Origin of the sequence: Undibacterium sp. Di24W (genome assembly GCF_049340325.1) — a bacterium.
Lineage (GTDB): Bacteria > Pseudomonadota > Gammaproteobacteria > Burkholderiales > Burkholderiaceae_D > Undibacterium.
In genome coordinates this window covers 115343-478963 of the sequence record NZ_JBMPOP010000005.1, presented here as the reverse complement: position 1 = coordinate 478963, position 363621 = coordinate 115343, and the positions used below count along the sequence as shown (strand labels likewise).

Sequence of the window (363621 nt, the reverse complement as noted above, 5' to 3'; positions counted from 1 at the left end):
GCTTCATTATCAAGTGCCCACATTTATTGACTGTTAATTGTTAAAGATCTGTATTCTTTTCCACTCAAACTCACCCGGAGGATTTTGTTTTTGCTACGAAGCGTTGTGTTCGTCAGCAGCAGAGAAATGAGATTATGCAGCACTTCTTTATTTCCGTCAACCCCCTGTTTTAAACACCGTTTAAATTTTAGTTTCTTCAACTTCAATTCAAACATCAGGAACTTAACGACCAGCTACTTGCATTTCTCTTATTTCAGCCCAGCATTTCTGCGGGAGGCGAACTATAGCAAAGATTCACCCATTTCCGCAAGCATAGATTATTTGGGGCAATTATTCACTTACAGTTAAAATACGCCTTTGATTTATTGAGCGCTCTTATTATGTTACGCCTGACCGACATACAACTCCCACTTGACCATACAGAAGCTGACTTAAAGGAAGTTATCCTTTCTCGCCTTAAGTTAAATGCCGCAGAGCTTATCAACTTCAATATATTTAAGCGCAGCTATGACGCACGCAAAAAGGCAGCTATCGTTCTTATATACACTATCGATGTTGAGGTGGCGGACGACGAAGCTTTGCTCTATAAACTCAAAAGTGTACAAGGCCAAAACAGAATCACCAAAACGCCAGACACCAGCTATAAGTTTGTCACCCATGCAAAGTCGGGAAGTTATCCTCGTCCTGTGGTTATAGGATTTGGTCCGTGCGGATTATTTGCCGCATTGGTACTGGCACAAATGGGATTTAAGCCGATTGTGCTGGAGCGCGGCAAGGCTGTTCGTGAACGCACTAAAGATACTTGGGGCCTATGGCGCAAACGCGAATTGAATCCCGAGTCCAACGTGCAATTTGGCGAGGGTGGCGCTGGCACATTCTCCGACGGCAAACTCTACAGTCAAATCAAAGATCCCAAACATTATGGTCGCAAAGTATTGACCGAGTTCGTCAAGTCCGGCGCACCTGAAGAAATTATGTATGTCAGCAAGCCGCACATCGGCACCTTTCGCCTGGTAAAGATGATAGAAGAGATGCGCGCTAATATTATTGAATTAGGCGGTGAAATTCGCTTCGAACAAAAAGTGACTGATTTCGATATACAAAATGGTGAGATTTGCGGGCTAACTGTCAATGACCATGAAACAGTTAAAACCGATCACGTCGTACTAGCGGTAGGCCACAGCGCACGCGACACCTTCGAACTAGTTCATGCCAAAGGGATTTATGTCGAAGCCAAACCATTCTCTATCGGCTTTCGAATTGAGCACCCGCAATCAATTATTGATAAAGCGCGTTTCGGCCCCAACGCCGGAAATAAAATCCTGGGCGCGGCCGACTATAAGTTAGTTCACCACGCAAAAAATGATCGCTCTGTATACAGTTTCTGCATGTGTCCGGGCGGTACCGTAGTTGCAGCAACGTCTGAACCTGGGCGCGTTGTCACCAACGGAATGAGTCAGTATTCGCGCAATGAACGCAATGCGAATAGCGCCATCGTGGTCGGGATTTCTCCCGAAATTGACTATCCGGGCGATCCACTTGCAGGCATTGCACTACAACGAGAATTAGAAAGCAAAGCTTTTATTTTAGGCGGTAGCACATACAATGCACCAGGACAATTGATAGGCGACTTCTTGGCGAATCGCCCGTCGACCGAGCTTGGCAAGGTTGTCCCTTCGTACAAACCAGGAATCACCTTATGCAATCTAGCCGACGCCTTACCTGCGTTCGCAATTGAAGCAATGCGCGAGGCCATTCCTGAATTTGATAAGCAAATTAAGGGATTCTCACTAAACGATGCAATTCTCACTGGCGTGGAAACCAGAACCTCCTCACCAATACGCATTAAACGCAAGGACGATAATCTTCAAAGTTTAAATACCAAAGGACTCTATCCTGCTGGCGAAGGCGCAGGCTACGCTGGCGGCATACTCTCTGCCGCAATAGATGGTATTAAAGTTGCGGAAGCACTGGCATTGAGCCTAGAAAAGAAATATACATAAAAAAAGAAAGTGGCCGAGAAATATCTCAGCCACTTTCTTACTACAGATGCAAACTTAGACGACCGCATTTAATAAGCTCATCGCCGCAGAAAGCAAACAGCAATCAAAATTTAGTTCACCAAATCTTCCAAACCTGCCGCCAATTCTGATACTGGAGGCATGTCATCCAATAGCACGGATACCCCAAGCCCCAATTTAGCTAAAACTTCAGTAGGTATGGTAGCCTCACGCTCTTCCCGTGAATATTTATTCTCCTCGGCACGCGCACACCACACGGCCAAATGAATCACCGCCGCCATAGGCTCAAAAGTATCATGCGATAGAGGCTGAGGAAAAGCCTTAATAACAGTAGGGAAATTATCTGGGAAACGCCAACGCTTAGCCAACTCAGCACCAACATCGGAATAATCATACCCAAAAGACGTTTTTTCCACGTCAAGGCGACGGGAATCCAAAGGACCAGCGATCTTATCAATTTGCAGCGTTTGCTCTGGCATCGCAGCATGCATGACTAACTGACCGATTGCATGCATTAAACCAACAGTAAAAGCGAAGTCTGAATTACCTTGCACTTTTTTTGCGATCCATTTTGCAATCACCGCCGTATGCATACTATAGCGCCAAAACTGCTTTAGATCGACGCCAGGCATGGCCTTGAACCCGCCTGTTAAACCACTACTGATGACTAAAGTCCGGACTGTCATAAAACCTAGCATTAGGACTGCATCATCTACGGTACCCACACTACGTGAAGCATGGTAATAGGAAGAATTTGCCAGTCGTAATAACTTCGCACTTAACACCTGATCAGCCGCCAGCTTACTGGCAATCACATCAATCGAAACATCCTCATTATTAAAGCTATCAATGACTTCCTGCACAACTTTTGGAATTGTGGGTAATGCGTTTTGTTGCTGGAATAGCGCGTCGAAATTCATAAAAATCCCCTAAGTATTACAGCAAATTATCACACCATCAAATGACTTGAGTAAACGAAATCTCAAGGAAGTTGAAGGCTTAGTGCGGACTATGCAGGTGAACGAGTGATTAGGTTTGGCAATATACCAAAACAACTATTACCATCCGCACATGGAAATAATACTCTGTAAAATACCTTAGTGGAACATTTGCATTCAATTAAGCTTTACAAAAAAACGACAACCAATCCTCGATTATTCATCTTTCACACCCTCAATTCCAAGCTCCTGAATTTTCCGGCTAATGGTATTTCTACCGATACCTAAACGTATCGCTGCGTCATTCTTACGTCCATGAGTATGTTTCAACGCGGCTTTAATCAAAACCGTCTCAAACTCGCGACTCAATTTATTCATCACTTCCGCCACGTCTTGATTTAAAAGCTGCCCTGCCTGCAGCTCTAAGGCAACGCTCCATGACGAAGCGCTCTGCAAACTAGCGCCCACTTCGAGTGCGTGACTTGCACCCTGCTTGTGCACCTCTACATCTTGATCTATAGGTAGTAACTCACTAGGCAAGTCCAAAGTTTCAACTACTTGCCCAGGCGCCATCACTGTAATCCAATTACACAAGTTCTCTAGCTGGCGCACATTTCCTGGGAAATCCAAATTCGAAATATACGATAAGGCATGATCAGACAGACGTTTTGCGTCGACACCTAATTGCTTGGCACTTTGCATCAAAAAGTGTTTTGCTAGCACTGGAATATCTTCACGACGCTCTCGCAGACTAGGAACCCGTAGGCGAATCACATTTAGGCGGTGAAATAGATCTTCTCGGAATACCCCCTCTTTAACACGCGCTTCCAAGTTTTGATGGGTTGCCGCAATCAAACGTACATTCGCTTTTAAAGGTTGATGCCCACCAACCCGATAGAAATGCCCGTCAGATAAAACCCGCAATAATCGCGTCTGCAAATCAAATGGCATATCACCGATTTCATCCAAAAACAGAGTGCCGCCTTCCGCTTGTTCAAATCGACCACGCCGCGCGGTCTGCGCGCCAGTGAACGCACCACGCTCATGGCCAAACAATTCAGACTCCAAGAGATCCTTAGGAATCGCAGCAGTATTCAATGCAATAAAAGGTTGATTCACACGCGGACTATGCTTATGCAGAGCACGCGCTACCAATTCCTTGCCACTACCCGATTCCCCAGTAATCAGCACCGTTACACTTGACTGCGACAAGCGCCCTATCGCACGAAATACTTCTTGCATGGCAGCAGCGTGGCCGAGTATCTCCGTTTCCACATCATGAAATTGTTCGACGGTAGTCTCGCGAGCACTCTCTTCCAGCGCACGCCGAATTAGCTCAACCGCTTTTGAAAGATCAAATGGCTTCGCCAGATATTCAAAAGCGCCGCCCTTAAATGCTGCCACAGCCGAGTCCAAATCAGAGAAAGCGGTCATTATGATCACAGGCAAACTAGGCAAACGCTGCTTAATCGTTTGCAAAAGATCGAGCCCGGACGCGCCATTCATGCGTATATCGGACACCAAAACTTGTGGCTGCTCATCATCTAAGGCCAATAGAACATCATCCGGATTAGTAAAACTACGTGTTACCAAACCTTCACGCGCCAACGCTTTTTCCAACACCCAACGTATCGAATCATCGTCATCCACAATCCAAATGGTTTTCATCATTGTTCAGCATTCCAAAGAATAAATTCAGTTATAGCGCAAGTTGTGCACATGCACAGTGCATACACATCGTAAAGCCGGTGCAAAATGCGGGAAAAATCGTTTAAGGCAAAGGAATCAATATACGAAAATCGGTATATCCCGGTCGACTCTCACAATCAATCACACCAGCATGTTGCGTAATAAAAGCTTGCGCCAATGTCAGACCCAAACCACTTCCACCATCACGTCCCGATACCAGAGGATAAAAAATCCGATCACGAATCGTTGGTGGAATACCTGGACCGTTATCAATGATATGCAAATCTAATGCCAGCCTGTAGCGCACCTTGGCAAGCGTCACTTGACGCACCACTCTAGTCTTAAAAATAATCTCAGCATCACCGTCCGCCATACGCATGACCAACGCTTGCGCCGCGTTATGCGCAATATTAAGCACCACCTGAATCAACTGCTGTTGATCACCACGAAATTCTGGGATAGATAAATCGTAGTCACGCTTAATCACTAGCCCCTTCGGAAATTCCGCCATGATCAAACTACGCACGCGCTCACAGACTTCATGGATATTCAGATCAGCAATTACTTGGGGCAAACGATTGGGAGCCAACAAACGATCAACCAAGACTTGCAAACGATCGGCTTCCTTAATAATCACTTGTGTGTATTCACGCAACTCTTTGGCATCGCGTTCCGGCAATTCCAATTCCAATAACTGGGCCGCGCCACGGATACCACCGAGTGGATTCTTTATCTCATGCGCCAAATTGCGAATTAACTCTTTATTCTCTTTATTCTGATCCTGCATGCGCTCTTCACGGTCGAGCTTCAGCTGTTGCACATTTTCGCGCAACTCAATCAAAACTGGCGTATCAGGAAGATCCAAAGCAGTGACTATGCTATACACATGCAAGGGCTCACGACCGTTGCGTTCTAAGATTAGATCTTGTCTTTTATCGGCAAATTGATGTTCTATTGCTTGCTGGAAGCCATCAAGTAATTCATCGCCATTTAAGAACAAATCACTAAGCGGCGTATTCAGCAGTAATTTAGAGGGGCGCTCCAGTAAGTTTTCTGCTGCCGGATTCGCATGCACGATACACCCCTGGGGATTTAACACCAGCACCGCGGAGGCAAGTAACTCCAATCCAGCAAATTGGTTCATTGACTCAAACATTTTTTAAATTAGGCATCGTTAAAATAAAAAAAGGTCGCGATTGCGACCAATTTAGTGGGTCGTGCAGGCCAAATTCTTACTTAAGATTACTGATCTCACGTTTTAATGCCTCAATATTTTTTTCTGTCCGCGCAATATCATTTTTCAGATTATTAACACGCTCTACATACTTTGCCGGCATGCGTTCGTCTGCACGGCGCTCCACGTCGCCACCGTTATATTCTTTCTTCAGCGCTTCCAACTTCTGCTCTTCAACTTTCAATTCATCGATCAAAATTTGCTTACGATCAGAATCACGTGCCTTTTGCGTACTATCATCCACCTTGGGGAAATTCGCAGGGCTTGATGTTGATTTTGCGGCCGCTGGTTTTTTGTTGGCGCTCGGTGGAGCTGGTACTGCACTGCTAGGCAAATCTAATAACTTACAGCCTTTAGTCACACCAGTATTGCGATAATCTTTCTTACCATTTGCATCAGTACAGACGTAGATCTGTGCGCAGGCAGAAGAACTAAAGGCAAACAAGAAAGCTAGGCCGATCAAATATTGCTTCATAGTGAGTCGTTTCAAGGTGAATAACGGGCTTAGTGTATGTCAAGCGACGATTTTGCACAATTACTCAGCTCATTTCAATCAGGACTCGAACCCATACGTCATAAAAAAACAATACTGAAATAAAAAAGCGGGGCATGCCCCGCTTTTATTCAGAATGCTGATTACAGAGAGTAATACATATCAAATTCTGCTGGATGCGTGGTCATACGCATACGCTGTACATCTTGCATCTTCAATTCGATGTAAGCATCGATCATGCTTTCACTGAATACGCCGCCACGTGTCAAGAATTCGCGATCTTTATTCAACGCGTCCAGCGCTTCTTCCAAAGATGCGCAGACTGTTGGGATCAATGCGTCTTCTTCTGGTGGCAAATGGTAGAGATCTTTAGAAGCCGCTTCACCTGGATGAATCTTATTCTGAACGCCGTCCAAACCAGCCATCATCAAAGCCGCGAAGCACAAGTATGGATTTGCCAATGGATCTGGGAAACGCGCTTCAACACGGCGGCCTTTTGGATTTGCGACGTAAGGAATACGAATAGAAGCGGAACGATTTTTTGCAGAGTAAGCCAATTTTACCGGTGCTTCATAGCCTGGAACCAAACGCTTGTAAGAGTTAGTACCTGGGTTAGTGATCGCGTTCAATGCTTTCGCGTGTTTGATAATACCGCCGATGTAGAACAAGGCAAATTCAGACAAACCAGCATAGCCGTCACCTGCGAACAGGTTTTTGCCGTCTTTCCAGATCGATTGATGGACATGCATACCGGAACCGTTATCGCCAACGATAGGCTTAGGCATGAACGTCGCTGTTTTGCCATAAGTGTGCGCCACATTCCAAACCACATATTTCAAGTTTTGAGTCCAGTCAGCACGTTCTACTAAAGTAGAAAACTTAGTTCCGATTTCATTTTGACCAGCGCCAGCAACTTCATGGTGATGAACTTCCACTGGAATACCTAAAGATTCCAAGATCAAACACATTTCAGAACGCATGTCTTGGAAGCTGTCGACTGGTGGCACTGGGAAATAGCCACCTTTGACTGTAGGACGATGGCCTGTATTACCACCTTCAAGTTTTTCGCCTGTTGTCCATGAAGCCTCATCAGAGTCAATCTTCACGAAGCAGCCAGACATATCAATTTTCCAACGTACGCTATCAAAAATGAAAAATTCTGGCTCTGGACCGAAGTAAGCAGTATCACCAATACCAGAGGATTTCAAATACGCTTCTGCGCGTTTCGCGATAGAACGTGGATCACGGTCATATCCTTTACCGTCAGCTGGTTCAATCACATCACACTGCATAAACAAGGTGGTTTCTTCCATAAATGGATCGATGTTGGCCGTATTTGGATCCGGCATCAACAACATATCAGACGCTTCAATACCCTTCCAGCCTGCGATAGAAGAACCGTCAAATGCATGACCTGATTCGAATTTATCAATATCAAAGTGAGAAATAGGCACAGTCACATGCTGCTCTTTACCGCGCGTATCCGCAAAACGGAAATCAACGAATTTAACTTCGTTGTCTTTCGCCATCTTCAACACTTCTGCTGGGGTCATTGCCATTTGAAACTCCTTCAATCGTTCAAAATAATCGTTCAAAAATAAATGTAGGAACTACCGCATCAATACAAATTACATCAAATTACTGCAACTAATCTTTATTTTCCACCTGTTTTATGACCACGACATTTCAAAAACGCACCATCACAATGCAAGCGGCAAACAAGAACACGACGACAATATTAGCAGAAAGCGTGCCATGTACAAGACGATCTTAGCTATACAAGAGGAATAATTAAGTCTTTGTTTTATATAGAAAAATCAAACCTCATACGATTCCTTGACAATTCAATAAATTACATCGCGAACCAAATCGGTGCAAATAATCCAAAAAGCACTTTCTTGGTGCGTAAACATTGCATCGAAATGGTGCACATATTCTAATGATCAGTCATGAGCTCGCCTGTTATCTAACAAGTCAGAAGTATTAACATCTCACTTTAGTCAAAAAACAACATCAATGCGACCAAGCTATTGAATAACGCAGCGCTCTATCCTTTTGGTAAGATCCTTGACTCTGGTAAATAGGTAAGCAAATCAGGTGCTGTCGTCCACTGCAGCCATCCTACTTAGCTTTAAGATGCGAGATGTAACTTCCCAATGAAAAATACACAAATACACAAATACACAAAGGAATAATATGAATGAGGTCATCGACAAAGCAAAACAACGCAGTCAAGAACAAAACCTGCCGTACTCGGGCGCCGTGACGCCTGAAGAAGCATATCTTTTGCTACAAACAGATCACAGCGTGATACTACTTGATGTGCGCACCAATGCCGAGCGAGATTGGGTCGGTCGCGTCAACATCCAAGAAGAGCAACACAAAGCGGTGCAATGGAGTCTGTATCCAAGCGGAACACCTAACCCTGATTTTCTCGCGCAATTGCAAAGCGCTGTTGTCGATAAGAATGCAACGATCTTGTTCTTGTGTCGTTCTGGTGTGCGCTCACGTCACGGCGCAAAGTTGGCAACTGAAAATGGCTATACGGCCTGCTTTGATATTTTACAAGGATTCGAAGGAGATAAAGACGCGCATGGTCATCGCAAAACGGTGGGAGGCTGGTGTTCGGCAGATTTGCCTTGGCTTGGTGCTTAATAGATTGCTGACTGTTGGGCTTCGCTTCACTCAGCGCCAAGTTACACATATAGTAGCTTAGCGCTGGGCAAGGCAAAACCCCGGAGAAATCAACAGTTTGATTACATAAATTTGTAGCTCGCCGACACGCTAATCACACGTCCAAACAAATTCAAACCGTGGTTATAGCCTTCCCAACCATTAGGATCGTAGAATGGTTTGGTGTTCAAGATATTCTTGATATTCAAACCTAAGCGTAGATCTTTAACTGGCGTCCACCCCAAACCCAAGTTCACTGTTTTGTATGCCGGTGCGCCGCCGCAATTATTGGGTGCCACCGCGACATCGGCGGCAGTACAAGATTGAGGATTATTGTGTTCCTCGTCATTCTTGTCATAGGCCCACTTAGAACTACCCGTGTAATTTACGAACACACTGCTAGTGAAATCGCCATATTGCCAGTCAACATTGAAGTTTGCCCGCAATTTTGGATTGCCATAATAGCCGACATAGTTTTGCGAAAATCCGGAACCATCATCGCCGTTGTAAGCATTACGATTCATGATAGTGGCGGAAGATCCAAAATTCAGTTTGCCATACGTACCAAGATTAAAGCGTGCATGCGCATCGATATCAAAACCATCGATCATAGTTCGGCCGCGATTCATATACTTATTCGTCAAGCCAGCTAAAATACCGACTGAATATTTAGGCACACCACCCGCACAGGCCGCCGCATTCGCTGCATTCGCGCACATACTAGCCACCGCCGCCATATTCGCTTTATCAAAATCCGTAATCGGCGCACGCACTGCATTCGGCGCACCGATCAATGCCGGACCATATTTTTCGACTGCTTGATCATAGACTTCGGTAAAATCCTGACGCACGATTTCATTGCGACGATACACGAACCAATAGTCAGCTGAGATATCAAACTGCTTGCTTGCTTGATAGACCAGCCCCAGCGTGCTGATCTTTGCCTTTTCTGGTTGCAGATTTGGGTTCGGTGGTGTCAATCCGCCGATATTGATACTGCAGTTTGAATTCAACAGTGTTTTACCCAAATCCTGGTCGGTCGTCGTTACTGATTTGATCAATAATTTTGCAATCGCATTCGTTTCGTCGCAACGTACAGTGTCACGCATCCCACCGCGTTGCGCATACACACCACCGATACCCGACTCAGCTAAATTCGGCGCACGGAAACCTTGTGAGTATGTACTACGTACGAGTAGATCATTGATCGGGCGATAACTTACACCAATTTTCGGCGCAAAGTTGGCAGCAAAATTGGGATACTTATCGATACGGGCCGCGGTATTGACTTCGAGATTTTTCGCCAAAGGGAAAATCGCTTCACCAAATACCGCTGCAATCGTGCGGGAGCCATCAAACCATGAACCGCCTTGCTGCGTAATCTTGCCGTCGGCAGCGTCTTTATTACCTGGCGTTTCAAACTCTTCGCGCATCAAATTAACACCAAAAGCCGCACGTGCATCACCTGCTGGCATTTTGAACAAACTACCTTCTAACTTTGCATCCCAAGTCACTAATTTAGTCCAGGATTGAATGTCAAAAGTGGGATAAGCTTGACGCAAGAGTTCTGCGTTTTTATCGCTGATCACGCCAAATTGATAGGCAGGATTATCCGCGATATAAGTACGTTTAGTGACTGGATCAACTGTGAAGGGGCCAAACGCTTTTTCAAAACCATCTTTGTTCACGTTAACGGTTTGATATAGAGTGGAATGACTGCCAGCTACTGCTAGCGCTGATTCAAAATCCCACTGGCCCAATGAACCACGCACACCTGCCATGGCGCGATAGGTTTTGTCAGTATTTTGTTGGCCAAAATGGCCTTTGGCGTCTTGCATCAAATAGGTTAAGCCAGCCGCACCACCCATCTTCGCCTTCAAATCTGCACTCATGTTTTTTAAGTACACATTGTTCGGACCTAAGTAAGGATAACTAAATGTGTTAAGCGTCGTTCCGGTATTACGTGAATACCAGTTCGCAGTACCGCCGCCACTATTGAATGACCGTGGACCATTCTCGCCACGCATATCAATGTCGGTATAAGCAACTTCACCGAAACCCTCCCAATCGTTCGCCAGTTGCACGCGACCGCTTACAAAGAGTGTTGCGCGATCCGACTTTGGTCCAGTATCCAAGGAATAAGGCAAGGTATTCCACACACAACGCGTACCTGCGCCTTCGGTGACAAAAGTTGAGCAACCAGCAGCCGCTTGTTGATAGCGCTTATTGTTCCCATTTTTATCAAACACAAACAAAGTACCAGGATTTAATTGACCTGGTTGGCTGCCTTCGGTGATACGGAAATTACTGATAAAACTAGGATTGTTTTTATAAAATTGGTCTGGTCGTTTCAGATAAGTATCTTCCAGAGCGATACGGTCGCGCTTATACAAATTCACCGAACCATATATATTGTATTTATCCTGGCTCAAGTCACCAAAACCAAAAAGAGCACTAGCCTGACGCTCACCATAGGACTTCACATCGCGTGAGCTGTCGAATGTCGCACTAGCCTGCAAACCATTGTAAGATTTTTTGGTAATGATATTAATCACGCCTGCCACCGCATCAGAGCCATACACAGCGGAAGCACCATCGGTCAGCACTTCCATGCGCTCAATTGCCGCAGCAGGGATCGCATCGATGTTGACGAATTGCGTTTGAAAGCCTTCAGGCGCACCGTAAAAAGACAAACGGCGACCGTTCAACAAAATCAAAGTGCCTTGCGCACCGAGGCCACGCAAGTTCGCTTGCGAAGCGCCATCGGAGCCCGTAAACATCGAACGGAAATCTTGTTGCGCTGGACGGGCAGCAGGTAGATTATCGAGTACTTGCAACAGAGTGCGCGCACCCATGTTTTCAATTTGTTTGAAATCAATAATTTGCACAGGCGAGGCAGTTTCTGCGTTCACGCGTTTAATACTGGAGCCTGTAACTTCAACTCTTTGAATTTTCTCCAGCTTGTCTTTTTCCTGTTTATCTTGTACCTCTTGGGCATAAGCACCAGTGATTGAGGCACACCCAACTGCGGTCAGTGCGATGACTATTTTTTTCAGCTTCATTCTTATCTCCTTTTTTTTGAATATCGATGCGTATGTAAGGACACCATCGGGATAGCTTGCACAAAAAATCACGCAGGCATGTAGAGGTTGTCGTACTGATGAAAGATAAAGGAAAAATAAAGAGTGCAACAGCGAGGAATGTTTAAGCGCTCATCAAGAAAAATTAGATGACTAACTTGCAGCGTAGTATGGCGATTAAGGGGAGGAAAGAATCAAAGAAAAAGGAGCGCATTTCAACACGAAATACACTCCTTTTTCTGCATAAAAGATCCTCAGGATACGAGAGATCTACCCACCAGAAAAAGCACGCCACGCAACAACATACGCATCAGCATTAGCTCGTACTTGCTCCGCATTCCAACCTGCTTTATACAAGTTCGAACCCAAACCAAATCCCTGCGCACCAGCATCGACATACACTTGCATACCATCCGGTTTGACACCGCCAACAGGCAAACAAATAGTAGACGCCGGCAATACAGAATGCCAGGCTTTCAAAACGGACGGCGGCACGCTTTCAGAGGGAAACAATTTCAAAGCATCCGCTCCTGCGTGCAAGGCGGCGAAAGCTTCCGTCAATGTAGCCACGCCAGGTGTGCACAGCATGTTCAATGCTTTTGCAGCACGAATTACGGAAGTATCCGCGTGCGGCATCACAATTAAGCGACCACCTGTCTGATGCACAGCAGTGACCTGATCTGGCGTCATCACCGTACCAGCTCCAATCAAACAATCTTTGGGTAAATGTTCTACCAGCAAAGCAATACTTGCAATGGCATCCGGCGAGTTCAATGGGATTTCTATACAACGAAAACCGGCATCATAAATCGTGCGCGCGATATCGACGCATTCTCTACTTTGTATGCCACGCAAAATGGCGATCAAAGGAATCGGAGAAAGATAGGTAGATAGACTGAGATTCATAGAAATTTTTTTAGCAAACAAAGAAAAAACGCTCTCACCCAAAATAACATGGTGAGAGCGCACTTACAAGCATCGTCTATAGTGGATAAGGATTAACAGACGACACAATTCCCCCCGAATCGAGATTAGAATTTGTAATTGTATTCAGCAGTTAAACGCGCAGAACGTGGCACGATACGACTTCCGCCCTGCAGGTAAGTTGGGCTGATATTACCGCTACCACTATTCGATCCGCTGTTTTCAGAATTAAAAGTACGGCTATCGAATACATTGAATACATCCACTTTCAAATTTAAGCCTTTGATTGCCTGCGGCTGGTAAGAAAGATTCATATCCAATTGCGATGTCCATGGCAAACGACCGCGACTACCACGTGGCGATGGTTTGCCACCATCCGCATCGCAGAAGAAGAAATAATTACCCGCATAATGCCCGACATCTTGCCCGGCTGATTCTGGCAATTGTCCTAAGCAATTACGTGGGCGGCCAGAAGCTACTTGTAGATTGGCGCCGATCATCCATTCTGGTGCGAATTGATAAAAGCCATACGCCTTGATGACATGAGTACGATCACCGGATAAAGGACCATAGGCGTTGTACGCTAATTCTTTGTAATCCGAACCGGCGCTCAAACCAACGTCACCACCCGCCACACCTGAATCGGTCTGACCTTCAGTATTACCCATGCTACGTGACCACGTGTAATTGATCTTACCGTACCAGCCATCACGGAAAGGATGCTCGAGGAAGAAATTCAAAGCAGTATAGGTACGTTTAACTTTTGGCAGACCAATATCTTCGGCAGTCAAGTTCGCTTTTACCAAGGTACTGCCGCTACCAGAGCCATGTGGATCAAACCAGACTGTATTGGCTTCGCCCGTATTAATCACCATACACCAGGATGGATACAAGCTATTGTCTGTACCGCCTGTATCCGCTTCTAAGTTAGGATAACCGTTACGCTTACCCCAAGCAAAAATCGGACGTGGGTCGCAAGTATCATCATAGCTGGTACGCAAAGTGCGATAAGTTCCCATCAAGCCGAAATTCAGTTTCGCAGAGATCGCTTTTTCAAAGCCTATCGACATTTCATCTTGATAGAAAGGCTTGATATTTTCTGCCGCCACCGAGCGTGCATCGGGTGAGGTATTGATATTCACAATCACATCACTGATAGGTTTCATACCTTGTGGCAAACCGGTTACCGCATCAACACCTGTGTAAGTGTAATAGCGTGTCGTCGTCTTCAACTCAGAACCCATATTGCCGACCAAATTCGTAGGTACTGGCATAAAGTAGCGCCCAGCATTCGCGAATGCTTTGAAACTTCCATCACGATTCACGTCCCAAGTCACCCCTAAACGCGGCGCAATTTGGCGTGTCTGCGAAATGACTAATTCGTGCTTATTGTTATAGTTATGAAACTGCTCGTTACGCAAACCCAAATCTAACAGAACATTGTCCGTGACTTGATAGCGGTCTTGTATGTACTGAGCCGATTGATTGGTCGTAGGTGCACCCGATTTAAAGTAAGTGCTTTCAGAGACATAGAAGCCTTGCGTGCCAAATCCACCACCTTGCGCCAATGTCAGGTTGGCGCCACCCGGCATCCATGTCGTCGGATTATTATGATACTGATAGCTATAGCTCTTACCACCCGGACGTGTCGCACCGACCCATGACGCCGCCTTGTTGTAATCGATACCACCGCGCAGAGCATGATTACCCAATTTATACTCAATATCTAAACGCAAAGTTTGCTGCTCATCGCGCGCATCAGAACGCACTTGGTCGCCAAATGGTTGCGGATTACTCGATGGATAAGTTAGGCCTGGCGCACGCGAAGTCACCGAGCTGCCCACGGAACTGATTGCTGGGTTATAACCGTAAGGAATTACGCGTGGCGTGGTATTCGATTTGCCGTACAAGGCAGTCACTGTCAGATCGTCAGTCAGATAACCCGTATATTTAAAAATATGATCCGTACTACCTGGACTACTACCGCCACTACCGCCGCGAGTATTGCCAGCATTCCATACTGTAGTGCCATTTCGTTTCACATCGTCGTGCGTCAATGTAGCGTAATTAAAGCCATAGCTGGACGAAGTATTTTTTGATTGATCCAGAATATAGGTATATTCAAAATGGTGATCATCAGTTAAATTGTAATCAAGCTTGGCTAGGTAACGCCCGACTTCGCCCTTGTTAACCGACCAGCCACTGGCATTGTAGTTGGTATCGGAACTAGCGCCTACCGATTCACTATTTGAACGTGTTTGTTCAAGCGCGGTGAAAATAAACAACTTATTTTTAATCAACGGCCCGCCAGCATAAATGCCCAAAGTTTTACTGGTGGAAGCGTTATCACGCGCGTAAAACTGCAACTTTCCATCCGTCTTAGGATTGTCGCCGGTATTGGGAAAATACGTATTTAACTGACGCGCACTCAAACTCGATGGTGCCATCGATAGACGCGCACCCACCTCCCAATTATTGGTACCGCTCTTGGTCGTGATATTCACCACGCCACCCGTCGCGCGACCAAACTCTGAGCTATAACCACCCGATAAGACCTGAGCATTGGCGATCGCACCGAATGGCAATTCTGATGCACCGACTTGCGTCAAAATGTTGGTTACAGGGAAACCGTTAATATAGTAAGCATTTTCAGAGACGCTCGCACCGCCAAAACTTGAGACATTGCCGTAGTAACCTGAAACGTTTTTTACGGTGCCTGGCGCTAAAGCGACAATCGCCTGTACGTTCTGCGACATCGGCAATTTGACCAATTCTTTAGAGGTAAACACCGTGCCGTTATTGGTGTTAGACACATCTATGCGATTCACTTTCGCTTGCACTGTAACCGTCTGAATATCAGCGTTAAAGGAAGCTTCAACACCCTGACCTATCAGCGATTCCACATCCAAAATTTTCTCGACTTTTCCATCTCGCATCAGCTTTACTTGATAGCGTCCTGGCGGCATTGAAGTCGCTTGATACTTACCTTTGGCATCAGGTGTTACCACGCGACTTACGCCGGTAGCTGCATTTTCGAGGACTACAGTAACACCGGCTTGCGCAGTTACCTGTCCAAAAATAGTACCTGTAGCGTTGGACTGCGCCAAACTGTTACTGGAAACACCGAAAGTCAATAAGGCTGTGCCAAATGCCAAAGCAATAGCTTGTGCCATGACAGAATGTGGGATGAGTTTGGTATGTTTAAGCATGATCGTTTTAATTAAATTTTCATAAATATTGCATCGATTGAATGGCACAAGACATGCCAAGAAGTCAGGCGTTCTTTAGGCTCGTTATAGGCTTTATGCCAGAGTGAAGTTTTGATTTCTTATTTACCAGCAACAATCGTGCGGAAACAATTCTTATGAAATTGCAGGGATCGGTATCAGATCAGTAGCAAGACGGCGTTGGCATAAAAAAGTCTAGTCAGGTATGACTGTTGACGCCAACGACATAAATTTAACTTCTCGTTCAGTTTTACTAAATGAAGTTCCTATGGCTATCTTCAAACAAAAAATTTGCAAATAAAATCGTCGCCAACGTATAGATAGACATCTTCATAGATAGCTCACATCATTGCCAACTCAATCAACATACTCATTTAGTTTTTTATGATGAAATCACTGAAAAATTCGTAATCAAGAATGAATATGATGTCTTGCATGGTTGCGAATTCACCACAAAACTGCTTGCTGTCTCGTCAGATGGAACCGTAAACAAGTCTTACCTAACCCTTGTTAGATATCAAGAAAGTGCGCTTGCATCAAATAAAACTAAAGGCGAGCTTTAATCTTAATACCTGTGTCACAAACTTCCGTTAAGTTATGCTCAAACCTTTCTCGGTTAGCCACTATCATGATGTCTAGCAGATTCAACTAATCGTTTAACAATTGCAACAAGACATCGCAAGTTTATGTAGCGTTAGCAAAACTCAACCAAGACATCACTTCATTATTTATGCAGAAAAATCGCGAGTTATATGGATACGAATAACGATAAAAAAACCAGAAGAAATTTCCTAAAATGGGTAGCACAAACCAGCGTCGCATCGACTGGTATCGTTGCCTTACCCACCAGCATTGCCAAAGCACTTTCCATCGCACCAAACAGTCCGAGCAAAAGTATTCAAGACGTCAAGCATGTCGTCATCTTTATGCAGGAAAATCGATCTTTCGATCACTACTTTGGTTGCCTCAAAGGTGTACGCGGTTTCGGTGATCCGCGTCCCACCTTCACGCGACAAGGCAAACCAGTTTGGCAGCAAGCAGGGGAGTATGGCCACTTTCAACTGCCTTTTCCCTTAAGTGCCGGTGACAATGATCTGAGCTTTGACCGCAGTCAATGTCTGCCTAAAGATCTGCCTCACAATTGGAAATACAGTCAAAAAATGTGGGCACACTACGATGTTTGGGTGAACGAAAAAGGTAGTATGTCCATGGGCTATTTGAGCCGGAAAGAACTACCATTTTATTATGCATTGGCGGACGCTTTCACCGTCGGCGATGCTTACTACGCGTCAGTATTTGGCCCGACAGATCCGAATCGCATGTTTTTGTTTTCTGGAACCAACGGCGTTTCGGTTGGACGCGATGGCCGCCATACTTTATCGAATGTTGATGACGGCAATGAAACCTCTTGCATGTCGCGCGACAAAAAGGATTGGAAATCGCCTTATCTCTGGACCTCGTATGCAGAACGTCTAAGTCAACATCAAATCAGTTGGAAGGTATATCAGGAATACGATAATTACGGCGACAATTCACTCGCCTATTTTCCGCAATTCCGTAATTTGAACCTGGATGATGCAAGACAGAAAGACATGTATCAACGCGGTCGAGCTTATGCGGGCGAGACTTCACAGTTAGACGCTAAAGGTTTACCAGTAAATACAAATTCACCCGACGCTCAGGCGCTGGTCGATTATTTTGCGCATGATGTGCGCTCCGGCAATTTACCTGCAGTGTCTTGGATCGTAGCGCCCACCAAGTTCTGTGAACATCCAGAAAAAAATCCACCTGGCTACGGTGAGTCTTTAACTTCGCGCATACTCGATGTGCTGACCGAAGACCCTAAAGTCTGGTCGCAAACGGTACTGATCTTGTGTTATGACGAAGAAGGCGGATTCTTTGATCATATGCCGCCACCGGTAGCGCCAAGCTCGCGCAATCAAGGCTACAGCACAGTATCAACCGAAGGCGAAATCAGTGTAGGTGAAGCATTCGGCCTGGGTGCACGCTTACCGTTTATGGCGATATCACCTTGGAGTCGCGGCGGTTATGTGTGCTCGGAAGTATTTGATCACACCTCGGTTTTACGTTTCCTAGAGCAGCGTTTCGGCGTCATGGAGCCGAATATTTCAGCATGGCGACGCAGTATTTGTGGTGACTTGACTTCCATGTTTGATTTTCAGCGGCAAGACAATTTACGTCCTGAACAATTATTTAACACCCCGCATCAACAGTACATAGAGAATGCTCAACGTAGTTGCAGCTCTGTGAAAAGCGATTTGCCGCTTAATCCTAGCAACTTGCCGCAGCAAGAGCGTGATGGATCTGACGCAGCGTTTCCTAATACTCGGCCAGCTCGGGCGCTGAACTATGCACTGGAAGTTAATGGCCTATTTCAAAAAGAAACGGACAGTTTCTCAATCCAATTTGGTAATAGCGGATCGTCGGGCGCTGTCTTTACGGCCTATCCTACTGGACATAATGCTGGCCCGTGGTACTACACGATAGGCGGTCAAAAGAATTTCACTGAGACTTGGCCGCTCGATGATTTTGCTAGTCGACGCTACGCATTGCGCGTGTTCGGCCCAAACGGTTTTATGCGTGAATTTCAAGGACAACAACAGCATCAAATTGAGGCACAAATACTAAGCCTAGAAAGTCATTCACGCGTTGCAGATCAAAGTCCTGTACTCAAACTGACACTGTCAAATTCCGGTTCGCAAATGCAAACCCTGCTTGTGTCAGATACGTTTTATGGTGCACCTGAGCAGAAGGTGCAACTCGCTCCGCTAAGTAGTCAAACTTTGTATCTGAATTTAGAAAATAGTTTTGGTTGGTATGACCTGCAAGTGCGCTTATCCGGCGACAAAAACTATCTGCGTCGCTTCGCAGGTCACTTGGAAACAGGACGCCCTAGTCGCAGCGACCCAGCAAATGGGAAATTCGTTCTACCGGTAGCAAGTAAAACGTAAGTCGTATCAAAACTGGCGCCAGATTATTCACTTAACAATTCTGGCGCCAGCTCAGTGCATTCTTTCAATGTCTGCAATACGATATTCGAACGTATATCCAGAACACCCGCAGCTTTATACAATCGCTCTAAAACAAACGAAGAATAGTGTTTCAAATTGCGGGCGCGCACTCGCAATAGATAATTCGCATCGCCGGTAATAATGTAAGAACCGACTACCTCAGGCCAACTTTGCAAAGCCGCAGAAAAATTCTCATGCCAATGCTCTACATCGCGACGCATGGTCACTTGAACAAAGGCATCCACTTCCAAGCCTAGAACATTGGTATCTAGCACTGCGCGATAATGGCTAATCACGCCACTATCTTCCAACAAGCGCACACGGCGCAGACAAGAAGAAGGCGAGAGAAAAACTTTCTCTGCGAGATCTTGATTACTGATGCGCCCTTCCGCCTGTAATAGCAGTAAAATCTTCAAATCGGTGGGATCGAGTTGCATGTGAATTTTTCCATCACTTTTAATCTTCAAGCTTACATATTATTCTAGTTTCACAAAAAAATACGCGACAATTTGCAAGAAAACATCAGTAAATTTCGCATAAAATATCTCCATTCCAAACTATCGGTAGATGCTATTTATGAAATATGGGCAACAGCGAATCCAGAGTATTAGCGTCGTCGATTCACCAAGCATGCCATCGGATTCTTCTAAGGATTGAAACTAGGATAATTTATGAACAATATGAAATTAGAAAATAGCCTCAGAGAAGATTGTCTACAACGGGATCAACAAGATCCACTCTCCCTTTTGCGTCAACAATTCCAACTTCCCGCGGGCATGATTTATCTCGACGGTAACTCACTTGGCGCGCAACCAAAAGCGGCACTGACCCGCGCTACCGAAGTGATACAAGAAGAATGGGGCATGGATCTGATTAAAAGCTGGAACAAAGCCGGTTGGTTTGACCTTCCCTCAAGGCTAGGAAATTTGCTGGCGCCATTGATTGGTGCTAGCGCAGAAGAAGTGGTGATTACCGATACCACCTCAATTAATCTGTTTAAAGCAATCGCCGCTGCCTTACATCTACAAGCACAAACGAGCGATGCGGCGGTACGCAAAGTTATCATTACTGAGCGCAGCAATTTTCCTACTGATATCTATATGGCAGAAGGCTTAACGCGCTGGCTCGATCGTGGTTATCGTTTGCATTTGATCGACTCACCAGACGACTTAACAAGCGCAATCAATCACGAAACCGCGTTAGTCATGCTGACTCATGTGAATTATCGTACCGGCTATTTATACGATATGGCGGGCGTTACCCGATTAGCGCATGAACATGGCGCGCTATGTCTATGGGACCTAGCTCATTCTGCCGGTGCTGTTGAAATCAACTTACAGCAGGCCAATGCTGACTTTGCGGTCGGTTGTTGTTACAAGTATCTGAACGGTGGCCCCGGAGCCCCAGCCTTCATTTGGGTACCACAACGACATCAAGCCGCCTTTCAACATCCGCTAACTGGCTGGTGGGGTCATGCCGCGCCGTTCGCAATGCAGCCAACTTTCAATGCAACACCCGGCATACGCCGAGCGCTGTGTGGCACGCAGCCTATCGTGTCTTTGGCGATGATTGAATGTGGACTCGACATTTTTAAACAAACCACCATGGCGACAATACGCCAAAAGTCCCTAGCGTTGACCGATCTGTTTATCCAATTAGTAGAAAGCCGCTGCGCCAACCATCCACTGACTTTGGTGACACCACGCCAGCACGAGCAACGTGGTAGCCACATCAGCTTTCAGCACGAACATGCTTACGCCCTCATTCAAGCTTTGATCGAACGCGGTGTGGTTGGTGATTACCGCGAGCCCGGCATTATGCGTTTTGGTTTTACCCCTTTGTACACCAGTTTTACTGATGTGTGGGATGCAGCAGAACATCTGCGCGACATCCTTGATCGGCGCGATTATCGTGCAGATATTCAAAGAAACGCTGTCACCTGAAGCAAGCATCCCATCCGGCTTAACATTTTACTGACGACCATCATGAACGATCAAAATCAAAACTCAGAAGGCAAATGCCCTATGTCCTGGCATGGTGCCAAACTCGATTTCAGCAAAGATATGAGCTACGGCGACTATTTAGGCTTGGATCAAATACTTAGCGCACAACATCCCCGCTCGCCCAATCACAATGAAATGCTATTCATCATTCAACACCAAACCAGCGAACTTTGGATCAAATTGATGCTGCATGAACTGCATGCAGTGCGTGTCCAGATTCGTCAGGGTGATTTGCCGCCGGCATTTAAAATGTTGTCGCGCGTAGCACGCATCATGGATCAGCTGGTTCATGCCTGGGATGTATTAGCGACCATGACGCCGAGTGAATACACTGCCATCAGACCCTATCTCGGTAATTCTTCTGGATTTCAATCGCATCAATACCGTGAACTGGAATACCTACTCGGCAATAAGAATGCGACTCTGTTGCAAGTACATGAGAACGCACCTGAAGCCCATTCCAGTTTAGAAGCAGCTTTACAATCACCGTCTATCTACGACGAAACGGTCATGTTCATGGCGCGTAACGGTTTTGCGATTGATGCCACGCGACTGCAACAAGATTGGACCTTACCAGTGGTCGAAAATGACTCGGTCAAATTGGCATGGCAAAAAGTCTATCAAGCACCCGAACAGCATTGGATGTTCTATGAGCTCGCGGAAAAATTAGTCGATATGGAAACCGCTTTCCGCATCTGGCGCTTCCGCCATGTGACAACAGTTGAACGCATCATTGGATTTAAAACCGGAACTGGTGGCACAGCGGGTGTCAGCTATTTGCGCAAGATGCTCGATGTCGTACTTTTCCCTGAGTTATTTTCGATACGTACCGAGCTATAATTTTTACAAAATTTATTTAAAAATACGCTGGTGGCAAGCAATATGTTGCCGCCAGTCATTATTACCACAAACAAATCCCTCATTAGTTTGGCAGCCTAATATATCTAGATCTAAGTATCTCGCCCACGCACACTCTTCAGTCTTAAGTTAACAGAGCCACTTACGCACTAAAAGCAGTGCCAAATACTTACGTTAAAATCAACTAAGAAACCTTAGAAAATACATCTAATACCTTCATTTTAATGATTTGCTGCACCGCACAGTAACTACCTTCACAGAAGCAGCCGCCGATCACCTAAACCTTCGTTCAAAGCAAAACTGTTGTAAAAATGATGCAGCCGCTGAGTTGAATAAATATATTTTTTTTGAAAGCGATTAAAAAATTAATAAATTTCGCCTGTGAAACTTTACTGTTTTTTTGAAATGGAAATGCTGCTTTTATCATGGCAGTTATTTTTCGTTAAATTTACGTCGGAAAATTTAACATTTAATTGAATAAAATTTCGACTATGAGTTCATCGATCAAATAAAAAATATGCCTAGCAATGAAGCTTCATTGGGCAAATATAACAACACCTGAAATACTTAACTAAAACAAAACTGGTATTAATTTGGTTCTTCCCAGTAACTGTTGTTTTTCAAACTTGCACCAATTTTGCTGGCTTGACACTCAACCATCGCAGATGGTCTCATTCCAAATGAATGTTTTTTCAGGGTTAAATAGATAACTTTTTTTGATTAAGCTCGTGCATACAATTTGATAATTCAAGTTTTTAATGGGTCTTGTCATAGCACAATGAAAATCAAAAGAAACTCTATGCAGATTAGTAATTCCCGGTAAGAAATTCATTTCCTAATAAGTTTTTAAGAAATACTACAAGATATTTTTTTAAGAGCATTTTGTTGTTCAATCACTGGAGGAAGTCAACATGGTAGAAAAAATCTTATCCCGCTCTGTACGCCTGATGTTTGCAAGTGGCGTCGTAGTGGGTGCAGGCATGCTCGCGCAACCTGCTTTCGCGCAAGATGCAACAACACAACGTATCGAAATTACTGGTTCGTCCATTAAGCGTATCGCCGTTGAAGGTGCATTGCCAATTCAAACTCTGTCCAAAGCACAGATCGAACAATCTGGTGCAACCACGGCCGCAGACTTAATCGCATCTTTGCCATCTATGCAAGGTTTCGTGACATCATCTACTTCCATTAACGGCGGCGGCGGCGGTACACAAACTGCATCCATCCACGGTATCGGTGACGGCTACACGCTGGTGTTATTGAATGGTCGCCGCTTGGCACCATTTACTACAGGCTCTACTGTCAACTTGGCGAACATTCCTTTGTCTGCTGTTGAGCGAGTTGAAATTTTGACCGATGGTGCATCTGCACTTTACGGTTCTGATGCTATTGCAGGTGTAGTTAACTTCGTCTTGAAGAAAAATCAAAAAGATTTCAACGTCGAATTCACTTACAGCACTCCGCAAGAATCCTCAAAAGGCAAGACAACTAACTTCGCATTGTCTAAAGGTTTTGGTGACCTGAATACTGACGGCTATAACGTATTATTAGCTTACAGCCACGATGAACAAGCTGAGTTGAATGCCTCTGACCGCGATTTCGCTGCAAAAGGTGGTGTAACTCCATTCAAAGAGAATGGCAAAAACTACACGATGTATATGTTGAGTAGTAACTCTATCCCAGGTAACGTTAATTTGACTGGCGGTACAGTTTCCAACTTTAATCCATACTTAGCAGTAAATGGTAATTGTCCAGCAACAAATACATTCTTGGTTGGTCGTCGTTGCTTATTCAACTACGGTGCAACAGTACAATTATTGCCTGAATTAAAGCGTGACAGCTTCTTAGCAAACGTAAATGTCAATATCAACGATGATCTGAAATTCTTCGCTGAAGGCATGATGACGAAATTCACAAGCACAGCGCGCTATGCTCCTCCAGCACAGCCTTTGGGTATAGACCTGACAAGCGCCTTGTGGAAAAACACAATTGCTCCAGCCTATGCAAAACTGTACGGTGACCCAACTAAAATCACTAAAGCAACAATGACTTTGCGTTTGGTTGATGCTGGCGGTCGTACTGACGGATGGAAAACAGAATCAAAGCATTTAGCGACAGGTTTCGAAGGCACGTTCAAAAACTGGGACTACACGGCCTCATATATTTTCTCCGAAAATAAAGCGATTGATAATGCTGTAGCTGGCTACACAAGTGGTGAAAAACTAGATGCCTTGATCAAATCTGGTGCATGGAATCCTTTCTTGCCACCAACTGCTGCAACAAAAGCAGCATTGGCACCAGCTGTATTGAAACAAGTCTTAGACACGTCTACTTCACAAATTAATGTTGTTAATCTGCGCGGCTCTACTGAACTGTTCAAAATGGCCGGCGGCGGCGCAAGCTTGGGCTTGGGTATTGATGCAATGAAACAAACTTATGTGGACAATCCAAGCGCGATCGCGCAAGGTCCAAATAAGCAACAACCAAACTGGACAGATACGAACGTTGGTGGCGGCGCTGGTGCGTTGCCAGTCGACAGCTCACGTAATAGCTGGGGTGGTTTCGGCGAAATGTTTATGCCAATTGCAAAGAATTTCGACTTAACTGCTGCTGCGCGTTATGACAGCTATGACGCGGTAAAAAATGAGAAGAACTTTGATGATCAAGGTAACTTGTTGAAGCCTGCAACTCAAGGTACTAAACAAAGCTCTGCGACCTACAAGTTAGCAGCTGCTTTCCGCCCAACCGATTCGGTCTTGGTGCGTGCGTCTTATGGTACGGGCTTCAAAGCACCGACGATGGGTGCGATTACTCAGCCTATATCTAACGGTGGCTCATCCAACTTCTTCCCATGTCCAGCGACTTCTGGTCCATTACTCCCTCTGTGTACTGGCACTGCGGAATACAACCTGTTATCTGGTGGTAACTCCAGCACTGGCTCAACTGCATTGAAACCAGAAAAATCTACGCAATGGACTGTTGGTTTCCGTGTAGAACCTTTGCCTAGCTTGTCTATGGGCTTCGATTTATGGAATGTGCAGTTAAAAGACCAGATCAAAACCTTATCGCAAAGCGAAGTTTTCTTGAATCCAGTGAAGTACGCAGCATTGTTCTCTGCTTACTTTGATCCAATTCAAAAACAAAACGTCATCGCTGCGACATTAACACCATTTAACCTGGCGAAAGCTCAGTTCCAAGGTGTGGATTGGGATCATACCTACCGTATGCCTATCCCAGCTGGATACGGTAAGCTGTCCTTTAACTGGACTGGTACTTACATGTTGAAAGCAGACCTTGATTCAGGTGTTAAAGGTGATGAAATCGAAAAAGGTGTTGGTAAATTCAACAAGTACAACGACGTTACTTTCCGTGTAATCTCACGTTTATCAGCTATTTGGAAACCTTCTGACCGCTACACACATAGCGCGACTATTGGCTATCATTCTGGCTACAAGGATTCTGTGATTACTGAAGATGACGGCGCAATTCGCTTCTTGAATGCTGACGGCACACCTGGCGATTACACAGGCGTAACGCGCAATGTAAAGGCTTACTACACATTGGATCTGCAATCTAAAGTGAACTTCAGCAAAAATCTGACGATCACTGGCGGTATCAAGAACTTGCTGAACCAAGATCCTCCATTCTCTCAACGTATTGAAGGTGGTGGTAATCAATTGGGTTACGACGGTCGTTACACAGATCCACTGGGTCGTCAGTTCTACGTTGTTGGCAACTTGAAGTTCTAATTTAGCACTTCGTAATTTGAAGATTAAAACAGTCGTTTAAGTTTTAAGTTCTTTTAAAGCCCTAGGGAAACCTAGGGCTTTTTTTTGACCATTTGCCCTTCGACTATGCTTTAAGAGTGTATAAAGATAGGGGAACTCTCCAGCTTTTATGTGGTCTGACCAAAGACTCTTTCTTCATAGTCAATAACAAAATTTTTAGAGGAACTACTATGCGTCAACGTCTGCTTTTTCCTATTATTTCTGGCCTCTTTGCCACCTCATTCAGTGTTCAAGTTTTAGCACAAAGCGCAATGCCAGCGAGCAAAGCGCCTATACTCAACAAACAAAGTAAAATCAAAGCACCATCAAAAAAATTGCAGTCAGGGATTGATCTGCAATGGATAGATAAAAGCGTTCGTCCACAAGACGACTTCTTTCGTTTTATGTCTGGCAAATGGTTAGACACAGTGGAAATACCTGCAGATCGTGGTCGCTACGGTGCATTCGATCAATTGGCTGAATTATCAGCAAAACAATCCGCTGCAATTATTCAAAACCTAGCAACTCAAACTGAACTAAAAGCGGGTACTAACCAGCAAAAAATTGCGGATCTGTACAATAGTTTCATGGATGAAGCGCATTTAGAAACACTCGATATCAAGCCGCTACAAGCCGATTTTGCCCGGATTCAGCAGCTCAAAGATAAGACAGAATTACCAGCCATGCTCGCCTATCTGGCGCGTATCAGCGTTGGCACGCCGATCGGTTCGGGTGTGACACAAGATGCGAAAGATTCTTCAAAGTATACCGTCTCAGTTGGTCAAGGTGGCTTAAGTTTGCCTGATCGCGATTACTACTTAAAACTCGAAGACACCAAATTCAAAGCGATACGCGCAGCCTATCTGACACATGTAGAAAAAATGTTGTCGATGGCTGGTGTTAGGAATGCACAGCAAGCCGCAGATTCGATCATGGCGCTCGAAACTGAAATTGCCAAAATTCAATGGAGCAATGTAGAAAATCGCAATCCAGTTAAAACTTATAACAAAGTTGAAGTTGCTAAACTCGGCGACTTGTTGCAAGGATTTGATTGGAATAAATACTTCGCCGAAATGGGTACCGGTGGCAAGACCGACTCAGTCATCGTTCGTCAACCGAGCTACTTAACTGGCTTAAATAAAGTCATTCAAGATACTTCACTCGAAACCTGGCAAGCCTATTTCAACTGGCGCGTATTGAATGCCTATGCCCCGTATCTGAGTAAGCGTTTCGTTGATCAAGATTTCTCATTCTCAAACGTGACACTGCGCGGCATTCCAGAAAATCAACCGCGTTGGAAGCGTGGTGTAGGTCGAGTGGAAGAAAGTTTGTCTGAAGCTTTAGGCCAATTGTACGTGGAGAAGCACTTCCCAGCAGAAAACAAAGTGCGCATGCAAATCTTGGTTAACAACCTCTTGTTGGCCTACAAACAAAGCATAGAAACTTTACCGTGGATGGGCGAAGCAACCAAGAAAGAAGCGCTCACCAAATTATCAAAATTCACGCCAAAAATCGGCTACCCAGACAAATGGCGTGATTACAGCAAGTTGACTATCGTCAAAGGCGACTTGGTCGCCAATATCAAAGCTGGCCGTGCTTTTGCTTACCAACGCCAAGTCGATAAACTCGGAAAGCCAGTCGATCGTAGTGAATGGGGTATGAGCCCGCAAACGGTTAATGCCTATTACAACTCACGTCAAAATGAAATCGTCTTCCCAGCAGCGATTTTGATGCCACCGTTCTTCAATCCAGACGCGGATGATGCGGTCAATTACGGCGGTATCGGCGCGGTGATTGGACATGAAATTGGCCACGGTTTCGATGACTCGGGCAGCCAATCTGATGGCGATGGTAATCTACGTGATTGGTGGACCGCAGAAGATAAAGCGAACTTTGGCAAAGTAACGGATGCTTTGGTCGCACAATACGGAAGCTACAGTCCTATCGAAGGTTATAAGGTGAATGGCAAACTGACCTTGGGTGAAAACATTGGTGACAATGCGGGTCTTTCTATTGCCTACAAAGCTTACCAATTGTCACTGAATGGCAAGAAAGCAACCGCAATCGACGGCTTTAGCGGCAATCAACGCGTGTTCATGGGTTGGGCGCAAGTATGGCGTGGCAAGGCTCGTGATGCTGAAACAATCCGATTGCTGGCCACTGATTCACATGCACCAGGCATGTTCCGTGCGAACGGTCCGCTGACGAACATGCCCGAGTTTTATCAAGCCTTTGATGTTAAAGCGGGCGATAAGATGTATGTAGAACCAGAGAAACGCATTCGGGTTTGGTAGTCGTCAGGTTATTACTATTCAAGTAATTACGGGACCAACAAGTAAACAAAAAGCGGATGAAATTTATCCGCTTTTTGTTTTTTGATTTGATCATTATGCCGACATTTTGTCGCAATTGAGTGATTTACTTATAGACGCTGCCAGACCTGCCACCGCTCTTTGCCTTCGAAGACCGCCAATGAATCACTCACGTCGGCATCCTCCAAGCACACGAAATACGGCTGCATTAAAGTCTTAAAGTCTTGTAAGTTCGTACGAAAAGGTGGTCCTTTCTTGCTGACAGCCTCAGTATCATCCAGCAGAAAAAAACCTAGCAACTTACCACCAGAAGGTAATAGCAAGGCCCAGCGTTTCACCACTGCGCTACGCATCGCCGGTGGCAATGCACAAAAGAAAGCCCGTTCATAAATCAGGGACAGCGGAGAATCAGTAATGAACTCAAAAAAATCCGCTTGCTGCACGCGGCCAGCCCATTTTCCGACTTGTGATTTTGCAGTGGCTACTGCGCTACTAGAAAAATCAATCGCAGTGACCTGCCAACCCGCTTCGGATAAAAATCCTAATTCGTACGCATGGCCGCACCCAGGGATTAAGCAGTTGTGCACCACCTCGACGGTCAGCTTTGATTGAGCCACAAAATCCCGCAATGCCTGCGGCACCGCACCTCTGTTCCATGGCGTGAATCCTAGTTCAAAACGCTCATCCCAAAACGCTGGATGATTCGGATCACGGCTAGAAAATTGCGGTGTCATACAATAGGAATCATAAAGAAGTTGATATAAGTAAACGCTAGGATAACGCCAACCAAAACACCTACCCCCACATAAACAATGGAACGCAACAGAGCGTTTGTAGCACGTTGCTCAGCAATCAAACTCGCCAGCAGAGCATCGTTATTCCCACCTTCTGCCGCACGACTCAAAGCTTGATGCGCGAGACGAGGTAATTGCGGGAAGATATGACTGTAGCGCGGTGCTTCGGCTTTCAGCTTATCAATCAAACCGCGCCAACCAACTTGTTCGCTCATCCAGCGTTCGAGGTAAGGCTTGGCGGTTTTCCAAAGATCTAGATCTGGATCAAGTTGACGTCCCAGACCTTCGATATTGAGTAAAGTTTTTTGCAGTAAGACCAACTGCGGTTGTACTTCCACATTAAAACGCCGTGATGTCTGGAATAAGCGCAACAAGACCTGACCGAACGAAATATCTTTTAACGGACGATCAAAGATCGGTTCACAACAGGCGCGTACCGCTGCCTCTAGTTCATCCACACGGGTTTCCTTAGGTGCCCAGCCTGATTCTATGTGTGCTTCTGCCACGCGTTTGTAGTCGCGCTGAAAGAAGGCTAAGAAGTTCTGCGACAGGTAATCTTTATCGTAATCATTGAGCGTGCCGACAATGCCAAAATCGAGCGCGATATAGCGCCCTAAAGTAGCAGGCTCGATGGATACCAAAATATTCCCCGGATGCATATCTGCATGAAAGAAACCATCGCGGAAAATCTGCGTAAAAAATATGGTCACGCCATCACGCGACAACTTGGCTAGATCAACGCCAGCTTCCTGCAGTTTATCGATTTGCGAAATCGGTATGCCTTTCATGCGTTCCATGACGATCACTGAAGACGAGCACAAGTCCCAATACATTTCAGGCACGATCAATAAATCCGAGTCTGCAAAATTACGGCGTAATTGGCTGCCATTGGCCGCTTCGCGCATCAAATCCAATTCGTCATGCAGATATTTATCGAATTCGCCCACGACTTCTTTTGCTTTCAGGCGCTTTCCATCAGCCCATAAAAATTCTAACCAACCGGCAGCAATTTTCATCAAAGCGACATCGCGATCTATGGTGTCTTTCATGCCGGGCCGTAGCACCTTTACCGCTGCTTCACGACCATCTTTTAGCGTGGCAAAATGGACTTGAGCAATCGATGCCGAAGCGACGGGCACACGTTCAAAGCTAGCAAACAATTGATCGGGATGCGCGCCCAAAGATTTCGTAATTTGCGCTACCGCTAGGTCTGGATCGAATGAAGGTACACGGTCTTGCAAGAGCGCCAGTTCATTGGCGATATCCGGCGGCATTAGGTCACGGCGAGTAGACAGTACTTGTCCGAATTTGACAAAGATAGGACCGAGATCTTCTAAGGATTTGCGCAAACGTTCACCACGGGGAGCGGATAAATCGCGCCAAAACAATAATGCTTTGATGAGTTTTGCAGTGCGCGGAATACGTAAGCCAGACATCGCGATTTCATCAATGCCGTATTTCAAAACGATGCGAACAATTTTAAACAAGCGTAGGGAATTTAAAATCATTACTTAGCTACTTTCATCTTTTCTAATCTTTCCAAGCGTTTCATCAGACGCTCTACATCATCACGAGTTTTATTGACCTGCTCGCCAAAAGCGCGCACCGCTTGTGGGCGTACCAACATCGGGTTTTCTTCTAAAAAATATTCGGCCAAATTTTCTTGTAAATTTTGATGTGCACGTTTGGCATTTTCAACGATGCTATTCCCTGTCGCGACCATGCGCACAGCTGCTACATCACCAAACAATTTACTTAAATCTTCCTCAGCCTCCCAACGTAAATCTTGGCTCAATTGCGATAAGGTATTCGCAAAGTCAGCGTCGCCTTCTATTTTCACGTACGACACGGCACGCTCACGATTTTGTGCAATTAATGGTAAGTCAGCTGGCTTGATCCTTAAAATCACGTGGTCAGGGCTAGTTTCGTCGATTTTCTGAGCTGCTTGGAACAAGCCGTCCGCGCCAACTTTTACACGCAACTGAAATAGCTCTACATCAATACAGGCGGTCTTACCTGCGTGTTTTTGCAAGCGCGCTGCAGCCCAGGGCTCTTGCGCCAATAAGTGATTTACAAACAGAATAAAGGGAGAGGAAATCATAGGTATAAAATAAAAAACCGCGCATGACATCATGCACGGTTCTTAGTTTAACAGCAAACCCTCAAAAGACCTTAAAACCAGGCGTTTTCATCGGTTCTATCAGCTACAAGCTTATTCAAAAACAAAACTGTACCGATATTTTGAAATTAGTTCAACTGCTGAATTCCCGCCAACAACCAGCCAGATTGGCCATTCACTGGTTTAGCCAAATTCCAAACCTCAGCGAACGCTTCTGGATTAGTAGCGCCACCTTCTTTGATCATACCGGTGAATTTAACACTAGCAACGTAATCATAAGCTTGAGTTTCAATGCCCAGCAATTCGGCATCCAAGGTCACCACATCCGTCTCATTCTTACTTGTACCGCGGTCTTGCAATTCCAACTTCATTTCTGCGAACATTTCTGGTGAAGTGAATTCGCGAATATCGTTGATATCGCCGCGATCCCATGCTGCTTGCAAACGGATGTAATTCGATTTGGCGTGACGCAGGAATCCTGTGACATCAAAGTCGGCTGGGATTGTCCAGTTGCCTTGATTTGCTACTGGAGCCGCATCTGCACCTGCGCCACCAAAATTCGCTGTACTGACTGAAGCTGGCGTGAATGCTTTTGGCGCATTGTCATTTGGTGTATCCACACGCGAACCGATTTCAGGTAATGCATTGTTATTTGGCATTCCAGCATACGCAGGCTGTTGATTAAACATGCTTGGAGCACTTCCAGCAGCATTCCCTGCTTTTCTGCGGGTAAAGAATCGATACGCCATAAATGCCAACAAACCGATTACAGCAAAAGTCAAAATTGAGCCCATTGCACTAGCCAAGGCGCCGCCCATACCTAAAGAAGAGAATAAGCCTGCTAACAAAGCACCACCGATCAAGCCACCAATTATCCCTTTCCAAGGCATAGATGGTTTAGGTGGTACCGCTGGTGTAGCCACATTTGCAGCACCTGGCTTAGCTGCTTGTGCAGGATTCGCCGCATTGGCTGCTGGTGCTTTTTGTGTGACATTATTCGATTGTCGACCGAATGAACCTTTCTTACCCATACGCTGAGCATCAGCATCGGCAGCTACCATAGTCATTGCGCCAAATAATAAGGCAACACTGAGTAATATATGTTTCATGTAAATCTCCTTTTTGCACTACAAGCTAGTTAAAACTATACAAACAAACCTCAATCAATTCTATTGAGCACGCTTTTTATAACTTAATCCCGGTGTGCAGCGCTGCCACACCCGCTGTCAAATTAAAATATTCCACTCGCTCTAAACCAGCCTCCTGCATCATGGACTTTAATGTTTCCTGATCAGGGTGCATACGTATCGACTCTGCCAAATAACGATAACTGTCAGCATCACTCGCGATCTTTTGTCCTAACCATGGCAAAACCTTAAATGAATACAAGTCATACGGTTTTTGCAGCACTTCTGGCACTTTAGAAAACTCCAGTACCAACAACTTACCGCCCGGCTTCAACACTCGGCGCATTTCTGCCAAAGCCTGATCTTTGTGCGTCATGTTGCGCAATCCGAACGCGACACTGACACGATCAAAATAATTATCTGGAAACGGCAATTTCTCCGCGTCACACAATAAGGTTGGGGTAATCAAACCTTTATTCAATAGACGATCACGACCTACGCGTAACATCGACTCATTAATATCGGTATGCCAAACCTCACCATTCTTACCAGCTTGTTTAACAAATTCTTTGGCCAAATCACCAGTTCCACCAGCAATATCCAGCACTTTAAAACCTGGACGTATGCCCGCTTGGGCTATCGTAAAAATCTTCCAAACGCGGTGCAAACCAGCAGACATCAAATCATTCATGACATCATATTTAGCAGCGACTGAGTGAAAAACTTCCGCTACTTTATGAACTTTTTCTTCTTCGGCCACCGTGGTGTAGCCAAAATGGGTAGTCGTCCCATCTACTTTATTTACTTGCTCGCTCATCTTGATACTCTGCAGAGAATTAAAGATTATGATTTCTACGCTTTGCTGCAGACTTGTCGACGAGTCTGCAGCTGCGATATGGAAATCGACAGGCGGGATTATAGAGCCGAATCGAGAATCCGACTCGGACTTACGTCAATATTTCTGCGGTAGAAGTTTGAGAAAATTACCTATGAACCGCATTTCGATCCGGTTTTAGGTGTAGGAATGGCATCACGACCTTCCTCACCAGCATAGCCCGCTGCTTGCAAGCGTGCTAAATAGTCTTGCCACAATGCGGCTTGATGTGTGCCCAACCAATACAAGTATTCCCAAGTAAAGATGCCGGTGCTGTGATCATCGGTGAAAATCGGCTTAATCGCGTAATTGCCGACTGGCTCGATGCCAGTAATGCTAACCAAGCGTTTGCCAATTTGCAAAACCTCTTGCCCTTCGCCATGACCGCGCACTTCAGCTGAAGGTGAATACACGCGCATTAATTCAAACGGCAGCTCAAAATGTTTGCCGTTGTCAAATTCAACTTCTAACAAACGCGATACGGTTCGAGCGTTTAGTGCTATCGGATGGACTTTATGGGAAATTGGTGGTGGTAGATCGTTCATGTTTTTCTTATTTGATGGGTAATGAATTCAATTGGCTGCAGACTCGATGACTGTCATTCCCGCGCTTTTGGCAGGAATCCAGCGTCTTTGGTTTATCAAGCAACGCCACTGGGCTCCTGCCTTCGCAGGAGCGACACCCTTTGATTTCTCAATATGATTTAAGTCGAAAACTCACGTCGCAGAATTTCACGCAAGGCAGGCAACAAAGCGCGTTTCGCCTCAACTTCAACAGAGACTCTATCCGTCGCCGCCCACACAGGATTCGGAAAGTGCGCATCGTCCAGATAACGTGGAATCACATGCCAATGCAAATGCGGCACCATATTACCCAAGCTTGCCAGATTAATCTTATCGGGCTGCATCACATCGCGTATCGCTTGCTCCACCTTACACACAGCCTGCATCATGATGGAACGATTGGCGACGGCAAGATCGGTCATCTCCTTGACATGGGTGTTCCAGATCACACGGCAAAAACCAGGGTAGTTCGCGTCATCAACCAAGATCACGCGAAATTTAGGCGTATTGACAAGGACATCTTCATTCTTCGCAGCACATAATTCGCAATCAGCCATTACACCAACACCCTTTCAATACCGCCGTTATTCGCGTTAGCCACATATTCTGGCATCCAATTCTCACCCAAAATATGCTTGGCCATCTCGACCACAATGTAATCCGCCGTCGTAGCAGAGTCTTCGTTATAGCGTGATAGACCTTGCAAACAAGCCGGGCACGAGGTCAAGATTTTTACGTCGCCATCAAAACCATCAGCACGTAATTTGTCTGAACCTTTGAGCATTTCCTCTTCCTTGCGGAAACGAATTTGTGTGGAAATATCCGGACGCGACACTGCTAGAGTACCAGCCTCACCGCAGCAACGATCATTCTTCTCAATCTTGGTGTCATCCACCGTCGTGATCAAAGCATTCACCGTTTTCAGCGGATCTTGCAACTTCATCGGCGTATGGCATGGGTCGTGATACATATAGCGTGTGCCATTGACCGCTGCCAGTTTCACGTCTTTCTCCAACAAATATTCGTGAATATCGATAATGCGTGAACCAGGGAAAATTTTATCGAATTCATAGCCCTGAATTTGATCGAAGCAAGTGCCGCACGAGACCACCACGGTTTTAATATCGAGGTAGTTCAGTGTGTTTGCCATGCGATGAAATAGAACACGATTATCGGTAATAATTTTTTCTGCTTTATCAAACTGACCCGCACTGCGTTGTGGATAGCCACAGCATAAATAACCAGGCGGCAAAACGGTTTGTACGCCAACGTTCCACAACATCGCTTGCGTTGCCAAGCCAACTTGTGAAAACAGGCGTTCTGAGCCACAGCCTGGGAAATAAAACACCGCTTCGGTATCTGAGGTTGTCGTCTTAGGATTGCGAATGATAGGAACAATTTTATCGTCTTCGATATCCAATAAAGCACGTGCCGTCTTCTTCGGCAAATTGCCGGGCATTTTCTTATTGATGAAGTGAATCACCTGTTCCTTCATTGCCGGTTTACCGATACTTGCTGGTGGTGCTTTAGTCTGTTTTTTCGCGAATTTCTTGAGTAAAGTATTGCCCCAGCGTTGAGCGCTAACCCCCATTCCAAAGATGACCTGACGCGCTGCCTTAATCGTGGCAGGGTCTTTCGCATTCAAGAAAAACATCGCAGATGCAGTGCCAGGATTGAAGGATTTTTTATCCATCTTGCGCAAGAGATTACGCATGTTCATCGAGACATCGCCAAAATCAATATCGACTGGACATGGCGTGACGCACTTATGGCAAACCGTGCAGTGATCGGCCACATCTTCGAATTCTTCCCAATGTTTAATAGAGATGCCGCGACGCGTTTGCTCCTCATAAAGGAAGGCTTCTACCAACAAGGACGTCGCCAAAATTTTATTGCGCGGCGAATACAATAAGTTTGCACGTGGCACATGCGTCGCACACACAGGTTTGCACTTACCGCAACGCAGGCAATCTTTCACGCTATTGGCGATCGCACCGATATCACTTTGTTGCATGATCAGGGATTCATGCCCCATCAGGCCAAATGAAGGCGTGTAAGCATTTCTTAGATCCGCGGCGAATTCAGGCAGATTGAGTAACTTACCTTTGTTGAAGCGCCCTTCTGGATCAATACGCAATTTATACGAGCGGAAATCTTTGATCTCATCTTCGGTCAAAAACTCTAACTTAGTAATGCCGATACCATGTTCACCTGAAATCACACCATTCAAAGAGCGCGCCAACACCATGATGCGCGCAACCGCATGATGCGCGACTTGCAGCATGTCGTAATCATCCGAATTGACCGGCAAATTGGTATGCACATTGCCGTCACCCGCATGCATATGCAAAGCGACGAAGACGCGGCTGCGCAATACTTTTTTATGTATCGCGGTGCATTCATCCAAGATTAATTTGAAAGCCGCACCATTGAAAATTTGGCGCAACAAGGCACGCACTTCGGTTTTCCAAGAGACGCGGATAGTGCGATCTTGCACCACGTCAAACAGGGTCGCATCAGGCTGCTTTTGCAGACGTTGTTCGAACACGAAATCGAGTTTATCTAAGCCCAAATTATTCAGTTCAACACGGGCATCACGTAAAGGTTGATCAAGTTGCGTTAGCAGATAAGTCCAGCGTGTTTGTACCTCACTGAGCATTTGATTGGCCTGTGAGACACGATCCTCAAGCAATTCTGCCGCAGGTATATCATCGCCATCCGCATCTTCACTCTTACCCAAAGGCAGATTGCCGCGCAACACAAACTCCTTCAATGCTGCGACACATGCCAGTTTATTTTGGATCGAGAGTTCAATATTGATGCGCTCGATACCGTCGGTGTATTCGCCCATACGATCGAGCGGAATGACCACGTCCTCGTTGATCTTGAAAGCATTCGTGTGTTTAGAAATCGCCGCCGTTTTTGCGCGATCTAACCAGAACTTTTTACGCGCTTCCGGACTGACAGCAACGAAGCCTTCACCGACGCGGGCATTCGCCATGCGGATCACTTCAGATGCCGCTTGTGCGACCGCGTTTTCATCATCACCAACGATATCGCCAAACAGCGCCATCTTAGGAATCACACCGCGTTTTGATTTGGTGGTGTAGCCAACTGCTTTTAAATAACGTTCATCGAGATGTTCAAGACCTGCGAGAATAGCGCCACCTTTTTTGGTTTCACCATCAAGATAATCTTTGATCTCAACGATGCTAGGAATCGCATCGCGGGCTTGCCCGAAAAACTCCAAACAAACAGTACGAGCGAATTTTGGCATCTTGTGCAAAATCCAGCGCGCCGATGTAATCAAACCATCGCAGCCTTCTTTCTGTACACCTGGCAAACCCGCGAGGAATTTATCGGTTACGTCTTTGCCCAGACCTTCTTTACGGAAAGTGCGTCCGGGAATATTTAAGAATTCGGTTTTGAACGGTGTTTTTTCGCCCGGATGTGTCCATTCCAATTGGAATTTTGCGACTTCGATATCGTGGATTTTGCCGAAATTGTGTTCAAGACGTGTGACTTCAAGCCAATCACCATTTGGATCAACCATGCGCCAAGAGGCCAAATTATCAAGCGCAGTACCCCACAACACGGCTTTCTTACCACCGGCATTCATTGCGACATTGCCGCCTATGCAGGACGCTTCGGCGGAAGTTGGATCGACGGCGAAGACAAATCCTGCCTTATCGGCAGCATCCGACACCCGCTTGGTCACCACGCCAGCGCCAGAATAAATAACCGCGTAATCGCGATCCGCACCCGGCAAGCGCATCATTTCCACTGCGCCTAATTGTTCCAGCTTTTCGGTATTAATGACCGCGGACAATGGTGTCAAAGGAATAGCACCACCGGTATAACCAGTGCCGCCGCCGCGAGGAATAATCGTTAAACCTAGTGTGATGCAAGATTTAACCAAGCCCGCCATTTCATCTTCGGTATCCGGCGTCAATACGACAAATGGATATTCGACGCGCCAGTCGGTCGCATCAGTGACATGCGAAACGCGACTTAAACCATCAAATTTAATATTGTCTTTCGCCGTGTATTTCGCCAACAACTTGTTAGCCTTCTTACGCAAATCATAGGTATCACGGAATTCTTTAGAGAAATCAGCGACCGCTTTGCGTGCGGCATTGACCAAAATTTCAACCGAGTTACTGCGATCTGCGTCCTCAGAATTAACAGAATCAGTTGCCACCCGACGCTTTTCCACTTCATGCAAACGGTGATCCAAAGCATCGATCAAAGCCTGACGCCGCTTAGGATTTTCCAGCATATCGTCTTGTAGATATGGATTACGACGCACGACCCAGATATCACCTAACACTTCATAGAGCATACGGGCAGAACGCCCTGTCTGACGCTTGCCGCGCAGACTATCGAGCAAAGCCCAAGCTTCTTCGCCTAACAAGCGGATCACGATTTCGCGATCAGAAAACGAGGTGTAGTTATAAGGAATTTCGCGCAATCGGGAAGGCGCTGCACTAGTTTGTCCATCACTGTCGTGATGAGGTGGAAAACCTAAATTATGGGCTGGAGCATTCATCTGCAAATGGTTAGACTGATTTTAAAAACTAATTCTAGCCTATTGCTGTGCACCACGCAGGAACAGCCTTTACTTTTTTGCGGGTATCTTTTGATATATTGTGAAAAAGCCTGAGAAAATTCCGCATTTTCTCAAAAACATTGAATATTTAGTACGGAATATGTTGCTTTTACCAGAGATTGAACGTCAAATTGTTGCATCGACTTAAAATGAATCGAAAGACAGCCCTGCCGCATCAAATTTAAGAAATTTATTGAAGGCTAAGCAGGTCGAATAGACAAATATGAAAAAAACAGAAAGTTTTTCGCCATCTTTCAAGCGCCACACGAAATTTGCTGCCAGTTGCTCACGAGCGAGGTGCTAAAGTAGCTGATCTGCGCTTTAGCAAGGTGCGCCCTATCCAATACAAAGTCGTCACCAGCACCAGCATGACGGGGATAGCCAAGACCGGAATCCCCAACAAACTGCTCTTACGGATGATCGTCGGAAAGACTTGCATTTGCCCAGTAAAGAACGAGCCCGTTGCAATCAACATGGCAAAACACATGCGCCATAGGTGTCGCACTAAACGCTGTGATCCAAGGATTTTTCCGGCCCAGATCATACGGAGATCTAAAGCGGAGCATAGCAAACTGATAGATCCAAAGACGAGTAGTGTTTGCGGCGGGCTGTTCTTGGTGATCAGCGATTTAGGGTCATCCACAAAATCAAACCAGAGACTTAGCGAATACACACCTAGAACGGCTGCAGCGAGTGCAAAACCCTCCAGTACCGCTTTACTTTCCTGTACCGTTCGTTTAACAACTAACCACGACGTGCAAACAAGATAAGCCGTGAACAGTGCGGCAACGCCAGTCACGTGATCGGTGCGTAAAAAAAATGGAATGATGGCGGCGCTAATCGTCATAAATAGCATGGAGAGGGTAAACATAGTTCCAGATTGACGATGTAAAGGCGAACCTTTAGCTGCATATAAAGCAATGAAGCCGGAGGCGATCGCCATTAAGCCTGCAATAATATGTATCCATTTCATGATCGTTCCTTGGTAATTAGTTGATCTGTCTTGATTGATGTCTGTTAGATTAAAGCGAACGACCAAACTCACTGAATTGATTGCGATGAATGACGGACCTTGTGGATTCAATAGCGGTATAGGACGATGATTGCCGTCGTTCAACCGATACCTGTCGCGGCCTTACGATCAAGTTGATGCTTATACTTTTCTGTGAGCTCTGGTTTATGTCACGATGCACTGCCAATAGCGTGCTTCTTATAACGTAAGCTCTGCATTAGCTTAGCCATCCCTTAATCGTCGCGTTTTGATGGCGCTATTTCATTCTTGTTTTTCACCCACTTATTTCGCCCACTTATTTCACCCACTTATGTCAATGCAGGGCAGATCAACCGCAGTTGGTCAAGCGATAACGTCATTCGGCTATCGCCAAACGTCAACCATCGTGTAGAAATAGCCGTCTCCAAACAAGCAGGATAAACTCTGCCTATTCTTAGTTTGCGCTCAAGGCAATAAGGGCAGCTCAATTTCATCCTTCGTATAGGCTCACATCATGGATAGCAAAGAATTATCAAACGCATTGTCGACACCACCTTCAATGTACAGCTGGCAGCGTATCAAAGTGGTTTTAGTGGCAACTCTCATTCTTAGTATTATGATGAAGTTCTCTTGGTCGGCTTGGTGGGTTACGATTTTTGTCCGTTTAGCTTTGATTAGCATGATCCAGTTGACTGTGTTTGGGATTATTGAACGTTGGCCGAAACGTTTGCCCCGCTGGGTAGCACGTTGGGTCCTTCAAGTTGCTGCGGTGGCGATCGTGGTTCCATTTGCGGCTGCCCTTGCCTATACCTTGACAACCATAGGAGACCCAGTCCCTTGGTACAAAGTGCCTACAAAATTGGCTGGCTGTGGTCAAATGATTGGTGCCGGTCTTCTGTTTTCACCTTGGATAGCGATGGCTGCTTTATATCGCAAAATCAATGGGCAAGCGCAGCGACAGGCACTATCATTTGAGCTAGAGCGTAGTGAGTTAGCGCGTGACGCCCTCGATTCGCGTCTGCGTTTATTGCAAGCACAGGTAGAGCCACATTTCTTATTCAACACCTTGGCCAATGTCAGAGAATTGGTAGACTCTGGCTCGTCTCAGGCGTCACAGGTACTGGGTAGTTTGATCGCCTATTTGCGTGCTGCGGTTCCAAATTTAAATAATGCCGCAAGCACCTTGGAACAAGAGTTAGCATTAGTGCGAGCTTACCTAGAATTAATGCACATGCGTATGCCAGATCGATTACAGTTTTCTTTCGATGTGGATGATGCCGCTCTACAAGTGCCCTGCCCACCCATGACATTGCTCACTTTAGTAGAAAATGCGGTGCGGCACGGCATTGATCCGAGTGAAGAAGGTGGTCGAATTGATGTCACTGTGCAGATGCAAAATGATCGCTGTGTGGCGCAAGTGCGCGATACTGGCGTTGGCTTGAGTAGTGGACAAGGGAGCAAAGGCCTAGGCACTGGCTTGGCAAATCTACGTGAACGATTACAATTGGTGTTTGGAGAACATGCACAGCTCAGTTTGACGGCAATCGAACCGCATGGCTTTCTTGCAGAAATCCATTTCCCAGCCCAACTGGACACTACACCGACCAATTTGTCATAGGGGAGCCATATGACCTCAACCCGCCCTACCGCACTGATCGCAGATGATGAACCACTATTGCGCAGCTCATTAACCCGCATGCTGGCACAAATTTGGCCCGAATTAGAAATCGTGGCAGAAGCGCGCAATGGCCGCGAAGCGGTCGAGCTGTACCAAGACCTGAAACCAACCGTGTGTTTTCTGGACGTGCACATGCCAGGTATGACAGGCATCGAAGCGGCACGTCAAATGGGACGTGGTGTGCATTTGGTTTTCGTCACGGCGTTTAGTGAATATGCCGTCGAAGCCTTTACCCAAGGTGCCTTAGATTATCTAGTGAAGCCTGTAGACCCAGCGCGCCTCGCTGACACGGTGGCGCGCGTACGAGAACGTATTGGCACATCACAGGAAGCACCAGATATCGACCTCTTGTTGGATAAGTTAGAAGCACGAATGCAAAAGAAAGCCGCGCCTGAACCCTTGCGTTGGATTAAAGCCATGGTCGGTCAGTCTTTGCGTATGATCCCCGTGGCTGATATCGACTTTTTGCGCTCTGACGAAAAGTACACCTTAATCGCTTGGCGCGGCGAAGATGGCAAACCCGCTGAAGCCCTAATTCGGAGCTCACTAAAGGAATTGCTAGATCAACTCGACGGCACGCATTTTATTCAAGTGCATCGCTCGGTGGTCGTGAATATCAATATGGTGAGCCATGTGACGCGTGGAGAAAACGAGACCGCCACCGTATTTATGAAAGGCCGCACTGATAAATTGCCAGTGAGCCGTAGCTATTTGCACCACTTTAAGCAGATGTAGTTTTCTGGACGGCGCTTATTTGGCTATTTAAGTCCATGCATCGCATTCCACTATGAGAATGCGATGCATATCTGTTTAGAATCAATCACGCTTCTTCAACACCGCTTCGACATCTTTCACCGCGCGCGGCAATTTATCACTCATATTACGATTACCTTCTGGCGTCACCAAAATCACATCTTCGATACGCACGCCGATGCCGCGCCATTTGGCATCCACATCATTGGCATCTTTGGGAATGTAAATCCCAGGCTCTACTGTCAATGCCATGCCAGGTACCAATACACGTCGACCTCCGCGTTTGCCAGTTTCCATTTGATAGTCGCCCGTATCATGTACATCGAGACCTATCCAATGGCTAATGCCATGCATGGTGAAACGACTGTAAGCACCGCTTTTATAGACGCTGTCTTTATCGCCTTGGAGTAAGCCAAGATCGACTAAGCCATCACTCAAAATTCGCATGGCGGCATCAAAACCTTCATGATGAACGCGACCAGGTTTGATCAAATCGATGGCGGCATTTTGCGCTTTTAAAACCAGCTCGTAGATGGCTTTTTGCTCTTTAGAAAATTGGCCGGAAACGGGCCACGTGCGCGTGACGTCAGCCGTGTAATAGCCCACTTCAGCACCCGCATCAAGTAGCATCAGCGAACCTGCTTCGATGTCGTGATCGTTGGTCAGGTAGTGTAAAACACAGCTATTGCGGCCCGCTCCAGCAATAGTATCGTAGCCAGTAAATCTAGCGCCCATGCTGCGGACTGAGCCTTGAAAACCGCCAGCCACTTCGCCCTCGTTAATGGCACTAAGCGACGCCTTCATTGCAGCCAAATGGCCAGCAATCGTGACGTCGACTGCGCGTTGCAACATATCGATTTCTGCAACTTGTTTGATGACGCGCATCTCCGCGATGATATGACGACCATCGACCAATATACGCTTGTGCGAAGAGTGATTATTGTCGCTGCCAAAAGGGTAAATCCAGTCCAGCATCTTTCTGCGGAAGTCTTCATCAAAGTTGGATACCAGCACAACACGTTGCGCTTTGTTCACGACACTTTTTAAGCTCTCTTCTGCGGCGGGGAAAGATTCCGCTTTATCTGCGCCCAGCTTCAACGCGCCTTCAACGCCGAGCCGCGCACCATCATAAGCCTCGCGGCGCTGGTCACGTTTACGTACATACAATGTGTAGGCTTGATTGCTGTCGGCATCCAAAACTGCTACCGCTTCGGGCTCTTCCACGCCAGTTAAATAGTAGAAATCAGAGTCTTGCCGATACATGTGTGTGCTATCGCCATTGCGATTTTGTTCTGGCATCGACTTGATCACGGCGATTGTGCCCGGCCCCATCTTTTTGAGCTCGGCTAACAAGCGCGCACGATTTCCAGCGAAGAAACTGGCTGGCAAACGCACAGCATGAAAACCTTGTTTGGCAGCGACTGTTTGCGCGGCAACACTGTCAAGACAGAATGGCGCAGTCAATACACACAGCAAAGCGGACAGCGACAAAACGCGAGTAGATATCATAAGAACTCCAATTTTTTATGGGCTAGATAGCTTGTTTACTAGCACGTGAAAATAGACTGCCATCATCCTACGTCAAAAGTCGATTCGCAAACAATGAATTTGCTCAGATATTGGTGTGCTGAGGAATTAGATCTTTATTGATTAGCAAATTTTCCGCTACTAAACAACACTTAAAGGCTAGCACAACTACTGTCCCCACCCTCCCCAGCAATTCAATTTCCGTCTGTAACTGACCAAAGCTTTACCGCAACTCATGGTTTGTAGACCGTAGCTCGTCCTTTTCTGATGGAAACCGTAGGGTGTCAAAGCGGATACTTCATCATCGATTGCAGCTCGCAATCTTTTCAAACACTTGGCACCCACTCTTTATTAAGGAAATGAAATGACTATCTTCTCTCATCAAACATCCAAGATTCGCCAAGCCATCACGACCTCACTCTTGATCGCTCCATTGTTCACGCCATTGCTTGGCATGCAGTCAGCTCAGGCTCACGAATACAGCGCGCTCATCAAGATAAAAAAATATGCTGAGGTGGAACGCGCAATCGGAGCAAAACTGGCGACTGATCCGAATTACCCCGATGCCTTGTTAGCCAAAGTGGACTTGATTTTGATTGAAGGTAAAGTCACTCGGCTCGATGAGGGCGTTAAGTTCGCTGAACAGTGCGTTGCAAGCAATCCCAAAAACTCTGAATGTCATGAAGCGCTTGGCAGTGTGCTTGGTGTCAAAGCAGAAAAAGGCGGCATGATGGCGGGTATGGGCTCTCTCGGAAAAATTCGAGATTCCCTCAAAAAAGCGCTTGAATTAGATCCGAAAAATTTTAGTGCAGCTAAGTCTCTGGTGACCTTTTATTTGGAAGTGCCTGGTTTAATGGGTGGTAGTAATTCAAAAGCGAAAGACGTGATTGCTGAAATGCACAAAGTTAATCCGACGGTAGCGAGTTTATTGCAAGCAAAGTTTGATCTCAAAGATGAGAAGATGGAAAAAGCGAAAAGCGGTGTTTTGGCAATCAATCCCAACGGCAATCCTGTCATCGCTCAGTTACAAAACGACATCGCCATAGAGGTCGCTCAGACCCTAGTCAAAGACAAAAAATTTGCCGATGCAGAAAAGATGCTGCGCGAAGTGATTCAACGTTTTCCTGAATCTTCGGTCGCTTATCTTGGACTTGGCAGATCGTTGCTAGAGCAAGGAAAAGCGAAAGAAGCCCTGCCACAATTGGAAAAATCACTAAGCATCGATGTGACAGGCGCCGCGTTTTATCGCCTCGGTAAAACATGGCAAACCCTGGGCGACAAACCAAAAGCTATTTCATTTTTTGAAAAAGCGCTGGCCTTCACACCGGCCTTGGGCACAAAAACCCGTGCTGACGCAGAAGAACAATTGAAACTCCTGAAGTAATCTTCATTCCACAAAACCGGTAAAAAACGATAGGAAAAATCATGAATGAAGTTTCAGTCACACGTCTCAATGTATTGCGTGCCATGTACTTATTAGTCGTCGTCGGGCTAGCACTCAGCTTATGGCCAGGTGTCATCGCCTCGAAAAAGCCTTTTGCAGCCTGGGAATTTTTTCGCGGCGTCCAAGTTTCCATGATGGCGGCGTTTTGGTTTTTATGTGTGTTAGGTATTCGTTATCCCTTACAGCTTTTGCCGATACTGATGTGGGAATTACTGTGGAAGACGATTTGGCTGATTGCAGTACCGTTACCGCTCTGGTTAAATGGAGCGCTTGATGATAAGTTACTGCCCAATGTGTTTGCGATTGGTTTGGTCGTTCTCGTGTATGCCGCCATTCCTTGGTCTTATGTCTATCGTCACTACGTCAAAAAGCAAGGTGATCAGTGGCGCAGTGCGAAGTAAAAAATCGAGGAAGCAGTTTTTCCATCATCCATCCAATTGACAGAATCTGAATCATGAAAAAAATCCTACTCAAAAGTTTGTATGCTTTGCTTGGTTTGATCGCGCTTGCGAGTGGCTTGTTCGCCTATTTTCTCTACACGCCTGATCCAGACATACCGCAACTATCTGGCGCACTGACAAAGGGCACCATTCAAGTCGACGGCAAGGATATGACTTACCGCACCTATCTGCCAAAACGCTTGGCGAAAGGTGTGCCCTTAGTCATCGTCATGCATGGTTCAGGCCAAAATGGAACACAGATTCGCTTGGAGACCGGTTATGGATTTGACCGTTTAGCCGATCAATATGGTTTTGGCGTGGTCTACCCGAGCGCGAGTTCTTTCAACTGGAATGACTGCAGCAAAGTCGGGGACATCAGCGTTGATGGACACGAGCTAAATCATGTCAAATTCTTGACGCTACTCACCGATAAGCTGATTGCGGAAAATGGCTTTGACACAAATCGTGTTTTTGCAACAGGGGTTTCGTCCGGTGGATTTATGTCTTTGCGTTTAGCGATCGAAGCACCGTCGCGTTTTAGGGCGGTGGCCGCAGTTTCAGCGAATATCCCAGTGGAGGACAATTTTAAGTGCAATATAACCGGACAAGGCACCTCCGTCATGCTGATGAATGGCACTGAAGACACACTCGTTCCTTATGATGGCGGTGAAACCAGTCTTTTTGGATTGTTCTACAAAGGTGGCATACTCAGATCATCGCAAGCTTCTGCAAAATTCTTTACCGATCTGAATAAAATTGGCGGCGATCCCGTAATCGATCCTACGACGAATTCGACGCTATTGAGTGGTGAAGATAAAACAAAATTTAAGCGTGCTCTTTGGAAAAATGAAAGCAAAACGGAGGTGGAACTTGTGACCATCTATGGTGGTGGACACGGCTTGCCGCAACCCTACTGGAAACGCCCGCGCTTGGTTGGCCCATCTCCTATGGCCCCAAATGGTTCCGTGTTGATTTGGGATTTTTTTGCACGACAAAAAAATTAAACAATCGGCTTTAAAGATGCTTTGTAGTTGATCTCCGTATTCCGCAACTCATCCAAATCCTGTCGTAGATCGTCGCACCCGTGTGTGCGGCGATCTTTTCTTATTGCATAGTGTTACGCATTGTTGAAAACAAACCATGTAATGAGGAATTAAAATGACATCGATCCATGTTCAGCTGTCGCCCGCCAATGCCGACAGAGTAAAGTCAACCGCCATAGAACCTCTGCTGCCTCCCAAATCGAAATCAAAAATAGATCGACTATTGAATGTGGCGACTCGTACCTGGTTCGTGATAGCGGTGATCGGGCAGTGGATTTTTTTGTTTTATCTCTTAGCGTTTTATTCACCGTCCACACTCACCGGAAATTTTCAATTGTGGGCAAAAAATCCGATGTTGATGACGGGTTATGTAGCTGGTGATACCGCAGGTAATCTCGCATTCGCTGCGCATGCTTTGCTAGCGGCCATCATTGCATTTGGTGGTGCGATTCAATTAATTCCGCAATTAAGAAAGATGGCACCATCGTTTCACCGTTGGAATGGCCGTTTGTTTATGGTGACAGTGCTTTGTTTGAGTGTCACTGGTTTATACATGATTTGGTTTCGCGGCACGCCAACGGTTTCGCTTGCCAATCTGGCGATTACCCTTAACGCTTTGCTCATTCTCACTTTCGCTTGGCTAGCCTTGCGTACAGCAATGCAGCGTGATATCGCTGCCCATCGACGTTGGGCTTTGCGTCTCTATTTGGTTTCGAACGCACAATGGTTTACACGCATTGGTTTATTTGCATGGATAATCGTTGCGCAAGGCCCTGTGGGCATGGGGGCTAACTTTGATGGACCGGTTGTGATTTTTTGGTCCTTCGGTTGTTATTTGCTGCCTTTGTTTGTACTTGAACTCTATTTGCGTACAAAACTGAATTCGTCTTCGATCAAAAAGATCGTCATGGCATCGACTTTGTTTATTGCCGCTGCGTTGACGGGTGTTGGAAGCTTTGGTGTTTCCATGTACTCTTGGCTGCCCGCTGTGAAGGCTGTCAATGATAAGCGTATTTCGATCGCAGATACCTTATCAATGACCATACTCAATAGCGGTGTTGAGCAAGCCGTACAGCAATACGCCACGCTAAAAAATACCGAGCCGAAACGATACAATTTTGATGAAAGTGAGTTGCGCACTTTGGGCAAAAAACTCATTGCGAATAAACGCTATGGAGATGCAATCAAAATTTTGCAAGTCAACACAATAGCCTATCCGCAATCGGCTCGAGCCTTGGTACGTTTAGCGGAGGGATACTTGGCAGCAGGTGATCGTGCATCAGCCTTATTGCATTGTCAGCAAGCGCTTAGCTTGAACCCAGAAGACACCGCTGGCTTGGCCTTGATGGCGCAACTAAATCAACTAAGTGAAAGTAAGTCGATAGTCCAGTAACTGGTTTCGATAGCGTGGATACCCATACTTAGGCACAGATTTGCCACTTGCAAAAAATATTCAATGAGCAAGATCGATCTGTGCCATTTTCTGTTCGCAGGGTATCCATGTTTACGACTTCATAACTGCGTTTGAAAACACCATTCATTTTCGCTTCTCTGCTTACCAGCATTGTTTGGTAGCAGGTAGCAACCGGCAAATTCCACCTAGCCGAGATTTAGAACACAACGAAAATCACTCAACCCAACCACGAAGAAATACCATGCCAGAATCCTTCTGGCACTTTCAAAAGTAGATAGGTCATGGTCAGATAACGCAAGAATTTGCCAATTGCCATGTACAACATACATGGCAAAGCAGGCAGTTTTAGCCAGCCGCCCAAAGCGCAAATCGGATCACCAATGATGGGCAACCACGCCAATAACATCGTCTTCGCTCCGTAGCGTTCCAACCAGCCAAACCAGCGGCTGCTTCGTTCTTTCGCAAAAGTCTGTTTGGCTTCATAGCCGATAAAATAATTCAACATACCACCCAAGGTATTTCCTGTGGTGGCAACCAAGATGGTCAGCCAAAACAGTTCTGGATTCGCTCGTATCATGGCAAACACCGCTGGCTCTGAGCCCATCGGAATTAAAGTTGCCGACACAAAGCTAATGACAAACACAGCCGTCAAGCCGATTTTCGAGATGGCAAAAACACTAAATAACCAGGCAATAGCCGCTTCTATCATGGCTTTTTCATTAAGGATGGTGAGGGATACATTATAATGGTTCGAACAGGACTTAAATAATTTGCACTTATTTCAACGCCAACGCTGGGTATTACCCTTGCCCACAGGCCGAAATAAGCTGAGAACCAGTGCCATCGCGCTGGTGACAAGGTCGATGCTGAGCTTATCAATACAGCATCGCTACATCCGCTAAAAGAGGATGTTGCATGATGTCCGAATTTGACATTTGACTCTCGTATTTAAAAAAGAATTCATCCATGGCTACCGATTACCTCAAAAAAATCCTTACCGCCCGCGTCTATGACGTCGCGATAGAAACTCCTTTAGAACTAGCACCCACGCTGTCCAAACGCATGGACAACCAAATTCACTTTAAACGTGAAGACATGCAAAGCGTGTTTAGTTTCAAGTTGCGCGGTGCTTATAATAAGATCGCCCATTTGACGCCAGCACAATTGAAACACGGCGTGATTTGCGCCTCTGCTGGCAACCACGCACAAGGCGTGGCTTTGAGTGCCAAACGCGTGGGTTGCAAAGCAGTGATCGTGATGCCAACCACGACACCACCTGTAAAGATTGACGCGGTGCGAGCCCACGGCGGCGACGCAGTAGAAATCGTCTTGCATGGGGAATCGTATTCGGACGCCTATGAACATGCTTTAACTTTAGAAAAAAAACGTAAACTCACTTTCGTTCATCCGTTTGATGATCCTGACGTCATCGCGGGTCAAGGCACAGTCGGCATGGAAATATTGCGCCAACATGCGGGTCCTATCCATGCGGTTTTTGTCGCGATTGGTGGTGGCGGTTTGATCGCGGGTGTTTCTGCTTACATCAAAGCCGTGCGTCCAGACATCAAAATCATTGGCGTGCAGACCGTTGATTCCGATGGCATGTACCGCAGTCTGAAAGCGGGGAAACGAGTGACATTAAGCGATGTCGGCTTATTTTCTGACGGCACCGCAGTCAAGCTGGTCGGTGAGGAGACTTTCCGCCTCGCGAAGCAATATGTCGATGAAGTGATCTTAGTCGATACCGATGAAGTCTGTGCTGCCATCAAGGATGTATTCCAAGACACCCGCTCGATTTTAGAACCAGCCGGTGCACTTGCCGTTGCAGGCTGCAAGGCCTACATTGAACGCGCTAAGGTCAACAAAAAACCGCTAAAAAATGAAACTATGGTGACCATCGCCTGTGGTGCGAATATGAATTTCGACCGACTGCGTTTTGTCGCAGAACGTGCCGAAGTGGGTGAAGCCCGTGAGGCAGTTTTTGCGGTAACAATCCCAGAAGTGCAAGGCAGTTTTAAGCGCTTTTGCGAACTGGTTGGCGCACGTAACGTCACCGAATTTAACTACCGTATCAGCGACAAAAAAGAAGCACATATTTTCGTTGGTATCCAAGTTGCTAATCGCGAAGAGTCTAGCAAAATCGCGAAGAATTTTATCAAGCATGGCTTCCCAACTTTGGACTTAACTGACGATGAGTTAGCCAAGTTGCATATCCGTCACCTGGTTGGTGGCAAGAGTGAATTGGCAGAAAACGAATTGCTTTACCGCTTCGAATTTCCAGAGCGTCCTGGTGCCTTAATGCGCTTCTTAAATAGCATGGCGCCGAACTGGAATATCAGTCTGTTCCACTATCGTAATCACGGTGCAGATTACGGACGTACCTTGGTGGGCTTGCAAGTACCGAAAAAAGAAATGAAGGCGTTCAAAGAATTTTTGAATAGTCTTGGATATCGCTATTGGGATGAGAGCGAGAATCCAGTTTATAAACTTTTCCTAGGATAAAACCTTGAACGCTGGAGATAACATTGATGGCATCATCTAGCTTAAATTTTAGATCGAAACATATTCAACATGAGCACTTCTAGCAATTCACCAGAACAATCACAACTAGGCAAGACTTCGTCATATCAAACGCAATATGATCCTAGCTTAATTTTTCCGATTCCTCGCGCTGAAAAACGGGCAGAAATTGGCTTGAAAATTGTGGATGGTAAAGCGGTCAATCTACCGTTTTTTGGGATGGATTTTTGGAACGCCTACGAAGTTTCATGGTTGAATCTGCGTGGCAAACCACAGGTCGCAATCGCCAGTGTCTTCGCGCCCGTGGACTCTCCGAATATCGTCGAATCAAAGTCTTTCAAACTGTATCTCAATTCATTTAATCAGACCAAATTGGCTGGCACTGATGCTTTGCTCAGTTTATTGCAAACCGATTTATCGACTGGTTTCGGGGCGCCGGTACAAGTCACTATCACACCACAAGAACAATTTGGCAAGGCGGCATTTCAAGAGTTAGATGGTTTGCTATTGGATAGACTCGACATCGAAGTTGATCAGTATTCACCTATCCCAAGCATTTTGCATGCCGATCATAGTCAAGCCGCTGTCGAAGAAACATTGGTATCGCACTTACTCAAATCTAATTGTCTGGTAACTGGACAACCCGATTGGGCCAGTGTCCAAATTCAATATGTCGGCGCACCTATTAATCAAGAAGCATTGCTGCGTTACTTGATAGGTTTCAGAGACCATAATGAATTTCACGAACAATGCGTAGAGCGGATTTTTTGCGATCTCATGCAGTATTGCAAACCGCAAAAACTATCTGTTTATGCCCGTTATACCCGTCGCGGTGGCTTAGACATCAACCCCTGGCGAACTAACTTTTCGACAGGAAAAATGCCCTCCAATTTGCGTAATGCGCGACAATAAATCCGCATTTTTTCTACTTAATCTGATGAAAAGTCAAGTTTAGTCTAAGTTACTGTTTCGCATTTGATACAATGTTTTGTAAATTTTCTTTCATTAGAAAACATGTTTATACTTGCTGATCAATTCTGCTTAGAGTACATTTACTTGATTTTTTCATAAATTCGCTAGTGTCGTAACTTCGTGAATTTTCTAAGCTTTTTTACGTATTCACTTAGGCACTTTGTACTGACCACAGATCTATGTATCTTCAGAATTGGCAATCGCTGTTAGAACAACATGCACAAGATGCTGTTATCGTTTTAATCGAAGGAACGATCGTTCACGCGAACCCGTTAGGGGTTAAATTACTGCGCGCAAAAAATCTTAATGAAATTTCAGGAATGCGATGGAATACATTCCTTATTTTTAAGCAGGCTAATCAAGTCAAAACCCACCTCCAATCTGGAAGTAGTTTATTACCGAATGCGATCGCAGAACTATGTCAATTACAAACCCGCGACGGTGCTCTGCTTGACGTAGAAGTACGTCTGCATAGTTTTGCGGTACAACGCCAAACCGCCTATGTTTTGCGACTGCGTGATCTACAAACTCAACCGATGGTAAAAACCTTCCAGGTTCCGTTGCAATCGGTGAATGCTGGTCTACCTCGCAATGGGCTAAACCACGAGGCATTGCATCACGAGAAAGAGATTCTCGAGATGATTGCGTTAGACAACCCACTGACACAAATCTTGCAAGACGTCTGTGATCGCATGGAACGCCTGCTCGACAATGGTTCGATTTGCGCGATTATGTTGTATGACAATGATACAGAAAAGTTAAAGCTAGCGGCGGCACCTTCCATGGAAGCTGAATTCCTAAATGAAATTGACCATTTGGAAATAGGCTTGGGTAGCTGGTCGTGTGGGGTTGCAATACAAACCGGCAATATCAAGATTGTGGAAGATATTACGGCCAGTGAGCTCTGGTACAAGAACAAGCAAACACCAACGCGTTATGGTTTTCAGTCATGCTGGTCGGTACCTATTAAAACTGCATTCAACACCCTATTAGGTACAGTCGATATTTATCACCGCTCGCATCGTCATCCTAGTGACGATGAACAGACTTTGATCATGGACGCAATGCATGTCATTGCGCTGGCGATCGACAAAAAAAATATGGAACAAAGTCTGGCGACTAGTGAAGACCGTTATCGTTCAGTGGTTAACAATTTAACCGAAGGCATTATGGTGATCGCGCCAGGGGGCAAGATCTTAACCTGCAATCCAAGTGCCCGTCGGATTTTAAAAATCGTCGATATTGAAAGTATGGGGCGGCGTCACCGTTACTTCAAACGGATTTTCCGCGAAGATGGCAGTGAGATAAAAATTGGCGAAGATCCAGCGTCGATGGTGTTGCGTAATGGAGAACCTATTACCAGTTTATGCTTGGGTCTGGAACTGGTTGATCAAACCATAGTTTGGCTTTTAGTCAATGCACAACCGATCAACTCTTCACGCAATAGCAACAAAACCGAAGCGGTCTTAATCTCCTTCGCTGACACCACAGAAGTGCGTGAAACAGAGCGCCAGTTGCAATACATAGCGACACATGATGCATTAACTGGGCTGCCAAATCGACACCAGTTACATCAGAGATTGGAATATGCCCTGTCACATGCCGATGAACAAAAAGTCGCCGTTATATTCTTAGATCTCGACCATTTCAAAAACGTTAATGATACTGCGGGTCACGCTGCTGGCGACGGCTTACTGTGTGATGTTGCAAAACGCCTTTCATCTTGCATACGTGCTACCGATATGCTGGCACGCTTGGGTGGTGACGAATTCGTGATTGTGGTAGAAGAATTTGCAACAGCTCAGCATCTAAAAGAATTAGCAGATCGCATATTAATAAAAATGAGTGAACCCTTTGTGATTGAGCAGCACCAATATCATTTAGGGACTTCAATTGGTATCAGCGTTTTCCCACATGATGGTACTGATGGCCCAACCTTACTTCGTTGTGCTGATTCCGCCATGTATCTGGCAAAAGAACTGGGGCGCAATAACTATCAATTCTTTACGTCTGACTTGATGATACGGGCTCAGCATCGCTATACCTTGGAACGCAATCTGCGACGCGCATTAATTGATGATGAATTTATCTTGTATTACCAACCCAAAGTCAGCCTGGTGGATGGCAGCATCTTAGGTGCTGAGGCCTTAATCCGCTGGCAAATGCCAGACATTGGGATAGTCGCCCCGAATGAATTCATTCCGTTCGCCGAAGAAATAGGTCTCATCGTCCCGATTGGTCGTTGGGTACTCACCAAGGCCTGCGAACAAGCCCAACTATGGCGTCAGACATATAAAGTAGATTTCAAAATCAGTGTCAACATTTCGCCACGTCAGTTTCAAGATCCAAAACTTCCACAGTTCATTCTGGAAGTTTTGATGCAAAGTGGCTTACCGGCACATGCACTGCAATTAGAAATTACGGAGGGCCTATTGATGGTTGAAGCAGAACATTTAAGTTCTGTATTTGATGCCATCAAAACTTTGGGGATTAGCATATCGCTCGATGATTTCGGCACTGGATTTTCGTCCTTATCTTATCTGCAACGTTTCCCTATCGATAATTTAAAGATCGACCGTTCATTCATTCGTGAAATACCTGAAAATCAAGACTCTGTCGTACTCACCAAGGCGATAATTGCGATGTCCAGCGCGTTGGGCATGAGCGTTACCGCAGAAGGTGTCGAAAATCTCGAACAAATGGAGTTCTTGAAGGAAGCAGGTTGTGATGAGATTCAAGGATTTTATTTTAGTCGGCCCATCTCGGCAGATAACTTCTCCGCCTTATTACGTCAGCACAGCATCGCTAAACTATGAAATAGCACTGAGAACGCATTAAGGCACCATTAAAAATGCACACAAAACAGCAGTGAAAATTCCCTGAGAAATTCGCTTAGACTTTAAAAGAAGCCTATAATCGTGGTCTAACTTAGTAATTTACTGGCAAAAATAGCAATTTCGAATTTCACTCTATCAGCAAGAACTGATGTCACTAAAACCCAAGGTCAACGAGCCATAGTCTCAGATTAAGTAACATGACGAATATCGCAAAAATTCTTCCCCTAGAGAATGTCTTACTCGACTTAGATGTGTCTAGTAAAAAGCGCGCTTTTGAACAAGCTGGACTGCTTTTTGAAAACAATTGCAGCATCGCACGTTCGACTGTGTCAGATAATTTATTTGCGCGCGAGCGCTTAGGTTCAACGGGTTTAGGACACGGTGTTGCAGTACCACACGGCCGAATCAAGGGTTTAAAGAACCCTATCGCGGCATTTGTTCGCTTATTAGATCCAATTCCATTCGAGTCGCCTGACGGATTACCAGTAAAGGTCTTGATCTTTCTTTTAATGCCCGATAATGTGACACAACAGCACTTAGAAATATTATCTGAGATCGCAGAAATGTTATCCGATGACGGTTTCCGCAATGCCTTACAAACCGAGCAAGATGCCAGCTTAGTTTACAAGCGTATTATTACTTGGGAACCTAAGCTGCCCTAATTTGAGTTCTTAAATTCATTCTTGTGATGCAGGCTAATTTCCGGTGAGAACGATCAATAATCAACCGCGAAACAATAGCTTATAAATGCCAGGCACTAAGTGATTTTCCTCTGAGTTGATGTTTGATGTTTGTTGAAGCCGAGTAAGCCTTATGCCACTAGCGACAGAACTAACTATACAAAAAATCTTTGATGATAATCGCGACACCTTACAGTTAGGCTGGTTCGCCGGTTTTTCAGGTGGCGACAAACAGATTACCGAAGATGCAACTGCCTCATCCGATCAGGTCGGTCATCTAAATTTAATTCACCCTGGCCGGATACAAGTTCTCGGTCATCAGGAACTCGATTACTTCCACCGACTATCGCCTGGTTCGCGTGCCAATCTGATTAAAGAGCTGGTCGCTGGTCAACCCCCTGCTCTGATTGTGGCGCAAGGCTTGGAATCACCACAAACGTTTTTGAACGTTTGTGATGACAATAATATTCCCCTGTTTTCAACGACTTTGCCTGCGGCACAGGTGATCGATTATCTGCGCGTCTATCTCTCCAAGAAACTGGCGCCACAGGTCACTATGCATGGCGTGTTTATGGATGTATTGGGCGTTGGAGTTTTAATTACTGGCGAATCTGGATTGGGCAAAAGTGAATTAGGTCTGGAATTGATTTCACGTAGCCATGGCTTGGTAGCCGACGACGCTGTAGAGTTTTCTCGGATTGCGCCGAATATGATCGAAGGTCGTTGTCCCCCTATTCTGCAGAATTTATTAGAAGTCCGCGGTCTGGGTCTACTCGATATCAAAGCAATTTTCGGTGAAACCTCGGTGCGCCGCAAGATGCGCCTGAAATTGATTGTCCACTTGGTTCGTCGCAGCACATTGGAAGAAAACTATGAACGCCTGCCAATTGATTCGGAATCCGAAGATGTCTTAGGTTTGCAGGTCAAGAAGGTGGTTATTCCTGTGGCTGCTGGCCGAAATATCGCGGTACTGCTAGAAGCGGCGGTTCGCAACACCATATTGCAATTGCGTGGCATCAATACACTAGAAGAATTTATGGAACGCCAACGCCGTGCCATGGATGAAACATTGGGGTAGGCATGCGCATCTTATTGATTTCGGGCATATCTGGTTCGGGTAAATCTGTGGCATTAAATGTCATCGAAGATGCAGGATTTTACTGTGTAGACAATCTGCCTCCCAGCCTGCTCATGGAACTAGTTAGCACGCTACAAGCCGAAGGGGTGAAGAACGTCGCTATCGCGATCGACTCACGCAGCATTCAACAATTGCAATCCATTCCCGCCAACATACAAAAACTACGTGATGACGGGCATGAATTAAAGGTACTTTTTCTGACGGCGAGTTCAGAAACCCTGATCGCTCGTTTCTCAGAAACGCGACGCAGCCACCCTTTATCCCATCATTTACAGCAGCAACAATTTAGCTGCGAGCCGCTAAGCCTAACCGAATGCATTTCCAAAGAACGTGAATTGCTTGAACCTTTGCAGTTTCTCGGCCACGTGATCGATACATCCTATCTGAGCGCCAACACTTTACGTAACTGGATTAAAGATGAGATCGGTGTTGAGCAAGCGCCATTGATACTGATGTTTGAATCTTTCGCATTTAAAGTCGGCGTCCCGCTCGATATCGATTTTGTGTTTGATGTGCGAATTCTGCCTAACCCGCATTATGACCATGCTTTACGTCCTCTGTCCGGTCGTGATCAACCCGTGATTGATTTTCTCGAAGCGCAGGCTATGGCGCAAGACCTCTACACCGACATTCACAACTTTATCGAAAAATGGTTACCATCATTTAAACGAGATAACCGTAGCTACCTGACGATTGGTATAGGTTGTACAGGCGGCCAACACCGCTCTGTCTACATGGTAGAAAAACTCGCCAAACATTTTCAACAAACTGAAAAAGTCTTGATACGGCACCGTCAAACCCACTAAGAACCTTGAGGGTGAGGTTTATCGTTGGTGTGACAAGTATCACAATGATTCAAAAAAAGCCGCCAAGTAATCAACTGGACGGCTTTTTCGCATCTAACTGCACATCAGCTTTTACTCCATCACAACCTGACGCATTTTCTTAGCAACGAACAACAGGCTTGCAACGACAATTGCGCTGCATACGGCGAGAGCAATTGCGATAGCACTCAAACTGACCAGTTCGCCTTTCAGCACTTGATTCATCATTTGCGTTTGCGCCATCACTGGCACCCAGCCCAGCCACGCTGGTTCCTTACCTGGATTCAAAATAAAAAACAATGGCAGAAAGGACACCGTCAGGCTCAATAATTGATTGCGTACATTAGCCTCTTTAAACGTTTTACACGTTAGAGACAATGCCACTTGCAAAGATGAGAGCGCTGCTGCCAAAGGTACCAATACCACCAAAAATGCTAAAGCATCTTTCACACCAAATTGAAATTCAGCGCGTAAGGCTTCATTTGCAATCACGGATTGTGCGGGGAAAAAACTGGTTACCGTCAAAATCACGATCAATACACTGACCGAGGCGACCGCCGCTGTCTTACCGACTGCCAATTGCAGGCCTGAAACAGGATTCATCATCAAGGGCTCCAGAGAACCACGTTCGCGCTCACCCGCCGTACTATCAATCGCCGCAAACATGCCGCCCATCACTATGGCCATAATCAAGACCATCGGCAACATACCGGTAATCGTCACTTTGCGTTCATCTGGGCGGCTGATATGGCGTTCTTTGACCGCAATCATCTGCAGCAGCTCTGGAGAAACACCACGCATCATCAGGTCCAAACCACTACGCTCTTGCACGTATCCATTGAGCAGACGACGCAGCGGCCCCAAGCCCATTTCTGCTTGACGATTCGACGTGTCGTAGGCAATTTCCAACTCTACGCGTTTGGCTTGTGCCAAGGTGTTTTCAAAGTTTTCAGCGATCAGTAAAACGGGCTTGGTCAACTCTTTAGTGCGTGATTTTTCTTCATAATCAGCAGGCGCCTGTTTAATTTGATAGCCTTGACGCAAGATATAGTTTTCTAGGCCTGGTGCATCCTTCATGTTCACTGCCAGCACCGTACGATCTACAGCCTGCGATTCAACTTGCGACATCACGGTGGAAAATACAAACAACAACACGGGCACCAACAGCAATGAACTCGCCAACACCATCATCAAAGTGCGACGATCACGCATCGCATCGGAAATCTCTTTCCAATAGATTGCTATTATTTCTCTCATGCTAGACTCCCTTGCTTCAATTTTGCCGCCGCTGTTACAACCTCAGAATTAGTAGATGACTGTTTATCTAAAAACGCTAATTTGACGAAAGCATCTTCAAAATCATTTTCGTTTGCCTGTAGCATCAATTCAGACACAGTACCTGAGGACACAGTTCGACCTTGCGCCACAATCACAACGGTGTCGCACAAGCGTTCAACTTCTTGCATAATATGAGTGGAAAAGACGATGCATTTACCGCCACCTTCAGGTGTTCTTAACCAACGTAAAAATTCACGTAACGCGCGAGTTGCCACCACGTCTAAGCCGTTCGTCGGTTCATCCAAAATAATATTTTTAGGGTCGTGGATTAATGCGCGAGCCAAGGCGATCTTCATTCTTTCACCCTGACTAAAACCTTCAGTACGACGTTCGAGTAGGTTATGTATTTCTAACCAATGCGCTAACTGATCAGTACGCTTTTCTATCGTAGATTTGTCCATACCATGGAGCTTGCCGTAATACTGTATATTTTCACGTGCAGTAAGGCGCGGATACAAACCACGTGCATCTGACAAAATACCGAGGCGCGCTTGTGAAGCGGTCTGTCCTTCTTTGACCTGAACATTGTCGATCTTGATAGAACCGCTGTCCATTTTCAACATCGAAGCAACCATACGCAGGCTAGTCGTTTTACCAGCACCATTCGCACCGAGCAGACCTAATATCGCTCCATCTTGCGCGGTAAAACTAACACCATTTACCGCCTTTACTTTTTCTGAACTACGGGCACCAATACCAAATTTCGGCTTTCCTAATTTGATAAATTCTTTATGTAAGTCTTCAACAATAATCATCTTATTCTCCTGCTTTCTTCGCGTCGACAGCGGTCGGGCTTTCGTTACTTTGTACTGGGGGGAGCCAGACCAAAGGACGTGGAATTTGGCGGACACACGTCGCATCCACTTGTAACGCTTCATCGTCGGTTTTAGCAGCTAAGAATTTGTCCAACACCTCGCGGATACAACCATGCGTCAATAAACCGTGACCCGCATTTTCTACGCTGATGTGACGTGCTTTACTACCCAAAGCTTTGGCGATCTGCTCGCCGTTACGGGTAGGTGTGACTGGGTCAATCCCACCACTCAAGAGCAGAACTGGTGACTTTGAAACCGGTGTCGTAAAAAACTCTTTAGGGATGTCAGCACGAGGCCAATTAGCACAAACTTTGTCATAGGTTTCGGCCATTCTTGTCGTGAATTCATCCGCATTGACGCTAGCCTTTCGCGGTTTTGCATAAGCTTCACTGCACCAGACAGAATAATGCATACCCATGGTCAGTCCGCCCGGTCCAGCTTGATTAAAGCTGCCGCTTAAACTCAGTAGAGGATCTAACTTTCCCTTTTCCGCTTGCGTAATCGCATATGGCAAGGCCGCAGTCATGGTCGGTGAATACAAGGCTTTAAACACCATACCGATCAAATCATCGCTCAGGATTTTTGTACTTATCGTACTAACAGCGCGCGAATTAGTGAAAGTGAATTGACGCGGCGTATTGTTCAACAAGCGCTTCCACGTTCCAGCCAAATCAGGATATGCGGTATTGCAACGGGTATTTTTCAGGCAATCTAAAAAAACACCTTCCAATGCTGGCTTGGCATCAGACGCCAACAAATTCAGATCCGGCGGCACTACCCCATCTATCACCAGACGACGCACTGACTGAGGAAATTGACGTAAATATTCCAAGCCAACTCGCGTGCCATAAGAAGCACCAACTAAATTTACGGCACTATAATTTTGCGCCAAACGAATGGCTTCTAAATCTTGAACTGCAATACTGGTGCTATAAAATTGCAAATCACCGTGAGGCAATTTCTGCAAACTCTGCATACAGGCCTGAGTCAATTTCAGCGCGCCCTCTTTATCAAGAATCTTTTCGCTAGCTTCTAATTCAATACAACGCAATGGAGCGCTTTTTCCCGTGCCACGTTGATCGACAAAAACCAAATCACGACGACGATTGAGTTTACCTAAAACAGCTTCACCAAAGCCGGCCGCCTCGACCGCGCTTTGGCCAGGACCGCCCGCCAATAAGAACACAGCGTCAGGTAGTTTATTTCTATCTTTAGATGGCAGCACGACGTAATGTACGTCGATTTTTTTTCCATTTGGCTTAGCCGGATCGAGCGCTCGTTGGATTTGCCCACATTGCACTTCTTGTGGGAAGCTAGAGATACGGCAAGGCTTGGTTTCGGCCTGCGCAGTTTGACCATAGGTCAACAGGCTCAAGGGTAGGCTCAAAGTCGCCAGACCGAGCACACGTCTAAATGCTGGATTGAACAAGATACACTCCTTTACTACAAATTCGAAAAAATTGACTCTGGGGCAGCTCTAACAACAGAGAGTCATTCTAGCGATTAGTATGAGAAAATTGTGCGAATGTGACCAAATCCGAACACACGTGATGAAGTACGAAAAAACTGGAATGAATTCCGACTAGGCTAATGCGACACTACTTTTATTGATAAGGCGATGAGTTGATCCATTTACCGTATTCTCAAGCTCAACAGCAGTGTCTTAACCGGCGCAGGTAGTGCGGCTTGCTCAATTTGAGTTAAGGGATACCAAGCGACATTTTTCTCAGCAATAAAATGCAAGCGTTGGGATAGACGAAAATGCAAAGGACGAATATAAAGTTTGAAATGGGTAAAGCCATGCGTTAACTCGGGTAAGTCAGTCGACCATGCGACATCTCCAAATCGTCTGACTGAATTCAAGACCTGCTCATCCAAACTCATAAGACGCGGATCAGCCAACAAATGCGTCGCAACGTCTGTTTGAAATAAATCGGGTGCAGGTGTTTTGCCATTGCCTTCTCGCATACCGTCAAGCTCAGGCAAAGACAAGAGCCCGCCCCAAATGCCACTATCGGGTCGTTGCTCCAGCAATATTTCACCTTCATGCTCTAAGACTAAGAGCACAGTATGTTTCTCTTTTTGCTCGCGCTTAGGTTTGCGTACTGGTAACTCGGCCGTACGATGAGTTTTGTGTGCGATGCAGGTTTGTTGCAATGGGCAACGCTGACAAGCCGGACTACTACGGGTGCAGAGTGTAGCTCCCAGATCCATCAAGCCTTGCGTATATGATTGAATATCCTGCTTAGGCAACAATGCATTCGCGCGCAGCCATAAATCATCTTCCACCGGTTTGGCACCAGGAAAACCTTCTATACCAAACACGCGGGCAAACACACGCTTCACGTTACCATCCAAAATTGCCGCCAAAGTACCATACGAAAATGCAGTGACCGCTGCTGCGGTTGAACGACCTATACCCGGCAGCTCTTGTAATAAAACCGGATCACTAGGGAAGTTACCTTGGTACTTCTGAACGACCTGTTTAGCGCAATGGTGCAAATTGCGGGCGCGAGTGTAATAGCCTAAGCCAGCCCACAGAGCCATCACTTGCTCAGATGGCGCAGCGGCTAACTCGTGCACGGTGGGAAAACTGTCTAAGAAACGCTGGTAATAAGGAATAACCGTCGTAACTTGAGTTTGTTGCAGCATGATTTCAGACAACCAGACACGATAAGCATCGTTAGTCTGCTGCCAAGGCAAGCTATGTCGTCCATGCTGTTTTTGCCAATTGATCACCGATTCTGAAAAGCTGGGATCGTAATAGGGTGACTCTTCCTGCAATACGTTGTTGATACGAATCACTTTCTTGGCACGACTATCGTCTTGCCTGCCATCTAACTTCGCTGATGCTTTTTTCATGTAACTAGGACTCGATTCAAATTCAACTTACGACTCGCTTATACCCTCAAGTATTCCTAGACTTATTTGGCGAGACGCTTACCTGCATACTTCATAACTAAGCCCTTAGGCCCTACCGCCCAACCATGCAAAGCATCAGCAAAACCAAGTGCATTCAAAGGTGTTTCACCCAACACTTCCCAAGTCTTACCTGCGTCTTTCGTTACGCCAGAGCCTGCTAATCCACCTACAACAAAAGTGCTACTCTGTCCTGGAACAGCCATCACGACTGATAAAAATCCCATAGGTAGCGCGGGATTAGCATTCCAGGTTTTACCACCATCCTGGCTAATAACCGCATTGAGTGTTTCACCTTTGGCTTTCTGATAATCTCCACCAACAGCGAAACCGGTCAGTCCATCGGCAAACGCTACCGAAAACAAACCTTTAGGCGGCGCTCCAGCAGGTATTGCCGTTTCGGCCACGCTCCAGGTCTGACCACGATCAGCTGAATGAAATACACGGGTTTTCTCGGCACCACCGGTAGCAAACCAAACGTCTTGTTTGCCGTAAATCGCAATGCAAGTGCCGCTGGCAGCAAAAGCACCTTCGTTCGCTAAAGCCTTCAATTGATTCAAATCACGTGCAGCGTTCTGCCAACTTTTACCACCATCATGTGTGATCAAAACTTGAAATTGGCCATTGACGGGGTCGCCGAAAATCACACCGTTTTGCGCATCCCAAAAATCAATCGCATCCCAAAATCCATTCGCATCACCATTCACGGTCATCAATTCCCAGTGCGTGCCACCATCGACGGTTTTGTATATCGTTGAGGATTTTCCAGGGCCGGCGCTCATCGCAATTGCAGTAAATTTATCGACACCTTGAATATCTCGAAAATCCAAACCTGACGCCTCCGGTATCTTGCTGGCGATAGAAACATTTTCCCAATTTTCACCATCCACGGTACGCAAAACAGTGCCCTTCGCACCGCTGGCCCAGGCCACATTGCGATTCACGATAGACAGACCACGTAGCTCGACGGTGACGCCGCTATCAATTTTTTTCCAGGCATCTTGAGCAGAAGCAGAAAAATTAAATACTGATGATGCCAAAAGTGCCAAGATCAACATAGTTGGTTTGAATTTATTGCCTGAGTTTGAGTTCATGTTGTTCTTCTGCTCCAAATAGAAAAAGACGCCGGTCCTTCTTTTGACCAAGCGTCTATCGATTCTTTGTTACCTCAATTATTTATACCGCGCTCATCTCAGAAGCCAAAGCTTTGTTGATGTTATTGCGAAGCTCTTCCAAAGTTTTTTTCTGTGCTTCTACCTCTGCATACATGGTTTCAAAGCTGGTGATCTTCTCTTCTAAGCTGTCGGTAGCAACATGAATTCGCTGTATAGATTGCATGCGATTCTTCAATTGATTTTTATGCTCACGAATCTGCGCTTCTATTGGTGCCATCACCACTTTTTGCCAGGCTTCAACATCACGGTTCGCTTGAGAAAAACTTTGTTTAACACGCGCAGAAATCGAATCAAAAAACTTTTGCATCAACACTTTTTGAGAAGTAGTCATCAAAGTGATGGTGCTAAATTGTCGCAGGAAAACTTGCTCAATCGCACTTACTTCTTGCAGGTATTTATCAAGAGAAAAAGGCATAGGCGAGGTCAGCGCTAAACCGTGCTCGGTGGAGAACTTACGATACATGATGGACATCATTTCTGATATCTCATCCGTCTTACGATTGGAGGCTGTTAAATTCAATTTAACCTGTTCAAAGAATTCTTTAATAGCCTCTTTCAAACCCAATGAGAATTTACTTTTTTCCATCGCTTCACGCGCGGTAGCAATTTCAGCTTTCAACATATCCATACCCAAAGTAGTGTAGACCTCGGTAGATAGACGGGTAAATACAGCGCGGGTTCCCTGCATCTTAATCAAGCTGGCATCGAATTCTTGTTTTTCCATGGTGACACGTTTCATCATGTGCTCAACCACATTCTGATTCTTACCCCGCAAACTTTTCAATTCATGAAGTTGTTCGTTAACACCGCGAGCGCGCGCCACAATGATCGCTTGTTGGCCATCAGCAATTTCTTGAATATCCGTGCTTAATTGCGCACGAATAATATTTTTCTTGGACGGAATTAATTCCTTCGACAAAGCATATTCCAATTTTGGCAAACGACTCTTCGCCAACAGCGACGCATCCTTATTAATTTTTGCGACCAAACCTTTTTGTGCCGAGATCGGAAATACTTGATTGGCTTCGATCGACAAATTATGTGCCACCGTGGTAATTTGATGTTTTATCTGAGACTCCACTTCGTCTACCGTACGTAACTCATCCCACATACTATCAATCTTATTTAGCACGACCATGCGGCCAGGTCCGCCACCTATGTGATTGCGCCAAACATCAATATCGCTCTTGGTAACTCCTGTATCTGCAGCCAAGATAAATAGCACTGCGTGCGCATTGGGAATTAAATTCAAGGTCAGTTCTGGTTCAGTACCGATTGCGTTCAAACCCGGCGTATCTACGATAATCAAACCTTGCTTTAGCAAAGGATGGGGGAAATTAACAATAGCATGACGCCATTGTGAAATTTCGACTAAGCCATTCTCGTCGACCTCTAAAACAGCATCCGGATCAGCTTCGTCATAGAGTCCGTAAGATTTTGCTATTTCTTTGGTGACTTTTTTGGTTAGGCTAACCTGTTTAAAAGCTTCCAGCATGCCATCACCCGATTTCGGATCGAGCGGCAGTACAGTCCAGATTTGATGATGTCCTTTGTATTCGGTAGTGCTTAAAGTTTCGCTACGAGTTTCTATCGGCAGTAAACGTATGCAGGGCGGAATGGTTTCGTCATACATTAATTCTGTCGGACACATCGTGGTGCGACCTGCAGATGAAGGTAAAATTCGCTGCCCGTAATCTGCAAAAAAAATCGCATTAATGAGTTCTGATTTGCCGCGCGAAAATTCAGCGACGAAAGCGATCGTCAATTTATCATCCGCCAGCCGCTCTTTGAGGCGCGCTATTTTTTGATCGAGGGCACTGTCAGCAAAATCAGATCCAGCTATCCAAGCCCGATATTGCTCTATGGCTTGAGCAACGTCTTTACGCCAGCTACTGTATTCCTGGAAATTCTGAACCAAATTACTCATATCATCCTCAATGTTTTCTCTTGCAATTTAATACCTGTCCTTAAAAAGCAGGACGATTCACATAGCAGCAAGGGTAATGCCCGATTACTTTACATGCCATCGAATGGCGACATTCTTTATGTTGCCGCAGATAAAACCGTATTCTGGCTCACTTTTGACAATTAACACAATAAAAGCTGCTACGTTGACCTTGCTTTATGTGTCTAATTATTCCTTGACAAACACGACAGGGCTCTCCAGCACGATCATAAACAAAGTAATTCTGTTGAAAATAGCCAGTTTTACCATCTGCACCGACAAAATCCTTGAGCGTACTGCCGCCTTGAACGATAGCTGCGGCCAAGATTTGTCGAATCGCCAATGCCAACGCCTGATAACGCTTAAGACTAATACGATAAGCAGCAGTTTTGGGATTAATTCCTGCCTGAAACAAGCTTTCAGATGCATAAATATTGCCAACACCGACGACAATATCGCCAGCTAGTAAAACTTGTTTGATCGCAGCCGTACGCTGCCGTGTCTTTTTAAATAGCAATTGTGCATCAAAGCCATCTTGCAATGGTTCCGCACCCAAATTACGTAACAGTAGATGTTCATCGATAGCACCGTCGGCCGCATCATGCCATAACACAGCACCAAATCGGCGCGGATCAGTCAAACGTATTAATTGTTTCCCAAATACGATATCAACATGATCGTGTTTTTGTGCTGGAGTCCCCTTTGGCATTACGCGTAAATTCCCTGACATTCCCAGATGTATCAACACCGTACCTGAAGCAAAATGTAATAAAAGATATTTACCTCGACGCCCAGTCTTTTGTAGGCGTTGCCCTACAATTTTGTCTTTCAACTGCGAAGGAAAAGGCCAGCGCAAACCTTCACGACGCAAAACAAGATCCGTTACGACAAAACCTTCCACGTGAGGAGCAAGTCCTAAACGTGTGACTTCAACTTCTGGCAATTCAGGCATGGAAAACTCGTTAATCGTAAATTCGTACTTTAAAAAATGCATTAAGAGCCCAAATAAATATCTCGGCCCCATTATCACAAAGTTCTGCTCATCCGTTTATGACTGATACAATTTGCTATAAGTCACGTTTGAATACGGCGTAAAATTAAAGCCAACATCGCAAGAATTAGTAAGCCTACTCATATCAGCTATCGTCAATAAAATAATGACCGATAGCTTCACCAAAGGAATGGCATTGAAGAATTTGGTTCTCACTCAAACTCACAATATAGCTATTGTACCCAGACTTAGGCCAGCCGCACTTGCCGGACAGACAAACCCCGCACAATTCAAGACAAAAGGACCGACGACAAGACTGCGGCGAATCAAGAGCCTGCTGCTGCAATCCTTAATTGCTTCGACAATCTACGGCGGGATAGGCAATCTTCCCGCGTTTGCACGCCAAACAGGTGCGACTATTATCAAGAATAAAGCTGCATCGGCAAAAGTTCTGCCAGAGAACCCGTCAGCATTGCCCAATGTAGCATTAAGCAAAGATATTCTCTATAAATTAACCACCTCGGAATTGGCAGTCCAAAGAGGCGAATGGCAAAGTGCTTTTATCACCGTGCTTTCAGTTGCACAACAAACCCGAGATCCCCGTTTAGCCAAACGCGCGATGGAAATCGCAATGGGTGCGCAACAAATGGATGAATCCATGGCAGCCCTGCGCTTGTGGCGTGAATTGGCACCTGGCTCAGGCGAGGCTGAGCAATACTATTTAAGTCTGATGGTGGTACAAAATAATTTCACCGAGATTCAAAAACTGTTCGCGGAAAAATTGCGCACCAGTGATCTCAACGAACAGATATCACTTATCCATCATGCACAGCGGGTACTAGCGCGCATGCAAGACAACAAGCAGGCCTTCAGCACGCTGGAAGCGATATTGCAGCCCTATGCCGAAACCTTTGATGCACGCATAGCGCTGTCCCGTGGTGCCTATCGCAATAAAGACAATGTCCGCGCTTTAGCTGAAGCGCAAGCAGCGACACAGTTACGCCCAGACTCTGAATTAGCGGTTTTGACTTTGGCTCAAGCATCGGAACCTCAGGATGCTTTAAAACTGATTGCAGCCTACTTGCAAAGGCTGCCGCAAGCAAAAGAAGTTCGCCTGGCTTATGCCACTATGCTGATTGAAAACAAACAATTAGCGGCGGCCAAGCAAGAGTTTCTCTACCTGCTAAGAGAGCAGGAAAGTAAAGGTGACTCAACAACTCAAAGCTTATACACCCTGGGCGCGATCGAGATGGATTTAGGTCTGATTGATGAGGCAGAAAAATACTTCACACTATTCCTTCAACGTGTCACAGAAGAGGATGACGCTAGCCCGGTCTACGTCAATCTGGCGCAAATCGCCTTACAGCGCAAAGACAAAAAAACTGCCGACCTTTGGTTAGCGAAAGTAGAACGCAAGGACGGCAAAAATCCCGCCTGGTTCACGATACAAATGCGCCGTGCTCTTATGATTGCCAGTGATGGAAAATATCCTGATGCACGCAAATTTCTGCAAACTGTAACACCAGAAAAAGACGCCGAAAAAATCCAGTTATTGCAAACAGAAGCGCAGATCATGAAAGATGCGGGACAAACACTGGAAGCCTTCGTACTTTTGCAGTTAGCTCTGAGTGAGTATCCTGAAAGTACCGAGTTACTGTATGACTTCGCAATGCTGGCAGAAGCGCAGAAACAATATCCAGAAATGGAAGCGGCACTCAAGCAATTGATTCAAATGGTGCCGAATAATGCACTTGCTTATAACGCGCTAGGCTACTCTTACGCAGATAGAAATATCGAACTGCAAAGTGCTCAAAAATTGATAGAAGCAGCCAACCAATTAAACCCCAATGATCCTTATATTTTGGATAGCTTGGGTTGGGTTAAATTCCGACTCAACAAATTACCCGAAGCCGAGCAGTTCTTACGTACCTCATTCGCCTTACGCCAAGATATCGACGTTGCTGTACATTTGGCAGAAGTACTATGGGCACAAGACAAAAAGACCGAGGCAATCCAGTTGTTTAGCGATGCCAGAAAAAAAGACAATAACAATGCCTTGTTAAAATCGACCTTAGAAAGGCTAGGCCTAGTTTTGCCTTAAGTTGCCTGCACTTGAATTAAAGGACAAGCACATAAATACCTAAACTCTGATGACAAGAAAGATAACAAAAGCAATGAATATTGCGTTACCACGCCCAGCACATCGCCATACGAATCTGATCTGCGGCCTATTCATACTCGCCTGCTGTACGTTTTTAAGCGCTTGTACTAGTACGAAATCACTGACGCCACAACAAGCAGCGGCGCCTCGTAACTTGCAAGAAAATTTGCAATTGAATGGACGAATCTCAATACGGTATCAACAAGATCAACAAGACCAAAGCGTCACCGTTAATTATGAATGGCAACAAACTCCGACAGAACTACATATCAGCCTGAGCTCTTCTTTCGGTCAAACGGTCGCGAATATTCATCAAACGCCGATCAGCGCGAGTCTGGAACAAGCCAAACAGGAAACCCGTTATGCGACAGATATTGAACAACTTTTGATTGATAGTTTGGGTTGGTCTATTCCCATTAACGATTTAAAAATTTGGTTACAAGGATTTGATTTACAGCCCAACAAGATCGCTGTCGCGATCCCAGCGCAAGATGACTTCCAATTGAATTCAAAAGGCTGGCAATTGCGCTTCGTCAAATGGCAGGAGGATGCAAGGCAAGTCCGCCCTAAACGCATAGACCTGGAAAAGATGACTGAACAGTTTGGCTTGGTCAAAATCGGCATCATAATCATGTAGTTTTTCTATTGTAGACACGATTACGTTTTTATCATTAGAACCTATCGATCTACGCACGCCCTATCACCAGACATTTAGCATGAGCAATTCAACACTCACAAACCGTCAATGGCTGGCCTGCCCAGCCCCTGCCAAATTGAACTTGTTTTTGCACATCACGGGTCGCCGCACCGATGGCTACCACTTATTGCAAAGCGTATTTCAGTTGATAGATCGTTGCGACACGCTGGATTTCCATGTGCGTAGTGATGGTGTCATTCGCAGATTGAATCAAGTCGAAGGTGTTCCTGAGCAAACTGATTTAGTCATACGCGCAGCGCGTTTATTACAACTGCATAGCAAGAGCCAATTGGGTGCAGATATTCACCTGCATAAAAATTTGCCGATGGGCGGCGGGGTTGGTGGCGGCTCATCCGACGCAGCTAGCACTTTAATGGCTTTGAACCATCTATGGCAATGTGGATTGACCCAAGAACAGCTCATGCAACTTGGCTTACAACTGGGTGCGGATGTGCCTTTTTTCATTTTTGGACAAAATGCATTCGTAGAAGGGATAGGCGAGCAAATGCAGGCGGTACAGACTGCTGAGCAGTGGTTTGTTGTCATAGAACCCGGTGTTCATGTACCAACTCCCACAATATTTTCCGCCAAAGAGTTGACAAGAGATACGAAGCCCGTCAGAATAACGGACTTTTCCAGTGCAGCGAAAGTTGAATGGAGAAATGATATGCAAGCTGTTGCTTGTGCTCTACATCCTGAAATTGCGAACGCTATAAACTGGCTCAAGCAATATGAAGTAAATCAGGGTGATGCCAAGATGACGGGGTCAGGTTCTTGTGTTTTTTGTGCCTTTCAAAACGAAGGCGCGGCAAAAAACGTTTTACAGCAAGTTCCACATCACTGGACATCATGGATAGCAAAAGCATTACAACAGCACCCTATAAATTCTAGGTTGCATGATAAAAATTTGGTTGATTGCTGATTTCAAGATAAAATAGCGGCTTCGCGGATTATCAATCGAAAACGAAGTAAGCAATTGATAATAAGTTGTGTAGGGGAATCGCCAAGCTGGTTAAGGCACCGGATTTTGATTCCGGCATGCGAAGGTTCGAATCCTTCTTCCCCTGCCATTTAATTCCCAAGCCGCCGCATACAAATGATGCGGCGGCTTTTCGGTTTTTTACGGCAGTATTTTCAGTAATCATTACAACAAGAATTTTAACCGTGATGCTGAGTATTGTTCTCTTGAAGTGGCTTTTTTATTCCCTTAGGTGATCTCATGGCACACGCTCTCGACAACATGATGGTCTTTACTGGTAATGCCAATCCTGCTTTAGCGGCAGGCGTTGCAAAGCAACTCGGCATTCGTCTCGGTAAAGCTGACGTTTCCAAGTTTTCTGATGGCGAGGTGATGGTCGAAATTAATGAAAACGTGCGTGGTAAAGACGTTTTCGTATTGCAATCGACTTGCGCGCCGACCAATGACAACTTGATGGAAATCATGTTGATGGTCGATGCTCTAAAGCGCGCTTCAGCTGGTCGTATAACTGCAGCGATTCCCTACTTTGGTTATGCCCGTCAAGACCGCCGTCCGCGTTCTGCACGTGTAGCGATTTCTGCAAAAGTGGTAGCGAATATGTTGGAAGAAGCGGGCGTTGGCCGTGTTTTGATCATGGATCTGCATGCTGATCAAATTCAAGGTTTCTTTGATATCCCAGTAGACAATATCTACGCATCACCAATTTTGTTAGGTGATCTGGTTGCAAAGAATTACGATGATTTATTAGTTGTTTCTCCTGACGTTGGCGGTGTAGTTCGAGCCCGTGCTTTGGCAAAACGTTTAGGTTGCGATTTGGCGATTATTGATAAGCGTCGCCCAAAAGCCAATGTGTCAGAAGTTATGAATATCATTGGTGAAGTCGATGGTCGGAATTGCGTGATCATGGATGACATGGTTGATACGGCTGGCACTTTGACCAAAGCAGCTGAAGTATTGAAAGAACGCGGCGCGAAAAAAGTTTTGGCTTATTGTACGCACGCTGTCTTGTCCGGCCCGGCTATTGACCGTATCAACAACTCTCCACTCGATGAACTAGTGGTAACAGATACGATACCTTTGTCAGCAGCAGCGCAGGCTTGCCCTAAGATTCGCCAATTGTCTTGCGATAGTTTGCTGGCTGAGACTTTCCGCCGCATCACTAAAGGTGAGTCAGTCATTTCTTTGTTCTCAGAATAAAGATTTTATAGAATTAGTTTTTCTGTTTTGGTGTATTAAACGCATCAAAACTTTTTTCACTCTCCTGGTCGCGGGAGAGTCAACGCAAAATGAGCGCATCTCAAACTGCGCATAAGTTTGCTTATTTTGGAGTATTAAAATGAAAGTAGTCGCATTTGCACGTAATGTACAGGGCACCGGAGCGAGCCGCCGCCTGCGTAATGCTGGTCAAACACCAGGTATCATCTACGGTGGTACAGAGCCAGCAGTGAATATCTCTTTGGATCACAATGCTTTGTTCCATGCCTTGAAAAAAGAAGTATTCCACTCTTCCATTCTCGACATGGATGTTGATGGTAAAGTAGAAAAAGTATTGTTGCGTGACTTCCAGATGCACGCGTTTAAACAATTAGTATTGCACGCTGATTTCCAACGTGTTGATGCCAACAAAAAAATCCACGTTAAAGTGCCTTTGCATTTCGTGAACGCTGACATCTCTCCTGCGGTGAAATTGTCTGCAGCAGTAATCAGCCATGTTGCCGTTGAATTGGACGTAGAATGCTTGCCAGCAGACTTGCCAGAATTCATCGAAGTTGACCTGTCCAAATTAGAAGCTGGTCAATCAATACACGTATCTGCATTGAAATTGCCAAAAGGCGTTTCTGCTGTAGTACACGGTGATGACGCAACAGTTGCTATCGCTGTTAAACCAGCCGGCGCAACTTCTGCTGAAGCTGAAGCAAAATAATTTAAAGGATTCCTCTTTTAAATTGAAAGCCACCCTCGCAGGTGGCTTTTTTTCGTCCCAAGCTTTTAAATAAATACGAATAGCTCCAAATCAATTCTATTCCATATTGAATTTACTTCTATTATTTTTTTGGGAAGCTAAATTCAGGAATCAAGACTCGACTTATTTCCGATAGTTAGCGACAATCAAGCTTCTCCACAATAAAAGTACGGAAAAAACGCAAATCAATGTGTCGTCACCGGACTTTGCATTTCTTAAGGAAACGTACAGTGTCCTCGTTCAAGAATTTCCGCCTTACACTCATCGCCGCGACTTTCGCACTCTCTCAATTTAGTTTTATCGCACAGAGCAGCTATGCCCAAGGCACAGGTGCACAAATTCAATATGACACCAGTTATGACATCCTCAGCCCGGTACGCGCCAAGCATGGCATGGTATCAAGTGAACAAGGGCTGGCGAGTCAGGTCGGTTTGGATGTATTAAAACGCGGCGGCAATGCAGTCGATGCAGCTGTAGCAGTGGGCTTTGCACTAGCTGTCGTCTTACCACATGCGGGAAATATTGGTGGCGGTGGCTTCATGTTGATTCATGATGCGAAAAGTGGCAAAGACATTGCCCTCGATTTTCGTGAACTAGCCCCCGCCCTCGCCCATCGCGATATGTTTTTAGATGCCAACGGCAAAATTATTCCTGGCAGCTCCACGTCTACCCATTTAGCTGTCGGCGTGCCGGGCACGGTCGCAGGTCTAGATTTGGCTTTGCGCAAATACGGCAGCATGTCGTTAAAGGATTTGATCGCCCCCTCAATCAAATTGGCAGAACAAGGTTTTGAAGTCACGCCTTATCTGGCGCAATTACTGGAAGCTAGCCGCAATCAACTCGGTAAATGGCCGTCCAGTCGCGCCGTCTTTTTCAAGGGCGACAGACCTTTACATGCGGGTGAAAAACTAATTCAAAAAGACCTCGCCAATTCACTGCGTTTAATCGCACAACAAGGTCCGAAAGTTTTCTATGAAGGTGTCATCGCAAAAAAGATCGTCGCTGAAATGAGAAATCATGGTGGTCTGATCAATGCCGACGACATGAAAAATTACAAAGCCGTCGAGCGGGATGTTGTTAAGGGTAATTATCGCGGATATCAGGTCGTATCGATGCCACCGCCGAGTTCTGGCGGTGTACACATTATTCAGATGTTGAATATGCTGGAACATTTCCCTATCGGGCAACAAGGCTTAAACAGCGCACAAACTATTCATACAATGACTGAAGTCATGAAACTCGCGTATGCAGATCGTGCTGAGTTTTTGGGTGACCCCGAATTTATTAAAGTGCCTCTCAGTGGTTTAACTTCAAAAAAATATGCGGACGAGTTGGTCAAAAAAATTGATCTGAATCGTGCTACACCATCCGCACAAATCAAACCCGGCAAACCTTTACCCTACGAGAGTGATCAAACCACTCATTATTCAGTGGCAGACAAATTCGGTAATGTCGTCGCAACCACTTACACACTAAATCTTTTATTCGGTAGTGGCATCGTGGCTACCGGAACAGGTATTACGCTGAATAACGAAATGGATGATTTCTCGGTCAAAGCGGGCGTACCTAATGCGTTCGGCTTAGTTGGCGGTGAAGCAAATTCCGTTGCGGCAAAAAAACGTCCACTCAGCTCCATGACGCCAACGATGGTGTTGAAAGACGGCAAACCGTTTTTAGTAACAGGTAGCCCAGGTGGCAGCCGCATTATTACCACAACCTTACAGGTTATTTTAAATATCATTGATCATCAATTAAACGCCGCAGAAGCGACTATCGCGCCGCGCATACATCATCAATGGGAACCAGATGTTACACGCCTGGAACGTGGCTTCAATCTCGACACACTAGAACTTCTGAAACAAAAAGGACATACATTTTCAATCGGCAGATCTATCGGCAGAACACAGACGATCAAGATCAGCGATGATGGATTTGAAGCGTTTGCCGATCCACGCAATCCTGATGGCCGCGCCTTAGGATATTAATTTCCTTGTTATTGAGACGAGCCCCGGCATGTCCGGGGCTTTTTATTGACCACTGTACAAGTTAAATGAGTCAACATTCTTTCTGCATTTGCAGCAAAAACTTAATCCACATCAAATTTCGAATTATTGCTTCAAGTAAAATCGATTCTTGGTATCTCGCTAAGTGCTTAAACTTAGCGCAAAATAACAGGAGTCCGCGTGGCGATTGAACTTTTCAACAATGGCAAACATAGCTGCATCATGTTCAATGACCTGGTCACAGGCTCTACCGAAGATGCCGTGCAAGCCAACCAATTCTTAATAGTCTCAGGCGGTCAAGGTGCCTTGATTGACCCATCTGGCAACATCACTTACAACGCCCTCACCTTGGCGATGCAAAAGTATTTGCCTAAGAAGAATCTAGAATTCCTGTTCGCCTCACACCAAGATCCTGACATCATCGGCGCGCTTGACAAATGGCTCTACAGCACCGAATGTCATCTCTATGTATCACAACTATGGGCACGCTTTGTGCCACACTTTTGCAACTTGAATCGCGCTGATGGCCGAATTATTGGCATTCCGGATAAAGGTATGCCAGTGCCTATGATTGCGTCTACGCTGTACGCGGTTCCTGCGCATTTCCTGCACGCCGAAGGTAACTTCCAGTTTTACGACAGCACCTCAAAAATCCTGTTTTCTGGTGATATGGGTGCGTCGTTGGTGGATGCCGATAGCATTCATAAACCGATCACCAGCAAAGCCGAATTCTACGACCAACTACCTAGTATGAGCGGTTTTCACAGGCGCTATATGGTATCGAATAAGGTCTGTCGATTTTGGGTCAATATGGTGCGTCAAATGGATGTCGAGATGTTAGTGCCGCAGCATGGTCGCTACATGACAGGTGAAGCGATTCCAGCCTTCTTAGATTGGATAGAAAGCCTACAATGCGGGATAGATCTGTTCACTCAAGAGCATTATCGTTTTCGGCCCGTGCCAGCATAAACAACTGGCTTGGCGTTCTGCCCTTCATTTTAATACGCCTGCCGCACAGATACTCCTAATGCTGGTTCATGTGCAGCACGTAGATTCATTTTACCTCTGATGTCGAAAAGGTATACAAAATGAAAAGGCGTTATATAAGTGTCCACTAAACAGAACTTCGTTTACCATATGGCCGTTCTATTTGCTTAGTTGACTCGCTTAGTTGATTCGCTTAATTGACTAATTCAGTCAATTCACCTGCTCAGGTTAAATAATGAAACTAATTCCAGCATTACTTTGTTCAGTCTTGATGACTTTCCTTACCGCGCCAACACAGGCGCAACAAGACGATGGTCCCCATGCACGCTACGTCAACCAGGGAATAGAAGCACGTTGGTTGTGCGAAGGAAAATTAATACAAAAAAACTATACGACAGCCATAGGCAGCACTATCGATCCTGTTTGTGCTTTTCCTGCCAGCATCGTGATTGATGAAAATTCCTCTGTTTATACGGTCAGCACCAAGTACCAAGCAAAAAAAATCGCGGCGCTCAGCGACATTCACGGTCAGTACGGCAGTTTAAAAACTCTGCTGCAAGCACATGGCATCATAGGCCAAGATTTAAACTGGACTTTTGGTGATGGCCATTTGGTCATCGCTGGAGATATCGTTGATCGCGGACCACAAGTGACAGATGCACTGTGGTTGCTATATCGACTTGACGCCCAAGCCAAAGCTAAAGGTGGTCGATTACATGTTTTATTGGGTAACCATGAAACCATGATCATGGCCAATGACCTGCGTTACGTAAACGAAAAATATGTTAACGTTGCGCGCGAATTGGGCGTCAGCTATCCAGAATTATTTGGCGCAGATACGGTACTAGGACGCTGGCTCAGAAGTAAGCCAGTGATCGTTCAAATCAACGACAGTCTATTTATGCATGCGGGCTTACATCCTGACTATCTGAAACTTAAGCTATCGATCAAAGAAGTTAACCAACAATTTTCTTCATCCTTGGGACTAGCTAAAAGTGATATCAAAAAGCAAGTTCATTTGAGTTTTTTATATGGCAGCCTAGGGCCGATTTGGTATCGCGGTTACTTCAAAACACCTCAATTGCCAAGCGACGAGCTTGATCAACTATTGCGACAGCTAGAGGTCAAACGCATAGTCGTTGGACACACTACGATGTCCGGCATTTTATCTCATTACCAAGGCAAAATATTCTCCATTGATAGCGATATCAAGAGCGGCAAATCAGGTGAAATTCTCTTAATCGAAAACGATATATGGCGTCGCGGTACCTTGCAAGGTGAAAAGCTGGCCATACCAGAGAACACTGCCAGTACAATTTTCGACAATTAAGTAATCTTAGAATTTCAATCGAAAAAAACTATTTCCAATTATGGAGAAATAATGGAGATAGTGAATCACAGCAAAAAAAATTGTGCGATCTCACATAAAAACATCTTTTATTTAATGTGCGTCGCTTAAAGCTTGGCAAGCTAGCTGAGCCACACTACACTCAACGCTGGCTCATCATTTCGCGAATGTCTCGCTAATTTTTTGTGAAATTTTCTATCGGCTTACGTCTTTTTTTTGCAGTGCTACTCTCTATCATGAGCGTTGCACTAATCAGTCTGCTTGTCATGAGCGAGAAGGTAATATCCAATTTTTCTGATTATGCCGCCAACATTGACTTAGATCGTTTGCATGAAGTTTCGAATGAATTGAGTGCTCAGTATAGGATCAATCGGGATTGGTCTTTTTTACCAAATACATCGGAGGAACAGCGCCTCTGGTTCGGCAAAGAGTTAACGCGCATTCACGAAAAGCGCGAAGGTAAGGCACAGCTTAAGGGGCCTGCAGCCAATCCAGAGCCAAAATCTCATGCAATCACGACAGCAAAATCCGCGGAGACTCTAGCTGCAAAATTACCTGAATTACCACCATCTCGGCCCTATAGAATCGCACCACCGGAGCCACCCGCGCCGCAAGCAATTCCAAGTCCTCCTGAACCGCCAGCCCCCCCTCCTCTGCCACCACTGCCGTCGCCTATGGGTGCACAAGAAACTGTAGTGCCAGTAGCGACCAACATACAAAGCAACGACGCGAACAAAGCTGTTGGTATTGAAAAAGGCGATCTCTATCTGCGTATAACTTTACTCGACAAAGACTCGCACTATTTAGCTGGCCTACCCAATAATCCTTTGGGAGAAAATTTCCGCTATCTGTATCTCGATGGCGAACAAATTGGCTACTTATTGGTAAAGAAAACGACAAGCCAACCAGATCAGTTTGCGAGTATTTTTTTACAAAACTATGGTCGCAGCATCGCAATGATAGGCGCACTCAGTGTCTTGTTAAGCGCTGTCGCAGCAAGCTTGCTGGCGGTGCATTTTCGTCGCCCTATCCGCAATCTAGCCGATGGTGCAAAACAACTGTCTGAGGGGCGTTACAGCACACGACTTAACATTAATCGTAGTGACGAGTTAGGAGAGTTATCTCTTAGTTTCAACACCTTAGCCGAAAAGCTAGAGCAAGCAGAAATCAGCCGAAAACAATGGGTAGCCGATACGTCACATGAACTACGTACGCCAGTATCCGTGCTGCGCGCGCAAATTGAAGCAATACAAGATTGTGTAAGAACTGCCAGTCCAGACAATATCGCGCTTCTGTTACGTCAAGTCACGTCACTCAACACATTAATTGATGACTTATATGCGTTAGCGCGAGCTGATATTGGTGAGCAAGTTTTTCAAATTCAAACGCTTTGCCTCAACGATTTAATCGATGAAGTACTGAACAGCTTCGCAGAAAAATTTGAACGAGCGCAGCTAATTCTAGAAACAGTATATCGAAACCAAACCACAGAGAAAATTTACCTCAACGCGGATCCAGAGCGCCTGCGCCAAGTGTTTATTAATTTACTAGAGAATAGTGTTCGTTATACAGCGTCGGGCGGTCATATCCATCTCGACATTGTACAAAAATCCGAAGGCGCAACATCACTCATAGTCATTACACTAAACGATAGCGCACCAGGAGTGCCTGAACTCGCATTGAAAAGTCTAAGTGAACGTTTCTTCCGCACTGAAAGCTCTCGTAATCGCCAGCACGGTGGTTCTGGACTTGGGCTGGCACTGTGCCGTCGCATCATAGAAGCACATGGCGGAAGCATCCATTTTTCGCACGCCGACTTGGGTGGTCTATGCGTAACAATTCAATTAACGCAAACTCAGCCCAAACGTTAAGCTCACTACGACACCATGTCCACTACAACAAAAAAATATACTGATCGTCGAAGATGAAAATGATTTGTCTGCTTTGATCGCCGATTACGCACGTCATGCCGGATATCAGGCACATATCATCTCAGATGGCCAGGCGGCTTTGCTCCACATCAAAGTACAGGCACCGGATTTCATCGTGCTCGACTTAATGCTGCCAGGATTAGATGGACTAAACCTTTGTCAGGAAGTCCGCCGTTTTTCTCAAGTACCTATTTTAATGCTGACAGCTAAGGTTGAAGAGGTTGATCGTCTTCTTGGCCTAGAGGCCGGTGCCGATGACTACTTATGCAAACCCTTTAGTCCGCGCGAATTGATGGCGCGCATCAAAGCCATATTAAGACGTAGCGAACCCAAAGATGCGGCGTCAAACCCATCCTACGATATAAGTTTCAATGTGGACGAGGCAGCACAAACAATCACTCTGAAAGGAAAAACGCTGGATCTGACGCGCAGCGAGTACTTAATCTTAAGGACTTTTATCGCTCATCCAGGTCAGGTCTTTTCACGAATGCAGTTATTAGATCGCTTAAGCCAAGATAATTTCAACGTCACCGACCGTGCTATTGATAGCCACATCAAGAATTTACGTAAAAAATTAGAGCTGATTCTGCCAGAGATTCAGGCTATCCATTCCATCTATGGACTGGGATATCGCTTCGATTATCACGATTAATCTAGCGCCTACATATTATCTCCACAATTGATTTGCATCATGTCTGCACTGAGTAAACGCGCAAAGGCACTAAAACCACGTGTTTGCTTTTATCAATCTACCTGGAGAAATCATGAAACCTATCATTGCTATTTTATTGTTTGCCGCTTTGGGTGCGACAGGTTTAACGCTGGCACAAAACAGAATCAACGTTGAGTTCAAAGATAAGTCGGGCAAAGTCATTACTATCATTTGTGATGAGCATTCAACAAAAAAAGCATGCATCAAGCCGCCACCACCGCCTGCGCCACCCGCTTTACCCCCAATGCCGAATCCACCTTCACCGCCACCGCCGCCAACCGTGGCTGACCTATCAAGCCCACCAGAACCGCCTAGCCCTCCAGAACCACCAGAAATTATTATTCCCGCCGAAGTACATGCCGCATGCAAAGGAAAACCAGAAGGAAGTGAGGCTAGCTGGAAGCAAGATTCCTCTACCAACTACAGTGGAACTTGTGTCAAGCAGAAAGGGGAAATGCGGCTAGACGTTTCACATATTTCGATTCGCAAATAGCGCCTAGATGAATAAAGTCTAGGCCGTTCACGCGCGAGTCTAGATGCACTTCATTTGATACTTTGCCAAACTGGCTACTGCCCTAGTTTGGCAAAGCAAAGTCAAAAAGCTAGTGTTCAGTTTAACATCCAAGACATCGCTTTTTTGAAAATGCCTTCGCGCACAATAGGAGCACTGTTACCTTCAACTTCAGTTTCGGCTTTTTCTCTGTCCAAATACTCACGTAACGCAGACTCGTGACGATAGCGTGTCTGGAATTTCAGATCTGCTTCGCGCACGCATTGCGTGATAATGGCTTCCGCTTGAAGTGCATCAATTTCAAAAAAGTCTTGTTCGCGCCGACCATGACGCAAGCTATGGATAGCCTGAAAAATAGCATCTAGGGCTCCGCCGCTATCCTGCGCTCGTAATTCAAATATGCACTCAAAACTGCCGGGAATGGTATTGGTCTTGTCGCGATTTAATTCTAGAGCTTTAGCCCAGCCCGAGCGACGGCTCAAACCTATCTGCAGCAATCCCTCTTTTAAACCGGTGTTACGCAGCACGTAAATATTGCCCGGGACGCCATGCAGACGCTTTGGTTCGCTATAGCGCCCATTTTGCTGAGAACTTGATGAAGACTGCATAGAAGCACCTCTATAATTTCAATAAATCGAGTTGCAACTAGTGTAAGAAAAATGCTTATTACCTGATCAAAGGAATAGACGCAAAAAATACCTTCTATTCTAGTTCCAAGTCGATAAAGCCTCGAATAGTCACAAAAAATCTCGATCAAACTCAAATTGTGATCATTCCGACATCTAAAGAGTAGCTTGCGGCACAACCTTAATGAGCCGCTGCCCTATAATAGAAGGCAATCTATCAACATCACCTGCACTTATCCTTTACTCCCGTCACTTATGAATAGCCAAGACTTAGAAAACATTAATGTCAGCTCGTTTGCACCTATGCCAACGCCGGAAGAATTACATGCAAAATTACCCTTATCTGAACATGCAGCGGCCGTGGTCGATGCCGGACGTGAAGCGCTGAAAAATATTTTGGATCGCAAAGATGATCGATTGATCATCGTTGTAGGTCCCTGCTCTATCCATGACCCCATCGCAGGACTCGATTACGCGCGTCGCTTAAAAGCTTTACAAGAAGAAGTAAAGGACAGCATGCTGCTAGTCATGCGTGTGTATTTTGAAAAGCCACGCACCACAACAGGATGGAAAGGCTATATCAATGATCCTTTGATGGATGATTCTTTCCAGGTTGATCTTGGCATGGAAAAAGCCCGCCAATTTTTGTTAGATATTTGCGAACTGGGACTACCAACCGCGACCGAAGCACTAGATCCAATTTCACCACAATACTTAGGTGATTTGATTGCCTGGACCGCCATCGGTGCGCGCACAACAGAATCACAAACTCATAGAGAAATGTCGTCAGGCTTATCAACCCCAGTGGGATTTAAGAATGGCACGGATGGTGACATCAGTATCGCTATCAATGCGATTTTATCTGCGTCACATCCACACTCTTTCCTTGGTTTGAATGGGCAAGGCAAAGTCTCAGTCGTGCGCACGCGCGGCAATCAATATGGCCACGTAGTATTGCGTGGTGGTGACGGTCGCCCCAACTACGATACGGTGTCGGTAGCAATGGCGGAGCAAGCATTAAAAAAAGCAAAGCTGCCTGCCAATATTATTGTTGATTGCTCGCACGCGAATAGTTACAAAAAACCAGAGTTGCAACCACTGGTGATGGCGGATGTGATTAATCAAGTAGTCAATGGCAATCAGGCTTTGGTCGGGCTTATGATTGAATCCAACATTGTCGCTGGCAATCAAAAAATTCCAGCAGATTTATCACAATTAATCTATGGCTGCTCAGTGACTGATGCCTGTGTAGATTGGGCGAGTACTGAAGTGATGATACTCGAGGCGGCTACGCGCTTACGTCAGCGCAATAAACATGTCTCAACGTAAAATCGATGCGTAGAATCTTATGAACTTTTTCTAACAGAATGTGTTTTATGGCTTTCTCAAGCAAATCAAGCTCTTTCCTGTTTGCTGGCAGCATGCTGGCACTGAGTGGCCTTTTAAGTGCCTGCACTAGTACCGGTACTCCGGGCAAAACTGCCGTCGCACACAAAGATGAATTTGGCATGTCCGATATGTTCACCTATAGCTTTCCCAGTAGTGATAAGGAAGGCTGTGAGGCATCCAGACGAGCTTTGCTAAGTCAAGGTTACATCATTAGCGATGCTAATAGCAATAACGTTAAAGGTCGTAGAAAATTTCAATCGGATGATGAAACTCATGTCGAGATAGAATTTAACGTCGTGTGCGCGCCGAATAGCAAAGGTAGTAACAGCACCACCATTTTTATCAACGCGGTACGTGACCGTTATTCACTCAAGAAAAACAGCACCAGTGCTAGTTTGGGTGTAGGTGGAATAGGCTCGATCTCCCTGCCATTTGGTGCCAGCAATGATTCTATGGTGAAGGTCGCTAGCGAAACGATTGCCGATGCTAAGTTATATGGTCGATTTTTTGATTTGGTAGAACGTTATTTGGATGATGTCAAAAAATCCGATGAAACTGAAAATGGAAGCACTTCAACTGCAGCTTCCAGTATTCCTGCGCAACAGAAGGAGCAAGCAGGGCAATTGAATTAAGCTTATTTGCAATACACATTCGAGGAGCTGCAATTCGTCATGATCTGGTCACAATATAGGGTTATGCTGTGAACTCATCTGACTACTCCTCCAAGGGTGTGGATTTGGCCCGCATAGATTGCGGGCCTTTTTTTAGCCTGAAATTTACAAAAAATTATTGTTCTGGAGGCAGTGTAGTCAGGGGCTCAGTGATATCTAAGGTTTTCACACCACCGCCGTTTTCATATTCAGCATACATCCACTTTCCGTTCACGTTCACAAGATTCTCAGGCACGGCACGGACAAATTCTGGCTTACCATTTAAGGCATGACGCATCGCATCTATCCAGATTGGTAAGGCGACGGTCGCGCCAAATTCTCTACCACCTAAAGATTTCGGCTCATCAAATCCCATCCAAGAGACTGCCACAATATTTCCCGCATAACCCGCGAACCAACCGTCAACCGCATCGCTGGTGGTACCTGTCTTACCCGCCAGATCACGTCGTCCTAATTTTTGACTAGCTGATGCACCTGTGCCAGAGCGCACCACTTCGCGCATCATACTATCGACCACAAAGGCGTTGCGGCTATCGAGTACGCGCAAATCTTCAGTAGGCAACGCCGGCACATTCGCTTGAAATAACACCGTGCCCTTGGCATCGATTACTTTATGAATCAGCCACGGCTTAACCTGGTAACCGCCGTTCGCAAAAACCGCATACGCACCGGCCATTTGCAACGGCGTGACTGATCCAGTACCGAGAGCCAAGGTCAAATTAATCGGATGCTTGTTCTGATCAAAACCAAAACGCGTTAAATAGTCGCGACCGTAACCGGCGCCTACCGCTTTCAAGACACGCACCGCTACGACATTTTTGGATTGCGCTAAAGCGCGTTGTAGTTCAATGGGTCCATCGTATTTACCATCATCATTACGAGGGTCCCACTTAAGCTCTTCTTCTGTAGTTTGCGACAGAGGCACATCGTTGATTAAGGTATCCGGAGAAAAACCTTTTTCTATCGCGGCTGAATAAATAAATGGCTTGATCGCCGAGCCGGGTTGACGCCAGCCACTGGTGACATGATTAAACTTCTTACGATTAAAATCAAAGCCACCAACCAGTGCACGATATGCGCCATCATTCGCGTTTAATGAGACGTATGCAGCATCTACTTCCGGTGTTTGTGTAATCGACCAGCGTCCTTTGCTGTCTTGCATGACACGTATCAAAGCACCTTCGCGGATTTTCAGATCACGATTCGCTTTCGACTGCAATGCGGCGGTAGCGAGACGTAATCCCTCTCCGGTAATTTCGACTGACTCGCCCGTTGCGAGATCCGCTTTAATAAGTTTAGGAGATACTGAGGTCACGACCGCAGAAACCAAACCTTCACTAGAAGGATATTTTTGCAAAAATTCATCTATAGCGTCATCGCGCAGATCTTCGCGGGTTGGCAACTCAATGAAAGCCTCGGGTCCGCGATAGCCGTGACGCTGATCATAGGTCAACACATTGCGACGTAAAGATTCATATGCAGCGTCTTGTTCATCTCTGTCTATCGTCGTGATCACTTTCAAACCCATGGTATAGGTTTCTTCTTTAAATTGGGCGTAGATGCTCTGACGCACCATTTCAGCCACGAAAGCTGCATGCGATTCAAACTGCGGTACTTTGGTCACTTGTATACGCTCTTTCGAAGCAATTTCGTACTGTGATTGGGAAATATCGCCGTGTCTCAACATACTTTGCAACACCAAGCCTTGCCTTTGTTTAGCACGTTCAAAATTAACGGCGGGATTGTGACGCGCAGGATTTTTCGGAATACCTGCCAGCATGGCAGCTTCAGCAATTGAAATATCTTTTAGCGATTTATTGAAGTAAGTGCGTGCTGCGCTAGCAAACCCATGCGTACGTTGGCCAAGATAAATTTGATTCATATACAACTCAAGAATCTGATCTTTGGTCAAGGCATCTTCTATGCGCCGCGCCAACATAATCTCACGCAATTTGCGGGTAATGGTTCTTTCGCGCGTCAAAAAGAAATTACGCGCGACCTGCATGGTAATCGTGCCACCGCCTTGTGGATCACCGGTCGCCGTCGACACGACCGCACGCGTCATACCGATGTAATCGACCCCATGATGTTCATAAAAACGTGCATCTTCTATGGACAACAATGCGCGCTTCATCACATCGGGAATTTGAGCAATGGGGACAAAATCACGATGCTCTTCACCAAATTCGCCAATCAAGGTGTTGTCGGCGGTATAAATACGCAAGGGAATTTTGGGTTTGTAATCCGTCACCGCGGTCAATTCTGGCAAACCTGGTGCTAATACCAAATAAACATAAGCCAACATAGACAGAACAAAAACTGTCAACGCCGCTGCAATAGCAAGTAACCATTTCATAAGTGTCAACCAACCTGAGGGTGGGTATGATGAAAACGCACAGTGTAAACGGACTCAAGCACGCTGCAAGACTTTTCTTTAGCTGGTATCGCATTTTAATACCCGGCAGCGCGTTGTTCAATCTGCTGCAATCATGCTTAGCCAGCCAAATGAAGAAAGCCTAGTCTAGCGGATTGTTCTATTAACTAAGTCTTTATGTTCACGATACGCAAGCGAAACAGTCCTGCAATATTCAGCGCTATCCTGTTACTGCATCTGTGCTTGCTATTTGTACTATTTATTGTCGACGAACCTGCAAGAAACCTTAGCAAAAGCCCACGAAAAAGCACACACGTAGTTTTTCTCACTGCGATGAAACCAGCGTTACCATTGGTGCGAGAAAACCACACTCAGCCAAAATTGGTCTCCCTCCCTAAACCAGCAATAACATCAAGGATTAGTGCAATAAGTATCACTAGCAATTCGCCTGCCTATAATTCTTTACCGATCACGTCCGAACCCATCACACCCGAAACAGCTAAGCTCAGCACTCAACCAATCGATCGGAATGTCAAACAGTTGACCCAGCAATTAGAAAGGGAATTGCGTTTCGAAAAACAGAAAGAGGAAGCAGCTAAACCACCGAATCAGATCGCGCGTGAATATTGGGAAAAACAAAACCATCCCTACAAGGATAAATGGGAAGAACTAGCCCATAAAATTGAACAAGCGGGGGTACCACGCGACCCACAAGTGGAAACTTTCAAAGCACCTGATGGCACACAAATCACAAAGATTGGTGACCGATGCTACAAAGCACCCGATCCCGGACGAACTTATCTACATCAGGCAGAAGCGCGCAGAGTCATTTGCACGCGGTAAATATGCAATTGTTCATCGACGATCATTTCGAATGATCGCAGCCAGTCTCTGAAGCCCACTGAGCCAAGCGCAATGCCAACGATTCGATCGTATCATCCCAATTTCCTGATCTGGTTTGGCGAAAAAGTGTCATGACCTCAGGATACCAAGGCGAATCTGAACGGTCATCGAGCCAGCGCCAATCACAGCCATGAGCTGGGAGTAGAACCCAACAAGGTTTACCCAAAGCGCCCGTGAGATGTGCTACTGCAGTATCTACGCAAATAACGAGATCGAGCTGCGTCACAATTGCTGCAGTATCCGCCATATCCAACATATTCGCTCCGAGGGCAATAATTGGTTGCGTGTCAGGTGCATGCATGACCTCTTCTTCTGCCTGCAGTTTTTGCAAACTCACAAAAGTAATATTCGGCACACGCCACAATGGTCTGAGAACGCTTAAATTAGGCAAGGATCGGTTGGCGTCATTTTTATGCAGTTTATTACCTTTCCAGACTAATCCAACCTTCAAACCTGAAGCCGGCAAATGATTACTCCACCGTTTAATGCGGTCTGGTCGCGCGTATAGATAAGGTAATTTGTTGGGTATGTTTTCGAGCGTCGTTGAGAAATGCAAAGGAAGACTCATGGGGAAGCACCAAAAGTCGTGCTCATCGACTTTAATTGGTGCAACATCTATGACAAACTGATCGACACCATCCGCTGTTTCGAGCAGATCCTTTAATGGTGCCGGGCCGACCAAAGTAAGCCGAGACACGCCGCATTGCTTCAACAATGTCGCATAACGAACGAATTGAATATAGTCGCCCAATCCTTGTTCGTACCAAATCAACAGGGATTTATCCTTTAAGGGTTCACCATTCCATTTTGGAAAAGAAAGCTGCGGTAATATCGCAGTCGAATTCGCCAGCCTTGGATCATAACGGCTTTCATGATAATGCCAAGCTTCTTCGTACCTTCCTTGCGCCAATAACACCATACTTAAGTTATGCACCGCAATGAGGAATCCGGGTCTAAGCTCGAGCGCTTTTCGAAAACAAGTTTCGGCTTCAGAAAGACGCTTTGTATCCTTTAATATATGACCTAAATTGCAATATGCCTCGACAAAGTCACTCTTAATCGAAACCGCATCACGATAACAAGCTTCCGCTTCGGCGTACCGCTGTAAAGCCCCAAGAATATGTCCGAGATTGAAATAGGCTTGACTGAAATCAGGATTAATTTCTAGTGCGCGCCTGTTCGGTCTTTCGGCTTCCACAATTCGGCCTTGTGCGACCAAGGAAACGCCTAGATTAAAGTGCGCAATTGCCGAATCTGGCTTTAGCTCGATGCACCGCATATAGCAGGTTTCGGCTTCCGAATGTTTAGCTTGTTCGTCGAGGGTAAGCCCCAAATTGATCAGAGCCTCATGAAATGTCGGGGCGACCTCGAGTGATTTGCGATAGCAGGTTTCTGCTTCAGAAAGCATTTGCTGCGCATAATAGACGTCGCCGAGTTTATTATGTGCCTCCGCATCCCGGCTATCAATCAAGATAGCTCGCTGAAAGCATTCAGCAGATGCGGTCCATTGCCCTTCTTTGAAAAAACGATCTCCGGTATCTTTACAATGTTGAGGATCGTAGGGCAATACTTCTCCGGGACTTAATTCGTTCAAGCAAGAGATGCTTTCGCGATAATTTTTACTGTCCTCCCCTTCGGTGCTTTTACCCTCGTTTTTTACTGTGTTTGATGCTTTTCCGCTTCGAAACAGGCTGGCGATTTTCTTAAGCATTGACACTTATTCCTAATTTCTAATTGATTGAACAATTGGGATCTCGAATACTTTGACCAGCAATGTAACTCCTGATGATCATTGCCTGATTATAAATGAGGCTGACTTATTTGTAGCGCATCGCTTGGTTTTACTCGATTCCCACATTCACTTTTATCAATACATTCCAAAGCATCAAATGAGACTCAAACGCTCTAGTTTTCGATAATTTCCGAAGTGGCAAATAAAGCGCTGCTTAGTGCCATAATCAATGCTGCGTTATAGTCGTACACGATCATCGTATTCGTTCTCATTCTTCCAAGGTTTGCAATAAATACAGTTTTTGATATAAACCATTTTCTATAGCCATTAGGTCCATGTGATTTCCCTGCTCTACTAATCGTCCATGGTTCAACACGATAATTTGATCTGCATCGCGTATCGTCGATAGTCGATGGGCGATCGCCACCACGGTGACACTGCCGCACAAGTCGTTCAAGGCTAACTGCACAATTTGCTCAGTTTCGCTATCAATATGCGAGGTCGCTTCATCCAGAAATAAAATCTTCGGTTTTCCTGCCAAGGCACGTGCAATTGCAATTAGTTGTTTTTGACCAGTAGAGAGTTTCGCACCACCCTCACCTAAAGGCGTCAAATAGCCATGCTCTAATTGCAAAATAAAATCATGCGCGCGTGCGGCTTTGGCTGCGGCAATAATATCTGCCTCACTGATATCGCGTCCCATCGCAATATTCTCTCGCGCGTTCGCAGCTAGCAAGAACGGTTCTTGCGGCACCAAACCAACACTGGCACGAAAATGTTCATCACTGAGTTCAGCCAAATCCAAACCATCAACCAAGATCCTGCCACTCTGCGCAGTGTAAAAGCGTAACAACAAACTTAGCAAAGTCGATTTACCGCTACCTGTGTGACCAACGATACCGTAGAAACTACCTGCGGGTACCGTCAAATCAACATCATGTAAAACCACTTGCGCAGGGTCATAGCCAAAGCATACTTTGTCCAGATGTAGCGCGCCTTGCGTAATTTCTGCGGCATTATCTTTTGCTGGTGCTGTCGCTTCTTGCAACAAAGTATTTACTCGAGCCGCAGATACGACTGCTTGCTGAATTTGTCCAAACTGCAAAGTAATTTGTATCAGTGGATCGACTACCCTAGCGATATAACTGACGAAAGCATACAAAATACCAACTTCCAAACCAGAAAAATTGCGCTGTCCGAAAACAAAGATAACCACAACTAGCAACAAAGAATTCAGCAAATCCAGCGCAGGTCGTAACAACCAGGCATTGGCGCGCAATTCATCGACCCGCGCCGCATAATGTTTTTGATTGGTCACTTCAAAACGCTCGCCGAAACCTCGTTCAGCATTACAAGCCTGCAAGGCGCTCATACCATTAATACTCTCCGCTACCTGGGCATTAATATCACTACGCATTTGACGGGCACGGGTTACCGCAGGTGCGCTCCAACGCTGATAAAACCAGACTATCACCACCACTGCAGGAACTAGCATTAGAACGATCAACATCAAACGCCAATCCAACCATGCCATCGCAACCAAAGCACCCAATACTACAATCGAGCTATCGAGCATGACGAATAAGACTTGCACATATAAATTCTTAACCGCTTCAGTATCATTGGTCACGCGACTAACCAGTTGTCCGGTAATGGCCTTATCAAAAAAAGCCATAGGTAAGCGCAGGACATGGGCATACACCTGCTCACGCAGACGGCGCACCGAGCGCATCGCAACACCCGCCAAGCGCGACAACTGCAGATAACGCAACCAGGTCGCCAACCAGCCTGTAAGCACAAAAGTGAGTAGCAAGCCCGCCATCATCCACATATCATTATTTCGTGGCAGCAGATAATGATCAATGAAGGCCTTGCCTAAAATCGGACCAATAGCTTCCAAGCCTGATGCCAAGAATAAAAAGAAAATGCCCAGCACGACATGCCGCTTTTCTGGTTGCGCGGCTTGCAGTAAGAGTTGTATGGCAAGTTTTTTTTCTGATACTACTGGTTTCATTGTGTTGCTCTTCAAATTCTATTTCACATACGGCTTTTTTAAAATTAAGCTGCCTCAAGTGCCGCTTCTAACTGCTGGTACTTCCACTGGCTCGCATACCAAGTATCGAGTTCTAATAACTGTTGGTGTGTGCCCTGCTCAATCAAGGCGCCTTCTCGCAACACAATAATATGATCGGCTTCGGCAACAGCACTCAAGCGATGACTAACAATAATCGCACTACGTTCAGGCCGTGCAGCTCTGAGTTCTGCCAAATGCCGCAAGATGCGCGTTTCGGTATCGGTATCGACTGCCGACAAAGCGTCGTCCAACAGCAGCAATGGGCTTTCTGTCAGCAAAGCCCGGGCAATCGCGACACGTTGTTTTTGCCCGCCCGACAAGGTCACTCCACGCTCGCCAACTGGTGTATCGTAGCCTTCTGGAAAACGCAAAATGTCATCATGAATCGCCGCCAAATCTGCTGCATGCATGATTTGCTCACGTGTCGCTTGTGGATTCGACAAAGCGATATTGCTGGCGATAGACGCGGAGAACAAAAAAGGCTCTTGCGCGACCCAATTAATCGCGTTGCGTAAGCGTTCTAAGGGATAGGCATGCAAATGGTGATCCCCCCAAACCAACTGCCCTTGCGCAGTTTCAAACTGACGCAGCAGCAACCTGACAACTGTCGATTTACCAGCGCCAGTTGGACCAACAATACCTAAAGTTTGTCCTTCCGTCAGAGTAAAACTAAGTTTCTTCAATGCCAAATTAGTTTGCGCCGGATAAGAAAAGCTGACGTCTTCGAAACGCAGTTCGCCAGCCGGATCAAGTTTCAATTGTCCCAAATCTTGTATCACTAAATCAGCTTCTAACACAGGACGCAGGCGTCCCCAAGCTGCCTTACCCCGTTCCAGCAAAGACAGCACCCAACCCGCAGCAAACATAGGCCATATCAATTGACCTAAATACATACTAAATGCGGTCAAATTACCTATCGTCATTTCGTTCTGCCATACCAGGTATGCACCGACACCCAAAGTCAACGCGCCAGCAGCCGTCAAAGTCACCCCTACTGCCGGTTCATACGCAGCTTCCCAACGTTGCGAACTTAAACTAGCCGCTGCTGCATCTTCTGCCAATTGGGCAAATTGTGCCGCGCTGCGCTGCTCCAGACCTAACACTCGTAGAGTACGAACACCAGAGATGGTTTCTTGCACATGATCGTTGAGCTTACTAAAGCGTTCCAAAGAATCTTTGGACGCATCATGAACATGATGCGTAATCCGTTTAAATGCCCATGCCATAAAAGGAAATGGCAATAAAGTCGCTAATGCCAGACGCCAATCCACACCCAGCGTCATCATACTAATCACCAACACAAAGGTCATCAGACCATCAAATCCTGCCAAGGCGGCTTCACCGGCAGCAAGCTCGATCGCATCGGCATCATTGGTACCGAGCGCCATCAGATCACCGGTGCGCTGCTGCTGAAAAAAAGCGGGGCCTTGCAAGCTCAGTCGTTGATACAAACGCAAACGTAGTTGCGCGCCCAATTTATAAGACGCGGCAAATAACTGTAAACGCCAACCAACACGTAAAAAGTAAATCGCAACGCCCATCATGACAACGGTCGCAAGTTCCCACACTAAAGCCTCTCCCGCCAAATTTTGCTCCACCATGGCATCAATGATGTGACCAATCTTACGGGGAATCAAAACGGTAAATGCCGCCACCAAAAACAACATGACAGCGGCAGCGACGTACGCTCGCCAGTGTTGGCGGATAAATTGTGCAAGCAGTTGGTACAAGGTCATACTAGGGCTTTCAATTCAGAATCTTTCGCCGCAGAGGCGCTGAGTTCGCAAGGGGAAATTTCGAGAAAAAACTCTGCATGCTCTGCGACGCTGCGGCAAGTACTTTCTTATCTCATATATTCTTAAAAAATGAATAGCTTCTCACTGATATATCCGCGCGTCGCGCTTTGTTTGTAGCTTCAACATGACCGCCGTCGATATTCTCGCAATACCAAGCCAACATTTTTGTTTTGAAATTTTCAAAAAAATTTCATTAAAACCACTAAGTCTCAGTCAACATGCAGTAAGACGAATAGGCATTTCGTCGATCGATTAAGCGATCTTTGACAGTATGACACAGCCACCGGTTGGCGTAAAAGGACAGAAGCTAACAAGCGGCCTCAGCCATTTTAATGACTGGGAGCATTGACGACATCTACCCGGTGGCGCCTAGCAGCTTACCCGACCCATCGTGACATCCAAATGAGCAAAGGTTGAGTTCGCACCTGAAAAACTTGAAAAACGATTAGGCGAGATCATCATGAAACTGGGCATCGCATCACGAACTATGCTCGCTTAATCCCCCAAGATCTGACACAGATCAATCTTCTGCTTCCTTATCTTTAGCCAGTGCCGCGATTGCATCAACTTGGCGTAACGTCGCACTTGCTATTCGATTGGCAGTAATTACTTATTGGGCCTGGCAGTGGCAACAAGCTCCCACCACTAAGCAAACTCAAACCAGCAATCAAACCAGAGCTGCCGATCAAAAAGACACCAAAGAAAACGACGACTACAATTTTCAAAAAAATGGGATCGGCGCCAACTAACACTATCTTTAGTGAAAAATAAGACAGCGCGACAACTGCAAAGACCATTGCTTTCAGTGCGCCGATTGCTGGATCTAACGACCGCTTTTTTTTAAGACATATTCAGCCATTAGCGGAGTCACAGTAACTGCAACCGCGACGGCAACGGCAACGGCAACGGCAACGGCAACGGCAACGGGGTTATAGCATTCGTGACATGTTTTTTGATAAGAGAACCCCTTACGCCATGGGAGTTTTTTTGCGCAAACCAATTTCAGGCGCACCAAAGCTCGATTTTGACGTTTTTTCTATCGTCTTTTTGGTGAAATCCAAAATCTAAAACGAAAGTTGAAAAAACTTTATTTTACCAAGCCACAAAGCGTAGATTCCCACCGAACAATATGTAATACTCAATTTAATAAAATAATTCCTTGAGCTTATTTTTGCCTCTTTCTTAACTGGTCGTTTGTTGTTCTTGATTCAAAAAATAAAGCACAGCACTGTAGCCGTCGAAACACATACTTCGAAGGAAAAGCTCAGCCATGCGCAGGGAAATATTTTCAGATCACCAGTTCAAAATCATGATGACTCTGCTCATCGTGATCGTTGGTTCGCTCGACCTTTGGGCAAGTTTTCATTGGGAACGTGGCGGTAAACCTGGTGTTGCCGGTACATTTGCCGTCGATCTAGGCAAAGCCGATGAAAACTATCGCCTTCCAATAAAGAAATTGCAGCATGGATCGCCTTTGTCTATCGCGGGTGCAAGTGTTGGCGATGCCATAAAATTTGATCATATTGGTGACCATGGTCGCGCCCTCGATACTCGCGAATGGATAGGACTGACCATCTATAAACAGGCGAGTCCTCTTTACGGGGAACACTTTTTATTGCAACCAAAGGAAAATCCTGAAGTTACCAATAATCCTATAATCGCTTCAGCAACAACTTTTTTACAGTTGATGACAACCTATCTGGTGATTGTCATAGTATCGCTGCTTTCATGGCGACAAGCGAGCAGTGTGCCTTTGCGCTTTCTCGCACTAGCAATGCTGACTATGGTCATGGACACCGTACTTGACTTAATTCCCGGTGGTGGTTTGCAAGATTTTTTGACTATCTATATCAACCCGATACAACTTTTTGTTGGGTATGTTTTCTTCAGTTATTTTTGCCTCATATATCCGGCAGAGCAAGCACATTGGCGAAAGGCATGGGTCAGATTTGGCTTTTGCCTGTACGCGTTCATGTATGCAGCATATGCCTTATATCACCTGCTTAACGCTCTTGAGTATTTGCCGTGGCTTATTAGAGAACAGGTTAACGCGCAATTGTGGCGACATGTTTTAGCGATAGTGTCGGTCTGTATTTCCATTGGAGCGCTTGGCTTTTCGTGGATAAGTAGCCAAGGTTCCACAAGACAGCGTTTGGGTTGGATAACCATTTGCATGGGTGCCCAGTATTCCACCTATTTGTTTAATAATGTTGTTGACGCGTTTGGTCTTAACGCTAACCAGGCATTCTTCTATTTCTTTAAACTTGCGACGATTTTCTTCGCCTATGCTGGGCTAGGGTATGCATTACTTCGTCACCGGTTATTCGATTTCAGCTTTGCGATTAATCGACTCAGCGTCTATTTCCTAGTTGGTTTGGTCTTGCTTGGTGTATCTGCACTTATTCAGAACTGGTTTTCTCCCCTTATTGACCTGAAAGAACGTAGCCAGACCTTACTACTTGATATCGTCACGGGAATAGTATTGATCGCAATATATAAGCCTATATTGGCAATGGCTGAAAAAGCTGTGCGGACTTGGTTATACCCGCGTTGGCGTGCACAGGAAAAAGCATTGCGTATCGCTATCGGACAAGCAGGATTGGTACGCGATCGGAGTTCTTTAATCGATCATTACCTCATCGCGTTAAAACAATATACTGGTGGAGCAAACTCCGCTTTATACCGATGCGATCATAAAATTTGTATTAAAGAAACCACCGCAATAGTAGATGCGCCGGACCAATTTCAAGTTTCCGATGTTGATATGGTACGTATGTTAGCGGGACAGTTTCCGAAAATATTGCACGGTATCGCTGGTGACCATGCACAAATCGTTCCGTTCACACATAGGGAACGACTTACAGGCTTTCTCTTAATAGAAAGCAAGCCAGATTTTAACCTGTATCGACCAGATGAAATGCGCTCTATTTCCTACGCCGCAAACATACTCAATCAAGACTTACAAGCTGAATCAAATCGCATGCATCAACGCGTCTTGGCTGAAAAGGCTCACGCTGAATTCAAAGCACGCGAGACTGCAGAACACGCAAATCAAGCAAAGAGTTCATTTCTCGCGAATATGAGCCATGAAATACGTACGCCAATGAACGCGATTATTGGTCTGGCCTACTTGTCTTTGAAGACGGAACTCAATACAAAACAACGTGACTATGTGAATAAAATTCACCATGCCGGAAATTCTCTGTTAGGTATTATCAACAATATTCTGGACTTTTCAAAAATTGAAGCAGGGAAAATGGATGTAGATTTCGCCCCGTTTTCCTTAGACACTGTAATCAGTAATGTGGATACGGTATGTCTCCAAAAAGCGCATGAAAAAGGGCTGAACTTTATCCATGATATCCCGCCGGAAATTCCGCGTAATCTGATCGGAGATAGTTTGCGCCTAGGGCAGATCTTGATCAATCTAGTCAACAATGCTATCAAATTCACCGAGAGTGGTGAAGTAGCAATTATTGTGCGACTTGAAGAATCATCACTCTCAAATTCAAGCGAGAAAGAAAATCGCGCGCTTAGTATCAAGTTTTCGATTCGCGACACTGGCATTGGCATGACAGCAGCACAGCTCAATAAACTGTTTTCGGCTTTCTCTCAGGCGGATGCTTCGACTAGTCGGCGCTTCGGTGGAACCGGCCTAGGGCTATCGATCTCACGTCAGCTCGTTGCACTTTTAAAAGGAAAACTTAGTGTCGAAAGCGATGCAGGGCGCGGCTCATTATTTGAGGTAATACTTCCTTTCGAAACCTGCGGTGAGACCGCTTTTTCTACTCTTACCCCCCCTCCAGGACCGAATACTCACTTCTACAGAGATGCCTTGATTTTGCTGGTTGAAGACAACGAAATTAATCAACAGATAGCCGTGGAATTGCTCGACACAATAGGTGTGAAGGTCGAGGTTGCCGGAAGTGGTCGACAGGCTTTGGAGAAACTAGAGCGTGCTGAACTCAAAAAATACGATCTTGTTTTAATGGATTTAGAAATGCCTGATATGGATGGGCATCAAACCACGATAGCTATTCGAGCGCAGTCGCGTTGGCAAACTTTGCCGATCATAGCCATGACTGCACATGCAATCGAAGACGTCAAACAACGTTGCATTGACGAAGGCATGCAAGAGTACATTTCAAAACCGGTACAACCTGAAGCGCTCTTTACTATGGTTGCACGATGGTTAGGCGACAAGATCGACATTGAAAGAAGGCAGCATAGACGCCTCGATAATACCGAACATCAGAAACTGGAACTCATGGCTTTGACCCAAATTGATAGTTCCCGCGGCCTTAGCAATATGCATGGGAATGTCGATCTTTATTTTGATATTCTGAGACGATTCCGTGACGGACAAAAACATAGCGCAGATAAGTTGGAAACACTGATAGCTCGAGGTGAACTTGCCGAAGCACTACTGCTTGCACATACGCTAAAGGGTTTGTCGGCAAGTATTGGTGCATCGCGAGTGGAAAATGACGCATTGACGCTAGAATCTATCCTAGGATCAGCGTCACAAATATCAACAGACTCTCGATCGGAATCGGCGCACCATTCCGGAGTTTCCGAAAGTTTGCAGAATGAATTTGTAATGGTGGACATTGACACGATTAGAGAACAACTCAACGTTTCGCTCGCTGCATTATTAGCTGAAATTAACCAGCACTTAGCCACCAATGCGCCACCCGATAACGATGAATCCGAACGAGAGAACTTCGATTTAGTCAATTCAAATCTCGATGTCTGGGCAATCGTCAAGGAGTTGCTAAGTTTGTTAAGCAACGACAGTGGCGATAGTCCGACGTATTATCAGCAGAATAGACGGTGTTTCTTGAACGTATTCGATGAGCTTACCATTGCGCAACTTGATCGGCATATAAGGCAGTTCGAATTTGACGATGCGGTTAAGCTACTTTCTACTTTTAAAAAAATACAGTACGAGCACAATGTTGTGCCTGATGCGACACAAACATCGCTAACTTGATAGGTAATTTCTAATCAAATCATATTGAGCAATGGACATAGTCAGCTAGCAAGGTGTGCATTGCTCAGTAACCTGATTTCCGTGAGAAACCTATCGTACTATCGAGGCAAAACATGCAGGAAGTCGTGTCTTGCGAAGATGTAGAAACACTCGCTGCATTAAAGAGAAAGTGTCTGCACAAAAGTGAAAACGCTGCTTAATTAATTCATACAGAACTGACACAAATCAAACTTCTGCCTCCTTATCTTTAGAAAGCGCATGGTTGCAGCAAGAACATAGCAAACCTTAAGACAACTTTAAGATTCATACGCCAAGATGTAACACATGGAGGCGCTATGAATCAGATCACATTTCTCAACAAATTCAGTAAACCCGTATTGCACCGCTCGCTCAGCCTCGTGCTGATGTGCGGCCTCGCAATCTCGGTAACGGCAAGAGCGGAAACGCCGCAGAGCATTCTCAAACAATATGAAGCTCAGTCTAAACTGGCGGGATCGCCTAGCCGTGGACAGGTTTTATTTACCACCAATCATGGCCATGATTGGAGTTGTAGCTCATGTCATGGCAATCCACCCACCCAAACCGGCAAGCATGCATCAACCGGGAAAAGCATCACACCGTTAGCACCAGCCTTTAATCCCGAACGATTCACCGACACCAGCAAAGTCGAAAAATGGTTACGTCGCAATTGCAATGATGTCCTGGGACGGGAATGTACGAGCGGAGAAAAGGCCGACGTCATCAGTTGGCTGATCAAACTCTAGGAGCCAAAAATGTTAAATATCAAGCGCCAACCATCATCGGCACAGAGTAACAGCAGCATCAAAAGCCTGATATTGATGATCGGCCTGAGCGGCTTTCATCTGGCAATGGCAGACGATAAAGCGAATCAAGCAAGCATCCCTGCACTCCCCAAATACCAGCAAGAGTGCGCAGCCTGCCATATCGCCTATCCAGCAGGCATGTTGCCGGCGGCTTCATGGAAGCGTCTGATGAACAATTTGCCCAATCACTTTGGCACCGACGCGTCACTCGATGCCGCCAGCGTGCAGCAAATCAGTCAATGGTTGCAACAATACGGCGGCACCTACAAGCGCGTCACCACAGACGCGCCACAAGACAGGATTACCAAGTCCGCTTGGTTTGTCCGCAAGCATGACGAAGTTTCAGCACAAACTTGGAAACTAGCGGCAGTCAAAAGTCCATCCAATTGCATGGCCTGTCATCAACAAGCAAATTTAGGAGATTTCAATGAACAACATGTCCGCATCCCCCGCTAGCGCTAGCGACGCTAATCAGCAGACAACAATTTCAAACGCAGAACTCGCCAGTCACAGCAAACCCGACTATGTCAAAGTATGGGATCTACCAGTGCGTCTAATCCACTGGTTAATTGCGCTCTGTTTCACAGGGGCTTACTTGACAGCTGAAAGCGAAAGCTGGCGTCTACTCCATGTGACGCTGGGCTACACCATGGCTGGCTTAATCGCTTTCCGTATTATTTGGGGTGTGATCGGCACTCGCTATGCACGCTTCTCTGAATTTGTCCGTAGTCCGAGCGCCGTGTTTCAGTATTTACGCAGTCTCATGACAAAATCACCTGAACATTTCACAGGACACAATCCAACTGGTTCCATCGCCGTCCTCTTATTACTAGGCTTGGGTGCTGCGATTAGCGTCTCGGGCTACGCCCTGTATAACGATCTGGGCGGTGAGTTGATTGAGGAAGCGCATGAACTACTTGCGAATACCATGCTCGCCATCGTGTTTATTCACATCGCAGCGGTTCTCATCTCTAGCCACCTGCACAAAGAGAATCTGCCGCTGGCCATGATTACTGGAAAAAAACGTCGTATTGCCAGCGCCGCCATCGCATCAACTTGGCGTAGCGTAGCGCTTGTAATACTATTGGCGGTAATTGCTTTTTGGGCTTGGCAATGGCAACAAGCACCGACAGTTCAACAAACTCAAAGCAACAGTCCAATCAGCACAGCCGATCAACCAAATAGCAAAGAAGACGACGACTAAATGCGCATCTTATTAGCAGAAGATGATTCCTTACTAGGCGACGGTCTACAAGCTGGACTCAGACAATCTGGTTTTCAGGTTGACTGGGTTCGCGATGGCCTAGCAGCTGAACACGAGCTGCGTGCCCTACCGATGAATGGCAGTAGTTATGCTGCGGCTATTCTCGATCTCGGTCTGCCGCGCAAAGAGGGTCTAGACGTACTAGCGTCGATTCGTGCTAACGGCATCAGTACACCCATTCTCATTTTGACCGCACGTGACGCTTTACCTGACAAAGTGCGCGGCTTGAATCTTGGTGCAGATGACTATGTGATCAAGCCAGTCGATCTGGAAGAATTAGCCGCTCGTCTTCGGGCTCTTGTGCGCCGATCACACGGACAGAGTCAGGAGTGTTTGCGAGTGCAAGACTTGGTGCTGGATCCAGCCGCGCGCAGTGTCAAACTGCAACAAGAATCGATCAATCTTTCTGCGCGCGAATTCGATGTGCTCATGGCCATGATGCTCAATGCCGATCGCGTTTTATCGCGCGAACAGTTAGAGCAACATCTGTATAGTTGGGGTCAAGAAGTCGAGAGTAATACGGTCGAGGTTTACATCCATAATCTACGCCGTAAATTGGGGCTCGGGTATATTCATACTGTGCGTGGCGTTGGTTATCTTTTGCAAAAGGCAGCAGACCATTGAAAACGACCAAGCCTGGCTCGCTGCAATCGCAATTAATTACACTCGTACTCGGTACCGTGGTTGCGATATTTATCTTGATCGCCAGCTTGACTTGGTTAGACGCCAGTCATGAAATTGATGAAATTCTCGATAGCCACCTAACCCAAGCAGCATCTTTATTGGTGGTACAAGAAGCCAATGAAGTCGGTGAAAATGAACAGCAAATCGATGCGCCGATTTTGCATCGCTATGCGCAAAAAACTTTGTTCCAAGTATTCCACGAAGGTAAGCTCAGCCTACGCTCTGCGAATGCGCCAATCACACCGATTCAAGCCATTGATCAACATTTCACTGCAGGATTCAGTACGATACAAATCGGCCAAGATTCCTGGCGGGTCTTTGCAACCGATGGTGCCGAAAATGACATTAAGGTTTTCGTCGCAGAAAAACTAGAGACCCGCGCATCTATCCTACAAGCCGTTTTTCGTAGCATGTTAGTGCCGCTAGGCTTAGCCTTGCCTGCTTTAGGAATTGCCATCTGGTGGGCGATACGACGCGGTATGCGTCCACTACGAGTACTCAGTCACAGCCTCCAACAACGCAAAGCCGGTTCACTTGAACCACTGGCCACCGAATTCTGCAATATTGAAATCCTACCGATGCTTAAGGCACTCAACGATTTATTCCAACGTACCAATGACTTGCATAAGGCGGAACAACGCTTTACTGCCGATGCCGCACATGAATTACGCACACCGATTGCAGCGCTGCGTACACAAGCGCAAGTCGCCATGGCCGAGACTGATCCCGTCCTGCAAACACGCGCCTTACAAAACACACTCGCCGCTTGTGATCGTGCCAGTCGCTTAGTTGATCAATTATTGACCTTAGCCAAGCTAGAGAATCAGGCGCAAGTCGAGATGCATGCCTGTCACTTGTCACAGCTCATCAAACAATGTATGACGGACTTGGCACCGCGCGCGATCCATAAGCAACAGCAATTGGGTTTTGATTATGATGAAGCGGTATCTGACGAAATCATAGCGAATGAGGTGCTATTGTTGGTTCTATTTAGAAATCTGATCGATAATGCGATTCGCTACAGCCCGCCACTAGCGATCATCAATATCAGCCTTTCCATAAACCATGACAAGCTAATAGTAGTGATCGAAGATAGTGGAAAAGGACTGGATGAAGCCGCAATTCAGCAATTGGGCGAACGCTTTTTCCGGAGCTCCGAACAACAAGAAAGCGGTAGCGGTCTGGGTTGGTCCATCGTGCGGCTCATCGCTCAAGTTCATCAGCTCACCATTCAAGTCAAACCATCAGAAAATCTAGGTGGACTCGCCATCCATATTCATTTCTAAATTCAACCCAGAATGTCCATTGGGATTTGAGACGATAAGCGCGACTCACCCAATCAATCGACATCCTGTGTGTGTTAACTCCACGCTCACTCGCAATGGCGCGCTTGGCGAAAGGGGCATGATGTAAAGTTCTATTTCATTCATCTCTTGCGTGCTTGCATATGCACTGAAACGGGCTAGCGCATGAATGCTTTCAATGGCTTTCCCCTTCGCAAATGCGCGATCTATCGATGTATTTAGCTCGCTTAATTCAGACGTTTTTGACGCTAGTAAAGCGAGCATCTTGTTTTTGACCTCATTTCGTTGCATCGATTTCTCATTTCATCACAATTGACGTCCCAACCGCATTCTTACTCGGCATGCTTACGATCTATTCGAGCTTGTTTAATTACAGGCTTGCTCACTCAATCCATAAACAAACGAGTTAGACGTGAAAATAACATTTCAAAACATAACCGCAACATTGATATTGGCGACGGTTAGTCTGGTCGCTCAGGCGACCGACTTCGTGTCTTGCGACGATGCAAAAACACATGCTGCACTCAAAGGAAGTGTATGTGCAAAAGTGGAAACGCTGCTTAATTATGAAAAACCTGATGCGGGCAAGGTTTCACTTTTCCTTAGAAAATTTCCTGCTACAAACAAAGCTAAAGGAACTGTGTGGTTTGTTACTGGTGGGCCTGGCGAATCGGGCGCATCGATGTATGCACAATTAAGAACGCTAAGACGCGGCTTTCCCAACTTCGACCTGATCATACCTGATCATCGTGGCACTGGTTACTCTACTCGACTATGTCCATTAGAGGAATCAATAGAAAGCCCCGGCGGAAGTCGATTGTCTGGTGCAGAATGGGAAACATGCTACGCTGATATTGGCCGCAATGTTGAACGTACTATGCAATTCTCTATCACGAATGCAGCACATGATTTGAGCGCCCTCATTCAACAAAATCCGTCGACAAAACCGGTCTACGTGTACGGTGTTTCATATGGTACTCAGTTAGTCTTGCGCCTATTTGAATTTGGCCCTTTGCCAATCAAAGGAATTATTTTGGATTCCCTCGTACCTTTACAAACAGCACCGAAATGGGATTTAAGTCGTCGCTCGGAAGTGGTTGATGATATTGGGCGAAAACTACTGAAACAGTGTGATGAAAATAAGGATTGTCATCGAATGATGGGAGCGCGAGGCGAACAGGTTCTTTCCAGCCTACTCGAAAAAGTGAGATTAAACCCAGAAATAGTAAGTAAGTTACAAGGTGGGAACCTAAAACGTTTTCTAGGTAGCTTGCTCGATTTCCCAGAGCTACGCGCCCGTATTCCCCATTTGATCAATGACCTCAATAGTGGAAGCGACAAGGAACTCACATCGATATTAGAACAATTGGCTGTACTCCAAGATTCTCTTGGGGACTTCCCTCAACTTGCGCCGTCGATTCCTTTAACGGGATATATCTCTTCCTCAGAAAACAATCTGCGCCCGGAACTGACTCTGGCGGACCTTCAATTAGAAGAGAAAAAATTTCTTTTTACAAGTGGCTTACCTAGCTATCTCGTTAAACCTTCACTACCGTTATATGCGCATGATAAGTACTTCGGCAAAGATGATGCGCATTTGCCTCCCACACTGGTACTTCAAGGCACGATGGACCCAAAAACGCATTATGATGGAGCACTCGAACATATACAGTTGATGCGTGCGCACGGCAAAGTAAGTTTAGTGACAGTCTTAGATGCACCACATTTCATAGCGATGTTTGCGCCGGACTGTTTTGCGCGTGTCAATCGTGCGTTTGTCAAAGGAAAGTTAAAAGAAAATCAAACCTGCGCGATGTGAGATTTCTCTCGCATCATTTGACAATTTCATCGACGCCCGTTGCTTGCTCGCATCGACAAATTTTAACGAAAAGAATAATCGCTAAATGCTCTCTAAATGCAGGCTAAATGAGGGCAAATAATAAGTAAAAAATGGATAGACTTATGCGTGGAGATAGGTGGCAGATATGAGCAGAATGTGGCGCAACTATTGTTTGGCATGGATTTTTTATACCTGCTTTCTTAGTGTCATGATGCAAACTGAAAATATTTTGCAGGGGCAGTTTGATCTCATTGGATTCTTCCGGATCCTTCGTGACATGTTACCGGCGGGGGTATTCTTGGTGGTTGTTTGGCCAATCAGCGGTTACTTGGAACGAATACAGATCAATACTGCGAAGCTGGTCGGCGCACACTTATTCTTTGCTATCGCTTTTGGCGCTGGACAGCTTTGCTTAATGCTTATTTTTAAAGACGGGCCTTCTGCACGTGACCTTTCTTGGTATATGTGGCCTTTTCTTTACAATATGATGGGGTACGGTATCATTGCCAGCGTATTTCATGGAGTTCGTGCAACAGCTGCCGCGCGTTTACAAATGATCGCGATAAATCAAGCGCAAAACTTACTGGTCGCGGCGGAATTAACCGCTTTACGCAATAAACTGAATCCCCATTTTTTGTTCAATACGCTGCATTCCATCATTGCACTAGTGCGTAAGGATGCGAAAGCTGCGGAGGCGGCTTTGTTTCGTTTCTCCGACATGTTACGCTACATTTTAGATACAGAAAAAAGTGGCAGCGACCGCGTGACTCTCAATGATGAACTGCAGTTCGTCCGTGATTATTTAGATTTGGAATCCTTACGTTTAGGCACACGTTTGCAAGTGAACTGGGATCTCGACAGTAAGGTGACAGGTGTTTCTTTGCCCGCGCTATCGATACAACCCTTGGTTGAAAATAGTATTAAACATGCGTTTAACCCACGCAGCCAGCCTGGTAATTTGCGCATTTTCAGCCATTACGATGAAGAAAAAAGACGCTTAAAAATTGTAATCTCAGATGACGGTCCGGGTGCTGATATAACGAGTATCGCGAGCGCGACGGGAATGGGGATTAGGACGGTGGAGCGACGTTTGATGTTGGAATACGGTGATCAGGCTGAATTTAAAATACAAACAGAACCCGGTGCAGGGTTTAAGGTGAGCTTTAGTATTCCTACGCAAGCCAACTGATTGCAATAAACTTGGCTGCATCAATTGAAATGAGAATGATATGAAATCCACTTCTACTAAAACCGCCTTCATTGCCGAAGATGAACCACTTGCCAGAGAGAGTTTACGTGATGCGATAAGTCAACGTTCAGAGCTGCGTTTGATCGGCGAAGCAGCCGATGGTAAGAGCGCTTTAGAACAGATCAACTTGTTGCTGCCAGAAGTCGTGTTTATGGATATACAAATGCCAGAAATGACCGGGCTAGAAGTATTGGAGCGACTAAACTACAATCCTCATATTATTTTTACGACTGCCTATGACCAATATGCGGTCGCTGCATTTGAATTGAATGCAGTCGATTATCTACTAAAACCGTTTAGCCTAGAGCGATTTGATGCAGCGGTCGATCGTTTGCAAACAGAAGAAGCTAGCGCGCCGCATAACAGTATGATTGATGCACTGCAGGCGGTGGCAGAATCCAACAAAGCGCCCTTGCAACGCATCTTAGTCAAAGATAGGGGTCAAATTTTTCCCGTTAATGTGAACGAAATTGCCTATCTCAAATCGGACGTAAAATATACCGGTATTTATGTAGGCGATAAAACGTATTTGGTTCGATTAGGGCTATCGGAACTAGCAGATCGCTTAGATCCACAACGCTTTGTGCGTATACATCGATCGGTCATGGTGAATTTGGATTTCGTTGAATCGATGAAAGCGGATGATCAATCGCAGTTGGTTTTGCACATGCGTGATGGCAGTGTATTATTAGCCAATCGCGATGCATCCAAAATGCTTCGGGATATGTCAATTTGAGATCGCTTTGGGAAAGCGAGATTCGACAGATATTCAGGCGCCTCGAGTATCTATCCTAGTGTTCAACAATGGACGAGCGCCGCGCCGTTTGCATGAGAAAGCAAGCTGAAAATCTTGACCGCAAGCGTCACCGCGGGAGCGAGAAAAACCAAAGGCATAGATGTCACATGCAAGGTAGGTGTTAATCGCGCTCTCGACATAAAGTGCAGATATTTATATATTACCTAGACCATAAAATTACTACGTTTTGCAGGATTCACCGGAATATGACGGGTTTAAGGAATCTTGAAAGCTTGCACAACCAAACAACAAAGCTGAATTACTTCCTGCAAACTTCATATTTTTTGGTGCACCATAAAGTAAGGTCTACGCATCCCGTCCTTTGAGAGAATTACTTTTTACGGCCAGGAATATTATTGCGTATCCAAACCTGCATATCCTGCCAAATACGCGTCACCTCAACGTCCAATGGCATCTTTAATGCATGCGGCAGCTCTATGGTCAAAACAGGGATGTCTTGATGCATTCCACCGTAATTACCAAGTGACCCCGGATACACGCCTACTCGGTTATAAAGGAGACGTCCAAAGCGCCGCGGTGGCTTTGCAGGGCCATCAAGATCAAGCACACCAAAAGGCGCGTGGACTGAAACTATTACATGTGGTTTGTAGCTTTTGATCGTCTCGAAGATCCAACGACTTTCAGGCTCCGAGATCGGGGCATTCCCGGGAAAACGACGCGGATCGCTCTTGGTTTTCTTTTCCCAATAAGCTCGCGCTTCTTTGTCCCAATCGGGCGTAGGAAAATTACGATTCAAATCAACACCGTGCGCATTAACACGCTTCCTCGCCAGCAAACCATCGGGATTCACAATCGGAGCTACTTTCCATTGAAACTCCTGTGGGCGATTTTTTTGCAGCGTTTCCATCCACTTGAATACTACAGACGATGCCGTATGTTCATCGCCATGAATACCACCGATGAGCAAAATACGCACCGGTGACTTCCGCTTCGCTTCGCTACCAAAATCGCGCGTCATCAAAGCCAGACCATCGACCGACGACACACCGCTACTGACGAGCTTGGCACCCCGACAATCAGCAAGACTCACTTTAGGTAGGCGAGGCGTCACCCGCTTGCACCAGTCACTCAAAGCAGTGCTTGTAACACTTACTGTCGCTTCTGTATTCTCTGCTGGAATATTTGCAGACACAGGCGAGGCCAATGAAAAGAGCGATGCGCTCAGCAGCCACATCGCTCGTTTTCTTATGGATCTAATTTTCTTGTACACGAATATGCCGTACCAAATTAGTTTTGAATTCCCAATAATTACAGACCAGCCGCTGCACGCAGGATTTGCGCCTTGTCGGTACGTTCCCAAGTGAACTCAGGTTCCTCGCGACCGAAGTGCCCATAAGCCGCGGTTTTTTGATAAATCGGACGTAACAAATCCAACATTTGAATAATGCCACGGGGACGCAAATCAAAGTACTCGTTGACCAATGCTGCAATTTGATCATCTGGAATCACGCCCGTGCCTTCGGTGTAGACCGTCACATTCATAGGACGTGCCACGCCTATCGCGTAAGCCACTTGAATCTGGCATTGTTTTGCCAGGCCAGCTGCCACGATATTCTTCGCCACGTAACGCGCCGCATAAGCAGCGGAACGATCGACCTTAGTCGGATCTTTACCAGAGAATGCACCACCACCATGTGGACATGCACCGCCGTAAGTATCAACGATGATTTTGCGACCCGTTAAACCACAATCGCCTTGTGGACCACCCACGACAAAACGACCTGTCGGGTTGATCAGGAATTGGGTATTTTTCAACCATTCTGCTGGCAATACCGGACGGATAATTTCTTCAACGATCGCTTCGACAAAGGACGGCTTCATCTTATTGCCGTCACTTTGATCCGGGCTGTGCTGGGTTGATAATACGACCGTATCGATGCTATGCGGTTTACCATCAACATAACGCATCGTGACCTGGCCTTTGGCATCTGGGCGCAAGAAAGGCAAACGTCCATCTTTACGCAACTGTGCTTGACGCTCGACCAAGCGATGCGCATAGTAAATTGGTGCAGGCATGAGCTCTGGAGTCTCGTCACAAGCATAACCAAACATCAAACCTTGATCACCAGCGCCGATATTTAAATGATCGTCAGAGGCATGATCCACACCTTGCGCGATATCATTCGATTGCTTGTCATAAGCGACTAAAACAGCGCAGCCTTTGTAATCGATACCGTATTCGGTATTATCGTAGCCTATACGCTTGATCGTATCGCGCGCGACTTGAATGTAATCAACGTGTGCGTTCGTCGTGATTTCACCTGCCAATACGACTAAGCCAGTATTGACTAAAGTTTCAGCAGCTACGCGAGAACGTGGATCTTGTTCGAAAATGGCATCCAAAATCGCATCAGAGATCTGATCCGCAACTTTGTCTGGGTGTCCTTCAGAAACGGATTCTGAGGTGAAGAGAAAATCATTTGCCATCGCAGGCTCCTATAAAATGTGACGTTAAGTCGCAGTAAGACAGAGTTCCTGCGACGCTTTAGCGAAATTTATTACCCGCTTCGCAAGTTGTCTATTTAACTCGGCGGGGGCAATCCAAATTTGATTTCAATACCTTGGAATCATTTCATTCAGTTGCCAATATGTGCTATTTTACGCCTCTTATAGAATTCGTGTCGAATCGCCTTAGATCTTTGAGGTGTATCAATATGAAAATATCCACCATTCTTAGTATTTCACCATCATTCCCAGACTCATGCTAATTCGTCTGTTCCGCTTTTTAGCGGTTTTTCCTTTGCCCTTTTTGCACTTTATCGGTGTTGCCCTAGGCTATCTGGTCTATATGCTGTCACCTAAATATCGCAAGCGTATGCGTAGCAATATGGCATTAGCTGGCTATGAAAACGAAGTTGGCGTCGCGCTGCGAGAAGCGGGCAAAAATATTATGGAGTTACCCTTAATTTGGTTGGGCAAACCTGAACGCCTGGCTGCTAAAGTGACTTTGGAAAATTGGGAAATCGCCCAAGCTGCCATTGATGCAAAAAAAGGCGTGATCTTTTTGACGCCGCATTTAGGTTGTTTTGAATTATCAGGCAAGTCAATTGCCTTGCGTACCAAAATGACAGTCTTATATCGCCCACCACGCAAAGAAGCGCTCAAGCCTTTACTTGAAGATGCACGCGCCTCCAGCGGCATGTTATTAGCGCCTGCTAATCTCTCGGGAGTACGTGCCTTGGCAAAAGCTTTGAAAAAAGGCGAGGCGATAGGCTTATTGCCAGATCAGGTGCCGCAGGAAGGTGAAGGTGTATGGGCAGATTTTTTTGGACAAGCTGCTTACACCATGACTTTGTCGGCTAAATTGGCTAGCATGACTGGCGCACCTATCATTTTGACGTATGCCGAACGATTGCCTCTCGGACGCGGCTTCGTACAACGTTTTGTACCATTTGAAGAATCTTTGGATGGTGATTCGGCACAACAGGCGCGAGCGATAAATACGGCGATGGAAAAACTTATCGCGAAAGCACCCAGTCAATATTTCTGGAGCTATCATCGTTATAAAAAACCAGATGGTGTGGCGGGCCCTGACGATATTCAAGTACAGGAAAACGCATGAGATTTGTTTTAATTATTATGTGGCTGTTGCACTGGTTGCCGCTGCCCATCTTGGCACGTATTGGTGAAGGCTTAGGTAGCTTGTTGTTTTTAACGTTAAGACGTCGCCGCCATATTTGCCTGACCAATCTGCGCCTTTGTTTTCCAGACATGCCTGAAAGTGAACGGGTAAAGATCTCGCAGCGCCATTTTCAAGTTTATGTGCGTAGCGTATTGGAGCGTGGCATTTTGTGGTGGTCTTCGGAACAACGCCTTCGCAAACTGATACATGTCGACTACAGCATGCCCATGGCTGAGATGGTCAGTAGTCCAACGATCTTCATGTGTCCTCATTTTGTCAGCCTAGACGTGGCAGGCGTTGCCGTTATGCTGGAGTCTTCTTTGTGTTCTATCTACACGACACAGCGCAATAAGACCTTTGACAAAGCACTGCGTCAAGGACGTTCACGCTTCCGTGCGGTCAAACTATTCTCCCGTGCCGAAGGCGTCAAACCTATCATTCGCGCCATGCGTGACAATCTGCCGTTCTTCATGTTACCGGATATGGATTTTGGTCCTAAAGATGCAGAATTTGTTTCATTCTTTGGCGTCCCCGCCGCGACCTTAACTGCATTGCCTCGCATCGCCACAGCGACTCATGCAAAAGTGATTCCTGTGATTGCTAGCATACGCCCCGGATACGATGGCTGGGATGTTAAATTTGACCAGCCTTGGCGTAATTATCCGCACGACGACATCGTCAGCTCAACCCGTTACATGAACGCCTATATCGAAGCAGAAATTCTGAAAATGCCAGCCGAATATTTCTGGACCCATCGCCGGTTCAAGACACGACCAGAAGGCGAAGCCAACGTGTACAAAGATTCGAAGAACAACTTTCAGGATACACATCACTAAAATACCGTGTATCAATCGATAAAGTCCTTGGCGTAAATTCAAGTCACTTTATTTTGCAGTAACTATAAGGAATAGAAACTATGAAACTCGGCCATCGCGTTGCTCTGTTGTTCGCTTTAGTAGGTGCTGCATTATATGGTTACTATCAAATCAAAAACCCTGAGAAACTGGCCATTAGCGATAGCGCACGCCAAGGCGCGGGCGGCGCATTCGTCAAGCTCAGCGATGGCGTCACTCACTACGAAGAAGCCGGCCCCAAAGAGGGCCGCGTTGCGGTTTTAGTTCATGGTTTTTCCGTACCCTCTTACATATGGGACCCTACTTTTGCTGCCTTACGCGATGCGGGCTATCACGTGATCCGCTTAGATCTTTATGGTCGTGGCCTATCCGACAGACCCGATGCGCAATACGACGGCGCAATGTACTCAAGGCAAATCAATGAGCTGTTAGATCATCTACAAATCAAACAGCCCATCGACTTATTTGGACTTTCTTTTGGAGGCTACGTAGTCGCACATTTTGCGGCTAATTATCCTCAAAAAATTCGTAGTCTGGTTTTAGTTGATCCTAGTACCAAACGATCTGCGCAAAACCTGATCTTAGAAACACCTTTACTCGGTGCCTATCTATTTCAAGTCGTCGAATTGCCAGGCAAAGCAGAAGGTCAAAATTCGGATTTCCTGCATCCAGAGCAATTCCCCGGATGGGCAGATCGATATCGTCCACAGATGCAATACTACGGTTTCGGACGCGCTTTACGACGCTCCGCCCTGCGCTTATCAAACGCTGATTTTCCAGCAATGTACGCAGCCATTGATCAAGCGAAGATACCGGTGTTGCTGGTTTGGGGTAAACAAGATCCGACACTACCTGTCGCCAATGCAGATAATGTGAAAAGTGCGATCGCGAATCTTGAGTATGTAGAAGTTGACCAATCAGGTCATTTACCCCACATGGAGCAAACGGCGATTTTCAATTCGAAGATGTTTGCTTTTTTAGACAAGCATTCGATTACTGCGACTGCCGCAGGTAAAGCTCAGCCATAGCATTCAAAAAAAAGCAGTGACCTATAATCGAGGGCACTGCTTTCTTTAGATACGCACGATGTAAATATCAGTGCGCGGGCAACAATTCAACCTCCCCATCAAGCAAAGTATTCGCTGGCAATACGTCCATCGATTTTAGCTTTTCATAGATAGGCGTGAAATCTGGGGCAGTACCATCAAACAATTGCTGATAACTATCGATCACAAAATAAGTCTCTTGATACGAATCGATCTTATATAAGGTACGCAAACAACGCTCTATGTCTAGACGAATGTGGCGTGAGGTTGTTCCAGGTGTCAGGCAGAATTCTACTTCTCCACCAGAAGACAAAATACCAGCGCCATAAATTCGAACGCCCGCTGGCGTATTAATCAAACCAAACTCCACGGTGTACCAATACAAACGCGCCAATTCGTCCAGCCCGCCGAGTCGCATCGCTTTTAAACCGCCTTGACCATAACGTTGCATATAGTCAGCGAAGACCGGATTAAACAACAGAGGGACGTGACCAAAGAAATCGTGAAATACATCAGGTTCGACGATGTAATTAAATTCTTCTGGTTTGCGCAGCCAAACGGTCACTGGGAAACGGCGATTCGCCAAATGATCAAAAAAGGTTAATTCAGGAATCAAACCTGGCACCGCGACTATCGTCCACCCCGTAGCCGCGAACAATGCCTTAGAGGTTTTTTCAAACACGGGAATACCCGCACTAATGTCCATTTTAGCCAGTGCTTCTATGAACTCATCACAGGCACGTCCCGGCAATAAGGCTGCCTGACGTTGATACAGCTTGCGCCAAAGTTCATGCTCTTCTTCGGTATAAGCTGACCAGTCTTGTTGTACGACATAATGCGCATCCATATGCTCGTAGTCGCCACGCAAAGCTGCGCCGTTTGATTTCTCCGCGACAGTGGCAAGAAAGTCTTCATTTGAAACTGAGGTTTCCATTTTTATCTCCAAAAAAAAGCCAACATGGATGTCAGCTTTTTTTAATCTACGAATAATACTTAGCGCGCCTTAAGCTGCGGCCTTAAGCTGCGGCCTTAAGCTGCGGTCTTAAGCTGTGCCATTACGCTGTAGCTTTAGTATCATCTTTCAATACGCCACGACGTATTTGATCCAGTTCAATCGATTCGAACAACGCGCGGAAATTGCCTTCGCCAAAACCTTGGTCACCTTTGCGTTGAATTACTTCAAAGAAGATAGGACCGATTACTGTGGTCGTGAAAATTTGCAATAACAACTCACGTGAAGTTTCTGTGCTCTTACCGTCCATCAAGATACGCAATTTGCGCAACTCTTCGACGTTCTCACCGTGTCCTGGCAAACGACGGTCAACCAGATCATAGTAAGTATCTATCGTGTCTTGGAACGTGACGCCAGACGCCTTCATATCCGCGACTGTTTTGTACACGTTATCAGTACCCATAGCGATATGTTGTACGCCTTCGCCATGGTACAAATCGAGGTACTCAGAGATTTGAGACTTATCGTCTGAAGATTCATTGATAGGAATACGGATTTTGCCGCAAGGTGATGTCATGGCTTTTGACTTCAAACCAGTCAATTTGCCAGCGATATCGAAGTAACGAATTTCGCGGAAATTAAAATAAGTTTCGTAGAAATCAGACCACTCTGCCATACGGCCACGATGCACGTTATGTGTCAGATGATCGATGTAAGTAAGACCATTGCCTTTGTGATGCGGGTCGGCACCTGGAATCGCCACAAAGTCAGCGTCATAAATACTGATATTACCGATAGCACCTTCTGCAGCACCATCTTTACCCTGCCAACGATCCACAAAATAAATCAAAGAATCGCCGATACCTTTGATCGCAGGAATATTCAATTCCATAGGGCCAGTTTGATTATCAAAACCCCAAGCACCTAACTCCAATGCACGCTTATAAGCAAAATTAGCATCTTTAACGCGAATGGCAAATGCGCAGACAGAAGGACCATGCTTACGTGCGAAACGCTGTGCAAAAGAGTCTGGTTCAGCATTGATGAGGAAGTTCACATCGCCTTGGCGATACAGAGTGACATTCTTGGTACGGTGTTTCGCAATGGCCGCAAAACCCATTTCTAAAAACAATTTTTCCAGTTCTTTTGGATCAGGTGCGGCATATTCGATAAATTCGAAACCGTCTGTCCCCATAGGGTTTTCCCAAGTTTGTAAATCCATTTTCATCTCCGAGGTTAAAAGTTATTTTTGTGGCGCGCAATGCCAGCCCGTGATTCTCGATTCATTGACCTATAACACTCAATAAAACGGTTTTCCTGCGCCAAATCAATTGATCAGTATAAAGCTTAGATTACGCCATAAAATTCCAAAATACTGCACACATTCAACCATTTGAGCAATAATATTGCCGTCAATATCAAATATAGAGCATAAAATGACGAAAATTGAATTAGATAAAATTGACCGTAAGATTCTGGCGATTTTGCAGGTCGATGGCAGACTGACCAATCAAGAGGTGGCAGAAAGGGTCAATCTATCGCCCTCGCCTTGCTTACGTCGTATCAAAAGATTAGAAGATGCCGGTGTAATCCGCAAGTATGTTGCGCTGATTGAAGCAGAAAAAATTGGTTTGGGCTTACTGGCCTATATTAATGTACGCCTAGACAAGCATACTGATACGCCGTCTAAAGGCAGCACGCGCTCACCACGCATCGACTTTGCAGCCTCAGTAGAACAATGGCCAGAAGTCGTCGCCTGCTATGCCATGACAGGAGAAATGGACTATTTACTACGGGTGCGGGTTGAGGATATGAATCACTTCTCGCGCTTCATGATGGACACACTCTTAAAACATTCGGCAGTCTTAGATGTAAAGTCCAGCTTTGCCTTGCAAGAGATAAAAGATACGACGGCATTACCGGTGGGCGGCAGCTGAGTAAATGGAAAGGATGAGGGAAATGTACTTGCACTTCCCCCATCAAATTCTCGCTGCAAAGAAGACCAGCAGGCACGCCCTGGCTATTTGATCAACGGCACTTGCACTTGTTGTACTGCACTGCGACGACCATCCGGCAAAACAGTCAAGACCTTCACCACAACGGGCTGAACGGAACTGAGTTTAAAATTGACTGGTTTCTTGTAAGCCAATGCATTCGTATCGGGTGTACTGCCATCAAAACTGACATACAGTTTGCTTCCAGCGACTGGTGACTTTAAATTCAAAATCGCTACATCGTCTTTCAATACAATCTGATCCAAGCCTAGTGGCCGAGGAATGCGGTAGGCGATTTTCTGCGCGCTTAAGCGCTGATAATGGGGCGCGATTCTTTGTTCGAAATGAGTAAATTGACGTTGTTCCTGGGCAGACCAAGCAACTTCCGCCATTGCAAGAATGCGTGGGAACACCATATATTCGATCTTTTCAGGAGTACGCAGATACTCGGTCCAGACATTTGCTTGCACGCCTCGAATCCGACTTTGTTGCGCCGCCGTCAAAGTCTGCGGCACCGGGTTATAGGAATACACCTTTTCCAAACTGATCTCGCCACCGAGTTGCCACATCTCTTGCTCTTTTGGGCCTTGTCCGGCATCGAAATAACACCAGGACGTCGGGCTCATAATCACATCGTGACCTTCTTTTGCAGCAGCAATCCCACCCTCTTCACCTCGCCATGACATCACGGTCGCATTAGGGGCTAAGCCACCTTCCAAAATTTCATCCCATCCGATTAGGCGCTTGCCTTTACCGTTGATGAATTTCTCTACACGGCGGATGAAATAGCTTTGCAATTCTTCTTCATTTTTCAAGCCTTCACGTCGCATCACTTCTTGAGCGAGTGGACTCGCTTTCCAGCGCGTTTTAGGCGCTTCATCGCCACCTATATGAATGTATTCAGAGGGAAAAAGATCGATCACCTCAGTCAGTACATTTTCCAGAAAAGCAAATGTTTGTTCGCTGGGGCAATAAATATCTTCGAAAATCCCCCAGTTAGTACCCACCTCAAATGGTCCAGAGGTACATGCCAACTCTGGATAGGCAGCTAAGGCCGCCAATGAATGTCCGGGCAATTCAATTTCTGGAACCACGCTAATATGTTTAGTCTTTGCATAGGCAACGACGTCCCTGATCTGGTCTTGGGTATAAAAACCACCATAGGGTTCGCCGTCGCCTATATAAGGTTGGTAGTTTCTATCCTTCGTTGTCTGCTTACGAAATCCACCTATCTCAGTCAATTTAGGATAGCGATTTATCTCTATCCGCCAACCTTGATCTTCGGTCAAATGCCAATGAAACGTATTGAGCTTGTAAACCGCCATCTGGTCTAATAATTTCTTGATAAACTCAACGCTAAACATATGTCGCCCGACATCCAGATGCATGCCGCGCCAAACAAAGCGAGGCTGATCCTGTATTTGTGTCAGAGGCAATTGAATATGTGCCTGGCGTTGCACAGGCAATAGCTGCAACAAACTTTGCAAGGCATAAAACTGTCCATGCTGACTCCCAACTAATTCAACACCATGTTGCTGAATATTGAGTTGATAAGACTCGTCATTAACTTGGGTAGCCTTGGGTACCCGAAATACGATGGCATTGCGTATCTTCTTGGCTGGCGAGCCATGGTGCAAGGTGAGTTGCCATTGTTGAGTTGAATTTAATGCTTCAATCAATAAGTTTGCATTGTTTCGCGAAGCCTCATCCGCGGCATAAACCTGCACTTGCGAATTCATTTTGAAAAAGCCGTGCTGACTGACTATTTTTTGGGGAAGAGGGATAATCGGCAAAGAGACTGTTTTTATTTCAGCCAGAGCTGGGGAACTAAGCAAAAAAACAAATGACACCAAGGCACAGCGCAACATAAATATCTCCCCCAATAAGTCAGCAGAAAAAGCTTCAAACCACATTTACCCTTATAACGAAATGCTATCTTTGTTTCAATTTTTTTACACAAAACTAATGAAGTTTAGTGAATTTAGTAAACAGAGCATTAACAATGAGATTGAAATACAGGAAGCAAAAAAACCGCCTTTTTTTACTTAAATTAGTTAAACCAACACTTTCAGTGCGAGCGATTCGTAGTAAGGCGAGTTCAGATTTCATTACCTTTTTGGCTAAATACACGTTAAAATCTTATTGGGTGCACACCTATGATGGTGTAGCAGGTTTCAGCGTAGGTCGGGCCGCCTCGCGATTTTTTTAGTTGAGACTATGACCCATTCCTCACTCGAGTTGATTGCCGCCATTCTATTCGCGATCGCTTTAATTCACACTTTCACCACCAAACAATTCGAGCGCTTGGCGCATCGTTACCCAAAACATGCGGGACTTTTCCATCTATTGGGGGAAGTCGAAGTCGTCTTCGGCTTCTGGGCCATCGTGTTAATTTTCTGTATCGCTACGATCAATGGTGGCAGTACAGCACTGAAATATGCCGAATCACGTCAATACACCGAGCCCTTATTCGTCTTCGTGGTCATGGTAATTGCTGCTTCTCGTCCGATACTTCAATTGGTAATGAGTACAGTCGAGTCTATTGCACTCCTCACGCCGTTTCCGACAGCCCTGGTCAATGCCTGGCTGGGCTTAGCGGCAGTGCCACTGCTAGGCTCACTCATTACAGAGCCGGCCGCAATGACCATCGCTGCATTGATTTTGGCACCCCAAGTATTCAGATCCGACATCCCTGAGCGAGCGAAATACTTATCGCTAGGCGTGTTGTTCGTGAATGTTTCGATTGGCGGAACTCTAACATCCTTCGCGGCGCCTCCCGTTTTAATGGTCGCCGCGACTTGGCAGTGGGACTCGGCATTCATGTTTGCCACCTTTGGCTGGAAAGCAGCAATCGCGGTCCTTATCAATGCCAGTATTGCAGTCCTGGTACTTAAAAAGTACTTGCCTTCGACCACTGAGCTATCAGTGCCGACTGATTCAGTTGAATTGGCTGAAACTAAAGAAAGAAAAAGCGTCCCGATCAGCTTGAGCCTCGTACACATTGCTTTCTTGGCGGGTGTGGTCACTCTTGCCCATCATCCGGTTGCTTTCCTTGGTTTGTTTCTGATGTTTTTGGGTGTAGCACAGGCCTATGACCGCCACCAAAATCCCCTCATCATTAAAGAAGCACTTTTGGTTGCTTTTTTCCTTGCAGGCTTAGTTGTTCTGGGCGGTATGCAACAATGGTGGCTGCAGCCCCTAGTATCTAGCATGTCACCCAAAGCACTCTATTTTGGCGCCACTGCATTAACCGCAGTAACGGATAATGCTGCCTTAACTTATCTCGGTTCTTTAATAGCTGGCATCTCTGAGGAAGCCAAATACAGCCTAGTCGCTGGTGCTGTTACGGGTGGCGGCCTAACCATGATAGCAAACGCCCCCAACCCCGCAGGTGTTGCCTTACTTAAGCGTGGTTTTGCAGATGAATCTATTGGTGCTGGTGGTCTATTTTTGGGTGCGCTTATCCCAACGCTAATCACTATTTGCGCATTCACTTGTCTCTGATATTCAACAGCGTTTTATAGTTCGTCAAACTAGTTAGACGCAGAATAAAAAAAGCGTCGGTGAATTTCCGACGCTTTTTACCAACTTGAATAATTTATCCGCTGCTACACTCAAACAAGATTGAGAACCGCCAGATCAAGAAGATTAATTCTTTGGTTCACGTTTCAACAACTCTTCGATAGTTACGCCAACTTCAGCTTCACCACCAAATGCGGTACCGGTCTTCTTGATTTTATAGTTCACCATGGTGTGGCGATAATCCTTCATCGACAATGGAATGTATTTGACCTGTTTAGCAATCGCATCCGCATGATTCAGGTAGTAGTCAACAAATGCGCGAACCTCAGGACGCTCATCGGCTTTCACGTTGACATAAATAAACAGAGGACGCGCTAAAGGTTTATAACTGGCATCGATTACCGTTTTAACTGAAGGAAGCACTGCTGTTTTACCATCTTTTTGCACGATAGCTGCGGCTTTGAGTTTCTTACTATTTTCTGAATAGTATGCAAAACCCAAATAACCCAAAGCATTCACATCACGTGACACTGCCTGTACGATGACATTGTCGTCTTCAGATGTCGTGAAATCAGTACGACTGAGTTTTGCTTTGCCATTAATTGCCTCGGTAAAGTAATCAAACGTACCTGAATCTGCGCCTGGTCCTATCAATTTGATCGGCGCTTTTGGCCAAGCTGGATTGACTTGATCCCAGGTTGTAATTACACCTTGCGCTGCTGGTTCCCAGATTTTTTTCAATTCTTCCAAAGTGATTTTACTGAGAAATTTGTTCTTAGGATTAATCACGACGGTAATCGCGTCAAACGCAACCGGCAGCTCCATGTAATACACACCGTTCTTAGCACATTCGACCATTTCTTTTTTCAGAATCGGACGCGATGCATCTGAGATGTCGGTTTCGCCTTTGCAGAATTTCTTAAAGCCACCGCCAGTGCCGGCAATACCGATCGTAAATTTTACAGCACTATTTTTTTCATGGAAGCTCTCCGACATCGCCTCGGTTATTGGAAATACTGTGCTGGAACCGTCAATCTTGATCGTACTCGGTGCAGCTGCAGCTTGCACTGGGGTTGGTGTTTGAGCTCGTGTGAAGGCTGGATACAGGCTGATAAAACCGGCCAGCATCAACATACTTAATGTAGCAATTCGTTTTTTTTGCGTTAATGATTTCATGTTCATTCCCAATGTTTCAATTCATTTGTGATTCATACCTTAGTGTCGTAAGTTACGACTCGTCAGATCAACGTTCTGCGATCACACTAGGGTCAGGCGCTAAGCCATAGCCTAGACGTACGATCTCCACCATCATCTGTGCGATGCGATCGCTGGTAGAAGAAATATTGCGTAAGTCTTCCGCCCGAAAATTTGGCGAACTCAAAGCTTTGTCATAGAATATCCATTGCTGTTGTGCCAAATTCAATCGTTCTTTTAAGGCTTTGTCCGAACCCGTTTCATCCGCCAACAAACTCATACCATTCAGAAACTCAATGCGCGACTGCGCCAAATCGACTTGCAAACCTTGCTTTGCTTGCATATTTTTATCCATAGAGCGCAACAAGACAATTTTTGCCATACGCTGCGCCAAAGATGCCTGACGTAATGCCAGACCGGTGATGCGAGAAGTTGTATCGTTAGTTTCTGATTCAATCGCAAACGACAGGAAGTTCATCTTGATTAAAAGATCTTCGTTCACGTCATACATACCAGCCGCCGTTTTAGCATTAAGTCGCGGCAGTGATTCGACCTGGTCATTCAATGCGATATTCACACGGTTAAAAGCTTTACCGGTTTTTTCACTTTTCATTTGCTTGGAAAGATCTTTGCGCAAACGCGCGATGTTTTCCAGAGAGCGCGTACGTTCCACTTCAGTATGTCCATTCAAGATACCGAGCGCCATTTGCAAACTGAGTTTATAACTACGCTCAGATTCCAATCGAAACATACCTGCAGTCAACAATGTAGGCTGTGTGACCGTCGCACCAGGTGCTTGCACTGGACGGTAATCCGCGCTGGCGGCCGTTCCACATAGGAACAAAGAAGCAATCAGGAGTTTCAAGGATTTTTGTGCCATCATTTTCTCTATCATCTGTAGGTTCATTCGATTTTATTTAGGGTAAAAAAATCGTTTCGTGTTTATTTTTTTATGAACGAATTGTAGATACAGGATGTGACGAGATTATTACAATTTTGCGTTAAATGAAGTTCCAGGCGCTGGCTTTACGCCATCAAGCCTACCTTGCCGGAATTCGATATGTGCGGAGGTTATATCTATAAAAATTTTATATAGCTATATCTACGTTTCGTCGGAGGATAACGAGTTAGCAAGCTCACGAATTGCATCAATACGTGCAAGACGAATCGCCTCTGCAATTTTTTGCGCAGGCAGCTTTGCATCTGACGATTCTGCGGTTGTTTTTATCAGCACTTGTTGTGCGATAGCACCTGCGTCAACAGCCTGTGCTGCCGTTAATACACGTGTTAGAAAAACGCGTTGCGGAAATTGAATGTTGTCTAAACCTGCGCGCCCAAAACAATCGCATTCTGCCGCCTGCAACATGTCTAAAAAGCGTTGCGGCTTGCGAAAGGCATCATTGCGTTCCAGCATATCTTGCAAAGTAGCCGGGCGCATCTCCTGGGAGCGCCCTACGTTACCGTGATCGCGCGCCGTCATGATGGCGAGATCACGGCATTCCGTCGGGACTTTCAGTCGTGCACAGAGTGCCTTGACTAATTCTATCCCGCGTTCCTCATGACCATGATGGCGCGGCCATTGTTCAGGATCGCTGGTGCCTTTGCCTAAATCGTGCATGAGCGCGGCAAAACGAATCGGCAAAGTACAGGCTTGCTGTGCTGCGTAATCGACCACCAACATGATGTGCATTCCCGTATCAATTTCGGGGTGATGCTTAGGCGGTTGTGGCACACCCCATAAGGCCGCCAGCTCAGGCATTAAACGATGTAGCGCGCCGCATTCCCGCAAAACTTCAAACATACGTGAAGGCTTGGCTTCCATCAAACCACGTGAAATTTCTTGCCACACGCGTTCTGGCACTAGAGCATCAACCTCACCTGCGGCCACCATTTTTTTCATCAGATCCATGGTCTCAGGTGCGACCGAGAAGGCATGTGGTGCTTGCGAAAAACGTGCCGCAAATCTGGCGAGTCTCAAAATACGCACAGGATCCTCTTCGAAGGCGGCGGACACATGGCGGAAAACTCTCGCTTGTAAATCCGCTTGCCCATGAAACGGATCAATCAAAACACCATGTTCGTCGCGTGCGATCGCATTGATCGTCAAATCGCGGCGCACTAAATCCTGCTCCAAAGTAACGCTGGCATCGGTATGAAACACAAAACCCTTGTACCCAGCGGCAGTCTTGCGTTCGGTACGAGCCAACGCATATTCTTCGTGCGTTTTGGGATGCAAAAAAACTGGGAAATCTTTGCCTACCGGGGTGTAACCTAATTCCAGCATGTGCTGTGGCGTAGCTCCGACCACGACGTAATCTCGGTCTTGCACTGGCAAACCCAAGAGCGCATCACGCACCGCACCACCGACTACATAGGTCTTCATAATCAAGCTACTTAAGGAAAATCATACTTCGGCAAATCATCTTTTTCATCTATAGCACCGTGCACCCATTGTGCTACCGCAGGGTGACTTTCTATGCGCTCACAATAAGCTTGCAATGCGGGCGCTAGCGCAACTCCATAGGTTTTAAAACGCATCACTACAGGCGCAAAGAAGGCATCAGCAATAGAAAAATCACCAAACAAGAAACGATGGGCGCCATACGTAGATAAGCAATCTTCCCAAATCTCACTGATACGACCGATATCTGCCTGAGAACCGGCTGTGCGACCCTTGCCTGGAAAATGAGCCCGAATATTCATAGGCATCGCGCTACGCAAGGCGCCAAATCCCGAGTGCATTTCAGCACACACACTACGCGCTGTAGCACGTGCTGCAACGCTCTCCGGCCACAGATTAAGTAATGGATATTGTTCCGCCAGGTACTCACAAATCGCCAACGAATCCCAGATCACCAGATCATCCCCGAGCAAAACAGGTACACGTCCCGACAATGAATATTCAGAAATTTTCTGAGTTGTATCTGGGCGGTCTAACAGTATCTTAATTTCCTCAAAAGGAATACCGAAGGTCTTTAGCACTAACCAAGGGCGCATCGACCAGGAAGAATAGTTTTTATTTCCTATGACTAAGCGATAGTTACTTCTTCTAAGTAAACCATGTAAAGGCGCGAGATTGGTCTCTAAATCGGTATTTTCCATGTTCATCTCCTACTGATATTCGGGGTCGTCTGCGGTCATGCCTTTTGGTACCACCACGCCTAAACGTGCCTTCAGGGACTGTGGCTTTTTCTCTAGCAAAGCGGCGTAATACGTGGCGTTTGAAAGCACATTCTTCACATAGTCGCGCGTTTCTGAGAATGGAATAGTTTCAGCAAAAATCGCCCCTTCTACCGGACGCGATAAAGTCGCACGCCAAGCTCGCGGCCGCCCGGGTCCCGCATTGTAAGCAGCGGAAGCCAAGGCTTGCGAACCACCTAAATCGGTCAATACCATATTCAAATAATTTGTACCGAGCGCAATATTGGTTTCCACATCATTGACTTGACGCGGCACATAATTCGACAAACCAATTTTCTTGGCAACCCATTTTGCCGTATTCGGCATCACTTGCATTAAACCTGTCGCACCGACATGTGACTTAGCCGCTGTGGCGAAACGCGATTCTTGGCGTATCAAACCATATACCCAAGCCATGTCGACACCAACTGACTGCGTTGCCTTGTACATGGTGTCATTAAATGGTGTTGGAAAGCGTTGATTAAAGTCCAGCTCCCCCTTGGTTCTGTCGGAGGTATTCACCATACGATCGAGTAAATCATTTTGTCGCGCTAACTCCGCTGCGACGATGAGTTCACGTTCATTCATACCACGCAAAGCCCAATTCCATTCACGGGTTCCCTCAAAACGCAAATTCATCGCATAGAATTTTAAAGCTCTTTGCAAATTCGGATTTTGTGCGATTGGTGCCAGTTCCTCTGCGGTTACCGCTTTAGCTAAAGCGGGTGCACCAATTTTCTGGCCACGCTCTTCTAAAGCCAATTGCCCATAGAAATGCATTTGATCAGAGATTCCAGCGAAGATTGCCTGAGCCTCTTCCTTCTTACCTTCTTGTTGCACAGCACGACCATTCCAATATACCCAGGCTGGCATGGTCTTGAGGCTGGCTGGCATCGCCGCAATCGCCGACTTCACCAACTTCCAATCGCCCTCGCGCAAAGCCATTCTTACCCGCCATTGATAGCCTTCCAGACTTAAGATAGCACCGTCCGCGCGCTTCCAATAATTCAAGGCTTCGGATTGTAATTTCTGTGAAGCAGGCAAGGCAATATTCGCCCACCCCTGTGATTTTTCATTGGCGCTCAGTTTCCCTGCATAACGTTGCAATGCGGCAGTCGCTTTTTCTGGATCGTCTTTGGCAGCACGGCCTAATGCCAGCAAGAATAGTTCACGACTCAGTCGGTCTCCCGCAGGTTCTTTTTTTAGAAGATTAGCAGGCTTATCCATCGCTTCGATCAAACGTTTCTCAGGAATATCCAACATTTTCCCTAAACGTTTTGCCAGAGGCATGGCGGAAGATTCGGCGGCAATACGCATTTGCGCCCACAGATCTGCATCCGTGAACTGTCCTTGTTCATACAAGCTATTAATCAAAGAATAGCAACCATCACCATACTGCTTAGGTGAAGTAATCAGAGTACGTGCCTCGGTGGCAACGCGTTGTTGCTTCTCGACCTTGGACAATAAGGCATAACATTTGACCTGATGATCATCATTCACGACGTAAGAAGGCAGTAATTGATCGAAATTTGCCCAGTCACGCCGAAACCCCAACACCAGCAACCAGTCATTGCGCAAACGATCGGCGATTGCGCTACCTTCATATTTTTTCAAAAAACTATAGACTTCGGCGGCAGAAGCAGAACGTATGCGCGTACGCAGGACATAGTAGTCGACATAGGACGGTATGCTGTAGCTCGCTAATTGTGAGGCATGCATTTGCGCCGCTTTAGCGTCGTCATGCATAGCTGCATCACGTAAAGCCATAAAGCGGTCATCATCATTGACCGCCGCACTCGCTGTTACAGGCGCCGGTGCCAACTTGGCAGGAGCTGCAATGGCGATTTCTGGCAAAATCGCTAGTATCAACAGACCAGAAAGCAGTAAACTCACGGGCATGATTGGTCGCGACACACTTGGTAGTTTTCGTTCTAACATTTTCAAACAGATCCCTTTAAAACCTGTTAACAGTATGACACAGCCACTCCCTAGCGTAAAAGAAGAAATGCAGTCTGCAAGCGATGAATCGATCATTCCTTCGTTGTCGACACTGAGCTTACGCCAAGAATTACGTAAACGCCTAATTCAAGAACGTAAAGATACTACCTCAGCGCTGCGTCAAGCTTGGGATATACGTATTCAACAAAAATTGCTAAACGTTCCGCAAATTATGCAGGCCGACATCATAGGCGTGTATTCTCCGATTCGCTGTGAGCCCAACTTGCTTGCTTTTTATCAAGACTTGCATCAAGCGGGCAAGCAGCTCGCTTTGCCACTGGTACTGGCAAAAGACCAAGCCTTGGCTTTCGTCCCCTGGATTCCTGGCGACAATATGGAGAAGGACGAATTCGGCGTATTGATTCCAACAAGTCGTGACATCGTCATTCAACCAAACACACTCTTGATTCCCTGTGTAGGTTACAATGCGGGCCGATTCAGATTGGGATATGGCGGTGGATTTTATGACCGTACGCTGGCAGAGCTGCCACATGCTTATAGCGTGGGTATAGCTTACCAGTTGGCCTATTGTGATTTTGCGCCTGAAAAATTTGATTTAGCAATGTCAATTGTCGTCACAGATTAAAGCGCCACTCCCTCTTAAGTGACGATCAAGCTGCTCGAACTTACCAGGCGCTAAGTATGAGTGCTGAAAATCATGGTTTCCCATCTTCAAATCAATCGATAAAAAATTAATATGAATTTATCGATCATCAAACAAATTGATTTAGCTCAAAACCAATGTTGCAGTGCGCAACTACACTGTCTTCATCGGATTTGAGAATTTTGCGTCTAATCGCATCTCTATCGTTATTAATTAGCTTATTTATTCAACTTACTTAATCATATTTACAACCAAGGAAATGAAAATGAAAAAAATCGTTCTCGCTCTCTCTTTAGCCGCAATGGGCGTTGTTAGTTCACAAGCTATGGCACAAGAAAGCCCATGGCTGGTACGTGGTCGCCTGGTCAATATCAGCCCAGCCAATGATTCAGATCGTTTGGGCGGTGTTGGTGCAACAGATCGTATAACGGTCAGCAAAAAAACCATCCCTGAATTCGATGTAACGTATTTCTTTACACCAAATATCGCTGCTGAATTGATTTTGACTTACCCACAAAAACATGACGTTTATTTGGATGGTAACAACATCGGTACATTCAAACATTTGCCACCAACTTTGTCAGCACAGTACCACTTCGCACCAACTGCAAGTATCAATCCTTACATTGGCGCTGGCGTGAATTACACCAATATCTCACAAGTCAAATTATTGGCGGGTAAGGGCGGGTTGGAAAATGATAGCTTCGGTTTGTCTTTGCAAGCTGGTGTTGATTTCAAAATCGACAAAAATTGGTCCTTCAATATCGACGTAAAAAAAGTACAGATCCGCAGTGATGTTAAGGTTGACGGCGCTAAAGTAAGTGCGGTGAAAGTTGATCCAGTGTTGATCGGCTTAGGTCTCGGCTATCGCTTCTAATCTCAGGAAAATCTGATCAGACCTTTGCCAAATCGGTCTGATCTTTGGCGCAACATGAGTAATCATGTTGCGTTTTTTTGTTTCTATTTGCTGCCAGCGAAAGTAGTGCGCCCAAACAAGATTAGTTTACATTTTCTTTTTTAGACGCTTCTTTAGCGGCTTTTGCACTTTCTTATCGTCCGAATTTTTAAGTGTATTGCCAACCTCCAGGACGTCAGACGTCGGCTTTACGACAGCTTTTTTATTGGATGATGGTTTATCCGATTTTCGCGTCGATTTCTTTTTTGGGGCTTGCTCAATTGACGTGGTTGGCTCAGTTAGAGTCACTACCATCGGTTCGACATGTACTTCGATTGATCGAGATTGCAGCGCTTCCGGAAGGACTTCAAGCTTATTCAAGTTTGTTGCATTATCAGTTTGTTCTGCTTGGCTCAGTGATTTACCCGTTGATTCACTAGGTGGCAAGCTTGCCAAAGCCTGATCTAATAACTCTATCCAATGCTTTACAGGAATCGCCGTCGCGGCCTGCAGATGCTGCTGGCATGCCATATTGGCCGAAACGATCAACTCTGGACGAGTTGCCTCCATTGCGGCGACCTTATTCTGACGTAATTTCTGTGCCAGATCTGGCTGCAAAATCGAATAAGTTCCCGCCGAACCACAACACAAATGACTATCTGCACACAATTGCACATCGACGCCAAGATGACGCAACAGATTTTCCACTTTGCCTCTGATCTTTTGCCCGTGCTGCAGCGTACATGGAGGATGCCAGCTTACTCGTTGTTGAATATCTCCACCGATTTTAGCAATCAACTCACTTTCAAAATTAGGTAAAAACTCACTCAAGTCACAAGTCAACTTACTAATCAATTGCGCCTTGTCTGCATAGTCTGGATCATGCTTTAGCAGTTGCCCATAGTCCTTCACCATCACGCCACAGCCCGAAGCAGTCATGACGATGGCTTCAACGCCGGATTGGCTATCGGGTTTTAATAGCGGCCACCATGCATCAATATTACGTTTTGCTGCACTAATAGCACCGCTAGCATCATTCAAATGCAAACGCACCGCGCCACAACAAGCAGCCTGCGGTGCCAACATGGCTTGGATATGCAAGTGATCGAGTACTCGCGCCGTTGCTGCATTGATCTGTGGCGCCAGGCTTGGCTGTACACAGCCGTCGAGCAACAGAACTTTTCTGACATGTGTGGTTTGCGGCCAGCCGTTATCCTTAGTTGACTCATTAGTTGGCACCGGTATTTTTTCACGTAAATTCGACGGCAATAAACCACCTACTGCACGCCCTAGTTTTAAGGCTTGTCGAAATAAACGTGGGTTACTCAGTCCATTTTTTAAAGTACTACGAATTATTTTTTGTGACCAAGAACGCCCTACTTTCTGCTCAACAAGCTCACGTCCTATCTCAAGTAATCGCCCATACTGCACGCCCGAAGGGCATGTCGTTTCACAACTAAGACAGGTCAGACAACGATCGAGATGTGTCTGAGTCTTAGAAGTCGGTGTCTTGCCTTCCAAAACTTGTTTAATCAGATAAATACGACCACGAGGCCCATCTAGTTCATCCCCCAGCAATTGATAGGTAGGGCAAGTCGCGTTGCACATGCCGCAATGCACGCAGGTACGCAGAATCTCTTCCGCCTCCTGTCCTTGCTCCGTCGCTTTCATCGTATCAAGTAATTGTGTTTGCATAAGCTTTCAGTCGAACAAACGTCCACGATTAAAAATCGCCGCAGGATCAAACGCCGCTTTTAACTGGCGATGTATTTTCAAGAGCGGCGGAGCTAGTTCGGTGAATGCCGGCGAGTCAACTGCGCCATAACGAAACCGAGTTACATGCCCCCCCATTGCTTGTATCGTGGTGCGCAGTGCCGCTTCAGATTCATTCGTCCATAACCAACGTTGCGCACCGCCCCACTCGATTAAAGATTTACTACGCAGCTTTAAAGTCGGTGCAGTAGAAGGAAGCGACACTCGCCACAATGCATAATCTTCTTCTGGTGTAAAAAAATGATGACTCTGTTCGCGCAGGCTTTCCCAATAATCATTAGCGCTATCGATTTCCTGCCCGCCCAATCTCTGTTTTGCGGCAAGCAGCGCAGGCACTGAACCTGAAAGACGCAACATCAACCGGCCTGCATAATAGCTACTGGCAGAAATCGGCAAAGCTTGCCCCGCCCAACGATTCAGATGAGACAAGGCATCGGCTTCCGACATTGCAAACATCAGACTAGTTTCGGCTACAGGTTTAGGCAAAACTTTTAAAGATACATCAAGCAAAAGTCCCAAGCTACCGAGCGATCCCGCCATCAAACGTGAGACATCGTAACCTGCGACATTTTTCATGACTTGCCCGCCAAAGCGTAAAATTTCGCCTGCGCCATTCATGAGACTGACACCTAGCACAAAATCACGCACCGCACCAACGCTGGCGCGACGTGGGCCGGATAAACCCGTAGCGAGCATGCCCCCCACCGTCGCAGCCGGTCCGAAATGTGGCGGTTCGAAAGCCAGCATTTGTCCATGCTGATCTAGTAGCGCCTCGATCTCTTTCAAGCTCGTACCGCAGCGCGCACTTATCACTAATTCGGTTGGCTCATAACTGATTACGCCTCGGTAAGCTTGGGTATCGAGTACTGCACTAGTATCCGCAATTGGATTGCCATACCATTGCTTAGTGCCACCACCTTGCAATAGCAGCCCCCGCTGTTCTGCACCAGCAGTCAAAATTTGTTCACGAAATTGTTGAAGAATTTTATCCATCGTTTTTCAAATATGATTATCTGTCTTCTTCAAAATCGGGGTAAATCAGGGAAACGCAATTGTCCTTGGCGAATATGCATGCGCCCCATTTCAGCACAGCGATGCAAACTGGGGATTGCCTTACTGGGATTGAGCAAATTCCAAGGATCAAACGCTTGTTTCAATGCGTAAAACGCGTTCAACTCAGCATCTTGGAATTGCACACACATAGAATTTAACTTCTCGATGCCGACACCATGTTCGCCAGTAATCGTGCCACCCATAGTGACACACAACTCTAGTATCTCGGCACCGAAGGCTTCTGCTTTTGCGAATGCACCGTCCTGATTTGCGTCAAATAAAATTAAAGGGTGTAAGTTACCATCGCCAGCATGAAACACATTCGCACATTGCAAAGCGTATTTGACTTCCATGTCAGCAATCGCCTTCAACATGCGTGCCAAATATTTGCGTGGGATAGTCCCGTCAACACAATAATAATCTGGTGAAATTCGACCTGCTGCGGGGAAGGCATTTTTTCGCCCTGACCAAAGTTTCAAACGTTGCGCTTCAGAGAAAGAGACTATCAGATCGCTGGCACCAGCGTCCGTTAAGATTTGACTCATACGGGCGATTTCATCCACGACTTCTTCCACATTACCGTCGGATTCACACAAAAGAATAGCGGCCGCATTCACGTCATAACCCGCGTTCACAAAAGGTTCAACCATACGCACCGAAGTTTGATCCATCATCTCTAATCCCGCGGGAATAATGCCGCGCGCAATGATTTGCGCCACAGCCTCACCCGCCTTTTCAACATGATCAAATGAGGCCATGATCACTTGGGCTGTCTGTGGCTTAGGGATAAGCTTGACCGTGATTTCAGTAACGATGCCAAGCATGCCTTCAGAACCAATAAACACGGATAACAAGTCTAAGCCGGGCGCATCTAAAGCTTCACTGCCTAGCTCCAAAACTTCGCCATCGATCGTCACCACGCGTGCGCGCAGAACATTGTGCACAGTCAAACCATATTTCAGACAGTGCACGCCGCCCGCATTTTCCGCCAAATTTCCGCCTATCGTGCATGCCAGTTGGGAAGAAGGGTCCGGGGCATAGTACAAACCCAAATAGGCTGCCGCATCCGAGATCGCCAGATTACGTACACCAGGTTGTACTACCGCGGTTCTGGCATACGCATCAACTTGCAAGATTTTATTTAACTTTGCGGTCGATAAAACCAGACCAAATTCGATTGGCATTGCACCGCCCGACAAACCAGTGCCAGCACCACGCGGTACGATAGGGATATTTAGTTCACGGCAAATCGACATGACGTCTAAGATTTGCGCTTCGTTTTCGGGCAAGACCACGACGAAAGGCACTTGCCTGTAAGTAGTTAAAGCATCGCACTCATAAGGTCGGGTATCTTCAGGGTCAGCCAGGATACTTTTTATAGGCAATACTTTGCGTAATGCCTTCAATAGCTCTGGCCCTGATGCTGATTGTCGCGCTGCAGTTTCCATTTTTTTGCTCATGACGATTCTCTTGGTCTTGAGTGTAGCCTGTGCCAGAGCGCTTGTGCGCGGGAAACAAATTTTCCATAAAAAAAAGACGCCGCAGCGTCTTTTTTTTTCCAAGCATTTTATCATGCACCACTTATTCGAAACTCACTTAGCATAAGCCCAAAAGCCTATAAGGCATTAAGCAGAGAAAGAGGAACCGCAACCACAAGTTGATTGTGCATTCGGATTTTTGATCACGAATTGTGCTCCTTCTAAATCATCTTTATAGTCGATTTCCGCGCCAACCAAATATTGGTAGCTCATTGCATCGACTAAAAGTTGAACGCCATTCTTATGCATAATGGTGTCGTCTTCGTTTGTGATTTCATCAAAGGTGAAACCATATTGAAAACCTGAACAACCGCCGCCTTGTACAAAGACGCGCAATTTCAAATCTGGATTGCCTTCTTCTTCGATCAATTGTGCAACTTTCTCAGCAGCACTGTCGGTGAAGATGATAGGGGATGGCATATCAGTAACGGCGTTCATAGTAAGCTCCTACAAAAATTCAGATCAGGTCTCTATTATAGACCTTTCTTCAGTTTAAGGTTTGCGCTAGTTCGAAGCGGCTAACTTTAACACTGGCTCGACCGCCTGATCATGGCCTAACTTACCTGAAACCAAGGCACCATTCATCATTTCCAAGGCTTTATATTGCACATCGCCTGAAATACGGGCTTTACTTTGCAATTCAATTAATTCAGTAGAAATCACAGGCCCATTAATGACACCGTTGACAACAATATGACCCGCTCGTACTTCGCCGTCGATAACCGCCTGCTCGGAGATCACCAAAATGCTGGGTGCACCCGCTTCTGCAATCACATTGCCTGTGACATGCCCATCTATCCTCAAGCCACCTTTGAAATGCACATCACCCTGGATATTGGTCGTTGCGCCTATCAGGCTATCTATCGTGCTTTTATTCTTGCGATTAAACATGCAAACTCCTCATTGTTCTTAAAATTTCGACAATCAACAGTACTTCAGCATATTCCATCGTGGGAATTGGCTCGATACGGCATCACAAGCTAAGCGCTTGTTTGGCACGCAACTCACCTTTTTCTAGCACTGTCATTTGCGCAGATTTTACAATCGCGCCTTCCGGTAAAATAATCTGCCCTTCCAGCCTTTGATAATGCTTAAAGGACAATTTCAACTTCGCTGCTTCGCCCGATTTAGCATCGGGATATTCCATCATAACAGGTTTACCAGCTTGAACTAGTGTCAAGCTGATATGCATTTCACCAGAAAAATCACGCACTGTTTTGCCGCCTTGCATGACCAAAGCGCGGTAACGTAACTGATTAGGTGCAGCCAATTCAATTTTAGTTTTTTGCAAGGTGATACCCTGCGGACGATTCGCCGACGGCATCAAGCTTTCAAAAAAGGCCAGGTCATCTTTGATTTTATTATTTTCAGCGGTGAGCGTATTGATTTGGTCGGTCAACTGCTTCTGGATCGATTTTTCTATATTTTGTTGACTGTCTATGGTCGCTGCAGCGGCTTGCAACTTATCGCGCTCAGCAGTCAGGTTTGCGACTTTGTCTTGCAAAGCAGTCATTTGTTCAGGTGAAAACTTAGGACCGAAGGCAAAACTACGCCCCATGTCATAAGTCCACATCGCAATCGCACCGCCTACACCGATCACTACAGCAAACAAGGCAAACTTTATCGGCCAAGGCAAATGCTGATTGATAGTCATCTTAGACGCGGTAATGCGTCGACGGAAGAATTTAGAAACTGGCATGGTCGCTGAGGCGCTATGTTTACGGATTTACCGGCACATGCTGCAGGCCAGTTGACTCATCAAGTCCAAACATAATGTTCATGCACTGCACAGCTTGACCCGAAGCGCCCTTAACCAGATTATCCTGCACCACCAAAATCACGACATGCTTGCCATTACTTGGGCGATGTAAAGCGATCCGCAACATATTTGAAGCGCGGGTTGAACGCGTCTCTGGATGCGAAGCAAAAGGCATGACATCGACGAAAGTCTCATCCTTATATGCGTCTTCAAACAAGGCTTGCAGCGCTTCGTTGCTAATCTCTTGTGTCAGCTGTGCGTACAAAGTGGAGTGCATACCGCGTATCATCGGCACCAGATGCGGCGTAAATAAGAGCTCAACTTTCTCTTGAGTCAGACGCTGTAATTGCTCGATGGTCTCAGGTGTGTGACGATGGCCTGCTACTCCATAGGCTTTAAAGCTATCGCTAGTTTCCGAAAACAAAATCCCAATTTCCGCCTTGCGACCGGCGCCCGAAACACCAGATTTGCAATCAGCAATCAAATTCCCTGCATCAATGACACCGGCCTTCAACAATGGAGCGAAACCAAGTTGCATGGTGGTTGGATAGCAACCGGGGTTACCAATCAAACGTGCGCTCTTAATCTTATCGCGATTCAATTCTGGCAAGCCGTACACTGCTTCAGACAACAAGTCTTTGCAGCTATGTTCCATGCCATACCATTTTTCAAACTGTGCGACCTCTTGCATACGGAAGTCCGCCGCCAGGTCAATCACTTTCACCCCGTTGGCCAATAACTCCGGTGCCTGCGCCATTGCAACACCATGTGGTGTCGCGAAGAACACCACATCACATTCGTTCAAATTGGCTTTATCCGGAGAGGAGAACGCCAAATCAACACGACCACGTAAGGAAGGATACATCTGCGCCACAGGCACCCCATCTTCTTTGCGAGAAGTAATGGCTGTCAACTGTGCTTGCGGATGGGTTGCGAGGATTCTCAACAACTCTACGCCTGTATAACCCGTTCCACCTACGATACCGATCTTGATCATTTTTGCTGTCCTAAACTTAAGCTAATGCCGTTAAGAAATTATGCGTGCATTCTAGCAGCGGAATCCCAATTTCCCAATAGACAATTGTTTCCGATTGAAACCTTTAAAAGTACTTAGAGCTTTTTGCCGCAGAGGCGGAGAGAACGCAGAGTTAGTTGTGATGCGTTTCATTGAGTTTCACAGTATCGCAGCGGAGACTGGTTCTGAACTAGTGTGCATCGAACAAGCTGAGGCACGCCAAACCGAGATCAAAAAATCTCTGCGCCCTCTGCGCCTCTGCGTCGGAAATATCTTCGCCAATCAACATTTATTCCTGACGAAAAAAAACCGCCAAAATTTGGCGGTTTTTTGTTCCAGCAGAAATCTGCAATAAGCAAATTAACGCTTGGAGAATTGCTTTGCGCGACGTGCTTTGCGCAAACCAACTTTTTTACGTTCAACTTCACGAGCATCACGAGTAACGAAGCCAGCTTTGGACAATTCAGATTTCAAAGTTGCATCGTAGTCGATCAAAGCACGTGTGATACCGTGACGAACCGCGCCGTATTGGCCGGATTCACCACCACCGTGTACATTGATCATGATGTCGAATGTTTCGAGGTGATTAGTCAACTCGAGTGGTTGACGGATAACCATCAAGCCAGTTTTACGAGAGAAATATTCGTCAGCTGGTTTGCCGTTGACAACAATCTTGCCGCTACCTGTTTTCAGGAATACGCGAGCAACTGCGCTCTTGCGACGGCCAGTTCCGTAGTTGTAATTACCGATCATGGCTATTCCTTAGATGTCGAGTACTTGTGGTTGCTGAGCTGCATGCGGATGCGTTGCATCTGCGTACACTTTCAACTTCTTGATCATTGCGTAACCGAGTGGGCCTTTAGGCAACATGCCTTTAACAGCCTTCTCTAACGCACGGCCTGGGAAGCGAGCTTGCATTTTTTGGAAGTTCGTTTCATAGATACCACCTGGGTATCCAGTATGACGATAGTAAATCTTGTTCAGAGCTTTAGTACCAGTCACGCGCAGTTTAGCTGCATTAACTACGACGATGAAATCGCCCGTGTCGACGTGTGGAGTAAATTCTGGTTTATGCTTGCCGCGTAAACGGAGTGCCACTTCGCTGGCAACACGTCCGAGAACTTTGTCTGTCGCGTCAATCACGAACCAGTCGCGCTGAACCTCATGGCCCTTAGCGGAAAAGGTTTTCATGTTGAATCCTAAATAAAAAAGATAAAAAACACCCTGATTTCGGTGGTTCTGCCATTACTACTAAGCAGACGCTCCCTTGTTAAATTCTCCCCTGGGCGAACAGAGAGTCGGAAATTATAGTATTTTCAAAGACTTAGTGCAAGCACTGTTTAAGTTTTAGGCAGTTTCTGGATTAATCTTGCCCCCTTTACTTAGCAGTTGCTTTGTGATTGCTCCCTCTGCGGGCAAAAAAAACCCGAAGTCTTGCTTCGGGAATAAGTCACTCGAAGTGACGGAGGATGCGGTTAAAAACAAAACAAATGAATTCATACGGAATACAGGCTTTCATACTAGGTCAAGAAATCATGTTGCGCCAGAAAAACTTAATGCAATTAGGAAAGTAGAAAACAATTACCCCCTGATCAGATATCTACACTTTTCCAAATTATTGAAGAAAACTATTCCTTAAAGGTGTTGTCGGTCGCAGCAAAAAACCGAAGTAGGCCAGGAAAGACGGAGAAGTCCTGAACCAGAGAAACGGTCGCTAAGTTACAATATCCGTATCATCTAACCTCAATTGCAAAAACAAGGCAGGAGCAAAAATGGAAGCAAACGTACGTTGGACCGGCGTATCCGGCATGAGTTTTTTAGCTGAAACTGGCTCTGGCCATGCCGTTATGATGGATGGCGCACCAGAAGGTGGTGGACACAACTTGGCGCCACGCCCTATGGAGATGGTCTTGCTTGGTACAGGCGGCTGCTCCGCCTACGACGTCGTCCTGATATTACGCAAGGGAAAACAAGACGTGCGTGGTTGCGAGGTCAAATTATCAGCTGAACGTGCCGACACAGAGCCTAAAGTGTTCACCAAAATTCATTTTCACTTCCTGGTCACTGGCCGCAATCTAAAGGCCAATCTGGTCGAGCGTGCGATTGCTTTGTCTCATGAAAAATACTGTTCGGCGTCGATTATGTTGGGCAAAACAGCAGAAATGACGCATAGCTATGAAATCATAGACGATCTGGGCACACCATCAGAGCACGAACGCAACACGAAAGCCGAATAAGCGAAAAAGAAGCATAAAAAGAAAATGCCGGAAATATCCCGGCATTTTTTACGTTTGAAACTAGCCTCAGATTCATCTGGATGTTCAATTGAGTTTCAGCCAAATAAATTTAAGCACTTTGCTCGCGATTGAATAGTGCTTTATAACTGAAGTAAAACGTGCAGTACATCACCAAAGAGACGCTCAGCATTAACGGTAAAATCAATACGCCCAATATGCCACCGCTCAGCGCCATCAAGAATGCGACCAAACTGAGAAGTCCGCACCACGCTAACAAATACACCAGAAAGGCTTTACGAGCGCGCCATACTGCAAAAAAGCTATAAAAAATCGCCTTCGCTGCCCCCATTCCGTGCCACATAACCAATGGTCCGCCATACCAAAATGCCATCGCTGCTGGTGTATACACAGCAAAAAATATCAACATACCTAAACCTATTTTCGACTTCACTAAGGCTTTAGGATCTGCCTTGGACGGATCAGAAATATAGTTCCAAAGCGCACCATCGTCGAAGGGAATTGAGCACGCCAACGCTGCCAGTAAGGCCAATGTATATAAAACACCCAACAGCAGCAGCGTACGGAAAGCGGGTGAACGGAAGCCGACGAACAAAGAACCCGTCGTGACAGGCTTACCCTCATCGATATCACGGCAGGCGTGCATGATGCCCATACCCAGGGTAGGCCCAAAAATAAAAGGAATAATCGCACCAATAAACGGTACCAGACTTAAACCTAAATTCACAAAGATCAAACCAAAGAACATGAACAACAGCTCAAATGGTTTCTTTTTGAAGGTCGAAAAACCTTGTTGTATCCAATGCCAGCCTGCGATTGCCTGAGGAGTGTTCATGCTAATTATTTTGTGCAATAGGTAAAGCCGGCGTAGGCTGGGTAACGCGCAAACGTAAAATACGCTCAAAATGTCCCGGATCATGTGGTGTCAGCATTTCGGCATCGCGTGGCTTGTAAAAATCATAGACACGTGACAGCCAAAAACGAAAAGCCGCGGCGCGCAACATCGCTTGCCAAGCGTCGCTCTCTACCACTGTAAATGGGCGTACCGCATGATAAGCATCGAGCATGGCATTCACACGCGCCATATCGAGCTCACCGCTATCCAAATCAATGCACCAGTCATTGATCGTGACGGCGACATCAAACAACCATGTATCGCAACCCGCAAAATAAAAATCAAAAAACCCGGTTAAACGTTCGCCATCAAACATCACATTATTACGAAATAAATCGGCATGTACAGGCCCGCTTTGCAGCGCTTGATAGATGGCGGTTTGAGCAAACGTCGATTGAAATGCGATTTCATCTTGCATCAAGCTGCGGTTAGCATCGGACAAAAATTCCAGCACTTTCGGCACGGTTATTTGCCACCAATCGAGCCCACGTAAATTCGGTTGATGTATAGAAAAATCCTGACCCGCCAAATGCATACGCGCCAACATGGTACCGACTTCCCCACAATGGACTGGCAAAGGCGCCATTTGCGAACTGCCTTCTAATTTACTGACGATAGCCGCAGGTTTGCCATGCAAAGCCACGCATAATTCACCGTCCGAATTCGCAATCGGCGCTGGTACCAGCACATCGCTATCGGCCAAATGCCGCATCAGCTTTAAGTAAAACGGTAATTGGTCAAAGTCGAGATTTTCAAAAATGGTGAGAACATATTCACCTTTTTCGGTATCAATAAAAAAATTACTATTTTCTATGCCTGACGCGATACCGCGAATTGCCAATGCTTTTCCTAAAGGGAATTGCGTCATCCAAGGTGCGAGGTCTTGCAGCGTTACCGATGTAAATACAGCCATGTTATTCTGCGTAAAGAGGGTTAATTTTTAACAGGCGGTGTCGCCTTGGCATCCATGCTAGCCGAACTTGCTGCACTAGCCGCTGCACTTGCAGGAACCGATTTTGTAGAACCAATTTTTGACGTCGAATTAGGTCCCACTGGAAGTACTGGCAAAGAGTCAACTTCCTTCTCTTGCTTCTTGCCACCAAATTCCAACACCTTCCATTGTGCCGCACGATTAGCATCGCCTTCGGGCGTGCCTTTTGGCGCATTGTTAGGCTTCACGGTGTAAGTACTTTTTCCAGTACGAACCTGAACCTCAGTAACTTTGCCATTATCTTTGCGTTCAACTGTTTTCAACTTGTTAGACTCTTGTTTAATCAGCTTCACATCAGAATCTGGGCCTTCTTCCAATTTTTCTAATTTTGGCGGCGGAGGTGCCGTTTTGTCCTGCGCTGCGACCAGAGTCGATGCGGAGATGGCAAAAGCAGCGGCGACGACACTAGCGATTAACTTCAATGAGCTTTTCATGATTTCCACTTTAGATGCAAATAGATACAACAGAATTAACTAGCCAAAAAAAACGATACTGATAATACAGCGTAAAAAATACAGTAGCATGCCCTACATTGTAACAAAGCATACACACAAGGCGTTGATCTGCGCGAAACTAAATAACAACTGATAAGAAGAACAAAGGCTTAGCCTTAACGAGGGCTGACAAAGATGAAGCGATAAGGATGCACGAACACATTTAACATGCAAGTTTCACAAAACATTCTTTATTTACAATATCATGGGCACTTCTTGGGGTCGCCCTGCATTCTCATTTTCATTTTCCACCTATTTGCATGAAATCCAAAATCCTAACAAAACCTCTTTTATTGCTCGCCCTTATTACGTTGATTGCCGGTGTTACTGTCTACGCGATCAAATTCAGCAGTCAACAGCCAAACAAACATAATGGCCCGAACAGCTCTACAAATACGCCCCAGCAGGCAGATGTAGGCGCAACTCAAGCCTTACAAAGCGAATTAAGCAGCATGCTTGGCAACTTTCGCAAAATTATCGTGCTGTTCGCTGACGAGAAAAAGCTCAAGGAAAAAGAGCGTGATGAAGCCAATCGCGTCGGTCAAGCCTTGTTTCATGAAAATCTGACACGCTTAAACAATGTCGATCTAATACTTAAGAAAATCGCAGAGAGTAAAGTCGAGGCGCGCTTACAAAGCTTCGACGACATTCTGACTTACATAGAATCGAATCCCGACCTCTACGATGCTGACCGCTTAGCGTTTCGTGAAGTACTACTGCGTCTGCAAAAGACGATCGCCAATGAACAAACCTTGCCTGCGATTAAATTGCACAAACGAGTCAGTGAAGACATCGCCGCTTTAAACGATATCGAAAAAGAATACGACAAAGAATTAAAAGAAGTCTTTGCCCGTTTTGAAACTCGCGCGATCGAGCTTAAACGTGAGCGCTGGGACGACTATCTCCTCAAATTAAGCAAACTATATAACCGTGAACAAATTCTGAAGGATTACGGTGTCATCTTGCCGTATCCAGAAAAACTCGACAAAGACGAAAAAGAAATCTTCGGCTACGAGCTGCCGACAAAAACCATCGTATTGACATTTGACGATGGACCTCATGCAAGCTATACCGAAGAGATCGCCGCCATCCTCAAGCAATACAATGTGCCAGGCGTGTTCTTTCAAGTTGGACAAAATGTCGGCAAGGTCGATGCGGCAGGTAAACAAAGCTTGAATAAAAATGCAGACACCAGCAAGAAATTAATGGACGCCGGTCATATCCTGGCCAATCATAGTTTCAGCCACGCTTTACTCTCAAAAGAAAGCGGCGATGGTTTGCATGCCGAGATCGAGCGCACTGATCAATTACTCAAAACCATTAATGCCAAACGCTCTCCCTTGTTCCGTTTCCCCTACGGCGCGAAGAACAAAGAAGGTATGCAAATACTACATACCTTAGGTTTGCGCTCGGTGATGTGGAACATCGATTCACTCGATTGGGCGGATCCAGTACCCAGTTCTATCGTGAATCGAGTGATAAGCAATTTAGAAAAAGAAAAACGCGGTATCGTTTTATTCCACGATATTCATGAGCGCACAGTCAAAGCCTTGCCCATGATTTTGGATAAACTCATCGCGGAAGGTTATCGCTTCGCAACATGGGACGGCAGCGAATTTAGCGTCAGTCAAAAAGCCAATGCACAAGCAGAAAAAACCAGTATTACCAGTGATTATCAAAATTCCTATGCCATCGTCATCGGCATTAATGATTATGTGAAATGGCCCAAGCTGCAATATGCGGTGCAAGATGCCAAAGCAATTCGAGAAAGCTTGGTCAATCGGCTTGGCTTTGGCAACGATAAAGTCTTCATGCTGAGCAATGGCGAAGCGACTCGCAATAATATACTGGCGCTATTCCATGACAAACTTGGTCATGCGCAACTCAAGAAAGATGACCGCGTTTTTATCTTCTTTGCTGGTCACGGCGCGACTCGCAAACTCAGCTCGGGTCGTAATCTCGGCTACATTATTCCGGTTGATTCGGACCCAGAACAACTCTCGGTCGATGCAATTCCAATGACGGATCTGCAAAATATAGCGGAAAACCTGAATGCCAAACATGTGTTCTTTGTGATGGATGCCTGCTACAGCGGACTGGGTCTCACGCGTGGCGGCGGCACCTCAGCCTTCCTAAGAGAAAATGCAAAACGCATAGGCAGACAAATGCTGACCGCTGGTGGTGCAGACCAATTAGTCGCGGACGGCGGACCTAACGGTCACTCAGTTTTTACCTGGACTTTGTTACAAGCATTAAATGGCAAAGCCGATCTGAATGGCGACAATCTGATCACGGCCACCGAACTCGCGGCCTATATTGCACCCGCTGTATCTAGCGTGTCACAACAAACCCCTGCTTTCGGCAGTTTGCCCGGTTCTGAAGGCGGTGAATTTATTTTTGAAATAAAAAAAGAAGGTGAAGGCGAATTCTTAAGCGCCAACACCAACCAACTTTCTAGCGAAGCGATTGCACTCAATAACAAAATCACTGAAGCGACAGCAAAAGCAGGAAGCAAGGAGCCCATCATTATTAAAAATCTGAGTGGTGGCGAGCAAAAAATCGCCGCACCAAAATTGGTAGAAGGCTCTTCCAAGCAAATGGCGCAAAGAGCGAATGATCTGGGTCTATTACATTATCGAGAAAAACGCTACGCCGAAGCCGAAGCCGCCTTCACCGAAGCCCTCAAACATAGACCTGAATTTGCCTTAGCCGCCAATAACTTAGGCTTCGTGTATTTGAAGCAGCAAAAATATGCAGAAGCCGCTCGTTGGTTCGAAAACACCATTCAAATTGACCCTTCGCGCGCTATCGCTTATGTCAATTTGGGTGATGCGCGGATGTACTTGAATGAGAATGAAAAAGCCAAGAAAGCTTTTAATAGTTATCTGGAATTAGCGCCGAATGGTGCGAATGCAGTTTATGTGCGAGAAGCATTGAAGAAACTTTGAGCGCCTTAGCGCCAACCATAGGAGAAGCGGCGAAATTCTTTTCTGCTTCTCTTTCTACTTTTCTTTCAGCGAACTAACGAACTAACCATCGCCGCAAAGCGAAACTCAAAGCATCCACCGCAGCGACCAAAATTAACATCGCTATGATTACCGTAGCCGCGCTAGCCATTTGAAAAAGTGAAAGGTGATATTTCATCATTTGCCCTAAGCCACCCGCACCGACCACCCCCAAAATCGCTGCAGCACGAATATTGTTCTCCCAACGATAGAGAGTATATGACAGCATCTGAGGCAACGCTTGCGGCAGGCGACTATAGAGAAATGCACCCGTCGCGGAAGCCCCATTGATCCGCAGGCTCGCTTCGATCTCGGGATTGATGTTTTCCAAGCTTTCAGCAAAAAGGCGACCAAACACGCCTGTCGTATGCGCCGCTAAGGCGATAGTTCCGGCAAACGGTCCCAAGCCAGCCGCAATTAACATCATCGATGCCCACACCAATTCAGGAATCGCCCTTGCCACATTCAATAACAATCCCGTAAAAACTTTAGGCATACGCCCAAATCGCCCACTTGCCGGCAAAGCTAACAATATCCCCAAAATTGCAGCAATCAAAGTTCCCAGTGCCGACATCGATAAGGTTTCTAGCGCTGCATGTCCTACTTTTTTCAGCATCGTCGCGCTCAGATCCGGCGGTGCAAATCCACTTAGGAATTCACTGGCATTGCTTAAGGCATCTTGCGTCAGCAAAGCACGCCACTCCAACTGCAAACTCCAAAAGCTCGCTATGACTAACGCCATAATCAAGCAGGCTATGATGCAACGAGACGCCGTCCACAGAACTGGCGCTGTAGGCATCAAGCTGTTTTCTGAGGTCGAGAACGTCTTCATTTGTTCAGACTCTTTCTCGCTAAATAACTGAGCATATCAGCTGCAGCGACCAAGACAATAAAGACACATAAGATGGTCGACACTTCGGCACCTGCCAGCATCTTCAATGATTCATCCATACGTTGCCCCAATCCACCTGCGCCAACAAAGCCCATAACAACTGAGCCGCGAATTGCGCATTCCCAACGATAAATCGTGTACGACAATAATTCAGGCAAAGCATTAGGCAAGCCGCCGAACAAGAATGCAGATAAACGGCTACTGCCGTTACGCAATAGGCTATCCGTTGCATGTGAGTCGCTACTTTCCAAAATCTCGGCGTAGACTTTGCCTAGCATACCTGCATAAGTCAGGGCGATTGCCAGTACACCAGCCGTCGCTCCTAAGCCAACGATGCGCACAAACAGTAAAGCCCAGACCAATTCCGGCACACTGCGTAATAAGACCAAGATCCAACGCAGTAATTGACGCAACAGGCGGGAGGAAATTCGCATCTTCGAGCGGCCGATACGAGAGATCGATAAGTGTTCAGAGATGATCAAGGCGGCAGGAATCGCTAACACCAAAGCCAAGACCAAACCTGCCGTGGCAATTGCAATCGTCTGCCAGGTCGCTACTAAAACAATTTTTAAAAAATCAGCGGAAAGCTCAGGTGGAAAAAAATTCAGCACAAAGCGCCAGCTCGCTGACAAACTTTGCTGATCGATGAGTATCCATGGTTGAAATTCTGAATACACCAACATCGGCCATAACAATACCATTGCCACGATCGCGAATCCAATGCGCATTCGCCACGCTGGATCAACTGAGATATGCAAGTCTATAGATTCACGTGGCTTTTTCGAAAGCATAAGCAGCGGCATCAAAAACACCTTATTTGATCGACCGCCGCCGTATTTTCATTAACCGTAAATTGTTCAACCTGGTCAGATCGCCGATTGGACAATTCCACACTACTTTCACTTTCATACAAGGCCGCGATCATTGCATCCGTTAAGGGCTTGCCATCGCCCGTATCAAACATCAGCTCTCCATCACGCAAACCAATGATGCGCTGGAAATGCGCACGCGCCAATTCGACTTGATGCAAACTACAAACCAAGACAGCCTGCGCTTGCCGCGCTTCTTGCTGTAAAACCTGCAAGGTTTGCAGCGCAAGACTTGGATCTAATGCGGATAAGGGTTCATCAACGATCAATAATGTCGCGTCAGATACCAGCAAACGCGCCAAAGCACAACGCTGTCGTTCACCGCCAGACAAGCGATCAACGCGTGCATACAATTTATCTTGCAATTGAAAGCGCGACAAAGCATGCCAGGCCAAAGGGGGATCAACCGGTTTAATCAGATTTCGGATGGCTTGCCACAGACTCCAGGTTGGCAAGCGCCCTGCCAACACCGCAGTCACGACTCGCTGGCGGCTTGGCAATGGCGGCGTCTGTGGTGCCAAAAATAACTGGCGACGCATTCTATGTCGCTCGCTATGTGATAACTGCCACATCGCTTTACCCAAGAATTCAAGTTCACCGTCACAAGGCTGTATAGCCGCCGCCATGGTGTGCAACAAAGTCGTTTTGCCAGCTCCCGAGGGTCCGATAATCGCAATCTGCTCACCCGCTTTGACGCTCAGTGTGATGGACTTCAAAGCGGGTGCTGTCGTTGTTGCAGCTGCCAAATGACGCACGGAGAGATTCGCTAACTTCAGCACCACAGGCGTGTTTTGTGCCGATACCGAATCGGGCATTACTTCAACAATCCAGCTTGCTGTGCGGCCGCTTCAATCGCGTCGTAATTATCAGCCTTAGTCGGGATAAATCGTGCAGTTCTTTGCAAATCCAAAATCTCTTTGTCTTTCGGATTATTACTATCTAACGCCAAGAACGCATCAGTGATTTTCTTGCGCAAATCAGCTGGCATATCACTACGGACAGTCCAGTTATAATCAAAATAGCCGGGCGTGGTGTAGAACACACGCACCTGCTTAGGATCGACTTTGTTTTGACTAACTAATTTTTCCCAGACTGAAATATTCAAAGCACCGGCATCAACCTTACCGCCCGCTACGGCTGCCACCGTGGCATCGTGAGCACCTGAAAACGCGATACGTTTCATATCCGTATCAGGATTAACTTTGGCATTTAATAAAAAAGAACGCGGCATCAAGTGACCTGAGGTCGAAGATTCAGAGCCAAAACTAAAGGTCTTCGCTTTTAAGTCTTCCAATTTATTGATAGCCGGATTTGTCGTAATAAAAACTGATTTGAATTTCTCGTCTTCCTCGCGCTGCACCAAGGGAATGACCTGATTTTTACTGCGAATTTTCGCTTGTACAAACGTAAAACCACCAAACCAGACCATATCGAGTTTGCCTTTGATAAGACCTTCAACCGATGCCGCATAATCAGTCACTGGTGTGAACTCGACTTTCATTCCCAGCTTTTTTTCTAAATAGTCGCCGAGCGGTTTAAATTTACGTTGCAATTCGGTCGGTGCTTCGTCGGGAATGGCAGACACACGCAGGACTTGCTGCGCATTCGCGATGCCACTACTTAAACATAAAGTGCAAATTGCAGAGGCGAGCGTGACCAAGGTGGCACGGCGATAGAAAGAAAAACGCATAGTGTTATCCAATAACAAAGAAGTGAGCTGGCATTTTACGGGAAAACGGCGAGCTATAAAGAATATCCCCGTACTCAATTCGGGGCAAAAACAAAAGCCAAAACACTACAAATACAGCATACGTGCGCGTTCTTCGTCTGACGGCTCAATATCATGTGCCTCGTAAAACGCAAAAATGGCGTCAACCACATTGGCAGGCTCATCAATAATCTGTACCAAATCTAAGTCTTTATCTTCGATCAGTCCCATTCCCGCCAACTGAGTTCGAATCCAATCCAAAAATCCTTGCCAAAAACTAGTCCCGACCAAGATCACCGGAATCCGTTTGGTTTTACCGGTTTGCATCAAAGTTAATACTTCCATCAATTCATCCAGGGTACCAAAACCACCGGGGAAAATAACGTAGGCATCAGCGTATTTGACGAATGACACCTTGCGCGCGAAGAAATGACGAAAATTCAAAGAAATATTCTGCCAAGGGTTGGTCTTTTGTTCGTGTGGTAACTCAATATTCAAGCCCACCGAGGCCGACGTGCCATCAAATGCACCACGGTTTGCCGCCTCCATAATGCCTGGTCCGCCCCCAGAAATGACTGCAAAACCCTCATCTGACAAGCGTCTAGCGACGTCGACACAGTTTTGATAGTAAGAGTTTTCTGGTTTAATTCTGGCAGAACCAAAGATCGTTACCGCAGGCCCCAGTGCCGAGAGGCGTTCGGTAGATTCGATAAACTCTGCCATAATTGTGAACATATGCCACGATTCGCGTGCTTTAAGGGCAGTTGCCTTGTCTTTATCTGCAATCTGGCGCAATTTAAGAATTCTTTTTCTGCTGTCATTCATTTCCAAGATCCCTATGCAAAAAACTCTGTTATTAGTCGACGGCTCCAGCTATTTATACCGCGCTTTCCACGCCCTACCCGATTTGCGCAATATGCGTGGCGAACCGACTGGCGCCATTCACGGCATGGTCAATATGATGCGTCGCCTGCGCCAAGATTATCCCGCAGCTTACATCGCTTGTGTGTTTGATGCCAAGGGCAAGACTTTCCGCGACGATCTCTATCCAGAATATAAAGCACAGCGCGCGCCGATGCCAGATGATTTACGCTTACAGATAGAACCTATCCATCAAGCAGTGGCGGCAATGGGCTGGCCTATTTTGATGGTGGAGGGCGTCGAAGCAGATGATGTAATTGGTACCTTGGCAGTCGAAGCCACGGCACGTGGCATGAACACCATCGTCTCCACAGGAGATAAAGATCTGGCGCAATTGGTCAATGCGAACGTCATGTTGATCAACACCATGAATAATGAGAAATTAGATGAAGCAGGTGTGCTCGCCAAGTTTGGTGTGCCACCGAATCTAATCATTGACTATTTGACATTGATTGGTGACACCGTCGATAACGTCCCCGGCGTGAGCAAGTGTGGCCCGAAAACTGCCGTTAAATGGTTGACCGAATACGATAGCTTAGATGGCGTGATCGCCAATGCCGACAAGATCAAAGGTGTAGTCGGTGACAATCTGCGAGCGGCTTTAGCCTGGCTACCACAAGGCCGAGTCTTGATCACCGTAAAGACCGATTGCGATCTGGCAGGTCACCATATTTCTATCGATGAGTCCCTCAAAGCCAAAGAAGAAAATCGTGAGGAAATGATCGCTTTTTTGCAGCATCAAGGCTTCAAAAGTTTATTGCGTGAGTTTGGTGTTGATCCGGTCGCAGGTTCTGCACCTGCCAAAACAGCGTCAGCACAAGGCGGATTATTTGGCGATGATGCTTCAAACAATTCTTTCGCTAATAATACGCCAGCAGCAATCCCAGCCGCACCTGCCGTCACGCATTACGAAATGATTCTGACCGAAGCGCAACTCGATGCGTGGTTTGACAAAATCAATCAGGCTGCCCTCACCTCAGTCGATACGGAAACCACGTCGCTAGAACCGATGAACGCGCAAATGGTCGGCATCTCCTTATGTTGCGAAGCAGGGATAGCAGCTTATATTCCGTTGGCACACAATTATCCGGGCGCACCAGAACAACTGAATCGAGAATTGGTGCTCGCCAAAATGAAGTCATGGTTGGAAGATTCCAGTAAGGCGAAGGTCGGACAAAATCTCAAATACGACACGCACATTTTTGCCAATCACGGTATCCATCTGCGCGGCATTTTGCACGACACCTTGCTGCAATCTTATGTGTTCGAATCACACAAATCGCACGACATGGATAGCTTAGCGATGCGCCATTTAGAGCGTAAGACCATCAGCTTTGAAGAAGTCTGCGGCAAAGGCGCTTCGCAAATTTGTTTCGACCAAGTCGATCTGGAACGCGCCACTGCTTATGCGGCTGAAGACGCCGACATCACTTTACAATTGCATCAAGCGATGTGGCCGCAAGTCGAGCCTTACGACAAACTGCGTTTCATTTACGACAAAGTCGAATTGCCAACGTCTGTCGTTTTGCAAAAAATAGAACGTAACGGCGTACTGATTAACCGCGCTTTATTAGCGACGCAATCCAACGAAATTGGAACGCGCCTTTTGGAGCTAGAACAAAAAGCTTACGAGTTGGCTGAGCAGCCATTCAACCTGAATTCACCAAAGCAGTTAGGCGAAATTTTCTTCGGAAAACTCGGTCTGCCCGTCGTCAAAAAAACACCATCCGGCGCACCATCGACTGACGAAGAAGTTTTGCAAAAACTGGCGGAAGATTATCCGTTGCCGAAAGTCCTGTTGGAATATCGCGGCCTAGCCAAACTCAAATCGACTTATACCGATAAATTGCCGAAGATGGTCAATAGCGAAACGGGTCGTGTGCACACCAACTACGCGCAAGCCGTTGCCGTCACGGGTCGTTTGGCATCGAATGATCCTAATCTGCAAAACATCCCAGTCCGCACCGCCGAAGGTCGCCGCATCCGTGAAGCTTTCGTCGCCGCACCGGGCAATAGCATCGTGTCAGCAGACTATTCCCAAATCGAATTACGCATCATGGCGCACATCTCCGGCGACGCGAGTTTATTGAAAGCATTCGCCGACGGCGAAGACGTACACCGCGCCACCGCCTCCGAGATTTTCGGCGTCGAATTACCAGAAGTCACCAGCGAACAAAGACGTTACGCCAAGGTGATTAACTTTGGTCTGATCTACGGCATGAGCGCATTCGGCTTAGCAGGTAATCTAGGCATAGAGCGCAGCGCAGCACAAAGTTACATAGACAAATATTTCCAACGCTATCCCGGCGTCGCTCAATACATGGCCGACACCCGACTCCACGCAAAAGCGCACGGCTACGTAGAAACCGTCTTTGGCCGCCGCCTCTGGCTACCAGAAATCAACAGCCCCAACGGCCCACGCCGCCAAGGTGCAGAACGTGCCGCGATTAATGCGCCTATGCAGGGTACGGCTGCAGATTTGATTAAGCTCGCGATGATTGCGGTGCAGAATTGGTTAGAGGCAGATCAGTTGAAATCCAAAATGATTATGCAAGTGCATGATGAACTGGTGTTGGAGGTGGTACCTGAGGAATTGGAATTGGTGAAGCGTAAACTGCCTGAATTGATGGCTGGGGTGGCTGAGTTGAAGGTGCCTTTGTTGGCTGAAGTTGGGGTTGGGTTGAATTGGGAAGAGGCGCATTAAAAGCAATACTAAGCTTCTAGGGCGGGCACGCTCTTTGTGCCCAAGCTGATTGGTTAACTTGTCGATAAGCACCTCTCGCCCTGCCCTATATTCTTTTCACCGCTTTCAACCGTAACTGCAAAAATATCGTGTTTGCAGATCGCTTAGGGTCTATCTCTTACAACATCTACCCTTATTCAGCGCCAGACTCATTAGCTAATGCACTCCGAGAAAGTAGTCGACGAGTGGCAAAAAACGCTTGCAATATTATGATTGCAGGTCACGAAACAGCAAGTGATTTGTTAGCACGTTTAGACTGTGCAAAGACCCTAGTCGACGATTAAGCATTTACACGTTATGCTCACACTGCCGCAATTCGGCCCGATGAACGGCTAAAAAGCGAGAACGCCGAAAGCAAAGCTAACGTGAGTCAAAAGATTCATTGACCTTACACAAGGTAGCTTGATTGACATCGCTTAATATTGAGGTTTATCGACCCTTATTCATTGAGTGAAACATGCCGACTACTCACCATGCAAGTCAACCTATTGCACACAATACGACCGAATTAACCAAATACTTGAACTTGCAGTCAAATCTCGTGCACGAGCAACTCGGTCAGTATTTGTTACGAGAAGATCTAGTCAGTGCTGAAGCACTACGAGAGTCCTTAAAAATAGTGCATCGTGGCGGTGGAAAAAAACTCGGTGAAGTACTAGTTGATATGGGTGCTTTGACGGCATCAGCTCTCAATCATGCACTATTAAGTCAACTCGAAGTTCCAAGCTTAAAGCTCGACAATTTTAAACTAGATTCTCAAGCGCTTTCGATGTTGCCAGCCGAAATTGCGCAACGCTTTCAAGCATTGCCCATCATGCTACACATGGATAATTTGGTGCTTGCTACGGCGTCTCTATTGTCACAGCAAGCCCATGAGTTTCTCCGCTTTGTCTGCCAGAAAAAAATCATCAATGTCGTTGCGGATGAGAAAGCGATAAGATTGGCATTGAGTGAAAACTATTCAATTCAAGAACAGGAAGAAGGTTTAGAGCAATTCGAACGCACTTTAGAAACTGATGATCAAGATCAACAGGCGTCACAAGATGCCGAATTTATGGCAAAACAACAGCCTATCGTTAAGTTGGTGGAATCGATTTTGCAAACAGCCGTGTTACGAAACGCTTCCGACATCCATATTCGCCCGGAGCCTGACTACTTTGATCTGCTCTATCGCATTGATGGTAGTCTGCAGAAAATCAAAGAGTATCCGAGGAGCCTGTTACCGGCAGTGGTTGGACGTATCAAAATTCTCGCCCGACTCAACATAGCAGAACGCCGTCAACCACAAGATGGACGCATTGGTTATCTTTATGAAAATAGCAAAATCGACCTGAGAATTTCAATTATTCCTGTGCAGTATGGCGAGAGTATTGTGATCCGCGTCCTCAACAAAAACCAAGGTTTGCGAACGATTAATCAAATCGGATTCACCGCGAAGGATGAAGCGCGATTCAACGATTTATTGGATCGCTCACACGGCATTGTGTTGGTCACAGGGCCTACTGGCTCAGGCAAATCAACAACTCTCTACGCCGCCTTGCAAGAAGTTGTAAAAAGAGAAGTCAACGTCATCACTGTGGAAGATCCGGTTGAGTATGAATTGCATGGAACTCGCCAGATACAATTAGTACCCGCCATTCATTTTAGCTTTCCCCAAGCCCTCAGACATATTCTCCGGCACGACCCAGATGTCATTATGATAGGCGAAATGCGTGATGTAGAGACTTGCAAAATCGCGCTCGAAAGTGCATTAACTGGGCATTTAGTATTTAGCACTTTACACACAAATGACGCTGCCAGCAGCATTGTCCGCTTGATGGAGATGGGGGTAGAAGCCTACATGATACGGGCTTCGGTTATAGGTATACTGGCACAGCGCTTAGTGCGTAAAAATTGCCCTCATTGTTTACAAGAGGAAAAAATCTCTTCCATAATGCGGGGAAATTTGGGCCTAACTGAAGATGAAGTATTCTTTCAAGGCCGTGGCTGCGATCATTGTCACCAAACTGGTTTTTCTGGGCGCCTAGCGATTTATGAACTTATGGTGTTGAACGACCGTACTCGTGAATTGATTCAGGCTGGCATGTCAGCCGACGCACTATCTAAAGTAGCCGCTCAAGAGGGCATGACAAAGATTTCAGAAAACGCCGTCTTTCAAGCACGTCTTAAAAAAACCTCTATCGCTGAAGTGTATCGGGCATGTATGTGAACCGTGCGCATGTTTCTGACTAAATTAGTCCAATTGATAACTCAATACGTGCGCTTTGACCAGATTCTTTTCTTTATTTAGTCCTAAAAACTCCATTGACAACCGTAAGCGCATTCCTCAAACATCGTAGGTTTGATGTTATTTAAAAAAATGACAAGCCATTTTGTTTTACATACAAACTGCGATTTCGTTTTTCATCTTAAGTCGGACAGTGCAATACGGCTTTGCCGGGTGCACACTACTATCCATCTCGCATCCGCATCTCAAGGGTCCTCGCTTCAATCTCTCGTTGTAATACAATACCTTGACTAGGCGATGGCGGAGGTGAAAGCGGGCGTAGCGCTAGCGGTACCCAAGGGTCGCGTAATGGTGTTTGCATCGCCTCGGGTGAAGCTGGGATGTCAAAGACAGTCGCTGCGAAGCTTGGTGGTGCGGCTGGTGTGTTTGTCGTTGGCGTGCTCGTCTGCACTCCTGTTAAAGTGCCTCGATAGAAAGCTTGAAGATCAGCCTTGCTCGCCAAACGGGCGGCGTCATCCAGATAGGTCATGTGCCCACCCGCATAATTGCGTACCAAGATGCGACCGGGTAGATTCAGACGCGTAAGATCCTGCTCGGTTTTGTAAAAAGGCGTTGCTAAGTCATGGTATCCGTTCAGTGTCAGTACACGCAATTGAGGGTTCATTTGCAAGGCCGCACCAAGATCTGGAATCGTGTCTGGCAGATTCTTGCCCGCATGACTAAAATCCCAGCTTTCGACAGCGGTGCCCGATAACACGTAGGTCGATGCATTGCGATAACGCAGCGTATCGCGCAGGTAGTTGTTGATGGCAGTGGAAAACGATGCGCTGATCACGGTGCTGGAGGGATCACCCTCACTGGCCAACGCGCTCCCCAATGGCGCTGAGACGCGCGCATCATAACGACCAAGCAAGGTGCCGGAAATCAACTGATTGCGAAATTGTCCCGGTGGCATATTAAAACTACTTTGCCATTGTCTGAGCGCCAGGCCTGTGTAGTCGCTGAGCAGTGGTGGCAACTCGGCAGGGATGGCACCACCTGCAAGTAGTGCGTTCACTGCAGGCGTATAACGACGTGAACTGAAGTCGCGCATCTGCGTCATATAGGCGCTCACATCATCTACCACCGGGCGGGTCAAGCGGTAAAACTGCCCAGTAGCCGCATAACTAGGCAAATAACCGCCACAACTTATAACCGCCTGACCAACGACGCTACAATTGCTGTTGTAATCCATTGCCGGCGACTGTAGCACCAAGCCTGTCAGCTTTACACCCGCACTCTCAAGTAAGGCCGCCAACACGGCAGTACGCGGCCCGCCATAGGACTCACCAAACAAATATTTGGGTGAAGCTTGCCGCGCATTGACGGTGATGTAACGCTGCACAAAATCACGAAACAGCGCCGCATCAGCATCCACACTCCAAAAACTACGATTACTAAAAGGCGCGATCGCCTGCGACAGGCCAGTACCAACAGCATCAACAAACACCAGATCACTGGTATCCAGCAGGCTTTCGGCGTTGTCCACTAATGAGAAGGGACGTGGCAACGAGGTGGACGGCATGAAGGTCGCCAGACGTTTCGGACCAAAGGAGCCTAAATGTAACCAGACGCTAGCCGAACCGGGTCCACCGTTATAAAAAAAAGTGATGGGTCGTGTGGTGGCTGACTGATTATCAGCGGTATAGGCAACATAAAAAAACGAAGCCTGATCTTGACCAGTCCCTATCGCTTTTGCCGTCAAGTGACCGGCTCTTGCGGTATAGGGAATGCTTACACCGTTCAAGGTGATACTGTGCGTTGTGTTGGCAGTAGCCTCGACTGCAGAGGTCAGTGAAGCATCGGCATTCGACGAATAGCTGACCGTATCGACCAAGGTGCCTGGTAATTCCACCACAGGATCGACTCCGCTACCGCTACTGACACTACTGCTAGGAGCGCCACCACCACCGCCACCGCAGGCACTCAGCAACAATAGCATAGCTAACATGCCGTTCCTTAGCCCTAGTTGTACAGATGCCTTCATGATCTACCCCTTGCACGAAATAAGTTCGGAACTTCAAGCCACGCTTCCTCAGTATTTCATAACAAATCGAATATCACAAACACAGTTTTTTCTATATAAAAAGGGCAGGTTTCTTGTGCCAAATTGAATTAATCAATTTGGCGATGAAAAATTTTCTCGTTGCTCCTGGCTGCTTCTCGACAACAGAATTTCTGAAGGCGAGTCAGATGTGCTCGTTTTCCCTATTGATACTCACTCAAAGACCTCCAGCGATTGCTTGAGCGCCACTCTTGTAGAAATAGCATGAAGGGCGATACCATGGATCATTTCATCCACCGTGGTGCAGCAGTCTGCGAGTATGCTAACTTGGTATTTCTCTGCAGCCTTAGAAATGGCAGTATGGGTAACACAGTTTTGCGTCATCATGCCGCAGATGATCAGTTCTTGTACGCCTTGTGCTTGCAGAATAGCTTCCAAATCTGTGTCATAAAAACTATCTGCGTGACGCTTGATCACAATCGGTGCGTCGGGCGCTGCGGCTAAAATACGCGGATGAATTTTGACCCCTTCTGTTCCCTCATTGAAGAAAGGCGAAATACCATTGCTCGGATTGGCGATATGTTGGACATGAATAATTTCAACTCCGTTTTTGATCGCATTGGCAATGGCTAATTCAATGTGTGTTAAGGTTTTATCTGCATTCCACAGTGGGAATTTTCCGCTTGGGAAGTAGTCGTTTTGCAGGTCGATGATGATGAGGGCTTTACGCATGATACTCTTTCTTTAGTGTTTGGAAAGTGAACATGATAGGCACTCGAAGCCTCATTGAGAATTGTATCTTGTGTGGATTTGTAGGCTTTTACTTACATCTTGAAAGTATTAAAAATAATGGACAAAATGAATAGTGCCATTTTGCAGCAGCTGAAACAAAATAGCCGCAAGACGTGGCAGCAAATCGGGAAAGAAGTGCATTTAACCGGACAAGCGGTGGCGGCACGAGTAGCGCAAATGGAAGACCAAGGATTGATCACTGGCTATACGCTCAAACAAGATAATGCAGAACGCCATTTTATTACGGTATTTATGGAGACTTCTGATTTTGCTGGATTTGAACTCTTCTTAAGAAACGATGCTCGCATTGAATCAGCTTATAAAGTGACAGGTGAAGGCTGCTATCAATTGATTTTTATTTCGCAAAATGCAGGCGATTTGGAACCATTTTTGAATGCCATGCTGAGCTATGGACGCTACAAAGTAGCAACGGCGATCAGGCATATAAAGTCATAAGGGGGAAACCTCAACTTGATAACTCCGCAAGGTGCGATCTCTCTACAAGGAACAAAAAGTCGCAGGCATACTGCCTTATGCGAGGTACAATATTTATCCACTAGCGTCTTTTTTACACCAATGATCTCACAAAAAATTTTAAACCTAACCAAGCTACGTCCTCTGCTACTGGCCTCCAGTATCGTACTCTTCAGCTTCACCCAATCAGTTAACGCAAACAAAACCTCGATCAAAATGCCAAGCGCGCCAACGCCTGCATCAGCGCAAACCGCCTGCAAATCACTCGACGATTGGAATGAGCCTACCTATGCGCGGCACATATATGGCAACACCTGGTACGTTGGTACTTGTGGGATCAGCGTGGTCTTAATTGCGACGCCAGCCGGTCATGTGCTGATCGATAGCGCACCAGAAAAAGCCTCTGCTACTGTACGTCAAAATATCCTCTCGCTGGGTGTCAATTTGAATGATATCAAAACGATTTTACTGACGCATGAACATCACGATCACATGGGCGGTGTCGCGAGCATGCAAATCGCGACGGGCGCGAAGGTTTTGAGTCGGAGCAATGTGGTCGACGTACTCAAGTCCGGTAAAAACGACAGCCGTGATCCACAGTTTGAAGAATTAGGTGGCTTTGCCCCTATCTCCAATGTCTATGCATTCGACGACAACAGCGCCATCAAAATCGGCCATACACAAATTCAACACATCCCTATGGCAGGCCATGCGCCAGGCGGTTCTGGTTGGACTTGGCAAGAGTGCGAAAAACGTATCTGCAAAAATATCGTATTCGCAGATAGTTTAGGGTCTATCTCTGACAACCTCTATCTTTATTCAGCGCCAGGCTCATTAGCAAACGCACTCAAGGAAAGCAGTGAACGCCTGGCAAAAACGCCGTGCGACATCCTGATCACGGGCCACGGAACCGCAAGTGATTTGTTAACGCGTTTAGATGGTGCAAAGCCGCTGGTCGATACGCAGGCTTGTGTGAATTATGCGCAAGCTGGAGCGCTCCGACTAGAAGATCGCTTGAAAAAAGAGATGCTTAAATAAGAATAGGGGCACAAGGCTTTGTGTCCTTTTTTCTGTCAACAGCATTGGCGCAAATGATTCTTCAGAAGATCTGAGCTAAGATTTTATTTCAAGAATGCCCGATACAAATTGAACATACTGACCAAACTGATCAAGCTACCAACCAAAATTAGCAAGGTCTTTGCTTTCAAATGCTTAGTCACAAAAGCCGCAAACGGTGCAGCAACTAAGCCGCCCAGGGCTAAGCCGGCGACCAGTATCCACACCGTGTGATCTAAAATCGAAAAGAAAGACGCAGCGACCACGACGGTTAAAAAGAATTCTGCAAAATTCACTGTACCGATGGTTGTGCGGGGATCTTGACCGGAACCGACCAAAGAAGTCGTGACGATAGGTCCCCAACCACCACCGCCAGTGGTATCCATAAGGCCGCCAAAGAATGCGAGTGGAACCACTTTCTTGGTATCAATGTCGGACTTGGCTTTAATGTGGCGAAATGCTTTACTAAATACATAGACTCCCATCAATAACAAATACACGCTGATATAAGGCTTGAGCGCTTTGCCATCGATGGTACTTAAAATATAGGTGCCCACCAGTGCACCGATAATCCCAGGCACCAACAAACCAAAGAATAATTTCTTATTAACGTTGCCCATTTTCAGATGCGCGACACCTGAAATTCCGGTGGTGAACACTTCAGCCAAATGCGTCGCTCCGCTGGCCAAAGCTGGCGGCGCACCCGCGGCAAGTAAGAAACTGCTCGACGTAATGCCATACGCCATGCCCAATGCACCATCAATCACTTGTGCTAAAAAACCGACGCCAACAGCACTCCAAAACAAGGGATCCTGCAGAGTCTGCGTGATCAAAGCCATACCAGTTTGTTGATGTCCGCCGAAAAACAAGCGAAACGCCAAATACACGACTAGCCCAATCAAAATCGCGACAACCGCAAAACTGAGTATCCGCAAAATCGGATGCTCGTGCGCGTGCGTCACTTCGTACTCTATAGGAGGCAATGCCAGAGCTTCGTGCTCAGGATTGATGCTTCTATCATCAAGGTCGATATGACGAATTTTCATGTTGGTGCGGACGTAGTCTTAACTTTAGAAAACGTGATGATAGCCAAAGCATGCAAAAATCAAAACTACAGAATAACTATTTGCTTATGCGAGATTCTTACCAAGCGTAGGTTTGATGATCAAAGACTTACTCTGAAAACAATTGATAACGTGATTTGACACATATAATTATTGGGTTTTGATTAAGCCTTAATTCACGCAACCGAAGCAAATTCATATGCAAACTATTTATCAGGCAAGTAATGGCGTAGAAGCGCATATGTTGAAAAACATGTTGGAACAAGAAGATATTCCAGCGTTCATTGAAGGTGAATATCTACAAGGCGGCGTTGGCGACTTACCAGCCCATAATTTAGTTCGTCTCTTGGTGGTGGAGTCAGACTTTGTCAAAGCAAAAAGCATCATCGATGCATGGACTCAATTGCAAGAAGCAAATCCTGCAGAAACCGAATTGAAACCACGCCAACAAGGCAATACAGTCGGCTTACTTTTTCTAGGACTAGTCTCCGGCGTAGTCATCACCTCAATTTTCTTTCGCGCGCCATACAGTAGCGCGGGTACCGATCATAACTATGATGGTCGTTTAGACGATCAATGGACTTACAACGCCATTGGCCTGCCATTGCTCAATGAAGTCGACAGGAACCTCGACAACAAATTCGACATGATCACCCATTTTGACAAAAATGGTCTCATGGAATACTCGGAATATGATGATAATTTCGATGGCGTCTTTGAAACCAGAGCAACCTTCGAAAAAGGAAACATAAGTTCCGCGAAAACAGATACCGACGGCGACGGTTTTCCTGATTTCATCACAAACTACAAATTCGGCGTGGTCTCAAGCGTCGAGTATATCAACGTCTATTCGGGATATCCGAAGAAAATTTGTTATTTCGAGCTTGGTAAATTGAAGTCATGTGATATCGATACAAATCTGGATAGAGTCATGGATAAGCACGTGCGCTATGACGAAAATGGCGATATCGAAACCAAGTAAGTTAAGCAATTTTTTTAATAAAATTCATTATGCGCAAAATCAGCCAACTTCTTCTCTCTTGCACGATATTGTTTTTCACTTGCGTAGTACCTTCAAACGCGAACGCACAAATACGTCGAGAAGAAGTAGAGGCTTACGCGGCATTACTCAATCACCTATCCATAGAATATGCCAGTCAAGCATCGATCATTATTCGATCGAAAACAACCGACTTATCACCGCATATCCTAAGTAACAGTGTTTCAGAAATAAAGAGACTGCTTCCCGAAGCAACTGAGTATGTCATAACTGATCTATTGCATGCTGACAAGCAGCAAAGTAATTTCGAAATACCCGTACGTTTTGTTCGAAGTGAATTGAAATTTGCAATGCTGTCCCAGCAAACCTATTTTGATATTTTTAGTGAATCAAGAACGCTTGAAGAAAGCTGGAAACTGTTTTATAGCAGGTATCCCAAAACAACTGGCTTATTTTCATTTTCTCGGGCGGGTATCGATCTCGAAAAAAAACAGGTACTTTTCACTTACGCTAGGAGCGCTGGCGGGCGAGCTGGTAGTGGTTATCTCGTATTGATGCAGCAAAAATGGTGGCGCTGGGAAGTAGCGCGAATAGCGAATATTTGGATCAGCTAATTCTAGTTTAGATTTTTATTTTCATATTCAGACTCCTCCACAGATAAGTACGTCAATGCAAGACGCAAACAAAAAAATCATGCCTGGTTCAAATAAAATACCATCCCCACGCGGCAAACATAATCACTTCTGGCGACATTGGGGCGAGCTTATTCTAGACACTTTTCTATGCCGCGGTTTGATTGCGAAGTGTTGCTATCGACTTGGTTTGCATGGCAAATTATCCGTCACTCAATACATAATTTCGCTCACACCAGTTCGAGCCCTACCTAGGCCTTTGACTATTGCTTTTTTAAGTGACTTTCATGCTGGCCCAACGACGCATCCACAAATTTTTAGCGATGCTTTCGATGCAATTGCTAAGCATGATGTTTCCTTACTGTTATTGGGCGGTGATTTTATTTCGTGCAAAGCGCACTACATCGAGAAATTAATTCCTATGATCGCCAATGTGCATGCGCCTTTAGGGAAATTCGCGGTATTGGGCAATCACGATTTATGGGTGGACGATGACTATCTTTGTCAACAACTTAACAATGCCGGTGTGAGGGTTTTGACCAATCAGAATGCGAGATTGCCTGAACCATTTTCTATGATATCCGTATGCGGTACCGATGATCCGTGGACGGGTGAAGTCGATATTGCACAGGCTTTCAAAGACAGCGCATCGATACGTTTGTTGTTGACCCATGCACCGGATGGTTTGCTATTTTTAAACGGCGAAAAATTTGAGGTGGCATTTGCTGGACATACGCATGGCGGGCAAATCGCCAATAGTTACGGTCAGCCTTTCATGCTGCCGCATGGTCATTTATCTAAGCAATATCATCATGGCCTGTTCGATATTCCAGATAATGGACAACTGATCGTCAGTCGCGGAATCGGTTGTACTAATTTACCACTGCGTGTCAATGCTGCGCCTGAATTGGTGCTTTGTACTTTGATTTAAATGACGCTTAACTAAGACATTGAGCAGTCAGACTACGAGATAAATCAGCTTCGATTACGGATAAAGGCACCCGCCGAAGTTTGATAAAAATCGAAGGCTTGAACTATCGTAGTTATATCGCCATTCACTTTGACGTAGCTAACGTGGATCGCCGTGACATCGGAAAACTGATGATCAGTCTTAATGGCGCGTTCCAGGATAAGCGCAATCGAGGTTGCATCTTGCGCTCTCAACTTTCGACTGATCTCATTTGAACGTGAATTCACAATATTCAAACTAATTTGATGTAAGCCTATCTCAAGATTGATTTCACTGTCTTGATAGTGAGTTTTGCTAATCAATAGTTTGCGCAGATCAGCTTTGTCTTCGTTGGCCAACAATACTTTGACCGGTGCATCTACTTGAGATGCAAGCGGGTAAGACAAACCGGACGCCTGCAATATGACATTTTCTGCATTGGCATTTGCGGTCATTTTGTGTATAAAAATGCCGTAAATGATGACTCCTACAAGAAGTTTCAATGCCAGATTGGTCGTGCTATACGAGCTATTTTTGAGCTTGGATGGTATGTATTGCATAGTATTTCTCTCGATGGGTAAGTCATGCGTCGAAGGTGAAATTGCAGTTTGCGCGTTAATCCACCGATCTGAATGTACGTTAGCCAACAGACTTGCAGCCTCCCGTTCAAAGTCATACTTAGCGATATTCCTAGAACTCCTATCGTATTTGCGAAGGGCGATTCCATTTTTATGTAAAGGCCCGGGGGGTCTCGTATGTGAGAGTACTGCACGCATTAGCACCCAAAGCGTGAAATAAGAGTGCGCATAGCGTAGCTAGTCTTATGAATTGACCCGTATTTATTCTGTTTTAAGTAATAAAAAGCGCGGCATTTAACACTATTTATCCGTATAGCATTATGAGATTGGCGCACTTACTTCTATAATGTGAATCATATTATTAATGCAAGCCGATTCTTGTGGAACCTGTATGAATTTTGTTTTTCGCCCGCATGGCAGGTTCAAAGTCTGGACTGAGGGGCAATTATTACTGACGGAAGTGACCGGCCCATGGAATCGTGAGCTCATCGATTACTGGGCGCAACAAGCACGTGATTTAGTCGTGGTATTTTCTACCGAACGCCCGTATGTCGCGATCACCACCGTTTACGAATCGATCCTGTGCCCTGCCGATGCTATAGAGCGAATCGAGCAAGCAGTGCAGCACAGTCGTACCAACCTTCCCTGCCTAGCCAACGTCATAGTCGTGGCCAAGGATGTTGATGGCCGGGACATAGTCAAACGAACCTATCAACGCATCGGTTTGGAACATATCTTTGAAGATTTTGACAGCGCCAAAGCGTGGGCAGAACACATCCTTAAGGGACCGCAGGTCAGTCTGGCCTGATTCACAACTGACTTGAATTGCTAAAACAAGCAAGTTGTGCCGATGTAAAGTCAGCAGATCTATGCCTATAACTTCGAATTGGTTCATAGCACGGCACCACAATTGCACAGCTTTGATTCATTTTTTGTGGCCACTCGGCTATGATGTTCCTTAACACTATGTCAAAGGAAGCAACATGGCACTTTTTGATCATCTCTTCGTTATCTTAATACTAGTCGCAATTAGCGGCTTCTTTTCTATGTCCGAGATCGCTCTGGCAGCGGCTCGAAAAGTAAAGCTGCAAATCTTAGAAGCCGATGGCAACACGCGCGCTAGTAAGGTACTGGCCTTGCAACTCGAGCCTGGGCATTTTTTTACGGTGGTTCAGATTGCCTTAAATGCGATTGCCATTTTAGGCGGTATTTTGGGCGAACAATCGCTGACACCTTACTTTGCCAAAGTATTTCATTCGCTATTTGGCGAGGCAAGCTGGATAGACACTTTGAGTTTTCTAAGCTCATTTATCTTCGTTACTTCTATCTTTATCTTGTTTGCAGATCTCATGCCTAAAAAGCTCGCGATGGTCGCGCCGGAACGGGTAGCGATGTTTGTCGTGTCGCCAGTGCTGCTGTGTGTCAAATTGTTTAAACCTTTGGTGTGGATCTTTAATGGTTTATCGATTTTGATTTTCAAAGCATTCAACATCCCCACCGAGCGCGATGATCAGATTACCTCGGACGAAATTCACGCCGTTGTCAATGCCGGTGCCGAGGCCGGTATCTTGCAAACCCGCGAACACGGCATGATAGGTAATGTCTTTGAATTAGAGAGTCGTACCGTGCCTTCGGCCATGTCGCAACGTGACAACATCGTTTACCTGAGCTTGCAAGATAACGAAGAAAGCATAAGACAGAAGATCGCCGACCATCCACATACCAAGTTTCTGGTTTGTGATGGCCAGATCGATAAAGTAGTTGGCTATGTTGAGTCCAAAGATATTCTTAAACGCATACTCACCAATCAAGCATTTTCTAAAGTACAGGAGCTGTCTTTGCGCACCGCCTTGGTGGTACCAGACTCGCTCACGCTGTCTGAAATGTTGGAACAATTTAAGGCAACTCGTGAAGACTTTGCCGTGATCATGAATGAGTACGCATTAGTGGTTGGTATCATTACACTCAATGATGTATTGAGTACATTAATGGATGGTATGGTTCATCCTTACCTTGAGGATCAAATCGTCAGACGCGATGACCATTCTTGGTTAATCGACGGTGCGACGACGATTGAAGATGTTTGTCGGGCACTAGATATCGACGACTTGCCTGAAAGTGGCAATTACGAAACGATCGCTGGCTTTATGATGACGATGCTGAGAAAAATCCCAAAACGTACTGATTTTGTGATGGTGGGGGACTACAAATTTGAAGTGGTCGATATCGATCAGTTTCGTATTGATCAATTGTTGGTCGTAAAGAAAAGTAGCTCAGAGTCTAAGGCGTAGTGCCTATGGTGTGCGTGGCGCACCCTACTCCTCAAGCGTTCTTTGTTTGATTTCACTTTAAAAGAAGCGTCAGAAATAATTCTCTGACGCTTTTTCTATTTTGCGGAACGACTATTACTTTACTTTCTTTGCTGGCATACTCTGCCCACCTTGCGTCAAAACCAACTGCGTGATTTTTCCATCGGCAGTTTTTTCAAATTTTAACTGGGCGCCTACGTCAGGTGCGCTAAATGTGTCTGCGCTGACAGCAACAATATTGACTGCGCCCTGACCAGTCGCTTGAGTAATGAATTTATTACCCTCACGACGTACATTCAAAACAAAATTGGGATTAAGTTCATAGTCACCGGCAAACACATCAAACTGTTCTGGCGTCATGGCAAACGCTTTTGGCGCTTCAGGTAAGGCTTCATTCAATTTTGGATGGGAAATTGAAGTACCTTGTTGATGCACGACTGCCTCAATCACTTCGCCTTTTGCATTTCTATTGAACTCGACTCGCAACAAAGAATTATTGTCTTTAAAAAAGCCATTCTGCGAATACGGCTGCATGACAGTGCGCGGACCATTGGTACGAGTCATCACTAATTTGTCGCCTTCGCGCACCACAATGCGTCGATTGTTTTCATCTATACGATAAACACCGGCATATTGATCTAAAGTTTTCTGATCAAGGGTTACCGCTTTGAATTCAGGAATAGGCTTACCGATCACAGCAGCAGCTAGTCGCATTGCCACCATCTCGGGTTGGGCTAAACCACCATCGGCATTAGTCAACACGGCAACGTAGACTTTGTCCTTAGGCAAACTTAAAGCAAAAGTAGAAAAACCGGGGATGCCGCCACCATGAGAAATCATAGGCTGCGATTCAAATTGGCCTATGCCCCAACCATAGCCGTAATTGGTATCCTGCCCGTTCTTTAATTTGTAGGAAGTGAAAGCGCGTTTCCAATGATCCGCCTTCAGTAATTTCCCAGCGCTGACAGCGGCATCCCATTTCGCCAGATCGTCAACGGTCGAGGTCAGTGCCCCGGCAGCATAGGGTTGAGTCATGCTGATTTTCATACTTGGTTGGAACTCGCCAGTGAGTTGTGAGTAGCCAGCGGCACGTGCTTGTTTGCTGCGTTCATAGCCTTCATAGGCGGTGTCTTTCATGCCTAGCGGCGCGAACAAACGCTTCTCTACAAACTTGGCATAGGGTTCGCCGCTCACTTTTTCTATGATGGCACCGAGCAAGAAATAGCCGGAATTATTGTATTTGTAGGCAGTACCTGGTTCGAACTCTAAAGCGTCGTTCTTAAAACTATCGACCATTTCCTGCACACTGATGTCTTTGCCTGCCGTAGCAATGAAGTCGGGCTTACCGGTGTAACTTGGGATACCTGAAGTATGGGTCAATAAGTGTTCAACTGTAATGCTTTTACCACTTGCCGGATAATCAGGAAAAAATTTTGTCACTGGGTCATTCAAAGCGACTTTGCCTTCTTCTACCAATTGCAAAATAGCGACTGAAGTAAATTGCTTAGTAATCGAACCCAAACGCATCACATAATCCGCTTGCAACGGTTCCTTTCTGTCAATATTCGCTATGCCATAGGCTTTACGCAAAAGTGTTTTACCGTCCTTCACCACGATCACGGTAGCGCCGGGTTGATTCGCTTTGTAATAGGTGGCTCCGATTTGGTCGAGTTGCTGCGTGATAGTCGCTGTCGTTGCCGCGCCCCGCGCGCTTAAAGATGATTTATTACTGTCTTGTGCCAGACTGACCGGGGACTGCATTAATAGCTGTGTAGCGAAGGCGATTTGGGTTAAAACTAAGGCACTGAATATTGGTTTCATAGAGACTCCTGAATATTATAGATAGTCGGATTACGGGAGAGTAAGGCATTTACAAAAAAAAACACACAATACCGTAAGCTCATTCGATAATCTGGCAGTTTGCGATCAAATGCAAAAATTAAGGGTTCAATGGTGTTTAAACAAGCATTAACCAGGTACGCCGCGCCAGTCTGTGTTGTCTCTGTTCACTGAACATCATTTCAAAAGAGATCACTGGTCATTAAATTTCACTATTCGCAATTCTGTATAGAAAAGACGACACTTACTTATTGTTATAGCCCTGTCTCATTGCTATCCTACATCGCTGATCCGACAAAAGCACCCTATAATGGGGCATCGACGATACCGGAGGTACTATGATTTTTTCACCTGAGTTTCTACCTAAATTCGCATCTAAATTCACAACTAATTTCACATTGAGTTTGAACCTGATTTTCAAAGCAAGCTATAAAAACAAAATCTTAATTTCTGGCTTATGTCTCGTCGGCCTCAATTCTGCCAGTCATGCACAGTCACTGGAAATCTTGCAGGGTAGCGCACTAAAATCAGATGATGTCGTGGTTCAGCTAGTTCAAAAATTAGAGTTGGAGAAGTATAAAACGACCATTAAATCTCTGACCTTGTTTGGTGATCGTCGCCAAGGTACAGAGCGCAACCGCAAAGCCTTGGATTGGATAGAAGCGCAATTAAAATCTTATGGTTGCACCAATACCGAACGTCTGCAATACAACTACACCCAAGCAGCACCTGCTCCAGCCAATGCCAGCCCTGCGCCACGTCGCAATGTCATTCCAAGTGGCGGACTTGGAGGTGCAGCAGGACAAGGCGGTAGTACCTTATTTGGTAAGCGAGCAAAAACCGGCGTGAATACCGACCCACTCTTACAACCAGATGAAAAACTGCGTGCTTTAAATGCAGAACCAACACCGGTTGGTACCACAATGCGGGAAAACGTGTATTGCACCAAGATCGGTAAAACCCATCCCGAAGAAATGTATATCGTCGGTGCCCATATGGATGGCATAGGCTTTGGTGAAGCAGCCAACGACAATGGCTCTGGTACTGCTATCGTGATGGAGTTGGCGAGAATATTCAGTGCACCCAATGTTGAGACTGATCGCTCTATCCGTTTTGTCTTATGGAATAACGAAGAGACTGGATTGAACGGCGCCTACGCTTACGTTGAACAACGCAAAGATTTGCAAGGGATAGAATCACCAAAAGGTTCTGGCAAATACCCTGAGCCAAAATGGCTGGGCATGATACAACACGACATGATGCTCTGGGATCACGGCATGCCTGTCGCAAAACTTGACGCAAAAGGAAAACCCGTACTGGACGCAGAAGGCAAACCGATCTATGAATCGCCAAAAGAACAAAGAGCCGAAGCCGACGTCAACATCGAATATCAATCAACCTCAAAGCAAGCTGATGGCGCCGCAAAACTGGCCTGGTTCTTCCGTGCAGCGAATGACAAATACGCGACTAACTATCCTGCGGCGGTGGGTTTCCATATGACGAATACGGATTCTGTGCCGTTCATGGATTTGGTGCCGGCCATTTCCTTACGTGAAAATGAACGCGGTATGCAAATAGGTGCTGGCTGGAATCCCAACTGGCACCAACCTACTGACGTATTCAATACTTACTCAGATAAAGACTTTTTATTAGGTCTGAATGCTGCGCAAACGACTTTATCGGCCGTAGCGACCTTATCCGGTACCAAATTAAAGGAAAAATAAGACTCACTAATTCTGACAGGATTACCAATCTAGTTAACAACAAACTCGCCCTGTGGCTCCACGCCATAGGGCGACATTGTTTAGAGTTAATAGCATGATCCCAGTCTCACAGGCGGACAAGCATCTTCGCAGAGCCGCAGTATTACCAGCGTGTTCCTATTCCCATCTTGTAGCTGTGACTTTTCACCGTGCCAACGGAAAACTTGCTCATATCGAAAACCAGTTTTCCGGTCAGATAAATACTAGTATTGAGTTGATAGCGCAAACCAAGTTCCGACTGCATGATTAAGCTCACCGGAACATGCTGAGGAAATAACCAATCGGCTTTAGCGTAAGCTTCCCATTTGCCATGATTGAATTTTCGTTTGAAATCAAGTGAGACTACCCAGGCATTTAATTGAAATTGACTTGGTCCCTTACCCAGTACCAAGCTGTTATACGTTCCCATTATTTCGGCACTGCCCGATTTATCCTTCCACAAATTACGACCCAGACCTAAGCCATGGTAGTAAAGATTGCTTCCAGCCGTTACGCGATCGCTTTGATAGAAATTATTGGCCCGGATAAACCATTCGGGCGTAAAGAAATAATCCAGTGAATACTCAAGCTTTTTACTATCCTCACTTTTTTCATTGTCCTCGGTGTAATTTCTAATCTTACCGTCTAACTTATGCCGCCACGGTTGCATATCCCAAGTTACACTTCCATCGATTTCTAAATACCGGGCCGGTGTCTTATTCTGTGAATTTTCCAAGCTGGCATCAACTCTCCCCTCCAATCCATCAAAAATACCGCGTTGGTCGACCTTCGTCACTTCGGATGAGTCAAACCTCAGCGCTGAAATTGGAATATTTTTTCCGTCGACTCCGACGTAGCCATTCAGTGAACTCATCTGCAACTGCGCTTGCAAAGGTAGAGAAAAAGTTTGGCTTACCTCAAAAAAAGACACGCTAGTATCCGTCGATAAGCTACTAATGGCATCCGTATCTATAGTTACTTCGCCTGCATATTCTGTTTTTATCACTACTTTCATAGCGTCTACTTTAAGCAAGCGACCACTTATTTGATCAGTATTTTTTAGCTTAAGAATATCGGCATGGGAAAAGCTAGCGAGCACAGTAACACTACAAAACACCGCTATCTGCAAGAAGAAACGATACGATGTTTGGGAAAATTTACGCATACAAGTCATCTGAGATGGAGCAAGTTTTATGCAAAGTGGAGACCAGTCGATTCTAACGTTTCACCCAGATTTGCGAAACCTAAATTCTATCTTTGAAATCAACGAGCCAAACTTCACAAAGCTTAACTCAACAATGACATTCTAATAACTGGTGTTATTGCAAGGGATCAAAAAAGAAGTGCAATTCAGATACAAATTCGGGACAAATGTAGCAAGTGGGTTGCAAGTTTTTTCGTTCGCAGTGATACTGCCGCATGGTATTTTCCAGTCATTTTTAGCAGGTATGCGCAAATCACTTTTTGTTTTATCTGGCTTGATTTTAGCTCTTGGTCTCTCCGGTGCAATGTCGGAGGTACATGCGCAGTCACAGGTGAAACTTTTTTTACCTGAAAATCTCGATAGCAATGGTAACCAAATCCCACCAGACAATCATCTTTTAGAAATCCTGTCCTACTTTGAACGCACCGCCAATGTCAGGTTCGAAAAATTAATATTGCCTTGGAAACGGGCGCAACTTGAAGCCTTACAAGGTAATGGCATCGTATTTGGTTTATCACCAACACCGGAACGTTTGAAGCTATACCAGTATTCACAAGCAGTTACGAAGCAAACCGTTTGGGGCATCACCTACGGCAAGCCCAAGCCTAGTATCAAATCACTTGAAGATCTGCGCGGAAAAATAGTTAACATAGGCCGTGGATATAGTCATGGCAGCACTTTTGAACAAGCCCGTAATATTGTGTTCACGGTGCAGGAAGACGGTCTGTTTAACAGCGCACGTCTGAACAAACTCATCAGTAAGAGCAATGATTTAATTTTATGGCCGGTGCGTCAGTTTAAAGAAGCGCATGAAGTTGAAAAATACGTGAATCAACTCTTCAATGATTATTCTGGTGCTAAAGGTGTTCATTTTGAGGTATCAGATCAACCGATTTTCTATGACACCGAGCACTTCGCGACAAAAAAAGGGCAATATGAGGACATCATTGCCAAACTCGACCAAGCCCTTAAAGTGGGCAATAAAAATGGCACACTCGCCAAGCTAATTAAAGCGTATCGCTAATGCGCTTAGCGATAATGTAGTCATAGCAGCTCAGTAGCATTAAAAAGCTTTTTCAATTTTCCGTTGAAAGGAGTTCTGTCATGCGCCTATTTCTATACCTGATTGCCTGTCTGGTTTTCAATTTCGCCTCTCTCAAAGCAGCATTTGCAGCCGAAGTAATCAAAGTCGCTGGTGATCGCGAAAAAATCTTACTGATGTCAGATGGCAGCGTATATAGTTGGCACAGCACAAAAATAGATTTAGCCAAAATAAGTCTGCCCGGCAAAGTAGTCGACGTCGCCATAGGGAAACGTAGCTATGCGGTGCTTGAAGATGGCAGTGTCCTCACATGGGAAAATAAAACGGGCGCAATACCATTAAAACTTGCCGGCATCAGTCACGCCATCAACATCATCAGTCATGGAAACACCGCGCTGGCATTACTGCGTGATGGTCAAGTGATGGCCTGGGGTTCACGTATATATGGTATGCGAGGTGACGGACAATTTGCTAAGTATTATGAGGAAGTTGGCGTGTTTAATATGACGCCGACTATTGTGCCTGGCGTAGAAAACATCACGCAGATTTCTATGGGGTCCGAACATGTACTGGCATTAAGGGCGGATGGTCGGGTAATGGCGTGGGGATCGAATCACTACGGCGGTTCGGGACGAGCGCCACGTCAAGAAACACCGATAGATCGCGCTGAGGAAGTGCCGGGATTATCAGATGTCAAAATGGTCGCTGCCGGACAGGGTGTTTCTACCGCATTGAAAAAAGATGGCACAGTATGGGTGTGGGGCGCCAACTTTCAAGCTCAGTTTGGAAATGGCTTGCGCACAGATCCACCGGGGATGAATCATGGTTACGAGCTCACACCGCAAATAGTCAAAGGTGTTAGCAATGCACAGGCCATATCACTTGGTGTTAATGGCAGGCATACCTTGGCTTTGCTCAAAGATGGCTCACTCAAAGGCTGGGGCAATACCGACTGGGGACAATTAGGGACTGGTGTCGGTGGGCGATTTTTGGAATCTCCTGCAACACCAAAAATCACCGGAGTAAAAGCTATTTTTGCCTGTGGCAATAACAGCTTTGCGGTAAAACAAGACGGTACTTTCTGGGCTTGGGGCATCGGCAATCCCGGTGACTGGCCTCTGAGTAACAACACCCAACTTCCAAAAAAAATAATGGTCGCGGACTAGCCCATTGAAAGTTTAAAAACGCATTTCGTAATTCAAACGTACATTCAATTTTGACGGATTGTAATTTTGGCGCAGCACACTGCCCTGCGCATCTTCGTACTCACTTTCTGAATATGCCGTCTGACGAATCACATTATTCATAGACAAGCGTAGGTTCGACATGTTGTCGAACTTCCATAAGGCATAAGTCTCTAAACTACGATTGACTCTTGCATAATTCAATTGATTCGCAGAGACCCGCACTAAACCTGCATTTTGAAAGGCATAGCCAGCGCCGACGGTTAATGGATAGGCTTCGGGTTTGTAATCAAGACCGATATTGGCACGAACCGGCACTTGTGCATCCAGACGATTATTCGGGCCAGGCACAGTATCAATCGTCGAATGATTGAATGCCGCATTCATACGAAAATCGAGTGCCGGTGCCTGCTCCATCCATAAACGCATAGGAAACTTTGCCTCCAGCTCTATGCCCTTGGTCTGCGCATGTCCCCCATTCACTGGCATATTTACCCACAGACCATCTTGCTGAAACAATCGATTCAAGGTGATGCCACTGATACGACGTAAGAAAAAATTCGCACTAAAAACACCGCCGCCATCAACAAAGTGTTCATAGCCCAAATCAAAGCCGGTGGCTAATTCGGGTTGCAAATTCGGATTGGCAAGGCCGTCTGGGCTGGTCGCAGAATTATTCGTAGAATAATAGCGGCGATGTACCAAATCCCAGGAATTCACACCTTTGTAAGTGCGCGAAAAGGCAAAGCGCAATTGCTGATTAGAGTGGTCAGGTATCTTATATAAGGTTTGAAAGATCGGACTCAGTACGGAAGAACGGTTATGCACATTATCCAGACTATTGCCGCGGCCATCCATACTGATCGCTTCCCAACGCAAACCCAGATACAGCGATAATTGTTTGTCCAAAGTCCATTCATCTTGCGCATATAAAGATGTGCGTGCAATTTTAAATTCCACGTCTTCTTGTAAGCTGACGGGGCTGACGACTTCATTCATCGCTGTAGTACCGCGTGTCAGATTATTACTGCTCTGCCAGCGTGAAGCCAGCTCCCAACCTGCAGAGATCGTATGATCTTCGATAAACGGCGCATTGTACTTACCGCTATGTGTCCAGCCACGGTTGAATGATTCGGTATCAACATGTCGATCAAACAAAGCCGTTTGCTTGGCATCGCGTCCCACGCTGCGGCCAGTCGATTGTGAATGCCAGTAATGCGTGCCAGCACGCAATTCCAGCTTGGCACTATCACCCAACTTATGCGTCCAGCTCAGATTATTATTCCAGCTTTGCCCTTCATTGGTCGTATCGTAATCTTCAATAGGAAAGCTGTAAGCGATACCTACTAAGCTATTGGTGTTGCCGCGATTGCGGCCTTCACTTTCGTTAACATTGATGAAGGCGTTGTAACTGAGCAGGTCTTCATTATCCAGAGTCCAATTCAGGCGAGGGGCGGAAGACACTGAACGATTGTGATTTTCATTAGCCGAAGTATTTTGACGTAACTGGGTAGTCACGCCTTGACTATCCATTTTGCGAGTCTGGCTTCGATTCTCATTATTACTAAAACGTCCCACATTCAGATTCAAAGGCAGACTATAAGAAAACTGTTCTAACTTATCGGACAATTGAAAGCTGCTATACAAGCCGCTTGGCACATCACCTCTTTGAAAATAGCCGAGCTTAACCTGACGCTGCGACATCGATATCGAACGTTTCAAAATAATATTGATCGTACCCGCTACCGCCTGTGCGCTAAATTCAGCGCTGGCGGATCGCACAATTTCTATTCGTTCAATTAGGTCAGGTGCCAAACTTTCAATCGAAAAACCCGGAGGACTAGGCTCACCATTGAGCAAAATTTGCGTATATCCAGCGCCTAGTCCACGCATACGAATCGCACCGCCAACGACACTGACGCTGGGCAAGCGTTTTAAAACATCGGTAATTTCAGTGTCGCCAAAACGGGCGATCTCTTCCTGGGTGACGACGATCTTACTAGCCGTATCAAAGCGACGAGCATCGTATTCACGATTGCCTTTTACTTGTACTTTTTGGGTTGGACTTTCAATAGCTTTCACTGCCGCAGGCGTCAGAGCAGAGCCCGCTTTAGGCACTTCTTTCTTTTCTATATCGACTGCTTTTTGATTACTTTGATCGGCATTCTCAAGGTGGTCCACTGGTAGGTTGACACTATCTCGAGCCAACACAGAACAAGGAAACGCAAGTGCAAGCGCAGCGACCATTACAGAAACAGGGAAAGAAGTTTTAAACATAGTGAAATAACAGCGGAATTAAAAGCGTCGGTAACAATAAAACAAATAGAAGCAAGCAAAGCTTACGCGAGTTCAGACTGCTGCTCTGCACAAAAGTTCATTGCAATTGCTAATTATTCTTCTGCAATGTCTCCGCACCGATGCGGCTTATGCATTTTTCCTCTACACTTGTTCACTTTCCTTTCGTTCACTTGGAGTTATGCCACCATGATGCAACTTTTCTACTCCCCTGGTACCGCATGTCTCGCCCCCCATTTTCTATTGGAAGAATTAGGGCTAGCTTATGAATTAGTATTGGTCGATACCAGCAAACAAGAACACCAGCAAGCGGCCTACTTAAAGCTCAACCCCAAGGGAAAAATTCCACTCTTAATTGATATCTTCGATGACAAGGAAATCCGTTTAACCGAAAGCGCTGCGATCTGTATGTATCTGGCGGATAAATATGCTGCTCAACAAAATGCCGCTCACTTGAATCCAGCACTGGGAAGCGTTGAACGAGCACGTTTGTATCAATGGATGATGTATTTTTCGAATACGTTGCAAGCGGAACTGCTTAGTTACTTTTATCCTGAGCGACTGGCTGACAATGCAGAAACGGCAGAACAAATTAAGAACCACGCAGAGCAACGAGTGGCCGAGATGCTCAGCTACATCGATGCGGAATTAGCAAAATCGGACGGTGATTATTTCCTTGGAAAATCCTTGTCGATCGCAGATCTATTTCTCTTCATGCTCTGTCGTTGGACCCGCAATATGCATAAGCCCGCACGCACCTACACGCACCTGTCGCCTTACTTGGCACGATTAGTACAGCGTCCGGCAATTACAAATAGTTTTGCACAGGAAGCACTCGCAGCGCCACTTTATTAGGCTGCAACTAAGCTATAAAATAGTTGATAAAAAAATCGCGCCATCATGTGGCGCGATTTTTAATGGAAAAACGTTTTTATGTTTTCTGCCAATAATGCATACCAAGAAAAATAGGCAAGCTGACTGAACCCAATACGCAAACCCAAAGCATGGATTCGGCACCGACCCCAACGAAAGCCCACAGACAGTAGGCTGTCGCAAACAAAGCAGAGAGCGCCAAATAGTAAGACTGGTTCAACTTATCGGTCAAACGCTTTTGCTTCCACAGCTTAAACAGGCCGACCGCAACTGCCAGATACAAAGGCATATTCGCCGCCGTCACCATCACACTTAAAAACGTAAAACCCTGCGCCAAGTTGCGGCTATAGTTCATTAAAATCATCACACTCGCTAAAACACCAGTCACGATTAAAGCCGAAGCAGGAGCACCTCGCCCATTATGACGTTTTAAGAAGGCAGGAAAAACGGCATGGTTCGCCATCGATACAGTAATTTCACCCGCAATCATGGTCCAGCCGTTAAGCGCACCTAGTCCGCTGATGATCACAAACAAGGCGATCCACAAGCCTGAATCGGCATTTAAGTAACGATGAAACAAGTCAACGAAAGGCGCGTTCGAACTCGCCAACTGAGATTGCGGAATCAGCAATAAAGGAATCGCTGAAACACCAATGTAAATCACCGCGGTGATAAAAGTACCCACCATCGTTGCACGTGGAATAGTCCTTTCCGGATCACGCACTTTTCCTGCGGGGATAGTGGCACTTTCTACCCCCAACATCGCAAATAAGGCGATCGTACCGGCTGCAGCGCTGCCTTCCCAGGACAAAGGCGTACTCGGAATTTGCGCCAGGAAGACTGAGGCATTGGTACTTAACAAGAATGCGCCAAGTAGAAGTACTGCCAACATAGGCAAGAGTTTTAACAGGGTGCTCAACACCTGTACTCTTCCTGAGGTTTGGACACCTAGTAAGTTGACGATGATAAAGAACCAGATCAAGGCTATCGCACTCAAAGGTGCGAGCCATGCTGTCTCTGCTAGCATAGGAAACAGGCTGCTTAAATAGCCGACGATACCTATCGCTAAGGTCGAATTGGTAATGCAGACTGATACCCAATAACACCACATAATAAAAAACGCAAACCCATTTCCAAATGCGTAGCGGGTGTAAGCGTAGGGCCCGTCGGATTGTGGAAAGGCACGCGCAAAATTGGCAAATACTTGCGCGATGAAAATACAACCGACTAGTGTGATTCCCCAACCAATAAAAGCGTTCAAGCCATAAGGTGCCAAGGAAGCCGGTAGCATGAAGATTCCCATGCCGATGACATTACCTATGATCAAAGCAGTACACATCCAGAAACCCAAGGGCTTATTATTCTTCATATTGGTTGGAAGGTTTTCCAAATTGAGTTAGTGACGAATACATGCTACTGACTCAAAGCGTTTAGCACCAGTAATGTCTGCACTTGTTGGTAAATCGCCTCATGAGAAATGCCCTGGTCTGTGATCTAAGCTATGTCATGCCGTCACGCAAATACTGGCTCTTCCTATCTGCACATTTGAACGAGTTCCGCTACACTATGCGGTATTTCCTAGCTTGCTCGCTCTCCCTGGCTCAGCTAAAAACGCAAACCAAACAACACCAACATGTGCATTAACTACACCCCAAGTCGAAAAGATCAGATCGCTGAAAAATTTTATGCAATGGATCACACTGGCAGTGAATGGGAAAATGAAGTTTGGCAAGACTATGCCGCACCATTTATCACCCATGATGCGTTGAAGCGACGCCAGGCCATGCGTGGCAGCTATGGGTTAATTCCCAAAACAAAACTCCCCCCAGGCAAACGCTTTAGTACCATGAATGCACGCGCCGAAACCATAGGCGAACTCAGTAGCTTTGCTCGCCCTTGGCGCGAAGGAAAACGCTGCCTGATTCCACTTCAAAATTTCTATGAACCTAATTACGAAAGTGGTGTTCCCGTGCGCTGGCAAATCGGTGTCGAAGGTAGTTCTGATTTTGCGGTAGCGGGTTTGTACAAAGCCTGGGACGAAGAGAATGGACAGCAGAGTTTTTCCTTCACCCAAATTACGATTAATGCGGACAACCATCCGATGATGAAACGTTTTCATCAACCGGGTGATGAGAAACGTGGTTTAGTGATTATTCCTGAAGCGGAGTATGACGATTGGCTCAGCTGCAGCAATCCAGACATGGCCAGAGCTTTTCTACAACTCTATCCAGCAGAGGCGATGTGGGCAAAAGCGGCACCGCTCCCTAAGCGAGCCACAAAAAAATCCTTAACAGAAGAAGAAACTGTACCGAGACAAACTAGTTTGTTTTAGAAAAATTTGTCTCGCATTATCTTCACCTCTATAAGTTGTTGAAAAATCGCGCTTATTTTTTAAAGATGTCAAAAATTACTTTTAGCTAATTGCAAATACTTAGCAAATAGTCTAACTTGTGCACCCTCTATGTCTTTTTTAGGAAATATCCTGTGAAACTTATTACGCTCCTGATGTTAAGTGCCGGCATTCTGACGCCTGGCCTCGCTTTTTCCGCTGAGCCAATCAAGGAAGTACAAAACGCAACCAAATCCACACCAGCAAAATCCGCACAAGCGGCACCTGTAAAAGTAACTTCAGTAGAAGGCATCACTGAGTACAAACTGGCCAATGGCATGCGCGTCGTTCTGTTCCCGGATGCAAGTAAGCCGACGATTACCACCAATATCATCTACATGGTGGGTTCACGCCACGAAAACTATGGCGAAACAGGTATGGCGCATTTGTTAGAGCATTTGCTGTTCAAACCTAGTGCTAACTTCGGTATCAAAAAAGGCACGAAGTCCCCAGTCGAAGTGTTGAACTCTACGGGTGCTGATTTCAACGGTACGACTTGGTATGACCGCACTAATTACTATGCGACTTTCCCAGCGAATCAAGACAATCTGCGTCAGATGCTGGCGATGGAAGCGGATCGCATGCTGAATGCAGCAATTGATCAAAACGATTTGTGGAATCCAAAAACACAAAAAGGCGAAATGACTGTAGTTCGCAATGAATTTGAAATCGGCGAAAGCGATCCTATTGGCGTCACGACTGAACGGATTCAGGCGGTTGCGTACGACTGGCACAACTACGGCAAATCAACGATAGGCGCGCGCTCTGATATTGAACAAGTCAACATCCCACGCTTGCGCGCTTTCTACAAAAAATACTACCAACCAGATAATGCGATCTTGATGGTCGCAGGTAAATTTGATGAAGCCGCTATTCTGAAACAAGTCAACGACTTGTTTGGCCGCATTCCAAAACCGACCCGTGTAATCGAACCAACTTACACCGCAGAACCAACCCAAGATGGTGAACGTTCAGTGACGGTGCGTCGTAGTGGTGGTACGCAATTCGTCGGCGCCGGCTATCACATGGCACCGTCCGCTCACGCTGATTCTAATGTCTTGGGTTTATTGTCCGATATCCTGACCAGTGCACCAAGCGGTCGTTTGCATAAAGCCTTGGTAGAAACCAAATTGGCGACAGCCGTTAATTACAATACAGTCAGCAATTTAGAACCAAGTTACGGCATCTTCGGCGCGATCGTGCCAAAAGAAAGTAATCTCGACGCGGCACAAGATGCCTTGCTGAAAGTATTAGAAAACTTAAAAGCGCAGCCTATCACGCAAGAAGAATTAGATCGCGCCAAACAAAATGCCAGAAAACAAATTCAACTGGCCTTAAATGACACTGCGAAACTCACGATCGCTTTGACAGAATCAATGGCGGCAGGCGACTGGCGTTTGTTTTTCTTGGAACGTGATCAATTAGAAAAAATCACATTAAAAGAAGTACAAGCAGCCGCTGAAAAGTATTTGAAAACGACAAACCGTACTTTAGGTCGATTCATCCCGACCGACACCGCGGATCGTACCGAAGTACCTGGCACACCCAATGTAATGTCTATGGTTAAGGACTATAAAGGTCAGGCAGTCGTCGCCCAAGGCGAAGCGTTTGATCCTAGTCCAGATAATATCGAAGCTCGCACACAACGCTCGGCTTTGCCTAACGGTATGAAGTTAGCATTATTGGCTAAGAAAACGAAAGGTGCAACGGTCAGTATCAATCTGCGCTTGCGTCTGGGCACTGAAGCTAGTTTGCAAGGCAAAGCAGAAGTAGGTCAATTCACTGCAGGCTTGCTGAACAAAGGTACAGAGCGCCTAAAGCGTCAAGAAATCAAAGACAGTTTTGATAAATTGAATGCTCAAGTTGCGATAGGCGGCGGCGCGGAAGGTGTTACTGCGACGATTACCACCACACGCGACAATTTAGCTGCTGCTTTAGATTTGTTAGCCGAAGTCTTGAAGAAACCTAGTTTCCCGGCCAGTGAGTTTGAGGAATTCAAACTGGCAGTTGCTGGTCGCATCGAACAATCCATTCCAGAGCCACAAGCGCAAGCAAGTAATGCAATGGGACGCTTGACCGATGAAACACCTGCCGGTCACGTACGTCATGTAAGTACATTGCCAGAACAGGTTGCAGCAATCAAAGCAGTCAAATTGGAAGACGTTAAGGCATTCCACCTAAACTATTACGGTACTGAAAGTGCGACATTCTCTGCGGTCGGTGATTTCGATACGAACGCTTTAAAAACGCAACTAAATAGTCTGTTTGGTAGCTGGAAAGCGAAACAAAGTTACACCCGCATTCCACGCAATATGAAAGCCGTCGCAGGTCAAAAAATCACCTTGGACACACCAGACAAAGCAAGTAGCTTCTTGTTAGCCGTGCATCCGATTGCGATCAAAGACGATGCAGAAGCCTATCCCGCACTCTTGATGGCAAATCATATGTTGGGTGGTGGCGCTTTGCGCAGTCGCTTGGCTGATCGTATTCGTCAAAAAGAAGGTCTGTCCTATGGCGTTGGTTCTTTCCTCAATGTGCCTAGCCAAGATCCGGTTGCATTGTGGGCCGCTTATGCTTTAAGTGCGCCGCAAAATACAGCAAAAGTAGAAGCCGCTTTGCGTGAAGAAGTACAAAAAGCGCTGAGTGAAGGCTTCACCGATGCCGAATTGATCGAAGCGAAAAAAGGTTGGAAACAATCAGAAGAAGTTGGTCGCACTCAAGATGCAGGATTAGCGGCACAGCTAGCAGGTTACCTTGCTATCAACCGTACGATGAGCTACGACAAAGCCTTTGAAGCAAAAGTAGCCGCGCTTACTGTAGCCCAAGTGAACGACGCATTGCGTAAATTATTGAAAGCGGATGCGATCTCAGTAATTACCGCGGGTGATCAGTCTAAAGTTGGTAAGTAATTCGGTCGTACGAAACACGAGGCATCGTGTTTTTTTGAAGTAAATAGGCGCTAAAAATAAGAGGTGAAATTCAGTAATGGATTTCACCTTTTTTCTTGCCCGCTCTCTTAGGTTTATATTTTTTAACTTTTAAGTCAGAACGAATCTGCGGTACGTAGCTTCAGGCGTAAAATACCGCTTTACCTTATTTTCTATCACTATCGATGCCGCCGTCTCTTCCTGGCCTTTGCCTATTTGCTCTATCACTGTTCTCGTTCAACCTCAGTCATGCACAAGCACAAAAGGAAAACAAAGACAGCAAACTTAATGCTAAATCCACGCAAACAAGCATCACTCTGTTTGCCGCAGGCGATATTGCAGATTGCCGCAGAAAGCCTGCCGAACAGACCATGGCAGCACAAACTGCGAATTTGATAGAGAACGGTTTGGCACAAGATAAAAACGCCTATGCAATTACCCTAGGTGACAACACCTATCCTATCGGCAAACCAAGCGAATTCAGCGATTGCTATGACAAAACCTGGGGTAAGTTTAAAACACGCACCCTACCTTCGCCTGGCAACCATGACTATGGCGTACCACTGGCGCAAGGCTACTACAATTATTTCGACGAGTTGGCGGGATCAGGTCGACGCGGTTACTACAAAAAAATCATAGGCAACTGGTTGTTACTTTCTTTAAACAGCAATATCAAAGATCAGGCCATGCGCGAGCAGATGCAGTGGCTAAAGAATGAATTGAAAGAAAGACAGGGCAGCTGTCTTCTGGCGTTTTGGCATCATCCCGTCTTCTCATCAGGCGGTCATGGCGATAACGCCAACATGCAAGAAGCATGGCGCTTATTAGCGGATGCTGGTGCCGATATTGTCTTGACCAGCCATGATCACAACTACGAACGCTTTACACCGCTTGATAAAAATGGACAACGTAGTGATGCCGGCATACGCAGTTTTGTCGTCGGTACGGGCGGCGCCAAACTCACGCCCATGTTTTTTCCAAAAAGCATCAGCGACATTCGTCAAAACGAGGTTCACGGCGTATTGAAACTACAACTGCATGCCAACAGCTACGACTGGGAGTTTCTTGCAACACCCGACACAAATACCTCTGCTTTTAGCGATAAAGGACATGGTAATTGTCGTTGACATCGTCTGGTCGACAGCACCAAAACAGATAGATAAAAAGTGTGGTGGTTCGAAGCGAGAAGCTTGGAAAGCAGGTAAACTAGCGCCTTATGCCATCCTCACTACTCTTCATCATCGCCTCATTAATTTGGGGCTCGACCTTTTGGGCCATTACACAACAATTAGGGGAAGTCGCGCCTGCGGTCTCCGTGGCCTATCGTTTTGGCCTCGCTTCACTCACGCTGTTTGCCTGGTGCTGGCTACGCAAAGATCGTTTGCAGATTCCATGGAAAACACAAGGCTGGTTAGCGCTGCAAGGCTTCTTCACGTTTTCGCTCAGTTATTTGTGTACCTATTCTTCTGAACAATATTTAGTATCGGCCTTGGTCGCCGTTTTGTTTGCCTTGATGGTGATCTGGTCGCCGATTACGGAAAGAATCTTCTTTCAAAAACCATTGACCTGGCGCATTTGGGTCGCTGCCTTGGTTTCAATAACCGGTGTGATTTTATTATTTTTCCCAGCGCTCAAAAGTAATTGGGAAGAAACGCATTCAGGTCATAGCACCCATTTCTTGCTGGGCTTAGGACTCGCACTGACTGCAACACTGGCTAGTACCTTTGGCAATTTGGTCGTGGTCAAAGTGCGCCAGCACAATCAAAATGTGCTGCTGACGATGGCGTGGGCGATGGCTTGGGGAACCATGTGGGTTAGTCTGTTTGCGATAGTTACCGGGCAACCGTGGACGATACCGTCCACACTCAATTATTGGTTGTCACTGATTTATTTGTCACTATTTGGTTCAGTGATTGCGTTTGCGTGTTACTTCACCTTGATCCATAGAATTGGTGCACAGAAAACCGTTTTTATCGGTGTCATCACCCCCATTATTTCGGTCCTCCTATCGATCAAATTGGAGAGCTATCATCCGGGTTGGATAGAATGGTGCGGCATGATACTGTGTTTAGCGGGTGTTATTTGGGCTTTGCGCGGCGAGCCCAAAGCGAAGAGCGCTTAGGTCTATATAAATTTCAGCTAGGTTGAAATGCCAATTTACGCAGGACATGCGCCGCAGCGGCCAGCCCGAAAGAAGCGGTCACGACGATAGAAGAGCCAAAACCCGCGCAGTTCAAGCCCGAAATGCCTTTTGAGTTATCTCCAGAGCTAGTGCTATCGCCTTCAACTGCACATACTTCAGCAGTTTCTGGTGTGGTCAAAGCTTCCATAGAAAACACGGCGTCAATACCGAATTTAGTTTTCATACCACGTGGGAAACCAAAATTCTGGCGCAGGCGCTTGCGCACCAATGCCAATAAAGGTTCTTGTTCAGTGCGTGACAGGTCACGGATTTCGATCTTACCCGGATCAGTCTGACCACCCGCTGCACCGATGGTAATCAAGGGAATCTGATGTTCACGGCAATAGGCAATCAGGGCCGTTTTAGCTTTTACACTGTCTATCGCGTCGATCACATAATCAAATTTTTGACTACCTATCATGAGCTCCAGATTATCTGGGTCTATGAATTCTTCAACTTCACGTACCTTGCAGTAGGGATTGATCGTGGCGATACGTTCAGCCAAAGCCGTCACTTTTGCCTTACCCAAGGTCTCGCTTGTGGCCTGAATCTGACGATTTATATTCGACTCGGCGACATTATCCAGATCGATCATTGTAATCGCACCGATGGCGCTTCGAGCAAGCGCTTCTACCACCCATGAGCCAACACCACCCACACCTATCACGCAGATATGTGCCTGTTTAAATCTTTCTAAGCCTTGAGCACCATACAAGCGTGCAATCCCACCAAAGCGGCGTTCAAAATCAACATCGTCGTCCTGTGAAGATATTGAGGGCTCAATTGGGGAGGTAGCGTGTTGCATAGGTAAGGATTTCTTTGAATTTTGAATAAATATTGAGCTAGTGCAGGCGAAGGCAAGCAAAAAACGAGCAAATAAGCACGAGTAGAACTGCCGCCATTTTACAAGCTTCGGGTCAAATAAGCATTTTAGACTTGATTTCGCGCAAATGGTCTCGGAGATGAAGCGGCGCAAATGACTAGAATAGAGGATAATTTTGTTTTCTATACCGCACTTTCCACCAACACTCCAAACGCTGAAAAAAGGCTGAAATACACTATCATGGATATTCTATTTGCAAGCGCACCCAGCTTTGATCAGCCACTAGCGGTTCTCAAACATTGTCATGATCGTATTCGTAAACAACTGGCCACTTTAGAAAAACTGTTGCCGCATCTGGCGCAACACGGTGCAGATGTCGAAGCGCAAAAAGCCGCATTGGCGGTATTAAAATATTTTCAAAATGCGGCGCCACTGCACCATGACGACGAAGAGATCGACTTGCTCCCAACCCTAGTACAAACCGCCCAAGCCGCCGATGCGGAATTACTCGCAACGCTACTGCCCACTATTCTGCAGCAACACCAACAAATGGCATCGCTGTGGCAAGTGTTAGAAGCGCAACTAGACCCCATCTCAAGCGGTAGTGCTGCTGATTTGAACAATCTCGACGTCACTGCGTTTCAAACCCTTTATCAAGAGCATATGCAAATCGAGGAAACGCAGATCGCGCCTATGGCGATGCGATTATTTAGCCCAGAACAAATGTACAAACTAGGTCAGGCTATGCAAGCCCGCCGTGGTATTGATGCATAGTAAAAAGGCCGTCTTAGAAAACTGGTTTCGACATCGAGCTCAGAATTAATTAATAAATGTAAACGAAGGAACATGTATGTCTATTGCCAACCTACGAAAAGATTATCAACTCGCCAGTCTCGCAGAAAGCGATGTGGCACATGATCCCATTAAGCAATTTGCCCATTGGTTCGATCAAGCTTTAAAAGCGGAAGTCTCTGAACCGAATGCAATGAGTCTGTCCACCGTCAATGCTGAGGGCAAACCCTCTTCTCGCATCGTACTTATTAAGGAATTTGATGAGCGTGGCTTTTCATGGTTCACTAATTACGACAGTCGAAAAGGATTGGAATTGGCTGAAAATCCACATGCTGCATTACTCTTCTTTTGGATACCACTGGAACGTCAAGTGCGAATCGAAGGTCGTATCGAAAAAATATCTGACACGGACAATGACAAATACTTTCATAGCCGGCCGTTAGGCAGCCGTCAAAGCGCACTGGCCTCAAGTCAAAGCCAAGTCATCGCTAATCGTCAACAGCTCGAAGATAAGCTGGCACAAGTTGTTGCAGAATTTGGCGACAATCCACCGCGTCCTGAACATTGGGGTGGCTACCGTTTGGTGCCGGAGTTTATAGAATTTTGGCAAGGCCGCAGCTCTCGCTTACATGATCGCATTGCTTACACGCGACAAGCGGATGGTGCTTGGAATATCAGCCGTTTGCAACCTTAATTCCAGGCTGCAAAAATGGGGCTGGCTTAACCATCAAGCCAGCCTTGTTATTTATAGTGCTTTCACGCACAAACGAAAATCCGGATCTTCTTCGTATTTTTTGACTTCAAAATCAAGACTACGCATCAGTCTGATCATATTGTGATTATTGTTCAGCACCAGCCCCTCAATGTAAGCAAGGCCACGACTACGCGCCATCTCAATGATCGATAACATCAGTCGCGTACCTAGTCCTTGTCCGGCAAAATCATCGGCGATCAATAAGGAAAATTCACAGGTACTTTTATCCGGATTCGTCACATAACGTGATACACCGATGATCTTTTCTATTTCGCTGAAACTACCATCATCATGCGGTACACGTTCGCGATAAATGGCCACCAAAGCCATCTCTCTATCGTAGTCAATCAAGGTGAATTTCGCCAACATGCGGTCCGATAGCTCGCGCATTGACGATACAAAACGGAAGTAACGACTTTCAGGCGAAAGCTTACGTACTAGTTCCTGTAACATTTCAGCATCGTGCGGATGCAGCGGTCTGACCGTGTATTTACGACCATCGCGCAATGGCCATTCCATCTCTTTATCGGAGGGATAAGGTGAAATCGCCAGATGCTCATAGTTACCAGGCTCCGCGGGCGAATGATCCACCACAATACGCGCATCGACCACCAGAGCACCGTCCTCATCGACGATGACAGGATTGATATCCATTTCACGTAATTGCGGCAAAGCACATACCATTTCCGAGACACGCAGCAGTATCTGTTCAAGCGCGTCGCGATTGACTGGTGCGGCACCGCGCCAAGCACCGAGCAAATCAGCGCTGCGTACCCTATCGATCAGACGATGTGCCAGGAATTGGTTTAAGGGCGGTAACTCAATCGCACGATCAGCGATCAACTCTATCATCACGCCACCGACGCCAAATGAAATCACTGGACCAAATAATTCATCGGTAGTGATGCCGATAAAAAGTTCGCGTCCCAATGGTTTTCCCGACATATTTTGCACGGTGACGCCATTAATCTTGGCATCGGGACGCAGTTGCACTACCCGCGCCATCATGTCCTGCCAGCCATCGCGGACACCTGCTGCACTCGCTATATTTAAGACCACACCTTGCACATCGGATTTATGAGGAATATCCGCAGAGTCAACTTTCAATGCAACAGGGTAGGTCAATTGGTTAGCAACCAACATCGCTTCAGTCGCGCTGCGCGCCAAGATCGTTTTGGTCACTGGGATATGGAATGCCGATAGCAAGGCTTTCGATTCCATTTCCGTCAACACTTTGCGTCGCTCGGCCAACACGCTTTCTATCAAGATACGCGCGCCCTCTAAGTCAGGTTTCGCCAACTGAGATAAGGGCGGAGGTACCTGACGCAATAATTGCTGGTTGCGATGAAATAATGAAACATGATTAAAGGCATCAACCGCCGCCTCTGGCGTACGGAAACTAGGTATACCGGCCTTAAACAAAATAGTTCTGGCGGCGGTAACTTTCTCATCCCCCATCCAGCAGCTGATCAAAGGTTTACCGACAGTGGCCTGCAAGTCAGCCAAAGCTTGCGCAATCGCACCAGTATCAACCCCTGCAATTGGTGACAAGATGACCAAGATGCCGTCGATCTCCAAGCTATGGGCACAGGCAGTCACGGCAGCACGATAATGCGCTGCATCGGCATCTTGTGATAAATCGATCAATTCATCAATCACCGCAAACGGTGAGATTTTCTTACTCAAATCCTTCACGACATCGACCGACAATTTCGCCAATTCCAGGCCGACTTCATTGACATGATCGGCAGCTAACACTGCGGGGCCACCGCCGTTAGAAATCACGGCCAGACGTCGCCCCATAGGCAAATATCGAGCAGACAGACATTTGGCAGCAGCGAACAACTGCACCATAGAATGCACACGTACTGCACCAGCGCGCTGCAATGCCGCATCAAAAATCGCGTCACTACCAACGATATTGCCTGAATGCGTCAACGCAGCTTTTGAACCTTCCGGTTTGCGTCCGGCTTTTAACACTATCACTGGCTTAGAGTTCGCGGCAGCCCGCAATGAGCTCATGAAGCGACGAGCGTTACTAATACCTTCCATGTAAACCACAATGGTTTGTGTATTCGCATCGTCCGCCAGATAATCAAGTACTTGCGCCAGATCCACTGACGTATTCATACCCAAGGACACCACGGCCGAAAAGCCAACGCCATTCTTTCCAGCCCAATCTAAGATAGAGCTGGTTAGTGCACCCGACTGCGACACCACAGCCAGACTGCCAGGCTGCGCCAGTTTGCCTAAGGCGCTGGCGTTCAAATGCAATTTTGGACATTGAAAACCCAAGCTATTCGGGCCTAGCAAATAAATCTCATGCTCTTTAGCAATGCCATGCAATTTCTTCGCCAGAATAGCGTCAACGCCTATCGACAAAATAAGAGCGGCACGACACTGAATGCGGCCGGCGACTTCCAACGCCGCCGCCAATTGATCAATAGGCAGCGCAATAATCGCCAGATCAGCACGCGATGCGGCGAGATCACCGAGCGTGCCTTTCATCGCGATATCAAGATAGGTAATGTTGCCCTGGTATTCTTTGCTCTCTAAATGCTGCAACAAAACCCGCGACATCGGCGTGAGTTTTTCAGACTGCTCGCGATTACCGCCAAACACCACGATAGAGCGCGGCGCAAACAAGGACGAAAGATAATGTTTATTCATAGGACTTCCCGTCTTGAATGACGAAACAAAAAAGTAAATGGAGCGAACTTACGGTTTATTGACTTTAGTCCGCACCTATCAGCACGCGCACGTGCGCCGCCGCACTGCGTCCCAAAGAAGACAAATCGTATCCACCTTCTAGGCAAGACACGATACGACCTTGTGAATGACGTTGTGCTACTTGAACGATCTGCTTAGTCACCCATGCATAATCGGATTCCACCAAGGCCAGATTACCCATATCGTCTTCGCGATGGCCATCAAAACCAGCAGAAATGAAAATCATCTCAGGTTTAAATTTCTCTAATGCGGGCAGCCACACATCCGTCACCGCCTGACGAAAGACATCACCGCCAGAGCGCGAAGGCAAACCGACGTTGACCATATTCGATCCCATAGGAACATCACCACAAAATGGGTAGAGATTTTTTTCGAAGATGGAACACATTAAAACACGGGGATCGTCGAACAAAATATCTTCACTGCCATTGCCGTGATGCACATCAAAATCGATCAAGGCGATACGCTCGATGCCATGATGCGCCATTGCATGCCGCATGCCAACGACGACATTATTAAAGAAACAAAAACCACCAGCATTGCTACGCTCCGCATGATGTCCAGGCGGTCGGATATTACAAAAAGCGACAGGTGCCTGCCCTGAAGCCACCAGATTCGCCGCCATCACCGCGGCACCTGCCGCACGTAAAGCGGCTTGGTAAGAAAATTCATTGATATTGGTATCAGGATCAATTTGTACGTGCCCACCTTGCGGCACACGTTGCGCGATCTCAGCAAATTCTTGGAGGTAGCTGGCACTGTGCACGCGCGCCAATTGTTCAGTCGTGGCTAGGGGAGCATCCAGCTGATTCATGTAGTCGAGCAGCCCCTTTATCAAGAGTTGATCGTTTACCGCGCCCAAACGTTCCGGGCATTCAGGATGGTGATTCCCCATGTCATGTTTTTGGCAGTCGGTATGCGTGATATAGGCGGCTAACAAATCGTAAACTCCTGTATGAGGGCGGAATAGAGCGGAATAGAGCACAATGGACTGGACTAAGCTGATCAATTCTAGACCCATGCGTGCATGCAGTAAAGCAAGACTCACATGGTTTTGTGCTTGATCAAACGATTGGTATGCTGCCTCTAAAAAACCTTATTTTTTACTGGCATGCATCGTCTTATGCATGCGTCGCAAACCTAGCCAGACGGCGCCCAAGACCAGCGGCACCGCGATACCAACAGCCGTTTCGGTATGGGCTATCCAACCAAACTCCTTCGCCGCTTTAGCCACATAGCCGAACAAGCCAATCACGTAGTAGGAAATCGCCGCAACCGACAAACCTTCTACAGCCTGTTGCAAATGTAATTGCTGGGCAGCGCGGGCGTTTAAGGATTGCAAAATTTTTCTATTCTGCATTTCTTGTACGATACCGACCCGGGTTCGCAGCAAGTCATTAGTATTGGCTATACGTCGTGCCAAGGCTTCTTGACGATTCGCGACTGCATCACAAGTATTCATGGCAGGTGTTAAACGTCTGTCCATAAACTCGGCCACCATGGGCAAGCCCTCAATGCGCTGCTCGCGCAGTTCCTCAATACGAGCGTGCACTAAACCGAAATAAGCTTTAGATGCCGAGAAGCGATAGTTATTTTCGAGTGAGAGTTTTTCAATACGCGCGGCCAGATGCGTGATTTTTTCCAGCAGATGCCGTTCGGAGTCACTTTCCTTATCCAAGCCCTGCTCACTCAGAGCATGATCCGCTTCGACCATAGTACTAGCCAAATCGACCAAGGCACTTTCTATCGCATTTAACTGGGGCGTCGTACGCTGGGCAAAAGGCAATCCCAGCAGCGCCATCATGCGATAAGTTTCTATTTCTAAAATACGCTGCGCCAAACGCCCAGCCTGTTGCGCCTGCATGTCCACATCGCGAATCACAAAGCGACTAAAACCATCGGCCTGCACTACAAAGTCTGACCAAAATTCACCGCCTTGCATGACGCGACTTCCCGCCAAAGCATGTCCTTGAAACAACTGCCCCACCTCTTTAGCAAACGCTTCTTGAGACAAAGGGCGATTGTCTAAAATTAAATGCGCGGCGACTAATACTTTGCCTTGCAAACTATGCAACCACGCTTCAGGAATCCGTGTAATGGGCATCTGCGTCAGACAGCCTTCCAAACTGCGGGCATCACTCTGATCGGCGAGCTGATGCTGTGCAAAAGTATAGGTAGCAAATTCAGTATGACATTCCCATTTCAAACGAAAAGGACCAAAGTCAAAATAAAAATATTTGGCGTCTACAGCAGGAGGGCTCACTCCGAAATGCGAACACAGTGCCAGCAAGAGAGCATGTTGCTGTTCATGCGCGGAGACATGCACGTCAGTCTGCAGATCAGAGTAGACCGCCAAATGCGACAGTAATTCTGGCGCATGCAATTTCAAAAACGGTCGCGAGTGAATTTCTGCCGCCAAAGGCACGCGCAGATGATGATTCAATTCAAAAAAATGCATAGCCATAATGAAGACTCAGGAAATTAAGAAAATCTTTGCTGAAATAAAGCACACATCAATTAATCCTAATGTGCATGTTATTGCCAATTCGTTGCAATCCTTAGCTTAAGGTGTCTGCACACGTAGCTTGCCGTGGCCGTCTTTTTGAGAACTTAATAATCACCAAACGGGCTGTGATGAGCCGGATTCGAGAAATGATTGTAACAAAGTTGTGTGAAACTGGTATGACCAGTCGGTCGGGCACCTTATCCAAAAGATAAAATAGGCCGCCACCTAGCAAATCGACTAGCAGCATCCATCAATAAATGATGCGCAGGTGCTGGTAAAATGCAGGTCTGTACAGCCAATTGCCTTCAGCAAGCGCTGTTTTTCATCTCAAAGAGGACACTATGACCCAACTCAAAGCCATCATGCAAACCAACAAAGGCACGATCAACCTGGATTTATTTGCAGACAAGACCCCAGTGACTTGCGCTAGTTTTGTGAACTTGGCACAACATGGTTACTACGACGGTTTAAATTTCCACCGCGTCATTAACGATTTCATGATCCAAGGCGGTTGCCCAGATGGCACTGGCGCTGGCGGCCCAGGCTACCGTTTCAAAGACGAATGCACTAGCGATTTACGTCATGACAAAGCAGGCATTTTGTCTATGGCGAATGCGGGCCCTGGGACAAACGGCAGCCAATTTTTCATCACCCACGGTCCAACACCGCATTTGAATGGCAAACACACAGTGTTCGGTGTGGTCGTCAGTGCAGACGACCAAAAAGTAGTCAACAGCATCGTCAAGGGCGATGTGATCGAAAAATTGACCATTGAAGGCGACACTACAGAATTGTTAGCATCACAAGCTGAATTAGTCGCGAAATGGAATGAAGTTTTGGATTCCCGCGCTGCGTAATATCGGCGAGTAGTTTGGGCAACGAAGTTGGGCGGCTAAGTTTGACTGCCAAGTCCAGAAACATCATGAGCCCGACAGTTTTTGTCGGGCTTAGTTTAGAACAGCTGCAAGCTACACAAAAAATAAGCGTGCATTCTAATGAACTTCCGCACATACAACTCAATTCATACCAAAGAACGCATTGTTCCCAATGATAACAATACGCCCAGCTACACCTGATGACTTCGAAAAAATCTGGCCCATCTTTCACGAGATTGTTAGCGCTGGTGAGACTTACACCTATCCGCCAGATACCAACAAAGAACAAGGATTTCAGTTGTGGATGACCTTACCCCGACAGACTTTCGTCGCTGAAGAAGATGGTGAAATTCTAGCGACTTACTTTATCAAGACTAACCAAAGTGGCGGTGGTGATCACGTTTGCAATTGCGGTTATATGGTGTCATCACAAGCCCGTGGACGTGGCTTGGCAAGTTTGATGTGCGCGCATTCACAGAACATCGCCAAAGAACTCGGCTATCTGGCGATGCAGTTTAATTTTGTGGTATCTACGAATGAAAGCGCGGTGCGTTTGTGGACGCAATGTGGCTTCGACACCGTCGGCCGATTACCTAAGGCTTTTCGCCATCCAATGCATGGACTGGTGGATGCCTTGGTAATGGTTAAGTGGTTAGCTGAACAAAGTTGACTTCACATCTTCAGACTAAATCAATTTATCCACAAACATCTTACGTGCCTTCGCCACTTTCGGTGCTACCACAACCGAGCAATAGCCTTGCTGTGGATGCTGGCGGAAATAGTTTTGGTGGTAAGCCTCAGCCAAGTAGAATTGCGGTGCCATGCTTAACTCGGTAACGATGGGATCATCCCAAATACTGGTCATTTTCTGCATGATTTCTTGTGCAATGTGCTGTTGATTTTCATCGTGGTAATAAATCACAGAACGATATTGCGTACCACTATCAGCGCCTTGGCGATTAAGCGTCGTCGGATCGTGAATTGTGAAAAAAATATCTAAGATGTCGGCATAACTAATCAAGGCCGGATCGAAACGCAAACGCACCACTTCTGCATGTCCGGTCGTACCGGTACAAATTTGCTCATAGGTCGGATTGTGAATCCGACCACCACAATAGCCTGACTCGACGCTGCTAATCCCGCGAATCTGTTGGAACACCGCTTCAGTACACCAAAAGCAACCGCCGCCTAAAGTCGCGGTTTGCAGTGTTTGTTCGTTCATGGCTATCCCTTCTTTGTTAATAGTTAAATCACATCGATTGATCAGAGCAAAGCTTTTTTGATTAATTTGAGCTTTCTTTTTTTTATTTTCATTTTTTGTGAATTCTGATAAATTCTTACGAAATTACATAATTTATTGTCAACTACACTACGAGCATACTAAATGAAATCTAAATTTGATTTTCGACAAGCAAGCATATACGCATTATCAGGCTTCTTGTCGGCAGTTCTATTAGGATTGGCGGGATTTTATCAAGGTTCATTAAATTGGACTTATTTCCTAGTCTTCTTTTTCGTTGGGCTTGGTATGCAGAGGTTTGTTACTGGCATTTTCGACATGATTTTCCCCCTCCAAGCAAAGCAAGCTGATCTCAAATATCTTGAAAACAAAGCGATTGTTGCAGATTTTTTCAAGTAGTCGCAAAACAACAATCACTTTTTAGTATTTTTCTGCCAATACTCAAGCCGCCTTCAAGCAGGTAAAATGCGGCATGCAAAATTTTGACGACGAATCCATAGTAAGAATAGAAGACGATTTATCCGATCAGAACGATTTAAGTCTCAAGTCTTACTTCAAATCCAGCTTAACTCCCGACGATGTTGTTGCCCTCGCCCCTTTGCGGCGCGCCCAGCCTATGCTGCAAGCGTTTACCGCATTATTCCACGGCGGTATCAACAGCGTCTTAATGCGCCTGCTGGTACTGCGCGAATTGACCGCGGATGTCGATTCGCCTTCGCTCAGTCGCGCCGATATCAATGCTAAGCTCGGCTATTTGGAACCAGAAGCGCTCGAAACCGTGTTGACGCGTCTGCGCAGCACGGGACTTTTGGTCTGGGATCCCAGTCAATCGGTGTATCGTATTGCCCCGATGGCGCGCAATGTCTTAGCAGCGATTGAATCCCTGATTCAAGTTGAGCAACAAGACGATCCTTCTGAAGTCAGTTACATGCTGACTCAAGTCGCAGGTGCACAAGCCGTCGGTGGCGTGTCGGTCGAGCAGTTACATCACTTACTTGGTCGCTTGATTGAATTGACCGAAGAATTCTCAGATGCGATTGCCTCAGGCTCAGAGTTCCAACTGCGCACCGCCCAGCAAAAATGGCATACCGCCTGCGATTGGGTAGAAAAAGGCTCGCAAATTATTCATGCGATCACCAATGATAGCCGCGCTGACTCTGCAACCCATAGAGCGGCACAGGCGATTGGCCGAGCGCAAAGTGCACTGCTGAATATGCAAGGCATGTTCTCACGCGCTTTGAATCAGATCGAACGTCAACGCGTCCATTTGGGGCAATCGGGTTTATCCACCACCGATATCAAGATGTGGTTACTACAGCGTGAAGATTTAGCTTCGCTCGCCGATGGCGCTTTATCGCATCCCGTGACACCGCACTTCATTACGCCGTCTGAAATGATCGACGTAGCGGAAAGCGAATTGCTCAGTCATCGTAATTCAGCGGTCTTAGGTGTATTGCCGACCGGTGAAAATGCGCCATCGATTGCGAATGATAATAGCGAAGCTTTGTTAGAGCTCGATCATTGGTTAGATTTGCTCGGCAAGATTGATGGCAAGTCCTACGATCCAGAGACCAAGAAACATAAACCGCTACAAGATTATTTATTGCCCGCCAGCTTCGCGATTGCCTCCTATCGTGCTTCGCTATTGCCATTGATTGGCGATGCGAATGAAGCCTCATTGCAAGGTGCAACGGCGATCTTGGCACGCTTACCTTTGACGTTTAGTTCCAAAGACAAAATGCAGAAAGTCTCTGATCCGCATGTGGCGGCGATATCGGTGGCGAGCTTGGTGCCTTTGGAAAATTTGCAGAGCAAAGCCGATGAATAAAATCACATTTGCCGCAGAAGACGCAAAGTACGCAGAGACTCAGACCTCTGCGCTCTCTGCGCCTCTGCGGCTATCGTTTTTTAAATAGAGAAATTCCATGACTGAAGACGCACAAATCCTTATCGCCCGTTTGTTGGCGCATCAGACTTTACGTCGTGAAGACAAGTTAGTAAAACGCGCGCTATCCGACGAAATTTTCCGTAGCGACATCGACACACGCCTAAAAGCTTGCGGCATGAAGTTTGTTGATAATGTGTATGCCGACCATGTGACCTTGGCACTGACACGTGACAGTGAATCCAAAGTATTCGGTACCAAAGACACCTGGCAGAACAATAATTTCGGCTTGGCCCGCGATGGCGTTGCCTTATTGGTGGTGTTGTGGTCGCTCATTATTTTGCCGAAACGCGAACGTCAAGAAGCACATCAAATGGCACAAGAAGACCAGAACGATATGTTCGGCAAAGAAAAACCATTGCCACGCGCGGAAGATACCTCGATCGGCATTTCCTACCGCACTTTGCTCGCTGATTTTGGCGAGAAGCTGGGCAAGAAAACCCGTATGGATATGAATCTCGGCCAACTCTCGCGTCTGGGATTTATCGAGCGCAAAATGGATCTGATTATGGAAGGTCCATTGCTCGATTTGCTGATGGATACCGATGCCTTAAAAGATCGCATTATCAACGGCGCGTTGTCGGATATTTTCCATATTCCTATGCCACGCACACCTGCGGTGATCGAGGCCGAGCGTTTGGCGGCTGAAGAAGCCGAACATGCATTGACAGAAGAAGTAAAACCGTCCGAACAAAATACAGAATAAAAGCATGAACCGCAGAGGCGCAGAGAAAGTTCTCAAAAATCTCTGCGTTCTTTGCGCCTCTGCGGCTCGCCTTTGATTTTGATTCAAAGTGATCTCATAGAAGCAGTACCCACAGCACAAAAAATTTTCTAAAGAAAAACAATTATGTTTCACATCAAATCACTAGAACTGGTTCATTGGGATTACTGGCAACGGATTAAAAACATCCCGCTCGACGCCAAGATCATTACGATTGCTGGACAAAATGGTTCAGGTAAAACGACGCTGCTCGATGCTTTACGCACGCTGTTTGGTCTGGAGTGTTCTATGGGACGTTCCTACAAACATTATGCACGCCACTCCGGTCAACAAACTGCGTGGATACGCGCGGTGGTGGACAATAGCGCGGTTGGGCCACAGATCTCGAACCGCCCTTTCCGCATGTCGGGCTTATACGAAGATGAAGTCACGCTGTTCTGCAAAATCGAAAAAAACGGTGGTGACTGGAAGCGTCAATACTTGATGCGCAGTGGCAAAATCGAGATTGAAGAAATACAAGAAGCCAACGACTGGCTGGGCGTCGAAACCTATCGCAAACGTTTATCCCACGCTGGTCTATCCACTGCGATGGGTAAAGTGCTAGCGCTCGAACAAGGCGAAACCGATAAGCTGTGCGAATATGCACCGCGACAATTGCTCGACTTGGTGTTTCAGGTGTTCGGCGATAAAGAAGTCTTGGATGCCTACGACGATGCGAAACGTCATCAACGCGATACCGAGTCTGAACTGCAACGCTTTGAAACCGAACTTGAAGGCGCCAAGACCAATCTGGAAGGCTTGCGTTTAAAAGTCGCGAACTTCCATCAATGGGAAAGTCTGAATAAAGAAAAGCGCGATTTGCAGGAAGAAATTTTACCGACTCTGCAATATCACGAAGATCTAGAACGTGCATCGGCAACCAGCCAGGCATTACGCGCCAGCAAACGTTATTTAAAAACACAAGACGAAGCCTTATCGGAACGTCGTCAGGCCTTAGCGCAACAAGCACAAAATCACAGCGAAGCACAGCAAACTGAAGCGGCATTAGAAGCCGAAGAATCCAACTTACGTGAAAAACTCGCACAGGTAAATGCTAAGCTCAAACCGCAAGAAAGCTTACTAGAACAAAAAGCGCGTTTGCAAAAACTCGCCGCCGAAGCCGATGCCGACATCGCGAATATCGCCGATGAATTAGAAAAAAAAGAAGAAGAGCTCGCCCAGCAAAAACAAGAACGCGATGCATTGACTCAACGCATTGCCGGCGATATGGAAACTATCTCGGCACTGCAAGGCAAAGCGAGTTTGCCCGATCCAGAAAACGTGCGCCAAATGCGCCGTGCTTTGAATGAAGCGAATATCCCACACAGCATGTTGCCTGAGATCGTTGAAGTCACTGACGCCAAATGGCAAGGTGCGGTCGAAGGTGTGTTGCGTGGTTACACCTCGGTGATTTTGCTCGACAATGCCAGCGACGCTAGCGCTGCCTATCGCATCGGCGAGAAGCAACGCTATAGTCACTTTATCGTGCCAGATCGCGTCAATGCGCCCGTGGTGAAAAACGATAGTTTATTGTCCGTCCTGAGTTTCAATGCCAAAGCGCCGGCTTGGCTGATCGAACAGTTGGAACGCATAGAAACCGTCGACAGTATCGATATCGGCATGAAGCTGCACAAGTCGCAAGAATGGATTACGCCGGATGCGTATCATTTTGAACGTCGTGGTGGTCGCTCTCTCTTTGTTGAAGTATCACGCTACCGTTTTGGTAATGCAGGTCGTACCCAACGTTTAGAGGCTTTACAAAAAGCGCTGCCGCGTTTGCAGTCACAAGAAGATCAACTCACGATCAAGATCAGCAAACTCGCTGGTGAAATCTCTTCCTACAAAGCACGCCTAGCCGGTGTCGATGCCGCCAAAGAATTGAGCGCACGCCATGCGGAGTTTGAAGAAGCATCTCGCAATACCCAGCCACTGAAACAACAGCGTATCGAAGTCGGTACCCGCCTCGGTGAGATCGCACCTTTACTCAAGGCAGCAACCGAACAACGTACCGTCGCGCATCTGAAATGGGAACAAGCGAAAGCCGCCATTGCCGACGCAGAATCTCAACAACGTGTTTCAGAAAAACGCCACGCCGAAGAACGCAAAGCGCAATTCGAAACCCTACGTAACATGCGCAACACCTGGCACACACTGCCACTCAATTGGAAGCGTAGTTCGCATCGTAAAGAGCTGGTGGCAGAACATGAGAACGTTCATCAAATCGAATTACGTTTGCGCAGCCTCGGTAATAATTTAGCGCGCGATGATTGGGAAACGGATTCCACCGTCGTCGATCAATACACGCGTTTGAATAATTTACTGCAAAACCGTCAGGCTGAAACAGACGAGCGCCGCTATCAAAACAATCGTGCGATGGAAGCGACCGTGAATGCACGTGCAGCCTACATGGACAGATTGCGTTACACGATTAAGACCTATAGTAAAAACATCAAACAATTGGGTGAACTTGCAGGCATTGAAGTTCATACCGACCCGGTCAAGCTAGAAAACGATGATGTGATGTTGTCGCAAGCAGGTTTGCATGTACGCTTTAAGTTTGACGGCAAAGGTCCTATCGGCATGAACGACGGTGAAGCCTCCGGTGGTCAGCAGGTGATGAAATCTTTGATCCTCTTGATCGGTTTATTGAAATCTGAAGACGGCTCCGGCGGTTTCGTATTTATCGATGAACCTTTCGCGCATTTGGATATTCGGAATATTCAATTAGTCGGTGAATTCTTGAAAAATACCGACGCACAATATCTGATGACAACGCCGTTGACGCATAACACTGACGTCTATGATCCGTCGGAATTGACGCTGATCACCAGCAAGAAGAAGAAAGACACCGAATGGGCACAGCCGATTTTTGTCTTGCAGCGTCGGGTGGAAAAAGTCAAAGATGCAAGAGCGTAAGAGATAAATCCAAGTTAGCCACTGTAAGTCAGCGACGGTTGTCTAAATAAAAGCGAATCAGCATCCAATGCAGATTCGCTTTTTTTACATTTTCATCCATGCTTTTCTTGAGACTGAGGGCTTAATCAGGCACAATCTGTGCATCAACAGAACGGGGTAAGTCATGGGAATTGAGCTCAGTGGTGCAGGTGAAGCATTAACGGCAATCGTGGTCAGCAATGAAGTCAGCAATCATGGCGGTGGGAACACCGGAGACCAATCGGATTCCCATGCACACAACAATTGTGCTAACTGCGGTACACAATTGACTGGCGCGTATTGCCATGCTTGCGGTCAATCCTCGCATATACATCGTTCATTGTTGCACATGGTAGAAGAAGTATTGCATGGCATCTTTCATTTTGATACCAAAGCCTGGCGCACGCTTCCCGCATTGATTTTCAAACCAGGGCATTTAACCAAACAATACATAGAAGGCAAGCGCACGTCCTTCGTGTCGCCGTTGGCTTTGTTTTTGTTTTTGATTTTCCTGATGTTCTTCGTTTTCTCTTACACGATGAACGGACCCAGCAATGACATGCTGAATATTCCTGATACACGTGAAGATGTCGTAAAGGAATTATCGAGGACCCAAGCCGCACTGACCCAACAATTAGCTGAGCAAGTAAAGCAAGGGCCGCATGGTTCTGAGGCCCTCGATTTACGTGAGGAGATCAGCGATAGTCAATTTGAGATTAGGAAACTGCAAGATGCGCTGAATAAGTTCGATGGCAAGGAAAGAGATATATCCGCATTAACGCAGGAGTTTGCAAATGCGGAGAAGAATTTAGATGCCCTGCGAAACACCGAGCGTGAACAAAAACTAGCGCAAAAATTAGCAAAAAAGACTCAGGCAAGCGCTGCAACTGAAGCGAGTTCAGAACCGAATCTTGAAACAACCGATAGAAGCGCAGCAGGCTCGCAGGCCACATCCAGCGATTCCTCGAGTAGCACGGTTGCTGAAAAAAAACTCGCCCCTGAGGAACTGAAGCAGAGTATTCGCATTGCAGAACGTGAGGTGAAATACTTGAAGAAGCAACTTGTTGCAGACAAGAAGAATGAAGAAAAAGGCTTACTGAAGCAAAACATCAAAACTCAATTTAAAGATTCAGATGGCGCAAATATTAACTTTAATGATGCTTCTTACTTCCCCTACGTTGGAGAGGCGATAGAGCACGCCACCAAAAACCCAGAACTGACACTGTATAAGATGAAGAAAAATGCATCGGGACTGGCCTTTTTACTGATGCCGATCACTCTGCCCTTCTTGTGGCTATTGTTTGCTTTCAAACGTAAATATGTGATGTTTGACCATGCCGTATTTTCGCTCTACTCACTGTCATTTATGTGTATTTTGCTGACGATCGTTGCAATACTTGCCAAGTTTGATTTCAAGGGTACAGCAACGTTTCTATTCCTACTGGCACCGCCGATACATATGTATGCACAGCTCAAGCATGCTTATAGTTTAAGCAGACTAGAAACACTCTGGCGCACACTTGCCTTACTCTTCATCGCACTGATTTCACTGACAGTCTATGCGAGCCTGGTTACATTACTGAGCGCATAAAATGACGAATAAGCCTAAGCCATCGACCTATATCGCCTTACTACGTGCGGTCAATGTCGGTGGCACTGGCAAGCTACCGATGAAGGATTTAACCGCAATGTGTGAATCCCTGGGCTTTGGCGAAGTGCAAACCTACATCGCCAGCGGCAACGTTATATTTAGCAGTGATCAACCAGCTGCAACATGTCGTGCTTTGTTGGAAGCAGAATTGCATCATTATGCCGGCAAAGCGATCACGGTTTTTTTGCGTACACCTGATGAACTTGCCGCGATACTCGATGCCAATCCCTACTCAGATAAAGCACCGAATCGAACTGTAACGATCTTCCTTGATGCAGCACCCGATGCCAGTGTCATTGCCTCCGCAAAAGGACGAAAAGAGGAAGAGATCGCACTCGGCAGCCAGCATCTGTATGTGTATTACGGCGAGGGCATGGCGAGTTCCAAATTAGTGATTCCAGCTGCCAGCCACGGTAGCGCACGCAACATGAATACCATTGCTAAGCTTTTATTGCTCGCCGAAAAACGCCGTCTGCGGTAACAATACAGTCTAGACTGAGATTCTCTTTATGATCGCCTGTGCCAATAGTGTGGCCGCATGCGGTGCCAATTCCAAAAATAATTCTGGCTCCAGCAACTCCAGCTCCATCAGCAAAAACTGACCGCCACGTATAACGCCATCAACCCTGGCATAGCACGGCATACTAGGCAAGGCTCGCAGAATTTTCTCTGCTTGCGCAATCAATTCCGGTGATGCTTGCATCGCTTCGACGCTGCCACCGTGATCCGACTGGACACGAAAATCACCTGGTTTGGCGCGCTTGATCAAGGCATGGCTATATTCACCATCAAAGAAAACCAGTGACCATTCGCCATCTTGCATAATTTCAGGCATAAAGGGTTGTACTAAGAAATCTTGCTCCAGCCGCCACTGATTGAAATCATTTTCATATTTAGCGGTGTGGCCTGCTTGCACGCGCAGAGTACGCCAAGCACCGGCCGATTGCACTGGCTTGACCACGATCTCATTGGTCTGCATCGCAGCCAATAGTTCGTCAAGTGAACGCTGATCGTCTGGCTTTAAACAAATACTGGGAATCAAAGCAAGTCCAGCACTCTGCAATTCGAATAAATAGTTTTTGTTCAGATTCCAAAGCAGCGTGTCTAAGTCGTTCACAACCTTAAGCTGCAATTGCGCGAGATGCTGCAGCCATTTCAAAAACGCTGGTAACTTTTCGTGATAGTCCCAAGGGCAGCGAATCACGATGGCATCGTACTTAATCCAATCCAGATCAGGCGCATCCCAAACACAGATACTGACTTTCATACCCAAGGCCTCTAACGCAGGAAGCAATAATTGCTCGCCACCGAACAAGTTGGGTAACTCAGCACTGGTAACTAAAGCGATGTGGTAACTTTTCATACGACTTGTTTCCTCTCGATGGCATAGACCATCATGATACAGAATAAGGTTTGGCGTTGGTGTGCCGCAGTGTGATGGATCGTGCAGGTCATGTAGTTAGATACCACTTTCAAGAAATAATACTAATTACATTTAAAAACAATTCAGTACGGAAATTACTTCTTCAAATATATTAATACCAGACAAAATTTACCACACATCAAACCCTACCTAAAACAGTAAATTGCTTTTACTTTTTTAAGCACAATATCGTATAAATCAAGCTATTTTTACACGAACTACATAAATCGAAGGACATTCTATTTTCTGCAAAAGATTCTTCGGTTTGCTACTAAATAATCATTTATCTAGCCGTAAGAAAAATATCTATTAACTTTCCGTTAACGCCTTTCTCTGCTCTACTCATTCAAGATTGCCTTTCACTTAATACCTGCCGAAAGATCAGGCCCAGTGTCTGCTCCTCGCTTACACAACGAGGGCACGAAGACAATCAAGCTCAAGTAATTGAGCCTCATAAATCAAACCAAATTTGCTATCAAGCAAATCGTCTAAAACAGGGAGAATGACATGCAACAGAGAATACTATCGGGTTTAGTGTTGGGCTTAGTCCTGGCGGTTACTAGCAGTGTCACGATACAAGCGGGTGAGAAAAAAATCTGGATCACCATCGGTGACAAAGCCTACCAAGAATTAAAACAAATTGCTCCTAACACGATACTTAGCGAAAGTCGCCTAGTTGAATCCGGCACTGCAGGTTTCAGCATTCAAGAAACAGTCCGTCTAGTACAAGTGGAGCAATCTGCGATTCAAGCCTTGTCAGGTGCGATTCATGAGAAGCTTAAGCGTTGTGGTGGCTTTATTGAACATAGTAGTGAAGCCGTCGGACGTATGGCGCTGGGCAACACGGCGGCGGGTTATTCTCCAGCACCGGCAATCGCTAGTCTGGCACCGTCTTATGTCATCGACAATCAAAGCACAGTCACGCCATTGCTGACCCAAATGCAAGCGACCAACATCGGACAAACCATCGTCGATTTATCTGCTTTCGTGAATCGTTATTACACTACGACAGGTGGTGTGAACGGTTCCAATTGGATCAGAGATAAATGGCTGGCCTTGGCAAATGGTCGTAGCAACGTCACCGTCGAGCAATTCACCCATGCCGGTTTCCCACAGAAATCCGTTATCATGACCATGCAAGGTACGGACAATGCTTCTGAAGTTGTAATTCTCGGTGGTCATTTAGATTCGATCAATACTGCAGGCACGACAGAGACCACGAAGGCACCCGGTGCAGATGATGACGCATCAGGTATCGCCAGCCTGACCGAAGCTATCCGTGTCATGCTAGCCAGCAATTACCAGCCACGTCGCACCATCAAATTTATCGCCTATGCGGCAGAAGAAGTGGGGCTAAAAGGTTCCGCAGAGATCGCGAAAAAATTCAAAGCGGATGGCGTCAAAGTCATCGGTGTCATGCAGCTCGACATGACTAACTACAAGGGTTCTGCCAAAGACATCTATCTTTACACCGACTACACCAATGCGGCACAAAACAGCTTCGTCAGCAACCTGATCACCACTTATCAACCGACTCTGACAATTGGCAGCGATTCATGCGGCTACGGTTGCTCTGACCATGCCTCATGGCATGCACAGGGCTATCCGACTTCCATGCCATTTGAGACCGCAATGAGCGAGAGTAATCCTAAAATCCATGGCGCTGGCGATACTTATGCCAACATGGGTAGCCAAGCAAATCATGCGCTGAAATTTGGTCGTCTTGCGACCTCATTTGCAGTAGAACTCGGCAGTGATGGCCCAGCTTTACCCCCAAGCACGATCTCTCTGACGAAAGATGTATCCGTGGCGATAGCAGGCGCCGCCGATGCGCAAACTAATTACAGCTTCGTCGTTCCTAGCGGCGTCAGCAATTTGACTTTCAAAACCTCTGGCGGCACAGGCGACTTGGACATCTATGCGCAATTAGGTAGTCTGGCAACGCCCACCAGCTATTTACAAAAATCAGACGGTGCGAATAACACAGAAACCATTACCATCGCAGCGCCAACAGCAGGTACCTACTATGTATTGACCAATGCAGCCAGTGCAGTCAGTGGTGCTTCATTGATAGCTAGCTACCAAACCACTAGCAGCGGCAATGTGTTGACCAGTGGCGTCGCAGTCAGCCTCGGTAGCGTGGCACTCAATGGCACGAAGACTTACACCATCGTAGTACCTAGTGGAAAAAGCTCTCTGACCTTGAAGCTATCTGGCGGCACAGGAGATGGCGATTTATACGCCAAATTGGGAGCAGCACCAAGCACAACGACGTATGATAAAAAGTCAGATGGCGCGACCAACGCGGAAACCATCACCTTCAGCGCTCCACAAGCAGGTACTTACTATGTTTTAGTAAAGGCTTATGCAGCAATGAATGGCGCCAGCTTATTGGCGACCATACAATAAGCTAGCAATGTAAGTTAATACGCACACAAAAAAACGCCCAATCAGCATCTTTGCTGATTGGGCGTTTTTCTTGGATTAAACTTTTTTACATCACAGTGCTAATTTAAAACGCTTCAAGCCTAAATTGCTATCAGCTTCTTGATCAATCACCTTATTTATTCACATTCACCAAAGGCGTAGCATTTCCCAGCAACACCGTATTCCCCGCCTTACTTGCAACTGCAATTGCCGCATCACGATGAATTTCTGCAAGACGCAATTCCTTCAACGCCGGCGTCAATGATTCACTAATAATTTTATTAGCTTTCGCTTCGCCTTCGGCTTGCACGATCAAACGTTCCGCTTCGGCGCGAGCCAAATCCACTTCTTTCAATTTCTTTTGAATCGCTTGATCGGTTTCTGCGCGTTGACGTATCGCCGCTTCTATCGCTGGATCAGTTAACAGATTGCGTACGTTGACCGCGGTAATCAGGAACGCACCTTTATCATTCGCATCTAGTTCGGCTTGTAAGCTGGCACGAACCATTTCAGCCAACTCCGTGCGTTTGGTATGCATCGTTGTTGCATCAAGCTGGGCGATCGATTTGTACACGGCTTCACGCGCTTCACGTGACACGCGGCTATATGCCATCACCAAATCGCTAGTGCCATCTTTGACCACCTGCTTATGTTGCACGACATCGCCCTGATACTTAGTGTACAAAGCTGGAATCGCAGCTGGCATAGTCTTGAAATAAATATCGATATCAACATCCTTCATCGTCAAGTTGTCGCGACTCTTTGGTGTCATATCCTGCAATTGAAAATTCACCTCTTTGGCGGTAAATTCATCCACTGTTTTAAATACGGTGAAATACACACCGGGCGGCAAAGCGTCTTTACCAACTTTACCTAAAGTCCGTTCGACACCTACATTACCAGTGTCAATCTGAGTACATCCAGTCAACAATGCAGTCAATAAAATCACAATGAGTGGTAAATATTTTGAGGTAATTCGTTTCATCATTTTTTCCAAATTAAAGTAAGTGAATCGGTGGAAAGTAATACGCCAAGAGTAACAAGCACAATAACACTAAAAAAAACACCAGTATGCGTAGCAAGTGCCGCGTCATCGCTGGCCCAGCATAGCGTCGAAATAATGGGCTGGTCACCTGCCACAATCCGTACAAACTTAAGCCAGCGATCAATAACAATACAAAGTGTTTCATCGCACCCCTTTCATTTAACATCCGATGTGAGAGATCAAAGTTGGAGTGTAATTTCACCAAGCCCGCAGAGCTACAAAAAAGTGCTGGTAATCGCGAATAAGAAAAACCATAGACACACGCTCGCAGCAAGTAAACTAAAACATTTTCCCAGTCGCAAGTCGCATTTGTTACACTAGGGTTCGTTTCATTAAGCCATTCTTCCCGTGCCGCTCTCCGCTTTTCTCCTCGTTATCCTCGCTGGTCTCATTCATGCTTTATGGAATATTGCGGCAAAAAAAGCTGGTGGAGACGTACGCTTTGCCGGATTGACCGCCATCATCATGGCAGTGGTATGGGCACCCGTCGGTATTTATATAGGCTGGGATGTGGTGCCTAGTTGGGGCTGGCAGGAATGGAGTTTTATTGGAATGAGTGGCTTACTGCATGTCCTGTACTTCATTACCTTACTACGTGGCTATCGCAAAGCAGATCTCACCGTGGTGTATCCATTGGCTCGCGGCGCTGGCCCTTTGTTATCGTCTTCTGTCGCCTTGATTTTCCTAGGTGAGCATTTGTCACTATTCGGTGGGCTGGGCATTCTAGCCGTAGTCGGTGGTGTTTTCCTGATTGCCGGTGGCCCTAAACTTTTGCGCAGCTTAAGATCGGCTTCAAGCGAGAGTGAAGCAAACCACGCGCAGCAATTACGAGTGCGCAAAGGGATTTTTTATGGATTATTTACTGGCGTATTTATTGCCGGCTATACGGTACTAGATGGCTATGCGGTCAAAGTACTTTTGCTCTCGCCGATTCTAATCGATTATTTCGGTAACTTCGCCCGTATCGCTCTCTTACTTCCTAGCTTGTTACGGGATCTCCAAGCCACCCGCAGCTCTTGGCAAAAGGAATGGAAATATGCGCTCATCGTTGGCGGCATCAGTCCTATTTCTTATGTACTAGTTTTATATGCAATGCAAACCGCTCCACTAAGCCATGTCGCACCAGCACGTGAAGTATCCATGCTTTTCGCAGCACTCATAGGTGGACATTTGCTAGATGAAGGCGATCGCTTACAACGCTTAGTCGGCGCACTATGCATTGCAGCAGGTGTCATCGCTTTAGGCAATTTCTAGGGCCAGCTGAGAAACGAACTCACGGCTCAAAATCTGGGCTGCACACAAACAACAAACTAAGGCCTACCAACATCAAGCATGTGTATTGCAACTCGCTTTGCAGCTAATATGCATATAACACCAACCCGCAAGCACAAAAGTTTAAAAGAGCCAACAACATGCGCGATCTGACTCAGGGTTCCATACCCAAACACATCATCATGATGGCAGCACCAATAGGCATAGGTATGCTAGTGCAGACCTTATACTTTTTTGTCGATCTATATTTTGTTGCGAGCCTCGGTGACGCAGCTCTCGCAGGTGTCAGCTCAGCTGGCATATTAAACTTTATTGTGATGGCTTTAACGCAAATGCTAAGTGTTGGTGCCGTCACCTTAATTTCGCATGCTGTCGGGCGTAAGGATCAAGCCGAAGCCAATCTGGTCTTCAATCAGACCATCGTTCTTTCTACATTGTGCGGCCTGTTTACACTGTTTGCTAGCTACGCATTCGCGCCACTTTATATGAATGCGCTCGGTGCCGATCAAGCGACTGTCGATGCCGGCATCAATTTTATTCAATGGCTGATTCCCGGTTTAGCGCTTCAGTTTGCCCTAGCCGCAGCAGGTGGCGCACTACGTGGCACGGGCGTCGTAAAACCCGCAATGTTGGTTCAAATGTTGACCGTGTTAATCAATATCATTTTAGCGCCGGTTTTGATTGCTGGCTGGGGGACGGGTTATGCCATGGGCATTGCGGGTGCCGGACTCGCGACCTCAATTGCCGCGCTGATTGGCGTCATCATTATGTTGTTTTATTTCGCCAAATTGGAACACTATGTCGCTTACCACAAAGAACAACTGCGACCCGATTTTAAAATCTGGAAACGCATGTTAAATGTGGGCTTACCCGCTGGCGCAGAATTCTTATTTATGTTTATTTTCATGGCGGTGATCTATTCCATCATCCGCGACTTTGGCGCCGCCGCGCAGGCCGGGTTTGGACTAGGGTCACGCGTGATGCAAGCGATATTCTTACCAGTGATGGCCATCTCTTTCGCTATTGCACCAATTGCAGGTCAAAACTTCGGTGCGAAACTACCGCAGCGAGTACGTGATACCGTCTGGAAAGCGATCTACATCGAAAGCATACTGATGGCGATTCTGACTTTAGTGTGTCAAATCGAACCACGCTGGTTTGTTCATTTTTTCACCAAGGATGAACAAGTCATCGAAGTCGGCGCGCAATTTTTAAAAGTAATCTCTTGGAATTTTGTCGCATCCGGCATTATCTTCGCCTGCTCTGGCATGTTCCAGGCCCTAGGCAACACCTGGCCTTCTTTAATCAGCATGGCCACTCGCGTCATCACGTTCGCCTTACCTGCAATCTGGCTATCACATCAAAGTGGCTTTGAAATTATCCACGTTTGGTACTTGTCGGTGGCGACAGTCACGCTACAAATGCTGATCAGTTTGCTACTGCTGCGTCATCAGCTAAATCGTCAGTTGTGGACGATGGAACATTCAGCCAACTGAAGGTAAAAAACGCTCTCTATTCATCCAGATGAGTGCGGCTCACCACGTTAATATTATTATCTTTTTAGCGGACAAAAAATTTCCATTGACAAGCATAGATCAACAATCTACAGTTGTAGTACTACACTTGTAGAGAATTTTTATAATCAACCTGACATAAGCATTCGAGGTGAGCAGTGGAACACGACTTAGACAAAGTTTCTCTTAGTGACTTGCAACTGAACATCATGCGAGTTTTATGGAAAAATCCTAATTCCAGCACCGCCCAAGTTGTTAGCGCATTGCGCGATACCCGTCCCTTAGCCCATACCACTGTTGCCACACTACTGACGCGACTAGAGAAGCGCGGTTTGCTTAGTACTCAGAAAGATGGCAAGCAAATTCTGTATGCGCCCTTGCTGACCGAGTCTCAAGTCCAGCGCTCTATGGTCTCAGATTTACTTACCAGCTTATTCAAAGGCAATGCACAAGCACTGCTGAGTCATTTGGTTAAAGAAGACGAAATTAAAGTTGAAGATCTGGACAAAATACGTCAACTCATTCAAGCAAAAGGAAAACCTCATGCTTAATCACTTGTCTGTCAGTTTTCTGATTTTCTTACTCACCTACATGCTGCATAGCAGTCTGTTTTTGGTACTCGTATTTGGACTCAAGAAATTGCAGCTTCTAAATAACCGCAGGAATGCCGAATGGATTTGGCGAGCCGCACTATTTGGTGGCATATTAACAGCCAGCCTGAATTTAGCGTATTGGTCAAGCTCTGAACCGGTGACTGCACCAGAATTAAATAAAGTATCGTCTTTTTCATTGCAGTCCCAAACGGAAATAAATACAAGACCTGAGTCGAATAATAAGTTGGAAGCACCTATCAACTTATCAATTGCACCGACTTTGATTCCATCACAAAAAGACGTGAATCTCCGTGCAGACTACGAAGCAAAGTATCGAATTGAATTGCCGCAGCAGATACAAGCCATCGCCCCCTATCTATTTCTGAGTTGGTTAGTACTGGCAGCCCTAATCAGCCTGCAATTGGCGCAACAAATTCAAAAATTAAATCGCCTCAGTCGTAAATCTAGCGAGCGTGGACTAAACAACTTGCAGATTTTTATTACGAATCATTTTCCACAACAAGCAAAACAAATTCGCCTCAAGTTGAGTTCGCACTGGTCCAGTCCTGTAGTTACGCCCAACCACACTATTTGTTTGCCCAAATGGTTCCTGCACAATCTGAGCGTAGAAGAACAACAGGCGGTAGTCGCACATGAGATTGCCCATGTCATTCGTAAAGATCCAGCATGGAATATCGCAAACGCTTTAATCCAGCGCCTATTCTTCTTCCAGCCTCTGAACCGGATTGCAAGGGCAGAGCTGAGTGTTTTAGCCGAATTGGCATGCGACCAAATAGCGGGGCAACACACAGGAAATCATCAGGAATTGGCCATGGCGCTTTATCTTTGCGCACAAGAATCTCAGAAACAAAAACTACCGAATTTAGCACTAGCAATGAGTCACAACATATCTTCATTACAACGAAGAATTGAATCACTTTTGAGTATGAATTCGAGTCTCACCACACATTCACAGTCAAATAAAAAATCAGCTTGGCAACGAGTCTCTGTATTGGGTTTGAAGGCTGGACTGTGTGGGATTTTAGTTGGAACCGCATTGGCAACGCCGCAGATTGAAATTCCAAAGGTGCCATTAAATTCTAAAAATACCATTACAAACTATGCGTCGCCTGCCTTAAAACAAATCCGAGAAGATCGTCATAGTTTTCAGCCTAGCCCAACTTCAGAATTACCGTCCCCAACAATAACTACGGTGAGTTCTAGTGATACCTTAAGCATGCAAGTGCCTACACTCGGGAACGAAAGCGGGAACGGCGACAACATAAAGAAAGCAGCAAAAGAAAATAGTGTTACACAAAATTCGATACAACAAACACAGAGTTCATCTACAAACAAGCCAACAACGCAACAACAATACACCGCATGGCAAGAAGCAAGCATTGCCTATCAAAAGCAAGACTACGCAAATGCGTTTGCATTGCTCAATCCACTAGCGGAAGCTTCATATCCAGAAGCACAAAGTCTAATAGGTGAAATGTACTGGCAAGCTCAAGGCGTCACTGAAGATCATGCTCTAGCAAAAATCTGGTTTGAGAAAGCAGCAGCGCAAAATAATAGTCATGCGCAACAACGCCTCCAGCAACTACGAGTACGTCAGGCACGTCAAACCGAATTGAATTTCTACACCACTGATTTCAACGCAGATCACTTGAAATTAAGTGAGAATAAATGTCCTTCACCTCAAATCGGCTTACCAAGCGAAGTACGCAAACTCAATCAGGCCAGCCTTCAATCGATTAATGCGTGGGAAAATTGCTATAACCAATTTGTGGAAAAGCTGCAGCAGCGTTTTGAACAACAAACATTAGTGCCAGACGACTTAGCCGTGATCATGACGAACAAAGAATTAGCTCAAGCAAAAAACCTCATGAAGCAAACCTATCTTGCGATTGCCAATGAGGCAAAGCGCGATAGTCTGCCGATACAACGAGCCATCCAATCTTGGGATAAAGAGCGATTGGCGCTTGTCGCTTTTGCCGATGCAAATACGGCTAGTACGGCCAACATACTTCGGCTTAAAGCACAAAAAGAATTCAAGCAATTACAAGAACAATCTTCAAGCAAAAGCGATCCTTACCGCAATGGCCTGCCAGGTAGTTTGAACCGAGAATCATCCATAGTCAGCAACGAATTTGGCTGGCAACACCGGGGCCAGATCCACCCACAAGATATCCAGAAGTAACAGACGCTAAAGTAACAACAACAAATAAGAATAATCAACCTAAGAGACAACTATGCAACTCAAATCATACAAACTCGAACTCCTGATCGTAACTAGTGTAATCTTGTCGGCATGTGGTAGTGCACCACTTTCATTCATTGAAGCAAAGCCGCGATCAGCCTTGATGCCACTGAATCACTATCCAGTACGAGTCATCGCCGTGGACGAAAGTTTGCAGTTCTCGATGCCAGTGCAATTGGCGGCTGGCAAGCGACAATTAGTACTGGAAGCTTATCCGAGTAAGTCTGCGGCAAGAACACCACAGAAAGTCGTGTTTATGGATATCCAGCCGTGTACCCGCTATTTCTTGCTTGCGAAACGTAGTTCAGCAATGCAGGCGGATTGGGAATTAGTTAAAACCGATACGGAGACTGTGAGTGGATGCAATCCAGAAGATGAAATGAAAAAAAGCCAGTAACCTTTACCACTTTCCTAAATCTATTATGCTCAGTAAAACGGCGCAACAAGACCTGATTCAACTTTCCGCTCAAGCCCGACTCAAGGCCTACGCACCCTACTCGAGTTTCAAAGTGGGAGCAACACTATTATGCAAAGACGGTGTGAGTTTTCAGGGCTGCAATGTCGAAAACGCCTCGTACGGCTTATGCAATTGCGCCGAGCGTACGGCCTTTTTTAGCGCGGTTGCTGCTGGCTACCAGACTTCTGATTTCTTAGCGTTAGCGGTTATAGCGGATACCAAGGAACCGATATCTCCGTGCGGCGCCTGTCGCCAAGTGATGCTAGAGCTTGGTGGCGCGGAATTGCAAGTCATCCTAAGCAATACACAAGGGGATACCCTGATAACCAACGCCGGTGCATTATTGCCGGGCGCATTTCAAGCACAAGACTTGCAAAGATAAGACGACTCTTTTAGCTACATCGTCGCGTCAGTCTAATCGAAGCGATCAAATAACGGCGTAATGAAGCACTGATAAAGACTGTTGGCAATCTACCTCCTCGGCGAAATTTTTTCGAAATTTTTATCTAGTTTAGGCTCGAACATCGTCGCATCTTGCGATGCAGCGTTGATAGCTGGGCCACCTCGAGAGCTCGCACTTGGAGTGCTACTTTCTTTAGCTTGCGAAGTTGCCTTTTTTGGATTGGCGACCGGTTGAATTTGTGAAGTTGGTTGACTCGCCCACCACCAGAAGATCAAGCCAGCTATCAAAGTCGTAACGACCAATGCAATACGAGTCGAATTCAACCACGAGCTACTTGCACTGCGTTGCAAATACAATTCGAAATCATCTTTGCTTTCGTGACTGACCAAAGCCGTCGTCGCTGGCAGGTACTGAACAGACACTACGTTGTCGGCATCATTTTTAATTTCTGCATTGTTATGGGTGTCATTACCAGGCTCTGCTTGCGAAGATGCTAGATCAGTACCGATTGAAGTTACGTTCTGCTCCTTGGAGAACTGCTGCCAATAGACCTGATGCTCGCTGATCGCTTGCTGCGCAGATTCTTCAGCGGCGATACGCTCCTCATGTGCAACCATCGCAGCTTGCTGTTCATTGTGCGTCGCCTGTTCCTGCATCAAAGCTTGCGCTTCCAATTGCTGTCTTTGTTGAGCGAGTTCTTGCGCTTCTTGTTCGCGCAATCGACGTTGACGAGCAATCAGACTCGATTGTTTTTCCGCTTGTATCTTGGCTTTTGCTCGATTACTTAATTCGATTTCTTGAGCAATCAACTGATGCGCCCGCGCCAAAAGTTGACGTTCATGCTCGGCTTGCATCATTAATGCGTCAGTATCTTCGGTTAATTGAGACACTTGCTGCTCGAGTAAGATTCTTTGTTGCGATACCTGCGCTGCTTGCTCTTGAGTTTCTTGACGTTCCTGTATCAAGCCATGCAATACTTTTTCTGCATCCAAATGACGTACCTGAGTTTGCTGCAATAGTCTTGCTGTTTCCTGCTGTTCATGTAACTGGGCATGCAGCATGGCTTCGCTAGCGCTACGCTGCTGAGTTAATGCTTCTGCTTGAGTTTCCAGTTCCAACTGCGCTTTACTGCTGCTTAACAACTCTGCTTCGGTCAGCACTCTTTGTTCGACCAGTCGCTTAGCATCTTGCTGCGCTTGTATTCTTTCCTGCGTCTTTTTTTGTACCAGAATAGAAACGTCGACCCGTTCGCGAGCAGTTTCTTCCGCAGCCATTTCGGCAATCGCCAACTGCTTTGCAGCTTCCAATAAAGCTGTTTCGTGTTGCAAGTTTAGCTGTTCCAACTTGACGACTTCAGCATCGTGTTCTTGTTGTTTCAAAACCGCTGCCTGCGCCTCAAGTTCTGCCTGCAAACGTTGCTGCATTTGTGCTTCTGCGGCCTGTGTCTTTGCTAATTTGACCTGCGCTGCCTGTTCTGCCCTTTGTTCGACCGCTGCCCGCTGCTCAACCTGATGCAATAAATTAGCTTCAGCTAGCAGCCGACGACTCGCGTGTTGCGCTGCCTCGTTTTCCGCAACGACACGTTTCTCAGCTGCGAGCATGAGCATGTGTTCCTGTGCTAATTTGTCTTTTGCAATCTGCTCGGCTTCTTGCTCTGCCATAGACAGGGCCAGAGCAGTTTCCATTAGCTCAGCTTCTTGCTGTAACTTTTCTTGAATCAACTGTGCTAACTCGGTTTCAGCCGCGATTCTGTCTTGCGCTTTTTGTTCGGCTAGGCGACTTACCAACAATCGTTCTGTGTTCTTCACGCGCGCATCACGCTCCACAGATACCCGTAGCTTTGCGTTCTTAAGCAGCTCGTTTTCCATTTCTATCTTGGCGTTACTCGCCGCGATTTCCTGCTCTTCGGCCGCTTCGTTTTTCACTTGTAATTCTTGCGCGAGTTGTTCTTCTCGCATACGAGCCTGAATCAATTGCGCTACCTCTTGGTCGGTATGAATCTTCAATTGCAGGGCCGTCAGGTGGGCTTGTTCCACCGCATTTTTTTCTTGCGTCACTTCCTGCAATTCTTTTTCTATTGTGACTCTGTGGTCTGCCTGCTGTTTTGCTGCCATTTCAACTTCAGCCTGTATCTTTAATGCAGCGAGTAATTCTGCCTCTTTATCGCGGCGCTGTTGCGCCACGGAGATCGCATGCTGTTCTGCCAGTACTTTTTCCTGTTCATTTTTTTGCGTCAGTTGCGCCGCAAGCAATTGTTCTTGCGCCAAGACTAAAGCCTGTTGTTCCGCAGCAGCTAATTGTTGAGCAGTCAACAGCAAAGCAGCTTCTTTTTCTGCATGGGCGCGTTCCAGATTAAGCACAATCTGCTCAGCACTATTTTTTTCTTCTACTAATTTTAGAGCCTTCGCCTCACTTTCTAAACGTTGTTGCGCTAACTTGTCCGCCTGTTTTTGCGACAATAAACGAGTGCGAATTTTTTGCAGTAATTCTTGCTCAAAATCGATGCGACTATTTGCATCGATCAATAAATCACGCTCCACTTTAGCGCGGGCATATGCAGCTTGCTGAAGCTCCCATTCTTTATCAATTTGATCAAGTATGCTTTGCGATCCTGGCTCTAAGTTCGCGTCAGTTCTATTTGACATGCTTTCAGCATCTCGTATCGCCGCATTGTGATTGGCTATGGAGGAGGCTCCGGTGTTTTCAACACTAACAGCGACCTTATCATCGGGCTGCGTTGAGCGCCCCAATAGCGATTGTGTAAATTGTTTAAACATGAACGGAAGCCCAATAAAATTTCTTGTTACAAATATCTCAGCAAAAACTCCCTTACCGCATACCTTGCCACCTATCGTAGAAAGGCGATGAAAGGCGACAAATGGTCTGCCATTTTACCGAAATTCCCTGCGCTTTTATCCAAGTGAGTCCCCTGAGGAGCACGATAGCGAATGAAAACCACAGTTTTCTCATAAATTATGAGAAGCCTAGGCGATTTTGATGCGCGTAACCTAAATGCGCACCAGCCCGAAACTTGGACGGCCTGGAGAGACACCGCCACTTCTGGATTCAAATTTTCAATTTTGCCCATTATTTCATCAATTTCTCCTTTTATTCGCGGAACTTTTACCAAACTGCATGTTCTAAGCTAGGGGATACTTCTTATCAAAACAATTCATCCTGTCGATTTTCTTCCACTTCATGGAGTAAACATAATGCGTTTGCCTGTTTCATTAGTGCTCTTATGCTTGAGCATGCCCGCCTTTGCAGGCGGTCAATCCGACGATAAATTTCGTCAATTAGAAGATTTGTTACCAACGCCGACCTCAGTACGCGCCGCTTCTGGCGCCCCGGGTCACGCCTACTGGCAACAACGTGCCGATTATGTGATCCGCGCGACGCTGGATGAGTCCAAGCGCGCCATTACAGGCACAGGGACCATCACTTATCACAATAATTCACCGGATACTCTGAATTATCTGTGGATACAATTAGACCAGAATATTTTCCGTTCTGATTCTGATGCAAACACAACCCGCACTTTGCCATCTCGTGACGCATGGAAAAATCCAAACGCAGTGAGCTTCGAAGCCATGCGTGTCATGAATGAACGCGATAATTTTGATGGTGGTTTCAAAATCGGCGGCGTTAAAGGTGCTGACGGTCAGGCATTGAAGCATGTTATCAACCGCACCATGATGCGTATAGATTTACCTAGCAATTTAAAACCGGGTGCTAAATTTGTCTTCAGTATCGATTGGAAATACAACATCGGTAATGGCAAATTACTCGGCGGCCGCGACGGTTTTGAACATTTCAAAGACGATAAGAATGACATCTTTGAAATCGCACAGTGGTTCCCACGTATGGCAGCCTACTACGATGTCTATGGATGGCAACATAAACAATTCTTAGGCTCAGGCGAGTTCACATTGGAATTCGGCGACTACGATGTGCAGTTGACGGTACCTAGCGATCACGTCGTTTCTGCCACGGGTGAATTGAGCAATGCAGACAAAATTTTGACAGCAACGCAGCTTGATCGTTTGAAGCAAGCACGCACTGCGAAAACACCCGTTGTCATCGTGACGCAAAAAGAAGCGGAAGAAGCCGAAAAGAAACGTGCGACGGATACCAAAACCTGGCACTTCAAAGCAAAAAACGTACGTGACTTCGCATGGGCGTCTTCCCGCAAATACATCTGGGATGCACAAGGTTACAAAGCTGGCACTAGCAGCGGGTTAGCGATGTCCTTCTATCCTAAAGAAGCCAATCCTTTGTGGGGTCAATATTCCACACAAGCGATTATTCACACTATCGAGCAGTACAATAAATTCTCGCTCGACTATCCATACCCAATCGCACAATCAGTGAACGGTCCACAAGGCGGTATGGAATATCCAATGTTGTCGTTCAACGGTGGTCGTCCAACCAAGGACAAAAAAACCGGCGAGTTAACCTATTCCAAGCGCACCAAATATGGTTTGATCAGCGTGATCATTCATGAGGTCGGTCACAACTACTTCCCTATGATCGTCAACTCTGACGAACGTCAATGGACTTGGATGGACGAAGGTTTGAATTCCTTCGTACAAAGTTTGGCAGAACAAGCTTGGGAAGAAAACTATCCTGGCACACGCGGTGAGCCACGCGGCATCGTTGACTACATGAAGAGCCAAAATCAAGTGCCTATCATGACCAACTCTGAATCTATTTTGCAATTTGGTCCGAACGCCTATGCCAAGCCAGCTGCTGGTTTGCACATTTTGCGTGAAACGATTTTAGGTCGCGAATTGTTTGACTTTGCTTTCAAAGAATATGCTCAACGTTGGAAATTCAAACGCCCGACTCCAGCTGACTTCTTCCGCACGATGGAAGATGCTTCAGGTACCGATTTGGATTGGTTCTGGCGCGGTTGGTTCTACACGACTGATCCTGTTGATATCAGTATCGACGGTATAGTTGAATACACGATGTCTACTAAAGATCCAGAAGTAGAAAAAGCTTGGCGTCGTGCGCAGTTTGCATCTCAGCCTACCTCTACCGCGAATCAAGCAGACAAAGGTAAATTGGAACGTCGTTTAGATTCCCACCCTGAGCTCAAAGATTTCTACAATCAATATGATGATTTCACAGTCACCAATAAAGATCGTAATACCTATAATGAGATGATGAAAGGTCTGGAAGAGGACGAAAAAGCGATGCTGAAATCTGGCAAGCATTTCTACTTGGTCGATTTCTCTAATGTGGGTGGTTTGGTCATGCCGTTGATTTTGGAAATCCAACTGCAAAGTGGCAAGAAAGTTATTCAACGTATTCCAGCTGAAGTATGGCGTTATAACTCCAAGAAATTCACTAAGCTGATCGTCACGGATGAGCCTATGGTAAGTTTGACGCAAGATCCATTTTTGGAAACTGCGGACATCGACACTAACAATAATTCTTGGCCACGTAAGATCACACAATCACGTTTGGAATTGTTCAAGATGAGCTTCCCGCCAAACGATATGATGGCTGATTTCAATACACCATTGAAAACGGATGCAAAACCTGAGGCAAAAGAAGAAGCGAAAGAGGCTGCGAAGCCTGCAGCTGCTCCAGCCAAGGAAGTGCCTGCCGCAGAAGCTAAATCAGCAACTAAGCCTGCAGCAAAGCCAGCAACTAAGGCTGAAACTAAGGCCGCAACGAAACCTGTAAAAGAAGTAAAGTAATCGAGTCCTGATGAGCACATTTAACTTTATTAAGTTGTTCAAAGTTAGCTTGGCTAGCGCACTGATTTGTATCGGTGGGCTAGCGCATGCTCATCGGTTTCATGCTGGTATCACTGATATCAGCATGAATCCGAATACTGGCAATACCGAGATCATCCATACTTTTATGGCACATGATGTCGAAGCTTTATTGGAGAATTTATACCAACGTCAGTTTGATTTAAGCGATCCCGAAGATATACAGATATTTCAACGCTATGTAGAACAGCAGTTTATTCTCGTCAGCAAAGAGCAAAGGCTACCGCTGAAGTGGGTAGGACTAAAAGTCGATCCCAACTCGGTCATCGTGTTTCAAGAAATTGAAAAACAAACGCTGCCTGAACAGATTTCCATTCGTCAAGCTGTCCTCACCGACTTCTTAGTCGATCAAGTCAATACCGTGAACATTACAAAAAATGGCAATACACAAAGCCTGACATTTACGCGTAGCAAACGCGAACATCAAATCCCTTAAAACATCCTTAAAATTCATCGTCACGGTTTCTGATTACCAGATCTGCGACGATGGATGCACTTCCCGCATTGCATTCATTAGCAAGCTTAGCAAATTATGAAACAAAAAGAACTAGCCCATCTGATCGCCACCGTACTTGCTACACCTTTCATGTTCATGCTACCCAATCTGGCACGGGCGGACGATTCGGTCTTACACCGCGTCCTGCTCGATGGTAGCCGAGGCAGCCAACTAGGCTTAACCGATGCAGCGAATGCAGGCATGGTTGGACAAAAAAAACTAGAAGCGATGACGACTTACCGCCCAGGTGAATTACTCGAGGCCATTCCTGGTGTGATCGTCAGTCAGCACAGCGGCGAAGGCAAAGCCAATCAGTTCTATTTGCGCGGTTTTAATCTCGATCATGGCACCGACTTACGTACGACGCTAGATGATATGCCCGTCAACCAGCGCAGCCATTCGCATGGCCAAGGTTGGACCGATTTGAATTTTCTAATTCCAGAATTGGCAGCGCGCATGGATTACAAAAAAGGGCCCTATTCATCGACCACAGGCGATTTCTCCTCGGCGGGTAGTGCTGCTATTACCTATGCAAATCGTCTATCGCGCAATATCGCGAGTGCGACTTTGGGTGAAAACAATTTCGCCCGCACCCTGCTAGCAGGATCGCCTGATTTCGCTACTGGCAGCTTTTTATATGCGTTGGAATTGATGCGCAACGATGGGCCATTTACACGCCCTGACGATTTCAAAAAGGTAAATGCGGTAATGCGTTACAGCGAAGGTTTTGCCAACAATGGTTTTAATCTGACTGCCATGTTGTACCGTGGTAGTTGGAATTCAACCGATCAAATTCCGCAGCGCGCGCTACGAGACGGCACGCTGAGCAATCGCCTCGACACCATAGACAAAACTGACGGCGGCGCAGCCCATCGTTATAGCTTGTCAGGCGTATGGCGCCGTACAGGTGCCGACGACGCAAGCAAAGTGAACGCCTATCTGATACAAAATCAATTAGATCTATTTTCTAATTTCACTTACTTCATGGACGATCCTGTCAATGGCGATCAGTTCAGTCAACCGGATCGACGTGTGACCGGCGGCATTAATGCCAGCCATACTTGGCATACGCATTTTCAAGGTAACAACACCGATATCACTTTGGGTAGCCAGCTACAGAACGACAATATCTTTAATGGCCTGTACAAAACTCGGGCGCGCCAAACACTCTCAACCGTGCGCCAAGATCATATTACTGAAACAAGCCTGGGCGTGTACCTTGACGCGAGCACGCGTTGGACTGATTTCTTCCGCACTAATTTTGGTCTGCGTCATGATGCTTACCAATTCAAAGTAAATGGCGACCACCAAGAAAATTCCGGAAAAGCCAGCGATCAAATGTGGAGTTCAAATGCGAGTTTGGTTTTCGGTCCTTGGCAGAAAACTGAATTTTACCTCAACCTCGGCAATGGTTTTCACAGCAATGATGCACGTGCGACTTTAACCACGATTGATCCTCAAAGCTTAGAGACGACAGCAAGGTCTCCGGGTCTAGTGCGCTCACATGGCATTGAGTTAGGCGTACGCAGTGAATTTATTCCTAAGCTGCAATCTTCGTTCGCAGTTTATCGCCTAGACTTTGATTCTGAACTTAGCTTCGTCGGCGATGCGGGCACTACCGAAGCAGGACGCCCCAGCCGTCGCTATGGCATAGAGATGTCGCACAATTATCAAGCGACTGACTGGCTCTCTATCGATTTTGACGCGGCTTATGCCAAAGCAAGGTCTCGCGATTTCAATCCGGCTGGTTCTTACGTAGTCGGTGCAGTGGAAGGTGTCGCACAACTCTCTGCTAATTTTGAGAAACTCGGCAACTGGTCTGGCGCACTGCGACTACGCTATTTCGGACCACGCGCTCTGATCGAAGACAATACGGTTCGCTCTCGCCCAAGCGCCACGTTGAACGGCCGCATCAGTTACAGATTCAGCCCCACCTTAAAACTGGAATTAGAAGGATTTAACCTCAGCAATCGCAAAGATTCAGCCATCGACTATTACTACGCCTCGCAACTAAAAGGCGAAACGACGGCGAAAGAAGATATCCATTTTCATCCGCTAGAACCTCGCTCGTTTCGCGTGATGATGGTGAAATCTTTTTAAGTTCTAATCCATACTTAGCGCAAATAAGACTCAAGCCAAAATCTATCTTTTAGCTTGAGTCCAACACATTTAACAATTGGCATTTCTGATAGTGTTATGATCACAGCACTGTGATCTACTCTGCTTTTTTATCAGGAAAACGCCATGAATAAGCCACTCAAAATTCTTGTTATTGCCCTATCAGCTATCGTAGTGATAATCGGCCTGGGCATAGCCTATCTGAGTTTTGTGTTCGACCCGAATCAGTTCAAATCGCAATTGATAGAATTGGTCAAAGAGAAAAAGCACCGGACACTTGTCATCGATGGCAATATTCAACTCAATTTTTTTCCTAAGCTTGGTGTAAGTCTGGAAAAGATTCGCCTCTCTGAATTTGAATCGCCGACACAGTTTGCCAATCTGGACAAGGCTCAAGTCTCGCTGGCATTGATGCCGCTCTTTCAAAAACAAATCGTAGTGGATAAAGTCTCCCTACTTGGTTTGCAGCTGCGTTATCAACGCGATGCCCAAGGCAAATCGAACATTGATGATTTGCTGGAGAAAGACACATCTAACGATCAAGCGAAAACTGAATCTAATGGCAGTAAGCAAATGCGCTTCGACATCGAGGATGTCGATATCGCCAACTCACAATTTGAAATTGACGATCAAAAAGCGGCGTTAAAAGGCAGCATCAAAAACTTAAACCTGAGTACAGGAAGAATCGGTGATAAGAAGAAAACACCCGTCAAGTTCAGCGCAGCGTTTAACTTTCAGCAGCCAAAAGCAGAAGCCAAAATCGATTTGAACACGCAGCTCAGTTTTGACATGTCACAAAAAATTCTAGACCTGCAAGATTTCAAAACACAGATCACAGGCAAGCTGGGCAACGATACGCTAGACGTACTCCTGGAAACCGCAGCCTTGAGCTGGCAAGCAGAGCAAGGCAAAAGCGAGCAAATCAAACTCAATGCAAAACTGAAAGGCGCGCAAGAGTTAAGCGCCAATATTGTATTGAACAAATTAGCGCTCCAAGAAAAGCAACTGAATATCGCTGAAATACAAATGCAGGCAGAGAGCAAACAAGGCGGCGTGTCCAAGCAGTTAGAATTGAAATCGCCCGTCTCTATGGATCTAAACGCACAGTTATTGAAACTGGCGCAGTTAGCCATACAAATCAAAATCAACGATCCTAAACTAGCGCAAACCGCGATTACCATCCCAATCACAGGCCATGCTTCCGTCAATTTGAAGGAGAAAAATCTAGACAGTGCGTTGGATGCAAAATTTGATGAGACACAATTGCATACGTCATTGCAGGTACAAAATTTTTCTGCGTCTGCAATCAATTTCAAAGTCGATATCGACAAACTCAATTTGGATCGCTATGTAAAAGCATCAGCTGAGCCTACGAAGGCAACTGAGAGCAAGGAAGAAGACTTGAATCTAGCTGGACTCAAAGCACTCAATGTAAATGGCGTCATACGCATAGGCGCACTACAAGTCAAAAACCTGCATATCAATCAAGTCAATCTACCCATCAAGGCCGCACAAGGCGAGATCAGCATGAATGGCTTGCAAGCGCAACTGTATCAAGGCGAAGTCGCAGGCAACATCCGCTTTGATGTGGATGGTAACCGCTTGCAGATACAGCAAGAATTGAGCAACATTCAGATCAATCCACTGCTGATGGATTTTATGAACAAAGATATTGTTGAAGGTCGCGGTACATTACATGTACAGATTAGTACGCATGCAAAACGCGCATCCCAATTCAAAGAAAACCTCAACGGCACGATCAGCACACAGTTACTTGATGGCGCAGTCAAAGGCATTAATCTGGCCAAGTCCTTGCGGGATTTTAAAGCCAAGATTTTGAACAAAACAGATCAGCAACAAAGCGCCAACAAAAATGAGAAAACCGATTTCTCTGCCCTAGCTGCCTCGATCAATTTTGTCGACGGTGTGGGCAACAGCGATGATCTGGATATGAAGTCGCCGTTCTTACGAGTTGGTGGCAAAGGCAAAGTTGATCTACGCGCCAACAACCTCGACTACACAGCCAAAGTCACCGTCGTCAATACCGCAACCGGTCAAGACGGTGCAGACTTATCACAACTCAAAGACATCAGTATCCCGGTGCGCATCAGCGGTCCATTCGACAAACTCGGCTACCAAATCCAATTTGCCCAAATCGGTAGTGATGCCTTGAAATCAGCATTCAAAGCAAAAGCGGCACCCGTATTGGAAGAAAAGAAAAAAGAACTGAAGGAAAAAGTGAATGAGCAGTTGAAAGACAAGTTGAAGGGGCTGTTCAGTAAGTAAGACTTACTCACTATTACTATAAATTTCCGTGATGAGTCACCAAAAAACTATCCTTAGGAGAATGCAGATTTGAAACTTTCTGAAAGTTTTAATTCATTCTCCCATAATTACAACAAGAAAAACTTAATGATGATCTATTTTTTCTAAATGAAAATAGAGATTTTTAAGCTCTTTTCACTATATAAAAAGTTTTGCTAAAAAATTCAAATTGCTTCAAATTTTTACCGCTCAATTTAGTATGTTCATCTACTTTTTTGATATTCGTTAATTTCATTTAATGTCTTTTAAGTTCTATTAAAAATATAGAAATTGCTCGCTTCAACTACATTGAGTCAAGTAAGTTTGATAGTTCGCTACGACAACAAGGTGCTAGCAAGGGCTATGTTTAGCGTCACTGCTAAACATTACAGAAATGTAGCAAAAGCTGTTTTCATACTTTAGGATATATTTAAAATATTCTTTCTTCGTTAAGATTTAGCGCGTGCATATTAAAAATAAGTCTCTTTAATTTGCACGTTTCTATTTCCAATAACAAGAAAGTGTCCAATGAAAACAAACTTATTTAAAAGCAAGCACTTACAACGATCTGCTATATCGATTGCGATTAGTTTTTGTTTTAGCTCCGCGGTACTAGCACAAAGTTCTGAAGGTTCAATTTTTGGTCGTGCACCAGCGAAATCACAGATTTCCATCACGAATCTTGATACGGGTGCAAAACGCCATATTCAGGCGGAATCAGATGGCAGCTATACTTTTCCGAAACTGCAACCAGGTCGCTATCAAGTCAATTCTGGGTCTATCACAAAAGAAGTCCTGGTCTCGACTGGTACTGGTACCGAAATTAGCCTCAATGACAGTGCGACCGTCGTCGTAACTGGTTCGCGCACGCGTTCACCGATTGACATGAGTAGCACAGAAAATAATTCTGTCTTCACCGCCGCTGAAATTCAGGCTATGCCTGTTGCACGTAACACGACTGCAGTAGCGATGCTGACACCAGGTACGGTGCAAGGTTCTGCCGGCCTCGGCAACCTAGCCTCCATCGGTGGCGCCTCTGTCGCCGAAAATGCTTATTACATCAATGGTTTTGATGTTACCAACATCCGCAATTTCGTCTCCTACATCAATTTGCCATTTGAAGCGATTGCCGAGCAACAAGTGAAAACGGGCGGTTACGGCGCGCAATATGGTCGTTCACTCGGCGGTGTGATTTCTATGACGACAAAGAGTGGGACAAATACTTGGAAAGGTGGCGTATCGACCTATTACAATCCTGAATCGTTTTTAAAAGCCAAACCAAAGAATATCGTCGATCAAGAGCTGTATGGCACAAATAAAGTACCGACTCGCTATATCAGCTTTGGTCGTGAGAATTTAAGCAAGACCATAACAAACAATGCATACCTCGGTGGCCCGATTATTAAAGACAAATTGTTTATCTTTGGCTTGTTTTCAAACAGCATTAACAACTCAGAAAGCTTTGGCAGGACTACTAATAGCAAAGATCATAGCCAAAGCCCTAGCGGCGTTATAAAGATCGATTTTCTGCCGACGGCAGATCATCGTTTTGAAATGACTGCGCTTTCAAATAAGCCGACCAACTATACGAACATCTATACTAATCCAACCGATCAAGACTACTCCTTAACGCATAATGGGGCACCTGATTTTCAAACTTTCGAATCAAGCTCTAAGGCCTTGATGGGTAAGTACACAGGCTATATTACAGATAATTTCAATATTTCTGCGCAAGTTGGAAAAGTTGAAACCTTGAATTCTATACGTACCAATAAAAACCAAAAAGGTCGCGATTGCCCTTGGGTTCTAGATTGGCAGTTGAACCCTTTAGGTTGCTATGACCCAAACAACAATGGCTCAGAGCGCGACCCCAAAGCACCACCTGATGGCGACTTGCGCAAATCCGCACGTTTAGATCTCGAATATACTTGGGGTTCCCATACGATTCGCGGCGGCTACGATGCACAAAAATTTACCACATCACAAGCGGGTAGCGTGCAATCAAGCGGCGGCATTTACTACCGTTACTACAGAAGTACCGATGGCTCTGTCAACAACGTACCAAATGTTGTTAAGCCAGGTGAAGAATTTGTTCGCGTGCGTCTGGCCGCAAGTGGCTCCGGAGTCTATGACGTCATCAACGTCGCGAAATTTGTAGAAGATAGCTGGAAAGTCAGCCCTGATATTTTGGTGAATACTGGCCTGCGCTGGGAATCCTTCGACAATCAAACTAATGGCGGCAAGAGCTTTGTTAAAGCAGACAATTTGCTAGCGCCACGTATCGGTGCTGCGTGGAACGTATTTGGCGATGGCAACACCAAAGTATTTGGTAATATCGGTCGCTACTTCATTCCTGTGGCCTCCAACACCAATGTGCGCGCGACACGCTACGAATATAACAATCAGCGCTTCTATACCTTTACAGGAAAAGATCCAAGAACAGCTGCACCGATCACACTCGGGCCTGAAGTTGGATTCGCACAGTTAACGGGTAGTACAGTTGAGCCTAACCCTGGCACAGTAGCGGATACCAAACTTAAACCGATGTCGCAAAATGAATTCATCATTGGTATCCAACAATCGATCTCCAAAGACCTTGCAGTCGGTATTAAATTTGACCATCGCAAAGTTACCGATGGGATGGATGACTTCTGCGGCACCACAGGCATTGGTCAATTCATGAAGGAAAAGGGCTATACAAAATTCAATCCAAATACCTTGGCAACCTGCGTGTTGATGAATCCTGGTCGTGATCTCAACCTGAATATTGACGTCGCAAACAATGGTGTATTAGTACCTGTCACTATACCAAACAGCTATATCCGTCTGGCGAAATATGAACGTACTTACAATGACATGCAATTGACATTGGATCGACCATTTGACGGCAAGTGGGGCTTATCAGGCTCTTACACTTATTCTCGTAGCAGAGGCTCATCTGAGGGTTATGTTTCATCCAATAATGATCAGATAGATGCAGGCGTTACTTCAGAATTTGATTTCGCCTCACTCACGGATGGCATTTATGGTCCAACACCCAATGAACGTACGCATTCATTCAAGGCGTTTGGTACCTATGTGTTCAATGATGCGTTTTCTATGGGGTTCAACGCGAGTTTAGTCTCCGGCAGACCTATCACGTGTTTGGGTAATGTACCAACCACGGTTTGGGATTACCTCGGTGCGGGCGGCACAACCAAAGGCGGATCTGGTAGCTATGGCTCGGGTTACTACTGCTTGAATGGTCAGTTCGATGCGAAGGGCGTTGCGCAAAGTTCTCTGATTCCACGCGGCTCTCTAGGCAACTTGTCCTGGACTAAGACCTTTGATATCAGCGGTAGTTATAAGTTGAAATTAGAGCGCGGTATGTTAACCTTCTCAGCAAGTATCTTTAATCTGTTTAACTTCCAAACAGCACAAACAATTAATGAGTACAAGGATTACAGCCAGTCGACTCAAGCCGCAGGGCGCATCAACAAAAACTACGGCTTGCCAACTAGCTACCAAAGTCCTCGTTCAGCGCGCCTCTCTGCACGTTACGAGTTTTAATCGTATCGACATTTTTATGCAAAGAAAAATGTTCTACGCTTAAAGTTTAGATGAAAGAAAAAGGACTTATTCACGTCGGTAAATAAGTCCTTTTTTGCATGTAATCGTCGCTAAAAAATTCAATTCTCAAAATGCTCAACGACTTCTTTTCTTACTTCATTTAAACTTATCAACAAAGGGATAGTCGCCGGCAACAAAGGTTCAACCGCCACCGTTCCCTGCCAGGCAAACGCCTGCCCTTCTAAGCTTTGCGGTTCGCCTGACCATTCGCGTGAAATGTAAAAATGTAAGCGTACATGGGCATGCGGGTAGATATGCTCAACCCCGCACCACGGCTCTGCGCTGATGATTTGTACGCCTAGCTCTTCCATGAATTCGCGTTTGAGCGCATCCAAAATAGCTTCGCCTTCTTCGACTTTGCCACCCGGGAATTCCCAATAGCCAGCATACGGTTTTCCTTCTGGCCGCTGTCCTAGCAAGACATCGCCATTGGCTTTCATCAAAATGCCGACGGCGACATTGACGGGGCTTGCGCTCATGATTTTATGTCTCTAAAGATGGGAGGAAGGAAGAAAAGGGGAGAAATTTAGTTATTACGACCAGCATAATCACGTGCAAATTGCCACGCCACGCGACCTGAACGCGAACCGCGTTGTAGAGCCCAGCGCAAAGCGTCGGCACGAGCTGCGCTGATCTGTTCTGGCGTACAGGAATAGCTCGCTAACCAGTGCGCGACAATATCAAGATAATCGTCTTGTTTGAAAGGATAAAACGAGACCCACAGGCCGAAGCGTTCGGATAATGAGATTTTTTCTTCTACCGTCTCACCCGGATGTAAATCGCCATCGTCATCGTCATCGTGGATATAACTCGCGTTATCCGACATGCGCTCTGGCATTAAGTGGCGACGATTAGAAGTCGCATAAATCAAGACATTCTCAGATTGAGCGGCGATGCTGCCATCTAAAGCGACTTTCAATGCTTTGTAACCCGCCTCACCTTCTTCAAACGACAGGTCGTCGCAGAAGAGAATAAATTTTTCAGGTCGGTCCGCGATCAGATCGATGATGTCGGGCAGATCCGTCATGTCGGCTTTGTCTATCTCAATCAAACGCAAACCCTGATCCGCGAATTGGTTTAAGCATGCTTTAATTAAGGACGATTTACCTGTGCCACGAGCACCGGTTAGCAACACGTTATTAGCTGGCTTGCCCTGCACAAATTGCAAAGTATTTTGCTCAATTGCTTGCTTTTGAGGGGCTATGTGTTGCAGGTCATTGAGCGTTAAAGCGCTGCGATGTTTAACGATTTGCAAATACCCTTGACCACCGCGCTTACGCCAACGCATCGCGGTAGCCAGACGCCAATCAGGTGTTGGCATCGATGGTGGTAACAAGCTCTCTAGCCGGTTCAAAAGGGTTTCTGCGCGGCTTAAGAATTGATCGAGTTGTGTCATGGGATTGGCGGCTTTTCTTAAACTTTATTAGGCGACATCATGCCGCTATACATCGCCTATAGCGGCATCTTACTTAAATTTAGGTACCTGAATTTGGATACCAGTATTAAGAACGATAATCAGCGTTGATCGACACATACTCGTGTGAGAGATCACAAGTCCACACAGTCGTGCGAGCTATGCCACGTGCCAGTTTTACGCGGATCGTGATTTCACTTTGCTTCATCACACGCTGACCGTCGGCCTCTTGATAATCGGGATTACGTCCACCGTTTTTGGCGACCCAGACATCATCAAGGTAGAGATTTAATTTACCGACTTCCAGGTCGTTGACGCCGGCGTAACCAATCGCCGCCAAGATACGTCCCAGATTAGGATCAGAGGCAAAGAACGCTGTTTTGACCAAAGGCGAATGCGCGATGGAGTAAGCAATCTTACGACACTCTTCCACGTCACGACCTTCCTCAACGACGACGCTAATAAATTTAGTCGCACCTTCACCATCACGGATAATCATGTGCGCCAGTTTCTGCGACAAAGCAATCACCGCATCCGCTAAGGCCTTGTATTCTGGCGTATCTAGTTCATTGATTTCCAATGCCGAGGTACCGGTCGCGATCAACATGAAGGAGTCATTGGTCGACGTATCGCCATCTATCGTAATGCTATTAAATGATTGATCGGCCGCTTGTTTGACCAAATGATCGAGCACAGTCTGCGATACTTTCGCATCCATTGCCAAGTAACCGAGCATGGTTGCCATATTCGGCTTGATCATGCCAGCGCCCTTGCTAATACCCGTCATCGTGACAGGTATCCCATTAATCACCACAACACTAGACGCCGCTTTTGGCTGAGTATCGGTGGTCATGATGGCTTCTGCCGCCGCTAACCAATTGTCTTCTTTCAGACTAGCAATCGCCGCAGGCATACCCGCGATCAAACGATCCACTGGTAACTGTTCCAAAATCACGCCCGTCGAAAATGGCAAAATTTGAGCAGCCTCGCAGCCCAGATATTCTGCCAAGGCCGCGCAAGTTGCGTTGGCAGCAGCCAAGCCTGCATCACCTGTGCCAGCATTTGCATTACCCGTGTTGACCACCAAAGCACGAATAGGATCAAGTGCCATATGCGGGCTTTCCAGATGCGCTTTACAGACTTGTACTGGCGCGGCACAAAAACGATTGGTCGTGAAGACACCTGCCACCGTTGCGCTAGGTGCAAGTTTCATCACCAAGACATCTTTACGATTGGCTTTACGTATCCCTGCTTGTGCGTAACCCAGCTCGATACCTTTGACAGGTTTCAGATCAGCGGCGAGTGGGATAGGTGAATTAACGGCCATGGTTTGCATCCTAGATAGAAAATTAAGCCGTTATTGTAGGATATTTTTTGAATAATTTTGTTTAGGAAACATAAATTCCTAATAATTCCTAGGATTTGAGGAGGATTGCGACAGATGCGTATTAAAAACACATTAACGATTCAGTTCATAGATATCATCGATTTGCCGCTTGTCCATGTGCAACGGTAGTGATAACTCGAAAAAACTTAGTAGATGAGGAAGGATTAGCGAAACAGATGACAAGCAATGTGGTTTGTGGTGGATAGTGAGCAGGCTACCAAACCACATTAGTGTGACGGCGCGGGCTATCCGACCCTCGTATAAATAAAATCGTAAGTTGGCGCTGCGTCTGCAAAGCCCAACATGCATCGGGACGAATCGAATGTTGGGCTTTGCAGCGCAACCTACGCGCTGAAACTTGGATAGGTGTTGCGGGAGTGTTGAGCATGGGTTTCGTGATGCTTAACGATCAAGGTAAAAGGCGATGCGATTTTGCGGCATCCAGCGACCGAAGGGTGCGGTTTCGACCGCCGTATTAGACCGCACGGGGCAGTGCGAACAAGATGCAGAGACAGACGCCCCAGCCCGCAATAACGAGAATTACCATACCAAGCCAGTGCCACTTGAAACCCTCGCCCTCAACGTCGCGGCCAGAGGCTTTTAGAAAGAGTCGTCGAAGTGCATACAACATCGAGAGTTGAAATCCAGCCAAGAAAAACGTGATACCAAGTGCAGAACGCCATCCGTCTAATGCGGCACTATAAACCGCGAATGCCAACGCAAAAACGAAGAAAAGGGAAACGCACGAAAAGCGAAACCAACTGCTCACCATAAAGCCTGACCATCTAATCGGATCTTGAAACAGACTCATAAAGTCTCCTTTTGCTTTGTGTAACTTGCGGTTTAACTACAGCGTTGACCTGCGCGCTGGCACGTCGGGGGCGAACTACAAGTTAAACATAAGCTACCTGCCATATTGTTCGATAACTTCCTCATATTCGTTGAGCTTTTTAACTATCGATACGTTCTGTCGATATTTTCTTTTAAGCCGTGCAAGCTGTTTATCGGTTCCGGCACATAAATTTTTCATATTCTTATTCAGGAATTGGCGCCTTTCTTCAGCGTAAGGCTCCTCATCGCGAAAATGATCGCAACCATCACGACGGTCAATAAATTTCCGCACATCGGCAGGAAAATTCGCCGCCGCCGAAACCTGCAGCGAAAAAACAGCCGCAAATATGCAAAAGCAAATACGTAGTTTCATGACGCTCAACGTTTTGGTGATCGGAACTGCGCGCAACACGCAATAACCGAAGAGAAAGCGGTTGAAAACATTCTAAACATCGAAACACCAAAATGCGCAGTTTCTGAATCGAGCGTCGTGTTAAACATCATTGCGGTATCTCTACATTTTATTGTAATCCTTTAGACCAAATAGGAAGGTTACCACCATAAAGTAGTTGATAAGTAGAAGCCAAACGACTGGTGCAATGAACATGCCGATTACTCCAAATTCTGCTCCACACTTCTTTGATAAAACAAAACCCCAAGTGCCACCAACGGCGACAGCACCGACGATACTGTAGATGAATACGACAGGTCCGATTGAGGACTGAATAAGGAGCATATACATTGCGCACAATAATATAGGAACTATAAAAGCTCCGAGAGTGATTAGAAACGCAGTACGTATTCTCATTCTTGATGTTTAACGCTGAGCTGATCGGACTTGCGTGCTAGGCAATGTAACCGAAGAGCAAATGATTAAAAAAAATATTGACCGTCGAAGCACCAATACGCGCAGTTTCTGAATCGAGCGTTGTGTTATGCGTACTCATTCTCATCGCACTCAAAAGTTTCGCAGGTAACAATAATTTTTGAGTCAGAAAAGAATTCTATTTCGTGTATAAGTAATCCGGCATCGGTCACCCTCACTTCGTGACAGCTAATATCACCCAAAAAAGTATCTGCATAATTGTATGGGTTTTTATTTCCCGTGACGACATAAGAGACAATTCCTCGGTAGGTCAACACAATATCCCGATCGTGCATTTGCCCTAAGAGGATTAATTCAATAGTCGGATTAGGCTCAAAAGGGCGTTCTCTTTTTCGATTCTCTTTTACGGTTATTGAAGTTAGCCAACTGTCATGCAATGAATGCGGACTGTTGAGTGTATGTCGTTCCATGTCATAAGAAAATTCGAATACACCTTGAGGAAATCGCTCCCTATTTTTTTCAAGATAGTCGCGATACAACTGAAAAGATCTATCTACGTATTCCATTTTTTTCTTTACGCATAACTTTGAATTGAGATGAGCCGCAAGATGCGGCATGTACGAAGGAAAACAATATCACGGCTTCATCCTCGAATGTTGGGTCAGGCGACGCCACTACGGGCAATTCGTTTTTTAAGCGCATACCGCAAAACGTCCCAAGTCTTCATCCTCTCAATCGCCTCCGCATACCCCTGGTCAGCAGCATCCCTTAGAAATGATTCTGCTGTCTCGAAATGAGCCCATGAGAGGCGCCGAACGGCGAGGTCATGATGCAACGTCGTGAGGAACAGCATTGCATCGCAATCACCTGTCATCGCCCTTGGCTCCATTTCCGAGATCATGGTCTCGATCTTCGATTCGAAGGACTCGTTCAATGCGGCTCCTAACTCGATATAGGTGCCATGGTAACGGGCGAAAAAGCAACTTGACGCAAAACACTTTTCATAAAGTCTCTCCAAAGTCTGATGAATACTCACTTTACAGGAAACACCAACGGTTTTGACAATACTAAAATTCTACAAAAAGTGTCATGAACCAATGTGACGATTCTATCAAGCTGACTGTACGAGTCAAGAAAACAATTTATTTTAAAATGATGGCAGCGACGGCAATCTGAATGAACACCATGTGCAAAGAAGAGTTTGAGACTAACAAAAAGAAACAGACTTCAAATCAACACACAGCAAATACAAACCCACCATGTGTTGATCAAAAAATTAAAACCTAAATCGCGTTCCCAACGATAGGACCTTTGCCGCTGTATTTATCCAAAGCCAGATAAATGACCGGCGTGATAAACAGTGTAATCGCTTGAGAGAAGATCAAACCACCGACGACCGCTAAGCCCAGAGGCTGACGTAGTTCAGCGCCAGCGCCTAAGCCTAAAGCAATCGGTAAGGCACCGACCAGCGCCGCTAAGGTCGTCATCATGATTGGACGGAAACGCTCAATACAGGCTTCGCGTATCGCTTCTGGTGGCGACATGCCGCGATGACGTTGCGCATCGAGTGCGAAGTCGATCATCATAATCGCGTTTTTCTTCACGATACCAATTAAGAGCAAGATACCAATGGTCGCGATCAGCGTTAAGTCTTTACCGAATAATTCCAACATCAGCAAGGCTCCAACTGCTGCTGACGGTAAGCCCGCCAAGATCGTAATCGGGTGGATGAAGCTCTCGTACAAAACACCTAGCAAAACATAAATCACCAGCAGTGCCGAAATAATCAAGATCAATTGACCGGACTGAGAATCTTTAAACACGGCCGCATCGCCACCATAGGAGGTGATCACGGACGAAGGCAACTTGATATCGTCCTTGAATTTATCGATCTTATTGGTTGCGTCGCCCAAAGGCATATCAGGTGCCAGATTGAAAGATACCGTGACCGCTTGCAACTGACCTACGTGATTAATCGCTGTAGGGCCGACAGTACGTTTGACGGTGGCAAAGCTAGACATCGGCACCAGACTACCAGTATTGCTACGCACGTAAATCGCACCAATCGCCGCTTCATCTTTCTTGTCTTCGGGACCGACTTCTAGCACCACCGCATAACTATCGACACTGGTGAACAAGGTCGCGATTTGACGCTCACCAAATGCGCTATACAGAGCAGCACGAATCGCGTCGATGCCGACCCCTAAAGAATTAGCGCGATCTCTGTCGATCTCTATCGAGGCTTGCAAACCTTTGAGTTGTGAATCGGTCGTCACATCTTTAAAGCCCGGATCAGAACGCATCTTATCTTGCATCTTAAACGCCCAACTACTCAACTCGCTAGCATCCACACTTTGCATAATGAATTGATACTGACTCTTACTTGGACGTCCACCTAACTGTAAGTTCTGTGTAGGGCGCAAAAATACAGAAATACCCGGCACGGCTTTCAATTTATTGCGTAAGCCTTCGACTACCTCTTTCATAGGCTTACGCTGGTTACGCGGTTTTAAATTGATAAAGCCACGACCCGTATTTTGTGAGCCACCGCCACCGTGGAAAGACGACACCGTTAAGACATTGGGATCTTCGCGCAAAATTTTTGCCACTTTTTCCTGCAAAATCACCATCGCTGGGAAAGAGGTATCTTCCGCCGCTTCGGTAGAAACGTTGATCTGGCCTATATCTTCTTCAGGGAAAAAACCTTTAGGAATCGCGTTGAACATATACGCGGTCGCGATAAACGTCAGTAGAGCCACAAACAGCACTGATTTGCGATGCGCCAATGCCACATCCAGACCACGAGTGTAGGCACGTAAAGAAGCATTAAAGCCGCGTTCAAAACTATTGGTTAATGCACCCATCCATTTTGATGGTGGCAAATGTTCGCTTTCTGCTTTCAAGAAACGACTCGCCAACATCGGTACTAAAGTCAACGAAACAAAGGCGGACACCACAATAGACAAACTAACGACCACCGCGAATTCATGGAAAAGCTGTCCAATCACGCCTGGCATGAAGAAGATAGGAATGAACACCGCAATCAGCGAAGTCGAGATAGAAATAATCGTGAAGCCAACTTCGCGTGAACCTTTGAGTGCTGCCTCAAACGGCGTCTCGCCCATCTCGACGTGGCGGATAATATTCTCCAACATCACGATCGCATCATCGACCACGAGACCCACCGCCAAGGTGATGCCTAGCAAAGAGACGTTATCGAGGGTATAGCCAAAGGCCCATAGCAAGAACACAGCACCCACCAAAGATACTGGCAGCGATAAGGCTGGAATAATCGTTGCAACCATGTGGCGTAAGAACAAGAAGATGACGACGATTACGAGGAAAATCGTCAATAACAAGGTCAGGTTCACGTCATGCAAAGCGTCACGTACCGATACCGATCTATCGTTGGCCAAAGTGATATTGACCGAGCTAGGCAATTGCGCTTTAAAGCCAGGAATCGCCACTTTGATTGCATCAACAACTTTCACCGTATTGGCATCGGTCTGACGCTGTATCGCCAGCATAATCGCGGGTTCGCCGTTGAAATTGCCGACTGATTTTACTGTCTCATAACTGTCTTCCACACTGGCGACATCGCGCAAACGCACGACCTGACCACCTTTATTGCTGATAATGATATTCGCAAATTCTGAGGCGTTTTGTAACTGCTTATTGGCCACAATCGTGAGCGTTTGTTTATCACCATCTAAGGTGCCTACAGGTGCAATTGAATTGGCTGCACGTATGCTCGTAGTGATCTCATCAAAACCAATATTGCGGCTGGCCAATGCACCTGGATCAACCCGAATACGCACCGCGTAACGGCGGATACCAAAAATATTAACTTGTGCGACGCCAGCTAACGTCGATAGATTGGGTGAAATCAGGTGTTCTGCATAATTGGTTAATTCAGCCAGACTCAACGACGGCGAGGTCAAGGCCAAAATCAGCACGGCAGAATCAGCAGGATTGACCTTACGATACGACGGCAACGACGTCATTTCAATTGGCAAAGCACGCTGCGCACGTAACAGAGCGGCCTGCACATCCACAGCAGCGTCATCAACATTACGACTAGCATCGAATTCTAGCGTCAGTGAAGTAGAACCAAGTGTGCTACTAGAACTGATGGTCGCCAAACCCGGGATGGTCGCAAACTGCTTTTCCAAAGGCAGCGCGACTGAGGTCGCCATAGTCTCAGGACTAGCACCAGGCAAACCCGCACCGACGCTAATGACAGGGGTGTTATAACTCGGCAGCGCCGCGATCGGGATCATGCGATATGCCAAAATACCTGCCACCACCACAGAAAGATTCAGCAGTATCGTCATCACCGGACGACGAATAAATAACTCCGATAAATTCATGATGCGCTCGCTGCGGAAGCTGCGGAAGACGTTGGCTTTGGAGCCGAGACTGCAGGTAAACTGGCAGCCGATGGCTCTGAAGCAGTTGCGCCTTCAGCAGATTTCTTCTCGCCGCCCTCACCTTTAGCTTTAGCATCGCCTTTGCCGTTAACCTTGTTGTCCCCTTCGGTACGTTCTTTCACTGGCACTCCCGGACGTAAATTTTGTTTACCTTCCAGTACGACTTTCGTACCTGATTCCAAACCAGTCACGATTGCATCATTTTCAAAACTGTATTGGACTTGGACTTTCTTTTGTTCTGCTTTACCTTCGCCATCGACCACAAAGACACTAACTGCATTCACGCCCATCACCAGCGCATCACGCGGAATCACGATGGCATCTTTTAAAGTAAGTACGCTCAACTCCACATTGGCATATGCGCCAGGCCACAATTTCATCTCTTTGTTATCAAATACCGCTTTAACTTTAACGGTACCTGAAACCGCATCGACCACGTTATCAACGAATTGCAGCTTGCCTTTAAAATTCGTTTTGTTATCGGGCAAACTGGCAAACGCCACGCTGTCGCCACGCTTCATACTATCCAAAGCATCCGACAAATTGCGTTGCGGCAGCGGGAAAGTAATCGCAATCGGGTCCATTTGGGTGATCGTTACCAAGGCCGCACCTGAAGTACTTGGTTGCACTAAAGAGCCTGGGAAGACATTGATCAAACCAGTGCGACCGCTGACTGGTGCAGTAATTTTGCTATAGGCTAAATTGACTTTTACCGCAGCCACTGCCGCTTTAGCACCATCTACCACGGATTGTTGGGCTTGCACTGTGGTTTGTGCAGCATCTACTACGCTTTGAGATTGAAATTTCTTTTCAAATAACTCTTTACTGCGCGCTAGTTGACGCTGATTTTCGGCCAAGCTGGCAAGTTCCTTGTCGAGCTGCGCTTGCGCTTTGGCTAAATTCACGGTATCAGCGCGATTATTTAAAGTGAACAACAAGTCGCCAGCGCGTACAAATTGACCTTCTTTAATATGAACTTTTTCAATCACGCTACTGACTTGCGGACGCACATCAACAATATTCAGGGAAGAAACCACGCCATTCGCACTCAGTTTGACATCGTAATTGCGCTTTTGCGCTAAGACGGTATTGACTGTCACAGGACGGTTCTTATCGCCTTTAGCGCCTATCGTCTGACCCGCCACCAATTCGGTGCTCTCGGTGCCATTTTTTTTCCACAACCAATAGCCACCGCCGGCGACAATAGCCAATGAAAGTGCGAGTACTGTTTTTGTATTTTTCATATTGATTGGATTTTAGATCGAAGCCTATTAGACATTTCCTCTGGAGAAAGTTCTATAAGCTTAGGTAAAAAGAAGCTAATTTGCTGATTTAATATTCAATTAGTGTGCACTTTGCGCTCACCCTGCAAGAAATTGCATCTTAACAAAGAAAAAGCCAGCACTCAGGCTGGCTTGGTTCTTTTATACGTTTTGTTACGAAAATTGCGAAACAACAGTTAAGTGTTTAAATTTACACAACCGCTCCATCGGTTTCGTCTTTTTCTTTCACTGGCTTGAGCAAATCTTCACGTTTTACACCCAACCACATCGCGATCGCTGCCGCAACGAACACTGAAGAGTAAATACCAAACAAAATACCAATCGTCAACGCGATCGCGAAACCATGTAAAGTTGGGCCGCCAAAGAACAACATCGACAACACCATCATTTGCGTCGAGGCATGGGTAATGACGGTACGAGAGATTGTGCTAGTAATCGCGTTGTCGATAACTTCTGTCACAGTCGCTTTACGCATCTTCAAGAAATTTTCGCGAATACGATCGAAAATAACCACGGATTCGTTGACTGAGTAACCCAAAACCGCCAATACCGCTGCCAACACGGCCAAGTCAAATTCCCATTGGAAGTAAGCGAAGAAACCCAGAATAATCACCACGTCATGCAAGTTCGCGATAATCGCCGCTACCGCATATTTCCATTCGAAGCGTATCGCCAGATAAGCCATCACACCAACGATGACGAATAACAAAGCCATTAAACCATCGTGCGCTAATTCATCACCAACCTGAGCGCCAACCAAGGCTGTTCTTTGCAAAACCACGTCTGGATGATCCGCTTTTAAGGCTCCCATCACACGCTCATTTTGCGCTGTAATCATCGCATTGAGTTCTTTTTCACTTGGTTTTGCAGCGCCTTCAGCCACCTTAGGCAAAGGCATACGAATCACCACGTCTTCAGCTTTACCAAAAGCTTGCACCACAACTTCATTCAAACCCAAGGCCTTGATACTGTCGCGAATCTTGTCTGTATTCGCCGCTTGACTATAGCTGACCTCCATCGAGGTACCGCCAGTAAATTCCACCGAAAAATGCAAACTTTTCGTCATAAGAAAATACACAGCCGCAACAAAAGTTAAAGCGGAGATGACATTAAAAATCAGCGCATTGCGCATGAAAGGTATGTCGCGTTTAATTCGGAATAATTCCATGATAAATCCCTAAATCTTTTCTGTAATTGACTAAGTGCTGAGCGGACTACGCTTAATCAGCAGGTTTCCAAATCTGACCAATAGAAACGGAAGCCAATTTCTTTTTGCGTCCGTACCAAAGATTGACCACACCACGCGAAACAAATACCGCGGAGAAAATCGAAGTCAAAATACCCAAGCAATGCACAATCGCAAACGCTTTAATCGGACCAGAGCCAAATACCAGCAAGGCTAGACCAACGATCAAAGTCGTCACGTTGGAATCGAGAATCGTCGCCCACGCGCGGTCGAAACCTTGCAGAATCGCGTTTTGCGGTGAATTACCAGCACGAAGTTCTTCTCGAATACGTTCATTAATCAAGACGTTGGCATCAATCGCCATACCCAGTGCCAAGGCAATCGCCGCCATACCTGGCAAGGTCAAAGTCGCCTGCATCACCGACAAAATACCAACCAGCAATAGCAGATTCACCGCTAAGGCAAACACGCTGAAGAAACCGAACATCATGTAGTAGATAATCATGAACACGGCAATAGCAGCAAAACCGTACATGGTGGAGTGAATACCCTTCGTGATATTTTCCGCACCGAGTTGCGCACCAATGGTGCGTTCTTCTATGACTTCCATAGGTGCAGCTAAAGCACCTGAACGTAATAGCAATGCGAGTTCATTTGCTTCATTGGTAGAACGCATGCCCGTGGTTTGGAACTTATTACTAAATACACCTTGAATCGTTGCGACTTGCAGAAGTTCGCCTTTGCCTTTTTCAAACAAAACGAAAGCCATTGGCTTACCGACGTTTTGGCGTGTCGTTTCACCCATGCGACGACCACCTTCGCTATTCAAATCGATACTCACTGCCGGTTGTTGATTTTGGTCGAAACTCGCCTGTGCACCTGTGATCGCATCGCCAGTTACAATTGGCTCTTTATACAAAATTGCTGGTCCGCCACGTCCCACTTTGATCATTTCAGAACCAAATGGCACGGCCGTATCTTCCGTCACCGGACCAATCACACTTTGATCGACCAAACGCACTTCTAAGGTCGCAGTCCTGCCGATGATGGATTTAGCACGTGCTACGTCCTGCACGCCTGGCAATTGCACGACAATACGATCTGCGCCTTGTTGCTGAATAATCGGCTCTGCAACACCAATCTCATTCACACGCTTGGACAATGCTGCAATATTTTGCTTCACGCCCTCGTTCATCAGGTTCGTCAAAGCATCTGGTTTCACCGTTACTTTGATCGACAAGTCTGCATTATCCGGTGTGGCCGCATTATCGAGTAAATTCACGTCATTCATTTGGCGTGCGATGACGTCACGCGCCTTTTTGAGTGTATCAGCGTCACGGAATTTGATGGTCACCGAAGAGGCATCGCGAGAGATACCAGCATGGCGCACTTCTTTATCTTTCAAGGTGCTGCGTATGCTTGATTGCAAGGCGTTCAAACGATTATTTAATACGGCCGACGTATCGACCTTCATCAAGAAATGCACACCGCCGCGCAAATCCAAACCTAAGTACATAGGGAAAGCGTGCAGCTTTTGCATCCACTCTGGCGTATTCGGCAACAAGTTTAAAGCGACGGTATAAATGGGATCAGTAGGATCAAGGTTCAAGCCTTTTTCCAAGGCAGCTTTCGCCTTGAACTGCACATCGATATTCGCAAAACGTGCGCGTACTGAGCCTTGAATACCATTGTAGTCATAGGAGAAGCCAGTTGATTTGATGCCAGCATCTTTCAATACTTGTTCCACCCGCGCAATCATGGCGTTATCCACTTTGACAGTGGCTTTCGCACTATTAATTTGCACAGCGGGCGAATCACCGTAGAAATTCGGCGCTGTATATAAAGCACCAAACACCAGGGATATCACAATGATGATGTACTTCCAGAGAGGATAACGATTCATAGCGAGAGTCTAATTGAGAACAGCGGTGTGAAAACGACAGAAAACTAATTAACTAAAATAACGAAGGGGCAAACTTTTAAATTTGCCCCTTATGCCGCACCAGCGAACGTTATTTCAATGTGCCTTTTGGTAACAGTGTGGTCACTGCGCTTTTTTGTATCTGAATATCTACGCCATTACTCACTTCAACTGAAACGAAAGCATCGGTTACTTTAGTAACTTTACCCGCAATACCGCCAGCAGTGATCACTTCATCACCTTTTGCCAAGGCGTCGAGCATGGATTTTTGTTCTTTTTGACGTTTCATTTGTGGACGTATCATCACAAAATACAAAACCACAAACATCAAGATGATAGGCAAAAAGCTCATCAAAGAAGATTCAGTACCCGCTGCACCAGCAGCTTGCGCATAAGCATTAGAAATAAACACGATAAAACTCCATTTAATAATTTTTTTAAAACAAATCAGACACTTGCACGCATCTTGGGGCAATATTGAAGATTTAAAGCCCTACAATACATTTGCCAAAATGATCAGCATTTTCATGCCTAGCAACAAAGCGCAACATTCTAGCATTAGGAAGCTTAGTTTCTAATAAATCAGCCTAGACTAGAGAAAACTTGTTGTGCAAACAGTTCTTTATAGCAAATTGGGCATCACCAATAAGCAAATCAAAAGCGTTCAGCCTACACCCCGCTTGCCCGATCAGCCTTAAATTGAGCAACAAACTCAGGGAAACGGTCCTCATCCAAAGACAAACGAATCTGGCGGAACAGATCAAGGTAGTAATGCAAATTGTGGATGGTATTTAAACGCGCGCCGAGGATTTCACCTGTGCGGTGCAAATGATGCAAGTAAGCGCGGGAGAAGTTTTTGCAGGCGTAGCAGGTGCACGTTTCGTCCAATGGCGCTTTGTCTTCTTTATAGCGGGCGTTTTTGATTTTGACATCGCCAAAGCGGGTGAAAATCCAGCCGTTACGCGCATTGCGAGTTGGCATGACGCAGTCAAACATATCGATACCATTGGCCACGCCAGCGACTAGGTCTTCTGGTGTGCCTACGCCCATTAAATAATGTGGTTTGTTTTCTGGCAGTTTTGGGCCCACGTGCGACAGGATGCGCAGCATGTCTTCTTTAGGCTCACCAACGGATAAGCCGCCAATCGCCATACCATCGAAGCCCATCTCGTTTAACGCAGCGAGAGATTCGTCGCGCAGGTTTTCGAACATGCCGCCTTGTACGATGCCGAATAAAGCATTTGGATTTTCGCCGCCTTTGAATTCATTCATAGAGCGTTGTGCCCAGCGCAAAGACATGCGCATGGATTTACCGGCTTCTTCGCTGGTGGCCGGACGACCGTCAATTTCATACGGCGTGCATTCGTCGAATTGCATGACGATGTCGGAATTCAAAGCACGTTGAATTTGCATGGAAATCTCTGGCGACAAGAATAAGCGTTCGCCACTAATCGGCGAGGCAAATTTCACGCCTTCTTCAGTAATCTTGCGCATTGCGCCAAGTGAGAACACTTGAAAGCCACCAGAGTCCGTCAAGATAGGTTTGTCCCAACCCATGAAATCATGCAGGCCGCCAAACTTATTGATGACGTCTAAACCCGGACGCAGCCACAGGTGAAAGGTATTACCCAAAATAATGTGGGCGTCGATTTCTTTGAGTTCGAGCGGCGACATCGCCTTCACAGAACCGTAGGTGCCGACCGGCATAAAAATAGGCGTTTCGATCACGCCATGATCGACGGTAATTCGACCACGACGCGCAGCAGTGGTTTTGTCTTTTTTGAGTAATTGAAATTGCAGCATAGGATTTACCGACCTAAAAAAAATGAAACTAGAAAATTAAAAGCTTAACTTCGGAGGCAAAGAATCGAGATTCACCATTTAGATAAGCTCAGCACTACTTGTGTCATCCCTGCGTAGGCAGGGATCCAGTGTCTTTCGGCTGTTACGCCGCTAGATTCCCGCCTTCGCGGGAGTGACGACAAATCAATCAAGAGATTAGCTAACCGCATCGTAGACATCACAAAAGTTCCAACAAAATGTCTCTGCGTACTCTGCGCCTCTGCGGTTCAAAGTTTTTTTACGAACGATTGGTGAGCAACATCGCATCACCATAACTAAAGAAACGATACTTTTGCGCGATTGCATGTGCATACGCCTCACGTATCGCATCGTAACCTGCAAACGCTGATACCAGCATCATTAGTGTCGATTTTGGTAAATGGAAATTCGTAATTAAACGGTCCACAGTTATGAAACGATAACCGGGCGTGATGAACAAACAAGTATCGTCACTGCCGGCTAACAATTCACCAGTTTGCGAAGCTGATTCAATCGCCCGCATACTGGTAGTGCCGACACAGACCACATTTTTGCCAGCGGCTTTGGTCGCGCGTACTGCCGCTGCGGTTTCTTCTGGTACGGTGTACCACTCGCTATGCATATCGTGCTTGCTTAAGTCTTCGGTACGCACAGGCTGAAAAGTCCCAGCGCCCACGTGCAGAGTTACGAACGCGAGTTGTATGCCTTTGGCTTTACATTTTTCCAAAAGCGCTTCGTCAAAATGCAGACCTGCAGTCGGTGCTGCGACAGCGCCAGGCACACGTGAATACACGGTTTGGTAACGCTGCTCATCGAAATCATCGGCTTCATGATTGATATACGGCGGCAGCGGCAAGCGACCGTATTTTTCTATGAGTTCAAACACATCACCTGGGAAATGCAGTGTAAAAAATTCACCTGCGCGCTCACCAACCGTCACATCAAACGCATCCGCCAGGCGGATTTTGCTACCAAGCAAAGGCGATTTAGAAGCCCGCATTTGTACATGTACGATATGTTCATCATCTGTATTTTTGATCACACGCTCGACCAGCAGTTCGACTTTACCGCCAGTCTCTTTGGCACCAAAAAAACGCGCTTTCAAGACGCGTGTATCGTTAAATATCAACAAATCACCCGCATCGAGTTGATCAACGATATCGGTAAATGTTCGGTCAACGATGCCCGTATAACCCACGTGTAACAGGCGTGAAGCGGTACGATCTGGCAAAGCAGTTTGCGCGATCAGTTCGGGTGGGAGTTCAAAATCAAAATCACTGAGTGAGTACATAATTACACCAAAATAAATACAAACTAACGGCGCGGGTTGCACCCGCCCTACGAAAAATCCCCTTTACTGTATAAAAAACCAGTAAAATCTTGCAAATTCCTTTTTTGATTAACCGGCTATTTTACCCTATGTCAGCAAGTGCACCTACTCAGCCTGCCAGCAAGAAGAAAGCTGCTCCTGCCAAGCCAGTGCGCTTGGAAGAGAAATTTGCCAAACTAGGCCTGCGTTCTGACATGGATTTCGCTCTGCATTTACCGATGCGCTATGAAGATGAGACTGAAGTCGTGTCCATGCGCGATGCGGGTTTTCGCGGTGGCAGTTCGGTGCAAGTTGAAGGTGAAGTCACCGAATGCGACATTCAATATCGACCACGTCGGCAACTGGTTGTGACGATTAGCGACAATACCGGACAAGTTGTCTTACGCTTTTTAAATTTTTACGGCAGTCAGATCAAGCAGATGGCGGTCGGCATGCGAGTGAGAGCACGTGGCGAACTTCGCCACGGTTTCTTCGGCGCCGAAATGGTGCATCCGATCTACAAAATGGTGAACGAAGGCGCGGCGCTACCGACCTCGCTGACGCCGGTGTATCACGCTGGCGATGGTGTCTCGCAGACCATGCTGCGCAAAGCAATTACTAGCGCGCTCAATAAAGTGCAATGGTACGACACGCTCTCCCCTGTTCTGCTGCAGGAAATGGGCTTGCAAGATTTTGAATCGGCAGTGAAATTACTGCACAACCCGCCACCTGATGTCGATCAATACGCCTTGCTGGAACACGAGCATCCGGCTTGGGAGCGCATGAAGTTTGATGAGCTCTTAGCACAACAGCTCTCACTCAAGCGCGCCCAGGCCTCACGTCGCTCGCAGGGCGCGACTGCTTTGCCTATTGTTGGGACATTGACGCATGCGTTCTTAGCGACCTTGCCGTTCAAATTAACTGGTGCCCAAGAGCGCGTATTGGAAGAAATCCGTGCCGATCTCAAACAAGATTTCCCTATGCAAAGATTACTGCAGGGTGATGTGGGTAGTGGGAAAACCATCGTTGCCGCGCTCGCCGCTACGCAAGCAATTGACAGCGGCTATCAGGCTGCCTTAATGGCACCGACCGAGATTTTGGCGGAACAACATTTTCGTAAAGTCGCTGGTTGGTTAGAACCACTTGGCGTTAAGACTGCATGGCTGACCGGTAGTTTAAAGAAGAAAGAGAAAGAGCAGGCAAACGCCCTCATCGCTTCCGGTGAAGCACAACTGGTGATTGGTACCCATGCGCTGATTCAAGACAGCGTGCAATTTGCCAAGCTGGGTTTAGTCATCGTCGATGAACAGCATCGCTTCGGTGTGGCGCAAAGACTTACGCTACGCAACAAAGCAGAAGCGGGCAAAATTCCGCATCAATTGATGATGTCGGCCACGCCAATACCACGCACGCTGGCGATGACCTATTACGCAGATCTGGAAGTCTCGGTGATCGATGAATTACCACCGGGGCGCACACCGATTGTGACGCGGGTGGTCGATCAAAATCGCCGCGACGAGGTTATAGAACGCGTACACGCCGCCGCGCAAGAGGGCAAGCAAGTATATTGGGTCTGCCCTCTGATCGAAGAATCCGAAGCCCTGCAATTACAAACCGCAACTGACACGCACGCGATGCTCAGTACCGCATTGCCCGACTGTCGCATTGGTTTAGTGCACGGCAAACTCAAACCCGCCGAAAAGCAAATCGTGATGGATGCCTTCACTCGCAACGAAGTACAAGTCTTGGTGGCAACGACCGTGATTGAGGTCGGCGTCGATGTACCTAATGCGAGCCTGATGGTGATCGAACATGCGGAACGCTTTGGACTATCCCAGTTGCATCAATTGCGTGGGCGTGTTGGTCGCGGTGCTGCCGCCAGTGTTTGTCTGCTGCTATACCAAGGCCCTCTCGGTCACACCGCGAAACAACGATTATTGACCATGCGCGAAAGCACTGATGGATTTGAAATTGCGCGTAAAGATTTGGAGCTGCGTGGCCCTGGTGAATTCTTAGGTGCGCGACAATCGGGCGAAGCCTTGCTGCGTTTTGCCAATCTGGAGAAAGACCAGTATTTAGTGGAGAAGGCACGCAATCTAGCTGTGCAATTATTGGCACATGATATGACTACGGTGGAAGCACATTTACAGCGCTGGATGGGGCAACGTGAAGAATTCTTGCGTGTTTAGTAGTTGATCCATATCAGCTAGATGTGTTTCTCGAAAAAATTCTAAACTCTCTTGGTATTTTTTCAGTTATCTTATAGCTTATGCCTTTAGGAAGCGTGATGACGGTGGAAGCATTTCTTGATTGCTCAGCGCCGCACATCCCAAACCCAGCATCGGCGATTTGCCACTTGTGGGATAAAGAAGTGCAAACACAGAATTTCAACTTTAATTCTAATTTTTACCTTATTTTTAATTTAGTCAAACAGGAGTCCGCATGAGCTTAGATTTTTCAGGTCGCGTTGCTATCGTAACTGGTGCTGGTGGTGGTCTTGGTCGTGAACACGCTTTAGCTCTTGCCAAGCGCGGCGCCAAAGTGGTGGTCAATGATTTAGGGGGTGCACGCGATGGATCAGGCAGCTCTGCAACGGCTGCACAAGCGGTGGTCGATGAAATCATAGCGGCTGGCGGCGAAGCAATTGCGAACAGCGCCTCAGTCACCGACTTTGCGGCAGTCCAAGCCATGGTGCAAGCGACTTTAGATAAATGGGGGCGCATCGACATCCTGATCAATAACGCTGGTATTTTGCGTGACAAATCTTTCGGCAAAATGGAACTCGATGATTTTAAATTGGTCATCGACGTACACCTGATGGGCAGCGTGAATTGTTGTAAGGCGGTATGGCCTGTTATGACGGCGCAAAATTATGGTCGCATCATGATGACAACCTCATCTTCCGGCCTATACGGAAATTTCGGCCAATCCAATTATGGCGCAGCCAAAATGGCTTTAGTCGGTTTGATGCAAACCCTATCAATCGAAGGCGCGAAACACGATATCCGCGTCAACGCACTCGCACCAACCGCAGCAACCCGCATGACCAATGGCCTGTATCCAGAAGCCATGCTCAATGCGATACAAGCGAGCGATGTGGTACCAGCTATGTTAGTACTTGCGGCACAAGATGCACCAAACCGCACTATTTTGTGTGCAGGTGGTGGCAGTTTTGAGGCCGCGCATATCAGCTTAACCAAGGGCGTTTATTTAGGGCGCGGTGATGACATTGATGAACAGCTGATGGCGCATCTGCAAGAAGTCAAAAACAACGAAGGCCAAATCGTTCCTGAAAACGGTATGGCGCAAGGGCATCATGAAATAATGGCGGCGATGGGCGCAAATCGAGACTGACGATCCTGAAATCATTGCGGCTTACTACCGAGGTGTCACTTAGTCTGTTTTTCAATTTCTGAGTACACCTCGGTCACGCTCATCGCCTTAGTAGCAATGGGTGCGTCAAGTAAATTTGCGTATAGTTTCAATTGAAAATTTAATTTCTTGACTTCATCATCTGGTACTACTGGTAAGCTGTAGCGCACACTTTGCCAACGAACAGTTGACATATCGGTCGCCGAGGCTTCTACCATTCCAGCAGAATCTCGGGTATAGGCCAAGGCAAAACCGAATTGCGCAAGGTCAAAAGTCGACTTCACAGAATTGGGAAAACCCGTTAGATGCTCAATTTTTTTGTAATAGTCTGTTTTCCCTAATGCAGAAAAACTCAAACTTCCCTCATAAACATCCACCCTTGGCGCAGCATTAGAGCTATCCACAATTCCATTTACTCTCTGCAAAGTTAAAGTGCTACCGCTGCGCCTCACATCCAGATTAATCATCTCATATTGACGTCGTAACATTGGGGGAGCTGTTTCTGGTGTTTTAGTCAAACTACCAGAAGCAATAAATAATTCACCGGTATCGCAATTTTGAGGGGTAAACACAAACTTAGTGCCGTTAAAGCTACGGCTAATTTTCCCGCCTTTCAGGCAATCGCTCACCAGCATATCAGTTGTGGTTTCACTCCAGAATACATCAGAGCGGATATCTCGCGACAAAAAATTGAAAATTTGCGACATCCTTTGATCCGCAATATTAGTAGCTACAAAAACCTCTACCATATTTTGCGCATTAACTTGCTTTGATGCTGTAGGCAAAAAGTAGAGGTAAGAAACACACACACGAAGCGGTAACTTTAATCAAGAATTTCATAAGAAGCTTTCAATTTGAATGAGGTAACCCTAACAACAATTACATCACAAAAATAAAGAAAAAGCTTCTCTTTTAAATACAAAAATAGAGATACGATCAGTTCACCTATTCCAAATAAAACGTACCGCTATTTTTTAGCTTTGTTCGTCAAGGTCTACATCAACAACAGCAACTGGCGCAATCCCCGCCAAAGCCAACTCACAGCTATTCAAAGCGCCTTCAATAAAGCCTTGATAATCCGAATACGCTTCGCCAACAATGTGCACGTTCTTGGCACCCGAGCCAAAATCAAAAGCTTTAAATGCTTCCATCACGCGCCATGAACGCACGCCTGGTTGCCAGCCGTGATTTGCAGCGCCATACGGTGCGCGAGCCCAATCGCGTATACCGTATGTCAATATCGAATTTTTGATGTACGCAGTTGATTCATCGACCGATTGATGGCTGAATAAATCTTTCGACTGTGCCGTCAAATGTAAGCCTGCAGCTGGATTATCCGGCGTATTCACGACTCTATGCACATCGCGGGCGATGAACAAAGAAAAGGCATCGACGATATTCACATTCTGATCGATCTCCGCACGATCATGTTTGTACGGCTCGGTCAGATAATGCTTCCAAAATTCTGTCGTCGGTCTATCCATGTACAGTAAGATCATGCCGTGACCATCGTGATCCGCATCCGGGGCGCGGCGGAAATAATGAATCTCGCGGGTCGGCATGCAATTCGCATATTGTTGCGGACGCTGATCGTAATCCCACCAAGGTTTATCGGTAACGAAGAAGACTTTCAACATCGGAAAACCATTCACACTGTCTAGCTGTTCGCTGATATGCATTGGTAAAGAATTTGCCAGTTTCAATAAAGGCAATCGCGGCAGGGCCAAAATTAATCTATCCGTTTGCAATTGTATGGTGCCGTTTTCAGTAGCGACATCAACCTCTATGCGTTTCTGACCTAAACCTACTGGACGGAAGGCTAACAAACGGTGTGCACCCGCCGAAGTGACATTTGGATGACTGCGCAAACGCTCCAATAAACGCTCTGTGAGTCGGGCTGAACCACCAGCAATACTCGCCAGTTGTTGACCGACTGTTTTTAAAGCGCGCAGCCACCAGATTATCCATTCAATCGCATTCAGATTTTCTGGAATCATGTGATAAAAGGTACCTGTGTCGCGCAGCTTCACTAGAGCTCTATGGCTCAAGACATCCTGGCTCGACAAGGCATTCCAAAACCCCATATTCCATAAAGGCTGACCACGCAATTGCGCGTGCTTACGCATTTGATTGAAATCTTGTTCCGTCAAACTATCTATCCAGGCCTGATCATTAGGGTCACGTCCCATCACTAGCATGATGCCGCGCTTCAGTAACTGCAGCGAATTTAGTCCTTGTTCTTCTGGCGACAAATCTTGATCAGGCATCACCATTTCTTCCGCACTAGGTCCGGAAAAATCCACTAAATCAACACCAAGACTAGCGCATAGCCGCGCAAAACGTGGCTGCAAAGTCGGCTCAAAACGCATAGGGCCGTATTCAGCGATAAAGCCATCCATCTCCTCCGTTTCGATGCGCCCCCCCCAGCGGTCGGCCGAACCTTCTAAAACCAAAACCTGATGCCCCGCATCGGCCAATTGCAATGCGCAATAAAGACCAGAGATACCGCCACCTGCGATGATGATAGGTGTAGTTGTCATGCTTATTTCCTTAACGAATACGCATCTTTCGCGTGATGGCGACATTATAAAGACAAAGCTCGCCAAAACTCGTGATGTTTTTGTGAGAACTCACTACGACAATATCAACTCATTCCGCTGCTTTACAAAACTTTACACCAGCAACATGAGTGATTAACTTCAGCTAGATAAAGTGTAGTCATTGGTAATGCAAAAATAAATCGCATTACGTTCCTTTGCCACTACCAGGCATCTTTTCAATGGAGACATCATGTCCACGCAAGCAATGATACAAGTGAAACAAGTCACTAAATCGGTAGCGACGACTGAGGGCGACTTGCAGATTCTGCATCCTATCTCGCTCGATATTATGGCGGGTGAATCGGTCGCCATAACCGGCGCTTCCGGTTCAGGAAAGTCGACTTTGCTGGGTATATTGGCTGGCTTGGATACGCCAAGTACTGGCGACGTCTTCCTCTCCAATCAATGTATTAGCAGAATGGATGAAGAAGGCCGTGCTCAAGTCCGTGCCGACAATGTGGGCTTCATTTTCCAATCCTTTCAATTACTTCCAGGTTTGAGTGCGTTGGAAAACGTGATGCTGCCTTTGGAGCTACGCGGTAACAAATTCGCGAAAGAATTGGCAATGAATTTCTTGAGTCGTGTCGGACTATCAGAGCGCGTAAACCACTATCCGCAGCAACTTTCGGGTGGCGAGCAACAACGTGTTGCGATTGCCCGAGCCTTCGCCAGCCAGCCTTTGGTCTTATTTGCTGACGAACCGACAGGTAATCTCGACAGCCAGACCGGACAAAAAATTATCGATCTTTTGTTCGAGCTCAATCGTGACCAAGGAACGACCTTGGTGTTCGTCACCCATGAAGAACGTTTGGCGAACTTGTGCCAGAGACGTCTTTACTTAGACGCAGGAAAAATCGCTTACGCTTCAAGTTCAAAAGGAGAGAGCCATGTTGGCCTTCAAGTTATTGCTGCGTAATTGGCGCAGTGGCGAGCTGAAACTACTCAGCATTTCTTTGGTACTGGCAGTTGCCGTACTCAGTGGTATTTCCATTTTCACCAATCGCTTGGACACCAGTCTGCGTTTGCAGAGCAACGCCATTTTGGGTGCAGATTCGACCATAGAATCACCCACCGCAATTCCAAAAGTTTGGGCCGAGCAAGCAACCGCTACCCAGGTCAAACACAGTCATGTGACGACCTTTGAATCGATGTTGTATGCAGGCGATGACATGATATTGGCGTCAGTGAAAGCGGTAGGCGAAGGATTTCCACTGCGTGGGGAAGTAGAAATCAGCAATAAGCCATTTTCTACGAATGCTAAAGACATTAGCTTAGCGAACGGTGTCCCATTAAGTGGTGAAGTGTGGCTGGATTCACGCCTGTTTGCCAGCTTACATCTCAAAATTGGCGATCGTGTTCAAGTCGGCGAACGCCAACTGCGTGCGAGTAAGGTTTTGATACGCGAACCTGAACAGTTTGTTTTCAACCCTCGCTTATTGATGAATGAAGCCGACTTGGCATCGACCAAAGTGATTCAACCCGGCGGACGTGTTACCTATCGTTTTCTGATTGCTAGTGATGATATCAAGATCTTGAACACCTATCTAGCCCAATTGAAAAGCCAACTCACGCCAGGACAAGAAGTCATCGATCCAGCGCAGATGATGGAAAGAATGACTCGTGTATCGAAGAATGGTAAGCAATTTCTTTTGTTATCCACGATGATTGCCGTGTTGTTAGCAGGTGTGGCGATTGCCATTGCTGCGCGTCAGTTTTCCGAGCGACACACGAATCAAGTGGCCATGATGAAAAGCCTGGGTGTGAGTGCCTCACGCATACGCCAACTCTACTTCTTGCAACTTTTTCTCTTGTCTGCCATTGCCTCAGTTATCGGCTTAGGATTTGGTCAGCTGATACAGGGCATCGTGGCGCAGAGTTTACAGGAAGTCTATCGCTTCAAGTTAAGCGCACCAACCGTCGAGCCTTATGTACTCAGCTTCTTAAGCGGCATCTTGTGCATCGTGTTTTTTGCATTACCTGCACTTTGGTTTTTGCCAGCTGTATCACCCTTGAAAATTTTACGTCGTGAGCTTGCTGTTAAGGCCACTCAGGTTTGGATACAGGCCCTGCTCGCCTTAACCGCCATTGTCTCTCTAATTGCCGTATTTAGCCGTGATGCATTGCTGACTTTGATTATTGGCGGAGGCCTGATCTGCATGATCTTGGTGTCGATGTTGATTGCTTGGGTGCTGCTCGCCATTAGTCGCTTGCTGGCATCACGTTTGCAGGGATATTGGCGCCTGGCGTTTGCGAACATTTATCGTCGCAAGGCGCAGAATATGATGCAGATTATTGTTTTTGGTGTCGCGATCATGTCTTTATTGATACTCACCATTATTCGCTCCTCGATTATGGACGAGTGGAGTGCATCGATTCCCGCAAACGCTGATAACCATTTTCTGATCAATATTGGCCCCGATGAAGTGGCCGATATTAAGTCTATGCTGGACGAAAAGAAGCTGAGCTATCAGCCAATTTATCCATCGCTTAGAGCACGCATCACTCAAATCAATGACAAGGAGCTTGATGCGACGTTCCGAAAAAAGTCTCGCACCCTAGAAATGGAAAATGATGTGTCGTGGACCGAGAAAATGATAGAGGGCGATAGCATCACGGAAGGCCTTTGGTGGGATAGATGGCATGCTAGTGCGGCTAACTTACAAGGTGTATCAGTAGCTGCCGACAGTGCTAAGAATATTGGCCTAAAAATTGGTGATCATATCCGTTTTTCTATTGCTGGTTTAGAGCTGGACGCAGAGGTCGCAAGTTTTAGACAGATGACGCCAACGGCAACACGAAGCTCCTATTCTTTCTTGTTTGAGCCTCAGAGAATGAAAGACTTTACACCTAGTTATACAACAGGTTTCTATTTAGCTCCCGATCAAAAAAACTTTGTCATGCAATTACTGGGCAAGCATCCGAACGTGGCAGTGCTAGAACTTGATCGTATGATCGCCCAGATGAAAAGTACCATCAAACAAGTGACCGACGCAGTCATGCTCGTATTATTGTTGAGTGTGGCGGCCGGTGGTTTAGTGATGTTGTCTGCAGTATTGAGCAGCATTGAACAACGCAAGCAAGAAAACGGCCTGATACGCGCCTTCGGTAGTTCAAAGTCACTCATCTTAGGTAGTGTCGTAGTTGAGTTTGCAGTAATCGGCGCCCTGGCTGGTAGTGTCGCTATCATCGCCAGCGAAATGATACTGGTGGCCTTACAAACCTTGGTACTGGATGCACCTGTCCAACCGCATTACTTGTACTGGCTATTGTCACCGGTAGTAAGCGCAGTTTTGTTGGCTGCACTCGGATGTTTCGCCTGTCGTCATGTGATTACCACACCACCATCAACCGTATTACGTGGAGCTTATGCATCATGAAAAATTTATTTCTTTTTCTGGGAAGAATAATTCTCACCGCCTGCTTACTCATCGCGTCAACTGCGTATTCTCATGCTACATCTCAAGCTAACAACGGGAAAATACTGGTGTTGGGCGACAGCATCAGCGCCGGTTTAGGAGTAACACCCGAGCTGACTTGGGTAAACTTATTTGACAAAGTCATGCAAGACAAATATCGCTTGCAGGTCGTAAATGCCAGTGTTAGCGGAGAAACCAGCGTTGGTGGAAAAAATCGTCTGACGAGTTTATTAAAAGCGCATCAGCCGCGTTTCGTGATCATCGAATTAGGCGGGAACGATGGTTTGCGTGGGTTTTCGACCAAAACTGTCGCTGCAAATTTGCAAGAGATGATAGCTAAGAGTCACGCCTCAGGCGCCAAGGTGCTATTGGTTGGCATGCGGATTCCCACTAGCTACGGTGTCCGCTATGGCGATGAGTTTGCGGCAGTTTATCCTAAGCTTGCCAGCAGCAATGCGATTCCCTTGGTGCCTTTTTTACTCGACAAAGTCGCGCTCGACCCCAGCATGATGCAAGCAGACAAAATTCATCCTAATGACAAAGGACAGCCTCAATTATTAGCTAATGTGATGGCGGTGTTTGGACCTTTCTTAAAGCAACAAAATACAAACTAAAAATGGAATCGAATACGATGAAAAATTGGAATAAGAGCGGTATCACACTGAAAGCAATTGGCTTAGTTAGTTCACTGTGCTTGTGCAGCGTCGCCCAAGCTGATGGCATTACCGACCTCAGAGGTGCGCTGAATCGTTTGCAAGCACAAAGCAATGTGAAAGCCGTACTGGAAGTGAAGAGCTCACGCAAACAAGGCGAGGACAAAGAGGCGATCGAAACAAATGGGCAGATTAACGTCAATCTCGAAGATGGCTCGCGTGGCATGCAGATTTCGCTTTCCAAGGAAGTACTGAATAAGCTAGAACAAGAAGCGCGCGCACGTATCAAAGATAAGGAAAGCAAATCACCCACAAGGCAAGCCAGCTTTGACGTCAATACCGAAGAGTCTCAAATGATGCTGTCCGCAGTCAATGCATTACAAAGGCAAATTGAGGAGGCCAGTTTTAAGAGTGAAAAAAACGATTCTTACAACGGCAAACCCGCTCGCCTACTCACTTTTGAGTTTGGCATGGAGCGTTTGCCAGCGAGCGCAAAAAAATACATTAAAAATTTCGAGAGTCGTTTAGAGATTTGGATCAATACGGATGGCACACCTCTGGCGAGCAAGTTGGTAGAACAGGGAAACGGTCGCGCTTTCATTGTTGTTAGCTTCCAACAAGCAAGCGAAGAACATAATGTCTATCAGGTTGTTGGGGATCGCTTACTTATTACGCGCCGCGAAAGTAAAAATAAGAGTAGTGGCGCTGGAGAGCGGGCAGATACGAAAGTCATCAAGACCTTACAAGTGCAGATTTAATGTTGGTCAAACTCACTTAATCTCCATGTCTGCAATCGTCACTCCTGCGAAGGCAGGAGTCTAGCGTCTTTGGTTGCTCTACAAACGTCGCTCGATTCCTGCATTCGCAGGAATGACAGAAGTTGCAGTTTCATTGTTTCACTTTGCTCCTTAATGCTGTAGAAAAATTTGCAAAGTTACCGACATTTCGGGTATTGACGTATATGCTGAGACCTCAGCACAACTGTAACGAGCGGCTTTGTCAGGCAATGCAGATAGTCCACGCTTGGCGCAAGCGCTATGCTCGGTTAAGCTATGCCAGAGCGAACTCAAAACAAGCTTTTTTAGAGAACCTATGTTGCCACGCATTTTAATGATAGAGGATGACCAACGTCTGGCCAATATGGTCAGCACCTATCTTCAACAAAACGGCTATCAGGTCGTGCATGCTGGAACTGCACGGGAAGGAATCGAACTTCTCAACCAACAATCCGAGCGAGATCGTTTTTCGGTGTTGTTGCTCGACCTGATGCTGCCCGATGCCTTCGGCCTCGACGTCTGCAAACAGATACGCGCGCAACAAGATGTCAATGCCATCATTCCTATCATTATGCTGACTGCCAAAGGTGATCCTATGGATCGCGTGGTGGGATTGGAAATCGGTGCAGACGACTACCTCGCCAAGCCATTCGAACCACGTGAATTATTAGCGCGGCTGCGTTCTACATTACGCCGCCAGGAAATCATCTCCAAACAATTACCACAACAAAGTGCGTCTGCATCCACGTCAACGACCGCGCAATTAAATTTTGGCAATATCAACATCGACCTCGATGCCCGCTCACTCAAAGTCAGCGGAGAAGAATATTCGATAACTGGTTATCAGTTTGATCTTTTGGTAGTCATGGCACAACATGCCGGGCGTGTCTTATCACGAGATTTCTTACTCGATGCCGTCAAGGGCGAAGCTTTACATGCCTTTGATCGTTCTATCGACGTGCATATAGGAAGGTTACGCGCCGCCATAGAAGTCGACCCTAAACAACCAAAACGTATTATCACTGTACGCGGTGCCGGCTACGTTTTTTCTAAGGCGCAAGATGTCTAATTTTCTCAGCTCGCAGCTGCAAAAATGGCGTAACGCTTGGTCACTCAAATTTTATTTGCGTGTGTATCTGGCAGTCCTTGCCAGTCTCCTCGTTACCAGCGTGATTTTGTATGTGCTGATACAAGTGGCGATGAATGATACCGACAATTTCAAACGCAATATGGAGAATTTTTCCTATATCGCGTCCAGTGTGATTCCGCCAGAAAGTAGCGGCAAAGCGGCTGAGATTGAAGCAATTAAGCATTGGGGATTTTGGTTGGACATGGATATTTCTGTCTTTAAACTTGATGGAACACTTAGTAGTTCAACCAAGTTTAAGCCTTTGACACATTTACCCTCGAATATACGCACAGGCTGGTACACCAGCTTACCCGATGAAGTGGCAATTCAACTTAAGGATCGACGATGGATCATTGTTGATATGAGTCGTCGCATCTTTGTTCCATCAGGAATGCAAATGATAGGTTCCATCTTAGTTGTACTAGGCATTGCACTGGGCTCTTATCCCTTGGTGCGACGTTTAACCAAACGACTTGAACACCTGCAAACCAGTGTCGAGGCCTTGGGCGAAGGCAAGCTAGGTACACGGGTCGCAGTCGAAGGCAAGGATGAAGTTGCACGTTTAGCGATCAGTTTTAATCAAGCTAGTGCTCGTATTGAAGCCTTAATGAACGCGCAAAAATCGCTGCTTGCCAATGCCTCACACGAACTACGCTCACCACTCGCTCGCATAAGCATGGCGGTAGAATTAGTGACCGAAAATGCACCAGATGATTTACGCAAAGAACTCAAGCAAAACATTCATGAACTCGATCAACTCGTCGATGAAATATTATTGAGTAGTCGCTTAGAGGCCAGCAAAGACAGCCAGCCAGAATGGGAAACCATAGACCTCAGCGGCCTACTCGCTGAAGAATGCGCACGCATGAATGCCGACCTGCATATCAACTTAACACTTGAACAAATGCAAGTCGCAGCGGCGTTTAGAGCCGAAGCTAAATACCTGCGCAGACTTTTCAGAAATCTATTAGAAAACGCCGAGCGGTATGGCGATGGGAATGCCAGCGATGTCTATCTAACGATGCAGGAAGAACGCCTGACAGTCGATGTCTGTGATCGCGGGGCCGGCATCCCTGCTGACCAATGTGAACGCGTTTTCGAACCCTTCTATCGCCTTCCAGGCAGCAGCGAAACGAATGGCGGTGTCGGCCTTGGATTAAGCTTGGTGAAACAAATTGCAGAGCGCCATGCAGCGAGTATTGCTTGCCTGCCACGAGAAGGTGGTGGCAGCTGTTTTCGGGTCAAGTTTACGGTTTAAGCCTACAGTGGACATCGCTGGGAAACGGCGATACCTATCAGGAAAGCCTTGTAAGACGCGATATCGAGCGCGACTTGCAACAACACTTACAAATGTACTTCATGTCAAATTTTTCCCATTTCATACCGGAAACACTTTCGTCTGCCGCATATCGAAAGACAAATCGAGTGAGATCTTTATACTTCGCTCTCATACAAATCAAAGCCCAAATCACCGTGCAATGCGATTGTAAATAGAAGTAAAAGTATTCATTTCACGAACCCAATTCGCGATTCAATGTCGCAATTCAATGTCGCGATTCGATCTCGCAACTAAGTCCAGCCTGCCAGACGCAGGTAAATTCAGGAGTAACAAATGAAAAAATTTCTCATCACTTGCAGCACAGTATTTGCCATGTCAGCCAGTCTGCCTGCATTAGCCGAAGACCCCGTAGGAAATTGGACGGGTCTAGTAGAAGGTGCAATTCGTCTCAATATTTATCTCACGAAAACACAAACTGGACAGCATGAGGTCACGCTCATTAGTCCAGACCAAGGCAATTTCACCATCAAAGCCGACAAAGTGGAAGCAGGTGAAAACTTCATGCGTTTTAGTATCGCCAAGCTCAACTGCAACTACGATGCGAAATGGGATGAAGCACAGAAAACGTGGGTAGGCACTTGGACTCAAGGACAAGTCGTCAAACTCAATCTGACTCGCTTAGACGAAAAAGCCATTGCCGCGCAAGTCAAGAAACGTCCCCAAGAAGAAGCCATTGCAAAAAATCCACGCAACTATTCAAGCACCGAGGTAAGCTTTCAAAACACCAAAGCGAATATCAATTTAGCTGGGACAATCACTTTACCGCAAGGCAAAGGCCCATTTCCCGCGGTGGTTTTGGTGCACGGCTCTGGTCCTAATGATAGGGATCAAACCATTATCGAACACAAAGTCTTCCTAGTCTTAGCAGATCATTTTACTAAGCAAGGGATCGCCGTTCTGCGCTACGATAAACGCGGTGTGGCAGCATCTAAAGGCGATTACAAGACCGCTACATCCTTTGACTTTGCCGATGACGCGCAAGCAGCGGTGGATTACCTGCGCACACGCTCGGACATCAATCATAGTAAGTTAGGAATCGTAGGGCACTCAGAAGGTGGCCTGATCGCACCTATGGTGGCAGCGAACGATCCTAAGTTGGGTTTTATCGTATTGATGGCGGGCCCTGGTGTACGCTCAGATGCTTTGTTACTGGAACAAAGTCGTCTGATCGGACTTGCCAATGGAGAGAGTCAAGCCGAAGTCGACAAGGACCAAAAGGTTAGTCGTGCAGCCTATGCCATTATCAATTCTGGCGCAGACGATAAGACCATTACCGAGCGCCTGACTGCTCACTTCGATAAAGCGGAAAAAGACGGCGACCTTCCTAAGGGTGCGGCAGCAGGACAATTAAGTACTTTGGAAAAGCCATGGTTCAGAGCTTTTCTGAAATACGATCCGGCACCGACTTTATCCAAAGTCAAACAACCGACATTGGTTCTGAATGGCGAACTCGATTTACAAGTGCCTTCCAAAATGAATCTCGATGCGATTCGTGCTCACATGAAAGCGAATAAAAAAGTCGTGATCAAAGAGCTGCCTAAACTGAATCATCTGTTTCAGGTAGCGACCACTGGTTCACCGACAGAATATGGAAAAATCGAGGAAACGGTGTCACCAATCGCCTTAGATGCGATGTCTAGCTGGATCTTACAGCAGTAAATTCGTACGATTGACTAAGCCTCACCTAAGAGGCTTAGTCAGTATAGAATCCTTACTAATTAAATGAACAAAAATGAACGAGAACCATTGATGTTGCCAACTATCGACTCACAGACAGATCAACCTATACCAAGTACGATGGTGGGGAAACTGAGCACGTGGTCAAACCGGGCTCTGCACTATCCTATCTTCAGTCCGACATGGTTTAGTTTTCGCATTCGCGGCTTTTTCGTGCCCATGTGTGTTTTCACCTTGTTTCTACTTCTCCTGGTTTTGATCGTACCCAACGAACTATATTTTTCCAACGCGCTTTTATGGGAACTTTTTTTGTGGCTGTCTATTGTCACCGCACTTTTGTTAGGCCGATGGCTTGCCGTTAAAGTCAGAACAAAGTCGCGCCATGAACTATGGTCGACGAGAAAAGAAGCGATAGCCATTTCATTAGCAATTGCGATGGGTGTTATCTGCGCCTCTCTTTTAATATTGGCCAGCAATCATTTCGGAAAAAAAATGGGTCCGGAGCTTGTCGAAATAAAGGCAGCATCGCAACAATCTACGAAAAAAAATATTCCAAAAGTTTTCACACCAAAAGCGCAAAGCGTTTTTGGCAATGTAGAAACGACTACCCGTGAAGAAACATCAGGTGTTGGCATTCAAAGTTCATCGCTAAACACCACAAGCACTACCATCCTCAATCTGAGTTTGTGGGCACTATTGATGATTTGGCTAGCGGGAGTCTTAGACCTACGCGCCTACTTCAAACAAAGAGACGCCTTGGAGCAAGCCATCGTGCAAGAGAAGCTCGAGCGCTACAAACGAGAGCGCAATCAAGCCGAAATGCGTCTATCCGTATTAGCCAGTCAAGTCGAACCACACTTTCTGTTCAATACCTTATCGGGAGTGCGCTCAGCTATGTTAAGTGATCCCGAACGTGGCGTGCTCATCATCGATCATCTCGTGAACTATTTACGCTCGACGATTCCGCAAATGCGTAACGATGGTACTTGCACCGAGAGTACTCTTCGTATGCAACTGGATTCGATACGCGCTTATCTTGGCGTGATTCATGTCCGCATTCCTCGTCTTAGCTTTACCGTAGAGAGCCCCGATGAATTATTAGAATTGACCGTCCCTCCTTTGATGTTAATTTCTTTGGTCGAGAATGCGGTGAAGCATGGCATAGAACCGAAAAAAGGCTCAGTGCACATCGCCATTTCTGCCTACAAAATTCAACTTCCAGAAGGTGAGATACTGGCCATTTCTGTCAAAGACAACGGCGTAGGATTTGGCGGTAGCACTGGCGCGACATCGGGAACAGGAATCGGACTGAGCAATATTCGTGAACGGCTTAAACAATTGTATGAAGACCAGGCAAACTTAAGCCTTCTCGCTGTTGAATCGGGCGGTGTTGAAGCGATTATTCAGCTACCGATAGACCGCTCCTAAAATTATCATTGATAGATTGAGGAATACCATGACCACAGCCATCATCGCCGACGACGAAGACTTGCAACGTACCGATTTACGGCGCATGTTAACAAAATTGTGGCCCGAATTGCAGATCGTCGCCGATTGTGAAGACGGCGGCGAAGCGCTTGAAGCCATCGTAAAGTTACAACCCGATATCGCCTTTCTCGATATCCGTATGCCAGAATTGACCGGCCTCGATGTAGCACGCGCTAGCGATGGCAAATGCCGCATCCTGTTCACCACAGCCTATGATAATCATGCGATTGAGGCCTTCAAATTAGGCGCAGTCGACTACCTTCTCAAACCCATCACCGAAGAGCGTTTAGAGCAAAGTATCAACCGCTTAAAGACGCAATTGAATGCCGATCAAACGCCTGCAGATCTTTTGAAAGTAATGGCAGAGCTAGACAAACGTTTGCGCGAACCGCAACAGGCAGAACGTCTACGCTGGATTAGCGCCAGCTCTGGCAATACCATCAAACTTTTTCCTATTGAAGAGATTCTTTTTTTTGAATCCGACCTACGCTACACGCGCGTGGTCAGCACGACAGATGAAGGCCATATACGCACGCCCCTCAAAGAGCTGCAAAAAGGCATAGACCCAGAACAGTTCTGGCAAATCCATCGCAGCGTGGTAGTGAATGTCCATGCCATAGCCAAAGCCAAACGCGACGATGCGGGTAATATCACGGTGGAACTAAAGAATCATCCCGAGCATTTGAAGGTGAGTCAAACTTATGCTTGGCGCTTCAAGAGCATGTGAAACCATCCAGTTATTATCAATTCAAAATACACATCTTAATTTAATAATTTTTTGAACGATATGTAAAAATCGAAGCCTAAGAAAATTATTCTCATTTTTTTGATTTTTCCACAAAAAATGCAAAAGCACCTACTGACTTAAGCTTCAGTCTGTGCCACACTGAATGTATGACTCTCACAGAATTAAAATACATAGTTGCAGTTGCCCGCGAAAAGCATTTTGGACACGCGGCGGAGGCTTGTTTTGTCGCGCAGCCTACGCTCTCGGTCGCTATTAAGAAATTAGAAGATGAATTAGGCGTCACCATCTTCGAACGGGGCGGTACTGAGGTATCCACCACACCACTAGGCGCACAGATTGTGGCTCAGGCAGAACGTGTCCTAGAGCAAACAGCGGTGATTAAAGAAATCGCCAAGCAAAATAAAGACCCTTTAAATGGCCTTTTCAGGCTAGGCATTATTTACACGATAGGACCATATTTGCTGCCGCATTTGGTGAAAACCATGATTACCAAAGTACCGCAAATGCCGCTGATACTGCAGGAGAATTTTACCGTTAAGTTAATGGAATTATTACGCCAAGGTGAACTCGACGCAGCGATTATGGCACTGCCTTTACCAGATCAAGGTCTGATGGTACAGCCGTTGTATGATGAACCATTTGTCGTTGCCATGCCAAAAGACCACCCTTGGGCCGAACGAGCATCGGTCTCCGCTGAAGAACTAAAATCTGAAACCATGCTGTTACTTGGCAATGGTCATTGCTTCCGCGATCAAGTGTTAGAAGTCTGCCCAGAGATGGCGAGATTTTCCACGGGTAGCGACGGCATTGCTCGAACTTTCGAAGGCTCCTCGCTCGAAACCATACGTCACATGGTCGCTTCGGGTATCGGCATCACGGTATTGCCGATGGCGTCCATACAAGACTCCCACAGCAAAGACAGTATGTTGCGCTATGTGCCATTTAGCAATCGTGCGCCAGACCGACGGGTGGTGATCGCGTGGCGCAAGAGTTTTACTCGGCATGCGGCGATAGAAGCAATACGACAAGCCGTATTGCAATGCGATTTAAATGGCGTCACGATGCTCGACGAAGCAGCTCACGCGCAATAGGCTCCCAATGGAAGTAAGAAGGACTGATTGTTTCCTCGTATAATGCGACTTTGAATTTGCTACCGTATTGTGTCTCTATGGAACTCATATCAATTCGACTTTTTACTGGATTCGCTGCTCGTCTTTCGCTGTATTTCAAACTAATACGGCTAGACAAACCCATAGGCATACTGCTGTTGCTATGGCCTACGCTCGCAGCGCTATGGATAGCGAGTAATGGCCAGCCAAACTGGCACTATTTATTCATTTTCACCTTAGGCACGATCCTGATGCGCTCCGCCGGTTGCGCCATTAATGATTTTGCTGATCGTGATTTTGACAAGCATGTAAAGCGCACAGCAGAACGTCCATTGACCAGTGGCAAGATCAGATCATGGGAAGCCGTGGCGGTAGCTGCTGTGCTGGCAGTGATTTCATTTTTATTGATTTTGCCTTTAAATACCCTGACCAAGCAGTTATCAGTTGTCGCTTTAATCGTGGCAGGGTCATACCCCTACTTCAAACGCTTTTTCGCCATTCCGCAAGCCTACCTCGGTATCGCATTTGGTTTCGGCATCCCTATGGCGTTTGCGGCAGTAAACAACAGTATTCCCAATGAAGCTTGGTTAATGTTATTAGCCAATGTGTTTTGGGCGGTGGCTTACGATACGGAGTATGCAATGGTAGATCGCGACGATGATCTGAAAATTGGTATCAAAACCTCCGCCATCACATTTGGTCGCTGGGATGTCGCCGCCGTGGTGCTGTGCTATGCACTGGCGTTACTATTGAATATCTATTGCGGCTGGCGCTTAGGATTGGGCTGGTGGGGGCTAGGCGGTGCTGTGGTCGCGGCGGCGATCGCAATTTATCACTATAGTTTGATCAAAGAGCGCGACCGTATGCTATGTTTTGCAGCATTCCGTCATAATAATTGGCTAGGTGCGGCTTTGTTTTTTGGCGTTTTTTTCAACTATTTATCAATATAGAGAAATTACACAAAAATTCTCTGATGTCTTGAGTTAAAACAAGAAATTTTAACGCATTAAGACTACACTCAATTCGCGTTAGTGTCTTTTATCCAATCAACCAACCGCAAAGGAAATGTGATGAATACCGTTGAACAACACAAAGAGAATCTACTGCGCGAGCTCAATCAAGTATTGAAAGACGCGGAAGACTTGATCAAAAATTCTGAGCAACAGGCTGGCGAAGGATTTCAAAGCGCCAAAGATAAATTGGAAGCGACACTGAAAAGCGCAAAACACGAAATCCATAGAATCGAAGACAAAGTAGTCAAAACCGTCAAAGAATCGGCTCAAGCAACCGACACGTATGTCCATGAAAACCCGTGGAAAACTGCTGGCATTGCTGCTGGTATTGGTCTATTAGTGGGATTACTTATCGCCAGAAATAAATAAGCTAAATGGCAATCACTGATTCCATAGTCCGATTAGGCGCCAGCTTAATCGAAACGCTGCACACACGGCTAGAATTAGCTTCTGTAGAAATCGAAGAAGAGTTTGGTCGTTATGCCAGTTATTTCGTACTGTCGCTACTCGGACTGTTTTGCTGCATCGTCACCATCTTATTGATCATTCTGTTGGTGCTGATCGTATTTTGGGATACGCACCGCGAGCTAGCTCTAGTTGGATTGATTGCACTGTTTGGCATTGCTACCTTGGTGATCATGTTCTATCTAAGAAACGCCATCAAGAATAAACCACGTCTGCTAGCCGCCAGTTTGAAAGAATTACAGAACGATTTGCAAATACTGCGTCAGTTTACAGATCACGCTAACAGTCCTGCACAAGCGTCCGCAAAAAACAATAGCCTTGAACGAGATAATGAGGGCTTTTAGTGATGCCATCGACTAGCCAAACGAGTCGCCAGCAAAAGCTGCAAGCCAAGCGGCTGGCTCTGGTCGACCGTTGCCAGCAACAGAGACGGGAACTAATTTTGCAAAGTGCGCAATTACATCATGAATTGCGTTTTATCGAACTAGGCATACGAACCGCAAGCGCCCTGCGAGCGTCGCCTATCTTAATCGCAGCGCTTGCTGCAGGACTGACCATTATCAAACCGAGACGCGTCATATGGTTGTTAAAAACAGGACTTTCTAGTTGGCGCATGTGGTTAAAGTTTGCGCCAGTATTAATGCCATTAATTCCCTTGCTACGTAGATGTAAGGCAAATACAGGCAACACCGATCGCAACTAATGTAACAAGCAATACACCTTATCAAACACCAAAATCAGGTCTGTATAATTTAAACCTTAGTTTGTAGATCAAGCTGTTTTTTTGAATGTTTGAAACGCCACAACAAAAATACCCCCGCTAACACGCAGGTAATCGCCGCATAAATACTGATCCTCAATCCAGTCGCGCTCAAAGATATACAATAGATTGCTAAGCTGAGTAAATTAATTCTATGTGTGATGAGAGCCTCATTAGGTGTGACGAATTCCGCGATTTTTTTACGACTCATCGCCATCCAAAAGAATAATGCTTGGGATGCCAATATCAGACCGAGCAACACTACATACACAATATTTGCGGTTAAATTTTGTGGGTATCGGCCAAACAGCGCTGCAACGAAAGGAAAGAAACAAATCAACGATAAAAATGCCAGGCTACAAATTAACATTGGCAAATCAATCTCAGCCACTTTTTCTGCCAGCTTATGATGCCAAACCCAAAAGACACCTAAGGCAGAAAAACTCACAAAGTAAGCAAGGATAACAACCCCATCATGTGCAAGTGCATGCAATAAATCTAGTGTTGAATATTTATCGGCGATGGAAGGGACTTTAACCTCTAACACGAGTATCGTCATCGCGATCGCAAATACACCATCGACCAGAGTTTCTAGACGTGCCTTATGGAGGTGAAATTTTTTTGTCATGATAGAAAAGTTTTAAATTGGTTTCTAAATTCCTAGTGTCATTCATGCGAAGTTTGTACTATTTTGTTTAGTCTGATGCCTAAAATACTCTCAGTTATTTTTGAGCTACATCGTAGAATTTATCAAACGCCGCTGCGCTTCCTCTTCGGCTTCCATACGTGCCAATTCGATTTCTTCGATGACAGCACCGACATCCACCGGACGTTTGTCTTCAGCCACAATCCCAGTCAATACAGTATCCGGACGCAACAAACCGGCTACATACAGCTTCCAAATTTCTTTACCGTATTGGGTCTTGGCTAATTCTGGCGCAAATTGGCTGAAGTAGTTTTTCAGATTATCGACATCACGGTACAACATCGCCGCTGCCCCCATATTGCCTGCGGCATTAATCGCTTGCGGCAAATCGATAATGACTGGCCCTTGTTCATTCAAAAGAATATTAAATTCAGATAAATCGCCGTGAATAATACCCGCGCATAGCATCAACACCACTTGCTGGATTAACTCTTCGTGATACACCAAAGCTTGCGCGTGACTAAGGCTGACGTCATTTAGGCGCGGTGCGACTTGACCATCGGCGGTGCTCACCAAATCCATCAACAACACGCCCTCAAAACAGATGTAAGGTGTCGGCACCCGCACCCCAGCATCTGCTAATTTATATAGTGCATCAACTTCGGCATTTTGCCAAACTTCCTCCTGCATTTTGCGGCCATATTTAGACCCTTTTTGCATGGCACGTGCCTGCCGACTATTCTTAACGGTACGCCCTTCTTGATAAGCAGCAGCTTGTTTAAAACTGCGCTGCCCGGCTTCTTTATACATTTTGGCACAACGAATCTGATCGCCACAACGCACCACGAATACAGTCGCTTCTTTGCCACTCATCAATTGACGTAAAACTTCATCAATCATGCCTTCATCAACCAAGGGCTGTAAGCGCTTCGGTGTTTTCATATGCTAGCGATCCTTGTTATCCATATTGAGCGAAGCAACGACGTGCGCCAATTAATATTGCCCAAATTCATCACCCAGCTCTTTACCACGCTGTGCCGCCGCCTGTGTCGCTAGCGCAATGATATTTTTCAAATCATGCTGATCCATACTACTCAAAGCGGCGTAAGTCGTGCCGCCTTTCGAGGTTACTTTTTCGCGTAATATCTGCACTGGGTCGTCGGATTGTTGTGCCAATTGCACCGCGCCGCTAAAGGTACTCATCGCCAGTTGCTGCGCCTGCATAGTATCAAAACCCAAAGCCACAGCGGCTTCTTGCAGTGCTTCGATAAAATAAAACACATAGGCAGGACCACTGCCAGAAATCGCTGTCACTGCGTCGATCATACTCTCCTGTTCCACCCATAAGGTGTCACCGACAGCCTGCATAATCATCTGTACATTCGCCCGCTGTTCGGCATCCACTGCTGCTAAGGCGAACAATCCACTCATCCCCTTACCGATCATTGCCGGCGTATTCGGCATCGCTCTAACAATTTTTTGGTAGCCACCTAACCAACGTGACATATCATCAGCACGAATTCCTGCCGCAACGGATAACAATAATTGCGACTTTAAAAATGGCGCAAAACTTGCAATCACTTGCTGCATTTGTTGCGGCTTCACGGCAAAAATCACGACGTCCAAATCACGCAACTTGTCATCCATGACACTGGCGGTACCCACGCCATATTGCTGACTCAGGCGAGTCACACTTTCGGTATTCAAATCGATTACATGAATACGATCAGCGTTGGTCAACTTATTCGCTAAACCCGCAATCAAAGCGGTCGCCATATTGCCACCGCCAATGAATCCTATAGTCAAATTACTCGGCTTAGACTGCATAATTTCGCTTTCCAAATATGGCACTACCAACACGCAGCATTGTACTGCCTTCGGCAATTGCCGCCTCCATGTCACCACTCATACCCATAGATAGAGTATCGATCGGTATATTTTTTTGAATTAATGTTTGCCCTAATTGTGCGAGGCGTTGAAATGCTGCACGCTGCACTTGTATGTCTTCACTGGCTTCTGGCACTGCCATCAAACCACGCAATCTCAATCGCGGCAACACCTGCACTCTTTGCGCCAATTCCAGCAACTGATCTGGATCCACACCACTCTTACTCGCTTCGCCACTGATATTCACTTGCAAGCATATTTGTAAGTCACCCAAAGCTTCGGGACGTTGCTCGGACAAGCGACTGGCGATTTTTTCTCTATCGACCGAATGTACCCAAGAAAAATGTTCTGCAATCGGACGGGTCTTATTACTCTGTATCGGGCCTATAAAATGCCATTCTGGAATTGCTGTACATGACAATTCAACGCGCAGCTGCTCAACTTGTTGCATTTTATCGATGGCCTCTTGCAAATAATTTTCGCCAAAACTTTTTTGACCGACTTGCAAAGCTTGCACCACTTCGTTAGCAGAAAAAGTTTTTGATACTGCTAATAAAGCAATTTCAGTTGGATTCCTGTCATAGCGACGCGCTGCAAGTGTGATCGCATCATGTACGACTTGCAAGTTATGAGGGATTGAGGACATAATCAGGGAACCTTTGCAGCACAGCAGACTTGGCTGCAGCATTAATTTAATTACTTTGTATCGGATTATAAATGGATATCTCAGAACTTCTCGCATTCTCGGTTAAGAATAACGCATCCGATCTTCATTTGTCGTCTGGATTACCGCCTATGATTCGCGTGCATGGTGACGTGCGCCGCATCAACTTGCCGCCATTAGAACACAAAGATGTGCACTCGCTGATTTATGACATCATGAATGATGGTCAGCGCAAACATTATGAAGAGAATCTCGAGTGCGACTTTTCTTTTGCGATCCCGGGTCTGGCACGTTTCCGCGTCAATGCATTTAACCAAGAACGTGGTGCAGCGGCGGTTATGCGTACCATTCCTTCCAAAATCCTAAGTTTAGAACAATTGAATGCACCGAAGTGCTTTGCTGAATTTTCACTCAAAGCGCGCGGCTTGGTGCTGGTAACAGGTCCAACTGGTTCTGGTAAATCAACCACCTTGGCAGGGATGGTCAATCACGTCAACGAGACCGAATATGGTCACATCCTGACAGTCGAAGATCCTATCGAATTTGTGCACGACTCAAAAAAATGCCTGATTAACCAACGTGAAGTCGGCCCGCATACACACTCGTTCTCCAACGCTTTGCGCTCCGCGCTGCGTGAAGATCCTGACGTCATTCTGGTCGGTGAGTTGCGTGATTTGGAAACCATACGTTTAGCATTGACCGCCGCTGAAACCGGTCACTTGGTGTTCGGTACCTTGCATACCTCTTCCGCAGCAAAAACAATTGATCGTATTATCGACGTCTTCCCCGCTGAGGAAAAAGAAATGGTGCGTTCTATGTTATCGGAATCACTGCAAGCGGTTATCTCGCAAACCCTGCTCAAAACCAAGGACGGCTCAGGCCGTGTGGCCGCGCATGAAATCATGGTCGGCACGCCAGCGATCCGTAACTTGATCCGTGAAGCGAAAATTGCGCAGATGTATTCTGCAATTCAAACCGGCAGTAATGTCGGCATGCAGACATTGGATCAAAATTTGTCCGATCTGGTACGTCGCAACGTGATCTCGACTAGCACAGCCCGCGCCGCTGCCAAGATTCCAGATAACTTCCCAGGTTAAAAAAGCACCTCACAACTAGAATTACAACATCACAGAATAAGAAGGAAGTTTCATGGAACGCGATCAGGCCACCAAATTTATGAACGACTTGCTCAGATTGATGCTGAACAAAAATGGTTCCGATCTTTTTATTACCGCAGAATTTCCCCCGGCATTTAAGATAGATGGCAAAGTCACTCCAGTGTCGAATCAGGTATTGACAGCTGCACATACCATTGATTTGGCGCGGGCGATTATGAACGACAGACAAGCGTCCGAGTTCGAATCAAGTAAGGAATGTAATTTCGCGATCAATCCCCCTGGCTTAGGACGTTTCCGCGTCTCGGCATTTTTGCAGCAAGGTAAAGTGGGTATGGTGTTACGTACTATTACCTCGACCATTCCTACTTTCGAAGACCTGCGTTTGCCTAGCCAAATCAAAGACGTTGCGATGACAAAACGTGGTTTGGTGATTATGGTGGGCGCAACGGGGTCTGGTAAATCGACCACCTTAGCCGCCATGGTTGGTCATCGTAATGCGAATAGCTACGGACACATCATCACCATCGAAGATCCTATTGAATATGTACATCCACACGGCAATTGCATCATTACCCAGCGCGAAATCGGTATCGACACTGATGATTGGGAAATCGCTTTGAAGAATACTTTGCGTCAGGCACCTGATGTGATTCAGATTGGCGAAATTCGGTCGCGTGAAACGATGGATCTGGCGATTGCTTTTGCTGAGACTGGTCACTTGTGTTTAGCCACTTTGCATGCAAATAGCGCGAATCAGGCGCTCGACCGTATGATTAACTTTTTCCCTGAAGAACGCCGTGCCCAGCTACTGATGGACTTGTCACTCAATTTGAAAGCCGTTATCTCTCAGCGCCTAGTTCCTTTACGCGGACAAAAAGGTCGCGTTGCTGCGATCGAAATTATGCTCAATACGCCTTTGATCTCAGATCTTATTTTCAAAGGTGATGTTCATGAAATCAAAGAAATCATGAAAAAATCTGAAGAACTCGGCATGATGACTTTTGACAAAGCTTTGTTCGATTTACACGAAGCGGATTTGATTACCTACGAAGACGCCTTGCGAAATGCCGACTCGGTCAATGAATTGCGCCTGGCAATCAAATTGCGCGGTAAAGACGCCAGCAATCGCGATTTATCGGCTGGTACGCAACATCTCGGCATTCTATGAGCGTGTTAGACTTTCAGGCGAATGACATTACGGGTCAGGCAGTTGATTTAAACAAATATGCAGGTCAAGTACTGCTAATCGTAAACACCGCAAGCCAATGTGGCTACACCTCGCAATATCAAGGCTTGCAGCAATTGCATGAGGAATTTCAAGCTCAAGGATTTCAAGTTTTGGGCTTTCCTTGCAATCAATTTGGTTTTCAAGAACCTGGCACAGCGAGCGAGATTGCGACTTTTTGCGAAAAGAACTTTGGCGTGAGCTTTCCCTTATTTGAAAAGGTGAATGTAAACGGCAGTGATGCACATCCCTTATTTCAATACCTAAAAAGTCACGCGACTGGTATTCTTGGTACCGAGAGTATCAAGTGGAATTTCACAAAATTCCTGATCACAAAAGAGGGGCAAGTACTTAAACGTTATCCGCCGACCACGACACCTCAAGAACTGCGCGCAGATGTCTTAGCGCAGTTAGTGGATGTAGCAGAATAAAACCAGATCAATTATTCGCGCATCCAACGCTGCATTACAGGGAAAGCCTGAACTTGATGCACAGCTGCCTGCTCAGCGTCATAACATAGGCCTGCCCATTGTAAAAATGGTAGGCCTATGTAATTTCCTGCAGAGAAATTTTCGATCAACCAAGCCGAATCGTCTTTATAACCGTCATCGTGAAATACGATGTGTAAAGGAATATCCAGATGCAATGCAGCTGCATACGACCACAATACAGCGGCTATTTCCTCGCCATCGGTAGGCCACGGCAGCTCTAGTTCTGCGCTGCCAATCGCTGCACGTTGACGAGCTGTGGTAACCGCCAGATGTCCCGCTTCATGCAATAAATCACCGGGATACAGTAATTTTTCTTGATCAATATAAATGCAGTTCGGTCCCAAATCCAAACCGGGCAAAAAAGTTGTCTGAGGCAAAGATCTATATTCCAGTTGTATCCCTAAACTAAGAATAAAATCTTGCATGCGAGCTAAATAGTCGTGCGTCGTGCTATTCATGAGCAATGTTGAAATCTAAGTGTAAAGGAATAAAAAGCGCGATATTTCATTTATTCCATTTCATTATACTTTTTTATATCGCATGATTAGCGACTATCACACAACATCTGGAATGCCATGCCTCGACTGAGTCTTTACCCAAGAAAAATCCTGATTAGCGTGATCTGCTCCTTAGGTATGTACAGTGCGAGCCACGCTCAGGTTTTCGAATGCCGTGACGCGCAAGGCAAAAAAATCTTTGCGAATAGTTGCCCCGCTGGATCGACAAAAATCAAAGAAATTTCTTCTCCAAATAGCAACCCAACAGCAACGACAACAACCAACAATACTGGAACGCCTGCCGCAAGCCCGACTCCAAACCCAACGACACGTGCGACAAAAACACCTGCAGAAGCAAGCAGAGAATTTGCCGAATGGAAAAGACGGCAAGAGGAAGAAGAAGGTTTGGCACGTGATCGGAATCGTGCCGACAGCAATAAATGCTATGAAGATCAAAAACGCTTACGCGAGTTATTAAATGGCCAGCCTTTGAAAACGGGTGTTGATGCTAATGGCGATCCTATTTATATGGATGATGAAAAACGGTTGGAGGAAATTAAGGCGATCGCTGAGCGCAGTAAAAAATGCAAACCCGACTAACTGAAAGTAGCTCCCACTTTTTCAATCTTAGTATGGCGGCTATCCAAGCCATTTTGTATCACTTACGACTATCATTTCCGGTAGGGAAAACCGCTACAACTAGATGCTTGGATAAGCTTGGCGAATTGCTTTAATAGCGAATTTATGGTCTAATTGCAACCAAGTTGCAAAATAAATCCATTCGAGGTTCAAAATTCCTTCCCTGCTGTCATCCATTCTCATTACCACCACAGTTGCTGGTGTGTTGAGTATCAGCTTTGCTGCCATCTTTTCTTTTTCGCTGCTGTCGAAATTGGTTGAACGCATGGTCAGTTTGTCGGTCGGCATTATGCTCTCGACATCGTTCCTGCACGCACTGCCAACTGCTTTTGAATCTGGCGCAGATCCGCGCTCTTTATTTGCCTGCTTACTGGGCGGATTACTCGCTTTTTTCCTGCTAGAGAAATTCGCAATTTTGCGCCACTCACATCACCACGAAGGCGATGGACATCATCACGAACACGGGCATGATGCGCATGAAGCCGGTAAAGCCGGTTGGATGATTTTGATCGGTGATGGCATGCATAATTTCACCGATGGGATTTTGATCGCAGCCGCGTTTTTAGCGGATCCGGGTCTAGGCATGGTGACGGCGCTAGCCATCATTGCGCATGAAATACCGCAAGAAATTGGTGATTTTATCGTCTTATTGAATGCCGGATTTTCTCGCCGGCGTGCGTATTTCTACAACTTGTTATGCAGCCTAATGGCGGTGCTAGGTGGGGTTCTAGGCTATTACACCTTAGACAAAGCCAGTTCTCTGATTCCCTATGTTCTAGTGCTGGCCTCGTCTGGCTTTATTTACATCGCCGTCAGCGACCTGATGCCACAAATGCAGCGTCGCGCCTCGCTAAAGGAAACCGTGCCACAAATATTTTTAATCGCATGTGGCGTGGCGCTAGTCTTGTTTGTGACGCAGCATCGGCACTAAGTAGCTTAAGTGCCTGTCGCCACCGGACGAGTGGCATCTGAACACCACTCACTCCAGGAACCTGGATATAAAGCGGTGCCGTGCAAGCCTGCTATTTCAAGCGCCAACAAATTATGGCAAGCCGTCACACCTGAGCCGCATTGCATTACGGCTTTTTCTGGATCGTTTAACAAGCTCTGCCAATCCTGACGCAGTTGCTCGGCTGATTTAAAACGACCATCCGCTTGTAAATTGTCTTTAAAGAAGCGATTCGTCGCGCCAGGAATATGACCACCAACTGGGTCTATCGTTTCATTCTCACCACGAAATCTATCGGCCGCTCGGGCGTCAACAATTTGCAATTTTTTTTCGTCATCGGCATTTAAATTTTTCACTATAGCCGCAACATCAAGTTGAGTGTTTAATGGCGGCTTAGCCACGATTTCGCCTGCCGGATTTTGTACAAATTCGGTTTGCAAAATGTGTCCCGCTGCAGTCCAGGCAGCCAAGCCACCGTCGAGTACCGCAACACTAGCATGACCGATTGAGCGTAATAACCACCACAAGCGTGCAGCAAACATACCACCGTGCGCATCGTAAGCAACGACTTGAGTCTCATTATTTATGCCGAAACGACGCAATGCTGCCAGCAAATCATCCGGCTTTGGAAGAGGATGGCGCCCACGGAAAACGCCATTGTCATCATGCTTGGCACCCGACAGGTCATGATCTAAATTCGCAAAAACCGCACCAGCAATATGTCCCGCATCATAAGCATTGCGTCCAGCTTGCGCGTCCATCAAATCGTGACGACAGTCAACGATAATTAGACTGGATTTAGAAAATGCAAGCCCCAATTGTTCGGCGGAGATTAGTGTGCTGTACATACGTATTTCCCTTTTTAGTTTTTGTCGGTATTGCTGACATTCGGCTTACTATTAAACGAAGAAGCTATCATACCGCTAGACAAAATAACTGCAATCCCTAACCAGCTAATCCAACTCAGATTCACCTTCCAAATCCACAAATCCAAAGTGCTGGTGAAGACAATGCCGACATACTGCAAATTGGCTGCGACCAAAGGATTTCCTAAGCGATACGAGCGAGTCATAGCTAATTGCGCGATCATCGCCAGAATGCCAACGCCGAGCAAAAGTGCAATGCCTCTGGGATCGAACAAATGATGGTTCACATGCGCTGCCAACTGCGTTTCTGACAGCGCATTGAAATGCAAAAACTGCCCGAGAATACCCATCACGGTACACACTAGGGAAAAATAGAATACAACGCGATATTCCGGCTCACCAGCCACGCCCATTTGCCGCACTTGGATATACGCTAAAGCCGCAACGAATCCAGAACAAAGTGCAATCAAGCTATCCGGCAATTGCTCAACACGAATCGTAGGCCGTAATAACATCACCACACCGACGAAACCCAACAAGATAGACATGACTAAATTTGGCGGAAGATGCACCACGTCTTTACCGCGATTCTTCCACCATGAAGTCACGAACAAAATCACTGCGACCCAAATCGACGACATGTAGCTCAAAGTCACCGATAAAGACAAAGGCAGCTTAGAGATCGAATAAAACCATAACCACAAAGACAGTACGCCAAAAATCCCACGCCAGATATGACCAGTCACCATAGTGCTGCGCAAAGTACCGTTCTGCCAGCGCATTATAAAGTAGATACCAATAACGCCTATCGCACCGCGATACGTCACAATCTCCGCCGTGCTATAGGTTTCTGAAGCGAGCTTGACGCAAACACCCATTAAGGAAAACAAAAACGTGGCAACCAACATCCAAAGTGCTTGCATAATATTTCTTAAAATTTCACTACAAAAACTGATTAAAAAAATAATGGGGAAGCAATGCTTCCCCATTTGATGAGACTTTAGAACTGCATCTTACGTCGATACCATTCGTGAAAATGCTGCATGCCATCTTCCATCGGTGACTGATAAGGGCCCACTTCGTTGACGCCTCTATCGAACAATATCTTACGACCCGCATCCATGCGAATACCGATCTCATCGTCTTCGATGCAAGTTTCCATGTAGGCGGCACGTTCCGCGTCGACGAATTCACGTTCAAATAAGACAATCTCTTCGGGATAATAAAACTCCACGACGTTCTTGGTTTTACCAGTTGCGGTTGGCCACAAAGTCGATACCACCAAGACATGGGGATACCATTCGACCATAATATTTGGATACAAGGTTAGCCAGATTGCACCGAATTTTGGCGGTTCACCGCCACGGTATTTGAGCACCTGCTCTTGCCAAGCCTGATATTTAGCGGAACCTGATTTCTGTAAACCTTTATGCACACCCACAGTCTGCACGCTATAGTCTTCGCCAAATTCCCAGCGCAAGTCATCACAGCTGACAAAGCTACCTAAGCCTGGATGAAATGCTTCAACGTGATAGTCTTCCAGATAAACTTCGATAAAAGTTTTCCAGTTGTAGTCACATTCATGAACTTCGACGTGATCCAGCATATAGCCAGTAAAATCAAGATCCTTAGTAACGGACAAGCTCGCCATTTTTTCCATGACGTTGTAGCCATTTTGCTCGAACAGCAAACCATTCCAGTTTTGCAAAGGCGTGCGTGAAAGATTCAGACAAGGAGTGTCGGTGAAATGCGGCGCGCCAAGTAGCTCGCCTTTCAAATCATAGGTCCAGCGATGCAGAGGGCAGACTATTTGTTTCGCATTGCCGCGACTTTTCGCCCCTGGTCCACCGAACATCAAGGCTTGACGATGACGGCAAACATTTGACATCAGCTCTATACCTTGTGCATTCCGCACCAGCATGCGTCCTTCATTTTCGGCAGCAAGTGTTGCATAGTCACCGACGGCAGGAATCATCAACTCATGGCCGACATAGCGCGGACCAGATTCGAAAAGCTGTTTGATCTCGCGCTGTAACAAGCCTTGATCAAAATAAACATGTACCGGAAGTTGCGCGTCAGAACGCGCTAATGTAGACAAAGAAGCCAGATCGGACATCCCCACCCCCCAAATTAATTTGCACCAACTTGGGGCGTGTTGACATGTGATTTAGGTAAGCCAATGTGCGGAAATGGGTGTATGGCTAGGCGCGAGCTGTGCGGCAGTGCAGGCACTGTAAGCAGCTTGCAACGACGCCATGCGCCCATTTCAGCCATTCCCGAAGGGTTCGTGTCAAAACGCACGATGGACAGCGTTGCATCTCCTGCTGAGGCGGCCTGCCGCAGCGGCGAGATGCGCCTTGCCATCCTGCGTTTTGACACGAACGCTTGCCTAAATAACATGTCAGCACGCCCTTAGAGAGAAAGAATCCATAAATACCTATTTTCGATAACGACCTTCTAACTCTGAAGAAATCGAAAACTCAAACAAACTGCACTTGAAGAGGAAATTTTGGACAGAACGCGGGATTATACCCGAAACATCAGATAAGGTCTTGTTTTAGTTAGAGATTCGCCCAATAAGAGCGCTGGTCGCGTAGTTTTGTAGGCATGCGCTAGCAACGGACCATGCACTTAATTTTGCATTTCCAGCGAGGCGGGCACCGATTTATTTGCCTGTTCTGGCTGATCCTGTTGATTCAGTGCATCAAGCAAGGCACGGTCTACCAGTTTATCCATAGAGATCACTTGAGCGCGTCGCTCCCGGAAATTCCTCTCTAGCTCATCCACCGATACAGAAAATGATTTCTCTTTTTGACTAGAGGTAAAAATAAACAAGCTACGCATAGGGCTTATCCAAGCGAGTCGTACTTTTTGCAGAGTGTTATCACGTTTCTTAAGTTGTATCCAAACGCCACGTTCCAAACTCGCAACGATATTTTCTGCCTCTGCGATGTCCTGCGCTATGATCTCTGCAATTGAAGCCTCATTGATGATAGGTCGATTCAATGAAGGCAAAGAATTATTGGCAGCATTAGCAACAGTGTCTGTAGTTGCATTACCCGAAACTTGATTGGCGCTAGCCGCGACTTGTTGAGCCTGCTGAGCTTCAATTGCATCAGTTTTCGCTTTCTCAATCGCTTCAGCAATTAAGCGTGCTTTTTCAGCTTCTTCCGCTTCCGCTTTTGCTTTTGCATCAGCAACTGCTTTCGCTTCCGCCTCGGCTCGCTTTTGCAAGCGACGTTCAGTGGCCAACTTAGCGGCCTCAACCGCAATTTCCATCTGACGTTCTGGTGACAACTCCAAAGGCGCGCGCACGATCGATGCGTGACATTCAGCTAAGTCAGCGAAAAATTGTACGCGATCAGCATCCTCCCACTTGATCAAGCTTAACCATTTATTCAAGCGCGCCAAAATGCCAGGCAGACGATTAATCATTTCCTGGCGCTGCGCCAAAGTAATCTTTGGCTTGATGCTCCAGATCAAGTCATCCATCGTCTTAATCGCATCTTCAACCGCATGCGGTTTCTCGTCTCGCACGCTGTAAGCCAAGGTTAATACTTTAATCCATCGATTCTCGAGAAAGGTTTCGACAAACGCCATAACTTCACCGCTGCCTATGCGCATCGAGACATCATTGCTCGCAGCGATACCAGCTTGCTTAAATTTTTCTTTTTGCAGCGCCCGATTGATAGGCGCTTGCAAAGCTTCGATTGTTTCGGCTTCGTCTTTTTGAATGAAAGCTTCAAGATCCGTTACGACTTCATCAAACAGACCCAACTCTTGATCGAATTCCTTTTGCACGCGCAATACATTACGTTGCATAGCCTGAAATAAGGGATCATCTTCACCTTTTTGTGGGTCAAGCGAAGCACTATATTTAGACAATAAATCGATCAGGCGGCGCGCTGGATGTGCATCTTGAAAAAAGAAATTCTTATCGATCAAGGCTGCTTTTAATACAGGCACTTGCAATGCACTGATCAAGTTCTTAATGGGGTCAGCGATTTCTTGATTGCCTAATACACCATCGAAAACATGTGAGAGCAAATCGAACGTATGCTTCTCTACACCAGAATGAAACATATTCGGCATCTCTTGGCGCATATGCGACAAACGCATTGCATTCTGTGCCCCAGAGACTAGCTGATGTATCGCCATGTTCTTTTGAACATCGGCGAGGTATTGAAACAATTCTGAAGACGCCGGATTAAAACTAGCAGGGTCGCCACCCATATAAGGAGCGCCCGTCATGCCCCCCATAGACATCATTCCGCCCATATGTTGCGCGGACATTTGTCCGCTGCCGGCGGCTGATCCAGCGTTACCTGGGTAAGAGAAGCCACCCGCGCCGCGTCCCTGCGCACCATTCTCTGCTGAATTATTAACCTCATTACCAGCAAAGTATTGCTCAAGCTTTTTAGCGACTTCGTTTTTCACAGCTTCGCCCAAGCGCTCTGCTTCGGCACTGGCCTGTTTGCGTTTTAGTCGATAACTTTCCTGCAGGTCGGGCAAGATCCCGCGTGCAATCAAAAGATCATTCAAGGCTTGGTAGACCGGTGCCAGATCAAAAATGAACTCGCTAATCATTGGCAACATCAATGCATGGGCATCGACTTCTGTGTTGAAGTCTATCCACGCCGCATTAAATGCACGCAAAAAGACTTCAGGCCGAAATGGATTTTGTGAAGCACCAATACTTTCTTGGCCCAACAAACTGGCGAGCCGCATATTCAAGGCCGCTAGTGGTTCTGCGTAAGTCAATTCCAAAGAGCGGCTGGCACGACTCAAACTCAGTTTAAGTTCCATCTCTTCAAATGAAACCAAACTCATGCCTACATCTTGTACGATGACCTGTGGCTTAGCAACTGAACGTAAAACATCAACTTCAGCTTTGAAAGCTTTTTCAAGTCCAGATGAGCTCAGATAATAAAATGTGTAAGCATTATTCTTTAGTAATTGCGCACCGTGAAAACACAAGTTTGCGAGTTTTGGATCCGATGCGTTTTCAGATTGAGCGAATAAATCATGCGACAGGCGTGATGCAAACGCGTCTATTTGAGGCGTGCAAAGTTGGCAGGCCTGTTGCACCAAGGCCTGCCATGTGTCGAGCTTATCCAAAGGCAATCGATGTTCGGCCTTGGCTCGAGGTTGCTGCTGATCTACTTGATTTACTGACATATCATTAATTAACAATGCTTAAGATGCTTTTCCAACATTCAACAAGCTACTTATCGCGTTCTGTTATACAGTTTCGACTATAAACACATTATTTCCACGTGGAAATGTTTGAAACGCAACTTCGCTCATTTTTTAAGCATATTTTTCACTACAAACCGATTAAATCGCAAAAACGATGCCCTTTAGTTAAGCTTCTTGTCCAAAGTTCACGATGAGAAACTGCACAGAGCACTGTCCTTTGATCTAAAATACGGGGTTTCGCCTGCCAATCCTGCAATCTACCTTGCAAACTAATCTATGTCAAAGAAATTACCGTCTAATGTAACACCAGCATCGTTCGAAAACGCCATGGCTGAGCTGGCAGAACTGGTAACACAAATGGAATCCGGTCAACTACCTTTAGAGGCATCCGTCAGCGCTTATCAGCGCGGTTCAGAGCTCATTAAATACTGCGCAGCACAATTAGAAAAAGTCGAACAACAAGTTAAGATCTTAGATGCTGGCATGTTAAAACCATTTGATACAAAAGAGTCTGACGCGGTTGACGAGGGCCATGCATGAACATTAGTTTCCGAAACTGGATGAAAGAAACACAAGCAGACGTTGAAGTTGCGCTCAATCAGTATTTACCAAGCACTCAAACTGTCCCAGAGAATTTGCACGAAGCCATGGCTTACGCCGTACTCGATGGCGGCAAACGGGTACGCCCACTATTAGTTTTCGCGGCAGGCAAACTGTTTGACGCACCACAAGAATTACTATCACGTGCGGCTTGTGCGGTAGAAATGATTCATGCTTATTCGCTAGTACACGACGACATGCCGTGTATGGATGATGACGCGTTGCGTCGTGGTAAACCTACGGTTCACAAGCAATACAATGAAGCCACTGCACTGCTGGTTGGCGATGCTTTGCAAGCTCAGGCATTTATTGTCTTAAGCAATGCAAAAGCCAGTGCTGATCGCATACTCCCTATGCTGCAATTATTGGCACAAGCTTCGGGTTCTATCGGTATGTGTGGCGGCCAGGCGATAGATCTCGCCAGCGTCGGTCAGGCTTTGACCCTATCGGAACTAGAGCAAATGCACCGCTTAAAAACAGGTGCACTATTGCGGGCTTCAGTATTATTGGGCGCAATGGGCGGTAAGCTGCTATCTCCGGACGAAATTCAAGCTTTAGATAGCTACTCAAGCGCGATTGGTCTGGCATTTCAAGTGGTTGATGACGTACTCGATGCCACTGCGGACTCTGCAACTTTAGGCAAAACCGCCGGCAAAGATGCCGCTGATAACAAACCGACTTATGTTTCACTATTAGGCTTAGATGCCTCACGCCAGTTAGCCGCTCAACTCTGTAGCGATGCTCACCAGGCACTGTCACAATTTGGAGAATCCGCCCAACATCTGCACGATTTAGCAGATCTCATCGTCCAGCGGAAAGCATAATAATGTCACTACTCACTACGATTAATTCGCCAGCCGATTTACGCCAGCTCAGCCGCCACCAATTAGCCTCATTGGCAGATGAGTTACGCCACTATGTGATCGAGTCGGTTTCCAAAACGGGAGGTCATCTATCCTCCAATTTGGGCACAGTAGAACTCACAATCGCTCTACATTATGTCTTCAATACGCCAGAGGATCGTTTGGTATGGGATGTTGGTCATCAAACCTATCCGCACAAAATCCTCACGGGTCGCCGCGATCATATGCATAGCCTGCGTCAGCTTGATGGCATCTCTGGTTTTCCACGACGGGTAGAGAGTGAATACGATACCTTCGGTACAGCGCATTCCTCGACTTCAATTTCTGCTGCATTAGGTATGGCATTAGCGGCGCGCACCAAAGGCGAATCACGTCACGCGGTAGCGATCATCGGTGATGGCTCTATGACAGCTGGTATGGCGTTTGAAGCGATGAACAACGCGGGTGTGTATGACGACATCAATATGTTGGTCGTTTTAAACGACAACGATATGTCAATCTCGCCACCGGTCGGCGCTTTAAATCGCTATCTGGCGCGACTGATGTCAGGTAAATTTTATGCAGCGGCTCGCAATGTAGGCAAATCCGTTTTACCATCACCGATGTTAGAACTAGCACGTCGTTTCGAAGAACATGCAAAAGGTATGATCGTTCCAGCGACGATGTTCGAAGAATTTGGTTTCAATTACATCGGCCCCATTGATGGTCACGATCTGGAATCTTTAATACCTACGTTGCAGAATATTAAGAACCTCAAAGGCCCGCAGTTCTTACACGTGGTTACCAAAAAAGGACAAGGCTATAAACTGGCAGAAGCCGATCCTATTCTGTATCATGGCCCCGGCAAATTCAATCCGGAAGAAGGCATCAAGCCTACAACTGCTCCAGCGAAGAAAACCTATACCCAAGTGTTCGGCGATTGGTTGTGTGATACGGCTGCCGCCGATGACAAACTCATAGGCATCACACCTGCTATGCGCGAAGGGTCAGGTATGGTGGAGTTTGAACAGCGTTTTCCGAAACGTTATTATGACGTCGGTATCGCTGAACAGCATTCTGTCACCTTTGCCGGCGGGATGGCCACCGAAGGTTTAAAACCCGTCGTCGCAATTTACTCCACCTTTTTGCAGCGCGCCTACGACCAATTAATTCACGACATTGCATTGCAAAATCTAGACGTCACCTTCGCTTTAGACCGTGCCGGTTTGGTCGGCGCCGACGGTGCAACACATGCAGGCAATTACGATCTCGCTTACTTACGCTGCATTCCCAACATGATCGTGATGGCAGCCAGCGATGAAAATGAATGCCGCCAAATGTTAACTACGGGCTACCGCCATCCAGGCCCAGCGGCGATACGCTACCCACGCGGCGCAGGCATAGGTGCCACCATTCAAGCTGAACTAAGCGAACTGCCTATTGGCAAAGCTGAGCTAAAACGCCAAGGCAAGAAAATCGCCATTTTGGCATTTGGTTCTATGGTGCATCCTTCGATTAAAGCTGCGGAAGCGCTGGATGCAACGGTAGTGAATATGCGCTTTGTCAAACCAATTGATACCGCGATGATTCACGACATGGCAGCGAGTCATGATGCCTTAGTTACAGTCGAAGAAGGCTGTACGATGGGCGGCGCTGGTTCAGCAGTTGCTGAAGCGCTAGCCGAAGCGGGCATTGCAAAACCCTTGTTGATTTTAGGTTTACCAGACAAGTTTGTTGATCACGGCGATCCGGCTTTATTGTTGGCGCAATGTGGTTTGAGTGCGGAGGGGATTGAGTCGTCAATACGGCAACGGTTTTTATGAGCTTGTAAGTTGCGTTTTTAAATCGCGTTTTAAAATTGAATGCCGCCTTTTTATATGGGCGGTATTTTTTTGTTTTAAATTGATTGTTCGGTGTTTTTTATGGTTCACAGATCGGGTGTAGCCCGACAGCCAATTACCTTTTTTGCTTCGTCAAAAAAGGTAATCCAAAAAAGACGACCGTAGACTCGCCCCTTCGGGGTGCTTACGCTACGCTTCAGCATAATTTGTGCATCACAAAAAATGGGAAAGTGTTAAAACTCGCTACGCTCAGACAACAACACTTTCTTACCCATTTTTTGTGACGCACAAATTACATCGTCTCAAACGGAGAGTAAGTCAAAAGCAAAATCAAAAACAACGACCTACAACTGCTATTCGAGAAATGTATGTCTATCGAGACTGATTGTTTTGATGTTGTCGTTGTTTTTGACTTTGTTTTTGTTTTTTGTTTCTGATCTTCACCCACTTCTGACACTGCCAATTGTGCGGGACAGAAAATGGATAAAGAAAGCCTTGCTGTTTGAGCCGAAGGCGAGTTTCAAGGCTTTCCCATTTTTTGTCCCGCACAATTGGGAACCCGAAGGGCTGTGGCAGCGTGGTCGCCTTTCTTTGCTTACTTTCTTTGGCGAAGCAAAGAAAGTGAGTGGCCGTCGGGCCACACCCGACCTAAGAACATAGAAAGTATCCACAAACAATCTCAACTAAGTCCGATACAAGCTCCTCGAATACCACCATTCATCCAATATTTGACATGAAAATTCCTGGTAAGCCGATTCGTCATTAAACGCCAGAAATTCCAAAAAATCGATGATCACCTCTTCCTGTAATTTAGACAGTGAACTTAGTCTTGGTGGGCTGCGATCAGGTGGCCGGAGGCTTTGTAACAAAGCATCTGTGACAGTGTTGGCTTCGTCAAATTGGCGCAAAGAATAGTGAATGAGTTGGGGCAAATAATAGCGCCAAGACTTCGAGTCTAAATAAGAAACACCCCAGAAATATTTTTCAAAATATTCGTCTGAAACCAAGTCGTGCGCTTCATCATACTCGAGCAAATTGCAACCGCTATCGAGAGCATTACCTCCTCGCAAACCAACTTCCGGCAATTGTTTCAGTTCATCCGAAAACGCTTCTAAGAGTTTGACTTCAAAATCTTTATTCAATTGTTCACTCATCCAATCAGTCTACCCGCCCTAACCCGCAAACCCTTCTTAGCCAACTCAGGCGCAATAGCACCAAGCGTTTTCAAAGTATCGCCACTATGCGCATGACAAATCGCCACACCCAGCGCATCTGCTGCGTCAGAGCTAGGCGTGCCAGATAAACTCAGCAAGCGCTGCACCATATCCTGCACTTGTTCTTTCTTCGCTTTACCATGACCGACTACACCCTGCTTCACTTGCAGCGCCGTGTACTCTGCGACATCTAAATCAGCACTCACCAAAGCGCAAATCGCAGCACCACGGGCTTGACCGAGTAACAGTGTTGATTGTGGATTGACGTTGACGAACACCTTCTCAATTGCAGCGCAATCGGGTTGGTAGGTTTGGATAATTTCTGTGACACCGGAGAGGATAGTTTTGAGGCGTTCAGGCAAAGTGCCTTCGACTGTTTTGATGGTACCTGAGGCGATGTAAGTGAGCTTACTGCCCTGCTTATGAATGACACCAAAACCTGTGGTGCGTAAGCCGGGATCTATGCCTAGGATTTTCATTGGTGTTTGTTTTCTGTGTAGGAATTTATTGATAAATTATACGCAGGTCTTGTGTATTCGCGTGTTGTACTTCTGATCCCTAATTGCTTTTGTTGTCGCTCAACGAAAGCCGCTGGGCTCCTGCCTACGCAGGAGCGACGGTAATCATTTTTACTGTTTGAATAAGACGTAAAAAAACGAAACTCAACATTCCATCCTTAGCCGCAACTGTATTAACTGTCATTCCTGCGAAGGCAGGAATCTAGCGGCGTCCTTGCAGCAACGATTAAGTGAAATGGAGCGCTGAATCTAAACGATAGCATCATACAAATCATTCCACTAAGGATTCGTCGTCTCGATCAAATTGACCTTCCACTCCCGTTTCCATTTCTTGATCTGCTTCTCACGGACAATCGCGCCTTCGATAGAATCACAAGCCTCAAACCAAACAAGTTTATCGACACCGTACTTTTCAGTAAAGCTTGGTACAAACTTGTTTTTGTGTTGGAAAATTCGCTGAACTAAATCGCTCGTCACACCAACGTAAAGTGTGCCATTGCGATCACTAGCGAGAATATAGACGAACGCCATTTAACTAACGACGTTCTGATTGCAAATCAATGCCTAAAATGACGCACACCCGTGTACAACATCACCACACCACGTTCATCCGCAGCATCAATCACTTCTTGATCACGCATAGAACCGCCTGGATGAATCACACAAGTCGCGCCAGCATCGACGACGACATCGAGACCATCGCGGAACGGGAAGAACGCATCAGACGCGACCGCTGAACCTTGCAAAGTCAAACCAGCGTTTTGTGCTTTAATCGATGCAATGCGAGCAGAATCGATACGGCTCATTTGACCTGCGCCAACGCCTAAAGTCATGCCATTGCCGCAGAAGACAATCGCGTTTGATTTAACGTATTTAGCAACGCGCCATGCGAACATCATGTCGGCCATTTGTTGCGGTGTAGGTTGCAATTTGCTGACTACGCGGACATCGGCTGGTAAAACGTTTTTTGCGTCTGGTGCTTGCACTAACAGGCCGCCACCTACACGTTTCACGTCATACTGATTGACGCCAGAACCGAGAGGAATTTCTAACAAACGCACGTTTTGTTTTGCAGCGAAAATTTGTTTCGCTTCGGCAGTGAAAGATGGCGCGATCAAGACTTCAACGAATTGTTTTGCGACGGCTTCTGCTGCAGCGCCGTCACATACTGTGTTGAACGCGATGATGCCGCCGAAGGCTGAAGTTGGATCGGTTTGCAATGCTTTGCTGTAGGCTTCCAATGCTGTCGCACCGATAGCTACGCCGCATGGATTCGCATGTTTAACGATTACGCACGCGCCAGTGTCGAAAGACTTCACACATTCCCACGCCGCATCTGCATCAGCGATATTATTGTAGGACAGCTCTTTGCCTTGCAACTGCGTGTAGTTCGCCAATGCGCCGACAACTGGTGCCAGATCGCGATAGAAAGAAGCGGATTGATGTGGGTTTTCGCCGTAACGCATTTCTTGTACTTTTTCGAAATGCATGTTCAAAGTCTGTGGATAAGCACTACGTGTTGTGTGTGCTTTGTCTTCGCCCAAACTCGTCAAATAATTGGTGATCGCGCCGTCATATTGTGCTGTGTGCGCAAATACTTTTTTCGCCAGCATGAATTTCGTGTCATAAGACACGACGTTATTGCCCGCTTTCATTTCTGCCAAGACCGTCGCGTAATCAATAGGATCGCAAATTACAACCACGTCTTTATGGTTTTTGGCCGATGAACGCAACATGGTTGGGCCACCGATATCGATATTTTCGATCGCGTCTTCCAATGAACATTCGGCTTTGGCGACTGTTGCTTGGAATGGATAAAGATTGACCACCACCATATCAATGGTTGGAATGCCGTGTTTTTCTAAAGCAGCTTGGTGCTCTGGAAAATCACGGCGCGCCAAAATACCACCGTGCACTTTAGGATGTAGGGTCTTCACACGACCATCAAGCATCTCTGGAAAACCTGTGTAATCCGCAACTTCAGTGACTGGCAAACCATTGTCAGCCAAGAGTTTTGCAGTACCGCCTGTGGACAAAAGTTTGACGCCCATAGCATTGAGTTCACGTGCAAATTCGAGAACACCAGTTTTGTCCGACACGGACAGGAGAGCTTGTTTGATCATGATAGAGATAGGTAAATAAAATTAAAGAAGACCGTGTTGCTGCAATTTTTTGCGCAAGGTATTACGGTTAATACCTAGCATGTCTGCAGCCTGAGATTGATTGCTATCGGTGCGTGTCATGACCATCTCCAACATTGGTTTTTCAACCGCTAACACCACCATATCGTAAATATTTGAAGCGGGTTGTTCACCTAAATCACGGAAATACTTTTCCAGATTCTTATGGACGGCTTCTTGAATACTTTCTTTGCTCATACTGAATTTTCTTCTTATTAATGAATTCCTCTTTTAAAAAACTACCGGGAATTCTAGGGTTAAACTAAATAAAACTTTTCACCAAAATAATGCACACGACTCACATCAAATGCTGTTAGGGAAATGACTCAAGCAGCCAAAGCTTGCGTTGACCCTTGACCCAATTCCGCGATCGTATTGATCTCGGAGGGGCGGTATTGTAACCGTTCTGTTGGTCGACTATCAAAAAACATTTTTACTGCGGCCAATTGCTCCTCACAACTTTCCAATTTATTCATTTGCTGGCGGAAAGCTTCACCTTCAATCAAATCTTCCACATACCAGCCGATGTGTTTGCGCGCCGTGCGCACTCCCATAAACTCGCCATAAAACGCATAGTGCTCGCGTAAATGACGATCCAATAGAGCACTCACTTCCGACACCAAAGGAGCGGGTAAGTGCTCACCCGTTTTCAAATAATGATCTATTTCTCGAAAAATCCATGGCCGCCCCTGCGCTGCACGTCCAACCATAATCGCATCAGCACCCGTTATTTCTAGTACATACTTGGCCTTTTCCGGCGTCGTTATATCACCGTTGGCGACAACGGGAATTTTGACCAATGCTTTGACCGCAGCGATGGTGTCGTATTCAGCCGCGCCTTTATAGCCGTCGGCACGTGTGCGCCCATGTAAGGTCAACATCGCTATGCCAGCTGATTCGGCGATGCGGGCAATTTGCAGCGCATTCTTATTCAAACGATCCCAGCCGGTACGGAATTTCAAAGTGACAGGCACATCAACAGCAGAGACCACCGCATCGAGAATTTCACCGACCAGTTTTTCATCTTGGAGCAAAGCAGAGCCGCACCAGGCATTGCAAACTTTCTTCACCGGGCAACCCATATTGATATCGATGATTTGCGCACCTTTATCAACATTATATTTTGCGCATTCCGCTAACATTTTTGGATCAGCACCAGCAATCTGCACTGCCTTCGGCTCCATCTCACCTTCATGGTTAGTGCGACGTGTTGATTTTTCTGTTTCCCATAATTTAGGATTGGATGCCGCCATTTCTGACACTGCATAGCCTGCGCCCAGATCTTTGCACAATTGACGAAACGGTCTATCCGTCACACCTGCCATGGGCGCGACAAAAATATTATTCTTTAGCTGATAGGCGCCAATTTGCACGATGTTAAAACCTTGGGAGAGTCGGAGGAATTTCGAGGAAGCGCTATTCTACCTGAAAAGCTGCCTAAATAATTAGCAAAACTTGTCGAAATTGCGGATTCGTTCGAACAATATTTTTTAATTCAGAGCCAGTTTTCGATAGACTTTTTTACGAATTACGATCCAATTAATGGACCTCATTTCGCAATAGGCCTACGCGCGACAATGCAAACTATGGGTACTTTAAAATGATGAGAGAAAGATCAGCGCAATTAGTACTGCATTGCCTGCATTTAAATATGATTTAGATGAAAAGCAGACACAAAGCCAAGTATAAAACTCAACCAGCTTAATGAAATCAATAATCAGATTAAGCTTGCTTAAGTAATTGTGCTAGCAGTTGATCAAGTTCAATAAAAGAAGGTTCTCCAACATAACGTTTAATGATGTTGCCCTGCTTATCTATAACAAAAGTTGTCGGCGTGAGCCTAACATCACCAAACGCTTGCGCAATTTTACCCTCAACGTCGAGGACGACTTGAAAAGGCAATTGACGTGTTTCGGTAAAATTAAGTACATAGTTTGGTGGGTCGTAACTCATGGCAACCGCAAAAAACTCTAATCCTTGAGCCCGAAATTTTTCATAGCTGGCAATCATCTGCGGCATTTCTTTGACACAGGTGGTGCAGGATGTCGCCCAAAAATTCACCATATACACTTTGCCCTTTAGGCTTTGAGTACTGGTTTTATTTCCCTGCAAATTAGTAAAACTAAGGGACGGTGCGGCTTGTTTGGCGTTGAATGATTGATAAACAAAGAAGCCAGCCGCCAACATCAATGACAATACGATCCAGACTAATTTTTTTGAATTGTTCGATGCCATAAATGAAAATTTGCCAGCCCATAAAATAAGCACGAATTATACTGTGTTCGGCCAACAAAGTACTCACATCAGCGAATCTGATGACAAGCTCAAGTTCTGGCAGCTAACCAAGCACTTGGTGCTATTGGGCGCGAATACAAAAATCCCTGCAATGAATCGCATCCGTTTTCGATCAGATAGTCGGCCTGAGCCTCAGTTTCTACGCCCTCCGCCACGACTCTTAATCCGAATTGCTTGGCCATCGACAAAATAGAGCCGACGATTGCGGCGCCATTAGCGTCTCCAGGTACATCGTGCACAAAACTCTTATCGATTTTTAATTCATACAAGGGCAAACGTTTGAGATAATTCAAACTGGAAAACCCCGTACCAAAGTCATCAATGGAAAAGCGTATGCCAAGTGCAGATAACTTCGACATTCTGGCAATGGTTTCTTGTAAATCATCAATGAACAGACCTTCGGTCACTTCAAAGATTAAACAGGAGCCATCTACTTGATATTGCGCCAAAATGGTGGCGACTTTGTCGACAAAATCGGCTTGTCGAAATTGCTTAGGACTGACGTTCACCGATAAGGGAAAATCACATGCATGACTGCGTAATAGCAAAGCAATTTGGCAGGCTTGAGCAATAACCCAATCTCCCATTCTGACGATCAAGCCTGACGCTTCTGCCAGTGGAATAAACACTACAGGTGAAACTGGTCCGCGGTCTTTACTATTCCATCGCATCAATAATTCAGCACCAACTGGCACGCCAAGTTCATTCACCTGCGCCTGCATAACCATTTGCAACTCACATAAATCCTGCGCCTTGGCCAAATCGTGCTCTAAAGTCAAGCGCTCCTCAACCTCGGTTTGCATTGCGCCTTCAAAGAAGGCAATCTGATTCCTACCTGCTGATTTCGCCCGATACATCGCTGTATCCGATTCACGTAGCAAATCATCCACAGACTGTCCCGCTTTCGGCAGAAGCGTAACGCCTATGCTACAACTAGAGCTATACGTTTGTCCGTCGATTTCAAAATCTTTTGCGAGTCCAATTCGGATTTTATCGGCTACAGATAATGCCATCTTACTGGCCATCTCAATATGATTATCGAGATTATCGACCAGGACCACAAACTCATCCCCCCCAATACGCGCCACCGTATCTACCTCACGTAAGAGACCTGATAAGCGTTTTGCCACTTCGATCAAGAGCTCGTCGCCGGTAGCATGTCCGCGCGCGTCGTTGATCGTTTTGAAGTGGTCAAGATCAATAAATAACACCGCACCAAAATGCCCAGTGCGTTGGGCACTGGCGAGCAATACGCCCATACGATCTCGCAACAAGCGCCGATTCGGCAACCCTGTCAATACATCAAAAAAAGCCAAACGATAAATATCAAATTCCGCTTTCTTGCGATCAGAAATATCACGTTCGATCGCCACAAAATTACTACATACACCGGCGCTATCGTTGATGGGTTGTATATCAATCTCCAACCAAAACTCTTTACCAGCCTTGTTATAGCTAATGATTTCGGAACGAATCGCTTGTTGACTCTGCATGGCGGTATGAATTCGAATAATCTCGTGCGAATCAGAATTTTCGCCATACAAGACATCTAAACTTTTTCCCAATACCTCACTTCTTCCGTACCCACTAATGTGCTCGAACGCTCTATTTACAAATACCAGCTGAGGACCTTCGGCACCTAAGTCATTATTGGTAATAAGCACCATATCATTTAAATTCTCGACTGCTGCCGAGATCAAGCGTAACTCTTCATTAGCTTTGCGCAAGGACTTTTGTTCACCTTTTAGAGACTGACTAATCTCCATTTGTTTCCTTAACGACTCTTCCAACCGACGCAGAAGAACGCCGCAAGTAATCGTAATAACAGAGCTAATAAAGGTGAAATTTAAACTAATGATGATCCAGCGCAAAAACGGCCGGTCATGATAACGATCAAATTGCAAATCGATATCAGCAAAAAAACCAACGGCCAGCAAGGTGAGCGCGTTCACTACCAAAACCGCGATAGCAGGACGTAATCCAAGTAATAAAGAAGTCAGTACTGGAACAGCGAGTAAGTAAATTTGGCTTACGGGCCCCACTTTTAAGAGGAAAAACACCCCAACCAAATAAACAATAAGGAGAAAATTCCAACTACGAGCAACGAAACTCAGACTACGCCAGCGCCACAAAGTAAAAAGCCAAGCGATCGCCAGTCCGTCGATTAGAATAATCGAAAATAACTTATCTCGAATAGCCAGCAAGACGCTCGGTACAGCAGTCAGCGCCCCCAGACACACTGTGACCAATAGGATCGCCGACAACATTTCGTCGCGCCACAATTGCAGGTCTTTCGATGGCAAACGCTGAGCCCGCAAAAAGCGGCGCAAATAGAATCGGACAATCTTCAATTACTAAGCTCCTAATTCAAGCCTTCAATGAATCGACAATGCGTCATCATTGAGTCACAATAAAGCGACAACAAAGCTAAATAAACGGGGTTGTGTAGTAACGCTGCACCAGTGCTCTTTTATACGCTGTTTTATTCTTGTTGAAAAGTATTTTTTTAAAATCACAAATGGTATTAAGGTATGTCAAAACCTTTTGCCGCACGCCACAGATCAAACCAATGTTCACGCGACAAACGTAGTTGTGCGGCTTGAACCGCCTCTGCCAAAACGGATACCCGGCTTGAGCCGGTCAAAACCAGTGGTCGGCTCGGAAGACTTAATATCCAAGCCAGTGCAACGCTGGAAGTAGTTACATCAAGTTGCTCGGCTATGTGCTCAAGACAGGTGCGAATTCGTTGCGCAACTTCGCCACGATCACTAAACAAAGCACCGCCTCCAAGCGCTGACCATATCATGGGTGCGAAACGCAAACGCTGGGCTAAATCGAAACTGCCATCTTCAATCGGCGCCATTTGCATCAATGAACACTCGACTTGATTGGTCACCAAAGGAAAGCGTGAGTGCAGTAACTCAAACTGGGCATTCGTAAAATTCGATACACCAAAATATTTCACCTTACCGCTCTCATGCAGGCGTGTGAAAGCAGCGGCAACTTCGTCGGCATCCATCAAAGGATCTGGTCTGTGAATCAACAACAAATCAATCGTCTCAATTTGCATACTACGCAAAGAGGTTTCAGCTGAGTCGATGATGTGTTGACCTGTGGTGTTATAAATATGCGAGGTTTGCGCGGGGCGTAAAGTCGCAGGAAACTGTATGCCGCATTTCGTCACAATCTGAAAATGCTGACGCAATGACGGAGTATGGGCGAATGCCTCACCTAGCAAGGTCTCACTGGTGTAATCGCCATAAATATCAGCCTGGTCTATGGTGGTAATACCCAGATCTAAGGCCGCTTGCAAGAACTCCACTCGCTGTGCCGGACTCATCTGCCATGACGATAAACGCCACAGGCCAAGTACGATGCGGGAAAATTCTGGACCATTGGGTGCAATTTGCAGACGCGGACTTGTCATTTTATTCGTCTCTTCTTAAATGTTTACTTCGCTAATTGTTGAAAGGCCTCTTGCAAACTCGCGGACTTGGTATAGCCGGAGCTCAGCATATGTAGGCCATCACTTTTCACTGCCAACAGAACTGGATACCCACGTACGCCCCAGCGTTGCACCTGTTCAAAGTGCTGACGGGTTTCGTCGCGCGTTGGTGGCGCGGTCAACACCTCGTAGAAGCTCTCATAGTCAAAGCTATCACCGCCATCAAACGCGTTCAAAGCGCGACTAGCGACCTCTGCCAACACTTTTTCGTCGGTCACGTCTCGCGCATCCGCATAAAATGCATGCTGCAAGGCTTGAAATACATTTAATATCGCCATGTTCGGCATGTCTTCTGCCACTATTTTTGCCGTTACCACAGCACGGCACACTGGCTCGGTATCGTACACAAAACCGTTACGATTTAAGCCCGTCATATCGAAAGGCAGACCACTTACCTGCTGCACTTTATGCCAGTGCTCAAGAATCATTTCGCGTTGTCCGTCATCCATTGTCTGGCGATTATAAGCACGCAAGCCGCCCAGAATAATGTCCAATTCAGCGTCTGGCTGAGTCTGCAAAAATTGACGCAGTTCCGGACCGAATCCATAGCACCATGAACACATAGGATCGGCGATATAGACGAACTTATTCATAAATATTCACTCATAAAAATTATTCAAAAAAAAAAGCTCATACAAACTGCTTCATAAATTAAACGAAATCCAATTCAATTACGCCGGATACAAAGCACCAAGAATACGTTCACCTCGCGCACCAGTCACGTCACTTAGATTACCAGCAAGGCGTAAATGAAAACGCTGTGCCAACCAGGCAAATGCCAATGCTTCCACATGATTCGCCGCGATCCCCAGGCTATCCGTACTGTCTAAATGTATGTTTCCCAACAACTCTTTGAGCATGTGCATCAAAGTATTATTATAAGCACCGCCACCACACACATAGACGGCTTCACAATCAGGAGAATAAGTTTGTATGGCATCAGCGATCGTCTTCGCAGTCAAGGCACACAAGCTCGCTTGCACATCGACAGCGCTAATATCAGGAAATACCTGCAATTTTTCTATCAGCCAAGCCAAGTGAAACAAATCACGACCAGTGCTTTTCGGTGGTGTTTTTTGCAGATAAGCTTCTTGGCATAGCAGCTCTAGCAACGCGGTATGAACTTGCCCTTGTGCCGCCCACGACCCACTATCATCGAATGCTAAGCCTTGATGCTGGTGTATCCAGGCATCCATCAGTACATTGCCAGGACCAGTATCAAAACCAGTAGTGTGGCCTTTCACGCGCAGAATACTAATATTGCTGATGCCACCGATATTTACCACCACACGGCAATGCCTATCATGACCGAACATCGCCCTATGAAATGCGGGCACCAATGGCGCACCGTGTCCACCTGCAGCAATATCACGACTACGGAAATCAGCGACCACGTCTATACCCGTATATTCAGCGAGCAAGGCCGGATTATTCGTTTGACGTGTAAACCCTAAGTCTGGACGATGTCGTATGGTTTGACCGTGCACGCCAATCGCCTGTATTTGACTTGCTTCGCAGTTTGCAGCGCTCAATAATTTTGAAACACAATCGGCATAAACACTCGCCAACGCGTTCGCTAACAAAGCCTCGCGCTCAATTTCGTTATCAGCCGCCTGTTGCAATGCCAGAGCCTGCTGCTTGAGCTCGGGTGAAAAACTCTGATGCGAGCTCGCTTGCATCTGCAAAACTTCACCCTTGTGATCCCCGAAACGCACTAGAACACCATCAACACCATCAAGGCTCGTACCTGACATTAGGCCGATAAACGTAGAGGATTTATTTTCCATATTTTTCAAAAGCGAATTTTAAGAATAAAAAAGCCGAACTAGGTTCGGCTCATTTTAGAAGTTATCGTCTTGCATTTAGCGTGCCGCGATACGTGCTGCATTGCCCGATGAATTGCGTTCAGGGCGCAATAAATTAAAACGATGCGACATATCGGCAGCCACTACCTTAAATCGTGGCAACTCATGTGAGGCCAAGGCCGCTGCACTTTGCACACTAATAGTATTCGGATCACGTGGCTCATTGTTCACGCGGAATTCATAGTGCAAATGAGGACCGGTTGACCACCCAGTAGAACCGACATAACCAATCACTTGCCCTTGTGTCACGCGAGTCCCTTTGCGAGCGCCTGGTGCAAAGCGGCTCATGTGCGCATAGGCTGTACTGTAGCCGTTCCAATGTTTGATAATGACCATATTGCCGTACCCCCCTTGCGGACCAGCATGATCAATCGTTCCATCCGCCGAGGCGCGAATTGGCGTACCACTAACCGCCGCAAAGTCGATACCGGTATGACGTTTCCATTTGCCTGAAATGGGATGGACGCGCATCGCGAAACCGGAGGAGACGCGGGAGAATTCTAAAGGTGATTTCAAAAAAGCTTTTTTCAGAGATTTACCATCGAAGCTGTAATAACCACCTTCGCCAGCACCTTCATCAAACCAGACAGCTTGAAACAATTTATCTGAGTTTTTGAATTCACCAGACAACAAGCGACCTGTTTTTACCATTTCGCCATTTTGCCAAAAAGTTTCATACACCACATTAAAGTAATCGCCGCGCTGCAACTTGCGGAAGTCAATATTTGTTTCGAACATCTTGACAATTTGATCTGCTACCGGCGCTGGAATCAGAGCCTTATCGGTTGCCACAAACAAGGAAGATTGAATATCACCCGAACGCATTTCTATACGACGTTCTAATTGCTCAATAATCTCTGATGCCTTAAACGTATTATGTTCATCGCGCGACACCAATAAAGTCTTACCGCCTTTATCGTTGCCATCAAGACCAACACGTAACCATTCTAAAGTGCCTTCATCCGTGGTTTTAACACGAATAGACTTTCCGGCACGTGCCTGCAGCACATTGCGCGCAACAGGATCTGCCTTTAAGAAATTAGTCGCATTGACATCATCAACACCAAGTCGCTGCATTAAAGAAGCCAAGGTGTCGCCACGTTGAATTTTTTCTTCTTTAACAAAATGCTGTTGTTGCAAAACGATCTGGGAGATTTGTTCATCTAATGATGGCAATACCAACTCTTGAGTGATTGTTTTGACAGGTAAATTAGAAGCGTCGGGGGCTAAAGGTGCTACGCCTACCGCGCCGACTGCGCATACTGCGAAAAATAAAGCGGAAAAAGAAATCACACGTGATGCACGCATACTGCGCACATTAACGATACTTTCTTTGACAAGTGAATGGGCTTTAACTTTCGTAGTTGCAGCTAGATGACGGAAATTATCGGATAATCGCATGCAATAAGTTAAAATTGATGTTTCGCTGTCAGACGCTACCATCTGACACCAAACAAAATGTTTGAAAACCCACTTCTTTTATTTTTTTATCATCTTGAAGCGGGGCGAAAAATAGTCGCCTGATTGTAAAGCAAATGGCGAATAATGCAAGCTGACGATTATGCGAGGAGCACATTTTTTTCGCTAGCGCTGTTACAAAACTTTTTGATCGATATCCAAATTTATTCGTTTATTAGCAAACCTAATTAGTAAATTTTATTAACAGATACCACCATGACTTCGCCACAACAAATTGACAAAGCGCCAGGCGCCACCGCCCTATTGCCTCTATCTGATGCAGTGCAACATGCATTAGCCGTCACCAAACGTGGCGTCGATGAGCTCTTAATTGAATCCGAATTCGCGCAAAAACTAGCGCGCAGTGAAAAAACTGGTAAGCCATTACGTATCAAGTTAGGACTTGATCCTACCGCACCCGATTTGCATCTGGGTCATACCGTGGTGCTCAATAAAATGCGCCAGCTGCAAGATTTAGGACACACTGTGATTTTCCTAATCGGTGACTTCACGTCTATGATTGGCGATCCATCTGGCCGCAATGCAACGCGTCCACCATTGACGCGCGAACAAATTGAAGCGAATGCCCAAACTTACTTCAAACAAGCGTCTTTAGTCTTAGATGCCAGTAAAACCGAAATCCGCTACAACTCAGAATGGTGCGATCCACTCGGTTCCCGTGGTTTGATTCAATTGTCTTCTAAATACACGGTAGCGCGCATGATGGAGCGTGATGATTTCACGAAACGCTTCAAAGCTGGCACGCCCATTTCCGTACATGAATTTTTGTATCCATTAATGCAAGGTTATGATTCCGTGGCTTTGCATTCGGATCTGGAACTCGGTGGCACTGATCAAAAATTTAACCTCCTAGTCGGGCGTGAACTGCAAAAAGACTACGGCCAAGAGCCGCAGTGTATTTTGACTATGCCTTTGTTAGAAGGTCTGGATGGCGTCGAAAAGATGTCTAAATCCAAAAATAACTACATCGCGATTACCGAACCAGCAAATACGATGTTCGCCAAAGTCATGAGTATTTCTGACGAGATGATGTGGCGTTACTATGATTTGCTGTCGTTCTGCTCTTTAGAGCAAATCGCACAATACAAGAAATCTGTCGCAGAAGGACAAAACCCACGCGATATCAAAGTCGCCATCGCCCAAGAAATCGTGACGCGCTTCCATAACAAGCAAGCAGCAGAAGATGCATTAGCGGATTTCGTCAATCGCTCTAAAGGCGGCATTCCTGACGACATCGTTGAAATTAGCTTGAGCGGTGCACCTGTCGGTATCGCGCAATTGTTAAAGCAAGCCAATCTATGCGCTTCTACTTCGGAAGCGATGCGCATGGTCGATCAAGGCGGCGTGCGTATTGATGGCGCGGTCATCAGCGATAAACAATTACAAGTACAAGCAGGCACAGTGGTACTGCAAGTCGGCAAGCGTAAATTTGCCAAAGTGACTTTGACCGCATGATCGCTTTATTGCAAAGAGTTAGACAAGCCAGTGTTGTCGTCGATGGCGCAACGATAGGTGCCATCAATGCAGGCTTGATGGTGCTGGTTTGCGCTGAACGAAATGACACAGAAAAAGACGCTGAGCAATTACTAACGAAATTGCTCAGCTATCGCGTATTTTCCGATGAAGCTGGCAAAATGAATCGTAGCGTCACTGACGTGCAAGGTGGCTTGTTGTTAGTGCCGCAATTCACTTTGGCGGCCGACACGCAATCGGGCACCCGTCCCTCATTCACACCCGCCGCACCGCCTGAATTAGGTAAACAATTATTTGACCTTTTTGTTGCGCAGGCACGCAGCAAACATGCCATGGTCGAAACCGGGCAATTTGGCGCTGACATGCAAGTTTCATTGACCAATGATGGCCCAGTCACCTTTTGGTTACAAACCAAATCCAAAGCAGAAAAATCAGCGTGACCGAAATTTTATTAATACGCCACGGCGAAACCGCATGGAATGCCGTGCGCAAATTGCAGGGGCATTTGGATATTCCGCTCAATGCCGAAGGACGTCGTCAAGCAAAAGCATTAGCCGCAGGTTTGCAGCAAGAAAAAATCACTGCGATTATCTCCAGCGACCTACAACGTGCCATACAAACTGCGGGTGAAATCGCTAGGCTACAAGGCTTACCAACCCGCATCGATGCCGGATTACGCGAGCGTTGCTTTGGTGATTTCGAGGGTAAGTTGTATAGCGAATTACCAGAAATTTACCCCAAAGAATACGCGCACTGGCGCCTGCGTGACCCTGATTTTCATTTTCCGCCGAAACCTGATGACAGCAAGAACATTGGCGAAAGCATACGTGAATTTCAGCAACGAACGATCGCCTGTATTTCGCATTACGCCAAACAATTTTCGGGTCAAAAAATCGCCTTAGTCGCCCACGGCGGCGTACTCGAATGCGCCTATCGCGCGGCAATGAATCTGCCGCTGAACGCGGAACGTACAATTACTATTTTTAACGCGAGTATTAATCGTTTTGAATTCCGTGACGGGCGGCTATCGCTGATAAGTTGGGGCGATGTTGAACATTTGGGCGATGCGATGTTGGATGAAATCGATGAATAACCCATAAGCAAATATCACATTCACTTCGCAAGCTACCAGACTTCACATAGTCACAAAAAAAAGCCGCTCATCATGGAGCGGCATTTTTTATATAGTGACTGCTAGATTTACTTTTTCATCAAATCCAACAAAGCAATCACAGTCGCCTCTACACCCGCTCTAACCGCAGGCTCGGGTGTAATTTTAAAAATCGGACTATGGTGGCCAGGGACTGCGGTACCACCTTTTCTCTCGATCTCAAAATCTTCTTTTGGCGTACCGCCGATCGAAAAGTAGACGCTAGGTATATAGGGATCACTGACGAAGAATGGGAAGTCCTCCGCACCCATGCCGTCACGCATTTTCGGTGTTGCGAAAGCGTCTTTGCCGAGTTTTTCTGTCCACACTTTTTTCAGGCGCTGCGTCAATGGAATGTCGTTGAGGGTAGGCGGCGTTGGTGTGTCACGCTCGAATACCTCAGGTAAAAGATTTTCTGGCAAACCAGCAGCGCGTCCCGTATTGATCGCGACACGTTTGATCGCTGACAGTAACAAGGCGCGAGTTTCTTTGCTTTCACTGCGTACACTTAACTGTAACTTAGCTTCGTCAGAAATGATGTTCGATTTCGTTCCTGAATGAAAGGAACCAACGGTAATCACAGCAGGCTCACGCGGCGCAACTTCGCGTGTGACGATGGTTTGCAGCGCCATCACAATTTGCGCACCGATCACGACCGGGTCTTTGCCCAAATGCGGGTAGGCGCCATGCGTACCAACGCCATGCACAATAATTTCTACCGTATCGACACCCGAGTACGGAGAGCCCTCTTCGGCAGTAATTTTGCCCGCTTCCGAGCTAGCATCAACATGGAAGGCCAAAGCATATTTAGGCTGGCCAAAACGTTTCCAGATTTGATCTTTCATCATCAAAGCAGCACCGCCCACGCGCTCTTCCGCAGGCTGACCGACTAACATCAAGGTGCCTGACCATTGATTTTTACGTGCCGCCATTTGTACTGCCGTGCCGACCAAACTCGTGATATGCACATCGTGACCGCAGGCATGCATGACGTTTTGCAATTTACCATCCGGATCTTTTTGCTGTACTTTGGAGGCATAAGGCAAACCCGATTTCTCTTCCAAAGGCAGACCGTCCATGTCGGCACGCATCATGACTAAAGGGCCGGGGCCGTTTTTTAGCATCGCAACGACACCGGTTTTGCCAACGCCTTCGGTGACTTCAAAACCAGCAGCACGTAGCTCTTTAGCGAGACGCGCCGAGGTATTTACCTCCATAAAAGAGAGTTCAGGATTTTGGTGAAAATACTCAAACAAGGGTTTGAGCTGAGCGTTGTAATTTTTGGCGATAGCCAGTTTTAATTCAGAATCAGCGGCAACAGCAGTGTCACTAAACATTGTGCCGCTCAATAATAAAAAACCGGAAGCAATGCTAGAAGCCAAAAGCGTTTTCACCATCATTATCTATCTCCAGAAAAATATGTGTAAGAAAGAGCGAGAAAATAAATCCAAAAATCTCTCGCCGTGCCAAAACACCATAACGCATATTCTCCAAGGCAACAAGGCTTGTGTCTCTTGCCTTCCTAAACGTCAAGCAAAAATGCTATTTCAAACCAACTCACTGATACTGAGTTTGCGTATAAGGGCGCGCCTCTTTGCTACTGCCCCACTTTTTATTAGGTTGCGCTCGCATCGAAAAAATCAATTCCCCGCCCGCTGTGATTTGCTCGTGCGTCAAATAATTTTTGTCTAAGGTTTTGCCATTCAACATAACACTACCAACGTACATATTCGTCTTACTCAAATGATCCGCACGTATGGTGAATTTCTTCCCATTGGGTAAATTCAATATGGTCTTATCCAAAAACGGGCGTCCAATGATGTATTCATTGCTGCCTGGCGCGACCGGATAAAAGCCAAAACTGGTGAATGCCAACCATGCCGACATTTGTCCGAGATCATCATTCCCCGATAAGCCATCAGGTTTAACGTGGTATTGGCTATCGACGATCTGCTGCAAACGCTGTTGCGTCTTCCACGGTGCACCAAAATAATTATAGAGATAGGCGACATGATGTGAAGGCTCATTACCATGTGCGTAGTGACCGATCAATCCCGAAATGTCTTCCATATGCGCATAGACTTTTTCATCCACTTTGGCGTCAAAAACTTGGTCGATCTTGGAAGTAGCGGCCGCATCGCCACCTAACATAGCGAGCAAACCGGCGTTATCGTGTGGCATATACCATGAATATTGCCAGGCGCTGCCTTCGGTGTAATCGCTACCAAAATTCGATACAGTAGGATCGAAAGGGATACGGAATTCGCCATTCGATTTACGAGCACGTATGAAACCTGTTTTGGTATCAAATACATTGCGGTAGTACTGAGCACGCGTGTAGAATTTTTTCGCAATATCAGCTTTGCCCATCTTCTCTGCCATACGAGCAATCGTCCAGTCATCGAAGGCATACTCTACCGTTTTAGACGCCGCTTCCGGTTCCAAGTCAGTGGGCACATAGCCAAATTTCATGTAGTGCTGTAAGCCGCCATACGGACCGTACTCTGCACTTTTAACCATCGCATTCAGAGCGGCCTCTGCATCAAAACCTTTAATTCCTTTCATGTAAGCATCCGCGATGACAGGCACCGCATGATAACCAATCATGCACCAGGTCTCTAAACCATGAAACTGCCACACAGGCAAAATACCTTCAGGACTAAATTGCTGAGAAGCGACTAATGACTTTACAAAATCCGCATTGCGTGCCTCGGGTTGAATAAGCGTTAGCAAAGGGTGCAAAGCGCGGTAGGTATCCCACAATGAAAAAGTAGAATGAAATCGAAAACTGTCGGTTTGATGTACTTGATTATCAGGGCCGCGATAGCGACCATCGATATCCATAAATAAGCTAGGCCCCATCATGCTATGGTAAAGCGCGGTATAAGCCATAGTGCGCATTTCTGGTTTCGCTTCTATGCTGACAGCTGACAAAGCTTCATTCCATGCCTGACTCGCTTTGTTGCGTTCTGCTGCAAAATCCCACTCCTTCATTTCGCTCAAATTCGCAATAGCACCCTCTTCGCTAACCGCCGAAATCGCCACTTTCACCATCAAAGTTTGATTATCCGGCGTGCCAAAATCAAAGGCAGCGACTAGCGCTTTGCCTTCAACTTTTACCTTATCTTTGGCACCTGCGCCGGGACCGGCAAAACCGCGATATTCGACCGCGTCTTCACGATTATGAATTTCTCTGCTAACGAATGGTCGAGAAAACCGCATCGCAAAATACACTTGACGCCCAGCCGCCCAACCACGTGTTTCACGCATACCGGTGACTAAGGTATTACCTCTTACTCGCATGCTCGACCACAAGTTCTTAGTCTTGTAGTCGTATATACTACTGCGCAAGTCGACTATTAATTTTGCTTCCACGTTTTTTGCAAAACGATAGCGATGCAAACCTACGCGTTCGCTGGCAGTCAGTTCCACATCGATTTCGTGATCCAGTAACTTCACCGCGTAATAGCCTGGCTCAGCCTGTTCTTGCTGGTGACTAAAACGAGAACGATAGCCGCTGTAGGCGCGCTCAGGATAGCCTGGTTCTAATTTGGTTTCACCGCTATATGGCATCAATAAGACATCGCCTAAATCCGAGTGACCAGTGCCAGAAAAATGGGTATGAGAGAAACCGAGTATAGAGTCATCTTCATAGCGATAACCAGCCGCCCAGGGATAGCTTTGTTTGAAGTGGCGCACTTGCGTATCAGGGCTTAATTGCACCATACCAAATGGTCGCGTTGCACCAGGAAAAGTATGCCCATCACCGCCTGTGCCAATGAAAACATTCACTGCTGCAGCGGGACTATTCTTGTCGGCCGCGTTTGCATACGAAATACCTAGACTTAGACTTAGGCTTAAGCCTAAACCCAAGAAAACACTAGACGCGAGTGTCATTTTGTTGACTGCGGTGGTCGACATAGAATTTCGTAAAAATGCGTGTTTCATATTCAGGCGTGACAATAGAGTTACCATAGTTTTCCTTCTCTTTTTTTGTGAATCAGGATTACAACTCATCAGTACTGCTCTCTCGCACCATCAATTGCACCGCAAGTATCTTCTCGATGACTTCATCCTGTGTTTTTCGCAGTAGCAGTTCCACACCTTCTGCGCCCAAGGCTTCTTTATCGACGTGTATGCTGCTCAAAGGAGGATTAGCACGTGGTGCTGCGCTGATATCATCAAAGCCAATCAGCGCAATATCATGTGGCACTTTCAAACCTGCCTCTAGGCAAGTCTGCATCGCGGTCAATGCGGTACTATCGTTGTAACAAAACACCGCATCAGGTGGCTGAGACATAGCCAGCAAACTTAGCATCGCTCGCTTGACACTAGCCTCTTCGTTAGCATGATGTGGGATCGCGATTTCTAAAGCAGGATTGGCGAGTAGTTTGGCGTCAAACAAAGCCTTACGAAAACCATGTACACGCTCTTGTATGCTGTAATGTGCAGCAGGGCCGCTCAACATCGCGATACGTTTGCGACCCGCCTTGATCAGATGACGAGTCGCCAGATAACCACCTAATCGATTATCCGGATTAATTGAGGTGTAGCCAGGCAATTGCATGTCGATCAGCACCATCGGTTTTCCTGAAGCGCGTATTGCGTGCAGCAGTTCAGGCTCAAAAAAACCTGCACACAAAATCGCATCGGGTTGATGTACGCGGATTTGCTCCATGACCGGCTCTGCTGGGCCCACAGCGACAAACGATAAGGCAATCCCTTCTGCGCGGCAAGCGGCCTCAGCACCATGTAGTACGGGTGAAAAGAAAGGACTACTCGATAAAGTATTGTGCTGCCTATGCAGCAAGAAGGCGATGCGTCGTATACGTCCCAGCTTTAATTTGGATAAGTCATAGCCCATCGCTCGTGCCGTATCAAACACGCGCGTACGAGTCGCCTCGGTTAAGCCGCCTTGATTCTTTAAGGCACGTGAAATCGTGCCCAAGGACAGGCCAGTCGCTTTTGCCAGATCGCGGATAGTGACACTCATAGGTACATTCTAAAAACCAGTAATAATCCGAAAATCTGGAGATCTTCGGAGAGTTTAATAAACAGGAAAGGAAAGTAGAAGTCCCAGTCTTATTCAGCCTCGCTCGAATTAAATGAGCTAAGAAAAATTCTGAATGATCTTAAACTGAGATTAAAATTGAGGTCAATTGAAGAAGCTAATGACAGCCTTGTTTATCTGGTTTAGTAAACAAATGGCAGAAAAAAGCTTGTCCTAAAAATGGTCGTCGCTAAAATCTGAAAAAAAGGAAGGGATAGACCAGCGAGTTCAGCCTATGCCATGAACTCGCGATCTACTTTAGGAAGGAAAACATCAATCCTTGCGACTTTCACGGGCACTTGGCAAGAATTTAGCGATCGTAGCAAGCAGGTCATCCTCGCCGACTGGCTTACTCAAAAACGCATCACAACCAGACCAATTCGCCCGCAATTTGTCGATGATGGAAGACTTACTAGTCAACATAACGACCGCTGATTGTTTGGTATTGCTATTGGATTTGATCTGTTTGCAAACCTCGTAACCATCAATACCCGGCATCATAATGTCGAGAAAAATACAGTTATAGGGTTTATCAGCAGCCGCCTTTGCAATCGCCTTTTCAACCGCTTGTTCACCGGTTTCAGCAAAATCGACATCAAATTGGAAAGGAGATAACTTAATACGCATAAAAGCACGCACTGTTGCACTGTCATCGACTACCAAAACCGTTTCGCGCGCTGGTTTTTCGATGACATATTGGCTGAGCGTGTTTTTTTGATCCGAAGAACGACGCAAAGTGGCGCCGTCCCAATTTTCATTAGCGCTATTACGTGCACTACGCTCACGCAATGCACGCTGCATTTCACCATCGAGATTTTCGAACAGGCGCATCCAATGGATAGGTTTTGCCACAAATGGCCAAGGCGTTTCCACGGGCACCCGCCCTATCACCACCGCAGGTGAATGCGCATTTGGCGCACCGATATCCCGTTTCAGCAATTCATTCAAGGCTTCGGGATTATCGGCATTGATTAAATAAATGTCGGTTCTACTTTCACCTTCGGTCGGTTCAACGTAAGACATCTCACGTCGTCCGGTGAGGCGAAAAGTCGATGCCAGCATATTTTTTTCTGCATCTGAAAAACCGCGCATTTCTAAAACAAAACGACGAATGCTATTTGTAGCAGGCGTCATAGGAGTAGCTTGAGTCATCTGGTAACCTGAGTTTGATTTTGACAATCAGTGCCCAAATCATACAATAAAGCGTGCAAACAAATAAGGGAATCGCAATCAAAACAGTGTCATAAATGAATCGAAACAGGATGATGCAAAGCTTTTTCGTTCTTTACACAACAAGAAATGATTTTATGACAGATCACTATTGAAATAGGGCAATAAATTCCTTACAAACCTCATCAGGATTGATAGCGTTGTAGACACTGCTAATTGCCGCCACCATGTCCGCGCCACGATGCACTAAGGGGCCAGCCAATGCCACATTCATACCGCCAATTACCACTATCGGCAGTGTTATTTCATTCTTTGCAGCAACAATAATATCTGGCTTGGTCGTCACAGGGTATTGCTTCACTAATGAAGGATAAAATCCGCCGAAAGCAACATAAGTAGCGCCTTGCTTTTGTGCATCGCGCGCAAGTTGTAAATCACCATAGCAAGATGCGCCTACAATTTTATCTGCACCAACTAAAGCACGTGCTTGTGCGACAGAAATATCGGTACCGCCGACATGAATCCCCTCCGCATCCAAATCCAGGCACAAATAAATATGATCGTTAATAATCAAAGGAACCTCATACCGACGGCATAATTCATGCAATTTTGTTGCTTGGGTCTGTCGCAATTCCTTTGAGGCCGTTTTGTGGCGATATTGCAGCAGACCCACTCCTGCCTGCAAAGCCAATTCTGTCTGTACCAATAAATGCTCGGTATCATCCCAATTTGGCGTGATCAAATATAAACCTCGTAAGTCATGTTGAAGTACTGTCGTTGTGTTCATCTTATGGTTTCCCTGTCGTCGCTTTCAAGTGAATTTATTTTCGGCGCCACGAAGTGGCGTTGTGGAATTAACTGTCCGACTGCAATTGGATACGCCCGTTCCAAGCTAAGTTGGGTATAACTCTGCGCAGCGTGTAAACTCTTTTCCATGCTGTGACCACAAGCCAATTGCCCAGCAATCGCGGCCGCCAGTGTGCAACCGCTACCATGAAACTCGAAGCTTAATCGTGGCCAATTCCAAGTCAATTCAAAAAATTGAGCACGCTGACTAAACCAACGATTACAAACTTGCTGTTCTTGTCCATGTCCGCCTTTGAGTAAAACATCGCGACAAGCACCGCCGAACAGAGAAGTCGCCTGCTGAGCGGCGGTAAGACCATGCGGTGCCAAACGCATCGCTTCCGGCAAGTTGGGCGTAATCAAGGTCGCCACTTCCAACAGGGGTGCTATCGCAAGTACCGCATCATCCAATGCTAATTTATGTCCATGTCCACTGCTCAGTACAGGATCTAACACCACCGATAAATCAGGATTTTTCGATCGTAATTCACTAATTAACGACGCAATGACTAAAGCGTTTTCTAAGCTGCCAACGATGCCTAGCTTTACTACATTCACTGTAAAATGTTTGATCAAATTTTGTGCCTGAGCCGAAACAATGTCTGGCGCAACCGGATGTACCGCATGCACTTGATTATTGTCCTGCACCGTCAAACTGGTAATCACGGTAAGCGCATGCGCTCCCTGCGCCGCAATCGCTTCGATATCGGCTTGAATACCAGCACCACCACTAGGATCATGTCCGGCAAATACCAAAACACAGGGGCGCTGTGCTGTCATGACAGCTGGTTTCACGCGACCCGACCCGCCATAGGGGAGGATGCTGACGCTGCAAATTTCCTAGGAATCCGCCCCGCCACAAATGCTTCATAACCAGCTTCCACTGCCAACCCCATCGCACGTGCCATACGAATAGGATCGCGCGCGCCGGCAATCGCGGTATTCATCAAGACGCCATCACAACCGAGCTCCATCGCAATTGCCGCGTCTGACGCGGTGCCTACACCGGCATCGACGATGATAGGCACATTAGCTTGTTCGATAATGAGAGAAAGATTCCACGGATTCAAAATACCCATGCCAGAACCAATCAACGATGCGAGGGGCATCACCGCCACACAACCGATATCTTCTAGCATACGCGCTTGTATCGGATCATCGCTGCAATACACCATCACATCGAAACCATCTTTCACTAAGACTTTCGCGGCTTCTAAAGTCTCTGGCATATTCGGGAACAAGGTCTTTTCATCACCCAAGACTTCGAGCTTACATAGTTGATGGCCGCCAAGGAGTTCACGACCTAATTGCAAAGTATAAATCGCATCTTTAGCGTTATAGCAGCCTGCCGTGTTTGGCAGGATAGTATATTTCGACATAGGGACGACATCGAGTAAGCTCGGTGCGTTTGGATCTTGACCGATGTTCACGCGACGAATCGCTACCGTGATGATTTCTGCACCGCTGGCTTCAGTGGCTAGTCTGGTTTGATCTAGGTCTTTGTATTTGCCACTGCCGACTAAGAGGCGGGACTTATAGGTTTTGCCTGCTATGGTCAGGCTGTTTGGTTTTGTTTGTGTTGTCATCGTTTTTGTCCTAATTGGTTTTTTACTCGTCTATCTACATGAAACCCATCCCCATCCCAGCCTTCCCCTTGAAGGGGAAGGAGTGTTCATCGACTAATACTACGATTAGAACCGGAGCATCCCCCCCTTCTAGGGGAAATTGGTGGGGTTTCGCAAAGCTCGCTTTGCGCCACCAATTTCTAAGCCGCTTGCAAGCGGCGCAGTGGACGGCTAGGGTGGGGATGGGTATCAGTATTTACTTGCTCTTATGCAAATCCACCTTCCGATAGATCTCTTCCATCACATTCTCCAACTCATCAATTACCTGATTATTCCAAAATCGAAAAAATGACGAAACCGGCATCGTTCAAACACTTGGTTCGATAGTCGTCATATGCTTGGGAATCTGCATGCTGAGAACCATCCAGCTCAACAACCAACTTCAATTCCAAACACACAAAATCCAAAACAAAGTTCAAGAACGGATATTGTCTGCGAAATTTCACGCCTAATTGTTGACCACGCAATCTAGCCCACAACAAACGCTCAACATCGGTCATCTCCTTACGCAGTGAACGTGCATTCACAGTAATTTTTGGACTAGAAGAGTTCCGCATAAATGCTACCCACCACCTATTGCTCTCACCACGTCAACCTGATCGCCAGCCCGCAGGGCGTGTTGCTGCCACAGTGCACGCCGTATCACTTGACGATTGACAGCGACAGCAATCGCTTGATTACCTAACCGAAGTTCCGCAATCAAACTATGCAAGTCGGTTTCTGATGGCAAAGAACGTGGTTCGCCATTAAGTTGAATTTCCATCACAACACCTAAGATTTTTTATAAATTTCCGCGCCGGATTTCACGAACTCAATAGCTTTGACTTCCATACCTTTTTTCAGTGCATCGATTTCGCTAATACCTTGCGTCGCGGCGTAGTCACGTACTTCTTGCGTAATTTTCATAGAGCAGAAATGTGGCCCACACATGGAACAAAAGTGCGCAACTTTGGCAGAGTCTTTAGGCAGGGTTTCATCATGAAACTCGCGCGCCTTGTCCGGATCTAGACCTATATTAAATTGGTCTTCCCAACGGAATTCAAAACGTGCTTTCGATAGAGCGTTATCACGGATTTGCGCACCTGGGTGCCCCTTCGCCAGATCAGCGGCGTGAGCAGCGATTTTGTACGTAATGATGCCGTCTTTGACGTCAACTTTATTCGGCAAACCCAAATGTTCTTTCGGCGTGACGTAACATAACATCGCCGTGCCATACCAACCGATTTGCGCGGCTCCTATACCAGACGTGATGTGATCATAGCCCGGTGCAATATCAGTCGTCAGTGGCCCCAAAGTATAAAATGGCGCTTCATGACATTGCTCCAATTGCAGATCCATATTCTCTTTAATCAGATGCATAGGCACATGACCCGGGCCTTCTATCATCACCTGCACGTCATGTTTCCAAGCGATTTGTGTGAGTTCGCCTAGCGTCTCTAATTCACCCAATTGCGCTTCATCATTGGCATCGTAAATAGATCCTGGACGCAGACCATCTCCCAAAGAAAATGACACATCGTAAGCCTTCATGATTTCGCAGATGTCTTCAAAATGCTCGTACAAAAAACTCTCTTTATGATGAGCAAGGCACCACTTCGCCATAATCGAACCACCACGCGACACAATGCCCGTCATCCGTTTCGCCGTCATCGGCACATACTGCAAACGCACACCCGCATGGATCGTGAAATAATCAACGCCCTGCTCTGCTTGCTCAATCAAAGTATCGCGGAAAATTTCCCAAGTTAAATCTTCAGCCTTACCGTTCACTTTTTCCAAAGCCTGATAAATCGGCACGGTGCCAATCGGTACGGGTGAATTGCGGATAATCCATTCGCGGGTTTCATGTATGTGTTTGCCTGTCGACAAATCCATCACATTATCGCCACCCCAGCGTATCGCCCAGGTCATCTTTTCGACTTCTTCACCGATCGATGAAGTCACTGCCGAGTTACCAATATTCGCATTAATCTTCACCAAGAAATTGCGCCCGATAATCATAGGCTCCACTTCAGGATGATTGATGTTCGCGGGAATAATCGCGCGACCGCGCGCAATTTCATCGCGCACGAATTCTGGTGTAATCGTTGCAGGAATCGAAGCACCGAAAGATTGACCAGGATGCTGACGCCCCATCATCGTTGCCAGTTTTTCACCCATAGGACCAGAGTTCTTCAGATTTTCCAGATACTCCTGGCGTCGCATATTTTCACGGATCGCGACATATTCCATTTCTGGCGTGACGATACCCTGCCTGGCGTAATGCATCTGTGTGACATTCTTGCCTTGTATTGCGCGGCGTGGTTTGCGTCGCAGATTAAAACGCAGTTCATGCAGCTTAGGATCATTTAGACGTTCTATGCCGTAGTCAGAACTCGGACCCGCTAATTCTTCCGTATCATGTCGCTCAACTATCCATGCGCCGCGCACTGAAGCTAAGCCCGAGCGAATATCGATTTGCACCTCGGGATCGGTGTAAGGACCTGAGGTATCGTAGACATAAATAGGGGGATTTTTTTCAGCGCCGAACATCGCTGGCGTATCCGCTTGCGAGATTTCGCGCATAGGTACGCGGATGTCAGGGCGACTTCCTGTCACATATATTTTGCGAGAATTGGGTAAGGCTTGGATAGCGGCTTCGTCGACCTTGGCGGTGGCGGACAAAAAATGTGGGTTGGCGTTCATTTGGCTCCTTTGCTTTATTGATGGCACGGAGCCAGCAAAGGAGTTTCCAAATTAAGCGATGGCGCACCTTAAATTCAGGTGGCATCACGGCTTTGGCTGCTTCCCTTCGCTGGCATTATCCAGATCAGGTTCAAGGGTATTTCTCACCCGACAGATACAAGCTTGTCAGGACCCCTAGCGTTTTACATCGTTTATTTTACTATTACTGCTGCAATCTTTAACTACATCCCGAATACGGGAATTGCCGCCGCATTATAGCGGTGATTATTTAAAATAGGCCATCCTTACTAAAAAAAATTTCAATGTAGCTGAGCAAGATTTAACCATAGATCCAAGAAATTCTTTGGCAGTATCTAGGCGGATAAAGGACAACATTACCCGCCGGAAGGTTCTTGTACAGGCCCTAAAACCTCAATGACATCCACCATATTATGTTGGATCGCCGCTGCTAAATCATGAGTTAAAGTAGGAATCGCTTCTTCGTGATTGACCAATAATCGTGACAAACCATAGGCTCGGTTACGCCCATGCGTTTTACCCAGGTACAAGGCCATATCGGCAATCTGTAATGCACGCTCCCAGTCGCAGACATCTTCAGGCACATCAGAAAACGGCACAGAAATAAAACCCGCAGTAACCGTCACAGGAATATGCTGCGCACCAACGGCGAAAGGCGTATCACCAATCGCAATCAAAACGCGCTCAACCAAACTGGTAATTTGTTCAGGATTAGATTTAGGAGAAAAAATCAAAAACTCTTCCCCACCCCAACGCATCAACATATCTTCATCCCGCACCACATTTCGCAAGCGAGTAGCAACCTCTTTGAGAACAATATCGCCAACCGCATGTCCCCAGGTATCGTTGATATGTTTAAAATGATCAATATCTAACAAGATCATGCAATCAGGATTAACATGGCCTTCCCGACGTTCTACCTCCACTCTGCCCGGACGAGCCGCCATCAAAGCGATGAACGAACGACGATTGTGTAATCCAGTAAGAGGGTCACGTACCGCATGAAATTCCAATTGCAGATTAACTTCTTGCAATTGTTCGTTGAGCTTTTTACTCCGACGATACAGCATATAAATAAAAGCACCTGCTAACAATGCTACCAACGAAGCTAGCAAGGCGACGATTTGCTGCAAACGGTGATTTTGAATGTCTGCATCTTTAAGTGCGTTATCTTTCGCCAAAATTTCTATCTGTTTCTTACGATGCTCGGCGTCAAATTGCTCCTGTAATAAAGCGACCGCCTTAGCGCGGTCAGATCGAAAAATTTCATCACTTAATTTTTGCTGTTCACGAACCAGAGCAAGCGCTTCTTTATACATACCGGCGTTTTCGTACATCATAGAAAACTCACCTAGTATCACTTCCACGTCGGTGGTGGCATGAATTTTTCTAAAGTAATCCAAACTTTGATTGACCAATTCCGCGCCTTGCGCAATTTTTCCTTGCCCCCCTAATGCAAAACCCACATTCACTCTGGCGCCTGCCACACCCCATTTATCTTCGATAGCCTCGGACTTCGCCATTGCATCACGGGCATACATCTCAGCACGTTTAAAATCTTTCTTTATCAAGTATTGATCTGCGATATTAAATAATGCCGAGGCCACGGTATAAGGTAAGTTTTCCTCGCGACCTATTTTTAAAGCGGTCTGATATTCTTTCAACGCGTCGTCATTGCGCTTTAACATGGTCAAGGCCACACCGCGCGAGATACAAATTTCGATATAGGCTTTGGGTGCAATGGTCATCGAAGAGCCCGCTAATGCTTCAGTTGTTGCATCTAAGGCTTTCTCCGGGTCTTTCATTTGTAAATACAGAGTCGAAATCGCGCTCCAAGTCCCCATCCGGGCTTGCACCTGACGTTTCGTCAAGCGCTCGGTCAATTTCAGCATTTCGAAATACTGCTTAAGTGCTTCGTCAAATTTATGCGTGATGCTATATAGACTGGCCAAGGTGCTATGGAAACGCATTTGCACCCCAGCGGAATTAGATTTAACGACACGACTACGTAGTTTTTCTAAATGTGCAAAAGCATCTGCCCCACCAGATTTATCAAAAATATCGAAACTATCGAAGATCTCAATCAATAACAATGCATCTTCATCACGCATCGTCTTTGCCAGCGCATTGAATTCGTTGACGGTTTCTTTACCCAAACTACCTTTGCCTGCGTCATAGTACAAGCCGCTTAAAATACTGAGCGTTTCGAGCCGCACTTTAGGATCGACATTAGATGGCAGTTTGTTTTTAAACTCGATGAGTTGGCGCAAACCTTCATCATTGTTTTTATCCGCGACCGCCTGAATGGCATCCAAACGCGCCATGTCTGTAGTAAGGTCGGAGTCTGCTTGCGCGGCATTGCCGATTAGAAGTAATGCTGCGAGTACGATTATTTGCAACAAAGAATTATATTTTTCATCACTTGATGCATCCAATTTTTTGTCTTCTGAACAAATAGCTAAGTTACCAGCCAAATTAAATGGATGCCTCATGTGAATATCACCTTGCCCACGTTGCCATTGCTTGCACGAAATCTAACTGAACCGATGAATAAACAGAGCCTAGTGGGCTGTTAGCTTTTGAGTCAGTTAGTTTAAACCCTGAGAGACAATACTTTACATTGTATGCCTGTCCCTCTATGTCCAACCTAGATCCACCTTATTTGCTAGTTAGGTGCTGATCAGTTACAAATTAAGTGCCGATTGCGCTTCAAGCCAGCAAATAAACTTATAACCAAAGTTATGCTAAATCATTATTTTTGTGCATAGATCTCATATCCTAACATTTACCCCACGGCATCACGGTAATTATTTGGAACTCGATTCGAATATGCGACAGAATTAAAACACCACGCCAATTTATGCTTGTCAAATATTTAGTCACGTGATTTAGAACTGATGATTCCTGCGCAATCTGATGTCGTTAGTACAAAATAATCTGAAAAAGCTGCGATATTTTCTAGCAAAGTCGAATGCTCATTTATAATCAAAGGTTTCGCTTAATGACTGACACCCTCTCTACAATTAGAGAGCTTCCTCAGTCCCCGGTCTTTAACTTCTATCGTCTGCCACTATCATGGAATTAGCCAAGTCTTTTGAACCTGCCAACATCGAATCCTTCTGGCGTACAGAGTGGGAAAAGCGCGGATATTTCACCGCGTCTACCGATGAATCACAACCTTCATTCAGTATCCAGCTGCCGCCACCCAACGTCACTGGCACTTTGCACATGGGTCATGCTTTCAACCAAACCATTATGGATGGCTTGACACGCTACTACCGTATGCGTGGCCATAACACGGCATGGGTACCGGGCACAGATCACGCCGGTATCGCGACACAAATCGTAGTCGAACGCCAGCTCGATGCACAAAAAATTTCCCGCCATGATTTGGGTCGTGAAAAATTCTTAGAAAAAGTCTGGGAATGGAAAGAAAAATCCGGTTCCACCATCACCGGCCAAATGCGCCGCATGGGTGCTTCTGCCGATTGGAAACGTGAATACTTTACGATGGATGCAGAACGCTCCAAGGTCGTGACCGAAGTGTTCGTACGATTGGTAGAACAAGGTTTGATCTACCGCGGCAAACGTTTGGTGAACTGGGACCCAGTCTTGGGTACCGCCGTATCTGATTTGGAAGTGGTGTCGGAAGAAGAAGACGGCTCCATGTGGCATATTCGTTATCCATTCGCCGATGGTAGCGGTCACTTAACCGTTGCGACTACACGTCCTGAAACTTTGCTCGGCGACGTGGCGGTTGCAGTTGATCCAACTGATGAGCGCTACACTGCTTTCGTCGGCAAAATGCTCAAACTACCTTTGACCGATCGTGAGATTCCTGTCATCGCCGATAGCTATGTCGACAAAGAGTTCGGCACAGGCTGCGTCAAGATCACGCCTGCGCATGACTTCAACGATTACGCCGTTGGTCAACGTCATAATTTAGAAATGATCAGCATTTTAACGTTGGATGCCAAGATCAATGAAAACGGCCCAGCGGTTTACCAAGGCATGGATCGCTTCGTCGCTCGTAAACAAATGGTGTCCGACCTCGATGCACAAGGTTTGCTCGAATCAGTAAAGCCTCACAAACTCATGGTGCCACGTGGTGACCGTACCAATGTCGTGATCGAACCGATGTTGACCGATCAATGGTTCATGGCGATGAGCAAACCAGCTCCAGGAGGCACGCATTTCCCAGGCAAATCGATTGCCGAAGTCGCGCTGGAAAAAGTGGCGAACGGTGAAGTGAAGTTCGTACCAGAAAACTGGAGCACGACCTACAACCAATGGCTGAACAATATTCAAGACTGGTGTATTTCACGTCAGCTCTGGTGGGGTCATCAAATCCCGGCATGGTATGGCGACAATGGCGAAATCTTCGTCGCACGCGATGAAGCAGAAGCCAAATCGAAAGCGGCTGCCGCAGGCTACACAGGCGCATTGAACCGCGATAACGACGTACTCGATACGTGGTTCTCGTCTGCTCTCGTGCCATTCTCGACAATGGGCTGGCCAGAGTTGACGGTCGATAGCAAACTGTTCTTGCCATCTTCTGTTTTGGTTACGGGCTTTGACATCATCTTCTTCTGGGTTGCGCGTATGGTCATGATGACCGCGCACTTCACCGGTAAGGTGCCATTCCACACGGTCTATGTCCACGGCTTGGTGCGCGATTCTAGCGGCCAAAAAATGTCCAAATCCAAAGGCAATACATTAGACCCTATCGATTTGATCGATGGCATCACGGTTGACGAACTCGCGGCAAAACGCACCGTTGGCTTGATGAATCCAAAACAAGCAGCGAGCATCGACAAAGCCACGCGCAAAGAATTCGCTGATGGCATCCCAGCTTACGGCACAGATGCGTTGCGCTTCACGATGGCAAGCTACGCCTCACTCGGCCGCAACATCAATTTCGACTTAGGTCGCTGCGATGGCTATCGTAATTTCTGCAATAAATTGTGGAACGCGACGCGCTTTGTATTGATGAATACCGAAGGACAAGATTGTGGTTTCACTGGCACAGCAACAGACAATGATCTCGACTATTCACAAGCCGACAAATGGATCATCTCGACCTTGCAACGTACAGAAGCAGAATTAGAAAAAGGTTTTTCTGACTACCGCTTCGACAACATCGCATCCGCTATCTATAAATTTGTGTGGGATGAATACTGCGATTGGTATTTGGAAGTCGCGAAAGTCCAAGTACAACAAGGCACCCCAACGCAGCAACGTGCAACGCGTCGCACTTTGTTACGCGTGTTAGAAGTCACGCTGCGCATGGCACACCCAGTGATCCCATTCGTCACCGAAGCATTATGGCAAACGGTCGCGCCATTGGCAGGCAAAACCTTGAATCCTGCGGGCGATTCCATCATGATGCAAGCCTACCCATTGGTGAACGCGGAAGCAATCGACGAAGCCGCAGAACATTGGATGACAGGCCTCAAAGCTGCCATCGACGCTTGCCGTAACTTGCGCGGTGAAATGCAATTATCACCAGCAGTCCGCGTACCGCTGTTACTTCAACCAGCGAACACAGCTGACAAATCCCGCATGGAAAGCTACGCACCATACATGGCTGCTTTGGCGAAATTATCTGAAGTGCAGATCGTCGATGTCTTACCAGATTCACCAGCACCAGTCTCCATCGTCGGCGAAACCAAGCTGATGTTGAAAGTAGAAATCGACGTCGCTGCAGAACGCGAACGCCTCTCGAAAGAAATGGCAAAACTCGAAGCTGAAATCAATAAGGCTCAAGCTAAACTCAGCAATGAAAGTTTTGTGGCACGTGCACCGGCAGCGGTGGTCGAACAAGAGAAAGAACGCGTCGCGGGCTTCTCTGCGACTTTGAGTAAGATGCAGGAGTCGTTTGCTAAGTTGGGATGAGATTGATATGTAGGGTGGGCACGGCTTCATCGTGCCCACGGTCGATGAAGGTGAAAAATAAAATAGACCTCCGCGTGGGCACAAAAACGTGCCCACCCTACATAGCTAAATATCAAGGACTATTGAAATGCTTAGAAAATTCAAAGATGGATTAATATTTGGAGCGGGGTTTTCGGTTGCATTCTTGGTGTTGAGTTATCTAGGATTTCTCCTCTTTACGAACATGAAGTGGACTAACAACACACCTGTATCAGAAAATGGTGAGCACATTAAAGTTGTGAAAGAAATTCCTTTTCATGAACTTAGTCCTGAAGAGCAAATCAATCGAGCAAGTGTCATTGCCCTTGCGAAGCATGAAAAACTACCGAATGGAAAGTATGCCGCCGTCGTCAAAGAATTTATAAAGAAAGACCCGAATACGACCGTCTACTACAAAATTGGCGATGAGTATCCAAGAAATCCCAACGCACCTGAAGTGGATAAGTCATACGCGGAGAATATGTTGATATTTTTCACTGGTTCACCAGCAACCATGGTTAGCTCCTTTACATATTCAGGCGAACGAATTTCTAGTCTTGGCGATATGCCGATAGAGGTGTTGCGAAATAAAAGCAGGGGAAAATCAAATTAGCTGTCCTAGCCACACACAGCTTTGCGCGTAGGTGCGTCCTGATTCTTAAATCCATTCACTACTTCATGTGCGCGATTACGTTACGCTAATTGCACCTTCAGCCATATAAGGCGGGTACACCCTTCGCTGCTTAGCCTCTGTGTACGTGGTTGATAGAGCGATCTACAGCGCGGTTTGAGCCCCCCCCCCCTCTACATGACCACTTTTTCAAGCGAGGTATAGATGTTGTGCTTAGCAGCTCAACCTACTTGCTATCGCACCCACCATGCGATTTAGTTACAAACGTTCATGATGACCAAGCACATTGACTTCGCTCGCCAACAGCCACCCTGCACGTACGCCAAGGTAGGGATCGTGCGATGCCAGAGCATTACTCTCCGCTGCCATGACCACGAAGTACCACTTTTGCCCATACTCAACGACACTGGCAAGTGCTACACCCTTACTATTTTTCAAATAGCTTCGTAGCACGTTACCGAACGCAGCTCGGTTTAAGAATTCACTCAAGCCTTGATCATATTGATCGTTTATCTTTGGGGCTAAACGCAGCTTCACTTCTCGCCTCGCCACAAAATGGAAAGATCGATCGAGGCTGCTTCTTGGAAGTACCGTGTCATGCAGAAACGGAATGGTGTCGCCGTCACGTAAGTTGGATAGACTACCGGTATGATACTTATCAACCGGATCTCCGCAACATCCCTCACTCACACTAAGTGCACGTCCTCCGTCAGATGAAACACGCAGCAAGCGTAAGGGGAAAACTGCTGGCGAGCGCACTGCAAAACCATTCTGAGTGCCATACCAAATGACAGTCGCACCACCTTCTGCACACTGAGCGCTACCGATATAAACAATATCGACTATGCCATCATGGTCGATATCAAGGAGGTAAAACGACTTGATTTCACTTGGCTCTAGTGAGCGCTGAATGAATGAGCAATCCTGTCCTTCAAATGGATCAGACGTCGAAATCGCCGCGAGGTAACTCTGCTTTAGCTTATTCTTTACTTGTTGAAATTGCGACGCTGGTAGTGTGGGCGCTCGCCCAATATTCAACCAAGTTCGCGATTCCGGGAATAGTGCCTCTGATACACGCACATAGTCGAACTCATCGGCTTGAGCAAGCTGATTAAGGCCAATTATGCATACTAAGATGAGCAAGAAACGATGTATCTTTGATGAGAGTTTCATGGTTCCTACTTTCTATTGAAGCCTTGTCGAGCGGGTAAAACACGCACCGCCTATTCTATGTATATAGTTGATCGAGCATTCTACCCGCCTTTCATAACTTCAAGTGCTCACATAACCACGGTAGATAACCAAGCAATCACTGCGCTTTTGCCGCCTCGGCCTTAGCTTCCTCAACTTCTTTCGGATTCATTTGCGACTCGGCATAGCGACGATACGTCACGGCGTCGTCATACTCGCCTGCAAGAATAAACCATTTCATAGCCTCAACTCTATCGATCGCAACACCTTTTCCTTTGAAGTACATTAGTCCTAATTGATATTGCGCACTAGCGTTCTTTTGTTGCGCTGCCTTTAAAAAAAGATCATGTGCTTTGTCATAGTCACGTGAAACGCCAATCCCACTCACATATAAAACTCCCAAGCTATACTGTGCGTCCGCATACCCAAGTTCCACTGCCTTGTTGAACCAATAGACAGCCATACCGTAATTGGGGGCGCCCCCCTTGGCTTTTGCGTACATTCGGGCGAGATTGACTTGAGCCCGGACATTATTCTGTGAGGCTGCCTTTTCGAACAGCGCTTTCGCCTCGACGTAATTCTGCGCGACACCTTCACCCTTTAAATACATTAAGCCAAGATTAAACTGTGCATCGGACTTGCCTTGGTCTGCAGCCTTCCTAAACGCAGCGGCAGCGGCCGGAAAATTCTGCTGCTCATACAATGCCACGCCATCCGAAAAATCATCGGCGTGAGCAAGCAGACTCAAGGTGCTAAAAACCACACTCAGCAATACTTTCACAAACAATTTCATAATTGCCTCTCGCTTCCCAGTTAGGTTCGAATCATATCCAACAGATGACGTTCAATCTCGGCGCGTCCTTCGGTGCTGGTCATCGCCACAATCACATCGCCAGCGCGTAGCAGGTAGTCGTCATCAGGATTAAAGGTCCAGCCATTGTCAGCGCGCACCGCAATCAAAATATAGTCCGGGCTACGAAGCCGCAGCATACCCATCGGCGTGGCAGGGAAATTGTGCGGTGTCGCGACCTCCTCAACCCGCAGATTTTTTTCGGATTTCAACATCTCATCCAAAAAACTCACCACATGTGGTCGTACCATCGCAGACGCCATACGCATGCCGCCGGTAAAGTCGGGGCAAATCACTTCATCAGCACCCGCCTTACGCATCTTTTCCACATTACGCAGCTCATGTGAACGCGCCACAATACGCAATTGTGGATTCAGCTGCTTGGCAGTAATGATGATCATCAGATTACGTGAATCATCACCCGTCACAGCAAACAAGCCGCGCGCATCGGTGATGTCCGCACCAAGCAAAAGATCGTCGTCAGACGCATCGCCATGCAAATACAGCAGGTTGGGAAACTTATCTAAGAATTCGTCGAAGTGAGTTTGTTCAGGATCAATAGCGACGAGCTGGCGCCCTGTCTTTTGCAACTCATGTGCCACATTACGACCGACCCGCCCAAAGCCGCAGACGATAAAATGCTGTCGCAATTGTTTAATACGTTTTTCCATTCGTCGTCTCCGCAGGGAATAATCCAGATCTTTCTCAAGAAAAAAAACAGTCAAACTAGTGAATAAAAAGGTCAGGACACCCAAGCCTGCAATACTCATCACGCCAGCAAACACCTTGGCACCGAATGATGTGAGTGGCACGCCTTCACCATAACCAACCGTGGAGATCGTGATCAGCGTCATATAGATCGCATTCTCCCAGCTGGTTTTGTCGCTAATCAGGTAGAAGCCAACAACGCCGATGCCAATCAAAGCCAGAAGAATCAAAGTCGCCCAACCAATACGCGCCAAAATACGCATCAGCTGCGCGTTCTCGCTCACCGAGCGTGGCTGCAAAGTCGACATCGAAGCCGGATTCGTGTTTTCTGGAGTCTGCATAGCTAGCACTGATTTTTTCTATAAACAGCATTGTAGCCTTAGGCGATTTTTCGCCGTCGACATTTATGCAGGTAAGCGCCATCTGTCGCTTTTTTGTGATTCAAGTTTTAAGTTTTTTGGCACCAGTTTGACCTTGATCAAAGAGAGTCTGCCTACAAACACAAAAGATTGGTTCCTTTATTTGATCGATCCTGAATTGCAGAGTCACATGTTCACGAGCTCACGAGGACGTTCCGAGAAGGCGAAAACTCGCATCGCACTGAGATAGGGCGCAGAATAAGAAATTTTGCTATGCTTGCGGCTTATAATTGATCCACAATTTTTGTCTTGGGTCAGCGACACTTATTTTATGGAAAAGTACTATGGCTTCATTGCAAGATCAATTTTTAAAAGCGGGTTTAGTCGATAAGAACAAAGCCAAGAAAGTGCACCAGGATAAAACTAAACAGAAAAAGGTCGAGCGCCGTACAGGTAGTGAAAGCGTGGATGAAGCGCGTTTGGCTGCGCTTGAGGTGCAAAGAAAAAATGCCGAGCGCGCGCGTGAGCTCAATGCACAGCGTGATGCGGCCGCTGCTCAAAAAGCCGTGTTTGCACAAATTGTGCAAATGGTGCAGAACAATCGACAAAGCAAAGGCAATGGCGACATCGCTTATTACTACACCCATGGCACCAAGATCGACAAGATCTATGTATCGGCAGAAGTGCAAAAACATCTGATTGCTGGCCGACTCATGATCGTTTGTGTGGATGGAAAAACGGAATTACTGCCCCGAGTTATCGCAGAAAAAATCGAGGAACGCGATGCTTCGCTAGTGGTGCGAGTAAAGAAAACGTCCAACGAAGTTGATGAAGATGATCCGTATGCCGCCTACCAAATTCCAGATGACTTTACTTGGTAACGCGTAGCTGCGCTTAGTTGTATTAGCACAGCGTAATAGCACCTTTTTCTCAGCATCAAATTAGCGCCTGACGTTCGGGATTTGCTTTTGACCAGTGTAGAATCTCGTAGCTCTGGCGTAAACCCGCAACGAAGAAAGGATCTGTCTGAATGAGCGCTTCCAGCTGGGCTTTCGATTCAGCTTGGGCGATCCAAAGGCCACCCTTGGGCGCAGCTTGCGGCTCAGATCGCAAAGAGCCTCCAACGGGAATGAATTCTTTATTCTTCTCCAGCCATTCAATGTGCGCTTGAAGATTCGCAGCACGGACGTGGCTGAGATCCGGCTTGTCAGTAAAGAAAATTGCAAAGAGCATGTGCTGCTTACCTTTCGAGATTAGGGCCAGTCCGATCGACCAACTGCTAGACATCAGAGTCCTCACAGTCAAAATAAATATCGAACCACAGTTCAATGCCAAGACTACTAAGTACTGACATTTGTTTGGGATTTAGCGTCGGACCTCCGTGCCCCGATTTTGAATCCCAGCGACAGCAAATATCTATTTCGTACCCATAATTACGCAACTCCGCAAAAGCTAGCTCTTTTCCAGTAATTTTTTCAAGAAGCCAATCTAAGTGGTGCCTTGCGTCACGGCTCTCCACATGTCCAGCGGATTCTAGGAACCAGCCAGAAGAGCGACGAATTCGATCTGATCTTTCAGAAATACGAGTTCCGACGATATGAGAAGACGTAGGCTCCAGAGCCAAAATCTGCGATACATTCCCTGGTTCCTTGGTGTCATGCATCACGCGCAACCACACGTGAGTGTAGGAGCATGTTTCGTAATCTGTGTTATACGGGAAGAACGTCATCTGATGTCTAACGCAAATTTGACGGGGTCGCCGCCGAGATTGGAAATAGACGCGAAGTCATCATTGGCGACTCCCACGTCGATAGCCTTGTTAGTGCACATATTGAGCGCCATCGTGCCAACCGTCCTGCAAAGGACTGACGATGACAGTCTTTATCTCCGCTCTAGCTGAAAGCCATTCAGATACCGCTGCTCGATCTTCATCGGTTGCAGATCCATGCGCACGGTATACAAAACCCAAGTCCACGCCACCACCATAATAGAGACCGCGAGATTCGATTAATTGTTCCAGAAACGCTGAAAAAAACACATCCAGTATCTCGTGAGTAGGAGCACATTGCAATTCCATTGATACCGAGAATACCAACTCTCTGAATTCACAGATCCTAAGTTTTTTCATTTGGCGTCGGCTACGATTTCTAGACTTAGGAGGATTAAATTTCACTTCGATGTGTTCCTTCAAATTGTCGCGATTTCAGCAAAAGAGAGTCTGTCGACGCAGGACGGATTGGATTCAATCTAACTCTAAGTTAAACGGACAAGATTAAAACTAAACCCGACCAACTTAATTTATAAATAAAAAGAATCATAAATGAAGGTCTAGGTAAATCCAATACATAAAATCAACTAGTAGGTGCGATTAGCGCAGCGTAATCGCACGGATGTCTTCCAATTTTTTGTGTTCGATTAAACTGACGTTTTGTAATCACAGACAACACAAAACATTCATCAAAAAATCCTGATTCATACATTCGTTTCTTATTTCTTGTGGGCGATTGCGCTACGCGAATCGCACCTAAAACGTTGCGAACCAGTTTGAGCGACTTGTTGTGCATCTCACTTTGACTTAATTTCTATGTCAGGTTTTTGAATTGTCTTCGTGCAATCTCCACGATGAATGCCATCTATAAAAGAAGTGATGGTTTCTACTATCAGTTTTTCTGTGGTCCGCGACATGCCTTTGCCCGCAAGATTCATGTGCGTTGCACCATCGATAATACCCAACCATTTACAAGCTATTGGCATGTTCATATAAGGTTCAGTGCGCGTATCCCATGATGCGCCGCCAAGTTCGTCGTCACGTGTTCCTGTCAGTGTCAGTACTGGATGATGTATAGTTGACCAAGCGTTTTGGGGGAATATCGAACCCGCTCCTTGCGGAGACAATGCAATATATATGTTGAATGAGTTAGAGCCACTTACGCCGAGCTTGTTCAGCGCACCTGCTTCTATCATCGTGGTTGCTGCCCCCATTGAATGCCCTATCAACACGGAATCAGACCCGGTGCACCGCGATTGCGCCCAAGCTTTGGTCGCCGCAATATCCATGAACCTTCCGCGATAAGCTTGGGGGTCTATTATCAAATCTGACAAGCCGTCTCGTAATCCCTTGCCTTGCATGTGCTTGCGTAAGGCACTACGACCACTTTCCTGATGGCCTACAACAAGAGCCAAATATCCTAGGGATGACATAGCTTCGCCAAGATATTCGTATCCGTTTTCAGACCCTCCCGCCCCAGGCGAAATGATGGCAATACCATGGCAAACAGCGCTTTTTGGCGCGTAGCTTATCACTGGAACAGTTTTCTGATCTTGTCGCACAAGTGACACCGCGTCTTTAGCCGCCACACCAAATGAAAAAATCGAAACAAGTATACCGATTGAAAAACATCCAATTTGCTTGTTCATTCAAACCTCCTGTACGTATTGATTTGATGCACATCATCGGAATTCAGCGCGCAGCAAAAATCGCAGTTTTTTTTGACGCTCCGCCGGAATGTTTTGTAAGGCATCAATTGCCTATTCTAAACGTTTTCATCCTTGTATCGCTCGTACAGATCGCTAGGCCAGTACCGCAATGGGTTGACGCTATCCGCATCGATTAAATCTGTCTTGATACGTTCATACTCGTAGCAGTTAAGCTCGAAACTATTACCCCAAGGATCGACGAAATCGTAGGCCCAACACATGTCGAAGTCGACAATGTCATCGATATGAAGTGGTTGCCCTGATGGCTTGGCAATTCCATTAGGGAGCGATCGTGCGAAAATCATGAAGTTTTCCGCATCGCTGCTGAAGGCAATTCCCGTTATTTGAGGAATCATTGGATGCCCTTCACTAGCTTCAAAAAGCGCGAGCATGGTCTTACCACCATCTGCAGATATCTGAAGTGGTCCGCCTTCAAAGCCCTTTGCCCAGAATTCGTATTTTTTGACGGGTTGAAAGCCTAGATGTTCTGCGTACCATTGTGCTGCCGCTTCTCGATCAGGCACGCGGATGTGAACGTGATCAAGGCGTCCCATTTGAAATTTCGCTTGGTTCATGTCGTCCTAACTTCCTCAGAGTCTTGGTGTCTAATGCCGCTTAATGCCCAATGTCCACGTCAACCTACGCACTTGTACGTTGGTGTCGAACTACAAGTTAGAAGGTCAATCTGCATCCACAACCTCTTTTTTTGACACTTTCCCGTCCTTAAAATCCACTGAGCACGCCAGTCGAAACATCGTACCTTGGTCATGGTTAAAGATCCAGATGGTGTCTGTGCCTTGCCACACTTTGGGAAAAAATCCTTTGGATTGAGCGAGAGCCGCAATTTCCTCGCGATTGTCGCCGTCCTTTATACCCTTACAAAAAGAGTCGATCGGGTAAACAAAATAGAAGTACGGAACCACAAAGAAGCCTCCAACGAAAAGAACGAACGTCACAAGAAGCGCTTTGAGGAAAATGTTCATTCAGTTCTAACTCTAATTTAAACGGACAAGATTGAAACTTAACTCGACCGACTTGATTTATCAATAGCAAGGATCATAAAGGACAGCCTCAATAAAACAAATACAGAAATCAGCTCGTAGGTGCGATTACGCTACGCTAATCGCACCTGCAGCGCATTGGAGAAGTTCCTATGCGATAAGTGCATCACCACAAAGCTCGACGCTTTGATGCGATGTAAGCTTTACATTGCTGTTCAACGGTAGTGTCGTCATCAATCCCCGTGGTGGTAGCGGCAGATATTTCCAGGCCCGCATAAATTCCACAAGGACGCTTAAATGCTTTCTTCGGAATCAAATACCAATAAGGCGGTTCGGGCGAGCAAATGAAGATTTCTTTCGTCTTCCAGCCTACTTTTTCCTTTTTCGCGACTATCTAAAGCATTTTATCTAAAGTCGGATAGCAGCCCTTGGCCTTACTCCAATCCATGATGTGTCCTTCTGCCGCCATGAGAGAACCAACGATTAATGCCCAGTCGCCTTCCAGGTTAAGTTTATCAACGCGGAACCGTATAGGTTGCCCAGCGAGACGAGTTGCTTCGGGGCGAAGCGCATCAAGCCATTCTTTGCGCTCGTATTTGGTAACGGCAAACGCCGCCAAAGAATTCGCAATTAGTAGCAGGAGGAACAAGACCCTTCGCATATGGGGATTTGTGTGCCCTTCGCAAAAGCAAGTTGAGCCGCGAGATACAGACTAATAAAAATAGGAAAGATTTCAAGGCTTCACCTTCGACTATCTTGTTAGCGACACCGAATCGAAAAAGTCTAAACTCGATATTTCTTAGTTACCTCTCTGACTCAACCATTTCTTTACGGTCATAAAGCCCACTTCCATATGGGATATCAACACATAAATCAGTGCTGTCATCGAAATAAAGGCACCTATAGAAGTTAGAGTCCACCCACCGTAGCGCAAGACCCAAAGCGCGGTACTTATGTCCATTTTTGTATTCGAAAATTGGCAGGGACCCATCGTTTTAAATCCTATGGAGCATCCATTCAACTCCGCAAGCAACTCTGCAAATTGCCAGCAAATCGCTGGCAGAACAACTGGCAACGTTGCATACAAATACTTCCTTGACCAAGGACGACTCATGGGCGCTAACTCTAATTTAAACGAACAAGATCGAAAATTAATCTGATCGACTTGATTTAACAATAACAAGGATCATAAAGGAAAGTGTAAATAAATCAAATACATAAAACCAGACTATGAGAGATATTCAAGATCATCAAAAACGAATACGGGCAAGATGTTTTCAACACATCTCGGCTATATAGGAAATCACACGATTACAAAACAAGGTAGGTTATCGCTCTACGAAACCTTATGAACGTATGCATTGACTTGTTCACTTCATTGCCCTCAAAACTTTGCGCCTCAAAAATTTCTTGACGCCTCCGGAAACTCAAACTTGTTTTAAACCATTCGGTTAATTGACCAATCGGTACTTTATGCAAGATCAACTGAGCTTAAGGTTTTCGGCATTAGCCGATCCTACGCGCCGAGCTATCTTGGCGCAACTTTCTCAAGGCGAGGTGAACGTGTCAGATTTGGCGCGACCATTTCTGAATGACATGAGCCAGCCTGCTGTTACCAAACATCTCAAGGTGCTCGAGGCTGCTGGTCTGATTACCAAAACGCGCGACGCACAATGTCGCCCTTGTAAGCTCAATGGTGAAAACTTAAAGCTGGCGGCGGATTGGGTGGATCAATATCGCGCGTTTTGGGAGGCAAGTTTTGATCGCCTCGACCTCTATCTACAAACTATTACTGCCGAAAAGAAAGGTGAAAAGCATGCCCAAAAATCCATAAGCACAAACGCATGCAAATGAAATCCACCTCGTGCTTCTTTATGATGCGCCCGTAGCCACGGTGTAGGATGCTTGGACTGATCCGGCGCAGGCGGCACAGCTGTGGGGGCCATGTGGTTTTACCGTGACTACACACAGCAAAGAGGTAGGCGTGAGTGGCGGTTCGTTCTATTTGATGACAAATGGCAGTAGCGAGAATAAAGTCAACATGTATGGTCGCGCCGCCTAACTTGAAATGGAAAAACCCAATCGCCTCGTCTACACGCAGCAGTTTTGCGATGAACACGAAAACATCTCTCGTCACCCCATGGCACCAACTTGGCCAGAGACCATGCTGACCACGGCGCAATTCAACGAACAAGGCCCCAATCGCAGCCGCGTGACGGTGACATGGGAACAGCACGGTGCGTTCGCCGCTGAGGAGTTGGACGTATTTATGAAAGCACGCAGCGGTATGACGATGGGCTGAACCGGCTCCTTTGATAAGTTGGAGACCGTGTTGGAAAATGATTGAGGATAAACATGGTGGCTTAGCGCACTACTTTTGAGTTTGTGTTTTGGATCTCTAGAAGTCAATTGCGCTTTCGCTATATCGACCGCCCTCACCCCAACCCTCTCCCGCCTGCGGGAGATGGAGTTATGTCCACAACTCGATCTAGCATCCTCAGTCTCTCAAGTGTCTAGCGTGCGACTCACCCGCCGCGTAAAAAATGCGTGGCACCAAAACATGCAGCAAAGAAAAGTTTAGGGAAAATAACTGTTGTAATTAGATCTTTTAAAGTTCTCGCTCTAGTAAATTTACGGGTTGCCTCAGAAACAGCACGTACAATTCAAGAGCAGCTTTTCCAACTTTATAAAACTCGGAGACAACATGAATAAATCTGGACTGATCAAATCTGGTTTCATCATACTGAGCCTGCTCGCAGCCCAAATGGCTGCAGCCCAGAGCTCACCTGCAGGTCTATGGAAAACCATAGACGACAAAACAGGCAAAGTAAAATCCTTGGTACGCATCAGCGAAACTGGCGGCGAATTTCAAGGAAAAATCGAAAAATTATTTCGCGAAGCCGATCAAGATCAAAATCCTAAATGTGACAAATGTGACGGCAGTAATAAAGACCAACCTTTTATTGGCCTGACCATCCTTTTCAATATAAAGAAAGATGGCGATGAATACAGTGGCGGCAAAATCCTTGATCCAGCCAATGGCAAACTCTACAGCAGTAAACTGAAATTAATAGAAAATAATAAAAAATTAGAGGTTCGTGGTTATATCGGTATGCCGATGTTTGGTCGCACACAAATTTGGGTGCGAGAAGACTAAACGTATCAATCGAAATCGCTCCAAACGATTCCAAATGGCAGCTTAGGCTGCCATTTTTCATACTAAGCCACCCTAAATAATCCAGAACACATCGACGCAAATGGATGGTATGAGCACGCATGAGACAGTCTATTCGTAAGAATTTGCCTCAATCATTGATAGTGCGGTATTCCTGTGGTATTTTTGCTCTTATTAGATAGTCACATAAAAACTATCCATCAATTGCAGCCAAAATGACGCAGATCTTAGGCCATAAAAAAGACAGCACGATCACTAAAATTATAATGAGTCCAAAGAGAAAAATGACCCAGGGGGGGTCTATCAACGAGCGCATAGGTCAACACTACAGCGCACTTTCCAAATCACATAAAATTACCGCAGACTACGTCGTCGCTAACTCGTTTAGGGCAGCCACCATGTCCATCGATGAATTGGCAGACGCCGTCGGCATTTCAAATGCGACAGCAAACCGTTTTGCACGGGCATTAGGTTTTGACGGCTATCCACAATTTCGTGCCGAACTCGTCTCTGGTTTCGAGACCATGTTGGCGCCGATAGAGGGCTTGCGCTCTGAAATTGGCCGTGCATCAAGTGGCACCGAGGTGATCAACCGATCGCTTTCAGATGACATTGCCAATCTCGAAGCCACTCGTCGCGAATTCCGTCCTGATGTTTGCAATCGTGCGGTACAAATGATCTTAGATGCTGAGCGCATTTACATCATAGGCTACGGCGCCAGCGCCTATCTGGGCGGCATTATGTGTCACGCACTCACCAATTATTGCGACAGCGTACAGGCCAATGTCGGCACGGGCGGACCAGCCCAGGTCTCGCGTACCTTATACAAATTTACCGAACGTGATTTGGTGATTGCGATTTCTTTTCCTCGCTATTCCAGCGACGTGGTCACCTTAGTGGGGCAAGCAAAAAAACGTCAAGTGCCGATTCTGGCGTTGACCGACCGCCCAAGCTCACCAGTCGCGTCCATTGCGAACGTCACCTTATACGCGCAAACCAAGCCCCAGTTCAACTCCGAAGGGATTGTCCTCTGTTTGATAGAAGCGATCTGCGCTGCGGTAGCCAATCAAGCTGAGTCTTCCGTCGACATCGCCGCAGAAACAACCGAGTTGATGCTACCTTGGTTGCATCACGGTAAAAAGTAAGCCGTACTTTGATCTAAATCAGGTCTCCTTTAGACAAATAGACCTATCATCCAACTCATACGATTTGGTAGCATCTATTTTCTAAAGGAGCAGTACTTATGCAAGTTGAACATCATCCGCTGGCACTTGAATTTCCTGAATTCAAAGACACGATTCATACTTTAAAAATGGCGAATGCCCATTTTGCCAAATTATTCGATGAATACACAGATACTGACAAAGCGATCAATCGTGCAGAAAACGGTGTAGAACATTTGGCCGACGCAGCCTTAGAGACTTTGAAAAAAGTTCGTATCCATTTGAAAGATCAGTTGTTTCAAATACTGCAAAGCAACGCGGCTTAATATATAAATTAAGCGAATTAGACAAATTAGCTGTTAAATTCAACAGCTAATAATCTGGCAGGGCAAATTTTAGGCGGACTTCGGTTCGCCTTTTTTTGTGCTGGTAAAGTGAGCTTAAGTTGTTTTACGCTTTGCGCGAAACACGGTTTGATCCGCATAAAAATCATGATCTTGCCCAGTCCACCAACCTGGAACACCTAAGACTGGCAAAGGTGTGTAATCTGCGGTCGTCAAAGCATGCGTCTGTAATTGCGCGCTCACTTGACGATCAAGTTGGGCAGCCTGCTGCCCGAAATCCTGTTTGAAAAAATCCGGCTCTACCCACACCACCCAAGCATGCGCGGTGATGGCCTTGTATGGCTGCACCAGCTTTTCCATCAAAGCATGCCCAAAACTCCAGACCTGTACCACTTCGCTAAAATCGCGTCGGTGATCGATGAAAGCTTGTTGCCATTGATGCTCACGCAAGCATTGCAAGATTTCATGTCCACGTGCAGAATTTTCCAATACCAAGAGCGCCGCATTTTCATCAAAAATGGTGGCTGCATCTCGCGCTGGCCCACGTGATTTACCAATTCCCAAGCTCGCAATTTGTGCTGCTTGCAAGGCATTGAGCTGACGCTTCACCAGAGGAAAACTCAGCCACACCAAAGCATTAAAAAAATCATGCAGATTTTCACGCGTAGGCACTTTTCCGGTCGCGTTGATATGAGCTTCATAAGCAACGCCTTCGGGCAATTCTTCTTGCAGAATAAATTGCAGCGGTAGACCAGACTGATTCTGCAAAGCCTGAGAACTAGCCGCCAGATTCAAAGCAGCGCGCCAATTTTCCTGTGCCAGTATGGTTTCTGCAGCAGGAAGAATCGATTTCAACCACGGACGAGACCAATCAATGGTCGAGTAAAACGTCGTCATCGTAAAATTTACGCCGACACTTTCCAGTTGATGGTCTCACCACCATTCAATGGCACCAGACTACCGTCGAGATAACTAAGCTCCTCTGGCAATGTCCAGCTTTCACGTTTCAAAGTCATACTGCCGGTATTGCGTGGCAATTGATAGAAATCAGGACCGAAGAAGCTGGCGAAGCCTTCCAATTTATCCAATGCGCCAACCTGATCAAAGGCCTGCGCATACAATTCCATCGCATGCAAAGCGGTGTAACAACCAGCGCAACCGCAAGCGTGTTCTTTCACGCCCTTAGCGTGAGGTGCAGAGTCCGTGCCGAGGAAAAAACGTGGATTGCCCGATGTCGCCGCTTTCACCAATGCCTGGCGATGTGTCTCGCGCTTCAAAACTGGCAAGCAGTAATAATGCGGACGAATACCGCCTTTGAAAATTTCATTGCGGTTGTACAGCAAATGATGCGCAGTAATTGTCGCCGCGATCGGGCCGCTCGCTTCGGCTACGTAGGCTGCGGCATCGCTGGTGGTGATGTGTTCAAACACCACTTTGAGTTCTGGCATATCGGCACGCAAAGGCTTCATCACCGTATCGATAAACACCGCTTCACGATCAAATAAATCGATCTCAGGACTCGTCACTTCGCCGTGTACCAAGAACGGCATACCAACTTCTTGCATCACTTCCAACGTCTTATAGCACTTACGCAAATCCGTCACACCCGCATCGGAATTGGTTGTTGCACCGGCAGGATACAATTTCACCGCATGCACAAAACCACTGTCCTTCGCACGACGAATTTCATCGGGCGGCGTGTTATCGGTCAAATACAAAGTCATCAAAGGCTGGAACGACATGCCTTCAGGCAAAGCTGCCAAAATACGCTGGCGGTAGGCAGCAGCTAATTCCGTCGTGGTCACGGGCGGCTTCAAATTCGGCATCACTATCGCGCGCGAAAATTGTGCTGCGGTGTGTGGCAAAACGGTTTTTAAAGCCTCGCCGTCACGTAGATGGAGATGCCAGTCGTCTGGGCGGGTGATGGTGAGTTGTTGGATGGAAGTGGTAGTCATAAAAGCTCGCTAAAACGATGAGGAGGCAATGATTGTTCTGGGAACATCAAATTAGCCTCTATTTTACCGTTTTAGAACCCGACTGAGCGTTTTCCACTCATTGAAAGCTGCGAATGCTTGTTAACATGCAAATAGCATCTCTAAAAAATCTTGCCAAATTTTGCCAAGACTTCTAAGATGTCTGCATGAGCACAATGAATATTTCTCTCCCAGAGCCCCTCAAAAACTTTGTTGATACGCAAGTAGCAAAGGGGCATTACGGCACGTCTAGCGAATATGTGCGTGAGCTCATCCGCAAAGATCAAGAGCGGCAACAATTACGCGCCTTATTGATAGAAGGTGCAGAATCGCAAGTGATTGGGCAATTTGATCAAGCTTACTTTGACGACTTACGTTCGCTGATCAACAGCACCAAACCTAAGTAATTGTGGCCGTGAACAAGCCTCCCAGCAGCAAAGCTGTGATTCGCCGAGTCCGTGCAGATGCAGACATACAAGCAATAATCACTTATTACATGGAACAAGAAGCGACCAAAGCAGCACTTGATTTCGTCGACGAATTAGAAACCGCCATTCAACATATTCAAACTTATCCAGAATCAGGCTCGCCACGATACGCTCATACGCTAAACCTACCTGGCTTGCGTTGCTGGCCTTGTCAGCATTTTCCTTATCTTATTTTTTATCTTGAGCAATCAAATTGCATTGACATCTGGCGCATCTTGCATCAACAACGCGACATTCCTGCTTGGTTGTTGAACGACGTAAATGCTTAAAATAATAAGTGCAGCAGGTGCGATTAGCATCTTCGTTTAGATTTGAATTAAGATTACCTAAAAATTCTCTTTCACAAGCTTGAAGTTTGTACTAGCAACTGAAAAATTGATCATTCGTGCGATTACGCGAAGCTAATCGCACCTACCGGGCTAACAATATCTAACAATGCAGAATACGCTCAAGAATTCACTTCGCACCAAAATCATTGAAGCGTTTACTTCCGTCTCAAAACCTACGGTTGTCGCTCCCCACCAATGCCCAGAATGTAAGGAACTTACACAAGATTTCTTAGCGTATTCAGGAAATACCCTGCCAGACGAAATATTTGAGAAACACGTATGGGATTTGCCGCTTCTATCTGATGACGCCAAACATTTCTATATATCGGCATGGCTCCTACGCGCCTATTTGGGCGGCTCTTGGAACGATGCCTGTGACACGCTAACCTACTCACTCATTGATAACCTTCGCTGGAATTCGACTCAGCCTTACACAGATGAGCAATGGCGTGTGATCGATATAGTTCTTCAGGAAGCTTCCAAATTCTCAGACCCAATAACGATTGAAAACATAAACAAAGCACGAAGTCTCATTCTAAGGACTGCGGAGTAGATACTGTTAGCTTAGCTCACTTAATTAAACACCTTATCCGAAGGAAACCGCATACTATCGCGCAGTAAAAAACTCATAGGCAAAGCATAGTTGACACCTGTCGGCGGCAACGGCTGCGTGAACCATTTTTCATAGAGTTTGCTGAGTTCACCCTCATTCATCATTCTGGCGATTTCTTTGTCGATCAAGACTTTCAAGCTGGGATCGTCTTTGGCTAGCATGATGGTTTGAGCTTCTATGCCTATGCCGTCGCCTGTGATTTTCCAATGCTGAATTTGATCGGCGCTCGCACGCAAACCTGCTAATACCACCTCTTCACTGACAAAGGCGTCTGACTGTCCCTGTTGCAGCATTTCAAAAGCAGCATGGGAAGTACTGGCTTCTATTATTCTTAATTCTGAAAACTTGAATTGTGTTTGCTGTCTTAACAAAGCCAAGGCAAGGCTGCCGCGCGCCACGACGACGCGTTTTTGCGATAAGTCTGACCAATTTTTAATTGTTGACTCCGCACTTGTTAATAGGCGCGTTGCAGAAAAAAAGTAAGGGATAGAAAACGCCATCTGCTTGCGGCGCTCGGCAGTGTTGGCAGTGGTACCGCATTCAAAATCGGCTTTACCTTCCTGTATCGCTACAAAACGATTCGATGAATTGACGAGCAAATAACTGACTGTGAGTTGTGGCATTTTCAATTCACGCCTGATGCGTTCTACCACTTTACTGCAGATGTCTACCGCATAGCCTATAGGCTTGCTGTCTTCGGACAGGTAAGAGATAGGCATACTCGCTTCGCGATGCGCGATGATGATGGTTTTGCGTTCTTTGATACGCGCCAAGGTATCGTTGGCGTTGGCTTCTATTGCGAATAGCAAGACTAAGATGTAACTTAACAGCTTGAACACGGTGTTCCTTCGTGGGGAAATGATTGCCGTGGTATTTTACACTTTGAGAGGTTTGTGTGTGCGAGGGTACTAATCTGCTTTTAAATCTCCTTTAGCTTTATGGGATAAACTTTACGTCCCCTGGCCGGGGGTGGCCCGGCGGCCACATCCTTTCTTTGCTTCGCCAAAGAAAGGATGCAAAGAAAGGCGACGCAGGCGTCACTGCCCTTCTGGTTCCCAATTGTGCATTACAAAAAATGGGAAAGCCTTGAAACTCGCCTGCGGCTCAGACAGCAAGGCTTTCTTTTTCCATTTTCTGTAATGCACAATTGGCAGTGCCACATGCGACAAGGACGATGGATCGACCGCTCACCACAAACTTTTCTTTATCTTGCCCGAGAATCCATTGAGCCAAGAGAAATTTGATTCTCGGGATGCAGATCAAGGCTGAATTTTGAACTTCGGCGGAGCAATATGTCAATATTGCGAGCATTTGCAACGCCGAGCTGCGCCCTACTATCGCTATCCATTCTCCTTCATTGAGAAATTCGATTCTCGGGATGCTGTGCTAGGCGCTTCCCGCAGCAATACACAAGTATTGCGAGGACAAGCAACAACGCACAGCGCCCGAAAATCGGATTTATCAGGGGTAGAGACCACGTACTTCTCGCGCTTGTAGCACTCGTGTACAACCAATAATAAACGCAGCAGTACGCAAAGATACTTTCTTGTCTTCCGTGACTTGCCATACCGAGCTAAACGCTTCTTTCATGATGCGTGTCAGACGATTATTGATTTCGTCTTCGGTCCAGAAATAACTAGAGAAGTCTTGTACCCATTCAAAGTAAGACACGGTCACGCCGCCAGCATTTGCAATGACGTCTGGTACGACCAAGACACCACGGTCGCGCAGAATATCGTCGGCTTCTGGAGTCGTTGGACCATTTGCGCCTTCCAGGATAATCTTGGCCTTGATTTCGTTCGCGTTGGCTTCTGTGATTTGCTGTTCCAATGCCGCTGGGATCATAATGTCACAATTGACTGACCAGAATTCATTGTTAGGCAATACCGCTTCTATGCCTTCAAAACCAGCCACGCTACCATGTGTTGCGACATGGTCTAACAACTTCGGTACATCGAAACCATTCGAGTGGAAAATGGTGCCGCCGTGATCTTGTACCGCAACGATTTTGGAACCAGCTTCAGCGAATAAACGTGCAGCGATACCGCCTACGTTACCAAAACCTTGCACCGCAATTTTTGCGCCTGCAATCGTCACGCCTTTTTTCGCAGCAGCTTCGCAACCAACAACGAATACACCGCGACCTGTTGCTTCACGACGACCTAAACTACCACCGAGGGAAATTGGCTTACCAGTGACAACACCGGTCGCGGTGCGGCCTTCGTTCATGGAATAGGTGTCCATCATCCATGCCATGGTTTGTTCATTGGTATTGACGTCTGGTGCTGGAATGTCTTTATCTGGGCCGATGATGATGCCGATTTCAGACGTGTAACGACGCGTCATACGCATCAATTCACCACGTGACAAAGTCTTAGGATCAACGCGGATACCGCCTTTAGCGCCACCGTATGGCACATTGACTGCAGAGTTTTTAATCGTCATCCAGGCCGACAAAGCCATCACTTCGGACAAAGTCACATCTTGATGGAAACGCACGCCGCCTTTACCTGGGCCGCGTGAGGTATTGTGTTGTACGCGATAGCCTTCGAAGTGGGCAATAGTGCCGTCATCACGTTCGATAGGTACATCGACGATCAAAATGCGCTTAGGGCGTTTTAAAGTTTCAACCCAACGTGACAAGTTACCGAGGTAAGGCGTGACGCGATCAATTTGCTCCAGGTATACATTCCATGGGCCAGTCGCATGCGGGGTCAGATAGGACGGGATTTGGTGATTACTAGACATGGTAAGTCTCGTTTCTTTGAATAAGTAGTCTTGGACAATTAGCTTTGCTGTTTGCGCAATCCTTAATGCGAGAGCGCTGGTTTTGCCTTAACAGTCTTTTTCACCTAGGTGAAAGGCAGCGAATCTTAAGACAAATGCTGCTAGAGTCTCCAATGCTTTGTTTGCATCTAACTATGTGCGATACGCATAGTTTCTTTAATATCATTTAAATTAAACGTCGCAGAGGGGCGATTCAGTACCCATCCGTACAGTCTGAGCTGGGAGGAATTTTCTGATCTATAGGCGCTTATGGCCTGAGAGGTTACTGAGAATTTTTGAAAAACAGGAAGGAAGATCGCAGTGCATAAGCTTAAGTAGAGGCTCAAGTTACGCCAAACTCGCGTCCAGAAATGCAAGACTTCCTGCATTTCTGGAAAAACAAAATCTATTCCATTAACGCTGTGAACGTATGGTTTTTGACTTACTCGCCAATTGCGATTTTTGCGCCAAATAATCCCATAATTTGGCTACCACAGGCTTACCAGATTTTTGCTCTGACGGGCGCTCGCGATACAAACGAATCTCCATCCCCACTTCCCATGCGTCGACACCACCATCAGCACGAGCTAACTGCTTTTGTTTGAGTTCACGCAGCACCGCAGACTCAGGCAAAAACGCAACGCCGCGGCCTTCTAAGGCCATCATCTTGAGTCCCTCAGCCATATCGGTTTCGTAGCATTTATCGAGATGCAGTGTTTGTTTGGTTTGATTCAAAATCAAATCCACCATGCGCCCCAAGTACGCATTGTTTGCATAGGCAAGAAATGGTAATGGCTGCTCTATCGTGCCGGGCAGGACAAAATCTGGCACGCCAGATTTGTCGCAACGGGCGTAAGCGCGCAATGCTTCGGTTCCCATACTAATCATTTCATATTGCGCAGGATCGAGAAGCAAAGGCTGCTGCGGATGGTGATAGCACAGCATCAAATCACAACCACCTTCTACTAAACTCATCACCGCATCATGCACGTTCAGCGCCAGCAAGCGACTATTAATATCACCAAAATTACTCTGCAATTCAGTCAGCCATTTCGGCACAAAAGTCAGTGACAAAGTATGGGGTACAGCGAAATCGACGGTGGTCTGAATCGAAGTACGTTTACCTCGCAATAAGGCACGAGCATTATTAATTTGACCCAGCATCGCAATCGCTTGCTCAAAAAAAATCTCACCCGCATTGGTCAGTCTTGTGGGGTAAGAAGTGCGGTCTATCAAGTCCGCACCTAGCCATGCTTCTAACGATTGTATACGTCGTGAAAATGCGGGTTGGGTCACGTGCCGCAATTCCGCTGAACGACTAAAACTATTGGTTTCCGCCAAGGAGACAAAGTCCTCTAGCCATTTGGTTTCCATAAATATCGCCGAAAAAATTAGAACAAATTCACACTACCGTTTTACACGCACTTACTCTTCTTGCGCTACCACATTCGTATGTTGCTGTCTTTCCCACATTTGCGCGTAGGCGCCAGCTAAAGCCAATAGCTCGATATGCGTACCGCGCTCAATAATGCGGCCCTTATCCATCACCAAAATCTGCTGCGCATCGACGATGGTTGATAATCTGTGCGCGATCACCAAGCTGGTGCGGCTCTTGGCAATTTGCTTCAGTTGAGCTTGTATCATCTGTTCTGATTTTGAATCTAAAGCAGAGGTCGCTTCATCAAAAACCATAATGACAGGATTCTTTAGTAGAGTGCGAGCAATCGCGACTCGCTGTTTTTCACCACCGGACAATTTCAGACCACGCTCACCGACCATCGTATCGTAACCATCCGGCAGGGTCTCGATAAAATCGTGAATGTAAGCTGCTTTAGCCACCGCAATCACCTCGTCTTGCGTGGCACCTGGTTTGCCGTAAGCGATGTTGTACGCAATCGTGTCGTTAAATAAAACGGTATCTTGCGGCACGATACCAATCGCCTGACGTAAAGAATGCTGCGTTACATCCAAGATATTTTGGCCTGCAATTTGTATCGCGCCAGATTGAATATCGTAAAAGCGAAACAATAAGCGCGAGAGCGTCGATTTGCCAGACCCACTATGACCAACGACCGCAGTAGTCGTTCCTGCAGCAATCTTAAAATCGACATCGAACAAAATTTGACGTTTTTCTTCGTAGCTAAAATTCACGGTTTGAAAAACGACCTCTGGTGACACATGACCTTGCAATTGCAAAGCAGGCGCATTTTCTTTATCGGCAATTTCCCTATTTTGATCCATCAAAGAAAACAGCTTTTCCATATCAGCGAGGCTTTGCTTAATCTCACGATACAAAACACCCAGAAAATTCAATGGAATATACAACTGAATCATAAAGGCATTAACCAAAACCAGATCACCCAAACTCATGGTTTGATCAATGACACCCTGCGCCGCACGCCATAAAATCAAAGTCACCGCAGTGGCAATAATCAGGGACTGGCCAGCATTTAATAGTGACAAGGTAGTTTGCGATTTAACTGCCGCTTTTTCATAGCTTTGCAAACCATGATCGTAGCGTTGCGCCTCATATTCTTCGTTACCGAAATATTTTACGGTTTCATAATTAAGCAAAGAATCAATTGCCTTGGTGCTGGCTTTAGAATCCAACTCGTTCATGGTGCGGCGAAAATTCGTACGCCATTCGGTCACCGCAATCGTAAAAATAATGTAAGCGACTAAAGCGAGGATGGTAATAATGGCAAACCATTTGTCATATTTAACAAACAAATACGTCAGAACCAAACTGATTTCTAACAGAGTCGGCACTATGCTAAACAAGGCGAACGAGACCAGCGAAGAAATCGCTCTGGTCCCGCGTTCTATGTCACGCGTCATACCGCCGGTTTGGCGATTCAAATGAAAGCGCAATGAAAGTGCATGCAAATGGCGGAAGACTTTCAGCGCAATAGTGCGCACCGCGCGCTGTGTGACTTTGGCAAACACAAACTCGCGCATCTCAGTGAACAAGGTTGTCGACAAACGCAAAGCACCATAAGCGATCAATACACTAAGCGGTAGGACCATCAAGCTCGTTGGGCTTAATGGATTGATCGTCAGGCGATCAACCAACTCCTTCAAGACGAGCGGTACACCGACATTGGCGAGTTTGGCACCGACCAAAAAGCTTAGGGCAAGTAAAACCCGCCACTTGTAAGCCCACAAATAAGGTAATAAAGTTTTAACGGTAGACCAGTCGCCACGCACGGCACTGGGATTAGCTGGGGAGGAAGGGCGAGAGTCGCGACGCATGGATTACCATCAAAAAAGGATTTGTTATATCATTGGTCTCTATTGCGCTAAAGCATTTTTTATCAACTAAATAATTAACTGAAATTTAAGTGCTAATTCAACACTACTAATCAGCACTACCCATCGATGCAACTAATGCGGCGCAATCATCAGACTCGTAACTTTAAAAAGTATTCCTGTGATTGTATCGCGTTCAATCGATCTAAGAGAGAAAGCCATGACAGATAGCACCAAAACCTCATTACCTAATTCCATGCCGACGATTCGTGTTATGCCTATGCCGTCGGATGCCAATATCCACGGTGACGTGTTTGGTGGCTGGATTATGGCGCAAGTCGATATTGCCGGCGCGGTCCCGGCCGCACGGCGAGCCAACGGTCGGGTAGCAACCATTGCGGTAAATTCTTTCTTATTTAAACAACCAGTATTTGTCGGCGATTTGTTATCTTTTTATGCGGAAGTCGTCAAAGTCGGCAATACCTCCATCACTGTCTCAGTGGAAGTTTATGCAGAGCGCAATCGACTGCAAGCAGACACCGTCAAAGTGACCGAAGCGACTCTGACCTATGTGGCGACAGATGGACACCGCAAACCACGCCAAATCCCCAAACTTGACTCTTTATAGTTAGAATGATGCTGTCTTTATCGATTAACATGATTGACGCACTCAAAAACAAGCCTAGCCACGGCTAGCAATGTTTGTCATAGTTAAACAAGGCGGAAGAAGAGCATGTCAGTTTTTTATAGACGCATTGCATTGTTTGTATTCCTTAGCGCGAATTTATTCTGCGCATTCGCTTCTGCACAATCCTTATCTTTGTACTGCGAAGCAGACCGCCCTCTACAGTTTTTTGATGAGAACGGTAAGCTAACTGGTATGACTGTGGAAATAGTCAAAGAAATCCAAAGGCGGGTAAATAATGACGACCCGATTCAAGTCGTTCCTTGGTCGCGTGGGATCGATAAGATCAATAACAATGCCAACACCTTACTATTTAGCATGGCTCGCACACCTGAACGCGAATCGCTGTACCAATGGATAGGGCCTATCATGGCGAATGTTTATGGTTTGTATGCCAAAGCAGACTCGACATTGGAAATCAATAGCATAGAAGATGCAAAAAAAATTCCTCTGATCGGTGTCTATCGCGGCGATATTCGCGATCAAAATTTAACTCGCTTAGGATTTAATAATTTAGACCGTGCAAGTTCCAATATCTCTAGTTTTAAAAAATTAATGATGGGACGTATTCCTGTCTACACCGATTCTAGACTTGGTGTACAGAGCTCAGCACAAACCGCTGGCTATACTGTCAACGACGTTAAGCTTGTTTTCGAGTTATTTAAGAGTGAACTGTATATTGCAGCTTCAAAAAATACGGATCCCGCCGTGATAAAAAAATGGAATGCCGCTTTAGAGAGCATGAAGAAAGACAAGACCTTCCTCAAAATTCAGCAGAAATATTTACCAGAAGAACCCAATAGCAAAACTCAAAAGTAGATCGCGCATAAAAAAAGAGAGCCGAAGCTCTCTTTTTTGTTTAACGCTTTAAGCCTTCTTTGCCTCATCGCGTAAAGCACGTCGCAAGATCTTACCGACATTCGTCTTTGGTAATTCAGTACGGAATTCAATGTACTTCGGTTTCTTGTAAGCAGTAAATTCTTCCTTACAGAAGGCCATCAAATCCTCTTTCGTTAAAGCCGGATCTTTCTTGACGACATACAATTTCACAGCCTCACCTGAATTTTCATCTGGCACGCCGACGCAAGCACACTCCAACACGCCGGGATGACCAGCAACAACACCTTCAATTTCAGTTGGATACACATTGAAACCCGACACCAAAATCATGTCTTTCTTACGATCGACAATTTTTGTAAAACCACGTTCATCCATAATACCGATGTCGCCGGATTTGAAGAAACCATCTGGTGTAAATGAATTAGCCGTCTCATCAGGACGATTCCAGTAGCCTAGCATCACCTGCGGGCCACGGATGGCGATTTCACCGCTTTCACCCAAAGGTACTGGCTTACCGTCATCATCTAGAATAGCAATTTCGGTTGAAGAAATTGGCAGGCCTATGCTGCCTGTAAATTCTTTAGAGTCAGCATAGTTCGCTGTTGCCACTGGCGAGGTTTCAGATAATCCATAGCCTTCTGCAATGGCACAGCCCGTCACCGCTTTCCATCTTTCCGCCACGGCCTTCTGCACCGCCATACCGCCACCTGTGCAGCAGAAGTAGCCTGAGAAATCTGTCTTGGAGAATTCTGGATTATTCAACAAAGCGTTGTACAAGGTATTCACTGCAGGGAAAACATTCACCTTGTATTTTTTAAGCTCTTTGATGAAGCCTGGAATATCACGTGGGTTAGGAATCAAAATATTTAAACCACCGATACGCGTACCGACCATATTACATACCGTCAAAGCGAAGATGTGATACAGCGGTAATGCGCAGACAAACACTAATTGTGGCGTTCCTTTATGCGCATCCATACTCGGCTTTAACCAAGCATGATTTTGCAGTACATTGGCAACCACATTTTTATGTGTGAGCACGGCACCTTTGGATACGCCAGTTGTGCCACCGGTGTACTGCAAGAACGCGACATCATCTAACTTGGCGTCCATAGGCTGAAACTTCATGGAACCGCCCTGCGCTAATGCTTCTTTGAAAGTCACTGAGCCTGGCAAATTAAACGCTGGTACTAATTTCTTCACATGGCGAACCACCAAATTCACAATCGCACCTTTGACCCCGCCCAGCATTTCACCCATAGAGCACACAACGACATGCTTGATATCGGTATTGGCTATCGCCTGTTCTAGAGTAATCGCAAAATTTTCTAAAACAAAAATTGCTTCTGCGCCAGAATCTTTTAATTGATGCTCGAGCTCGCGATGTGTGTATAAAGGATTGACGTTGACCACTACGTAACCGGCACGTAATACCGCCGCCAAAGCTACCGGATATTGCAGCACATTCGGCATCATGATCGCGACTCTGGCACCAGGCTTTAAGCCACGGCTTTGCAACCAAGCTGCGACTTTTTTCGACAAGGCATCGACCTCACCGTATGTCATGTACTTATCCATGCAGACATAGGCATTGCGGTCAGCAAAGGTCTTGAACGCCTCATCCAACAGATGAACCAAGGATTTATATTGAGTAACATCAATCTCCGCCGGTACGCCTGGCGGATAGGATTTAAGCCAAAATTTGTCTGCGCTCACGATAGTATTCATGCGGTCTCCATTTTTAATTTATTGGCCAATTCATGTTGACCCTTGTTTGCTAATTTTGCTCGTCAATCTAATCTATGAAAATACATGATGAGAATTACCTGTGAAATAAATAGCGTTAAAAGCTCATTAGGCTAGCGATCACAGTTCATAGAATTTGATAAAATTTGTACAGCAACACGATACACCAAGGCTCTCGCTCTGACTATTGTTCGTGCAAATTAGCCTCGAAAAATCAAGAAAAACTGAGCACTAGCTCTAGGAAATTTTGCGCTGCAACATACTATCTTTAGGCGACTCAGGCCTTTTCGACTTCGACCAAAAGATCATAAAAAGTTGGACCTCCACCCATGTCGGTTAACTTTTGGCTTGTCACTTCGTTGGCATTTTTATGATCGGAAGCAAACTTCTTCCACCAAATCGACAGGCCGACCACTAGACCAGCGCGCGCTTTTTCAGTGACACGCGCTTTTGCGACAAAGCTACCGCGATCATTAAAGATTCTTACCATGTCACCTGCTTTAATCTGACGTTGTACTGCATCGTCTGGATGAATATCGAGATGAGGTTCGCCTTCTGTATCACGCAAACTTTTGACATTCACAAAAGTCGAGTTCAAGAAATTACGTGCGGGTGGTGAAATCATCGCCAGCGGATATTTTGCTGCCAATTCCGGATTACTGACCACTGACTCGTAAGGTGGAATATACGCAGGTAAAGGATCTAGACCATCTTCCAACATTTGCCGACTATAAAATTCGCATTTACCTGAAGGTGTGGTAAAGCCGCCATGCGCAAAAGCGGCATCGGGCATTTTCAGTTTCGACCAACCTTGCTGTTTCAATTGCTCCCAGTTGGTATGCTCAGTACGTGCATGCTGAAAATTGAAGGCTTGTGCCGCGATCGCATCATCCGATTCTGCAAAACAGGGATCGGTAAATCCTAAAGCCTGCGCCAGCAAACGGAAGATCTCAGCATTCGATTTCGCTTCACCCATAGGCGCCACCGCAGCGTTGTTCGCCATCATATAGCGATGTCCATAAGCGCTATGGGCGTCAACATGCTCTAGCTGTGTGGTCGCAGGTAATAAAATATCGGCGTAATCCGCGGTATCGGTTTGAAAGTGTTCCAAGACCACAGTGAATAAATCTTCACGTGCAAACCCTTGAGCCACCACAGAAGAATCAGGCGCGATCGCGACCGGATTTGAGTTGTAGACCAGCACCGCTTCTATCTTAGGACCGAACTCGGCAGAGCCTGGGTGCAAAAGACTATTACCGATATCACTCATATTAATCGTGCGACTCGCCTGTTCCGCTGGAAATAAATCAGGACGTTCTAAAGCATCAGAGTTCTTAACAAAGCCACCGGAAGACGACAATAGAGCACCGCCTGCCGCGTGACGCCAAGCGCCCACTAATGCGGGCAAGCAGCAAATATTACGCACCGCCATACCGCCACCATGCACACGCTGCACGCCATAATTCATACGTATCAAACTAGGTTCACCGCGACGAGCGCCTTCACCATAATCGCGCGCCAAGCCCTCGACTTCGGCTGCCGTGATGCCACAGATGGCAGCGACTTTTTCAGGCGTCCATTCAGCCGCACGCTGTTTTAATTGTTCAAATCCCAAAGTGTATTGAGCGATATAGTCGTGATCGATTAAGTCTTCTTTGATCAACACGTGCATCATACCCAATGCCAATGCGGAATCCGTACCAGGACGAACGGCGATATGTTGATGACATTTTTCAGCGCTCAAAGAACGATAAGGATCAATCGCAATAATTTTTGCGCCATTGCGTTTTGCTTCTTGCACGCGTGTCCAAAAATGCAAATTTGAGGCAATAGGATTGCCGCCCCAGATAATAATCAGGCGCGCATTTTGTGTTTGTTCGACATCTGTGCCGATACGATCACCCAAGGTGTACTTATAACCAGTACCGCCCGCTGAGGCGCAGATCGTACGGTCAAGAAAAGAAGCGCCCAGTTTATTTAAGACGCGCGCAGACATGCTTTCACCCTGCACCAACCCCATCGTACCGGCATAGCTATAAGGCATAATCGCCAGAGGATTACGTGCCGCTATTTCCTTTAAGCGCGTAGCAATAGTCGTAATGGCTTCTTCCCAAGATATTCTGACAAACTTGCCCTCACCTTTATTTGCGATCCGTTTTTGTGGATACAACAAGCGATCAGGGTGATAAGTACGTTCGGTATAACGTGCCACTTTGGTGCACAGTACGCCGCCCGTACTGGGATGGTCAGGGTCGCCTTTAACCTCCGTCGCCACCCCATCTTGCACTGTCACCAATAAGGCACAAGTATCTGGGCAATCATGAGGACAAACGGCGCGAACGACAGAGCTAGACATAGTACTTCCTTATATTTGGTATGAAGATGCAAGGGCTTGCATGGTTAGCATAGATACGGCAATACCAAGATGATAGACCGCTTCTGATTCTTGTGCCAGACACGCGAGCAGGAACTTTCTGATGATTTAAAGGTCATGATCAACAAGATTTAGTTTTTTTCGACCTGCACATGCAACAAATCAGGTATCTCTAGTATCCTTACGTCCTCGATGGCGTAACGCCGTTTTTTAGATTTTTAACGCATTTTTTAACGCATCTCAAAAGTAAAGACTATTGCCATGAATCGTACCAAAGCCGCTCTGATATTGATTATTCTCGCTTGTAGCGGTCTGCTCGGCTTTGCCTTGTATTTGCAATTGGTGCTCGATATGCTGCCATGCCCCCTTTGTGTCATGCAGCGCTATGCATTCGCTTTAATCGCCTTAGCTTGCGTATTTGCTTTGATATTCCCAAATCTGCAACGTAAAAGCATGGCTGCCAGTGCGGTTTTCGGTTTGATTGGCGCAGGTGTCGCGGGTTATCAGTTATGGGCAATCGCCCAACCTATGGGCTCTTGTGGCGCGGATCCGCTTTCAGGCCCCATGAATAGTTTCTTCATTGCCCAACTTTTCCCAGTGATGTTCAAAGCCAATGGTTTATGCGAGACGCCTTATGATCCTATCTTAGGCTTATCCATCCCGGCATGGGCATTGACTTGGTTTCTCGTATTTATCTTCGCTTCTTTTGCTTTGATCATTAGTAAGAAAAAAGAACGCGTTTTCTTTGGCAAAATCCGCGGATGAGTATTTTTAGTTCGCCATGCACAATCGCACAGGTTCAGGCAATATCACCACTCGAACCTTTAGAAGCACGTATGTTGCTGTGTCATGTGACTGGCTACACCAGGGTGCAATTAATTACGCAATCCGAGTTGTACTTGAATGATGAACAGCTAGAACAGTTAAATCACTTGACCACGCAACGGCTAGCAGGCGAGCCTATCGCCTACTTGTTGGGGCAGCGCGAATTTTTCGGACTAACTTTCAAAGTCACGCCGGATGTTTTGATTCCCAGACCTGATACCGAACTATTAGTCGAATTGGCGCTGGAGCGTACGGCGAACGCCGGCCATCTATTAGATTTAGGAACTGGCTCAGGTGCGATCGCGATTGCGATCGCAGCACAAGACCGACAGATCAAGGTCAATGCCGCCGACATTAGTCCTGCGGCACTCTCTGTCGCCAAATTTAATGCGACTCAACTACTAGCAGCAAATACGCAAATCCAATTCCACTTAAGCGACTGGTATAGTGCGATCCCCGCCCAAAAATTCCACACTATCGTTAGCAATCCGCCCTATATCGTCAAAGACGATATTCATTTAAGTCAGGGTGATTTACGCTTTGAGCCGATTGATGCCTTAACTGATCATAGCGATGGTCTATCTGCCTATCGCAAAATCATAGACGGCGCGCCACCATACCTACACGAAAATGCCTGGCTGCTGATGGAACACGGCTATGACCAAAGCGATGAGGTGCAAGCCTTATTAAAAGCCGCTGGATTTACGGACGTACAAAGCTGGCCAGACATAGCAGGTATTTTGCGGGTCAGCGGTGGACGCTTAGGCAATTGAGTATTTAGAAAATACACGACATGGAAATTTCAAACGACAGAGCGAAGCTGGACATCACGCTTATTCATCGATTCCTCTCTGAAGAAAGCACTTGGGCCATCAATATTCCTAGAGCTCTGGTGGAAACTTCGATTCAACACTCGCTGTGTTTCGGCGGCTATGAGGACGGTCGGCAAATCGCCTTCGCCCGCGTGGTCAGCGACTATGCGACTTTTGCTTATCTGATGGACGTGTTCGTCTTGCCCGAATATCAAGGTCGCGGCCTAAGCAAGCAGCTTATACAAAACATCATGGATCATCCGCAGTTACAAGGTCTGCGGCGCTTTATGTTGGCCAGCTCAAATGCACGTGGTCTGTATCAAAAATGGGGATTTCAAGCACTAGGGAAGCCAGAAATCATGATGGAAATTAATTATCCAGATATTTACAAGAACTCTAATTAATAACAATTTAGGGATGAGTTGGGCATTTTTAAGTGACGTTAAGAAAAATACCTCCATTTTTACGAAATTAACGGGATAAAACCCTCACTACTACCCTTTTTTCTCATCTGTCAAGACTGGCACAAACGCGCAAATTGCGTATGATCACGGGCTGATTGACCTGCTTGGGCTGACCTTCAGTTAGCTTACCTCATCTTAATTGAGCAACAACCCTAGCGATCAGCTTATTTCACTTTGAATTTTTTATATTGATTATTACCACCTATGTTGCCTTCCATTGAACAACGTCTTGCCGTAGAACTTGCCGCTAAACCTGTACAAATTGCTGCCGCAGTGGCACTTTTGGACGAAGGCGCGACCGTGCCTTTCATTTCCCGTTACCGTAAAGAAGCCACGGGCGGCCTGGACGATACGCAATTGCGTTTATTAGAAGAACGCTTGCGCTATTTGCGTGAATTGGAAGACCGTCGCGCGGCGATTATTTCTTCGATTGAAGAACAAGGCAAAATGACACCGGTCTTGCTCGATGCGATTCACCATGCTGAAGATAAAACACGTTTAGAAGATTTGTATTTACCTTACAAACAAAAACGCCGCACCAAAGCACAAATCGCGGTTGAAGCAGGTTTGCAACCACTTGCTGACGCCTTATTAGCAGATCCGAACTTAGTTCCTGAAACTGTCGCAGAAGCCTATTTAAAACCGGCCTTCTCCACCGCGAACGGCGACAATCCGGGCGTTGCCGATGTCAAAGCCGCGCTGGATGGCGCACGCCAAATCTTGATGGAGCGTTTCGCCGAAGACGCAACACTGCTGCATACTATCCGCGAATATCTGCTCGATCACGGCATCGTTGAAACAGCCGTCGTCGCGGGAAAAGAAGAAGCTGGTGCGAAATTCAGCGACTACTTCGCTTACTCAGAAACTTTAGGTACGATCCCTTCACATCGTGCATTAGCAATCTTTCGTGGTCGTCGCGAAGAATTTTTAACGGTGACTTTACGCCTCGATACCGAAGAAGAAAAACCAAAATGGGATGCGCCTTTGAATCCTTGCGAAAGTCGTATCGCAGCACATTTCGGTGTCAGTAATAAAGGTCGTGCTGCCGATAAATGGTTGAGCGATACAGTGCGTTGGGCATGGCGCGTCAAAGTCTTCATGCATCTCGATACCGAGCTTATGACGAATCTGCGTGAGACCGCCGAAGTCGAAGCCATCAATGTATTTGCCCGCAATCTAAAAGCACTCTTGCTTGCAGCGCCTGCGGGCCCACGCGCCACCATGGGTCTCGATCCTGGACTACGCACTGGCGTCAAAGTCGCGATTGTCGATGCGACCGGCAAAGTGGTGGAGTATGCGACCATTTATCCGCACCAACCACGTAATGATTGGGACGGATCTTTGCATGTGTTGGCGCAATTGGCAGCGAAACATAATGTCTCGCTGATCTCAATCGGCAATGGTACCGCCTCCCGCGAAACCGACAAACTGGCGCAAGACTTAATCAAGCTCAAACCCGAATTAAAGCTGACCAAGATCGTGGTCTCTGAAGCGGGTGCGTCTGTCTATTCAGCCTCCGAATTTGCCTCTAAAGAATTACCAGATCTGGATGTCACCATCCGTGGCGCGGTCTCTATCGCCCGCCGATTGCAAGATCCTTTGGCAGAGTTAGTCAAGATCGATCCAAAATCAATCGGCGTTGGTCAGTATCAACATGACGTGGGTCAATCTCAATTGGCACGATCACTCGATGCGGTCGTCGAAGATTGCGTGAATGCGGTCGGTGTTGACGTTAACACCGCTTCCGCACCTTTGCTGGCACGCGTCTCGGGTTTGTCCAGTAGTGTCGCGCAAAGTATCGTGAACTATCGCGATGCCAAAGGCATGTTTAAATCACGTTCAGAATTGCGCTCTGTGCCGCGCTTGGGTGACAAAACTTTTGAGCAAGCAGCAGGCTTCTTGCGCGTCATGGGCGGCGACAATCCGCTCGACGCATCTGCGGTGCATCCTGAATCCTATCCACTGGTAGAAAAAATTCTTGCCGATATCAAGAAAGATGTGAAGGCTATCATCGGTGATACTGGTTTGTTAAAAGCGATAAGCCCCGCCAAGTATGCCGATGAAAAATTTGGTATTCCAACGATTTCCGATATTTTGAAAGAGTTAGAAAAACCAGGCCGCGATCCACGCCCAGAATTCACCACTGCCACTTTTAAAGACGGCGTCGAAGAGATCAGAGATTTACGTCCAGATATGATCCTAGAAGGCGTGATTACCAATGTGGCGGCATTTGGTGCCTTCGTTGATATCGGTGTGCATCAGGATGGTTTGGTACATATTTCAGCGCTCTCGAATACATTCGTCAAAGACCCGCACACCGTCGTAAAAGCCGGCCAAGTGGTCAAAGTCAAAGTATTAGAAGTCGATGAAAAACGTAAGCGTATTGCTTTAACGATGCGCCTGACCGATTCAGCACCAGTAGCCGGTAGCAAACCCGAGCAACGTGCGGATAGGGACGATGCGAAGCGATTGAATCAACACCGCAATCAAAGCCAACACAGTCAAACAGCAACACCAGTGAATAGTGCAATGGCATCGGCTTTTGCTAAATTGCGTTCTTAGTCTTAAACTTAAATGACAAGAAATCGGGCAAGCAGAACTTAGTCTGCTTGCCCGATTTTTTTCAATTGACGAGCAACATTCCCAGATCAGCTACTTGCATAAAAATTCCCATGGAAACAATGCGGCAACCAATACGGTAAGTGCGCCAGTGCTACCGGTCCTGCCGCCAGATTCTGCGCATCAAACACGCTGGCAAAACTGGTTTGACGTGGAATATCAAACCCGACACCCACCAACCATGCATCGCCCTCTTTTGTCGAACCAGCTTTAGGGACGACGACATGCTCCTCCAAGCGGCAATTCGCACCAAAACTAAAGCTATCTGTTTTGCCACTTTCAACATCCAAACGTATCACACCATTGAGTGCATTATTGGTGGAATTTTCTACCGCAATCGGATAATAAATGTAACGATTTCTTTGTCCGACCACGCGCGGATCAACACGCGGGAATTCTAAATTCTCGCTGCGTTCAGTCAAGCTAACGTTATTGCGATTCAAATCAATTTGTAAAAACGCAGGACTTGATGGCTCAGAAACCACATCTTCACCGAGCATAATTTTCGGCATCCAAGTATGGAAATTATCCAGATTATCGCTCTTCACAAAATCAACATGAATCACATTATTTTCCTCCCAAGCATTCCCAAAATGGAACACCATCAAGGCAGGTATTTCTAAAATACGGAATCGGCTGAAGTCGGCTTTCTCAACGATCATAATCTTGACGGAGTCCTTGGCTTTCCACTCCATCGCATCGACCATGCTCTTGCCAGAACGAACCGCATCCATGTTCAAACTGATAGGTGAAAATAAGAAGATCATGTGCTTTTGCGAGATGGCAAAATCATGCACCATGGCGGTACTAGGCGCATTCATGATGCGATGCTTTAGCAATTTACCCTGTGGTGAAAAATGGTATAAAACGATTTTTCCCATCATAGTACCGAAATTCCACAAGCTGCCATCAGCTTCCATTTTTGGATGCGCAGAAAACGGCATACCGGCCAATTCGTGTGCCCAGTTGACGATACCTTGGGTTTCTAAATTTTGTGTATCCATCGCATGCGCAGAACCACCTTCCCACAAAGCGAGCAAGCGCCCATCCATACGAATGACATTGGTATTCGCCGTATTCATCGTGTCTGACGAGCGCAAAGGGATTTTTGGTTTGATCGCAGTACCAAAAGCAGGTACCAAAAATTCACCCGCCTGCTGTTCTGCGACGAATTTTTTAGTACGTACAAAGCGTGCCTGATGTGACACGCCTTTATCGCCAAAACGCCATGCATGCACCAAACCATCTCCATCAAACCAATGATGGTAGCGTTGCCCACCACGTTCAAACACACCAGGGCCATTGCGATAAAAGTCACCGCGCAAATCAGCTGGTAGCTTACCTTCTATCCATGCGCCATCACAGCCAATATCCTGGCCTTGAAATCCGCGCAGGCAAGTGAGCCTAGGATTCGCTTTGAACATTTCAGGAGCACGTCGATAGCTAGTGCTTTCGGTACCGGATTGTTGCGCCCAAGCAGGTACTGCGACCGACGTTGCTGCTGTTGCTGCGGCAGCGCCGAAAGATTGTAAGAAGTGGCGGCGATTCATGGCGAGGCTCCTTAATTCACACGCACGCTAATACTAAGCGGCGCTTGAGTCAAAGTGATCTTGGCGCTCTCGAAGCTTGGTGGCCCGAAATTACCGACGGCATCATTACTAAAACCATACGGTTCAGTTGGCATGCCGATAGGGTTGCTATCGAGACGACCATTGCTATTCAGATCATGCACCGCAGAAATCGCATAGTCACCATCTGGCAGACCATCAAACTGCACCACAACTTTATTACCGTTTGCACTGACTTTCTTACTAACAAGCGCCTGTTTTAGCCATTGCCCTTTTTGATTAAAGACCGCCACCATGACCTCACCTTTATTTTCCGTGATACCACTTACTTCAACTTTTAGATCGCCCGCCGATGCCGCACCACTTGCCAGTGCGGAACATAAAGCCGCAAAACTAATGAATGTTGATACGATTTTCATAAAACCTCCTGAGTGATTGGGTAGGTCTGCATCGTAGTCAAGACTATAGGCGCTGAGTGTTCTTTGCGACGAAGCGAGGGCTTTTGGGCGTCAATGGTATTGGTAAGACGCGAAATTTTGCGTACAAAAAGTCAGATACGAAAACTACTATAGCAATTAGATAATTCCATAAACACCACACCTACCTCAATAAGCCTGAGGTAACCCGTAGGGTGCGCCATGCGCACCAATGGCTGAGCAAGGATAACCGATGGTAGGAAATTAAACATGGTGCGCACGGCGCACCCTACTTCATCGCTCTCAATGTTTTTGGTAGCAATCACGACAATCCGACCTAGTTCTTCTGCCAACGCAGGGTTTTCTCAGTTTCCTTTATAATGGCGGCCATCGATCTATCTTTTAAGGAAATATCATGAGCGACGTTCAAATTTGGATTAAAGAAACCGTAACGACTAACCCTGTTGTGCTGTTCATGAAGGGTACTGCACAGTTTCCACAATGTGGTTTCTCTGGTCGTGCTATTCAATTATTGAAAGCCTGCGGCGCAGAAAATATCGTCACGATCAACGTATTAGAAGACCCAGTCGTGCGTCAAGGTGTCAAAGACTACGCAAACTGGCCAACAGTGCCACAGTTGTATGTCAATGGCGAATTCATCGGCGGCTCAGACATCATGAATGAAATGTATGAAAGCGGCGAATTGCAAGCCCTGATCAAAGGCTAAGCGCTACACAAGTACGACAAGTCTATGAACACGCCACTCGCACAGAAACGCATTATCGTCGCCATTACTGGTGCGACGGGTGCTATCTACGGCGTGCGACTGCTTCAGCATTTACAAAACCTGCCCGGCATACAGAGTCATCTCTTGATTTCGGATGCCGGGGTTTTGAATATTCATCAAGAATTAGATCTAAAACGCAAAGACATCGAAGCGTTGGCACACGTCGTGCATGCAGTACGTGATGTCGGCGCGACCATCGCCAGCGGCTCTTTTCAATCAGATGGTATGGTTATCGCGCCCTGCTCCATGAAAACCTTAGCAGCAGTCGCACACGGCTTTGCCGACAATCTGATCACACGCGCTGCCGATGTGGTTTTGAAAGAACGCCGCCGCTTAGTATTGATGGTCAGAGAAACCCCATTCAATCTGGCACATCTGCGCAACATGACCGCCGTAACAGAAATGGGGGGCATCATCTTCCCACCGCTCCCCAACTTCTATCACCGACCTGCCACGATAGAAGAAATGGTCGATCACAGTCTAGCCAGAGTGCTCGATCTGTTCAGCATAGAACACCAACTCGCACCGCGCTGGGCTGGTTTAAAAGGCGATAGTTAAAGCGACAATTAAAGCACGATATGCGTAAAAATTCGCATAAGTCAAAGAGCCGCAAGTCTATTAATTGTCGCTCCTGGGCAGGCACAATTTTTCGGAATAATTCTCTAGCTAAACTAGGTTTCAAACTCCCTTCTCCCGCAAGCGGGAGAAGGGCTGGGGATGAGGGTTTGTCAGATGTGAGGAACATCTTTAAACCCATAGAACCCATACATACGTCATTTTTTGTTTTATTTTTCCATTCAAGCACTTTGCTATCTCTGAACTACCCTCACCCTAGCCCTCTCCCGCTTGCGGGAGAGGGTAAATGCACACCCAATAAAGCAGCCCTTGTCACCGGTGACTGCAATTGATCCAACCACCATTGCAAAGCCCGCCCTTGCTGCAACTTAGTTGATTGCCGCCACACATAATAACTTTGCACGCGCTGCTGCGCCCTCTCGACTTTTTTCTCTACCAAGCGTCCCGTATCAATATAAGACTGCGCGACACAAGTCGGTAAGAATCCCACGCCCAAACCGCGCACCTGGGCATCCAGTTTCGCTGGCAAATCAGCGACCGTGAATACATCTTGTCCGCTCAACAAACCTATCGACATACTCGCGCCACGCTGCACGCTATCCGCAATCGCGACTGCCCGGTGTGCACGTATCGTTTGATCTGACAAAGGTTCACGCGCTTGTGCCAAAGCATGATGCGGTGCCACCGCAAACGCAAAATAAACACTACCCAATAACTCGCGTTGCAAACCACCTTTGGCATGTGCATCCATCACCGCACCGATAGACAAATCGGCCTGCCCTGAAATCAAGGCTTCCAAAGTGCCGGATAAAGTTTCGGCCCTCAGTTTCAATTTAGTCGGTGGATTCAGTTTAAAAAAATGCTCGCACAACTCCATCACCGTACTGCGATCAATAATGCTATCAATCGCAATCGTCAATTGCGGCTCCCAACCGGTCGCCACCCGCTTCACCCGATTCGCAATCGCATCCACTTCCACCAATAAATTCTGTCCCTCACGCAACAACTCCGCCCCAGCCTCAGTCAAGCGCGCCTGCCGCGAACTACGATCAAACAGCAAAACATCCAACGCATCTTCAATTTGTCGAACTCTATAAGTCAGCGCACTAGGCACCATATTCAAGCTACGCGCCGCCGCAGCAAAACTGCCCGTTTCGGCTATCACCTGTAACATGGATAGTGAGGCCGGCGTTAAAACATCGCGTGGTGTGTTTGTGTTCATGGTGGTGTGTTTGATTCGAATTATTTGAATGATGCCATTGAATTTGAGGGGGCGTTAGGTTTTGTTTTGCTTTGGTGTGATGTGAGGAAATGAAGAGGCAAGTGAAATCAGACTAGTATCTCTTTGGTCGATTCTGTTATACAGAGGATTCTAGAAACAAGAGCGTTCGGCAAAGTCCGATGCGGATCTCAAAGACGTAAAACTTTATTGTTATTATTTTACGAATATGTTAACTTCGATTTTTCTGCTCAAGACAAGTTATTTATCTAATGAAAAGTAAGCTTCTTCTCCTATTAATAGGCTGTTTTTTGGGTACAGCGGCATTAGCACAAGAATGGTCAACGGCCACTTCATCGAATAAAAGTAACGGTAGAGTAATCATATTTCGCTATGTTTCGAAATTTGCTTCTGGCTTCGATCGAAATAGTCAACCCAATCGAATAATAATCGCATGGAAATATCAATCAGAAAAAGGGATGCCATCGATGGCAGAGCGCCAACAAATGGATGCTATGGAAGATGCCTTGCAGCCTATTTTGGAAAAAGATAGCCTTGCGACCTTAGCGCTTGTATCGACAGGAGAAAATTTACGTGAGTGGACTTATTACGTAAAGTCTGAGAAAGAATTTTTCTCTAGGCTAAACAAAGCTCTTGCGAAAAAAGCCGCATTCCCAATTGACATACATACAGCAGCCGACCCTACATGGAGCGTGTATGAAAAATTTAGAACAGGTGTCCGCGAATGAAGTTGATTGATAATTGGTTTTTTCGAGAAGCGCGTGCAAATTGGCGTTTCTTCATATTTTTTCGAGGCGCGAGCCATTCACTTTAAATTTAACAAGTCAACATGATCGACAATACAGAACGCCATGCAGCACTTAAAGCGCTTGAGAGCGCAAACACAGAAACCGACATTTGGGAGTTTTTACCTCATCCCGACGGGTACGTTCGAGTACTTGCCATAGAAAAGCTTAATCGCTTTGCATCCCAACAATCAATCAAGTTAGCAGCGATACTTATAAACGACAACAATGAGCATGTCGTGGAAGCGGCATCAAATTTGCTATCACACATAGGTGGTGCCGAATCCGTGGCAATATTATTTCGCGCCTTAAAAAGTACCCAGCTTGAACGTCCTTGTTTTATAGCGAATGCGTTAGCTCAAATGGGCGAAGCTGGTTTTAACTCACTTAAACAGTGCGTATTATCAGAAAATCCAAATGTTAGGTATTACGCAGCGCGAGGAATAGGTTCTTCAAATTTCAATGAAGCCAGCGAAATCTTAGAGCATCTTGTCCTCACAGATCATGAAAAAACGACGTTTGATGGACTCGTGTCGACAGCAGCAAGAAAAGCCCTAAAGACTTTAGACAGAAATAAAGGAAATGAATAAATATGCTTTCGTTAGAGAAGCAACGATATTATCCATCCCGCGAGCAAACACGGATTCCCATCACACGACAGGCTTACGGTAAATCTATGCACAAAAGAAAAGATGATCTCAAGTATTGGCGAGAGCTTTGGAAAAAAGCTCGCACGCTTCGTGTCGATATCTCTGGTGAAAACTGGTGTAATCATTGGCACCAGCACTTTGACTGGGATAGTCGAGGTGAACAGAGTAGATTAGAGCACCGAAAACATATCCGACCATTAATGAGAGCTTTTTCCAAGGTACGCAACGAACTCACAAAACAAGAAGAACCCTTTCAAATCTTTGTTTCTATCAATCCATCAGATCCAGGTTCGGACGCGCTATATGTTCATACACCTAATCCACATACTGACTTTCCACTCGTATTTGAAGATTTAACTTTTATCACCACCCTGCCTCCATTGCTATTGGGATTGGTATGTTTGAAAAACTATCAAGTCGGCGTTTCTGGGTATGACAATGAAAAACAGTTCACCATCCTTAAGAAATGAAACCACTTAACTCATCATCAAAGCGTTCATGAACTACTTCAGATTAATTTGCATAGTCTTTCTTTTTTTCGCTAATTGCGCACCCGCTTGGTGTGATTCAGTTGGATACACCGAGATCAAAAAAATTCAATTCGAAACGTCCGACATCAGTATCGTCCATTGGCATGATTGGTCTACCAAGAAAAATAGAGATGCCAGATGGGCGATGATTAGTACTGATAAGAACCCGTTCAGCAGCCTGAACACTTATTCTTACATTCAAGTATCTGATAAAAAGTCAGGAAACATTCTGTTCAAATCACCTGTTCCAGCATTGACGGTGATTTGGGCTACGCCTGACTCAAACTACATTGTTGGGATATCAAATATAAAAGTTTGGAATCCGTATCATCTGGTGGTCTTTAATAAGAAAGGTGAGCTTCTCTATAAGGCCGCAATCGACACCAAGTCCTATCCTGATGCATCGGAAAGCGTCACCAATTGGATCAATTGGTATAAAGAACCCGTACCTAAAATCACTTTAAAGAGCACAATTGATTCCATAGAAGTCTCCATTGAAAGTAACAAGGTGTGGAAGCAAAGCATAGTCAATGGCGAACTCACTTATGGAGAACTGCCGAATCCTGTACCAATTCGAATTTTTCGTTTTCCACTCACGCACGACGATATCAATCCGCCATGAATACGGAAGTACTACCGATTTATGTTTCAAATAACAGTCCCACCCACCACACTAAGGAAATCATATGAAACGAGTCACTGGCATAGGCGGTATCTTTTTCAAGGCTAAGGATGCGCCTGCAATGCACGCTTGGTATAAGAAGCACCTCGGCATTGACGTTCAAACTTGGGGCGGTGCTGCCTTTGATTGGACAAATGAGGATGGCAAACCCGTAGCGGGTACGACCGCATGGTCAATCAATCCGCAAGAAAGCGATTATTTTGCGCCTAGTTCTGCGCCTTTTATGATCAACTATCGGGTGCAAGACTTGCATGCTTTGGTCAAGCTGTTGAAGGAAGAAGGCTGCAATGTGCTTGATAAAATTGACGAATCTGAGTACGGTAAGTTCGCCTGGGTGATCGATCCGGAAGGAAACAAGGTTGAACTTTGGGAACCGCCAGAAGGTCGATGAAATAGGTAGGCAATTTTTTCTTTAAGTGCCAGAACTGTTCAGTGATTGGCATTTTCAATGACTCGCTTTCCAGAAATGATAATCAGGAAAGCGACTCAACATTCAATTCAATATTATGCACTTGCACTGCGATGTGCATCCAAACTCCAGCCGCCAGCACCAAACGCTGCCAATGCCATCAATCCACCCGCTACTGCTATATTTTTAAAGAATAGTAATTGCGTTACATAAGCTTGGTCCGCTGGTACTGCCCAATACGCGTGAAAAATGAACGATGCTACCAAGGTGAAAAAGGCTAAGGCGAGTGCTGCGAAGCGTGTGCCTAAACCTATGATCAGTGCAATGCCACCCGCGATTTCGAGTATCAAAGCGGCAGCAGCGGCCAGCGTTGGCGCAGGCAATCCAACTGAAGTGATATAGCCTACCGTGCCTTCAAAGCCGGTGAGTTTGGCGATGCCTGCTGGTAAAAATAGTGCTGCGAGTAATAATCGGGCGACTAGTGAGAATGGATTTTGTAATTGCGTAAACATGGTGAATTCCTTTTAAATTGATATCGATATTTCTGTATTATTGATGTGATTTTTTTTGTGCATTTATTCTGGTGAGAGCCTAAATGAACCACCACTGCCATTAAGTTAAAGCTGCGAAATTGTAGGACGGGTGCAACCCGCGCCGCCAAACTGTAGTGCAAGCTTGATCGACCTATGTGCGGCGCGGGTTTCACCCGCCCTACAAAATCTAAGCGGCTAAATCAAACACCAAGACTTCTGCATCGTGACCATTGCTAAACCTTAGATGGCTTTCATTTTCTATGCGTAAGGCATCACCACCACTCAAGCGTTGCCCATTCACTTCCAACTCGCCACGAATCAAATGCACATAGGCTTTACGAGCAGGATTGAGCGTCAGTTCTGCTTGTTCATCGCCATCAAACAAACCTGCATACAAAGCGGCATCCGCTGTCATTGATACGGAATCACCCGCACCGTCCGGTGATGCCACTAATGCCAGTGCGCCGCGTTTGCTCGCTGGTGGTATAGTTTTTTGTTCATAGCCAGGCTCCACACCTTGACGATTTGGCTGTATCCAAATCTGCAGAAAATGTGTTTGCTGTCCATCCGCATGATTGAATTCGCTATGACGCACACCGGTACCTGCGCTCATGCGTTGCACGTCACCAGGTGGAATTCCTTTGATATTCCCCATGCTGTCTTTATGGGCGAGCTCGCCAGATAATACGTAGCTGATTATTTCCATGTCACGATGGCCATGGGTGCCAAAACCTGTGCCTGGTGCGATGCGGTCTTCGTTAATCACTAAGAGATTGCCCCAGCCAGTATGGTCTGGGTCATAGTAATTAGCGAATGAAAAGCTATGCTGGCTTTTCAACCAGCCGTGATCAGCATGTCCGCGATCTTGAGATTTTCTTAAAGTCAGCATTTTTTCTCTCCTGTTGAATTAAATTAAGGCATCCTGATTATCTGGCAATCACGTGATGCGATGGAAGAGATTATGCGCTTAGCGAAGCGCATATAGACTGAATGAATTTGATGACGTCATTCAAATTTTTTGAATGCAACTGGCTGAGACGCTGGCGTATTGCCGAAATACACTCATTACCAACTGCATTTCTCTTTTTCAGGTAAAGTGCAGGCTCAAGCACAATGCTATAAATTAAATAAACCCTTGCATAAATCGTCTAAGCTGCCATGCTGCTTACATGATGACTCCTTTGCCCCACCGCACACTGTGAATCAAACCAAAGAAAAAATAGATATCGTCTACCTGTGGGTGGACGGCGCAGATCCGGTGTGGTTCGCCAAACGGCAGGATGCGATTCTTAACTCCACTGATGTCGAGCGCAAAAAACTGGCGGTATATGGCGATGTCGCTGGACGTTATCGTGACAATCAAGAATTGCGATTTAATCTGCGTGCCTTGGAAAAATTTTTTCCTGAGCATGGGCATATCTATCTGGTCACTGACGGTCAGACGCCAGATTGGTTGAGACAAGGTGAAAGTATTACGCTAATCGATCACGCCAGTATTATTCCTAGCACCGCATTACCCGTGTTCGATTCGGGTCATATTGAATCGTATTTGCATCACATACCTGGTTTATCAGAACGATTTATCTATCTGAATGACGATGTCTTTTTTGGTGCGCCTGTTAATGTGGAGAGCTGGTTTGGACAACATGGTGTTGCTGTGTTTAAGGAACAAGAGCAAGTCCCTGATTACGGCACGTTGCAAAAAGATGAGACCGCCTTGGTCAATGCGTCTATTTTGTCCAAGCATTGGTTACAACAACGTTATCCGCTCTACCAACACGTGCATCGCATCTTTGCGCACGCACCGCGCCCTATGCTGAAAAGCGTGTTGTTAGAGCTAGAAAAGGAAGCGCCGGATCTATTTGAACAAGTCAGGCAAACCGTGTTTCGCGATTGGCAGCGGCCACCTATCGTGCCCGATCTAGTGCCACGTTGGATGTTGCATCGGGGCCTCGCCTACTTGCGAGAAATTGAGTATCGCTACATCTGCAGTGGAGATAGCGATGCCGAACAACAGTTTACTGATTTAAGCGAACGCTTTGGTGAACTGGTTTTTTTCTGCATCAATGACACCAGCGATAATGCGGCGTCGGATGATCCGCAGTTGTTGAGAATTCGAGAGACCTTGGAACGATTGTTGCCATTGCCTTCACAGTTTGAAACTACCAGCGTAGCTTAACGCTGAGTAAAGCGAAGCCCGGCAATATAGTTTGGACTTTCTCGATATGCCGGGCTTTGCAGATCTTAGGATTTGTAGGGCGGGTACAACCCGCGCCCCACATAGGTCGGACTGGGGTGCTCCACGTTCTGGCGGCGCGGGTTGCACCCGCCCTACTTTTCGGTCTTCTCCACTACTTCAATCACACCAAATCAAAACGATCTGCATTCATCACTTTATTCCAAGCCGCGATGAAATCATTCACAAACTTTTGCTGCGCATCGCCACTTGCGTACACTTCGGCCAAAGCACGTAATTGTGAATTAGAACCGAACACCAGATCGACCGTGGTGCCTGTCCACTTCACTGCGCCGCTTTGACGATCACGGCCTTCGAGCACGCCTGCAGTACTTGATGGCTGCCACTTGGTGCTCATGTCCAGCAGATTAACGAAGAAATCATTGCTCAAGGTTTCTGGACGCAGAGTGAGGACACCGTGCTGAGTCTTGCCTGTGTTTGCATTTAAAGATCGCAAACCACCGACCAACACCGTCATTTCTGGTGCGCTTAAATTCAGCAATTGCGCTTTATCGATCAGTAGCTCTGCTGCATGCTTCTCTAAACCAGCACGCACATAGTTACGGAAACCGTCAGCTGCTGGCTCTAGTACCGCGAATGATTCAACATCCGTTTGCTCTTGCGATGCATCCATACGTCCTGGAGCGAATGGAACTTGTACATCTTGTCCCGCTTTTTTCGCTGCCGCCTCAATTGCCGCTGCACCAGCCAAGACGATTAAATCCGCCAAAGAGATTTTCTTACCACTGGATTGCGCCGCATTGAATTCTTGCTGAATTGCTTCTAAACTCGCTAACACTTTATTTGATTCCAATGGCTGATTCGCTTCCCAATCACGTTGTGGTGACAAACGGATACGCGCACCATTCGCACCGCCACGTTTATCACTGCCACGGAAAGTCGATGCAGATGACCATGCCGTGTTAACCAATTGAGAAATACTCAGGCCTGATGCCAACACTTTCGCTTTCAATTCAGCGATATCGTTTGCATCTACTACAGCATGATTCACAGCAGGAATCGGATCTTGCCAAATCAGCGTTTCGCTTGGAACCAAGGCACCTAAATAACGCGCAACGGGTCCCATGTCACGGTGCGTCAATTTGAACCAAGCACGCGCAAAGGCGTCTGCAAATTCGGCAGGATTTTGATGGAAACGACGTGCAATTTTTTCGTAAGCGGGGTCATGTCGCAAAGATAGATCTGCAGTCGTCATCATCGGCGGATGTTTCTTGCTAGCGTCATGTGCATCAGGAATCAAATGCTCAGGTTTGCAGTCTTTCGCCACCCATTGTTTCGCGCCTGCCGGGCTCTTGGTCAATTCCCATTCGTAGCCGAACAGCATATCGAAATAGCCGTTGTCCCACGTCGTAGGATTGGGTTTCCACGCACCTTCAATACCGCTCGTCGTTGTGTGTACACCTTTGCCGGAACCGAACTTATTGATCCAACCCAAGCCCTGCTCTTCTATGCCTGCCGCTTCTGGTTCTGGACCAACCAAAGTTGGATCGCCGGCGCCGTGCGCTTTACCAAATGTATGACCGCCCGCCACCAGAGCCACCGTTTCTTCATCGTTCATCGCCATACGTGCAAAAGTTTCACGTACATCACGACCAGAAGCGACTGGATCAGGATTGCCATCCGGGCCTTCTGGATTCACATAAATCAAACCCATTTGCACCGCTGCCAAAGGGTTTTCTAAGTCACGTGAGCCTGCGACTGAGCCAGCATAACGACTATTTGCTTTGTCACTGGTTGCGAGCCATTCTGTTTCTGAACCCCAGTAGATATCATCCTCTGGTTGATAGATGTCTTCACGACCGCCAGCGAAACCAAAGGTCTTAAAGCCCATGGATTCTAGGGCGACATTGCCGGCTAAAATGAACAAATCTGCCCATGAAATCTTGCGACCGTATTTCTGTTTAATGGGCCATAACAAACGACGTGCCTTATCGAGATTGCCGTTATCTGGCCAGCTATTCAAAGGGGCAAAACGTTGATTGCCTGTACCTGCACCGCCGCGACCATCGGACACGCGATAAGTACCCGCTGCATGCCATGCCATGCGTATCATCAAGCCGCCGTAGTGTCCCCAATCGGCTGGCCACCAGTCTTGCGAATCGGTCATCAATACTTTGAGATCGTCCACCACTGCATTCAGATCCAGCGACTTGAATTCTGTCGCATAATCAAAATCTTCTCCCATAGGATTCGACTTGGGTGAATGCTGGTGCAAAATATTTAATTTTAGTTGATTCGGCCACCAACTAGCATTCGTCGGTGCGCCTGCGGCAACTGCGTGTTTTGCTGCGCCATGGTTGAAAGGGCATTTAGCTTCGTTCGACATATCAATCTCCTGTAATAAGCTCTAAAGTAAGTTCAACAACAAATTTGGAACTGCGATGGATTTGATTCTAGAGAGCAGAGACCGATAGATCAACTCAATTAAATTTATGACTTCGATAAATTTTAACTAAATATCGATTTAGGCTTCATTCAGCCAGCATATTGCATAGTCGAGATGTAATAGGTATGACAAATCAATTAAATGGTGGATTTTTCTGCTTAGTAGGCTGCCTATCAAGCCAACTTGAGCGTCGCATCCAATATATGAGGTTCGTAGACCAAACGATGCTTGCCGCTTAGCAATAAAAAATGTTTGCCGCTGCAACGTGCCAACAAGGCCATATCCAGCTTTTGCGCGACCATATGCCCCATCTGGGTGGTGCCTGAACGCGAGAGCAAAAACGGAATGCCCATTTGCGCGCCTTTGATCACCATTTCTGAAGTCAGGCGTCCAGTGGTATAGAAAATTTTGTCGCCGCCGATAAGCTCATCCAGCCACATCAAACCGGCAATCGCATCGACGGCATTGTGCCGACCGACATCTTCGATAAAGTACAGCAGCTCACCGCTATCAGAAAACAAGGCGCAGCCATGAACCGAGCCAGCGCGTTTGTAGACCGATTGTTGAGTGCGTATGGTATCGACGATACGGTACAGCACCGATTGCTTTAATTGGGCGTCCGCTGGCAAGACTAAGGTATCAACTTCATCCATCAGCCCGCCAAACACCGAGCCTTGACCGCATCCGGTGGTTACGACTTTTTTCGCGGTACGCTCTTGGATATCGGCAATGCCATTGCGAGTAATCACTGCCGCTGCATCGACTGACCAATCAACTTGCACCGAGATGATTTCGTCCAAGCTGCGCACTAAGCGTTGATTACGCAAATAGCCAAGTACTAAGGCTTCGGGATTGGCGCCTAAAGTCATTAAAGTCACCAATTCGCGCTTATCGATGTAAACCGTTAAAGGCCGTTCCGCAGGAATCGCTATCACTGAACTACGCCCGTGTTCATCCATCACCTCGACGTCTTGCGTGAGGTGAATACTGCTGGAGGATAGCTGCGGGCGGTACCTGTTCGTCATTACTTCATCTTTGGAAATACGGGTTTCAATTTCGTGTCGCGGCTGTTTGCTGTAACTTCGCCAACACCTGACCACCGCCATAACTGCCCTGCACGGGTTCTGTTCCACCCAACACTATCTTAATTGCGCAATATTTAAACTCAGGAATTTTCCCATACGGATCGAGTGCGGCATTGGTGAGTTTATTGATCGCTGCTTCGTAATAACAAAACGGTACAAACACTGCACCGCGCGGTGAACTATCGTCGGCGCGGGCATACAAACTGACTTCGCCACGGCGTGAAGTGATTGTGACGATATCGCCAGGTTGCCCACCCATGTCTGCCAAATCAAGCGGATGCACCAATGCGACGGGATCGGGTTCAATCGCGTCCAGCACCGCGGTGCGACGCGTCATGCTGCCGGTGTGCCAGTGCTCGAGTTGGCGACCTGTGATGAGCACCATAGGGTAATCACTATCAGGACGCTCGTTGGCGGGAATGATGTCAGCAGGAACAAATCGCGCACGTCCGGTTTCACGCGGAAACTCCTTGGTAAACACTACCGATTCACCAGCATCACCTTCGTGACGACAAGGGTAAGTGACCGCATGTTCGCGCTCTAAACGCTCCCAGGTAATGCCGGCAATATTCGGCATGGTGTGACGCATTTCATCAAACACCGCACCCACGTTGGGATACTGCCAATTCAAACCAAGTTGTTGCGCCATTTGCTGGATGATCCACAAATCTTGTTTCGCTTGTCCGGGTGGATCTATCGCCTGACGTCCCATTTGTACCAAGCGATCCGTGTTCGTGAAGCTACCCGTTTTTTCGGGGAAGGCAGAAGCGGGCAAAATCACGTCGGCTAAATAAGCCGTCTCGGTCAGAAAGATATCTTGCACCACCAAATGATCGAGCGCAGCAAGAGACTCGCGCGCATGATTTGCATCAGGATCGGACATGGCAGGATTCTCACCCATGATGTACATGCCATTGATTTCACCCCGCTTAATCGCGTGCATGATTTCAACGACGGTCAAGCCTGGTTGCGGATCTAAAGTATCTGCTGGCAAGTTCCAAGCTTGCTCAAAACGGGCACGTGCAGCGGCGTTATCGACGCGTTGATAATCGGGATACATCATAGGAATCAAACCGGCATCGGATGCACCTTGTACATTATTTTGCCCACGCAGTGGGTGTAAACCACTGCCCGGTTTGCCGATTTGCCCGGTCATCAAGGCCAGCGCGATCAAGCATCGTGCATTGTCAGTACCATGGACGTGTTGTGACACACCCATACCCCACAAGATCATCGAGCCTTTGGATGTCGCATATAGGCGAGCGACTTCACGGATGGTGTCAGCAGCTATGCCGCAAATCGGCGCCATCAATTCCGGACTGTAACCAGCAACATTCTTCTCTAATTCTGCATAACCTATGGTGCGGCTATTGATGAAGTCTTTATCGACCAAATTTTCATGCACGATCACATGCATCATGGCATTGAGCAGTGCGACGTCGGTATCAGGCTTAAACTGCAAATAGCGATGTGCCATGCGCGCCAGATCCGATTTGCGCGGGTCCATCACCACTAGTTTAGTGCCATTTTCTATCGCGTTCTTAATCCAAGTAGCGGCAACTGGATGATTCACTGTCGGATTTGCACCGATCACAATCACGACCTCTGCTTTCGTCACATCCATCACGGGATTGGATACCGCACCGGAGCCTATGCCTTCTAACAGTGCTGTGACGGATGAGGCATGGCACAGGCGCGTGCAGTGATCGACATTATTACTGCCAAAACCGACCCTGACCAGTTTTTGAAACAGATAGGCTTCTTCATTACTGCCTTTGGCAGAACCAAATCCGGCGAGCGCTTTTTTACCTTTGGTATCGCGGATTTGTTTGAGTTTACCGCCCGCGAATGCCAAGGCTTCTTCCCAGCTCGCTTCTCGAAATACCTCCATCACATGCGCTGGATCCATCACAAAGTCACCAGTTTTTTGGGCTTCTGGACGACGAATTAAAGGCACCGTTAAACGATGTGGGTGATGCGCGTAATCAAAACCATAACGGCCTTTCACGCACAAACGTGCGTGATTCGCCGGGCCATCACGACCTTCAACAAACAAAATATGATTGTCTTTGACGTTATAGGTGAGCTGGCAGCCAACGCCGCAATAAGGGCAAACCGATTCCACTTGCTTATCAGGCACGGTCAAAGCAGCATCACGCGCCGGCATCAAAGCGCCTGTCGGGCAAGCTTGCACACATTCGCCGCACGCGACACAGGTCGATGCGCCCATCGCGTCATCCATATCGAACACAATTTTCGAGGCATCGCCACGGAACGCCATGCCTATCACATCATTCACTTGTTCATCGCGACAAGCGCGCAGGCAGCGCGTGCATTGTATGCAGGCATCCAAGTTCACGGTGATCGCTGCGTGCGAGGCGTCTTGTGGCACTGGCACACGGTTTTCCGCTGCGGCGAAGCGGGGTTTACCCACATGTAATTTCTCTGCCCATAGATCGACTTCGTTATGGCGTGTGTAGCTGGTTTCGGGCATATCCGCTTGCAATAATTCAAGCACCATTTTTTGCGCGTTGGTTGCACGTACGCTGTCAGTCACAACTTGCATGCCATTGGAAGGATAACGGCAGCAACTCGGTGCCAGTACCCGTTCACCATTGATCTCGACCATACAAGCACGGCAATTGCCGACGCTTTCCATGCCGGACCGATAACATAGGTGGGGAATCTCGACACCCTCACGCTTAGCGATCTCTATCAGCAATTCATTGCTGCGCGCTGTGATTTCTTTACCATTCAAACTGAAATTTACAGTAGGAACATCCATCTCTGCCATCTGGCTGCGGGTAATTGCATTCATAGTCTTGTCGCCTTTACTGATTCACTGAATTGAGCTCGTGCGGAAAATACTTCACCACACAATCGACAGGATTAGGCGCGGCTTGCCCCAGACCACAAATTGAGGCATCGCGCATCACCGTGGATAGCTCTGCCAACAAAGGCAAGTCCCAATGATCTTGCGCAATCAGCGCTGACGCTTTAGCGGTGCCCACACGACACGGTGTACATTGACCGCAAGATTCATGCTGGAAGAAATGCATCAGATTACGCGCTGCATTCAGCGCACTGTCGCGTTCCGATAAAACCACCACAGCGGCAGAACCGATGAAGCATCCGTAAGGCTGCAGGGTATCAAAATCGAGCGGGATGGTATTCATACTGGCTGGCAAAATACCGCCCGATGCACCGCCTGGCAGGTAGGCATAGAATATTTCGCCATCGGCCATACCGCCGCAATATTCATCGATCAATTCTTGTATCGTAATTCCCGCTGGTGCCAGTTTCACACCCGGATTTTTTACCCGTCCAGAAACCGAGAATGAACGCAAACCTTTACGACCATTGCGCCCCTGAGCGCTAAACCAAACGCCACCTTTTTCCAAAATATCGCGCACCCAGAACAAGGTCTCAAAATTATGTTCCAGCGTGGGGCGTCCAAATAAACCGACTTGCGCCACATACGGCGGGCGCAAACGGGGAATACCGCGCTTACCTTCTATCGATTCAATCATTGCGGATTCTTCCCCGCAAATATAGGCGCCAGCACCGCGTCGCAAATGTATCGTTGGCATATTGGCGATAGGCGGACTTGCGCGCAACAAGGCTAATTCTTGTTCTAAGATAGCGCGACAGGCATGGTATTCATCGCGCAGATAAATATAAATATCTGCGATGCCGACCGCCCAAGCTGCGACCAACATGCCTTCCAAAAAACGATGCGGATCGCGTTCCAGATAAAATCTATCTTTGAACGTGCCAGGCTCGCCTTCATCTATATTCACCGCCATCAAACGCGGCCCTGCTTCTGCGCCAACAATCCGCCATTTGCGTCCAGCCGGAAAGCCCGCGCCGCCAAGTCCGCGCAAACCGGAATCTTCCATGGTCTGCAAAACGTTCTCTAATTCGCGTTTGCCGCTCACACATTCTTTTAACAGCGTGTAACCACCTTGAGCCTGATAAGCCGCGCAATCCAAGTAATCACCGACTTCTGCACTCAGCTGCCCGCTTTGCACCGCTGCTTCGACTTTGATGAGATCTGCTTGTGCGATGCCATGTTGCCCAACAACGACTGCGGGTGCTTGCTCACAGCGTCCAACGCAAGGTGCGGCGATAACACGAACTTCTGCGCCGAGTAGGGCGGGCAATCTGTCTAACAGGCGTTGAGCACCCGCCATTTCACAAGATAAGCCGTTGCAAACTCGCACCGTCAAGGCAGCAGGCTTGGTTTCATTTTCTTTCACCACATCGAAGTGATGATAGAAGGTAGCGACCTCATACACCTCAGTTTGCGCGAGACGCAATTCTTGTGCCAGTGCCGCTAAATGCGCTGCCGATAAGGCTTTGTAGTGATCCTGAATTTTGTGTAAATGTTCGATCAGCAAATCTGCTGTGCGCGGAGCATCTCCCAACAAGGCCTGTACTTCTGCTAAGGCTTGCGGATCGACCCGGCGCCCTTTCGGTGCTTCGCGCTTGCGTTGCTTGCTTGCACCTTGAATCGGGCCTGCTTTTTCGGCATCCTTCGTTGGATGAATGGGTATCACTACTTTGCTCATTATCAGATCCTATTTTTCTCGGCTTCTATTTTTATTTCTGTTTTTATTTTTATCGCTCATTTCTACACAAATTTTGCCACAGGCGGATCATGCACATGATCCGCCACTGCGTCTATTTAAACAACACCACCGCTTTTTCTAGCGTCATCAGTACACCCCAAGCTAAGGGCAAACCCACTGCCAGCCATGCGGCTATCACCAACACAGGACTGGAAGGCTTATTATCTTCGCCACCAACGACACCAGCGGTACCGACTTCTGCGGCTAATGCTCGATCATGCGCCAGCTTGCGTTCGGCTGCCAACTCGGCTTCCGTCATAAAATACTTATCAGCGACTGGACGAACCAGCGCATTACAAGCACATCCCAATACCAACATGCCGGCTAAAATATACATGGTGATGGTGTAGGAGTCCGCCCTCGCCACACCGTGTGCTAATTGGTATTCACGGATGTAATTGACGAGCACCGGACCGAGCACGCCCGCCGTTGCCCAAGCTGTCAATAAGCGTCCATGAATCGCGCCAACCATTTGGGTGCCGAACAAATCTGCCAGATACGCGGGTACAGTTGCAAAGCCGCCGCCATACATAGACAGAATAATACAAAATGCACCAACAAATAAGGCTAAACTTCCTGCGTGCCCAAAACTTGGGATCGCTGCGTACAAACAAAATCCCAAGATGAAAAATACAAAGTAAGTCGCTTTACGCCCTATGTAATCGGACATCGACGCCCATACAAAACGCCCCCCAATATTGAACAAAGAAAGTAAGCCGGTAAATCCGGCCGCAATCGCAGCGATCTGCAATTTTTGCGCTGCATTCAAATCATTAAACGCAACATCGATACCAATCAAGCGTCCAGCAAACACTTCTTGCAACAAAGGCGAAGACATACCGAGTATACCAATACCTGCTGAGACATTCAGACAAAGAACGCCCCAAACCAACCAAAATTGAGGAATACCCCAGACTCGGCTAACGTGGACGTGTTTCTGCGTGATCATGCCGTTGGTACTGGCGGGCGGAGGTGTCCAACCTGCTGGTTTCCAGCCAGTCGGCGGAACACGATAAGATAGGGCACCACCCATCATGAATACAAAATAAATCGCTGCCATCACCAAAAAAGTTTCCATCACGCCGACTGATGTCGGGGTCGCAAAATACGTCATCAATTTATTCGCTAATGGCGCTCCTATCATGGCACCACCCCCAAACCCCATAATCGCCATGCCGGTGGCCATGCCGCGCCGGTCAGGAAACCATTTAATCAAGGTCGATACGGGAGAAATATAACCAAGACCCAGACCAATGCCACCAATAACGCCTGAACCCAGCCACATCAGCCAGATTTGATGTGTGTGAATTCCGAACGCGGAAATCACCAAACCACCACACCAACACAATGCAGACACCACGCCCGCTTTACGCGGCCCCGCGTGTTCCAACCATCCACCCCAGATCGCGGCCGATGAACCAAGCAGGACAAAGAATAAGGTATACATCCAACCTAGCATGGAGATCTTCCAGTCACAATTGCTGGAAAAGATTTCGGCCAAAATACCGATGTCCTTGGCGCAGGCGACTGGGTCTTTAATGCCTATGGCTTTCGATAAAGGTAACCAAAACACAGAAAATCCGTACGCCATACCTATGCACAGATGAATCGCCAATGCTGCTGGTGGCACTAACCAACGATTAAAGCCTTTGCCGGCAATCGTCCGTTCCTTTGCCAATAGTTCAAGAAAAGCCATGATGTCTCCATTTCTATGTGGTGTTTGTATTTATTGTTTGCACGCTTCCCAACTATTTCTTTAACTTAAATCACAGATTACTCAGGAAGTATTTTGAGAATACTCCAAAATTACACATCGAAAACGGTGTGAAGCGGGACATGCAGACGAACCAGATTAAGAAGTTCTTAATATCATTACTTGATTCGACAAGAGCTTACGCTCCATTCATCAATGCAATCAATTGCTGGCGTAACCAAACATTCGCAGTATCGTTTTCTGCACTCACATGCCAATACAAATGGGCATCGATGGGTTGTGTTGCTAAGGGAAACGGGTCAATTCGGTTCGTAAACTGTGCATTCGCAATTTTTCCGTATTGTTCTGGCATGGTCAGCAACAAATCGGTTTCGCTCACTACGCGACAAGCTGCAAAATAATGTTGGCAACGCAAATTAATCTGGCGCCGCAGCCCCTCACGATTTAATTCAAAATCTTCCAAACCCATGCCCTGACGACGCGATGACACCAATACATGCCCTTGCTGCAAATAAGTCGAGAGGTCGAGTGGGAGGCTTTTTTTCTTCGGCATCTGTGGATGTCCTTTGCGCGACAGCACAACCAAGCGATCACGCGATACGCGCTGTTGGCGGATATTGCCTGACAGTGGAATCGGTACTTCTAACACCATATCAAGATTGCCGCTGCTGAGTGCAGGCTCAATTTCGCGTCTATCCACCCGCATACTGGCAATGCTAATGCCCGGTGCTTGTTGCATGATTCTTTGCAATAGAGGCGGCAAAACCGTCGCCTCAAACACATCACGCAATCCCAAATTGAAATTACGTTGCGTCTGCATGGGATTAAAACTTTGCTCAGTTTGCAAACTCGCTTCAAACAGCTGCAGTCCCTGGCGTACCTGCGTGATGATGCTGCGGGTAAATGGCGTCGGTACCATGACAGCCCCTTGTCGCACAAACAAGGGATCATCAAACATGGTGCGCAAGCGCGCCAGGGCATGGCTGAGCGCTGGCTGACTAAGATGTAAAGTCTGGCTAGCACGCGTGATATTGCCTTGGCTATAAATGGCATCAAGGACGACAAACAAATTAAGATCGGTACGAGATATATGCATAAAATGAATTATGTCACATTCATATTATTCATTTGAATAATTAAGTACTAGACCGTATGCTGCTACAACAAACTTGGCACTAGCACTTCACCCATTCGAAAGCGCACCATGAACTTCGCCCACTCCGACACCGCCGCTGAGCTGATTGCTCGTATGCAGGCATTCATGCAAGAGCATATCGCTCCCAACGAAAAAACCTATGCCGCGCAATTGCGAGGTGGTTCGGATTGGACGCTGTGGCAGCAACCGCCCGTCATGGAAGAACTCAAAGCCAAGGCGAAAGCAGCTGGGTTATGGAATCTGTTTTTACCTGAAGATGGCGCACGCTTGTCGAATATTGATTATGCGCCTCTAGCGGAAATCACGGGTCGATCCATGATCGCGCCAGAAGTTTTCAACTGCAATGCGCCCGACACTGGAAATATGGAAGTGCTGGTCAAATACGGTTCAGACGAACAAAAACAGCGCTGGCTCAAACCACTGATGGCGGGTGCAATTCGTTCGGCGTTTTGTATGACGGAACCCGATGTCGCTTCCAGCGACGCCACTAACATGGCCGCCACCGCAATTTTGGAAGGTGAAGAAGTGGTGTTGAATGGTCGCAAATGGTGGAGTTCTGGCATTGGTCACCCCAACTGCAAAGTCCTAATTTTTATGGGTCTCAGCGACAAGCTCGCGGATAAGCATCAACAGCATTCGATGATCTTGGTGCCAATAGACACGCCGGGCGTCAAGATAGAACGCATGCTCCCAGTATTCCACACACTAGACGAACCCTATGGCCATGGCGAAGTCAGCTTTACCAATGTGCGTCTGCCTTTATCATCCATCATCGGCGGCTTAGGACGCGGATTTGAAATCGCTCAAGGACGCTTAGGACCAGGTCGGATTCATCATTGCATGCGTGCAATCGGCGCGGCTGAATTTGCTTTAGAACTGCTCTGTGAACGTGCAATGAGTCGAGTCGCCTTCGGCAAACCCTTGACCAAACTTGGCGGCAATGGTGACATCATTGCCAACGCGCGCATGGCGATCGAGCAGGCAAGGCTATTGACCTTGAAAGCATCATGGATGATGGATACCGTCGGCGTCAAAGGGGCGATGAGCGAGATTTCGCAAATCAAAGTCATTGCGCCAAACGTTGCAACGCAAGTCATCGATGCGGCCATGCAAATACATGGTGGTGCAGGCTTATCCGACGATTTTCCACTGACCGCTTTGTACGCCTACGCGCGCGTGCTGCGCATCGCAGATGGTCCGGATGAAGTACATCGCGGCTTAATTGCTAAACTTGAATTAAAAAAACAAGCCCAGCGCCTCGGCATTTCCGGTTAAAGAAAACGAAGAATACGAAGAATACGATCACTATGACTGCCCTGTTAGATACCGCATCCACCGTACGCGCCGGAGAAGAGCTTGACCGCGAAAAAGTCAGTGTCTTTATACGCGATCATTTACCCGCTTTGCACGGCGAACCAGAGATAGAACAATTTGCCGGTGGCGCGTCGAATCTGACTTACTTACTACGCTATCCCAAGCGCGATTTAATCTTGCGCCGACCACCGTTTGGACATCGCGCCAAATCAGCGCATGACATGCTGCGCGAAGCAAAGATCATGAGCGCACTGAAACCAGTGTATCGCTATGTGCCCGAAGTGATCGCGACTTGTAGTGATCCTGCGATCATGGACTGTGACTTCTATGTCATGGAGCGACTACATGGCATTATTCCGCGCCAGAATCTACCAAAAGATTTAGTATTAACTGCCGAAGACACGCGCCGTTTGTGCCTGAACGTGATTGACAAAATGATAGAGCTACATCAGATCGACTATCAGCAAGCGGGATTAGCATCCATCGCCAAAGGTGCGGGTTATGTGGCACGCCAAGTCTCAGGTTGGACTGAACGCTATCGTCAAGCAAAAACCGATGATGTCGGTGACTTTGAAAGCGTGATGCAATGGCTGCAGGATAAAATGCCTGCGCAAGATCTTGCCACTTGCCTGATCCACAATGACTTCCGCTTTGATAACGTGGTGTTGAATCCGGATAATCCGACCGAAGTCATAGGTGTACTCGATTGGGAAATGGCGACGCTCGGTGATCCCTTAATGGATTTGGGAAATACGCTCGCGTATTGGGTACAGGCTGACGATGATCCGGTGTTTCAATCGGTACGGCGTCAACCGACCCACTTGCCCGGCATGTTAACTCGCCAGGAAGTGATCAATTATTACGGTGAAAAAACTGGGTACCGCGTCGATAATTTCGATTTCTACGCTATCTTTGGCTTGTTCCGTTTAGCGGTGATCGTGCAACAAATTTACTACCGCTACTTCCATGGGCAAACCACCAATCCCGCGTTTTCTGGCTTTGGCAAATTGAGTAATTATCTGGAACAGCGTTGCCTGCGCCTGATCAATGCCTCACGTTTGTAAGTCGAGGAGATATGGGCCATATTTATTTAATCCGGCACGGTCAAGCCAGCTTTGATGCTGACGATTATGACCAGCTGTCGCCGCTTGGTGAAGAACAGTCACGCCTTTTAGGCGATTGGTTTAAACAAAGCGGGCAAACAGTTAGCCAAGTGGTGATGGGTAGTAACCGCCGTCATCGTCAAACCGCACAACAATGCCTGAAGCAATTTAGAAATTCGCCAGACGATTTTCCAGAAACGGATTGGATCGTCGATCCTGGCTTTGATGAATTTGATCATCAAGATGTTTTGCTCAGAAACCATCCTGAATTTGCCGACTTTCGTGCGTTGAAACAATCATTCAACAATCATCCCCATCCAAGGCGCGCGTTTCAGTTCATGTTCGCGGCAGCAGTCAATCGCTGGATCAGCGGTGAGCATGAAGACTACAAGGAAAGCTGGGCGCAATTTCAACGGCGTTGCCGACTTGCTTTACAGCGTCTCCTGAAGGTAGAAGACGCCGAGGATGAACAACAAAATTACTGGATCTTTACCTCGGGCGGCACTATCTCAGCTTTGCTACAAGACATAATCGGGATTAATGATCAACGCATTTTTGATCTCAATGCCAGTTTACTCAATAGCGGTGTGAGCAGATTACGCACTGGCAGCACCCGCGTCAGCCTGAATTATTTGAATTGCTCAGCCCATTTAGAAATTCATCAGCGGCCAGAATTACTTAGCTATCGATAACAACATCAAACCACGATCCAAGAACCGGAGAACAGCATGCAAGAACTACAAGGCAAAGTCGCCGTCATCACTGGTGCCGCAGAAGGCATAGGAAAGGCCATCGCACTCGCAG

301 protein-coding genes, 1 tRNA gene and 1 riboswitch (1 of these 303 running past the window's edge) are annotated in these 363621 nt (G+C 46.5%); of the genes, 146 read left to right on the top strand and 156 right to left on the bottom strand.

Going from position 1 to position 363621, the window contains the following annotated elements; all coding sequences use genetic code 11:
- Window positions 1–380: 380 nt before the first annotated feature.
- The gene (locus tag ACO0KZ_RS13550) at window positions 381–2003 is read left to right on the top strand and encodes an NAD(P)/FAD-dependent oxidoreductase (RefSeq protein WP_422996023.1); all 1623 of its coding nucleotides are present in this window, start codon (window positions 381–383) and stop codon (window positions 2001–2003) included.
- A gap of 110 nt (window positions 2004–2113) precedes the next feature.
- On the opposite strand, the gene ACO0KZ_RS13545 is transcribed toward ACO0KZ_RS13550, so the two are convergent.
- The 5 genes from ACO0KZ_RS13545 to glnA form a co-directional block, all read right to left on the bottom strand.
- Window positions 2114–2941: an HDOD domain-containing protein gene (locus tag ACO0KZ_RS13545; protein ID WP_422996021.1), complete on the bottom strand. Its 828-nt coding sequence runs from the start codon at window positions 2939–2941 to the stop codon at window positions 2114–2116.
- A 234-nt stretch (window positions 2942–3175) separates the two neighbouring features.
- On the bottom strand, window positions 3176–4627 hold the full coding sequence (gene ntrC, locus ACO0KZ_RS13540; protein ID WP_422996057.1) for a nitrogen regulation protein NR(I): 1452 nt from the start codon (window positions 4625–4627) through the stop codon (window positions 3176–3178).
- Between the two features lie 103 nt (window positions 4628–4730).
- A complete protein-coding gene (gene glnL, locus ACO0KZ_RS13535) occupies window positions 4731–5792 on the bottom strand; it encodes a nitrogen regulation protein NR(II) (protein WP_422996019.1) in 1062 nt (353 codons plus the stop codon).
- An 88-nt stretch (window positions 5793–5880) separates the two neighbouring features.
- Window positions 5881–6357, bottom strand: a complete 477-nt coding sequence (locus ACO0KZ_RS13530) for a DUF4124 domain-containing protein (RefSeq protein ID WP_422996017.1) — start codon at window positions 6355–6357, stop codon at window positions 5881–5883.
- Window positions 6358–6518: 161 nt separating this feature from the next.
- A complete protein-coding gene (glnA, locus tag ACO0KZ_RS13525; protein WP_422996015.1) occupies window positions 6519–7934 on the bottom strand; it encodes a type I glutamate--ammonia ligase in 1416 nt (471 codons plus the stop codon).
- A 637-nt stretch (window positions 7935–8571) separates the two neighbouring features.
- Between glnA and ACO0KZ_RS13520 the strand changes: the two genes are divergently transcribed.
- Window positions 8572–9030, top strand: a complete 459-nt coding sequence (locus ACO0KZ_RS13520) for a rhodanese-like domain-containing protein (RefSeq protein WP_422996013.1) — start codon at window positions 8572–8574, stop codon at window positions 9028–9030.
- 101 nt (window positions 9031–9131) lie between these two features.
- Here ACO0KZ_RS13520 and ACO0KZ_RS13515 read toward each other — a convergent pair whose 3' ends face one another.
- The 3 genes from ACO0KZ_RS13515 to ACO0KZ_RS13505 all read right to left on the bottom strand — a co-directional run bounded on the left by ACO0KZ_RS13515 (window position 9132) and on the right by ACO0KZ_RS13505 (window position 16261).
- On the bottom strand, window positions 9132–12110 hold the full coding sequence (locus ACO0KZ_RS13515) for a TonB-dependent receptor plug domain-containing protein (RefSeq protein WP_422996011.1): 2979 nt from the start codon (window positions 12108–12110) through the stop codon (window positions 9132–9134).
- A 288-nt stretch (window positions 12111–12398) separates the two neighbouring features.
- Window positions 12399–13034: a 2-dehydro-3-deoxy-6-phosphogalactonate aldolase gene (locus tag ACO0KZ_RS13510; protein ID WP_422996009.1), complete on the bottom strand. Its 636-nt coding sequence runs from the start codon at window positions 13032–13034 to the stop codon at window positions 12399–12401.
- A 125-nt stretch (window positions 13035–13159) separates the two neighbouring features.
- On the bottom strand, window positions 13160–16261 hold the full coding sequence (locus tag ACO0KZ_RS13505) for a TonB-dependent receptor (RefSeq protein ID WP_422996007.1): 3102 nt from the start codon (window positions 16259–16261) through the stop codon (window positions 13160–13162).
- Window positions 16262–17031: 770 nt separating this feature from the next.
- Between ACO0KZ_RS13505 and ACO0KZ_RS13500 the strand changes: the two genes are divergently transcribed.
- Window positions 17032–19251 carry a phosphocholine-specific phospholipase C gene (locus tag ACO0KZ_RS13500; protein WP_422996005.1) on the top strand — a complete coding sequence of 740 codons (2220 nt, stop codon included), beginning with the start codon at window positions 17032–17034 and terminating at the stop codon, window positions 19249–19251.
- 23 nt (window positions 19252–19274) lie between these two features.
- On the opposite strand, the gene ACO0KZ_RS13495 is transcribed toward ACO0KZ_RS13500, so the two are convergent.
- Window positions 19275–19748, bottom strand: a complete 474-nt coding sequence (locus ACO0KZ_RS13495; protein ID WP_422996003.1) for an Lrp/AsnC family transcriptional regulator — start codon at window positions 19746–19748, stop codon at window positions 19275–19277.
- Between the two features lie 234 nt (window positions 19749–19982).
- Here ACO0KZ_RS13495 and kynU point away from each other — a divergent pair, with 234 nt between their 5' ends.
- The 4 genes from kynU to ACO0KZ_RS13475 all read left to right on the top strand — a co-directional run bounded on the left by kynU (window position 19983) and on the right by ACO0KZ_RS13475 (window position 28233).
- Window positions 19983–21254, top strand: coding sequence for a kynureninase (kynU, locus tag ACO0KZ_RS13490; RefSeq protein ID WP_422996001.1), 1272 nt, complete (start codon window positions 19983–19985; stop codon window positions 21252–21254).
- Between the two features lie 42 nt (window positions 21255–21296).
- On the top strand, window positions 21297–22154 hold the full coding sequence (gene kynA / locus ACO0KZ_RS13485) for a tryptophan 2,3-dioxygenase (RefSeq protein WP_422995999.1): 858 nt from the start codon (window positions 21297–21299) through the stop codon (window positions 22152–22154).
- A 929-nt stretch (window positions 22155–23083) separates the two neighbouring features.
- Window positions 23084–25921 (top strand): TonB-dependent receptor plug domain-containing protein, encoded by a 2838-nt coding sequence (locus ACO0KZ_RS13480; protein ID WP_422995996.1) that lies wholly within the window; start codon window positions 23084–23086, stop codon window positions 25919–25921.
- A gap of 209 nt (window positions 25922–26130) precedes the next feature.
- The gene (locus tag ACO0KZ_RS13475; protein WP_422995994.1) at window positions 26131–28233 is read left to right on the top strand and encodes a M13 family metallopeptidase; all 2103 of its coding nucleotides are present in this window, start codon (window positions 26131–26133) and stop codon (window positions 28231–28233) included.
- A gap of 128 nt (window positions 28234–28361) precedes the next feature.
- Here ACO0KZ_RS13475 and ACO0KZ_RS13470 read toward each other — a convergent pair whose 3' ends face one another.
- The 9 genes from ACO0KZ_RS13470 to ACO0KZ_RS13430 all read right to left on the bottom strand — a co-directional run bounded on the left by ACO0KZ_RS13470 (window position 28362) and on the right by ACO0KZ_RS13430 (window position 39454).
- Window positions 28362–28985 carry a methyltransferase domain-containing protein gene (locus ACO0KZ_RS13470; protein WP_422995992.1) on the bottom strand — a complete coding sequence of 208 codons (624 nt, stop codon included), beginning with the start codon at window positions 28983–28985 and terminating at the stop codon, window positions 28362–28364.
- The gene (ubiB, locus tag ACO0KZ_RS13465) at window positions 28982–30553 is read right to left on the bottom strand and encodes a ubiquinone biosynthesis regulatory protein kinase UbiB (RefSeq protein WP_422995990.1); all 1572 of its coding nucleotides are present in this window, start codon (window positions 30551–30553) and stop codon (window positions 28982–28984) included. Before ubiB ends, ACO0KZ_RS13470 begins: the two co-directional genes overlap by 4 nt.
- Window positions 30553–31179: a ubiquinone biosynthesis accessory factor UbiJ gene (locus ACO0KZ_RS13460; protein WP_422995988.1), complete on the bottom strand. Its 627-nt coding sequence runs from the start codon at window positions 31177–31179 to the stop codon at window positions 30553–30555. Before ACO0KZ_RS13460 ends, ubiB begins: the two co-directional genes overlap by 1 nt.
- Window positions 31180–31292: 113 nt before the next feature.
- Window positions 31293–32273 (bottom strand): Tim44 domain-containing protein, encoded by a 981-nt coding sequence (locus ACO0KZ_RS13455; RefSeq protein WP_422995986.1) that lies wholly within the window; start codon window positions 32271–32273, stop codon window positions 31293–31295.
- A gap of 76 nt (window positions 32274–32349) precedes the next feature.
- The gene (gene ubiE / locus ACO0KZ_RS13450) at window positions 32350–33108 is read right to left on the bottom strand and encodes a bifunctional demethylmenaquinone methyltransferase/2-methoxy-6-polyprenyl-1,4-benzoquinol methylase UbiE (protein ID WP_422995984.1); all 759 of its coding nucleotides are present in this window, start codon (window positions 33106–33108) and stop codon (window positions 32350–32352) included.
- A 170-nt stretch (window positions 33109–33278) separates the two neighbouring features.
- Window positions 33279–33710, bottom strand: a complete 432-nt coding sequence (locus tag ACO0KZ_RS13445; RefSeq protein WP_422995982.1) for a gamma-butyrobetaine hydroxylase-like domain-containing protein — start codon at window positions 33708–33710, stop codon at window positions 33279–33281.
- 158 nt (window positions 33711–33868) lie between these two features.
- Entirely contained in the window at window positions 33869–34285 is a 417-nt protein-coding gene (locus ACO0KZ_RS13440; protein WP_422995980.1) for an HIT family protein, read from the bottom strand.
- On the bottom strand, window positions 34285–38277 hold the full coding sequence (locus tag ACO0KZ_RS13435) for a DUF3683 domain-containing protein (protein ID WP_422995978.1): 3993 nt from the start codon (window positions 38275–38277) through the stop codon (window positions 34285–34287). The genes ACO0KZ_RS13440 and ACO0KZ_RS13435 overlap by 1 nt, the downstream gene beginning before the upstream one ends.
- 346 nt (window positions 38278–38623) lie before the next feature.
- Window positions 38624–39454, bottom strand: a complete 831-nt coding sequence (locus ACO0KZ_RS13430; RefSeq protein ID WP_422995976.1) for a hypothetical protein — start codon at window positions 39452–39454, stop codon at window positions 38624–38626.
- Window positions 39455–39842: 388 nt separating this feature from the next.
- On the opposite strand from ACO0KZ_RS13430, the gene ACO0KZ_RS13425 reads away from it, so the two are divergent.
- A complete protein-coding gene (locus tag ACO0KZ_RS13425; protein WP_422995974.1) occupies window positions 39843–40946 on the top strand; it encodes a sensor histidine kinase in 1104 nt (367 codons plus the stop codon).
- Window positions 40947–40955: 9 nt separating this feature from the next.
- Window positions 40956–41741, top strand: coding sequence for a LytR/AlgR family response regulator transcription factor (locus ACO0KZ_RS13420; RefSeq protein WP_422995972.1), 786 nt, complete (start codon window positions 40956–40958; stop codon window positions 41739–41741).
- Between the two features lie 81 nt (window positions 41742–41822).
- Here the strand turns inward: ACO0KZ_RS13420 and ACO0KZ_RS13415 are convergent, their stop codons facing one another.
- On the bottom strand, window positions 41823–43268 hold the full coding sequence (locus ACO0KZ_RS13415) for an aminopeptidase P N-terminal domain-containing protein (protein ID WP_422995970.1): 1446 nt from the start codon (window positions 43266–43268) through the stop codon (window positions 41823–41825).
- A gap of 382 nt (window positions 43269–43650) precedes the next feature.
- Here ACO0KZ_RS13415 and ACO0KZ_RS13410 point away from each other — a divergent pair, with 382 nt between their 5' ends.
- The 4 genes from ACO0KZ_RS13410 (at window position 43651) to ACO0KZ_RS13395 (ending at window position 47606) form a co-directional block, all read left to right on the top strand.
- Entirely contained in the window at window positions 43651–44670 is a 1020-nt protein-coding gene (locus ACO0KZ_RS13410; RefSeq protein WP_422995968.1) for a tetratricopeptide repeat protein, read from the top strand.
- Window positions 44671–44711: 41 nt separating this feature from the next.
- Window positions 44712–45131, top strand: a complete 420-nt coding sequence (locus ACO0KZ_RS13405; protein ID WP_422995966.1) for a hypothetical protein — start codon at window positions 44712–44714, stop codon at window positions 45129–45131.
- 53 nt (window positions 45132–45184) lie between these two features.
- Window positions 45185–46174 carry an alpha/beta hydrolase family esterase gene (locus ACO0KZ_RS13400; protein WP_422995964.1) on the top strand — a complete coding sequence of 330 codons (990 nt, stop codon included), beginning with the start codon at window positions 45185–45187 and terminating at the stop codon, window positions 46172–46174.
- A 154-nt stretch (window positions 46175–46328) separates the two neighbouring features.
- On the top strand, window positions 46329–47606 hold the full coding sequence (locus ACO0KZ_RS13395; protein WP_422995962.1) for a DUF2306 domain-containing protein: 1278 nt from the start codon (window positions 46329–46331) through the stop codon (window positions 47604–47606).
- Window positions 47607–47844: 238 nt separating this feature from the next.
- Here ACO0KZ_RS13395 and ACO0KZ_RS13390 read toward each other — a convergent pair whose 3' ends face one another.
- The gene (locus ACO0KZ_RS13390; RefSeq protein WP_422995960.1) at window positions 47845–48336 is read right to left on the bottom strand and encodes a YqaA family protein; all 492 of its coding nucleotides are present in this window, start codon (window positions 48334–48336) and stop codon (window positions 47845–47847) included.
- 257 nt (window positions 48337–48593) lie between these two features.
- On the opposite strand from ACO0KZ_RS13390, the gene ilvA reads away from it, so the two are divergent.
- The 6 genes from ilvA (at window position 48594) to rapZ (ending at window position 56580) form a co-directional block, all read left to right on the top strand.
- Window positions 48594–50129, top strand: a complete 1536-nt coding sequence (ilvA, locus tag ACO0KZ_RS13385) for a threonine ammonia-lyase, biosynthetic (RefSeq protein WP_422995958.1) — start codon at window positions 48594–48596, stop codon at window positions 50127–50129.
- Window positions 50130–50198: 69 nt separating this feature from the next.
- Window positions 50199–51059, top strand: a complete 861-nt coding sequence (gene queF, locus ACO0KZ_RS13380) for an NADPH-dependent 7-cyano-7-deazaguanine reductase QueF (RefSeq protein WP_422995956.1) — start codon at window positions 50199–50201, stop codon at window positions 51057–51059.
- Between the two features lie 239 nt (window positions 51060–51298).
- Complete coding sequence (locus ACO0KZ_RS13375) at window positions 51299–53935, top strand: EAL domain-containing protein (RefSeq protein ID WP_422995954.1); 2637 nt, start codon at window positions 51299–51301, stop codon at window positions 53933–53935.
- Between the two features lie 218 nt (window positions 53936–54153).
- Window positions 54154–54618, top strand: coding sequence for a PTS sugar transporter subunit IIA (locus ACO0KZ_RS13370; RefSeq protein ID WP_422995952.1), 465 nt, complete (start codon window positions 54154–54156; stop codon window positions 54616–54618).
- A gap of 151 nt (window positions 54619–54769) precedes the next feature.
- Window positions 54770–55714 carry an HPr(Ser) kinase/phosphatase gene (hprK, locus tag ACO0KZ_RS13365; protein ID WP_422995950.1) on the top strand — a complete coding sequence of 315 codons (945 nt, stop codon included), beginning with the start codon at window positions 54770–54772 and terminating at the stop codon, window positions 55712–55714.
- A gap of 2 nt (window positions 55715–55716) precedes the next feature.
- Window positions 55717–56580: an RNase adapter RapZ gene (gene rapZ / locus ACO0KZ_RS13360; protein WP_422995948.1), complete on the top strand. Its 864-nt coding sequence runs from the start codon at window positions 55717–55719 to the stop codon at window positions 56578–56580.
- A gap of 111 nt (window positions 56581–56691) precedes the next feature.
- Here the strand turns inward: rapZ and ACO0KZ_RS13355 are convergent, their stop codons facing one another.
- From ACO0KZ_RS13355 to mutM, 7 genes are all read right to left on the bottom strand, one after another.
- Window positions 56692–57855, bottom strand: a complete 1164-nt coding sequence (locus ACO0KZ_RS13355; protein ID WP_422995946.1) for an ABC transporter permease — start codon at window positions 57853–57855, stop codon at window positions 56692–56694.
- The gene (locus ACO0KZ_RS13350; protein WP_422995944.1) at window positions 57852–58691 is read right to left on the bottom strand and encodes an ATP-binding cassette domain-containing protein; all 840 of its coding nucleotides are present in this window, start codon (window positions 58689–58691) and stop codon (window positions 57852–57854) included. Before ACO0KZ_RS13350 ends, ACO0KZ_RS13355 begins: the two co-directional genes overlap by 4 nt.
- Window position 58692: 1 nt before the next feature.
- On the bottom strand, window positions 58693–60180 hold the full coding sequence (locus tag ACO0KZ_RS13345; protein ID WP_422995942.1) for an alpha/beta hydrolase: 1488 nt from the start codon (window positions 60178–60180) through the stop codon (window positions 58693–58695).
- 203 nt (window positions 60181–60383) lie between these two features.
- Window positions 60384–61613 (bottom strand): A/G-specific adenine glycosylase, encoded by a 1230-nt coding sequence (gene mutY / locus ACO0KZ_RS13340; protein WP_422995940.1) that lies wholly within the window; start codon window positions 61611–61613, stop codon window positions 60384–60386.
- A 62-nt stretch (window positions 61614–61675) separates the two neighbouring features.
- Window positions 61676–62764: a WD40/YVTN/BNR-like repeat-containing protein gene (locus ACO0KZ_RS13335; protein WP_422995938.1), complete on the bottom strand. Its 1089-nt coding sequence runs from the start codon at window positions 62762–62764 to the stop codon at window positions 61676–61678.
- 82 nt (window positions 62765–62846) lie between these two features.
- Window positions 62847–64772, bottom strand: a complete 1926-nt coding sequence (locus ACO0KZ_RS13330) for a dynamin family protein (RefSeq protein WP_422995936.1) — start codon at window positions 64770–64772, stop codon at window positions 62847–62849.
- Window positions 64773–64920: 148 nt separating this feature from the next.
- Window positions 64921–65742, bottom strand: coding sequence for a bifunctional DNA-formamidopyrimidine glycosylase/DNA-(apurinic or apyrimidinic site) lyase (mutM, locus tag ACO0KZ_RS13325; protein ID WP_422995934.1), 822 nt, complete (start codon window positions 65740–65742; stop codon window positions 64921–64923).
- Between the two features lie 205 nt (window positions 65743–65947).
- Here mutM and ACO0KZ_RS13320 point away from each other — a divergent pair, with 205 nt between their 5' ends.
- The 12 genes from ACO0KZ_RS13320 to ACO0KZ_RS13265 all read left to right on the top strand — a co-directional run bounded on the left by ACO0KZ_RS13320 (window position 65948) and on the right by ACO0KZ_RS13265 (window position 79055).
- On the top strand, window positions 65948–67882 hold the full coding sequence (locus tag ACO0KZ_RS13320; protein WP_422995932.1) for a hypothetical protein: 1935 nt from the start codon (window positions 65948–65950) through the stop codon (window positions 67880–67882).
- 73 nt (window positions 67883–67955) lie between these two features.
- Window positions 67956–68579 carry a lipoprotein insertase outer membrane protein LolB gene (gene lolB / locus ACO0KZ_RS13315; RefSeq protein WP_422995930.1) on the top strand — a complete coding sequence of 208 codons (624 nt, stop codon included), beginning with the start codon at window positions 67956–67958 and terminating at the stop codon, window positions 68577–68579.
- 79 nt (window positions 68580–68658) lie between these two features.
- The gene (ispE, locus tag ACO0KZ_RS13310; protein ID WP_422995928.1) at window positions 68659–69561 is read left to right on the top strand and encodes a 4-(cytidine 5'-diphospho)-2-C-methyl-D-erythritol kinase; all 903 of its coding nucleotides are present in this window, start codon (window positions 68659–68661) and stop codon (window positions 69559–69561) included.
- 71 nt (window positions 69562–69632) lie between these two features.
- A tRNA-Gln gene (locus tag ACO0KZ_RS13305) sits at window positions 69633–69709 on the top strand.
- 149 nt (window positions 69710–69858) lie between these two features.
- Entirely contained in the window at window positions 69859–70815 is a 957-nt protein-coding gene (locus tag ACO0KZ_RS13300) for a ribose-phosphate pyrophosphokinase (RefSeq protein WP_314858166.1), read from the top strand.
- Between the two features lie 139 nt (window positions 70816–70954).
- The gene (locus ACO0KZ_RS13295; RefSeq protein ID WP_422995925.1) at window positions 70955–71542 is read left to right on the top strand and encodes a 50S ribosomal protein L25/general stress protein Ctc; all 588 of its coding nucleotides are present in this window, start codon (window positions 70955–70957) and stop codon (window positions 71540–71542) included.
- 338 nt (window positions 71543–71880) lie between these two features.
- Window positions 71881–73566 carry a gamma-glutamyltransferase gene (ggt, locus tag ACO0KZ_RS13290; protein WP_422996055.1) on the top strand — a complete coding sequence of 562 codons (1686 nt, stop codon included), beginning with the start codon at window positions 71881–71883 and terminating at the stop codon, window positions 73564–73566.
- Between the two features lie 198 nt (window positions 73567–73764).
- Window positions 73765–74553: an MBL fold metallo-hydrolase gene (locus tag ACO0KZ_RS13285; protein WP_422995923.1), complete on the top strand. Its 789-nt coding sequence runs from the start codon at window positions 73765–73767 to the stop codon at window positions 74551–74553.
- Window positions 74554–74806: 253 nt separating this feature from the next.
- Window positions 74807–75901, top strand: coding sequence for a metallophosphoesterase (locus ACO0KZ_RS13280; RefSeq protein WP_422995921.1), 1095 nt, complete (start codon window positions 74807–74809; stop codon window positions 75899–75901).
- A gap of 254 nt (window positions 75902–76155) precedes the next feature.
- Window positions 76156–77790: an ATP-binding protein gene (locus ACO0KZ_RS13275; protein WP_422995919.1), complete on the top strand. Its 1635-nt coding sequence runs from the start codon at window positions 76156–76158 to the stop codon at window positions 77788–77790.
- A 37-nt stretch (window positions 77791–77827) separates the two neighbouring features.
- Window positions 77828–78502: a response regulator gene (locus ACO0KZ_RS13270; protein WP_422996053.1), complete on the top strand. Its 675-nt coding sequence runs from the start codon at window positions 77828–77830 to the stop codon at window positions 78500–78502.
- A gap of 112 nt (window positions 78503–78614) precedes the next feature.
- Window positions 78615–79055, top strand: a complete 441-nt coding sequence (locus ACO0KZ_RS13265; protein WP_422995917.1) for a hypothetical protein — start codon at window positions 78615–78617, stop codon at window positions 79053–79055.
- Window positions 79056–79171: 116 nt separating this feature from the next.
- Here the strand turns inward: ACO0KZ_RS13265 and ACO0KZ_RS13260 are convergent, their stop codons facing one another.
- Complete coding sequence (locus ACO0KZ_RS13260; protein WP_422995915.1) at window positions 79172–79681, bottom strand: hypothetical protein; 510 nt, start codon at window positions 79679–79681, stop codon at window positions 79172–79174.
- A gap of 273 nt (window positions 79682–79954) precedes the next feature.
- Here ACO0KZ_RS13260 and ACO0KZ_RS13255 point away from each other — a divergent pair, with 273 nt between their 5' ends.
- Together ACO0KZ_RS13255 and ACO0KZ_RS13250 are read left to right on the top strand one after the other, a co-directional pair.
- Window positions 79955–81028 carry a 3-deoxy-7-phosphoheptulonate synthase gene (locus tag ACO0KZ_RS13255; RefSeq protein WP_422995913.1) on the top strand — a complete coding sequence of 358 codons (1074 nt, stop codon included), beginning with the start codon at window positions 79955–79957 and terminating at the stop codon, window positions 81026–81028.
- 47 nt (window positions 81029–81075) lie between these two features.
- A complete protein-coding gene (locus tag ACO0KZ_RS13250; RefSeq protein ID WP_422995911.1) occupies window positions 81076–81720 on the top strand; it encodes a DUF2242 domain-containing protein in 645 nt (214 codons plus the stop codon).
- 154 nt (window positions 81721–81874) lie between these two features.
- Here ACO0KZ_RS13250 and ACO0KZ_RS13245 read toward each other — a convergent pair whose 3' ends face one another.
- Window positions 81875–84115 (bottom strand): penicillin-binding protein 1A, encoded by a 2241-nt coding sequence (locus tag ACO0KZ_RS13245; protein ID WP_422995909.1) that lies wholly within the window; start codon window positions 84113–84115, stop codon window positions 81875–81877.
- Window positions 84116–84697: 582 nt separating this feature from the next.
- Here ACO0KZ_RS13245 and ACO0KZ_RS13240 point away from each other — a divergent pair.
- Window positions 84698–84976, top strand: a complete 279-nt coding sequence (locus ACO0KZ_RS13240; protein WP_422995907.1) for a hypothetical protein — start codon at window positions 84698–84700, stop codon at window positions 84974–84976.
- Between the two features lie 22 nt (window positions 84977–84998).
- On the opposite strand, the gene ACO0KZ_RS13235 is transcribed toward ACO0KZ_RS13240, so the two are convergent.
- From ACO0KZ_RS13235 to ACO0KZ_RS13225, 3 genes are all read right to left on the bottom strand, one after another.
- Entirely contained in the window at window positions 84999–86747 is a 1749-nt protein-coding gene (locus ACO0KZ_RS13235) for a tetratricopeptide repeat protein (RefSeq protein ID WP_422995905.1), read from the bottom strand.
- Between the two features lie 289 nt (window positions 86748–87036).
- A complete protein-coding gene (locus ACO0KZ_RS13230; protein WP_422995903.1) occupies window positions 87037–88782 on the bottom strand; it encodes an ABC transporter ATP-binding protein in 1746 nt (581 codons plus the stop codon).
- 44 nt (window positions 88783–88826) lie between these two features.
- Complete coding sequence (locus ACO0KZ_RS13225) at window positions 88827–90578, bottom strand: ABC transporter ATP-binding protein (protein WP_422995901.1); 1752 nt, start codon at window positions 90576–90578, stop codon at window positions 88827–88829.
- A gap of 1369 nt (window positions 90579–91947) precedes the next feature.
- Between ACO0KZ_RS13225 and ACO0KZ_RS13220 the strand changes: the two genes are divergently transcribed.
- The 9 genes from ACO0KZ_RS13220 to ACO0KZ_RS13180 all read left to right on the top strand — a co-directional run bounded on the left by ACO0KZ_RS13220 (window position 91948) and on the right by ACO0KZ_RS13180 (window position 103532).
- A complete protein-coding gene (locus ACO0KZ_RS13220; protein ID WP_422995899.1) occupies window positions 91948–95631 on the top strand; it encodes a response regulator in 3684 nt (1227 codons plus the stop codon).
- 335 nt (window positions 95632–95966) lie between these two features.
- Entirely contained in the window at window positions 95967–96395 is a 429-nt protein-coding gene (locus tag ACO0KZ_RS13215; RefSeq protein ID WP_422995897.1) for a DUF1924 domain-containing protein, read from the top strand.
- 9 nt (window positions 96396–96404) lie between these two features.
- Entirely contained in the window at window positions 96405–96911 is a 507-nt protein-coding gene (locus tag ACO0KZ_RS13210; RefSeq protein WP_422995895.1) for a diheme cytochrome c, read from the top strand.
- Window positions 96883–97659 carry a cytochrome b/b6 domain-containing protein gene (locus ACO0KZ_RS13205; RefSeq protein ID WP_422995893.1) on the top strand — a complete coding sequence of 259 codons (777 nt, stop codon included), beginning with the start codon at window positions 96883–96885 and terminating at the stop codon, window positions 97657–97659. Before ACO0KZ_RS13210 ends, ACO0KZ_RS13205 begins: the two co-directional genes overlap by 29 nt.
- A complete protein-coding gene (locus tag ACO0KZ_RS13200) occupies window positions 97660–98343 on the top strand; it encodes a winged helix-turn-helix domain-containing protein (protein ID WP_422995891.1) in 684 nt (227 codons plus the stop codon). It begins immediately after the preceding gene.
- Window positions 98340–99689: an ATP-binding protein gene (locus ACO0KZ_RS13195; RefSeq protein ID WP_422995889.1), complete on the top strand. Its 1350-nt coding sequence runs from the start codon at window positions 98340–98342 to the stop codon at window positions 99687–99689. The genes ACO0KZ_RS13200 and ACO0KZ_RS13195 overlap by 4 nt, the downstream gene beginning before the upstream one ends.
- Before the next feature lie 430 nt (window positions 99690–100119).
- Window positions 100120–101526, top strand: a complete 1407-nt coding sequence (locus tag ACO0KZ_RS13190; RefSeq protein ID WP_422995887.1) for an alpha/beta fold hydrolase — start codon at window positions 100120–100122, stop codon at window positions 101524–101526.
- A 166-nt stretch (window positions 101527–101692) separates the two neighbouring features.
- Window positions 101693–102736 carry a sensor histidine kinase gene (locus tag ACO0KZ_RS13185; RefSeq protein WP_422995885.1) on the top strand — a complete coding sequence of 348 codons (1044 nt, stop codon included), beginning with the start codon at window positions 101693–101695 and terminating at the stop codon, window positions 102734–102736.
- A gap of 40 nt (window positions 102737–102776) precedes the next feature.
- Entirely contained in the window at window positions 102777–103532 is a 756-nt protein-coding gene (locus tag ACO0KZ_RS13180; RefSeq protein WP_422995883.1) for a LytR/AlgR family response regulator transcription factor, read from the top strand.
- Between the two features lie 391 nt (window positions 103533–103923).
- Here ACO0KZ_RS13180 and ACO0KZ_RS13175 read toward each other — a convergent pair whose 3' ends face one another.
- Entirely contained in the window at window positions 103924–104787 is an 864-nt protein-coding gene (locus tag ACO0KZ_RS13175; RefSeq protein WP_422995881.1) for a DUF2817 domain-containing protein, read from the bottom strand.
- 74 nt (window positions 104788–104861) lie between these two features.
- Complete coding sequence (gene metK / locus ACO0KZ_RS13170; protein WP_422995879.1) at window positions 104862–106040, bottom strand: methionine adenosyltransferase; 1179 nt, start codon at window positions 106038–106040, stop codon at window positions 104862–104864.
- 274 nt (window positions 106041–106314) lie between these two features.
- Between metK and ACO0KZ_RS13165 the strand changes: the two genes are divergently transcribed.
- From ACO0KZ_RS13165 to ACO0KZ_RS13155, 3 genes are all read left to right on the top strand, one after another.
- Window positions 106315–107175 carry a lysophospholipid acyltransferase family protein gene (locus tag ACO0KZ_RS13165; protein WP_422995877.1) on the top strand — a complete coding sequence of 287 codons (861 nt, stop codon included), beginning with the start codon at window positions 106315–106317 and terminating at the stop codon, window positions 107173–107175.
- Window positions 107172–108071, top strand: a complete 900-nt coding sequence (locus tag ACO0KZ_RS13160; protein WP_422995875.1) for a lipid A biosynthesis acyltransferase — start codon at window positions 107172–107174, stop codon at window positions 108069–108071. The genes ACO0KZ_RS13165 and ACO0KZ_RS13160 overlap by 4 nt, the downstream gene beginning before the upstream one ends.
- 80 nt (window positions 108072–108151) lie before the next feature.
- Window positions 108152–109117: an alpha/beta fold hydrolase gene (locus ACO0KZ_RS13155; protein WP_422995873.1), complete on the top strand. Its 966-nt coding sequence runs from the start codon at window positions 108152–108154 to the stop codon at window positions 109115–109117.
- Between the two features lie 67 nt (window positions 109118–109184).
- On the opposite strand, the gene phhA is transcribed toward ACO0KZ_RS13155, so the two are convergent.
- Complete coding sequence (phhA, locus tag ACO0KZ_RS13150; protein ID WP_422995871.1) at window positions 109185–110069, bottom strand: phenylalanine 4-monooxygenase; 885 nt, start codon at window positions 110067–110069, stop codon at window positions 109185–109187.
- Window positions 110070–110190: 121 nt separating this feature from the next.
- Window positions 110191–111309 carry a 4-hydroxyphenylpyruvate dioxygenase gene (gene hppD / locus ACO0KZ_RS13145; protein ID WP_422995869.1) on the bottom strand — a complete coding sequence of 373 codons (1119 nt, stop codon included), beginning with the start codon at window positions 111307–111309 and terminating at the stop codon, window positions 110191–110193.
- A 214-nt stretch (window positions 111310–111523) separates the two neighbouring features.
- Between hppD and ACO0KZ_RS13140 the strand changes: the two genes are divergently transcribed.
- Window positions 111524–112024, top strand: a complete 501-nt coding sequence (locus tag ACO0KZ_RS13140; protein WP_422995867.1) for an Lrp/AsnC family transcriptional regulator — start codon at window positions 111524–111526, stop codon at window positions 112022–112024.
- Between the two features lie 83 nt (window positions 112025–112107).
- On the opposite strand, the gene ACO0KZ_RS13135 is transcribed toward ACO0KZ_RS13140, so the two are convergent.
- On the bottom strand, window positions 112108–113949 hold the full coding sequence (locus ACO0KZ_RS13135; protein WP_422996051.1) for a beta-N-acetylhexosaminidase: 1842 nt from the start codon (window positions 113947–113949) through the stop codon (window positions 112108–112110).
- 349 nt (window positions 113950–114298) lie between these two features.
- Between ACO0KZ_RS13135 and ACO0KZ_RS13130 the strand changes: the two genes are divergently transcribed.
- The gene (locus tag ACO0KZ_RS13130; protein WP_422995865.1) at window positions 114299–115585 is read left to right on the top strand and encodes a putative Na+/H+ antiporter; all 1287 of its coding nucleotides are present in this window, start codon (window positions 114299–114301) and stop codon (window positions 115583–115585) included.
- A gap of 144 nt (window positions 115586–115729) precedes the next feature.
- Here the strand turns inward: ACO0KZ_RS13130 and ACO0KZ_RS13125 are convergent, their stop codons facing one another.
- From ACO0KZ_RS13125 to ACO0KZ_RS13105, 5 genes are all read right to left on the bottom strand, one after another.
- Window positions 115730–116779, bottom strand: a complete 1050-nt coding sequence (locus tag ACO0KZ_RS13125; RefSeq protein ID WP_422995863.1) for a PstS family phosphate ABC transporter substrate-binding protein — start codon at window positions 116777–116779, stop codon at window positions 115730–115732.
- Between the two features lie 67 nt (window positions 116780–116846).
- The gene (locus ACO0KZ_RS13120) at window positions 116847–117704 is read right to left on the bottom strand and encodes a hypothetical protein (protein ID WP_422995861.1); all 858 of its coding nucleotides are present in this window, start codon (window positions 117702–117704) and stop codon (window positions 116847–116849) included.
- A gap of 195 nt (window positions 117705–117899) precedes the next feature.
- On the bottom strand, window positions 117900–119180 hold the full coding sequence (locus tag ACO0KZ_RS13115) for a multifunctional CCA addition/repair protein (RefSeq protein ID WP_422995859.1): 1281 nt from the start codon (window positions 119178–119180) through the stop codon (window positions 117900–117902).
- A gap of 11 nt (window positions 119181–119191) precedes the next feature.
- The gene (locus ACO0KZ_RS13110) at window positions 119192–119899 is read right to left on the bottom strand and encodes a glutathione S-transferase family protein (protein ID WP_422995857.1); all 708 of its coding nucleotides are present in this window, start codon (window positions 119897–119899) and stop codon (window positions 119192–119194) included.
- Between the two features lie 9 nt (window positions 119900–119908).
- The gene (locus ACO0KZ_RS13105) at window positions 119909–121876 is read right to left on the bottom strand and encodes a transglycosylase SLT domain-containing protein (protein ID WP_422995855.1); all 1968 of its coding nucleotides are present in this window, start codon (window positions 121874–121876) and stop codon (window positions 119909–119911) included.
- Between the two features lie 73 nt (window positions 121877–121949).
- Between ACO0KZ_RS13105 and ACO0KZ_RS13100 the strand changes: the two genes are divergently transcribed.
- Complete coding sequence (locus tag ACO0KZ_RS13100) at window positions 121950–122561, top strand: 5-formyltetrahydrofolate cyclo-ligase (RefSeq protein ID WP_422995853.1); 612 nt, start codon at window positions 121950–121952, stop codon at window positions 122559–122561.
- Between the two features lie 283 nt (window positions 122562–122844).
- Window positions 122845–123456 (top strand): OmpW/AlkL family protein, encoded by a 612-nt coding sequence (locus ACO0KZ_RS13095; RefSeq protein WP_422995851.1) that lies wholly within the window; start codon window positions 122845–122847, stop codon window positions 123454–123456.
- A 126-nt stretch (window positions 123457–123582) separates the two neighbouring features.
- Here the strand turns inward: ACO0KZ_RS13095 and glcF are convergent, their stop codons facing one another.
- From glcF to rplM, 9 genes are all read right to left on the bottom strand, one after another.
- The gene (gene glcF / locus ACO0KZ_RS13090) at window positions 123583–125169 is read right to left on the bottom strand and encodes a glycolate oxidase subunit GlcF (protein ID WP_422995849.1); all 1587 of its coding nucleotides are present in this window, start codon (window positions 125167–125169) and stop codon (window positions 123583–123585) included.
- A 6-nt stretch (window positions 125170–125175) separates the two neighbouring features.
- On the bottom strand, window positions 125176–126240 hold the full coding sequence (gene glcE / locus ACO0KZ_RS13085) for a glycolate oxidase subunit GlcE (protein WP_422995847.1): 1065 nt from the start codon (window positions 126238–126240) through the stop codon (window positions 125176–125178).
- 29 nt (window positions 126241–126269) lie between these two features.
- A complete protein-coding gene (locus tag ACO0KZ_RS13080; protein ID WP_422995845.1) occupies window positions 126270–127760 on the bottom strand; it encodes an FAD-linked oxidase C-terminal domain-containing protein in 1491 nt (496 codons plus the stop codon).
- A gap of 165 nt (window positions 127761–127925) precedes the next feature.
- Entirely contained in the window at window positions 127926–128276 is a 351-nt protein-coding gene (erpA, locus tag ACO0KZ_RS13075) for an iron-sulfur cluster insertion protein ErpA (protein ID WP_422995843.1), read from the bottom strand.
- Between the two features lie 66 nt (window positions 128277–128342).
- Complete coding sequence (locus ACO0KZ_RS13070) at window positions 128343–128729, bottom strand: bactofilin family protein (protein ID WP_422995841.1); 387 nt, start codon at window positions 128727–128729, stop codon at window positions 128343–128345.
- A gap of 82 nt (window positions 128730–128811) precedes the next feature.
- Complete coding sequence (locus tag ACO0KZ_RS13065) at window positions 128812–129537, bottom strand: DUF6776 family protein (RefSeq protein ID WP_422995839.1); 726 nt, start codon at window positions 129535–129537, stop codon at window positions 128812–128814.
- Window positions 129538–129556: 19 nt separating this feature from the next.
- Window positions 129557–130594, bottom strand: coding sequence for an N-acetyl-gamma-glutamyl-phosphate reductase (gene argC / locus ACO0KZ_RS13060; RefSeq protein ID WP_422995837.1), 1038 nt, complete (start codon window positions 130592–130594; stop codon window positions 129557–129559).
- A gap of 378 nt (window positions 130595–130972) precedes the next feature.
- Window positions 130973–131365, bottom strand: coding sequence for a 30S ribosomal protein S9 (gene rpsI, locus ACO0KZ_RS13055; RefSeq protein WP_186890750.1), 393 nt, complete (start codon window positions 131363–131365; stop codon window positions 130973–130975).
- 9 nt (window positions 131366–131374) lie between these two features.
- The gene (gene rplM, locus ACO0KZ_RS13050) at window positions 131375–131803 is read right to left on the bottom strand and encodes a 50S ribosomal protein L13 (RefSeq protein ID WP_186890749.1); all 429 of its coding nucleotides are present in this window, start codon (window positions 131801–131803) and stop codon (window positions 131375–131377) included.
- A 581-nt stretch (window positions 131804–132384) separates the two neighbouring features.
- On the opposite strand from rplM, the gene ACO0KZ_RS13045 reads away from it, so the two are divergent.
- Window positions 132385–132849, top strand: a complete 465-nt coding sequence (locus tag ACO0KZ_RS13045) for an OsmC family protein (RefSeq protein ID WP_422995835.1) — start codon at window positions 132385–132387, stop codon at window positions 132847–132849.
- A 109-nt stretch (window positions 132850–132958) separates the two neighbouring features.
- Here ACO0KZ_RS13045 and ACO0KZ_RS13040 read toward each other — a convergent pair whose 3' ends face one another.
- From ACO0KZ_RS13040 to ACO0KZ_RS13030, 3 genes are read right to left on the bottom strand one after another with little or no spacing between them, the layout of a single operon-like run.
- Entirely contained in the window at window positions 132959–133702 is a 744-nt protein-coding gene (locus tag ACO0KZ_RS13040; RefSeq protein WP_422995833.1) for a BPSS1780 family membrane protein, read from the bottom strand.
- Window position 133703: 1 nt separating this feature from the next.
- Window positions 133704–134675: a homoserine kinase gene (locus ACO0KZ_RS13035; RefSeq protein WP_422995831.1), complete on the bottom strand. Its 972-nt coding sequence runs from the start codon at window positions 134673–134675 to the stop codon at window positions 133704–133706.
- Between the two features lie 20 nt (window positions 134676–134695).
- A complete protein-coding gene (locus ACO0KZ_RS13030; RefSeq protein WP_422995829.1) occupies window positions 134696–135187 on the bottom strand; it encodes a hypothetical protein in 492 nt (163 codons plus the stop codon).
- A 320-nt stretch (window positions 135188–135507) separates the two neighbouring features.
- Here ACO0KZ_RS13030 and ACO0KZ_RS13025 point away from each other — a divergent pair, with 320 nt between their 5' ends.
- The gene (locus ACO0KZ_RS13025; protein WP_422995827.1) at window positions 135508–138195 is read left to right on the top strand and encodes a polysaccharide deacetylase family protein; all 2688 of its coding nucleotides are present in this window, start codon (window positions 135508–135510) and stop codon (window positions 138193–138195) included.
- A 73-nt stretch (window positions 138196–138268) separates the two neighbouring features.
- Here the strand turns inward: ACO0KZ_RS13025 and phnE are convergent, their stop codons facing one another.
- From phnE to ACO0KZ_RS13000, 5 genes are all read right to left on the bottom strand, one after another.
- Complete coding sequence (phnE, locus tag ACO0KZ_RS13020; protein WP_422995825.1) at window positions 138269–139084, bottom strand: phosphonate ABC transporter, permease protein PhnE; 816 nt, start codon at window positions 139082–139084, stop codon at window positions 138269–138271.
- The gene (locus tag ACO0KZ_RS13015; protein ID WP_422995823.1) at window positions 139081–139935 is read right to left on the bottom strand and encodes a PhnE/PtxC family ABC transporter permease; all 855 of its coding nucleotides are present in this window, start codon (window positions 139933–139935) and stop codon (window positions 139081–139083) included. The genes phnE and ACO0KZ_RS13015 overlap by 4 nt, the downstream gene beginning before the upstream one ends.
- A gap of 11 nt (window positions 139936–139946) precedes the next feature.
- Window positions 139947–140828, bottom strand: a complete 882-nt coding sequence (locus tag ACO0KZ_RS13010) for a phosphonate ABC transporter ATP-binding protein (RefSeq protein ID WP_422995821.1) — start codon at window positions 140826–140828, stop codon at window positions 139947–139949.
- A complete protein-coding gene (locus tag ACO0KZ_RS13005) occupies window positions 140828–141703 on the bottom strand; it encodes a putative selenate ABC transporter substrate-binding protein (RefSeq protein ID WP_422995819.1) in 876 nt (291 codons plus the stop codon). Before ACO0KZ_RS13005 ends, ACO0KZ_RS13010 begins: the two co-directional genes overlap by 1 nt.
- A 105-nt stretch (window positions 141704–141808) precedes the next feature.
- A complete protein-coding gene (locus ACO0KZ_RS13000; RefSeq protein WP_422995817.1) occupies window positions 141809–142546 on the bottom strand; it encodes a TIGR00730 family Rossman fold protein in 738 nt (245 codons plus the stop codon).
- A 13-nt stretch (window positions 142547–142559) separates the two neighbouring features.
- On the opposite strand from ACO0KZ_RS13000, the gene polA reads away from it, so the two are divergent.
- Together polA and ACO0KZ_RS12990 are read left to right on the top strand one after the other, a co-directional pair.
- Complete coding sequence (gene polA / locus ACO0KZ_RS12995) at window positions 142560–145346, top strand: DNA polymerase I (protein WP_422995815.1); 2787 nt, start codon at window positions 142560–142562, stop codon at window positions 145344–145346.
- Window positions 145347–145842: 496 nt separating this feature from the next.
- A complete protein-coding gene (locus ACO0KZ_RS12990; RefSeq protein WP_422995813.1) occupies window positions 145843–147594 on the top strand; it encodes a GspE/PulE family protein in 1752 nt (583 codons plus the stop codon).
- A 241-nt stretch (window positions 147595–147835) separates the two neighbouring features.
- On the opposite strand, the gene ACO0KZ_RS12985 is transcribed toward ACO0KZ_RS12990, so the two are convergent.
- Window positions 147836–149638, bottom strand: coding sequence for a S10 family peptidase (locus ACO0KZ_RS12985; protein ID WP_422995811.1), 1803 nt, complete (start codon window positions 149636–149638; stop codon window positions 147836–147838).
- A gap of 231 nt (window positions 149639–149869) precedes the next feature.
- Entirely contained in the window at window positions 149870–150388 is a 519-nt protein-coding gene (locus tag ACO0KZ_RS12980; protein WP_422995809.1) for a cysteine hydrolase family protein, read from the bottom strand.
- Window positions 150389–150514: 126 nt separating this feature from the next.
- Between ACO0KZ_RS12980 and ACO0KZ_RS12975 the strand changes: the two genes are divergently transcribed.
- The gene (locus ACO0KZ_RS12975; protein WP_422995807.1) at window positions 150515–150904 is read left to right on the top strand and encodes an Lrp/AsnC family transcriptional regulator; all 390 of its coding nucleotides are present in this window, start codon (window positions 150515–150517) and stop codon (window positions 150902–150904) included.
- Between the two features lie 234 nt (window positions 150905–151138).
- A complete protein-coding gene (gene bla / locus ACO0KZ_RS12970; protein WP_422995805.1) occupies window positions 151139–151960 on the top strand; it encodes a subclass B3 metallo-beta-lactamase in 822 nt (273 codons plus the stop codon).
- Between the two features lie 83 nt (window positions 151961–152043).
- Here the strand turns inward: bla and ACO0KZ_RS12965 are convergent, their stop codons facing one another.
- On the bottom strand, window positions 152044–153024 hold the full coding sequence (locus ACO0KZ_RS12965; protein ID WP_422995803.1) for a sulfite exporter TauE/SafE family protein: 981 nt from the start codon (window positions 153022–153024) through the stop codon (window positions 152044–152046).
- Window positions 153025–153241: 217 nt separating this feature from the next.
- On the opposite strand from ACO0KZ_RS12965, the gene ACO0KZ_RS12960 reads away from it, so the two are divergent.
- The 3 genes from ACO0KZ_RS12960 (at window position 153242) to ACO0KZ_RS12950 (ending at window position 155605) form a co-directional block, all read left to right on the top strand.
- Window positions 153242–154024 carry a DUF2007 domain-containing protein gene (locus ACO0KZ_RS12960; protein WP_422995801.1) on the top strand — a complete coding sequence of 261 codons (783 nt, stop codon included), beginning with the start codon at window positions 153242–153244 and terminating at the stop codon, window positions 154022–154024.
- 29 nt (window positions 154025–154053) lie between these two features.
- Complete coding sequence (locus ACO0KZ_RS12955; protein WP_422995799.1) at window positions 154054–154656, top strand: hypothetical protein; 603 nt, start codon at window positions 154054–154056, stop codon at window positions 154654–154656.
- Between the two features lie 79 nt (window positions 154657–154735).
- Complete coding sequence (locus ACO0KZ_RS12950) at window positions 154736–155605, top strand: metallophosphoesterase (protein ID WP_422995797.1); 870 nt, start codon at window positions 154736–154738, stop codon at window positions 155603–155605.
- A 44-nt stretch (window positions 155606–155649) separates the two neighbouring features.
- Here ACO0KZ_RS12950 and ACO0KZ_RS12945 read toward each other — a convergent pair whose 3' ends face one another.
- Window positions 155650–156183 carry a hypothetical protein gene (locus ACO0KZ_RS12945; protein WP_422995795.1) on the bottom strand — a complete coding sequence of 178 codons (534 nt, stop codon included), beginning with the start codon at window positions 156181–156183 and terminating at the stop codon, window positions 155650–155652.
- A 409-nt stretch (window positions 156184–156592) separates the two neighbouring features.
- Here ACO0KZ_RS12945 and ACO0KZ_RS12940 point away from each other — a divergent pair, with 409 nt between their 5' ends.
- Both ACO0KZ_RS12940 and ACO0KZ_RS12935 read left to right on the top strand, forming a co-directional pair.
- Window positions 156593–157009, top strand: a complete 417-nt coding sequence (locus ACO0KZ_RS12940) for a hypothetical protein (RefSeq protein WP_422995793.1) — start codon at window positions 156593–156595, stop codon at window positions 157007–157009.
- 175 nt (window positions 157010–157184) lie between these two features.
- A complete protein-coding gene (locus ACO0KZ_RS12935) occupies window positions 157185–158492 on the top strand; it encodes a hemolysin family protein (RefSeq protein ID WP_422995791.1) in 1308 nt (435 codons plus the stop codon).
- A gap of 114 nt (window positions 158493–158606) precedes the next feature.
- On the opposite strand, the gene ACO0KZ_RS12930 is transcribed toward ACO0KZ_RS12935, so the two are convergent.
- A complete protein-coding gene (locus ACO0KZ_RS12930) occupies window positions 158607–160331 on the bottom strand; it encodes a serine hydrolase (protein WP_422995789.1) in 1725 nt (574 codons plus the stop codon).
- A gap of 356 nt (window positions 160332–160687) precedes the next feature.
- Here ACO0KZ_RS12930 and ACO0KZ_RS12925 point away from each other — a divergent pair, with 356 nt between their 5' ends.
- Window positions 160688–162073, top strand: coding sequence for a M28 family metallopeptidase (locus ACO0KZ_RS12925; protein ID WP_422995787.1), 1386 nt, complete (start codon window positions 160688–160690; stop codon window positions 162071–162073).
- Window positions 162074–162215: 142 nt separating this feature from the next.
- Here ACO0KZ_RS12925 and ACO0KZ_RS12920 read toward each other — a convergent pair whose 3' ends face one another.
- Window positions 162216–163256 carry a DUF481 domain-containing protein gene (locus ACO0KZ_RS12920; protein WP_422995785.1) on the bottom strand — a complete coding sequence of 347 codons (1041 nt, stop codon included), beginning with the start codon at window positions 163254–163256 and terminating at the stop codon, window positions 162216–162218.
- A 283-nt stretch (window positions 163257–163539) separates the two neighbouring features.
- On the opposite strand from ACO0KZ_RS12920, the gene ACO0KZ_RS12915 reads away from it, so the two are divergent.
- On the top strand, window positions 163540–164319 hold the full coding sequence (locus tag ACO0KZ_RS12915) for a substrate-binding periplasmic protein (protein WP_422995783.1): 780 nt from the start codon (window positions 163540–163542) through the stop codon (window positions 164317–164319).
- An 80-nt stretch (window positions 164320–164399) separates the two neighbouring features.
- Window positions 164400–165503, top strand: coding sequence for an RCC1 domain-containing protein (locus ACO0KZ_RS12910; RefSeq protein WP_422995781.1), 1104 nt, complete (start codon window positions 164400–164402; stop codon window positions 165501–165503).
- Between the two features lie 12 nt (window positions 165504–165515).
- Here the strand turns inward: ACO0KZ_RS12910 and ACO0KZ_RS12905 are convergent, their stop codons facing one another.
- Entirely contained in the window at window positions 165516–167798 is a 2283-nt protein-coding gene (locus ACO0KZ_RS12905; RefSeq protein WP_422995779.1) for a TonB-dependent receptor plug domain-containing protein, read from the bottom strand.
- A gap of 207 nt (window positions 167799–168005) precedes the next feature.
- On the opposite strand from ACO0KZ_RS12905, the gene ACO0KZ_RS12900 reads away from it, so the two are divergent.
- Window positions 168006–168671, top strand: a complete 666-nt coding sequence (locus tag ACO0KZ_RS12900; protein WP_422995777.1) for a glutathione S-transferase family protein — start codon at window positions 168006–168008, stop codon at window positions 168669–168671.
- A gap of 76 nt (window positions 168672–168747) precedes the next feature.
- Here ACO0KZ_RS12900 and ACO0KZ_RS12895 read toward each other — a convergent pair whose 3' ends face one another.
- Window positions 168748–170058, bottom strand: coding sequence for an amino acid permease (locus ACO0KZ_RS12895; RefSeq protein WP_422995775.1), 1311 nt, complete (start codon window positions 170056–170058; stop codon window positions 168748–168750).
- 264 nt (window positions 170059–170322) lie between these two features.
- On the opposite strand from ACO0KZ_RS12895, the gene ACO0KZ_RS12890 reads away from it, so the two are divergent.
- From ACO0KZ_RS12890 to ACO0KZ_RS12875, 4 genes are all read left to right on the top strand, one after another.
- Window positions 170323–171021, top strand: a complete 699-nt coding sequence (locus ACO0KZ_RS12890; RefSeq protein ID WP_422995773.1) for an SOS response-associated peptidase — start codon at window positions 170323–170325, stop codon at window positions 171019–171021.
- A gap of 152 nt (window positions 171022–171173) precedes the next feature.
- The gene (locus ACO0KZ_RS12885; protein WP_422995771.1) at window positions 171174–173987 is read left to right on the top strand and encodes a M16 family metallopeptidase; all 2814 of its coding nucleotides are present in this window, start codon (window positions 171174–171176) and stop codon (window positions 173985–173987) included.
- A gap of 203 nt (window positions 173988–174190) precedes the next feature.
- The gene (locus ACO0KZ_RS12880; protein ID WP_422995769.1) at window positions 174191–175132 is read left to right on the top strand and encodes a metallophosphoesterase family protein; all 942 of its coding nucleotides are present in this window, start codon (window positions 174191–174193) and stop codon (window positions 175130–175132) included.
- A gap of 89 nt (window positions 175133–175221) precedes the next feature.
- Complete coding sequence (locus ACO0KZ_RS12875; RefSeq protein WP_422995767.1) at window positions 175222–176127, top strand: DMT family transporter; 906 nt, start codon at window positions 175222–175224, stop codon at window positions 176125–176127.
- 13 nt (window positions 176128–176140) lie between these two features.
- On the opposite strand, the gene tcdA is transcribed toward ACO0KZ_RS12875, so the two are convergent.
- On the bottom strand, window positions 176141–176992 hold the full coding sequence (tcdA, locus tag ACO0KZ_RS12870; protein WP_422995765.1) for a tRNA cyclic N6-threonylcarbamoyladenosine(37) synthase TcdA: 852 nt from the start codon (window positions 176990–176992) through the stop codon (window positions 176141–176143).
- 258 nt (window positions 176993–177250) lie between these two features.
- On the opposite strand from tcdA, the gene ACO0KZ_RS12865 reads away from it, so the two are divergent.
- On the top strand, window positions 177251–177784 hold the full coding sequence (locus ACO0KZ_RS12865) for a hemerythrin domain-containing protein (protein WP_422995763.1): 534 nt from the start codon (window positions 177251–177253) through the stop codon (window positions 177782–177784).
- 76 nt (window positions 177785–177860) lie between these two features.
- Entirely contained in the window at window positions 177861–178496 is a 636-nt protein-coding gene (pdxH, locus tag ACO0KZ_RS12860) for a pyridoxamine 5'-phosphate oxidase (protein WP_422995761.1), read from the top strand.
- 51 nt (window positions 178497–178547) lie between these two features.
- Here the strand turns inward: pdxH and ACO0KZ_RS12855 are convergent, their stop codons facing one another.
- The 3 genes from ACO0KZ_RS12855 to ACO0KZ_RS12845 all read right to left on the bottom strand — a co-directional run bounded on the left by ACO0KZ_RS12855 (window position 178548) and on the right by ACO0KZ_RS12845 (window position 183750).
- Window positions 178548–181226, bottom strand: coding sequence for a GNAT family N-acetyltransferase (locus tag ACO0KZ_RS12855; protein WP_422995759.1), 2679 nt, complete (start codon window positions 181224–181226; stop codon window positions 178548–178550).
- A 64-nt stretch (window positions 181227–181290) separates the two neighbouring features.
- The gene (locus tag ACO0KZ_RS12850; RefSeq protein WP_422996049.1) at window positions 181291–182226 is read right to left on the bottom strand and encodes a histone deacetylase family protein; all 936 of its coding nucleotides are present in this window, start codon (window positions 182224–182226) and stop codon (window positions 181291–181293) included.
- Between the two features lie 156 nt (window positions 182227–182382).
- Window positions 182383–183750: a DUF3422 family protein gene (locus tag ACO0KZ_RS12845; protein WP_422995757.1), complete on the bottom strand. Its 1368-nt coding sequence runs from the start codon at window positions 183748–183750 to the stop codon at window positions 182383–182385.
- A 383-nt stretch (window positions 183751–184133) separates the two neighbouring features.
- Between ACO0KZ_RS12845 and ACO0KZ_RS12840 the strand changes: the two genes are divergently transcribed.
- Window positions 184134–184649 carry a peptidylprolyl isomerase gene (locus ACO0KZ_RS12840; RefSeq protein WP_422995755.1) on the top strand — a complete coding sequence of 172 codons (516 nt, stop codon included), beginning with the start codon at window positions 184134–184136 and terminating at the stop codon, window positions 184647–184649.
- Window positions 184650–184839: 190 nt separating this feature from the next.
- Window positions 184840–185337 (top strand): GNAT family N-acetyltransferase, encoded by a 498-nt coding sequence (locus tag ACO0KZ_RS12835; protein WP_422995753.1) that lies wholly within the window; start codon window positions 184840–184842, stop codon window positions 185335–185337.
- 15 nt (window positions 185338–185352) lie between these two features.
- Here the strand turns inward: ACO0KZ_RS12835 and msrA are convergent, their stop codons facing one another.
- On the bottom strand, window positions 185353–185889 hold the full coding sequence (msrA, locus tag ACO0KZ_RS12830) for a peptide-methionine (S)-S-oxide reductase MsrA (protein ID WP_422995751.1): 537 nt from the start codon (window positions 185887–185889) through the stop codon (window positions 185353–185355).
- A gap of 162 nt (window positions 185890–186051) precedes the next feature.
- Between msrA and ACO0KZ_RS12825 the strand changes: the two genes are divergently transcribed.
- The 6 genes from ACO0KZ_RS12825 (at window position 186052) to ACO0KZ_RS12800 (ending at window position 193681) form a co-directional block, all read left to right on the top strand.
- A complete protein-coding gene (locus ACO0KZ_RS12825; RefSeq protein ID WP_422995749.1) occupies window positions 186052–186306 on the top strand; it encodes a hypothetical protein in 255 nt (84 codons plus the stop codon).
- A gap of 73 nt (window positions 186307–186379) precedes the next feature.
- The gene (locus ACO0KZ_RS12820; RefSeq protein ID WP_422995747.1) at window positions 186380–187735 is read left to right on the top strand and encodes a hypothetical protein; all 1356 of its coding nucleotides are present in this window, start codon (window positions 186380–186382) and stop codon (window positions 187733–187735) included.
- A 97-nt stretch (window positions 187736–187832) separates the two neighbouring features.
- Window positions 187833–188558: a hypothetical protein gene (locus ACO0KZ_RS12815; protein ID WP_395010993.1), complete on the top strand. Its 726-nt coding sequence runs from the start codon at window positions 187833–187835 to the stop codon at window positions 188556–188558.
- 144 nt (window positions 188559–188702) lie between these two features.
- A complete protein-coding gene (locus tag ACO0KZ_RS12810) occupies window positions 188703–191531 on the top strand; it encodes an ATP-binding protein (RefSeq protein ID WP_422995745.1) in 2829 nt (942 codons plus the stop codon).
- Window positions 191532–191694: 163 nt separating this feature from the next.
- Window positions 191695–193140, top strand: coding sequence for a DUF3667 domain-containing protein (locus tag ACO0KZ_RS12805; protein ID WP_422995743.1), 1446 nt, complete (start codon window positions 191695–191697; stop codon window positions 193138–193140).
- 1 nt (window position 193141) lies between these two features.
- Window positions 193142–193681: a DUF1697 domain-containing protein gene (locus ACO0KZ_RS12800; RefSeq protein WP_422995741.1), complete on the top strand. Its 540-nt coding sequence runs from the start codon at window positions 193142–193144 to the stop codon at window positions 193679–193681.
- 9 nt (window positions 193682–193690) lie between these two features.
- On the opposite strand, the gene ACO0KZ_RS12795 is transcribed toward ACO0KZ_RS12800, so the two are convergent.
- Entirely contained in the window at window positions 193691–194563 is an 873-nt protein-coding gene (locus ACO0KZ_RS12795) for an ATP-grasp domain-containing protein (protein ID WP_422995739.1), read from the bottom strand.
- 567 nt (window positions 194564–195130) lie between these two features.
- Here ACO0KZ_RS12795 and ACO0KZ_RS12790 point away from each other — a divergent pair.
- Window positions 195131–197032: a M20/M25/M40 family metallo-hydrolase gene (locus tag ACO0KZ_RS12790; RefSeq protein WP_422995737.1), complete on the top strand. Its 1902-nt coding sequence runs from the start codon at window positions 195131–195133 to the stop codon at window positions 197030–197032.
- A gap of 151 nt (window positions 197033–197183) precedes the next feature.
- On the opposite strand, the gene ACO0KZ_RS12785 is transcribed toward ACO0KZ_RS12790, so the two are convergent.
- Together ACO0KZ_RS12785 and ACO0KZ_RS12780 are read right to left on the bottom strand one after the other, a co-directional pair.
- Window positions 197184–198038 carry an SPFH domain-containing protein gene (locus tag ACO0KZ_RS12785; protein ID WP_422995735.1) on the bottom strand — a complete coding sequence of 285 codons (855 nt, stop codon included), beginning with the start codon at window positions 198036–198038 and terminating at the stop codon, window positions 197184–197186.
- 10 nt (window positions 198039–198048) lie between these two features.
- Window positions 198049–198240: a hypothetical protein gene (locus tag ACO0KZ_RS12780; RefSeq protein ID WP_422995733.1), complete on the bottom strand. Its 192-nt coding sequence runs from the start codon at window positions 198238–198240 to the stop codon at window positions 198049–198051.
- A 203-nt stretch (window positions 198241–198443) separates the two neighbouring features.
- On the opposite strand from ACO0KZ_RS12780, the gene ACO0KZ_RS12775 reads away from it, so the two are divergent.
- The 6 genes from ACO0KZ_RS12775 to ACO0KZ_RS12750 all read left to right on the top strand — a co-directional run bounded on the left by ACO0KZ_RS12775 (window position 198444) and on the right by ACO0KZ_RS12750 (window position 204576).
- Window positions 198444–199349 carry an EamA family transporter gene (locus ACO0KZ_RS12775; RefSeq protein WP_422995731.1) on the top strand — a complete coding sequence of 302 codons (906 nt, stop codon included), beginning with the start codon at window positions 198444–198446 and terminating at the stop codon, window positions 199347–199349.
- A gap of 158 nt (window positions 199350–199507) precedes the next feature.
- Window positions 199508–200863, top strand: coding sequence for an MATE family efflux transporter (locus ACO0KZ_RS12770; RefSeq protein WP_422995729.1), 1356 nt, complete (start codon window positions 199508–199510; stop codon window positions 200861–200863).
- Between the two features lie 176 nt (window positions 200864–201039).
- Entirely contained in the window at window positions 201040–201432 is a 393-nt protein-coding gene (locus ACO0KZ_RS12765) for a BlaI/MecI/CopY family transcriptional regulator (protein ID WP_422995727.1), read from the top strand.
- Window positions 201425–203677, top strand: coding sequence for a M56 family metallopeptidase (locus ACO0KZ_RS12760; RefSeq protein WP_422995725.1), 2253 nt, complete (start codon window positions 201425–201427; stop codon window positions 203675–203677). The genes ACO0KZ_RS12765 and ACO0KZ_RS12760 overlap by 8 nt, the downstream gene beginning before the upstream one ends.
- A gap of 52 nt (window positions 203678–203729) precedes the next feature.
- On the top strand, window positions 203730–204134 hold the full coding sequence (locus tag ACO0KZ_RS12755) for a hypothetical protein (protein WP_422995723.1): 405 nt from the start codon (window positions 203730–203732) through the stop codon (window positions 204132–204134).
- 25 nt (window positions 204135–204159) lie between these two features.
- Window positions 204160–204576 carry a cytidine deaminase gene (locus ACO0KZ_RS12750; protein ID WP_422995721.1) on the top strand — a complete coding sequence of 139 codons (417 nt, stop codon included), beginning with the start codon at window positions 204160–204162 and terminating at the stop codon, window positions 204574–204576.
- A gap of 89 nt (window positions 204577–204665) precedes the next feature.
- On the opposite strand, the gene ACO0KZ_RS12745 is transcribed toward ACO0KZ_RS12750, so the two are convergent.
- Entirely contained in the window at window positions 204666–207374 is a 2709-nt protein-coding gene (locus ACO0KZ_RS12745) for a hypothetical protein (protein ID WP_422995719.1), read from the bottom strand.
- A gap of 435 nt (window positions 207375–207809) precedes the next feature.
- On the opposite strand from ACO0KZ_RS12745, the gene ACO0KZ_RS12740 reads away from it, so the two are divergent.
- From ACO0KZ_RS12740 to ACO0KZ_RS12720, 5 genes are all read left to right on the top strand, one after another.
- The gene (locus ACO0KZ_RS12740; protein ID WP_422995717.1) at window positions 207810–210305 is read left to right on the top strand and encodes a M1 family metallopeptidase; all 2496 of its coding nucleotides are present in this window, start codon (window positions 207810–207812) and stop codon (window positions 210303–210305) included.
- A 10-nt stretch (window positions 210306–210315) separates the two neighbouring features.
- Window positions 210316–210819 carry a DUF6702 family protein gene (locus ACO0KZ_RS12735; protein ID WP_422995715.1) on the top strand — a complete coding sequence of 168 codons (504 nt, stop codon included), beginning with the start codon at window positions 210316–210318 and terminating at the stop codon, window positions 210817–210819.
- 96 nt (window positions 210820–210915) lie between these two features.
- Window positions 210916–212979: a TonB-dependent receptor gene (locus tag ACO0KZ_RS12730; protein WP_422995713.1), complete on the top strand. Its 2064-nt coding sequence runs from the start codon at window positions 210916–210918 to the stop codon at window positions 212977–212979.
- A 144-nt stretch (window positions 212980–213123) separates the two neighbouring features.
- On the top strand, window positions 213124–215283 hold the full coding sequence (locus ACO0KZ_RS12725; RefSeq protein ID WP_422995711.1) for an AsmA family protein: 2160 nt from the start codon (window positions 213124–213126) through the stop codon (window positions 215281–215283).
- A 546-nt stretch (window positions 215284–215829) separates the two neighbouring features.
- Complete coding sequence (locus ACO0KZ_RS12720; protein ID WP_422995709.1) at window positions 215830–218850, top strand: TonB-dependent receptor; 3021 nt, start codon at window positions 215830–215832, stop codon at window positions 218848–218850.
- Between the two features lie 119 nt (window positions 218851–218969).
- Here the strand turns inward: ACO0KZ_RS12720 and ACO0KZ_RS12715 are convergent, their stop codons facing one another.
- From ACO0KZ_RS12715 to queA, 14 genes are all read right to left on the bottom strand, one after another.
- Window positions 218970–219389 carry an NUDIX domain-containing protein gene (locus tag ACO0KZ_RS12715; protein ID WP_422995707.1) on the bottom strand — a complete coding sequence of 140 codons (420 nt, stop codon included), beginning with the start codon at window positions 219387–219389 and terminating at the stop codon, window positions 218970–218972.
- 47 nt (window positions 219390–219436) lie between these two features.
- Entirely contained in the window at window positions 219437–220306 is an 870-nt protein-coding gene (locus tag ACO0KZ_RS12710; protein WP_422995705.1) for an ATP-binding protein, read from the bottom strand.
- A 106-nt stretch (window positions 220307–220412) separates the two neighbouring features.
- Window positions 220413–221651: a bifunctional glutamate N-acetyltransferase/amino-acid acetyltransferase ArgJ gene (gene argJ, locus ACO0KZ_RS12705; RefSeq protein WP_422995703.1), complete on the bottom strand. Its 1239-nt coding sequence runs from the start codon at window positions 221649–221651 to the stop codon at window positions 220413–220415.
- A 535-nt stretch (window positions 221652–222186) separates the two neighbouring features.
- A complete protein-coding gene (locus ACO0KZ_RS12700) occupies window positions 222187–222522 on the bottom strand; it encodes a hypothetical protein (protein ID WP_422995701.1) in 336 nt (111 codons plus the stop codon).
- 93 nt (window positions 222523–222615) lie between these two features.
- Complete coding sequence (locus ACO0KZ_RS12695; RefSeq protein ID WP_422995699.1) at window positions 222616–222915, bottom strand: hypothetical protein; 300 nt, start codon at window positions 222913–222915, stop codon at window positions 222616–222618.
- Window positions 222916–223475: 560 nt separating this feature from the next.
- Window positions 223476–223934 carry a hypothetical protein gene (locus ACO0KZ_RS12690; RefSeq protein ID WP_422995697.1) on the bottom strand — a complete coding sequence of 153 codons (459 nt, stop codon included), beginning with the start codon at window positions 223932–223934 and terminating at the stop codon, window positions 223476–223478.
- 95 nt (window positions 223935–224029) lie between these two features.
- Window positions 224030–224302: a hypothetical protein gene (locus ACO0KZ_RS12685; protein ID WP_422995695.1), complete on the bottom strand. Its 273-nt coding sequence runs from the start codon at window positions 224300–224302 to the stop codon at window positions 224030–224032.
- Window positions 224303–224651: 349 nt separating this feature from the next.
- Window positions 224652–227738: an efflux RND transporter permease subunit gene (locus tag ACO0KZ_RS12680; RefSeq protein WP_422995693.1), complete on the bottom strand. Its 3087-nt coding sequence runs from the start codon at window positions 227736–227738 to the stop codon at window positions 224652–224654.
- Window positions 227735–229042 (bottom strand): efflux RND transporter periplasmic adaptor subunit, encoded by a 1308-nt coding sequence (locus ACO0KZ_RS12675; protein WP_422995691.1) that lies wholly within the window; start codon window positions 229040–229042, stop codon window positions 227735–227737. The genes ACO0KZ_RS12680 and ACO0KZ_RS12675 overlap by 4 nt, the downstream gene beginning before the upstream one ends.
- A 229-nt stretch (window positions 229043–229271) precedes the next feature.
- A complete protein-coding gene (gene secF / locus ACO0KZ_RS12670; RefSeq protein ID WP_422995689.1) occupies window positions 229272–230249 on the bottom strand; it encodes a protein translocase subunit SecF in 978 nt (325 codons plus the stop codon).
- 52 nt (window positions 230250–230301) lie between these two features.
- A complete protein-coding gene (secD, locus tag ACO0KZ_RS12665; protein ID WP_422995687.1) occupies window positions 230302–232170 on the bottom strand; it encodes a protein translocase subunit SecD in 1869 nt (622 codons plus the stop codon).
- Between the two features lie 109 nt (window positions 232171–232279).
- A complete protein-coding gene (gene yajC, locus ACO0KZ_RS12660) occupies window positions 232280–232603 on the bottom strand; it encodes a preprotein translocase subunit YajC (protein ID WP_422996047.1) in 324 nt (107 codons plus the stop codon).
- Between the two features lie 254 nt (window positions 232604–232857).
- The gene (gene tgt / locus ACO0KZ_RS12655; protein WP_422995685.1) at window positions 232858–233991 is read right to left on the bottom strand and encodes a tRNA guanosine(34) transglycosylase Tgt; all 1134 of its coding nucleotides are present in this window, start codon (window positions 233989–233991) and stop codon (window positions 232858–232860) included.
- A gap of 277 nt (window positions 233992–234268) precedes the next feature.
- A complete protein-coding gene (gene queA, locus ACO0KZ_RS12650) occupies window positions 234269–235300 on the bottom strand; it encodes a tRNA preQ1(34) S-adenosylmethionine ribosyltransferase-isomerase QueA (protein WP_422995683.1) in 1032 nt (343 codons plus the stop codon).
- A 128-nt stretch (window positions 235301–235428) separates the two neighbouring features.
- On the opposite strand from queA, the gene recG reads away from it, so the two are divergent.
- Together recG and ACO0KZ_RS12640 are read left to right on the top strand one after the other, a co-directional pair.
- Entirely contained in the window at window positions 235429–237507 is a 2079-nt protein-coding gene (gene recG / locus ACO0KZ_RS12645) for an ATP-dependent DNA helicase RecG (protein ID WP_422996045.1), read from the top strand.
- Window positions 237508–237760: 253 nt separating this feature from the next.
- Entirely contained in the window at window positions 237761–238672 is a 912-nt protein-coding gene (locus ACO0KZ_RS12640) for an SDR family NAD(P)-dependent oxidoreductase (protein WP_422995681.1), read from the top strand.
- Window positions 238673–238707: 35 nt separating this feature from the next.
- Here the strand turns inward: ACO0KZ_RS12640 and ACO0KZ_RS12635 are convergent, their stop codons facing one another.
- Both ACO0KZ_RS12635 and ACO0KZ_RS12630 read right to left on the bottom strand, forming a co-directional pair.
- Window positions 238708–239397 carry a hypothetical protein gene (locus ACO0KZ_RS12635; protein ID WP_422995679.1) on the bottom strand — a complete coding sequence of 230 codons (690 nt, stop codon included), beginning with the start codon at window positions 239395–239397 and terminating at the stop codon, window positions 238708–238710.
- 267 nt (window positions 239398–239664) lie between these two features.
- Window positions 239665–241230 carry a flavin monoamine oxidase family protein gene (locus tag ACO0KZ_RS12630; protein WP_422995677.1) on the bottom strand — a complete coding sequence of 522 codons (1566 nt, stop codon included), beginning with the start codon at window positions 241228–241230 and terminating at the stop codon, window positions 239665–239667.
- A 250-nt stretch (window positions 241231–241480) separates the two neighbouring features.
- Here ACO0KZ_RS12630 and ACO0KZ_RS12625 point away from each other — a divergent pair, with 250 nt between their 5' ends.
- The 14 genes from ACO0KZ_RS12625 to ACO0KZ_RS12560 all read left to right on the top strand — a co-directional run bounded on the left by ACO0KZ_RS12625 (window position 241481) and on the right by ACO0KZ_RS12560 (window position 255806).
- On the top strand, window positions 241481–242206 hold the full coding sequence (locus ACO0KZ_RS12625; protein ID WP_422995675.1) for an ABC transporter ATP-binding protein: 726 nt from the start codon (window positions 241481–241483) through the stop codon (window positions 242204–242206).
- Complete coding sequence (locus ACO0KZ_RS12620) at window positions 242178–244667, top strand: ABC transporter permease (RefSeq protein WP_422995673.1); 2490 nt, start codon at window positions 242178–242180, stop codon at window positions 244665–244667. The genes ACO0KZ_RS12625 and ACO0KZ_RS12620 overlap by 29 nt, the downstream gene beginning before the upstream one ends.
- Window positions 244664–245320, top strand: coding sequence for an arylesterase (locus tag ACO0KZ_RS12615; RefSeq protein WP_422995671.1), 657 nt, complete (start codon window positions 244664–244666; stop codon window positions 245318–245320). Before ACO0KZ_RS12620 ends, ACO0KZ_RS12615 begins: the two co-directional genes overlap by 4 nt.
- A gap of 17 nt (window positions 245321–245337) precedes the next feature.
- On the top strand, window positions 245338–246117 hold the full coding sequence (locus ACO0KZ_RS12610) for a hypothetical protein (RefSeq protein ID WP_422995669.1): 780 nt from the start codon (window positions 245338–245340) through the stop codon (window positions 246115–246117).
- A 334-nt stretch (window positions 246118–246451) separates the two neighbouring features.
- The gene (locus tag ACO0KZ_RS12605) at window positions 246452–247204 is read left to right on the top strand and encodes a response regulator (protein WP_422996043.1); all 753 of its coding nucleotides are present in this window, start codon (window positions 246452–246454) and stop codon (window positions 247202–247204) included.
- Window positions 247197–248522, top strand: a complete 1326-nt coding sequence (locus ACO0KZ_RS12600) for a sensor histidine kinase (RefSeq protein WP_422995667.1) — start codon at window positions 247197–247199, stop codon at window positions 248520–248522. The genes ACO0KZ_RS12605 and ACO0KZ_RS12600 overlap by 8 nt, the downstream gene beginning before the upstream one ends.
- A 354-nt stretch (window positions 248523–248876) precedes the next feature.
- Entirely contained in the window at window positions 248877–250262 is a 1386-nt protein-coding gene (locus tag ACO0KZ_RS12595) for an alpha/beta hydrolase family protein (protein WP_422995665.1), read from the top strand.
- A 510-nt stretch (window positions 250263–250772) separates the two neighbouring features.
- Entirely contained in the window at window positions 250773–251708 is a 936-nt protein-coding gene (locus tag ACO0KZ_RS12590) for a sensor histidine kinase (protein WP_422995663.1), read from the top strand.
- A 28-nt stretch (window positions 251709–251736) separates the two neighbouring features.
- On the top strand, window positions 251737–252495 hold the full coding sequence (locus tag ACO0KZ_RS12585) for a LytR/AlgR family response regulator transcription factor (RefSeq protein WP_422995661.1): 759 nt from the start codon (window positions 251737–251739) through the stop codon (window positions 252493–252495).
- Between the two features lie 167 nt (window positions 252496–252662).
- A complete protein-coding gene (locus ACO0KZ_RS12580; RefSeq protein WP_422995659.1) occupies window positions 252663–253607 on the top strand; it encodes a LysR substrate-binding domain-containing protein in 945 nt (314 codons plus the stop codon).
- A gap of 77 nt (window positions 253608–253684) precedes the next feature.
- Window positions 253685–254575, top strand: coding sequence for a 4-hydroxybenzoate octaprenyltransferase (ubiA, locus tag ACO0KZ_RS12575; RefSeq protein ID WP_422995657.1), 891 nt, complete (start codon window positions 253685–253687; stop codon window positions 254573–254575).
- Window positions 254576–254695: 120 nt separating this feature from the next.
- Window positions 254696–255007 (top strand): DUF883 family protein, encoded by a 312-nt coding sequence (locus ACO0KZ_RS12570; protein WP_422995655.1) that lies wholly within the window; start codon window positions 254696–254698, stop codon window positions 255005–255007.
- A 5-nt stretch (window positions 255008–255012) separates the two neighbouring features.
- Window positions 255013–255447: a phage holin family protein gene (locus tag ACO0KZ_RS12565; RefSeq protein WP_422995653.1), complete on the top strand. Its 435-nt coding sequence runs from the start codon at window positions 255013–255015 to the stop codon at window positions 255445–255447.
- A gap of 2 nt (window positions 255448–255449) precedes the next feature.
- Window positions 255450–255806, top strand: a complete 357-nt coding sequence (locus ACO0KZ_RS12560; protein WP_422995651.1) for a YqjK family protein — start codon at window positions 255450–255452, stop codon at window positions 255804–255806.
- A gap of 49 nt (window positions 255807–255855) precedes the next feature.
- On the opposite strand, the gene ACO0KZ_RS12555 is transcribed toward ACO0KZ_RS12560, so the two are convergent.
- From ACO0KZ_RS12555 to ACO0KZ_RS12540, 4 genes are all read right to left on the bottom strand, one after another.
- Window positions 255856–256491, bottom strand: a complete 636-nt coding sequence (locus ACO0KZ_RS12555; protein ID WP_422995649.1) for a TMEM175 family protein — start codon at window positions 256489–256491, stop codon at window positions 255856–255858.
- A gap of 105 nt (window positions 256492–256596) precedes the next feature.
- Complete coding sequence (locus tag ACO0KZ_RS12550; RefSeq protein ID WP_422995647.1) at window positions 256597–257451, bottom strand: PA4780 family RIO1-like protein kinase; 855 nt, start codon at window positions 257449–257451, stop codon at window positions 256597–256599.
- A 51-nt stretch (window positions 257452–257502) separates the two neighbouring features.
- Window positions 257503–258336 (bottom strand): pyrroline-5-carboxylate reductase, encoded by an 834-nt coding sequence (gene proC / locus ACO0KZ_RS12545; RefSeq protein WP_422995645.1) that lies wholly within the window; start codon window positions 258334–258336, stop codon window positions 257503–257505.
- Window positions 258326–259042 (bottom strand): YggS family pyridoxal phosphate-dependent enzyme, encoded by a 717-nt coding sequence (locus ACO0KZ_RS12540; protein ID WP_422995643.1) that lies wholly within the window; start codon window positions 259040–259042, stop codon window positions 258326–258328. The genes proC and ACO0KZ_RS12540 overlap by 11 nt, the downstream gene beginning before the upstream one ends.
- A 71-nt stretch (window positions 259043–259113) precedes the next feature.
- On the opposite strand from ACO0KZ_RS12540, the gene ACO0KZ_RS12535 reads away from it, so the two are divergent.
- Genes ACO0KZ_RS12535 through ACO0KZ_RS12525 form a run of 3 tightly spaced genes read left to right on the top strand, consistent with a single transcriptional unit; the run spans window position 259114 to window position 261834 of the window.
- The gene (locus ACO0KZ_RS12535; RefSeq protein WP_422995641.1) at window positions 259114–260157 is read left to right on the top strand and encodes a type IV pilus twitching motility protein PilT; all 1044 of its coding nucleotides are present in this window, start codon (window positions 259114–259116) and stop codon (window positions 260155–260157) included.
- A 52-nt stretch (window positions 260158–260209) separates the two neighbouring features.
- A complete protein-coding gene (locus ACO0KZ_RS12530; RefSeq protein ID WP_422995639.1) occupies window positions 260210–261346 on the top strand; it encodes a PilT/PilU family type 4a pilus ATPase in 1137 nt (378 codons plus the stop codon).
- Window positions 261343–261834 carry a glutathione peroxidase gene (locus ACO0KZ_RS12525; protein WP_422995637.1) on the top strand — a complete coding sequence of 164 codons (492 nt, stop codon included), beginning with the start codon at window positions 261343–261345 and terminating at the stop codon, window positions 261832–261834. Before ACO0KZ_RS12530 ends, ACO0KZ_RS12525 begins: the two co-directional genes overlap by 4 nt.
- Window positions 261835–261845: 11 nt before the next feature.
- On the opposite strand, the gene ACO0KZ_RS12520 is transcribed toward ACO0KZ_RS12525, so the two are convergent.
- Entirely contained in the window at window positions 261846–262352 is a 507-nt protein-coding gene (locus ACO0KZ_RS12520; RefSeq protein ID WP_422995635.1) for a hypothetical protein, read from the bottom strand.
- Between the two features lie 117 nt (window positions 262353–262469).
- Here ACO0KZ_RS12520 and ACO0KZ_RS12515 point away from each other — a divergent pair, with 117 nt between their 5' ends.
- Complete coding sequence (locus ACO0KZ_RS12515) at window positions 262470–262991, top strand: DUF4124 domain-containing protein (protein WP_422995633.1); 522 nt, start codon at window positions 262470–262472, stop codon at window positions 262989–262991.
- Between the two features lie 99 nt (window positions 262992–263090).
- On the opposite strand, the gene ACO0KZ_RS12510 is transcribed toward ACO0KZ_RS12515, so the two are convergent.
- Entirely contained in the window at window positions 263091–263318 is a 228-nt protein-coding gene (locus ACO0KZ_RS12510) for a hypothetical protein (protein ID WP_422996059.1), read from the bottom strand.
- On the opposite strand from ACO0KZ_RS12510, the gene ACO0KZ_RS12505 reads away from it, so the two are divergent.
- Window positions 263257–263961 carry a ZIP family metal transporter gene (locus ACO0KZ_RS12505; protein WP_422996041.1) on the top strand — a complete coding sequence of 235 codons (705 nt, stop codon included), beginning with the start codon at window positions 263257–263259 and terminating at the stop codon, window positions 263959–263961. The genes ACO0KZ_RS12510 and ACO0KZ_RS12505 overlap by 62 nt on opposite strands.
- A gap of 5 nt (window positions 263962–263966) precedes the next feature.
- On the opposite strand, the gene ACO0KZ_RS12500 is transcribed toward ACO0KZ_RS12505, so the two are convergent.
- The 5 genes from ACO0KZ_RS12500 to ACO0KZ_RS12480 all read right to left on the bottom strand — a co-directional run bounded on the left by ACO0KZ_RS12500 (window position 263967) and on the right by ACO0KZ_RS12480 (window position 270023).
- Entirely contained in the window at window positions 263967–264827 is an 861-nt protein-coding gene (locus tag ACO0KZ_RS12500) for a sulfurtransferase (protein WP_422995631.1), read from the bottom strand.
- 14 nt (window positions 264828–264841) lie between these two features.
- Window positions 264842–265768 (bottom strand): DMT family transporter, encoded by a 927-nt coding sequence (locus tag ACO0KZ_RS12495; protein ID WP_422995629.1) that lies wholly within the window; start codon window positions 265766–265768, stop codon window positions 264842–264844.
- 77 nt (window positions 265769–265845) lie between these two features.
- Window positions 265846–266961, bottom strand: a complete 1116-nt coding sequence (locus ACO0KZ_RS12490; RefSeq protein WP_422995627.1) for an aromatic ring-hydroxylating oxygenase subunit alpha — start codon at window positions 266959–266961, stop codon at window positions 265846–265848.
- A 14-nt stretch (window positions 266962–266975) separates the two neighbouring features.
- Window positions 266976–267245: a hypothetical protein gene (locus tag ACO0KZ_RS12485; protein WP_422995625.1), complete on the bottom strand. Its 270-nt coding sequence runs from the start codon at window positions 267243–267245 to the stop codon at window positions 266976–266978.
- A gap of 231 nt (window positions 267246–267476) precedes the next feature.
- Complete coding sequence (locus ACO0KZ_RS12480) at window positions 267477–270023, bottom strand: DUF1631 family protein (protein WP_422995623.1); 2547 nt, start codon at window positions 270021–270023, stop codon at window positions 267477–267479.
- Between the two features lie 297 nt (window positions 270024–270320).
- On the opposite strand from ACO0KZ_RS12480, the gene ACO0KZ_RS12475 reads away from it, so the two are divergent.
- The 3 genes from ACO0KZ_RS12475 to dxs are packed head-to-tail and all read left to right on the top strand — an operon-like array spanning window position 270321 to window position 273309.
- The gene (locus ACO0KZ_RS12475; protein WP_422995621.1) at window positions 270321–270584 is read left to right on the top strand and encodes an exodeoxyribonuclease VII small subunit; all 264 of its coding nucleotides are present in this window, start codon (window positions 270321–270323) and stop codon (window positions 270582–270584) included.
- Complete coding sequence (locus ACO0KZ_RS12470; RefSeq protein WP_422995619.1) at window positions 270581–271468, top strand: polyprenyl synthetase family protein; 888 nt, start codon at window positions 270581–270583, stop codon at window positions 271466–271468. Before ACO0KZ_RS12475 ends, ACO0KZ_RS12470 begins: the two co-directional genes overlap by 4 nt.
- Window positions 271469–271470: 2 nt before the next feature.
- Window positions 271471–273309: a 1-deoxy-D-xylulose-5-phosphate synthase gene (dxs, locus tag ACO0KZ_RS12465; RefSeq protein WP_422995617.1), complete on the top strand. Its 1839-nt coding sequence runs from the start codon at window positions 271471–271473 to the stop codon at window positions 273307–273309.
- 701 nt (window positions 273310–274010) lie between these two features.
- Here the strand turns inward: dxs and ACO0KZ_RS12460 are convergent.
- From ACO0KZ_RS12460 to ACO0KZ_RS12405, 12 genes are all read right to left on the bottom strand, one after another.
- Window positions 274011–274481 carry a DUF6714 family protein gene (locus ACO0KZ_RS12460; RefSeq protein WP_422995615.1) on the bottom strand — a complete coding sequence of 157 codons (471 nt, stop codon included), beginning with the start codon at window positions 274479–274481 and terminating at the stop codon, window positions 274011–274013.
- Window positions 274478–275020: a crossover junction endodeoxyribonuclease RuvC gene (gene ruvC, locus ACO0KZ_RS12455; RefSeq protein WP_422995613.1), complete on the bottom strand. Its 543-nt coding sequence runs from the start codon at window positions 275018–275020 to the stop codon at window positions 274478–274480. Before ruvC ends, ACO0KZ_RS12460 begins: the two co-directional genes overlap by 4 nt.
- A 318-nt stretch (window positions 275021–275338) precedes the next feature.
- A complete protein-coding gene (locus ACO0KZ_RS12450) occupies window positions 275339–275590 on the bottom strand; it encodes a GIY-YIG nuclease family protein (RefSeq protein WP_422995611.1) in 252 nt (83 codons plus the stop codon).
- Window positions 275591–275616: 26 nt separating this feature from the next.
- On the bottom strand, window positions 275617–277182 hold the full coding sequence (gene purH / locus ACO0KZ_RS12445) for a bifunctional phosphoribosylaminoimidazolecarboxamide formyltransferase/IMP cyclohydrolase (RefSeq protein WP_422995609.1): 1566 nt from the start codon (window positions 277180–277182) through the stop codon (window positions 275617–275619).
- Window positions 277183–277203: 21 nt separating this feature from the next.
- Complete coding sequence (locus ACO0KZ_RS12440) at window positions 277204–277437, bottom strand: helix-turn-helix domain-containing protein (protein ID WP_186892113.1); 234 nt, start codon at window positions 277435–277437, stop codon at window positions 277204–277206.
- Window positions 277438–277565: 128 nt separating this feature from the next.
- Window positions 277566–278615: a tRNA dihydrouridine synthase DusB gene (dusB, locus tag ACO0KZ_RS12435; protein WP_422996039.1), complete on the bottom strand. Its 1050-nt coding sequence runs from the start codon at window positions 278613–278615 to the stop codon at window positions 277566–277568.
- 346 nt (window positions 278616–278961) lie between these two features.
- The gene (locus ACO0KZ_RS12430; protein ID WP_422995607.1) at window positions 278962–279474 is read right to left on the bottom strand and encodes a peroxiredoxin family protein; all 513 of its coding nucleotides are present in this window, start codon (window positions 279472–279474) and stop codon (window positions 278962–278964) included.
- A gap of 89 nt (window positions 279475–279563) precedes the next feature.
- A complete protein-coding gene (locus tag ACO0KZ_RS12425; RefSeq protein WP_422995604.1) occupies window positions 279564–281885 on the bottom strand; it encodes a putative bifunctional diguanylate cyclase/phosphodiesterase in 2322 nt (773 codons plus the stop codon).
- A 173-nt stretch (window positions 281886–282058) separates the two neighbouring features.
- Window positions 282059–282961 carry an aldo/keto reductase gene (locus tag ACO0KZ_RS12420; RefSeq protein WP_422995602.1) on the bottom strand — a complete coding sequence of 301 codons (903 nt, stop codon included), beginning with the start codon at window positions 282959–282961 and terminating at the stop codon, window positions 282059–282061.
- 23 nt (window positions 282962–282984) lie between these two features.
- Entirely contained in the window at window positions 282985–283632 is a 648-nt protein-coding gene (locus tag ACO0KZ_RS12415; protein ID WP_422995600.1) for a DsbA family protein, read from the bottom strand.
- A gap of 78 nt (window positions 283633–283710) precedes the next feature.
- Window positions 283711–284826 (bottom strand): anhydro-N-acetylmuramic acid kinase, encoded by a 1116-nt coding sequence (locus ACO0KZ_RS12410; protein ID WP_422995598.1) that lies wholly within the window; start codon window positions 284824–284826, stop codon window positions 283711–283713.
- Between the two features lie 75 nt (window positions 284827–284901).
- On the bottom strand, window positions 284902–286212 hold the full coding sequence (locus tag ACO0KZ_RS12405; RefSeq protein WP_422995596.1) for a peptidoglycan DD-metalloendopeptidase family protein: 1311 nt from the start codon (window positions 286210–286212) through the stop codon (window positions 284902–284904).
- Between the two features lie 366 nt (window positions 286213–286578).
- Between ACO0KZ_RS12405 and tyrS the strand changes: the two genes are divergently transcribed.
- Genes tyrS through ACO0KZ_RS12390 form a run of 3 tightly spaced genes read left to right on the top strand, consistent with a single transcriptional unit; the run spans window position 286579 to window position 288949 of the window.
- Window positions 286579–287838 (top strand): tyrosine--tRNA ligase, encoded by a 1260-nt coding sequence (tyrS, locus tag ACO0KZ_RS12400; RefSeq protein ID WP_422995594.1) that lies wholly within the window; start codon window positions 286579–286581, stop codon window positions 287836–287838.
- A complete protein-coding gene (gene dtd, locus ACO0KZ_RS12395; protein WP_422995592.1) occupies window positions 287835–288296 on the top strand; it encodes a D-aminoacyl-tRNA deacylase in 462 nt (153 codons plus the stop codon). Before tyrS ends, dtd begins: the two co-directional genes overlap by 4 nt.
- Window positions 288293–288949, top strand: coding sequence for a histidine phosphatase family protein (locus ACO0KZ_RS12390; protein ID WP_422995590.1), 657 nt, complete (start codon window positions 288293–288295; stop codon window positions 288947–288949). Before dtd ends, ACO0KZ_RS12390 begins: the two co-directional genes overlap by 4 nt.
- Before the next feature lie 107 nt (window positions 288950–289056).
- Here the strand turns inward: ACO0KZ_RS12390 and ACO0KZ_RS12385 are convergent, their stop codons facing one another.
- The 11 genes from ACO0KZ_RS12385 to ACO0KZ_RS12335 form a co-directional block, all read right to left on the bottom strand.
- Complete coding sequence (locus tag ACO0KZ_RS12385; protein ID WP_422995588.1) at window positions 289057–290406, bottom strand: amidohydrolase; 1350 nt, start codon at window positions 290404–290406, stop codon at window positions 289057–289059.
- 157 nt (window positions 290407–290563) lie between these two features.
- Complete coding sequence (locus ACO0KZ_RS12380) at window positions 290564–292927, bottom strand: GH92 family glycosyl hydrolase (protein ID WP_422995586.1); 2364 nt, start codon at window positions 292925–292927, stop codon at window positions 290564–290566.
- Window positions 292928–293012: 85 nt separating this feature from the next.
- On the bottom strand, window positions 293013–293999 hold the full coding sequence (locus ACO0KZ_RS12375) for a LacI family DNA-binding transcriptional regulator (RefSeq protein ID WP_422995584.1): 987 nt from the start codon (window positions 293997–293999) through the stop codon (window positions 293013–293015).
- A 330-nt stretch (window positions 294000–294329) separates the two neighbouring features.
- Window positions 294330–295208: a response regulator gene (locus ACO0KZ_RS12370; RefSeq protein WP_422995582.1), complete on the bottom strand. Its 879-nt coding sequence runs from the start codon at window positions 295206–295208 to the stop codon at window positions 294330–294332.
- A gap of 166 nt (window positions 295209–295374) precedes the next feature.
- On the bottom strand, window positions 295375–296013 hold the full coding sequence (gene thiE / locus ACO0KZ_RS12365; RefSeq protein WP_422995580.1) for a thiamine phosphate synthase: 639 nt from the start codon (window positions 296011–296013) through the stop codon (window positions 295375–295377).
- On the bottom strand, window positions 296010–296852 hold the full coding sequence (thiD, locus tag ACO0KZ_RS12360; protein ID WP_422995578.1) for a bifunctional hydroxymethylpyrimidine kinase/phosphomethylpyrimidine kinase: 843 nt from the start codon (window positions 296850–296852) through the stop codon (window positions 296010–296012). The genes thiE and thiD overlap by 4 nt, the downstream gene beginning before the upstream one ends.
- Before the next feature lie 11 nt (window positions 296853–296863).
- Window positions 296864–297658 (bottom strand): thiazole synthase, encoded by a 795-nt coding sequence (locus ACO0KZ_RS12355; protein WP_422995576.1) that lies wholly within the window; start codon window positions 297656–297658, stop codon window positions 296864–296866.
- Between the two features lie 308 nt (window positions 297659–297966).
- The gene (locus ACO0KZ_RS12350; protein WP_422995574.1) at window positions 297967–298254 is read right to left on the bottom strand and encodes an endonuclease domain-containing protein; all 288 of its coding nucleotides are present in this window, start codon (window positions 298252–298254) and stop codon (window positions 297967–297969) included.
- A 5-nt stretch (window positions 298255–298259) separates the two neighbouring features.
- On the bottom strand, window positions 298260–298460 hold the full coding sequence (gene thiS / locus ACO0KZ_RS12345; RefSeq protein ID WP_422995572.1) for a sulfur carrier protein ThiS: 201 nt from the start codon (window positions 298458–298460) through the stop codon (window positions 298260–298262).
- 8 nt (window positions 298461–298468) lie between these two features.
- Window positions 298469–300382 (bottom strand): phosphomethylpyrimidine synthase ThiC, encoded by a 1914-nt coding sequence (thiC, locus tag ACO0KZ_RS12340; protein ID WP_422995570.1) that lies wholly within the window; start codon window positions 300380–300382, stop codon window positions 298469–298471.
- 84 nt (window positions 300383–300466) lie between these two features.
- Window positions 300467–300568, bottom strand: a riboswitch (TPP riboswitch).
- 188 nt (window positions 300569–300756) lie between these two features.
- Window positions 300757–302892, bottom strand: coding sequence for a tetratricopeptide repeat-containing diguanylate cyclase (locus ACO0KZ_RS12335; protein ID WP_422995568.1), 2136 nt, complete (start codon window positions 302890–302892; stop codon window positions 300757–300759).
- Between the two features lie 583 nt (window positions 302893–303475).
- Here ACO0KZ_RS12335 and ACO0KZ_RS12330 point away from each other — a divergent pair.
- Together ACO0KZ_RS12330 and ACO0KZ_RS12325 are read left to right on the top strand one after the other, a co-directional pair.
- Window positions 303476–306295, top strand: a complete 2820-nt coding sequence (locus ACO0KZ_RS12330; protein WP_422995565.1) for a valine--tRNA ligase — start codon at window positions 303476–303478, stop codon at window positions 306293–306295.
- A 127-nt stretch (window positions 306296–306422) separates the two neighbouring features.
- On the top strand, window positions 306423–306926 hold the full coding sequence (locus tag ACO0KZ_RS12325) for a hypothetical protein (RefSeq protein WP_422995563.1): 504 nt from the start codon (window positions 306423–306425) through the stop codon (window positions 306924–306926).
- Between the two features lie 276 nt (window positions 306927–307202).
- Here the strand turns inward: ACO0KZ_RS12325 and ACO0KZ_RS12320 are convergent, their stop codons facing one another.
- The 3 genes from ACO0KZ_RS12320 to ACO0KZ_RS12310 all read right to left on the bottom strand — a co-directional run bounded on the left by ACO0KZ_RS12320 (window position 307203) and on the right by ACO0KZ_RS12310 (window position 310034).
- Window positions 307203–308117 (bottom strand): hypothetical protein, encoded by a 915-nt coding sequence (locus ACO0KZ_RS12320; protein WP_422995561.1) that lies wholly within the window; start codon window positions 308115–308117, stop codon window positions 307203–307205.
- A 136-nt stretch (window positions 308118–308253) separates the two neighbouring features.
- On the bottom strand, window positions 308254–308928 hold the full coding sequence (locus ACO0KZ_RS12315) for a tetratricopeptide repeat protein (RefSeq protein WP_422995559.1): 675 nt from the start codon (window positions 308926–308928) through the stop codon (window positions 308254–308256).
- A gap of 20 nt (window positions 308929–308948) precedes the next feature.
- A complete protein-coding gene (locus ACO0KZ_RS12310; protein ID WP_422995557.1) occupies window positions 308949–310034 on the bottom strand; it encodes a potassium channel family protein in 1086 nt (361 codons plus the stop codon).
- Between the two features lie 362 nt (window positions 310035–310396).
- Between ACO0KZ_RS12310 and ACO0KZ_RS12305 the strand changes: the two genes are divergently transcribed.
- On the top strand, window positions 310397–310933 hold the full coding sequence (locus tag ACO0KZ_RS12305; protein ID WP_422995555.1) for a DUF2058 domain-containing protein: 537 nt from the start codon (window positions 310397–310399) through the stop codon (window positions 310931–310933).
- Window positions 310934–310988: 55 nt separating this feature from the next.
- Here ACO0KZ_RS12305 and ACO0KZ_RS12300 read toward each other — a convergent pair whose 3' ends face one another.
- From ACO0KZ_RS12300 to ACO0KZ_RS12265, 8 genes are all read right to left on the bottom strand, one after another.
- A complete protein-coding gene (locus ACO0KZ_RS12300) occupies window positions 310989–311339 on the bottom strand; it encodes a YciI family protein (RefSeq protein ID WP_422995553.1) in 351 nt (116 codons plus the stop codon).
- Window positions 311332–311715, bottom strand: coding sequence for a DUF4279 domain-containing protein (locus ACO0KZ_RS12295; RefSeq protein WP_422995551.1), 384 nt, complete (start codon window positions 311713–311715; stop codon window positions 311332–311334). Before ACO0KZ_RS12295 ends, ACO0KZ_RS12300 begins: the two co-directional genes overlap by 8 nt.
- Before the next feature lie 156 nt (window positions 311716–311871).
- On the bottom strand, window positions 311872–312180 hold the full coding sequence (locus ACO0KZ_RS12290; RefSeq protein WP_422995548.1) for a 50S ribosome-binding protein YggL: 309 nt from the start codon (window positions 312178–312180) through the stop codon (window positions 311872–311874).
- 437 nt (window positions 312181–312617) lie between these two features.
- Entirely contained in the window at window positions 312618–313469 is an 852-nt protein-coding gene (locus ACO0KZ_RS12285) for an alpha/beta hydrolase family protein (RefSeq protein WP_422995546.1), read from the bottom strand.
- Window positions 313470–313585: 116 nt separating this feature from the next.
- A complete protein-coding gene (locus ACO0KZ_RS12280) occupies window positions 313586–314104 on the bottom strand; it encodes a VOC family protein (RefSeq protein WP_422995544.1) in 519 nt (172 codons plus the stop codon).
- Between the two features lie 105 nt (window positions 314105–314209).
- The gene (locus ACO0KZ_RS12275; protein ID WP_422995542.1) at window positions 314210–314512 is read right to left on the bottom strand and encodes a hypothetical protein; all 303 of its coding nucleotides are present in this window, start codon (window positions 314510–314512) and stop codon (window positions 314210–314212) included.
- Window positions 314513–314924: 412 nt separating this feature from the next.
- A complete protein-coding gene (locus tag ACO0KZ_RS12270; protein ID WP_422995540.1) occupies window positions 314925–315179 on the bottom strand; it encodes a hypothetical protein in 255 nt (84 codons plus the stop codon).
- Window positions 315180–315329: 150 nt separating this feature from the next.
- Window positions 315330–315644 (bottom strand): hypothetical protein, encoded by a 315-nt coding sequence (locus ACO0KZ_RS12265; RefSeq protein ID WP_422995538.1) that lies wholly within the window; start codon window positions 315642–315644, stop codon window positions 315330–315332.
- Between the two features lie 359 nt (window positions 315645–316003).
- Here ACO0KZ_RS12265 and ACO0KZ_RS12260 point away from each other — a divergent pair, with 359 nt between their 5' ends.
- The 5 genes from ACO0KZ_RS12260 to ACO0KZ_RS12240 all read left to right on the top strand — a co-directional run bounded on the left by ACO0KZ_RS12260 (window position 316004) and on the right by ACO0KZ_RS12240 (window position 319194).
- The gene (locus ACO0KZ_RS12260; RefSeq protein ID WP_422995536.1) at window positions 316004–316384 is read left to right on the top strand and encodes an ArsR/SmtB family transcription factor; all 381 of its coding nucleotides are present in this window, start codon (window positions 316004–316006) and stop codon (window positions 316382–316384) included.
- A 214-nt stretch (window positions 316385–316598) separates the two neighbouring features.
- Window positions 316599–316832 (top strand): hypothetical protein, encoded by a 234-nt coding sequence (locus ACO0KZ_RS12255; RefSeq protein ID WP_422995534.1) that lies wholly within the window; start codon window positions 316599–316601, stop codon window positions 316830–316832.
- Between the two features lie 402 nt (window positions 316833–317234).
- The gene (locus tag ACO0KZ_RS12250; RefSeq protein ID WP_422995532.1) at window positions 317235–317687 is read left to right on the top strand and encodes a DUF2147 domain-containing protein; all 453 of its coding nucleotides are present in this window, start codon (window positions 317235–317237) and stop codon (window positions 317685–317687) included.
- 302 nt (window positions 317688–317989) lie between these two features.
- Entirely contained in the window at window positions 317990–318850 is an 861-nt protein-coding gene (locus ACO0KZ_RS12245) for a MurR/RpiR family transcriptional regulator (protein WP_422995530.1), read from the top strand.
- 98 nt (window positions 318851–318948) lie between these two features.
- Entirely contained in the window at window positions 318949–319194 is a 246-nt protein-coding gene (locus tag ACO0KZ_RS12240) for a YdcH family protein (RefSeq protein ID WP_422995528.1), read from the top strand.
- Between the two features lie 114 nt (window positions 319195–319308).
- Here the strand turns inward: ACO0KZ_RS12240 and ACO0KZ_RS12235 are convergent, their stop codons facing one another.
- Together ACO0KZ_RS12235 and pyrC are read right to left on the bottom strand one after the other, a co-directional pair.
- Window positions 319309–320109, bottom strand: coding sequence for a DUF3025 domain-containing protein (locus tag ACO0KZ_RS12235; RefSeq protein WP_422995526.1), 801 nt, complete (start codon window positions 320107–320109; stop codon window positions 319309–319311).
- Between the two features lie 8 nt (window positions 320110–320117).
- Entirely contained in the window at window positions 320118–321167 is a 1050-nt protein-coding gene (gene pyrC / locus ACO0KZ_RS12230) for a dihydroorotase (RefSeq protein WP_422995524.1), read from the bottom strand.
- Window positions 321168–321352: 185 nt separating this feature from the next.
- On the opposite strand from pyrC, the gene ACO0KZ_RS12225 reads away from it, so the two are divergent.
- On the top strand, window positions 321353–321592 hold the full coding sequence (locus ACO0KZ_RS12225) for a type II toxin-antitoxin system ParD family antitoxin (RefSeq protein WP_422995522.1): 240 nt from the start codon (window positions 321353–321355) through the stop codon (window positions 321590–321592).
- Between the two features lie 8 nt (window positions 321593–321600).
- A complete protein-coding gene (locus ACO0KZ_RS12220; protein WP_422995520.1) occupies window positions 321601–321942 on the top strand; it encodes a type II toxin-antitoxin system RelE/ParE family toxin in 342 nt (113 codons plus the stop codon).
- 633 nt (window positions 321943–322575) lie between these two features.
- On the opposite strand, the gene ACO0KZ_RS12215 is transcribed toward ACO0KZ_RS12220, so the two are convergent.
- From ACO0KZ_RS12215 to ACO0KZ_RS12200, 4 genes are all read right to left on the bottom strand, one after another.
- A complete protein-coding gene (locus ACO0KZ_RS12215; protein ID WP_422995517.1) occupies window positions 322576–323454 on the bottom strand; it encodes an amino acid ABC transporter substrate-binding protein in 879 nt (292 codons plus the stop codon).
- 622 nt (window positions 323455–324076) lie between these two features.
- The gene (locus ACO0KZ_RS12210) at window positions 324077–325363 is read right to left on the bottom strand and encodes a Glu/Leu/Phe/Val family dehydrogenase (RefSeq protein ID WP_422995515.1); all 1287 of its coding nucleotides are present in this window, start codon (window positions 325361–325363) and stop codon (window positions 324077–324079) included.
- A gap of 432 nt (window positions 325364–325795) precedes the next feature.
- Window positions 325796–326755: a LysR family transcriptional regulator gene (locus ACO0KZ_RS12205; RefSeq protein ID WP_422995513.1), complete on the bottom strand. Its 960-nt coding sequence runs from the start codon at window positions 326753–326755 to the stop codon at window positions 325796–325798.
- Between the two features lie 51 nt (window positions 326756–326806).
- Window positions 326807–328633: an ABCB family ABC transporter ATP-binding protein/permease gene (locus ACO0KZ_RS12200; RefSeq protein ID WP_422995511.1), complete on the bottom strand. Its 1827-nt coding sequence runs from the start codon at window positions 328631–328633 to the stop codon at window positions 326807–326809.
- 217 nt (window positions 328634–328850) lie between these two features.
- Here ACO0KZ_RS12200 and ACO0KZ_RS12195 point away from each other — a divergent pair, with 217 nt between their 5' ends.
- Window positions 328851–329258, top strand: a complete 408-nt coding sequence (locus tag ACO0KZ_RS12195) for an acyl-CoA thioesterase (protein WP_422995509.1) — start codon at window positions 328851–328853, stop codon at window positions 329256–329258.
- A 105-nt stretch (window positions 329259–329363) separates the two neighbouring features.
- A complete protein-coding gene (locus ACO0KZ_RS12190) occupies window positions 329364–330134 on the top strand; it encodes a substrate-binding periplasmic protein (protein WP_422995507.1) in 771 nt (256 codons plus the stop codon).
- A 48-nt stretch (window positions 330135–330182) separates the two neighbouring features.
- Here ACO0KZ_RS12190 and ACO0KZ_RS12185 read toward each other — a convergent pair whose 3' ends face one another.
- Window positions 330183–331883 (bottom strand): long-chain-fatty-acid--CoA ligase, encoded by a 1701-nt coding sequence (locus tag ACO0KZ_RS12185; RefSeq protein ID WP_422995505.1) that lies wholly within the window; start codon window positions 331881–331883, stop codon window positions 330183–330185.
- A gap of 295 nt (window positions 331884–332178) precedes the next feature.
- Complete coding sequence (locus tag ACO0KZ_RS12180) at window positions 332179–334257, bottom strand: molybdopterin-containing oxidoreductase family protein (protein WP_422995503.1); 2079 nt, start codon at window positions 334255–334257, stop codon at window positions 332179–332181.
- Window positions 334258–334536: 279 nt separating this feature from the next.
- Between ACO0KZ_RS12180 and ACO0KZ_RS12175 the strand changes: the two genes are divergently transcribed.
- The 4 genes from ACO0KZ_RS12175 to ACO0KZ_RS12160 all read left to right on the top strand — a co-directional run bounded on the left by ACO0KZ_RS12175 (window position 334537) and on the right by ACO0KZ_RS12160 (window position 338938).
- Window positions 334537–335040 (top strand): disulfide bond formation protein B, encoded by a 504-nt coding sequence (locus ACO0KZ_RS12175; RefSeq protein ID WP_422995501.1) that lies wholly within the window; start codon window positions 334537–334539, stop codon window positions 335038–335040.
- Window positions 335037–335873 (top strand): peptide chain release factor N(5)-glutamine methyltransferase, encoded by an 837-nt coding sequence (prmC, locus tag ACO0KZ_RS12170; protein WP_422995499.1) that lies wholly within the window; start codon window positions 335037–335039, stop codon window positions 335871–335873. Before ACO0KZ_RS12175 ends, prmC begins: the two co-directional genes overlap by 4 nt.
- 20 nt (window positions 335874–335893) lie before the next feature.
- Window positions 335894–336316, top strand: coding sequence for a GNAT family N-acetyltransferase (locus ACO0KZ_RS12165; RefSeq protein ID WP_422995497.1), 423 nt, complete (start codon window positions 335894–335896; stop codon window positions 336314–336316).
- A 264-nt stretch (window positions 336317–336580) separates the two neighbouring features.
- The gene (locus tag ACO0KZ_RS12160; RefSeq protein WP_422995495.1) at window positions 336581–338938 is read left to right on the top strand and encodes a Tex family protein; all 2358 of its coding nucleotides are present in this window, start codon (window positions 336581–336583) and stop codon (window positions 338936–338938) included.
- An 86-nt stretch (window positions 338939–339024) separates the two neighbouring features.
- On the opposite strand, the gene ACO0KZ_RS12155 is transcribed toward ACO0KZ_RS12160, so the two are convergent.
- Both ACO0KZ_RS12155 and ACO0KZ_RS12150 read right to left on the bottom strand, forming a co-directional pair.
- Entirely contained in the window at window positions 339025–340545 is a 1521-nt protein-coding gene (locus tag ACO0KZ_RS12155; RefSeq protein WP_422995493.1) for a carotenoid oxygenase family protein, read from the bottom strand.
- Between the two features lie 11 nt (window positions 340546–340556).
- Entirely contained in the window at window positions 340557–340982 is a 426-nt protein-coding gene (locus tag ACO0KZ_RS12150) for a DUF2141 domain-containing protein (RefSeq protein ID WP_422995491.1), read from the bottom strand.
- A 412-nt stretch (window positions 340983–341394) separates the two neighbouring features.
- Here ACO0KZ_RS12150 and grxD point away from each other — a divergent pair, with 412 nt between their 5' ends.
- Entirely contained in the window at window positions 341395–341706 is a 312-nt protein-coding gene (gene grxD, locus ACO0KZ_RS12145) for a Grx4 family monothiol glutaredoxin (protein ID WP_422995489.1), read from the top strand.
- Between the two features lie 24 nt (window positions 341707–341730).
- On the top strand, window positions 341731–342324 hold the full coding sequence (locus ACO0KZ_RS12140; protein WP_422995487.1) for a UbiX family flavin prenyltransferase: 594 nt from the start codon (window positions 341731–341733) through the stop codon (window positions 342322–342324).
- A 268-nt stretch (window positions 342325–342592) separates the two neighbouring features.
- Here ACO0KZ_RS12140 and ACO0KZ_RS12135 read toward each other — a convergent pair whose 3' ends face one another.
- Window positions 342593–343564: a LysR family transcriptional regulator gene (locus ACO0KZ_RS12135; protein WP_422995485.1), complete on the bottom strand. Its 972-nt coding sequence runs from the start codon at window positions 343562–343564 to the stop codon at window positions 342593–342595.
- A 269-nt stretch (window positions 343565–343833) separates the two neighbouring features.
- Between ACO0KZ_RS12135 and ACO0KZ_RS12130 the strand changes: the two genes are divergently transcribed.
- From ACO0KZ_RS12130 to ACO0KZ_RS12110, 5 genes are all read left to right on the top strand, one after another.
- Complete coding sequence (locus ACO0KZ_RS12130) at window positions 343834–344310, top strand: DUF695 domain-containing protein (protein WP_422995483.1); 477 nt, start codon at window positions 343834–343836, stop codon at window positions 344308–344310.
- Between the two features lie 101 nt (window positions 344311–344411).
- Complete coding sequence (locus ACO0KZ_RS12125) at window positions 344412–344957, top strand: HEAT repeat domain-containing protein (RefSeq protein WP_422995481.1); 546 nt, start codon at window positions 344412–344414, stop codon at window positions 344955–344957.
- 2 nt (window positions 344958–344959) lie between these two features.
- A complete protein-coding gene (locus ACO0KZ_RS12120) occupies window positions 344960–345487 on the top strand; it encodes a hypothetical protein (protein WP_422995479.1) in 528 nt (175 codons plus the stop codon).
- Window positions 345488–345692: 205 nt separating this feature from the next.
- A complete protein-coding gene (locus tag ACO0KZ_RS12115) occupies window positions 345693–346169 on the top strand; it encodes a hypothetical protein (RefSeq protein WP_422995477.1) in 477 nt (158 codons plus the stop codon).
- A 64-nt stretch (window positions 346170–346233) separates the two neighbouring features.
- Entirely contained in the window at window positions 346234–346620 is a 387-nt protein-coding gene (locus tag ACO0KZ_RS12110) for a VOC family protein (protein ID WP_422995475.1), read from the top strand.
- A 113-nt stretch (window positions 346621–346733) separates the two neighbouring features.
- On the opposite strand, the gene ACO0KZ_RS12105 is transcribed toward ACO0KZ_RS12110, so the two are convergent.
- Both ACO0KZ_RS12105 and ACO0KZ_RS12100 read right to left on the bottom strand, forming a co-directional pair.
- The gene (locus ACO0KZ_RS12105; protein ID WP_422995473.1) at window positions 346734–347150 is read right to left on the bottom strand and encodes a DoxX family protein; all 417 of its coding nucleotides are present in this window, start codon (window positions 347148–347150) and stop codon (window positions 346734–346736) included.
- A gap of 208 nt (window positions 347151–347358) precedes the next feature.
- Window positions 347359–348060 carry a pirin family protein gene (locus tag ACO0KZ_RS12100; RefSeq protein ID WP_422995471.1) on the bottom strand — a complete coding sequence of 234 codons (702 nt, stop codon included), beginning with the start codon at window positions 348058–348060 and terminating at the stop codon, window positions 347359–347361.
- 309 nt (window positions 348061–348369) lie between these two features.
- On the opposite strand from ACO0KZ_RS12100, the gene ACO0KZ_RS12095 reads away from it, so the two are divergent.
- Window positions 348370–349350 carry a Stealth CR1 domain-containing protein gene (locus tag ACO0KZ_RS12095; RefSeq protein ID WP_422995469.1) on the top strand — a complete coding sequence of 327 codons (981 nt, stop codon included), beginning with the start codon at window positions 348370–348372 and terminating at the stop codon, window positions 349348–349350.
- A gap of 181 nt (window positions 349351–349531) precedes the next feature.
- Here ACO0KZ_RS12095 and katG read toward each other — a convergent pair whose 3' ends face one another.
- From katG to ACO0KZ_RS12065, 6 genes are all read right to left on the bottom strand, one after another.
- The gene (katG, locus tag ACO0KZ_RS12090; RefSeq protein WP_422995467.1) at window positions 349532–351754 is read right to left on the bottom strand and encodes a catalase/peroxidase HPI; all 2223 of its coding nucleotides are present in this window, start codon (window positions 351752–351754) and stop codon (window positions 349532–349534) included.
- A 233-nt stretch (window positions 351755–351987) separates the two neighbouring features.
- Window positions 351988–352839 carry a formate dehydrogenase accessory sulfurtransferase FdhD gene (locus ACO0KZ_RS12085; RefSeq protein ID WP_422995465.1) on the bottom strand — a complete coding sequence of 284 codons (852 nt, stop codon included), beginning with the start codon at window positions 352837–352839 and terminating at the stop codon, window positions 351988–351990.
- Window positions 352840–352864: 25 nt separating this feature from the next.
- The gene (gene fdhF / locus ACO0KZ_RS12080) at window positions 352865–355717 is read right to left on the bottom strand and encodes a formate dehydrogenase subunit alpha (protein ID WP_422995463.1); all 2853 of its coding nucleotides are present in this window, start codon (window positions 355715–355717) and stop codon (window positions 352865–352867) included.
- Between the two features lie 13 nt (window positions 355718–355730).
- A complete protein-coding gene (locus ACO0KZ_RS12075) occupies window positions 355731–357470 on the bottom strand; it encodes an NADH-ubiquinone oxidoreductase-F iron-sulfur binding region domain-containing protein (RefSeq protein WP_422995461.1) in 1740 nt (579 codons plus the stop codon).
- A 112-nt stretch (window positions 357471–357582) separates the two neighbouring features.
- The gene (locus tag ACO0KZ_RS12070) at window positions 357583–359226 is read right to left on the bottom strand and encodes an OFA family MFS transporter (protein WP_422995459.1); all 1644 of its coding nucleotides are present in this window, start codon (window positions 359224–359226) and stop codon (window positions 357583–357585) included.
- A 196-nt stretch (window positions 359227–359422) separates the two neighbouring features.
- A complete protein-coding gene (locus ACO0KZ_RS12065; RefSeq protein ID WP_422995457.1) occupies window positions 359423–360340 on the bottom strand; it encodes a LysR substrate-binding domain-containing protein in 918 nt (305 codons plus the stop codon).
- Between the two features lie 108 nt (window positions 360341–360448).
- On the opposite strand from ACO0KZ_RS12065, the gene ACO0KZ_RS12060 reads away from it, so the two are divergent.
- The 4 genes in view from ACO0KZ_RS12060 to ACO0KZ_RS12045 are tightly spaced (at most 36 nt apart) and all read left to right on the top strand, a layout consistent with a single transcriptional unit that may run on beyond the window.
- Window positions 360449–361675: an acyl-CoA dehydrogenase family protein gene (locus ACO0KZ_RS12060; protein WP_422995455.1), complete on the top strand. Its 1227-nt coding sequence runs from the start codon at window positions 360449–360451 to the stop codon at window positions 361673–361675.
- 32 nt (window positions 361676–361707) lie between these two features.
- Window positions 361708–362778: a phosphotransferase family protein gene (locus ACO0KZ_RS12055; RefSeq protein ID WP_422995453.1), complete on the top strand. Its 1071-nt coding sequence runs from the start codon at window positions 361708–361710 to the stop codon at window positions 362776–362778.
- Between the two features lie 11 nt (window positions 362779–362789).
- The gene (locus ACO0KZ_RS12050; RefSeq protein ID WP_422995451.1) at window positions 362790–363509 is read left to right on the top strand and encodes a histidine phosphatase family protein; all 720 of its coding nucleotides are present in this window, start codon (window positions 362790–362792) and stop codon (window positions 363507–363509) included.
- A 36-nt stretch (window positions 363510–363545) separates the two neighbouring features.
- A protein-coding gene (locus tag ACO0KZ_RS12045) for an SDR family NAD(P)-dependent oxidoreductase (RefSeq protein ID WP_422995449.1) crosses the window boundary here: on the top strand, window positions 363546–363621 show its beginning. The gene runs 767 nt beyond the window's last position; the window shows 76 of its 843 coding nt (coding positions 1–76); it begins with the start codon at window positions 363546–363548; the stop codon falls past the right edge of the window.

Coding starts and splice junctions, on each gene's coding strand:
- ACO0KZ_RS13550 (WP_422996023.1), top strand. CDS start 381: ATGTTACGCCTGACCGACATACAACTCCCACTTGACCATACAGAAGCT.
- ACO0KZ_RS13545 (WP_422996021.1), bottom strand. CDS start 2,941: ATGAATTTCGACGCGCTATTCCAGCAACAAAACGCATTACCCACAATT.
- ntrC (WP_422996057.1), bottom strand. CDS start 4,627: ATGAAAACCATTTGGATTGTGGATGACGATGATTCGATACGTTGGGTG.
- glnL (WP_422996019.1), bottom strand. CDS start 5,792: ATGAACCAATTTGCTGGATTGGAGTTACTTGCCTCCGCGGTGCTGGTG.
- ACO0KZ_RS13530 (WP_422996017.1), bottom strand. CDS start 6,357: ATGAAGCAATATTTGATCGGCCTAGCTTTCTTGTTTGCCTTTAGTTCT.
- glnA (WP_422996015.1), bottom strand. CDS start 7,934: ATGGCAATGACCCCAGCAGAAGTGTTGAAGATGGCGAAAGACAACGAA.
- ACO0KZ_RS13520 (WP_422996013.1), top strand. CDS start 8,572: ATGAATGAGGTCATCGACAAAGCAAAACAACGCAGTCAAGAACAAAAC.
- ACO0KZ_RS13515 (WP_422996011.1), bottom strand. CDS start 12,110: ATGAAGCTGAAAAAAATAGTCATCGCACTGACCGCAGTTGGGTGTGCC.
- ACO0KZ_RS13510 (WP_422996009.1), bottom strand. CDS start 13,034: ATGAATCTCAGTCTATCTACCTATCTTTCTCCGATTCCTTTGATCGCC.
- ACO0KZ_RS13505 (WP_422996007.1), bottom strand. CDS start 16,261: ATGCTTAAACATACCAAACTCATCCCACATTCTGTCATGGCACAAGCT.
- ACO0KZ_RS13500 (WP_422996005.1), top strand. CDS start 17,032: ATGGATACGAATAACGATAAAAAAACCAGAAGAAATTTCCTAAAATGG.
- ACO0KZ_RS13495 (WP_422996003.1), bottom strand. CDS start 19,748: ATGCAACTCGATCCCACCGATTTGAAGATTTTACTGCTATTACAGGCG.
- kynU (WP_422996001.1), top strand. CDS start 19,983: ATGAACAATATGAAATTAGAAAATAGCCTCAGAGAAGATTGTCTACAA.
- kynA (WP_422995999.1), top strand. CDS start 21,297: ATGAACGATCAAAATCAAAACTCAGAAGGCAAATGCCCTATGTCCTGG.
- ACO0KZ_RS13480 (WP_422995996.1), top strand. CDS start 23,084: ATGGTAGAAAAAATCTTATCCCGCTCTGTACGCCTGATGTTTGCAAGT.
- ACO0KZ_RS13475 (WP_422995994.1), top strand. CDS start 26,131: ATGCGTCAACGTCTGCTTTTTCCTATTATTTCTGGCCTCTTTGCCACC.
- ACO0KZ_RS13470 (WP_422995992.1), bottom strand. CDS start 28,985: ATGACACCGCAATTTTCTAGCCGTGATCCGAATCATCCAGCGTTTTGG.
- ubiB (WP_422995990.1), bottom strand. CDS start 30,553: ATGATTTTAAATTCCCTACGCTTGTTTAAAATTGTTCGCATCGTTTTG.
- ACO0KZ_RS13460 (WP_422995988.1), bottom strand. CDS start 31,179: ATGATGTCATGCGCGGTTTTTTATTTTATACCTATGATTTCCTCTCCC.
- ACO0KZ_RS13455 (WP_422995986.1), bottom strand. CDS start 32,273: ATGAAACATATATTACTCAGTGTTGCCTTATTATTTGGCGCAATGACT.
- ubiE (WP_422995984.1), bottom strand. CDS start 33,108: ATGAGCGAGCAAGTAAATAAAGTAGATGGGACGACTACCCATTTTGGC.
- ACO0KZ_RS13445 (WP_422995982.1), bottom strand. CDS start 33,710: ATGAACGATCTACCACCACCAATTTCCCATAAAGTCCATCCGATAGCA.
- ACO0KZ_RS13440 (WP_422995980.1), bottom strand. CDS start 34,285: ATGGCTGATTGCGAATTATGTGCTGCGAAGAATGAAGATGTCCTTGTC.
- ACO0KZ_RS13435 (WP_422995978.1), bottom strand. CDS start 38,277: ATGAATGCTCCAGCCCATAATTTAGGTTTTCCACCTCATCACGACAGT.
- ACO0KZ_RS13425 (WP_422995974.1), top strand. CDS start 39,843: ATGGATAGCAAAGAATTATCAAACGCATTGTCGACACCACCTTCAATG.
- ACO0KZ_RS13420 (WP_422995972.1), top strand. CDS start 40,956: ATGACCTCAACCCGCCCTACCGCACTGATCGCAGATGATGAACCACTA.
- ACO0KZ_RS13415 (WP_422995970.1), bottom strand. CDS start 43,268: ATGATATCTACTCGCGTTTTGTCGCTGTCCGCTTTGCTGTGTGTATTG.
- ACO0KZ_RS13410 (WP_422995968.1), top strand. CDS start 43,651: ATGACTATCTTCTCTCATCAAACATCCAAGATTCGCCAAGCCATCACG.
- ACO0KZ_RS13405 (WP_422995966.1), top strand. CDS start 44,712: ATGAATGAAGTTTCAGTCACACGTCTCAATGTATTGCGTGCCATGTAC.
- ACO0KZ_RS13400 (WP_422995964.1), top strand. CDS start 45,185: ATGAAAAAAATCCTACTCAAAAGTTTGTATGCTTTGCTTGGTTTGATC.
- ACO0KZ_RS13395 (WP_422995962.1), top strand. CDS start 46,329: ATGACATCGATCCATGTTCAGCTGTCGCCCGCCAATGCCGACAGAGTA.
- ACO0KZ_RS13390 (WP_422995960.1), bottom strand. CDS start 48,336: ATGATAGAAGCGGCTATTGCCTGGTTATTTAGTGTTTTTGCCATCTCG.
- ilvA (WP_422995958.1), top strand. CDS start 48,594: ATGGCTACCGATTACCTCAAAAAAATCCTTACCGCCCGCGTCTATGAC.
- queF (WP_422995956.1), top strand. CDS start 50,199: ATGAGCACTTCTAGCAATTCACCAGAACAATCACAACTAGGCAAGACT.
- ACO0KZ_RS13375 (WP_422995954.1), top strand. CDS start 51,299: ATGTATCTTCAGAATTGGCAATCGCTGTTAGAACAACATGCACAAGAT.
- ACO0KZ_RS13370 (WP_422995952.1), top strand. CDS start 54,154: ATGACGAATATCGCAAAAATTCTTCCCCTAGAGAATGTCTTACTCGAC.
- hprK (WP_422995950.1), top strand. CDS start 54,770: ATGCCACTAGCGACAGAACTAACTATACAAAAAATCTTTGATGATAAT.
- rapZ (WP_422995948.1), top strand. CDS start 55,717: ATGCGCATCTTATTGATTTCGGGCATATCTGGTTCGGGTAAATCTGTG.
- ACO0KZ_RS13355 (WP_422995946.1), bottom strand. CDS start 57,855: ATGAGAGAAATAATAGCAATCTATTGGAAAGAGATTTCCGATGCGATG.
- ACO0KZ_RS13350 (WP_422995944.1), bottom strand. CDS start 58,691: ATGATTATTGTTGAAGACTTACATAAAGAATTTATCAAATTAGGAAAG.
- mutY (WP_422995940.1), bottom strand. CDS start 61,613: ATGAAAAAAGCATCAGCGAAGTTAGATGGCAGGCAAGACGATAGTCGT.
- ACO0KZ_RS13335 (WP_422995938.1), bottom strand. CDS start 62,764: ATGAACTCAAACTCAGGCAATAAATTCAAACCAACTATGTTGATCTTG.
- ACO0KZ_RS13330 (WP_422995936.1), bottom strand. CDS start 64,772: ATGAGTAATTTGGTTCAGAATTTCCAGGAATACAGTAGCTGGCGTAAA.
- mutM (WP_422995934.1), bottom strand. CDS start 65,742: ATGCCTGAATTGCCAGAAGTTGAAGTCACACGTTTAGGACTTGCTCCT.
- ACO0KZ_RS13320 (WP_422995932.1), top strand. CDS start 65,948: ATGACCGATAGCTTCACCAAAGGAATGGCATTGAAGAATTTGGTTCTC.
- lolB (WP_422995930.1), top strand. CDS start 67,956: ATGAATATTGCGTTACCACGCCCAGCACATCGCCATACGAATCTGATC.
- ispE (WP_422995928.1), top strand. CDS start 68,659: ATGAGCAATTCAACACTCACAAACCGTCAATGGCTGGCCTGCCCAGCC.
- ACO0KZ_RS13300 (WP_314858166.1), top strand. CDS start 69,859: ATGGCACACGCTCTCGACAACATGATGGTCTTTACTGGTAATGCCAAT.
- ACO0KZ_RS13295 (WP_422995925.1), top strand. CDS start 70,955: ATGAAAGTAGTCGCATTTGCACGTAATGTACAGGGCACCGGAGCGAGC.
- ACO0KZ_RS13280 (WP_422995921.1), top strand. CDS start 74,807: ATGAAACTAATTCCAGCATTACTTTGTTCAGTCTTGATGACTTTCCTT.
- ACO0KZ_RS13275 (WP_422995919.1), top strand. CDS start 76,156: ATGAGCGTTGCACTAATCAGTCTGCTTGTCATGAGCGAGAAGGTAATA.
- ACO0KZ_RS13265 (WP_422995917.1), top strand. CDS start 78,615: ATGAAACCTATCATTGCTATTTTATTGTTTGCCGCTTTGGGTGCGACA.
- ACO0KZ_RS13260 (WP_422995915.1), bottom strand. CDS start 79,681: ATGCAGTCTTCATCAAGTTCTCAGCAAAATGGGCGCTATAGCGAACCA.
- ACO0KZ_RS13255 (WP_422995913.1), top strand. CDS start 79,955: ATGAATAGCCAAGACTTAGAAAACATTAATGTCAGCTCGTTTGCACCT.
- ACO0KZ_RS13250 (WP_422995911.1), top strand. CDS start 81,076: ATGGCTTTCTCAAGCAAATCAAGCTCTTTCCTGTTTGCTGGCAGCATG.
- ACO0KZ_RS13245 (WP_422995909.1), bottom strand. CDS start 84,115: ATGAAATGGTTACTTGCTATTGCAGCGGCGTTGACAGTTTTTGTTCTG.
- ACO0KZ_RS13235 (WP_422995905.1), bottom strand. CDS start 86,747: ATGCTTAAGAAAATCGCCAGCCTGTTTCGAAGCGGAAAAGCATCAAAC.
- ACO0KZ_RS13230 (WP_422995903.1), bottom strand. CDS start 88,782: ATGAAACCAGTAGTATCAGAAAAAAAACTTGCCATACAACTCTTACTG.
- ACO0KZ_RS13225 (WP_422995901.1), bottom strand. CDS start 90,578: ATGACCTTGTACCAACTGCTTGCACAATTTATCCGCCAACACTGGCGA.
- ACO0KZ_RS13220 (WP_422995899.1), top strand. CDS start 91,948: ATGATGACTCTGCTCATCGTGATCGTTGGTTCGCTCGACCTTTGGGCA.
- ACO0KZ_RS13215 (WP_422995897.1), top strand. CDS start 95,967: ATGAATCAGATCACATTTCTCAACAAATTCAGTAAACCCGTATTGCAC.
- ACO0KZ_RS13210 (WP_422995895.1), top strand. CDS start 96,405: ATGTTAAATATCAAGCGCCAACCATCATCGGCACAGAGTAACAGCAGC.
- ACO0KZ_RS13205 (WP_422995893.1), top strand. CDS start 96,883: ATGAACAACATGTCCGCATCCCCCGCTAGCGCTAGCGACGCTAATCAG.
- ACO0KZ_RS13200 (WP_422995891.1), top strand. CDS start 97,660: ATGCGCATCTTATTAGCAGAAGATGATTCCTTACTAGGCGACGGTCTA.
- ACO0KZ_RS13185 (WP_422995885.1), top strand. CDS start 101,693: ATGAGCAGAATGTGGCGCAACTATTGTTTGGCATGGATTTTTTATACC.
- ACO0KZ_RS13180 (WP_422995883.1), top strand. CDS start 102,777: ATGAAATCCACTTCTACTAAAACCGCCTTCATTGCCGAAGATGAACCA.
- ACO0KZ_RS13175 (WP_422995881.1), bottom strand. CDS start 104,787: ATGTGGCTGCTGAGCGCATCGCTCTTTTCATTGGCCTCGCCTGTGTCT.
- metK (WP_422995879.1), bottom strand. CDS start 106,040: ATGGCAAATGATTTTCTCTTCACCTCAGAATCCGTTTCTGAAGGACAC.
- ACO0KZ_RS13165 (WP_422995877.1), top strand. CDS start 106,315: ATGCTAATTCGTCTGTTCCGCTTTTTAGCGGTTTTTCCTTTGCCCTTT.
- ACO0KZ_RS13160 (WP_422995875.1), top strand. CDS start 107,172: ATGAGATTTGTTTTAATTATTATGTGGCTGTTGCACTGGTTGCCGCTG.
- ACO0KZ_RS13155 (WP_422995873.1), top strand. CDS start 108,152: ATGAAACTCGGCCATCGCGTTGCTCTGTTGTTCGCTTTAGTAGGTGCT.
- phhA (WP_422995871.1), bottom strand. CDS start 110,069: ATGGAAACCTCAGTTTCAAATGAAGACTTTCTTGCCACTGTCGCGGAG.
- hppD (WP_422995869.1), bottom strand. CDS start 111,309: ATGGATTTACAAACTTGGGAAAACCCTATGGGGACAGACGGTTTCGAA.
- ACO0KZ_RS13140 (WP_422995867.1), top strand. CDS start 111,524: ATGACGAAAATTGAATTAGATAAAATTGACCGTAAGATTCTGGCGATT.
- ACO0KZ_RS13135 (WP_422996051.1), bottom strand. CDS start 113,949: ATGTTGCGCTGTGCCTTGGTGTCATTTGTTTTTTTGCTTAGTTCCCCA.
- ACO0KZ_RS13130 (WP_422995865.1), top strand. CDS start 114,299: ATGACCCATTCCTCACTCGAGTTGATTGCCGCCATTCTATTCGCGATC.
- ACO0KZ_RS13125 (WP_422995863.1), bottom strand. CDS start 116,779: ATGAAATCATTAACGCAAAAAAAACGAATTGCTACATTAAGTATGTTG.
- ACO0KZ_RS13120 (WP_422995861.1), bottom strand. CDS start 117,704: ATGAACCTACAGATGATAGAGAAAATGATGGCACAAAAATCCTTGAAA.
- ACO0KZ_RS13115 (WP_422995859.1), bottom strand. CDS start 119,180: ATGAAGACCTATGTAGTCGGTGGTGCGGTGCGTGATGCGCTCTTGGGT.
- ACO0KZ_RS13110 (WP_422995857.1), bottom strand. CDS start 119,899: ATGGAAAATACCGATTTAGAGACCAATCTCGCGCCTTTACATGGTTTA.
- ACO0KZ_RS13105 (WP_422995855.1), bottom strand. CDS start 121,876: ATGCCCGTGAGTTTACTGCTTTCTGGTCTGTTGATACTAGCGATTTTG.
- ACO0KZ_RS13100 (WP_422995853.1), top strand. CDS start 121,950: ATGACACAGCCACTCCCTAGCGTAAAAGAAGAAATGCAGTCTGCAAGC.
- ACO0KZ_RS13095 (WP_422995851.1), top strand. CDS start 122,845: ATGAAAAAAATCGTTCTCGCTCTCTCTTTAGCCGCAATGGGCGTTGTT.
- glcF (WP_422995849.1), bottom strand. CDS start 125,169: ATGCAAACACAATTACTTGATACGATGAAAGCGACGGAGCAAGGACAG.
- glcE (WP_422995847.1), bottom strand. CDS start 126,240: ATGGATAAAATTCTTCAACAATTTCGTGAACAAATTTTGACTGCTGGT.
- ACO0KZ_RS13080 (WP_422995845.1), bottom strand. CDS start 127,760: ATGAGCAAAAAAATGGAAACTGCAGCGCGACAATCAGCATCAGGGCCA.
- erpA (WP_422995843.1), bottom strand. CDS start 128,276: ATGAACGCCGTTACTGATATGCCATCCCCTATCATCTTCACCGACAGT.
- ACO0KZ_RS13070 (WP_422995841.1), bottom strand. CDS start 128,729: ATGTTTAATCGCAAGAATAAAAGCACGATAGATAGCCTGATAGGCGCA.
- ACO0KZ_RS13065 (WP_422995839.1), bottom strand. CDS start 129,537: ATGCCAGTTTCTAAATTCTTCCGTCGACGCATTACCGCGTCTAAGATG.
- argC (WP_422995837.1), bottom strand. CDS start 130,594: ATGATCAAGATCGGTATCGTAGGTGGAACGGGTTATACAGGCGTAGAG.
- rpsI (WP_186890750.1), bottom strand. CDS start 131,365: ATGATCGGTAATTACAACTACGGAACTGGCCGTCGCAAGAGCGCAGTT.
- rplM (WP_186890749.1), bottom strand. CDS start 131,803: ATGAAAACCTTTTCCGCTAAGGGCCATGAGGTTCAGCGCGACTGGTTC.
- ACO0KZ_RS13045 (WP_422995835.1), top strand. CDS start 132,385: ATGGAAGCAAACGTACGTTGGACCGGCGTATCCGGCATGAGTTTTTTA.
- ACO0KZ_RS13040 (WP_422995833.1), bottom strand. CDS start 133,702: ATGAACACTCCTCAGGCAATCGCAGGCTGGCATTGGATACAACAAGGT.
- ACO0KZ_RS13035 (WP_422995831.1), bottom strand. CDS start 134,675: ATGGCTGTATTTACATCGGTAACGCTGCAAGACCTCGCACCTTGGATG.
- ACO0KZ_RS13030 (WP_422995829.1), bottom strand. CDS start 135,187: ATGAAAAGCTCATTGAAGTTAATCGCTAGTGTCGTCGCCGCTGCTTTT.
- ACO0KZ_RS13025 (WP_422995827.1), top strand. CDS start 135,508: ATGAAATCCAAAATCCTAACAAAACCTCTTTTATTGCTCGCCCTTATT.
- phnE (WP_422995825.1), bottom strand. CDS start 139,084: ATGAAGACGTTCTCGACCTCAGAAAACAGCTTGATGCCTACAGCGCCA.
- ACO0KZ_RS13015 (WP_422995823.1), bottom strand. CDS start 139,935: ATGCTTTCGAAAAAGCCACGTGAATCTATAGACTTGCATATCTCAGTT.
- ACO0KZ_RS13010 (WP_422995821.1), bottom strand. CDS start 140,828: ATGCCCGATTCGGTATCGGCACAAAACACGCCTGTGGTGCTGAAGTTA.
- ACO0KZ_RS13005 (WP_422995819.1), bottom strand. CDS start 141,703: ATGCGTTTTTCTTTCTATCGCCGTGCCACCTTGGTCACGCTCGCCTCT.
- ACO0KZ_RS13000 (WP_422995817.1), bottom strand. CDS start 142,546: ATGAATGACAGCAGAAAAAGAATTCTTAAATTGCGCCAGATTGCAGAT.
- polA (WP_422995815.1), top strand. CDS start 142,560: ATGCAAAAAACTCTGTTATTAGTCGACGGCTCCAGCTATTTATACCGC.
- ACO0KZ_RS12990 (WP_422995813.1), top strand. CDS start 145,843: ATGCCGACTACTCACCATGCAAGTCAACCTATTGCACACAATACGACC.
- ACO0KZ_RS12985 (WP_422995811.1), bottom strand. CDS start 149,638: ATGAAGGCATCTGTACAACTAGGGCTAAGGAACGGCATGTTAGCTATG.
- ACO0KZ_RS12980 (WP_422995809.1), bottom strand. CDS start 150,388: ATGCGTAAAGCCCTCATCATCATCGACCTGCAAAACGACTACTTCCCA.
- ACO0KZ_RS12975 (WP_422995807.1), top strand. CDS start 150,515: ATGAATAGTGCCATTTTGCAGCAGCTGAAACAAAATAGCCGCAAGACG.
- bla (WP_422995805.1), top strand. CDS start 151,139: ATGCCAAGCGCGCCAACGCCTGCATCAGCGCAAACCGCCTGCAAATCA.
- ACO0KZ_RS12965 (WP_422995803.1), bottom strand. CDS start 153,024: ATGAAAATTCGTCATATCGACCTTGATGATAGAAGCATCAATCCTGAG.
- ACO0KZ_RS12960 (WP_422995801.1), top strand. CDS start 153,242: ATGCAAACTATTTATCAGGCAAGTAATGGCGTAGAAGCGCATATGTTG.
- ACO0KZ_RS12955 (WP_422995799.1), top strand. CDS start 154,054: ATGCGCAAAATCAGCCAACTTCTTCTCTCTTGCACGATATTGTTTTTC.
- ACO0KZ_RS12950 (WP_422995797.1), top strand. CDS start 154,736: ATGCCTGGTTCAAATAAAATACCATCCCCACGCGGCAAACATAATCAC.
- ACO0KZ_RS12945 (WP_422995795.1), bottom strand. CDS start 156,183: ATGCAATACATACCATCCAAGCTCAAAAATAGCTCGTATAGCACGACC.
- ACO0KZ_RS12940 (WP_422995793.1), top strand. CDS start 156,593: ATGAATTTTGTTTTTCGCCCGCATGGCAGGTTCAAAGTCTGGACTGAG.
- ACO0KZ_RS12935 (WP_422995791.1), top strand. CDS start 157,185: ATGGCACTTTTTGATCATCTCTTCGTTATCTTAATACTAGTCGCAATT.
- ACO0KZ_RS12930 (WP_422995789.1), bottom strand. CDS start 160,331: ATGAAACCAATATTCAGTGCCTTAGTTTTAACCCAAATCGCCTTCGCT.
- ACO0KZ_RS12925 (WP_422995787.1), top strand. CDS start 160,688: ATGATTTTTTCACCTGAGTTTCTACCTAAATTCGCATCTAAATTCACA.
- ACO0KZ_RS12920 (WP_422995785.1), bottom strand. CDS start 163,256: ATGCGTAAATTTTCCCAAACATCGTATCGTTTCTTCTTGCAGATAGCG.
- ACO0KZ_RS12915 (WP_422995783.1), top strand. CDS start 163,540: ATGCGCAAATCACTTTTTGTTTTATCTGGCTTGATTTTAGCTCTTGGT.
- ACO0KZ_RS12910 (WP_422995781.1), top strand. CDS start 164,400: ATGCGCCTATTTCTATACCTGATTGCCTGTCTGGTTTTCAATTTCGCC.
- ACO0KZ_RS12905 (WP_422995779.1), bottom strand. CDS start 167,798: ATGTTTAAAACTTCTTTCCCTGTTTCTGTAATGGTCGCTGCGCTTGCA.
- ACO0KZ_RS12900 (WP_422995777.1), top strand. CDS start 168,006: ATGATGCAACTTTTCTACTCCCCTGGTACCGCATGTCTCGCCCCCCAT.
- ACO0KZ_RS12895 (WP_422995775.1), bottom strand. CDS start 170,058: ATGAAGAATAATAAGCCCTTGGGTTTCTGGATGTGTACTGCTTTGATC.
- ACO0KZ_RS12890 (WP_422995773.1), top strand. CDS start 170,323: ATGTGCATTAACTACACCCCAAGTCGAAAAGATCAGATCGCTGAAAAA.
- ACO0KZ_RS12880 (WP_422995769.1), top strand. CDS start 174,191: ATGCCGCCGTCTCTTCCTGGCCTTTGCCTATTTGCTCTATCACTGTTC.
- ACO0KZ_RS12875 (WP_422995767.1), top strand. CDS start 175,222: ATGCCATCCTCACTACTCTTCATCATCGCCTCATTAATTTGGGGCTCG.
- tcdA (WP_422995765.1), bottom strand. CDS start 176,992: ATGCAACACGCTACCTCCCCAATTGAGCCCTCAATATCTTCACAGGAC.
- ACO0KZ_RS12865 (WP_422995763.1), top strand. CDS start 177,251: ATGGATATTCTATTTGCAAGCGCACCCAGCTTTGATCAGCCACTAGCG.
- pdxH (WP_422995761.1), top strand. CDS start 177,861: ATGTCTATTGCCAACCTACGAAAAGATTATCAACTCGCCAGTCTCGCA.
- ACO0KZ_RS12855 (WP_422995759.1), bottom strand. CDS start 181,226: ATGAATAAACATTATCTTTCGTCCTTGTTTGCGCCGCGCTCTATCGTG.
- ACO0KZ_RS12845 (WP_422995757.1), bottom strand. CDS start 183,750: ATGGCTATGCATTTTTTTGAATTGAATCATCATCTGCGCGTGCCTTTG.
- ACO0KZ_RS12840 (WP_422995755.1), top strand. CDS start 184,134: ATGACCCAACTCAAAGCCATCATGCAAACCAACAAAGGCACGATCAAC.
- ACO0KZ_RS12835 (WP_422995753.1), top strand. CDS start 184,840: ATGATAACAATACGCCCAGCTACACCTGATGACTTCGAAAAAATCTGG.
- msrA (WP_422995751.1), bottom strand. CDS start 185,889: ATGAACGAACAAACACTGCAAACCGCGACTTTAGGCGGCGGTTGCTTT.
- ACO0KZ_RS12825 (WP_422995749.1), top strand. CDS start 186,052: ATGAAATCTAAATTTGATTTTCGACAAGCAAGCATATACGCATTATCA.
- ACO0KZ_RS12820 (WP_422995747.1), top strand. CDS start 186,380: ATGCAAAATTTTGACGACGAATCCATAGTAAGAATAGAAGACGATTTA.
- ACO0KZ_RS12815 (WP_395010993.1), top strand. CDS start 187,833: ATGACTGAAGACGCACAAATCCTTATCGCCCGTTTGTTGGCGCATCAG.
- ACO0KZ_RS12810 (WP_422995745.1), top strand. CDS start 188,703: ATGTTTCACATCAAATCACTAGAACTGGTTCATTGGGATTACTGGCAA.
- ACO0KZ_RS12805 (WP_422995743.1), top strand. CDS start 191,695: ATGGGAATTGAGCTCAGTGGTGCAGGTGAAGCATTAACGGCAATCGTG.
- ACO0KZ_RS12800 (WP_422995741.1), top strand. CDS start 193,142: ATGACGAATAAGCCTAAGCCATCGACCTATATCGCCTTACTACGTGCG.
- ACO0KZ_RS12795 (WP_422995739.1), bottom strand. CDS start 194,563: ATGAAAAGTTACCACATCGCTTTAGTTACCAGTGCTGAGTTACCCAAC.
- ACO0KZ_RS12790 (WP_422995737.1), top strand. CDS start 195,131: ATGCAACAGAGAATACTATCGGGTTTAGTGTTGGGCTTAGTCCTGGCG.
- ACO0KZ_RS12785 (WP_422995735.1), bottom strand. CDS start 198,038: ATGATGAAACGAATTACCTCAAAATATTTACCACTCATTGTGATTTTA.
- ACO0KZ_RS12780 (WP_422995733.1), bottom strand. CDS start 198,240: ATGAAACACTTTGTATTGTTATTGATCGCTGGCTTAAGTTTGTACGGA.
- ACO0KZ_RS12770 (WP_422995729.1), top strand. CDS start 199,508: ATGCGCGATCTGACTCAGGGTTCCATACCCAAACACATCATCATGATG.
- ACO0KZ_RS12760 (WP_422995725.1), top strand. CDS start 201,425: ATGCTTAATCACTTGTCTGTCAGTTTTCTGATTTTCTTACTCACCTAC.
- ACO0KZ_RS12755 (WP_422995723.1), top strand. CDS start 203,730: ATGCAACTCAAATCATACAAACTCGAACTCCTGATCGTAACTAGTGTA.
- ACO0KZ_RS12750 (WP_422995721.1), top strand. CDS start 204,160: ATGCTCAGTAAAACGGCGCAACAAGACCTGATTCAACTTTCCGCTCAA.
- ACO0KZ_RS12745 (WP_422995719.1), bottom strand. CDS start 207,374: ATGTTTAAACAATTTACACAATCGCTATTGGGGCGCTCAACGCAGCCC.
- ACO0KZ_RS12740 (WP_422995717.1), top strand. CDS start 207,810: ATGCGTTTGCCTGTTTCATTAGTGCTCTTATGCTTGAGCATGCCCGCC.
- ACO0KZ_RS12735 (WP_422995715.1), top strand. CDS start 210,316: ATGAGCACATTTAACTTTATTAAGTTGTTCAAAGTTAGCTTGGCTAGC.
- ACO0KZ_RS12730 (WP_422995713.1), top strand. CDS start 210,916: ATGAAACAAAAAGAACTAGCCCATCTGATCGCCACCGTACTTGCTACA.
- ACO0KZ_RS12725 (WP_422995711.1), top strand. CDS start 213,124: ATGAATAAGCCACTCAAAATTCTTGTTATTGCCCTATCAGCTATCGTA.
- ACO0KZ_RS12720 (WP_422995709.1), top strand. CDS start 215,830: ATGAAAACAAACTTATTTAAAAGCAAGCACTTACAACGATCTGCTATA.
- ACO0KZ_RS12715 (WP_422995707.1), bottom strand. CDS start 219,389: ATGAGCGCAAGCCCCGTCAATGTCGCCGTCGGCATTTTGATGAAAGCC.
- ACO0KZ_RS12710 (WP_422995705.1), bottom strand. CDS start 220,306: ATGACACAACTCGATCAATTCTTAAGCCGCGCAGAAACCCTTTTGAAC.
- argJ (WP_422995703.1), bottom strand. CDS start 221,651: ATGGCCGTTAATTCACCTATCCCACTCGCCGCTGATCTGAAACCTGTC.
- ACO0KZ_RS12700 (WP_422995701.1), bottom strand. CDS start 222,522: ATGAGTCTGTTTCAAGATCCGATTAGATGGTCAGGCTTTATGGTGAGC.
- ACO0KZ_RS12695 (WP_422995699.1), bottom strand. CDS start 222,915: ATGAAACTACGTATTTGCTTTTGCATATTTGCGGCTGTTTTTTCGCTG.
- ACO0KZ_RS12690 (WP_422995697.1), bottom strand. CDS start 223,934: ATGGAATACGTAGATAGATCTTTTCAGTTGTATCGCGACTATCTTGAA.
- ACO0KZ_RS12680 (WP_422995693.1), bottom strand. CDS start 227,738: ATGAATTTATCGGAGTTATTTATTCGTCGTCCGGTGATGACGATACTG.
- ACO0KZ_RS12675 (WP_422995691.1), bottom strand. CDS start 229,042: ATGAAAAATACAAAAACAGTACTCGCACTTTCATTGGCTATTGTCGCC.
- secF (WP_422995689.1), bottom strand. CDS start 230,249: ATGGAATTATTCCGAATTAAACGCGACATACCTTTCATGCGCAATGCG.
- secD (WP_422995687.1), bottom strand. CDS start 232,170: ATGAATCGTTATCCTCTCTGGAAGTACATCATCATTGTGATATCCCTG.
- tgt (WP_422995685.1), bottom strand. CDS start 233,991: ATGCTGCAATTTCAATTACTCAAAAAAGACAAAACCACTGCTGCGCGT.
- queA (WP_422995683.1), bottom strand. CDS start 235,300: ATGTACTCACTCAGTGATTTTGATTTTGAACTCCCACCCGAACTGATC.
- recG (WP_422996045.1), top strand. CDS start 235,429: ATGTCAGCAAGTGCACCTACTCAGCCTGCCAGCAAGAAGAAAGCTGCT.
- ACO0KZ_RS12640 (WP_422995681.1), top strand. CDS start 237,761: ATGAGCTTAGATTTTTCAGGTCGCGTTGCTATCGTAACTGGTGCTGGT.
- ACO0KZ_RS12635 (WP_422995679.1), bottom strand. CDS start 239,397: ATGTCGCAAATTTTCAATTTTTTGTCGCGAGATATCCGCTCTGATGTA.
- ACO0KZ_RS12630 (WP_422995677.1), bottom strand. CDS start 241,230: ATGACAACTACACCTATCATCATCGCAGGTGGCGGTATCTCTGGTCTT.
- ACO0KZ_RS12625 (WP_422995675.1), top strand. CDS start 241,481: ATGTCCACGCAAGCAATGATACAAGTGAAACAAGTCACTAAATCGGTA.
- ACO0KZ_RS12620 (WP_422995673.1), top strand. CDS start 242,178: ATGTTGGCCTTCAAGTTATTGCTGCGTAATTGGCGCAGTGGCGAGCTG.
- ACO0KZ_RS12615 (WP_422995671.1), top strand. CDS start 244,664: ATGAAAAATTTATTTCTTTTTCTGGGAAGAATAATTCTCACCGCCTGC.
- ACO0KZ_RS12610 (WP_422995669.1), top strand. CDS start 245,338: ATGAAAAATTGGAATAAGAGCGGTATCACACTGAAAGCAATTGGCTTA.
- ACO0KZ_RS12605 (WP_422996043.1), top strand. CDS start 246,452: ATGTTGCCACGCATTTTAATGATAGAGGATGACCAACGTCTGGCCAAT.
- ACO0KZ_RS12600 (WP_422995667.1), top strand. CDS start 247,197: ATGTCTAATTTTCTCAGCTCGCAGCTGCAAAAATGGCGTAACGCTTGG.
- ACO0KZ_RS12595 (WP_422995665.1), top strand. CDS start 248,877: ATGAAAAAATTTCTCATCACTTGCAGCACAGTATTTGCCATGTCAGCC.
- ACO0KZ_RS12590 (WP_422995663.1), top strand. CDS start 250,773: ATGGGTCCGGAGCTTGTCGAAATAAAGGCAGCATCGCAACAATCTACG.
- ACO0KZ_RS12585 (WP_422995661.1), top strand. CDS start 251,737: ATGACCACAGCCATCATCGCCGACGACGAAGACTTGCAACGTACCGAT.
- ACO0KZ_RS12580 (WP_422995659.1), top strand. CDS start 252,663: ATGACTCTCACAGAATTAAAATACATAGTTGCAGTTGCCCGCGAAAAG.
- ubiA (WP_422995657.1), top strand. CDS start 253,685: ATGGAACTCATATCAATTCGACTTTTTACTGGATTCGCTGCTCGTCTT.
- ACO0KZ_RS12570 (WP_422995655.1), top strand. CDS start 254,696: ATGAATACCGTTGAACAACACAAAGAGAATCTACTGCGCGAGCTCAAT.
- ACO0KZ_RS12565 (WP_422995653.1), top strand. CDS start 255,013: ATGGCAATCACTGATTCCATAGTCCGATTAGGCGCCAGCTTAATCGAA.
- ACO0KZ_RS12560 (WP_422995651.1), top strand. CDS start 255,450: ATGCCATCGACTAGCCAAACGAGTCGCCAGCAAAAGCTGCAAGCCAAG.
- ACO0KZ_RS12555 (WP_422995649.1), bottom strand. CDS start 256,491: ATGACAAAAAAATTTCACCTCCATAAGGCACGTCTAGAAACTCTGGTC.
- ACO0KZ_RS12550 (WP_422995647.1), bottom strand. CDS start 257,451: ATGAAAACACCGAAGCGCTTACAGCCCTTGGTTGATGAAGGCATGATT.
- proC (WP_422995645.1), bottom strand. CDS start 258,336: ATGCAGTCTAAGCCGAGTAATTTGACTATAGGATTCATTGGCGGTGGC.
- ACO0KZ_RS12540 (WP_422995643.1), bottom strand. CDS start 259,042: ATGTCCTCAATCCCTCATAACTTGCAAGTCGTACATGATGCGATCACA.
- ACO0KZ_RS12535 (WP_422995641.1), top strand. CDS start 259,114: ATGGATATCTCAGAACTTCTCGCATTCTCGGTTAAGAATAACGCATCC.
- ACO0KZ_RS12530 (WP_422995639.1), top strand. CDS start 260,210: ATGGAACGCGATCAGGCCACCAAATTTATGAACGACTTGCTCAGATTG.
- ACO0KZ_RS12525 (WP_422995637.1), top strand. CDS start 261,343: ATGAGCGTGTTAGACTTTCAGGCGAATGACATTACGGGTCAGGCAGTT.
- ACO0KZ_RS12520 (WP_422995635.1), bottom strand. CDS start 262,352: ATGAATAGCACGACGCACGACTATTTAGCTCGCATGCAAGATTTTATT.
- ACO0KZ_RS12515 (WP_422995633.1), top strand. CDS start 262,470: ATGCCTCGACTGAGTCTTTACCCAAGAAAAATCCTGATTAGCGTGATC.
- ACO0KZ_RS12510 (WP_422996059.1), bottom strand. CDS start 263,318: ATGCCGACCGACAAACTGACCATGCGTTCAACCAATTTCGACAGCAGC.
- ACO0KZ_RS12500 (WP_422995631.1), bottom strand. CDS start 264,827: ATGTACAGCACACTAATCTCCGCCGAACAATTGGGGCTTGCATTTTCT.
- ACO0KZ_RS12495 (WP_422995629.1), bottom strand. CDS start 265,768: ATGCAAGCACTTTGGATGTTGGTTGCCACGTTTTTGTTTTCCTTAATG.
- ACO0KZ_RS12490 (WP_422995627.1), bottom strand. CDS start 266,961: ATGTCCGATCTGGCTTCTTTGTCTACATTAGCGCGTTCTGACGCGCAA.
- ACO0KZ_RS12485 (WP_422995625.1), bottom strand. CDS start 267,245: ATGTTATTTAGGCAAGCGTTCGTGTCAAAACGCAGGATGGCAAGGCGC.
- ACO0KZ_RS12480 (WP_422995623.1), bottom strand. CDS start 270,023: ATGTCAGTAAATCAAGTAGATCAGCAGCAACCTCGAGCCAAGGCCGAA.
- ACO0KZ_RS12475 (WP_422995621.1), top strand. CDS start 270,321: ATGTCAAAGAAATTACCGTCTAATGTAACACCAGCATCGTTCGAAAAC.
- ACO0KZ_RS12470 (WP_422995619.1), top strand. CDS start 270,581: ATGAACATTAGTTTCCGAAACTGGATGAAAGAAACACAAGCAGACGTT.
- dxs (WP_422995617.1), top strand. CDS start 271,471: ATGTCACTACTCACTACGATTAATTCGCCAGCCGATTTACGCCAGCTC.
- ACO0KZ_RS12460 (WP_422995615.1), bottom strand. CDS start 274,481: ATGAGTGAACAATTGAATAAAGATTTTGAAGTCAAACTCTTAGAAGCG.
- ruvC (WP_422995613.1), bottom strand. CDS start 275,020: ATGAAAATCCTAGGCATAGATCCCGGCTTACGCACCACAGGTTTTGGT.
- ACO0KZ_RS12450 (WP_422995611.1), bottom strand. CDS start 275,590: ATGGCGTTCGTCTATATTCTCGCTAGTGATCGCAATGGCACACTTTAC.
- purH (WP_422995609.1), bottom strand. CDS start 277,182: ATGATCAAACAAGCTCTCCTGTCCGTGTCGGACAAAACTGGTGTTCTC.
- ACO0KZ_RS12440 (WP_186892113.1), bottom strand. CDS start 277,437: ATGAGCAAAGAAAGTATTCAAGAAGCCGTCCATAAGAATCTGGAAAAG.
- ACO0KZ_RS12430 (WP_422995607.1), bottom strand. CDS start 279,474: ATGGCATCGAACAATTCAAAAAAATTAGTCTGGATCGTATTGTCATTG.
- ACO0KZ_RS12420 (WP_422995602.1), bottom strand. CDS start 282,961: ATGACAAGTCCGCGTCTGCAAATTGCACCCAATGGTCCAGAATTTTCC.
- ACO0KZ_RS12415 (WP_422995600.1), bottom strand. CDS start 283,632: ATGAATAAGTTCGTCTATATCGCCGATCCTATGTGTTCATGGTGCTAT.
- ACO0KZ_RS12410 (WP_422995598.1), bottom strand. CDS start 284,826: ATGGAAAATAAATCCTCTACGTTTATCGGCCTAATGTCAGGTACGAGC.
- ACO0KZ_RS12405 (WP_422995596.1), bottom strand. CDS start 286,212: ATGCGTGCATCACGTGTGATTTCTTTTTCCGCTTTATTTTTCGCAGTA.
- tyrS (WP_422995594.1), top strand. CDS start 286,579: ATGACTTCGCCACAACAAATTGACAAAGCGCCAGGCGCCACCGCCCTA.
- dtd (WP_422995592.1), top strand. CDS start 287,835: ATGATCGCTTTATTGCAAAGAGTTAGACAAGCCAGTGTTGTCGTCGAT.
- ACO0KZ_RS12385 (WP_422995588.1), bottom strand. CDS start 290,406: ATGATGGTGAAAACGCTTTTGGCTTCTAGCATTGCTTCCGGTTTTTTA.
- ACO0KZ_RS12380 (WP_422995586.1), bottom strand. CDS start 292,927: ATGTCGACCACCGCAGTCAACAAAATGACACTCGCGTCTAGTGTTTTC.
- ACO0KZ_RS12375 (WP_422995584.1), bottom strand. CDS start 293,999: ATGAGTGTCACTATCCGCGATCTGGCAAAAGCGACTGGCCTGTCCTTG.
- ACO0KZ_RS12370 (WP_422995582.1), bottom strand. CDS start 295,208: ATGACTCAAGCTACTCCTATGACGCCTGCTACAAATAGCATTCGTCGT.
- thiE (WP_422995580.1), bottom strand. CDS start 296,013: ATGAACACAACGACAGTACTTCAACATGACTTACGAGGTTTATATTTG.
- thiD (WP_422995578.1), bottom strand. CDS start 296,852: ATGACAGCACAGCGCCCCTGTGTTTTGGTATTTGCCGGACATGATCCT.
- ACO0KZ_RS12355 (WP_422995576.1), bottom strand. CDS start 297,658: ATGACAACACAAACAAAACCAAACAGCCTGACCATAGCAGGCAAAACC.
- ACO0KZ_RS12350 (WP_422995574.1), bottom strand. CDS start 298,254: ATGCGGAACTCTTCTAGTCCAAAAATTACTGTGAATGCACGTTCACTG.
- thiS (WP_422995572.1), bottom strand. CDS start 298,460: ATGGAAATTCAACTTAATGGCGAACCACGTTCTTTGCCATCAGAAACC.
- thiC (WP_422995570.1), bottom strand. CDS start 300,382: ATGAACGCCAACCCACATTTTTTGTCCGCCACCGCCAAGGTCGACGAA.
- ACO0KZ_RS12335 (WP_422995568.1), bottom strand. CDS start 302,892: ATGAGGCATCCATTTAATTTGGCTGGTAACTTAGCTATTTGTTCAGAA.
- ACO0KZ_RS12330 (WP_422995565.1), top strand. CDS start 303,476: ATGGAATTAGCCAAGTCTTTTGAACCTGCCAACATCGAATCCTTCTGG.
- ACO0KZ_RS12325 (WP_422995563.1), top strand. CDS start 306,423: ATGCTTAGAAAATTCAAAGATGGATTAATATTTGGAGCGGGGTTTTCG.
- ACO0KZ_RS12320 (WP_422995561.1), bottom strand. CDS start 308,117: ATGAAACTCTCATCAAAGATACATCGTTTCTTGCTCATCTTAGTATGC.
- ACO0KZ_RS12315 (WP_422995559.1), bottom strand. CDS start 308,928: ATGAAATTGTTTGTGAAAGTATTGCTGAGTGTGGTTTTTAGCACCTTG.
- ACO0KZ_RS12310 (WP_422995557.1), bottom strand. CDS start 310,034: ATGCAGACTCCAGAAAACACGAATCCGGCTTCGATGTCGACTTTGCAG.
- ACO0KZ_RS12305 (WP_422995555.1), top strand. CDS start 310,397: ATGGCTTCATTGCAAGATCAATTTTTAAAAGCGGGTTTAGTCGATAAG.
- ACO0KZ_RS12300 (WP_422995553.1), bottom strand. CDS start 311,339: ATGTCTAGCAGTTGGTCGATCGGACTGGCCCTAATCTCGAAAGGTAAG.
- ACO0KZ_RS12295 (WP_422995551.1), bottom strand. CDS start 311,715: ATGCATGACACCAAGGAACCAGGGAATGTATCGCAGATTTTGGCTCTG.
- ACO0KZ_RS12290 (WP_422995548.1), bottom strand. CDS start 312,180: ATGAAAAAACTTAGGATCTGTGAATTCAGAGAGTTGGTATTCTCGGTA.
- ACO0KZ_RS12285 (WP_422995546.1), bottom strand. CDS start 313,469: ATGAACAAGCAAATTGGATGTTTTTCAATCGGTATACTTGTTTCGATT.
- ACO0KZ_RS12280 (WP_422995544.1), bottom strand. CDS start 314,104: ATGAACCAAGCGAAATTTCAAATGGGACGCCTTGATCACGTTCACATC.
- ACO0KZ_RS12275 (WP_422995542.1), bottom strand. CDS start 314,512: ATGAACATTTTCCTCAAAGCGCTTCTTGTGACGTTCGTTCTTTTCGTT.
- ACO0KZ_RS12265 (WP_422995538.1), bottom strand. CDS start 315,644: ATGAGTCGTCCTTGGTCAAGGAAGTATTTGTATGCAACGTTGCCAGTT.
- ACO0KZ_RS12260 (WP_422995536.1), top strand. CDS start 316,004: ATGCAAGATCAACTGAGCTTAAGGTTTTCGGCATTAGCCGATCCTACG.
- ACO0KZ_RS12255 (WP_422995534.1), top strand. CDS start 316,599: ATGGAAAAACCCAATCGCCTCGTCTACACGCAGCAGTTTTGCGATGAA.
- ACO0KZ_RS12250 (WP_422995532.1), top strand. CDS start 317,235: ATGAATAAATCTGGACTGATCAAATCTGGTTTCATCATACTGAGCCTG.
- ACO0KZ_RS12245 (WP_422995530.1), top strand. CDS start 317,990: ATGACCCAGGGGGGGTCTATCAACGAGCGCATAGGTCAACACTACAGC.
- ACO0KZ_RS12240 (WP_422995528.1), top strand. CDS start 318,949: ATGCAAGTTGAACATCATCCGCTGGCACTTGAATTTCCTGAATTCAAA.
- ACO0KZ_RS12235 (WP_422995526.1), bottom strand. CDS start 320,109: ATGACGACGTTTTACTCGACCATTGATTGGTCTCGTCCGTGGTTGAAA.
- pyrC (WP_422995524.1), bottom strand. CDS start 321,167: ATGACTACCACTTCCATCCAACAACTCACCATCACCCGCCCAGACGAC.
- ACO0KZ_RS12225 (WP_422995522.1), top strand. CDS start 321,353: ATGAGCACAATGAATATTTCTCTCCCAGAGCCCCTCAAAAACTTTGTT.
- ACO0KZ_RS12210 (WP_422995515.1), bottom strand. CDS start 325,363: ATGTCTAGTAATCACCAAATCCCGTCCTATCTGACCCCGCATGCGACT.
- ACO0KZ_RS12205 (WP_422995513.1), bottom strand. CDS start 326,755: ATGGAAACCAAATGGCTAGAGGACTTTGTCTCCTTGGCGGAAACCAAT.
- ACO0KZ_RS12200 (WP_422995511.1), bottom strand. CDS start 328,633: ATGCGTCGCGACTCTCGCCCTTCCTCCCCAGCTAATCCCAGTGCCGTG.
- ACO0KZ_RS12195 (WP_422995509.1), top strand. CDS start 328,851: ATGACAGATAGCACCAAAACCTCATTACCTAATTCCATGCCGACGATT.
- ACO0KZ_RS12190 (WP_422995507.1), top strand. CDS start 329,364: ATGTCAGTTTTTTATAGACGCATTGCATTGTTTGTATTCCTTAGCGCG.
- ACO0KZ_RS12185 (WP_422995505.1), bottom strand. CDS start 331,883: ATGAATACTATCGTGAGCGCAGACAAATTTTGGCTTAAATCCTATCCG.
- ACO0KZ_RS12180 (WP_422995503.1), bottom strand. CDS start 334,257: ATGTCTAGCTCTGTCGTTCGCGCCGTTTGTCCTCATGATTGCCCAGAT.
- ACO0KZ_RS12175 (WP_422995501.1), top strand. CDS start 334,537: ATGAATCGTACCAAAGCCGCTCTGATATTGATTATTCTCGCTTGTAGC.
- prmC (WP_422995499.1), top strand. CDS start 335,037: ATGAGTATTTTTAGTTCGCCATGCACAATCGCACAGGTTCAGGCAATA.
- ACO0KZ_RS12165 (WP_422995497.1), top strand. CDS start 335,894: ATGGAAATTTCAAACGACAGAGCGAAGCTGGACATCACGCTTATTCAT.
- ACO0KZ_RS12160 (WP_422995495.1), top strand. CDS start 336,581: ATGTTGCCTTCCATTGAACAACGTCTTGCCGTAGAACTTGCCGCTAAA.
- ACO0KZ_RS12155 (WP_422995493.1), bottom strand. CDS start 340,545: ATGAATCGCCGCCACTTCTTACAATCTTTCGGCGCTGCCGCAGCAACA.
- ACO0KZ_RS12150 (WP_422995491.1), bottom strand. CDS start 340,982: ATGAAAATCGTATCAACATTCATTAGTTTTGCGGCTTTATGTTCCGCA.
- grxD (WP_422995489.1), top strand. CDS start 341,395: ATGAGCGACGTTCAAATTTGGATTAAAGAAACCGTAACGACTAACCCT.
- ACO0KZ_RS12140 (WP_422995487.1), top strand. CDS start 341,731: ATGAACACGCCACTCGCACAGAAACGCATTATCGTCGCCATTACTGGT.
- ACO0KZ_RS12135 (WP_422995485.1), bottom strand. CDS start 343,564: ATGAACACAAACACACCACGCGATGTTTTAACGCCGGCCTCACTATCC.
- ACO0KZ_RS12130 (WP_422995483.1), top strand. CDS start 343,834: ATGAAAAGTAAGCTTCTTCTCCTATTAATAGGCTGTTTTTTGGGTACA.
- ACO0KZ_RS12125 (WP_422995481.1), top strand. CDS start 344,412: ATGATCGACAATACAGAACGCCATGCAGCACTTAAAGCGCTTGAGAGC.
- ACO0KZ_RS12120 (WP_422995479.1), top strand. CDS start 344,960: ATGCTTTCGTTAGAGAAGCAACGATATTATCCATCCCGCGAGCAAACA.
- ACO0KZ_RS12115 (WP_422995477.1), top strand. CDS start 345,693: ATGATTAGTACTGATAAGAACCCGTTCAGCAGCCTGAACACTTATTCT.
- ACO0KZ_RS12110 (WP_422995475.1), top strand. CDS start 346,234: ATGAAACGAGTCACTGGCATAGGCGGTATCTTTTTCAAGGCTAAGGAT.
- ACO0KZ_RS12105 (WP_422995473.1), bottom strand. CDS start 347,150: ATGTTTACGCAATTACAAAATCCATTCTCACTAGTCGCCCGATTATTA.
- ACO0KZ_RS12100 (WP_422995471.1), bottom strand. CDS start 348,060: ATGCTGACTTTAAGAAAATCTCAAGATCGCGGACATGCTGATCACGGC.
- katG (WP_422995467.1), bottom strand. CDS start 351,754: ATGTCGAACGAAGCTAAATGCCCTTTCAACCATGGCGCAGCAAAACAC.
- ACO0KZ_RS12085 (WP_422995465.1), bottom strand. CDS start 352,839: ATGACGAACAGGTACCGCCCGCAGCTATCCTCCAGCAGTATTCACCTC.
- fdhF (WP_422995463.1), bottom strand. CDS start 355,717: ATGAATGCAATTACCCGCAGCCAGATGGCAGAGATGGATGTTCCTACT.
- ACO0KZ_RS12075 (WP_422995461.1), bottom strand. CDS start 357,470: ATGAGCAAAGTAGTGATACCCATTCATCCAACGAAGGATGCCGAAAAA.
- ACO0KZ_RS12070 (WP_422995459.1), bottom strand. CDS start 359,226: ATGGCTTTTCTTGAACTATTGGCAAAGGAACGGACGATTGCCGGCAAA.
- ACO0KZ_RS12065 (WP_422995457.1), bottom strand. CDS start 360,340: ATGCATATATCTCGTACCGATCTTAATTTGTTTGTCGTCCTTGATGCC.
- ACO0KZ_RS12060 (WP_422995455.1), top strand. CDS start 360,449: ATGAACTTCGCCCACTCCGACACCGCCGCTGAGCTGATTGCTCGTATG.
- ACO0KZ_RS12055 (WP_422995453.1), top strand. CDS start 361,708: ATGACTGCCCTGTTAGATACCGCATCCACCGTACGCGCCGGAGAAGAG.
- ACO0KZ_RS12050 (WP_422995451.1), top strand. CDS start 362,790: ATGGGCCATATTTATTTAATCCGGCACGGTCAAGCCAGCTTTGATGCT.